Origin of the sequence: Enterobacter oligotrophicus (assembly GCF_009176645.1) — a bacterium.
Lineage (GTDB): Bacteria > Pseudomonadota > Gammaproteobacteria > Enterobacterales > Enterobacteriaceae > Enterobacter > Enterobacter oligotrophicus.
Window position 1 is genome coordinate 4125153 of the sequence record NZ_AP019007.1, and the last position, 351433, is coordinate 4476585.

Below are 351433 nucleotides of genomic sequence, written 5' to 3' on the forward strand. Positions count from 1 at the left end.
CATCTCTTGTACCCGTGGCGAGCTGAACGCCATCGATATGGACATGAACCATATCCCGGATGCGGCAATGACCATTGCCACGGCGGCGCTGTTTGCCAAAGGCACCACCACGCTGCGTAACATCTATAACTGGCGCGTAAAAGAGACGGACCGCCTGTTCGCGATGGCCACCGAGCTGCGTAAAGTGGGTGCCGAAGTGGAAGAGGGCGAAGACTACATTCGCGTCACGCCTCCGGCGAAACTGCAGTTTGCGGAAATTGGCACCTACAACGATCACCGTATGGCGATGTGCTTCTCGCTGGTGGCGCTGTCCGACACGCCGGTCACTATTCTCGATCCGAAGTGTACGGCGAAAACCTTCCCGGACTACTTCGAACAGCTGGCGCGCATTAGCACGCTGGCTTGATCGTTCTCTGCCGCATCATCCGGTGCGGCATTTCCTTACGCTTCCTGACGAACACTTCCGCCCATTTCTTCTACACTCTGCTTCAATCATTCCGTAATTTGCACGCAAGGGTAACAGTTGCGCACGTTGACGCGTATAATGCGCGGCGTTCATGTTAACGGTATGCCTTTATTAAGGAGAAAAAGATGACGGCAGTTGCCCCGGTAATCACCATTGATGGGCCAAGTGGCGCAGGGAAAGGTACTCTGTGTAAAGCGATGGCGGAAGCATTGCAATGGCATCTTTTAGATTCGGGAGCAATCTATCGTGTGCTGGCTCTGGCTGCGCTGCATCACCATGTGGATGTCGCATCTGAAGAGGCGCTGGTTCCGCTGGCTGCACACCTGGATGTGCGTTTCGTCTCCACTGATGGCAATCTTGAAGTGATCCTGGAAGGCGAAGACGTCAGTGGCGAAATTCGTACTCAGGAAGTCGCTAACGCGGCCTCACAAGTGGCGGCATTCCCGCGCGTTCGCGAGGCGCTTTTACGTCGTCAGCGTGGTTTCCGTGAGGCCCCAGGGCTTATTGCCGACGGCCGTGACATGGGAACTGTTGTATTTCCTGATGCGCCAGTGAAAATTTTCCTTGACGCCTCCTCGGAAGAACGTGCTCAACGTCGCATGCTTCAGTTGCAGGAAAAGGGGTTTAGTGTTAACTTTGATCGCCTTTTATCCGAGATAAAAGAGCGCGATGACCGCGACCGTAACCGCGCCGTCGCCCCACTTGTTCCTGCAGAAGATGCATTAGTTCTGGATTCAACCAGTTTAACTATTGAGCAAGTGATTGAAAAAGCGCTACAATATGCGCGCCAAAAACTGGCACTCGCGTAATCGCGACCGATTTAGCAGTACCCCCGCTGCAATGGATTGACGGCGGGTATGTGAAACAACCCCATCCGGCACGGAGCCAGGTGGACGTTAATATTAACCTGAAGATTAAACATGACTGAATCTTTTGCTCAACTGTTTGAAGAATCCTTAAAAGAAATCGAAACCCGTCCGGGTTCCATCGTTCGTGGTGTTGTTGTTGCTATCGACAAAGACGTAGTGCTGGTTGACGCCGGTCTGAAATCTGAGTCCGCCATTCCGGCAGAGCAGTTCAAAAACGCCCAGGGCGAGCTGGAAATCCAGGTCGGTGACGAAGTTGACGTTGCTCTGGACGCAGTAGAAGACGGCTTCGGCGAAACCCTGCTGTCTCGTGAGAAAGCTAAACGTCACGAAGCATGGATCACGCTGGAGAAGGCTTACGAAGAAGCTGAAACTGTGGTCGGTGTTATCAACGGCAAAGTTAAAGGTGGCTTCACTGTTGAGCTGAATGGTATTCGTGCGTTCCTGCCAGGTTCACTGGTAGACGTGCGTCCAGTCCGTGACACCCTGCACCTTGAAGGCAAAGAGCTTGAGTTCAAAGTAATCAAGCTGGACCAGAAGCGTAACAACGTTGTTGTTTCCCGTCGTGCCGTTATCGAATCCGAAAACAGCGCAGAACGCGATCAGCTGCTGGAAAACCTGCAGGAAGGCATGGAAGTCAAAGGTATCGTTAAGAACCTCACTGACTACGGCGCATTCGTTGATCTGGGCGGCGTTGATGGCCTGCTGCACATCACCGACATGGCGTGGAAACGCGTTAAGCACCCAAGCGAAATCGTGAACGTGGGCGACGAAATCACTGTTAAAGTGCTGAAGTTCGACCGCGAGCGTACTCGTGTATCCCTCGGCCTGAAACAGCTGGGCGAAGATCCATGGGTAGCTATCGCTAAGCGTTACCCAGAAGGTACTAAACTGACTGGTCGCGTTACTAACCTGACTGACTACGGCTGCTTCGTTGAAATCGAAGAAGGCGTTGAAGGTCTGGTGCACGTTTCCGAAATGGACTGGACCAACAAAAACATCCACCCATCCAAAGTTGTTAACGTTGGTGATGTAGTGGAAGTGATGGTTCTGGATATCGACGAAGAACGTCGTCGTATCTCCCTGGGCCTGAAACAGTGCAAAAACAACCCATGGCAGCAGTTCGCGGAAACCCACAACAAGGGCGACCGTGTTGAAGGTAAAATCAAGTCTATCACTGACTTCGGTATCTTCATCGGCCTGGACGGCGGCATCGATGGCCTGGTTCACCTGTCTGACATCTCCTGGAACGTTGCAGGCGAAGAAGCAGTTCGTGAATACAAAAAAGGCGACGAAATCGCTGCAGTTGTTCTGCAGGTTGACGCAGAGCGTGAGCGTATCTCCCTGGGCGTTAAACAGCTCGCAGAAGATCCGTTCAACAACTGGGTTGCACTGAACAAGAAAGGCGCAATCGTAAACGGTAAAGTGACTGCAGTTGACGCTAAAGGCGCAACCGTAGAACTGGCTGACGGCGTTGAAGGTTACCTGCGCGCTTCCGAGGCTTCACGTGACCGCGTTGAAGATGCAACTCTGGTTCTGAGTGTTGGCGACGACGTTGAAGCTAAGTTCACCGGTGTTGACCGTAAGAACCGTGCTATCAGCCTGTCTGTTCGTGCTAAAGACGAAGCTGATGAGAAAGATGCAATCGCAACTGTTAACAAACAGGAAGATGCAAACTTCTCTAACAACGCAATGGCTGAAGCATTCAAAGCAGCTAAAGGCGAGTAATATCAGGTTCTCAGCATCATTTGATCTGTAACGCATTTACAGCGCGAAGGATGAGGAGCAGACTTGACAGATTGCAGGATTCGTCCTGTAATCAATAACAAAGGGCGGCTACGGCCGCCCTTGTTTAATGAGCTGTTCAGCTAAATGGTTTGAAGGAACCGGAGGAATCATGACCAAGTCAGAATTGATTGAAAGACTTGCCAGTCAGCAACCGCACATCCCGGCAAAGGCTGTGGAAGATGCTGTTAAAGAGATGCTGGAGCATATGGCCACCACTCTTGCCCAGGGCGAGCGCATTGAAATCCGCGGTTTCGGTAGTTTCTCTCTGCACTATCGTGCTCCACGCACCGGGCGTAACCCGAAGACTGGCGATAAAGTTGAACTGGAAGGTAAATACGTTCCTCACTTTAAACCGGGTAAAGAACTGCGCGATCGCGCCAATATTTATGGCAACTGAGTTTAGCCGTCAGGGTTAAACTGGGTTTTAAAGAAAGCACCTTCGGGTGCTTTTTTTGTTTTCCTTCCTTCATTTCTGAAGATGTGCCGCAATTCCTGTTTGGTTTTCTGTAACCAACCAAAAACGTTACAGCGACCGCCGCAACACTCACTTTATCCGTCTGACGATGCCCCATTAAACCCGCATACTTCTCTGAAACAGGGAGGTGAAAATGGGGATATCCGCTATCAGTCTGTGTGCCATTCTGGCAATTATCCCACTGTATTGGTTACCCGTTCTGCCGGACCTTCATACTGTCTGGGGGAGCATTGCCGTCGGGATTGTGTTGGCTTTTCAGCAGCGGGCGTGGCTGCGTTACATGGGAACCGGGTTGTTATTTTTTGCCTGGGGCATTCTGAACGCGCAGGAAAATATCTGGCCCATGCAGCACTTAACGACAGGGCCACAGCAGGCAGAGGTGGTGATTACCGCAACCGACGGTGCGACGGTGCATCAGGCAAACATTGTCAGCCTAAACGGAAAACGTTGGGGGGCCGCAACGGGTGTAACGCTGTATGGTAATTACTTACCTGAAAAGGTGTGCGCGGGTCAGCGCTGGGCCATGTCGCTGCGCCTCAGAGCGGTACATGGTGAACTCAACGAGGGAGGCTATGATTCGCAGCAGAGTGCCTTTGCCCGACATCAAACGTTGAGCGGACGCTTCACTCACGCAGAGAGTATTGATGCTCGCTGCAGCCTGCGTTCACAGTACCTGACATCATTGCAACGTTCTCTTTCCCCATTTCAGTGGGGGACAGTGATCCTGGGGCTGGGAATGGGGGAGCGTCTGAATGTGTCGCGCGAAATAAAAAATTTGATGCGTGAGACGGGGACCCTGCATCTGATGGCAATTTCAGGTTTGCACATTGCGCTGGCAGCCTCTGTTTTTTGGTTTCTGGCTCGGGGCATCCAGCTATTCTTGCCCTGTCGCTGGATGATATGGCAGATACCGCTACTAGCTGGCCTGCTGTTTGCCGCCTTTTACGCGTGGCTAACTGGTTTACAGCCACCGGCACTGCGTACTGTTATTTCTCTTGCGGTGCTGGCAGCTTTACGGATGAGCGGCCGCCTGTGGTCACCCTGGCAGGTCTGGTTATGCTGTGTGGCGACGATCCTGATTTTCGATCCCATGTCTGTGCTATCACAAAGCCTTATTTTGTCGGCTTTTGCCGTGGCGGCATTAATTTTCTGGTATCAGTGGTTGCCTCTCCCGCACTGGCGCTGGGCTAGCCGGATACGCCCTTTGGTAAATTTAATCTATCTGCAGTTGGGTATGTTGCTGCTGCTTCTGCCTTTACAGGTGCTGATTTTCCATGGCTTCAGCATATCTTCACTGGTTGCTAACCTTTTTGCCGTTCCGCTGGTGACGTTTATCTCGGTTCCGCTGATCCTGTTCGGTATGCTGCTGCATCTGCTCCCGTTGGTTTCTCTTGAGAACGCCGTCTGGTTTGCGTCAGATAAATCTCTTGCGGGGCTGTTCTGGCTGCTGATGCGACTGCCGGATGGCTGGCAGGATGTTGATGAACGCTGGCAATACCTGACGTTATTGCCGTGGTTTGCTATAGCTGGCTGGCGTTTCCGCGCCCTGAAAGCCGTACCTGCGGTTTGTCTGGCAGGAAGTATTATGCTGTCGTTTCCTTTCTGGCGAACGGTTAAAACGGACAGCTGGACGCTGCATATGCTTGATGTGGGGCAGGGGCTGGCAATGGTGGTTGAACGCCACGGGAAAGCCATTTTATACGACACCGGGCTGGCGTGGCCGGGGGGCGACAGTGGACAGCAACTGATTATTCCCTGGCTACGCTGGCACCATCTTAAGCCGGAAGGCGTGATTCTGAGTCACGAGCATCTTGACCATGCAGGTGGCCTGCCATCACTACAAAAAGCATGGCCTGATATGTGGATAAAAAGTCCGCTACGCTGGGCCGGGCATCTTCCGTGTTTTCGTGGGCAGCAATGGCAGTGGCAGGGTTTAAAATTCACCGTGCACTGGCCGCCAGAGGAGTATCATGCCAAAGGCAATAACCGCTCCTGCGTGGTAAAAGTTGATGATGGTGAACAGAGTGTACTGCTGACGGGAGACATTGAAGCGCGGGCTGAACAGATGATGCTGAGCCACCACTGGCGCTATCTTGCGTCTACACTCATTCAGGTACCGCATCATGGCAGCAATACCTCTTCATCACTGCCGCTGGTGCAGCGTGCCGAAGGGAAGATAGCGCTGACCTCAGCGGCCCGCTATAACGCATGGCGATTTCCGTCTGTTAAAGTGGTCAGGCGTTACAGAAAAGAGGGCTATATCTGGCTTGATACGCCTCACTCCGGGCAAATTTCTGTGACGTTTTCGCAACATGACAGGCAAATCCGTCGCTTACGCGATCACTATTTGCCACGTTGGTATCATCAGTGGTTTGGCGCGCCCGTCGATAACGGGTAGAATATGCGGCTATTTCAACAAATGCTGGTTTTTTGAATGCATAACGACAAAGATCTCTCCACGTGGCAAACGTTCCGCCGTCTCTGGCCGATGATTGCACCTTTTAAAGCAGGCTTGATCGTGGCGGGCGTAGCGTTAATCCTCAACGCAGCCAGCGATACTTTTATGTTATCGCTCCTCAAACCGTTACTGGATGACGGTTTTGGTAAAACGGATCGCTCAGTGTTGCTATGGATGCCTCTGGTGGTTATCGGACTGATGATCTTACGCGGTATCACCAGCTATATTTCCAGCTACTGCATCTCCTGGGTATCGGGAAAAGTGGTTATGACCATGCGCCGTCGGCTGTTCAGCCATATGATGGGTATGCCTGTCGCTTTCTTCGATAAACAGTCTACCGGTACGTTGCTGTCGCGTATTACCTACGATTCAGAGCAGGTAGCCTCCTCATCCTCCAGCGCGCTGATCACCGTTGTGCGTGAAGGTGCTTCGATCATCGGCCTGTTTGTGATGATGTTCTATTACAGCTGGCAGCTGTCGATTATCCTCATTGTTCTGGCACCGATTGTCTCTATCGCGATCCGCGTCGTGTCTAAGCGTTTTCGCAATATCAGTAAAAACATGCAGAATACGATGGGGCAGGTGACGACCAGCGCTGAACAGATGTTGAAGGGGCATAAAGAAGTGTTGATTTTCGGTGGTCAGGATGTCGAAACCAAACGCTTTGATAAGGTCAGCAACAAGATGCGTCTGCAGGGGATGAAAATGGTGTCAGCCTCTTCTATCTCCGATCCGATCATCCAGCTGATTGCCTCTCTGGCACTGGCATTTGTGCTGTATGCGGCAAGTTTCCCGAGCGTCATGGAGACCCTGACCGCGGGGACTATAACGGTGGTCTTCTCGTCCATGATTGCACTGATGCGCCCGCTGAAATCTCTGACCAACGTCAACGCGCAGTTCCAGCGCGGGATGGCAGCATGCCAGACGCTGTTCAGCATTCTGGATTCCGAGCAGGAAAAAGATGAAGGTAAGCGCGTGATTGAACGTGCAAACGGAGACGTTGAGTTCCGTAACGTGACCTTTACCTACCCTGGCCGCGAAGCCCCTGCGCTGCGTAATATCAGCCTGAATATCCCGGCAGGTAAAACGGTTGCGCTGGTGGGCCGCTCGGGTTCTGGTAAATCGACGATTGCCAGCCTGATAACGCGTTTCTATGACATCGACGACGGCGAGATCCTGCTGGATGGTCATGATCTGCGTGAGTATACCCTGCAATCGCTGCGTAACCAGGTTGCGCTGGTATCGCAGAACGTACATCTCTTTAACGATACGGTCGCAAACAATATCGCGTATGCGCGTACCGAAGAGTACAGCCGCGAGCAAATTGAAAATGCTGCTCGTATGGCCTATGCGATGGACTTTATCAACAAGATGGATAACGGTCTGGATACGATTATCGGTGAAAACGGCGTTCTGCTTTCCGGCGGCCAGCGTCAGCGTATCGCGATTGCGCGTGCGCTGTTGCGAGACAGCCCAATTCTGATCCTGGATGAAGCGACGTCTGCACTGGATACGGAGTCTGAACGCGCTATTCAGTCGGCTCTGGATGAACTGCAAAAGAACCGTACTTCGCTGGTGATTGCGCATCGTCTGTCGACGATTGAGCAAGCTGATGAAATCGTCGTCGTTGAAGATGGGATTATCGTTGAACGTGGTAGCCATGCGGATCTGCTGGCTCATCGCGGCGTTTACGCGCAGCTTCACAAGATGCAGTTTGGCGAATGATAGCACGCATCTGGTCAGGTGAATCACCGCTGTGGCTGCTGCTTCTGCCGCTCTCCTGGCTTTATGGCCTGGTGAGTGGTGTGATCCGCTTGCTTTACCGTCTGGGGCTGAAACGCGCCTGGCGCGCACCGGTTCCGGTGGTGGTGGTCGGTAATCTGACTGCGGGTGGAAACGGTAAAACGCCAGTGGTTATCTGGCTGGTAGAGCAACTTCAGAAACGGGGTCTCCGGCCTGGGGTGGTCTCACGTGGCTACGGGGGCAAAGCGGCGCAATATCCTCTGCTGTTAAGCGCTCAAACCACAACGGCTGAAGCTGGCGACGAGCCTGTACTGATCTACCAGCGCACGGGCGCGCCGGTTGCGGTGTCTCCTGTGCGCAGTGACGCTGTGAAGGCACTTCTCGCTGAGCATGCGGTTCAAATCATCATTACCGATGATGGCCTGCAGCATTATGCTCTGGCGCGAGACAAAGAGATTGTGGTCATCGACGGTGTGCGCCGTTTTGGCAACGGCTGGTGGTTACCCGCGGGGCCGATGCGTGAACGCGCATCCCGTTTGAAGTCTGTTGATGCGGTCATCGTAAACGGTGGCGAAGCCAGAGCGGGGGAAATCCCGATGCACCTTCACCCTGGTCTGGCGGTGAATCTTTTGACCGGTGAACGTCAGGATGTCGCGCAACTCTCCTCTCTGGTTGCGATGGCGGGTATTGGTCATCCGCCACGCTTCTTTACGACGCTTGAACAGTGTGGTGCCCGGCTTGAAAAATGCGTGCCACTGGCCGATCACCAGGCTTTGGTTCCGGAGCAGGTTGAAGCGCTGACTGCGCCTGGACAGACGCTCATTATGACAGAAAAAGATGCGGTGAAATGCCGTGCCTTCGCGAAAGAAAACTGGTGGTATCTGCCGGTTGACGCTGAACTCAGCGGCGAGCAGCCGGAACAATTGCTCAGGGAGCTGATTGCGCTAACACATTAATAGCAATCCTGTTTCCGGTAGCGCGTTAACTGACAGGAAAAAGCATGTCTTTACCGCAACTCACACTTTCAGCCGCACGTCATTTACACCTGGCTGCGCAGGGGCTGCTTAAAAAGCCCCGTCGTCGCGCCCGCCCCGCAGACATCCTTTCCACCGTGCAGCGCATGTCGCTGCTGCAGATCGACACCATTAACATCGTGGCGCGTAGCCCGTATCTGGTGCTGTTCAGCCGTCTGGGACATTATCAGCCTCAATGGCTGGATATGGCGCTCAGTCAGGGTGAACTAATGGAATACTGGGCGCATGAAGCCTGTTTCCTCCCTCGCAGCGATTTCGCACTGGTTCGCCACCGCATGCTCTCCCCCGACAAGATGGGCTGGAAATACCGGCAGGAGTGGATGCAGGAGCACGCGGCTGAAATTGAGCAGCTTATTGCCCATATTCAGGAGAACGGTCCGGTACGCTCCGCTGATTTTGAACATCCGCGAAAAGGCGCGAGCGGCTGGTGGGAGTGGAAGCCGCATAAGCGCCACCTTGAAGGGCTTTTTACATCAGGCAAAGTGATGGTGGTGGAGCGCCGTAATTTTCAGCGTGTTTACGACCTGACGCATCGCGTGATGCCGCACTGGGATGACGCGCGCGATCTGCTCACCCAGGATACCGCTGAAGCCATTATGCTGGAGAACAGTGCCCGTAGTCTGGGTATTTTTCGTCCGCAATGGCTGGCGGACTACTACCGTCTCCGCCAGCCCGCGCTGAAACCGTTGCTGGAGCACTGGCAACAGACACAGCGCGTAATTCCGGTCTCAGTGGAGACGCTGGGGGAGATGTGGCTGCATGCAGATTTACTCCCGCTATTGCCGCAGGCCCTGGAAGGCAAACTTCAGGCCACCCACAGCGCGGTGTTGTCACCGTTTGATCCGGTAGTGTGGGACAGAAAACGTGCCATGCAGCTGTTTGATTTTAGCTATCGGCTGGAATGTTATACCCCGGCACCAAAACGTCAGTATGGCTACTTCGTTTTGCCTCTGTTGCACAAAGGGCAACTGGTCGGCCGTATGGATGCCAAGATGCACCGTAAAACCGGCATCCTGGAGATCATTGCGCTCTATCTGGAAGAGGGCGTGAACGTCACGGCCGCGTTGGAAAGAGGATTAACGTCTGCCATTAATGAGTTTGCTGTCTGGCAGGGAGCCAGGGAAGTCACGCTGGGGCGTCTGCCTGACGGGTTGTTTATATCCTGTCAACGTGGCTGGGAAACAGGCTTAGCCTGAAGAGGGAATGTGTTAAGCTGTAGCAATTACCCATACGGAGGAACTATGGATCACCGTTTACTTGAAATCATTGCCTGCCCGGTGTGCAACGGCAAGCTGTATTACAGCCAGGATAAACAAGAGCTGATATGCAAACTGGACAACCTGGCTTTCCCTCTGCGTGACGGTATTCCTGTCCTGCTGGAAAATGAAGCCCGTTCCCTGGTCGCAGAAGAGAGCAAACCATGAGTTTTGTCGTCATTATCCCGGCGCGTTATGCGTCAACGCGTCTGCCTGGTAAACCGCTGGTTGATATCAATGGCAAACCGATGATTGTGCATGTTCTCGAACGTGCGCGTGAATCAGGTGCCGATCGCATTATTGTCGCCACTGACCATGCGGATGTTGCACGTGCTGTTGAAGCAGCGGGTGGAGAAGTGTGCATGACCCGCGCCGATCACCAGTCTGGTACTGAACGTCTGGCTGAAGTTGTCGAAAAATGTGGTTTCAGCGACGATACGGTCATTGTTAACGTGCAGGGCGACGAGCCGATGATCCCGGCAGTCATTATTCGCCAGGTGGCGGAAAACCTGGCTCAGCGTCAGGTCGGTATGGCAACGCTCGCTGTGCCGATTCACCATGCCGAAGAGGTGTTTAACCCGAATGCGGTGAAGGTGGTGATGGATGCTGAAGGCTATGCGCTCTATTTCTCGCGTGCGACCATTCCATGGGATCGCGATCGCTTTGCCGTTTCAAAAGAGACGATAGGCGACACCTTCCTGCGTCATATTGGCATCTACGGTTACCGTGCAGGCTTTATCCGCCGCTATGTCAGCTGGGCACCCAGCCCGCTGGAACATATTGAAATGCTTGAGCAGCTTCGCGTGCTGTGGTACGGCGAAAAGATCCACGTTGCAGTGGCAAAGGAAGTGCCGGGTACGGGCGTTGATACGCCTGAAGACCTTGAGCGCGTGCGTGCCGAAATGCGTTAATTTTACCGCCATCCCCTCGTTCGGGGGGATGTTCTCCCGCCTGGTTATTTTTTTCTTTTCTTTTCCATAATTGATCTCTCACGGGTGACTTCTGCTCCCCGCGCGCTCATTATAAAAGCAGTAGTCTTAATGGGGGTAATCTCATATGGAACAACTGCGTGCCGAACTCAGCCACCTGCTTGGCGAAAAGTTAAGCCGGGTCGAGTGCGTGAATGAAAAAGCAGATACCGCTCTCTGGTCGTTGTACGACAGCCAGGGAAACCCGATGCCACTGATGGCAAGAAGTTTTACCTCACCGGGGGTCGCAAGACAGCTCGCCTGGAAAATGTCGATGCTGGCACGGGAAGGGACGGTCCGCATGCCAACGGTTTACGGCATGATGACGCATGAGGAACACCCCGGCCCGGATGTACTGCTTATTGAGCGTTTACGCGGCGTCTCTGTTGAAGCTCCGGCTCGCACGCCGGAACGCTGGGAACAACTAAAAGATCAGATTGTTGAAGCGCTGCTGGCCTGGCACCGGCAGGATAGCCGCGGGCTTGTCGGCCCTGTAGACAGCACCCAGGAAAATCTGTGGCCTCTGTGGTATCGCCAGCGTGTTGAGGTGCTATGGGGGACGCTTAATCAGTTCAATAATACCGGCTTAACCATGCAGGACAAACGCATCCTTTTCCGCACACGCGAGTGTCTGCCTGCGTTGTTTGAGGGATTCAACGATAACTGCGTCCTGGTGCATGGCAATTTCACGCTGCGCAGTATGTTGAAAGATCCTCGCAGCGATCAGTTACTGGCGATGGTCGGACCGGGCATCATGCTCTGGGCCCCCCGCGAATATGAGCTGTTCCGGCTGAGCGATAGCGGCTCCGCAGAAGGTTTGCTGTGGCATTATCTGCAGCGAGCCCCTGTCGCAGAGGCATTTCTCTGGCGGCGCTGGCTCTATCTGCTCTGGGATGAAGTGGCGCAACTGGTGAATACTGGCAGGTTCAACCGCGCCAACTTCGATCTTGCGACAAAATCACTGCTGCCCTGGCTCGCCTGACGAGCCTTTCAGCCACTGCCAGACGCGACCAAGCGTCTCATAGCCTACCCGATCGCTGTGCATCAACCACATTGGGGACGGAATCGCCCGTTCCCACGGGTTGAGCGGCGCGTTTATGGCCATCTGATTGGCAGGGGCGGGCAAGGGGTGTAGTCCTTGTTTCTCGAAGAAAATCATGGCTCTTGGCAGGTGCGAAGCAGACGTCACCAGTAAAAACGGGACATCGCCAATCGCGTCTTTAACCGCTGCGGCTTCTTCTTCCGTATCTTTTGGGCTATCCAGCGTGATGATTGCGGAGCGCGGCACACCCAGTGATTCAGCCACTCTTGCTCCGGCTTCTGCCGTACTGACCGGATTTGTTTTCGCCGCCGCACCGGTGAAGATCAGCTTTGATCCCGGATTCGCCAGCCACAGACGAATGCCTTCGTTCAGACGCGGCAGGCTATTGTTAATCAGGTTAGAACTGGGAGCCCAGTTTGCATCCCAGGTATAGCCGCCTCCCAGCACCACGATGTACTCAACTTTTTGCGTGCCTTGCCAGGTTGCATATTTATCTTCTATGGGGCGCAATAGTCCATCGGCCACCGGTTGCAGGCTCAATAACAGCAGTGCCAGCCAGCCCAGAGTAATGATCGATTTACCACTTTTCTGAAAGCGGCTAAACCACACCAGCGCCAGCCCCAGCGCAATGAGCAGAAGCAGCAGCGGAAGAGGAAGCATCATGCCTCCGATGTATTTCTTCAGGGTAAAAAGCATCCTTTTTGGTTCCTTTTTTAACCATATAGCAGGCGATTGTCTGTGATATTACACCAGAGAGGTTCATTCTCCGCTCGGGTGTGACAAAATAGCGGTTTTGCAGTTAGCGAGTGGAACTCTCCCAATGCGGGATCGCAATTTTGATGACATCGCGGAAAAGTTTTCGCGCAACATTTATGGCACCACCAAAGGGCAGTTGCGTCAGACGATCCTCTGGCAGGATCTGGACAACATCCTTGCCGCTTACGGTAGCCAGACGTTGCGTGTGCTGGACGCTGGCGGCGGTGAAGGGCAAACGGCCATAAAAATGGCGCAGCGCGGTCATCACGTCACGCTTTGCGATCTTTCTGCTGAGATGGTTGCGCGTGCGACCCGAGCAGCAGAAGAGAAAGGTGTGAGCGACAACATGCATTTTATACACAGCGCCGCTCAGGACATTGCTCAGCATTTGGAAACCGAAGTTGATCTGATATTGTTTCATGCTGTGCTGGAGTGGGTTGCCGATCCGCAAAAGGTCTTGCAAACCCTCTGGTCAATGCTGCGCCCCGGCGGCACGCTGTCGTTGATGTTCTACAATGCAAACGGCTTCCTGATGCACAACATGGTTGCAGGTAACTTCGACTACGTTCAGGTCGGGATGCCGAAAAAGAAAAAGCGCACGCTTTCGCCGGACTACCCACGCGATCCACAGCAGGTCTATAGCTGGCTGGAAGAGATTGGCTGGGAGATCACCGGAAAGACGGGCGTCAGGGTGTTTCATGATTATCTGCGTGAAAAACACAAACAGCGTGACTGTTTTGATACCTTAGCAGAATTAGAAACGCGGTATTGCCGCCAGGAGCCGTTTATCAGCCTTGGCCGTTATATACATGTCACTGCCCGCAAACCGCAGATGCAAGGATAACCTATGAGTGAATTTTCCCAGACAGTCCCAGAACTGGTTGCCTGGGCCAGGAAAAATGATTTCGCCATCTCGCTGCCGGTAGACAGACTCTCTTTCCTGCTGGCGGTTGCCACGCTGAACGGCGAACGGCTGGATGGTGAAATGAGCGAGGGTGAACTGGTGGATGCGTTCCGCCATGTCAGTGATGCGTTTGAGCAAACCAGCGAAACCATTAGCGTGCGTGCTAACAACGCTATCAACGATATGGTACGTCAACGTCTGCTGAACCGCTTTACCAGCGAGCAGGCGGAAGGAAACGCCATCTATCGTCTGACGCCACTGGGCATCGGCATAACTGATTACTACATCCGTCAGCGTGAGTTCTCCACGCTGCGCCTTTCCATGCAGCTCTCCATTGTGGCGGGCGAGCTGAAACGCGCTGCCGACGCGGCGGATGAAAACGGTGATGAATTCCACTGGCACCGCAACGTCTACGCCCCGCTGAAATACTCGGTTGCGGAGATATTCGACAGCATCGATCTGACTCAGCGTCTGATGGACGAACAACAGCAGCAGGTAAAAGATGATATCGCCCAGTTGCTGAACAAAGACTGGCGCGCGGCCATCTCAAGCTGTGAACTTTTACTGTCTGAAACTTCCGGTACGCTGCGTGAGCTGCAGGATACGCTGGAGGCGGCGGGTGACAAACTGCAGGCCAACCTGCTGCGTATTCAGGATGCGACGCTGGCGCATGACGATCTGCATTTTATCGATCGTCTGGTCTTCGACCTGCAGAGCAAACTTGATCGCATTATTAGCTGGGGCCAGCAGTCGATCGACCTCTGGATTGGCTATGACCGTCACGTGCATAAATTTATCCGTACCGCCATCGATATGGATAAAAACCGCGTCTTTGCTCAGCGTCTGCGTCAGTCGGTACAGACTTATTTCGATGCGCCATGGGCGCTGACCTACGCTAACGCCGATCGTCTGCTGGATATGCGTGACGAAGAGATGGCGCTGCGCGACGAAGAGGTGACCGGTGAATTGCCACCGGATCTGGAATACGAAGAATTTAACGAAATTCGCGAACAACTTGCGGCGATGATCGAAGAACAGCTTGCTGTCTACAAAACCAGACAAGTGCCGCTGGATCTTGGGCTCGTGGTGCGCGACTATCTGGCGCAATATCCACGTGCGCGCCATTTTGATATCGCCCGCATTGTTGTAGACCAGGCTGTGCGCCTGGGTGTTGCACAAGCAGATTTCACCGGACTGCCGCCGAAGTGGCAGCCGATTAACGATTACGGAGCCAAGGTACAGGCGCATGTCATTGACAAATATTGAACAAGTGATGCCAGTGAAACTGGCACAGGCGCTGGCAAATCCGTTGTTTCCGGCGCTGGACAGCCAGCTGCGTGCAGGTCGTCACATTGGCCTTGACGAGCTGGATAATCACGCCTTTTTGATGGACTTCCAGGAATATCTGGAGGAGTTTTACGCGCGTTATAACGTTGAGCTTATCCGTGCGCCGGAAGGCTTTTTCTACCTGTGTCCGCGCTCCACGACGCTTATTCCGCGTTCCGTGCTTTCCGAGCTGGACATGATGGTAGGTAAAATTCTCTGCTATCTCTATCTCAGCCCGGAACGTCTGGCGAACGAAGGTATCTTCACTCAGCAGGAGCTTTACGATGAGCTGCTCGCGCTGGCGGATGAAAGCAAGCTGCTGAAGCTGGTGAATAACCGTTCAACGGGTTCGGATCTCGATCGTCAGAAATTGCAGGAAAAAGTACGCTCTTCCCTGAACCGTCTGCGCCGTCTGGGGATGGTCTGGTTTATGGGCCATGACAGCAGCAAATTCCGCATTACGGAGTCCGTCTTCCGCTTTGGTGCCGATGTGCGTGCGGGTGACGATGCGCGTGAGGCGCAGCTGCGTATGATCCGCGACGGTGAAGCGATGCCGGTGGAAAACCATTTGCAGCTCAATGATGAGCACGAAGAGAATCAGCCGGATAGCGGGGAGGAAGAGTAATGATTGAACGCGGTAAATTTCGCTCACTAACGCTGATTAACTGGAACGGTTTCTTTGCCCGAACCTTCGATCTGGATGAGCTGGTGACCACGCTCTCCGGCGGTAACGGGGCGGGTAAATCCACCACCATGGCCGCTTTCGTTACGGCGCTGATCCCCGATTTGACGCTGCTGCACTTCCGTAACACCACCGAAGCGGGGGCGACAAGCGGCTCCCGTGATAAAGGCCTGCACGGTAAGCTGAAAGCGGGCGTCTGTTATTCGGTGCTGGATGTGATCAACTCTCGTCACCAGCGTGTCGTGGTGGGTGTGCGTCTGCAGCAGGTTGCCGGGCGCGACCGTAAAGTTGATATTAAACCGTTCGCCATCCAGGGGCTGCCAACATCGATGCAGCCCACGGCGCTGCTGACGGAAACCCTGAACGAACGCCAGGCGCGCGTGCTGACCCTGCAGGAGCTGAAAGACAAGCTCGAAACGATCGAAGGCGTGCAGTTCAAGCAGTTCAACTCTATTACCGATTACCACTCCCTGATGTTTGATCTGGGCGTTGTCGCGCGTCGCCTGCGCACCGCCTCAGACCGTAGCAAATACTACCGTCTGATCGAAGCGTCACTGTACGGCGGTATCTCCAGCGCCATTACCCGCTCTCTGCGTGACTACCTGCTGCCGGAAAACAGCGGCGTGCGTAAGGCCTTCCAGGATATGGAAGCCGCGCTGCGTGAAAACCGCATGACGCTGGAAGCGATCCGCGTGACTCAGTCCGATCGCGACCTGTTTAAACACCTGATCAGCGAAGCCACAAACTATGTGGCTGCGGACTATATGCGTCACGCCAACGAGCGCCGCATTCATCTCGATCAGGCGTTAGAGTACCGCCGTGAACTGTTCACCTCCCGTAAACAGCTGGTGGCCGAGCAGTATAAGCACGTTGAAATGGCGCGCGAACTGGGCGAGCACAACGGTGCCGAGGGCGATCTGGAAGCGGATTATCAGGCGGCCAGCGATCACCTGAACCTGGTGCAGACCGCACTGCGCCAGCAGGAAAAAATCGAGCGCTATGAAGCGGATCTCGATGAACTGCAAATTCGTCTCGAAGAGCAAAATGAAGTGGTGGCTGAAGCTGCCGACCTGCAGGAAGAGAACGAAGCGCGCGCCGAAGCTGCCGAGCTGGAAGTGGATGAGCTGAAAAGCCAGCTTGCCGACTATCAGCAGGCGCTGGACGTGCAGCAGACGCGTGCCATTCAGTACACTCAGGCACTTCAGGCGCTGCAGCGCGCAAAAGAGCTGTGCCATTTGCCGGATTTAACGCCGGACAGCGCCGATGAATGGCTGGAAACCTTCCAGGCCAAAGAGCAGGAAGCCACGGAGAAACTGCTCTCTCTCGAGCAGAAAATGAGCGTGGCGCAAACGGCACACAGCCAGTTTGAACAGGCTTATCAACTCGTGGTGGCGATCAATGGCCCGCTTGCGCGTAATGAAGCGTGGGACGTTGCGCGTGAATTGCTGCGCGATAGCGTGAATCAGCGCCATCTGGCCGGGCAGGTGCAACCGCTGCGTATGCGTCTGAACGAGCTGGAGCAGCGCCTGCGCGAGCAGCAGGAAGCCGAGCGTCTGCTGACGGAGTTCTGCAAGCGTCAGGGTAAAAATTACGATATCGAGGATCTGGAAGCCCTGCATCAGGAGCTTGAGGCGCGTATTGCGGCCCTGTCCGATACCGTATCCAGCGCCAGCGAACAGCGCATGACGCTGCGCCAGGAGATGGAACAGCTCCAGTCCCGCTCGCAGGCGCTGTTGCAGCGTGCACCGGTCTGGCTTGCGGCGCAAAGCAGCCTGAACCAGCTCAGCGAGCAGTGTGGCGAAGAGTTTGAATCCAGCCAGGAAGTGACTGAATACCTGCAACAACTGCTGGAGCGTGAACGCGAAGCGATTGTTGAGCGTGATGAAGTCGGCGCGCGTAAACGTGACGTCGACGAAGAAATTGAACGCTTAAGCCAGCCGGGCGGGGCAGAAGATCCGCGCCTGAACACTCTGGCGGAGCGTTTTGGCGGCGTGCTGCTGTCTGAAATTTATGACGATGTGGGTCTTGATGACGCACCGTACTTCTCCGCGCTGTACGGCCCGTCGCGTAACGCGATTGTAGTGCCCGATCTGTCGCTGATTTCTGAGCAACTCGCAGGCCTGGAAGATTGCCCGGAAGATCTCTATTTGATCGAGGGCGATCCGCAGTCGTTTGATGACAGCGTGTTCAGCGTCGATGAACTGGAAAAAGCGGTAGTTGTAAAAATCGCTGACCGTCAGTGGCGTTATTCACGCTTCCCGGAACTGCCGCTGTTTGGTCGCGCCGCGCGTGAAAGCCGTATCGAAAGCCTGCACGCGGAGCGTGAAACCCTTTCCGAACGTTTTGCGACTCTGTCGTTCGACGTTCAGAAAACTCAGCGTCTGCACCAGGCCTTCAGCCGCTTTATCGGCAGCCATCTGGGCGTGGCCTTTGAAGCGGACCCGGAAGCCGAAATTCGCAAGCTCAACACCCGTCGTGGTGAGCTGGAGCGGGCGATTGCTAATCATGAAAATGATAACCAGCAGAGCCGTGTCCAGTTCGAACAGGCGAAAGAGGGCGTTGCCGCGCTGAACCGCATCCTGCCTCGTCTGAATCTGCTGGCCGATGACACGCTGGCAGACCGCGTGGATGAAATCCAGGAACGGCTGGATGAAGCCCAGGAAGCCGCGCGTTTCGTTCAGCAGTACGGTAATCAACTGGCAAAGCTGGAGCCAATGGTTTCCGTTCTGCAGAGCGACCCGGAGCAGTTCGAGCAGTTAAAAGAAGATTATGCCTGGTCTCAGCAGGTCCAGCGCGAAGCGCGTCAACAGGCGTTTGCCCTGACGGAAGTGGTGCAACGTCGCGCCCACTTTGGCTACTCCGACTCGGCGGAAATGCTGAGCGGCAACAGTGACCTGAATGAAAAACTGCGTCAGCGCCTTGAGCAGGCCGAAGCGGAGCGTACCCGCGCTCGTGACGCGATGCGTACTCATGCTGCGCAACTGAGCCAGTACAGCCAGGTCATGGCCTCGCTGAAAAGCTCCTTCGACACCAAGAAAGAGCTGTTAAACGATCTGCATAAAGAGCTGCAGGACATCGGCGTGCGTGCCGACAGTGGTGCAGAAGAGAGGGCGCGTATTCGTCGCGATGAGCTACATGCGCAGCTTAGCAACAACCGTGCGCGCCGTAATCAGCTGGAAAAAGCATTGACCTTCTGCGAAGCGGAGATGGACAACCTGACCCGTCGGCTGCGCAAGCTGGAACGCGATTACCACGAAATGCGCGAGCAGGTCGTGACCGCGAAGGCGGGCTGGTGTGCGGTGATGCGCATGGTGAAAGACAACGGTGTTGAACGTCGTCTGCACCGTCGCGAGCTGGCGTACCTCTCTGCCGATGAGCTGCGCTCCATGTCGGATAAGGCGCTGGGTGCGCTGCGTCTGGCGGTGGCGGATAACGAGCATCTGCGCGATGTGCTGCGCATGTCAGAGGATCCGAAACGTCCGGAACGTAAAATTCAGTTCTTCGTGGCGGTTTATCAGCACCTGCGCGAGCGTATTCGTCAGGACATCATCCGCACCGACGATCCGGTTGAAGCCATCGAACAGATGGAAATCGAGCTGGGCCGCCTGACGGAAGAGCTAACCTCCCGCGAGCAGAAGCTGGCGATCAGCTCCCGCAGCGTGGCGAATATCATTCGCAAAACCATTCAGCGCGAGCAGAACCGTATCCGCCAGCTGAACCAGGGGCTGCAGAGCGTGTCGTTCGGCCAGGTTAACAGCGTGCGTCTGAACGTGAATGTGCGTGAAGCTCACGCCACGCTGCTGGATGTGTTGTCCGAACAACACGAACAGCATCAGGATCTGTTCAACAGCAACCGTCTGACCTTCTCCGAGGCGCTGGCGAAACTGTATCAGCGCCTGAATCCACAGATTGATATGGGGCAGCGTACGCCACAAACCATCGGTGAAGAGCTGCTGGATTACCGTAACTACCTGGAGATGGAAGTTGAGGTTAACCGTGGTTCAGACGGCTGGCTGCGTGCGGAATCCGGCGCGCTCTCTACCGGTGAAGCTATCGGTACGGGGATGTCGATTCTGGTGATGGTTGTGCAAAGCTGGGAAGATGAAGCGCGTCGTCTGCGCGGCAAAGATATCTCTCCATGCCGTCTGCTGTTCCTGGATGAAGCGGCACGTCTTGATGCGCGCTCCATCGCCACGCTGTTTGAGCTTTGCGATCGCCTTGATATGCAGCTCATCATTGCGGCACCGGAAAATATCAGCCCGGAAAAAGGGACGACCTACAAGCTGGTGCGTAAGGTGTTCCAGAACAGTGAGCACGTACACGTTGTCGGTTTGCGCGGATTTGCACCGCAGCCACCGGAGTCATTACCGGGTACGGCTGACGCGTCATAACGCGTTTTGTTACAAAGAGCGGCGCAAATGCGCCGCTTTTTTTATTCTCTTAAGTTGTACTTACGGCTGCGTTATCTTTAAACTTCTTTACATAAGGTAAGGCAACAGCGTTTTTGCCTTCCTATAATGAAGATAAGCCCCAGTGTATTGGGAATGTCGTGAGAAAACAGGGGGCAAGGGATGTTGCTAATGAAAAATCGTGGTCGTCAGCTGTCAGCGCTGAGTTTGTGCCTGACGGTGATGTTTGCTCCACTGTTTACCGCTCAGGCCGACGAGCCTGAAATTGTGCCGAGTGACAGCTCCGCGACGATGGGCGCACAGCCTACGTCACTGTCGCAACCGCTGGATCAATCTCCGGCGACGGCCATTATGGCCGGCATTAAGCCGTTACCGGAAGGTATCGACACCGAATCACTTCGCCAGCAGCTGATGACGGGGTTGCCGTCCGGCTATACACCTGCTTATATCAACCAGTTAACGCTGCTTTATGCTGCGCGCGATATGAAACCAATGTGGGAAGATCGCGACGCGGTACGTGCTTTCCAGCAGCAACTGGCGGAAGTAGCCATTGCGGGTTTTCAGCCGCAATTTACAACGTGGGTCCAGTTGCTGACCGATCCTGCCGTGACCGGGCAGGCGCGTGATGTGGTGCTGTCCGATGCGCTGATGGGCTACCTTCAGTTTGTGGCGGGTATTCCGGTCAATGGTAATCGCTGGTTATACAGCGAAAAGCCGTACAAGCTGGCAACGCCTGCACTGTCGGTGATTAACCAGTGGCAACTGTCGCTGGATAATGGCCAACTGCCACGCTTTATCGCAAGCCTAGCACCTGCACACCCGCAATATGCCACGATGCACCAGTCCTTACTTGAGCTGGTGGCAGATTCCCGACCCTGGCCGCAACTACGGGCGACTGCAACGCTTCGCCCTGGCCAGTGGAGCAGCGATGTTCCAGCCCTGCGTGAGATCCTTAAACGTTCCGGCATTCTGGAAAATGGACCAAAAATCGCGCTTCCGGGTGATGATCCGCAAAGTGTGGTTGTCAGCCCGTCTGCACCGGTGAAAGAGCAGAAAGCCGTGGCGTTGAGCGATAAACCTGCGGCTTACGATCGCGAGCTGGTCGCGGCGGTTAAGCAATTTCAGGCCGCGCAGGGGCTGGGAGCCGATGGTGTGATTGGTCAGTCAACGCGTGAGTGGCTGAATGTCTCTCCTGCGCAGCGTGCAGGTGTGCTGGCCCTGAACATCCAGCGTTTGCGCTTGCTGCCGGGCACGTTGTCGACCGGTATTATGGTTAACATTCCTGCCTACTCCCTGGTTTATTACCAGGACGGTAGTGAAGTGCTGGCGTCCCGTGTGATTGTCGGTCGTCCTGACCGTAAAACACCGATGATGAGCAGCGCGTTGAATAACGTTGTGGTGAATCCGCCGTGGAACGTGCCGCCTACGCTTGCGCGCAAAGATATCCTGCCGAAGGTATGGAACGATCCGGGTTATCTTGAACGCCATGGATATACCGTGATGCGAGGATGGAACAGCAAAGAGGCTATCGATCCGTATATGGTTGACTGGTCAACAATTACCGCCTCGAACCTGCCGTTCCGTTTTCAGCAGGCACCTGGCGCACATAACTCGCTGGGACGGTATAAATTCAATATGCCAAGTTCGGACGCTATTTACCTGCACGATACACCGAACCATAATCTGTTCCAGAAAGATGCCCGCGCGCTTAGTTCTGGCTGCGTTCGCGTGAACAAAGCCTCTGAACTGGCCAATATGCTATTGCAGGATGCAGGCTGGAACGATACGCGGATTTCCGATGCGCTGAAACAAGGGGATACGCGTTACGTTAACATTCGACACAATATTCCGGTCAACCTTTACTATCTGACGGCATTTGTTGGCGAAGACGGGCGCACCCAGTATCGTACAGATATTTACAATTATGATCTCACCGCGCGATCTGGCGCACAAATTTTGCCAAAAGCTGAACAATTAATCAGGTAAATGAAGTAGTTCGGGAAAATAGATTGTCGTAAGTTATGGTGAAATCGGGGCGATAAGGCTGTAAGCCCCGTATTTACTGGGGTTGGGTGCCTTGACGTCGTTGGCTTTGCCAGTTATGGTGCCCTTCGTGCGCTAAGCATACATACGATAAACCTTGACCTGTAGACCTGATTATCATGGACAAATTTGACGCTAATCGCCGCAAACTGCTGGCGTTAGGTGGCGTTGCGCTGGGCGCAGCGGCCATCCTGCCGACGCCAGCATTTGCCACCCTCTCGACACCTCGTCCGCGCATTTTAACGCTCAACAACCTCCACACGGGTGAGACGCTTAAAGCGGAGTTTTTTGATGGCAGAGGCTATATTCAGGATGAATTAGCAAGACTCAACCATTTTTTCCGTGATTTCCGCGCGAATAAAATAAAAGCCATCGACCCAGGATTATTTGATCAATTATTCCGCCTTCAGAGTCTGCTGGGAACCCGCAAGCCGGTGCAGCTCATTTCTGGCTATCGCTCCCTTGATACCAATAATGAACTGCGCGCCCACAGCCGTGGGGTAGCCAAAAAAAGCTATCACACGAAAGGGCAGGCAATGGATTTCCATATTGAAGGCGTTTCGTTAGCCAATATTCGCAAAGCTGCGTTATCTATGCGCGCAGGTGGTGTAGGATATTACCCACGTAGCAACTTTGTGCATATTGATACCGGGCCGGTTCGGCACTGGTAATAACGAAACACAGGAGCAGTATGAACTATCGTATTATTCCGGTTACCGCGTTCTCCCAGAATTGTTCATTAATCTGGTGCGAGCAAACCAAACTGGCCGCGCTTGTCGATCCCGGCGGTGACGCCGAGAAAATCAAGCAAGAGGTCGCAGCCAGCGGTGTCACGCTGATGCAAATTTTGCTGACTCATGGTCATCTTGATCATGTGGGTGCTGCGGCGGAGCTGGCTGAACACTACGGTGTGCCGGTGATTGGCCCGGAAAAAGAAGATGAGTTCTGGCTGCAGGGGTTACCCGCCCAAAGCCGCATGTTTGGCCTTGATGAGTGTCTGCCGTTGACGCCCGATCGCTGGTTGAACGAAGGAGATAGCGTAACCGTAGGGAATGTGACTTTACAGGTGTTGCATTGTCCTGGGCATACGCCAGGCCATATCGTCTTCTTTGATGGCCAGTCCCGTCTGCTGATTTCCGGCGATGTGATTTTCAAAGGCGGCGTAGGACGCAGCGATTTCCCGCGTGGCGATCACGGGCAGTTGATTCAGTCAATTAAACAGACGTTGTTGCCGCTGGGTGATGATGTGACGTTTATTCCTGGACACGGTCCGATGTCAACGCTGGGCTATGAACGGTTGCATAATCCGTTCCTTCAGGATGAAATGCCTGTCTGGTAACCCGCATTAAAAAAGCCTGCATAACGCAGGCTTTTTTGTTTGGGTGCAAATTACAGCACCGCGACAATCGCTTCACACAGCGGTGCCATGTTGTCTGGCGTCATACCCGCAACGTTTACACGGCCAGAGGCAACAGCGTATACACCGAACTCTTCACGCAGGCGCAGCACCTGTTCTTTGGTCAGACCGCTGAAAGAGAACATGCCGTTTTGCTTAATGATAAAGCTGAAATCACGGTCAGCACCTTTTTCTGCCAGTGTATTCACGAACAGCAGGCGCATACGCTGAATGCGTTGACGCATATCGTTCAGTTCTTGCTCCCAGATAGCGCGCAGGGCATCGTTGCTCAGGATAGTAGCAACAACAGACGCACCGTGAGCCGGTGGGTTGGAGTAGTTAGCGCGAATGACGGATTTCATCTGGCTGAATGCGCGATCAACGGTCTGATCGTCAGCAGCGACCAGCGTACAGGCCCCCACACGCTCGTTATACAGGCCGAAGTTCTTGGAATAGGAACTCGCGACGATCAGTTCCTGATGCACCGCGGCGAACGCACGCAGGCCTTCAGCATCTTCTTCCAGACCACGGGCGAAGCCCTGATAGGCGAAGTCGAACAGGGGCAGCCAGCCTTTTTCAACGGACAGTTTTGCCAGCTGTTCCCACTGTTCCAGCGTTGGATCGATACCGGTTGGGTTGTGGCAGCAGCCGTGGAACAGCACCACATCCCCCGCCTGCGCTTCGTTCAGGCTGGCCAGCAGGCCATCGAAATCCAGCGAGTGGTTTGCGGCGTCGTAGTAGGCGTATTCACGCACTTCCAGGCCAGCAGAGTTAAAGACGCTTTTATGGTTTGGCCAGCTTGGGTTACTTACCCAGACACGTTTAACCGAGGTGTTTTTCGCAAGGAAATCCGCCGCAACGCGCAATGCGCCTGTACCGCCAGGGGTTTGTGCCGTGCGCGCACGTTTGTCACTCACAATTGCACTGCCTTTACCGAACAGCAGCTCCTGAGTACAACGACCAAATTCAGGGATACCATCAATACCGAGGTAGTTTTTGGTGGTTTCGTTTTCCAGCAGATACTGCTCAGCTTTTTTCACACTGGTCAGTACCGGAGTTTTGCCGGTTTCATCTTTATATACACCAATACCCAGGTTGATTTTGCCAGGGCGGTCGTCGGCACGAAACAGATCGGCCAGGCCCAGAATTGGGTCGGCAGGAGCGGCAGTAATGTTCTCAAACATGACGAAGTTCCATTGTGATTACAGAAGTGAAATCCGCTATCAGGTTAACGGTAGATTTACAAAATGCCAACCGTTTGCGACAAAAAGCGTGCGGCTTTTCAAAAGACGCGACTTTTTGCTTTCAGGCATAAAAAAACAGGGCCGAAGCCCTGTTTCTTAAGCATATAACAAAGTGGTGTACTGATTAGAACTGGTAAGTTACGCCAACAGCAGCCATGTCGTCGTTGCCGTTGATGCCGCCAACTTCAGACACGTATGCGTCGTCTTTGTCCAGCAGGTTGATGTAGTAGTCAGCCCACACGTTGAAGTTTTTGTTGAAGTAGTAAGTCGCGCCAACCTGAACGAATTTCGCCAGATCTGCATCGCCACCGCTGAAGCCACCGACGGCAGCCAGGTCTTTACCTTTGGTCTGGACGTAGGAAATTGCCGGACGCAGGCCGAAGTCGAACTGGTACTGAGCAACAACTTCGAAGTTCTGGGTTTTGTTAGCAAAACCAGCATCACCGCTAGAACCAGTACGGGTAGTGTTACGGGTTTCAGCATAGGTGGTTGCCAGGTAGATGTTGTTAGCGTCGTATTTCAGACCGACACCCCATGCTTCAGCTTTATCGCCCTGGCCATCAGCTTTCTGATTCAGAGTACGGTTAGCGTTGCTGTAAGATGCGATTGCACCGAAGCCTTCGCCGAAATCGTAACCCAGAGAGTAACCTACGCCATCACCGTTAGAGGTGTTAACGTCAGCACGGTCGTTTTTGCCCTGGTACTGTACGCCCAGGCTCAGACCGTCAACCAGACCGAAGAAATCGCTGTTACGGTAGGTCAGCAAGCCGGTGCTACGGCTGGTCATAAAGTTATCGACGTAGTTACCGCCCCAGGTCATACCGGAGAAGGACGGTGCCATATCGGTGTAAGATTCTACGTCGTAAACGATACCGTAGTTACGACCGTAGTCGATGCTGCCAGCGTCACCTGCTTTCAGACCAGCGAAAGCCAGACGGTTTTTGTTGGACTGGTTGCCGCCTTCAGGCTGATTAGCCATGAAACGGTATTCCCACTGGCCGTAACCGGTCAGTTGATCGTTGATCTGGGTTTCGCCTTTGAAGCCAATCTGTGCGTAAGTACCATCAGTGCTATTGGTGTCGTCGCCGGTGGTCACGAAATCGTGCTCGCCGTTAACTTTACCGTAGAAGTCCAGTTTGTTGCCGTTCTTGTTATAGATTTCTGCAGCATTTGCTGCACCGGCTACCAGCAGGGCAGGGATAACCACTGCCAGGATATTGCGCTTCATCATTATTTATTACCCTCATTGGTTTTTTTATGACACTCGCCACTGCCGTCAATAAATTCTGTCAATAAATATTTCCGGAACTATTGATGAGAGTTTGGTGTCTTTATGTATCTGACAGGCATCTTTCCATTCATAGAACCGTTTCGCTAGCCTGAAAGTGCTACAATCCTCAAGATTCAGTAACAAAAAGAAATTATGTGTAACTAAATGTGAATTTTAAGGAACTTTGTGAAGCACCTCAAATTTCAGAACCGATTGGTTATTTAAACGACTGAACCTATCCTATATATATGAATTGCTTATGTTTAATTTGGCTAAAGGCATTTCATATAAACAGAAGTTAAACAAGTTTATTTTTCTTATGACACACTCTGGACTTCTGGAAGTCTGAGAAATTGGCTGAGTTTTGTGCTAATGCGTAAGAAATGGATTAGGCGCAATGTCTGTACGGTTTATTTTTTGTTCAAAGATATTTCGGGGAAATACCAGGTAACAATCAGGGGATTTGTCGGGGTTGAGATTTAAAGATACTGACTTTTAACTGACACAAACTGACAATGCAGAATAAAATAATGGCCAGCGGAGCTGGCCATTGAGATGACGGGGATTTAGAAGGTTGCGCTGCGTGGAGTGCGTGGGAAAGGAATAACGTCACGCACGTTCTGAACACCCGTTACGTAAGCAATCAGACGCTCAAAGCCAAGACCGAAACCGGAATGCGGTACGGTACCGTAACGGCGCAGATCGCGATACCACCAGTAGTCTTCTTTATTGAGACCCATCTCAGCCATACGCGCATCCAGTACGTCCAGGCGCTCTTCACGCTGCGAACCACCGATGATCTCACCAATGCCCGGAGCCAGAACGTCCATTGCGGCAACCGTTTTACCGTCTTCGTTAAGGCGCATATAGAACGCCTTAATATCTTTCGGGTAGTTTTTAACGACGACTGGTGCTTTGAAGTGTTTCTCTGCAAGATAACGCTCATGCTCAGAAGCCAGGTCAACGCCCCAGTAAACCGGGTTCTCGAATTTCTCACCGCATTTCTCAAGGATGGCGACCGCATCGGTGTAATCCACCTGAGCGAAATCTGCGGAAACGAAACGCTCCAGACGCGCAACGGCATCACTGTCTACACGCTCTGCGAAGAATTTCATGTCGTCAGCACGTTCTTCAAGCACCGCCCTGAAGACATATTTCAGCATTGCTTCAGCCAGGCCTGCAACATCATTCAGATCCGCGAACGCCACTTCCGGCTCCAGCATCCAGAATTCCGCCAGGTGACGGCTGGTGTTGGAGTTTTCAGCACGGAAGGTTGGGCCGAAAGTATAGATCTTCGACAGTGCGCAGGCGTAGGTTTCACCGTTGAGCTGGCCAGATACCGTCAGGAAGGACTCTTTACCAAAGAAATCTTTGTCGTAGTCCACTTTGCCTTCCGGCGTGCGCGGCAGGTTTTCCATATCCAGCGTTGAGACGCGGAACATTTCACCCGCACCTTCCGTATCGGAAGCGGTAATCAGCGGGGTGGATACCCAGAAGTAACCTTGCTCATCGAAGAAGCGGTGCAGCGCCTGTGCCAGCGTATGACGCACGCGAGCAACCGCACCAATCAGGTTGGTACGCGGGCGCAGGTGCGCCACTTCACGCAGATACTCGATGCTGTGACGTTTTGCCGCCATCGGGTAGGTATCCGGATCTTCAACCCAGCCGGTGACCTCAATCGCAGTTGCCTGAATTTCGAAACTCTGACCCTGACCAGGCGATGCGACAACAACGCCGGTAACGATAACGGAACAACCCGTTGTCAGGCGCAGAACGTCATCATTGTAATTGGGCAGAGAATTATTAATGACGGCCTGTACAGGATCAAAGCAGGAACCGTCATAGACGGCAAGGAAGGAGATGCCAGCTTTAGAATCTCGGCGAGTACGCACCCATCCGCGCACGGTGACTTCTTGGTCAACGGCGACACGGCCCTGGAGTACGTCGGCTACAGGCACAACGCTCATAATATTCTCTCTGTTAATAGTCGGAAAAAATAAACACTTGTCCGCCCTTAAAGGGGGGATATCTATGTTACCTGGCATCCGCCGCCAGACAAGCAGATTTCGCAGTCAAAAGAGAAGAAATCAGAAATAAATAAGGAGAGGGGAGCCGGTCAGGCTCCCGAAAGCGATTAACTGGCTTTTTTAACCTGTGGCAGATCGAACGCTTTGCGCAATGCGCGAACAAACGCTTTGTCATGGCAGATGGTTTTACCGGGGCTGTCGGAGAGTTTCGCGACCGGCTTGCCGTTACATTCCACCAGTTTTATGACGATGTTCAGCGGTTTCACCTGAGGAATATCGCAGGTCAAACGGGTCCCAATCCCAAAGCTCAGGTTTACTCTGGAGGAGAAATGGCGATAGAGATCGACGGCTTTTGCTAAATCAAGGTTATCAGAGAAGACCAGCACCTTGCTCATCGGGTCAATGCCCAGTTTTTCGTAATGGGCAATGGCCTTCTCGCCCCATTCAACGGGATCGCCGGAGTCATGGCGTAAACCCTGATAGCGCTCAGCGAATTCGGGGCCAAAGTCGCGCAGGAAAGCATCCATTGTAATGCAGTCGGTAAGGGCGATACCCAACTGGTCCGGGTACTCATCCAGCCACGCGGCAAGTGCAGCACGCTGGCTGTTAGCCAGATCGGGGCTGATTTGCTGATGCGCCTGGAACCATTCATGTGCCTGGGTGCCCATTGGCGTCAGGTCCAGACGACGCGCCAGATCGTAATTACTGGTCCCCACAAACCACGGCTCTTGCTGCAAACGCTCAACGATGGCCTGCTGAACCTCACGCGAGAAACGGCGGCGCGTGCCAAAGTCCATCAGGCGGAAGCGGGACATATCCAGATCGTCGGTCAGATGTGAGAACTCAACCAGTTTGTTTTCCAGCGAAGCAACCGCCTGCTTAACGCCGGTTTCCGGAGAGCGATAGCGGTGAGCCAGCTCACTGATCACGGCCAGAAGCGGTACTTCCCACATGATCACTTCACGCCACGGACCTTCAAGCCGGATGTCCAGTTTGCCGTTTTCATTGGTGATGGTGACCTGCTGCGGGTTATAGCGGAAATCGCGCAGCCAGTTCAGATAATCGGCTTTAAAGAAAGGTAGGCCGGAAAGCCACTGATATTCGTCGTCCTGCAGCGCCAGATGCTGCATGGCATCGACCTGTTCACGAATGGAGTCTGCGTAGATACCCAGCAAGTCGTCGCCACGGCAGCGAAACTCAGCCGCCACATGGACATCATGATAATGGTGGAAAACGGCTTGCTGCATATGCAGTTTATACGCGTCGGTATCCAGCAACGTATGCAGAACAGGAGAAGCGAATTGAGTCATAGGTGCGCAGTAGCATCCTCTCACAGGAGCGTTTAGTACAATAAACAACTCCGGAGTATACCTTGTTTAGTGATTTATTGAACCCCGATCACAACATAAGCTGTCTTTAGGGTCGAGGGCATTTCGTGCCTCTTGTTATAAAAATGTAGCGAAAAAGGTCGTTGTGCCTGAAAAGATGAACATTCTGCGTAGCGCGTTTTACACAACAGGAATAGACTGGATTCGATATTCGACAAACGATGCATAAGGTTTTCTATGACACAACAGCCACAAACCAAATACCGCCACGACTATCGTGCGCCGGATTACCTGATTAGCGATATCGATCTGACTTTTGACCTGGATGCCACTAAAACCGTTGTCACGGCGGTCAGTCAGGTGACGCGCCAGAGCGCGACAGCAGTGCCGCTGCGTCTTGATGGTGAAGACCTGACGCTGGTCTTCCTGCATATTAATGATGAAGCATGGTCAGACTATAAAGAAGAAAATAACCAGTTGGTTATCAACAACCTGCCTGAGCGCTTCACGCTGAGCATCGTCAATGAAATCAGCCCTGCTGCGAACACGGCACTGGAAGGGCTTTACCAGTCCGGCGTGGCGTTGTGTACCCAGTGTGAAGCGGAAGGCTTCCGTCATATTACCTGGTATCTCGATCGCCCGGACGTGCTGGCCCGCTTCACCACTAAAATCATCGCCGATAAAACCCTCTATCCGTTCCTGCTCTCCAACGGTAACCGCGTCGGTGAAGGCGAACTGGAAAACGGGCGTCACTGGGTGCAGTGGCAGGACCCGTTCCCGAAACCGTGCTACCTGTTTGCGCTGGTAGCCGGTGATTTCGACGTGCTGCGCGATACCTTTAAAACCCGCTCTGGCCGCGAAGTAGCGCTGGAATTGTTTGTTGATCGTGGCAACCTTGACCGTGCGCCGTGGGCGATGACCTCGCTTATCAACTCCATGAAGTGGGACGAAGAGCGTTTTGGCCTCGAATACGATCTCGACATCTATATGATCGTCGCCGTCGATTTCTTCAACATGGGCGCAATGGAGAATAAAGGCCTCAACGTCTTTAACTCCAAATACGTGCTGGCGCGTACCGATACCGCCACCGATAAAGACTATCTCGATATTGAACGCGTCATCGGCCACGAGTATTTCCATAACTGGACCGGTAACCGCGTCACCTGCCGCGACTGGTTCCAGTTGAGCCTCAAAGAGGGCCTGACCGTTTTCCGCGATCAGGAGTTCAGCTCCGATCTGGGTTCACGCGCGGTGAACCGCATCAACAACGTGCGCACCATGCGCGGCCTGCAGTTTGCGGAAGACGCCAGTCCAATGGCGCACCCAATTCGCCCGGATAAAGTCATTGAGATGAACAACTTCTACACCCTGACGGTGTATGAAAAGGGTGCAGAAATCATCCGTATGATCCATACCCTGCTGGGCGAAGAGAACTTCCAGAAAGGGATGCAGCTCTACTTCGAACGTCACGACGGCAGCGCCGCCACCTGCGACGACTTCGTGCAGGCGATGGAAGACGCGTCTAATGTCGATCTCTCTCACTTCCGCCGCTGGTACAGCCAGGCCGGTACGCCGGTGGTGACCGTCAAAGACGATTACAACCCGGAAACCGAGCAGTACACTCTGACCATCAGCCAGCGCACGCCGCCTACGGCCGAGCAGGAAGAGAAACACCCGCTGCACATCCCGTTCAGCATTGAGCTGTACGACAATGAAGGCAAAGTGATCCCGTTGCAGAAGGGCGGTCATCCGGTACACCACGTACTGAACGTGACCCAGGCCGAGCAGACCTTTATTTTCGATAACGTCTATTTCCAGCCGGTGCCTGCGCTGCTGTGCGAATTCTCAGCGCCAGTGAAGCTGGAGTATAAGTGGAGCGATCAGCAACTGACGTTCCTGATGCGTCACGCGCGCAACGATTTCTCCCGCTGGGATGCGGCGCAAAGCCTGCTGGCAACGTACATCAAGCTGAACGTGAACCGTCACCAGCAGGGCCAGCCGCTGTCTCTGCCGATCCATGTTGCTGACGCATTCCGCGCCATCCTGCTGGACGAGAAGATTGATCCGGCGCTGGCGGCTGAAATTCTGACCTTGCCAGCGGCCAGTGAAATCGCCGAGCTGTTCGATATTATCGACCCGATTGCTATTGTTGCTGTGCGTGAAGCGCTGACCCGTACTCTGGCAACCGAGCTTGCGGATGAGTTCCTGGCGATCTACAACGCCAACAAGCTGGATGCGTATCGCGTAGAACATGCCGATATCGGTAAACGCTCCCTGCGTAATACCTGCCTGCGCTATCTGGCCTTTGGTGAAGTGGAACTGGCGAATACGCTGGTGAGCAAGCAGTATCATGAAGCCGATAACATGACCGATGCGCTGGCTGCTTTAGCTGCAAGCGTTGCTGCCGAGTTGCCGTGCCGTGATGCGCTGATGCAGGAGTACGACGACAAGTGGTATCAGGATGGTCTGGTGATGGACAAGTGGTTCATTCTGCAGGCCACCAGCCCGGCGGCCGATGCCCTCAGCAAAGTACGCAGCCTGCTGAAGCACCGTTCGTTCACCATGAGCAATCCGAACCGCGTGCGTTCCCTGATTGGTGCGTTTGCCAGCAGCAACCCGGCCGCATTCCATGCGGAAGACGGCAGCGGTTATCAGTTTATGGTTGAGATGCTGACCGAGCTGAACAGCCGCAACCCACAGGTGGCGTCACGGTTGATTGAGCCGCTGATCCGCCTGAAACGCTACGATGCGAAGCGTCAGGCGAAAATGCGTGCCGCGCTTGAGCAGTTGAAAGGGCTGGAAAATCTGTCTGGCGATCTGTACGAGAAGATTACTAAGGCGCTGGCCTGATGTAAAAAAGCCCGGTGGCGCTACGCTTACCGGGCCTACGATTTACCCTTGCACCGTGTGATAGCGGGGCACTGGTTTTCTCCCTCTCCCACAGGGAGAGGGCATCAGGCATTAGCTTTGATCCGCTGTAACTCCGCACTCCCACGCTTCATCACCCGATCCAACACCTCCGCCTCCAGCTCTGCCAGTTTTGCCGAACCGACACGTCGAGGACGCGGGATATCCACCGTCAGATCCAGTCCAATTTTCCCCTCTTCTATTAACAGCACACGGTCGGCCATCGCCACGGCTTCGCTGACGTCATGCGTTACCAGCAGCACCGTAAAGCCGTGTGTCTGCCAGAGGGATTCAATCAAATCCTGCATTTCGATACGCGTCAGGGCATCAAGCGCACCAAGCGGTTCATCAAGCAGCAGAAGACCAGGACGGTGAATCAATGCACGAGCCAGCGCCACGCGTTGCTTTTGCCCGCCTGACAGCGCCGCAGGCCATTCGTCCGCGCGATTCTCCAGCCCGACGGCGGCCAGCGCCTGACGCGCGTTATCCCGCCAGCTACCTTTCAGACCCAGCCCGACGTTATCAATTACCGTTTTCCACGGCAGCAGGCGCGCGTCCTGAAACATCATGCGGGTATCGTCCTGAATATTGGCCAGTGGTGTCGTGCCCGCCAGAATTGCACCGTCGTTTGGTGCTTCCAGACCGGCCAAAAGGCGCAACAGTGTACTCTTACCGCCGCCGCTGCGACCAACTACGGCCACAAACTGTCCGGCAGGAATATGCAGATCCAGCGCATTAAGAATGGTGTTATCACCATAGCGTTTGGTTACGCCGTTCAGTAATAACGGCGTCCCCTGAGTCAGTCGGGCAGTATTCATGCTTTAGCCTCCTGAAGTGAATAGGCCGGGTTCCAGCGCAGCCAGCTGCGTTCCAGCCACTGGGCGCTGACGTCGGCGAGTTTGCCGAGCAGGGCATAAAGAATGATGGCAACCACCACCACATCCGTCTGCAGGAATTCACGGGCGTTCATCGCCAGATAACCGATGCCGGAGTTGGCCGAAATGGTTTCCGCCACAATCAGCGTCAGCCACATCAGGCCAAGCGCAAAACGCACGCCGACCATAATGGAGGGGAGGGCACCCGGCAGGATCACATGGGTAAACAGTGCAAAACCGGATAACCCGTAGCTGCGCGCCATCTCCACCAGACCGCGATCGATACTTCGAATACCGTGCCAGGTATTGATGTAAATCGGGAACAGCGTACCCAGCGCCACGAGGAATATCTTGGCGCTCTCATCAATACCAAACCACAAAATAACCAGCGGGATAAGCGCCAGATGCGGCACGTTGCGCAGCATTTGAATGGAAGTATCCAGCAGCCGCTCGCCCCAGCGAGACAGGCCGCTGATAAGCCCGAGCGTCAGGCCGATGCTTCCGCCGATGGAAAAACCGATCACCGCCCGCCACGAGCTGATCGCCAGATGTTGCCATAGCTCGCCGCTTACACTCAGCGACCAGAATGCTTCTACAACGCCCATAGGTGCGGGCAGAATACGGCTCGACAGCCAGCCGGTTGACGACGCGAGTTGCCAGATAGCGACAATGCCGACGGGCAAAAACCAGGGGGCAGCGCGCAGCAACCATTTTTGTGAGATGGCAGACATGGCGACTCCTTAGCTCTGCGACACTTTACGCGGAATAAATTCGTTCGCTACCGCCTCGCCCTGTAGCTGAAGTTGCTGAGGCTGCGGAATTTCCGGGATGGCGACATCCAGATGCGGGAATAACAGTTCACCGACTTTGTATGCCTCTTCCAGATGCGGATAGCCGGAGAGGATAAAGCTGTCGATGCCCAGATCGGCATATTCATTAATACGCGCCGCAACGGTTGGACCATCGCCGACCAGCGCCGTACCTGCACCGCCGCGAACCAGGCCCACACCTGCCCACAGGTTCGGGCTGATCTCCAGATTCTCGCGCTTGCCGTTGTGCAGGGACGCCATCCGGTGCTGCCCGACGGAGTCGGTTTTCGCAAACGCGGCCTGCGCTTTCGCGATGGTGGCATCGTCCAGATGCGAGATCAGGCGGTCAGCAGCTTGCCAGGCTTCTTCATTGGTTTCGCGTACAATCACATGCAGACGAATACCAAAGCGCACTTTGCGCCCATGCGCGGCGGCTTTGGCGCGCACCTGGGCAATCTTCTCTTTGACCAGCTCCGGTGGTTCGCCCCACGTCAGATAAAGGTCAACCTGCTCGGCCGCCAGATCCTGCGCAACATCTGACGATCCGCCGAAGTAGAGCGGCGGACGCGGTTGCTGCACCGGCGGGAAGTAGAGCTTTGCATCACGAACATGGATATGTTTGCCTTCAAAGGTAACGGTTTCACCCTCAAGCAGACGACGCCAGACGCGGGTGAATTCGGCCGAGGCTTCATAACGTTCGGTATGATCGAGAAATACGCCATCGCCCGCCAGTTCCTGTGGATCGCTGCCGGTCACCAGGTTAAACAGGGCGCGACCGTTAGAGAGCCTGTCCAGCGTTGCCGCCTGACGTGCCGCAACGGTAGGGGACACCACGCTCGGACGCAGCGCGACCAGGAATTTCAGGCGTTGGGTCACCGGGATCATTGAGGCAGCGACCAGCCATGCATCTTCACAGGAGCGTCCGGTGGGGATCAACACGCCGGTAAAACCGATTCGATCCGCCGCCTGCGCAATTTGCTGCAGGTAGCCGTGGTCGACCGGGCGGGACCCCTCTTCTGTACCAAGATAGTGTCCATCACCGTGAGTGGGTAAAAACCAGAAAAGATTCAGGCTCATGATTTGGTTCCTTCTTTACCATTGGGTTGCCAGATACGGTCACGAATATCCACCTGTTTTGGAACCAGGCGGTTTTGATAAAAGAGATCGGCTGTTTGCTGCTGGAGTGCCGCTACGTGTGCATCCACGGGCGTAATCGTGGTGGGTGGACGGTGGTCGAGATAGCTGGCAATGACGGGCTCCGGCAGGCCCATGGTTTTAGCCAGCAGGGTGATGCTCTCCTGACGCTGGCTCTGCGTCAGTGCATCGGCCTGGGTAAAGGTATCCAGCACGCCCTGAATAAAGGCACCGTTCTTTTCCGCATACGGACGTGCTGCCAGGTAGAACGAACCGGTCTGCTTAAGCGTGGTGCCATCTTTCAGGACACGTACACCCCCCTGAAGTAATGCGGCGGAGTAGTACGGGTCCCAGATGGCCCAGGCATCCACATTCTTTTGCTGAAATGCAGCGCGCGCATCGGCGGGCGTCAGGTAAACCGGTTGAATGTCGGTGAACTTAAGCCCGGCTTCCTGTAAGGCACGCAGTAACAGGTTATGCGAGCTGGAACCTTTCTGGAACGCCACTTTATGGCCTTTGAGATCGGCGACGCTCTTAATGGCGCTGTTCTCAGGAACCAGGATCACTTCTGCTTTTGGCTTGGCAGGTTCAACGCCCACGTAGACCAGATCTGCCCCGGCCGCCTGAGCGAAAATCGGCGGAATATCCCCGGTACTGCCGAGATCGATACTCCCGACATTCAGCGCCTCCAGCATTTGCGGTCCGGCCGGGAACTCCACCCAGGAAAATTTCGTTTGCGGGAAACGTTTTTCCAGCAACTGGTGGCTTTTGGCCAGCACCATGCTGACGCTGCCTTTCTGGTAGCCGATACGCAGGCTTTCCGGTGCCGTTTGTGCCGCATGAGCCAGCGCAGACATAGCCAACAGTCCAGCCAGCCCGATTCGGGTTAGCGTTCTAAACATGAGCAACTCCTTGTGGTTGACCAAATGCGGGAGCCTGAATATCCCTGCGATGCAGCGCGTGCCAGAAGGTTTCCAGCGCACTGTCGAGACGAGTTTGCAGATTCGGCGTGAAGTGTGGTTTATGCTGATAATCAATGACCTGAGAATCGTCAGCAAAAACGCCGTGCAGGATCTCCTGTGCCTTAAGTGCGTTCAGCACCGGCTTAAGGGCATAATCCACCGCCAGGAGATGCGCCACCGTGCCGCCTGTTGCCAGTGGTAACACCACTTTGCCATCCAGCGCGCGTTCAGGCAGCAGGTCCAGCAGGGTTTTCAGTGCGCCAGAAAAAGAGGCTTTGTAGACAGGCGTTGCCACGATTAGCCCGTCAGCCCCTTTCAGTTGTTCGATCAGGGTTTTGAGCGCCGGGCTGTCAAAACGAGCGTAGAGCAGATCCTCCGGTTCGAAGTTGTGCAGATTCCAGTGACACACTTCCACATCCACGGCGTTCAGTTTTTCGCGGGCATATTCCAGCAATGCGCTGGAACGTGAAGGGAACCGTGGACTTCCGGCAAGAGTGATGACGCGCATGCATGCTCCTTATAACTAATTGTTTGCTTTTATCTAACATTCATAACAATTTTCAGGAGTGTGACATTGCCGGGTTATTCCACTAAATGATTTATCTGCAAGTTAACTGCAGGAAATTGCATAAGAAGTGTGCTGCAAGGGAAACGTTTGCTTTTTAAGCTGCATTTTTTGCCACAGGTCAATTCCCTTTCCGGGCAGGATCGCAGATAATCCCCTCCCGGTTTGCACACCGGGAATCCAGGAGAGTTCATGTACTACCCTTTCGTTCGTAAAGCCCTTTTCCAGCTCGATCCTGAGCGCGCTCATGAATTTACATTCCAGCAATTGCGTCGTATCACCGGCACGCCACTGGCTGCGCTGGTGCGTCAAAACGTGCCGGAAAAACCTGTCCACTGCATGGGCCTGACGTTTAAGAACCCGCTGGGTCTCGCGGCTGGTCTGGATAAAAATGGTGAGTGCATTGATGCACTGGGGGCGATGGGGTTTGGCTCCATCGAAATCGGTACGGTTACTCCGCGTCCGCAGCCGGGTAACGACAAGCCACGCCTGTTCCGTCTGGTCGAAGCCGAAGGGCTGATCAACCGTATGGGCTTTAATAACCTCGGCGTTGATCATCTGGTTGAGAACGTTAAAAAAGCCCATTTTGATGGCGTATTAGGCATCAATATTGGCAAAAATAAAGATACGCCAGTCGAGCAGGGTAAAGATGACTATCTGATTTGTATGGAAAAAGTCTATGCCTACGCCGGTTATATTGCGGTGAACATTTCTTCACCGAATACTCCGGGGCTGCGTTCTTTGCAATATGGCGAAGCGCTGGACGATCTTCTCAGTGCCATTAAAAATAAACAAAATGCGCTGCAGGCGATCCACCATAAATATATTCCGGTCGCGGTTAAGATCGCCCCGGATCTTTCTGTCGAAGAATTGATCCAGGTTGCGGATAGTTTAGTCCGCCATAATATTGATGGTGTTATTGCGACCAATACCACACTCGATCGCTCTCTCGTTCAGGGAATGAAAAACTGTGACGAAGCGGGGGGCTTAAGTGGCCGTCCGGTGCAATTAAAAAGCACCGAAATTATTCGCGCGTTGTCTGCCGAATTAAATGGCCGACTGCCGATTATTGGTGTGGGTGGCATCGACTCGGTGATAGCTGCCCGTGAAAAGATGGCGGCAGGAGCATCGCTGGTACAAATCTATTCCGGCTTTATTTTTAAAGGGCCGCCATTGATTAAAGAAATCGTTACTCATATCTAATCTTTTTTCTGAATCAGACAACCAGGGCTTTATTTCCAGCCCTGGTTGTTTTATATTCCGTCATTGTTGCTTATTTAGACATTATAGTCTTTTATTAATGTTGTTATAAACGAGGCGGCAAACAGGACATTTTTAGAACAGGGTGTTTGGGGACGGGAGAGAAACATGCGAATTAAACCTGACGATAACTGGCGCTGGTATTTTTGCGACGAGCATGATCGAATGATGCTCGATTTAGCCAATGGCATGTTGTTTCGTTCTCGTTTTCCACGCCGAATGTTGACCCCGGACGCATTTGCACCCTCAGGCTTTTGCGTTGACGATGCAGCGCTTTATTTCTCATTCGAAGAAAAATGCCGCGATCTGGAACTCTCAAAAGAACAGCGCGCTGAGCTGGTATTAAATGCGCTGGTGGCGATCCGTTTCCTGAAGCCACAAATGCCAAAAAGCTGGCATTTCCTGGCGCACGGTGTGAACTGGATGCCTGCAACGGGCGATGCGGCCAGCGTCAATCTGAGCGATACCGCAGAAGAGGTCAGTTTGCTGGTGGTTGAACCTGGTGAAAACGCGGCGCTCTGTCTGCTGGCTCAGCCCGGCGTAACGATTGCCGGGCGAGTGATGCAGTTGGGTGATGCCATAAAAGTGATGAACGACAGGCTGAAACCGCAGCTTCGCGTGGACGCTTTCAACCTCGAACAGGCGGTTTAAACTTCCAGCCGTACCGACGTTTTTGGCACACAGCTGCAGCATAAAATGGTTCCGTCATTTCCAATCGCCGACTTTTTCAGGGCGCTGACTTCACCGTCGACCAGCGTTATGCGACAGCATCCGCAAATTCCCGCACGACACGAGTAAGGTACACGGATACCTGCCTGTTCCAGTTGCTCAAGTAAAACTTGCTGATTGTTGCCCCGGATTAGGGTGCCCTGCCAGTGAATATCCACCGCTGAGCTGACCGCTGTCTCAACGTCGACGAATTCTTCTTCCTGACCTGCGCCGTAAATCCTTGCTGGCCCGCGGGCGAGAATTTCCACCTCGTCACCCACGCGGATCACGCCGCTGGTGCGGGGAATTAAGTTCTGACCAAAATCCACATCGCCGTTATCCTGTGCGGTTCGAAACGACTGCAACGTTTTCAGCGGCTCGCCGGAGGGGTGTTTTTGTCCTTTTTCCGGGCTTACGGTTGTAAATATGCAGCGGCTGCACGGCTTTACCACGTCGAAAATGACGCTGCCGATGCGGATCACTTTCCAGGTATCTTCATCCCAGGCGTCAGTACCCGTCACCACCAGGTTCGGGCGAAACTGCTCCATCTGGACGCTGGCCTTACAGCGGCTCTGCAAATCGCGCAGCGAGGCTTCGTTGGTCAACAGGAAAGGGTAGCCATCGGCGAAGGAGAGGGGAACGGCGTCATGGCGCTTAACGCGACGCGTTAATTCAGGCCCGACCCAGCGCAGCTGCACGTCGCGAGAGAAAAAGCCGCTCAGCCAGCGGTTAATCTCATCTGGCGCGATGCGGGCGGTAAAATGATTGCCCCACACTTCCGTTGGCGCGTCGACAGGCGCAAAATCAGCAAAGCGAATCACCACGCTGGAGCCGTCCGGCGCGGTCAGATGCAGACCGTCATGCAGGGGGGAAGGGGTAAAGCGAACCATCTGCGGGAACTGGCGTGCCGTTATGAACGTACCGTCAGGCTCGGTGACCATAAAAATACGATCGAAGGCAAATCCGCTCATGTCGGCCAGCGCGTGAGAGACGCCGATACCGCGCATAGATTTCACCGGATGAATAAAAAGCCTGGATAACGTCGCCACTGCACACTCCCACAATTGAAAATAAGCCTTCAACTTTATGACATACACGCCATATTAGCTATAATGCGCGACAATTTTCTAAGAGTATAAGTGACGATATGAATTCTCTGTTTGCCAGTACGGCCCGTGGGCTGGAAGAGCTGTTAAAAACTGAACTGGAAGCCCTGGGTGCACAAGAGTGCCAGGTGGTTCAGGGTGGTGTCCATTTTGAGGGCGACACACGGCTTATTTACCAGAGCCTGATGTGGAGCCGTCTGGCGTCGCGCATCATGCTGCCGATGAAAGAGTGCAAGGTTTACAGCGACCTTGATCTCTACACCGGTGTACAGATGATCGACTGGACAGAGATCTTCACCCCGAATGCCACCTTCGCGGTGCATTTCAACGGCGTGAACGACGAGATCCGCAACAGCCAGTACGGTGCGCTGCGCGTGAAGGACGCCATTGTTGACTGCTTCACCCGTAAAAATAAGGAACGTCCGAACGTCGATCGCGAAAACCCGGATCTGCGTATCAACGTCTGGCTCAACGGTGACACCGCGAGTATCTCGCTGGATCTGAGTGGAGCGGGCCTGCACCTGCGCGGTTACCGCGATCGTACCGGTATGGCACCCATTAAAGAAACGCTGGCCGCCGCTATTGTGATGCGCTCCGGCTGGCAACCGGGTACGCCGCTGCTCGACCCGATGTGTGGTTCCGGTACGCTGCTGATTGAAGCGGCGATGCTGGCAACCGATCGCGCACCGGGGCTTCACCGCGGACACTGGGGCTTTAGCGGCTGGGCACAGCACGACGAAGCGCTCTGGAAAGAGGTGAAAGCCGAAGCGCAGACCCGTGCGCGTAAAGGCCTGGCAGAGTACACCTCACACTTCTACGGTTCTGACAGCGACCCGCGTGTAATAGAACGTGCGCGCAGCAACGCTCGTCGTGCCGGTATCGGTGAGCTGGTCACCTTCGAGGTGAAAGACGTGGCGAACCTGACCAACCCGCTGCCAAAAGGTCCATACGGGACTGTGATCAGCAACCCGCCATACGGCGAGCGTCTGGACAGCGAACCGGCACTGATTGCGTTGCACAGCCTGCTGGGTCGCAATATGAAAGACTACTTCGGTGGCTGGAATCTCTCTCTGTTCAGTGCGTCACCAGAATTGTTGAGTTGCCTTCAGCTACGTGCGGAACGCCAGTTTAAAGCGAAAAACGGCCCTCTGGACTGCGTGCAGAAAAACTACCATCTGGCAGAGAAAGCGGCAGACAGCAAACCGTCAGGTGTGGCAGAAGATTATGCCAACCGTCTGCGTAAGAACCTGAAGAAATTTGAAAAATGGGCGAAGCAGGAAGGAATTGAATGTTATCGACTGTACGACGCTGACCTGCCGGAGTACAACGTGGCGGTTGACCGCTATGCAGACTGGGTGGTGATTCAGGAATATGCCCCGCCAAAAACCATTGATGCGCAAAAAGCCCGTCAGCGTATGCTGGACGTCATTGCCGCGACAATCAATGTGCTTGGCATTGCACCTAACAAACTGGTGCTGAAAACCCGTGAGCGTCAGAAAGGGAAAAACCAGTACCAGAAGATGGGCGAGAAGGGCGACTTCATCGAGGTGGGCGAATATAACGCGCGCCTGTGGGTTAACCTGACTGACTATCTCGACACGGGCCTGTTCCTTGACCACCGTATCGCGCGTCGTATGCTGGGCCAGATGAGCAAGGGCAAAGATTTCCTCAATCTGTTCTCCTATACCGGCAGCGCCAGCGTACATGCGGGATTGGGCGGTGCGCGCAGCACCACCACGGTAGATATGTCCCGTACCTACCTGGAGTGGGCGGAGCGTAACCTGCGCCTGAACGGTTTAACCGGGCGTCAGCATCGTCTGATGCAGGCCGACGTACTGGGCTGGCTGCGTGACACCGATGAACAGTTCGACCTGATCTTCATCGATCCGCCGACGTTCTCAAACTCCAAGCGTATGGAAGATAGCTTTGATGTTCAACGCGATCACCTGCGCCTGATGACCGACCTGAAACGCCTGCTGCGTAAAGGCGGCACCATTATGTTCTCAAACAACAAACGTGGATTCCGTATGGATCACGACGGCCTGGCCGCTCTGGGACTGAAAGCACAAGAAATCAGCCAAAAAACGCTGTCTCAGGACTTTGCCCGTAACCGTCAGATCCATAACTGCTGGTTAATCTCCGCGGTTTGAAAGGAAAAATAAATGTCTTTAATTAGTATGCACGGCGCGTGGCTCTCTTTCAGCGACTCACCGCTTCTTGATAATGCAGAACTGCACATCGAAGATAACGAGCGTGTCTGTCTGGTGGGCCGTAACGGCGCGGGCAAATCCACGCTGATGAAGATCCTCAACCGCGAGCAAGGGCTGGACGATGGCCGTATCGTGTACGAACAGGATCTGATTGTTTCACGTCTGCAGCAGGACCCGCCGCGTCATGTGACCGGCAGCGTTTACGATTTCGTGGCGGAAGGCATCTCTGAACAGGCGGAATACCTGAAGCGTTATCACGAGATTTCGCATCTGGTGATGACCGACCCGAGCGACAAAAACCTCAACGAACTGGCAAAAGTGCAGGAGATGCTCGATCACCACGGCCTGTGGCAGCTGGAAAACCGTATTAACGAGGTGCTGGCACAGCTCGGCCTTGAAGCGGATATGGAGCTGTCGGCGTTATCCGGTGGCTGGCTGCGTAAAGCGGCGCTGGGCCGTGCCCTGGTCAGCGGGCCAAAAGTGCTGCTGCTGGACGAACCGACCAACCACCTGGATATTGAAGCGATTGACTGGCTGGAAGGTTTCCTCAAAACCTTTAGCGGCACCATTATCTTCATCTCGCATGACCGTTCGTTTATTCGCAATATGGCGACGCGCATTGTCGATCTCGATCGCGGCAAGCTGGTCACCTATCCGGGCGATTACGACACCTACCTGCTGGAGAAAGAAGAGAACCTGCGTGTAGAAGAGCTGCAAAACGCAGAGTTCGACCGCAAGCTGGCGCAGGAAGAGGTGTGGATTCGTCAGGGCATCAAAGCGCGACGTACCCGTAACGAGGGCCGCGTGCGTGCCCTGAAGGCGATGCGTCGCGAGCGTAGCGAACGCCGTGAGGTGATGGGCAGCGCCAAAATGCAGGTCGAAGAAGCGTCCCGTTCCGGCAAGATTGTCTTTGAAATGGAAAACGTCAACTACCAGGTTGATGGCAAAGTGCTGGTGAAGGACTTCTCCGCGCAGGTTCAGCGTGGCGACAAAATTGCGCTCATCGGCCCGAACGGCTGCGGTAAAACCACGTTGCTGAAACTGATGCTGGGACAACTGCAGGCCGACAGCGGGCGTATTCACTGCGGTACAAAACTGGAAGTCGCATACTTCGACCAGCACCGTGCGGAGCTGGACCCGGACAGAACGGTGATGGATAACCTGGCCGAAGGGAAACAAGAGGTGATGGTTAACGGTAAACCGCGTCACGTGCTTGGCTATTTGCAGGACTTCCTGTTCCACCCGAAACGTGCCATGACGCCAGTGCGCGCATTGTCAGGCGGTGAGCGAAACCGTCTGTTGCTTGCCCGATTATTCTTAAAACCCAGTAACCTGTTGATTCTCGATGAACCGACGAACGATCTGGATGTCGAAACGCTGGAATTGCTGGAAGAGTTGATCGACGGCTACCAGGGAACCGTCATGCTGGTGAGTCACGATCGTCAGTTTGTGGATAACACCGTGACCGAATGCTGGATCTTCGAAGGCGAGGGGCGGATTGGGCAGTATGTCGGCGGTTATCATGACGCGCGAGGCCAGCAGGCTCAGTCGCTGGCGCAAAAGCAGGCAAAAACCAAAAATACTGCCGAACCGGTTGCCGCGAAAGCAGAAACTGTTAAAAAATCTCCTGCTAAAATGAGCTATAACCTGCAGCGCGAACTGGAAGGGTTGCCACAGCGTCTCGAAGAGCTGGAAGCCTCGCTGGAAGCGCTGCAATCTCAGGTTGCAGATGCGTCATTTTTTACGCAGCCTCACGACTATACTCAGAAAGTGTTGGCTGATCTCTCCCAGGCCGAGCAGGCGCTGGAAGAAGCATTTGAGCGCTGGGAGTACCTTGAGTCTCTGAAAAACGGCGCATAAACAGGGATTAACTATGTGTGACCAGCACCATGCCGATCGGCATATATTATGCTCGCAATGCGATTTGCTCGTGGCGTTGCCAGAGCTTGGTCACGGACATAAGGCAACCTGTCCGCGCTGCGGTGCAACGTTAACGACCGAGTGGGACGCGCCAAGACAGCGTCCCACGGCCTATGCTATTGCTGCTCTGTTCATGCTTGTGCTCTCGAATCTCTTCCCCTTCATTTATATGAAAGTGGGAGGGATGACCAGCCAGGTCGAACTTCTTGAAATACCTGGCGTGATGTTCTCGGAAGATTACGCCAGCCTCGGCACGTTCTTTCTTCTGTTCGTACAGATCGTTCCGGCTTTTTGCCTGATCGTGATCCTTTTGCTGGTCAACCGCGTGCAGATGCCCGCCTCTCTTAAAATCAAACTTGCGCGAATACTGTTCCAGCTGAAAAGCTGGGGGATGGCTGAGATCTTCCTGGCGGGGATACTGGTCAGTTTCGTGAAGCTGATGGCTTACGGCGATGTCGGGATTGGCAGCAGTTTTATCCCCTGGTGTTTGTACTGTGTGCTGCAACTGCGTGCTTTTCAGTGCGTGGACCGTCGTTGGGTGTGGGACGATATCGCGCCAGCCCCAACACTACCGCAGGTGGTAAAAGTGGGCGTTCCGGGTATTCGCCAGGGTCTGCGCTCCTGCTCCTGTTGTACGGCAGTGCTGCCGGCAGACAACGAGGTTTGCCCGCGCTGTGGGACAACGGGCCATGTGCGACGTAAAAACAGCCTGCAGTGGACAATGGCGTTACTGGTGACGTCCATCATGCTCTATCTGCCTGCCAATATCCTGCCCATCATGATCACCGATTTGCTCGGCGATAAAATGCCTTCGACGATCCTGGCAGGGGTTATTTTGCTTTGGGGAGAAGGCTCGTACCCGGTTGCCGGTGTTATTTTTATCGCCAGTATCATGGTGCCGACCTTAAAAATGATCGCAATTGCCTGGCTCTGCTGGGATGCGAAAGGCCATGGCAAACGCGACAGCGAACGCATGCATCTGATTTATGAAGTTGTGGAGTTTGTGGGTCGCTGGTCAATGATAGATGTATTTGTGATTGCGGTTCTCTCTGCGCTGGTGCGCATGGGGGGACTAATGAGTATTTATCCCGCTATGGGAGCGCTAATGTTTGCGTTGGTCGTCATTATGACCATGTTTGCGGCCATGACCTTCGACCCTCGTTTATCGTGGGATCGTGAGCCCGAGTCAAGCCATGAGGAAGAGTAAGAGCATGGAAAACAAAAGTGGAGAGGCGAAAGTGCAGAAGGTCAGAAACTGGTCGCCGGTGTGGATATTCCCCATCGTGACTGCGCTGATCGGTGCCTGGATACTGTTTTATCATTACAGCCATCAGGGGCCGGAAGTCACGCTGATCACCACCAATGCAGAAGGGATTGAGGGCGGCAAGACGACCATCAAGAGCCGTAGCGTGGATGTGGGCGTGGTCGAAAGTGCAACCCTGACCGATGATTTAACGCATGTGCAAATCAAAGCGCGTTTGAATGCCGGTATGGAAAAGCTGCTGCACAGTGATTCCGTATTCTGGGTGGTAAAGCCACAGGTTGGCCGTGAAGGGATCAGTGGCCTGGGCACGTTGCTGTCTGGTGCCTATATTGAACTGCAGCCTGGCGCGAAAGGTAACCAGCCTGCGGAATATCAGTTGCTTGATTCACCGCCGCTCGCGCCGCCGGATGCGAAAGGTATTCGTGTGATCCTCGACAGTCAAAAAGCGGGGCAGTTAAGCCCTGGCGACCCGGTCTTGTTCCGCGGCTATCGGGTTGGTTCGGTAGAAACCAGTACCTTTGATCCGCAAAAGCGTACCATCAGCTATCAGCTGTTTATCAATGCGCCAAACGATCGCCTCGTGACCAGCAACGTACGTTTCTGGAAAGACAGCGGGATCGCGGTTGATCTCACTTCTGCTGGTATGCGAGTGGAAATGGGCTCTCTGACCACCCTGTTTGGCGGTGGCGTGAGTTTTGATGTGCCAGAGGGGATCGATCTGGGGCAGCCGGTTGCCGAGAAAACCGCTTTCAGGCTCTTTGACGATCAAAAAAGCATTCAGGATGCACTCTATACCGATCACATCGATTACCTGATGTTCTTTAAAGATTCCGTCCGTGGTCTGCAGCCGGGAGCGCCAGTTGAGTTCCGCGGTATTCGTCTGGGTACGGTAGGACAGGTGCCGTTCTTTGTGCCGGGTCTTAAGCAGATGCTGGATGATGATTACCGCATTCCGGTGCTGATTCGCATTGAGCCTGAGCGGTTAATCAATCAGATCGGCGAGAATCAGGATATTGGTGCGCATATTACTGACCTCATGAACCGTGGGCTGCGAGGCTCGCTGAAAACCGGTAACCTGGTGACCGGCGCGCTGTATGTGGATATGGATTTCTATCCAAAAGCGCCTGCCATTACGGGTATGCGTGAATTCGGTGGCTATACGATTATCCCAACGGTCAGCAGCGGTCTGGCGCAAATCCAGCAGCGTCTGATGGAAACACTGGATAAGATTAACAATCTGCCACTGAATCCGATGATTGAAGCCGCGACAAACTCACTGAGTCAAAGCCAGGCGACGATGCGACGTCTGCAAACCACGCTGGATAATATCAATAAGATCACCGCAAGCCAGTCCATGCAGCAATTGCCGCAGGATATGCAGAAAACATTGCGTGAGCTTAACCGTAGTATGCAGGGCTTCCAGCCAGGTTCGGCGGCGTATAACAAGATGGTGGCAGATATGCAGCGTCTTGATCAGGTATTACGTGAGCTGCAGCCAGTCTTGAAAACGCTCAATGAGAAGAGCAACGCGCTGGTATTTGAAGCAAAAGATAAAAAAGATCCTGAGCCGAAGAGGGCTAAACAATGAAAAAGTGGCTAGCGATTGTGGGAGCGATGGTACTAACGGCCTGCAGCTCAGGAAGCGAAAACAAAAGCTATTACCAGTTACCGTTGACTGCGCAGGTGGGGTCGCAAAGTCACGCCTCGCAGGGCAACCGTCTGTTATGGGTGGAGCAGGTCGCGGTGCCTGATTATCTCGCCGGAAACGGGGTGGTGTATCAAACCAGCGATGTGCAGTACGTCATTGCCAATAATAACCTGTGGGCCAGCCCGCTGGATCAGCAGCTACGCAACACGCTGGTGGCGAATCTGAGCAGTCAGCTTCCGGGCTGGATTGTCGCTTCGCAACCGCTAGGCAGCGACCAGGATACGCTCAATGTGACGGTGACTGGTTTCCATGGGCGTTATGATGGTGCGGTGGTGATCAGCGGCGAGTGGCTGTTGAATCATCAGGGACAGCTGATTAAGCGTCCGTTCCATCTCGAAATGAAACAACAGAAAGACGGTTATGATGAAATGGTGAAAGTTCTGGCACAAGGGTGGGCGCAGGAGTCGGCCAGTATAGCCAGAGAGATTTCCCGGCTTCCATAAGTAAAATTCATAGCCGAAAGCCGCACTCAGTGTCTCGCTGATTGCGGCTTTTTTTTCGTTTTATCTTCAGACCGTTACTTGTGCCGGGTCACATTTTTTGTACAAATGATATTCCATGTAGCTCACAAATATGACACCCGTATGAATTTTGAACGTTGACGCTGAGCCTGATTCGCGGTATTCGTTATCTGTGGTTGCACATTTTGCAATCACTGTTTTCTTTCCACCAGACAAAAGAATGAGGGAAACGAGGCATGAAGAGACAGAAACGAGATCGCCTGGAAAGGGCTCATCAACGTGGTTATCAGGCTGGCATCGCCGGACGTTCAAAAGAAATGTGTCCCTATCAGACTCTGAATCAGAGATCTCAATGGTTAGGGGGCTGGCGAGAAGCCATCGGAGACAGGGCAGTACTTGTTTGATAACGTCTCTTTAAAAAGAAACCTCCGCAATGCGGAGGTTTCGCCTTTCTGGATTGGCTAAAAAAGCAAAATCAGAATGCAGAGGTGTCCTGGAACAGACCTACTTTCAGGTCGTTCGCGGTATAAATCAGACGGCCGTCTACCAGCACTTCGCCGTCCGCCAGGCCCATGATCAGGCGACGGTTAACGATACGTTTGAAGTGGATACGGTAGGTCACTTTCTTCGCCGTAGGCAGAACCTGACCGGTAAATTTCACTTCGCCTACGCCCAGTGCGCGGCCTTTACCTTCGCCGCCGAGCCAGCCCAGATAGAAGCCAACCAACTGCCACATCGCATCCAGGCCCAGACAGCCAGGCATTACCGGATCGCCAATAAAGTGGCAGCCGAAGAACCACAGGTCCGGGTTGATATCAAGTTCTGCTTCTACGTAACCCTTATCGAAGTTGCCGCCGGTTTCGGTCATTTTCACGACACGGTCCATCATCAGCATGTTCGGGGCCGGTAACTGCGGGCCTTTAGCGCCAAACAGTTCACCGCGACCAGAGGCAAGAAGGTCTTCTTTTGTATAGGATTCGCGTTTATCTACCATGTTCTCAGTAAGCCTTATTTTAGTGAAGGACGCAGGATAGCTAACACGTGTACGCTGAACAAGTCCGATCAGTTCGGCGTAAACCAACTTAGCCAGCGTAACGGCCAAGGATAACGATGACGAGCATCCTGCTGTGTTGCCTGAGCAATACGTTCCTGAATGGTCTGCATCAAAGTGGTCTGCCCTTCGCCATCCCAGACAAGGTTTGTCAGTAAGGGTAGTGCATCCTCAACGCCTTCGATGGCCCACAGGGAGAATTGTTGCTGTTCCACCGCATCCAGAAGTTCCTGACTCAGGCTCAAATGGCGCGCATTGGGGGCTGGGATGATCACGCCCTGTTTGCCATTTAAACCGCGTTGCTGACAAATAGAGAAGAAACCTTCAATTTTCTCGTTCAGGCCGCCAACAGGCTGAGCACGGCCAAACTGATCGACAGAACCCGTAATCGCAATGTTCTGATTAATCGGCACTTCCGCCAGAGCGCTGATTAATGCGCACAGCTCCGCCATTGAAGCGCTGTCTCCATCAACTTCGCTGTAAGACTGCTCGAAGGTCAGCGATGCAGAGAAGGGGATTTGCTGTTCAAGCTGCAGCTCAGACATCAGAAACGCCTGCATGATCATCATGCCTTTGGCATGAATGTTCCCACCCAGTTCGGCTTTGCGTTCAATATCCGTAAATTCCCCGTCACCGACGTGTACCACGCAACTGATACGAGACGGCTCGCCGAATGCACGCGGGTGCCCCGGAAACTCGATGACAGACAAGGCGTTGATCTGACCGATACGCTCGCCTTCGGTTTCGACCAGGATCTGCTCCAGCAGAATTTCATCCTGCATACGGTCAGCAAGGTAACCTTCACGCCACTCGCGCTGGGCAAGCATTTGCGCGTACTGCTCACCGGTAAACGACCCTTCACCGCTGATGACACCCACTTCACGCAGTTGCTTGCCGATCCAGAGCGGACAGAGGGGCAGGGTTTCCTGATCGCCGGTATAACGGACCGCTTCACGGATCAGACCTGACCAGGCATCGGCGGCGGGAGTTGGCAGTGCTGAACGTTCTGCAACGGCCATCACCCACTGACACCACTGCGCCATATCATCGGCATCAGCAATCTGAATATTGTCTTCGTATTCGCTATAGACCGCCTGTTCAGCCAGTTCCGGCTCCATCTCCTGGAAATCAGCCAGAGACTCACGGTCACCGGTTAAGACGACAGTCAGAGAGAGCGGCATCGACGGCACAGAAACCGGCAGAGGGCGTGACTCGTCGTATCCCACCCAGTCAAAACGTTGCTGGCTCACAATCGTTTTCAGGCGCATCCACAGCAGAGGCTGGGAGAGCAGGGTACGAAGAGAGATGATCAATACGCCGCCATTTGCACGATGTACCAGCCCCGGTTGTAACGACAGTTCGCCATTAAACTGACGAAGGCAACCGAATAACTGCTCGGCTTCAACCCAACTGGAGGTAATCACTTCACCTTTGGCGGCAAAATGGTCATCTGCCCGTTCTGCGGGAGTGAAAGTGATATGTTGTCCCGCGATACGATACTGGCCACCATAAACGGTGTTCGCGTCCGGTTTTAACTGGCGCATAGCATCCCCCAGAAGCGTCAAATACTCGGCTTCTTCCGGGGCTTTGAGCAGCATGAAGGGAGATGTAGCCCACGGGCTTAACACCTGCTCCAGTGCGTAATGCAAACGCGGTTGTGTATCGCTAAGTATAAATTCGTGTTCTTTTGCGAGGTCTGGCTGTGCAAACAGTTCCTGATAGCTTTCCGTATCCGGAACCAGGTCACGCCATGCTAGTTTCGTAATGGTCAAAGTCGATGTTTTTTAGTCAGATGTAAAACCGTGGAGTATACCGTAAGCGGTGGTTTCTGCCCATGCAGGAATGGGGATTTCGGCGAGTGAATCTTCTGTCATGTTTCACAGGATATGATTTCTTTTCAGCAGATTGCTAAAAAACTGATATTCTGAACAGAGTTACATGGTAACACTGAGATCGCAATGAAATATCAACAACTGGAAAACCTCGAAAGCGGCTGGAAATGGAAGTACCTGGTCAAGAAGCACCGTGAAGGTGAACTGATCACCTGCTACATCGAAGCCAGCGCGGCACAAGAGGCCGTGGATATGTTGCTGACCCTCGAAAACGAACCGGTACAGGTCAATAGCTGGATAGCGAAGCATATCAATCCGGCGCTGTTAAACCGGATGAAGCAAACTATCCGTGCGCGTCGCAAACGGCATTTTAATGCTGAGCATCAGCATACCCGCAAGAAGTCTATCGATCTGGAGTTTATGGTCTGGCAGAGACTGGCAGGGCTTGCGCAGCGTCGCGGGAAAACATTATCGGAAACGATTGTGCAGCTGATTGAAGATGCTGAGCATAAAGAAAAGTATGCCAGTCAAATGTCGACACTGAAGAACGATCTTCAGGCTCTTCTTGGCAAGAAGTAATCTCTTCCTTTTCTTCAGACAATAAAAAACCCCGCAGTGCGGGGTTTTTTTTAAGACGATAACTTATGCCGCTGGCTGAGTTACAACGTCTTTGATGCCTTTAACTTCGATCTCAACGCGACGATCTGGTGCCAGGCAGTCGATCAGTGCAGCGCGAGCTTTCACGTTGTCACAGGTGTTGCCAGTAACTGGGTTAGATTCGCCCATACCACGTGGGGAGATCTTGTTAGCTGGGATACCTTTAGATACCAGGTAATCAACAACGGACTGAGCACGTTTCTCAGACAGACCCTGGTTGTAAGCGTCAGAACCGATACGGTCGGTGAAGCCCAGAACTACTACGGAACCATCTTTAGGGTCCAGGTTGCTCAGCTGGGTGTACAGCTGATCCAGTGCCTGCTGACCTTCTGGTTTCAGCGTCGCTTTGTTGAAGTTGAACAGAACGTCAGACTTCAGAGTGAAGTGCTTGGTCTGTACTTCTGGTGCTGGAGCCGGAGCTGGCGCGATTGGCGCAGCTTCTTCCTGCTGACCGAAACGGTAGGAAACACCTACGCTCAGCATGCCGTTGTCTGGACGAACACCAACGGTGTTGCCGTCGCCGATGTTGTTAACCCACTGGTATTCCAGACGGGTAGCGATGTCACGGGTCATTGCCCATTCAACGCCACCAGCGAATACTGGGGAAACGCCCGTGTCGTGGTCGTCGCCAGCAACGCTGTTGCTGGAGTCAGCACGCCATACCATGCCGCCCAGACGGGTGTACACGTCCAGATCGTCAGTTACTGGGTAACCCAGTTTAGCGGTCAGCTGTACGCCTTGAGCTTTGAAAGCGCCATTAACGGTGTCGCCTTTGTATGGCATACGACCTAACCAGTCGTAACCCATTTCAAAACCAACATACGGGTTAACCTGATAGCCACCGAACGCGCCTGCACCGAGCTGGCTCTCATGAGTAGGGCCGTCGTTGTTGTTAGCGCTGTTGTACCAGCCAGTGTCATGGAACTGAGACCAGCCCAGTTTACCACCTGCATACCAGGTATTATCTTTCGGAGCGGCCTGCGCTACGGTAGCGAAGCCAGCCAGTGCCACTGCAATCGCGATAGCTGTCTTTTTCATTTTTTGCGCCTCGTTATCATCCAAAATTCGCCATGTAAATCTCAACAGAGAAATCACGGTTAAATCCTTCACCGGGGGGCGTGGTCAACTATAACTCTACCGATATCTTCGGCTTAGGCCGAGCACCCCTGGCGATGTAAAGTCTACAACGTAGCTGAAAACTTACAAGTGTGAAGTCCGTCAGGCATATGAAAAAAAAAGTTCCGTATACCTAATATTTAACATTTTTAGAACGAATTTTGTGCAGTAAAATTAAGAAGAACCGCTCCAGACAAGCCTTGCCGCAGTTTTGTCACCTGGAACTTTTTTCCAATCCTGAGGTCAAAAAAAATTCCAGGAAAACTCTTAAAATGGCTTAGTGATACAAATTAGAGTGAATTTTTAGCCCGGAAAGTTGTCCTTTGCGGTGAGAATCTGCCCGGACAGGTCGCATAATAAACCCGATCGCATTTCCCTCTTCTGCCGCTTCCGTGAGCCGATAATGCTCTTCTTCCGTCAGCTCATCCGATAACCAACCAATCACCACACTGTAATTTCCGGTGCGTAATGCGCGGATCATTGACTCAACCGTATCGCAGGGCGGGAGTTGGTTAATCTGCATCACCTTTGCCAGCGGCAGCCCTGCGGAGAGAAGCCATTCACGGCTCAATTTTTGCTGTGGCGTCAGCCAAAGCTGCCAACGGGACTGTTGGCCAAGCTGCTGTAATAGTGGCAGTAATAAGAGTTGTGTCAACAGGGGCTGGTCTTCACGATAAACCACTTCACTAATAAGCCCGGTTGAAACGCGCCCGACAGATTTCTGCGCGACAGTGTCAGCGGTAGAAGAAAGAGAGATTGAGCGATTTGCATAGCCTGAAGTGTACATATTCATTCCAGCCCTGTAGTTACTGTATGGATATACAGTAACCCCTGTATGCATAAAGATCAACCTCATTTTCGGAAAGCGACTCGCAAATTTCACTCATTAATGGCGTGCCTCGAAAAATCATCTTGCTCACAGGCAATAAGTTGCCTATTTTCCTGCTAACGGATCCGCTAGTAAGAAAATATGTTGTTACTTTATGATTTTGAAGGGAAATATCATGAAAAAGATATCTTATGATCGGATTTATAAATCGCAGGAATACCTTTCTCCATTAGGGGAAATTCATCATCGCGCGCTTTTTGGAGGATATACCCTTGCGGTGGATGATGCGGTTTTCGCCATGGTGTCGGACGGGGAGCTCTATCTTCGGGCCTGTGAAGAGAGCGCAAAATACTGTGTAAAACACGCCTCTTCATTTTTGACGTTAATGAAGCGGGGCCGTCCTGTCCTTCTTAACTATTACCGCGTGGATGACGGGCTTTGGCAGAACAGGGATGAGCTGCTCAAACTTTCATCGTCTGCACTTGATGCGGCCAGAAAAGAGCGGTATCAGCGTCACCAGCGGAATCGGCTTAAAGATCTGCCGAACCTGACATTTCAGATTGAAGTTCTGCTCTGTGAAGCGGGTATAACAAATGAAGAGACGTTACGGGAACTGGGCGCAAAAACGAGCTGGCTGAAAATACGATCAAAAAATAAGGGGCTGAGCATTAAGGTGCTGTTTGCGCTTGAAGGGGCAATTGAGGGAATGCACGAAGCGGCGCTCCCGGCGGACATTCGCCGGGAGCTAACGGAATGGTTTAATGCACTGCCTGAGGCTCAGGAGAGTCATTCCGCCAGGTAGCGATCTGCTGTTGTAGTCGGCAAATTTCCGGCAGCAGAGCAATAAGCAGGCCGATTTGCTGAAGGACCAGTGGAGCTTTGCTGTCGGAGCCTGGATCGAGATGCGCAATACGCTGAGTCAGGTCGTCCAGCGACTGCTGCACACGGGGTTCATCGGCAGGCCGATGATGAAGGGCGTCATCGACGTAGCAGACGGCGTCATCGAGAAGGGACAAGATACCCGGATTGGTCAGTTTCTCGCGATGGGCACCCAGCGTAGAGATATAGCTGGTAAACGTATGGTTCAGGCAGAGCAGGCGAAACGCGGTTTCACGTATCTCTGCAGTCGCGCGCGGCTCTGTGGACATATTTGAAACTACTGACGCGAGTTCAGCATCGCTGTTATGCGCATCGCGACGGGCGATACGGTAGGCCAGGCGGTTATCGCGGCCCTGGTGATACTGCTCAAGAATGGCATCCAGGTAGCGACAGTTTGCATTCATTGCTCTGTCTGTCACGCGCGGCAAATTGCGAAAACGCCAGTCAGGCCAGATAAAGCTCACTGCCGCCCAGGCAATAGCACAGCCGATCAGCGTATCGATCACGCGGGGCAGGGCGACTTCAAACCCTTCACCCAACAGGTTAAAGCACAGCAGAACCAACAGCGTGATAAACATGGTGGCATGTGCGTACTGCACATTACGAAAGGCAAAGAACAACACGCCGGTGATGACGATGAGAATAAGCTGTCCTTCAACCGAGGGCACGAACCACAGCACCGGTAGCCCGATAGCGACGCCCACCAGCGTGCCGATAATACGCAGCGCAAGGCGGTGGCGGGTGGCGTTGTAGTTGGGCTGGCAGACAAACAGGCTGGTCAGTAAGATCCAGTAACCGTGCTGCAAGCCGGTTATCTGAATAAAGGCATAGCCTACGCACAGTACCAGTGACATCCGCACCGCATGGCGAAAGAGCGCCGATTCTGGCGTAAAGTGGCGGCTCAGGCGCAGCCATATATCGCTAACGCCGTGCAGACTGTCGTCCGCAAGCTGGTTCTCCGTGTCGCTGCGTGGCATCGCCATTGCCTGTTCGGATTCAATGGTTGCCAGTTGGGCATCAATCGCACGCAGATTATTGAGCAGGAATCCCAGCGCTTTGATGTGCTCTGGTGATGTCCCACTCGCCTGAACGCGATCGAGGGCTGCATCAAGGTGGCTGAAAGCGTGCTCAAAACGTGGGTCATGCTGGTACGGTGTACGCAACAGGATTGAGCGCGCCAGCTGCTGACAGGCCTGAGATTGCATCGACAGTAAGCGCTGGAAACGGAACATGACGTCGCTATAGCGGAACTTCTCGCGCAGGGCTGCATACTGGACATGCGATGAACTGGCACGTTCATGAATATCCTGGGCGGCAAAATAGTAATGCAGTGTTCTTCGGGTGCCACGCTGACCCCGATCGCCGCGCAGACGAGTAAGCAGCGAGGCTTTTGTCTGGTTAAGCATTGCCACCAGTTGGCCGTTCGCCAGCGCCAGATCGTAAAGCGGTGCCTGGCTCTCCTCTTCAATATCCGGGTCAAACAAACGTGACTTTAATTCAAGATACTGAGCCAGCTGCTCGTAACTGCGCGCGAGGTTATCCTGCAGCGCCCGAACCGGAAAAATAAGGTGTCCGGTCAGGGTCAGCAGGTTATACCAGATCGCCCCCACCAACAGCAGAACGGGTTGCTGATACCACTGATCGTAAAGAGAGACACCGAGCATGGTATAGATAGCAATCAGCAGGGCACCAAACGCGATGGTGGCGTAGCGCTGCCCAAGCCCGCCAAGCAGAATAAACCCGCTGGTTGAAAGCGTAAGCCCCAGCGCAAAAAGCCAGGGCCAGGGGAACAGCAACTCAACGGACGCTGAGGCTATAAAGAAACAGACCAGAGTGATGACCAGGTTACGCAAACGTCCGGCCAGACGGTCATCAAGATCGGCAAGCGCCCCGGCTACCACGCCAAGGGTCAGCGGGATAGTCAGTTTTACATCATCCAGCCACCACGGCAGGGCAACCGTGCCGCAGAGGGCAATAAAAATCCTGACGTTATAGAGCCAGTTACTGTTCCAGGTGTAACGGCGAAGCAGTGGGCTTAGCATGAGCGCGGCCTGTCCTTATTCACTGAAAACGGCGACGAGCGTTGGCTTCACGTGCGGCTTGCGCCACTTCTACCGGGACGACTCTGCGTCCAACCGGCCACAGGGCAATGGCGGCAATTTTAAAATTAGCGATCCCAACCGGAATGCCAATAATCGTAATGCACTGTGCAATGCCGGCAACGATGTGCATCAGGCACAGCCACCAGCCGAAGAAAATCAGCCACAGAACGTTCAGCAGAGTACCACCGGTATTCATCAGGGCATTTTTCCCGTCCGGGTTCAGTTCATCAACATGGACAGCTTCATTGCCGAAGGGAATCAGTGAGAGTTTGGTGATTTCCCAGCAGGAGCGGGTCAGCGGCAGGGTGAAAATGAGCACGATGCTCACCAGGGTGGCAAAAAGCCAGGAAAGGGTGGTGGCAAAACCGCCAAGGACAAAATTCAAAACATTCAGAACGGTACGCATAAACCCTCATTTCCTTTCGATAAGACTAACGCTGAGTGATTGTAACGTTTTTTTAGGCTGGAGCACCTTAAAACTGGCAGTTAAACTGTCAGACAAATTATCTCTTTGTGGGTCTGGCTGGATATGGAACTGAAAGCAACTTCAATGGGCAAACGCCTGGCGCAGCACCCTTACGACAAGGTTGTCCTTCTCAATGCGGGAGTGAAAGTCTCCGGTGAGCGTCATGAATATCTCATTCCGTTTAATCAACTTCTGGCCATTCATTGCAAACGCGGGCTGGTGTGGGGGGAACTGGAGTTCGTCCTGCCAGCCGATAAAGTGGTACGTCTGCACGGTACTGAGTGGGCAGAAACACAACGTTTTCACCATCATCTGAACACGCTCTGGCAACAGTGGAGCCATGACATGAGTGTGATTGCGGCACAGGTGCTGCAGCAGGTGCTTGACGATATCGCCCGAAGTAACGCGCAGCAAAAGTGGCTGACGCGCCAGCAAACCGCCGGGTTGCAGGAAAAGATAACACAGGCGCTAACCGCGCTGCCGTTCCCCGTCTCCCGTCTTAATGAGTTTGAAAACTGCCGTGATGCGTGGCGTCAGTGTCAGGCCTGGCTCAGCGATATTGATAAAAGCAGACTGGCGCATAACCAGGCCTGGACCGATGCCATGCTTGCGGAATATGCCGATTTCTTCAGCACCGTCGAATCGTCGCCGCTCAACCCGGCTCAGGCGCGTGCCGTTGTCAACGGTGAACCGTCGCTACTGGTGCTGGCGGGCGCAGGCAGCGGTAAAACCTCCGTGCTGGTGGCGCGTGCAGGCTGGCTTCTGACAACCGGTGAAGCCGTAGCTGACCAAATCCTCCTGTTGGCCTTTGGCCGCAAAGCTGCGCAGGAGATGGACGAGCGAATCCGGCAGCGCCTGCATACTCAGGATATTACGGCGCGCACCTTCCACGCCCTCGCACTGCATATTATTCAGCAGGGGAGTAAGAAAGTGCCGTCCATCAGTAAACTGGAAAATGACACCCAGGCTCGTCAGGCGCTGTTTATTAAGACGTGGCGTCAGCAGTGCAGCGAGAAAAAAGCGCAGGCCAAAGGGTGGCGTCAGTGGCTGGAGGAGGAACTGAACTGGGAAGTGCCGGAAGGCAGTTTCTGGCAGGATGAAAAGCTGGCGCGACGCCTGGGTGCGCGACTTGACCGTTGGGTGAGCCTGATGCGCATGCACGGCGGCTCTCAGGCAGAGATGATCGACAGCGCGCCGGAAGCGATCCGCGCCGTGTTTTCAAAGCGCGTCAAATTAATGGCACCGCTGCTGAAAGCCTGGAAATCGGCCCTGAAAGAGGAAAATGCCGTCGATTTTTCCGGTCTTATTCATCAGGCCATTATCATTCTGGAGAAAGGACGCTTTGTCAGTCCGTGGAAGCATATCCTTGTGGATGAGTTCCAGGATATCTCGCCTCAGCGTGCCGCATTGCTCTCGGCGTTGCGGGCGCAGAACAAACATACGTCTCTGTTTGCCGTGGGGGATGACTGGCAGGCTATCTATCGCTTCAGCGGGGCGCAGCTCTCGCTCACAACTGCATTTCACCACCATTTTGGCGAGGGCGATCGCAGCGATCTGGATACTACCTACCGTTTCAATTCACGAATTGGCGAAATCGCAAACCGTTTTATTCAGCAAAACCCGCATCAACTGGCGAAACCGCTCAACAGCCTGAGACCGGGAGATAAGAAAGCGGTCACGCTGCTGGCGGACGATCAGCTTGAGCCGCTTCTGGATAAACTGAGCGGGTATGCAAAGCCCGATGAACGGATTCTGGTGCTGGCGCGTTATCACCATCTTAAACCGACGGTGCTGGAAAAGTCGGCCACTCGCTGGCCAACGCTACAGCTTGATTTTATGACTATCCATGCCAGCAAAGGCCAGCAGGCTGACTACGTGATTGTGGTCGGGCTGAAAGAGGGAAGTGATGGTTTTCCGGCTCCGGCACGTGAGTCGGTAATGGAGCAGGCGCTGCTGCCAGTACCGGAAGATTTCCCGGATGCAGAAGAACGGCGTCTGCTGTATGTGGCGATAACCCGCGCGCGCCATCGCGTGTGGCTGCTGTTCAATAAAGACGAGCCGTCGGTATTTGTCGATATACTGAAGAGTATTGACGTGCCGGTGGCGAGGAAACCGTAGCTGGATTGCCGGGCGGCGCTACGCCTGACCCGGCCTGCAAAAACCGTAGGCCCCCGCAAGCGTAGCGCCGCCGGGCAAAGAGCTACTTCAGTCTCTCGGAAAGATAACGTTGATAATCCGGGATCAGGATCTCAACCGGAGAGTTGAACTGCGGTGATTCAATGATGAAATCCGCCGTCGACAGATTTGTGGCTACCGGGATATTCCACACCGTCGCAAGGCGCAGCAGCGCTTTAACATCGGGATCATGTGGCACCGCATTCAGCGGGTCCCAGAAGAAAATCAGTACATCAATTTTTCCTTCCGAAATCTGTGCGCCCACCTGCTGATCGCCGCCCATCGGGCCGCTCAGCATGGCATTCACTTCCAGACCCGTTTCGCGTTGGATCAGGTTGCCGGTTGTCCCCGTAGCTGAGAGGGCGTGATTTGCCAGCAACGGTTGATGGCGGCGAACCCAGTTAAGCAGCATTTGTTTACAGTGATCGTGCGCAACCAGAGCAATGTGTTTGCGTGCAGGAAGCGTGCGTGTTGTCAGTTCCATAATCTTATCCGTCAGGTTACCTGGCTACACGATGACGGGAACTGCCTGATGCTGCAAGAGAAAGGACAAAAAAATGTGGCTTATGACGAAGGTTGTTGCTTCGCCCATTGCAGAAAGCGGGCTCGCGTATCGGGATCGGCCTGCTGGAACCAGAATTTCAGGCGCTGCTCGGTGAGCGTTTGCGACTGGGGCGGGATCACATCCAGTTCTGATACACCAGACAGTAGCGTGCTATCGTCAGCCATCATCGTGGCAAATTGCGGCAGCGAAGCGCGCTTACCGGCTTTGTTATAGACCTCCGTATCTGCTTCGTAATCCGTGCCTTTAGGCATTTTTGTCAGTGCCAGAATATCCAGTTTCACCGGAATGGGCATCGCGTCGCCATCTACGAGCGCAATTCGCGGCGCGGCATCAAAAGCGATGGCCTCTTTTTCGGTTTCGAGGCGCGGGAGGTTAAAATTTACCTGACTGATACGCTGAGTATTAAAGCTCACAATCAGCGGTGGTGAGATGTACATCCGTTGTTCATGGTTGGCAAGGCGGATCATTTTCTCGACCCGAAAAACCACCTGATGCGGCCCGTTGTCGAGTTCGATGCTGTCTGCGCCACGCAGAAGTGAACTGGATACTTTTTTGCCATCGAGTACCAGCAGATCAATGTCAGTCGAGAGTCGTAGTGTGGTCGCAAAGACGCAAACCGGCATGACTAACGCAATCACAGCAGAGACAATGCCGGTTTTCATAGGGCGCTCCTGTTGAAAATACTTTCTTCGTAATAATGTATCTAAATTTTTCGATAATCACGTTTACTAACATATAGACATATTCCACCGTTTTGCCCTCATACATCTGTATGGGATGAATGGTTGTGAACACGGCTTTGACGTACACTTTGAAAAAAGCCAGGAGGATGAGTATGAAAGAGAACGATATTGCCGAGATTTTGACGTCCACACGCACTATCGCGCTGGTGGGGGCGAGCGACAAACCCGATCGCCCAAGCTACCGGGTGATGAAATACCTTCTGGATCAGGGCTACCACGTGATCCCGGTATCGCCAAAGGTGGCGGGTAAAACGCTGTTGGGCCAGCAGGGTTACGCGACGCTGGCTGATGTGCCTGAAAAAGTGGATATGGTGGATGTCTTCCGTAACTCAGAGGCGGCCTGGGGCGTGGCGCAGGAAGCGATTGCCATTGGCGCGAAAACGCTGTGGATGCAACTGGGCGTAATAAATGAGCAGGCGGCTGTGCTGGCGCGGGATGCCGGGTTAAACGTGGTAATGGATCGCTGTCCGGCGATCGATATTCCCCGTCTGGGGCTGGCAAAGTAACAAAAAAAAAGCCCGTTCGCCGGGCTTTTTTACACCTTTAATTTCGCAGTCTTGGAGCCTGTAACTGTTTGCGGATGGTCTGAGCAAGCTCGTCCATAGTGGGTTGTTCCGGATGCTCGTCCTGCAGTTCGCTACTTAGCTGCGCTTCGGCAAGGTAGGTATGAACGGGCTGTCCGTCATCACCTTCCATCACCACATGATACCAGGGTGCTGCGCGAAGCTCTGCGTCAACTGCCAGCTCATCTGCTGACGGTTCATCAAGGGAATATTCCGGGTCGATATCCACGACCACACCCAAATAACCAAGCAAGGTGTGGCGGACCTGCTGGCCGATACCGAATTTGCTGGCAATCATAGTCACCTCCCCGGAAACATTACTCATACCGTATGTATGGGCAATATTCCTCTTTTCAAGTTACATGATGCGACAGGCAAACCCTTTCAGATACAGCCCTTCCGGGTAGGTAGCGATCACCGGATGATCGGCCGCCTGACGGAACTGCTCTATAAATTGTACATCACGACCCGCATCAATTGCGGCATCAGCGATGATTTTCTGAAATAAATCTGTGGTCATCAGGCCAGAGCAGGAGAACGTCAGTAATACCCCGCCAGGGTTCAGTAACTGAATTGCCAGCATGTTGATGTCTTTATAGCCGCGACAAGCCCCCATCAGCTGGCTTTTGTTTTCCACGAACTTTGGCGGGTCCATGACGATCACGTCAAATTTCTCACCCTGATCGCGGTATTTGCGCAGCAGTTTGAACACGTCATCACGGACAAATTCCGCTTTGCTGAGATCCAGCTTGTTCAGTTCAACGTTCTGTTTCGCCACGTCCAGCGCTTCCTGTGACGTATCTACGCTCACCACCTGAGCACAGCCGCCCATCAGTGCCGATACGGCGAAGCCACCAGTATAGGAGAAACAGTTCAGGACGCGTTTGTCGGCAACGTACTGGCGGGTCGCCAGTCGGCTGTCGCGCTGGTCAAGGTAATAACCCGTTTTGTGGCCGCCCTGAATATCCACCAGCAGCTTCATACCGTGCTCTTCAATCGGCAGCAGGGCAGGCGGCAGCTCGCCGGTAACCGGACCCTGGGTCAGCTCCATGCCCTCTTTTTTGCGCACCGCCACATCGCTGCGGTCGTAAATAGCGCATTCCGGGAACAGGGTTTGCAGCGCGCTAATCAGCGCGGCGCGTTGATACTCCGCCCCTGCGCTCAGAAGTTGCAGCACGAGGAAGTTACCGAAGCGGTCAATGGTGACGCCTGGCAGACCGTCGGATTCCCCGGCAATCAGACGGTAGCTGTCCAGCCCGTCACGTTTTGCCAGCCAGTCGCGCCACTGCTGCGCCTGCTGCAGGCGGCGAACGAAGAAATCGATGTCGATGGTTTCGTCTTTATCGAAGGTCCAGACGCGAGCGCGGATCTGGGACGCTGGCGAGTATGCGCCGCGCGCTAACCATTTCCCCTGATGGTCAACGATCTCAATGGTTTCACCGAGGCTGGCTTTGCCTTCCATACGGGCAACTGCGCCGGAAAAGACCCAGGGATGACGGCGCAGTAATGACTTCTCGCGCCCTTTGGCTAACACTAAACGTACACTCATAATTTGCTATTCTGTCGATTCCAATGAAATGGCCGCCATTTTCCCGAGTTCAGTGAGGAAATGCAACGCGCCAGACGGATAAGGAGAAGGAAGATGTCAAAAGTCTGCACCATTGCCTGGGTTTACGGCACCGTACAAGGGGTTGGGTTCCGTTACAGCACACAGCGCGAAGCCGTTCAGCTTGGACTAACGGGATACGCACGCAATATGGATGACGGCAGCGTGGAGGTGGTCGCCTGTGGCGAAGAAGCGCAGGTAGAAAAGCTGGTGGCGTGGCTGAAAGCGGGCGGGCCGCGAAATGCGCGGGTTGATAAGGTTTTAACGGAACCGCATCAACCCGGTCGGGAATACGATAATTTTGGTATTCGCTATTAAATGCACTTCACTGGTTTTGGCAGACCCGCGATTTTGGTCGCCTGTTTTGCCGGGCCTTTCGGGAAGAGGCGATACAGGTAGCGGCTGTTACCTTTCTCTTCGCCAAATTTATTGGCCATCGCTTTAACCAGCATGCGGATCGCCGGAGAGGTGTTGAATTCGAGATAGAATTCGCGCACGAAACGCACCACTTCCCAGTGTTCAGGGGAGAGCGCGATGCCTTCTTTCTCAGCAATCACTTCCGCCAGCGCTTCGCTCCACTGGCTGCTCTCTTTCAGATAACCGTCGTTATCGGTTTCGATCTCTTTACCTTCAAAACACAACATAGTCATTCACACATCAGTCAAAAACCGCTGCAGTGTACCAAAAAACAAAGCCCCGCATAAGCGGGGCCTGGTTTACAGCACTGTGCGTTAATCGCGGCTGGCGAAGCCCAGGATACTCAACAGGCTAACGAAGATGTTATACAGCGATACATACAGGCTCACGGTCGCGCGGATGTAGTTGGTCTCACCGCCGTGAATGATGTTGCTGGTTTCATACAGGATTGCGCCAGATGAAATCAGGATAAATACCGCGCTAATCGCCAGGTGCAGGGCAGGCAACTGCAGGAAGATGTTTGCCACCATACCAATCAGCACCACCACGATACCCGCCATCAGCATACCGCCGAGGAAGGACATATCCTTGCGGGTGGTCAGCACGTAGGCCGAGCAGCAGAAGAATACCAGCGCGGTGCCGCCCAGCGCCATACCAATGACGTCACCCATTCCGGCTGACAGGTAGGCGTTCAGGATCGGCCCCAGGATGTAGCCCAGGAAGCCAGTGAAGGCGAATGCCGACAGAATACCTACCGGTTTGTCAGCCGTTTTGTAAGTCAGGAACATCAGGCCATACATACCCACCAGCGTCAGGATCAGCCCCGGAGACGGCAGCATCAGTACGGTACTGGCCGTGGCGGTGATCGCAGAAAACGCCAGCGTCAGGCTGAGCATGAAATAGGTGTTGCGCAGCACTTTATGGGTGCTGAGTAGCGATGTGCGGTCGCGTGAAGAACTAATAATACGATCCATGAGTCACTCTCTTATGACAGATGTAATTAACGGCAAGAATAGGAAACGATGCGCCAGTCTCAAAGTGGTTTTACCCATCTTTACTCAGCACGTTAGCCGCGGCGTTGGTTGTTTCTTCTGCAGAAAGACGGTTCTGCAGAATGAAGAACGGTTTGCGCGATTTATTCAGATCAACCTCTTATAGGTTACTGAAATATATTGCCTTATTACTTCCGGAGCGCTAAGAGTTATCTCCGGATCGTCAAAAAACAGACAATAAGGCGAAGGAAATGAAACCACAATCACGCATGCACGTTACCCTTTCTTTGTTATCCGCAGGGCTTCTGTGCGCCAGCACGGCGACCTGGGCGGCTAACGTACCAGCAGGAACACAGCTGGCTGAAAAACAGGAACTGGTCAGGAATAATGGCAGTGAGCCGTCAACGCTCGATCCGCATAAAGTCGAAAGCGATGTCGAATTTAATATTATCAGTGATTTATTCGAAGGGCTGGTGAGCGTCTCCCCGTCAGGTGAGATCCAGCCGCGGCTGGCGGAAAAATGGGAAAACAAAGACAACACCGTCTGGACCTTCCATTTGCGTCCGGGCATTACATGGAGCGATGGCACTGCCATTACGGCGGAAGATGTTGTCTGGAGCTGGCAGCGTCTGGTTGATCCTAAGACAGCTTCGCCGTATGCCAGCTATCCGGGCAATATGCATATCGTTAATGCGGCAGACATTGCCCAGGGTAAACAAACGCCGGACAAACTGGGCGTCAAAGCGATCGATGACGCTACGCTGGAAGTCACGCTCACCCAACCTAATGCCGCATTCCTGGCGATGCTGGCACACCCGTCGCTGGTACCGGTCGATAAAGTGCTGATTGGTCGATTTGGTGAGAAGTGGACCCGGCCGGAACATTTCGTCAGCAGCGGTGCCTATAAGCTCTCGCAGTGGGTGGTCAACGAGCGCATTGTGGCCGAGCGTAACCCGCGCTACTGGGATAACGCTCATACCGTCATCAACAAGGTGACATACCTGCCAATCACCTCAGAAGCCTCGGATGTGAACCGCTATAAAGCGGGTGAGATTGACATTGTGTACACCGTGCCAATCAACCAGTTTGCCCAACTGAGGAAAACGCTGGGTAGCGAGCTGGACGTGTCTCCGCAGCTTGCTACTTACTATTATGAATTCAACACCACACGACCGCCATTTAACGATGCCCGCGTGCGAAAAGCGCTGAATATGGCGCTGGATAAAGACATCATTGCGGAAAAAGTGCTGGGTCAGGGGCAACGTCCGGCATGGCTGATCAGCCAGCCGAATATTGGCGGTGTAACATTGAAGAATCCGGATTACGCCAGCTGGCCGATGGATAAACGCATTGCCGAGGCGAAAAAACTGCTGGCTGAAGCCGGGTTTAACGCCGACCATCCGCTCAGTTTTAATCTGCTCTACAATACCTCTGAATCGCACCAGCGCATTGCCATTGCCGCCAGCTCCATGTGGAAGAAAAATCTCGGCGTGGAGGCGAAGCTGCAAAATCAGGAATGGAAAACCATGCTGGATACCATGCATACCCATAACTTCGATGCAGTGCGCTACGCCTGGATTGCGGATTATGACGATGCGGCGACCTTCCTGAACAACTTCCGCACCGGCGACAGCGAGAACACCAGCCAGTACAGCAACCCGGATTACGATCAGGCGCTGGTAAATGCAGCAAAAGCCAAGACGCCGGAAGCGCGCGGGAAGTTCTACCAGCAGGCGGAAGATCTCCTGGGGCGCGATGTTCCCGCTATTCCGGTTTACCACTACGTGCGTACACACCTGGTGAAACCGTGGGTGGGTGGATTTACGCCAGACAAACTGGGTTATTACTTCACCAAAGATATGTACATCAAAAAGCACTGAGCAGCGGTAAGATTTTGTGTTGATAAAATGGTCAATGCGTTGTCAATTCAACCGATTAAACACGTGTTGGCTATTTTTCAGGCGAACGAATGCAATCACCCTTTACAGGGCGCAATGAGGTGTTTATAGTGCGCCTCATTCCGGAAGTGTGGCCGAGCGGTTGAAGGCACCGGTCTTGAAAACCGGCGACCCGAAAGGGTTCCAGAGTTCGAATCTCTGCGCTTCCGCCAGATAAGGAATAGCCCCGCGATAGCAATATCGCGGGGTTTTTCTTTTCAGGGCCAAAGTCACCCCATGATATAGCTGATCGCGATTTTCTCGTCTTCCCGTTTAACCCTCGCTTTAACGTTCCAGGTTTTCTCAATATTGTCCGGCGTAAGGACATTTTCGGGTGTACCGATGGATGAAATGCGTCCGGATTTCAGCAGCACCAGACGCTGACAGTAGTTCGCCGCCAGATTGAGATCGTGCAGGGCTATGACCACCGTGAGCGGCAGTTGCGAAATCAGGGTCATCAGTTCCAGCTGGTACTGGATGTCCAGGTGGTTTGTCGGCTCATCCAGCAGTAATACGTGCGGTTGTTGCGCCAGCGCGCGGGCTATCTGGCTGCGCTGGCGCTCTCCACCCGATAATTGCCCCCAACGCCGGTGACGAAGCGTGTTTAGCCGCATTAAACGTATCGCCTCTTCAACGGCCAACTCATCTTCATCGGTGAAGCGCCGGAGCGCCCTTCGGTAGGGCGTTCGACCCAAACGGACGATCTGTTCGACGGTAAGTTCCCCGTCAACCTCAGCATGTTGAGGTACAAAGGCCAGCTGTTTTGCTCGTATCCTGAGTGGCACATCACCAAGCATCCTGCCGTTAAACGCGACACGTTGCGCGTGTTGCGGGAATAGCCCCGCCAGACAGCGCAACAGCGTTGATTTCCCTGAGCCGTTTGGTCCAAGCAGGCCGATGATTTGTCCGGATGGCAGTTCAAGATCGATCCCCTTCAGGACCGTTTGTGATTGCATTGTCACCTGTAATCCGGCAACGGAAATGTTCATTTTTTAGTCTCCCGGTTGCGATACAGCAACACCACAAACGCAGGGGCACCCACCAGGGCTGTCACCACACCAATCGGCAGCACCTGATGCGTTATCACGGTACGAGACACGATATCCGCCACAATCATAAAGTGACTGCCGATCAGGAACGTCAGTGGAACGGATCGACTATGTCCAGGGCCGCCGATCATGCGTGTCACGTGAGGGATCACCAGCCCGACAAAGCCCACTGCGCCAATTGCGCTCACCAGGGTTGCGGTGACTAACGCGCAGGTGAGCAGCAAAATAACGCGGACGAAGGTCACCGGAATGCCCAGCGTCGTGGATACCTCATCGCCAAAGGAGAACGTATCCAGTGCACGGGCAAAGGTTAACACCACAATTAAGCCCAGCATCGTCACCGTCAACGCCAGTATCGCATCCGGCCAGCGCACACCGCTCAGGCTCCCCAGAAGCCAGAACATCACGCTACGTGATTGCTCGGCGTTTGCTGAGGTACTGACCACATACGCGGTCAGTGCATTGAACAATTGCGTTCCGGCTATTCCAGCCAGCAAAATGCGCGACGGACTTTCGGTCATGCCATTGGTAATAAGCATGATGAGCACGAAAGCAGCGCAGGAGCCCACAAACGCACCGCTACTGACGCCGAGCGTACTGCCGCCGATCCCCAGCAGCATCACGCACACGGCCCCCAGGGACGCCCCGGCAGAAACACCCAGCAGGTAAGGTTCAGCTAATGGATTGCGCAGAATCGACTGCAGTACCAACCCGGACAGTGCCAGACCACCGCCGCTGCACGCTGCCATCAGCGCCCGGCTCATCCGGTACTGCCAGACAATGCCTTCTTCTGTCTGGGGCAGAACATACGAGGTGACTCCCAGCCCGTTGAGGATCGCTTTTGCCGTGCTGGTATACGACACCGCCATATCCCCGATACTGGCGGCGAATACCAGCATCAAGGGTAAGGCAATGACAGCCAGCGTGATCGGGCCTCGCTGGTTCCAGCGAGGTAAGGTTAAGGGGAAACGGTTCATTACCTGGCCTGAAACAAGACAAGCTGTTGGCTGATTTTCTCAACGGCATCAACGGTGCGCAGCGAAGGGTTCAGGGACATCGCCGGAACAACAATAATGCGATTATTTTTGACCGCGGGAATATTCTTCGTTACCGGATCGCTTAGCAAAAAGGCCTTTTTAGCGGCAACATCATCGGCAGGGTAGAGCCTCCGCGCCATATCAGCAATGACGATAACATCAGGCTGTGCCTGAGCGATATGCTCCCACGTCACGGCAGGCCACTCATCATGGGAATCAATAATATTCTGCAACCCGAGCGTACGGCTGATCCAGCCAGGAGCCCCGTAATCCCCGGCTACCCAGGGATCGCCGTTCAGTCTGCTGCTTGAAAACCAAAATACAACTTTCAGCGGTGCGCGCGAATTTGCGCCAGCTTGCTGTTGCGCATGCGCAATGCGTTTTGTCAGCGTTGTATTCAGCTGCTTTCCTCGCTCTGCGACATCAAAAATCGTCGCTAGATCGCTCACTTCCCGCTCAATCTCCGCCATTGAGAAGGGCGCACTGCGCGCGCCATCCGCGTTTGAGTTTTCGGTTACGCCTTTATTTGTGCAGTCCGCCGGAGAAATCCAGGTGTTGATCCCCAGCGATGCAAACTGTTCGCGGGTGCCGACTTCACCTTGCGGTCCGATGTGCCAGTAATACTGGGCGAGCACCAGATCGGGTTTTTGCGCCACAACCGCTTCAAAAGAGGGAGAGTTGTCGGCCAGCTTTTTGAGATTTTTACCGGCCTCCGCCAGAGGCGCTGGCAGCTTTTCAAACCAGACTGACGTAGCGCCAATTGTTTTCTCCAGCCCTAATGCCAGCAGTAATTCGGTCTCATGCTGCCCGACGGTGACAACATGCTTCGGTGGCGCAGAGAACGTTTGTTTTATCCCACAGTTTTCAAGCGAAAGAGGGAAGGTTGATGAGGCAAAAGTGACATGAGCAAAAGTCATTAACACAGATATTACTAGCGCTTTTTTGGTAAACACGATCCCGATCCTTCAATTGTTATGTTATAACATAATACATGTGTTGGCGCTGAGAGCAACCGTCTCACCGCGGCGGGAGCGAAACATGTTTAAATTCCTCAATTTCCTGCTTTACATAGCGCGTTGAGACGTTTATAGTGCGCCTCACTCTGGAAGCGTGGCCGAGCGGTTGAAGGCACCGGTCTTGAAAACCGGCGACCCGAAAGGGTTCTAGAGTTCGAATCTCTACGCTTCCGCCAAATTTGAAAAGCCCTGCAATAGCAATATTGCAGGGCTTTTTGTTTTTACCTGGCGTTACCGGGAAAGGGGGATATTACTCCAGCCCCAGCGTGTACTGGGCAATCTTGAAGTAGATAATCAAGCCGGTGCCGTCGATCAGGGTAGCGATAAACGGCGCGGAGACCACGGCAGGGTCGATACCACAGCGCTTAAGTACCATCGGGATCACAGAAGAGACAGTCGCGCTCCACAGTGTTATACAGACCAGCGTCAGGCTGACAATAAGGGTAATTTCCAGCCCAATCCCCATCATCCATGCCCGGAAACATCCTGCCAGGCCGAGCGTGACGGCGATCATGAGCGAGGTGCTCATCTCTTTGCGCAGTACGCGGCCAACATCGCGTAAATGCACTTCTCCCAGCGCCATCGCGCGCACCAGCGTGGAGGTAATTTGCGTACCGCTGTTTCCCCCTGTACCAATCAGCAATGGAATAAAGAACGCCAGCGCAATGGCGGATTCCAGCGCCTCTTCAAAATGCTGAATGACTGAGCTGGTATAAGCCTCGGCAACAAACAGCAGCAGTAGCCAGACGGAGCGTTTTTTCCACAGGCTGAATGCGCTGGTTTCCAGATACGGTTTTTCCAGCGGCAGAGTGGCCCCCTGAAGCTGGGCATCTTCCGTCACATCATCCTCCAGCAGATGCGCAATTTCGCGCTCTGTCAGGCATCCGACCAGTTTTCCGTGCGTGACCACAGGAACCACGTCGGCCTCTCCGTGGGCCAGCAGTGCGGCAATATCCGCGCGTTCGTCTTCAGGTTTAACCTGAATAAAATGCGACACCATCAGAGCGTTAACCGGTTGCACCGTATTGGCTTCCTGCAATAATCTGCGAACGGCAATCATACCGGCCAGACGACCATTATCTTCGATGAAAATATGCGACGGAATATCATTGTCTTTTAATTTCTCGAAAAACTGTTCGCGCGCCAGTCCCACGCATAATGAGATATCAAGAGCGATAAAATCGGTATTCATATATTGCGCGATCGCGCTTTCATTGAATGCCGGGTTTTGGTTGTGAATGGAGTAAGACATAGTGAATTCCCTTTGAATAATAAAATCTCTCAGGGGCGAGCAAGACAGGGCATGTCGAAGAAGAGATCCCCACGTCCTGGGTTCAGCACTGTACACCGTATCCTTTTCAGGAAGTTATACTGACAAAGCCTTGATTCGACAGTGCCTGTTTTACCCTGTGCCGGTTCTCTCGAACCCACCAGAGCGATAACGTGTATTTGTACAGGAGCCTCGCCATAACGAGATCGTTGTAAACGAGGGGGATAATACGCTTATTTTTTCCTGCTGCTTTGAAATTTAAATAATGTTTAAGAAATGTTTAGGTGATTATTTCTGTTAACACGTTGAGGGTTTATTTAAGGTTATTAACTTTAAATGGAGGATTAAATAACGCGGAGGCGGGGAGATGGCATGGTTAGATAATTTACTTAATCATTTTGCGCTTTATCCAGCTCATCTGTTCGCGTTGTTATTTGCAATGGCACTGGGTAAATCGACGGTGATTATCTCCTCTGTGCTTCCGCCCGCGTCGGTCATGTTGCTGGCGGGAATAACCGTCAGCCAGCCGGGTTTACATCCGGGTCTCGCATGGCTCGCTGTTGTGATGGGGGCAACGGCGGGCTCGTTGCTGAATTACCATACAGGACAATGCATGGGCGATACGCGCTGGGTCACGCGCTTCACCTCAAAACATGCTGATAAATTTTTGCGTGTACAGCATCAGCTACAGAAAAACGGCGTGCTGGTCCTGTTTACCTCCCGTTTTCTGGCGGTGTTGCGTTATATCGTGCCGCTGGCGGCGGGTATGCTCAGGCTCAGCGTGGTGAAGGTCTATCTTATCAGCCTGGTTTCGGCCTCCGTATGGGCGGCGCTGTATGTGGGCGCGGCCATTGGCATCACGCTTTTCTGAACCCTGAACGCCCTTTCTGCCCGCGTAATTATCAGTTTGAGAAATGCTTCCGGGAAAATTGTCATCAATCTGTCACACTTGATCCGACCTTTAAAACCGAGTGAGGAATTAGGGATGAGAAAAGCACTACTCGCGATTGCCGTGGCAGGTTCAGTTTCAGTGACGTTTGGTGCCCAGGCGCAAGAGACGCCGGACGGGTATCAGCTGGAACAAGTTTTAATCATGAGTCGCCATAACCTGCGTGCGCCGCTCGCCAATAACGGCAGCGTGCTGGAGCAGTCCACGCCAGAAAAGTGGCCGGAATGGGATGTACCGGGTGGTCAACTGACGACCAAAGGCGGTGTGCTCGAAGTCTATATGGGCCACTATATGCGTGAGTGGCTGGCAAAACAGGGCATGGTCACCACGGGCGAGTGTCCGCCAGCGGATACCGTTTATGCCTACGCCAACAGTCTGCAGCGCACCGTAGCGACCGCGCAATTCTTTATTACCGGGGCGTTTCCGGGGTGTGATGTTCCGGTGCACCATCAGGAAAAAATGGGCACGATGGACCCGACCTTTAATCCGGTCATCACTGATAACTCGCCTGAATTCCGTGAAAAAGCACTGAAAGCAATGGCGGCGGAACGCCAGAAAATGCAGCTTGATGAGAGCTACAAGCTGCTGGAGCAGATGACAAATTACGCGGAATCACCGTCCTGCAAAGAGAAAAAAGTCTGCTCGCTGACCGGGGAGAAAGATACGTTCAGTGCAGAATACGAAAAAGAGCCCGGCGTTTCCGGGCCGCTTAAGGTCGGTAATTCCCTGGTCGATGCCTTTACGCTGCAGTATTACGAAGGCTTCCCGCTTGATCAGGTTGCCTGGGGCGATATCAAAACTGACCAGCAGTGGCGGGTACTGTCGAAGCTGAAAAACGGTTATCAGGACTCGCTGTTTACCTCTACGGAAGTTGCGCAGAACGTTGCTAAACCGCTGGTTAAGTACATCGACAAAGCCCTGGTGACTGAACAGGCGAAAGCACCGAAAATCACGCTGCTGGTGGGGCATGACTCCAACATCGCTTCGCTGCTGACGGCGCTTGATTTTAAACCCTATCAGTTGCATGACCAGCAGGAGCGGACCCCCATTGGCGGCAAGATTGTGTTCCAGCGCTGGCATGATAAGGGCGCGAATCGTGAACTGATGAAGATTGAGTATGTTTATCAAAGCTCAGAACAGCTGCGAAATGCCAGCGCACTGTCGCTGCAGTCTCCGGCGCAGCGCGTAACGCTGGAGCTGAAAGGCTGTCCGGTGGATGCCAACGGCTTCTGTCCGATCGATAAATTTAATGCGGTAATGAACGACGCGGCGAAATAGCAAGACAACCCCCCGCAGCGGCGGGGGGAAACGTTCAGACGTTTTTACGTTCGATGGTTTGCTCACCCCAGAAGAGCGAATCTTTGTCCGTTTTCCCGAAGGCGCGCTCCAGAACTTCATCGCTGCCTTCTTCCCAAATCTGCTCTGCCAGTTTTTCATCGTATTTTGCGACTTCAAAGATGGCTTCGGCAATCTCCGGCGAGGTATTACGTAAACTTGCCCATTCGCCCACGCGGTGAGCTTTGGATTCTTGAGTTGGCATGCTTGTCCTCCTGTTGGGTTAGCCGTTCAGTTTTTTGGCAAGACCCGCGACATATTCACCCTGATACCGGGCGATAGAGAGCTCTTCATTGCTGGGCTGACGTGAACCATCACCACCCGCAATAGTGGTGGCACCGTAAGGCGTGCCGCCGCGAACCTGAGAGACATCAAACAGTTCCTGCGCACCGTAGCCAATAGGCACAATCACCATTCCATGATGAGCAAGGGTAGTCCAGGTTGAGGTGATTGTCTGTTCCTGGCCGCCCCCCGTACCGGTGGAACTGAAGACGCTGGCGAGCTTGCCGTATAATGCACCCGATGCCCAAAGTCCTCCGGTCTGATCGAGGAAGGTGCGCATCTGGCCTGACATATTGCCAAAGCGGGTAGGAGTGCCAAAGATAATGGCATCGTATTCGGCCAGCTCCTGCGGGGTCGCGACCGGGGCGTTTTGGGTTTTCCCCCCGGCTTTGGCGAAGGCTTCGGCCTGCATGGTTTCCGGTACACGCTTCACCACAACCTCAACGCCATCCACTTTGTTTGCACCTTCTGCAACTGCGTGAGCCATGGTTTCAATGTGTCCATACATGGAATAATAGAGCACCAGAACTTTTGCCATTTTGCATCACTCCTCGTTTGTTTTTTCTGACAGCGGATCGCTGCGTTCTTTTAAAGATATGACATCACAGCCAGACTGCAAAAATGAACAGCATTTCTTTGATTTATAACAATAAATTTTAAAATGCCGTTTGTAGCAAACTGAAACAACTTTAATGGCGTGGATTTTTTAATGTATAAGAAAGGCTTATGAATAACCGCCGCGTTATCTCATTCGAAAGGCTGAGATCATGTTGCAGGATATTACTGTTAACTGGCCGGATAGCCTCATTCCACTAAGATTAGTTTCACGCGACGCAGATAAAGGCACTGTCCTTAAGTCGCCAGGTGAAAGAATCCTCTTTTACTGAATGCAATATGATGTCTAATGTTTAACACTCTGGAGGTTAGAGATGGCAAACCATCGTGGTGGTTCAGGTAATTTCGCTGAAGACCGTGAAAGAGCATCAGAAGCAGGTCGTAAAGGTGGTCAGAGCAGCGGGGGCAACTTCAAAAATGACCCTCAGCGCGCATCTGAAGCTGGCAAAAAAGGGGGTAAAAACAGCCACGGCAGCAGCAAGTAATACGCCGGGTTGATCCTCTGCCGCCGGGTTTCCCGGCGGTTTTTTTATTTCTGCAACATTGAACTGTAACCAAAGGCATCGCACACTACAGAATCGATGATTATTGCTGGTGCCTCATGTCTGCTTCACGTTTCAAATTCTCCGTTAAACCTCAGGAAGCCATCCTCATTCTCATCACCATGTTCTGGGGTGGAACATTCCTTGCCGTCCAGTATGCCGTCACCCTGAGCGATCCGTTCTTTTTTGTCGGCCTGCGGTTTGCAACGGCGGCGATTGCCGTGGCGTTGATCTCGTTAAAAACCCTGCGTGGGCTGACTCTCAAAGAGCTAAAGGCCGGAGTGGCGATCGGTATCGCCATTGCGATGGGCTACAGCCTGCAGACGTGGGGGTTGCAGACCATCTCCAGCAGTAAATCCGCTTTTATTACCGCCATGTATGTCCCGCTGGTGCCGTTACTGCAATGGCTGTGTCTGGGGCGACTCCCCGGCCTGATGTCCTGCATCGGGATTGTGCTGGCGTTTATCGGCCTGATCCTGCTGGCGGGGCCAGAAAACTCGCTGCTGGCACTGGGGCCCGGTGAACTGATCACGCTTATTGGCGCGGTGGCGATTGCGGCGGAAATTATCCTGATTAGCGCCTGGGCGGGAAAAGTGGACGTCAGGCGGGTGACGGTGGTGCAACTGGCAACCGCGTCGCTTGTGGCATTTGTCACCATGGTTCCGGCAGGAGAGTCTGTTCCGCCAATGTCCACTGGATTACTCGTCGTCGCGCTGGGGCTGGGCATCTTTAGCGCCATTATCCAGGTCACGATGAACTGGGCGCAGCGCAGTGTTTCTCCGACGCGCGCCACGGTTATCTACACCGGTGAACCGGTCTGGGCGGGTGTGTTCGGACGGCTCGCCGGGGAGCGTCTGCCGTGGCTGGCAATAGTGGGCGCAGCGTTTATCGTCGCTGGCGTGCTGGTGAGCGAGCTAAAGCTCAGAAAGCGCCGGAGCGAGGCGGGGGATCTGACGGTTGAGTAAAGCCAACCCATGGATTCATTTTAAGAAAAACAAGGAGAGCGAAAATGACTCAGGCGGCAGTGAAAAGACCCGGTAAACGTTCGCAGGCGGTGAGCGCCAAGAAGCAGGCGATATTCAGCGCGGCGCTGGATACGTTTTCGCAGTTTGGCATTCACGGCACGCGCCTTGAACAGGTGGCCGAGCAGGCCGGGGTGTCTAAAACCAATCTGCTCTACTACTACCCGTCGAAAGAGGCGCTGTATGTGGCGGTGATGCAGCAGATCCTCGATATCTGGCTGGCCCCGCTAAAAGCCTTTCGTCAGGAACTGGCTCCGCTGGTGGCGATTAAAGAGTACATCCGCCTGAAGCTGGAGGTCTCCCGCGACTACCCGCAGGCGTCACGGTTATTCTGCCTGGAAATGCTGCAGGGGGCACCGCTGCTGCAGGCTGAACTGACAGGGGATTTAAAACAGCTGGTGGACGATAAATCCGCGATCATCGCTGGATGGGTTGCCAGCGGGAAGCTGGCACCCGTTGAGCCGCATCATCTGATCTTTATGATTTGGGCCTCCACCCAGCATTACGCTGACTTTGCGGCCCAGGTTGAAGCGGTGACCGGCAAAACGCTGCAGGATGAGGCGTTTTTCCAGAGCACGCTGGAAAACGTGCAGCGAATGATTATCGAAGGGGTCCGCGTGCGTTAGTTCCCCTCACCCTAACCCTCTTCCCAAAGGGGAGATGTGCTGTCTTTTCTCCCTCGCCCCTATGGGGAGAGGGCCGGGGTGAGGGGACAGCTTAAATCGCCTTCTTCACACTGCATCAGCGAGGCCAGAAACGCTTCGCGCTCGACGGTTTTCTCCGCCAGGCACTGGTTAATAATCATTGGCTGAACGCTGCCACCTTCCGTACCCGAGCCGATAAAGGCGCAGTCCGCATCGCGCAGGCCGATCCACGCCTGCTGCGCTTTTTTCAGCAGGTCGCGCTGGGGGGCAGCCGCGCGTTTAATGGCGGCCTGATACGTCTGGTTGAGCTTCTTGTCGGCGGCCTGGTACTGCTCAGCGCTACAGGTATTCAGTTCAAGCTGGGTAGTGGCGTTGTCGCACTCGTTGGCCAGCGCGCTGGCGCTCAGGAGCAGTGCTGCACCTGCAATCAAATATCGTTTCATCGTCCCCTCCATGTAAAAAAGCCGGATGCGCTGAGCTTATCCGGCCTACGGTGACACTGGTAGCCCCGGTAAGCGTAGCGCCTCCGGGGAGAGTTTACACGATTAACCGATGGTCATCAGGCTGGCGTTACCGCCCGCCGCCGCGGTATTGACGCTGAGCGAGCGCTCCACGTACAGACGCTCCAGCAGCAGGTTGGTTTCTCCGCGCGCAAAGCCCTGCACTGAGACAATCGCCCCGCTGCGTGCCGCAACCTGCTCGCACAGCTCGCGTAACTGGTCGGAATCACCGTGGTAAATGACCGCATCAAACGGCTGGGTGAGCAGGGCATCGGTTTTCGCAAAGTGGATGCGGGCCGAGACCTCCTTCGGCAGCTGTTTGGCGAGGTCGCGATGCAGCGCATCTTCCGGCCACAGCACTTCACAGCCCGTCGCAGCGGCGGCGGCCAGTTGAACCAGTGCGTCCTGCTCGTTATCCGCCACGCACAGCACGCGCTCGCGCGGCATCAGCGTCCAGGTGTTGCGCTCGCCGGTTGGACCCGGCAGCAGACGCTGCGTACCCGACTGCGCCAGCTCACCATACTGCTGCGCGACAGCACGCAGCTCAGGGCGTTTCTCTGCCCACGCGATGAGCGCGTCCAGCGGCTGTGTCAGTACGGATTTCAGTTGCGCATCCACCGGACGTTCCGCATCCTGACGTGCCAGCGTCACGCTCAGCGCATTCTCCGGACGGTTCGCCAGCAGACGGTACAGATAGAGCGGACCGCCCGCTTTCGGGCCGGTGCCGGACAGACCTTCGCCGCCAAACGGCTGTACGCCTACCACGGCACCGACCATGTTGCGGTTCACGTACAGGTTGCCCACTCTGGCACTGCCGGTGACCTGGGCAATGGTTTCGTCGATGCGGGTATGCACGCCGAGCGTCAGGCCATAGCCGGAAGCGTTGATCTGCTCAATCAGCTCCTTCAGGTTGTTACGGTTGTAGCGCACCACGTGCAGTACCGGGCCGAAGACCTCTTTTTTCAGTTCATCGAAGCTCGCCAGTTCAATCAGCGTTGGCGGCACGAAGGTGCCGGTCTGCCACTCGCGGGCATCCTCGCTGTTCTCACGCACCGCCTGGAATACCGGGCGGCCTTTGGCACGCATGGCCTGAATGTGGTTTTCAATATTGGCTTTGGCTTCCGCGTCGATCACCGGCCCGATATCAGTGGTGAGACGGCCCGGATTGCCCATGCGGCATTCGGCCATTGCCCCGCGCAGCATCTTCAGCGTGTGGTCGGCCACGTCGTCCTGCAGACACAGCACGCGCAGAGCCGAACAACGTTGACCGGCGCTGTCGAAGGCGGAGGCCAGCACGTCAACCACCACCTGCTCGGTCAGCGCGGAGGAGTCAACGATCATGGCGTTCAAGCCGCCAGTTTCGGCCACCAGCGGCGTCGGGCGTCCCTGCGCGTCCAGACGCGTCGCAATATTGCGTTGCAGCAGCGTCGCCACTTCGGTGGAGCCGGTAAACATCACGCCGCGCACGCGGTTATCAGAAGTCAGTTTCGCGCCGACCGTCTCACCACGCCCCGGCAACAGCTGGACCACGCCCGCTGGTACGCCTGCTTCAAGAAGAATGTTAATGCCCTGCGCGGCAATCAGCGGCGTTTGCTCTGCCGGTTTCGCCAGCACGCTGTTGCCTGCGGCAAGGGCGGCGGCAATCTGGCCGGTGAAGATCGCCAGCGGGAAGTTCCACGGGCTGATACACACCACCGGGCCGAGCGGACGGTGCGTTTCGTTATCGAAATCATCACGCACCTGGCATGCGTAGTAGTGCAGGAAGTCGACGGCTTCACGCACTTCGGCGATGGCGTTGCTGAAGGTTTTCCCCGCTTCGCGTACCAGAATCCCGATGAGCGACTGCATCTGATCTTCCATCAGCACCGCCGCGCGTTCCAGAATGGCGGCACGCTCCTGCGGCGGCGTGGCGAACCAGATTGGTGCGTTGTTCACCGCGCTGTCCAGCGCCTGATCGACTTCCGCTTCGGTCGCTTCACGCACGTAGCCGACAATATCTTTCGGCTCGGCCGGGTTGATCACCGGCTGCATGTCGCCGTCCTCGACAGACTGCTCAAGGATCGGTTTGGCCTGCCATTTCTGCAGCGCGCTGTTGAGCAGGGCAGAAGAGAGGGATGCCAGACGGTGTTCGTTGGCGAGATCCAGGCCCGCCGAGTTGACGCGGCCTGCGCCATACAGTTCGCGCGGCAGGGCAATCTTCGGATGCGGCAGACCAATCTGGCCTTCCTGCGCGGCCATCTTCTCTACGGCCTGCACCGGATCGGCTACCAGCTCGTCCAGCGGCAGCGTGGTATCGGCGATGCGGTTAACGAAAGACGTGTTGGCCCCGTTCTCCAGCAGGCGACGCACCAGGTAGGCCAGCAGGGTTTCGTGCGTTCCTACAGGAGCATAAATACGGCACGGACGGTTCAGCTTGCCGTCCGCCACTTTTCCGGTGACCTGCTCGTACAGCGGTTCACCCATACCATGCAGGCACTGGAACTCGTACTGGCCGGGATAGTAGTTTTGTCCGGCCAGGCTGTAAATCGCCGCCAGCGTATGGGCGTTGTGGGTGGCGAACTGTGGGTAGATCAGGTTCGGCACGCCGAGCAGCTTTTTCGCACAGGCGAGGTAAGAGACATCGGTGTAGACCTTGCGGGTATAGACCGGATAGCCTTCCAGACCTTCCATCTGCGCGCGTTTGATTTCGCTGTCCCAGTACGCACCTTTCACCAGACGGATCATCAGGCGGCGGCGACTGCGGCTTGCCAGGTCAATCAGGTAATCAATGACGAACGGGCAACGCTTCTGGTATGCCTGGATAACGAAACCAATGCCGTTCCAGCCTGCCAGCTCCGGCTCGAAGCACAGTTTTTCCAGCAGATCGAGGGAGATCTCCAGACGGTCTGCTTCTTCAGCATCGATGTTGATGCCAATGTCATACTGGCGCGCCAGCAGCGTCAGGGATTTCAGGCGTGGGTACAGTTCTTCCATCACGCGGTCGTACTGCGCGCGGCTGTAACGTGGATGCAGCGCGGATAATTTAATCGAGATGCCAGGGCCTTCATAAATACCGCGGCCGTTAGAGGCTTTACCGATGGCGTGGATCGCCTGCTGGTAGGAGACCATATACGCCTGAGCGTCGGCAGCAGTGAGCGCCGCTTCACCCAGCATGTCGTAGGAGTAGCGGAAACCTTTATCTTCCAGCTTGCGGGCGTTGGCCAGCGCTTCGGCAATGGTCTCGCCGGTCACAAATTGTTCACCCATCAGGCGCATCGCCATGTCCACGCCTTTGCGGATCAGCGGTTCGCCGCTCTTACCGATAATGCGGTTCAGGGAGCGGGAGAGGTTGGCTTCGTTGTGGGTGGAAACCAGCCTGCCGGTAAACAGCAGACCCCAGGTGGCGGCGTTCACGAACAGCGACGGGCTGCGGCCAATATGTGACTGCCAGTTGCCGTTGCTGATTTTGTCGCGGATCAGCGCGTCGCGGGTCGCTTTATCCGGAATACGCAGCAGCGCTTCCGCCAGGCACATCAGCGCCACGCCTTCCTGAGAGGAGAGGGAGAACTCCTGCAGCAGCCCCTGAACCATCCCGGCGCGGCCGGTGGCGGTTTTCTGATTACGCAGTTTGTCGGCCAACTGATATGCCAGGCTGTGCGCCTGGGCGGCGATGGCTTCCGGCAGGCGAGCCTGCTCCAGCAGCATCGGCACAGCGTCGGTTTCGGCGCGGCGGTATGCACCGGTGATGGCGGCGCGGCTAACGGACTGCGGCAGGATCTGCTCGGCGAATTCGAGGAACGGCTGATGATTTTCTTCAGCCACGGTTGTGGCCTCTTCGCTTTCATTCGCTGCGCCCGTCAACAGGGCGGGCAGTTCAGGCAGCCCTTCTTCGCTCTCGAGCCTTTCCAGATAGTTAAAAATGGCCTGCTTAATTAACCAGTGCGGTGTGCGATCGATACGGGTTGCTGCGGTTTTAATCCGTTCGCGGGTCGCGTCATCCAGCTTAACCCCCATGGTGGTCATCCCCATGCCAAAACTCCTGTTGTGCTTTAATCGTGTTCTGTCGTTAGCGTGAAATATCCACCATGTTGCAACTTTGTGCAACCGTGTTAAATGTGACCTGGTCTGCAACCCGGAAAATGAATGGATTGTTAACGGTTGGTTAGCCAGGAAAAAGTATGGGCTTCTGCATCTCACACCTGTTTTTATGCGGAACTTAACACTTTTTAAAGGTGCAACCCGTAAAAGCGTGAGCGAGTGCAACCTATAGGAAAGACGTATAAAACCAGGGATGAATTTGATGTAAATGCAGTGTTAAATCGTTTGTGCGCGGGGACAGCTTACGGCAGGATACGCGCGGCCAACAGAAACACATACACACATCACTACGTTCCGGTGATGACATAACAAGGCAACCCGGACGGTTGTCGCTCGACATTTTGGAGAATTTGAATGGCAATTAGCACACCGATGCTGGTGACATTTCTCGTTTATATTTTTGGCATGATCCTGATAGGGTTTTTGGCGTGGCGTTCAACGAAAAACTTTGACGACTACATTCTGGGCGGACGCAGTTTAGGCCCGATGGTGACTGCACTCTCTGCAGGCGCATCCGACATGAGCGGCTGGCTGCTGATGGGGCTGCCGGGGGCAATTTTCATCTCCGGTATTTCTGAAAGCTGGATCGCGATTGGCCTGACAGTGGGCGCGTGGATCAACTGGAAGCTGGTGGCAGGCCGTCTGCGCGTGCATACCGAAGCCAACAACAACGCCCTGACGCTGCCGGATTACTTCACCGGACGTTTCGAAGATAACAGCCGCATTCTGCGTATTATCTCCGCGGTTGTGATTTTGCTGTTCTTCACTATCTATTGTGCTTCCGGCATCGTGGCGGGCGCGCGTCTGTTCGAAAGCACCTTCGGCATGAGCTATGAAACGGCGCTGTGGGCCGGTGCGGCGGCAACCATCCTCTACACCTTCGTGGGCGGGTTCCTGGCGGTAAGCTGGACGGATACCGTGCAGGCGAGCCTGATGATTTTCGCCCTGATCCTGACGCCGGTGATTGTGATTTTCACCGTCGGTGGCTTTGCTGATTCGCTGGAAGTGATCAAGCAGAAGAGCATTGAAAACGTCGACATGCTGAAGGGACTGAACTTCGTGGCCATCGTCTCCCTGATGGGCTGGGGCCTGGGCTACTTTGGTCAACCACACATTCTGGCGCGCTTTATGGCTGCCGATTCTCACCACACCATCGTTCATGCGCGTCGAATCAGTATGACGTGGATGATCCTCTGTCTGGCTGGCGCGTGTGCGGTAGGCTTCTTCGGTATCGCCTACTTCAACAACAACCCGGCGCAGGCGGGCGCGGTGAACCAGAACGCCGAGCGCGTGTTCATCGAGCTGGCGCAGATCCTGTTCAACCCGTGGATTGCCGGTATTCTGCTGTCAGCGATCCTTGCGGCTGTGATGTCCACCCTCAGTTGCCAGCTGCTGGTCTGCTCCAGTGCGATTACCGAAGACCTCTACAAAGCGTTCCTGCGTAAAGGCGCGAGCCAGCAAGAGCTGGTATGGGTAGGGCGCTTTATGGTGCTGGCAGTGGCGCTGGTGGCGATTGCGCTGGCCGCAAACCCGGAAAACCGTGTGCTTGGTCTGGTGAGCTACGCGTGGGCAGGCTTTGGTGCGGCATTTGGCCCGGTGGTCCTGTTCTCCGTGATGTGGTCACGCATGACCCGTAACGGCGCGCTGGCGGGAATGATCATTGGTGCAGTTACCGTTATCGTCTGGAAACAGTTCGCGTGGCTGGGCCTGTACGAAATTATTCCGGGCTTCATCTTCGGCAGCATCGGTATTGTGGTGTTCAGCCTGCTGGGTAAAGCGCCGTCTGCGTCCATGCAGAAACGCTTTGCAGAAGCGGATGCGCATTATCGCTCTGCACCGCCGTCTAAACTCCAGGCAGAATAATTTTTCTCGCTGCACAATGTAGGCCGGGTAAGCGCAAGCGCCACCCGGCTTTTTTCTTGCCAAAATCCATAATTTCCTGTGATATCCATATACTTATAACAATGAGGATAGCGAAGCATGACAATCAAAGCAGGGGTAATGGTGGCGGCAGTATTGATGCTGGCTGGCTGCACTGCTCCCTCGCAGCACGCGGCGGTGGAGACCTGCAAAGCCGAGAATCAGATGCAGCAGACCACGCTCTATTTCGGTCTGAACCGTCCGGCCGGGGCGCAGATCACGAACAACGAGTGGCAGCAGTTTGTTGACCAGGACGTGACGCCGCGTTTTCGCGATGGTTTAACGGTATTTGATGCGCGCGGTCAGTGGCTGGGGAATGATGGAAAAGTGGCGCGTGAGCCGAGCAAGGCGCTGATGCTTATCCACGGCAAAGATACGCAGAGTGAGACAAATATCGAAGCATTACGTGGGATCTATAAGTCACGCTTCGCGCAGGAGTCGGTGATGCGGGTCGATCAGCCGGTGTGCGTGCAGTTTTAATAAAAAACGGCGGGATAACCCGCCGTTGTTATGTTGTATGCCGGGTAAGCGAAGCGCCACCTGGCATAGCATCACAGCACTAATCCAGCAAAGCTCGCCGACAGCAAACTCACCAGCGTCGCGCCATACACCAGCCGCAAGCCAAAACGTGACACCACATTGCCCTGCTGCTCGTTCAGCCCCTTAATCGCCCCTGCCACAATGCCGATGGACGCGAAGTTAGCAAACGACACCAGGAAAACGGACAAAATGCCCAGCCCGCGCGGCGTCATCTGATGGGCAATTTTCTGCAGCTCAATCATTGCGACAAATTCATTCGCGACCAGCTTCGTCGCCATAATACTGCCTGCGTTTAAGGCATCACTCAGCGGAATACCCACCAGCCATGCCAGCGGATAAAACACATAGCCCAGGATCTGCTGGAAGCTCATGCCAAATACGCTGGAGAACAGGGCATTAACGGCGCTGATAAGGGCAATAAAGCCAATCAGCATCGCCAGAATAATCATCGCCACTTTAAAACCGGCCAGAATATATTCGCCCAGCATTTCAAAGAAGCTCCGGGATTCATGCAGTTTTTCCAGTTTGATATCCGGCTCCGCTTCCGGGCGCGCCGGGTTGATAACGGAGAGAATAATAAAGGTGCTGAACATGTTCAGAATAAGTGCCGCGACGACAAATTTAGCGTCGAGCATGGTCATATAAGCACCGACAATCGACAGAGAAACGGTCGACATCGCCGTAGCGGCCATTGTGAACAGGCGGCGAGACGAGAGATCGCCCAGTACACTTTTGTAAGCAATGAAGTTTTCCGACTGACCGAGGATTAGCGAACTCACCGCATTAAAAGACTCCAGCTTACCCATGCCGTTCAGCTTCGACAGCAGCGTACCGATAACCCGAATAAAGACCGGCAGAATTCGCCAGTGCTGAAGAATACCAATCAGCGCGGAAATAAAAATAATTGGGCAGAGCACGCCAAGGAAAATGAACGCCAGACCTTTTTCACCCATTCCGCCAAAGACAAAATTGGTCCCTTCGGCGGCGAATTTAAGCAGAGACTCAAAGAAGCCGGACACATACTTAATAATGAACAGGCCGCTTTCTGCATGCAGGAAAAAGAATGCCAGCGCTATTTCAATGGCAATGAGTTGTAAAACAAAACGAATGCGGATTTTTCGGCGATCGAAACTCACCAGCCAGGCGAGCGCAAGGATAATCGCCAGCGCCAGCAGGAAATGGACAATGTTATACATGATTGATGATCTGCAGATTAATGAGGCGCATATTTAGCCATAGCGAAGGTTAACCGTAAATGGGCATTTTCGTTATAACTTATAAACTTAACGATAACTTATGCGATTATTATCCCGCGATGCGTTTACATCTCGTCATCAAAACACCACACATTTCGCTTGTTTTTCTTGTTGCCGTAATGATAATCACTATCAAAAGAATTTACTTTTCTTTGCATCAGTTGACCGCGATAAACATTTAAGGTGTCGGCATGTTTGTTCCATTTCTCATTATGTTACGTGAAGGCCTCGAAGCGGCCTTGATTGTCAGCCTTATCGCCAGTTACCTGAAGCGAACCCAGCGCGGACGCTGGATTGGTGTGATGTGGGTGGGCGTGTTTCTCGCCGCGGGGCTCTGTCTGGGCCTGGGGATTTTGATCAACGAAACGACCGGTGAATTCCCGCAGAAAGAACAAGAGCTGTTTGAAGGTATTGTCGCGGTGATTGCGGTGGTGATCCTCACCTGGATGGTGTTCTGGATGCGTAAAGTCTCCCGCAATGTAAAAGTGCAACTGGAGCAGGCGGTGGATAACGCTCTGCAAAAGGGCAATAACCACGGCTGGGCGCTGATCATGATGGTCTTTTTCGCTGTGGCGCGCGAGGGGCTGGAGTCGGTGTTTTTCCTGCTGGCAGCGTTTCAACAGGATGTCGGTATCTGGCCACCTGTTGGTGCAATGCTGGGGCTGGCAACCGCCGTGGTGCTGGGCTTCCTGCTCTACTGGGGCGGCATTCGCCTTAACCTGGGCGCATTCTTTAAATGGACCAGTCTGTTTATTCTGCTGGTGGCGGCGGGGCTGGCGGCAGGGGCAATCCGCGCCTTCCACGAAGCGGGACTGTGGAATCACTTCCAGGACGTGGCGTTTGACCTCAGCAACGTCATCACCACCCATTCTCTGACCGGCACCCTGCTCGAAGGTATCTTCGGTTATCAGGAAACGCCGAGCGTCAGCGAAGTGGCGATCTATTTCATCTATCTCATTCCGGCGCTGGTGCTGTTCTTCATGCCCTCGCGCCCCAGCACGCAGCCGTCGCGTACTGCGCCCTGAAGTGCTCATTGTAGTTACAACATACTTTAAAAAGGGAAGGGTCATGGCAATTCAATTTCGTCGTAGTGCGTTACAGGCTGGTGTGGCGGCGCTGATTGCGTCTGCATTCGCTGCGCAGGCTGCGGATATTCCGCAGGTTAAAGTCACCGTTAATGATAAGCAGTGTGAGCCGATGACCATTACGGTCAACAGCGGTAAGACGCAGTTTATTATTCAAAACCACAGCCAGAAGGCGCTGGAGTGGGAGATCCTCAAAGGCGTGATGGTGGTGGAAGAGCGTGAAAACATCGCCCCTGGTTTTAGCCAGAAAATGACGGCTAACCTGCAGCCGGGCGAGTACGACATGACCTGCGGCCTGCTGACTAACCCGAAAGGCAAGCTGATCGTGAAAGGTGAAGCGACGGCAGATGCCGCTAAAGGCGAAGCGTTGCTGAGCCTGGGCGATGCTATCACGGCGTACAAAGCCTATGTCACCAAAGAGACGGCAGACCTGGTCACAGGCACCAAAGCCTTTACCGACGCGGTGAAAGCGGGCGATATCGAAAAAGCGAAATCGCTTTATGCCCCAACCCGTCAGCACTATGAGCGCATTGAGCCAATTGCCGAGCTGTTCTCTGACCTCGATGGCAGCATTGATGCCCGTGAAGACGATTACGAGCAGAAAGCCGCCGATCCGAAATTCACCGGTTTCCACCGCCTGGAAAAAGCGCTGTTTGGCGATAACTCCACCAAAGGGATGGAGAAATACGCTGAGCAACTTAACAGCGATGTGCTGGATCTGCAAAAGCGTATCAGCGAGCTGGCGTTCCCGCCGTCAAAAGTGGTGGGCGGTGCGGCCGGTCTGATTGAAGAAGTGGCCGCCAGCAAAATCAGTGGTGAAGAGGATCGTTACAGCCACACCGACCTGTGGGATTTCCAGGCGAACGTAGACGGTGCGAAGAAAATTGTCGATCTGTTGCGTCCTCAGTTGCAGAAAGCGAACAGCGAACTGCTGGCGAAAGTGGATGCCAACTTTAAGAAAGTCGACACCATTCTGGCGAAGTATCGCACTAAAGACGGCTTCGAAACCTACGACAAACTGACCGATGCTGACCGTAATGCGCTGAAAGGGCCTATTACCACGCTGGCAGAAGATCTGGCTCAGTTACGTGGCGTTCTGGGCCTGGACTAAGCACCATGAACAAGCAAGACGAGTATGACGTCGCTGAACCTTCACGACGTCGATTGCTGAAAGGAGTAGGGGCGCTTGGCGGCGCGCTTGCTCTGGCTGGGGGCTGTCCGGTGGCACATGCGGCAAAACCGCAAAGTGCCCCCGGCACGCTGTCGCCGGATGCCCGCATGGAGACGCAGCCGTTTTATGGCGAGCACCAGTCGGGTATTCTGACGCCGCAGCAGGCCGCGATGATGCTGGTGGCGTTTGATTCGCTGGCGAGTGATAAGGCCGACCTGGAACGTCTGTTTCGCCTGCTGACGACGCGGATCGCGTTTCTCACCGCAGGCGGCCCGGCACCGGACACGCCAAACCCGCGCCTGCCGCCAATGGACTCCGGCATTCTGGGGCCGTTTATCGCTCCGGATAACCTGACGATTACCGTGTCGGTGGGGGAGTCACTGTTTGATGACCGTTACGGCCTGGCGAAGCAGAAGCCGAAAGCGCTGCAAAAAATGACGCGCTTCCCGAACGATTCCCTTGATGCGGCGCTGTGTCATGGCGATCTGCTGCTGCAGATTTGCGCCAACACTCAGGACACGGTGATCCACGCGTTGCGCGATATTATTAAACACACCCCGGATCTGCTGAGCGTGCGCTGGAAGCGGGAAGGGTTTATCTCTGACCACGCCGCCCGCAGCAAAGGGAAAGAGACACCGGTTAACCTGCTGGGCTTCAAAGACGGCACGGCTAACCCGGACAGCAGCAATGCTGCGTTAATGAAAGATATCGTCTGGGTGACGGACAACCAGGATGAACCCGTCTGGGCCGTGGGCGGCAGCTATCAGGCGGTGCGGATTATCCAGTTCCACGTAGAGTTCTGGGACCGTACCCCGCTGAAAGAGCAGCAGACGATCTTTGGTCGCGACAAGCAAAGCGGCGCGCCGCTGGGCATGAAGAACGAGCATGATGTGCCGGACTACGCAAGCGACCCGGATGGCGACACCATCGCGCTGGACAGCCATATTCGCCTCGCGAATCCGCGAACGCAAGAAACGCAGTCCAGCCTGATGATGCGCCGGGGCTACAGCTACTCATTGGGCGTCACGAACTCCGGTCAGCTGGATATGGGACTGCTGTTTGTCTGCTACCAGCACGATCTGGAGAAGGGCTTTTTAACCGTACAGAAGCGCTTAAACGGCGAAGCGCTGGAAGAGTACATAAAGCCCATCGGTGGTGGTTACTTCTTTGCCCTGCCAGGCGCACGCAATCGCCAGGCTTATCTCGGCCAGGGATTAATCGAAGCCTGATAATTGTCCCTGCGATAGTTCGCGGGGACATTATTTTTTCATATGACTAACCTTCTGTTATATTTCTGTAATATTCGTATATGAGACTGAATCCACTGCAGGAGTAGTCTGAAAAGTTGCATCTAGGTAAAATAAATGTTGCATTTATGATAAATCCTGATGTACTTAAGATAAGACAGCGGTAGTTCCCGGCAGTGATACTGATTCACTATGGAGATCGCGAATGGTTGCGTCCTGTACTGGACAAGGTAAACAAAACAACCGCAGCACCCGGCGCGGAGGCTCAGACTCCGGCAGCGATTTCTTCACCACGAAATTCCCCCCTTCACCTCAAGAATCTGATTCCACCGACGTGCAGAACGGTGCGCGTAGCTATTCTGTATCGTCATCCGGTAAAGCAAGCAATGGCTTACAAGGAAGCCAACCCTCTGATGTTCGTGCGCATAATCGTGCCGACGCTGGCGCGTGTGATGAATACCAACAACTCAAGGTGCTATCCATGGGAAGACAAAAAGCAGTGATCAAAGCTCGTCGCGAAGCAAAACGTGTGCTGAGACGGGATTCACGTAGCCATAAACAACGTGAAGAAGAATCGGTCACCTCGCTTGTGCAGATGAGTGGCGTAGAAGCAATTGGCATGGCGCGTGACAGCCGTGATACTTCACCAATTGTGGCGCGTAATGAAGCTCAGGCGCACTACCTGAATGCTATCGAGAGTAAACAGCTCATCTTTGCAACCGGTGAAGCCGGATGCGGGAAAACGTGGATTAGTGCAGCCAAAGCGGCGGAAGCTCTGATCCATAAGGACGTGGACAGGATTATCGTCACTCGTCCGGTACTGCAAGCTGATGAAGATCTCGGCTTCTTGCCCGGAGATATTTCGGAGAAGTTTGCCCCGTACTTCAGGCCCGTCTATGACGTGCTGGTGAAGCGACTGGGCGCATCCTTTATGCAGTACTGCCTGCGACCAGAGATTGGCAAGGTGGAAATCGCGCCGTTCGCCTATATGCGCGGACGTACATTTGAAAATGCGGTCGTCATTCTTGACGAGGCTCAGAACGTGACTGCTGCGCAAATGAAGATGTTTTTAACGCGCCTCGGGGAGAACGTGACGGTTATCGTCAACGGCGATATTACCCAGTGTGACCTGCCATCCGGCGTGAAATCCGGACTGAGCGACGCGATGTCACGTTTTGAGGAAGATGAGATGATCGGCGTGGTGCGCTTTACAAAAGATGACTGCGTCCGTTCGGCGCTGTGCCAGCGCACGCTGCAAGCGTACTACTGAGTGTGAGATTGTGTTGAAGGCCTGGGAAACCAGGCCTTATTTTTATGTGCGTCATCTGAGGCGCAATTATAAAGACTTGTGCGTGTCGTCAGCAGGGATGGCCTGACAGGCTTCGCGCTTTTCGGCCCATTTCAGCATGGCATCCAGCGCCGGGCACAGGGCTTGCCCCCATTCCGTAAGGCGGTATTCAACCTTTGGCGGCACCTGCGGGTAGAGTTTTCTCGAAACGATTCCGTCGGACTCAAGCTGTCGCAGCTGTTGAGCTAACATCTTTTGCGAGATCCCAGGGATCAATTTTTCAAAGTCTGAGTAACGCTGAACTTTTCCGTCGAAAAGATGGAAAAGAATGATTAATTTCCAGCGACCTTCCAGCAGTCGAATGACCTCTTCAACACCGAATGCCGCTGTGGCAGGCGTGTAAACCTTACTCATAATTCAGTAACTTACTTTTTTGTGCGTTCTTGATGTTTTTACAGTCTATGGTGAAAATGCCTGTACTGCAACTAACAGGAGCCAGCACGATGCCACTCTTTTTTCCTGCCGCTATTTCTGCCTGCTTTGAGGCGGATATCGCGAATGTTATTCACTGCTTCACGGCAGATGCACGGGTTATTGATGAACTCAGTCATGCTTGCGGACTGGTGGATGGCAAGATCTCAACGCTGGAGATGGTGTAATGTCTATGAATCTTGAGCTACAAGGGAAACGAATTCTGGTAACCGCAGGGACGAAGGGCGTTGGAAAAGCGGTGGTGGGGCTTTTTCGTGAACTCGGCGCGAAAGTGTTAACCACAGCAAGAACACAGCCTGCGGAAGCGATAGCCGATGTTTTTATCGCGGCGGATCTCACCACGATTGAGGGATGTGAGAGCGTGGCCAGAGCGGTACAGGTTCACTTTGGCGGCGTTGATATTATTGTTCATGTTGCCGGTGGCTCAACTGCACCGGGCGGTGGCTTCGCTGCATTAGGTGAAGAGGAATGGCAGCAGGAGTTAAACCTTAACCTGCTGCCTGCCGTCCGGCTGGATCGCGCGTTGTTACCCGGTATGCTGGAGCAGGGGGAAGGCGTGATTATTCACGTTACATCCATTCAGCGTGAACTCCCCTTGCCACAATCGACGACCGGCTATGCGGCGGCGAAGGCCGCGTTATCGACCTACAGTAAAAGCCTGTCAAAAGAGGTTTCTCCAAAGGGTGTACGTGTGGTACGTGTGGCACCAGGATGGATTGAAACGGAAGCGTCTGTGGCTATGGCCGAACGGCTGGCGTTGCAGGCGGGGACAGATTATGAAGGTGGAAAGAAAATTATCATGGATGCCCTGGGGGGTATTCCGCTGGGGCGTCCGTCGAAGCCGATTGAAGTGGCAAACCTGATCGCTTTTCTGGCCTCACCACGTGCGGCAACGATCACCGGAACAGAATTTGTGATTGACGGTGGAACGGTTCCGACGGTGTAGACATCGGGAGCGCTGTAGTTGCGCGCTCAGTCTGTCCAACTGGCTGTCGCCAGTTGTCGAACCCCGGTCGGAGGTTCTCATCCCCCCCAGCCCGGAGAATATAAAAGAAAAAAGCCCGTACTTTCGTACGAGCTCTCATCTTGAATATGGCGGTGAGGGGGGGATTGACTCGCTACGCTCGCCCTGCGGGCAGCCTGTTCGCTGTGCTCACAGTCTGTCCAACTGGCAGTCGCCAGTTGTCGAACCCCGGTCGGAGGTTCTCATCCCCCCAGCCCGGAGAATATAAAAGAAAAAAGCCCGTACTTTCGTACGAGCTCTCATCCTGAATATGGCGGTGAGGGGGGGATTGACTCGCTACGCTCGCCCTGCGGGCAGCCTGTTCGCTGCGCGCTCAGTCTGTCCAACTGGCTGTCGCCAGTTGTCGAACCCCGGTCGGAGGCTCTCATCCCCCCCAGCCCGGAGAATATAAAAGAAAAAAGCCCGTACTTTCGTACGGGCTCTCATCTCAAATATGGCGGTGAGGGGGGGATTGACTCGCTACGCTCGCCCTGCGGGCAGCCTGTTCGCTGCGCTCACAGTCTGTCCAACTGGCTGTCGCCAGTTGTCGAACCCCGGTCGGAGGCTCTCATCCCCCCCAGCCCGGAGAATATAAAAGAAAAAAGCCCGTACTTTCGTACGGGCTCTCATCTCAAATATGGCGGTGAGGGGGGGATTCGAACCCCCGATACGTTGCCGTATACACACTTTCCAGGCGTGCTCCTTCAGCCACTCGGACACCTCACCATATTGTTTTGCTGCCTGACCGCTTGGGGGGGCAACGGGGCGCTACTATAGGGAGTTGCGCTAAAACGGTCAAGCAGATTTTCTGCTTTAGTGCTTGTTCGGTTAAGCAATAATCAGCTCCACGGTTTTTACACCGCGGAGCCTGTGATTAACGCTGTGAATCGAGTGCTTCACTATTTTTTACGACGTCCTGCGCTTTACTGTAACTTTCGATCAGCAACTGGTAAGCCGGGAAAATGTGCGTATAGACTTCTGCCCATTCGGCGGCATCTGCACGGTTCCAGGTGCGCTGGATCTCAGAGGCAACAGCGGCGGTATCCATCGGGACGACGCCCGCCTGTACCACGCGCGCCAGGGTGATCTCCTGCGCCATTTTGCTGTAGGTGCCTGAAGCGTCGATCACCGCAAACACTTTATAGCCATCAGCCACGGCGCTGATAGACGGAAACGCCATGCAGACGCTGGTAATCGTTCCCGCAATAATCAGCGTTTTGCGTCCGGTCGCTTTCACTGCTGCAACAAATTCCGGGTTATCCCAGGCGTTAATCTCACCTTTACGCGCCACATATTGTGCATGAGGTGCGTTGGCGTGGATCTCCGGAATGAGCGGACCATTCGGTCCTTGCGGGACCGACGCGGTGGTGATCACCGGGATATTTGCCAGTGAAGCGATTTTCGCCAGTGCCGCAGCGCGGGCGCGCAGCTCCGGCATTGGCATATCACCCACGGTTTGAAACAGACCGCTCTGGTGATCGATAAGCAGCATGATCGCATCATTTACATCAATTGCGGGACGTGCGCCGTTGAAGTTAGCAGGGGTAGACATAATCCTCTCCTTTATTGCTCTCAGATCTGGCCGAAGCGGCCGGAATTGAAATCGCGAATGGCTTCGGCGATTTCGGTTTTACTGTTCATGACAAACGGGCCATAACCGACGACAGGTTCGTTCAGCGGTTCACCGGCCATCAGCAACACTTTGGCATCGCTGCTGGCTTCCAGATGCAGTTTGTCGCCGTCCTGACTCAGGACGATCAGCTGTGCTTCACCGGCCTGGCTCGTACCGTTCACTACTACGTTCCCTTCAAGCACAACCAGCGCCGTGCTCCAGCCCTCGGGCTGATTAAGCGTAAGAAATTTTCCCTGATGCAGCGTGATATCCCATACGTTCAGCGGGGAGAACGTGTGTGCCGGGCCCACCACGTCCTGGTAACGGCCTGCGATAACCCGCACCTCTCCGCTGTTTTCAGGCAACGCCACCACCGGGATATCGCCTTTCGTGATGCTCTGGTAACCGGGTGTGGCCATTTTGTCTTTCGCAGGCAAATTGACCCACAACTGCATCATTTTCAGTTCGCCTCCTTTCTGCGAGAACGCGCTGGAGTGGAACTCTTCATGCAGAATGCCCGCACCCGCTGTCATCCACTGCACGTCGCCGGGGCCAATGACACCACCTCTGCCGGTGGAATCACGGTGTTCGACCTCACCGGAATAGACGATGGTGACGGTTTCAAAACCACGGTGAGGGTGCTCGCCCACGCCGCGTTTTACGCCGTCTGCCGGGAAGGTATGCGGTCCCGCGTAGTCAAGCAGTAAGAACGGGCTGAGTGGTTCACCATGTGTCTGGTAAGAAAACATCGAGCGAACCGGAAAACCGTCGCCGACCCAGTGCTGACGTGGTGCGGTATAAACGCCTGTTACGTTTTTCATGATTAACTCCTGATGTTTTGTTGATGTAATTAGCTTATATTCGGAGTTAATATCCCGGTAGATAGTTAAAATGACATTCACTGTTCCATAAACAGAACAATGAGGATTTATGCAGGATCTCAACGACTTCATGTGGTTTGTGAAAGTGGTCGACTGCGGTGGGTTTGCTGCGGCGGGCAGAGTGCTCGATCAGCCTAAGTCGAAACTGAGCCGCAGGATTGCCCAGCTAGAAGCACGGCTTGGCGTGCGGCTAATACAGCGTACGACGCGTCAGTTTACGGTCACGGAAGTGGGGCAGACATTCTATCAGCACTGCAAAGCGATGCTGGTAGAAGCGGAAGCGGCGGAGGAGGCTGTCGCTGCACTGCAGGCTGAACCGCGTGGTATTGTCAGGATCACCTGTCCTGTTACGTTGTTGCATGTCCACGTGGGGCCAATGCTGGCGAGGTTTATGGCACTCTATCCCGGCATTAATCTCCAGCTTGAGGCGACCAACCGGCGGGTGGATCTGGTGGGCGAAGGGATCGATGTCGCAATCCGCGTTCGTCCGCGTCCGTTTGATGACAGCGATCTGGTGCTCAGAGTGCTGGCGGACAGGGGGCATTGTCTTGTGGCGAGCCCGCTGCTGATTGAACGCATGGGAAAACCTGTTATGCCTTCGGAGCTCAGTGAGTGGCCAGGTCTGAGCATGGGTGCAGGTAAGCAACTGCATAAGTGGGAACTCAGTGGGCCTGAAGGGGCGAAAGCGGAGATCCATTACTCGCCACGCTTTATTACCACCGACATGCTGGCACTGCGGGAAGCGGCAATGGCGGGTGTGGGTGTGGTGCAGTTGCCGATTTTGATGGTGAAAGATCAGTTAGCGTCCGGAGAACTGGTTCGAGTGCTGGACGCGTGGGAACCACGGCGGGAGGTGATCCATGCGGTGTATCCTTCACGGCGTGGGTTGTTGCCGTCGGTGAGGACGCTGGTGGATTTTCTTACCGAAGAGTATGCGCGGATGGTGGAAGAATAGCGTCTTTTGTAGGTCGGGTAAGCGCAGCGCCACCCGACATGAATCTTGCACAGAGCATCCCCCCAGCCCGGAGAATATAAAAGAAAAAAGCCCGTACTTTCATACGGGCTCTCATCTTAAATATGGCGGTGAGGGGGGGATTGACTCGCTACGCTCGCCCTGCGGGCAGCCTGTTCGCTGCGCTCACAGTCTGTCCAACTGGCTGTCGCCAGTTGTCGAACCCCGGTCGGAGGCTCTCATCCCCCCCAGCCCGGAGAATATAAAAGAAAAAAGCCCGTACTTTCGTACGAGCTCTCATCTTGAATATGGCGGTGAGGGGGGGATTGACTCGCTACGCTCGCCCTGCGGGCAGCCTGTTCGCTGTGCTCACAGTCTGTCCAACTGGCAGTCGCCAGTTGTCGAACCCCGGTCGGAGGTTCTCATCCCCCCCAGCCCGGAGAATATAAAAGAAAAAAGCCCGTACTTTCATACGGGCTCTCATCTTAAATATGGCGGTGAGGGGGGGATTCGAACCCCCGATACGTTGCCGTATACACACTTTCCAGGCGTGCTCCTTCAGCCACTCGGACACCTCACCATATTGTCATCCCGGCGTTGTCGGGACGGGCGCTAATGTAAGGAAAAGCCGAACGGCCGTCAACTCACTTTTTCAGTAAATTAGCGCGTTTAGACAAACTTCAGGCAACCTGATTCCGAAATGTGCTAAAAGCGCCTCTTTTATCAGCAACGCGGTTTGCCGATAAATTTGTTATGCTGGCAATCCAGTTGAAAATGAAAACAAAACAGCGCAATAAAAGGCAGGAATGACCATGGATATAATCTTTTATCACCCTACGTTTGATACCGCTTATTGGATTAAGGCACTTTCGGCAGCGCTGCCGGGCGCACGCGTTCGCGAGTGGAAGCGGGGCGATAATGAACATGCCGACTACGCGCTGGTCTGGCATCCGCCGGTTGAAATGCTCCAGGGGCGCGAACTGAAGGCCGTGTTTGCCCTGGGCGCGGGCGTCGATTCCATTCTCAGCAAACTGAAGGCGCACCCGGAAATGCTACCCGAGCATATTCCACTGTTCCGTCTGGAAGATACTGGCATGGGCCAGCAAATGCAGGAATATGCGGTGAGCCAGGTACTCCACTGGTTCCGCCGTTTTGATGATTATCAGGCATTTAAGCAGCAATCACACTGGGAGCCGCTGCCGGATTATCAGCGCGAAGATTTTACTATCGGTATTCTTGGTGCGGGCGTACTGGGCTCGAAAGTCGCTGAGGCGCTGGCCCCGTGGGGATTCCCGCTGCGCTGCTGGAGCCGCAGCCGTAAAGACTATCCGGGTGTACAGAGTTTTGCCGGAACCGACGAACTCGGTGCCTTCCTGAAAGGCACGCGTGTGCTCATTAACCTGCTACCCAATACAGCAGAGACGGTCGGCATCATTAACAGTACGCTACTGAACCAACTGGCTGAACAGAGCTATTTGATGAACCTGGCGCGTGGCGTTCACCTGGTGGAAGCCGATCTCCTCAATGCTCTGGAAAGTGGCAAACTCAAAGGGGCAATGCTGGATGTCTACAGCCGTGAACCACTGCCAGCGGACAGCCCGCTGTGGGCGCACCCGCGTGTGGCGATGACACCGCATGTGGCAGCGGTCACGCGCCCAGCAGAAGCCGTGGCTTATATTTCCCACACCATCAGCCAGATGGAGCAGGGACACGCCGTCACCGGGCAAGTCGACAGACAGCGCGGTTACTAAGAGAAACCCGGCGTTGGCCGGGTTTTTGCTAATATTCGCCGCTGATAACTGCTATCCTTTGGAAAAAACGCAGAGGAGAGAAAGATGTATCCCGTTGACCTGCATATGCACACCGTCGCCAGTACCCACGCGTATAGCACCCTGCATGATTACATCGCGCAAGCGAAGCTAAAAGGCATCAAGCTGTTTGCCATTACCGATCACGGTCCTGATATGGCTGATGCGCCGCACTACTGGCATTTTGTGAATATGCGCATCTGGCCACGTCTGGTCGATGGCGTTGGGATACTGCGCGGCATCGAAGCGAACATCAAAAATACCGACGGTGAAATCGACTGCACCGGGCCGATGCTCACCTCGCTGGATCTGATTATTGCTGGCTTCCATGAGCCGGTTTTTGCACCGCAGGATAAAGAGACAAACACCACGGCGATGATCGCCACGATTGCCAGCGGCAACGTGCATATTATCAGCCATCCAGGCAACCCTAAGTTCCCGATTGATATCCAGGCTGTCGCGCAGGCGGCGGCGAAACACCGCGTCGCGCTGGAGATTAATAACTCCTCTTTTGTCCACTCGCGTAAGGGCAGTGAAGCAAATTGTCGCGACGTGGCGGCGGCCGTTCGGGATGCCGGAGGCATGGTGGCGCTGGGCTCTGATTCGCATACGGCATTTACGCTCGGTGATTTTAATGAATGTCTGAAAGTGCTTAAGGATGTCGGTTTCCCGGAAGAGCGTATCCTGAACGTCACGCCGCGGCGGATGCTTGATTTCCTCGAGTCGCGTGGAATGACCCCGATTGATGAATTTGCCGATCTTTAATTGTGTACTGGAATAAAAACATGAATGAATTTTCCATCCTCTGTCGCGTGCTGGGTACGCTTTACTACCGTCAGCCACAAGACCCGCTGCTGGTTCCACTCTTTACGCTGATCCGTGAAGGAAAGCTGGCGCAGAACTGGCCGCTGGAACAGGATGATTTACTGGCGCGCCTGCAAAAATCCTGTGACATGCAGCAGATTTCCACGGATTACAACGCGCTCTTCGTGGGTGAAGAGTGTCGCGTTTCGCCGTATCGCTCTGCCTGGCAGGACGGTGCGACGGAGGCCGAAGTGCGTGCGTTTCTCTCTGAGCGCGGCATGCCGCTGACCGATACGCCAGCCGATCACATTGGTACATTGCTGCTGGCAGCCTCATGGATTGAAGATCATGCGGGTGAGGATGAAAACGAAGCCATCGAAACCCTGTTTGAAGAGTACCTGCTGCCGTGGTGCGGGGCTTTCCTCGGCAAGGTTGAGGCGCATGCCACGTCCCCCTTCTGGCGAACGCTGGCCCCCCTGACCCGAGACGCGATTGCCGCCATGTGGGATGAACTGGAAGAAGAGAATGAAGAGTGATTTGAATCACAAAATTTCTGCAACGATACATTTCAACTTGCACGTAATGTGCTTCTGATCTCATTTGTCTGGTGCGCTTCTGCTAAGATGCGCACCATGAACATATTACTTTGTATTGCACTTACAACGGGCATTCTCTCCGGGCTTTGGGGATGGGTGGCTGTCTCTCTTGGTTTGCTGAGCTGGGCTGGTTTCCTCGGTTGCACGGCCTACTTTGCCTGCCCGCAGGGTGGCGTAAAAGGTTTGTTTATCTCTGGCTGCACCATGATGAGCGGTGTTATCTGGGCGTTGGTCATTATGAAAGGCAGCGCGCTGGCTCCGCATCTTGAGATCCTGGGTTATGCCATGACGGGCGTGGTCGCGTTTCTGATGTGCGTCCAGGCGAAGCATCTCCTGCTCTCTTTTGTGCCGGGAACCTTCATTGGTGCTTGTGCAACCTTTGCGGGGCAGGGCGACTGGAAGCTGGTTGTGCCATCGCTGGCGCTGGGGCTGCTGTTTGGCTATGCCATGAAAAACAGCGGCCTGTGGCTGGCATCCCGACGAGAAAGGGCTCAGAACACCACACCGGTGAGTGAATAAAAAAAGGCGAGATCATGATCTCGCCTTTTTTGTCGGTTTCCGATCAGGATTCCGGAGGCACCGACATTTCGCGGTATTTCACCAGAACCTCATTTTTTGCATCGTTTTTATTCTGCAGATCCCACAGCCCGCGATCGATACCATCATTAATCAGGAAGATGACGCCCGTTTCGATGGCTGACATCAGACACAGCATCACCGGTTCATTGGAGGTATATCCGATTTCACCCTCCAGCAAACGCTGGTAATCAATGAAGCGGAACACCCCGGCCTGTACTTCATAGGAGAGAATGGTTTTGCTGGTATTCACGGAGGATAAAATCTCACCCGTGCTGACATTGACCACACGCAGGTTGACTGCAATCTGGTCGAGCTGGTATTGCGTATCTGCGCCAATACCGAAGTAACGTGCACCCACACCACCGGATTTCACATTACTTTCGTAGCCGATAATGGAGCCTTCCACCATGATATTGGCTGCGGTGAGAGACTGAAGCGGCATTCGGTTATTGACGCCGACGGTGCCATTTTCCTGAGCGGCGCGGATAATCTTACGCTCGTTCAGCAGGTTTTGTAGCCCCTGACGTTCCAGAGGAATAAACCAGCGTGAATCCTTCAGCGCGGTGACCAGCATCGCGGTAGCGCTCTGCGGCACCGCCGTTGAGAAGTTACTTGCCGGGTACGGTTTGAACTGTCCGGTTTCGTCCTGAATATTATAAACCGAGACAAATATCTTACCGGTTGGTGTCGGCAAATGCGTCAAATCGCGATAGCTTTGTGCCCGAGGCATTAATGTTGGCTTAGCGGCTTCTTTCGGTGGAGCAGTTAAACAACCGCTCAATAAGCACACTGCAACAATTATTAAAAAGCGCTGCATGATGATTGTCCTTATTTCGACGTTGTTTAGAAATCAGTTGAATTAGACTGCAAACCCGAAACCTGGATTGTCGATGTTTTTCCGGTTTTACGGTCAGTCACATTCAACTGAAGCTGCCCGTCTTTATTGGCGATATCGACAATAAAGTCGTTTGTCACCATGCGGCCGGGTTTACCGGTGTTAATATTGGTTAATAAGCCACCTAATATTTGCGACTGGATGGCCTGAGTAAAGTTATCCAGCGCTGATGGGGTTTCGATACCGAAATCGTCATCATAGCTGGGGTCCTTATACGAGTTTTGAGCCTGGGCTTCGTTAAGCATGAATGCCCCGTTGTTCGGGTTACCGCCAAAGTTAGGGTTGCGGAACTGGAAGGTCATATTTCCGGCCCAGCTTAGCGGCGCAATGAGCATTAACGAGATCACTGTGTGTGCGAGACGCATTACAGCCTCCAAAATAGGTATCGTTGCTAGAACTCATCTTTTGCTAAATCACCAGTGCTCAACAGCGCTTTATCTAGCTGCAGACGATTAATAGCCTCTTCTGTTTGTGCCAGTGCGAAAGCGACGTTCTTATCGAAGTCTCTTTTCGTCGGGAATAAGAAGGTCTGGTAAATAACATCCTGATTCGCTGTTATTGTTATCCAGCTTCCCCAACGTGCGCTGGGCCGTTCGTTGATTGTTAAGTTACCGGGGTAATCACTTTCCCATTTATCACTGAAGGCACGGTAAAAATCGTGCCCGACAGAAGAGACAGTGTGGTCGGTCAACAATCCGGGAACTTCAACTTCCACAGCCTGGAGGTTCCCGGCAGCAAGCAGAAAGCCTGCTGCGGCAATCCAACTCAACGTGCGTTTCATGCTATTAACGCCTGAGGTTATCGTTTGCCCATGAAACTGCCTGAGTTCGGTTTTTAACAGCTATCTTCTTGAAAAGATTATAAAGGTGCGTCTTAACCGTATTTTCGCTGATAAATAACGAACGGGCGATTTCAATATTTGAAGCACCAATGCGCAGCTTGTTCAGGATCTCTTTCTCACGATGCGTCAGCAGTGCGGATTCTGAACTGTTATAGCGATAATTACCGGAGTGTGTAATGAGATAGCTGGCAAGTTTTTGCGAGAAATAACATTCTCCCCGTAATATACCTTGCAGCCCTTCCACGACACGATCTTCTTCTTCAGTGACGTAGAATACGCCATTGATATGCGGCCAGCTTTCAATATCTCTGAATGGATATTCGTCAGGGGTATTTAATAATAACACGCGGATATTATTGTTTTTCCTGCTTAAGTTATCTTGCCAGTAATGAATAAGTTTTTTATCCGCTTCCATCATATCGAGAAGAATGATGCTGCCAGATGCAATATCATCAAAAGAACGTTGAATATTATGCAATTTCCCGTTCAGTGACAGAGATTGCTTTAAGTGCTGCAATAGTGCTGTCGCTTGTAAAGAAGGCTTTGTGATCAACAATAATGTATGACCATGTAAACTATGGACTTCATTAAACATGATGAAACCCCACTTTATTTATGACACCTGACAGCTGTCCCTCGCTAATAGAGAAAGAGACACCAGAGGTACTGACAGATGTGGCACTGCTGTGTGTAGAATCAAACCATCCCCCCAGAGGGGGAGATAAATAAAAACAAAATGACTTACTGCTGATTTCAATCTAGCTATTACGAACTTTAAAGCAAGTGTTAATCATGTAACTAAATGTAAAAATCAATATTAAATTGTGTATTTCTGGTGGGTAATTAGTTTTAATTTAATAGAAAAGTTGTACACATTAATATCAGTGCACAGATTTTAAAAATCATACAAATTATTATATATCTATGAAATGTAACGATATATTTATTTTGGTGTGGGTGGTTTTCTGGTATGAGAACAGAGAAAAAACTAAGCCCTGGTTCAACTGTGTAAGGCATCTTAAGAAAACATGCTCGTGTGTCACGAGGCTTGTAAAAAATCATCTCTGGTTAACGTGAAGTCGCGACAGGTAAGGCTGGACAAGCACTCCTTACAGTGTACAACCTGTAACTGACTCTTTTTTTATTTGCACTAAGTTACGCTGATTCCTGCGTATTTTGGCGAGAATTAATACTTTGAGGTGAAACCAATAATAAAAATAAGACGCGCGGGTGAGATATTTAAATTGTTTCGGCAGACATACTCTTCACCGTAACGCGGCGTTAACAAAATACGAAACGCGTTAACACTGAATGAACGTTAATTTGTGTATGGCCAGGTCCAGGGTGACAACATGAAAAACAGAACGTTATTTATGATGTTTACATTACTGGGTGCGCCTGGATTTGTAATCGCAGGGGATTCAGATTTGGCAGGTTCTGAATATAACTTTGCGGTTAATGAATTAAGCAAGTCTTCATATAATCAGGCAGCCATTATTGGTCAACAAGGCTCAGGTAATAATGCCAATGTTCGCCAGGGCGGTTCTAAATTACTGTCCGTTGTTTCTCAGGAAGGTGGAAACAATAGAGCGAAAGTTGATCAATCAGGGACTTACAATCTTGCTTATATTGATCAGGCCGGCAACGGGAATGATGCGAGTATTAAGCAGGAAGCCTTTGGTAATACCGCAATGATTATCCAAAAAGGGTCGGGTAACAGGGCGAATATTACGCAGTATGGTACTCAGAAAACAGCAGTCGTAGTACAGAGACAGTCACAAATGGCTATTCGCGTTATTCAGCGCTAGTGCGTTGTGACAAATTAATCAATCCGATGGGGGTTTACCATGAAACTTTTCAAAGTGGCAGCAATTGCAGCAATCGTAGTTTCTGGCAGTGCTTTCGCAGGTGCGGTTCCACAATTCGGTGGCGGTGGTGGCGGCTGGGGTGGCGGTAATAGCGGCCCTGACTCAACCCTGAGCATTTACCAGTACGGTGGCGGCAACTCCGCTGTTGCCTTGCAAACTGATGCTAAAGACTCTGATCTGACCATTACTCAGCATGGCGGCGGTAACGGCGCTGATGTAGGACAAGGCTCTGATGAGAGCTCCATTGATCTGCTGCAGAAAGGCTTTGGTAACAGTGCAACCATTGACCAGTGGAATAGCAAAGATTCCATCATCAATGTTAAACAGTTCGGCGGCGGCAACGGCGCGGCAGTGGACCAGACCGCTTCCGGGTCAACTGTAACTGTGCACCAGGTCGGCTTCGGCAACAACGCCACTGCGCATCAATACTAATTTCAAATCTGTGCTACAAAAAAACAGGGCATTTGCCCTGTTTTTTTTCGGGAGTGCATCATGAATACGTTATTACTCCTTGCCGCATTATCCAGCCAAATTACCTTTCAAACCTCTCAGCAAGGGCATATGACAACCATTATTCCGCAGGTCACTCTGACCGAATCGTGTGAATGCCAGGTTCAGATCCTGTCAATGCGTCAGGGAGCAGGGGGGCAAAGTACATCCCGGCAGCAAAATAACCGTTCTATACCCGCTAATCAGACGATTGATTTGACACGGTTGAGTTTAAATATCGAATCAGGGGATTCAGTGACCATTATTGTCACTGTCTCTGACGGAAAATCGCTTCATTTATCACAACAGTGGTCGCCTCCAGACCGCACGCTTTAATCATTCAGTAAATCAATGATTTGCAGATGTGGCGGGAGTGGAAAGGTGTAACTATGATGTTATCAGGAGCTGAATAAATAGTGATATTCAACTGCCTGATACCGCCTTGTCATAATGGAGCGCTTTTTACCCCTCATGGATGAATTACATTGAGGAGTACATCTTGTGACTAAATCTACCGCTCTGCTCATTTCAGGTTTTGGCCTGATCGCCTCTGCTTTTATCACGCCTGCATTTTCAGCGACCATCGTGAATGGTGGTGTCATTCATTTTCGTGGTGCCATTGTTGCCGACCCTTGCGAGATTACGCCTCAACATCGCCAGTTCGCGATGTCCTGTCCGGAAAATAATCGTATGCGGACGCGCATGGTAAGTTATGAGGAGGCCCTTAATGGTCGGACTGCGTATCCGGGGCTGACCACGGTCAGTATGAAATACCTTAATCCGGATAAAACACTGGCTGTCGTCCAGGTTGACTATCGGTAGCCGTTAACGCTCTTTTACACGACACGTTTTTTCTCCCCCTCCCTCTGCGATACACTTATAAAAAAGGCGGGTAGCAGAGGGTGTTTATGAAACCGCAAATCGACGTTATTCACGGTGACATCACGACATTGCACGTTGACGTGATCGTCAATGCAGCGAATCCATCATTAATGGGAGGCGGTGGTGTGGATGGCGCGATCCATCGCGCTGCCGGGCCGCAGCTTCTGGAAGCATGCAAGGCTGTACGTCAGCAGCAGGGGGAGTGTCCTCCGGGGCATGCCGTGATTACGCTGGCAGGCGATCTCCCTGCGAAAGCGGTTATTCACGCCGTCGGGCCGGTATGGCATGGCGGAGATCGGCACGAAGCGAGACTTCTGGAAGATGCTTACCGAAACTGCCTGCGTCTTGCAGCTGATAATGGTTACAAAACCCTGGCGTTTCCGGCCATCAGTACCGGTGTTTACGGTTATCCGAAGGCCGCGGCCGCTACGATAGCGGTGAATACGGTATACCACTATCTTTCCCTTAAACCGATGCCGGAAAAGGTGATCTTTGTCTGTTTTGATGAAGAAACCACTCACCTTTATAAGCGGCTCCTGACCCAACGCGGGCAAGAGCTGGATACCTGATTCCGCAAAAGCGGCACCTGAAGGTGCCGCTCTGTTTATCATGCTTTAACGAGTGGTTTTCCCGAGAAGAGGAAACGCAGCAACGGGATACGTAAATGAATTTCGTATAACGCGATGGCAATCCCCACCACGAAGATCAACCCGGTGAAGAAGCCCAGCGTATTGGAGGCGATATGCGGGGTAATGTAAGCCCCGAAGAACAGCGTCAACGGGTGATGGACCAGGTAAATAAACAGTGACGCATTGACGAAATAGGTCACTCGGCTGGATTTAAAGTTCAGCAGGCGGTGGCCCAGGGCAAACACCACGTTAACCATCCATAAGCCCAGCAGCATGGTGATCACGCTTTCCGTTTCGTACATCCACGCGTCACCGCTGCCGTAGCGCTGATTGAGCAGGTAGGCCGCGAACGCCAGTGCGGCACCGCCAGTACACCAGGGGGAAGGCGTGGTAAACAGCGATTTCAACTGTGGATAGACAAACGCCAGCGCGCCAGCCAGGAAGAAGGGGATGTAGAACAGGGATTGCATCACCACAAAATTAAACAGCCCGTCGCTCAGAATCGGGGGATAGATAATGAACAGCGTGCGTCTGATGGCCGCGTAGACAATCCCCAGCACCAAAAAGAGCAGGGACAGTTTACCGAGCGTCATGTTGGCGAAAAAGGTGTCCGATGAAGTGCTTAAATGTCGGCGCAGACGGCTGAATATCACCAGACTGACCGTGGTCAGCACCACCAGCACCAGCAGGAACCAGAGGTGAGAGATCAACTCCCAGACCAGCGTGTTGTATTTTTCATACAGCGACAGATTCGGCCAGTCTGCTGCTTTACCTTTCACGTACTGCAACATAATGAATTGCGGTAACGTCAGCAGAGGAATCGCCGTCAGCATCGGAATGCCGACGCGCTCCACGCGCACTTTCCACCAGCGTTTCATCGGGTAGCGCAAAAACAACATATAAGAAAAATAGCCGGAAATGACAAAGAACACCTGCATCCGAAAGGCGTGGATAAAGTCATTAAACAGCGTGAGCCACCAGGAAGGCATCTGGCTGTTAACGTGCCAGGTGTGGCTGGAGTAAATCAGTGAGATGTGAAAGGGTATCCCCAACAGCATTAGCCATGCCCGGATAGAATCGAGGAAATATTCACGTTGTACGGGTGTAGTGCTCATATAACTTTGCGCATTCTCAGACTTTTCGCCTTATCCCTAAGACTCATAATGGTTACATTCGACGCCAACCCTACACCAAGACCGACACCCTGTCTCCAGGATAAGCACGCAAAGTGAAAAGCGGGTTCTTTCATTTGCTTAATCCCTGAGCCAGCGAGCTGAACAAAGCGGTGATAATGTTGTCGGATTGCCTGAGTTTCCATTAAAATGGATCGGATCGATATAAGCACACAAAGGGGGAAGTGCTTACTTATTATGAAACATAAATCACAAATGATGAAAATGCGTTGGTTGGGTGCGGCAGTGGTGTTGTCCCTGTATACCTCATCAGCCCTGGCCTTTAACATCGATGATGTCGCAAAACAGGCAAAATCGATGGCGGGCAAGAGCTACGAAGCGCCGAAAAGTAACCTGCCCTCCGTTTTTCGCGACATGAAGTACGCGGACTATCAGCAGATCCAGTTCAATCACGACAAAGCGTACTGGAACAACATTAAAACCCCGTTCAAACTTGAGTTTTATCACCAGGGTATGTACTTCGACACGCCTGTTGCCATCAATGAAGTGACGGCGACCGCGGTACGTAAAATCAAGTACAGCCCGGATTATTTCAATTTTGGCGATGTGCAACACGATAAAGATACGGTAAAGGAGCTCGGCTTCGCAGGCTTTAAGGTGCTTTATCCGATCAACAGCAAAGACAAAAACGACGAAATCGTCAGCATGCTCGGTGCCAGCTACTTCCGTGTGATTGGTGCGGGGCAGGTGTATGGGCTTTCCGCGCGTGGCCTGGCCATTGATACTGCGCTGCCATCAGGTGAAGAATTCCCTCGCTTTCGCGAGTTCTGGATCGAGCGTCCAAAACCAACCGACAAACGTCTGACGATCTATGCTCTGCTGGACTCCCCTCGTGCGACAGGTGCATACCGCTTCGTTATTATGCCAGGTCGTGACACGGTTGTTGACGTACAGTCTAAAGTTTACCTGCGCGATAAAGTGGGCAAACTGGGCGTCGCGCCGTTGACCAGTATGTTCCTGTTCGGGCCGAACCAGCCGTCTCCGGCTACTAACTTCCGCCCGGAACTGCATGATTCCAATGGCCTCTCTATTCATGCCGGTAACGGTGAGTGGATCTGGCGTCCGCTGAATAACCCGAAACATCTCGCTGTCAGCAGCTTCGCGATGGAAAACCCACAGGGCTTTGGCCTGCTGCAGCGTGGCCGCCAGTTCTCTCGCTTTGAAGACCTGGACGATCGCTACGACCTGCGTCCAAGCGCCTGGGTAACGCCGAAGGGCGACTGGGGTAAAGGAAAAGTTGAGCTGGTTGAGATCCCAACTAACGATGAAACCAACGACAACATCGTGGCGTACTGGACACCGGATCAGCTTCCGGAAGCCGGTAAAGAGATGAACTTCAAATACGCCATTACTTTCAGCCGTGACGAAGACAAGCTGCACGCGCCGGATAATGCCTATGTCATGCAGACGCGTCGTTCTACGGGTGATGTGAAGCAGTCTAACCTGATCCGTCAGCCAGATGGCACGCTTGCCTTTGTGGTGGACTTCGCGGGTCAGGATATGAAAAAACTGGGTCCGGACACGGCTGTTACCGCGCAGGCCAGCATTGGTGATAACGGTGAAATCGTTGAAAACACCGTGCGTTATAACCCGGTTACCAAAGGGTGGCGTTTAACCCTGCGCGTGAAAGTGAAAGATCCGAAACAGACCACCGAAATGCGCGCTGCGCTGGTCAGCAACGATCAGCCACTGAGTGAAACCTGGAGCTATCAGCTACCTGCCAATGAATAATACAACTGAATATATTGATGCCCTGCCGCTGACGGACATTGAAAAAGCGGCACTGCCTAAGAGCGACATCCGCGCGGTGCAAACCGCGCTGGATGGTGAACATCATCCGTTTACCCGTGATGATGACACGCCTCTGGGGTCAGTGAAGGCGCGTCTGGAGCAGGCGTGGCCAGATTCTCTGGCAGAAGGGCAACTGATCAAAGACGACGAAGGGCGTGACCAGCTTCAGGCGATGCCGAAAGCTACGCGTTCGTCTATGTTCCCCGATCCGTGGCGCACCAACCCGGTGGGCCGCTTCTGGGATCGCCTGCGCGGACGTGACGTTACACCACGCTACCTGTCTCGTCTGACCAAAGAAGAGCAGGCGTCTGAACAGAAATGGCGTACTGTCGGCACCATTCGTCGCTACATCCTGTTGTTGCTGACGCTGGCACAAACGGTGGTCGCCACCTGGTACATGAAAACCATTCTGCCGTACCAGGGCTGGGCGCTGATCAACCCGGCAGACATGATGGGCCAGGATATCTGGGTCTCCTTCATGCAGCTGCTGCCGTATATTCTGCAGAGCGGTATCCTCCTGTTGTTCGCCGTCCTTTTCTGCTGGGTATCGGCCGGTTTCTGGACGGCGCTGATGGGCTTCCTGCAGTTGCTGATGGGGCGTGACAAATACAGCATTTCTGCGTCAACGGTCGGGGATGAACCCCTGAATCCTGAGCACCGTACGGCGCTGATTATGCCTATCTGTAACGAAGACGTTGACCGCGTATTTGCGGGGCTGCGTGCGACCTGGGAGTCCGTAAAGGCGACCGGTAACGCTGAGCATTTCGACGTCTACATCCTGAGCGACAGCTATAACCCGGATATCTGCGTGGCAGAACAAAAAGCCTGGATGGAGCTGATTGCGGAAGTGCAGGGCGAAGGCCAGATTTTCTATCGCCGTCGTCGTCGTCGTGTGAAGCGTAAAAGCGGTAACATTGATGACTTCTGCCGTCGCTGGGGAAATCAGTACAGCTATATGGTGGTACTGGATGCGGACTCCGTGATGAGCGGTGACTGTCTGAGCGGTCTGGTGCGCCTGATGGAAGCCAACCCGAACGCCGGTATCATTCAGTCTTCGCCAAAAGCCTCCGGTATGGACACGCTGTATGCGCGTTGCCAGCAGTTCGCAACCCGTGTTTACGGCCCGCTGTTTACCGCAGGTCTGCACTTCTGGCAGTTGGGCGAGTCTCACTACTGGGGACACAACGCCATTATCCGCGTGAAGCCGTTCATCGAGCACTGTGCGCTTGCGCCACTGCCGGGTGAAGGGTCCTTCGCCGGGTCGATTTTGTCGCATGACTTCGTGGAAGCAGCGCTGATGCGTCGTGCAGGGTGGGGCGTCTGGATTGCCTACGATCTGCCTGGCTCATACGAAGAATTGCCGCCGAACCTGCTGGACGAACTTAAGCGTGACCGCCGCTGGTGTCACGGTAACCTGATGAACTTCCGTCTGTTCCTGGTCAAAGGGATGCACCCGGTTCACCGTGCGGTGTTCCTGACGGGCGTGATGTCTTATCTCTCCGCACCGCTGTGGTTTATGTTCCTTGCGCTTTCGACGGCTCTGCAGGTCGTGCATGCTCTGACGGAACCGCAATACTTCCTGCAACCGCGCCAGCTGTTCCCGGTGTGGCCGCAGTGGCGTCCGGAGCTGGCGATTGCGCTGTTTGCTTCTACTATGGTGCTGCTGTTCCTGCCGAAGCTGCTCAGTATCATCCTGATCTGGTGCAAAGGTTCGAAAGAGTACGGCGGTTTCTGCCGCGTCACCCTTTCGTTGCTGCTGGAAGTGCTGTTCTCCGTGCTGCTGGCACCGGTACGTATGCTGTTCCACACCGTGTTTGTGGTCAGTGCGTTCCTGGGCTGGGAAGTGGTCTGGAACTCCCCGCAGCGTGATGATGACTCCACGCCGTGGAGCGAAGCCTTTATGCGTCACGGCTCTCAGCTGCTGCTGGGGCTGGTATGGGCGGCCGGGATGGCATGGCTGGATCTGCGCTTCCTGTTCTGGCTGGCACCGATTGTGTTCTCGCTGATCCTGTCGCCGTTTGTGTCTGTGATCTCCAGCCGTTCAACGGTGGGCCTGCGTACCAAACGCTGGAAGCTGTTCCTGATCCCGGAAGAGTATTCCCCGCCGCAGGTGCTGGTGGACACCGATAAGTATCTGGAGCTGAACCGTAATCGCTCGCTGGCTGATGGCTTTATGCACGCTGTGTTTAACCCGTCATTCAATGCGCTGGCAACCGCGATGGCAACCGCCCGTCACCGCGCCAGTCAAGTGCTGGAGATTGCCCGCGATCGCCACGTTGAGCAGGCGCTGAACGAGACGCCGGAAAAACTGAACCGCGACCGTCGTCTGGTCCTGTTAAGCGATCCGGTTACAATGGCGCGACTTCACTACCGTGTCTGGTCTGCCCCGGAGAGATATTCTTCATGGGTAAACTACTATAAGACGCTGAAGCTCAACCCACTGGCGTTGAAAGCGAAGTAAGCTGCGCAATATAAAAATACCGGCTTAGTTGCCGGTATTTTTTTATGAGGTCATAAATGAAAATAGTCTTTGTGGTCATAATGGCGATGCTGCTCAGCGGTTGTGGCAGTATCATCAGCCGCACCATTCCGGGGCAAGGTCACGGTAATCAGTATTACCCCGGCGTGAAATGGGACGTTCGGGATTCAGCATGGCGTTACCTGACCGTGCTCGATTTACCCTTCTCACTCATTTTCGACACACTGCTGTTGCCTGTGGATGCCAGCCATGGCCCTTATGAGTAAACGACCTTAACGCTCGTCCCACTCATCTGCTGCGGTCTGGCCCTCTTCTGTATCCAGCGGAGGTTCGAGCTGAAACTCGCCTTCATCCCATTCATGTAGCGTATTCTCTTCAAGCCACTCCTGACGTAATTCGATTTCATCGTAGTCGCCGTCAAAGACGGCCTGCGCACCTTCACCGCTCAGTATCGGCAAACACTCTCCGTCTGCACCTTCGTCAGCGAAGAATTCGGCCTGCCACATAATATCGCCGTCCTGCAAAACATATTTTTGGATATTGAGTTGTTGCACGTCAGCATTTTCTTCCTCAATGCCGGGATTATCGGCGAGGAATTCTTCGCGTGCGGCATCAATCGCTTCTTCCAGCGTGGCGTACATGGTCATCGGTGTCTCCCTGTTTTTCGAGAAGGTATTCAGGGAAAGGATAGCTGATTATCTGATTTTGCAAGTATGAATGCGAAAATAAGCCGTCACGCATCTGTGTTATTCAGCCACCGGGCGTAATGCCCTGGATAAACTGAACCAGGAATAGATGGCGTTAAACAGAACGACACCCGCCGTGACGATAAAGACGGCCCGGAAACCAAACGTGGCCGAAATGCCCGCGCCAACCAGCGGCCCGGTGACGTTACCAATATCGCGAAACGACTGGTTGTAGCTGAAAATACGTCCGGCAATTTGATTGGTGGAGTTGTACACCAGCAGGGTTTGCACTGCGGGGAGCAAAGCGCCATCTGCAGCGCCCAGTAAAAAGCGCAACACACCTAACTGCCACGGCGATTGCACTATCGACATGGGGATCAGCAGCAGAACGGAGATCACCAGCGCACAGATTAGGATCTTTTCAGGCCCGACACGATCGCCCAGTTTACCCAGTCGCGGGGCGCTGATCAGCGCTGCGACGCCAGGAACAGAAGCAATAAGCCCGCTGATAAACGCAATATTGCTCACGTTCCCCGCCAGGTCACGAACATACAGCGTAAGAATGGGGGCAATCGAACCGGTCGCCACCTGGATAATCATCGTGGTGACGAACAGGCTGAGCACCAGCTTAGGATTCTTTAACGAAGCCAGCACATCCCGCGCGTGAAGCATCTCTTTTTTGGCGACGGGTGTGAAGTTCTCACGAATGCAGATGAGCGTCACGATAAAACAAAGGAACAGCACGCTGGCGGTAATGAAGAAAACCGGACGCAGGCCGTAATTATCCGCCAGCAAACCGCCTGCCAGGGGGCCGAGAAGCGCGCCGCTGACTGCGCCTGTTGAGAGTGTTCCCAGAGCCCAGCCGCTTTTTTGTCGGGGAATTTGTGTGGCAATGAGCGCGTTAGCGTTAGGAACAAAGCCGCCCAGCAGGCCGAGCAACGCGCGCAGGATCAGGAACTGCCAGACATTCTGTGCCAGCCCCATCAACACCATAATGATGGACATTCCAAGCGCTGAACGCAGCAACATGATCTTTCGTCCTTTGCGGTCAGCAAGGCCTCCCCAGAACGGCGAAGCAATGGCAGAGAACAGAAAGGTAATACTGAAAACCAGCCCGGACCACATATTGAGTTCGCTGTGGCCGGTAACGCCCAGTTGTTCAACGTAGAGGGGAAGGAAGGGCATCACCAGGCTAAAGGCGGCACCGGTAAGAAAACAGCCGAGCCAGGCAATAGTAAGATTACGTTTCCAGTTTATGGGGGCATCTGAGGGTGACATAACAATCCGCATAACGAGGTGCAGGGCACCGGGCGTGTGAGGTACTAAGCCTGCTAATTATGCGCCTGGGTTATGATTGCTGCAATGTCAGAGAGCTTTTAAAGCTAAAACAGATGCGGCCGGAGTGGCCGCATGGGGATCAATAGCGCGAAGGCACACCCTTCGGACGGGTTTTGAAGCGGCGATGTAACCACATATACTGCTCCGGGGCGAGCATGATGCATTTCTCAACAATGCCGTTCATCCAGCGTGCTGTAGTCTCTGCATCGTCCAGCGGTGGGCTCATTTCCGGCTCCAGCATGATCAGCTGATAGCCTGAGCCATCCGGCTTGCGACGTGGCACAAACGGAACGATAGCGGCTTTGGACATGCGCGCCAGCATCCAGGTGCCGGTGGTGGTGGCAGCCTCTTCAACGGCAAAGAAGGGGACAAACACACTCGCCTGCGGGCCGTAATCGTGGTCCGGGGCATACCAGATCACTTCACCGGATTTCAGTGCCCGAATCATGCCCTTCAGATCTTTACGGTCAATCATGCTTTTATTGGAGCGCATGCGGCCCCAGGTCTGCAGCAAATCAATCACCGGGTTGTCGTTAGGCCGGTAAACGCCAATACCCGGTGCCTGCATACCAAACATACGTGCGCCAATTTCGAGCGTCAGGAAATGGACGCCAATCAGCAGCACGCCCGTCTGATTAGCCTGAAGGGTGTGCACCGGTTCCATGCCCGTTCCGGCAACTTCCGTCCAGCGGGCCATACGTTTGTTGGACCAGAACCACGCCATACCGGTCTCCATCAGCCCCATGCCGACGGATTCGAAATTTTTTACCACCATCTCGTGGCGTTCCGATTCGCTCATCTGCGGAAAGCAGAGTTCAAGGTTGCGATACGCGATCCTGGCGCGGCGTTTCATGAACTGCTGAGCAATACGACCCATCCCTTTGCCCAGGCGGAAAATAACGGGATAAGGGAGCTGTACGAGAAGCCACAAAAAACCAATGCCTGTCCAGGTTAACCAATAGCGAGGATGCAAAAGAGCGGCAGTAAATTTTGGTAACTGGGTCATGTCTGTCCTGTGTTCTAACGTCCTGAATGGCTATTGTCTCATTTTTTGAGTCATAGCCAAAATGTCTGTCGTCGAAACGTGCACGAATGCAGCAAATGTTAATCCTGATTAATCAGGCTGAGTGAAATGTAGCGTAAATTGTGTGGATGTAAATTGTCATTGTTTGCTATATCATGCCGACCGATTTTATTTCTCTCTGACGATTGCAGGACTTGTACACCATGCCAGTGTTACACAACCGCGTGTCGAATGAGATGTTGAAAGCGCGTATGTTGGCGGAAACCGAACCACGCACGACCATCTCATTCTATAAATACTTTACCATTAACGATCCGCAGGCGACCCGCGATGTGCTTTATCAGGCATTCACGACGCTAAATGTATTTGGGCGCGTCTATCTGGCGCGTGAAGGTATCAATGCGCAAATCAGCGTGCCGGAAAGCAAAGTCAGCGCCTTCCGCGATTACCTTTACGGGTTCGATCCGGCTCTCAATGGTCTGCGGCTGAATATTGCCCTGGATGATGACGGGAAATCGTTCTGGGTGCTGCGCATGAAAGTGCGGGAACGTATCGTGGCCGATGGGATCGACGATCCTGATTTCAATGCCGGTGATGTGGGGGAATACCTCAAAGCTGCCGAAGTGAATGCGATGCTGGACGATCCGGATGCGGTGTTTATTGATATGCGCAACCACTACGAATATGAAGTGGGGCATTTCGAGAATGCGATGGAAATTCCGGCAGATACCTTCCGTGAACAGCTGCCGAAAGCCGTTGAAATGATGCAGGAACATAAAGATAAAAAAATCGTTATGTACTGCACGGGCGGTATTCGCTGCGAAAAAGCCAGCGCGTGGATGAAACACAACGGCTTTACTAAGGTCTGGCACATTGAAGGCGGTATTATTGAGTATGCCCGACGTGCGCGTGAACAGGGCTTGCCGGTTCGCTTTATCGGTAAAAACTTCGTCTTTGACGAGCGAATGGGCGAGCGTATTTCAGACGATGTAATCGCACATTGCCATCAGTGCGGTACGCCGTGTGATACGCACACGAACTGTAAAAACGATGGCTGCCATTTACTGTTCATTCAGTGTCCGGCGTGTGCAGAGAAGTTTAACGGCTGCTGTAGCGAGCTGTGCAGTGAAGAGAGCGTGCTGCCGGAGGAAGAACAGCGTCGCCGTCGCGCAGGGCGCGAGAACGGGAATAAGATTTTTAATAAGTCCCGTGGCCGACTGAATACCAAACTGGGTATTCCTGATCCTGAATAACGCTACACGCCCGACAGAGTAAAATCTGCCGGGCGTTTTTCATCACTTCTGCTGAACACCTTCCACAGAAATGATCAGGTCTACATCCTGCGATGCCGGACCTAAATCTGTCGTGATATTAAAATCTTTCAGTGTGATTTTACCTGTGGCTTCAAAGCCTGCGCGTTTACCACCCCACGGATCGTCTCCCTGACCTATTAATTTTGCATCAAGGGTTACCGGTTTAGTCACACCATTAAGCGTCAGGTTCCCGGTAATATCCAGGTTCTCACCGTCCTTTTTTACCTCTGTTGAGGTAAAGGTGGCTTGCGGGAATTTTGCGACATTCAGAAACTCCGCGCTGCGTAAATGTTTATCACGCTCGGCGTGGTTGGTATCCACACTGTTGGTATTAATGGTGACACTCACTTTATCTGACGCCGGGTTTTTCTCGTCAAAGCTAAATGTTCCGTCGAAATCTTTAAACGTGCCATACAGCCAGCTATAGCCAAGATGCTGAATACGGAAATTGACGAAGGCATGCTGACCCTCTTTGTCAATTTTATAATCAGCGGCGACAGCAGAGCCGGTGGTAAATAACAACGAACCTAAGGCGATACCCAGCAGGCGTTTTTTCATTTTATGCTCCAGAGTCAACTGACGAACGGCCAAGCATGCGCTTCAGCGTATCGTCTTTATCGATAAAGTGATGTTTAAGGGCTGCAAGCCCATGCAGGACGGAGAGGATGACCACGCTCCACGCAAGCCACAGATGGATAACACCGGCGGTGTCAGCCTGTGAACCGGCATCGGAGAGCGTGGCGGGGACCTCGAAAAGCCCAAAGACGCCGATCGGTTTTCCGTCTGCCGTGGAGATGAGGTAGCCGCTGATCAGAATGGCGAACAGCAAGACATAGAGAGCGATATGCGCCCCGGCAGCGCTGAGGCGGGTGAGTTTGCTGTAGCTTTTTAGCGCGGGCGGCGGCGGGGAAATATGTCGCCAGATCACGCGAATAACCAGCCCCATCATCAGCAGAACGCCAATGCTTTTATGCAACTCCGGGGCCTGGTGATACCAGCCATCATAATAACTCAACGTCACCATCCAGAGCCCAAGCCCGAACATGGCGTAAACCGCGAGAGCAAATATCCAGTGTAATAATATGGATATTATTCCGTAACGACGGGAAGAGTTACGCAGTTGCATAGAGAGTACCATTCTCAATAATCAGAACAATAAAAATGAACGGGAAGAAAAGATATTGCAACTGAAATAACTGAATAACGATTTTTATTTAATTTATTTCAGCAGATTTGAAAGTGTTTCGGGAAAGTATTTCAATTGCTTCGTACAATAAAAAAGTAATGATGTACTGAAAAATACGAAGAGTTCAGTTTATATAAAGTAGTGTCAATAAACGTCAAAGTATCTTTTCATAAAAATACAATATAAATTACATCAATGATCGCCAGTAGTGACCACAACAGAATATAGAGCATAAAATGCTCACGTATATTATTGATGAGAAAACCAAACAGTCTGCGCATAATTCCCCATGTTACCACGCTGGCTCCGGACCCTCCGGAGCCAGCGGTATATTATCGGTCAAAACGCGAGAGTGAGAAGGGCGTTAGATCAAACTGTGGCGCAATGCCCTGAGCAAACCCGGCGGCGATTTCACCCAGTACGGAGGCAAATTTGAAACCGTGACCGCTGAGCCCGGTAATGAGCAGCGTGTTGGCATGGCCCGGCAGCGTATCGATAATAAAATCTTCATCCGGCGTGTTGTCATAAGTACACGCGGCACCATAGAGCAATCCACCCACGCCCGGCAATATGTTGCGCAGGAACATAAAGGCTTCTGAGCCATCTTGTGGGTATGCCCCAAAGGGCTTGCGCTCTTCTGGAGAGGAGATGCGTTGCCCGCCGTTATGTTTACCGATTTTGAGGGCGTCTTTTTCCGACGGGAAGCCGTAGAACTGGTCACCGTCAGGCAGTTCACCCGTGAAGGCGGGGAATTTATTCTGGCTGCTGTAACGCCCGTCAGACTGGAACCAGGAAAAGACCTTCCGCACCGGTTGAATGGGCAGCGCTGGCAACAGTTTTGTGACCCATGTTCCTGCGCTAATCAGCAGGCGTGACGCGGCATATTCCCCCTCCGGCGTAGTAACGGTAGCGCCGTCAGCGTGGTGGGTTATGGCTGTGACCGGGCAGTTGAACAGCTGAGCGCAGCCCGCTTTGGCAGAGAGATCGATCCAGGTTTTGATCGCCGTTTCACAGTGCAATACACCGGAGTTCGCTTCGAACAGCCCAATATAATCGTCCGGGACGGCGATCTCCGGCCAGCGCGTCATGATGCCTTCAGCATCCAGACGCTCAACCTCAAGGTTAAATTGTTTCGCGCTGTGTTCGACAGTGGCGAGAAATGCGGAGCTGGCCGGGCCAAGATTGAGAATGCCCGTGCGGTCAAAGATGCGTTCTTCGGTGAGGGTCGCCAGTTCGTCCCACAGCGTCTGGGCACGCAGAACCAGCGGGACATACCGTTCACCTTCACCATAGGCGTGACGAATGAGGCGGGTATCACCGTGGTGGCTGGCGTCTGAATGCGGAGGGTGGTGAGCGTCGATCATCAGGACCTTAAGACCTGCCTGAGTCGCATAATAACCTGCGGCAGAACCCACGGAGCCGCTCCCGATAATGATTAAGTCGTATTTCATAGGTATCTCTTAACGCACGCTTTGTTAGCAGAGTAATTAACTATGTGGGCAGATACAAGGGAGAAATAAATAAGGCACCGCAAGGGTGCCTGTTGAGTGACGAGTGGGCATGTGGTTAATGCCGTTTATACTCATTTTCCTGATAATCGCCAGATTCTATTTTTGCAATGCCAGCTTCTAAAATAGAAATAAACTGACGGGCGACGTCTGTCGTAAGCCACAACGTCTGTCCAACTTCCGCTTCTTCACGGTTTAGCTGATTCGGGGTCTGGTAGTGCAAACGCAGCATCAGCGCATCGTAGCTGTCTACGGTACTGATATCCCAGCCAACAAGCGGGTGGGTCTGGATGACTTCACTATTCTTTTCCATTATAACCCCCTTAATACGTGCTAGAAGACAACGACTTTGAGGTTCAATGCATGTTTTTCTGAAGCAATTTCAGTATATCAATAAATAAGGGTTCCGAAGGGAAAAATAAACAGCTGGCAACACATTTTTCTGCTTTTTAGGATTGTTCGAGCAATAAAACACCATCTTGTTCACGATTTTCTAAGAAGATGCTGAAATAATTTGAACTTTCGACGTGACGAATCAAAAAAAAGCCGGGGCGACCCGGCAAAAAAACACAATGAGGGAGCAAAATTTACCCGGTGATGAACCAGTCGTCGGCGCTTTCCCACGTTTCCTGCAAAATTTCGCTGATACGATCTTTATCTTCTTTCGCGCCGCCGATAACCGACAGGTTGTTCGCTGCCGCATAACGTACCGTGACGTTGCCGGTGTTTTCAGGAAAAGTGCTGTTAATACGGCGGGATAACTCACCCGCCAGCGCATCGAGCGCGCCAGCAGGCAGAACGGTTGTTTTGGCTATGGTGACTTCAATACGCATAAATGCCCCCTGTGTAATATACTGTTTATTTATACAGTTATATTATCGATTTGACAACAAGGGGGCAGGAAATTTTTAGCGTTTTACCGTCCAGTGCACGGTTTCGCCCGCCAGGAACGGGATCAGCGTGTCATCCGTCAGCGGAATAGATTCATCAACCTGGCTCTCTTTACGCTCCAGTTCAATGAAGGTGTCATTCACCGGCAGGCCATAGAAACGCGGGCCATTGAGGGAGCAGAACGCCTCGAAATGCTCAAGCGCGTTCATCTCATCGAATACGCTCGCATAGCTCGCGAGGGCGGTTGGGGCGTTAAAGCAGCCCGCGCAGCCGCAGCTGGCTTCTTTACGATGACGAGCATGAGGTGCAGAGTCAGTGCCCAGGAACGCGCGGGAGAAGCCGCTGGCGACCAGCTCACGCAGTGCCTGCTGGTGGATATTGCGCTTAAGGATCGGCAGGCAATAGAGGTGAGGGCGGACACCGCCAACCAGCATATGATTGCGGTTAAACATCAGGTGCTGTGGCGTGATGGTGGCGGCGATCAGCTCGTTACCGTCGCGGACATACTCGGCGGCATCTTTGGTGGTGATATGTTCAAATACCACTTTCAGCGCTGGAAGACGCTGGCGCAGCGGCTCCATTACCGTTTCGATAAACCGGGCTTCGCGGTCGAAGATATCAATTTCCGCGTGCGTCACTTCTCCATGCACCAGCAGTGGCATTCCCAGTTTCTGCATTCTTTCCAGCACCGGCATGATGGCGTCGATGCTGGTGACACCGTGGCTGGAGTTGGTGGTGGCATTCGCCGGGTAGAGTTTGGCGGCGGTAAACACGCCTTCGTTAAACCCGCGCTCCACCTCGTTCGGATCGAGCGAGTCCGTCAGGTAGCAGGTCATCAGCGGGGTGAAGTCGTGTCCTGCCGGTACGGCATCCAGAATACGCTGACGGTAAGCTATCGCGGCATCAACGGTGGTGACTGGCGGCACCAGGTTAGGCATAACAATCGCGCGGCCATAAATTTCGCTGGTATAGGGCACGACAGTTTTCAGCATCTCGCCATCACGCAGATGGATATGCCAGTCGTCAGGGCGGCGGATTTTAAGAACCTGGGATTGTACAGTCATGGAAGCTCCGGCTTGAAAGAGATCAGTCATAAGAGGGCTGTTTTTGCCGGACACAAATCATAAGCGGAAACGTTTTCGTTTGCACACTTTTCCGTAAAAAAAAGGGCGCTTCAGCGCCCTTCAGGTTAATCGGTGAAAGGAATGATGATTTCTCCCGGCTTCACCTCTATCCCTTTTGCATATTTTTTCGCAAGTGCTTCACCCTTGCTCTTGTCTTCACTGAGAACATAGGCCGGCTGCTGGTTAAAATAGTTGCGCAGCGACTGGTTCAGATAAGGCATCAGCGTTTGCAGCACCGGTTTCATTTTGTCCGGGGAAACCACTGCATCAACCACTTCCATCTCCTGCAGGAAGATCGCGCCTTTTTCTTTGTTGAAAACAGGCAGCGCTTTAAGTTTCAGCTTAATGTTTGCCTTCTGGTTACCGAATAACGACGTCATATCCAGATTCGCATCACCGGAGAGGGTGACTTTATTTGGTTCTTCACGCCCAATCTGGCTGACGAGATGGCTGAGGACAATATGCGCATCAGCAAGGCCCGGAACGCCAATGTCTTTTGAAAAGTTGTTATGTTTCTCCAGCGCCTGATTAATTTCCTGTTCACTGACGGTGTATTGCGTAAGCTGGTTACAACCCACCAGCAGGCCACTGAAAATTAACGCAGCGGCAATGACAATCTTCTTCATGATATTCCTCAACAAAAAATTGGCGCATCTGTCCTGAACGTCAGTATGTCAGTGTGATATGGCAGAAACCAGCAGAAAAAACTGAGAATAAAGGCGGGAAAGCCCCGCCAGACAGAGAGAAGGGTTACGCGCCGGGCTCAAGCATACCGCGCGTGCTGCGCTTCTGGCTAAACTGCCACCACAGCGCGATAAAAGTCATTAAGCCTACCATACCGAGCATCATCCAGGGGAGTTCCGGTTGTTTCAGCGCTTTTCCGGCGTCGAACAGCCAGCCGCCACCGGTATAACCGAGTGCTCCGCCAAGCGCCAGACCAAGACGGCTGAAGCCCATGTAGCTGCCACGGGCACGCGCGTTGGCAAGTGAAGCACTCAGCGTTTCGCGAGCCGGTTCGGCAATGATTGAGCCGATATAGAAGGTACAAATCAGCATAAACAACTGCTGCAGCGAGCCCACTAAACCGATGGGCATCATGCTCAGCGTCATCAACAGAAGCCCGGCCATCAGGCGGTGCTCAAGACGGAAACGACGCTCGCTCCAGCGGGCAATCGGATACAGCAGGGTCAGCGACAGGCAGGCTTCAATGGCATACATCCATTTAACGGCGGCTGGCGTACCTGCAATGTCGTTAACCATGATCGGCAGCATCAGCATGACCTGCACGGCCAGCATGTAATAACCCGTCAGGGTCAATACATAGGTGACAAAGCGTTTGTCACTTAACACGCGATCGAGCCCTTCACGTACCGGCGCTTTGACCGTCGACAGTTTCCATGCGGGCAGAAACAGGGCGTTAAAGAGCGCGCACAGAATAAAGAGAACGGCACCGGTGGCGCAGACCAGACGGAAATCGTACTGCAACAACCAGCTTCCCAGCAGAGCGCCAACAACGGCACCAGCGCTGTCCTGCATCATCAGAATCGAGAAGAAGCGTCCCCGGTGCTGCGGGCGGATCAGCTTTACCACCAGCGCGGTGCGCGGGGGATCGAAGAGGGTGCCGCCGATCCCGGAGAGGAAGCAGGAAAACCACAGCAGCCAGGGTTCATGGGCTATCGCCATCGTGGCAAACCCAGCTGCACGCAGCAGCATGCCCGTGACGATCATCGGCTTAGCGCCAAAGCGGTCGGCGATGGCTCCGCCAAACACGCCCAGCCCCTGCTGGACAAACTGACGTAAACCCAATGCGATACCGACCATTAACGCCGCCCAGCCCATTTGATCGACAAAGCGAATCGAAATAAGCGGAAAAACGACAAAAAAGCCGAGCACGACCAGCATGTTATCAACGAGCAGGAAATATTTACCCAGGCTCCTGGCCTGTGATACGCGGGACATTTTCCCTCCAGGGAAAATCAGAAGGTAAGCACGCTAATATTCTGCGGTGTCGCCGGACGTTTTCCCATCCCTGTCGGTGACAATATTTTTTTATCAAAAGGGTGCTTTGATAGAGAGTTCTCATCGAAAAATGTGAAAATGGTATGTCACTGTTTTCACAGACGGCACAGGCGCAGGTATAGTAAAGCTAAAAGGTAAGGCAGAAGCGACGGGAAGGAGTGGTATCGATGTTTGGCTATCGCAGTAATGTGCCAAAAGTGCGTCTGACAACGGACAGGCTGGTCGTTCGTCTGGTGCATGAGCGTGATGCCTGGCGTCTGGCGGATTATTACGCCGAGAATCGCCAGTTTTTAAAGCCCTGGGAACCCGTTCGGGATGAGAGCCATTGCTACCCTTCCGGCTGGCAGGCGCGCCTCAGTATGATCGCAGAATTTCATAAGCAGGGCAGTGCGTTCTATTTCGCACTACTGGACCCTGAAGAAAAAGAAATTATCGGCATTGCCAACTTTTCTAACGTGGTGCGCGGCTCGTTTCACGCCTGCTACCTTGGGTACTCCATTGGCCAGAAGTGGCAGGGACAAGGGCTAATGTATGAGGCGTTAACTGCGGCGATTCGCTATATGCAACGCACCCAGCATATCCATCGCATAATGGCAAACTACATGCCCCACAATAAACGCAGTGGCGATCTGCTGGCACGTTTAGGGTTCGAAAAAGAGGGGTATGCCAAAGATTATCTGTTGATCGACGGTGAGTGGCGTGACCATGTGCTTACCGCGTTAACCACCCAGGACTGGACCGCAGGTCGTTAAGGAGAAAAGATGAAATATCAGTTAAACGACACCGAAGCGCGCGTGGTTGGTTGCTTGCTTGAAAAGCAGGTCACCACACCGGAGCAATATCCGCTTTCGGTTAATGCTGTGATGATGGCCTGTAACCAGAAAACGAACCGCGAGCCGGTCATGAACCTTAGCGAACACGAGGTGCAGGGCATCCTGGATGAGCTGGTTAAACGTCACTATTTGCGGACCGTTAGTGGGTTCGGTAATCGCGTCACGAAATACGAGCAGCGCTTTTGTAATTCCGAATTTGGTGATTTGAAACTGAGTAGCGCAGAAGTGGCCGTGATCGCCACGCTGCTGTTGCGCGGTGCACAAACGCCGGGGGAACTGCGGACTCGCGCGTCCCGCATGCATGAGTTCCGCGATATGCAGGACGTTGAGCAGACGCTGGAGGGCCTGACCACCCGCGAAGACGGGCCCTATGTGGTCCGTCTGGCGCGTGAGCCAGGTAAGCGTGAAAGCCGCTTTATGCACCTGTTCAGTGGTGAGGTCGATGCTTCCGAACTGGCTGTTGAAACCGATTCTCTGGTAGCCAATGCCAGCCTGACGGCGCGCGTGGAGGCGCTGGAAGAGGAAGTCGCCGGGCTGAAACAGCGACTTGACGCACTGCTGGCACATTTGGGGGATTAACGGTGACAAAGTTACGTGTGGGTGTTGTGGGGCTGGGCGGAATTGCGCAAAAAGCCTGGTTACCCGTTTTAGGGGCGGCGTCGGACTGGACGCTACAGGGGGCGTGGTCGCCAACGCGTGAGAAAGCGGAGCGCATCTGTGAAACCTGGCGAATGCCATATGCAAATTCGCTGCTGGATCTGGCGCGCGACTGCGACGCGGTGTTTGTTCATACCTCAACGGCGACCCATTACCAGGTGGTGAGCGAGTTACTCAATGCGGGCGTTCATGTCTGTGTGGATAAGCCGCTGGCGGAAAATGTTCAGGATGCCGAACGCCTGATTGAACTGGCCGCGCGCAAAAAACTGACGTTGATGGTTGGCTTTAACCGCCGTTTTGCGCCGCTCTATCAGCAGTTAAAAGCGCAGTCTGGTACGCTTGCCTCCTTGCGGATGGATAAACACCGTACCGACAGCATCGGGCCAAACGATTTACGCTTTACGCTGCTCGATGACTATCTGCATGTGGTGGACACCGCGCTGTGGTTGACGAACGGTCATGCGCAGTTGCAAAGCGGAACGCTGGTGACCAACGAGCAGGGTGAGATGGTTTATGCCGAGCACCATTTTGCTGTCGAACATCTGCAGGTCACGACCAGTATGCATCGCCGTGCCGGTAGCCAGCGCGAGTGCGTTCAGGCGATAACCGACGGTGCGCTGTACGACATCACCGATATGCGTGAGTGGCGGGAAGAGAAGGGCAATGGCGTGGTGACATTACCGGTTGCAGGCTGGCAAAGCACTTTGGAACAGCGTGGATTCGTCGGCTGCGCGCGTCACTTCATGACTTGCGTGCAAAATCAGACGGTTCCTGAAACATCCGGTGAGCAGGCCATTATGGCGCAGCGCATCGTGGAGCGGCTCTGGCGCGAAGCCATGAGTGAATAACTCGCTGTAACATCTGCCAATAGTAATTCCGTTAAATCCGGGTAGACTAAGCGCTTCTTCAACGCCTGCATTGCAGGCGTTTTGCCGTATGGTTGTGGACATTCACATTAATGAACTTATTAAAATCGCTGGCAGCCGTCAGCTCGATGACCATGTTTTCCCGCGTGCTTGGCTTTGCGCGCGATGCGATTGTGGCAAGGATCTTTGGCGCAGGAATGGCGACGGACGCCTTTTTTGTGGCCTTCAAATTACCAAACCTGCTGCGACGTATTTTTGCCGAAGGGGCATTTTCGCAGGCGTTTGTGCCCATTCTCGCGGAGTATAAAAGCAAGCAGGGCGAAGACGCCACGCGCGTGTTTGTGGCTTATGTTTCCGGCCTGCTGACGCTGGCCCTGGCGGTAGTCACCGTGTTGGGGATGCTGGCCGCACCGTGGGTGATTATGGTCACGGCACCTGGCTTTGCTGATACGGCGGATAAATTTGCGCTGACCTCGCAACTGCTGCGCATAACCTTCCCCTATATTTTGCTGATCTCGCTGGCTTCGCTGGTGGGGGCGATCCTCAACACCTGGAACCGTTTCTCTGTTCCGGCGTTTGCGCCAACGTTTTTGAACGTCAGTATGATTGGCTTTGCGCTGTTTGCCGCGCCGCATTTTAACCCGCCGATCCTTGCGCTGGCCTGGGCGGTCACCGTGGGTGGCGTGCTGCAGCTTGCCTATCAACTGCCGCATCTGAAAAAAATTGGCATGCTGGTGTTACCGCGCATCAATTTCAAAGATGCCGGTGCAATGCGCGTGATTAAACAGATGGGCCCGGCGATCCTCGGCGTTTCCGTCAGCCAGATTTCGCTTATCATCAACACCATTTTTGCCTCTTTCCTGGTCTCTGGCTCGGTCTCCTGGATGTACTATGCTGACCGCCTGATGGAGTTTCCGTCCGGGGTGCTGGGCGTTGCGCTGGGGACGATCCTGTTACCGTCACTGTCGAAAAGTTTTGCCAGTGGTAATCATGACGAATACTGCCGCCTGATGGACTGGGGGCTTCGCCTCTGCTTCCTGCTGGCGCTGCCGAGCGCAGTGGCGCTGGGTATTCTGGCGAAACCGTTAACCGTTTCACTCTTCCAGTATGGCAAATTTACCGCCTTTGACGCCGCGATGACTCAGCGTGCGCTGATTGCCTACTCGGTTGGGTTGATGGGGCTGATTGTTGTTAAGGTACTGGCTCCGGGGTTCTACTCCCGTCAGGACATCAAAACACCGGTTAAAATTGCCATTGTCACGCTGATTATGACCCAGTTGATGAACCTGGCGTTTATCGGCCCACTGAAACATGCGGGTCTGTCGCTGTCGATTGGTCTGGCGGCTTGTCTGAACGCCGGGCTACTGTACTGGCAGTTACGTAAGCAGAAAATCTTTACCCCTCAGCCTGGCTGGTTCAGTTTCCTGGTGCGTCTGGTGATTGCCGTGCTGGTGATGTCTGCGGCGTTAACGGGCATGATGTATGTGATGCCTGACTGGTCGCTGGGGACGATGCCTTACCGCCTGATGCGCCTGATGGCGGTAGTGTTGGTGGGGGTTGTTGCGTACTTCGCCACGCTTGCGGTGCTCGGTTTCAAAGTCAAAGAGTTTACCCGTCGCACGGTATAAACGACAAAAGGGGAGTTCACCAGCGGTGTGCTCCCCACGTCATGACATGCCGCGACTGCGTCAAATCGAAATCTTTTTCCCGCCTGAAATACGCGAACTGGCTGTTTGACCATCCGCGCCGTAGAGCCCAGGCTCCTTATGGGGCTTTAATACCTCCAGAGCCTGCTGATTACGCATAATTTGCCCCTCTAACAGCCAGCCGTTGTGCTGGTTGAGATCGCGCAGGTGCTGGGTTTTTTCTGTAATCGTCTGCCAGCGTTCAACAATCTCATCATTGGCACTGCGCTTAGGATCTTGCTCAGCGCGCCGTTGCTGTTCGAGATAATCCAGTGTCGCCAGAAGCGAGCTTTTGTCTTCCGTAATGCGCTGCAACGCGCTGCCGTTGATTTGACCGGAAGACAGGTGCTGCTGCTCTGCATCCATTACCGTTTTCAGGTCATTCAGGACAACCGTCATCTGATCCAGTATTTCTGACAGTCGACTCATACGGTTAGTTACTCTGCAAGAAACTCTGCGCTTCATTAATCAGCGCGTCAGCGATTTTGCTGGTATCCATTTTCAGCTCGCCGTTACGAATCGCCGTTTTCAGTGCTTCAACACGTTCCATGTTGATATCGCTGCTGCCTGGCTGCATCAGTTTTGACTGAGCATCGCTCAGGGTGACGCTGGTGCTATTGGCCGTCGACGGTTTTTCCAGACGCGTTTTCTGCGGCGTAGTGTCATTCGTTTCGCGAGGTTGTACAGTGCTAACCGGCTTCAGGGCTGATGTACGATCAATGCTCATAGTGTTGTCCTCATCGAGGGTTCGCGGCGTTTGCGCCTGACATCATCATTAGTTGAATATTTATCGGCAGTCGCCGCGAAATCTTTAAAAAGATTATAGGTTAATCAGAATATTCCCATCAGTATCGACGGTTCCGCTAACCACCTGGCCTGAAGACATCCTGACTCGGGCATTTTGTGCCACGGCGGCATTGTTTAATGCCTTCCCTTCGCTGTTGATGCTAAAGCCGTCTCCGCTGGCGACGACCATCACCTGTTGCCCCGCTTTTACCCGCCATGCCTGACGCAGCATAGAGAGCTGTATCGGCTGGCCTGGTGCCACATCCCGCAGGCTAATGGCGTCCTGGGCCTGGTTAATGTCGAGCATGGTGCGAGGCGGCAACTGGTCCAGGCGGCCACGTTTTAACGTAACGCTGTTCGCCTGCAGTTGGCTTCCTCTGACGATCGGCTGGGCGGCGACAACATAATTGCCTGTCGCCTGAACGGCAACCTGCAAATAGCGTTTTTCGCCAGGACAACGCGCCAGCACATTCACATTACCCCACAGTTTAGCACTGCCGGTCACGCTGAATGAGGGCTGTTCACAGGATGGAAAAAGATTGGGGGGCGTTCGCACGGTAACGCTGACCTCATCGCTAAAGCCTGCCAACTGCTGAGCAAAAAAGGCGGTTAACTGCCCCTGTAACCCTTCAGCCTGCACCAGAGGGCTTAAAAGCAATAAGGTTGCCGCAAGGGCACTTTTTAACGTCCGCATCGCAAGTTCCACCGTTTTCAGAATTGGGACGATTCTACCCGCAGTGGTTTTGCATCAACGCAATAAATAGCGACGCATTTTGCGCTTATTCCGTCGATAAGGCTGACGGGTTGAGATTTAAGCTGTGAACTGAAATTTTCCCATTAGCGGAGGAGACATGCTCGATAAACTCGATGCCGCGTTACGTTTTCAGCAGGAAGCGCTCAATTTACGCGCCCAGCGGCAGGAGATTTTAGCCGCCAATATCGCTAACGCGGATACCCCTGGGTATCAGGCGCGCGATATTGATTTTTCCAGTGAACTTAAAAAAGTGATGGAGCGTGGACGTGCCGAAGGAACAGGTGTCGCACTTGCACTGACATCCTCACGCCACATTCCCGCTCAGGCGATGACCGCGCCGACGACCGATTTGCTTTACCGCATCCCTGACCAGCCCTCTCTTGATGGTAACACCGTCGATATGGATCGGGAACGTACACAGTTTGCCGATAACAGCCTGCAGTACCAGACGGGCCTGACGCTACTCGGTGGACAGATTAAAGGCATGATGACCGTCCTTCAGGGGGGCAACTAATCCATGGCTTTGCTGAATATTTTTGATATTGCCGGTTCAGCGTTAACCGCGCAGTCACAGCGTCTGAACGTGGCGGCCAGTAACCTCGCCAACGCCGACAGCGTGACCGGTCCAGACGGGCAGCCTTATCGTGCGAAACAGGTCGTCTTTCAGGTGAATGCTGCGCCGGGTGCGGCAACGGGCGGCGTGAAGGTCTCCGACGTGGTAGAGAGCCAGGCACCGGACAAACTGGTGTATGAGCCCGGCAACCCGCTCGCGGATGCCAGTGGTTACGTGAAAATGCCTAACGTGGATGTGGTGGGTGAAATGGTGAACTCCATGTCTGCCTCACGCAGTTACCAGGCAAACGTCGAAGTGCTTAACACCGTGAAGAGCATGATGCTCAAAACACTCACTCTCGGCCAGTAAAGGAGACACGCATGTCCATCGCCGTAAACGTGAATGATACGACCAATTCGGGCGTAACGAGTACCAGTTCAGGGAGTTCCAGCTCTCTGACGGGAAGCAGTGCCTCTGATCTGCAAAGCAGCTTTCTGACGCTGCTGGTGGCTCAGTTGAAGAACCAGGACCCGACCAACCCAATGCAAAACAACGAACTGACCACGCAGCTTGCGCAGATCAGCACCGTTAGCGGCATTGAGAAGCTCAATACCACCCTCGGCTCTGTCTCTGGCCAAATCGACAATAGCCAGTCTCTGCAGGCTGCCAACCTGATTGGTCACGGGGTGATGATCCCAGGGACCACGATCCTTGCGGGCAGCAGCACGACCGATGGCACAACCACGACGTCCACTACACCATTTGGCGTTGAGTTGCAGCAGGCGGCGGATAAGGTAACCGCGACGATCACCGATGCCTCCGGTGCGGTGGTCCGAACCATTGATATCGGCAAGCTGGACGCGGGCGTTCATACCTTTACCTGGGATGGCAGCATGACGGACGGCACCACGGCACCAAACGGTTCCTACAAAGTGGCTATCAGCGCCAGCAGTGGCACCACGCAGCTGGTGGCTCAGCCGCTCCAGTTCGCGCTGGTTCAGGGCGTGATTAAAGGTAGCGACGGCAACAAACTGGATTTGGGTACTTCTGGTACCACCACACTCGACGAAGTTCGGCAGATTATCTAAGCCTTAACACTTATCAGGAGTAAGTCATGGCCTTTTCTCAAGCGGTCAGCGGCCTGAATGCTGCAGCCACCAACCTGGATGTCATTGGCAACAACATCGCCAACTCCGCGACCTATGGTTTTAAATCCGGTACGGCGTCTTTTGCAGACATGTTTGCCGGTTCCAAAGTAGGCCTGGGCGTTAAAGTCGCAGGTATCACTCAGGATTTCACCGACGGCACCACAACTAACACCGGTCGTGGCCTGGACGTTGCCATTAGCCAGAACGGGTTCTTCCGTATGGTTGATTCCAACGGTTCCGTGTTCTACAGCCGTAACGGTCAGTTCAAGCTGGACGAGAACCGTACGCTGGTCAACATGCAGGGGATGCAGTTAACCGGTTATCCGGTGGCGGGGACACCACCTACCGTACAGACCGGTGCGAACCCTCAGGCGATCACCATCCCTAACACCCTGATGGCGGCGAAGTCGACCACCACCGCAACGCAACAGATTAACCTGAACTCCACGGATGATATCCAGACTGCGGCTTTCGATGCGACGAACCAGGATACCTACAATAAAAAAGGTACCGTAACGGTATTCGACAGCCAGGGTAACGCCCATAACATGTATGTCTACTATGTCAAAACAGCAGACAACAAATGGGATCTCTACACCCAGGACGGTAGCGTTGCGAACGGCCCGGTGACCAAAGCGGCACAGATGAGCTTTGATGAAAACGGTAACCTTGATGGTGTGTATAACTACGATGCGGCGGGTGTTGTACTGAGCGGAACCCCGAACGCTACGCCGGCTATCAACATCACCACGGAATCCGTCAGCGGTGCAACCCCTGCGACATTCTCCCTGAGCTTCCAGAACTCCATGCAGCAGAACACCGGCACGAACAGCGTGGTGAACACCACCCAGAACGGCTACAAGCCGGGCGATCTGGTGAGCTACCAGATCAACGACGACGGTACTGTTGTGGGTAACTACTCCAACGAACAGACACAGGTTCTGGGCCAAATCGTGCTGGCAAACTTCGCCAACAACGAAGGCCTGAAATCTGAAGGCGATAACGTCTGGTCTGCCACGCAGTCTTCCGGCGTTGCGCTGCTGGGTACGGCGGGGACCGGTAACTTCGGTACGCTGACCAACGGTGCGCTTGAAGCCTCTAACGTTGATCTGAGTAAAGAACTGGTGAACATGATCGTGGCGCAACGTAACTATCAGTCGAACGCGCAGACCATCAAAACTCAGGATCAGATCCTCAACACGCTGGTTAACCTGCGTTAAGCGGCTGACGGGAAAGCGCAATGGATCACGCAATATATACGGCGATGGGCGCGGCAAGCCAGACGCTCAATCAGCAGGCCGTTACCGCCAGCAACCTGGCGAACGCCTCAACGCCAGGTTTTCGTGCGCAGCTCAACGCGCTGCGTGCGGTGCCGGTGGAAGGACTTTCGCTGCCAACGCGCACGCTGGTCACCGCCTCCACGCCGGGTGCCGACATGACGCCCGGCCAGATGGATTATACCTCGCGTCCGCTGGACGTTGCCCTCCAGCAGGACGGCTGGCTGGCGGTGCAAACCGCAGACGGCCGCGAAGGGTATACCCGTAACGGTAATATCCAGGTGGATGCGAACGGTCAGTTGACGATTCAGGGGCATCCGGTGATCGGAGAAGCAGGGCCGATCACCGTACCTGAAGGATCAGAGCTGACTATCGCTGCGGACGGGACCATTTCGGCGTTGAATCCGGGCGATCCGGCCAATACCGTGGCACCTGTCGGGCGTCTGAAACTGGTCAAAGCGGAAGGCAGGGAAGTGCAGCGTGGTGATGATGGTATGTTCCGCCTGACCCAGGCCGCACAGGCGACACGTGGTGCCACGTTACAGGCCGATCCGAGCATTCGTGTGATGTCTGGCGTGCTGGAAGGCAGTAACGTCAAACCGGTTGAAGCCATGACCGACATGATCGCCAGTGCCCGCCGTTTTGAAATGCAGATGAAGGTTATCAGCAGCGTGGATGAGAACGCGAGCAAAGCTAACCAACTACTGGCTATGAGTTAACAGGACTCCTTATGATCAGTTCTTTATGGATCGCGAAAACCGGCCTGGACGCACAGCAAACCAACATGGATGTGATTGCCAACAACCTGGCGAACGTCAGCACCAATGGTTTTAAGCGTCAGCGTGCTGTTTTCGAAGATTTGCTTTATCAAACGATTCGTCAGCCGGGTGCGCAATCTTCTGAGCAAACCACGCTGCCGTCCGGTTTACAGATCGGTACGGGTGTTCGCCCGGTCGCAACCGAGCGTCTGCACAGTCAGGGCAACCTGTCTCAGACCAACAACAGTAAAGATGTTGCCATTAAAGGGCAGGGGTTCTTCCAGGTGCAACTGCCTGACGGCACCTCTGCTTATACCCGCGACGGCTCTTTCCAGGTGGATCAGAACGGCCAACTGGTGACGGCGGGCGGCTTCCAGGTTCAGCCTGCGATCACCATTCCGGCGAATGCCCTGAGCATTACCATCGGGCGTGACGGCATCGTGAGTGTGACCCAGCAAGGACAGGCTGCGCCTGTTCAGGTTGGACAGCTCAACCTGACTACCTTCATGAACGATACCGGTCTGGAAAGCATTGGTGAGAACCTCTACACCGAAACGCAGTCCTCCGGTACGCCAAATGAAAGTACGCCTGGGCTGAATGGCGCGGGTCTGCTGTACCAGGGTTATGTCGAAACCTCGAACGTTAACGTGGCGGAAGAGCTGGTGAATATGATCCAGGTTCAGCGCGCGTATGAAATTAACAGTAAAGCAGTGTCGACGACCGACCAGATGCTGCAGAAACTGACGCAACTCTAAGGTGTAGCCCGGTGCGGTCAACGCCGCACCGGCTCCCTGTTTTCGAAGATGAAGGCAATGCAAAAAAACGCGGCGTTTCGTTATCCGATACTGACTGTTCTGGCTGTGACCCTTAGCGGGTGTGCCTGGATACCGTCTAAACCATTGGTCGAGGGTGCGACGACCGCCCAACCCGTTCCCGGCCCCGCGCCGGTGGTGAATGGCTCTATTTTCCAGACAGCCCAGCCGATTAACTACGGTTATCAGCCGCTGTTTGAAGACCGTCGCCCGCGTAACGTCGGCGACACGTTGACCATTGTGCTGCAGGAAAACGTCAGTGCGAGCAAAAGCTCGTCGGCGAATGCAAGCCGCGATGGCAAAACGAATTTTGGCTTCGACACCGTGCCACGTTATCTGCAGGGCCTGTTCGGCAATGCGCGTGCGGATGTGGATGCCTCTGGCGGCAATACCTTTAACGGTAAAGGTGGCGCGAATGCCAGCAATACCTTCAGCGGTACGCTGACGGTAACGGTTGACCAGGTTCTGGTTAACGGCAACTTACACGTTGTGGGTGAAAAACAGATTGCCATTAACCAGGGCACTGAGTTCATTCGCTTCTCCGGTGTGGTTAACCCTCGCACCATCAGCGGCACCAACACCGTTCCGTCTACCCAGGTGGCGGATGCGCGCATCGAGTATGTCGGCAACGGCTACATCAATGAAGCGCAAAATATGGGCTGGCTGCAGCGTTTCTTCCTTAACTTATCGCCGATGTAAGCGAGGTGACCCATGTTTAAATCGATCTTCGCCGTGGCGCTGGCGCTGGTGGCAACCTTCGCCCAGGCTGACCGTATTCGTGACCTGACAAGCGTTCAGGGTGTACGCGAAAACTCCCTGATCGGCTACGGTCTGGTGGTGGGGCTGGACGGTACGGGTGACCAGACCACCCAGACGCCCTTTACCACGCAAAGTTTAAACAACATGCTCTCCCAGCTTGGCATCACCGTGCCGGCCGGGACAAACATGCAGCTGAAAAACGTAGCTGCGGTGATGGTCACTGCCTCCTTCCCGGCGTTCGCTCGTCAGGGGCAAACCATTGATGTTGTAGTTTCGTCTATGGGTAATGCCAAAAGCCTGCGCGGCGGTACGCTGCTGATGACGCCTCTGAAGGGCGTCGACAGCCAGGTCTACGCGCTGGCGCAGGGTAACATTCTGGTGGGCGGTGCGGGTGCATCGGCGGGTGGCAGCAGTGTTCAGGTGAACCAGCTGAACGGCGGGCGTATCACAAACGGTGCGATCATCGAACGTGAACTGCCGACGCAGTTCGGCTCCGGGAATACCATCAACCTGCAGCTGAATAATGAAGACTTCACCATGGCGCAGCAAATTGCCGACACCATCAACCGCAGCCGTGGCTACGGTAGCGCCACGGCGCTGGATGCGCGTACCGTGCAGATCCGTACCTCCACGGGCAGCAGTAACCAGGTGCGTATGCTGGCGGATATCCAGAATATGGAAGTGAACGTGCCGCTTCAGGATGCCAAAGTCATTATCAACTCGCGCACCGGGTCGGTGGTGATGAACCGCGAAGTGTCGCTGGACAGCTGTGCCGTGGCACAGGGCAACCTCTCGGTGACGGTGAACCGTTCTGCTAACGTCAGCCAGCCAGACACGCCGTTTGGTGGCGGCCAGACGGTAGTGACGCCGCAAACGCAGATTGATTTGCGCCAGAGCGGCGGTTCGCTGCAGAGCGTGCGTTCCAGCGCTAACCTGAACAGCGTGGTACGCGCCCTGAACGCTCTGGGGGCAACGCCGATGGATCTAATGTCCATTCTGCAGTCAATGCAAAGTGCAGGTTGCCTGCGTGCCAAACTGGAAATCATCTGATGCTGACCGATAGCAAACTGCTGACCAGTGCCGCCTGGGATGCCCAGTCGCTTAACGAGCTGAAAACCAAAGCAGGCAAAGACCCGGCGGCGAATCTCCGCCCGGTCGCCCGCCAGGTGGAGGGGATGTTCGTGCAGATGATGCTGAAAAGCATGCGTGAAACCCTGCCGAAAGACGGGATGTTCAGCAGCGACTCGACGCGTCTCTACACCAGCATGTACGATCAGCAGATTGCGCAGCAGATGACAGCCGGTAAAGGCTTAGGTCTGGCTGACATGATTGTGAAACAGACCGCAGCCGCGCAGGGTATTCAGCCAGAGGATCAGCCACAACAGGTGCCGATGAAGTTCGACCTGGAAACGGTGACCAGTTATCAGAATCAGGCGCTGACGCAGATGGTACGCAAAGCGATACCGAAGCCGGCCGCGACCAACGATGAGCCGCTCTCCGGCGACAGCAAAGACTTCCTGGCACAGCTCTCTCTGCCTGCCCGTCTTGCCAGTGAGCAGAGCGGCGTACCGCATCACCTTATTCTGGCGCAAGCCGCGCTGGAATCTGGCTGGGGACAACGGCAAATCCGTAAAGAGAACGGTGAGCCGAGCTTTAATATCTTTGGCGTAAAAGCCACCTCCAGCTGGAAAGGGCCAACGACGGAGATCACCACCACCGAGTACGAAAACGGTGCAGCGGTGAAGGTCAAAGCGAAATTCCGCGTCTACAGCTCTTATCTTGAAGCGCTGTCGGATTATGTGGGCCTGTTGAGCCGCAATCCGCGTTATACCGCCGTCACGCAGGCGGCGACGCCAGAGCAGGGCGCTCAGGCATTGCAGAACGCAGGTTACGCCACCGATCCGAACTATGCGCGTAAGCTCACCAGCATGATTCAGCAACTGAAATCGATGAGTGAGAAAGTCAGCAAAGCCTATAGCACAGATATTGAAAATCTGTTCTGAAAGTTCTCAAGTCCCGGTAGCGGCTGCCGATAACCTTCATCAGGACTCGTGTCTGAAAGTATAAAAGGAACCCCCATGTCCAGTTTGATTAACAGCGCCATGAGTGGCCTCAGTGCTGCACAGGCGGCACTCAATACCGTCAGTAATAATATTTCAAGCTATAACGTGGCAGGTTATACCCGCCAGAACACCATCCTTGGGGCGGCTAACAGTACGCTGACAGGCGGTGGCTGGGTTGGCAACGGGGTTTATGTTTCCGGTGTACAGCGTGAGTATGATGCTTTCATTACCAATCAGCTTCGTGCTGCAGAGACGCAAAGCAGCGGCCTGACGACGCGTTATCAGCAGATGTCAAAAATTGATGACGTCCTCTCTGATACCACCAACTCGCTCTCCACCACCCTGCAGGATTTCTTTAAAAGCCTGCAAACGCTGGTCAGCAACGCGGAAGATCCGGCTGCACGTCAGACGGTGCTGGGCAAGGCCGATGGGCTGGTCAATCAGTTCAAAACGAACGATCAGTATCTTCGTGACCAGGATAAGCAGGTGAATATTTCTATCACCAGCAGCGTTGATCAGATCAACGGGTATGCGAAGCAAATTGCGAACCTGAACGATCAGATTTCTCGTCTTACCGGTGTGGGAGCGGGGGCATCACCAAACGAACTGCTCGACCAGCGCGATCAGCTGGTCAGCCAGCTTAACCAGATTGTCGGTGTGGAAGTGACCGTGCAGGACAGCGGCACCTATAACATCTCCTTCGCGAATGGTTACTCTCTGGTGCAGGGCAGTACGGCAAGCCAGTTGGCTGCAGTGCAGTCCAGCGCTGACCCGTCACGCACCACAATTGCCTATGTTGATGCCGCGTCAGGCAACACTGAAATTCCTGAAAAGCAGATCACCACCGGCTCGCTGGGCGGGCTGCTGACGTTCCGCTCTCAGGATCTTGACCAGGCGCGCAATACCCTGAATCAGATGGCACTGGCTTTTGCTGATGCCATGAATACCCAGCATGAAGCCGGTTTCGATGCGAACGGTCAGGCGGGCGGAAAACTGTTCGACTTCGGTTCACCGGCAGTACTGAGCAACAGCAAAAACACCGGTGGCGCGTCGTTGACGGCAACGGTTTCTGATAGCTCTGCCGTGCAGGCAACTAACTATAAAGTCGAATATAACGGCACCGACTGGACGGTGACGCGCCTGTCAGACAAAACCAGCTTTACGGTGACACCGGATGCCAGCGGCAATCTGGCGTTTGATGGCCTGAATGTAAATGTCAGCGGTACAGCCAATCAGAAAGACAGTTTCCTCGTAAAACCAGTCAATGACGTCATCGTTAATATGGAACTGACTATTTCCGATGAATCAAAGCTGGCGATGGCTTCCGCCGCTGACAGCGGTGAGAGTGACAACACCAACGGGCAAAAACTGCTGGATCTGCAGAATGCCAAAGTGGTGGGTAACAGCAAAACCTTTAACGATGCTTACGCTGCACTGGTCAGTACCGTGGGCAGCACCACGGCATCGCTGAAAACCAGCAGTGAAACCCAGGGCAATGTGGTAACTCAGCTCACTAAGCAGCAGCAATCTATCTCCGGGGTTAACCTGGATGAAGAGTATGGCAACCTGCAACGTTATCAGCAGTATTACCTGGCGAATGCGCAGGTTCTTCAGACTGCCAGCACGCTCTTTGATGCGTTAATCAACATTCGCTAAGGCTGAGGTTAAAAATGCGTATTAGTACACAAATGATGTATGAGCAGAGCATGCGTGGGGTGACAAACTCCCAGAGTCTCTGGCTCAGCTATGGCGAACAGATGTCTACCGGCAAGCGAGTCAATCGCCCGTCTGATGACCCGATTGCTGCCTCTCAGGCCGTGGTTTTGTCTCAGGCGCAAACGCAGAACAGCCAGTATGCACTTGCCCGTACCTTTGCCACGCAGAAAGTCTCGCTGGAAGAGGATGTCCTTAAACAGGTCACCACAGCGATCATCAGTGCTCAGGAAAAGATCGTCAACGCGGGTAATGGCACGATGAGTGATGACGACCGTGCATCGCTGGCAACCAACCTGCAGGGCATCCGCGATCAGCTGATGAACCTGGCGAACAGCACCGACGGAAATGGACGCTATATTTTTGCCGGTTATAAAACGGAAGCCGCGTCTTTTGATCAGACTACGGGTGATTATCAGGGCGGTACGACGCCGATTACCCAGCAGGTGGATTCTGCACGTTCGATGCAAATCAGCCATACAGGCAGTGAAGTTTTCGACAGCTTTACCAGCAACGCGAAACCTGAGCCGGATGGCAGTACGCCGGAAACAAACCTGTTTAAGATCCTTGATACGGCAATTGCCGCGCTGAATACGCCGATAGAAGGCGATCAGACAAAAGCGGATGAGTTTACCGCCAGCATGGATAAAGCGAACCGTGGGCTGAGTAACTCACTCAATAACGTGCTTACCGTTCGTGCGGATCTGGGGACTAAGCTGGATGAGCTGAGCAAACTTGACTCTCTGGGCGATGATCGTGCGCTGGGGCAAACTCAGCAGATGAGCAACCTCGTGGATGTGGACTGGAACTCTGTGATTTCCTCTTATTCCATGCAGCAGGCAGCGTTGCAGGCCTCTTATAAAGCGTTCAGCGATATGCAGGGTATGTCTCTGTTCCAGCTGAACAAATAATGTCTTGACCTCTTAGAACATGTCTTGAAACTGGGCATGTTTTGACTGCCCAATCCGTCTGGATTGGGCATTTTTTTTAGCTGATTTCCCCTGAACAGACGCCATAAAAAAGCCGACCCGAAGGTCGGCTTTTCGTCTTAATGAGATTTACTCAACAGACTGTGGACGGGTGGCTGGCGCAGTAGCCTGGTGCGTTGCACTGTGACCACCTGCGGCACCTTTACCGTCAAAATGGAATGCAGGACGAACCCAGTCGCTATGGCGTGGCGCTTCCGGCACATAGTCAGGTGCAGGTGCGCGCGTCATCGGCGCAGTGGCAACGTGTGGGGCAGCAGCAGTGGCAACCGGCTCCGGTTTCACTTCTGGTGCTTGTGCTTCCACTTCCACGGTTTCGCGAACAGGTTCAACGTCAATTTCTACTTCCTGAACCACGTCTTCAGCGACAGTTTCAATAACGACTTCAGCAGGTTCTTCAGCAGTTGCAGGTTCAACTTCTTCTGCAACCTCTTCAGCCACCACGGTGTCTTCTTCGGCGATAAACTGTGGTGCAGCATCAACTGGCGCAGCAATCACTTCCGGGTGGGTGGTTTCCACTTCAACCGCGTGCGGGGCTTCAGCTTCTACAGCCTGCGGTTCAACCACAGTAGCTGCTTCAGGCACGACCTCTTCAACCGCGGCCACTGGTGCAATCACCTCTTCGGTTACAGGTTGTTCTTCAACAATCTGTTCCGGGCGAGCAACCGGGTAGCGGAGCCACACTTTACCGGAGGCCATTTCTGGTGACGCGCACGCCACGGCTAACGGCATCGGAGACTGAGTCGGGTAACGCTCGTCACGGTAACGACGACGGCGCTGGCCGCTGACGCGCAGGTGACGCGGAGAACGACGGGAGCGACGCGGCATACCAGCATTATCACGGTTTTCAGCGTTATCATCCTGCTCGACGTTGCTTTCAACCACGGCTGGCAGGTCAACTTTCGCCACTTGCGTGCCCGGTGCGCTTTCGGTCGTTTCAGTCGCGACAACGGCCGTCTCTTCCGTTTGCTGTGCACCAATACGCACTTTCTGCGACAGCTGGCGCTGTTTACGGCGTGGCATCACCTGAGTACGTTCTTCCTGTTCAGCCTCTTGCTGTTCCACAGGCTCTTCGCGGTTCAGGTTTTTAACTTCCTGCTGCGCCTGGCGTTTATCGTCGTTACGGCGACGATTGCGCTCACGGCGAGGCTGCTGCTCGTCACGTTGTTTGGTTTTCTCAGGCTCGTCACCCGCTGCCTGCTGGCGAATTTCGCGGTCTTCAACGTTCTGCTGTTGTTTCTCGCGACGGTTGCGACGGTTCTCTTCACGCTGCTCGCGGCCTTCGTTGTTGTCTGAACGGTTATCGCGGCGCTCGTTACGATCGCGGCGGTTGTTCTGACGTTTACGACGATCCTGCTGGCGTTCAGGCTTCGCTTCTTTCGGTGCTTCTTTCGGTTGCTCCGGCTGAACTTCTTCGCCTGCAAACATTTTCTTCAGCGCACCGAAGAGGCGGCTCAGAAGGCCTGGTTGCTCCGGCTGTGCTTTCGCTACCGCTGGCGCAGGTTTTTGCACAGCAGGTTTCGCGGCAGGTTTTTCCAGCGCGGTTTCCGGCGGTGCTTCCGGCATAATGAAGGTGGCTAAGGCAGGCTGCTCAGGCAGTTTGCGCTCGGCAGGTTCTTCATCTGATGGCAGCGCCATCTCTTCTTCATGCAGCTTCGGCAGCAGGTAGCTGAGCGTCGAGGTCTCTTCACCCTTACGAACACGCAGAACGTGATAGTGCGGGGTTTCCATCTGATCGTTTGGCACGATGATGCAGCGAACGCCACCCTGACGTGCTTCAATGGCGCTTACCGCGGCACGTTTTTCGTTCAGCAGGTAGGAGGCAATCGGCACCGGAACAATGGCGTGAACTTCTTTGGTGTTCTCTTTCAGCGCTTCTTCTTCAATCAGACGCAGAATAGAGAGGGACAGCGATTCGTTGTCACGCACTGTACCCGTACCGGAACAGCGCGGGCAAACGTGATGGCTGGACTCACCCAGTGACGGGCTGAGACGCTGACGGGACATCTCCAGCAGGCCAAAGCGCGAGATATGGCTAATCTGGATACGCGCACGATCCTGACGCACCGCTTCACGCAGACGGTTTTCAACCGCGCGCTGGTGACGAACAGGCGTCATATCGATGAAGTCGATAACAATCAGACCACCCAGGTCGCGCAGGCGGAGCTGGCGGGCGATTTCATCAGCGGCTTCAAGGTTGGTATTGAAGGCTGTCTCTTCGATATCACCGCCGCGGGTTGCACGTGCGGAGTTGATGTCGATAGCGGTCAGCGCTTCGGTCGTATCGATAACGATAGAACCGCCGGACGGCAGACGCACTTCACGCTGGAAGGCGGACTCGATCTGGGATTCAATCTGATAGTGGCTGAACAGCGGGATTTCACCGGTGTACAGTTTGATTTTGCTGGTGAAATCCGGACGACCCAGCGCAGCGATGTGCTGGCGAGCCAGCTCAAGCACTTTCGGGTTATCAATCAGAATTTCGCCGATATCCTGACGCAGGTAGTCACGGAAGGCACGCACGATAACGTTGCTTTCCTGGTGGATCAGGAACGGAGCAGGGCGGCTTTCTGCCGCTTTCTGGATGGCTTCCCAGTGCTTCAGACGGAAGCTCAGATCCCACTGCAGCGCTTCGGCAGATTTGCCCACGCCTGCGGTACGAACGATAAGCCCCATGCCATCCGGCAGTTCAAGACTCGCCAGCGCTTCTTTCAGCTCGGTACGGTCATCACCTTCGATACGGCGAGAGATGCCACCCGCACGCGGGTTGTTTGGCATCAGAACCAGATAGCTCCCCGCCAGGCTGATAAAGGTGGTCAGTGCGGCACCTTTGTTGCCACGCTCTTCTTTATCAATCTGGACGATAACTTCCTGACCTTCACGCAGAACATCTTTAATGTTTGGGCGGCCATGGGAGTTGTAGTTTGCAGGGAAATATTCGCGGGCGATTTCTTTAAGAGGGAGGAAACCGTGACGCTCAGCACCGTAATCGACAAATGCAGCTTCAAGGCTTGGTTCAATGCGGGTGATCTTACCTTTGTAAATGTTCGCTTTTTTCTGTTCGTGTCCAGGACTTTCGATATCCAGATCGTACAGGCGCTGCCCATCCACAAGGGCGACACGCAACTCTTCTTGCTGAGTTGCGTTGATTAACATTCTTTTCATCGTAACTTACTCATTATTCTTACATTGACGACAAAGCTGCGGGCAAGGTGACGCTTTCCGGGGTATGAACCGATGGCCTCGTGTCTGTTCACGTCGCCAACCTCACGGTTGTCGCTCGCTTAAGAGGCGCAGAGTGTCGGTTGCCTGTATTTCATACGGAAACACAGCGCAATTATCAGGGGAATTGCCTGGGAAAACTCTCCAGAGAACAATCCTTATACCGGGAAGTACTGCAACCCGCAGCCCGCTAACTGCCTGAAAGATCAATACGTCTTACGCCATTGCTGCGTGGATGATCGGTCAGACAAAATTGGTCATTCCGTCGATATCCTTACAAAACCCGGATTTAACGCGGAAAACAGCCTCATTATTCCACTGCTCGCCGGGTTATAGCAAGATGACTTTTACCAATTATCACCCGGTTACTCACAGTTTCTTCACTTCAACGCGACGATTGGTTTAATAACCACCAAATCGATTGCGCAAAAGAAGGAGCAGGCCGGATAAAAGTAAATATAAGCATAGAAAAATGAGTGGCGCTAATGCCTGACGATATTTAGAATCGCCAACCATGAAAACAGAGACTCCAGCCGTAAAAATGGTTGCCATCGCGGATGATGAAGCGGGGCAACGCATCGATAACTTTTTGCGCACCCAACTGAAAGGCGTGCCAAAAAGTATGATTTATCGCATCTTGCGTAAGGGCGAGGTGCGGGTGAACAAAAAACGCGTGAAGCCCGAGTACAAGCTCGAAGCTGGTGATGAAGTGCGTATCCCGCCGGTGCGCGTGGCTGAACGTGAAGAAGAAGTGGTTTCGCCTAAGCTGCAAAAAGTGGCTGCGCTGAGTGATGTTATCCTTTATGAGGACGACCACATTCTGGTACTGAACAAACCGTCCGGCACAGCCGTACACGGCGGCAGTGGGCTGAGCTTCGGCGTGATTGAAGGACTGCGCGCGCTGCGCCCGGAAGCCCGTTTCCTGGAGCTGGTGCATCGTCTGGACCGGGACACCTCCGGCGTGCTGCTGGTGGCGAAAAAACGTTCTGCGCTGCGTTCGCTCCATGAGCAACTGCGTGAAAAAGGGATGCAGAAGGATTATCTGGCGCTGGTTCGCGGTCAGTGGCAATCCCACGTTAAGGTGGTGCAGGCACCGCTGCTGAAAAATATTTTGCAGAGCGGCGAGCGCATCGTGCGTGTGAATCAGGAAGGTAAACCGTCTGAGACGCGCTTTAAAGTAGAAGAGCGGTATGAGTTTGCTACGCTGGTGCGCTGTAGCCCGGTGACGGGCCGTACTCACCAGATCCGCGTGCATACGCAGTTTGCGGGCCATCCCATTGCGTTTGATGACCGCTACGGCGACCGCGAGTTTGATAAGCAGCTGGCGGGGACGGGGCTGTCGCGTCTGTTCCTACATGCGGCCGCGCTGAAGTTTACCCATCCTAATACCGGTGAAATCATCCGTATTGAAGCGCCGCTGGATGAACAGTTGAAACGCTGTCTTAAGGTCCTGCGCGGCTGATTTTGCCCGGCGGCGCTGCGCTTGCACGGGCCTACGGTTTTGTAGGCCGGGTCAGCGCAGCGCCACCCGGCGAAGGTCACATAGTCAGCGGATTACACTCTTCTCGCCTTAACATCTGGCACAGCGCAATCAGCGGCAATCCAACCAGCGTATTTGGGTCACGGCCGTCCAGCTTGTCGAACAACGCAATCCCCAGTCCTTCACTTTTAAAGCTCCCCGCACAGTTCAGCGGACGTTCCCGACGCACGTAGTCGGTAATCTCCTGATCGCTGAGGTGACGAAAGTGCACGTCGAAGGGTTCACATTCCGTTTGCAGATGGCCTGAGGCGGAGTTGTAGAGCGCAAGACCCGTATAAAAGGTCACGATAGTGCCACGTGCTCGCATCAACTGCTGGCAGGCGTTCTCTTCGGTATGGGGCTTGCCGGTGATTTCACCGTCCAGCACGCAAACCTGATCGGAGCCTATAATCAAATGAGCGGGATAGCGGGCGGCAAGCGCCTGTGCCTTCTCTTGTGCGAGACGGGTGACCAGATGACGAGGGGATTCGCCCGGATGCGGCGTTTCATCAATCTCTGGCGCGGCACATTCAAACGGAATCCCGAGTTTTTCCAGCAGCATTCGGCGGTAGGGTGATGTGGAAGCAAGAACGAGATTTGGCATATTTTTATCACCAGATATAGCGTATCGATGCCAGCCATTTTAAACTACAGGCCGCAATGTGTGCGAATAATTGGCAAAAGGCAGCCCAGGTTGCCTTTTTCTTTGACTCTATGACGTTACAAAGTTAATATGCGCGCCCTATGCAAAAGGTAAAATTACCCCTGACTCTTGATCCGGTTCGTACGGCTCAAAAACGCCTCGATTATGAAGGTATCTATACTTCCGATCAGGCAGAGCGTATTGCCGAATCTGTAGTCAGTGTGGACAGTGATGTCGAATGCTCCATGTCGTTCGCTATCGATAACCAGCGCCTCGCCGTTTTAACCGGTGATGCAAAGGTGACGGTAACGCTCGAGTGTCAGCGTTGCGGGAAACCGTTTGTACAGCATGTTCACACAACGTATTGTTTCAGTCCGGTTCGTTCTGACGAACAGGCTGAAGCACTCCCGGAAGCGTATGAGCCGATTGAGGTTAACGAATTCGGTGAAATCGATCTGCTGGCGCTGGTTGAAGATGAAATCATCCTCACCTTGCCAGTGGTTCCGGTGCATGATTCTGAACACTGTGAAGTGTCCGAGGCGGACATGGTCTTTGGGGAACTGCCTGATGAAGCGCAAAAACCAAACCCATTTGCCGTATTAGCCAGCTTAAAGCGTAAGTAATTGAGGAGTAAGGTCCATGGCCGTACAACAGAATAAACCAACCCGTTCCAAACGTGGCATGCGTCGTTCCCATGACGCGCTGACTGCAGTTACCAGCCTGTCTGTAGACAAGACTTCTGGTGAGAAACACCTGCGTCACCACATCACTGCTGACGGTTTCTACCGCGGCCGCAAGGTTATCACTAAGTAATCACGCGTCAGCGTGATTAGGCTTAGTGAGGAACTCCCCGTGCAAACGGGGAATTTACCGAACCAGGCTGCGACGATACCTTGACACGTCTAACCCTGGCGTTAGATGTCATGGGGGGAGATTTTGGCCCTTCCGTGACAGTGCCTGCAGCATTGCAGGCACTGGATTCTAATTCGCAACTCACACTTCTTTTAGTCGGCAATCCCGACACAATCACGCCATTACTTGCAAAAGCTGACTTCGAACAACGTTCACGTCTGCAGATTATTCCTGCGCAGTCAGTTATTGCCAGTGATGCGCGCCCCTCGCAGGCTATTCGCAATAGCCGCGGCAGCTCTATGCGCATCGCGCTGGAGCTGGTGAAAGAAGGGCGAGCGCAGGCTTGCGTCAGTGCGGGGAATACCGGCGCGCTGATGGGGCTGTCGAAATTACTGCTCAGGCCCATTGAGGGTATTGAGCGTCCGGCGCTGGTGACGGTATTACCGCATCAACAAAAGGGCAAAACGGTGGTGCTCGATTTGGGTGCTAACGTTGATTGTGATAGTACAATGCTGGCTCAGTTTGCCGTTATGGGGTCGGTGCTGGCAGAAGAAGTGGTCGGGATCAACTCCCCCCGCGTTGCATTACTGAATATTGGTGAAGAAGAGACGAAAGGCCTGGACAGTATTCGCGATGCTGCGGAAATACTCAAACAGGTGCCCTCCATCAACTATATTGGTTATCTCGAAGCTAATGAGTTGCTGACGGGCAAAACGGATGTCCTGGTCTGCGATGGCTTCACCGGAAACGTAACGTTGAAGACCATGGAAGGGGTGGTGAGAATGTTTCTTTCTCTGCTGAAATCGCAGGGAGAGGGGAAAAAAAGGTCCTGGTGGCTGATTTTATTAAAGCGTTGGTTACAAAAAAGCCTGACGCGGCGATTCAGTCACCTCAACCCCGACCAGTATAATGGCGCCTGTCTGTTAGGATTGCGCGGCATTGTGATTAAGAGTCACGGTGCTGCCAATCAGCGAGCATTTTCCGTCGCGATTGAACAGGCAGTGCAGGCGGTGCAGCGACAAGTCCCTCAGCGGATTGCCGCTCGCCTGGAATCTGTATTAGCTAAAAGTGACTGAGCGTACATGTATACGAAGATTATTGGTACCGGCAGCTATCTGCCAAAACAGGTGCGAACCAACGCCGATCTGGAAAAAATGGTAGATACGTCTGACGAGTGGATTGTCACGCGCACAGGTATCCGTGAACGTCGTATCGCCGCGCCAGACGAAACGGTTTCCACCATGGGTTACGAAGCCGCACAGCGCGCGCTTGAGATGGCTGGGATCGATAAAGAAGAGATTGGTTTGATCGTGGTCGCCACGACGTCTGCCACGCATGCGTTTCCAAGCGCGGCGTGCCAGGTGCAAAACATGCTGGGTATTAAAGGCTGCCCGGCGTTTGACGTTGCCGCTGCCTGCGCAGGTTTTACCTACGCGCTGAGCATTGCCGATCAGTATGTTAAATCCGGTTCCGTGAAGTATGCACTGGTCATTGGTGCCGACGTGCTGGCACGTACCTGTGATCCAACCGATCGCGGTACGATCATTATTTTTGGTGATGGCGCGGGTGCGGTACTGCTGGGGCAGTCCGAAGAGCCGGGTATCATCTCCACGCATCTGCATGCTGACGGTCGCTATGGCGAACTGTTAACGCTGCCGAACGCCGATCGCGTTAATCCGGACAGCTCAATTTACCTGACAATGGCAGGTAACGAAGTGTTCAAAGTGGCCGTGACCGAGCTGGCGCACATCGTTGACGAAACGCTGGAAGCGAATAACCTTGAACGCACCGCGCTCGACTGGCTGGTGCCGCATCAGGCGAACCTGCGCATCATCAGCGCGACGGCTAAAAAACTGGGCATGTCAATGGACAACGTTGTTGTGACCCTCGATCGTCACGGCAACACCTCTGCGGCGTCTGTACCGTGCGCATTTGATGAAGCGGTACGCGATGGACGAATCAAACGGGGCCAACTGGTCTTGCTTGAAGCCTTCGGTGGTGGTTTCACCTGGGGTTCCGCGCTGGTTCGTTTCTAGTATAAGGACTAAAAGATGACGCAATTTGCTTTTGTGTTTCCCGGTCAGGGATCTCAAACCGTTGGGATGTTGTCTGAAATGGCAGCAAATTATCCGGTAATCGAAGAGACTTTCCGTGAAGCGTCCGACGCGCTGGGTTATGATCTGTGGGCGTTGGCTCAGCAGGGCCCGGCCGAAGAGCTGAACAAAACCTGGCAGACTCAGCCAGCGTTGCTGACCGCCTCCGTTGCGCTGTGGCGTGTCTGGCAGCAGCAGGGCGGCAAAGCGCCAGCGTTGCTCGCGGGCCATAGTCTGGGTGAATACTCTGCGCTGGTATGTGCAGGCGTGATCGCGTTTGCGGACGCGGTACGTCTGGTTGAGCTGCGCGGTAAATTCATGCAGGAAGCGGTGCCGGAAGGAACGGGTGGTATGTCTGCCATTATCGGCCTTGATGATGCCGCTATTGCAAAAGCGTGTGAAGAATCCGCCGAAGGTCAGGTCGTCTCTCCGGTGAACTTCAACTCGCCAGGCCAGGTGGTTATCGCCGGTCACAAAGAAGCGGTTGAACGTGCGGGGGCTGCCTGTAAAGCCGCGGGTGCGAAACGTGCTCTGCCGCTGCCAGTGAGCGTACCTTCGCACTGTGCGCTGATGAAGCCCGCTGCTGATAAACTGGCGGTTGAACTGGAAAAAATCACCTTCAACGCACCGACGATTTCCGTTGTGAATAACGTCGATGTGAAATGCGAAACTGCGCCAGAGGCTATCCGTAATGCACTGGTTCGCCAGCTCTACAGCCCGGTACAGTGGACCAAAACCGTTGAGTTTATGGCCTCACAGGGCGTTGAGCATCTGTATGAAGTCGGCCCTGGTAAGGTCCTCACCGGTCTGACAAAACGTATTGTTGACACCCTGACGGCTTCGGCAATTAACGAGCCGGAAGCACTGTCAGCGGCACTCTCGCAATAAAAGAGGAATACCATGAGTTTTGAAGGAAAAATCGCACTGGTCACCGGCGCAAGCCGTGGTATCGGGCGTGCAATTGCTGAAACACTGGTTGCGCGCGGCGCGAAAGTGATCGGTACTGCAACCAGCGAGAAGGGCGCTCAGGCCATCAGCGAGTATCTGGGTGCGAACGGCAAAGGTCTGGTACTGAATGTGACCGAACCTGCATCTATCGAATCTGTTCTGGAAAATATTCGCGCAGAGTTTGGCGAAGTGGATATTCTGGTCAATAATGCCGGGATCACTCGCGACAACCTGCTGATGCGAATGAAAGATGATGAGTGGAACGATATTATCGAAACCAACCTGTCATCTGTATTCCGTCTGTCAAAAGCGGTAATGCGCGCTATGATGAAGAAGCGTCATGGTCGCATTATCACTGTTGGTTCTGTGGTTGGTACCATGGGAAATGCTGGTCAGGCTAACTACGCTGCGGCGAAAGCAGGTCTGATTGGTTTCAGTAAATCGCTGGCGCGTGAAGTCGCGTCCCGCGGGATTACTGTAAACGTTGTTGCTCCGGGCTTTATTGAAACGGACATGACGCGTGCGCTGACTGAAGATCAGCGTGCGGGTACGCTGGCGGCAGTTCCGGCGGGTCGTCTTGGTGACCCTAAAGAAATCGCCAGCGCGGTTGCATTTTTAGCCTCTGACGAAGCGGGTTACATCACTGGTGAGACCCTCCACGTCAACGGCGGGATGTACATGGTTTAACCACGATGAAAAATATTTGCGTTATTGTAGGGGTTGGCCTCAAAATAACGTAAAATCGTGGTAAGACCTGCCGGGATTTAGTTGCAAATTTTTCAACATTTTATACACTACGAAAACCATCGCGAAAGCGAGTTTTGATAGGAAATTTAAGAGTATGAGCACTATCGAAGAACGCGTTAAGAAAATTATCGGCGAACAGCTGGGCGTTAAGCAGGAAGAAGTTGTGAACTCCGCTTCCTTCGTTGAAGACCTGGGCGCAGATTCTCTTGACACCGTTGAGCTGGTAATGGCTCTGGAAGAAGAGTTTGATACTGAGATTCCGGACGAAGAAGCTGAGAAAATCACCACCGTTCAGGCTGCCATTGATTACATCAACGGTCACCAGGCGTAAGTGAACATCTCCAGGCGGTCATTCGACCGCCTGAGTTTTATCTTTTTTAGTCCCACGAATATCTTTTTTTATCCCTCCCTGGAGGACAAACGTGTCTAAGCGTCGTGTAGTTGTGACCGGACTTGGCATGTTGTCTCCTGTCGGCAATACCGTAGAGTCCACCTGGAAAGCTCTCCTTGCCGGTCAGAGCGGCATCAGCCTAATCGACCATTTCGATACTAGCGCCTATGCAACGAAATTTGCTGGCTTAGTAAAGGATTTTAACTGTGAAGAGATCATCTCGCGCAAAGAACAGCGCAAGATGGATGCCTTCATTCAATATGGAATTGTCGCTGGCGTTCAGGCCATGCAGGATTCTGGCCTTGAAATTACGGAAGAGAACGCAACCCGTATCGGCGCTGCTATCGGCTCCGGGATTGGCGGTCTTGGTCTGATCGAGGAAAACCATACATCGCTGATGAATGGCGGCCCGCGTAAGATCAGCCCGTTCTTTGTTCCGTCCACGATTGTTAACATGGTGGCGGGTCACCTGACCATCATGTATGGCCTGCGTGGTCCAAGCATTTCCATCGCAACAGCCTGTACGTCTGGCGTACATAACATCGGCCAGGCCGCGCGTATGATCGCATACGGCGATGCAGATGCTATGGTGGCGGGCGGTGCCGAAAAAGCCAGTACCCCACTGGGTGTCGGTGGCTTCGGTGCAGCGCGTGCGCTCTCTACCCGCAACGATAACCCTCAGGCGGCGAGCCGTCCGTGGGATAAAGACCGTGATGGTTTTGTGCTGGGCGATGGTGCGGGCATGATCGTACTGGAAGAGTACGAACACGCTAAAAAACGCGGTGCGAAAATTTATGCTGAAATCGTTGGTTTCGGTATGAGTAGCGATGCTTACCACATGACGTCACCACCGGAAAACGGTGCGGGTGCTGCGCTGGCAATGGCGAATGCCATTCGCGATGCGGGTATCACACCCGCTCAGATTGGCTACGTCAATGCGCACGGTACGTCTACTCCGGCAGGCGATAAAGCAGAAGCGCAGGCTGTTAAGTCTATCTTCGGTGAATCTGCCAGCCGCGTAATGGTGAGCTCGACGAAATCCATGACCGGTCACCTGTTGGGTGCGGCGGGTGCGGTAGAGTCTATCTACTCCATCCTTGCGCTGCGCGATCAGGCTGTTCCGCCAACCATCAACCTGGATAACCCGGATGAAGGTTGCGATCTGGACTTCGTTCCACACGAAGCACGCCAGGTTAGCGGTATGGAGTACACCCTGTGTAACTCCTTCGGCTTCGGTGGCACGAACGGCTCTCTGATCTTCAAAAAGGTCTGAGCCTGACTGCACGATAGCGATTAAAAAAGGTCCGCATGTCGGGCCTTTTTTATTAAGCGTAATCCCCTTGTCCGGTCAAAGACATCCTGCCAGACTGAACCCCCACGCATCGGGAGACATCATGTTTTTAATCAATGGCCTTGAGCACGATTTTCTGCCTGCAAGCGACAGGGCGATTCAGTTTGGCGATGGCTGCTTCACAACGGCCCGCATCCTCAACGGAGAGGTATGCCTGCCAGATGCCCATATCCTGCGTCTGCAACATACCTGCGAAAAATTGCTGATCCCCTTCATTCAGTGGGAGACGCTTCAGCGTGAAATGCGCCAGCTTGCGTCAACTAAAGTCAGCGGTGTGTTAAAAGTGATTATCAGTCGCGGGAGCGGTGGCCGGGGCTACAGCAGTGCCAGTTGCCAACATCCGACGAGAATTCTCTCTGTTTCTGATTACCCGGCCCACTATGCCCGCTGGCGACATGATGGCATTACGCTGGCGTTAAGCCCGGTACGCCTGGGAAGAAATCCGATGCTTGCAGGATTAAAACACCTCAACCGGCTTGAACAGGTGCTTATTCGTACTCATCTTGAGCAGACGGACGCTGACGAGGCACTGGTCCTTGACAGCGAAGGGTTCATTACGGAATGCTGTGCGGCTAATTTACTCTGGCGTAAAGGACATGATGTCTTCACGCCTTCGCTGAAACAGGCCGGTGTAAACGGCATTATGCGTCAATTTTGTTTGCAACAGCTGGCACACTCTGGCTTTCACGTTGTCGAAGTGAGCGCAAGGGAAGAGGCGCTCCTGTCAGCGGATGAAGTTGTTATTTGCAATGCGCTGATGCCCGTGGTGCCCGTTCGCGCTTATGATCGCCTGTGCTGGTCATCCCGCGAACTGTTTCAGTTTTTAGCCCCGTTATGTGAGCAAACCAGATAGTCATGAAGAAAATGTTGCGCTTTGTCCTCCTCCTTATTGTTGTGCTGGGTATCGCTGGCGGAGCGGGAGTGTGGAAGGTTCGCCAACTGGCGGACAGTAAGATCCTGATTAAAGACGAGACGATTTTTACCCTTAAAGCAGGCACCGGGCGTCAGGCGCTTGGCGAACAGCTTTATGGTGACAAGATTATTAACCGCCCGCGGGTATTCCAATGGTTGCTGCGTATTGAGCCTGATTTGTCGCACTTTAAGGCCGGAACCTATCGCTTTACGCCTGGCATGACCGTCAGAGAAATGCTGCAACTGCTGGAGAGCGGTAAAGAGGCTCAGTTCCCGCTGCGTTTTGTTGAAGGTATGCGCCTGAGCGATTACCTCAAACAGTTGCGTGATGCGCCTTATATCAAACACACGCTAAAAGATGATCGCTACGAGACGGTGGCCGAGGTACTGAAATTTGAACATCCTGAGTGGGTGGAGGGCTGGTTCTGGCCTGATACCTGGATGTACACGGCAGGCACCACGGATGTGGCGATTCTCAAGCGTGCGCATAAAAAAATGGTCGCAGCGGTAGCGTCAGCGTGGGAAGGTCGGGCAGATGGCTTGCCGTATAAAGATCAAAACCAGTTTGTCACGATGGCCTCCATCATCGAAAAAGAGACGGCGGTTGCCGCCGAGCGTGACCAGGTTGCCTCCGTGTTTATCAACCGCCTGCGCATTGGCATGCGTCTGCAAACCGACCCAACGGTGATCTACGGGATGGGCGAGCGTTATAGCGGCAAAATTTCCAGAAAAGATCTGGAGACGCCAACGGCGTATAATACCTACGTGATTAACGGCCTGCCGCCAGGTCCGATTGCGACGCCAGGTGAAGCCTCATTGCGAGCCGCTGCACACCCGGCAAAAACACCGTATCTCTATTTTGTGGCTGACGGAAAAGGGGGGCATACCTTTAACACCAACCTTGCCAGCCATAATCGTTCTGTTCAGGACTATCTGAAGGCACTTAAGGAAAAAAATGCGCAGTAAATACATTGTCATTGAGGGACTCGAAGGGGCGGGTAAAACCACGGCCCGCAATGTGGTGGTTGATACGCTGAAATCGCTGGGTGTCGCGGAGATGGTTTTCACCCGAGAGCCGGGTGGCACGCAGCTGGCTGAAAAACTGCGCAGCCTGGTGCTGGATATCAAATCCGTTGGCGACGAGGTGATTACTGACAAAGCCGAGGTGCTGATGTTCTACGCGGCGCGTGTACAACTGGTGGAGACGGTCATCAAGCCTGCGCTGGCGGAAGGCAAATGGGTGATTGGCGACCGTCACGACCTGTCGACGCAGGCGTATCAGGGCGGTGGTCGTGGTATTGACCAGACGATGCTCGCGACATTGCGCGACGCAGTGCTGGGCGATTTCCGTCCAGACCTGACGCTTTATCTCGACGTGACGCCGGAAGTGGGGTTGAAGCGCGCCCGCGCGCGCGGAGAGCTGGACCGCATCGAGCAGGAATCCTTCGATTTCTTTAATCGCACCCGCGCGCGCTATCTTGAACTGGCGGGACAGGATCGTTCGATTCGCACCATTGATGCGACGCAATCTCTGGACGATGTTACGCGTGACATTCAGGCAACGGTCACACAGTGGTTACAGGAGCAGCAGGCATGAAATGGTATCCATGGTTGCGCCCGCACTTTGAACAGCTGATCAACAGCTATCAGGCGGGGCGGGGGCATCATGCGTTACTGATTCAGGCATTGCCGGGAATGGGCGATGAGGCGTTGATCTACGCCATCACCCGTTTTTTGATGTGCCAGCAGCCGGAAGGGCACAAAAGCTGTGGCAAATGCCGCGGCTGCCAGCTGATGCAGGCGGGCACGCATCCGGACTATTACACGCTGGAGCCTGAGAAAGGCAAAAGTACGCTCGGCATTGATGCGGTGCGTGAGGTCAGTGAAAAACTGTACGAGCACGCGCGTCTGGGCGGCGCAAAAGTGGTCTGGCTGAAAGATGCCGCACTGCTGACAGAAGCAGCAGCTAATGCACTGTTGAAAACGCTTGAAGAACCGCCGGAAAAAACCTGGTTCTTCCTGTCATGCCGCGAACCGGGAAGATTACTGGCTACATTGCGCAGCCGTTGCCGGCTTCACCACCTTGCTGTACCCCAGGAAGCATGGGCGCTGGCCTGGCTTGAACGAGAAGTGACAATGTCACAAGATGCGGTGTTGACCGCTCTGCGCTTGTGCAGCGGCGCACCTGCAGCAGCGCTGGCATTGCTGCAACCTGACATCTGGGCACAGCGCGAGACGATCTGTCGCGCGGTTGAATCGGCCCTGGACAGCCGTGACTGGCTGAGTTTACTGCCTGCGCTGAACAGCGATCAGGCGGCCGAACGCTTACACTGGCTGGCGGCCTTACTTCTGGATGCGCTTAAACTCCAGCAAGGAGCGACGCTACTGACAAACCTCGACGTCTGGCCTTTGCTGAATACCCTGGCAAATCGCCTGTCGGGAACGGCTTTGCGCGCTATCCTTCATGATGTCTGCCACAGTCGCGAACAACTTTTGACAGTGGTCGGTCTTAATCGCGAGCTTTTACTGACCGATCGGTTACTGCGTATTGAACATTACCTGCAACCAGGCGTGATACCGCCTGTTTCCCATCTCTGAGAGAGACATTATGTTTTTAGTCGACTCACACTGCCATCTTGATGGCCTGGATTATCAATCCCTGCATAAAAACGTCGATGACGTGCTGGCAAAAGCTGCCGCCCGCGATGTGAAATTTTGCCTTGCCGTTGCTACCACGCTGCCCGGATATCGTTCCATGCGTGAGCTGGTAGGCGTGCGTGATAACGTCGTCTTCTCCTGTGGCGTGCATCCGCTGAATCAGGATGAAGAGTACAACGTAGACGATTTACGTCGCCTGGCGGCAGAAGAGGGCGTGGTCGCGATGGGTGAAACCGGGCTGGACTATTTTTACACGCCGGAAACTAAACCGCGTCAGCAGGAATCCTTCCGCAACCATATCCGCATTGGCCGCGAGCTGAACAAACCTGTCATCGTGCATACCCGTGATGCGCGTGCCGACACCCTTGATATCCTCCGGGAAGAAAAGGTGACGGATTGCGGGGGCGTACTACACTGTTTCACAGAAGACAGAGAAACGGCGGGTAAGCTGCTTGATTTAGGGTTTTATATCTCGTTTTCGGGGATCGTGACATTCCGTAACGCTGAACAACTGCGTGATGCTGCACGTTATGTCCCGCTCGATCGCATTCTGGTGGAAACAGACTCTCCGTATCTGGCTCCGGTGCCGCACCGCGGTAAAGAAAATCAGCCAGCCATGACGAGAGATGTGGCTGAATATATGGCTGTCCTGAAGGGCGTTAGCATTGATGAGCTTGCCCGCGCCACGACGGAAAACTTCGCCAGCCTGTTTCACATTGACCCCGCCCGCCTGCAATCTGTCTGATACACCTGTTTTTTTTAGGCTCGTAATTAATAAACAAAGCGAGTAAAGTTCACCGCCTCATTTGGGGCGGTGATGGTGTTTTTAGACACATCCAGACATGATTTTTGTAAATAACTGAAAGTTTTTTGGCCGTCTTAAGCTGAAACGTGATAGCCGTCAAACAAACTCAGAGGGATTTATTTTACTCTGTGTAATAAATAAAGGGCGCTTAGATGTCCTGTCCACGGCACGGTACTCCCCCCGTGCCAATGCGTGAAAAGCGTAAAAAAAAGCACAAATACTCAGGAGCACTCTCAATTATGTTTAAGAATGCATTTGCTAACCTGCAAAAGGTCGGTAAATCGCTGATGCTGCCAGTATCCGTACTGCCTATCGCAGGTATCCTGCTGGGTGTCGGTTCTGCTAACTTCAGCTGGCTGCCAGCCGTAGTTTCCCATGTGATGGCCGAAGCAGGCGGTTCTGTTTTTGCTAACATGCCGCTGATCTTCGCGATCGGTGTTGCTCTGGGCTTTACCAATAACGACGGTGTATCCGCTCTGGCCGCCGTTGTCGCTTACGGCATCATGGTGAAAACCATGGCTGTGGTTGCGCCGCTGGTTCTGCATTTACCTGCTGAAGAGATCGCAGCGAAACACCTGGCTGATACCGGTGTTCTCGGCGGTATCATCTCCGGTGCGATTGCAGCGTATATGTTCAACCGCTTCTATCGCATCAAGCTGCCTGAGTATCTGGGCTTCTTCGCGGGCAAGCGTTTCGTTCCGATCATCTCTGGTCTGGCCGCGATTTTCACTGGCGTGATCCTGTCCTTCATCTGGCCACCAATCGGTTCCGCTATCCAGACCTTCTCTCAGTGGGCTGCTTACCAGAACCCGGTTGTGGCGTTTGGTATCTACGGCTTCATCGAGCGTTGCCTGGTGCCATTTGGTCTGCACCACATCTGGAACGTTCCATTCCAGATGCAGATTGGTGAATTCACCAACGCAGCAGGTCAGGTATTCCACGGTGATATCCCACGTTACATGGCGGGCGACCCAACTGCAGGTAAACTGTCTGGTGGCTTCCTGTTCAAAATGTACGGCCTGCCAGCCGCGGCAATTGCAATCTGGCACTCTGCTAAACCAGAGAACCGTGCAAAAGTGGGCGGTATCATGATCTCCGCAGCGTTGACCTCGTTCCTGACCGGTATCACCGAGCCGATCGAGTTCTCCTTCATGTTCGTTGCGCCGATTCTGTACATCATTCACGCGATTCTGGCGGGTCTGGCGTTCCCAATCTGTATCCTGCTGGGTATGCGTGACGGTACGTCCTTCTCTCACGGTCTGATCGACTTTATCGTTCTGTCCGGTAACAGCAGCAAACTGTGGCTGTTCCCAATCGTGGGTGCGTGCTACGCCGTTGTGTACTACACCATCTTCCGCGTGCTGATTAAAGCACTGGACCTGAAAACCCCAGGCCGTGAAGATGCGTCTGAAGACACTAAAGCTGGCGCGACCAGCGAAATGGCTCCGGCTCTGGTTGCAGCGTTCGGCGGTAAAGAAAACATCACTAACCTGGACGCGTGTATCACTCGTCTGCGTGTGAGCGTTGCTGACGTGGCAAAAGTTGACCAGCCTGGCCTGAAAAAACTGGGTGCAGCGGGCGTTGTTGTTGCAGGTTCTGGTGTTCAGGCTATCTTCGGTACGAAATCCGATAACCTGAAAACAGAAATGGATGAGTACATCCGCAACAACTAAGTTGTGACCTGGGGAGACTAAGGCAGCCGAATGGCTGCCTTTTTTACGGGTGTTAATCTTCATATAAAAAAGGGAGCCTGCAGGCTCCCTTTGTCGTTGCTGATAACTTAGAAACTGTAGCTTCCGCTTACGGAGAAGTTACGCGGTGCCCCATAGACGCCGTAGGTTCCCAGATAGTCATAATATTCTTTGTCGAAGACGTTGTTCAGGTTGCCCTGTATCGCAAAGTTTTTGGTGACCTGGTAGCGGGTAAACAGATCCACGACGGTATAACCATCCTGAGTGATCTTCTTAACGCCATTGGGACCCGGCGTTTCGAAGTCATACCAGGTTTTATTCTGCCAGCGGGCACCACCGCCAACCGTCAGCTCAGGCAGCATTGGAAGCTGGTAACGGGTGAACAGCTTAAGCGTCGTGCGAGGCTGCTGCGGGTTAACCGCATTGCCGTCTTCATCTTCCGCAATGTAGCGGCTGCCGCCGAAGGTCAACTGCCAGTTGTCGGTCAATGCGCCGTTCAGCTCAAACTCTACGCCTTTGCTCACCGTACCATCTATCGATTTATATGCGCTTTGTCCGCCGGAGCCAGGGATGGTGACGCCGGTATTCACCGCAACATTGTCCTGTTCGATGCGGAAGACGGAGAGGGAGGCGGTCAGTCGGGTGTTGAACCAGTCACCTTTCACGCCAGCTTCATAGCTTTTCCCGGTCGTTGGATCGATAAACTTGCTGTTGATATCGCGCTGGCCGGAAGGCTGGAAGATAGAGGTATAGCTCGTGTAGACCGACCACGTATCGTCAATATCGTAAATCAGCCCGGCGTAAGGGGTAACGTCATCAAACTTCGCGTTGCGGATCTCGTCCGGCTTACGCTCCAGATTGTACTTGGCGCTCCACTCGGTATAACGTGCGCCCAGGATCAGGTGAAGCGGGTCGGCCAGGGAAAGGCGCGTGGCGGCATACACTGATTTCTGACGAATCACGTCACGCTGGTAAAGCGCAAAATCAGACCAGGCGGGATCGGCCAGTTTACCGTTATAATCGTAGATGCTGCCCACATCCATCAGACCGTAATTGTCATTGACCGGATAAGAGTTGTCATAGTTATTACGCTGACGACTATAGCTACCGCCCAGCATCAGCTCATGCTGACGCCCCAGCAGATCGTATCCACCACGAACGAATGCATCCACCGAGTCCTGTTTACGCTCACCGCGGTTCCAGCCGCCCCATGCGCCCTGATAGAGGGAGGCATCGTACAAGCCGGTCGTTTTGTCCGGGTAACCATCAATGTACATCAGCTTGCTGTCGAAGTTCGTTTCAGCATGCATGGCGTTAATCTTCGCTTCCCAGCCGTTATCAAAACGTTGAGTCAGGTTGGCAAAGACTTTCGTTGAGTCCTTATTGGAATACGTCCAGTCGGCTGCGGTGTTAAAGCCGCGACGGAAATGTGTCTTGCTGCCATCGCTAAACAGGGAAGGGAAGCCGCCCCAGGTTGGGCTATCTTCTTCACTTTCCTGGTAGTCATAACCCACGGAGAGCGTAGTCGAGTCAGTCAGGTCGGCATCAACCACACCATAAATAAACTTCTTGCGATAGTGGTTACGCTCAACCCAGGAATCATTATCCTGATAACCCGTGATGACGCGGCCACGCACATTGCCTGATTCAGTCAGCGGAGCCTGCAGATCCAGCACGTAGCGCTGTTTGTCCCAGCTACCATAGGTGGCGGATACCGATCCCTTAAACGCTTTACTGTCGGCATGTTTACGCACCATGTTGACATAAGCGGAAGGGTTACCTGTACCGCTCATCAATCCCGCTGCGCCACGTACTACTTCGATTTTATCGTAGATTGCCGTATCACCCGCGGTATCGCCAAAGTTCCAGCGGTTATCGAGGAATGTTGGCATATCTTCATAGGCAAAGTTGCTTATGAAGAAACCACGTGCGTAAAAGTTAGTACGGCTGGTATCAATGCGGGAGGCGCTGACGCCAGTTGTGTTATCCAGAACCTGCCCGATGGTGTTCAGCTCCTGGTCCTGCATACGCTGTTGGCTAATCACGCTGACGGACTGCGGAATATCGCGCGGTACGAGCAGCAATTTGGTGCCGGTGGTGGTGGTTTTGACGCTGTAGTCCTGATCCTGGCTGGTTGTTGGGTCCTGCGCGTTATCAAAACCGCCATCAACAACGACAGTATCTTCTGTCTCAGAAGCGGCAAAACTTATAGTAGGCGTCAATGCCATAGCAATGCAGGCTGCCAGCAACGAAGGTGTTGCGACAGGCTGACGTTGCCCATCCCTGGTATGATTAATGAAAGACATCATCAAACCCTTAATGAATGGTGAAAGTTGTGTGCGTCAGTCCCGCTAGCACGGGCTGAGGTCGTTTTCTATGTTAAAAATGCGCATGTAAATGCAAATGCGAAATATACGCATTGTGATTAGCGCTGTAAACAGATGTTTCAGACGGTTTTGAAATAAGGTTTCAGTGTGTAAGCATGTGTCGGTGGTTACTCTCCAGCCAGCCGGTGTACAAACAGGAAAGAAATCGCGGGAGAAGGTTGAAAGGACAGGAGAAAGTCGCTCATACTCTTGAATTGCGTCACACAGCAATACAGACGATGTGTGCTAGTCGCGAACGCACCACGCCAGATTAAACATAAAAGGAAAAGGCCATGGCTGAAGAAACCATTTTCAGTAAAATTATCCGCCGCGAAATTCCGTCGGATATCGTCTATCAGGATGAGCTGGTGACGGCTTTCCGGGACATTTCACCGCAGGCACCGACGCACATCCTTATCATTCCCAATATTCTGATTCCTACCGTAAATGATGTGAAAACCGAGCATGAAGTGGCATTAGGCCGTATGCTTACGGTGGCAGCGAAAATCGCTGAGCAGGAAGGCATTGCTGAAGACGGTTATCGTCTGATCATGAACTGCAACCGTCATGGCGGTCAGGAAGTTTACCATATTCATATGCATCTGCTGGGCGGGCGTCCGCTGGGACCGATGCTTGCACATAAAGGTCTTTGACATGTTAAGAGGGCGTATTGCGGCGTTGATGATGACGCTGGTGATGGTGGGGTGCAGTACGCGTCCTGCGATCCCGGTCAGCGATGAACAGACGCTGGTGATGGAGTCCTCCGTGCTTGCGGCTGGCATCACGGCAGAGCAACCTTCGCTGACGATCGGCGAAATCCAGCCTTCTGCCTCCTCTACGCTCTATAACGAAAGACATGAGCCCGTTACGCTACATTACCGTTTCTACTGGTACGACGTAAGAGGTCTTGAAATGCACCCGCTTGAAGCGCCGCGCAGCGTAACGATACCGGCAAGATCGTCGGTCACGCTCTATGGCAGTGCCAACTTCCTGGGTGCTCATAAGGTAAGACTTTATCTTTATCTGTAAGGAGTGAATCTTGATTAAAAATATGAGCCGTTATGCGCTCCTGAGTGCGTTTGCACTCTTCCTTGCAGGGTGTGTGACGCGAACGGAACAGCCTGCTCCGGTGGAAGAGGCGAAACCGGGGACGGAACAACCGACACAGCCGACACAACCTGTGCCAACGGTGCCCTCTGTTCCAGCCATTCCGGCGCAGCCTGGTCCGATTGAGCATCAGGATGAAACGGCGCAACCCACGCCGCGCGTGCGCCACTATGACTGGAACGGCGCAATGCAACCGATGGTGGGTAAAATGCTACAGGCACAAGGTGTTACGCCGGGCAGCGTGTTGCTGGTGGATAGCGTAAATAACCGCACAAACGGTTCGCTGAATGCGGGTGAAGCAACGGAAACCCTGCGTAATGCGCTGGCAAATAACGGTAAATTTACGCTGGTTTCTGCGCAGCAGCTGGCGGTGGCTAAACAACAGCTGGGCTTGTCGCCACAGGATAGCCTCGGCTCTCGCAGCAAAGCGATCGGTATTGCCCGTAACGTTGGCGCGCAGTATGTGCTTTACTCTAACGCCACCGGCAATGTGAATACCCCGGCGCTGCAGATGCAGTTGATGCTGGTTCAGACAGGCGAGATTATCTGGTCAGGTAAAGGTGCCGTTACGCAACAATAATCACACGCGTGACGATGTCCTGACGCGTTATTTTCCTCAGTACCGTCTTGTCGCGCCGCAGGCCCATTCCGGGCTTGGCGGCGCGAGTTGCATTATTGAGCGGGGCGGGCATCGTCTGGTGTTACGCCAGCATCACGATGCCACGGCACCCGCTTCCTATTTTCGCCGCCAGTTCCGTGCGCTGAGGCGTCTTCCGGCGGATCTCGTGCCACAGCCCTGTTTTTTTATACGGGACTGGATGGCCGTGGAGTATCTTGCGGGCGAGATCAAAAGCGTGTTACCGGATACCCCAACGCTTGCTGCCATGCTGTATCATCTGCATCGTCAACGGCGTCTGGGCTGGCGCATTGTGCTGCTGCCTTTACTGGAACAGTACTGGCAGCAATCATCACCTCGCAGACGAACGCCTTACTGGCTGGCGCAACTGAAGCAGTTACGCAAAGCCGGTGAGCCGCAGCCGTTGCGGTTAGCACCGCTGCATATGGACGTTCATGCCGGCAATGTCGTTCACACCCCGACGGGCGAGAAACTCATTGACTGGGAATATGCCGGAGACGGGGATGTGGCGCTTGAGCTGGCGGCGGTGTGGATGCCCGATGACACCTCGCGCGCGCGCCTGATCAGGGATTACGCCCGCCGTGCGCAAATGGATGCGTTAACGCTTTCGCGCCAGGTCCGGCGCTGGCGTCCGTGGGTACTAATGCTGATGGCGGGCTGGTTTGAAATGCGCTTTCAACAGTCAAAAGACAAACAATTTATCGCGCTGGCAGATGACGTCTGGCGTCAGTTACAAACGAAAGGATAAGAGAGGTTCGTGTGGGTCCAGTTATGTTGGATGTGGAAGGGTATGAGCTGGATGCGGAAGAGCGTGAGATTCTGGCGCACCCGCTGGTTGGTGGTCTGATTCTGTTTACCCGCAACTATCACGATCCGGAGCAACTGCGTGAACTGGTTCGCCAGATCCGCGCGGCTTCACGCAACCACCTGGTGGTGGCGGTTGACCAGGAAGGCGGACGCGTCCAGCGTTTCCGCGACGGTTTTACCCGCTTACCCGCAGCCCAATCTTTTGCAGCACTGCTGGGCACCGAAGAGGGCGGCAGACTGGCGCAGGATGCGGGCTGGCTGATGGCAAGCGAGATGATTGCGATGGATATCGACATCAGCTTCGCGCCGGTACTGGATGTCGGTCATATCAGTGCCGCGATTGGTGAACGCTCATACCATGAAGATCCGCAAATTGCGCTGGCGATGGCGACACGCTTCATTGACGGTATGCACGATGCAGGAATGAAAACTACCGGAAAACACTTTCCGGGACACGGTGCAGTGACCGCAGATTCCCACAAAGAGACACCGCGCGATCCGCGCCCTGAGGCAGAGATCCGCGCTAAAGATATGTCGGTGTTCCGTTCCCTCATCACGGATAACAAGCTGGACGCCATTATGCCCGCGCACGTGATCTACAGCGATGTCGATCCGCGTCCGGCCAGCGGTTCCCCGCATTGGCTGAAAACCGTGCTTCGTCAGGAATTGGGTTTTAACGGCGTCATTTTTTCTGATGATTTGTCGATGGAAGGGGCGGCGATTATGGGCAGCTATGCGGAGCGTGGTCAGGCGTCGCTGGATGCAGGTTGCGATATGATCCTGGTCTGTAATAATCGTAAGGGAGCGGTCAGCGTGCTGGATAACCTGTCGCCGATCAATGCTGAGCGTGTTACACAATTGTATCATAAAGGTTCATTTAGCCGTCAGGAGCTGATCGGCTCGGCGCGGTGGAAAACGATCAATGCCCAGCTGGAGGCGCTAAACGAGCGCTGGCAGGCACATAAAGCCAGCCTGTGATCCCTCCCGGAAGGCGTAGCGTGGTGAGAAGACAATGATCATCTATTTACACGGTTTTGATTCAAACAGTCCTGGTAATCATGAGAAGGTGCTGCAGCTGCAGTTTATCGATCCGGATGTTCGGCTGATCAGCTACAGCACGCGCCATCCGAAACATGATATGCAGCATTTGCTGAAAGAAGTGGACAAAATGCTGCAGCTTAACGTCGACGATCGCCCGCTAATTTGCGGCGTGGGGCTGGGGGGATACTGGGCTGAGCGCATCGGGTTCCTGTGCGATATTCGTCAGGTGATTTTCAACCCGAACCTGTTCCCGAATGAGAACATGGAAGGCAAGATTGACCGCCCGGAGGAGTATGCCGACATCGCGACAAAATGCGTCAGTAACTTCCGTGAAAAAAATCGCGATCGCTGTCTGGTGATCCTCTCCCGTAACGACGAAGCGCTCAGCAGCACGCGTGCGGCGGATTTGCTGCACCATTTTTATGAAATTGTCTGGGATGAAGAGCAGACCCACAAATTCAAGAATATCTCTCCGCACCTGCAGCGCATCAAAGCCTTTAAAACGCTGGGCTAACAAACGTCTCACCTTTCCTCAGGCCCGGCCGCGAACGCGTGCCGGGCTTTCTTTTTCGTCAGATTTGTCTACTTTTAAGCCATCAAAACTTGATGCATATCAATTTTGGTATGACCAATGCGCCTGACGTGTTATTCTCAATGCACCTGAATGGTTTCAGTGCTGTAACCTGTTGTTAATTAAGGGTTATTTTTATAACTTTTAATTAACAATTGGTTAATAATTTGAGGGGGTCACGTTGACTACGCCATTGAAAAAGATAGTGATTGTAGGCGGTGGTGCTGGCGGGCTGGAGCTGGCGACACAGCTGGGTAAAAAGCTGGGTCGCGGCAAGAAGGCCAAAATTACGCTGGTGGATCGCAACCATAGTCACCTGTGGAAACCGTTACTGCATGAAGTGGCGACGGGGTCGCTGGATGAAGGTGTGGACGCGTTGAGCTATCTGGCGCATGCACGCAATCACCATTTCCAGTTCCAGCTGGGTTCAGTGGTGGACATCAATCGCGAAAGCAAAACCATTACGCTTGCTGAGCTGCGTGACGACAAAGGCGAACTGCTGGTGCCTGAGCGTAAACTGCCGTACGACACGCTGGTGATGGCGCTGGGCAGCACCTCAAACGATTTCAATACGCCGGGCGTGAAAGAGCACTGCATCTTCCTCGATAATCCGCATCAGGCGCGTCGTTTCCATCAGGAAATGCTAAACCTGTTCCTGAAATACACCAGTAATATGGGTGCGAACGGCAAAGTAAACATCGCCATTGTGGGCGGTGGTGCGACGGGCGTTGAGCTGTCTGCTGAGCTGCATAACGCAGTGAAACAACTGCACAGCTACGGTTACAAAGGGCTGACGAACGACGCGCTGAACGTCACGCTGGTAGAAGCGGGCGAACGTATTCTGCCTGCGCTTCCTCCGCGTATTTCTGGTGCAGCGCACAGCGAGCTGACCAAACTGGGTGTACGCGTGTTGACGCAAACCATGGTGACCAGCGCGGACGAAGGCGGCCTGCACACCAAAGATGGCGAGTACATTGAAGCGGACCTGATGGTCTGGGCGGCGGGAATCAAAGCCCCTGATTTCATGAAAGACATCGGCGGGCTGGAAACCAACCGCATTAACCAGCTGGTGACCGAGCCGACGCTGCAAACCACGCGTGATCCGGAAATTTACGCAATCGGCGACTGTGCATCCTGTGCCCGTCCGGAAGGCGGATTTGTCCCGCCACGTGCTCAGGCCGCTCACCAGATGGCAAGCCTTGTACTGCATAACATTCTGGCGCAGATCAAAGGCAAGCCGATGAAAGCGTATGTCTATAAAGACCATGGTTCACTGGTCTCGCTCTCTAACTTCTCCACCGTGGGCAGCCTGATGGGTAACCTGATGCGCGGCTCCATGATGGTAGAAGGGCGCATCGCGCGCTTTGTGTACATCTCGCTGTACCGTATGCACCAGATTGCGCTGCACGGATACTTTAAAACCGGCCTGATGATGCTGGTTGGCAGAATCAACCGCGTGATCCGTCCGCGCCTCAAACTGCACTAATCTTTGACTCCCTCCGGGCCCTCCGGAGGGTTTTTTTAGCATATCGTGCTGCTCATCTTCGATTGGGTGCTTAAGAGTTCTCTTAAATACGATATATCCCCCCTTGTACGCCCTTTTTTTGATCCTTTATCTGATTGGCGACGACTCTCCTTCATTGCAAAATTGTTACCAATAGCAACAAAGGAGGAAGTCCCGTGAATAAATCAATGTTGGCGGGTATAGGGATTGGCGTAGCTGCTGCGTTAGGTGTGGCTGCGGTTGCCAGTCTCAATGTGCTTGATCGCGGCCCGCAGTACGCACAGGTTGTTTCTGCCACACCAATTAAAGAGACGGTAAAAACGCCTCGCCAGGAGTGCCGTAATGTTTCTGTCACTCATCGTCGTCCGGTACAGGATGAAAACCGCATCGCCGGGTCTGTTCTGGGGGCGGTAGCAGGTGGCGTAATCGGTCACCAGTTTGGCGGTGGCCGTGGTAAAGATGTGGCGACCGTGGTTGGCGCACTGGGTGGTGGTTATGCCGGTAACCAGGTGCAGGGCGCAATGCAGAATAACGACACTTACACGACGACTCAGCAGCGCTGTAAAACGGTCTATGACAAGTCGGAAAAAATGCTGGGTTACGATGTCACATACAAAATTGGTGACCAGCAGGGAAAAATTCGTATGGATAAGGACCCTGGCACACAGATCCCGCTGGACGGCAATGGCCAGCTGGTACTGAATAACAACGTGTAAAAAAAGCGGTTCTCTGAACTTAGCTCCTCAGACGCTCAGGCTGAGGAGCTTTTTTTTGCTCAGAAAGTCAGCGCGTAGTTGAGACCAAAGGTACGCCCGCGTCCTTTATACTCATATAACGCGGCGTTGCCATAGGTTGGGCTATAGAGTAGTGGCGCGCGCTGGCCCCAGACGGTGGTGTACTGTTTATCCAGCAGATTTTCGATGCTAAACGACAATTTGCCCACCGGAAGCTGGTAGCTGCTCAGGAAATCAACCGTGTTGTAGCCATCGATTTTATTCCCGGCTGCATCGGTAAGATCAAAGGTTTGTTGTGTCTGAAGGCGCAGCGACCATGGCTCCGGTGCCCAGCCAACGTAGGCTGTGGCTTTCGACGGTGACGCCTGAGTGACATCCCATTTTTCCCACGATCCGTCAGTTTTGATTTCTGATTTCACCACGTTGATGTTACCCCCTACGCTCCAGGTGCTGTCAGGGATAAAGTAATCCACTGCGCCTTCCACGCCATAGATACGGCGCTTCAGTGAATTCACGTCAATGGTCATGTCGCTGCGATTGATGTCGATAGATTTGTCAGACAGAGAGTAATAAGCCGCGATCTGGGTACGCAGGTTATTGCCGGTGTAGCGCCAGCCCAGCTCATAAGAATCGACCTTGATGCCTTCGAGTTTGGCATCATTCGGGTTCACGCTTTTCAGCAGCGCGAGATGGCCCTGGGCATCGGCTTTTGCATAAGAACCGTTACCGTAGTATTTGCCCGGATCGGGCAGTTCCACGCCCTGGGAGAAGTTAAACCAGACCTGCTGACGCTCCGTAAGATGCGCAAGAAGCCCGGCGTTAAACAGCACATTGTCGTAATCGGTTTTACCGCCAGGGATCGCGTCAGCCGATGTCGCGTTGCCATTGGCAATCGCCTGTTGCTGTGAATAGCCGATAAAGTCGTCTACGCGGTTTTCAGTCCACTGATAACGAACGCCGCCGCTCAGGGTGAAGATATCGTTAATGTCGTAGCTGTTTTGCAGGAACGGCGCAACGTTTGTGATGCTATATCCCGGATAGCGGCCGGTCGTGTAAACAGATGTGTTGTTCATCCCACCGGACGGAACCGAGTTTGCCAGATCAAAGAACATCTGGTTGGAATCAAAGGCTTCGTGATCCGCATCAATACCCCAAGTGATCTGCCAGCCATCAAGCGGCGTGCTGTTCAACGTCAGTTTTGCGCCGTACTGATCGGTGTTCTGCTCTGAGGCCGCGAAACTGGTGACGTTCTTGTCCTTATCCAGGGTAGGGAAGGGATAGAAACGCAGGGATTCGTCGCGATAGTAAATTTGCCCGACCAGCTCCTGCCCCCAGAAATCGGCATCCGAGTATTGCAGGCTGATCAGGTGACGCTCTGTCCCCGGAATGCGGTCGGAGCTAAAACCACTGCGGGTGCGGGCTGTTCCATTCCCGGTGACGGCGCTCATGTTTTTATCGAGATATAGCCCGTAATCATCGTCACCCTGGCTTTTATAGTACTGGGTCACCACCTGCAACTGCCGCGTCTCGTTAATCTCAATGGTGCCGGTTCCCATCACGTCGAGACGGTCAGAGTGCTGTAACCCTGTCTGAGTGTTATCAAAGGTAAGGGCATCGCCGTTCCCGTCATACCAGCCGCCAAAACGCTGATATGCAATGGAAAGACGACCGGATGCGTGGTCGTTCCCTCCGCTGACGGCGGTCGCCACACGTTCGTCGTGGTCGTTGCTATTGTTGAACCCCGTTTTGCTGCCCAGTTCCAGATCGACTTCCGTCTCCGGTTGACCTTTTTTAGTCACGATATTGATCAGGCCACCCGTACTGCCACCACCATAAAGTGCAGTTGAGCCGGAGATGACTTCGATGTGATCGACGTTAAAGGGGTCAATAGAATCGAGCTGACGGCTGTCGGTGCGCGACGAGTTCAGGCGTACACCATCCACCAGCACCACGATGGCGCGACCGCGCATATTCATCCCGTAATTGGTACGCCCCTGGCTGCTGACATCCATCCCTGGGATCAACTGCCCGAGAATATCCTTAAACTCTTTGCCGCCCTGAACCTGCTGTTCAATCTCCTGGCCTTCTATTATCCAGGTGGTCTGTGCCATTTCGGCCACCGTGCGGTGGCTACGGTTGGCGCTGACGACCAGGCTCTCTTCATTGGTTTGTTCGGCATACAGCGGCATTGCGATAGACAGCAATATTGGGTTGAGCACCCAGAGGTTTTTCTTCATCATCATTCCTTATTGAGCATTCGCTCTTTTATTGGCAGGTCATTGTCTAACAAATAAAAAAATGCAAATGCGAATACTGCCGATAATAAAAATCATTATCAACCTGAGAAAATAAAAGGGTAATGATGAAAAGAGAGGTGGGGGAGCAGTGAGGAAGGGCGGCGAACCGCCCGGACGATCAGAATTTAAGCAGTTCGGGCCACAGACGCAGGGTCGTCTGCGTAATACCCTGCAGTTTCTCCAGGCTCGCTCCTTCACGGGCGCTGATCGACATGCCCTGTAAAATACAGCTCAGGTATTGCGCCAGCTCCTGTGGACGACACTGCGCCGGTATTTCACCACGCTGCTGGCGCTGGGCCAGAAACGTGCTCAGCGTCTCCTCCTGCATAGCGTGACGCGATTTCACCGTATTAGCGATCTCTTTAGACGAGGCCGCGAGGGTGGCGGAGGTGTTGATCATAAAGCAGCCCGCCGGTGTGTCTTTGCTGGTAAAACAGGTTGCGACAGCCGTGAAGTAGTCCCGTAGCGCCTGTTCAACCGTTTTCTCTTCACAGAACAGCTGGGCTTCGTGTTTGGCCGCGAAACGGGTGATGTATCTGTCCAGCACGGCTCTGAAAAGCCCTTCTTTATTGGTGAATTCCGCGTACAGCGTCGGTGCTTTGGCACCGGTAGCCTCCACCAGATCGGAAAGTGAAGTCGCTTCATACCCATGTTGCCAGAAGAGTGTCATGGCCTTATCGAGCGCCGCATCCCTGTCGAACACTTTTGGTCGGCCACGGCTTTTCTTCGCGCAACTCGTGACATCGGTTGTCATTTGCCGTTGGTCCTCTGTTGGTTTGTTGAATGATCATTATAAAAATAATCCACAGCCGCGACCAGCGCTCATTGCTTAAAAATAAATTAATCATATGGGTATGAAAATAAACGAAATTAAAATTAATTTAACGGTCGTTATAAAAAGATATTGACGTGTGATGCAGATCACATCTATCATTTACCTATCGATCGTTAAGTAAATAACTAGCGACCTAAAATTCATCTGCCTAAAGGTAAAAATCATGAAAAACGTAAAAACCCTGATCGCTGCCGCTGTACTGAGTTCACTCTCTTTCGCAAGTTTTGCTGCTGTTGAAGTGCAATCAACTCCGGCTGACCAGCATAAAGTCGGCACCATCTCCGCAAGCGCGGGGACTAACCTGGGTTCTCTGGAAGATCAACTGGCACAAAAAGCTGACGCGATGGGTGCAAAATCCTTCCGTATCACCTCTGTGACCGGTCCGAACACTCTGCACGGTACTGCAGTTATCTACAAATAAGCCGGCATAAACCCTCATTTTTGCCACTGCTAAAAAAACGCCCTGCATGAGCAGGGCGTTTTTCGTTGTGTCTTACATCGACTGTTGCGTCACGTCATGATGCCGCGTGACATCGGTCGGTATCCCGGAGCGCACTTCCATCGCACGCGCCATAACCAGTCCGTCAGTATTGATGTTCGTTTTGAAGCTCGCCATAGCCGCATTCAGGTTAATCGGCAGGGTTTGCGGATCATCATCAATATTTTTCGATAATGGTTGGTGGACTTCGACCAGTCTCACTCCTCCGGGCTCTTCAGAGACTTTAATCGGCGTATTGATAATGTTCACTTTGGTGCCAGGCGTAATCACCTTGTAAAGGGTCTTGATATCATCATCCCGCAGGCGAATACAGCCAGAGCTGACGCGCATCCCGATACCGAAATCCGCATTCGTTCCGTGCAGCAGATAAACACCGCCATACGCCGCCAGGCGAATCGCATGATGCCCCATCGGGTTATCTGGCCCGGCCGGTACAACCGCGGGCAGTTCTATTCCCTGTGCTTTATAACGTGCACGAATGTTAGCCGTTGGCGTCCAGGTTGGGTTGGCACGTTTATCCGACACGGTGGTCACCATCGTCGGCGTGAGCGTATCACCCCCCAACTGGCCGATGCCGATAGGGTAGACGGTCACTTCATTTTTACCCGGTGGATAATAGTAAAGGCGAAGTTCGGCGAGGTTAATCACAATCCCCTCGCGCGGCGCGTCCGGCAAAATAGTCTGCAGCGGAATGGTCAGCACACTGCCTGCTCGCGGTACGTAAGGATCAACGCCTGGGTTAGCCTGCAGCAGTGCCAGGAACCCAACGTTATATTTTTTGGCAATGGCTTCCAGCGAACCACCATTGTTTTCAACGACATGAAAGCGGTTTTCTCCCACGACACGACTGCCAGCAGGCGGGAGAGGCCAGGTGTTTGCGCGGGCAGGAAGCGTAACCGCCACCGTCGCAGCCAGCGCAAATAACGTTAACCAGCGAGTAAAACGCGAAGAGGTCATCATCACTATAATCCATATAAATGATAAGGTTATTGTTTTATAAGGCGTTAAGGATAATTATGGCGAATGAGTGTGTTGGGAAGTGCAGGCAAAGTGCAAAGAGTTTGTAAATGTCCCCCGTTAACGTGGTGCTAACGGGGGGGAAGGGTTATGCAATGGCGTTCTCTTCAAGCTGACGCATAAAGTTACGCACCCAGTCCATACGGGTTTTTCGCTCGGCCAGTTCCTGCGTGAAACGCAGACGCGTCGGGCCATCCAGACGGAAATGCTGCGGCTGTTTTTGCAGTAAACCGATCAGCCACATCGGGTCGACATGGTTTTTCTCTGCAAACTCAATCACGCCGCCTTTTTCATTCCCTTCCAGCTTGCGAATGCCCAGTTTCTGCGCCTGCTGACGCAGTCGGGCGATATCCAGCAGGTTTCGGGCAGCATCCGGCAGAAGTCCGAAGCGGTCAATCAACTCGACTTTGATCTCTTCGAGATCGCTCTCATTTTTCGCGCTGGCAATGCGTTTATAGAACGACAGGCGGGTGTTCACATCCGGAATAAAATCATCCGGCAGCAGGGAAGGCATGCGAAGTTCCACCTCGGTCTGCTGGCTGGTCAGATCTTCCAGTGACGGTTCACGTCCGGCTTTCAGCGCGTCGACGGCATTTTCCAGCAGTTCCATATACAACGAGAAGCCGATGGTTTCCATGGAGCCGCTCTGGTCTTCGCCCAGCAGTTCACCGGCACCGCGGATCTCAAGATCGTGCGTGGCCAGCGCAAAGCCCGCGCCCAGGTCTTCCAGCGAGGCAATGGCTTCCAGACGCTTTTGCGCATCGGTGGTCATCGCTTTCGGGTGCGGCGTCAGCAGCCAGGCGTAAGCCTGATGGTGTGAACGCCCGACGCGGCCACGCAGCTGGTGAAGCTGAGCCAGACCAAAGTGATCTGCACGTTCAATGATAATGGTATTCGCCGTTGGAATATCGATACCGGTCTCAATGATGGTGGTACACACCAGCACGTTAAAGCGCTGGTGGTGGAAATCGTTCATCACCCGTTCCAGCTCGCGCTCGCGCATCTGCCCGTGACCAATGGCGATGCGTGCTTCCGGCACCAGTTCTGCCAGCCTGTCGGCGGCTTTCTGGATATTTTCCACGTCGTTGTAAAGGTAATACACCTGGCCGCCGCGCAGCACTTCACGCAGAATCGCTTCGCGTACCACCAGGTTATCGTATTCACGTACAAAGGTTTTCACTGCCAGACGACGCGCCGGTGGCGTGGCGATAATTGACAGGTCGCGCATCCCGCTCATCGCCATATTCAGCGTGCGCGGAATTGGCGTCGCGGTGAGGGTAAGAATATCAACATCCGCCCGCATCGCTTTAATACGCTCCTTATGGCGTACCCCGAAGCGGTGCTCCTCATCGACAATCAACAGCCCCAGATCTTTCCACTTCACGTCGCTTTGCAGCAGCTTGTGGGTACCGATCAGAATGTCGATCTTGCCTTCGCTTGCCTGCTCAAGAATTTGCGTCTGCTCTTTGGCACTGCGAAAACGTGACAACATCTCGATGCGTACCGGCCAGTTGGCGAAGCGGTCGCGGAAGTTATCGAAATGCTGCTGGGCGAGAAGGGTGGTTGGCACCAGCACTGCGACCTGCTTGTTGTTCTCCACGGCCAGGAAGGCGGCGCGCATCGCCACTTCGGTTTTCCCGAAGCCCACGTCGCCGCACACCAGACGGTCCATTGCCAGTGGTTGGCACATGTCGCTCAGCACGGCGTTGATGGCCTGCGCCTGGTCCGGCGTGGTTTCAAACGGGAAACTGTCGCAGAACAGCTGATACTGCTCTTTATCGTGCTTAAAGGCGTAACCTTCTTTGGCTGCACGCTGGGCGTAGATATCCAGTAGCTCAGCCGCCACGTCTCGGACTTTTTCCGCCGCTTTTTGACGCGCCCGCGCCCAGGCGTCGCCGCCCAGTTTATGCAGCGGCGCATTGTCTTCGGCACCACCGGCGTAGCGGCTAATCAGATGCAGAGATGAGACCGGCACATACAGTTTGGCGTCGTTGGCGTAGGTCAGCATCAGGTACTCACCTTTAATACCGCCAGCTTCAAGAGTCGTCATCCCCTGATACCGCCCGACGCCGTGTTCCAGGTGAACAATCGGCTGGCCCGGATGCAGCTCGGCCAGGTTGCGGATCAGCGTGTCCGGGTTGATGGTGCGACGACTGTCCTGACGGCGGCGCGCCACGCGTTCGCCCAACAGGTCGCTTTCACAAACAAGGGCGAGGTTATTGAGCGTATCAATAAACCCATGTTCGGCGGCACCAATCATCAGATAGCGTCCCGTTCCGGTGGCGTCGTCCAGGCGCAGGATACGTTTGGGCGCAATCTTAATGCGGCCAAGCAGTTCGCCTAATGCCTCACGGCGGCCCTCGCTTTCAACGGAGAAAACAACCGGTCCGGTAAAGGATTCAAGGAATTTACGCAGGTTATCCAGCGGTGATTTTTGCTGCGCCTGGACGGACAGGTCCGGCAGCTTCTGGTATGCCAGGTTAGTATTGGCCGCTTTGCTCGCCAGCGTTTCGGTTTTAAGCTGCATGCGCGGCCAGCGCTTAAGCTCAGCGTTCAGCTCATCGGTACGCAGCCACAGCGTTTCCGGTGGCAGCAGGGGACGCATCGGGTCCACGCCACGATTCTCGAAGCGAGCGCGGGTTTCACTTTCGAAACGACTGGCGCTGGCGTCGATATCACCGGTATTCACAATCAGCGTATTCGCCGGGAAGTAGCTGAATAGCGCAGGCAGCGGCTCGTTAAAGAACAGCGGTTGCCAGTATTCGATCCCCGCAGGCAGCGTGCCTTTGCTCACCTGCTGATAAATGTGTTCCGCATCGCGCTTCACGTCGAACTTATCTCGCCACTGGCTGCGGAACAGTTCGATCGCGGTTTTGTCCGTCGGAAATTCGTGCGCAGGCAGTAAATTAATGGATTCCACTTCTTCCAGCGTGCGCTGCGTGTCGGCGTCGAACACGCGCAGGCTGTCGATTTCATCATCGAAGAAATCCAGACGATAAGGCCGATCGCTGCCCATCGGGTAAAGGTCGAGCAGCGCGCCGCGCGTGGCATATTCCCCGTGCTCCATCACCTGATCGACGTGGCGATAACCGGCGCTGTCGAGCTGTGAACGCAGGGCGTCGCGGGAGAGACGCTGGCCTTTTTTCATCACCAGCGCATGGCCGTGCAGGTAGCTATGCGGGCAGACGCGCTGCATCAGGGTGTTCACCGGTACAATCAGCACGCCGCGCTGCATGGTTGGCAGTTGGTATAGCGTCGACAGACGTGAGGAGATGATCTCCTGGTGCGGGGAGAAACTGTCATACGGCAGCGTTTCCCAGTCGGCCAGGCTGAACACCAGACTATCGGTAAACTGACGAATTTCGTCGTGCAGGCGCAGGGCGTTTTGCATGTCCGGGGCAACCAGCACCACCGGGCCAGGGTGGCGCTCCGTAATCTCAGCCACCAGCGTGGCGCATGCCGCGCCCGTGAGTTCGCCCAGCTGGCGTTGGTCGCCCGCTTTGACAGGCAAGGAATAACGATCGTGTTCAGGCATGGCTATGTCAGAGTCTCTTATGGATATACCAACAGTATTGGGGCATATCACTGATACGCAATGTCTTTATTATCCTCGATCGTTTTACATTAGCAAATCGTAAGCGCACAGCAGGAAAACTCGCCCCCAAAAAGGAGGCGAGAGGCCGTTAGCGGGTGGCAGGGGCCGGAGACAGGCGAGCTGGAGGGGAGAAGAAAAGATCGCCAAACAGTGCAGTGGAGAGTTTGCGGGCACCAAGACCGAAAAGCGTACAGATCAGCAGGCTGGCAAACGGATAGACGAGGATGAGCGTTAGCTCCGCCCATACGGGCCAGTACGCAGCGTTCATTTCACCAATCAGAATCAGGCTAAAGGCTTCTATTAAGATGCGATGAGTGGTGTAAATCGCGATGGTGTTTGAACCCACTACATTGAGAAGATTGCTGGGATGAACGGCATAACGTTGTTCAAGGCTGTAGAAGAGCTTCATGATCAATACTATCGACAGCAGGGAGAGCGGTAACGGGACGTTTGCAAACCACAACACGACGGAGACCATGCCGAACGCGACCACCGCCAGCCAGACGCGACGCATTTGCAGCCCTTTCATCCACGTCATCAGCTGTGCGCCGTACCATGCACCCAGGCTGTAGTAGATCATGTTGCGCACCACGCTGTTCATCCCCCACCACGGCAGTGGCAGGAAGTTAATCGCGATGCTCGCCAGCGCCAGCAGACCCAGCACCGGTAACTTCCAACGGCTGAGCAGTTTACACAGCGTGAAATAGACCACCAGGGCATACAGATACCACAGGCTGGTGCTGGCGGTGAGCATGCCGCGAATAAAGCCTGTGAATGAATCGGCATACGCGGCGTTCGAGGAGGTGGCTAATTCACGCTCTGGTGCCAGCCAGGCATTCAAGTGGCTTAGCGCCTGCCATTGTAAAAGACCCCACAGCGCCAGTACCCAGACAATACTCCAGATGCGCTTATCGAGGCTGGTGCGCCAGTCCACTTCATCAATGTAACGACGAATCAGATAACCGGAAATAAAGAAAAATACCGGCATGCGGAAGGGGGCGAGGTAAAGGTTAAAATAGACCCAGCATTTGGCGAGGAGGCCAGAAAGCGGGTGTTGAAGCCCACTCAGATGGGGATAAAAGGTGATCACCGAGTGGTAAATTACCACCAGGCAGATGCAAAGCCCTTTTATCTGGTTAATCCATAATGCTTTTTGTTTCATTGTCCGCGACACCCTTTTTGCCATAAACGAACGGATCATTGTTCTAAAACGAGGCAGGGATGTAACGGGTAACAGTCTGTATCAGGACGATTTTCGGAAAAGGTGGAGGCTAAGAGGCGGTCGTTACGTCAGTAGCATGATGATTTATCTGAATTTTTCGGAAAAAAGATTACCAACGCTTACGGTTTCAGTCATTTACGCTTAGCGGATTCGCTTATATACTCGTGGGTCTGCTATCAGCAAACAGACGGATTTCATGTATCAACCTGTCGCACTCTTCATAGGCTTACGTTACATGCGTGGGCGCGCCGCGGACCGCTTCGGTCGCTTTGTCTCCTGGCTTTCGACTATTGGCATTACGCTTGGCGTGATGGCTCTGGTGACGGTGCTTTCCGTCATGAATGGCTTCGAGCGCGAGCTGCAAAACAACATTCTGGGGCTGATGCCGCAGGCCGTTCTCTCTTCAACCAACGGTTCCGTCAACCCGCAACAACTGCCGGAAAGCGCGGTGAAGTTACAGGGTGTCACGCGTGTTGCGCCGTTAACCACCGGTGACGTGGTGCTGCAAAGCGCACGCAGCGTGGCGGTGGGCGTCATGCTGGGGATTGATCCGACACAAAACGATCCGCTGACGCCGTATCTGGTCAATGTCAAACAGACCGATCTGCAAGCGGGTAAATACAACGTCATCCTCGGTGAACAGCTTGCCGGGCAGCTTGGCGTTAACCGTGGTGACCAACTGCGCGTCATGGTGCCGTCTGCCAGCCAGTTTACGCCGATGGGGCGTTTGCCCAGCCAGCGTCTGTTTAACGTCGTCGGTACCTTTGCCGCCAACAGCGAAGTCGACGGCTATCAGATGCTGGTCAACATTCAGGACGCTTCGCGCCTGATGCGCTATCCGGCAGGGAATATCACTGGCTGGCGCTTGTGGCTCGATCAGCCGCTTAAGGTGGACACCCTCAGCCAGCAAACCCTGCCGGAAGGCACCAAATGGCAGGACTGGCGCGACCGTAAAGGCGAGCTGTTCCAGGCCGTGCGCATGGAAAAAAACATGATGGGGCTGCTGCTGAGCCTGATCGTGGCCGTCGCCGCGTTTAACATTATCACCTCGCTGGGCCTGATGGTGATGGAAAAGCAGGGCGAAGTCGCCATTCTGCAAACCCAGGGGCTGACGCCGCGCCAGATTATGGCCGTGTTTATGGTACAAGGCGCGAGCGCCGGGATAATCGGCGCATTGCTTGGTGCTGTGCTTGGCGCACTGCTTGCCAGTCAGTTGAATAATCTCATGCCGATCATCGGTGCACTGCTGGATGGCGCGGCGCTGCCGGTCGCCATCGAACCGCTGCAGGTGGTCGGAATTGCGCTGGCCGCGATGGCCATTGCGCTGCTTTCTACGCTTTATCCTTCCTGGCGCGCTGCCGCCACTCAACCCGCTGAGGCTTTACGTTATGAATAAGATCCTGTTGCAATGCGACAACCTGTCCAAACGCTATCAGGAAGGCAATGTGCAGACTGACGTGCTGCACAATGTGAGCTTTAGCGTGGGCGAGGGCGAGATGATGGCGATTGTCGGCAGCTCAGGCTCCGGCAAAAGTACCTTGCTGCACCTGCTGGGCGGGCTGGATACGCCAACTGAAGGTGACGTGATCTTCTCTGGTCAACCAATGAGCAAGATGTCCTCTGCGGCGAAAGCGGAATTGCGTAACCGCGAACTGGGCTTTATCTATCAGTTCCACCACCTGCTGCCGGACTTCACGGCGCTGGAAAACGTGGCGATGCCGCTGCTGATTGGCAAAAAGAAACCGGCAGAAATTAACGCCCGCGCCAGCGACATGCTGAAGGCGGTAGGGCTTGGGCACCGTGGGAACCACCGTCCGTCTGAACTTTCCGGCGGCGAGCGTCAGCGCGTGGCGATTGCCCGCGCGCTGGTCAATAACCCACGTCTGGTGCTGGCAGATGAACCGACCGGTAACCTGGATGCGCGCAATGCCGACAGTATCTTCCAGCTTCTGGGTGAACTGAATGCTTCGCAGGGCACCGCGTTTCTGGTGGTGACTCACGATCTGCAGCTGGCAAAACGCATGGGACGCCAGCTTGAGATGCGCGACGGTCATCTGAATGCCGAACTGACCCTGATGGGAGTGGAGTAATGGATTCACCGTTATCGTTACTCATCGGGTTACGCTTTAGCCGCGGCCGTCGTCGCAGCGGCATGGTATCGCTGATCTCGGTCATCTCCACCATCGGTATTGCGCTGGGCGTGGCGGTGCTGATCGTCGGCTTAAGCGCCATGAACGGTTTCGAGCGTGAGCTGAACAACCGCATTCTGGCGGTGGTGCCGCACGGTGAAATCGAGCCGGTCAACCAACCGTGGGCCGACTGGCGCGATGCGCTCACTAAAGTGGAAAAAGTGCCGGGCATTGCCGCCGCCGCCCCTTACATCAACTTTACCGGGCTGGTGGAAAGCGGCGTTAACCTGCGCGCCATTCAGGTGAAAGGGGTGAATCCTGCCCAGGAAGAACGCCTCAGCGCGTTGCCACACTATGTACAGAACAATGCATGGGCCAACTTTAAGGCCGGTGAGCAGCAGATCATCATGGGCAAAGGCGTGGCCGATGCACTCAAGGTGAAGCAGGGCGACTGGGTGTCGATCATGATCCCGAACGCCAGCTCAGACCATAAACTGCAACAACCTAAGCGCGTGCGCCTGCACGTCACCGGTATTCTTCAGTTGAGCGGCCAGCTCGATCACAGCTTCGCGATGGTGCCGCTGGAAGATGCGCGCCAGTATCTGGACATGGGCGACAGCGTGACGGGCATCGCCATCAAAGTTAACGATGTTTTCAACGCCAATAAACTGGTGCGAGATGCAGGCGGTGTGACCAATAACTATGTCTACATCAAAAGCTGGATCGGCACTTACGGGTATATGTACCGTGATATCCAGATGATCCGCGCCATTATGTATCTGGCGATGGTGCTGGTGATCGGTGTGGCGTGCTTTAATATCGTTTCGACGCTGGTGATGGCGGTGAAAGACAAGAGCGGCGACATCGCTGTGCTGCGTACTTTAGGGGCAAAAGACGGTCTTATTCGCGCCATCTTCGTCTGGTACGGTTTGCTGGCAGGGCTGTTCGGCAGTCTTTGCGGCGTGGCGATCGGCGTGGTCGTTTCCCTGCAGCTGACGCCGATCATTAACGGCATTGAAAAGCTGATCGGCCATCAGTTCCTGTCGGGCGATATCTATTTTATTGACTTCCTGCCGTCTGAATTGCACTGGCTGGACGTTATTTATGTGCTGGTTACAGCACTTTTACTGAGTCTGCTGGCAAGCTGGTATCCGGCGCGTCGCGCAAGCCGAATTGATCCGGCGAGGGTACTAAGTGGCCAGTAATTACGTCATGGTTTAGCGGTCTTTTGGCCGCTGGATCAAAGAGAGGAATGCACTATGTATTACGGATTTGATATTGGCGGTACCAAAATTGCGCTCGGCGTGTTTGATGAAAATCTCAAACTCCAGTGGGAAACCCGTGTTCCCACGCCACGCGAAAGCTATGATGACTTTTTAACCGCCATTGCCGCGCTGGTGGCGCAAGCGGATGAACGCTTTGGCGCAAAAGGCAGCGTCGGCATTGGTATTCCGGGCATGCCCGAAACCGACGACGGCACGCTGTATGCCGCTAATGTCCCTGCCGCCAGCGGTAAACCGCTTCGCGCCGATCTCTCCGCCCTCCTTGAACGCGACGTGCGTTTAGATAACGATGCCAACTGTTTTGCTCTCTCGGAAGCCTGGGACGATGAATTCCGCGATTACCCGCTGGTCATGGGGCTGATCCTCGGTACAGGTGTGGGGGGCGGTATCATTACTCACGGTAAACCCATTACCGGACGCAGTTATATCACCGGCGAATTTGGCCATATTCGTCTGCCGGTAGATGCCCTTGAGGTTGTAGGGCGTGATTTCCCGCTCACACGCTGCGGCTGCGGCCAGCATGGCTGTATTGAGAACTATCTCTCAGGTCGTGGGTTTGCATGGCTATATGAACACTTCTATCATCAGAAACTTGAGGCCCCCCAAATCATTACCTTGTGGGAGCAAGGGGATGCACAGGCGCGTGAGCACGTTGAGCGCTACCTCGATCTGCTGGCGGTGTGTCTGGGGAATATCCTGACTATCGTCGATCCGGATCTGCTGGTGATTGGCGGCGGGCTGTCAAACTTTACTGCGATCACGGAACAGTTGTCCGGGCGTTTGCCCCGACATTTATTGCCGGTCGCCCGCGTGCCACGCATTGAGCGTGCGCGGCACGGGGACGCAGGAGGTATGCGCGGAGCCGCATTCCTTCATCTCACCGATTAGTTTATGAGGTTACTATGCTGTCGCGTCGCTTAGGTCGACTCAGCCGTTTTCGCAAAAATAAACGCCGCTTACGTGAGCGCTTGCGCCAGCGGATCTTTTTCAGAGACAGGATGATGCCAGAAGCGATGGATAAACCCAGAGTCGTCGTGCTGACCGGGGCGGGGATTTCCGCCGAGTCCGGGATTCGTACCTTCCGTGCTGCGGACGGTTTATGGGAAGAACACCATGTGGAAGATGTGGCGACGCCGGAAGGCTTCGCCCGTGACCCGGATCTGGTGCAGGCGTTTTATAACGCCCGCCGTCGTCAGCTTCAGCAGCCGGAGATTGCGCCAAATGCGGCGCATCTGGCGCTGGCGAAGCTGGAAGAGGCGCTTGGCGACCGGTTTCTGCTGGTCACGCAGAATATCGATAATCTGCATGAGAGGGCCGGTAATAAGAACATCATCCACATGCACGGTGAACTGCTGAAGGTACGCTGTGACTGGAGTGGTCAGGTGCTGGACTGGAAGGATGACGTGCTGCCGGAAGATAAGTGTCACTGCTGTCAGTTCCCGTCACGGCTGCGCCCGCATGTGGTATGGTTCGGTGAAATGCCGCTGGGCATGGATGAGATATACAGCGCACTGGCGATGGCAGATGTGTTTATCGCCATCGGTACGTCGGGGCATGTCTATCCGGCGGCGGGATTTGTTCACGAAGCACGACTGCATGGCGCGCACACGGTAGAGTTAAATCTGGAACCGAGCCAGGTCGGAAGTGAGTTTGAAGAGAAACATTACGGCTTAGCCAGTGAAGTGGTGCCAGCATTTGTGGATAAGCTGCTGAAGGGATTGTAATAATACCGGGCGGTGTGGTGCCGCCCGGTATTGTAAACTTAACGGCCTGCTTTTAATTTCTGGTAATACTCTTCGTAGAGACGACTCGCGTCACCAACGTCATTCTGCCATTCACCCTTGCTTATGGTTTCGGCATCCGGGTAGAGCGACTTGTCGTTCGCGACTTCCGGGCTTAGCAGCTTACGCGCCGCCAGGTTGGGCGTCGGGTAGCCGATGGTTTCCGCAACCTGTTTTGCGATATCCGGGCGCAGCAGGAAGTTAATCAGCTTTAGCGCACCGTCTACGTTTTTCGCATTTGCTGGAATAGAGAGGCTGTCCATCCAGAAAATCCCGCCTTCTTTCGGCCAGACCACCTCCAGTGGTGTCCCGGCCTGACGCGCAACAAACGCCGAGCCGTTCCACACCATCCCGAGATTCACTTCGCCTTCCATATACGGATTCGCAGGGTTATCAGAGTTGAATGCCGCCACGTTTGGCATCAGTTTTTTCAGCTCGTTATACGCCGCTTCAATCTCTTTCGGATCGGTCGTATTGCCGGAATAGCCCAGTTTGCGCAGCGCGATCTGGAACACTTCACGCGCGTCGTCGGTTAACAGCAGGCTGCTTTTGTATTCCGGTTTCCACAGATCGGCCCAACTGGTCACGCTTTTTGGATCGATGGCATCGCTGTTAACCCCAATAGCCGTCGCGCCCCAGATGTAAGGAATCGAATAGTCGTTATTCGGGTCGAACGGCTTGTTAAGCATCTCCGGGTCGAGGTTTGAAAAATTGGTTAGCTTTGTTTTGTCGATCTTCTGGATCATGCCCTCTTTGCGCATCTTATCGACGAAATAGGTCGAGGGAACAACCAGATCGTAAGCGCCGTCTTTGTACGTTTTGAGCTTGGCATACATGGTTTCATTCGACTCATAGGTGGAATAGATAACCTTGATGCCCGTCTCTTTAGTGAACTGCTCCAGCAGGCCTGGCGGCACATACTCTGTCCAGTTATAGAAATAGAGCGTTTTGCTGTCATCAGCGTGCGCGGCGCTCATTCCGAACACCAGTGCCGCAGCGGCAAGCATTTTTTTCATTTCATTGTCCCCTGAGATTTTGTTTTATCACGAGCAATAACCTGGCTGGCAATTACCAGAACCAGCGACAGCACCAACAGAATGGTCGCCAGCGCGTTCACCTCTGGTGAAACGCCAACTTTTACCATCGAATAGATCTTCAACGGCAGAATTTCATAACTCGGCCCGGTCACGAAGGAGGAAACCACCACGTCATCCATCGACAGGGTGAAGCTGAGCAGCCAGCCTGCCGCGACCGCAGGCATCGCCAGCGGCAGGATGATTTTGCGCAGGATCGTCATCTCGCTGGCACCCAGGTCTTTCGCCGCCTCCAGCATGCGTACATCGAACCCTTTCAGGCGTGCATACACAGTGACCACCACAAACGGCAGGCAGAAGGTGATATGGGAAAAAAGCAGCGACCAGAAGCCAAGCTGGATGCCCAGCAGCATAAACAGCACCAGCAGCGAAATGGCCATGACGATATCCGGCGACATCATCACCACAAACAGCATCCCGCTGACGAACGGTTTACCGCGAAAACGATAGCGGTAGAGCGCCACGGCGGTCAGCGAGCCGATCAGCGTGGCGAAGGTGGCAGAGAAAATCGCCATCGTCAACGAGTGCTGCGCGGCCTGCAGCAGGCTGTCATTGTTCATCAGCAGGCTATACCAGTTGGTCGTAAAGCCTTGCCAGTTAATCCCGAAGCGGGAGCTGTTAAACGAGTTCACGATCAAAATGATGATCGGAATATAAAGATAAGCATAAATGGCGGTCATAAAACCGCCGCGAAGCAGTCGACCGATCATTCGAGTTCCACCGTCTTATTCAGCAGGCGCGAAGCACGCCAGTAAACCAGCAGCATTAGCCCCATCACTACGGTCAGCGTGATGCTGGTGGCCGCGCCAAACGGCCAGTCGCGAATGTTCAGGAACTGGCTCTTAATCACGTTTCCGATCAGCAGATTTTTCGCACCACCCATCAGATCGGAGACGTAAAACAGCCCCATCGCGGGCAGCATCACCAGCAAACAGCCCGCGATAATGCCGGGCATGGTCAGCGGAATGATAATGCGGACAAAGGTTTGCAGCTTACTGGCACCCAGATCTTTCGCCGCTTCCAGCAGCGGTTTATCGAGCTTTTCAATGCTGGAGTAGAGCGGCATGACCATAAACGGCAACAGGATATAAACCAGACCGATGATCACCGCGCCCGGCGTGAACATGATGCGTACTGGCGTATCAATCACACCCAGCCAGAGCAAAAACTCGTTGAGATAGCCCTTTGTGCTGAGGAAGATTTTCAGCCCGTAGATGCGGATTAAAGAGTTGGTCCAGAACGGCACAATCAGTAAAAACAGCAGCAGCGGGCGCACCTTCTGCGGCAGGCGGGCAAGGAACCACGCGAAAGGATACCCCAGCACCAGGCAGGCGATAGTTGCGATCAGCGCCATATTGAGCGAGTGCAGCAGCACGTCAAAATAGAGCGGATCGAGCAGGCGCGAGTAGTTGTCCAGTGTAAAGACCAGCTTGACGAAGTTTGCGTCGTCGCGGGTCAGGAAGCTGGTGGCAATGATCATCAGGTTGGGTAAAAAGACAAACAACACAAGCCAACCGACGATCGTGGTAATCACCACATTCTGGAATTTACTTGTGTTCTTCATCAGCCAGCACAACCTCCCAGCTTTCTACCCAGTTGATAACCATTTTCTGATCCAGCGAGTGGTCGAAATCAGGATCGTCTTCGTTAAAGAACTCACTGACCATCACCATCTTGCCGTTTTCGAGTTCAACGACGGATTCAAGCGTCATCCCTTTGTAGTTGCGCTCGCGGATATAGCCAATCAGCCCTTCGGCTTCGCGACTGTCGTGGATCTCATCGACCCGGAGATCTTCCGGACGCAGCAGGACGTTGAGCTTTTGTCCTCTCTCGACGGCAAAATTGACGTAAATATTGCATTCGCGTCCTTCAACATTAGCGCGAACCCGCTGTTCGTCCAGGCGTTCGATCACCGTGGCGTTGAAGATATTGATTTCGCCAATGAAGCTGGCGACAAACAGGTTTTTCGGCTCTTCGTAGATTTCACGCGGGGTGCCATCCTGCTCGATTTTGCCGTCGCGCATGACCACAATGCGATCGGACATGGTCAGGGCTTCTTCCTGGTCGTGGGTCACAAAAACAAAGGTAATGCCGAGCTTGCGCTGCAGTGCTTTCAGCTCGTTCTGCATCTGCTTGCGCAGTTTGTAATCCAGCGCGGAGAGGGATTCATCCAGCAGAAGCAGACGCGGTTTATTGACCACCGCACGCGCGATGGCAACACGCTGCTGCTGACCGCCGGAAAGCTGGTGAGGTTTTCGCTGGGCAAATTCTTCCAGTTGCACCATTCTCAGGGCTTCGGTGACGCGCGGCGGGATCTCATTTGCCGGCGTTTTTTGCATCCGCAGGCCAAACGCCACGTTCTCAAATACCGTCATGTGCGGGAACAGGGCATAGCTCTGAAAGACGGTATTGACGTGGCGATCTTCGGCAGGAACCTGGGTAATGTCCTGGTTCTCAAGATGGATGTGGCCGTTATCGACGCTTTCCAGCCCGGCGATAAGGCGCAGTACGGTTGTTTTGCCGCAGCCAGAAGGGCCAAGCAGCGTGAGAAACTCACCGTCGTTGATGGTCAGATTCAGGTCGGAAATGACATCTTTGCCATCAAAACTTTTACGAATTCGTTCCAGTTGCACCAGCGGTGAAAGGGAACGGGATTGTGTATTCAATTTTTGCACTGTCCCATATAGACGCTTCAGGCCGCAGACCGAAGCGGGGTTTGTGTGTAACCACCTTGGTGACTCGTAATGAGGGCGGACATTCTACGGCAAACCCGTTGAATCGCCAATCCTTGTCACTGATTCATAAGCTACATTTATTAACGCATAACGACATAAACGGAAAATATTCTCGTTTGCGGGATAAAAGTGACCTGACGCAATATTTGCGTTTTGATGCTTACTAATAATGTTGTCACAAAAAGTGAGGGTGACTGCATGGATAAATTACTTGAGCGTTTTTTACAGTACGTTTCGCTGGATACCCAATCTAAACCGGGTGTCCGACAGGTGCCGAGCACCGAAGGCCAGTGGAAATTATTAAACCTGCTGAAAGAGCAGCTTGAAGCCCTGGGGCTGGTCAATGTCACGTTAAGCGATAAAGGCACTGTGATGGGAACGCTGCCTGCGAATGTCGACGGAGATATTCCGGCGATTGGCTTTATCTCCCATGTTGATACCTCACCGGATTTCAGCGGTAAGCATGTGAATCCGCAGATTGTTGAAAACTACCGCGGCGGCGATATTGCGCTGGGCATTGGCGACGAAGTGCTGTCTCCGGTGATGTTCCCGGTGCTGCATCAACTGCTGGGACAGACGCTGATCACCACCGACGGTAAAACGCTGCTGGGGGCCGATGATAAAGCGGGCATCGCGGAAATCATGACGGCGCTGGCGGTACTGAAAGGTAAAAATATTCCGCATGGCGATATTCGTGTGGCCTTTACGCCAGATGAAGAGGTGGGCAAAGGCGCGAAACACTTCGACGTCGACGCCTTTAATGCGCAGTGGGCTTATACCGTTGACGGCGGTGGCGTGGGCGAGCTGGAGTATGAAAACTTCAATGCGGCGTCAATTACCATCAAAATCGTGGGTAACAACGTCCATCCTGGCTCTGCTAAAGGCGTGATGGTGAACGCGCTGTCGCTGGCATCCCGCATTCATGCCGAAGTGCCGGCTGAAGAGAGCCCGGAGATGACGGAAGGGTACGAAGGTTTTTATCACCTCACCAGCATCAAAGGCACCGTGGACAGTGCGCAAATGCACTACATTGTCCGCGATTTCGACCGTAAAGCCTTTGAAGCGCGCAAGCGTAAGATGATGGAAATTGCGAAGAAGGTCGGCAAGGGGCTGCATCCGGATTGCTATATTGAGCTGATCATTGAGGACAGCTATTACAATATGCGTGAAAAGGTCATGGCGCATCCGCACATTCTGGATATTGCTCAACAGGCGATGCGTGATTGCGATATTGAACCGCAGTTAAAGCCGATTCGCGGCGGCACTGACGGCTCGCAGCTTTCCTTCATGGGACTACCGTGTCCGAACCTGTTTACCGGTGGCTACAACTACCACGGAAAACATGAGTTCGTGACGCTGGAAGGGATGGAGAAAGCGGTTAAGGTGATTGTGCGGATTGCGGAGTTGACGGCGAAACGTTAGCCGCTTTAAGCCGGGTGGCGGCTACGCCTTACCCGGCCTACAAAACCCATGATCGTAGGCCCGGTAAGCGAAGCGCCACCGGGCAACCGGCAAGGAGTGCCAATGTCAAATTACCGCCGCCATTACGTCCCCGGTGGGACCTGGTTCTTCACCGTCAACCTGCAAAATCGTCAGAGCGATTTGCTTACCCGCCATATCGACAGCCTGCGTGCTGCCACCGCAACCGTAAAACGTTCAAAGCCCTTCATCATTAATGCCTGGGTTATTTTACCCGAACATATGCACTGTATCTGGACGTTACCGGAAGGCGACAGTGACTTCTCCGCCCGCTGGCGGGGTATCAAAAAAACGTTCAGCCGCAATATTGAGATGCGCCATGTCTGGCAGCCGCGTTTCTGGGAGCACACTATTCGTCATGAAGAGGATTACCGGCGGCACATGGATTACATCTACATTAATCCGGTAAAGCACGGCTATGTCAGTCAGATCATCGACTGGCCGTTTTCAACGTTTCATCGGGACGTGCGTGAAGGGTTGTATCCGGCGGATTGGGCGGGGGAGATCGAGGATTTTGTGTCGGGGGAGCGGAAGTAAAAAGCCGGGTGGCGACTACGCCTTACCCGGCCTACATTCGTGGGTTTTGTAGGCCCGGTAAGCGAAGCGCCACCGGGCATTAAAGCGACTCAGTCCTCAAAGAACCAATACCCGCTGTTCACCAGCGCGGCAAGCATAGCGAGGAAGGACGGATCTTCCAGCGCGTCACCAAAGGTATCTGCCGTCAGCACCAGATGGCTGGCGATGGCTTCCAGAGCCGGGCGGTGTGGGGAATCCAGCTTCTCGCCGTTAACGAAAACATCTTCACCAATGCGCAGTACGCGTAACCCGCCGAGACGAGCCAGCTTGTCACCCTGCTGTAGTGCATCATAAATTTCGTCAGCCTGATAAGGTGGCTCCGGCGGCGCAACGTCCAGCTCGTGACGCGACTGGCTGATAAACTCGCCAAACCAGTGTCTGAAATGCTCAGGCTCGTTGATCAGCTCAAGCATCATGCCGCGCAGTTTATCCAGCTCCTCCGGCAGAATGTCGGCAGGATGTTCACGTGCAGGGACATCCGGGTCGCTGTAGCGGTAGCTTCCCAGTTCACGCTGCAGAACGTAATCAGCAAAACCGCTGATCATCTCGCGACCGCTGGGTGCGCGGAAACCGACTGAATAGTTCAGTGAATTTTCCAGCGAATAACCTTCATGCGGGAATCCTGGCGGGATATAAAGAATATCTCCCGGTTCCAGCTCCTCATCAATGATCCCTTCAAACGGATCGACCTGGAGCAGATCAGGGTGTGGGCAGTGCTGTTTCATCGGCACTTTCTCGCCCACACGCCAGCGACGACGGCCGGTGCCCTGAATGATAAACACGTCGTATTGATCCAGATGTGGGCCAACGCCACCACCCGGCACGGAGAAGGAGATCATCAGATCGTCCATCCGCCAGTCGGGCAAGGCGCGGAACGGACGCATTAAAGCTGCGGTAGGCTCGTGCCAGTGGTTAACCGCCTGAACCAGTAAAGACCAGTTGTTTTCACCCAGGTGATCGTAGCTTTCGAAAGGACCGTGGCTGACCTGCCACTTCCCGTCCTGGTGGCTCACCAGGCGGCTGTCCACTTCATTTTCCATCGCCAGACCGGCCAGCTCGTCAGGGGAGATAGGGTCGACAAAATTGCTGATCCCGCGTTTCAGAACGACCGGGCGTTTTTGCCAGTAGCGTTCAATAAAATCGGGCCAGTTAAGCGTTAAGTGATAATCCATATTTTTTTATTCCGCAGGCTCTTACTGAGACGGATTATAACGGAAGCTCAGGAGCCTGGGGGCGAGAACCTCGCATTTTTCGCATAACGGCTTAACTATCGCTCGATGTGGGCTGCTGACGGCCAAAAATAACTTCCATTCTGGCTCCGCCGAGTAAACTCTCGCCGGTTTCAATTTTGCCATCGTACTGATCGACAATCTCACGTGCCACGGATAATCCCACGCCCTGGCCCGGACGTAGCGTATCGGCGCGTTGGCCCCGGTCGAAAACAAGGTCGCGTTTATTGCGCGGAATGCCGGGGCCATCATCCTCAACGATAATATGCAGTTCGTTATCCGTCTGGCGCGCTGACACTTCCACAAATTCCAGACAATATTTACAAGCGTTGTCGAGCAGATTACCCATCACTTCCATAAAGTCATTTTTCTCACCGACAAAGCTGATTTCCGGTGAGATATCAAGACTGATATTCACGCCTTTGCGCTGGTAAACCTTATTCAGCGCGGAGGTCAGGTTATCCAGCAACGGTGCAACCGGGTGCAATTCCCGGCTTAATAACGCACTACCGGAACGCATACTGGCTCGGTGCAGGTAGTAGCCGATTTGCTGCGAAATACGGCTGATTTGTTCCAGCATAACCGGCTCGGCATCGTCGACGCTCAGTTTTGAGCTGCGCATTGAACGCAGCGTACTTTGCATTACCGCCAGCGGCGTCTTCAGGCTGTGTGTAAGATCGGTGAGCGTGGTGCGGTATTTGTCGTAACGTTCACGCTCGCTTTTCAGTAGACGGTTAAGATTTCGCACCAGGCTGGTCAGTTCGCGCGTGGTTTCCGGGTTGAGCTTCTCACGATGGTGCTCTTCCAGTTCGCGTACCTCTTTGGCAAGCGATTCGATCGGACGCAGGCTCCACCAGGCTGCAACCCACAGCAGCGGAATAACCAGCAACAGGTTAGCGGCCAGAACGTACACGAACCAGCTCCAGACCATATAGGAGCGTTTAAGCTCAACCGGAATTGTGTCGATCACCACAATAGTCAACTGCGGCATAGTCATCGTGGCAGGATAGAGATTAATGGCGACGGAGTGGGTCATTTCCGTGTCATCATCTTCCTCGCGGATCTCATTCAGCTTTTGCTGAAGAGAACGATCGTCACGCAGTAATGCGCTGGTTGAGTTGAGATCGGCCTCTATCTCATGGAAACCATTGGTTTTGAGCCATTCCGGGCGGATGCGTTTTACCAGCCACGGCACGTCACGCTGTGCCCACAGCAACTGACCTTTCTCGTTGTAAATCAGCGCCAGAGTCGGGCTTTGCTGGTTCAGGTTTTCTGGCATTTCCACGCTGATGCGATTATCTTCCCACTTCGCCAGGGTATAAAACAGGTTACTTTCGCCGCGTAACAGGCGGAAGGTGGTTTTATCAAAGCTCACGCTATACCCGACCAGTGCTACCATCCCGTAGGAGAGCGACAGCACCAGCACCACGGCAGCGGTTGCCAGCAGGAAGCGGACCCGTAACGAGAGCGGCAGAATGTGGCGCAAAATCCGTTTCATCTAGCGTAATTCAAACAGGTAGCCCTGGCCACGCACGGTCGTGATCACGTCCTGCGGATACTGCGCCTGGATTTTTTTGCGCAGGCGTCCCATCAACACATCAATGGTGTGACTTTCGCGCAGCTCAGCATCCGGATAAAGCTGGAGCATAAGGGAATCTTTACTGACGACTTTACCGCTGTTGCGGATCAGCGTTTCCATAATGGTATATTCGAACGCGGTCAGCTTGATCACTTCATCGTTAATGGAAAATTCACGACGCGAGAGATCTACCTGGAAAGGCGGAATGGAGATGACCTGTGAGGCCAGCCCGCTGTTACGGCGCAGTAGCGCCTGCATACGGGCGGCGACCTCTTCAATATGAAACGGCTTGGTGACATAGTCATCTGCACCTGCGCTCAGCACTTCAACTTTGTCCTGCCAGCCTTCGCGGGCGGTGAGGACCAGAACGGGCAGGGAAACGTCATGACTGCGCCAGCGACGGATCAGCGACAACCCGTCTTCATCCGGCAATCCTAAATCGACGATGGCGATATCCGGTAAGTGTTCATTGAGATAATAATCGGCTTCTTTTGCATCTTCGGCATCGTCCACCTGATGTCCCATCTCCTGAAGCTGCACCTTCAGGTGATGGCGTAGCAATGCGTTATCCTCAACAACCAATACGCGCATCATCTCTTCTCCCTAAATAAATGGTATGAATAGTTTAACGCTGATTATGTTGTTGTGGGTATAAACATTGAGTAAACCGGGGGAAAGCAACCCCTTTCCGGGCGGAAAGGGGGAGAGGGCGATTACTTCAGCTCGTCAACCATAGTGATGGCGCGGCCAATGTAGTTTGCCGGGGTCATCGCTTTCAGGCGCGTTTTCTCTTCTTCTGGCAGTGCCAGACCGTCGATAAACTGTTTCATACCTTCGGCGTCAACGCGTTTGCCGCGGGTCAGCTCTTTCAGTTTTTCGTACGGCTTTTCGATGCCGTAGCGACGCATTACGGTCTGGATCGGCTCTGCCAGCACTTCCCAGTTGTGATCCAGCTCGTCCAGCAGACGGTCGCGGTTCACTTCCAGCTTGCTCACGCCTTTCAGGGTGGACTGATAGGCGATCAGCGCGTAGCCAATGCCCACGCCCAGGTTACGCAGAACGGTGGAGTCGGTCAGATCGCGCTGCCAGCGGGAAACCGGCAGTTTGCTCGCCATATGCTGCAGTACGGCGTTTGCCAGGCCCAGGTTGCCTTCGGAGTTTTCGAAGTCGATCGGGTTCACTTTATGCGGCATGGTGGAAGAACCGATTTCACCGGCGATGGTTTTCTGTTTGAAGTGGTTCAGGGCGATATAGCCCCACACGTCACGGTCGAAGTCGATCAGAATGGTGTTGAAGCGCGCGATGCAGTCAAACAGCTCGGCAATATAGTCGTGCGGCTCAATCTGGGTGGTGTACGGGTTCCACTGAATGCCCAGCGAGGTCACAAACTCTTCGCTGAACTGGTGCCAGTCCACTTCCGGGTAAGCGGCGATGTGGGCGTTGTAGTTACCGACTGCACCGTTGATTTTGCCGAGGATCTCAACCTGCTCCAGTTGACGATACTGACGCTCCATGCGGTACGCCACATTCGCCATCTCTTTACCCATCGTGGATGGCGTAGCAGGCTGGCCGTGAGTACGGGAAAGCAGCGGAATGTCGCGGTATTCCACAGACAGGGCTTTAACCGCATCGATAATTTTACGCCAGTAAGGCAGCACCACTTCTTTACGCGCGGTGGAGAGCATCAGCGCGTGAGACAGGTTGTTAATGTCTTCAGAGGTACAGGCGAAGTGAATAAATTCAGAGACCGCGTGCAGGGCAGGGACGCTTTCGACTTTCTCTTTCAGGAAATACTCAACCGCTTTCACGTCGTGGTTAGTGGTGCGTTCGATGGTCTTAATGCGCGCTGCATCGTCTTCGCTAAACTCAGCAACGATTTTATCAAGGTAATCGTTTGCCTTTTCGTCAAAAGCAGGAACTTCCTTGATTGCTGCCTGGGCGGCCAGCTTTTGCAGCCAGCGTACTTCAACCTGAACACGGAACTTCAGCAAACCATATTCGCTGAAGATCCCGCGCAGCGCGCTGACTTTATCGCCGTAGCGTCCATCGACAGGGGATACGGCGGTCAGTGAGGATAATTCCATAATTCGCAACTCCGGGAGGTTAACAATGAGCAAGAATTTGTTTTGCCTGAGTCGTCAGGCGATTACGAGAAAACATTAACTGCAGGCGGCCACCGCCAACCTGGTGCCACAGCACGGCGGCGCGAATGCCTGCCAGCAGCGAGGCGCGAACCTTCGCCTGAACCTGTGGACTTTGCAGCACGGCAGGGGAGCCGGTGACCTGGATACGCGGACCCAGCGGGCTTATCACGTCGACATAAATACCGGCCATCGCACTCAGCAGCGTTTCGGACTGCAGGTCAAAATGGTCAAGCTGACGCTGAAGGCCGGCGATGCGATCGCCAAGAGTATCCAGCGCACCTTTCGCTGCGCTCAGCTTACGCTCCAGCACCATCAGGCTTAACGTGTAGCGGGTCAGTTCCGCGTTTAATCCCTGACGGTTGCTGGCGTTGAGCACGCCGAGCAACGTTTCAAGACCGAGACGAAGATTGGTTTCACTGCCACCGAACACACCCAGCGTGGAGCCGGGGTTAAGATCGATAACGCTGTTGAGTGAAACGTGCAGGGCGTCAGCGTCGCAATGACCCTGATGCGCCAGCTGTTGCACCAGACGGGCAGACTGGCAAATTCCCGCCAGCGCCAGGGTGATGTCGTAATAGTTCTTCGCCACACGCTCTCCTTTATGTGTGCAATCGTGTTAAACAGCAGGCAGCGGCAGGCGCTGTTCAATGATCCCACCGCCCAGGCAAATTTCGCCGCTGTAGAAGACGGCAGACTGACCAGGGGTAACGGCGGAAACCGGTTCGTCGAAACGGACTTCAATACGATCGTCGTCCAGCGCGGTAACGGTGCATGGAATATCGGTCTGACGGTAGCGCGTTTTCACCGTGCAGCGCAGTGTGCCTTTAAACGGCTCGCGATCAACCCAGTGCAATTGCTGCGCAATCAGGCCAACGGACATCAGACGCGGATGGTCATGGCCCTGGGCCACAATCAGAATATTGTTTTCGACATCTTTGTCGACCACATACCACGGATCTTCGCTACCGTCTTTGGTGCCGCCGATGCCCAGCCCTTTACGCTGGCCAAGCGTGTGATACATCAGCCCCTGATGCTGGCCAATTTCATCGCCATCAACGGTGATAATTTTGCCCGGCTGTGCTGGCAGGTAACGGCCGAGGAATTCGCGGAATTTACGCTCGCCGATAAAGCAGATACCGGTGGAGTCTTTTTTCTTCGCGGTGATCAGGTCCAGCGCTTCCGCGATTTTACGTACCTGCGGCTTTTCCAGCTCGCCGACCGGGAACAGGCTTTGGGCAATCTGTTCGTGGCTCAGCGTATAGAGGAAATAGCTCTGATCTTTATTGCCGTCCAGACCGCGCAGCAGTTGGCTTTTGCCATTCACGTCTGCGCGACGCACGTAGTGACCGGTCGCAATGTAGTCTGCGCCCAGATCTTCTGCGGCGAACTCCAGGAAGGCTTTAAATTTGATCTCTTTGTTGCACAGAATGTCCGGGTTCGGGGTACGGCCCGCTTTGTACTCTTCAAGGAAGAGTTCGAAGACGTTGTCCCAGTATTCTGCGGCAAAGTTAACGGTGTGCAGTTCAATGCCGAGCTTGTCGCACACGGCCTGCGCATCGGCGAGATCCGCAGCGGCAGTGCAGTATTCCTCGCCATCGTCTTCCTCCCAGTTCTTCATGAACAGGCCCTCCACCTTATAGCCCTGTTGTTGCAACAGGTAGGCGGAAACGGAGGAATCGACACCGCCGGACATGCCGACGATCACTTTTTTCTGGCTGTTATCTGACATGGAATACTCACGACATTGAACTTCAAGGCGGCGTATTCTATCACGCCCCCCCACCATTGACACCCTCTGTAAACGGCCAGTTAAATTCTCCGATGACATCCAGCGGCAAGCGTGCACCTGACTGCCAGCAGCGGATGCTTTCGGCAACCAGCGGCGAGCGCAGGTTTGGCGCGCTCAGGATCTCGTCTGCGGTTACCCACAGACAGCGATCGATATCGTCATCGTGCGGTTCAGTGGCGCACGTTTCGCTAAGCTCAATGGCGAATAAAAAGCGCAGGAAAGGCGTATGGTCAGGCGCGATCCACTGATGCATGCGAATAAAATACTGAGGTTCGGCGCGGATACCGGTCTCTTCCCACAGCTCGCGCCTGGCGGCCTGCAATAGCGTTTCGTTCGCTTCGAGATGTCCGGCAGGCTGGTTCCACAGTGCTTTACCGTTGATGCTCTCTTCCACGACCAAAAATTTCCCCTGCGCGTGAACGACACAGGCAACGGTGACATGCGGTTTGAACATAGTGTCTCCTTAAGGGGCAACGTCGCGCCATTCACCGTTTGCAAGTGTTTCCAGCGTGTAATTGCCCATGGCGTAGCGAATCAGGCGCAGGGTAGGGAAACCGACATGCGCAGTCATCCGACGCACCTGACGGTTGCGGCCTTCATACAGGGTAATTTTGAGCCAGCTTGTCGGAATGGATTTGCGCTCGCGAATGGGGGGATTACGCGGCCACAGCCATTCAGGTTCGCTAACCCGCTCAATGCCTGCAGGCAAGGTCGGGCCATCGTTCAACGTGACGCCGCTGCGTAATTTTTCCAGCGCTGCTTCATCCGGCTCGCCTTCGACCTGGACGAAGTAAATTTTCCCGGTGCGTTTACCCGGCTGGGTGAGTTTCGCCTGCAGAGCGCCGTCGTTGGTTAAAACCAGAAGGCCTTCGCTGTCCCGGTCCAGACGCCCGGCGGCGTAGACACCCTGAACGGGAATGTAATCCTTCAGCGTGCTGCGCCCGGCCTCGTCGGTAAACTGCGGCAATACATCGTAGGGTTTATTGAACAATATGACCCGCTTTGGCTGGGTTTCTTGCGGTTTTCTGGCGGCTTGTCGCGAGCTGAATCGCTCAACCCGGTGATTTCTAAAAGAAGTTTTCTTCATGGTATTTTCAGACTTTATCAATTGCCGCATTATAGCCCAATAACGAAGACCTTTCATGGTGCCGGACAATCAGGTACTATCGGGAGGCTCATTACAATTTATTAACATAAGATCAGTAACAACCAGAAGCGCTCGAAGGAGAGGTTAATGGAAAGCAAAGTAGTTGTTCCGGCGGAAGGTAAAAAGATCACCCTGCAAAACGGCAAGATTAACGTTCCTCACAACCCGATTATTCCGTTCATCGAAGGCGACGGTATCGGTGTAGACGTTACCCCGGCAATGCTGAAAGTGGTTGATGCCGCTGTTGAGAAAGCCTACAAAGGCGAGCGTAAAATTTCCTGGATGGAAATTTACACCGGTGAAAAATCTACGCAAGTTTATGGCCAGGACGTCTGGCTGCCAGCTGAAACGCTGGACCTGATCCGCGACTACCGCGTTGCTATTAAAGGCCCACTGACGACGCCAGTTGGCGGCGGTATTCGTTCCCTGAACGTGGCACTGCGTCAGGAGCTGGACCTGTACGTGTGTCTGCGTCCGGTTCGTTACTACCAGGGCACCCCAAGCCCGGTTAAGCACCCTGAACTGACTGACATGGTTATCTTCCGCGAAAACTCAGAAGACATCTATGCAGGTATCGAATGGAAAGCGGACTCTGCTGACGCAGAAAAAGTGATTAAATTCCTGCGCGAAGAGATGGGCGTGAAGAAAATTCGCTTCCCGGAACATTGCGGTATCGGCATTAAGCCATGCTCCGAAGAAGGGACCAAGCGTCTGGTGCGTGCGGCCATCGAATACGCGATCACCAACGACCGTGACTCTGTGACCCTGGTTCACAAAGGCAACATCATGAAGTTCACCGAAGGCGCGTTCAAAGACTGGGGCTACCAGCTGGCGGCGGAAGAGTTCGGTGGTGAGCTGATCGACGGTGGCCCATGGCAGAAGATTAAGAACCCGAACACCGGTAAAGAGATCATCATTAAAGATGTGATCGCCGATGCGTTCCTGCAGCAGATCCTGCTGCGTCCTGCTGAATACGACGTCATTGCCTGTATGAACCTGAACGGTGACTACATTTCTGATGCCCTGGCAGCACAGGTTGGTGGTATTGGTATCGCCCCTGGCGCGAACATCGGTGATGAGTGCGCGCTGTTCGAAGCGACCCACGGTACTGCACCGAAATACGCAGGTCAGGACAAAGTGAACCCTGGCTCTATCATCCTCTCCGCAGAGATGATGCTCCGTCATATGGAATGGTTCGAAGCCGCAGACCTGATCGTGAAAGGGATGGAAGGCGCGATCAACAACAAGACCGTGACCTATGACTTTGAACGTCTGATGGAAGGCGCTAAGCTGCTGAAATGCTCAGAGTTTGGCGACGCGATTATCGCGAACATGTAATCCGGATTACGGGTTAAGTGACAACGGGAGCCTGAAGGCTCCCGTTTTTTATGAGATGAACCGGGGAAACGTGATGATACTAACGGGAGTCAATGCACTAAACCCGCAAGCATTTTAGCGAGGTCGCTGCGGCTCAGTGATTTTGAGAAATACCAACCCTGAATCAGGGCGTCAGGATATCTTTCGGCGATAAAGTTATACTGCGTTTCATTCTCGACACCCTCAAAAACAAGCGTTTTGTTCATCTTCGCCAGGGCATCACAAAAGATGACAAAGATATCCTGTTTATAGTGCTCGCTGATGCCATCAACCAGAGATTTGTCTATTTTAATTTCATCGTATTCGAGGTTGGTTAGCCTCGCCAGGTTTGAATTTTGTACACCAAAATCATCTATCGACACCTTAACGCCAATGAGCGTTAACTCCTGACAAAACTCTTCGAGGATACCTGCGCTGGCGACAGCGTTTTCAGATAATTCAATTTTTATCAGTGACAGAGGAATATTGTTCAGTAAACATTCCCGGCGTAAAAGATTGATAAATTGCCCGTCCTCAATCTCTGTTCTGCCAACATTTAACGACACCATCAATTGATGCTTAATTGTCAGCGGGGCTATTTCAGCAAGGGATTTTTTAATGACGTTAACGTAATATGTTTTATAGAGCCCAATTTTCTTAATGAGAGGGATGAAAAGTTCAGGTGAGACATTCATATGGTTCGCGTCACGCCATCTCGACAGGACTTCAACACCGACAATTTTTTTATCAGCAATGCGAATAACGGGCTGATAATTTATGCCGATCGTATTGCTTTTGACCGCCCTGACCAACGTTCGCTCCAGCGAAAAACGGTCTTCGTAGAGTCTGATGGAAAAAAGCGCGAGCGCTGTTCCGATGAGAGCCAGAATGGCTGACAGCACAATAAAGACCACAGAGGATAAGGATGCGAGACCCGCGCCATAGTGTTTCACTATAACGCATAGATCCCATCTTGAGCTGCACTGCGTGATAGTTAACGTAAATAAGGTTGAATGCCGCCAGTTATGTTTATCCGGAGCAGGGGAAACAGAAAAAAACGTTCTGCCATGATCTTTCGTCGTTGAACTGAGTGAGTAGTTTTCCGTGACCGGTGTAAATTTGTCATATGCATAGCGGGACGTGAAGATTATGACATTATTATATATGGCCGCATTGCCGGTGAAAAAACCGTATGGGGGGAACTGCGCTAAAATAAATCCCTGTGGCGTTTTATGTAATTCAGAGGGAAGGGCGACGGGTGTTGCCAGTTTGCCCCAAAAGGCTGTACAGACTATTTTCCCGTTTTCAATGAAGCCGATGTCATCAAAATAGAGATTGTCGCGCTTTAACGTTCTGTAGTGATTCAGGCTGGTGTTACCACATCCCTGAGCAGTCATCTCTTTGAGGGCTGTCGCCAAACTGAGCGATAAGTTTTCAGAATAATGCAAAAGTGTGGTGGATATCTCAAGCTGCTTATTCTTTTGTTGCTCAATAATGATGGCATTAACCGCATAAAGAGAAAGGATAACAAGGAAGGATGAAATAACTGCAACAGCAACATTCTTTTTCATTTCCTGGTTCCTGTCTGCTCCTTGAACCTCACGGATCTTACCACAGGCTGTTGAAGGTACAACCCTGACCATAATGGGGGAGTAACCTCCAAAAAAAAGCCCACTAAAAAGTGGGCAAGAAATACTGGAAGCAATGTGAGCAATGTCGTACTGAATACCTGAGTGTTTTGCTCAACTATTCAGTATTGAGAAAGATAATCTTTCTCAACAAAAGATGCAACCCTACATTTATTGTGGAACGTGATTTTTTTTGGTTTAAAAGTGAGCAAGTCAGTGACGTGATCTTCATCACGAATTTCCTTTCTGTGATCCTGTGCTATCCTTTTCTGTGTCGTTGATTTAATGACAAAAACCATACGGAGAGGAAAGCTATGGGAATTTTATCCTGGATTATCTTTGGGCTGATTGCGGGGATTCTGGCGAAGTGGATTATGCCAGGTAAAGACGGTGGCGGATTTATCGTAACCATCATTCTGGGGATTGTCGGTGCCGTTGTCGGCGGTTGGATCAGTACCTTGTTCGGATTTGGCAAAGTCGATGGCTTCAACTTTGGCAGCTTTGCTGTCGCAGTGATCGGTGCCCTGGTCGTTCTGTTTATCTACAGAAAAATCAAAAGCTAAACCTGATATGCATTGAAAAAGGCTGCCTGAAGGCAGCCTTTTTACATTGGGGTATTACCACCAGCCAAGCTGTGTACCGGCAACAGCCACGATAGCCACTATCAACATAATGAGGGTTGTTTTTCTCATTTATGCCCCTGGCGCGGCGTAACCGCCAATAAAAAACCATGCCAAAAAAACCAGTGCCGTTATAAAAATAACGACCGGGAAGAGGATTCCTGTTCTCATGCCATCACCTGTTTCGGTTTACGTAATGTCGTAAAGTGTACGGGGTTAATCCGCCGTGAGAAAGCGTGTTTTGATTTTTCCTTTTTTGCCCGCTATATAGCGCTGCCTGCAGGGGGCTGGCAGAGAAGCAAAAAAAAGCCCCGTTGTTGAGACGGGGCAAAAACATCTTGATTACGGAATGATGTTCTCTGGTCAAATCGAGAACAAGCACACTATAGTGTTGAAAAGTGCAGGATTAATGGAGAAAACATGGAGAAAGCACTGATGAGCCGTTACCCTAAGGGTTACAGGATTTTTAAAGGAGCAACGCAATGAGATATCTGTTACTCGTGCTGGCACTACCGCTTGCTGCATGCACAACAACGAAAACACCACCCGATGCGCCAGCGCCCCCACAGCTCGGTATGGCAAACCCTGCATCGGTCTATTGCCTTGAGAAAGGGGGAGAGCAAATCCCCATTCAAAGCCCGCAGGGTGTTCGTACTGAGTGCAAATTGCCCGGTGGTGAAGTGATTGATGAATGGGATCTCTATCGCCGCGATCATCCACAACCTGCCAGGTGACAGCGATACAGAGACTGCGATACACTTCTCTTTAGGATTATTCTTAGCCAGTTTCTGGCGTTACTTACCGCGAGAGAAGTATGTTTCAGTTAAAACCGGGCAGCCTGGCAATGATCATTGGTGCCCGCACGACGGCAGGCCGTCGTAACATCGGTAAATCTGTAGAGTTGTTTGGTCTTTGCCAGCCTGGCCTGCGTTTTGTTAACCCGGTGAATGGCGTAATGACTCAGTTGCCCGTCACGGCAGATCGTGCGCTGTGGCTGGTAACAGGGGACGTTTACGCGTTTGATAATCAGCATGGTTTTGCCTTTGTTCGCCCGGAACATTTGATGCCGATTTCACCGGACGAGGCGTCACAAACGCTCGACGAAATGATGTTGTCTTGATTACAAATGGCGCAACCAGTCAGCGAGTACCCGTGCGTGGTTCTGCTGCGTGTCTTTCGCGCCATAAAGTAGCGTTACGGTCTGCTTTTTAGCGCGTTCCGCAAGACGTCTCCCTTCCTCCTGCTGCTGCGCCAGCTCGTCCCGGTACGCCTTGCTGAAGGTCGTAAAATCGATCGTCTCGCTATGCAAGGCTTTGCGCAGTTCGCTGGACGGCGTCAGCACTTTGCACCACTCATCGAAGATGAGATCGGTTTTTTTCATCCCTCGCGGCCATAGCCTGTCCACCAGGACACGGTATCCGTCATCAGGACTTGCCTGTTCATATACGCGTTTGCATTGAATCATTTTCCCTCCTTAGCCTGGTTACTATAGCACTTCGTTTTTACCCACCCAATTTAAGGTATTGTGATAATTGCAGAAGATCGGTAGTCTGAGGTTCCTTATGTTGTCTGATAATATTCTGGCATAAGGAACCTTTCATGGAATTCTCCCCGGTTAAAACGACGCTGCGCATTGCGCTGGTGGGTGATTACAATCCCGATGTAGTTGCGCACAAGGCGATCCCGCTGGCCATTGACGACGCCGCTGCTGTACTGGATCTCACTGCTGATTATGACTGGCTTGCCACGACCGAGCTAACCAGTCCCGAAGATCTGGTGGGTTACGATGCCATCTGGCTGGTTCCTGCAAGCCCCTATAAAAACGCCGCGGCGGCCTTTATTGCCGCACGCTATGCCCGTGAAAACGGTATTCCTTTCCTGGGGACCTGCGGTGGATTCCAGCATGCGCTGATTGAGTACGCGCGCAATGTGCTGGGCTGGCATGATGCAGGGCATGCTGAAACCGACACTGAAGGCACCCTGGTTATTACACCACTGGCCTGCTCGCTGGTGGAAAAAACCGACGTCATTGAGTTGCGTAACAATACGCTGATCGCCAGAGCTTACGGCAAACCCGAAATTGAAGAGGGATATCACTGCAATTACGGCGTATCACCGGCGTTTGCGCAGGCGCTTGAAAGTGGCGATATGCGAGTGACGGGCTGGGACGAGCAGGGCGAGATTCGTGCCGCGGAGCTGGTTACCCATCCGTTCTTCGTTATTACCCTGTTCCAGCATGAACGTGCGGCGCTGGAAGGCAGGCCGGTTGTGCTGGTGCAGGCGATGCTACGCGCGGCGCGCGAATAAAAAAGGGCAGACTTTAACGTCAGCCATCGTCTTTAATGGAGCGTGATCTCCCGTTCACGCCCGGCAAGCATCCCGCAAACGGCCATTACCACGGCGGCTAGCCCGCAGACGATGAGCGGAATACGCCAGTCGCCTGCGGTATCGTGTATTTTCCCCATTAACGGCGGCCCGCAGGCGGCCAGCAGATAGCCAATTGATTGCGCCATTCCCGACAGAGCCGCAGCCTGATGCGCAGAGCTGGCGCGCAGGCCGATGAATGTCAGGCCGAGGATCATCGTGGCTCCGGAGCCAAAGCCAAACACCAGCGACCATATGACGGCCAGGCCAGGGGCAAACCACAATCCGGCGGTGCTGACGGCACACATCAGGGCAACGAGCCCGGCGATCCCGCGCTGATCTTTAAGCCGATGAAGGATCAACGGAACGGCCAGGCCGGGTACAGCGGTAGACAGCTGCAGAAGGCCATGCATGGAGCCTGCCTGCGTTTCGCTGTAGCCCTGGCTGAGCAAAATTGCCGGTAGCCAGCCGATAATGATGTAGTAAATCAGCGAGTTAATGCCCAGAAAGAGGGTTACCTGCCAGGCGAGGGCGGAGCGCCAGATTGCGCGGTTGTGCAACGTTCCCGCGCCCGTCACCGTCGCGGCAGGCGTTTGACGCCATTGCGGCAGCCAGAGCAGCAGTGCCACTATCGGGAAGACCATCAACATGAGCAGCGCGCCGTGCCAGCCTGCGTCACCCTGAGCCAGCGGTACAATGAGCGCTGAACCTAATGCTGCCGCTGCTCCCATCGTCAGGGAGTAGGCTCCCGTGAGTTTAGCCACCTGGCCCGGAAAGTCTCGTTTGATTAAACCGGGTAACAGTACATTTCCCAGAGCGATACCGCAGCCAATGACCGCCGTACCGGTAAACAGCATCGCGGCGGACGGCATAGAGCGAATGCCAATCCCGGCGCAAATCAGCAGCAGGGAGACAAAAAGGCTTCGCTCTATACCCATGCGGCGGGCAACGCCTGCGGCAAGCGGGGAGATGAATGCAAAGGCCAGCAGCGGCAGTGTTGTCAGCATGCCAGTTTGCGCGGTGCTTAAGCCATAGTCATGGCGAATGGTGTCGAGGAGTGGGGCGGCACCGGTAAAGGTGACGCGAAGCGTTGTGGCAATCATCAGGATGCCTGCAATCAGCAGCGCGCCTTGTTTTCCTGAAGGTCGAATAGCAGTAGTCATTGTTATCTCTTACGTTCAAGCGAGCGCACACAATACCGATTTTCCTGGCGGTTGAAATCAGGCTAAAATGACAGTTTATCGCTAATATCGGACAAATTAATGATCGGTCTGGGACTGGATGGCTATGAACCCGATAGTCAACATGATGCAGCGGTGGCGTTTCGTATTCGCGTTGTCGCAGAGGAGCAATACATCCCCTTGCATCAGCACCGAAAAGGCCAGCTGATTCTGGCTCTGGCGGGCGCGATTACCTGCGAAGTGGAAAACGCCATGCTGATGGTGCCCCCGCAGTATGCGGTGTGGATACCCGGCCAGCTACCGCACAGCAATAAGGCCACGCCGAGCGCGCAACTCTGCTTTTTGTTTATTGAACCCGGTGCTGTCGCTCTGCCGGATCGGTGCTGTACGCTAAAAATCTCGCCGCTTGTACGGGAGTTGATTCTCTCGCTGGCGGGAAAATCGCCTGAGCAGTTGCACCAGCCCGCGGTATCGCGTCTGGTCGATGTCCTGTTTGATGAGCTGCCGCTTCAGCCCCAGGAACATTTACAGTTGCCGGTTTCTCCCCATCCCAGAATCCGTCTGATGAGCGAGAAAATGGCTGAGGAACCCGCCGCCTGGCAGACGCTGGCGCAATGGGCGAGCCACTTTGCCATGAGCGAGCGCAACCTGGCACGGCTGGTGGTAAAAGAGACGGGGTTAAATTTTCGTCGCTGGCGACATCAGCTGCAACTGATTGTGGCGCTGCAGCTATTGATTGGTGGCAAGTCAGTCCAGCAGGTAGCGCAAGCACTGGGGTATGATTCAACCACCGCGTTTATCACCATGTTCAAAAAGGGGTTAGGGCAAACCCCTGCTCGCTATGTCGCCAGTTTGTCTACGACTTCCCAATAAAGAGTGAAACCAGACCAGCAGCAATCAGCGGGCCAACCGGCACACCCCGGAAGAGGGCCACGCCCAGTACGGTTCCCACCAGCAATCCGGCGACCAGCGACGGCTGGGAACTCATTAATGTGACACCTCGCCCGCCGAGCCAGGAGACAAATATACCTACCGCGATAGCGACCAGCGATTTCCAGTTGACGAACGAGTGCAGCAGCGTTGAGGCAGGTAATGTGCCGCTGGCAATGGGGGCCATCACGCCGATTGTCAGAATGATAATCCCGACCGTCAGGCCCTGCTTTTCAATCCAGGGGAAAAAGGTGTTCAGCGGTGTCACGCGCACGATAATCAGGACCAGTATGGATACGGCAACGGTGGTGTTATGGCTGATAAAGCCCAGCGCCGCGAGTCCCATAAGTATTAAGAGGGTTGGATCAAACATGAGTCATCCTTGCCAGAAAAAAGTCAGCCTGCTTACTTTACGTGTAAAACCGGATGCTGGCAGCTGTTAAAAAAGGATCTTATCTCTGTCATGTCGTTGTCATTTGCGAGAGATAAAACAGCACCAGACACAGCAAAAGGGTATGCATGATGAACGATCAAATGTTTCTTGAAACGCTGATTATCTCTTCATCGTTTTTTACCATTGCCATTATTCTGGTCGCGTCGGTGCTGTTCCTGGAAAAAAACGGCTGACAAATTTGCCAGCCTTGCGATTTAATTTTTCCGGAATGACACCAGCTCAGGGCGGGCAATACGCAGGTAATCCTGCGTGTCCATAATGACGGATTTTTCCAGCAGACCGGCGTTAAACGCGATTTCATCAAAACGTGCAAACAGCAGCGGATCGGCGACCAGCGTGAGATCGGGATGGAAGCTAAAAGGCGGAATAGCGCCAAACACGCAGGCGGTCAGGGAATCGACCTCCGCCGGGCTGGCAAGAGAGGCTTTGAGTCCGCCAAAATGACTGGCAAGCTGGCTTAAATCGGCCTGCTGATCGGCGGCCAGGATCGCCAGAACGTGTTTTTTTACACCGTTTCCCTTCACTTTACAGACCAGCGCTTTTGCGCCCTGTCCCAGCGCTGTACCGCGAATTTTACTCACCGCTTCACATTTCCCAACCGGTTCGTGGTCCACAACGCGGTATTTCGCCCCCTGGTCAGACAATAGCGAAATTAACTGCCGATGGGTGGCGGTGCCTTTTACCTCTTCAGACATGCGAGTATTACCTGTAGCAGATGATATCGGGCTTTTACAGTAGCACATTTCATTTCGACTGCGGGGCATTCACCCTCAAGGTTATATACGCCTTATTGACAAATATAAAGATACCCCTTGTTATTATCATTGCTGGTGACAAATTCAATAACAGGAGTGCTTGTGAACAGGAAGTTCAGAGATATTGACGAAACCCTGAACGGTTTAAATCATTCAACGGATGCGCATTTTAAATGGCTGGTCACTGTATTACGGTATGTGACTAACCGGGACGTTGAATTACCCGAAATCACGCATGATGACGCGCATCATCGCTGTGAATTTGGGCAATGGCTGAATATTCAGTTACAGGAGGAGAGGGATGACCGTCATTTTTTGGTCGATATTTCAGCCCGCCACCAGCGCGTTCATCAGGCCTGTCGTGACATCATGGACTCCATAGACCGGCGGGAAGTTGCTTCGCCATCTTATGATGCGTTTGAAGCTGCGTTGCTGGCATTTACCGAATCGTTGTCGCGCTTTAAAGTGCATTTGCTCCAGCTGAGAACCAGTTACGATGCGCTGACGGGTTTACCCTTGCGCAGAATTCTCGATGAATCCTTCGACTCCCTGAACATGGGGCAGAATGATGCCGGGTTATACCTGCTGCTGCTTGATATCGACCATTTCAAAAAGGTGAATGACAATTACGGCCATCTGACGGGGGATGCGGTACTGCGTTCGCTTGCGCTGCACCTTGAGGACAACGTCCGCCGTTCGGAGTCGGTGTATCGCTATGGCGGGGAGGAATTTATCATTCTTCTGCAGGCAAAAAACGATCGCGAAGCCAGCGCGGTAGCCGAACGTTTACGGCGGACCATTGCCGGGACAGAGACCGTGTCCGGCGAACATACTTTGCGCATTACCTTTACGTCAGGTTTAACGCGGGTTCATCAGGGGGAATCGCTGCGCGAAGTGCTGGAAAGGGCCGATATAGCGTTGTACAGAGGCAAACACGGCGGGCGAAACTGCACCATGCTCATTACTAAAAACCTCGACTGTATTAACGTCAGCAATTAAAAAAACAGCCAGCGGGATCGCTGGCTGCTCAGTCATGCATTGCTGGTGGACGATTGCTTGTGGAACAGCTCTCTGAACACCGGGTAGATGTCGTCCTGGTCGCGAATGTGCTGCATCGCAAAGTTATCAAACATCGATTGCAGATGCTCATATTCGCGCCATAGCGTCTGGTGCGCACGACGCGTGATTTCGATATAGCTGTAATAACGCACCACCGGCAAAATTTTCTTCGCCAGGATCTCATGACATAGCGGCGAGTCGTCCGCCCAGTTATCACCGTCCGATGCCTGCGCAGCGTAAATGTTCCACTGTGCCGGATCGTAACGCGCCTTCACCACCTCATCCATTAATTTCAGCGCGCTTGACACGATGGTCCCACCGGTCTCCTGCGAGTAGAAGAACTCATGTTCATCCACCTCTTTGGCCTGAGTATGGTGACGAATATAGACCACTTCCACGTTCTTATACGTTCTGCTCAGGAACAGATAGAGCAGAATGTAAAAACGCTTCGCCATATCTTTAGTGGCCTGGTCCATCGAACCCGAAACGTCCATCAGGCAGAACATCACGGCCTGGCTGGAAGGCTCAGGACGTTTTTCGTAGTTCTTATAACGCAGGTCGAAGGTGTCGATAAACGGCACCCGATCAATCTTCGCCCGCAGCTCTGCAATCTCTTTACGCAGCCGCTCCTCTTCAAGCAGTTGCGCCGGTTCGGTGTTTTCCACCACTTTCAGGCTGGTTTCCAGCTCACGCAGCTCGCGTCGTTTGCCGGCCGTCATTGCCGTGCGGCGCGCCAGTGAATTTTGCAACGAACGCACAACGCTGATATTGGCGGGCACGCCGTTAGCGGTATAACCGGCGCGATGGGTTTTATATTCGTTAAGCTGGCGGTGCTGGTTCTTTTTCAGATTCGGCAGTGCCAGATCTTCAAACAGCAGGTCGAGATATTCGTCTTTGGAAATCTGGAAGACAAACTCATCCTGGCCCTCGCCGTCCTGACTGGCCTGTCCCTGACCGCTTCCTGAACCACCGCCTCCGCCTTGCGGACGCTCGATTCGGTCATTCTGCACAAAGTGGTCATTACCTGGGTGGACGCGATGGCGAAGCCCGCCACGCCCCTGATGAAACATCGGTTCGCTGATGTCATCCGTGGGAATGGAGACAGATTCGCCGCTGTCGACGTCGGTTACCGAGCGTTTGTTGATGGCCTCGGAGATCGACTGTTTAATTTGCGCTTTATAACGACGCAAGAAGCGCTGGCGATTTACCGTGCTCTTGTTTTTGCCGTTAAGACGCCGGTCAATAAACCAGGTCATATGCCCCCCGTACTGCATTTGCCAACTTGCATTTTGTAGGCCCGGTAAGCATTCGCGCACCGGGCACTTGTTTTAAGACGATTTACGCACGCGCAGATACCATTCGCAGAGCAGGCGAACCTGTTTGCGGGTATAGCCTTTCTCCATCATACGGTCGACAAAATCGTCATGCTTTTTCTGCTCATCGGTTGAGGTTTTGGCGTTAAACGAAATGACCGGCAGCAGCTCTTCGGTATTTGAGAACATTTTCTTCTCAATAACCGTGCGCAGTTTTTCGTAACTGGTCCAGTTCGGATTACGTCCGTTGTTATGCGCTCTGGCGCGCAGGACGAAGTTCACAATCTCATTACGGAAGTCTTTTGGGTTACTGATCCCGGCAGGTTTCTCGATTTTTTCCAGTTCCGCATTCAGGGATTCACGGTCAAACAGCTGGCCGGTATCCGGGTCGCGATATTCCTGATCCTGTATCCAGAAGTCGGCATAGGTGACATAACGGTCGAAAATGTTCTGCCCGTATTCCGAATAGGATTCCAGATAGGCCGTCTGGATCTCTTTGCCAATGAACTCGGCATATTTCGGGATCAGGTAGCCTTTCAGGAACTCAAGATAACGTTCAGCCTGCTCTTGTGGGAACTGTTCGCGCTCGATCTGCTGTTCCAGGACATAGAACAGATGAACCGGGTTCGCCGCCACTTCCGCGTGGTCGAAGTTAAAGACGCGGGAGAGGATCTTAAACGCGAAGCGCGTGGAAAGACCATTCATCCCCTCGTCGACCCCGGCGTAGTCACGATATTCCTGATATGACTTCGCTTTTGGATCGGTATCTTTCAGACTTTCGCCATCATAGACGCGCATTTTTGAGTAGATGCTGGAGTTTTCCGGCTCTTTCAGACGCGACAGGATAGAGAAACGTGACAGTGTTTCCAGTGTGCCAGGCGCGCAGGGCGCATGCATAAGCTCACTGTGGTTAAGCAGTTTCTCGTAAATTTTGATCTCTTCTGAGATCCGCAGGCAATAAGGCACTTTGACGATATAAACACGGTCAAGAAACGCCTCATTGTTTTTATTGTTACGGAACGTCACCCACTCAGATTCGTTGGAGTGCGCCAGGATAATCCCATTAAACGGCAGGGCAGAGATGCCTTCTGTCCCGTTGTAGTTCCCCTCCTGGGTGGCGGTCAACAGCGGATGCAGCACCTTAATTGGCGCTTTAAACATCTCGACGAACTCCATAATCCCCTGGTTCGCACGGCACAGGGCACCGGAATAGCCATACGCATCCGGGTCGTTTTGCGCGTGATGTTCCAGTTTACGGATATCGACTTTACCAACCAGCGCCGAAATATCCTGGTTGTTCTCATCGCCCGGTTCTGTTTTGGCGATGGCGATCTGTTCCAGGATGGACGGCCACACTTTTACCACGCGGAATTTGGTGATATCCCCACCAAATTCATGAAGACGTTTCGCGGCCCACGGCGACATAATCGTACCGAGATAGCGATGCGGGATGCCAAACTCTTTATCCAGAATCTGCGCATCTTCCTGCGGATTAAACAGGCACAGGGGATGGTCATTTACCGGGCTGCGTTCACCGTTCGCGCTCAGCACATAAATCGGCACGCGCTGCATCAGGGCTTTCAGGCGTTCCGCCAGAGAGGATTTACCGCCACCCACAGGTCCCAGCAAATAGAGGATCTGTTTCTTCTCTTCCAGGCCCTGAGCGGCATGCTTCAGGTAGGAGACGATCTGCTCAATGGCATCTTCCATGCCATAGAACTCTTCAAACGCAGGATATCGGGCAACCACCCGATTCGAAAAGAGACGGGAAAGCCGTGGTTCCAGGGCAGTATCAACCATGTTTGGCTCACCAATAGCCATCAATAGCCGTTCTGCCGCATTGGCATAGGCACTGCGATCTTGCCGACAAATGGTAAGAAACTCCTGCAGTGTGAACTCTTCGTCCTTGGCAGCTTCATAGCGCTGGCGATAGTGATCGAATATATTCATGGCATGCCGTCCTTTCGTTTTTTAGCACAGGAAAAGAGCCGTTCGTATGAGTAGTGGAGGCTCCCGGAAGAGAATTTCTCGCACCTCACTGCCAGAGCAGCAACCTGTGTGCCAGGTCAGACGCTAAGAACCGCAGGGTGTTTTGCAAAATCTCTTCTTAAATTAAAGCGTAGATGGCATTTGCAAAACTTGCATGCCGGGAAAATCTAATTTCAATGACATATCAATAACTCATCCAAAAAAATCCACTGTTGTTATAAGGTGAAAGTGTGTTTTTCATGCTGCAGTCACATAAATGAAAGCGGGCTGTCATCTGAAAAGTGAAAAATAGCGGGTTAATCAAACTCATTAGCAGGCAAAAAGTTTTGGGATGTTCGGGAATGGCGGTTACACTTCACCCGCTGATTATTTGACTACAGGAAAGAATGGATTGTGACCAAACTCAAACTTCTGGCATTAGGCATCCTTGCCGCTACCGCCGTTAGCACCGCACAAGCGGAAGGTCAGTGGACTATTGGCGCGGGCGCTGGCGTGATTAATAGCCCGTACAAGCAGTATGACCGCGATGTTTATCCCGTTCCCGTTGTCACCTATGAAGGCGATAACTTCTGGTTCCGTGGCCTGGGCGGCGGATACTATCTGTGGAACGATACGGCCGATAAGCTCTCGATCATGGCGTACTATGATCCGACGCACTTCAAGCCAGGCGACAGCGACAGCCATGCGCTTCGCCAGCTTGACAAGCGCAGAGGCTCACTGATGGCGGGTCTCTCTTACGTCCACAACACCGAGTATGGCTTCCTGCGTACCGCACTGGCGGGCGATACTCTGGATAACAACGACGGCTTTATCTGGGATCTGGCGTGGCTTTATCGCTACACCAACGGGGCGCTGACGCTGACGCCAGGTATTGGTGTGCAGTACAGCAGCGAAAACTATAACGACTACTATTATGGCGTATCCAAAAAAGAATCTCGCCACAGTGGTCTGAACAGTTACAGCGCTGATGATGGCTGGGACCCGTACCTGGAACTGAGCGCGAGCTATAACTTCCTCGGTGACTGGAGCGTTTACGGCACCGGCCGTTATATCCGTCTGAGCGATGAAGTGAAAGATAGCCCGATGGTCGATAAGTCCTGGTCCGGCATCTTCTCTGTGGGTGTAACCTACAAGTTCTGATTGTGCATTATTACAGTGCAATCTGTGCATGATAACGGGGCGCTTGCGCCCCGTTTGCTTTAACCTGGTGCAACAAAACAGGAGAGTGAGATGAGCGTAAAAACCGTAACATTTTCCGGCAGCCGCCCGCTTCCCGCAATCGGACAGGGCACCTGGTATATGGGCGAAAAGGCTGGCCTGCGTAAAACCGAGGCAGATGCACTGCGTGCGGGCATTGACCTGGGGCTGACGTTGATTGACACCGCTGAAATGTATGCCGAAGGCGGGGCGGAAGAGGTGGTCGGCGAGGCTATTAAGGGCCAGCGTGATAAGGTTTTTCTGGTGTCCAAAGTGTACCCGTGGAATGCAGGTGGTCAGAAAGGCCTGGCCGCGTGTGAAGCGAGTCTGCGGCGTCTCGGCACCGATCATATCGACCTTTACCTGCTTCACTGGCGCGGGAATTACGCGCTGGCTGAAACCGTGGAACTGATGGAAAAACTTCAGCAGCAGGGCAAAATCGGGCGCTGGGGGGTGTCGAATCTGGATTACGATGACATGCAGGCGCTCTGGAGTGTGAAGGGCGGTTCTGCCTGCGCGACCAATCAGGTGCTCTACCATCTTGCTTCGCGTGGCATCGAATACGATCTCCTGCCCTGGTGCCAGCAGCAGGCGATGCCGGTAATGGCTTACTGCCCACTTGCACAGGCCGGGCGTTTACGTTCAGGGCTGATGAACCACCCGGTCGTCAATGAGATCGCGCGCAGCCATCATGCTACCGCCGCGCAAATTCTGCTGGCGTGGGTGATTAGCCATCCAGGCGTCATCGCCATTCCGAAAGCGGCATCCATTGAACACGTAAAAGCAAACGCGGGGGCATTAGACATTACGCTTACTGCTGAAGAACTGCTTTTGTTGGACAGGGCTTTTCCGGCCCCTGCAGTCAAAACGCCATTAGATGTCGTTTAAATCTGTACGGATTATCCCCTCTCCCCACTGGGGAGAGGGCGAGCGGTGTCTTAGCGTTTTACAATGCTAATTGTCTGCCCTAAACGAGACGGTTTCTCTTCACTCGCTTTCTGCGGCGCAGTCACACATGCGGTTTCCACGCAGACAAACGTCTTGTAGCCGTCGTCCGGTACATCCGCCATGCTGACAGAGAGCGCCGGGCCAGGGTTCCAGCCCACGACGTTACTGTGATGGTGGTGAACCACCTCAATACCACGGTTCAGGGCGCTGTCGTGGATCACGCTGCATGCTTCCGGATGCAGGTAGACGCGATCGGTGCGATCCGGGAACGTCTGCACGCCGTCGCTCAGTTTCCCTTCTTTCGCGTTATCCACTTTGTCGATAAAGGTATCGCCAAGGCCGCTCACTTTTACCGCACTGATGTCGCCGACGTTAAAGTAGGTATGCAGGGCGGAAGTGGTTTCAAACTCGCCGTGGGCTTCAAGTTCGATTTCGCAGGTTTTACCCAGCTTGAAACGGGCATACAGGGTGAAATCATGCGGCCAAAGCGCGCGGGTTTCATCGTTCGCCTGCAGTTCAAAAGTCAGCACTGCGCCGTTGTCATCTTCGTTGTGTGCTTTCAGCGTCCACTGCTGGTTACGCGCAAAACCGTGAGCAGGCAAACCTTGCTGCGCAGCCGGGCCAAACCACGGCCAGCAGATCGGTACGCCGCCGCGGATTGCTGCCCCTTTTTTGAATGAGGTCGCTTCGCTCAGCCACAGCCCTTCTTCTTCACCCTCTGGTTTCCAGGAGAGCAGGTGAGCGCCATTCAGCGCTACGGAGGCTTTTACGCGCGGGTGGTCAACGACGATAATGTCGGCTCCGTCAATCTGACGGCGGGAGAGCACAGGGGTAAGTTGTTCGACTACCGGAAGTGCAAAAATTTTATTAATCATTAAGCAATCCTCTGTCTTGAAACAATAAAAAAGGCGACCGAAGTCGCCTTTTTGGATCAGATTCTCATCTCAACTTATTTAGAGATGTGAGCGATCAGGTCCAGTACTTTGTTAGAGTAACCGGTTTCGTTGTCGTACCAGGATACCAGTTTAACGAAGTTGTCGTTCAGTGCGATACCTGCTTTAGCATCGAACACGGAAGTGCACACTTCGCCGTTGAAATCGGTAGATACAACGTCGTCTTCGGTGTAACCCAGAACGCCTTTCATTGGGCCTTCGGAAGCAGCTTTGATCGCTTTCTTAATTTCTTCATAAGAAGCAGCTTTTTCCAGACGAACGGTCAGGTCAACAACGGATACGTTAGGGGTTGGAACGCGGAACGCCATACCCGTCAGTTTGCCATTCAGTTCTGGCAGCACTTTACCTACTGCTTTAGCAGCACCGGTAGAGGATGGGATGATGTTCTGAGCCGCGCCACGGCCGCCACGCCAGTCTTTGTGAGACGGGCCGTCAACGGTTTTCTGAGTCGCAGTGGTCGCGTGAACAGTTGTCATCAGACCTTCGATGATGCCGAAGTTGTCGTTGATAACTTTAGCCAGCGGTGCCAGGCAGTTGGTGGTGCAGGATGCGTTAGAAACGATGTCCTGGCCAGCGTAAGTTTCGAAGTTAGCACCACGAACGAACATTGGGGTGTTGTCTTTGGAAGGACCAGTCAGAACAACTTTTTTCGCACCCGCAGTGATGTGTTTACGCGCGGTTTCGTCGGTCAGGAAGATACCGGTTGCTTCAGCAACAACGTCAACACCGATTTCGTTCCATTTCAGGTTAGCTGGGTCTTTCTCAGCAGTAACGCGGATGGTTTTGCCGTTAACAACCAGGTGGCCGTCTTTCACTTCAACGGTGCCGTCGAAACGACCGTGAGTTGAGTCGTACTTCAGCATGTACGCCATGTATTCAGCGTCCAGGAGATCGTTGATACCAACGATTTCGATGTCAGAACGTTTCTGAGCAGCACGGAAAACAATACGGCCGATACGGCCAAAACCGTTGATACCTACTTTGATAGTCATATATTCCACCAGCTATTTGTTAGTGAATAAAAGGTTGCCTGTAAAATTACAAAAACCTTACGCAGCGTCAAGCGGAATCGTGTCAATCATTGCGACAAATCAATCCTGTGACTAACGTTTGTGCGACTGACTCGCCTCACTTTCCCTTTGAGCTAGCAACCACATGGGGGCTGCGCCCGGAATTTTAAAGGCCTTGCAGGATAAAAATGTGAAACCGATCACAATTGCCTGTCCGCCTTTTCGCGACAAATAAGTTTAGAACAAAAGTGCACGCGCAGGTGTTAATGTTTTGTTAGAATCTGGGTTAAAAGATGTCTGTTTCTACAGCGAGATGTAAGCATATGTCGAACCAACGTAACCCTGATGATTTGAAAAAAAACCTCACAGAAATGCAGTTTTACGTGACGCAGAATCACGGTACTGAACCACCTTTTACCGGGCGTCTGCTGCACAACAAGCGGGACGGTGTCTACCACTGCCTGGTGTGCGATGCGCCGCTGTTTAGCTCGCAAACAAAATACGACTCTGGCTGTGGCTGGCCGAGCTTTTATGAGCCGGTCAGCGATGACGCGATCCGCTATCTGACCGACGCGTCGCACGGTATGGTGCGCACCGAAATTCGCTGCGGAAAGTGTGACGCACACCTCGGTCACGTCTTCCCGGATGGTCCACAGCCAACAGGCGAACGTTTCTGCGTCAATTCAGCATCGATGAGCTTCACCGATGATGAAAACGGCGACCAGACCAAAGGCTGAAAAAACGATTCAGCAAATTATTCCTTTGAAAGGGAGAGATCATGAATATTGATGACATGATTACGGGTATGACACCGGAAATATATCAGCGTCTGGTTACTGCCGTTGAACTGGGAAAATGGCCGGATGGTGTGGCGCTCACGGCGGAGCAGAAAGAGAACAGCCTGCAGCTGGTGATGTTATGGCAGGCGCGCAACAATACTGACGCACAGCACATGACGATCGACACCCAGGGTCAGATGGTGATGAAGAGCAAGCGCGAGCTGAAAGAAGATTTTGGTATTACGCCGAAGCCGATTGCGACCATGAAAATGCAATAACCGCGCGGGTTGATGCCCCCTCCCACGGGAGAGGGCTTGATTGCCTCACTACTTGTGCGGGATCTCAAGTGACTCCGCCAGTTGCTTCGCTAGCAGGTTTTCGTCATCTGCGCCATATTCCCAGAACATCGCCCCGGCAAGGCCTTTCTCCTTGATGTAGTCCGCTTTAATAGCCACAGAGCGCGGGTTTTCGTAGGAGAGGGCAAACAGCGCTTTCCCGTCGGCGGCGTTCACTGACAGCCACGGTACTTTTGCCTGGTCGTCCCAGTGTTCGGTAAAACGCTTCTGCGGATCGTTCAGCAGCTTTTTCACAATATCGTTGTACTTCACGTAGGTATCTTTGGTCAGGTCATAACCAAGCGATTTAAACAGTTCAATTTCTTGCGGACCAAAGTAAGGCTGAGTGACAGGATTTTTTTGCGCATCCGGTTTCGTCCAGTCAATACCCGGTTCAACAGAACGTTTCGGCACACGGCCATAGAAACCAATCCCGAGATTCATCTGCTGTGGCTTCAGCCCGGCGGCCAGATAGTTATTCACCACAAAATCGACGCTGTATTTATCGGCAGCGGCAACCGTCGGCCAGGCGCTGGAATCATACAGGTTGGAATTGAAATACTGGGTGCCGTACGCCATGTCGTAGGTCATCAGGTTGATATAATCGAGCAGTGGGGCGATCGCTTTCACATCCACCCAGCTTTTCGGGCTCTCTGCATTCGCACCTACCGCAATGGTGACCAGCTTTTTCTGCCCGAAGGCATCGCGCATCTCTTTCAGCAGCGCGGTGAAATTATCCCGATCGGCCGGCGTGCTCGCTACTAACCCCCACGCACCGTTGACCGGATACTCCCAGTCGAGGTCGATCCCATCGAGGCCGTATTTTTCGACAATCTCCTGCGCGGAACGGATAAACACGGCGCGTGTCTCTTTAGTTGCTGCCGCGCCAGAGAAACCTCGCGCGCCCCAGCCACCCACGGAAAGCAGCACTTTAAGGTTCGGGTTTTGTTTGCGCAGGGCAGGAATTAACGCAAGGTCGGAAGCGACTTTTGGCGACAGCCAGATTTGGTGCAGTTTCGCCGGATCTTTCAGCGCGGCGTTGGTTTCGTCTTTCTCATCGTTATAAACAAGACCAAACGAGTAGTTCAGATGGGTGATCTGGCGAACGTCGAGTTTATTGATATCGCCACCCGGTCCGGCGGTGACATCACCACCTCCGTTAAAGTAGCCCACGGACATCAGGGTACTGGCGGAAGCAACTGACGCGCAAAGCAAGGGTAATGCTGCCAGCAAGGGCAAACGTTTCATACATGTTCCTCTTTGACTTAATAAAAATAACCACGCCACAGAAAAGGCGTGGCGAAAAAACAGCCTGAAAAGAATAGCATTGCCGCTTCGCCTGAGATGCGAGGGAGTTCACTTTATGGGGATTGAGGAAGAAATGCCGGGTGGCGGCTGCGTTTCCAGCCAGTCTTCCAGCGTGTACAGCGTCGCGCCAAAGGAGGCCATATCCATAAACGCCTGCGCGCTGTCCTGCGGCTGTATATTCACCCCACGGCAGCCGTCGGTGATCACGCTAACGCTGTAGCCAAGCTGAAGCGCATCCAGCACCGTAAACTTCACGCAGTAATCCGTTGCCAGTCCGAGCACGATAAGCTCGGTGATTTCATGGTGACGTAACCACGCATCCAGCGCGGTTTTCTGACGATGCCCGTTATCAAAAAACGCGCTATAGCTATCGATAGCCGGGTTTTCGCCTTTATGGAACACCGCGTCGATGGCTTTCTGATTCAGCAGCGGATGCAGCGCTGCGCCTTCCGTCTGCTGCACGCAGTGATCGGGCCAGAACGTTTGCGCCAGCCCGTCGAGTTCACCCTGGCTGTAGGGCTCAACGCCGTGCTGGCTGGCAAAACTGCCGTGATTCGCCGGGTGCCAGTCCTGGCTTGCGACAACCGCTTCACCGCGTGATTTGCACCAGTCAATCAGCGTATTTGCAATGTCTACCGTGCTGTCACCTTCTGCGACGGCCAGCGCACCGCCCGCGCAAAAATCATTCTGTAAATCGACCAGTAACAGAGCGCGTTGCTTCATGAGAACTCCTTATTCGTCCGGGGTCAGTTCACCGCGCAGATTTTGCATCATCGCGCTGCGAATGGACTGAACGTCCAGATCCTGACTCAGTAAATAGTGAAGTTTAGTCAGCGTCGCCTCAACGGTCATATCGAATCCGCTGATTACGCCCGCGTGCGCCAGGGCATTCCCGGTGGCATAGCCGCCCATATTGACCTTGCCGGACATACACTGCGTCAGATTCACCACCACAATTCCGCGGTCGCTCGCTTCCTGCAGCTCTTTCAGGAATTCACCGTTTTGCGGCGCATTGCCCACGCCGTAAGAGCGCAGGATCAGCGCTTTCACCGGCTGGCGCAGGAAGTTACGCACTACGTCGGCAGAGATCCCTGGGTAAATCGTCACCACGCCAATTGGCTGTGGGGTGATCGGGTGGACTATCAGCTCGCCTGCGGTGTGTGGCGCAGGCGGCGTTCCCAGACGACGAATATGAATACCCGCTTCCAGCAGCGGCTGAAGGTTTGGCGACGCAAAGGCGTCAAAGCCATCGGCATGCGCTTTGGTGGTACGGTTGCCGCGATACAGTCGATTGTTGAAGAACAACGACACTTCATTAACCGGATAATTGGCCGCCACATACAGAGAGTTAAGCAGGTTAATCTGACCATCAGAGCGCAGTTCCGCCAGCGGGATTTGCGAGCCCGTGACGATAACCGGTTTGCTCAGGTTCTCAAGCATAAAGGAGAGCGCCGAGGCGGTGAACGCCATGGTGTCAGTGCCATGCAGGATCACGAAACCGTCATACTGGTCGTAATTAGCCTTAATATCATCCGCAATATGCTGCCAGTCTTCCGGCGTCATATCAGAGGAGTCCATCAGTGGATCATACTCGTGAATGGTAAAGTCCGGCATCTCTTGGCGGTGGAATTCAGGCATCAGCGCAAGCTGGCGCTGCAGGTGGCCGGAGACAGGGATATAGCCGTTTTCAGAGCGCTGCATACCGATAGTACCGCCGGTATAGGCTACATAAATCGATTTCTTCTGCATGATAGTGAGTTCTTGTGCTTCAAAGAAAAATCCCCTCTTCAGGCGAAGAGGGGACGGGTATTAACGCACGTTTGCGCAGGTCAGACAAAACGCATAACGGCTTTGTGGATCATTAAACGCGGCCAGTTTATCGCTCTCCGCTTTCATCGCTTTTGCGGCGGATGCCACAGGCGCAGGCAGGTAAGCCTGCAGCGCTTCCGGCAGCATGGCGCGGACGGAGCCGGACATGCTGTCCATCACCATATCAAAGAACGTCGGTTCGTCCTGGTAATAATCCACATGCCACTGCTTGAGTTTTGCCAGTTCAGCCGCCTTCTTCACGGCGTCATCAAAGTCACCGAGGCTGTCTACCAGGCCATTACTTTTCGCATCCTGCCCGGTCCAGACGTGGCCCTGAGCAATCTGGTCAATCTGTTCAGGCGTTTTTTTACGGGAATCTGCGACCAGAGTAATAAAGCGCTTATAGCCGCTCTCAATGCTGAGCTGCATCATCTCCGAGACTTCCGGCGGCAGCGATTTGGTGACCGACACATCCGCCAGCGGCGAGGTGGCAACGCCGTCGGTATGCACGCCCAGATAATCGAGGCTGTTTTCAACGGTGTTGATCACGCCGAAAATACCAATCGAGCCGGTCAGCGTGCTTGGGTTAGCGACGATATAGTTCGCTGGCGTGGAGATCCAGTAACCGCCGGATGCCGCCATTCCACCCATTGACACCACTACAGGCTTGCCCGCCGCGCGAGCCGCGGCCAGTTCAGCGCGGATCACTTCGGAGGCGCTGACGCTACCGCCAGGGCTGTTCACGCGCAGAACAATCGCTTTCACTTTCGGATCAAGACGCGCATCGCGGATTTGCGACGCCGTAGTATCGCCGCCGACGTTCCCCGGCGTCTCCTGGCCGTCCATAATCGCACCATTGGCGAAGACCACCGCGACGCTGTCACCGCTGTCATCCGGTTTCTTCGCTGCGTAGTCATACATGCTGATGGCGCTGTAGTTTTTATCCTCTTTGTCCCAGCCAAATTGCTTGCTCAGGGATTTCTCGATCTCCGCGCTGGTTCCCAGTGCATCGACCAGTTTGTTATCGAGCGCATATTTCGCGGTATCACCATCAACCTTGCGCAGCCCCTCCAGCACGCCCTGAGCGCCAGGGAACACTTGCTCCTTCGTGATCTGACGGTTCGCGGCAACGGTGCCCAGATAGTTCTGCCACAGCTCGCCAATCCAGCGGCTGTCCGCTTCACGGGCGGCAGGGGACATATCATCACGGATAAACGGTTCAACGGCGGATTTATACGTGCCGACGCGGAAAACGTGAGTCGTGACTTTCAGCTTGTCGAGCAGGGATTTGTAGTACAGGCCGTTGGTCGCAAAACCATGCAGGTCAACCGTGCCCTGTGGAGAGAGCCAGATTTTATTCGCAAAGCTGGCCAGATAATATTGCCCCTGGCTGTAGCTATCGCCTACCGCAATCACCGGCTTGCCGCTGTCGCGGAATTCGCGCAGCGCTTTACCGATGTACTGCATTGATGGTTGATCGGCTCCGGCGAAATCTTTCAGATCCAGCACGATGCCCGTAATGTTACGATCGTCTTTGGCCTGGCGAATGGTATCAACGATATCAAACAGGGAGTTTTCCTGCAGACGGTCAGACGTTGCACCAAACAACTGACGGCCAATCACGCCCAGACGATTGCTGGTAGAGGGCTTATCAACAATGACGCCAGTGATGTCGAGCAACAGCGCCCCGCGAGTCGAATGCTGCGACTGATTCGCGTTGCTGATGTGCATCCAGACGCCCGCGCAAACCAGAACCAGGAAGATGAAGAAGATATTCATCACCAGGTTGCGGACGAAGTTGAGCAGTCGCCACGTCCATTTAAAGAAACCGGCAAAGATTCGCCAAAGGGTTCGCATGTATTCTCCCTAACCAGAAAATGACTGTTTCCGTCGCCACTGGACGGTAATGTGGGGTTATCGTAATGACCCAACCGCCTCTTGTCAGCAGGAATCGCCTGCTGCGCTGTAACAAAATCTGCCGCCGTGTTAATTTTGTGAGTAAATTTCAAGACAGGAGTTAACCAATGGACGCACTTGAACTGCTTGTTAACCGTCGTAGCGCTTCACGTCTGGCCGATCCTGCGCCTGCGGGCGAGCAACTGGAAAACATTCTGCGCGCCGGTCTGCGCGCGCCGGATCATGGCACGCTTCAGCCGTGGCACTTCTTTATTATTGAAGGTGAAGGCCGTGAGCGCTTCAGTGCACTGCTGGAAAAAGGTGCGGTTGCCGCGGGGCAGGATGAAAAAGGGATTGAAAAAGCGCGCAGCGGTCCGTTCAGAGCGCCGATGATCATTGCGGTGGTGGCAAAATGCCAGGCTGACCATAAAGTACCGCTCTGGGAGCAGGAGATGTCTGCCGGTTGCGCGGTGATGGCGATGCAAATGGCCGCGGTCGCGCAAGGCTTCAATGGCATCTGGCGCACGGGGCCGTTGACTGAAAGCGCCGCTGTACGCGAGGGATTATCCTGCGGTGAACACGATAAAATCGTCGGCTTCCTTTACCTCGGCACGCCTCAGCTTAAAGCCTCCAGCACAATCAGCGTGCCGGATACCACGCCTTTCGTCAGCCGTTTCTGATAACGCGCGCTAAACTGTCTGGATTCTGAGCATCTGCCGCAGAATTCAGACAGTCATACTTACCTCTTTATGGAATGAGCGCTACCATAGCGCGATTGCAATGACAGGAGATGTCCATGAGCGAGCAAACCATTCGTTTAACGCAATACAGCCACGGAGCCGGTTGCGGTTGTAAAATTTCCCCGAAAGTGCTGGAAACCATCCTGCACAGTGAACAGGCGAAGTTTGTCGACCCGAACCTGCTTGTCGGCAACGAAACGCGTGACGATGCAGCGGTTTATGATTTAGGTAACGGCACCAGCATTATCAGTACCACCGATTTCTTTATGCCGATTGTCGACAATCCGTTCGATTTCGGGCGTATTGCGGCTACCAACGCCATCAGCGATATCTTCGCGATGGGCGGCAAGCCGATTATGGCGATCGCCATTCTGGGCTGGCCGATCAACACGATCGCTCCAGAAATTGCCCGCGAGGTGATTGATGGCGGGCGTTTCGCCTGCCAGCAGGCGGGGATTGCGCTGGCGGGTGGACACTCCATTGACGCCCCAGAGCCGATTTTCGGCCTGGCCGTCACGGGTGTGGTGCCTACCGAGCGCGTGAAGCGCAACAGCACCGCGCAGGCGGGCTGCAAACTCTTCCTCACCAAACCGCTGGGCATTGGCGTACTCACAACCGCTGAGAAAAAATCTCTGCTGAAACCAGAGCATATTGGCCTGTCAACGGAAGTCATGTGCCAGATGAACCTTGCGGGTGCGGCCTTCGCCAGCATCGACGGCGTGAAGGCGATGACGGACGTCACCGGTTTTGGCCTGCTGGGTCACCTGAGCGAAGTGTGTCAGGGCGCGGGCGTACAGGCGCAGGTCTGGTATCAGGACGTGCCGAAGCTGCCGGGTGTGGAAGAGTATATTGCTCAGGGCGCGGTGCCGGGCGGTACTCAGCGTAACTTCGCCAGCTACGGTCACCTGATGGGCGACATGCCGGAAGCATGGCGTAACCTGCTGTGCGATCCGCAAACCTCCGGTGGCCTGCTGCTGGCGGTCACGCCGGAATCCGAAGCCGACGTTCAGGCGACCGCCGCTGAGTTCGGCATCACGCTGACGGCAATCGGTGAGCTGGTGACCGCGCGCGGTGGCCGACCGATGATTGAGATCCGTTAATTCGATGCGGTTGTTTATTGCCGAAAAGCCGAGCCTGGCGCGTGCTATTGCCGATGTGCTGCCTAAACCGCATCGCAAAGGCGACGGCTTTATCGAATGCGGTAACGGGCAGGTGGTCACCTGGTGTATCGGTCACCTGCTTGAGCAGGCGCAGCCGGATGTTTATGACAGCCGCTATGCCCGCTGGAACCTGAACGATCTGCCCATCGTGCCGGAAAAGTGGCGTTTGCAGCCGCGTCCCTCCGTCACTAAACAGCTCAACGTCATTAAGCGTTTCCTGCATGAAGCGTCTGAAGTCGTCCACGCGGGTGACCCGGACAGGGAAGGGCAACTGCTGGTGGACGAAGTGCTGGATTACCTGGAGCTGGCACCGGAAAAACGCCAGCAGGTACAGCGCTGTTTAATTAACGACCTCAACCCGCAGGCGGTAGAGCGCGCGATTTCGCGTCTGCGCGCCAACAGCGAATTTATCCCGCTGTGCGTCTCCGCATTAGCCCGTGCGCGCGCCGACTGGCTGTATGGCATCAACATGACCCGCGCCTACACCATTCTTGGACGCAACGCGGGTTATCAGGGCGTGCTTTCCGTGGGCCGCGTGCAAACGCCGGTGCTGGGGCTGGTGGTACGTCGTGATGAAGAGATCGAGAACTTCGTCGCCAAAGATTTCTTTGAAGTGAAAGCGCATATCGTCACCCCTAAAGACGAACGCTTTACCGCTGTCTGGCAGCCGAGCGATGCCTGCGAATCGTACCAGGACGAAGAGGGGCGGTTGCTGCATCGCCCGCTGGCGGAGCACGTGGTCAACCGCATTACCGGTCAGCCCGCCATCGTCACCAGCTATAACGATAAACGGGAATCGGAACCCGCGCCGCTGCCGTTCTCGCTTTCAGCGCTGCAGATTGAGGCGGCCAAAAAGTTTGGCCTTAGCGCGCAGAACGTGCTGGATATCTGCCAGAAGCTCTACGAAACCCACAAGCTGATCACCTATCCGCGTTCGGACAGCCGTTATCTGCCGGAAGAACACTTTGCCGGACGTCACTCGGTGATGAACGCCATCGGCGTTCACGCGCCGGATCTGCTGCCGCAACCGGCGGTGAACCCGGATACCCATAATCGCTGCTGGGATGATAAAAAGGTGGATGCCCACCATGCGATTATCCCGACGGCGCGCGCCAGCAATGTCAACCTGACGGAAAACGAAGCGAAGGTGTACAACCTTATTGCCCGTCAGTATCTCATGCAGTTCTGCCCGGATGCGGTGTTCCGCAAATGCGTGATCGAGCTGGAAATCGCCAAAGGCAAGTTTGTTGCCAAAGCGCGTTTCCTGGCGGAAGCGGGCTGGCGCACGCTGCTGGGCAACAAAGAGCGCGACGAAGAGAACGACGGCACGCCGCTGCCGGTCGTCGCCAAAGACGATGAACTGCTCTGTGAGAAGGGCGAAGTGGTGGAGCGCCAGACGCAGCCCCCGCGCCATTTCACCGATGCGACGTTACTCTCGGCAATGACCGGTATCGCTCGCTTTGTTCAGGATAAAGATCTAAAGAAGATCCTGCGCGCCACCGATGGTTTAGGTACGGAGGCGACCCGCGCAGGCATTATCGAATTACTGTTTAAGCGCGGTTTTCTTGAGAAGAAAGGGCGCTATATCCATTCGACGGAACCGGGCCGGGCGTTAATCCATTCGCTGCCGGAGCTGGCCGCGCGGCCAGACATGACGGCACACTGGGAATCGGTACTGACGCAAATCAGCGAAAAGCAGTGTCGTTACCAGGACTTTATGCAGCCGCTGGTGGGGACGCTTTATCAGTTGATCGATCAGGCGCGCAGTACGCCGGTGAAGCGGTTCAGAGGCATGGTTGCGCCGGGGGCGGGCAAGAAAGCACCATTCAAACGTTCCGGAAAAAAATCCCGCGTCGGGGATAACAATTCTGCGCAGCCCTCATCCTGAGGGCTGCGCATTCCAGAATGGCGGCACTTAATTTTCAAGTGCGCCATAGATCTGATCAACTATCCAACCGTAAGTCGCCGCAGGCAACGTCCCGCTGACAAAAACATTAGGATTCGTTTTGGGATCGGCCACCGGAGAGTGGGGGCGGTTGCCCAGAATGACAATCGCCATATGCTTAACGGGATCAATGGCGGTGAGCGTGCCGGTCCAGCCCGTGTGGCCGTAAGTCTGCGGGCCGGAGAGGACGCCAAAGGTCGGTGTCATTGATGAATTGCCGTTAACCCGCCAGCCCAGCCCAAAGGTGACATCGGCTGCTGAGCTACGGGTAAACTCGCTCACGGTGTTCTTGTCAAACAGCGTTACGTTGCCATAACCGCCACCGTTCAGCATGGTCTGCATCAGAACGGCAATATCATGCGTATCCGAGAACAACCCCGCATGACCGGAAACTCCGCCCATGGCGTACCAGGCCTTTTCATCATGTACCTGGCCCCAGATTGTGGTTGTGCGAATGTTCGGGAAGTGGATAACACCATCACGGGTATTACCGTTGAGTTCCGTTGCCGCAATCTGCTGCTGTTTAAAGCCCTTTAACAGCGGATTAAATACCGTGTGCTTCAGGCCGAGAGGCCGGTAAATCATTTTCTCAACATAGACATCAAGCGGCATTGCGGTGACGGATTCAATGATAAATCCGAGGATCATGTAATCGACATCACTGTAGAGGTGTTTTGTCCCTGGCGGATAATCAAGCGGCGTTCGCTTAATCATCTCCAGCGTGGTCTGTTTATCCTGGGAATAGAGATCACCGGCGACGCGCTTGTTTGGATATTGCGGATCGGCAGGGAAACCTGCGGTATGGTGCAGAATATCAATAATGCGCAGGGAATCTTTTCCCTTAATCTTGTCAGTGGGTTTATCAGTGAATCCGGGAATATATTTCGCGACAAGATCGTTCACATTAACCTTGCCTTCGTACACCAGTTTTTGTAGCGCAAAATTTGTTGCATACATTTTGGTATTGGAGGCCAGGTCGTACAGCGTGTCCGTTGTGGCTTTTATCGGATGGCGGGTTAAAAAAGAGCCATCATATTTTTTGGCATAGCCCCAGGCTTTCTGGAAAACAATATGATTGTCTTTGATCACTAACACATTCATGCCTGGATAGCCGGCATCAATTTGCTCCTGAATCCAGCGATCCAGCGTGTTCAGTTTTTTGACATTAAAGCCCACGCTTTCCGGCTGCGCATTTGTCAGAACCGGGTAATCGGTCGCAAACGCCGAGGCTGATAACGCCAGCAGAGCAGCAAAAATTGCACGTCGTTTCATTATCGATCCCTCACTGTAAGTCCACATTCTTGCAACCAAACAAGACGGTAATAATAAAGCCGAACAGCCACGAAATAAGTATCCCCGCGCCATAAACGGCAATGGCTGGCAGAATACCTTCGTCAGAGGTCATGAGCGGCAACGCGACAAGTCCGGAAGGACCAAAAGCGCTGTTGAGGCCAATAGGCAGTCCGAACCATGCGACAGTCCCTATAAAGAGTCCGCCAACCGCGCCGCCCAGACACGCCGTAATAAAAGGCTTCATTCGCGGGAGGGTCACACCGTAAATCAGTGGCTCACCCACGCCGAGGACACCGGGAATAATTGCGCCCCGGATTTGCACCCGCAGCGTGGAGGCTGCATCGGATTTCCAGTATAACGCCAGGGCCGCACCAACTTGTCCGGCACCGGCCATCGAGAGAATAGGGAAGAGAGAATTAAAGCCCTGCGAGTCCATTAGCGCGAGGTAGACGGGAATAAATCCCTGGTGAACACCAAAGACCACTGCAATCAGGAAAACGCCCGCCAGTACAGCACAGCCCAGAGGATTACTGTTCAGGTGCATAAACAGCCACGACATTCCCTGAAATAGCCACACGCCGACAGGCATGATAACGATGTAAGTCAGTGTGGCCGTCAGGATCAGCGTCAGCATTGAGGTTAGAATCATATCCAGTTCATCAGGAATAACGTTTCTGATGAATCGCTCGATCTTCGCACCGGCCCAGGCCGCCAGCAGCACGCCAATGATGTTCCCGCGTGGGTCAATGGTGTGACCAAAAAAGTCCTGTAAGCCGGAGTAGTAGCCCACGGTTGCCTCCGGGTTGTAGCCAAGAATAAACAGCGAAGCGATGATTGCGCCGTTTACACCCGTGCCGCCGAAAGCCTTTTGCGCGTTGTAGCCAATTAAAATAACGAGGAACGTGAAGAGCCCTTTGCTGAATACTTTTAAGAAATTCAGCGCGTCAGGTAATACGCCTTTTGCCTCCGGCGCGATATGCATTAATGTTCCGGCCAGCGTTGCGATGCCCAGCATCAGACCTGCCGCGATAAAACCCGGAATCAGAGGGGTAAATATGGTGGCAAAATTCGCCAGGAATTGCTGCAAAGATGATTGCTGCTTACTTTTCATCTGGCTTTTGGTTTCTGCTGCAATAGCCGTCAGATCTTTAATCCCCAGCAGATGGTTCATGCTTTCGGCTGCGCGTTGTGCTTTTCCGACGCCAAAAATAACCTGAACTTCATTACCATTAATGACCACGCCGCTGACGCTGCCTGCGAGTTGTTCTTTGATATTGCCGGCTATTAACGATGTATCACCCACTCGCAGACGCAGGCGGGTCATGCAGTTGCCACAATGCTGAATGTTGCCCTTGCCTCCTGCCAGCGTGATTATTTTTTCCAGCAAATCGTTGCTGATCTGTTTAGACATGATTCCACTTCCTTATTAATTGCCATGAGGTTACCTTCCCGCTCAAATCAAAATTCATTATAACCTCTTAATTTTTTAACAACCATTTCATGAATGAGAGTTTCTGTTTATCAGATAACGCCAGATAAGCGACTTTGGCCTGCTCAAGCGCATCCTGACTTTCTTGTTTTATCTCCCCGGCGTCATGCTTTTCACCCGCCAGTAATGACCTGAAATCAGAAAAAATAGTCACGCTCTCCGGATCTACTTTTGTCAGCGTGAAGGGAATAGCGGCATTATTTGCCCGTAAACTGAATTGTGGATTTTCAGCCTGCTTTTTGGCTTCTTTTTCATCGGTGACGACGGGCGTGGTCAGGGTGATTTTTTCTTTGCCTTTATAGTTAAACGTGAAAATATACGGTGCGGAGGTTATTCTCCCTTTGCCCTGGTTGACGGATTCAGGATTCACGGAACTATCGAATTTTATAACCAGTTTTTGCTCTTCATCGGGTAATGAAATGCTTCTGGAAAACATTGACACTTTGGCGTCTTTTGCCGCCAGCGCAACGATGTTTTCGCCAAGCTCCAGCGTGACGTTGGCCGCTGCAGAACCCGAAATAATAAAGAGCAGCATAAAGATAGAGTTTTTCACAGACGACTCCTGGAAAAAGGGCACGTTTATTGCCCTTATCTGTGGGGGATTAATGGCTATGAAATATTAAAATTCATACCGCAGGCCGAGGTGAAAATAATCGTCCTCAGGATCGCTACCACCAAAAGAGACGGTATCGCCGGTGACTCTGTTGGTTCCGGCTTCGCCATTGCGCCAGGAATAAGAGGCGTAGAGAGAACTTTTGGCGGTGGCTTTGTACTGCACTTCGAAAGTGGCATCGCGAAGTTTGAGCCCGTCACCGTCGCTGTTTTCTAAGTGACGGTAACCTGTCCGGAACCACCATTCGGGCGTCATTGACCAGACAAGCGTCGCTTCGTAGTCTTTATCTGTGCTGTCCGGGCGGCCATCGAGATATTCGACCGTGTCTTCGGCATACAGCAGGCCTAACATGACATCACCGAGATAGTAACGCGTGCCGACTCCCCACATCTGGTATTTATCGGCGTCGTCATCTGACTGTGCAGACGTCTCATCATGGCTGGCTTGCGACTGTTGGGCTGCAATAACCGGTTGTAATTTCCCTGCCGCACCGAGGTCGAGCGTATAACGCAGGGCTGTGTTGACGCCGTAATCCAGATCGGAGGAGTTGTTGCCGATGATCCATGCAGTGGAAATATCAACGTTTCCATACGTGTTCTGGTACTGAATCGTACCGTCCTGACGGAAAACCTGCACCGCGGTAGGGTCGATAGCGTTCGCCTGCCGTGCCATCGCGACATCTGAAGAGGCGAACACATCACCAATGTCGGTAAACATAATCAGACCGGATGAAACACGTCCGGCGGTGATTTTACCGTACTCCGCAAAATCGACGCCTGCCCAGACGTAACGCGCAGTCAGATCGTCGGGGTCTTCCGCTTTGATATTGTTTGCGTATTCAGCGGCATTTACCTGGTATTGCGTAAAACCGATAACGGCGAACTTGTCGTTGATCATCTGTCGTGCCGAGAAGCCGATTCGCCCGTCAAAATCACCTGAAACGTCGCCCGTTTTTTTATCTGAAACGTTAAAACCAAGGCGTCCGTAAAGGTCTATGTTCGAGCCATCATTAGCCTGATAGATAACGGCGGCATGGCCTGCAGACGCCAGCATAATGAATAATCCGGATAAATATTTAAGTCCGTTTTTCATAAAATAATCCTATAGGGGATGGAAGTGTAATATTAATTGCGATGGGAATTGTTGATCGTTTTATTTTTATTTTAAATGGAATCATAAATTCCTTTTAAATGTTTGTGATGGGTGTCAAAATTTATCGCAGGGAATTTTTTGTTATATGTTGATTTTATCTTTGAAGGGAAATACATTGTCTTTTAAAATGTTATAGGGGTGGTCTATGAGTTACTTGAAAAAGATAAGAATGGATTATGAGAATTACACGGAAACGGAGAGGAAAATAGCGCTCTATATCATTAACCATCTTGATATTTTCAAAGGCTGCTCTTCCCATTCCATCGCGATAGCACTGAGTGTGGCGCAATCGTCCATCTCGAAATTCGCTCAAAAACTGGGGGCGCAGGGTTTTTCTGAGTTGAAAATGCTGTTGATAGAAGAGTACAGCCGGGAAAAAAGTGCAAAGACCGATCACAGTTTGCACAGCACTATTCAGCGTTCCGACTCGCTCAATGTCATTGCTGAGAAATTGATAATAGAAAAAGTACAGGCATTAAGAGAGACAACCCAGACGATTGATTTCACTAAGCTGGAAAAAATCATCGGAATAATTAACAAAGCACAACAGATACAGATAGTGGGGCTCGGGGGATCTGCACTGGCAGCTAAAGACCTGGCGTTTAAATTAATGAAAATTGGCTTTCGGGTGACCTGCGAGATTGACTCGCATGTACAAATATCGGTTGCGCAGGCGTTAACAGAACGCGATATACAAATTGCGCTGTCGTATTCGGGCCGAAAAAAAGAGATCCTGATTGCCGCCGAAGCAGCAAAAGCGAAAGGCGCAAAGATTATAGCCATTACCTCTCTGGCAAAAAATCCGTTGCGTGACATTGCTGATTATATTTTAGAGACGGTGTCGAACGAAGATCAGTGGCGCAGTTCGTCGATTTCTTCCCGAACCGCGCAAAACTGCATAACAGATTTATTATTCGTTGGCCTGCTACAGCTTAACGATCGGCACTCTCTGGCAATGATAGAGCGGACCCGTGAACTCATTAACAGGCTTGAATGATCGCCGGGTGGCGCGACACTTCCGTCACCCGGCACAACGAGAGAATCAGATGACCCCTTGCCCGATCATCGCATCCGCCACCTTCACGAACCCGGCAATATTCGCGCCGCGCACGTAGTTGGTCTGCGACGCCTCACCGCCGTACTCAACGCACGCATGGTGAATATCCAGCATGATGTGGTGCAGACGGGCATCCACTTTCTCTGCCTTCCAGCCCATACGCGCGGCATTCTGCGCCATTTCCAGGCCTGACGTCGCCACGCCGCCTGCGTTCGCGGCTTTCCCCGGCGCAAACAGAACGCCTGCTTCCAGGAACAGATCGGTCGCCTCAATGGTGGTCGGCATATTGGCCCCTTCAGCCACGGCTTTCACGCCGTTAGCGATAAGCGTGCGAGCCGCGTCTGCATCCAGCTCGTTCTGGGTAGCGCACGGCAGGGCGATATCCACTGGCACTGACCACGGCTGCTTGCCTTCCAGATAGGTCAGCCCATACTCACGGGCATAATCCGCCACGCGACCGTCGCGGCTGGCTTTAATTTCGCACAGGCGCGCCAGCTTCTCAGCCGTAAAGCCCGATTCATCCACCACGGTGCCGCTGGAGTCAGAGGCGGTCACGACGCGCGCGCCAAACTGCATCGCTTTCTCGATGGCATACTGCGCCACGTTGCCGGAGCCTGAAACCGCCACGCGCATTCCCTCGAAGCTCAGTCCATGACGCTTAAGCATTGCGTCGGTGAAGTAGACCAGACCGTATCCGGTCGCTTCCGGGCGGATCAGGCTGCCGCCAAACGACAATCCTTTGCCGGTAAAGACGCAGGCGCTGTTATTAGAGAGTTTTTTCATCATCCCGGCCATAAAGCCCACTTCACGGCCGCCCACGCCGATATCACCAGCAGGTACATCGGTGTCTGGCCCCAGGTGACGATACAGCTCGGTCACCAGCGCCTGGCAGAAGCGCATCACTTCACCTTCGCTTTTACCTTTTGGATCGAAATCGCTGCCGCCTTTGCCACCGCCCATTGGCAGCGTGGTAAGGGCGTTTTTAAACGTCTGCTCAAAACCGAGGAATTTCAGAATGGAGAGGTTCACGGAAGGGTGGAAGCGCATCCCACCCTTAAACGGGCCGATAGCCGAGTTAAACTGCACGCGCCACGCACGATTGACCTGCACCTGGTTGCGATCGTCCACCCACGCCACGCGAAACTGGATCACGCGCTCTGGCTCAACCAGACGCTCAAGTAAAGACATTTGACGGTAACGCGGGTTTTCCTCAAGGAATGGCCACAGTGTTGTCATGACTTCACGAACAGCCTGCGCGAACTCGCTTTGATGCGGGTCGCGCTGCTGGACGTGGGCAAGGAAACTTTCCAGAGAGCGTGTCTGATCCATAGATATAAGAACCTCTTATAATATTTTATGTCTGTTGCTTAAGCGATTTGTGTTGTTTTTTTGACTATACCACCCGCAGTGCTTTGTGAGGCAAGCAGAAATTTATGTCGAAAGGGAAATTCATCACGGGGCGTTTGTCATAACTAAAAACGATGACGGGATAAATTAAAGGTTCGGCTCCGGTTTACCGTTATAGTCATTATCAGGACACAACAGGAAGATAAGTCTATGAACCGTTACGTAATGACCGCGTTATGTTTGATGTTATCCGCAGGTGCACAGGCCGACCGAATTCGCCCGGATGTGGAAGTGAATGTGCCGCCGGATGTTTTTAGCACCAGCGGCCAGCGTGCGCAGCCGTGTAACCAGTGCTGCATTTACCAGGATCAAAACTATTCGGAAGGGGCGGTCATTAAAGCGGATGGCGTGCTGCTGCAGTGTCAACGCGATGAACGCACCATCAGCACGAACTCGCTGGTCTGGCGGCGCGTAAAAGGATAAACGCTTCCAGCAGGGGAATATCTGCCGGGGCTAAATCGTACATAAGGGCTTCTTCTGGCGTACACCACACCAGCGCACTGTGGTAGTGCGCTTTCAGCTCTCCGCTGAAGAAGGGGACATGCCAGGCGTGCAGATGAATCAACCGCTGTGAGACTTCCCGCTGGTGGCTTGCCACGTATTGCTCAGGCATGGCCTCAATGCCAAGTTCTTCACGCAGTTCGCGGATCAGCGCGTCAGGCTGCGTTTCTCCGGCTTCGACTTTCCCACCGGCAAATTCCCACATGCCGGGCTGATCGGCATAAGCCGGGCGCTGCGCCAGTAAAATTTTGTCGTCTTTTTCGATGATAGCGGCAACGACATCGAGTGTTTTCAGCATGGTCGTCAATAATTGATAGCGAAAAACGACATATTATCGTGCCCTTTCAAAGAGTCCAGTCATCAGGAGAATCAGGTGAAAGAGACATCCACCTGGGTTGCACCCATCGAATCCATTCCCGCCAGCCTAAAACCGATTGCCGCCATGCAGAAAAAACACTTTGGTGCGGTACTTAACCCGACGCGCTGGTGGGGCCGAATGCCGCGTCTGTTCTGGCTGGTGGCGCTGTTTGTGGGGTTTCTGGAGCGAAGAAACGCGCGTCTTTCCCCCGTACTGCGTTCACTGTTGATGACCCGCGTCTCGCAGCTTTGTCACTGTGCATTCTGTATTGATGCCAATAGCTTACGTCTTGCCGGGCGTTCGGGCGCACTGGATAAAGTTCAGGCCGTCAACGACTGGCAGCATTCCGCGTTGTTCAGCGATGAGGAGCGTGCCGCGCTGGCATTTGCTGAGGCGGTCACCGCCACGCCGCCGCAGGTGGATGAGGCCATTAAAGCGCAACTAAAACATCACTTTACGGATGAAGCTATTACCGAAATGACGGCGCTGATTGCGTTTCAAAATCTCTCAGCGCGCTTTAATGCAGCCCTTGAGATCCCGGAACAGGGGCTTTGCGCCACGTTTAAAGAGAAACCGCATGCTGGATAAACACCTGCATCCCCGCGTGAAACCGGCGTTAAACCAGCTTGCTGCCGCGCTGGATAAACCCTTTATCTCACCCGATGGATTAACGCTGACCGGGTTTGCTATCGGCGTGCTGGCGCTGCCGTTTCTGGCGCTGGGCTGGTATCCGGCGGCGCTGATTGCCATAGTGCTGAATCGCCTGCTGGATGGTCTGGACGGCGCGCTGGCGCGACGCAGGGGGCTGACGGATGCGGGAGGATTTCTGGATATCGCGCTCGATTTTCTCTTCTACGCGCTGGTGCCGTTTGGCTTTGCCCTGGCCGCACCCGCAGAAAATGCGCTGGCCGCCGCCTGGCTGTTGTTTGCGTTTATTGGCACCGGGAGTAGCTTTCTGGCGTTTGCTGCGCTGGCCGCGAAGCATGACATCAATAACCCTGGCTATGCGCACAAGTCGTTTTATTACATTGGCGGGTTAACGGAAGGGACGGAGACGATCGCGCTGTTTGTGCTGTGCTGCCTGTTTCCGGCGCACTTTACGCTGTTCGCCAGGGTATTTGGCGCGTTGTGCTGGCTGACCACCACAACGCGCATCTGGAGCGGTTATGTGACGCTGAAGTCACTCAGCCCTTAGAGGGAACGCTCAGGCCCGCGCTCGCCGGTCGATACCGGATTTTGTGGGTGGCTGCTCCATTCGTACCAGCCGCCGTCGTACACGGCGATATTCTTCCAGCCCATGGCGCGCGCGTACATAAAGGTTTCCGACGCGCGCCAGCCCGTACCGCAGTAGAACGCGACGTGCTGTTCCGGCAGGATATGCCATGTTTTCCACATGGCGGCAATATCATCCGCGCTGCGCATGGTGCCGTCCGGGTTATGGAAATCTTCCATATGGTTGGCGTCGCTCCCCGCGTGGCCCCAGCGTGCGCCTGCAATATCGCCTTTTGGCTTAATATAGCTGTAGCCGCTGGTTTCACCGATAAACTCCGGCCACGAACGAATGCTGACCAGCGAGGCATCCTGGCGATGCAACATATCGCGGGCCTGTTCCATATCCACCATCAGCTGCGGCTGGCCAGGGATCGGCGCACCAAAATCAGGTGCGGGTTTCACTTTCGCAGGCATGCCGCGTTCAACCGGCAGACCCGCATCGGACCATGTTTTCCAGCCGCCATCCAGCATGCGTACATCCTTCACACCCGCATACAGCATAATCTGCGCCACGCGTGCGGCGGCATAAACGTCACGACCATACAGAATCACCGTGGTGTCGTGACGGATACCGTGCTTTGCCAGCATCGCTTTTAGCTTATCGTCGGACACTTTATTCCACAGCGGCTCGCTTTCGACATCATTGGTATCGACATAGCCCGCGCCGGGAATATGGTTAAGCAGGTAAAACTTCGGTGCGCCCCATCCGGCTTCAATGACTTTCCAGTCGCCCAAAGGGGCGGCGGCAACCTGCTTACCCTGTTGTAACTGGTGGAGCCACTGCGGGTAAACCAGCTGTTCAAAGTGGGGTAAACGCTGCAAACGGTCGGCCGTCTGCAGGGCATCGCTCAGTGTGGATATATGGCTATACCCGGCTTTTTCCAGGCGCGCTTTGACGGCCTGGTTATCGCTATCGCTGCCATAAAGTGCAATCGGCGCTGATGGCGTAAGCTGGTGCTGTTTCGCCCAGCCGCTGAGCTGGTCATCGTTCATCGCCCCAAGCCAGGAGGCAGACAGGTTTAGCGCGGCGGGTTCATGGCCGGATGTTCCGCTCAGCGTTGGCCAGCCGTTATAAAACGCACTGGTGCGGGTATCGATTACCGCGCCGTGCTGTTCCTGTAGCTGTGCCAGCGTGAGAGAGTGGGGCATATCAGCCGCCATGGAGGAAAATGAGGCGAGGCCGCAAATCAGGGCCAGCGCGGTCAGTTGAGAAACACGTTTCATCGAAAAGCCTGACGTCAGTAAATGAGGTGGGCATTGTCGTCTCTCCTGAAACAGAAAACATTGCGTTAGCACATTATTGCCAGCGAGAAATACTGAGCACCTTACCGCCCGGTGGAATATCGTCTTCGTCATGCGTGACCAGCACCACCGGAATATTGCGCGCACGAACCACCTCGAATACCCACGCCCGGAACGACGTGCGTAGCGCCTTATCCAGACGGCTGAACGGTTCATCAAGCAGTAACGCCTGCGGCTGGGCGAGCAGGGCGCGGAGCAGGCTCACCCTGGCGCGTTCGCCACCAGAGAGCGTCGCCGGATCGCTGTGGTAATGGTTAAACAGCCCGGCTGAATTCAGCGCCTGCTCAACCGCAGACCGCCGTGCGCGTCCGGTAATCTGCGCCGGAAGTGCGACCATCAAATTCTGCCCGACGCTGAAATGGTCAAACAGCAGGGCGTCCTGAAATAAAATCCCTAACCCTCGTTTTTCCACGGGAAGCGAATCGCAGCGACGATCGTTGAGCCACAGTTCACCGTGAGCCTGAAAATCAGCCGACAGCGCGCCCACCATCCAGGAGAAAAGCGTCGATTTACCGCTACCGGATGGCCCCATTAGCGTGACAATTTCTCCACGCGGGACGCAGAAACTGACCTGCCGAAACAGCGGCTCAATGGTGAGATCTTTTACTTTCAGCATTAACGTAATCCTTGTCGGTAGCGGCCTGCGAGCCGGGAAAGCAGCGCGGCAAGGCCAAACACGATACCCGTCAACAACAAGAGTCCCAGTGCCCGGTTTGCCAGAATCGGGACGCTGCCGCCACTGCTGAGCGCGACGGCCTCCGTGGTGAGGGTGGCGAAGCGTCCCGCGCCCGGCCAGAGCGTCGGTATGTACTGCGCCATGCTCACCGAAAAGCCGGTCGCAAAGGCCAGTAACGCAGGGCGAACCAACAGTGGGCATTTCAGCAGCCAGAAAATTTTAGCCCGTCCCCAGCCCAGCGTTCGGGCGGTCAGGATAAGCCGTGGATCGAGCCTGCGCCACGCGGGTTGCAACACCAGCAACATCCACGGCAATACCCAGAGCAGATGGCTCCACAGCACGGCGACGTATTGCCCGTCGATACCCAGCCACAGCGCCACAACATATTGCCCGGAAACAAGCGGCAGCGCCGGGAGCGCAAGCGGCAGCCACACCCACAGTGCGCTGCGCTGCGGTCCCCACTCCAGCCAGAGAAAGATAATCACAAGGGCAATCAGACTGGAGGCCAGCCCGAATGACAGGCTGGTACCGACAGGGCCGATGTCGTCCTGTCGCGCCAGCAGCAACAGCACCGCGCTGCAGAGCAGTCCACATGCCGGGAGCAGCCAGCCAGACAAACGCTCAGGCAGCACGGCAGGCGAACGGCGACGAATACCGGTGAGGTCTGGCAGCGTGCGTCGCCACCGTGTCCAGATGCCGTAGCCGAGCGCCGAAAGTATGACCAGCAACACCAGTAAGATCAGGCACAGGAGTGTGCCCTTTGCCTGCTGCTGCGCGTCCCCCTGGCTGAGCCATTGCCAGGCCAGCACCGCCAGAGTCGGCGGGTTCCCTGGTCCCAGAACGATTGCGACATCCACAACGGAAAGCGACCAGGCCAGTACCGCCAGCATCACCGCCCCCAGCGCGGGTGCGATGGCTGGCAGAATCAGCCAGCTTACCGCCTGAATGCGGCCGTAGCCGAGGGTTTGCAAGACAATTTTCTGCTGTCTCAGACGCTTTTCCGGCAACACGGCGAAAATCACCCACAGTACAAACGCGCTCTCTTTGACGGCAAGCGTCAGACCCAACCCAATACCGAACCGGTCAAGCTGCGGCGAGCAGAACGTGCAGATTTGGTAGAACAGGCCGCCTTCAGCAAACATCAGCAGCACGCTGGTGGCGAAGGCAACGTGCGGGATCGCCAGCAGCCATGGCAGACGGGTGCTCAGGCGTCGCCACTGTTTCCCTGGCCACAGTAGCGTGACAAGGCTCAGAGCAATAAACAGAGCACCCAGCGTCGCGGTAAGCGCAGACACCAGCGTGGCGGTCAGCGCCTGAGGTAGCTGTTGATCGCTAAGCAGCGACTGCCAGTTGGCAACAGAAAATACCGGTGCCAGGAGCATGGCACCGGCGGGGATCAGCGGCAGATAAATCACCGCCATCGCCAGCCAGACGAGGCCGCTTAGCGGGTGCCGTAACGGCGCAGCCATTCCTGTTCCAGTGCGTTAACCCAGGCGGCGTGTGGCTCCGGGAGGACAGGGGGTAAACCTGCGGGCGTGTGGGCGCTAAGTTGTTTAGCCTCCTCTGCGCGCAGTGTTGCTGCGTCAAGCACGCTCGGGTCGCCCCAGATTGTCGGATCGGCTTTGCGGATCTGCGCCTGCGGGGAAAGCAGGAAATTAGCGACCACTTTTGCTCCGGCGCTCGCGCTGGCATTGGCCGGAATGGTGACGAAATGGACATTGCCGATCATCCCGTCGTGAAAGCCGAAGCTGTAGCTGTCGGTAGGCAGTTCGCCGCGGGTTACCTTCTGCTGCGCATGGGCCGGGTTAAAGGTCAGCGACAGGTTCAGGCTTCCGCTTGCCAGCAGGGCATCCATCCGTGCAGGTGAGGGCGGAAAATCGTTTCCTTCACGCCACAGCAGCGGATGCAGCTTGTCGAGGTAATCCCATAGCGGGGCGGAGACCTGCGCAAATGTATTATCTGGCGCTTTTTTTAATGCTTCAGGTTGCGCGGTCAGCGCCAGAAGCAACTGCTCAAGAAACGCGGTGCCGGTAAAATCAGGCGGTCGCGGATAACTCACTTTGCCTGGGTGCTGCTTTGCATATTCCAGCAAAGCCTGAGGATTTTCCGGTGGTGTCGGCATGCTTGCTTTGCGGGCAATAAAGCTCAACTGCGCGCCGCCCCACGGGGATTCTGCTCCGTCGGTCGGGATAGCGAAATCTTCCGTGACCGGTTTACGGGTATCGACATATCGCCAGTTTGGCAGAGCCTGTGCCCATCCGGTTTGGAGCAGGTTTGCCTCTTTCAGCGTGCGGAAATTTTCCCCGTTAATCCATAACAGATCGACCGAGCCGTGAGTTTTTCGCCCTGCGGCCGCCTCGGTCTGAATACGTTTAACGGCATCGGCGGCATCGGCCAGATGAACGATTTTAAGGTCGATGGCGTAGTGCGTTTTCATTTCACCACTCACCCAGTCGAGATAACGATTGACCGCCTGATCGCCGCCCCAGGCATTAAACCAGACGGTCTGGCCTTTGGCCTGTTGTTGAAGGGATTGCCAGCTATCTGTAGCAAATGCAGGGGCGGTCAGCAGCAGAGCTGTCAGAAACGCGCAAAAACGCACACGGCGCATAATGCCTCACTTTTTAAAAGAGGAGGTGTAACGGGAAAACAGCCAGCGAGTGACCAGCGGTAATAACCCTAATAGTGTAAAGGCGAATAACACTCCCGGCGACAGAATATCGCGTAGCGACGTCAGTTCACCCAGCTCACGTCCGGCGTTCAGAAAAATCACCGTCGCAGGAAGCATGGCAAGCTGACTAATCCATCCGTAGCGGATCGCGCTGAGACGGGTGAGGCCCATCAGCAGGTTGACCAGGAAGAACGGAAACAGCGGCATCAGGCGGAGGGCAAAAAGATAACGTGCGCCGTCGCGAGCCATTCCGGTATTGATGATGTGCATCTGGCGCGCAAAACGCCGCTGTACCCAATCGCGCAGCAGATAACGGCTGGCGAGCATGGCGAACGTTGCGCCAAGCGTGGAGGCAAATGACACCAGCAGCACGCCTTCCCACAGGCTAAACAGCGCCCCGCCCAGCAGCGTTAATATTGCTGCGCCGGGGATAGAGAGCGCGGAGACCACCACATAAAGCCCAAAATAGACCAGTGCACTCTGGAGCGGAGCCCGCTCTACCTGAGCGAGTAACGTCTGCTGGTGTGTTTTTATGGTGTCCAGAGAAAGCGTCCCTGGCGGGAGGACGATGAATGCCAGCGCAAATGCGCCCAGAAGGGCGCACAGGAAGAGTATTTTTTGCGTGTTCACACGGTTTACAGCTTAAATTTCGCCCACACAGGTGCGTGGTCAGAGGGTTTTTCCATGCTGCGAATCGCGTAGTCAATGCCCGTTTCAATGCAGCGGTCCGCCAGTGGCGCACTCGCCAGCAGCAGGTCTATACGCAGACCCCGGTTGTCATCAAAACCTTTTGAACGGTAGTCAAACCACGAGAAGCGGTCCTGCGTTTCCGGGTTAGCGGTGCGGAACGTATCCACCAGGCCCCAGCCCAGCAGCCGCTCCATCCACTCGCGCTCTTCCGGCAGGAAAGAGCATTTGCCGGTGCGCAGCCAGCGTTTGCGGTTCTCTTCACCGATGCCAATGTCCAGGTCGGTCGGGCTAATGTTCATATCGCCCATGATCAGCACCGGATTCTCTTTTTTCAGCTCGGTAGTCAGGTAATCCTGCAGATCCTGATAGAACTTCGCTTTGGCCGGGAATTTGGTTTCATGATCGCGGCTCTCGCCCTGTGGGAAATAGCCGTTGATCACCGTGATATTGCCCAGTGCTGAGGGCACTTCCGCCATAATGATACGGCGCTGTGCCTCGCCGTCATCGCCAGGGAAGCCACGACGCACGGAAACGGGCGTCTCTTTGGTCAGCAGCGCAACGCCGTAGTGGCCTTTCTGCCCGTGATAAAAGACGTTGTAGCCCAGTTTCGCCACCTCTTCGAGGGGGAACATATCGTCGTGGACCTTTGTCTCCTGCAGGCCGATCACATCGGGTTGATGTTGCTCAACAATCGCTTCAAGCTGGTGAGGGCGGGCACGCAGGCCGTTGATATTAAAAGAGACAAATTTCATAGTCGCTGCCAGTGCAAGGTGAATAGTGCATGGATGGTAGCAGAAATTGCGTCGTCTGTTATCCGCTTCGCCCAATTACTGCGACAGATATGACCAGTAGTGCAATATTTGCACCATTCCGACGCGCCTCGCCCTCAAATGGGGCATAAACGGCCGATAAATTTCGCCAGCGATCACAATTCCAGAATTATATTTGGCCTGTGCATACTCTTTCTGGTTTTCATGCGGCAAAGCGCCGCTTACTGTAAAAATATTCACTTTTTATGCAATAACAGTGAATAATTCCATATTGTAACTCATTGATATTCTGTCCTCCCAGCCCGTTTATGCATTTTTATCGCTGGCTGGCACGAACTCTGCAATCTACATTCACAGTGCAAACACTCAATAATTTAACATTTAAACAACCTTTTATTTACCGGATGAGGTCGCTATGTCTCTGTCAATTACGCGTGGAAATTTCGATGAATGGATGATGCCGGTTTACGCTCCGGCGGCTTTTATTCCGGTACGTGGGGAAGGCTCGCGCCTGTGGGATCAGCAGGGCAAAGAGTATATCGACTTTGCGGGTGGGATTGCGGTAAATGCGCTGGGGCATGCGCACCCGGCGCTGCGTCAGGCGCTGAACGATCAGGCGGCAAAATTCTGGCATACCGGTAACGGCTATACCAACGAACCGGCACTGCGTCTGGCGAAAAAACTGATTGACGCCACCTTCGCAGAGAAAGTCTTTTTCTGTAACTCCGGTGCGGAGGCGAACGAAGCCGCGCTGAAGCTGGCGCGCAAATATGCGCACGATAAATTTGGCGCGCACAAGAGCGGTATCGTCGCGTTTAAAAATGCTTTTCATGGCCGCACGCTGTTTACCGTCAGTGCGGGCGGCCAGCCAGCGTACTCGCAGGATTTTGCGCCGCTGCCGCCGGATATTCGTCACGCTGTTTATAACGATCTGCAGTCCGCGAGCGAGCTGATTGACGATACCACCTGCGCGGTGATCGTCGAGCCGATGCAGGGCGAGGGTGGCGTGCTTCCGGCGCAAAAAGCCTTCCTGCAAGGGGTGCGGGAACTGTGCGATCGTCACAACGCGGTGCTGATTTTTGACGAGGTTCAGACAGGCGTTGGCCGCACCGGTGAGCTGTATGCCTATATGCACTATGGCGTCACGCCGGATGTGCTTTCCACTGCAAAAGCGCTGGGCGGTGGTTTCCCGGTTGGCGCGATGCTGACGACCGATAAGTTCGCCAGCGTGATGACGGTGGGCACTCACGGCACCACCTACGGCGGCAACCCACTGGCATCAGCCGTGGCCGGACAGGTGCTGGATATCATTAACACGCCGGAGGTCCTGAACGGTGTGAAGCAGCGTCATGACTGGTTTGTCGAGCGTTTAACCGCCATCAACAACAAGACGGGCCTGTTTAAAGAGATCCGCGGTCTGGGGCTGTTAATTGGCTGCGAACTCACGCCTGAGTTTGCCGGAAAAGCTAAACTTATCTCACAGGAAGCAGCAAAAATGGGCGTGATGGTGCTGATTGCGGGTGCCAGCGTGGTGCGGTTTGCCCCCGCGCTGATTGTCAGCGAGGAAGAGGTTCAGACCGGTTTAGACCGTTTTGCGCAGGCCTGTGAACAGGTGAAGTCAGGGGTGTCATCATGATGGTCATCCGTCCCGTTGAGCGCGGCGATCTCGCCGGGCTTATGCAGCTTGCCAGTAAGACAGGAGGCGGGCTAACGTCGCTTCCTGCCGATGAAACGACGCTGTCGGCGCGTATTGAGCGCGCCCTGCAGACCTGGCAAGGGACGTTGCCGAAAAGCGAACAAGGTTATGTGTTCGTACTCGAAGATACCGACACCGGCACCGTGGCCGGGATTTGCGCCATTGAAGTGGCCGTGGGGCTTAACGATCCGTGGTACAACTACCGGGTAGGCACGCTGGTTCACGCCTCGAAAGAGCTGAATGTCTACAATGCGCTGCCAACGCTGTTCCTCAGTAACGATCACACCGGCAGCAGCGAACTCTGTACGCTGTTCCTTGACCCGGCCTGGCGCAAAGAAGGCAACGGTTATCTGCTTTCCAAATCGCGCTTTCTGTTTATGGCCGCCTTCCGCGATCGCTTCAATGAAAAAGTGGTCGCCGAGATGCGCGGTGTTATCGACGACAAAGGCTACTCCCCGTTCTGGGAGAGCCTGGGCGAACGCTTCTTCTCGATGGAGTTTAGCCGGGCGGATTACCTGTGCGGGACCGGTCAAAAAGCCTTTATCGCTGAACTGATGCCAAAACACCCGATTTATACCCACTTCCTCAGCCCTGAAGCACAGGCGGTGATTGGCGAAGTGCATCCGCAAACCGCACCTGCCCGCGCGGTGCTGGAGAAAGAAGGATTCCGCTACCGTAACTATGTCGACATCTTTGACGGCGGCCCAACGCTTGAGTGTGACATTGACCGCGTGCGTGCCATCCGTAAAAGCCGTCTGGTGAAGGTCTCTGAGGGGCAACCTGCACCGGGCGAATGGCCGGCCTGTCTGGTGGCGAACGAACAATACGACAATTTCCGCGCCATGCTGGTGCGGACGAACCCGAAATGCGAGCGGCTGGTGCTGACGCCCGCCCAACTGGATGCCCTGAAATGTAACGCCGGCGACACGGTTCGTCTGGTGCGACTCTGCCCTGAGGAGAAAACAGCATGACTTTATGGATTAACGGTGACTGGGTTACAGGTGAAGGCGAGCCGCGCGTAAAAACCAATCCGGTGGGTAAAGAGGTGCTGTGGCAGGGGAACGATGCCAGTGCTGCGCAGGTTGAGCAGGCCTGTAACGCTGCTCGCCGCACCTTCCCGGCATGGGCGAAACAGCCTTTTACCGTGCGCCAGACCATTGTCGAAAAATTTGCTGCTCTGCTGGAGGCAAATAAAGCCGAGCTGACCCAGGTTATCGCCTCGGAAACCAGCAAACCGCGCTGGGAAGCGACAACCGAAGTGACGGCGATGATCAACAAAATCGCCATTTCGGTGAAGGCATACCACACCCGCACCGGTGAACATCACACTGAGATGCCCGACGGTGCGGCCACGCTACGCCATCGCCCGCACGGTGTGCTCGCAGTGTTTGGTCCGTATAACTTCCCCGGCCATTTGCCGAACGGACACATTGTGCCTGCGTTGCTGGCGGGTAATACCGTTATCTTCAAGCCGAGTGAGCTAACGCCGTTAACCGGTGAAGCGGTGGTGAAGCTGTGGGAACAGGCTGGTCTGCCGCCGGGCGTGCTCAACCTGGTACAGGGCGGGCGTGAAACCGGCCAGGCGCTGAGTGCGCTGAGTGATATTGACGGCCTGCTGTTTACCGGCAGCGCCGGAACGGGCTATCAGCTGCATCGCCAGCTGGCAGGGCAGCCGGAAAAAATTCTGGCGCTGGAGATGGGCGGTAATAACCCGCTGATTGTCGAAGATCCTGACGATATTGATGCGGCCGTGCACCTGACCATTCAGTCAGCGTTTATTACCGCCGGGCAGCGCTGTACCTGTGCGCGTCGTCTGCTGGTGAAGCGCGGGGCACAAGGTGACGCGTTCCTGGCGCGACTGGTGGACGTTACGGCGCGGCTGGTGCCCGCGCCGTGGGATGCCGAACCACAGCCGTTTATCGGTGGGCTGATTTCCGCGCAGGCCGCGCTGAACGTGCTGAAAGCCTGGCAGGACCACGTTGCGCGCGGCGCGAAAACCTTGCTGGAGCCAAAGCAGATCCAGCCTGGCACTTCGCTGCTGACGCCAGGGATTATTGAGATGAGCGACGCCCGCAACGTGCCGGATGAGGAGGTCTTTGGTCCGCTGCTGTGCGTCTGGCGCTATGACGATTTTGACAGCGCCATCGCAATGGCGAACAACACCCGCTATGGCCTGTCGAGCGGTTTGATTTCGCCGCAACGCGAGAAATTCGATCAACTGCTGCTTGAAGCGCGCGCAGGGATCGTGAACTGGAATAAACCGCTCACCGGTGCAGCGAGCACCGCGCCGTTTGGTGGCGTGGGGGCATCCGGTAACCACCGCGCCAGCGCGTGGTATGCCGCTGATTACTGCGCGTGGCCGATGGCGAGCCTGGAAACGCCAGCGCTGACGTTGCCGGAGACGCTGAATCCGGGGCTGGATTTCACTCAGGGAGACACCCATGAAAGCGCGTGAGGTTAATTTCGACGGGCTGGTGGGGCTGACGCACCACTATGCCGGTCTGTCGTTTGGTAATGAAGCCTCGACGAAGCACCGTTTCCAGATCTCTAATCCAAAGCTGGCAGCGAAGCAGGGGCTGCTGAAAATGAAGGCGCTGTCGGATGCCGGTTTCCCGCAGGCGGTGATCCCGCCGCAGGAACGCCCGAATGTGGCGGTGCTGCGCCAGCTTGGGTTTAGCGGCAGCGATGAGCAGGTGGTTGAGAAAGCAGGCACGCAGACACCACAGCTGCTCTCTGCGGCCAGCTCCGCCTCCTCAATGTGGGTGGCAAATGCGGCAACCGTCGCGCCGTCGGCAGACACGCTGGATGGCAAAGTGCATTTGACCGTGGCGAATCTGAATAACAAATTCCATCGCGCTACCGAGGCGGACACCACCGAACGTGTGCTGAGCGCTATCTTCAGTGATGAAACGTATTTCAGCGTGCATCAGGCGCTGCCGCAGGTGGCGATGTTTGGTGACGAGGGGGCCGCTAACCATAACCGCCTGGGCGGTGATTATGGCGAGCCGGGTCTGCAGCTGTTTATTTACGGGCGGGAAGAGGGCGGTTATTCAGCCCCGACGCGTTATCCGGCCCGCCAGACCCTGGCCGCAAGCCAGGCGGTTGCGCGCCTGAATCAGGTTAATCCTTCGCAGGTGATTTTTGCTCAGCAGAACCCACAGGTGATCGACCAGGGCGTGTTCCACAACGATGTGATTGCCGTCTCCAACCGTCAGGTGCTGTTCTGCCATGAACAGGCGTTTGCTCACCAGCAGAAGCTGCTCGCCACGCTGCATGAGCGGGTGCCCGGTTTTATGCCCATTCAGGTTCCGACGCAGGCCGTCAGCGTGCAGGACGCGGTGGAAACCTACCTCTTCAACAGCCAGTTGCTGAGCCGTGATGATGGCAGCATGATGCTGGTGCTGCCGCAGGAGTCCCGCAATCACGATGGCGTGTGGCGTTACCTGAGCGAACTGGTGAAGGCTGATAACCCGATCGATGAACTGCGCGTATTTGACCTGCGCGAAAGCATGGCCAACGGAGGCGGCCCGGCGTGCTTGCGTCTTCGCGTGGTATTGACGCAAAGCGAAATGCAGGCCGTGAACCCTGCCGTGATGATGAACGACACGCTGTTTAACACACTGAACGACTGGGTGGATCGTTACTATCGCGACAGGCTGACCCAGGCCGATCTGGTTGACCCGCAGCTTCTGCGTGAGGGCCGCGAGGCGCTGGATGCGTTGTCGACAATCCTGCACCTGGGCTCTGTTTATCCGTTCCAGCGCTAAAGGAGAAGGTATGGAAAATTTACTGGCGCTGACGCTGGCCGATAACGTGCCGGAGCAGCGCGAGGGTGAAGGCCCGTCGTTCAACTGGCGGTGGATCGGGCGTGGCGTGCTCGAACTGACGCCATTCGCGGATGCCGGTTTGTCGGTTCTGCTTTCAACGGGGATTCATGGTAACGAAACGGCACCCGTTGAGATTGTCGATCTGCTGCTTCATGCCCTGTACCGCGGCGACATTACCCTGAAATGTCGTCTGCTGGTGATTCTCGGCAATCCACCTGCGCTGGCGCAAAATAAACGTTATCTGGTGAGCGATATTAACCGCATGTTCGGCGGTCGCTGGGCGCAGTTCCCGCAAAGTGACGAAACGGCGCGCGCGCAGTGGCTGGAAAAGACGGTAACGGCGTTTTTTACCGCTGCCGGGCCATGCCGCTGGCACCTCGATCTGCACACGGCAATCCGCGCCTCGTACCATCTGCGTTTTGGCGTTTTGCCGCAGCGTAGCCTGCCGTGGGATGAAGACTTTTTGACCTGGCTCGGTGATGCAGGGCTGGAGGCGCTGGTGTTCCACCAGTCGCCAGGCGGCACTTTTACCCACTTTACCTGTGAACATTTCGGTGCGCTGGCCTGCACGCTGGAACTGGGCAAAGCGCTGCCGTTCGGGCATAACGATCTCACACGCTTTGCGCCCACGCATGCTGCGCTCAGGGCATTGCTCGGTGGAACGACACCGGAACATAATCCGGAGCCCGTTGCGCGTTACCGTGTAGTGCAGCAGATTACCCGTCGCAGCGACGCCTTCCAGTTGCACATGGCAGCGCATACCCTGAACTTTACGCCATTCCGCCAGGGCGTGCTGTTGGCAGAAGACGGAGAGGAGCGCTATGAGGTGCAGAAAAGCACTGAGTATGTCTTATTCCCGAATCCCTCTGTGGCATTTGGCCTGAGAGCAGGACTGATGCTGGAAAAATTGTCCTGACTGATTCCCCCTCTTTTACTGGTGAGGGGGAAAGGAGCACTATTTTCTTAGCGATTAAGGCGGTCACGTTTGTTTTGCGGATTATTCCTGGATAATTGCTTTATTATTACCCGTTGCTTCGTTATACTTCTTCATAATCTCTTTAAAATCATCGTGTTGAATATTATTGTTTCAACTCTCCACGCTTTTTCCTTAATTTCTCCATATTTGGTGAAAATGTGTTTTTTATACTTTCATTGTTTTACCGTTGCTCTGACTAATTGACGATAAACCCCGTAAAGTTAATCTCGTCAACACGGCATAGCGCCGAAGAATAACTGAAAGTAAGGAAATACATTATGCGTAAATTAACTGCACTGTTTGTTGCTTCTACCCTGGCTCTGGGCGCGACCAGCATGGCGTTCGCTGCAGATACGGCGACCACCACAGCAGCACCTGCTGAAGGTAAAATGATGATGCATCATAAAGGCAAGCCAGGTATGCACCACGACATGATGTTTAAAGATCTGAACCTGACCGATGCACAGAAACAGCAGGTTCGCGAGATCATGAAAAGCCAGCGCGACCAGATGAAACGTCCTCCACTGGAAGAACGTCGTGCGATGCATGACATCATCGCCAGCGACAGCTTCGATAAAGCAAAAGCCGAAGCGCAGATCGACAAAATGGCGGAACAGCATAAAGCCAGCATGCTGGCTCGTATGGAAACCCAGAATAAGATCTACAACATTCTGACGCCGGAACAGAAAAAACAGTTTAATGCCAATTTTGAGAAGCGTCTGACAGAACGTCGCGCACCGGAAGGTAAAATGCCAGCACCAGCCGAATAATCGGTTCACTCTCTTAAGACCGCCGGGCTCCTGTCTACAAAAGCGAAATCGCTGTGGACAGGACCGGCGGTTTTTTCTTTCACACCCTCTTGTCTGTTGCCAGAAGCGCGGTATTCTCCTGTAGTCGCTTCAGATAATGTCTAACAGAGTCATAGCGTTATATTTTTTTATCCACGCTGGCTAAGGCATGTCTGCTCTGCTGCCGATAATACGTTCGTGATTACCTGACTATAACAATCAAGATCGCAGCGGTAGCGATACCGTTGCCCTGGCACATATTGTGCCCTTCAGGAGTGGTGATGGAGTATTTTGATATCCGTAAAATGCCGGTCAGTCTCTGGCGTAATGGTGCTGGCGAAACACGTGAGATTTGCTGTTTTCCTCCCGCAACGCGTGATTTTTCCTGGCGCGCCAGTATTGCGTCCATTGCCAGCAATGGCGAATTCTCCTCTTTTCCCGGCGTTGACCGCGTGATCACGTTGCTGGAGGGTGGCGAGGTCACACTGGATGCGGGAAAGGCGTTTAGCCATACCCTGAAACATCATCAACCTTATAGTTTTGCAGGTGACCTGCCGGTAAAAGCGCTGCTGACCGACGGCCAGATGTCGATGGACTTCAACATCATGACCCGACGGGACCATTGCCAGGCGAAGGTGCGTGTGGCAGACCGGACCTTTACCACGTTCGGATCGCGTGGCGGTGTGGTTTTCGTGCTAAGCGGCGCGTGGCAGTTGGGTGAAAAACTGTTGACGGCCGATCAGGGAGCCTGCTGGGAAGGCGGAACTCACACGCTGCGTTTACTGGAATCTGAAGGAACCCTGCTGTTCAGCGAAATTCGCTGGCTGCCGGGCCATTGAGCGGTATGATCTCATACTCACCGGTCAGTAAGGGTTTACAGAGAATTTTGTAGCCGTCCTGATCGAATCCGGCGGGAGTGCGCAACAGGGCATTGGCGTCGCTTACGTTTTCAACGGCACCCAGCCACAGCCAGTTATGGATGATATGGTAGTGCGTCATTTCATCCCGGCTCTCTTTCAGCGCAACGGCACCTTCCCACGGCCAGCAGTTGACGCTAATGGAAGACAGCCCGCTAAGGAGCCGTGCATGATGCTCCTCAACGCTCTCTTTCCCGCAACAGGCACCCGCACAGCGCTTGAGCGCAGAACGGAAGCAGGCGCGTCCGCGCGTCACGGCTTCCAGCCCTAACACCCCATAACAAAGCTGTAAATCATCGGCCAGGGATTGCAGGGTTTGCAGCGCAGCGCGTTTGTTGGCAAACAGACCGTAAAGGTTGGGCGCACGGGAGAAATCGACCTCACGAGCATACACCACCTGAGGCTTACCGGCGCTGATCTGTAAAGAACAGAGCTGGCGATTACGGCGCAGGCGCTTATTAAACAGCGGCTGCTGCTCTTTTATCAGCCGGGCCTCCAGCAGCAGCGCACCCAGCTCACCTGCTGTCTGTATCCAGGTGATACGCCGCGACTGTCGAAGCATCGCCGCTTCGTCTGGCGTGCGCAGGTGAGACATAACCCGGCTGCGAATATTGACGCTTTTACCGATATACAGCGGCATGGTGTCGCTTTCACCGTGAAAGAAATAGACGCCAGGTTGCTTCGGCAGAGCCTCAAGCCAGGGGCGAAGATGTTCGGGATATTCATAGATGGCCGCCGCTTCGAATTCAAGACGCGGGGCTGATTGACGCCTGCTCACACAACACTCCCTATACTGTTCAGGCATACAGTGTAGCAGGTGTCGGATGGTTAAAAAAGAGGCGGGTGCTGCCCGCCTCGCTTGTGACTAACGTTTCCAGAAATCGTCGAACACGGTAATCGGCGGACGACGCTTGTGCTCGGTTTTCAGATACCAGCTTTCAATAATTTTCGCCGTACCTTCATCCAGCTTTTTGCCTTCCAGGTAATCATCAATGTTCTCGTAGGTTACGCCCAGCGCCGCTTCGTCCGGGAGGGAAGGGCGATCGTCTTCCAGATCGGCCGTTGGCGCTTTCTTATAAAGGTGTTCCGGACAGCCCAAAGTGGCAAGGAGTTGTTTGCCCTGACGCTTGTTCAGGCGGAACAGCGGGTTAATGTCCGTACCGCCGTCACCGTATTTGGTGAAGAAGCCGGTAATCGCTTCTGCTGCGTGATCGGTCCCCACAACAACGCCTTTCGTCATGCCTGCAATGCTGTACTGCGCCTTCATGCGCTCGCGGGCTTTTTCGTTGCCGCGCACAAAATCACTCAGTTCAATGCCTGCTTCGCGCAGCGCCTGCTCGCTTGCCAGCACGGAACCTTTGATATTGACCGTGAGAACGCGGTCCGGCTGGATAAAGGCGATGGCGTCCTGACAATCCTGCTCATCTGCCTGTACGCCATACGGAAGGCGCACTGCGATAAACTGCAGGGCGTTATCGCCCGTTTCGTCACGCAGTTCGGAAATGGCTATCTGGCACAGTTTGCCCGTCAGGGTGGAGTCCTGACCGCCGCTGATGCCGAGCACCAGAGACTTCAGGAAGGGGTGCGCTTTGAGATAGGATTTTAAAAAATCGACGCTTCGACGGATCTCTTCATTTGCGTCTACCGCTGGCTTCGCGCCCAGCGCCTGAATAATGTCTTGTTGCAGAGCCATTACGCCCTCCATATGCAGAACTAAACAAAAAGAGTTATCTGTTAAAACTAACCCGTTGGGCGGAAAACGACAAGGATCACAGTTTCAAGTGCGCTTAATTACGACGATTTAGCAGCTTATCGTTGTTTTATTAGAATTTTCCGAAATTCGTCTGGCGTTACTCGCAAAGTTGAACAATAGTATCTTTTATTCCATGCTTAGATAACACGCTGATAAACAAGAGGACGGAATATGAACAAGAATGTAGCAGGAATTCTAAGTGCAGCGGCGGTACTGACTATGCTGGCAGGGTGTACGGCTTACGATCGCACCAAAGATCAATTCACACAGCCTGTGGTGAAAGATGTCAAAAAAGGGATGACGCGTTCACAGGTTGCTGCGATTGCGGGTAAGCCTTCTTCTGAAGTGACCATGATCCATGCACGTGGTACGTGCCAGACATACATCCTGGGTCAACGTGATGGTAAGACTGAGACCTATTTCGTCGCCCTGGATGATACCGGTCATGTGATCAATTCCGGTTATCAGACCTGTGCTGAGTACGATACCGACCCGCAGGCACCTAAGGCACAGTAACCTGCTTGCCTGAGGATGTTAAAAAACCGGCCTTTGTGCCGGTTTTTTTATTCATACGTAAATCTTATTTCTTTGCGCGAATTATTTGCCTGAAATGTGAAGGTAGTCAACACGCCAGGTCAATGAGAGACAATTTGTCTCTATCCAGAATTATCCCCTCCTTGTACCATTGCGTATACTCACTTCAACGATAAACAACAGTAAGCAAACCGCCCGTCTGCCAGGATAGCGAGTCGAGTGAGAGTGCGACGGCGAGCGGTTATACAAGAGGGAAGTTACTATGGAAAAGAAACATATCTATCTGTTCTGCTCTGCGGGCATGTCAACCTCGCTTCTGGTGTCAAAGATGCGTGCGCAGGCTGAAAAGTATGAAGTCCCTGTGGTGATTGAAGCGTTTCCAGAGACGCTGGCGGGCGAAAAGGGCCAGGTTGCAGATGTTATTTTGCTGGGGCCACAAATCGCTTACATGTTGCCAGAAATTCAACGTTTATTGCCAAACAAGCCGGTTGAAGTCATTGACTCCGGGTTGTACGGCAAGATCGATGGTTTAGGTGTATTAAAAGCTGCTGTTGCGGCGATTAAAAAAGCTGCAAATTAATTTTTTATTTTTCCCGTCAAAGAGTAATTTCACACACAATACGCCGTAACTCTCGTTGCGGCATTTAAGGGTATTTTCCTATGAGTAAAGTCATCGCTTCACTTGAAAAGGTACTCCTTCCTTTTGCTGTTAAAATAGGAAAGCAGCCTCACGTTAATGCCATCAAAAACGGCTTTATTAAATTAATGCCGTTGACGCTGGCCGGGGCAATGTTCGTTTTAATTAACAACGTTTTTCTGAGCTTTGGTGAAGGTTCCTTCTTTTATTCATTAGGAATTCGATTAGACGCTTCGACTATTGAGACTCTCAATGGCTTTAAAGCCATCGGCGGCAATGTATACAACGGTACGTTGGGTATTATGTCGCTGATGGCACCTTTCTTTATTGGAATGGCATTGGCTGAAGAGCGAAAAGTCGATCCTCTGGCGGCGGGTTTATTATCCGTCGCGGCCTTTATGACGGTGACGCCATACAGCGTGGGCGAGGCTTATGCTGTGGGAGCCAACTGGCTGGGTGGGGCAAACATTATTTCCGGTATTGTTATCGGGCTGGTGGTTGCTGAGATGTTCACCTTCATTATTCGTCGTAACTGGGTGATCCGTTTACCGGACAGCGTCCCGGCCTCCGTTTCTCGTTCATTTTCCGCGTTGATTCCAGGCTTCATTATTCTCTCCATTATGGGGATTATCGCCTGGGCGCTCTCTCACTGGGGGACAAACTTCCACCAGATCATCATGGACTCCATCTCTACGCCGCTGGCGTCGATGGGTGGCGTGGTCGGTTGGGCATATGTCATCTTTACCTCCCTGCTGTGGTTCTTCGGCGTGCATGGTTCACTGGCACTGGCGGCGCTGGACAGCGGCATTATGACCCCGTGGGCACTGGAAAACGTTGCGCTTTACCAGCAGTACGGCTCCGTGGATGCGGCGCTGGCAGCCGGTAAAACCTTCCATGTGTGGGCGAAGCCGATGCTTGACTCCTATATCTTCCTGGGTGGTACCGGGGCGACGCTGGGTCTGATCATCGCGGTCTTTATTGTCTCTCGCCGCGCTGACCACCGTCAGGTGGCGAAGCTGGCACTGCCGTCCGGTATCTTCCAGATTAACGAACCGATTCTGTTTGGTCTGCCAATCATCATGAACCCGGTCATGTTCATTCCGTTTATCCTGGTGCAGCCGCTGCTGGCCGCGATTACCCTGACGGCGTACTACCTGGGTATTATCCCGCCGGTGACCAACATTGCACCGTGGACAATGCCAGCCGGTCTGGGTGCGTTCTTCAACACCAACGGTAGCGTCGCTGCCTTCCTGCTGGCGATATTTAACCTCGGGATTGCAACACTGCTCTACATGCCATTCGTGGCGATTGCGAATAAAGCCGCAACGGTTATCGATGAAGAAGAGAGCGAAGAGGATATCGCCCTCGCACTGAAATTCTAAAATTGCACGGCGCGGGGCAACCCGCGCCAGCGAAAAGGAGCAAAAAGATGTTAGATTTGGATAGTATCGTCGCAGAAGAGGCCGCAGAGAACGATCTGGAAGAGGTGGTGATGGGTCTCATCATTAACTCAGGGCAAGCGCGCAGCCTGGCGTATGCCGCCCTCAAACAGGCTAAGCAGGGCGATTTCGCTGCAGCGAAAACCATGATGGATCAGTCCCGTACCGCCTTAAATGAAGCTCACCTGGTTCAGACGAAGCTCATCGAAGGTGACCAGGGCGAAGGGAAGATGAAGGTGAGCCTGGTGCTGGTGCATGCGCAGGATCATTTGATGACCTCCATGCTGGCGCGCGAGCTGGTGGCGGAGCTTATCGAGCTTCACGAGAAAATGCAGTAGGTCAGATTTAGCAGCAGGAGGTCAGCGCGATGGAAATTAAAACCGCACTTGAGCAGCAACTGTTTAATGGCAAAAATTTTCACGTGGTTATCTACAACAAGACGGAGAGCGCCAGTGGTCTGCACCAGCATGACTACTACGAGTTCACGATTGTTCTGACCGGACGCTACTACCAGGAGATCAACGGCAAGCGCGTCCTGCTGGAGCGCGGTGACTTTGTCTTCCTGCCGATGGGGTCTTACCACCAGAGCTTTTATGAATTTGGTGCCACGCGCATTCTTAATGTCGGCGTGAGCAGACGCTTCTTTGAAAAACATTATCTGCCGCTGGTGCCGTTCTGTTTTGTGGCCTCACAGGTGTATCGCGTGAAAAACGAGTTTATGACCTGGATCGAAACGGTCATCGCCTCGCTGAATTTCCGCGACAACGAGTTTGATGAATTTATTGAAACCGTGACGTTCTACGTAATGAACCGCCTGCGTCACCACCGTGAAGAGCAACAGGTGATTGACGATATCCCGCAGTGGCTGCGCAGCACCGTTGAGCTGATGCACGACAAAGGACAGTTCAGCGACAATGCACTGGAAAATATGGTCGCACTGTCGGGTAAATCGCAGGAATATTTAACCCGCGCCACTCAGCGTTATTATCGCAAAACGCCCGTGCAAATTATTAATGAGATCCGCATTAATTTTGCCAAGAAACAGCTTGAGATTACTAACTATTCTGTCACCGACATTGCTTATGAGTCCGGTTACAGTAGCCCCAGCCTGTTTATTAAGACCTTTAAAAAATTTACTTCATTCACACCGAACAGTTACCGGAAAAATCTGACGGTAATTAATTAACATTCGGCGGAGTTATCCGCCACGAATATTGACTTAATTGCTTGCCCAAATAGCGGGAAGAGAACGCTATACCTTGCAGGCGGTTAACCTGATACGCTAAGGGAGATATTATGCAACAGAAATTAAAAGTCGTAACCATTGGCGGCGGCAGCAGCTATACCCCGGAATTACTGGAAGGTTTCCTGAAACGTTATCATGAACTGCCGGTCAGTGAATTATGGCTGGTGGACGTTGAGGAAGGGCAGGAGAAGCTGAATATTATTTTCGACCTGTGCAAACGCATGGTTGAAAAAGCGGGTGTGCCATTAACCGTGCATAAAACGCTCGATCGCCGACTGGCGCTGAAAGATGCTGACTTCGTGACAACCCAACTGCGCGTTGGCCAGCTGAAAGCGCGCGAGCTGGACGAACGTATTCCGCTGAGTCATGGCTATCTGGGCCAGGAAACCAACGGCGCGGGCGGTCTGTTCAAAGGTTTGCGTACCATTCCGGTGATTTTCGACATCATCAAAGATGTGGAAGAGATCTGCCCGAATGCATGGGTGATTAACTTTACCAATCCGGCCGGGATGGTGACCGAGGCAGTCTATCGTCACACCGGCTTCAAACGCTTTATTGGCGTCTGTAATATCCCGATTGGCATGAAGATGTTTATCCGCGATGTGCTGGAACTGTCCGACAGCGACGATCTTTCTATCGATCTGTTCGGCCTCAACCACATGGTGTTTATCAAAGATGTGATGGTGAATGGTCAATCGCGCTTCGCCGAACTGCTCGACGGCGTGGCATCCGGCCGCCTGACTGCGGCGTCCGTGAAAAACATCTTCGATCTGCCGTTCAGTGAAGGGCTGATCCGCTCGCTGAATCTGCTGCCGTGCTCCTATCTGCTCTACTACTTCAAGCAGAAAGAGATGCTGGCCATTGAAATGGGCGAGTATTATAAGGGCGGTGCGCGTGCTCAGGTGGTACAGAAAGTTGAGAAGCAGCTATTTGATTTGTATAAAGATCCGAACCTGAACGTTAAACCGAAAGAGCTGGAGCAGCGTGGCGGGGCGTATTACTCGGACGCGGCGTGCGAAGTGATCAACGCGATTTACAACGACAAGCAGGCTGAGCACTACGTCAACGTGCCGCACCACGGGCACATCGACAATATTCCGGCAGACTGGGCTGTTGAGATGACCTGTATCCTCGGTCGTGATGGCGCAACACCGCATCCGCGCATCACCCACTTCGATGAAAAGGTGATGGGCCTCATTCACACCATCAAAGGGTTTGAAGTGGCGGCAAGCCATGCGGCGCTGAGCGGCGAACTGAACGACGTACTTCTGGCGCTGAACCTCAGCCCGCTGGTCCATTCTGACCGTGATGCAGAACAGCTGGCGAGTGAGATGATCCTGGCGCACGAAAAATGGCTGCCAAACTTTGCTGCAACGGTTGAGAAACTGAAGTTCAAACACCGTTAAGAGGATGAGCAATGGAAAACCTGCTGATCGTAAATGCCGATGATTTTGGCCTGTCGAAAGGGCAGAACTACGGCATTATTGAAGCCTGTCGTCGGGGGGTAGTGACCTCCACAACGGCATTAGTCAACGGTGAGGCGATTGAACATGCCGCCCAACTGAGCCATGAAGCGCCGGGCCTGGGCGTGGGGATGCACTTTGTGCTCACGCTGGGAATGCCGCTGTCACCGATGCCGGGTCTGACGCGCGACGGACAGCTGGGGAAATGGATTTGGGAACTGGCAGAGCAGGATGCTCTGCCGCTCGATGAGATTGCCCGCGAGCTGGATTGCCAGTTTAACCGCTTTGTTGACCTGTTTGGACGTGAGCCGACGCACATTGACAGCCACCATCATGTGCATATGATCCCGGCGATTTTCCCGATTGTTGTGGAATTTGCTCAACGAAAGGGCGTGGCGATGCGTGTGGATCGAGAGGTGCGCGGATTGCCGGAGTTCGCCGTGACAACAACGGAGGGGTTCAGCAGTGCATTTTACGGCGACGCGATCGACGAAGCGCTGTTCCTGCAGGTGCTGGATGCCTCAGCCGCGCGAGGTGAATGTTCGCTGGAGGTGATGGCGCATCCTGCGTTTGTCGATAACATCGTGCGTAAGAGTGCTTATTGCTGGCCGCGCCTGACGGAGCTGGATGTGCTGACGTCGGCGTCGCTGAAATATGCGATTGCCGAGCGCGGATATCGTCTGGGGACGTTTGGGGATCTTTGAGATAAAGCCCGGTGGCGAGGTAAAAGCAAAACGGTAACCTGGGTTACCGTTTTTATTGTTTTCTCCCTCTCCCGTGGGAGAGGGGTGGGGTGAGGGCATCAGGCCGCACAACCGGGAATGGTTTTACGCCGGGATCTGATCAATCTTACTGCTGCGCGACCAGACGCGGTGCGCCGCAAGCAAATCAAACAGCTTCGTCATAAACGCATCGTCAACGTTATCTCCCTCGACAATACCGTCCTCACCCTGCTCGGCAACCTTCAGCTGCGCCTTAAACTGACGCGCGTCGCCGGACAACGCGATCGGTTTCAGGTGCTTATAGGCTTCCAGCAGATAATATACGGCGTCACCGTTGGTCAGCAGGCTGGCAATATCGCCGCATGGCACAATCACCGCATCCACCGTCAGCGATGGCGCGCCGGCAAAGGTCGCGGCAATCGGCAGCACTGAGCCATCGTCCGCCGTCACCTCGCCCATACGGGAATAAAGCAGTTTCGCATGCACGCCTTGGGTTTTCAGCGCCTGCATAATCCCCAGCACGTCGCTGGCGCGGGTTTTGTCGTTCAGCAGGATGGCGACCACGCGGCCCTTAATCGAACCACCCGGCACCGCGTAAAGGCTCAGCGACGGATCTTTCTTCACGCCGTTAACCTCTTTCGGCGGTGCAAGATTGCGTTGCTCATCGGTCAGGGTAATGCCGAGGTTATCCGCCACGCTCTGGGCGAGCTGAATATCAATATGCGCCAGCTGATCGACCACGCGCTCGCGGATGTACGTCCGCACCACTTTGCTCAGTTCGAAACTGAACCCGCCGATAATATGCTGCTGCTCAATTGGGGTCTGGCTGTTCCAGAACAGGCGAGGATGAGCGTAATACTCCCCGAACGACGGGCTACGTTCGCGAATTTTTGCCCCGTCGACGCGTTCCTGATACGACTCAAACCCGCCGCGTTTCGGGCCTGGCGGTGTTTCGCGCGGCCAGTTATCGTTGATCGAGTTCGGTTCGTAGTTCGCGGGATTGGTGTCGATATCCTGACGATGCATCCCGTCACGCTGGAAATTATGGTACGGGCAGGTTGGGCGGTTAATCGGGATTTCGTGGAAGTTCGGGCCACCAAGACGGCTGATCTGCGTATCAGTGTAGGAGAACAGGCGTCCCTGAAGCAGCGGGTCGTTGGTGAAATCCAGACCGGGAACGATATGACCCGGATGGAACGCAGCCTGCTCGTTTTCCGCAAAGAAGTTATCCGGGTTGCGGTTGAGCACCATTTTGCCCACCAGTTGTACCGGCACCAGCTCTTCCGGAATCAGCTTGGTAGGATCAAGCAGGTCGAAATCGAATTTAAACTCGTCTTCTTCCGGAATGAGCTGAAGTCCCAGTTCATATTCCGGGAAATCCCCAGCTTCAATGGCTTCCCATAGTTCGCGACGGTGGAAGTCCGGGTCGCGTCCGGTCAGCTTTTGAGCCTCATCCCACACCAGCGAGGCTTTACCTGCAACCGGCTTCCAGTGGAAGCGGACAAACGTCGCTTTGCCCTCGGCGTTGATCAGGCGGAAGGTATGGATGCCAAACCCCTCCATAGTGCGGAAACTGCGCGGAATCCCACGGTCAGACATTGCCCACATCACGTTGTGTAATGTTTCTGGTTGCAGGGAAACGTAGTCCCAGAAGGTGTCATGCGCACTTTGTCCCTGCGGTATAGCCCAGTGAGGCTCTGGTTTTACGGCATGGACAAAGTCAGGAAATTTATGCGCATCCTGAATGAAGAAAATCGGCGTGTTATTGCCGACCAGGTCGAAAATCCCCTCTTCGGTATAAAACTTGGTCGCGAAGCCACGAATATCGCGCACCGTGTCGGCCGAGCCTGCGCCACCCTGCACGGTGGAGAATCGCACAAACACGGGCGTGATTTTATCGGGATCGGAGAGGAAGTCCGCTTTGGTGATCGCTTTCAGGCTTTTGTAGGGCTGGAAATAGCCGTGTGCGGCGGAACCGCGGGCGTGAACGATACGTTCCGGTATGCGCTCGTGGTCAAAATGGGTGATCTTTTCACGCAGGATAAAATCTTCCAGTAGGGTCGGCCCCCGGTTGCCTGCGCGCAGGGAGTTTTGGTCATCAGCGATACGCACTCCCTGGTTGGTGGTGAGCGCAAAGCCTTCTCCGCCTTTACGATGAGGTTCAAGTGCGTTGAGCTTTTCATTTCCGTTCTCCGGGGATTTCATACTTCCCGGTGCAGTGGGCTGATCGCCTGGAGCCGATGGGCCTGGGGAAGGGCGGTGAGATCCGTCAGCGGGAGCCAGCGAGTCCATACCCGGCTGAGATTCTTCAGTGCCATGAATGGGTGATTGATGTGGTTTATCTTTGTTCGACATTGCACGCTTCTCCTTTATTCATTGCCAAAAACCCTATTAAGGATAGAACAATGTCGTGAGATGACAGGCGAACTAAGAGTTTTCAGAAGACTTGCTTAGCGAAAGGGGCTTTCTGCAGCATGGAAGGCGCGACGCATGGGGGGAGAATCGGCTATGATAGAAATTTCCTGCTTCAAGAATGTGCTTTAGTGAACCAGTCGCTTATGAAACCATTTCGTCAACAAAACCGTCCTGTTATTAGCTACGTGCCCCGCGTCGAACCTGCGCCGCCCGAACACGCCCTGAAGGTAGATGGTTTTCGCGATGTGTGGCAATTACGGGGCAAATACGTCGCCTTTGTCCTTATTGGTGAGCATTTTCGCCGTTCTCCTGCTTTTTCGATGCCGGAATCGGCGCAGCGATGGGCGGTACAGACCCGTCAGGACGAGGAAGTTGAAGAATAACAATCATAAAAAAACCGCCATCAGGCGGTTTTTTTATTTCAGCAGTGATTAGCGGTGAGCCAGTTCGGCGTCGTCTTCACTTTCCAGAATCGCTTTATCCGTCTGCTTCAGCCACTGGCTGGTCAGCGTCCCGGCGGTCATGGAGCCGCTGACGTTCAGCGCGGTACGGCCCATGTCGATCAGCGGTTCAACGGAGATCAGCAGCGCAACCAGCGTTACCGGCAGGCCGAGAGCTGGCAGAACAATCAGCGCTGCGAAGGTCGCGCCACCGCCCACACCCGCAACACCTGCGGAGCTAATGGTGACAATACCAACCAGCGTGGCAATCCAGACCGGGTCCAGTGGGTTGATACCCACCGTCGGCGCAACCATTACCGCCAGCATCGCCGGGTAGAGGCCTGCGCAACCGTTCTGACCAATGGTGGCACCGAAAGAGGCAGAGAAGCTGGCGATAGACTCCGGCACGCCCAGGCGACGCGTCTGCGCTTCAACGTTCAGCGGAATAGACGCGGCGCTGGAGCGGCTGGTGAAGGCGAAGGTCAGGACCGGCCAGACCTTACGGAAGTATTTCAGCGGGCTTACGCCGTTCACGCCCAGCAGGATACCGTGTACCACAAACATGATGCCCAGACCGAGGTAAGAGGCAATCACAAAGCTGCCCAGCTTAATGATGTCCTGCAGGTTAGAGCCCGCAACCACTTTGGTCATCAGCGCCAGCACGCCGTATGGCGTTAACTGCATCACCAGACGAACCAGTTTCATCACCCAGCTTTGCAGCGTATCAATAGCGGTCAGTACGCGTTCGCCTTTCGGCGCGTCGTCTTTCAGCAGCTTCAGTGCTGCCACACCGAGGAATGCAGCGAAGATTACCACGCTGATAATGGAGGTTGGGCTTGCGCCGGTCAGGTCAGCAAACGGGTTCTTCGGAATGAAGGAGAGCACCATCTGCGGAACGGTCAGATCGGCAACTTTACCCACATAGTTGGTCTGGATCGCCGTCAAACGAGCCGTTTCCGCTGTGCCCTGCACCAGACCTTCGGCGGTCAGGCCAAACAGGTTGGTCACCAGTACACCGACCAGCGCTGCAATCAGCGTGGTAAAGAGCAGTGTACCGATGGTCAGGAAGCTGATTTTTCCCAACTGACTGGCGTTATGCAGACGGGCAACGGCGCTCAAAATTGAGGCAAAGACCAGTGGCATAACGATCATTTGCAGCAGCTGAACATAGCCGTTACCGACAATGTTAAACCACTGGATAGAGTCTTTCAGAACCGGATTATCGGAACCGTAAATAGCCTGTAATGCCAGACCAAATACGACACCCATGCCCAGACCAACCAGCACTTTCTTCGCCAGGCTCCACTGTTTGTGGCGCGCCTGCGCAAGAAGCAATAGCAATACAACGAACACGACAATGTTCGCGATGAGTGGAAAATTCATCCCCGTTCTCCTGATTTATTATGTGGTCGGTTTACCCGAACCTGTTGGCGCAAGGTTAGCAGAAGTGTGATGTCGCGCTTATATCCAAATGGAATGGATTATGACAAATGTGATTGTTTTGTCGGTTTAATGTTCGATCTGGTGATTAATAAAACGATTGAACTGAAACTGCAGCGAATTAATCATCTGTGATGACCAGCGAACTGCACCATTTTCGGGCAATGTTTGTGGCATCCAGACGGCATAAGCAAAAAGCGCCATGCACAGAACGCGCTCCAACTGGTTCCCTTTTTGCGGGACGAGAATAGGGAAACGGAAGCGCCAGCGGCAGGGCCAGAGCAGCGGAACGCCTGCAGGCGTCAGCATATCCGCAAGAATGTGGCTTAAATAGCCGAGCACCATACCCTGAATGGCATCGGCGGGCACAATCCAGCTTTCAGGAACCTTAAGGTAAAAGAGGGTTAACAAGCCAAACACGGCCAGCAGGCTGTGGGTAAATCCGCGATGGCCGAACGCTCTGGCAATGGGTTTGGATACCCACTTTAACCGTTGCCCGAGAAACGATTTCGGATGGTCAATATCCGGCAGCAGGCAGGTCAATACGGCGGAAGGGACAATATGCCACCAGTCCCCCTGTGCCAGCACAGGGGTCAGTTCAGCGTTTTTTGCAAACACCGCGCATGCAATTGAAAAAAGCAGGTGGCCTTCCGCCGTCATGATAAAACCCAGAAAACTGTCGATTCATACAGTATAGGGTTTTTATACAGTGCGCGAAAGAGGTGACGGTGTAACTCTTTGTCACAATGTGGTGTTAACGCGCGAGCCAGCCACCGTCGACGGCCAGCGTGTGCCCGTTGACGTAATCCGATGCCGCTGACGCGAGAAACACCACCGGACCTTGCAGGTCATCCGGGAGCCCCCAGCGTCCGGCGGGGATACGGTCGAGGATCTCCTGGCTGCGCTGCTCGTCATCGCGCAGTTGCTGCGTGTTATTCGTTGCCATATAACCCGGCGCGATGGCGTTCACATTGATGCCATGCGCCGCCCACTCGTTTGCCAGCAGACGCGTGATACCAAGTACGCCGCTTTTGGACGCGGTATAAGAGGGAACGCGAATCCCGCCCTGGAAAGAGAGCATGGAGGCGATGTTGATGATTTTTCCCCCCTGGCCCTGAACAATGAACTGCTTCGCTACAGCCTGAGAGAGGAAAAACACCGTTTTGAGATTCAGATTGATGACGTCATCCCAGTCTTTTTCACTGAACGCCAGCGCATCCTGTCGACGGATAGTCCCGGCATTATTCACCAGGATATCAAGGCGTCCCATCTCCCCGACGGCGCTATCCACCACGCTCTGGATACTCTCCTGCTGACCGAGATCGGCACGAATTGCCATAAATCGTCTTCCACATGCGGTTACGAGGGCGGCAGTTTCTTCGGGGACTTTACGGTTTACGCCAACGATATCGCATCCGGCCTGCGCCAGTGCGAGCGCCATTCCTTGTCCCAGACCGGTATCGCATCCGGTGACAAGGGCCACTTTACCTGAAAGAGTGAAGGTATCCAGTATCATACGCGCCTCAGATATAGGGTTATTGTCGTTCTGAACGTAAGGATAGGAGGCAGGCGCAGGAAAAGCAAATAATATGAAACGATGTTTTATTTTTAATTTCAGGCAGCGAACGCTGCCTGTAGATGCGTATTATTCGCCGCGCAGATGCTGAACTGTCAGATCGGCAAGCGATGTCAGTTTTACATCAGCCAGCGCGAAACGGGGATCGTGGCGGCCTTCTTCAGCAGGAACAACAATAGAGCGCATACGTGCGGCTTTTGAGGCGACCATGCCGTTAACGGAATCTTCCAGTGCCACGCAGGTCAGGGGATCGAGGCCGAGTTTAGCGGCGCAGTCCATGTAAACCTGCGGGTGCGGCTTGCTGTAAGGGAGTTTTTCGGCGGAGGCCAGCGCATCGAAGCTGTCACGCAGCTCAAACATAGTCAGCACTTTTTCCAGCATGTGCAGCGGTGAGGCCGAGGCCAGCCCGACCTTAAGCCCTTGTGCTTTGCACAGCGCGACGGCTTCCCGAACGCCAGGTAAAAGAGGTTTGTACTCTTCGACCAGCGTAATGGCGCGTTGGATAATGCGTGCGGTGACTTCATCGCGATCGGGCCCTGCCCACGGCTGGTGGGCGTACCACAGCTCAACGACCATATCAATGCGCAGCCCAAGCGTATCGGGCAGTTCGTTACGACGGCTAATATCTACGCCCAGGCTGGCCATGACATCCAGTTCAGCGCGATCCCACAGGGGCTCGGAATCAATCAACAACCCATCCATGTCAAAAATAGCGGCAAGTATTTGGCGCGGTGTCGACATCACAACGTCTCCTTCTCTCAGGTGTTCGACAGACGATCGGTGCTAAGCACAAGCAATTTAGCATATTGCTTTTAAAGAGCGGGCGAAAATGATGGGCAGCAGGTAGACTTAGGCACAAATAACGCGTCTTTTTGAAGGGGAACTGATGACGTATCAACAAGCTGGACGCATCGCTGTCTTAAAACGTATTGCCGGTTGGGTCATTTTTATTCCGGCCGTGATTTCCACGCTGATTTCTGTGCTCAAATTTATGTACGATCACAGTGAAAAACAGCCGGGTATCAATGCGGTAATGCTTGATTTTGCTCATGTCATGATTGAAATGATGCGCTTTAACACGCCGTTCTTGAACTTTTTCTGGTTCAACTCGCCCACGCCGGATTTTCATCAGCAGTTAAACGTTGGATTCTGGATTATCTACGCGCTGATCTTTATTGCCTTAGCGTTGCAGGCATCCGGCGCTCGCATGAGCCGTCAAACGCGCTTTTTGCGTGAAGGCGTGGAAGATCAGCTGATTCTGGAGAAGGCCAAAGGGCCTGAAGGGTTGAGTCGTCAACAGATTGAGTCGCGCATCGTGGTGCCGCGCCATACGATTTTACTGCAGATTTTCCCGCTCTATATCCTGCCAGCGATCATTATCGTGGCCGGATACTTCTTCTTCTCTCTGCTCGGTTTTATTTAAGCGTAAAACGGGTGGTGTGTGACCACCCGTGTTGCCGTCAGGCTGCCAGGATGCGATCCAGGGCGCGCTGTGCGTTTACCAGATGTTCGCCACCAAACAGAATGGCCCGGTTAATCAGGGTATAAAGCTGATAAATTGGCTGGCGTTCGAGGAAATCCGATGGCAGGGGCGAAACCGACTGATACCCGTCGTAAATTTGCGGAGGCTGCTCGGGGTGCAGGGGCAGCATAGCCAGATCGCACTCTCTGTCTCCCCAGTAACAGGCAGGGTCGAAGATGTACGGCCCGTTTGGCCCCAGCGCACAGTTTTCAGACCACAAATCACCGTGCAGCAGCGAAGGCTGAGGTTGATGCGAGGCCAGACGCTGCTGAATATGTTCGACGATGGCATCGATATTACCGAACTCCATTCCCTTTTCGGAGGCCAGTTCCAGCTGCCAGCCGATACGCTGTTCGGCAAAGAAGGTCGACCAGCGACGCTGCCAGGCATTCGGCTGCGGCGTGGTGGAGAGATCGTTATCGAAATCAAGGCCAAATTGCGGTTGATCGCTCCACTGATGCAGGCGGGCAATCTGCTGGCCGAGAATGAACGCATTATGCGCATCTAACGGGCGGGCCGGGAGATACTCCATCACCAGAAAGCTGTAATCACGATCGCTGCCAACTGCCCACACCTGCGGGACGGTAACGGTTTTGCTCCGCGACAGCAGTTCCAGTTGATCGGCTTCGGCAGTGAAGATAGGGAGAAGCTCACGTTCATCGCACTTCACGAAAAGATCGCGACCCGCGTAACGTAAATGCCACGCGGCGTGGATCTCTCCGCCTGGCAGTTCGTTACGCAGTTCAATTTCACCTTCACCCAGTTGCTCACTTAAAAGATGACTGATAGCCTGCCACATGATGTCTCTCCCATGTTGTCTGCCAGATCATAAAGTTAGCGCAAAACGGCTGTAAAAAAATACGAACTAACGCACACCTGAGCGGTTTAGTTTCATACAGGGCACTTATTGTTCTTTTTTTTGCCAGTTTTCCCAGGTTTCCACCTCAATTTCGGCTGCTTTGTCGGTCGCGCTCTCAACCAGACGGCATGCCAGCGCGTTAACGTCATCCTTACTGAGGGCGCTGATCAGGCCGAATGACAGGGTTCCCAGGTCATGGATATTGCCTTCCTCGTCCGTCAGCGTGAGCAGAAAGTTGGACCGGGTAAAAGCGTTGTTGAGTTCGTTAAGTTCAGTCAGTGACGCTTCATGAATATTCACGGTTACGACGTAGCGGGTGATGTCACCACTGCTCATAATTCACCTCATTGTTATCATGAAAGTTTTCTTAGCATAGTCGATAGTACGCGTTTGGCGACTATGGCGCGCCTTTCCCCTTCATGACGAAGGGGAAAGTGCGTTAATTACGGGACAGGTAGTCGACGATTTTCTGCGTGTCGGCAAGCGAGCAGAGCCGTGTGCCCTGGTTAATGGTTGCAGCACTACCCGCAGCGACGCCGTAGCGCGTCATCTCCAGAAGCGAAGCACCCTGAGCCAGTTTCAGCGCCATTGCACCCACCATGCTGTCGCCTGCACCAACGGTACTCTGGCTTTTCATGGGCGGCGGGACGACCTGGACAAATCCGGTTTCGTCTACAGCCAGCGCCCCCTGAGGGCCAAGCGAGACGACGACCCGAAGTGCTTTGCCGCACTTAACCAGTTCCTGAGCGGCTGTACGAACGTCATCCGGTTGGGTTAGCTCGCGATTGACAAGTGCGCTCAGCTCTTTCTGATTCGGTTTGACCAGCTCAAGATGCCCCGGCTCTAACGCCGCAAGTAGCGCTTCGCCGGAGCTGTCGACAATGCAACGAATCCCGCGTTTCTGAACCGCCCGGATAAGATCCGTCAGTTTTTCAGTTTTGATCCCCGGCGGCAGGCTTCCACTAATGACCAGCATCGAGCCGCTCTCAATCGCCAGCACTTTCTCTTCGAGCTGGCGAAACTCATCATCACTTAGCTTCGCACCGGGCATAACGAAACGGTACTGTTCACCGGAAGATTCAACATGTACGTGCAGATTCTGTCGGGTCCAGTCTTTGGCATCGACGGTCTGCACGGTAACCTGCTCATCCAGCAGCAGAGAAACAAGATGTTCACCCGTGGCTCCCCCGGCCGGGAATATGGCCGTGGCTTTGCCGCCCAGGTGCGTAATGGCTCGCGCCACGTTGATGCCGCCGCCGCCAGGCTCAAATACCGGGGCACTGCAGCGCAATTTACCTTCCGGGTAAATTTGCGGGGTCAGGGTGGCGGAATCGAGGGAAGGGGAGAGTGTCAGCGTGTAGATAGAAACCATCATTACCTCCTTTTAGCATGGGTTGTTTTAAGCCTGGCACCGATCGGCAGGAAGGCAATGTAAATAACAGTATGATTTTAAATATGAATACTGACGAAGTCTCCGCTGCAGATATATAAATTAAAACATGTTTTGAGATCGTTCTTATTCAAAAAACGAAATAAGAAAACATTGCTATGTTATTAGCGGCTTTTTATAATTTGTTACCTTTCTCTGGACGCCTTGTCATTGATCCTCAAGAAAGTTTCCGAGACCGTGACGGTCTCTTTTTTTGTTGTATGGACTCCTTAATAAAATGAAGCTTTTGAAGACAGTTCCTGCTGCACTGATGCTGGCGGGTGGTGTGTTTGCATCAATGAATGCAACCGCCGATGACTCCGTTTTTACTGTCATGGACGATCCCGCTACGGCGCAAAAACCCTTTGAAGGTAACCTGAACGCAGGGTATCTGGCGCAATCTGGTAACACAAAAAGCTCTTCCCTGACGGCAGACAGCACGCTGACCTGGTACGGCAACACCACCGCCTGGTCACTGTGGGGGAATGCCAGCAACACGTCCGCTAACGACGAACGTTCTTCGGAGAAATATGCCGTAGGCGGGCGTAGCCGTTATAACATGACCGATTATGACTATCTCTTCGGCCAGGCGAGCTGGTTAACTGACCGCTACAATGGCTACCGTCAGCGCGATGTCTTTACCGCAGGTTATGGCCGTCAGTTCCTGAACGGACCGGTGCACAGCTTCCGTTTTGAATTCGGTCCTGGTGTCCGTTATGACGAGTACACCGATGGCGATACCAAAACCCAACCGTTAGGTTATGCATCGGGTACCTATGCCTGGCAGATGACCGACACCACCAAATTTACGCAGGGTGTATCGGTGTTTGGTGCTGATGATACAACGCTGAACTCTGAGAGTGCGCTGAACGTTGCCATCAATGAACACTTCGGTTTGAAAGTGGCTTATAACGTGACCTGGAACTCTTCACCTCCAGCCTCTGCGCCGGATCATACCGACCGCCGAACCACCGTTTCTCTTGGCTACAAAATGTAATTGAAGCGGGCCGAAATATTATCGGCCCGTTTTTTATTTTCAGAAACTGTGCTGTTTTATAATAAACACCGTTTTAAAATAATTGGTCCGCAGCTTTCTCCATAATTTCTTCATAATTACGTTTTGATATAGATATTCAATTTATTTGACACGAATTGATAAATAAATTGACTAGGCAGAAGTGTGATCCAGATCTACACTAAAAACACAGGCAGATTTATGCCTTAAGTCATTTTGCTTTAATTCAGTAAGAGAATAATCATTATGAAAAAAATCAAAACCGCTGCAGCAGCAATAGTGCTTTCCGCACTCTCTTTTGGCGTATTCGCTGCTGATGCCGAAACCACACCTGCCAGTGACGCCAATAGCCAAATCGGCATGACTAAAGCCTCTGACGTTGAAGCGGGTTCTAACCTCGCGCCAGGGTCACAGTCTACCGGCCAGTCGATGAACGACGCATTTGATGTTCATAAACTGGTTGCGGGTGAGTGGTCCTGATAAGCCTGTTACTGTGTTGAATATCACTCAATAATCAACCCGCCAAAAACCGGATAGAGATGTACCGGTTTTTTGACGTGTTATCGCTGCAAAAGTATTTAACATTTATTCGCAACAGTTAATTTTTATTTATCTCTCTTGATGGCAGACGAATGCACTAACCCCAGATCATCGCGGCCCATCGCAATAGCAACATCGCGCCACAAATGGCAATTAATACCACCACCATCTTCCAGTGCTTCACAGCAAATCGTTTCGTTGGCATAACCTAATCCTTGTCCGTTAATTGTTCCAGTCTACCAAAACATGCGGCAGATTGCGCATTATCCGGGACGGAAGGTTATGCAATATGATCGGTCCGGGCTAGAACCAGTGGAATCTGTCGGCAAGAATCAAAACCAACCCTGCCGCTGAAAGTATATTCAATATCACAACGGTTCTACTGGATACATTCATTTGATGCCCTCCTGGAGGTGTAAGACCCTGTTCAAGAATAGCTCAGCAATGTTGAATTGCGAGCCTCTGGTAGCGAAAGTAAGTGAACTCATACGAAAGGATGAGTGACTCAAACTGGCCGCAGAGGATGCATTCGCCTTGTTATTAGTGTTACCATTGGAGCGCTTGCCGTAAATCCGCCTTTGTCTGATTTTGGCGGGTGCATGATGACGAGCCAATTTGACGATTGTTGGTCAGATGGTTTCGTAATCTACTGTTAAATCACGATTATTTTCTTTGTATATGCTCTTATGTGTGGGGCATCACTGCAAATAAGGATATAAAATGCCTGTAATTACTCTTCCTGATGGCAGCCAACGCCATTACGACCACGCTGTTAGCCCAATGGATGTTGCCCTGGACATCGGCCCTGGACTCGCGAAAGCGACCATCGCTGGCCGTGTAAATGGTGAGCTGGTTGATGCATCCGACCTGATCGAAAACGATGCTACGCTTGCTATCATCACCGCGAAAGACGAAGAAGGTCTGGAGATCATTCGTCACTCCTGCGCGCATCTGTTAGGTCATGCTATCAAGCAGCTGTGGCCAAACACCAAAATGGCGATCGGCCCGGTTATTGACAACGGTTTTTATTACGACGTTGACCTTGACCACACCCTGACCCAGGAAGATATCGACGCGCTCGAAAAACGTATGCACGAGCTCGCTGAAACCAACTATGACGTCATCAAGAAGAAAGTCAGCTGGCACGAAGCGCGTGAAACCTTCGTGAAGCGTGGCGAGAGCTATAAAGTCTCTATTCTTGACGAAAACATTTCGCATGATGACAAGCCAGGCTTGTACCATCACGAAGAATACGTCGACATGTGCCGTGGACCGCACGTGCCGAACATGCGCTTCTGTCATCACTTTAAACTGATGAAGATCGCCGGTGCCTACTGGCGTGGCGACAGCAACAATAAGATGTTGCAGCGTATTTATGGTACGGCGTGGGCAGATAAAAAAGCCCTGAACGCCTACCTGCAGCGCCTGGAAGAGGCGGCGAAGCGTGACCACCGTAAAATCGGTAAGCAGCTTGACCTGTACCATATGCAGGAAGAAGCGCCGGGCATGGTGTTCTGGCATAACGACGGCTGGACAATCTTCCGTGAACTGGAAACTTTCGTGCGCTCGAAGCTGAAAGAGTACCAGTATCAGGAAGTAAAAGGCCCGTTCATGATGGACCGTGTGCTGTGGGAAAAAACCGGCCACTGGGACAACTATAAAGATGCGATGTTCACCACCTCGTCTGAGAACCGTGAATACTGCATCAAGCCAATGAACTGCCCTGGCCACGTTCAGATCTTCAACCAGGGTCTGAAATCCTACCGCGATCTGCCGCTGCGTATGGCGGAATTCGGTAGCTGCCACCGTAACGAGCCATCAGGTGCGCTGCACGGTCTGATGCGTGTTCGTGGCTTTACCCAGGATGATGCGCATATCTTCTGTACTGAAGATCAGGTACGTGATGAAGTTAACGCCTGTATTCGTATGGTCTACGATATGTACAGCACCTTTGGCTTCGAGAAGATCGTGGTCAAACTCTCAACGCGCCCGGAAAAACGTATCGGTAGCGATGAGACATGGGATCGCGCAGAAGCGGATCTCGCCGTGGCGCTGGAAGAGAACGGTATCCCGTTTGAATACCAGCTGGGCGAGGGCGCATTCTACGGTCCGAAAATTGAATTTACCCTGTATGACTGCCTCGATCGCGCATGGCAGTGCGGTACTGTACAGCTGGACTTCTCCCTGCCGCAGCGTTTAAGCGCCTCTTATGTTGGCGAAGATAACGAGCGTCAGGTGCCGGTTATGATTCACCGTGCAATTCTTGGTTCTCTGGAGCGCTTCATCGGCATCCTGACTGAAGAGTTTGCGGGCTTCTTCCCAACCTGGCTCGCGCCAGTGCAGGTCGTGGTGATGAACATTACCGATTCTCAGTCTGAATACGTTAAAGAATTGACGCAGAAACTACAAAATGCGGGCATTCGCGTAAAAGCGGACTTGAGAAATGAGAAGATTGGCTTTAAAATCCGCGAGCACACTTTACGTCGTGTCCCGTATATGTTGGTCTGTGGTGATAAAGAGGTGGAAGCAGGCAAAGTGGCCGTTCGCACCCGCCGTGGTAAAGACCTGGGCAGCCTGGACGTAAGTGAAGTGATTGAGAAGCTGCAACAAGAGATTCGCAGCCGCAGTCTTCAACAACTGGAGGAATAAGGTATTAAAGGCGGAAAACGAGTTCAAACGGCACGTCCGAATCGTATCAATGGCGAGATTCGCGCCCAGGAAGTTCGCTTAACAGGTCTGGAAGGCGAGCAGCTGGGGATTGTGAGTCTGAGAGAAGCGATCGAAAAAGCTGAAGAAGCTGGAGTAGATTTAGTTGAAATCAGCCCTAACGCCGAACCGCCAGTTTGTCGTATCATGGACTACGGCAAGTTCCTTTATGAAAAGAGTAAGTCTTCTAAGGAACAGAAGAAGAAGCAAAAAGTTATCCAGGTTAAGGAAATCAAATTCCGCCCTGGTACCGACGATGGCGATTATCAGGTAAAACTCCGCAGCCTGATTCGCTTTCTGGAAGATGGCGATAAGGCCAAGATCACACTGCGTTTCCGCGGTCGTGAGATGGCCCACCAACAGATTGGTATGGAAGTGCTTAACCGCGTCCGTGACGATCTGAGTGAACTGGCAGTAGTCGAATCCTTCCCTACGAAGATCGAAGGCCGCCAGATGATCATGGTGCTCGCTCCTAAGAAGAAACAGTAAGGCCTTCAAGCAGCAAAATCTGTGGAGCCTTCGGGCTTCATAGGTTTTGTTCGCCTATGTTTCGTTTATTTAACAATGCGAAGTGGAAGTTATTAAAATGCCAAAAATTAAGACCGTACGCGGTGCTGCTAAGCGCTTCAAAAAAACCGGTAAAGGTGGTTTTAAGCACAAGCACGCTAACCTGCGTCACATTCTGACTAAGAAAGCTACCAAGCGTAAACGTCACCTGCGTCCAAAAGCCATGGTTTCTAAAGGCGATCTGGGCCTGGTCATCGCGTGCCTGCCGTACGCATAAGTCGTTAACGTTTAACTTTTTTAACTTAGAATAGATACAGGAGAGCACACATGGCTCGCGTAAAACGTGGTGTAATTGCACGTGCACGTCACAAGAAAATTTTGAAACAAGCTAAAGGCTACTACGGTGCGCGTTCACGCGTATACCGCGTTGCCTTCCAGGCTGTTATCAAAGCAGGTCAGTACGCTTACCGTGACCGTCGTCAGCGTAAGCGTCAGTTCCGTCAACTGTGGATTGCGCGTATCAACGCAGCAGCACGTCAGAACGGTATTTCTTACAGCAAATTCATCAACGGCCTGAAAAAAGCCTCTGTTGAAATCGACCGTAAGATCCTGGCTGACATCGCAGTATTCGACAAAGTAGCGTTCACCGCTCTGGTCGAAAAAGCGAAAGCAGCACTGGCATAAGCCAGTTGAGAGAGGGGGCTTAGCTCCCTCTTTTCATTTAACACTATCAGAAGATTGACATTTATCCGTGCAGGCTTTTCAATAAGGTCTTAACGGTTTTTTACCACACAAGGTAACGCAAGCATGAATGCTGCTATTTTCCGCTTCTTCTTTTACTTTAGCACCTGAACTCAGGAGGCTAGCGCGTGAAAGATGAAACGAAAAACAGCGCCAGATAAGCCTCCCGATGGAGGCTTTTTTTGTGCCTGAATTCGAGAGAATAAGTCCAACAATTCGGTGTCTGCACCGACATAATGAGGAAAACCATGTCACATCTCGCAGAGCTGGTTGCCAGTGCAACGGCTGCCATTAACCAGGCCTCAGATGTTGCCGCGTTAGACAATGTCCGCGTCGAATATCTGGGTAAGAAAGGGCATCTGACCCTTCAAATGACTACCCTGCGTGAGCTGCCTGCTGAAGAGCGTCCGGCAGCGGGTGCGGTGATTAACGAAGCCAAAGAGCAGGTACAGCAGGCGCTGAACGCGCGTAAAGCCGAGCTGGAAAGCGCAGTGCTGAATGCGCGTCTGGCGGCAGAAACCATCGACGTCTCTCTGCCTGGCCGTCGTATTGAGAATGGTGGTCTGCATCCGGTCACCCGTACCATTGATCGTATTGAAAGTTTCTTCGGTGAGCTCGGCTTTACCGTGGCGACTGGCCCGGAAATCGAAGATGACTATCACAACTTCGACGCCCTGAATATTCCAGGCCATCATCCGGCACGTGCTGACCACGACACTTTCTGGTTCGACGCCACGCGTCTGCTGCGTACCCAGACCTCCGGCGTTCAGATCCGCACCATGAAGGATCAGGAACCGCCAATCCGCATCATCGCTCCTGGCCGCGTTTACCGTAACGATTACGACCAGACGCACACCCCAATGTTCCACCAGATGGAAGGTCTGATTGTTGATAAAAACATTAGCTTTACCAATCTGAAAGGCACGCTGCACGATTTCCTGAACAACTTCTTTGAGGAAGATCTGCAGGTTCGTTTCCGTCCGTCCTACTTCCCGTTCACCGAACCGTCTGCGGAAGTTGACGTCATGGGCAAAAACGGCAAATGGCTGGAAGTGCTGGGCTGTGGCATGGTGCATCCAAACGTGCTGCGCAACGTCGGCATCGATCCGGAAGTTTACTCCGGCTTTGCGTTCGGTATGGGTATGGAGCGTCTGACCATGCTGCGCTACGGCGTGACCGATCTGCGCGCATTCTTCGAAAACGATCTGCGTTTCCTCAAACAGTTTAAATAAGGGCAGGACAGAACAATGAAATTCAGTGAACTGTGGTTACGCGAATGGGTGAACACCACGCTTGACAGCGAAGCGCTTTCCAACCAGATCACCATGGCGGGTCTGGAAGTTGATGGCGTCGAGCCGGTTGCAGGTGCTTTCAACGGTGTGGTTGTGGGTGAAGTGGTTGAGTGCGGTCAGCACCCAAACGCCGATAAACTGCGCGTGACAAAAGTGAATGTCGGCGGCGATCGCTTACTGGATATCGTCTGCGGCGCGCCAAACTGCCGCCAGGGACTGAAAGTGGCTGTAGCAACCGTTGGTGCGGTGCTGCCGGGTGATTTCAAAATTAAAGCGGCGAAACTGCGTGGTGAACCGTCTGAAGGCATGCTGTGCTCGTTCTCCGAGCTGGGTATTTCTGACGATCACAGCGGTATTATTGAGCTGCCGCAGGATGCGCCAGTTGGCACCGATATTCGCGAATATCTGAACCTTGATGACAACACCATCGAAATCAGCGTCACGCCAAACCGTGCCGACTGTTTAGGGATTATCGGCGTGGCGCGCGATGTTGCCGTGCTGAACCAGGCTGAGCTGAATGCGCCGGAAATTGCCCCGGTTGACGCCACCATCAGCGACACGCTGCCAATCCAGGTTGAAGCCGCTGACGCTTGCCCGCGCTACCTCGGCCGCGTGGTGAAAGGTATCAACGTTAAAGCGCCAACCCCACTGTGGATAAAAGAGAAACTGCGTCGCTGCGGTATCCGTTCCATTGATGCCGTGGTTGACGTGACCAACTACGTTCTGCTGGAGCTGGGCCAGCCGATGCATGCGTTCGATAAAGATCGCATCGAAGGCGGGATTGTTGTGCGTATGGCGAAAGAGGGCGAAACCCTGGTTCTGCTGGACGGTAGCGAAGCGAAACTGAACGCCGACACCCTGGTGATTGCTGACCACAGCAAAGCGCTGGCAATGGGCGGGATCTTCGGTGGCGAACATTCTGGCGTGAACGATGAGACGCAAAACGTCCTGCTGGAATGCGCATTCTTCAGCCCGCTCTCTATCACTGGTCGTGCACGTCGTCATGGCCTGCACACCGACGCCTCTCACCGCTATGAGCGCGGCGTTGACCCGGCGTTGCAGTACAAAGCGATGGAGCGTGCGACTCGCCTGCTGATCGACATCTGTGGCGGTGAAGCCGGTCCGGTTATCGATGTGACCAACGAAGCAACTCTGCCGAAACGCGCCACCATCACCCTGCGCCGCAGCAAGCTGGATCGCCTGATTGGCCACCATGTTGCCGATGCACAGGTGACCGATATTCTGACGCGTCTGGGCTGTGAAGTGACTGAAGGTCAGGACGAGTGGAAAGCCGTTGCACCATCCTGGCGTTTCGACATGGAGATCGAAGAAGACCTGGTGGAAGAAGTGGCTCGCGTATACGGCTACAACAACATCCCTGACGAGCCGGTGCAGGCGGGTCTGGTGATGGGCACCCACCGTGAAGCTGACCTGTCCCTGAAGCGTGTGAAAACCATGCTGAACGACAAAGGCTATCAGGAAGTGATCACCTACAGCTTCGTGGACCCTAAGCTGCAGCAGCTAATCCACCCAGGCCAGGAAGCGTTGATTCTGCCAAGCCCGATCTCCAGCGAAATGTCTGCAATGCGCCTTTCCCTGTGGACGGGTCTGCTTGGCACCATCGTGTATAACCAGAATCGCCAGCAAAACCGTGTGCGAATTTTTGAAAGCGGTTTACGCTTTGTACCGGATAATCAGGCAAATTTAGGCATCCGTCAGGATCTCATGCTGGCTGGCGCAATTAGCGGCAACCGCTATGAAGAGCACTGGGACCTGGCAAAAGGCACCGTTGATTTCTACGATATGAAGGGCGATCTGGAAGCGATTCTCGATCTGACCGGTAAATTATCTGAAATTGAATTCCGTGCAGAAGCCATTCCAGCCCTGCATCCGGGCCAGAGTGCGGCAATTTATTTAGACGGCAAACGTGTTGGTTTCATTGGTGTTGTTCACCCTGAACTGGAACGTAAACTGGATCTGAACGGCCGTACCATCGTGTTCGAGCTGGAGTGGAACCCGGTCGCAGACCGCGTCATTCCTCAGGCGCAGGACGTCTCCCGCTTCCCGGCGAACCGCCGCGATATCGCGGTTGTGGTCGCGGAAAACGTGCCTGCAGCAGATATTTTGGCCGAATGTAAGAAAGTTGGCGTAAATCAGGTAGTTGGCGTAAACTTATTTGACGTGTACCGCGGCAAGGGCGTAGCAGAAGGTTTCAAGAGCCTCGCTATTAGCCTTATCCTTCAGGATACCAGCCGTACACTCGAAGAAGAGGAGATTGCCGCTACCGTCGCCAAATGTGTAGAGGCATTAAAAGAGCGATTCCAGGCATCATTGAGGGATTGAACCTATGGCGCTTACAAAAGCTGAAATGTCAGAATATCTGTTTGATAAGCTAGGGCTTAGCAAACGGGATGCTAAAGAGCTGGTAGAGCTGTTTTTCGAAGAGATCCGTCGTGCTCTGGAAAATGGTGAGCAGGTAAAACTCTCCGGCTTTGGCAATTTTGATTTGCGAGACAAAAACCAACGTCCGGGCCGTAACCCGAAGACGGGGGAAGATATTCCCATTACAGCCCGCCGCGTGGTGACCTTCAGACCCGGCCAGAAGTTAAAAAGCCGTGTCGAAAACGCAACGCCCAAAGCAGAGTAATATGAACTAACCAAAAAGGCCGCATTAGCGGCCTTTTTTCTTTGCTCTGCCCGGCAAACCCGCCGTAAAATCAATGGTATCTGACTCCTGAAAATACACTGCCTATGCTTGATTTCGTCCGCCAACAGCACCGTTCCGATCGACGCCGCCTGGGGATGCTCGTGCTGTTTCTTGTGGCATCCGCCGTGGTCAGCCTGTGTGCGGGCGAACGGTGGCTGGGGCCGGAAAGCTGGTTTAGCCCTGACGGACAGCTCTTTGTCTGGCAGATCCGCCTGCCGCGAACGCTGGCGGTGATCCTGGTCGGTGCCGCGCTGGCGTTGTGCGGCACAATGATGCAGGCGCTGTTTGAAAATCCGCTGGCGGAACCGGGGCTGCTCGGCGTGTCGAATGGCGCTGGCGTAGGGCTGATTGCTGCTGTCATGCTGGGTGGTGGCGAACTGTCCGCCTGGGGGATTAGCCTGAGCGCCATTTCCGGCGCACTGCTGATAACGGTCATTTTACTGCGCTTTGCCCGGCGACATTTATCAACAAGCCGGTTACTCCTTGCCGGAGTGGCGCTGGGGATCATCTGCAGCGCGCTGATGACCTGGGCAGTCTACTTCTCTACCTCCTTCGATCTGCGCCAGTTAATGTACTGGATGATGGGCGGCTTCGGTGGCGTTGACTGGCGGCAGGGCTGGTTGATGACGCTGTTGATCCCGGTCATGCTCTGGACCTGCTTTCAGGCTCAGCCGTTAAATACCCTCGCGCTGGGTGAAACGTCAGCCCGTCAGCTCGGTATGTCGCTGGGGTTATGGCGCAACGTACTGGTGATAGCCATCGGCTGGATGGTTGGCGTCAGCGTGGCGCTGGCGGGGGCGATTGGTTTTATCGGGCTGGTCATCCCGCATATGCTGCGTCTGTGCGGAATAACGGATCACCGCATCTTACTTCCGGCTTCGGCGGTTGCAGGCGCTGCAACCTTGCTGGTCGCCGACATTATCGCCCGGCTCGCCCTGACGGCGGCCGAATTACCCATCGGGGTCGTCACCGCCACGCTGGGCGCGCCGGTATTTATCTGGCTACTATTAAAAGCCGGACGTTAAATCACTACCCGTAAGACAACCTGAGGGAATGCTATGCAGTCTGATATTCTGAATACCGAAGTGACCACCATCGACGGCGAGAAAACCACGCTTGAAGGCTACAAAGGCAACGTTTTGCTCATCGTGAACGTGGCGTCTAAATGCGGTCTGACACCGCAATACGAACAGCTGGAAAACATTCAGAAAGCCTGGGAGAAAGACGGTTTCACCGTTCTGGGCTTCCCGTGCAACCAGTTCCTGGGCCAGGAGCCGGGCAGCGAAGAGGAGATCAAAACGTTCTGTAGCACCACCTATGGCGTGACGTTCCCGATGTTCAGCAAAATCGATGTCAACGGTGAGAACCGTCATCCGCTGTATGCGAAACTGGTTGCTGCAGCGCCGACGGCCGTTGCGCCTGAGGGCAGCGGTTTCTACGAGCGTATGGCGAGCAAAGGGCGTGCGCCGCTCTATCCTGACGATATCCTGTGGAATTTCGAGAAGTTCCTGATTGGGCGTGACGGCCAGGTTGTCCAGCGTTTTTCCCCGGATATGACGCCTGAAGACCCGATTGTCATGGAGTCTATCAAGCTGGCGCTGGCAAAATAATGACCTTGCTGATGCAGCTCACGGACGTCGCCGGGAAGGGGCGTCTGGAGCCGATAACTGCGACAATCAATGCGGGAGAGATCGTGCATCTTGTGGGGCCGAATGGCGCAGGCAAGAGCACGCTGCTGGCGCGCATGGCGGGCATGACCACCGGGCAAGGAGAGATAACGTTGCTCGGCCATGCGCTTACCGACTGGTCACCAGTGGCGCTGGCACACCGGCGGAGCTATTTAGTGCAACAGCAGATACCGCCGTTTGCGATGCCTGTCTGGCACTATCTGTTGCTGCATTTGCATGATAAACATAACACGGCGCTGCTTACCGAAGTGGCTGCGGCGCTGGGGCTGGAAGATAAGCTCACCCGTCACGCCAGCCAGCTTTCTGGCGGGGAGTGGCAGCGCGTGCGTCTGGCGGCGGTTATTCTGCAGATCCATCCGGCAGGCAATCCGCACGGCTGCCTGTTGCTCCTGGACGAGCCGATGAGCGGTCTGGACGTTGCTCAGCAGGCCGCGCTGGACGGGGTGCTCAGCGCGTTGTCCCGCAAAGGGGTGGCGGTGGTAATGAGCAGCCATGATTTGAACCATACGCTGCGCCATGCGCATCGGGTGTGGTTGCTGGCACGGGGCAAGCTCATTGCCAGTGGAACGCGCGATACCGTACTGACCCCGCCAAACCTTGCCACCGCGTATAACATGTTGTTCCGTCGGCTGGATATTGAGGGGCATAAGATGCTGATTTCCACTACTGCGGAGTAACCGTTTCTTGCGCAGGTGCACAATTGCACGCTAAATTACGGAAAGAGCAAAAAAAGCAGAGGATTCGTCTGAAAATGCGAGGCTGGTTTCTCCTTGTGGCAACATTAATTCTTGCGGGATGCAGTAGCCATCGTGCGCCTCCGCCTAATCCGCGGCTTTCCGATTCTATTACGGTTATTGCCAGCCTGAACGACCAGTTGAGCAACTGGCGCGGTACGCCTTATCGTTACGGTGGTATGAGCCGGGGCGGTGTCGATTGTTCTGGCTTCGTCCTGATGACTTTTCGCGATAAATTTGATCTCCAGCTGCCTCGCGAAACGCGTAAGCAGGCAGAAATTGGTACGGAAATCGATAAAGGGGATTTGCTCCCCGGCGACCTGGTGTTTTTCAAAACAGGCTCGGGTGAAAGCGGCCTTCATGTTGGCATTTATGACACCGATAACCAGTTCATTCATGCGTCGACCAGTCGCGGAGTGATGCGCTCCTCTCTCGATAATGTTTACTGGCGTAAAAACTTCTGGCAAGCCAGACGTATTTAGGACAATGTACATGTGGCCGTTCTGTTGACCTGGCGTCTAATAAACCGCGCCAGGTTTTCTTCATCGGGATGATTAAAGTTAAATTTCTGATGAATTACATATGTCTGTATGTGTCTGTTTTATCTAAAACTGGCTATTATTCAGTAACCAGGATAAGATTATTTTAGATTCAGGGATAAATCTGAAAATTAATACGGAACGAATGAAATTAATCTTATTAAAATCAAGCCAGTGGAATTGTGCCTGCAATTGCTCCAGGATGTCCTCTTTCATCTTTAATGTGGGGCGAGCGCGATGATTGTCACGCTAGATAATGCTTACCAGTCTGAACTTTTACTGCTTCCGGCGCGAAATAGTGCAGGTGAGCTTAAAGGTTTAGAAATTATGGTTAACTTTACTGGCGTAGGTACGGATGTCAGAATCCCAACTGAACTGGTTACTCCGCACCTTTCACCGGAAGAAGAGTTAGTGCTGTTTCATGAGAAACTGCAATTGCTCGATACCTGTAAACTGTTCTTTATTCAGCATCAGTTAATTGCGTGGATCAATATTACACCTGTAATTGTTGAGTTTTTATTAACTGACGGGAACGCTGTTTCAATACTTGAACGCTATCCATTTCTGGAGTTTAGTGTTAATGAGAACTATCCAGGTTTAAATAACGGCAAAGACGATCTGATGCTGGCAAGAATGGCGATCCATTTCCCTCTGGTTTTGGCTAACTTTGGTGCGGGCATCGCCACCCTCAAAGCGGTTTATGACGGTTTGTTTAAACGGGTAATACTGGATAAAGGTTTTATCCAGCAGCGTGCGTCCGAGCTCTCTTTTGAACCTTTTATGCGCGCGATACTCTGGCAAATTACGCCTCATTGTCAGTCCGTTATCCTCTCCGGTATAGACGATCACAACCTGTTGCAACGCGTATTGTCATTTAACGTTGGTGCAATGCAGGGTAATCTCTGGCCTGCGGTTCCGGCAGAACAGGTAACGACGCTCGTTCAGTGATAACCCTTTTCTTCGCCCGTGTTTAAGTGCAGGTAAACCCTCTACACTAAAAGCAGGAGGACTTATGACCCTGTCTTTTACTGCTCACTGGCATGATGAATTGCCAGGTTTTTACACCGCGCTTAAACCAACACCGTTACAGAATGCTCGTCTGATCTGGCACAACGATATGCTGGCGGATTCGCTGGGTATTCCGCCTGCCTTATTTCAGCCTGCCGATGGCGCTGGCGTCTGGGGCGGCGAAACGCTCCTTCCAGGAATGCAACCTCTGGCTCAGGTCTACAGCGGACATCAGTTTGGTGTCTGGGCGGGACAACTGGGCGATGGCCGGGGGATCTTGCTGGGCGAACAACAGCTCTCCGGTGATGATACCGTCGACTGGCATCTGAAAGGCGCTGGTCTGACGCCTTATTCACGGATGGGCGATGGCCGGGCGGTGCTGCGTTCAACCCTCCGCGAAAGTCTGGCCTCGGAAGCGATGCATGCACTTGGCATTCCCACTACCCGCGCGTTATCGGTCGTCACCAGCGATACGCCGGTTGCACGCGAGACGATGGAGCAGGGCGCGATGCTGATGCGCGTGGCTGAAAGTCATCTGCGCTTCGGACACTTTGAACATTTCTACTATCGCCGCGAGCCGGAGAAAGTCCGCCAGCTTGCGGATTACGCCATCCGACGCCACTGGCCCCGGTTGCAGAATGAGGCGGATAAATACGTCCTCTGGTTCCGTGATGTTGTTGCCCGTACCGCCTCAACGATCGCCCGCTGGCAGACCGTGGGTTTTGCACACGGCGTGATGAACACCGATAACATGTCTCTGCTGGGCCTGACCTTCGATTATGGCCCGTTCGGCTTTCTGGATGACTATCAGCCGGGCTATATCTGCAACCACTCAGATTATCAGGGACGCTACAGCTTTGATAATCAGCCTGCCGTGGGGCTGTGGAATTTACAGCGCCTTGCGCAGTCCTTGTCGCCATTTATTGATGTTGACGCGCTGAATGATGCGCTCGACGGTTACCAGGCGGTTTTGTTGCGGGAGTATGGTGCGCTCATGCGCAACAAGCTGGGACTGCTGACGCAGGAGAAAGGCGATAACGACCTTCTTAACGCCTTGTTCTCGCTGATGGCGCGCGAAGGCAGCGATTACACCCGTACTTTCCGCACGTTGGGTCATACCGAGCAACACAGCGCCGCCTCACCGCTGCGCGACGAGTTTATTGACCGTCAGGCCTTTGACGACTGGTTTACCGTATACCGGGCGCGTCTGCAGCAAGAGCAGATTGATGATGCTACCCGTCAGGCAAAAATGATGGCGGCCAATCCGGCGATGGTGCTGCGAAACTGGCTGGCACAGCGTGCGATTGAGCAGGCAGAGCGGGGCGATTACGACGAGTTACACCGTCTGCATATCGCGTTGCGCACGCCGTTTGCCGATCGGGAGGATGATTATGTCAGCCGCCCGCCGGACTGGGGCAAGCGGCTGGAGGTGAGCTGCTCAAGTTAAGGTGCAAGAAAAACCTGCGGAGCGGCGTGGGAAGGATGCCTGCCGACGTGTACCTGCGCGCCATACCAGCGCGCCAGTACGTCAGCCTGCAGCACCTGCTCCGGCGTGCCGTGGGAGACCATCCTGCCGTTGTGCAGCAGCATGATGCGATCCGCCCACAGCGCCGCCAGATTGAGATCGTGCAGCACCACGCAGACGTGGAGATGCCCCTGACGGGTCAGCGATTTCAACAACCGCAGCAGATGCTGCTGGTGGTAAAGATCCAGCGCGGAGGTAGGTTCATCGAGAAACAGCCAGCCGCGAGGAGCACCGTCGCGCCAGATCTGTGCCAGCGCGCGGGCAAGCTGTACGCGCTGCTGCTCGCCGCCAGACAGCGCATTGTACTGCCTGCCTGCCAGCGGCAGACAGCCGGTCAACTGCATCACGTCGTGAACGATAGACCGATCGGGCTGACGGCCCCACGGTGCTCGTCCCATCCCAATGACACCTTCAACCGGCCAGTCAAAGCCGAGCTGCGTATGCTGGCGCATGACCGCCCGGTAACGGGACAGCGTCTCCGGGTGCCATTCGCTGAGGGATTTTCCCGCCAGAAGACATCGTCCGCTGGCGGGTTTCAGGTAGCCGGTCAGCAGCCGCAGCAGTGTGGATTTCCCTGCACCGTTGGGGCCAATCAACGCCACCAGCTCTCCCTGGGATAGCGACAGCGAAACATCATCAATAAGCGTTCGCCCGGAAAGCGTACAGGAGACGTTCTCCGCGGTATAACGTTCAGCCATGCTGCCCTCCCCGCCGAAAAATAAGCCACAGGAACCACGGCGCACCGAGAATGCTGGTCAACAAACCGACCGGCATCTCTGCCGGGGCAACCAGCGTGCGTGCCACCGTGTCAGCGACAAGCAGCAGTGACGCACCCGCCAGCACCGAGCCTGGAATAACGGCCCGGTGATCGGCTCCCAGCCACATACGCATCAGGTGCGGTACGACAAGCCCCACAAAGCCAATCACGCCGCTGACGGCGACGGCGGCCGCCACCAGCAAGGCGCTGCACAGTAGCAGTATCCGCTGGACAACGGCGACATCCACGCCAAGGTAATGCGCCTCTTCTTCGCCCAGCTGTAGCAAATTGAGCGCGCTGGCCAGACGCCAGACAACCAGTACCGTGGGCACCATCAGCGAGGTGACGGCCAGCAGCGTTGACCACTGCGCCTGGCCGAGACTGCCCATGCCCCAGAGTGAAAGCTGACGCAACTGAGCATCGTTACTGACCCAGGACAGCACGCCGACTGCTGCACCGCACAGCGCGTTGATGGCGATGCCGATAAGCAACAGACGCGACAGGGAACTGTCACGCTGCTGGCTGAGCAGGAAAATCACGACCGTTGCTGCCAGTGCGCCAATAAACGCCGCGAGCATCGGGGCGTAGAGCATCACCAGCGCAGGCAAAGAGAGGGGAAGCACCACCCACAGAGCAACGGCCAGCGCCGCGCCGCTGCTGATCCCGAGCAGGCCAGGATCGGCAAGCGGGTTGCGAAACAGCCCCTGCATCACGCAGCCTGCCAGCGCCAGCGAACCACCTATCACCAGTGCCAGCAACACGCGGGGCAGGCGGATAGTCAGCCAGATCTGGCGCAGCGCCTCATCGCTGCCGTTCCACAGCAGGCTGACCGGCAGGCGCAACGCGCCAAAACCGGTCGCCATCAGCGTCATAACGGTCAGCAGGGCAGCCAGTACCCACAGCGACAACGTGACCCGCCGGGACATCAGGGCAGTTGCTCCGCTCTGGCGCGCAACTGCTGGATCGCATGTGGCGTCCGTACGCTAAAACCCAGCAGCGCCATATCATCGATTGCCAGTACCTGCTTGTTGCGTCCCGCCGGGGTTTGCGCCAGCCCTGGCAGCTTCCACAGATTCGCTTCACCACCCAGTGCGTTGATGCCATCCTGCGAAATCACCACCAGATCCGGCTGGCTGGCGATCACGCCTTCCTGCGAGAGCGGCTGGTAGCGGGTAAAACCCTGCATCGCATTCTGCAAACCCGCTGCGCGGATGGCTGCATCTGCACCGGTCTGTTGTCCGGCGGCCATCGCGGTCATCCCGCCGTGGTTGAGGATAAACAGCACCCGCTTGTTCAGCGGTGAAGAGGGCAGCGCTGCCAGCGCCTGACGAAGCGTATTGCGCAGAGTTTCCCCTTGCGCTTCGCGATGCGTTGCGTCAGCAATCACCCGCACTTTTTCGTCGATGACGCTCAGGTCGTTACTGCCGGGGACGGTGATCACCTTCACATGACTTTGCTCTACCTGCTTTAACGCCAGAGACGGTTGTGCCTGTGCGCTCGCCAGGACCAGCGTGGGGCGCATGGATAAAATCCCTTCGGCGTTGAGCTGGCGCAAATACCCTACGTCAGGCAGGTCGTTCGCCGCCTGCGGCCACTGGCTGGTACTGTCGCGCGCCACCAGAGAAGACTGCGCGCCAAGCGCATAGACAATCTCTGTGACATCGCCGCCGAGAGAGACAATCCTCTCTGGCGCAGAGGCAAAGGCGACAAACGGTAAGGCACTTAGCAGAGCAAGCCATTTTTTCATGCGGCCAGCCCTTTTGGTGTCAGGGCGTCGATCTGGCTGCGCCACTGGCTCTGCTCAGGCTCGCCTTCGGTGCGCTGACCATAGAGCTGCGCGATTTGTGTGCCGTCGGCGGCGAATAACTCCAGGCTGGTAACGTGACCGTCAGCCGTTGGTTTACGGGTCACCCAGGTTTCCGCAATGGTCTCTTCCAGCAGATGCAGGGTAAAGTTCGGGTTGAAGATATTCAGCCAGCCTTTCATCGGCACCAGCTTTTCCACCACGCCGGTGAAGATCTGCACGCAACCGCGATTGCCCACAAACACCATGATTTCGTTGCCGTCCTGACGTGCAGTATCCAGTAACTGCGCCAGTGCGCTGTTGTCTACCCTGCAGGCGAGATTGTCACCCACCAGACGGAACGCCTGCTGGCGGCTCAGGTTGTGACGCTTCAGCAGGCTGAAGAACTGGTGTACGTCGGTCATGGCGCGCCACTCTTTGTCCACAGTGCCTGCGTCGACATGTTCGGCGTGAGCCGGTGCTTCGGCTGCTTTCAGTTCCAGTGGCGGATTATCGGCAAAGATAAAGCGGGTCAGCACGTCGCCCCAGGCGGAGATGTCGGTATTGTCCGTGGTGTATACCTTCAGCAGTGCATCGCCCTGGTGGTCAAAAAACTGAATGCTCTGGCGCTCGCCACGCGCGGTCGTTTCACTGATGTGAAACACGCTTGCCCACTGGTTGAGGAACAGACGCAGATCCAGCGCACGTGGGTTCAGTACCAGCCCGGCGTGGCCGTTGAGGTGCTGATTGGTAAAGGTGCCAACCTGTTCGTGAACGGCATACTCGTTACGGCAGATGCACTTTGTCTCACCCACGGCTTCCAGCGCGCCTAAAATCTCGCGAATGTCGCCGTGCAGCCGCCAGGCATCGTGGCCCACGCGTGCGAAGGTCAACTCCGCTTCGCTGATATTCATTAAGCCTGCGATGTCACGCGCGTACTTACCTGGGTTTTCTTCTTTTAGCTCAAGCCAGCGTGTGTAGTGATTCATTGTCTCTTCCTTCCGGATAAATGCCCCGGCGAACCGGGGCGAGGGGATTACCACTGATAACTCACAAAAATCTTACCGTTACGGCCGTCCTGCGGAATACCCTGAGGAGACCAGTATTCTTTATCGAAGGCATTGCCCAGCACCAGAGTGGTGGTGATGCCTTTGAACTGCTCCTGACCCTGATAGCTCACGTAGAAGTCATTAACCGCATAGCCAGGCTGCTTGCTGTAGCTGCTGCTGATATGCGTTGAGCGATCGACAAAGGTACCGATCCAGCCCACGGAGAAGCCACTTTGCGCCACCGGAATATCCAGCTTACTGGTCACGGTGTCCGGGTTAATGCTCGAAATGTACTCGCCCGTATCGGTGTCTTTTCCGCGCGTGCGGTTATAGGCCACGTCGAGGTTGAACAGGTCGGCAGAGTATTTCGCCATCACGTCCCAGCCCCAGATTTTGGCGTTAGGGACGTTATAGGACATGGTGGTCGCTGCCGCAAAATCGACGGTGGTGGAGATGTAGTCTTTGGCTTTGGTATCAAAGTAGCTGGCTTTGAACTCTAGCGCATCGTTGGCGAGCATCAGATCGTCAAAGCGCAGACCAAAACCGTACTCCTGGGTTTCGTTGGTTTCCGGACGCAGGTTCGGGTTTGGCACCCAGTAGTTGGTGTAGAAACTGCCGATGGAGAAGTGTTTGGCGTCGTTATACATCTCGCCCATCGTCGGCGCGCGGAACGCTTGTGCGTAAGAGCCGAACAGCATCAGCCAGTCGGTTGGGCTGACGGTTAACCCAGCACGTGATGACCACTTATCCGCATCGACATCGTCATAGCCTTCGCTGCTGCCACGGTAGTTGTCATAACGCGTACCGCCGAGGAGGGTCACAGGCAGGTCGCGCAGGGTGATCTCATCCTGCAACCAGCCGGAGCTGAAATCGATTTTTGCTTCCGGGAAGCCGGTTGTAGTGCCACCCGGATTCTGCTCCTGACGGTAATACTCTCCGCCGTAGGTCAACAGATGCGAGGCAAAGGAGTCGCTGAACAGGCGGGTACGGTTTTCCACTTTCCCCCCTTTGGTGGTCTGCTTACGGAATTCACCGGTGCCGTCGATGTTCTGGGCGTTAATACGGGCTTCAGACCAGTAAACTTTCGCGTCGGCGTTCAGCCAGTCGTTACCTTCCGGCGCTATTTTATAGCCAAGCTGCGCGTCGCGCTGGATGGTGGAGCGGTCGGTCATCGGGTTGCTGCTGTCGTCCGCGTCGGTGGTTTGCGGGTTTTTGGGTTCCTGCGCGTCGTTGTTGTAGTAGCGCAGGGAGCCGCTCAGGGTTTGCGCCGGGTCGATCTTCCAGCTCCCTTTCGCCAGCATGTTGTTAATCGATTCATCGTTAGGGGCCGTAGCGCCATCGCTCTGGCGGATATCACCGCGATCGCGGCTCGACCACGCGACCAGGCCGTCCAGGGTATCAGTACGGCCATACGCGCTGGCACCCATACCGATGCTGTGATCGCCGGTCGCACCCGTACCAAATACGCGGTAGCCGCTGTTTTTCCCCGGCTCCAGCAGGTCTTTGGCATCGGCAGTGTCGTAGGAGATCACGCCGCCCAGCGCACCGCTGCCGTACAGCAGGGCAGACGGGCCGCGCACCACTTCGATGCGTTTGATCAGCGCCGGGTCAAGGAAGGTGCTGTTGAGGTGGCCGGTATCGGTGCCCTGACGCACGCCGTCAACCAGCACCAGCACGCCACGGCGGTCGTAACCACGCAGGTTGACATCCTGACCGTTGGTGCGGCCAGTGCCGTCCAGCGTCAGGCCTGGCACCTTACGCAGCAGGTCGGGGGCAGAGCTGGCCGTTTTATTTTCCGGGGCGGTAGCATCAATCACGCTGACCATCATTGGCGCTTCAAAGGCACTACGGGCGTTGCCCGTGGCGGTGACGGTAATATCATCTGTGGCAGCAAACGCGACGCCCGGCAGGGTGCTGACAATCGCCAGAGCCAGGAGTGACGGACGTAAAGACGCGGAATGCAGGTGTGGCATAGCAACTCTCCATTAAGAATCGAAAGCGCTGGCTGCCTGGGGATCACCTGGGTGGCTGGCGTATTTTTTGTTTAGTTTATTTTGTGAGGATCAGTTTTCCGGCATTCGTCTGGCGCAGCAGGTAGTGCTGGCCGTCATGCTCGATGATCACCCGCCCTTCGTCACCCAACAGGGTTTTGCTGTCGATTCGGCGATCGCCAGGCGCGGGGGAAGAGGCTGTGTGGTTATTTGCTGGCGTTGCCGCACTGTTAGCCGTACGTGACATAATGTTTATAAATAGCAATCAATGTAACAATGATAATCATTATCAATAAACTGCAAATTCACGGCAAGCGTTTTTGTGAAAATTGTGTGACGGGATCAAATTTGGAAGGGGAGGTGCGGCCTGATGCCCTCACCCCGGCCCTCTCCCACGGGGAGAGGGAGAGGGGCACGAACCGTAGGTCGGGTAAGCGCAGCGCCACCCGACAATCACATCAGAAGCGCGAGTCAACCGCCGCCGCCAGTTTCTCCACCAACAGCTCGCTGTCTTCCCAGCTCAGGCAGGGATCGGTAATCGACTGGCCGTAAACCATCTGCTGCCCGGCCACAATCTTCTGGGTGCCTTCTTTAAGAAAACTTTCGGCCATAATGCCCGCAACGGCAGTGGAACCACTGCGGATCTGCTGGCAGATCTCATCGCAGACATCCAGCTGGCGTCGGTGCTGTTTCTGGCAATTTCCGTGGCTGAAATCCACCACCAGGTGTTCCGGCAGATCAAACTCGGCCAGCGTTTCGCAAGCCGCGGCGATATCTTCCGCGTGGTAGTTCGGTTTTTTACCACCGCGCATAATGATATGGCCGTACGGGTTGCCACTGGTCTGGTAGATGGTCATCTGGCCGCTCTTATCCGGCGAGAGGAACATGTGGCTGGCGCGGGAGGCACGAATGGCATCCACGGCGATACGGGTGTTGCCGTCCGTTCCGTTCTTGAAGCCGACCGGGCAGGAGAGCGCAGACGCCATCTCGCGGTGGATCTGGCTTTCGGTGGTGCGTGCGCCAATGGCTCCCCAGCTGATCAGATCGGCGATAAACTGTCCGGTCACCATATCGAGGAATTCGGTTGCGGTCGGTACGCCCAGCTCGTTCACCTGCAGCAGCAGCTTGCGCGCCAGCGCAATACCGTGATTCACGCGGTAGCTGCCGTTGAGGTCAGGATCGGAAATCAGCCCCTTCCAGCCCACCACGGTACGCGGTTTTTCAAAGTAGGTACGCATCACAATCTCAAGGCGATGCTGATATTTTTCACGCAGCCCCTGAAGGCGTTTGGCGTAATCCATTGCCGCATCCAGATCGTGGATCGAGCACGGCCCGATGATCACCAGCAGACGGTTGTCTTCGCCATTGAGGATTTTTTCAATGCGTCGGCGGGACGCGGTGACATGTTCCGCAACGCCTGCGGAAACGGGATGCCGCTGTGCCAGTTCAGCCGGAGTGACAAGGCTATCAATGCGCGCAGTGCGGAGTTCGTCGGTTTTATTCATGGGATATCTCAGAAATTTTTTGCTTCATCGGCAGACTACCGGGAAGTGATGGGCATCACCTTAAACCAATCCCTGCTGATTTCAAGTTCGGGGCGAATTCGCCCCGATGATGGGCATAATGATAACTGAATCTCAAATAATGTACTAGCATATTAGTACATGCGACGGTTCAGTCCCATGATATCAAGGATTTTGGTCGCAATTTCTTCTACCGAGTAGTTGGTACTGTTCAGCCACGGGATCTGGTTTTTGCGGTACAGGGCTTCAACTTCAGAGACTTCCATCCGACACTGGCGCATCGAGGCGTAGCGGCTGTTCTCGCGGCGCTCTTCACGGATGGCGGCCAGCCGCTCCGGGTTGATGGTCAGGCCGAACAGCTTGTGTTGCAGCGGCTTGAGCGCAGCGGGCAGGACAAGGTTATCCATGTCATCGGCAATAAAGGGGTAGTTTGCCGCGCGAATACCAAACTGCATCGCCAGGTAGAGGCTGGTCGGCGTTTTACCGCAGCGTGATACGCCTAACAGGATCACCTGCGCCTGATCCAGATTGCGCAGCGAAATGCCATCATCGTGCGCCAGGGTGTAGTCAATGGCGGCGATACGTGCATCGTATTTGGTCAGGTTACCGGGGTTCAGCCCGTGGGTTCGGTGGGCAATTGGCGTTGGATCGAGCTTCAGTTCGCTCTGCAGCGGCGCAACCAGCGCCTGCACAATATCCTGACAAAAACCTTCACTTTGCAGAATGATGTTGCGAATTTCAGGGATAACAATGGAATAGAAAACCAGCGGGCGCACGCCGGTTTGCTGGAAAATCGCGTCAATCTGATCTTTAACCGCTTTGGCGCGGCTCTCATTTTCCACAAACGGCAGCGTGATGCTGTTAATCGAAACGGGGAATTGCGACATCACCGCATGCCCCAGTACCTCGGCGGTGATCGCCGTACCATCAGAAATATAAAAAACGTGGCGATCGACAGCATTATCCATTTTATCCACCCTGAATAGCGTACCTAATTGCCTGAAAGCATAAATTAAAAAAGTTAAAACCACAGCAAAGAACTTATCCTAATTATAAATGAAATGGTGTTTTTAATTTTCCTGAAAAGTGGATTTCATTTTTCAAATAGCGGCTTTGTTTCTGTGGTTTTTTGCGGATTCTTTAGGAATCATCGGGTTAGCGCGGAACAGGAAAGTGTCCGAAAAGTTGAAAATTTAAATTGCTTACACGATTCACCGTTTTTTTAGCGCAAATAATTATGCCAGTATAAATACGTAGTCAGGTGTTTCTTACTCCGATCAAATATCACAAAAGGATTGTTTCGATGTCCAACAATGGCTCGTCACCGCTGGTGCTTTGGTATAACCAACTCGGCATGAATGATGTAGACAGAGTTGGGGGCAAAAATGCCTCCCTGGGTGAAATGATTACAAATCTGTCCGGTATGGGTGTCTCCGTACCAAACGGGTTTGCCACAACTGCCGATGCGTTTAACCTGTTTTTAGACCAGAGCGGCGTAAACCAGCGCATTTACGACCTGCTGGATAAAACGGATATTGATGATGTTACCGAGCTTGCGAAAGCCGGGGCACAAATCCGCCAGTGGATTATCGACACACCTTTCCAGCCGGAACTGGAAAAAGCCATCCACGACGCCTACAACCAGCTCTCTGCGGACGATGCGCAGGCCTCCTTTGCCGTGCGCTCCTCTGCCACCGCTGAAGATATGCCAGATGCGTCGTTTGCCGGACAGCAGGAGACCTTCCTCAACGTCCAGGGCTACGATGCGGTGCTGGTGGCGGTGAAGCATGTGTTTGCTTCCCTGTTTAACGACCGCGCCATCTCCTACCGTGTGCACCAGGGCTACGACCACCGTGGCGTGGCGCTCTCCGCTGGCGTGCAGCGCATGGTGCGTTCTGATGTCGGCTCCTCCGGCGTGATGTTCTCCATTGATACCGAATCCGGCTTTGACCAGGTGGTATTTATCACCTCCGCGTGGGGCCTGGGTGAGATGGTGGTGCAGGGGGCCGTGAACCCTGACGAATTCTACGTACACAAACCAACGCTTGCCGCAAACCGTCCGGCGGTGGTGCGCCGCACCATGGGCTCGAAAAAAATCCGCATGATTTATGCCCCGACGCAGGAGCATGGCAAGCAGGTCACGATTGAAGATGTTCCGCAGGAGCAGCGCGATCGCTTCTCACTGAGCGATGCTGAAGTGCAGGAGCTGGCGAAGCAGGCGGTGCAGATCGAGAAACATTACGGCCGTCCGATGGATATCGAATGGGCGAAAGACGGTCACACTGGCAAGTTGTTTATCGTGCAGGCACGTCCGGAAACGGTGCGTTCTCGTGGTCAGGTGATGGAGCGCTACACGCTGCACGCGCAGGGCAAAATCGTGGCGGAAGGCCGCGCGATTGGCCACCGCATCGGTGCCGGTCCGGTGAAAGTGATCCACGATATCAGCGAGATGAACCGCATTCAGCCGGGCGACGTACTGGTGACCGACATGACCGACCCGGACTGGGAGCCGATCATGAAGAAAGCTGCGGCTATCGTGACTAACCGTGGTGGCCGTACCTGTCACGCGGCGATCATCGCCCGCGAGCTGGGCATTCCTGCGGTTGTCGGCTGTGGCGATGCCACCGAGCGCATGAAGGACGACGAGAAAGTCACCGTCTCCTGTGCCGAAGGCGATACCGGTTACGTGTATGCCGATATCCTCGACTTCAGCGTGAAAAGCTCCAGTGTGGATACCATGCCGGATCTGCCGCTGAAGATCATGATGAACGTCGGTAACCCGGACCGTGCGTTTGACTTTGCCTGCCTGCCGAATGAAGGCGTTGGTCTGGCGCGCCTGGAGTTTATCATCAACCGCATGATCGGCGTTCACCCGCGCGCGCTGCTGGAGTTTGATGACCAGGATGCGAAACTGCAGAACGAAATCCGCGAGATGATGAAAGGCTACGACTCGCCGAAAGAGTTTTACGTCGGCCGTCTGACCGAAGGGATCGCCACGCTGGGGGCAGCGTTTTACCCGAAACGCGTGATTGTGCGTCTGTCGGACTTCAAGTCCAACGAATACGCCAACCTGGTGGGTGGTGAGCGTTACGAGCCGGAAGAAGAGAACCCGATGCTGGGCTTCCGTGGTGCCGGACGCTACGTGTCTGACAGCTTCCGCGACTGCTTTGCCCTGGAGTGTGAGGCGGTGAAACGCGTGCGTAACGACATGGGGCTGACCAACGTGGAAATCATGATCCCGTTCGTGCGTACCGTGGATCAGGCGAAAGCGGTGGTTGACGAGCTGGCGCGTCAGGGGCTGAAGCGCGGCGAAAACGGGCTGAAGATCATCATGATGTGTGAGATCCCCTCCAACGCCCTGCTGGCCGAGCAGTTCCTGGAACATTTCGATGGCTTCTCTATTGGCTCGAACGATATGACGCAGCTGGCGCTGGGGCTGGATCGGGACTCCGGCGTGGTCTCTGAGCTGTTCGATGAACGCAACGAAGCGGTGAAAGCGCTGCTGTCGATGTCCATTCGCGCGGCGAAGAAACAGGGTAAATACGTCGGGATTTGTGGTCAGGGTCCATCCGACCATGAAGACTTTGCCGCGTGGCTGATGGAGGAGGGGATTGATAGCCTGTCTCTGAACCCGGACACCGTGGTGCAAACCTGGCTAAGCCTGGCGGAACTGAATAAGTAACGTTTTACGGGGCTGCAAAAACTCAGGGTGAGGCGATAGTCCTCACCCTTTTATTTTTCCTCTTATTTGCACCTCATCACAAATAAAACAAAAAACCAAATATCATAATTTGTCTGTTAATTTAGACAATTGTTAGTGCGCAACGCGTTGCTAATACTTGAGCCTTGACTTCGCATGAGATGTACGTAATGCGGAAATGGTTGAAATACGTTTTAACCTGATAAAAAGGCATATAACAATGACAATCTCCTCTGTTTTGCGTACCAAAGATAAAATAGGCTATGGCTTAGGTGACATGGCCAGCGCGCTGGTCTGGCAAACGGCAACGTTATTTCTTGCGTATTTCTATACGGACGTTTTCGGTTTACCCGCGGCCATTATGGGAACCATGTTTTTAGTGGTTCGCGCGGTCGATGCTTTTGTCGACCCTTGTATTGGTGCGCTGGTGGATCGCACCCGGACGCGCCACGGTCGGTTCCGTCCCTGGCTGCTGTGGTTTGCCATTCCGTTTGGCGTAAGTTGTCTCATTACCTTCTATGTTCCCGATGTGGGCGCAACGGCAAAAATTGTTTATGCCTGCGTCACCTATGCCATTTTAAGCCTAATCTATTCCGCCATTAATGTGCCTTACTGCGCTATGCCGGGTGCACTGACGCTGGACCCGCGTGAGCGCCACTCCCTGCAGTCCTGGCGCTTTGGTCTGTCGTTTATCGGCGGGTTGATCGTCACGGTGATCGCCTTACCGCTGGTCTCGCATTTAGGCCAGGGTAACGTGCAAAAAGGGTATTTTTATGCGATGAGTCTGATGGGCTTACTGGGTATCGTTTTATTTTTCTGCTGTTTTTTCATGACCCGCGAACGTTATTCTCCGCGTAATGATACCTCCGGCTCCATGCTCACCGATTTAAAACTGCTGGCGGGAAATAGCCAGTGGCGTATCGTTTTTCTGTTTAATATTTTGTTGTTAACTGCCGTGGTGACGCGCGGCTCTGCGACCATGTATTACGTCAACTATGTACTGCTGCGCCCGGAACTGGTCTTCGCTTTTATTGTTTCAGGAATGGTGGCGTCATTAAGCGGTGCATTATTATCTGAACGTTTACTGGGGAAATATGACCGCGTGCGTGCCTATCAGTGGACCATTATTTCCTTTGTTATTTTCGGTGCGCTGATTTTCTTCATTCCTCCGTCACAGGTCTGGCTGATATTTGGCCTGAACATCGTCTTTAGTTTTATTCAAAACCTGACCACGCCGCTACAGTGGACCATGTTCTCGGATGTGGTGGATTACGAAGAGCATCGCAGCGGTCGCAGGCTGGATGGCCTGGTCTTTTCAACTGCGTTGTTTGCCATCAAGTTTGGGCTTGCGCTGGGGGGCGCTGTTGTGGGTTGGGTTCTGGGAATGGTGGATTACGCGCCAGGCCAGACGACCCAGACACCGCACGTACTTTCCACCATCAATGCGCTGTTTACCCTCATACCTTGCGCGCTGTTCCTCTGCATGGTCGCGCTCCTTTCCATCTACAAACTGAACAGTCGTCTGGTGGATTCCATCGCACGGGAACTGGCCCGCAAACGTGACGAACGGCCCGATGCAGAATCCTTCAGCCCGGCAACCCATTCCGCAATACAGGAGTAAAACATGACGGCTATTTATAAGGACGCGGGTCGCCCCGTGCACGAGCGCGTCGCTGATCTACTGGCGCGTATGACCCCGGAAGAGAAATTTGCCCAGATGCATGCGTACTGGTTGATCCTCGATGAAAATGGTGACCACCGTGAGCGGAGCGATTTGAGTGATGAATTTGCCGGTATCAGCGAACAGGCTTCGCTAAAAGCGCGTCTGAAGCTGGGCGTTGGGCAGATCACGCGCCCGCTGGGTACGCACATCGTCGATGCGAAAACCGGCGTGCGCGCGGCAAACCGCCTGCAGCGCATGATGATTGAAGAGACGCGGCTCGGCATTCCGGCGCTGTTCCATGAAGAGTGTCTGGTTGGCCTGCTGTGCAAAGACGCGACGCTGTTCCCGTCTTCACTGAACTACGGTTCAACCTGGGACCCGGACCTCGTGCAGCATGCGGCTGAGCAGATTGGCAAGGAGGCACGGTCTGTCGGTTGTCAGCAGGGGCTGGCTCCGGTGCTGGATGTCTCCCGCGATGTGCGTTGGGGGCGCACCGAAGAGACGTTCGGTGAAGATCCGTGGCTGGTTGGCGTCATGGCAACGGCATATGTCAAAGGGTTACAGGGGAAGAAACGCGATCTGCTGGCGACCCTTAAGCATTACGTCGGTCACTCGTTCAGCGAAGGGGCGCGCAACCATGCGCCGGTACATCTGGGTTTTAGCGAGCTGAACGACACTTTCCTGCTGCCGTTTGAAATGGCGGTGAAGCTGGCAAATGCCGGTTCGGTGATGCCCGCTTACCACGATATTGATAATCAGCCGGGGCACAGCGATCGCTTCCTGCTGACAACCGTTTTGCGTGAACAGTGGGGATTCGACGGGATCATCGTGGCGGATTATGGTGGCGTCAGTCTGCTGCACCAGCATCACGGTATTTCCCACGATGCTGCTGAATCTGCAGCGCTGGCGTTTAATGCCGGGCTGGATGTTGAACTGCCGAAAGATGACTGTGCGCGGCACCTGGCGGAAGCGGTAGAGCGCGGACTGATCGCTATGACGAAAATCGATGAGATTGTGACGCGCGTTCTGGCTGAAAAATTCCGTCTTGGACTGTTTGAAAACCCGTATGTCGATGAAGATGACATTGATCTGCAAAATGAGGTTACCCGGCAGGCTGCGCGGGATGTCGCAACAAAATCGATAACGCTGCTGGAAAACAACGGCATTTTGCCCCTCGGTGGCAAACCTCGCGTGGCGGTAGTGGGACCGACAGCAGACGATCCGCTTGCCTTGCTAAGCGGCTACAGCTTCCCGGTGCACTTGATTATCAGCGATATGGTTGAAGAGACTTCTCAGGTGACGACCCCGCGCGCAGCGCTGGAGCAGTACCTGGGCGCATCGCAGGTGCGCTATGCCAAAGGGTGCCACATCATCGAAAAACGGATGGCGGGTGCGCCGGTCTTCCCTGGCGACAGCGGCGGAAAACCGATGCAGCAATCGCCGGTTTCACAAAGTTCTGCGTTGATTCCCGACGCTGTAAACGCTGCGCAAGAGAGTGACGTGGTGGTGGCTTGCGTCGGCGATCTCGCCGGATTGTTCCAGAGCGGCACCGTGGGGGAAGGTTCGGATACGGACAGCCTGAACCTGCCAGGCGTACAGCAGCAGTTACTGGAAGCGCTGGTGGCAACCGGTAAGCCAGTGATTGTCGTTATGACCGGTGGACGCCCGTACAACCTGCAGGGGCTGGAAGATAAGGTCGCCGCGCTGATGATGGCCTGGGCTCCGGGGCAGGAAGGGGGCTGGGCGATTGCAGATATACTGACGGGGCGCGCAGAGCCGCAGGGCAGGCTGGTGGTGAGCGTGCCGAAGAGTGCGGGCGCAATGCCCTATTATTACAACCACAAGCTGAAAAGTGGCGGTACGCCGTTTGCGTTCCATTTTGGCTCGCGGTATCCGTTTGGTTTTGGTCTCGGCTGGACGCAGTTCCACTGGGGAGAGGTGCGCGTGGCTGAAAACCGTGTGCCTGTCGAAGGTGATATTGTGCTGAGCGTTGATATCACTAACACCGGCGAGCGCAGCGGTAGCGAAGTGGTGCAGGTTTACGTGCGGGATAAAGTCGCCACGCAGGTGCGGCCACTGCAGGAGTTAAAAGCGTTCCAGCGCGTTACGCTTTCGCCGGGTGAAACCGCCACGCTGACCTTCACGCTGCCCGTCGAGATGTTTAATTTCACGCGCCGGGACGGGAAGCGAATCGTCGAACCTGGGGAATTTGAGCTGCAGGTTGGCGCATCGTCAGCGGATATTCGCAAGGTGGTGACGGTGAATGTGCGTGGGGAGACGCGGGTGCTGCCTGAAGAGTGGCGGATGTTGAGTACCTGTCGTATCAGCCGCGCGTAATCAGCTTAAAAAAAAGCCCATCGTGGGAGATGGGCAAAGACTACACACAGCAATTCGTTGTTTCACTCAGGGGATTTCCATGCTTATAAATCAAGGTGTTGATTTATAACCGTGTCCTAATAGTAGGCATGCTAACTTTTTGCGTCGATCAGATTCGTCTCAATAGTTAAAGAGACGTAAAGATTTCGTAGAGTGAATGGCAGTCTTACGGGCGAAATGGCGGGTCTGACCAGTGTGCAGGGAATAAATAGTTTAGCGGTGTTTAAGTATTACTGAAGGAAATCAAAGCCGGGTAGCGTAACGCTACCCGGCAACGCTGTTACTGCTTGTTCTTGTCTTCCAGCTCTTCAAGCTCGCTGAGGATCACGTCCGGATCGGTTCCCGGTGGTGGGACTTCATGCACCCAGGCAGAGAACAGACGCCAGGTCACGGCGAGCAGCACCGGACCAATAAACAGACCGATCATCCCAAAAGCGATTAAGCCGCCAATCACGCCTGAGAGGATCAGGATCAGCGGCAAATCAGCCCCCATGCGGATCAGTATCGGACGAATCACGTTATCCATGGTGCCGACAACGCAGCTCCAGACCAGCAGGACGGTCCCCCAGGTGGTATCGCCTGTCCAGTAGAGCCAGATAATGCCCGGCACCAGAACCAGCAATGGCCCCAGTTGCGCAAGACAGGTCATCAGCATCACGACGGTAAAGACGGTTGCGTAAGGCACGCCTGAAATGGCGAGACCGATACCGCCCAGCACCGCCTGTACCAGTGCCGTCACCACGACGCCAAGGGCCACCGCGCGCACGGCCTGTGCAGCCAGCAGGACGGCGGCATCGCCACGTTTACCCGCCAGACGTGTTGCAAAATGACGAATACCCAGCGCAACTTGCTCTCCACGCCAGTACAGCAGGGCGCTGAAGACCAGCATCAGCGTACAGTGCATCATAAAGCGACCAATATGCGCCGCCTGTCCCACAAACCATGTGGTGGTGGTGCCGATATAGGGGCGCACTTTTGCCATCAGGGCGCTGCCACCCATCTCCAGCAGGTTGTGCCAGCCGCTGTAGAGTTTTGCCCCGACGACGGGAATGCTGTTAAGCCAGGCGAGATCCGGCAGAGTCAGGTCGCCACTGGTAACAGCACGAATAATCGGGCCGCTGGAATCAACCAGGCTGTTCACCAGCAGCGCAATCGGAATAATGAACAGCAGGAAGAGCAGCAGTGTCATTACCAGCACCGCTAACCCGCGACGACCAAACAGTAACGTCTGCAGACGCAGCAGCAAGGGCCAGGTGGCGACGACAACGGTCGCGGCCCAGGCAAAGCCGAGCACGAAGGGGCGAACAATCCACAGACACGCAATAATCATGATGGCTAAAAACAGCACCGACAGCAAAATTTGCGCAACATCCCTGGGCTGACGAAGATTGACCATAAATGAAACTTTCCTTTAATGAACGTCAGCATGGCTGACGGAAACGTAAACCGCGTCTTACTAATCATTAGTGATTTCAGCGATTTTTGACAGGCGGATTCTGCCTGTAATTCTGCTGAGCGTATAAGAAAAAAATGTGATAAAACTTTCCAGACACAACGCAAACGATTTCACACCTCTAATTAGGGTCGACCGTAATGATCCCACAGATTTCTCAGGCACCTGGCGTCGTTCAGCTGGTGCTTAATTTTTTGCAGTCACTGGAGCAACAGGGTTTTACAGGTGATACCGCCACGGATTACGCCGACAGGCTGACGATGGCGACCGATAACAGTATTTACCAGCTTCTTCCCGATGCAGTCGTTTTTCCACGCTCAACCGCAGATGTGGCGCTGATTGCCCGTCTGGCGTCGCAGGAGCGGTTCACCTCTCTGGTATTTACCCCACGCGGTGGCGGTACGGGCACCAACGGACAGGCGCTGAACCAGGGCATTATTATTGATATGTCGCGCTATATGAACCGCATCATAGAGATCAACCCTGAAGAGGGGTGGGTACGCGTGGAAGCGGGCGTAATCAAAGATCAGCTCAATCAATTTTTGAAACCCTACGGCTACTTCTTTGCACCGGAACTTTCCACCAGCAACCGCGCCACGATTGGCGGGATGATTAATACCGATGCGTCCGGACAAGGTTCCCTGGTCTATGGGAAAACCTCCGATCACGTGATGGGGGTTCGTGCGGTCCTGCTGGGGGGCGATATCCTTGATACCCAGCCGATGCCGGTCGAACTGGCCGAAACGCTCGGTAAAGAGAACACCACAATCGGGCGAATTTATCGCACCGTGCTGGAACGCTGTCGCGACAACCGCCAGCTTATCCTCGATAAATTCCCGAAACTGAACCGTTTCCTGACGGGCTATGATCTGCGCCACGTCTTTAATGATGATCTGAGCCAGTTCGATTTAACCCGCGTGCTGACCGGCTCGGAAGGCACGCTGGCGTTTATCACCGAAGCGCGTCTGGATATCACCCGGCTGCCGAAGGTGCGCCGCCTGGTGAACGTTAAATATAACTCCTTCGATTCTGCACTGCGCAATGCGCCGTTTATGGTGGAGGCACGGGCGCTGTCGGTGGAAACCGTCGATTCGAAAGTGCTTAACCTGGCCCGCGAAGATATCGTCTGGCATTCCGTCAGCGAGCTGATTACCGATGTGCCAGATAAAGAGATGCTCGGTCTGAACATTGTGGAATTTGCGGGTGATGACGCCGAACTGATTGAAAGCCAGGTGAGTACGCTCTGCCAGCGTCTGGACGACCTTATTGCTGCGGGGGAAGGTGGCGTCATTGGCTGGCAGCTGTGCAACGATCTTTCCGGTATTGAGCGTATCTACGCGATGCGCAAAAAGGCGGTGGGGCTGCTCGGCAACGCCAAAGGTGCCGCCAAGCCGATCCCGTTTGCTGAAGATACCTGCGTGCCGCCTGAACATCTGGCGGATTACATTGTGGAGTTCCGCGCGCTGCTGGACAGCCACGGCCTGAGCTACGGTATGTTCGGGCACGTTGATGCGGGTGTGCTGCACGTGCGCCCGGCGCTGGATATGTGCGATCCGCAGCAGGAGATCCTGATGAAGGCGATCTCGGATGACGTAGTGGCCTTAACCGCAAAATATGGTGGTCTGCTGTGGGGCGAGCACGGCAAAGGGTTCCGCGCCGAATACAGCCCGGCATTCTTCGGTGAGCTACTGTTTGGTGAGCTGCGCAAAGTCAAAGCGGCATTCGATCCGGATAACCGTCTTAACCCTGGTAAAATTTGCCCGCCTGAAGGGGTTGATGCGCCAATGCTGCGCGTCGATGCCACCAAACGTGGTACTTACGATCGTCAGATCCCGATTGCGGTCCGTACATCCTGGCGCGGCGCGATGGAATGTAACGGCAACGGGTTGTGCTTTAACTTCGATGTGAAAAGCCCGATGTGTCCGTCGATGAAGATCACCAGCAATCGCATTCACTCCCCCAAAGGACGTGCAACGCTGGTGCGCGAATGGCTGCGTCTGCTGGCCGACCGTGGCGTCGATCCACTGAAACTTGAGCAGGAACTGCCGGAAAAACGGGCCAGTTTGCGCTCGCTTATCGAACGTACCCGGAACAGCTGGCATGCGAATAAGGGCGAATACGATTTCTCGCATGAAGTAAAAGAGGCAATGTCCGGCTGTCTGGCCTGCAAGGCCTGTTCAACCCAGTGCCCGATTAAGATAGACGTGCCGGAGTTCCGTTCGCGCTTCCTGCAGCTCTACCACACGCGCTATCTGCGCCCGATGCGCGACCACCTGGTGGCGACGGTGGAAAGCTATGCGCCACTCATGGCGCGCGCGCCAAAGACCTTTAACTTCTTTATCAATCAACCGCTGGTGCGCAAACTTTCCGAAAAACATATCGGGATGGTGGATTTGCCGTTGCTGTCTGCGCCATCGCTGCAGCGACAACTGGTGGGGCACCGCTCTGCGAACATGACGCTGGAGCAGCTTGAGGCGCTAAGCCCTGAGCAAAAAGCGAATGTGGTGCTGGTGGTTCAGGACCCGTTCACCAGCTACTACGACGCGCAGGTGGTGGCGGATTTTGTGCGACTGGCGGAGAAAATTGGCTGGCAGCCGGTGGTATTGCCCTTCTCACCGAACGGCAAGGCGCAGCACATTAAAGGTTTCCTGAGCCGCTTTGCGAAAACCGCGCAGAAAACGTCGGACTTCCTGAACCGCGTGGCGCAGCTCGGGATGCCGATGGTCGGTGTTGATCCGGCACTGGTGCTTTGCTATCGCGATGAGTACAAGCAGACACTCGGTGACAAACGCGGCGATTTCCACGTTATGCTGGTGCATGAGTGGCTGCCTGCCGCCCTGGAGCAGACGGACAACAGAGAGGTCAGCGGCGAACCGTGGTATCTGTTTGGCCACTGCACTGAAGTCACCGCGCTGCCAGGCGCACCGGCACAGTGGGCCTCTATTTTTGCCCGTTTTGGCGCGAAACTGGAAAGCGTCAGCGTCGGCTGCTGCGGGATGGCGGGGACATACGGGCATGAAGTTAAAAATCATGCTAATTCATTGGGTATCTACGAGTTGTCGTGGCACCAGGCGATGCAGCGCTTACCGAGAAACCGCTGTCTGGCGACGGGCTACTCCTGCCGCAGCCAGGTGAAACGCGTTGAGGGTAACGGTGTCCGCCATCCATTACAGGCTTTACTGGAGATTATAGGATGATCTGGAAACGTGCAGTGACGCTACAGGCGCTGAATGCCATGGGCGAGGGGAATATGGTGGGTTTGCTGGATATTCAGTTTACCCGTATTGGTGAGAACGAACTGGAGGCGACGATGCCGGTCGATAACCGTACTCACCAGCCGTTTGGCTTGTTGCACGGCGGTGCGTCCGTTGTGCTGGCTGAAACGCTGGGCTCGGTGGCGGGTTATCTGTGTACGGAAGGGGAGCAGAAAGTCGTCGGGCTGGAGGTTAACGCCAACCACATTCGCTCGGTGCGCAGTGGCCGCGTGCGCGGTATTTGTCGCGCGCTTCATGCCGGGAGCCGTCATCAGGTGTGGCAGATTGATATTCTGGATGAACAGGAACGCCTGTGTTGTTCGTCCCGTCTGACGACGGCGGTTGTGTAAAGTTTCCGGATGCCTTGCCTTTGGTCAAAAACTAACCAGCGCATTGTGGTATACTGGTCAGGTTTTGAACATAAGCGAGGACATCATGGATACTGAAATAACCCCAACCCAACTGGCAATCGAATATTTACGTCGCGATAAGAGCAACCTGTCTCCGGCGCAGTACCTGAAAAAACTGAAACAGCTTGAGCTGGAGTTTGCTGATTTGCTGGCGCTCTCTTCAAATGAACTGAAAGAAGAGATCTACTTTGCCTGGCGGTTGGGCGTTCACGTCCATTAAGCGCTAAAGAAAAGGCCGCGGTTGCGGCCTTTTTTGTCTCTGAAATTCAATATTTAGCAGGAAGTTTGTTGATTTTAATAAGCCTGCCTTCATCCATTTCGATAAACCCGCCGGTTTTTAAATCCGCCAGAATTCGCATTACACCGCTACGGGAAAGTTGCGTTTTCTCTCTGATATACCTTTCCGCCGTTACGCTGCAACGGTAGCTCTCATCTTCATCCATTAGCTTGATTAACTGTTGGCGAATCATCTCATACGCGGTCGGCGCACCCTGAGGCATTACGTTGTTATAAAGGCGGCCATAGACAAACATCAGTTGCTTAGAGATAAGCCCCCATAACCCTTTTTCTTTGATGATTTCATTTGCCCGTTCGGTAGTGAGCACGCCGATCAGACAAGGGCTGACGGTTTTAAGATAGTCATTGAAGTAGGTGCCGGTAAGGTTAGCCAGGCCAAAAAGCGCGGGACTGCGCGCCGTTGAAAGCATCATGTTGTCGCTTCTTCGGTATACTGCAATCGTGCCTTCCGTAATTAAATAACACATTGCCTGGCCGTTTACCTGAAGGTCAAGTTGCTCACCGCGGCCTGTTCTGCGGGGAGTGCAGTATGGCCAGAAATGAGAAATAAGTTCCTGTGCATAAGGAGAACCGCGAAATGGCTGGTCTGAAGCGGACATGGCTATAACCTTTGAGAAGAACGTATACGTTATAGTTTCGCTCTTATCTTCAGCTATCTCCAGATATAAATTGACGGTCAGTACTTCCGCGGCAGGTGGTGGATATCAAGCAATACGCCGCGTTCCATTGTGATGTATTTTCCCGTGCGCAGCTCCGCCAGTATCCTCATAATACCGCTACGAGAGAGATAGGTTCGGCTTTTAATATAAGCAGCCGCGGTGATATTTTGTCTTATTGCGTCAGGCTCTTGCATCAATTCCACAAGCTGAAAGCGAATGATGTCATAAGCAGACATCTGGGAAATTTGAGCGCAATGTTCATAAACACGGGATGCAGTATAGATAAGCAGATTTGAGAAATGTTCCCAGAGATTATGCTCTGCAATCACACGATTAAAGCATTCCAGAGGTACGCTCGCTACCTCCGAGGTTTCAACCGCCCTGACATAAAGGTGCTCTGAAGATAATTGACTGCTTACGCCAAGAATAAACGGTGAGGACTCTGAATTCAAAACAATCCCGTCACCGCGACGATGTAAAGCCACGCTGCCATGTATCAGCAAAAAACATTGACGAATTTCATTGTTGAAATAATGGATAATTTCACCTTTTGCAAGAATGAGCCGTTCAGTAAATGGAAGTACGTTATCAATTATTTTTTCAATGTGATTATAGGGCTTTAATCCAAGTACAGTAGATTGTTCATCGCCGAGTACAGGTGCGATTCGCGTGTTCATTGGTTACCTCGCCAGCAGAGACTATCTTTCTAATCGACCCAAGAATTATCTTAAAAACCAGCAACTCATGGAATATCAGGCGCGAGTCTAATAATAGACCTACAGAAAAGAGGGTCTTAACCGTTTGAAATAATAGGTTTTGTTACGTCAGTCTAAAAGTGGACCGTTTTTGGCGGGCTTGAGATTATCCTAAATAATAATGTTTTATTTTTGTTAAATTCGAGTCTACAGCTAGACCTCAAAACACATTGTCTGCAGGTAGGGAGTAGGATAAGTTTTATCAGGCCGACAGGAGCGCCAGAAATTTATTGTATTAGCAATACTCATTTTGTTCTGTTTCTGTCTGCATATAAATAACAATGGACAAAACGCAAGTGGTGAATGAACCATTAAATGTTTTTTGCCTGAATATCAGTAATAAATAAAGTAATACAGGATATGGCATCATGAAAAAGAAAATTATCATTGCTATGCTCGCAGCAAGTTCTGCATTGACAATGACTCACGCTTTCGCAGCAGCGGGCACCGTGAATTTTAATGGAAATATTCTGGATTCTGCCTGTGATGTTGATGTGGCATCCCAGAACCAGGTAGTGGTGTTGGGGGATTATAATAAAACGGAATTTTCATCGACAGGTGCCAGAACGGCCGCGAAAAAATTCAATATTATTCTGAAAAACTGTCCGGTATCAGTAACTACTGCAAAGGTGCGCTTTGACGGTACGCCTGATGTAACCAATAGCAGTTTGCTTGCTATTGATTCCTCCATTACTGGTGCGGCAACGGGTGTGGCGATTAACCTGATGACCGCAGATAAAGCCGATCTACCTCTTCATGATAACAACGGGTTCTCCTACGTGCTCAACAGCGCGACGGAAAATGTCCTTGATTTTTATGCCCAGTATATTTCAACAGCGTCAGCGGTGACGGCGGGTCCGGCTAACGCAGTCGCTAATTTCTCTGTTGTTTACAACTAAGCCATTTGCAGCAATTAAAAGGGGGGCCTTCCCGGCCCCTTTGTTTTATGAGGAATCACATGCGTTTTATCAGAACAATCGGGTTGGCCGCGGTATCGTTACCGCTAATATTTTCAGGGGCCAATGCCGGAGTGATTATTGGCGGCACGCGTATCATTTTTGATGGTGCGAAAAAGGAAGCGTCAATAGGTGTCACTAACCCTGACAGCACTCCGTATTTAATTCAGTCCTGGATTGATTTAAAAGACGGTCATTCTGGTAAAACGCCTTTTATTATCACACCACCTTTATACCGTCTGGATGGCGGGCAACAAAACGTGGAACGTATCGTGATGACAGGAACCTTGCCGCAGGATAAAGAAACGTTGTTCTGGCTAAATATTAAAGCCATTCCGGCTGCATCCAGCCAGGCTAATTCTCTGCAAATCGCCGTTAAAACACGAATTAAGCTCATTTATCGGCCTGAGGATCTTCGCGCGTCAACACCGGAAGAGCAAGCGACGAAATTAACCTGGCAAAGAACAGGAAATGAACTTCAGGTCACTAACCCAACACGCTATGTGATCAATTTTAATGAAGTGAGTGTTGGCGGCCAAAACATTGACGATGTGACATATGTTTTGCCAGGAGAGTCAGCCCGCTTCCCATTACCCGCAGGGGCTCGTGGCAACTCGCTCATATTTAAAATTATCAACGACTATGGCAGCCCCGGAAAACCACATCAAGCCAGCTTGTGAGTTTTAAAAGCGGCGCTTCTGTACTGATTAGGCTTATAACAATGACAATAAAAAATAATAAGATGCGGCCTGCTCGCCTGGCGACGTATATCGCCATCGCGCTTACAGGTTCTGCACAGCCTCTGTATGCCAGCGAGACGTTTAATTCCGAACTGGTTGAACTGGATAATCCTGGTATGGGCAGGGCAGATTTATCTGCCTTTGAATCAGGATCGCAGATGCCTGGAACGTACCATGTTGACGTCATTCTTGACGACCAGTTAATCGAGACCGTTGATATCCCCTTTAATACCCTTAAAGGCGTTGATGACAATGAAAAATTGCAGCCTTGCCTGAGTGTGGAACAGCTCAAACGCTGGGGAGTGAAAACCGATCTTTTTCCTGATATTGCAGCCGATAACAGTGTTTGCGCTAATCTTCAGGCAATTCCACAAGCCAGCACAGATTTTCAGTTTGGCACTCAGCGGCTGGTCATCAGTATCCCCCAGGCTGCAATTAGCCTGCCTGCAAGAGGCTCTGTACCGCCGGAGATGTGGGATGAGGGTATACAGGCTGCAATGCTCAATTACAGTCTGAGTGGCGCGAACAATTGGGCGAAAACGCGCAATGGCACTAACAGCGATAGCCAGTACGCAAACCTGCGTCCGGGGATAAATATTGGCCCGTGGCGTTTACGAAATTACTCCACGTGGTCGCGTGATGCATCCGGCCAGGATCAATGGGACACCGTCTATACCTACGTTCAGCGTGCCATTATTCCCCTGAAAGCGCAGCTAACGGTAGGGGACAGCACTGCGCCTGCCGATGTGTTTGACAGCATGCCTTTTCGTGGTGGACAACTGGCATCGGACGACGACATGCTGCCAGACTCACTGAAAGGCTATGCGCCGGTGGTACGCGGTATCGCGCGTACCAATGCTCAGGTTGTGGTGCGCCAGAACGGGTATCAGATTTATCAAAGCTATGTCTCGCCTGGCGCGTTTGAAATTGTGGACATGTATCCCACCGGAGGCGCAGGGGATCTTGAGGTGACGATTAAAGAAGCCGATGGAAGCGAGCAACATTTCACTCTGCCTTATGCCTCGCTGCCCGTATTGCAGCGTGAGGGTCGGCTGAAATATGCCCTCACCGGAGGACAATATCGCTCATATAACAGCAGTGTGGATAAGACCCCGTTTGAACAAATCACCGGAATATATGGCCTGAAGCATGGCATTACCCTCTACGGGGGGCTGCAGGAATCAAGCAAATATCAGTCGCTTGCTTTCGGTACAGGTAAAAACATGGGCGATTTTGGCGCACTGTCCGCAGACGTGATCCAGGCATGGTCCACACCGAATAAAACAGCAAAAACGCGCGGCCAGTCCTGGCGAGCGCGTTACAGCAAGAACTTTGTGAATAGCGGGACGAATTTTTCCATTGCGGGATACCGCTATTCGACCAGTGGCTATTACGGGATGCAGGACGTGCTGGATTCATACGGGGACAGCACTGCACTGCAGGACAGAAGACGTAACCGTGCGGAGCTGACAATGAGCCAGACGCTGGGGGGACGCCTCGGCGCTCTGACGCTTAGCGCTGCGCGTGAAGATTACTGGAATTCCCCTCAATCGATGGTCTCCTGGAGCGTCGGATACAACAATTACTGGCACAACATCAGCTATGGCGTGACATGGACATACAGTAAAAACAGCCACTCTGCCTCAAATAACGGGAGCGCTAAAACCTATGATCACGATCAGCTTCTGGCTTTTAATGTCAGCGTGCCGTTGGAGAAATTCCTGCCGCAAACCTGGGCTAACTATGGCGTGAACGCGAGCAAGGATCGCGGCACGACGCACAATATTGGTATGAACGGCGTGGCGCTGGAGAACCGGGCTCTGAGCTGGAACATGCAACAGGGTTACGGTACGGATGGCGTGGGTTATACAGGTAATGTAAACGGTGACTATAAAGGAACATACGGCGAAGCCTCGGCGGGGTATAGCTACGATAAAAACAGTACACGTCTGAATTATGGTTTGCAGGGTGGGATCATCCTTCATGGTGACGGTGTGACACTCTCTCAGCCGCTGGGGGAAACAAATGTACTGGTAAAAGCACCTGGCGCTCATGGCGTGGATATTCGAAATCAGCCGGGTGTCCGCACGGATTACAAAGGCTATACGGTGGTGAGCAATCTTTCAGTTTACCGGAAAAATGACGTTATTCTCGATCCGGAAAATATGCCTGACGATGTTGAGCTGGACATCAATACCCGAACGGTAATACCGACGCGGGGAGCGCTGGTTAAAGCCGAATACATATCTAAAGTGGGTCGCCGGGTTCTGATGACCTTATCGGATAATAACCATTTTGTTCCATTTGGCGCGGTGGTCACGCTCTCAGGTGATAGCCAGAGCAGTTTTATCGTGGGCGATCGCGGACAGGTGTACTTAACGGGTATGCGCGAGCAGGGAGCAATATTAGCAACATGGGGAAATCAACCTGGTCAACGGTGTCGGGCTGAGTTCAGCTTGCCAAAACAATCATCTTATGGGGGCATAACAGAAGTAAACGCACAGTGCCTTCAGGACCGTTAAAATGAAAATTGCAACCTTTATATTTTTGCTGTGTTCGTTTACTGGCTGGAATATTGCCTATGCCGGAACCTGTACAACGATTACGCCGCAACTTTCTACGCTGTCTGTCGGTACGATTAACGTTCAGCGCGATACACCTGTCGGTACAGTGATATTTTCCCGTGCAGCGACAAGGACAACTTCGTATTTAACGGGGTGTACCAATCCGTTAATGTTGGGATTCAGTATGCGGTATAATAGTGCAATACCGAGTGGTTTTGGCAACCACGTATATGCCACTAATATCAGTGGCATTGGAATACGGTTTTCCTCCGGGAATTACTTTGAAAGTCCGAATAATACATTTACGTATAACGCCCAGACATCCTATGTCGAATGGTTTGGCGGAAAGATTGAATTGATTGTAACCGGCCCGGTGTCGTCAGGCGTATTAATGCCTGGTGTTATTGGCGTAGTTATGCTGCAGGGGGCTGATGGAGTTTACCGTGAAGGTCTCACCACGCAGCTTAACGATGGGACTATCAACGCGCTGGCATGCAGTATCAGTTCGTCTCAGTTAACGTTTCCGATGGGTGATATTCCTGTTTCAATGTTCGGTTCTGTTGTGGGAACAACGCCGGCAGGGGCGCAGAATACGCAAAATCTGGGACTAAGTTGTTCCGCCGGAACCAATATCAACGTTTCACTGAGTGGTATACAAAACCCGGATGTGGCTGATACAAGCGTAATGGCGTTAACAGGACAAGGGAATGCAGGTACGGCAAAAGGCGTTGGTGTGCAGCTTTTATATAACGGTTCACCGTTGGTCATGAATAGCCGGATTCTGTTAAAACAATCTGCGGGTGGGCAAGAGACGTTACCATTAACGGCTCGCTATTATCAAACGTTAACGACCATTGAACCGGGCTCAGCAAATGCCTCAGCAACGCTGACGTTGACCTACCAGTAACAGGTGAGATAATGCAAATGCAATATAAGAAATTCCTTTTTCTCGCTTTATTGTGCTGGAACGTCTATGCCGCAGACGGGGTGAATGTCAGCGTCACGGGAAATATTGTGGCCTCGCCCTGTGTATTTAACGGCGGGAATTCAAATCTTGATGTTAACCTTGGGAATATTCAGGCGATAAATATGGCGACGCCAGGGTCAACGTCCGATCCGGTCACATTTAATTTCGTGTTTACCCATTGTCCGGTGGGTACGCGTACCGTCACCGCCAGCTTTACCGGAACGCCCGATCCTGTTGCTGGCGCGGACTATTATATGAACAGCGGTTCGGCCACCAATGTTGCGGTGGCAATGAGAGAGCGGGCGTCTGGCATACTCAAGGGGACGGGTTCCAGCATCTCACAAAACATCGCGGCAGACAGAACCGCAACTATGCCAATGCAGGCGTTGGTTAAATCTGTATCGGGTGGGGTAGCGCCAGGAAGCATAAGTGCAGTTGTGATGGTTACGCTGCAATACAATTAAGTGGAAGAGAACTGTTCGTCTTTTTTATTACGATACATCGGTACGATCTATGTTGAATATTTTGATTAAAGAAACGGATCTGTTTTTTAGAGCCGGATTACAATATTTTCTTGTGGATTTCTTTTCCCGTAATTTTAAACATCATCTCCACTTTAACTATGTATTTACGGCTGACAGCGTCAGTATGGCCGATATTGTCGTTCTTTCTTTATGTAATGGTGAAATGCTGACCTGCTTCCCTGAGTTTAAAAACCGGAAAAAAGGCATTGTGATAGGGTTGGTTGACGATGCGTTTCGCTTCCAGGCGATGTCATCCTGTTTTCAGGATATTATATTTATTTCCCGTAACGCTTCTCTTGACCAGGTGAGCGAGACGCTCTTTATTGCATGGCTTAAAATGCAATTACCCGGATATAGCTGGAATAAAAATACCTGTCTGAATTGTCAACATAGAGTCTTATCACCACAGCAAGTCAGAATTATGGTGAGTTTTTACCGGGGTTTATCAGTTATGCAAATAGCTGACGCGTTGCGGATAAGCGATAAAACGGTATTTACCCATAAATATATTTTGATGCAGAAATTTGACCTGCGAAGCGATTATGAACTGATCGCTTTGCTCAACAGGCTGGTTGCAAAAAACAGTCACCCTAACGTTTTCCGTGACTATCTGGAAAAAGATTTCAGTGAAGAAAGCGATGCAGAAACGTCTGTACGTCAGGCCTGCGGTGGGGAGACTGCGGCAGGCGAAGAATCACAGAGCGTGAGGTGACTTACGGTATTGCCGGGTGGCGGCTACGCCTCACCCGGCAATATCCTTAAACGTTCACGGCGCTGATCAGCCGTGATTTCATGGTTTGGTACGCCGAAGCCGCAAAATCTTCCGCCCGGCGCTGGTCCTCAATCGCCTCCAGTTGTACTGCACAATACTTCGTTTCCGGCGTTCTGGAGACCGGGTCGAGGTTATCCTGCGTCAGTTCGTTGCATGCGCCAATCCACCATTGATAGGTCATATACACCGCACCGGTATTAATGCGTTCGCTGATGCTGGCGCGCGTGATGACTTTACCCCGGCGTGAACGTACCCATACCAGTTGACCATCGGCAATGCCCCGTTTATCCGCATCGGCAGGGTTGATCTGCACCTGACCGGGTTCATCGGCGAGGCTTTGCAGCGCGGCGCAGTTACCGGTCATTGAACGACAGGAGTAATGACCGACCTCGCGCACGGTACATAGCACTAACGGATAATCCATATCCGGAGTTTCAGCCGGTGCGCGCCAGGCGGCGGCGAAAAGCTGTCCTTTGCCAGTCGGCGTATCGAACTGATTATTTTTATACAGGTACGGCGTCCCCGGATGATCGAGCGTCGGACACGGCCACTGCACATGGCCCATCTCGCCCATTTTCTCATACGTAACGCCATAGAACAGCGGGCACAGCTCGCGCATCTCATCCCAGATCTGCTGGTTAGAGCTGTACTGCATCGGGTAGCCCATCTCAGTGGCAAGCAAACTAATGATTTCCCAGTCCCGCTTCACGTTACCGCTGGCGTCAATGGCTTTGCCGAAACGCTGAAAGCCCCGGTCAGCGCAGGTAAAGACGCCGCCGTGTTCACCCCAGGAGGTTGCAGGCAGCAGCACATCCGCCACTTCTGCCGTTTTGGTCATGAAAATGTCCTGCACGACGACAAAATCGAGAGCCTCGAAACCGCGGCGGACCAGGCCGAGATCGGCCTCGGTCTGAAGCGGATCTTCCCCCATGATGTAGTAGGCTTTGACCTTCCCCTCCAGCGCAAGGTGCGGTACTTCGGTGATGCGCGCTCCGACACGATCGTCCATGTTATTGACGTCGATCCCCCACGCATCGGCAAACTTTTGCCTGACTGCCGGGTCAGTAACGTCCTGATAGCCGGGGAACATATTGGGCAGAACGCCCATGTCACAGGCACCCTGAACGTTATTCTGCCCGCGAACCGGGCCGACACCCACGGCAGGGCGACCCAGGTTGCCGGTCAATAGCGCCAGGCTGGAAAGACCTTTCACGACGTCCACTGCCTGACCAAACTGCGTTACGCCCATTCCCCACATCACCGTTGCAGAAGGCGCTGCGGCAAAGGTACGCATCGCCTGACGAACCTCCTGCGCAGGAATGCCTGTAAGGTGTTCCACTTTCTCCGGCGCGTAAGCGCTGACCATCTGGCGATACATATCCAGACCTTCCGTGAAGCGCGCAACGTAATTCTTGTCGTACAGCTCCTCCTCCAGCAGCACATAGCCAAACGCGTTGACCAGGGCCATATTACTGCCGTTTTTCAGTTGCAGATGCTGATCGGCAATGCGTGCCGTTTCAATGCGACGCGGATCGCAGACGATGATTTTCGCGCCGTTCTCGCGCGCTTTAAGCACTCGTCTGGCGACGATCGGATGGGAATCCGCACAGTTGTAGCCAAACACCAGCAGGCACTTTGAGTGTTCAATATCATTTATGGAATTACTCATCGCCCCGTTGCCGAGCGTTTCCTGTAAACCGGCAACAGAGGGGCCATGGCAGACGCGCGCGCAGCAGTCGACGTTATTGGTGTGAAGCACCGCGCGGGCAAATTTTTGCATGACATAGTTAGTTTCATTCCCGGTCCCCCTTGATGAACCGGTCGTCATGATTGCGCGGGGGCCAAACTGGGCTTTGATATTATTGAGTTTTTGCGCGGTATAGCGGATAGCTTCTTCCCATGTAACAGGCGTAAAAGCAGCGCCTTTATGATAGCGGATCATGGGTTGCGTTAAGCGGGGAGTCAGCAGACGCGTATCGTTCAGGAAGTCCCAACCGTAATACCCTTTCAGACACAGGGTGCCCTGATTGGTTACACCATCCGCGGCTTCGGCACGGATAATGCGGTTATTTTCTACAACGAGAGTTAATTTACAGCCCGCACCACAGTAAGGGCAGACGCTAGCGATTTTTTTCATCAATAACAGACCTGTTAAGAAATGAAGCGATGTTTAACTGGATAGCCCAGTCCCGTAGGGGAGAACTAGCAGGAACCATGCCACATTGTCTTTTGTTGTTTTACAGGGAGTTATGAAGAGGGGGAGCGTGTCATCGTCAGGCGCTTCGTCAAAACTGACGATGACACGTTAGCAAGGGTTGGCGAAGGGGAGGTTACAGATCATCCATGGTATAACCCACGACAATTTCCAGCGTTTTACGAATAACATCCGCCTTCACAACGTCGTCGGTTGTTTCCAGCGTCTGGATCAGCCAAAGAATGATCGCTTTATTGGTAAGGTGGCCTTCGGAAGCAAGAACACAACGTACTGCAGTAGCAAAAATGGCGGACTCTTCAGCAAAACGATCGCCGGCGTGACGGAAATACTCCGATAACGCGCTATCTAAAAAGGCGGAATGGTATTTGGGTTGAAGCTGAATGTGTTGTCTCATTTCTTTTCACCGTAGCTGTAAAGTGGTAGTCAATGTATTTTCTTTGGATCGGATGGTTTTCCATTACCTAATAACGGCACTACATTGTCTTTGTTATCTCTGAGAGGTCCCTCTCTGATGGTTCTTCCCTGTGCGGTTCTGCCGCGTCTGAAGGCGATAATGTTCTCACCGATTTCGGCGATCGCCTTCGCGAGAGTCTCCCGCCGCTGGGGATTATGTTCATGTGCTTTCATATCCCGCAGGCGCTGAACTAAGCGATCAATGGTCAGCGGTTCCCACTCTTTCAGAAGTGAAAGAACAGCGTCTCCTATAAGCTGGTCAATCAGTCGCTCTGCGTCACTGCTGTTCATAACGTTAGCGTTCGAAGAGCAGACCAAGCAGCATGTGATAATGCTGTTCCTCGTCCGGGCCATTGGCATTTTCGAGGCGGCTTAATAATTTGGTACAGAGCGATTTGCGGTTGAGATGTCGACCATCGCTCAGGATTTCAACAACCACCTGACCCAGTGTCTCCTGCTGAGTTGGCAGCGCAGTTTTCTCAAAATATTGCGCAATCGCTGTTGCTGAATCTGCGGCGTAACCGTTCTGTTGCATGTTTCGCTCCTGTAAATATCCGTAATCAGTAACGTTACATTTAAGGTATACACAATTTTCAAATCTGTACATTTAAAATGTACAATTTTTCACTTTTTCTATAATATATTTTATAAAATATTTATATTTCAATTGGTTATATTGAGATTGTTTGTTGCGTATGTCGCAGGATATATTGTACAGCCTGTTCCATTGATGCAGAATTGTACAAGCGGAAGGAGAAGCACCGGGTAGGGCGTAAGGCCTTGAGATGTAAATTATTTGTTAGCCAGGTAATGTGCTATAAAATAGCTTTACCCACGTAAATGTCGTGGCTGACCCCATAACCCCCAGGAATAGCATGCTAACAACCATCATTTACCGCAGTCACATCTGCGAGGACGTTCCGGTGAAAGCGCTGGAAGAAATGGTAGCTGCTGCAAACAGTAAAAACCGGCAAGCCGATGTCACGGGGATCTTGCTGTTCAACGGCACACATTTTTTTCAGTTGCTTGAAGGGCCTGTTGAAAACGTCACGGCTATCTACCAGCAGATTTGCCACGATCCGAGACATCACAATGTCGTGGAACTGCTGAGCGATCACGGCCCCACCCGACGTTTTGGCAACGTGGGAATGGAGCTTTTTGATTTACGTCAGTTCGACAGAAATGAAGTTTTGCAGCAGGTGCTCGACAGAAGTACAACGAAATATCAGATGGCATATAACGATCGCCCTCTGCAGTTTTTCCGCACTTTTGTAGAGGCCACAGAAAAAGCCAACTATTTTGAGCTGCCGCCTGCGGACTCTTGGGACTTTATCTCTGAAGAGACGCCGTTATCCGCGCAGCCTGAAGTCGTGGCAAAAGGGGCGAACTGCAGCTTTGCATTTCAACCGATAGTGGACCCGTTTATGCAGCAGGTTGTCTCCTGGGAGGCGCTGGTTCGCACTCCGTCCGGTGAATCGCCAGAGATCTATTTTGAAAACCTGCCTCGTGATGTTGTCTATGAGTCGGATCTGAAGAGCAAGCAAGTGGCGTTGTCGATGGCCAGTGCGCTGGGTTTGCAGGGGCAGACGTTGTCTATCAATCTGCTGCCTATGACGCTGGTCAATGTTCCCAATGCCGTAGATTTTCTGCTCAATGCCATTGAAGCAAATGGCTTTGTACCAGAACAGATTGTTGTGGAGTTTACGGAGAGTGAGGCGATCTCTCGCTTCGATGACTTTACCAGCGCAGTCAGGCAGCTGAAAAGCGCTGGCATCAGCGTGGCGATCGATCACTTTGGTGCCGGGTTTGCCGGGCTGCAACTACTGGCGCAATTTCAGCCGGACAGAATCAAAATTAATCGTGATTTGATCGCCAATGTGCATAAGAGCGGCCCGCGACAGGCGATAATTCAGGCGATAATTCAGTGCTGTATTTCCCTGGAAATTCAGGTTTGTGCTGTCGGCGTAGAGCTGGCAGAAGAGTGGATGTGGCTGGAATCTGCAGGGATTTCCCAGTTCCAGGGGCACCTGTTTGCCAGCCCGCGACAAGGGGCCGTTCCTGCCATTGCCTGGCCAGAGAAAAAATTCGATTCCTGAGAAACTTGTACATAACTCTTCAGAGGTAGCTGTACCTACGGCTGAATTTATACAACAATACATAAACAGAGTGAATGGTTTGTACGCCATTCACTTGTTTCAAAATGAGGTCTTAGTTATACAAATGGTTTGTACAATCTGATAAGGTTGGCTTAGTTAGGTATGGAAGTTCTGAGCGTGAGGGAGTTAATGGCCTATTACAGTATCGGCGAAGTGGCCGAACGATGCGGTATCAACCCCGTTACGCTGCGTGCCTGGCAGCGCCGTTATGGATTGTTGAAGCCACAGCGCAGCGAAGGGGGACATCGTCAATTCGACGATGAAGATATCCTGCGCATTGAAGAGATCAAGCGCCTCATGAAAAGTGGCGTCTCGGTTGGCAAGGTGAAAGCCTTGCTGGAAAACAAAGACGTCATCACGCAGGGAAACTGGGTGTCATTTCAGGAAGAGATGCTGTCCGTTGTGCGTTACGCCAGCCCGGCAAAACTGCGTGCCAAAATCGGTGAATTCCGCCGCGATCATGCGACGGATGCGCTTATCGATAACATTATCATCCCCGTTCGTCAGCGAATAAGCCAGGATCAGAACACGGTGCGTCATATGGCGAGCCTGCTCGATGGTGTGCTGATTGAATTCGCCGTCACAAGCCTGGCAGAGTCGCGAAAAAAAGCCGGGAAAGATGCCCTGCTGATCGGTTGGGAGTGTGACGATCGCACGCACCTGTGGCTTGAGGCCGCTCGTCTGGCGCATAAGGGCTGGCATATTGATGTGCTGGCAGAGCCCATTGATTCTCCGCGCCCTGAACTCTTTCCAGGGCAAAAAATCTTTGTCTGGACGGGAAAATCCCCTACGCCTCGTCAGCAGGAGTTGCTGGATTACTGGCGGGAACAGGGTTTTTCAGTCTCCTTCCACGCAAGAACATAAAGGGCCCGGAAGGGCCTTTTTAATTTCTTCTGCCCGCATTGGAAGTACAAAATCTATCTCAAAAATAGGCATTTCCGATGCATATTTTATTTTTCACCAGATTCATGCCACTCCTGCAGTCAAATGCATTATTAATCAATGCATTGAACAATTACATCCTTCCCGTCAGCATCGCGTGACAGGGTCTATGCTTAATAAAAGTAGCCAAAAAGGGCGAATTAGCCGAAAGCCCCTGCTGTCTGGGGGTTGAAGTGATAATCGTTATCACTAACATGGTGTTATGCCCTGGTGGCTTAACAGATGAGGTGGACCTATGGAACTGCAATCAGAAACCTTTAATCCGGCCGATTTTGCCTGGCGTGGTTTAACCCTCACGCCTGCGGCTGCGGCGCATATCCACGAACTGGTGGCAAAAAAGCCCGACATCCTCGGCGTGCGTTTGGGCGTGAAGCAGACAGGCTGCGCGGGTTTCGGCTACGTTCTTGATACCGTGACTGAGCCTGAAAAGGATGATCTGGTGTTCGAGACCGATGGCGCGAAACTCTATGTTGCGCTGCAGGCGATGCCGTTTATCGACGGAACGGAAGTCGACTATGTTCGTGAAGGTTTAAACCAGTTATTCAAATTCCATAACCCGAAAGCCCAGAACGAATGCGGCTGCGGCGAAAGTTTTGGGGTATAGGCGGTACTATGTCTCGTAATACTGAAGCAACGAGTGATGTGAACACCTGGAGCGGCGGACACCTTAACTATAAAGAAGGGTTCTTCACGCAGCTGCAGACCGATGAACTGGCGAAAGGCATTAACGAAGATGTCGTTCGTGCGATCTCGGCTAAACGTAATGAGCCGGAGTGGATGCTTGAATTCCGCCTCAGCGCTTTCCGCGCGTGGCTGGAAATGGAGGAGCCGCACTGGCTGAAAGCACACTACGACAAACTGAATTACCAGGATTACAGTTACTACTCCGCGCCCTCCTGCGGGAGCTGTGACGATACCTGCGCCTCGCAGCCGGGAGCGGTTCAGCAGACCGGCGCTGAGAACAGCTTCCTGAGCAAAGAGGTTGAAGAAGCGTTTAACCAGCTCGGTGTGCCGGTGCGAGAAGGGAAAGAGGTGGCGGTGGACGCCATTTTTGACTCCGTATCGGTCGCGACAACCTATCGTGAAAAGCTGGCAGAGCAGGGGATCATTTTCTGTTCCTTTGGCGAAGCGATCCACGATCACCCGGAACTGGTGAAAAAGTATATTGGTACGGTGGTGCCGAGTAATGACAACTTCTTTGCGGCGCTTAACGCCGCAGTGGCATCTGACGGCACCTTTATCTACGTGCCGAAAGGCGTGCGTTGCCCGATGGAGCTGTCCACCTATTTCCGCATTAACGCCGAGAAAACTGGCCAGTTCGAACGTACCATTCTGGTGGCCGATGAAGGCAGCTACGTCAGCTACATCGAAGGCTGCTCTGCGCCGGTTCGTGACAGCTACCAGCTCCACGCGGCGGTGGTTGAAGTCATCATTCACAAAGACGCCGAGGTGAAATACTCCACGGTGCAGAACTGGTTCCCTGGCGATGGTAACACCGGCGGTATTCTGAACTTCGTGACCAAACGTGCGCTGTGCGAAGGTGAAAACAGCAAGATGTCCTGGACTCAGTCAGAAACCGGCTCCGCCATCACCTGGAAATACCCGAGCTGCATTCTGCGTGGTGATAACTCCATCGGTGAGTTTTACTCAGTGGCGCTGACCAGCGGCCGTCAGCAGGCCGATACCGGTACTAAGATGATCCACATTGGTAAAAACACCAAATCGACCATCATCTCAAAAGGGATCTCCGCCGGGCACAGCCAGAACAGCTATCGTGGGCTGGTTAAGATCATGCCAACGGCCACCAATGCGCGTAACTTTACCCAGTGTGACTCCATGCTGATTGGCGCGGACTGCGGTGCACATACCTTCCCGTATGTGGAGTGCCGCAATAATAGCGCCCAGCTAGAACACGAGGCGACCACGTCGCGTATCGGTGAAGATCAGCTCTTCTACTGCCTGCAGCGCGGCATCAGCGAAGAAGATGCCATTTCGATGATTGTGAACGGCTTCTGTAAGGATGTGTTCTCTGAACTGCCGCTGGAATTCGCCGTTGAAGCACAAAAACTCCTCGCCATTAGTCTTGAACACAGCGTCGGTTAAGGAAAGCACATGTTAAGCATTAAAGATTTACAGGTAAGCGTGGAAGACAAAGCGATCCTGCGCGGCCTCAATTTTGACGTCAAACCAGGTGAAGTTCACGCCATTATGGGGCCGAATGGCTCAGGGAAAAGTACGCTTTCAGCGACGCTGGCAGGGCGCGAGGATTACGAAGTCACCAGTGGAACGGTGGAGTTTAACGGCAAAGATCTGCTGGAGATGTCTCCTGAAGATCGTGCGGGCGAGGGCATCTTTATGGCCTTCCAGTATCCGGTGGAAATTCCCGGCGTCAGCAACCAGTTCTTCCTGCAAACCGCCCTGAATGCGGTGCGTAAGTATCGTGGCCTGGAGGCGCTGGATCGTTTTGATTTTCAGGATTTAATGGAAGAGAAGATCAAGCTGCTGAAAATGCCGGAAGACCTGCTGACCCGCTCGGTCAACGTTGGTTTCTCCGGTGGTGAGAAAAAGCGTAACGACATCCTGCAGATGGCAGTACTCGAACCTGAGCTTTGCATTCTCGATGAGACCGATTCTGGTCTGGATATTGATGCGCTGAAGATTGTCGCCGATGGCGTCAACTCCCTGCGCGACGGCAAACGCTCGTTTATCATCGTCACCCACTACCAGCGTATCCTGGACTATATCAAACCGGATCATGTCCACGTGCTCTATCAGGGGCGTATTGTGAAGTCCGGCGATTTTACGCTGGTCAAACAACTGGAGGAGCAGGGTTATGGCTGGCTTACCGAACAGCAGTAATGCACTCCAGCAATGGCACCGCCTGTTTGAAGCGCAGGGTGAAACACGCTCTGAGCAGGCTCAGCAGCACCTTCAGCAACTGTTGCGCCTCGGCCTGCCGACGCGTAAGCATGAGAACTGGAAATACACGCCGCTTGATGGCCTGCTGAACGGCGAGTTTGTGACGCGGCTGGCGGATATCAGCCCGGCCCAGCGTGATGCGCTGGCGCTTAACGTGGATGCCGTGCGCCTGGTGTTTGTCGACGGACAGTTCCGGGCGGAGCTGAGCGACAACACGCGGGAGAGTGGGTTTGAGATTACCATTAACGACGACCGCCAGCGGCTGACTGCTGCCGTTCAGCCTGAGGTGTTCCTGCATCTCACAGAAAGCCTGGCGCAGAGCGTGACGCATATCCATGTGAAGCGTAACCAGCGTCCGGCGAAACCGCTGCTGTTAATGCACATCACTCAGGGGCTGGACGGTGGCGAGATCAATACGGCGCACTATCGCCATCACCTTGAGCTGGCCGAAGGGGCGGAGGCGACGGTGATGGAGCATTATGTCAGCCTCAATGATACCCGCCATTTCACGGGCGCACGTCTGACGATGAATGTGGCCGCCAATGCCCAGCTTCACCATATCAAGCTGGCATTTGAAAACCCGCTGAGCCACCACTTCGCCCATAATGACATTGTGCTGGGGCAGGACGCTGCGGCGTACAGCCACAGCTTCCTGCTGGGTGATGCCGTGCTGCGACACAACACCAGTACGCAGCTGAACGGTGAAAATACTACGCTGCGCATCAACAGCCTGGCGATGCCGGTCAACTCGGAAGTGTGTGATACGCGCACCTGGCTTGAGCACAACAAAGGGTATTGCAACAGCCGCCAGCTGCATAAAACCATTGTCAGTGACAAAGGCCGCGCGGTGTTTAACGGCCTGATTAACGTGGCGCAGCACGCCATCAAAACCGACGGGCAGATGACCAACAACAACCTGCTGTTGGGGCGTCTGGCGGAAGTGGACACCAAACCGCAGCTGGAGATCTACGCCGACGACGTGAAATGCAGCCACGGCGCGACGGTCGGGCGCATTGATGACGAACAGATGTTCTATCTGCGCTCGCGCGGTATCGACAGGCAGGCCGCGCAGAAGATGATCATCTATGCCTTTGCGGCAGAGCTGACGGAAGCGCTGAGCGATGAGGCGTTAAAACAGCAGGTGCTGGCCCGCATAGGCCGGCGTCTTGGAGGCGAAGCATGAGTTTTCCCGTAGAGAAAGTCCGGGCAGATTTTCCGGTTCTGACCCGAGAAGTGAACGGTCTGCCGCTGGCCTATCTCGACAGTGCTGCCAGCGCGCAGAAACCAAACCAGGTGGTGGACGCCGAAGCGGAGTTTTACCGCCACGGCTATGCGGCGGTGCATCGCGGTATTCATACGCTGAGCGCCGAGGCGACTCAGCGTATGGAAAACGTGCGCACCCAGCTTGCCGCTTTCCTCAATGCGCGCTCGCCGGAAGAGCTGGTGTTTGTGCGCGGGACCACGGAGGGGATCAACCTGGTCGCTAACAGCTGGGGCAACGCGCAGGTACACGCGGGCGATAACATCATCATCACCCGGATGGAACACCATGCCAATATCGTGCCCTGGCAGATGCTCTGTGAGCGTGTGGGTGCCGAACTGAGGGTGATCCCGCTTAACGTCGACGGGACGCTGCAGCTTGATCAACTCGACGCGTTGCTGGATGAACACACGCGGCTGGTGGCGGTGACCCAGGTCTCTAACGTGCTGGGCACTGAAAACCCGGTGGCAGAGATTATTGAGAAGGCTCATCAGGCGGGCGCGAAGGTGCTGATTGATGGTGCGCAGGCGGTGATGCACCACGCGGTCGACGTGCAGGCGCTGGACTGTGATTTCTATGTTTTCTCCGGCCATAAGCTCTACGGGCCTACCGGTATTGGCGTGTTGTACGTCAAAGAAGATATTCTGCAGGCTATGCCGCCGTGGGAAGGGGGCGGTTCGATGATTGCCACCGTCAGCCTGACCGAAGGCACCACCTACGCGCGTGCGCCGTGGCGTTTTGAGGCGGGCACACCAAACACGGGCGGTATTATTGGGCTTGGCGCGGCGGTCTCTTACGTCTCCGCGATGGGTCTGGACGCCATTCAGGAATACGAACAGCAGCTGATGCATTACGCATTGCAGGAGCTGGCCGGCGTGCCGGATCTTACGTTATACGGTCCTGCAGAGCGACAGGGTGTAATAGCATTTAATCTGGGTAAACACCATGCTTATGATGTGGGCAGTTTCCTTGATAACTACGGCGTGGCCGTGCGTACCGGACACCACTGCGCTATGCCGCTGATGGCGTTTTACCAGGTTCCGGCGATGTGCCGCGCATCGCTGGTGATGTACAACACAACGGAAGAGGTCGACAGACTGGTGGCGGGACTAAAACGCATTCACCAGCTGCTGGGCTAACGAGAGGCAAGAGATGGCAGAGTTGCCGGATAAAGAGAAACTGTTGCGTAATTTTGGGCGTTGCGCAAACTGGGAAGAGAAGTACCTCTATATCATTGAGCTTGGGCAGCGTCTGCCGCCGCTCAGTGAAGAGGCGCATAACCCGGATAATATTATTCAGGGCTGCCAGAGCCAGGTGTGGATCGTGATGCAACCTGACAAAAACGGTGTGATGGAATTACAGGGCGACAGCGATGCCGCAATTGTGAAAGGGCTGATTGCCGTTGTGTTTATTCTGTATCACCAGATGACGGCGCAGGACATTGCCACGTTTGATGTGCGCCCGTGGTTTGAAAAAATGGCGCTAACCCAACACCTCACTCCGTCCCGCTCCCAGGGGCTGGAAGCGATGATCCGCGCGATTCGCGCTAAAGCCGCAATCCTTAGCTAGACTTAAAAGACAGCATTCATTCTGTTTCGCGAGGTGGTTTCTGCCTCGCTGGTTTTTCAGCTTTCTGACGTTCTGTCAGTGAATAAGGAATCTCAGCATGAAGCGCGCGTCTTTTATAACCCTGGTACTGCTTGGTTCGCTCGGTGCTCTTAATTCAGCCAGAGCGGTAGATTACCCTTTGCCGCCTGAGGGCAGCCGTCTTATTGGTCAAAATCAAACCTACACCATTCAGGAAGGCGACAATAAGCTACAAACCATTGCCCGTCGGTTTAATACCGCAGCACAGCTTGTTCTTGAAACCAATAATACCATTGCGCCGGTCAATCCTGCGCCGGGAACGGTGATAACGATTCCGTCTCAGATGCTACTGCCGGATACACCGCGCGAGGGCATTGTGGTGAACCTGGCAGAACTGCGGCTCTATTACTTCCCGCCAGGTGAAAATAGCGTTCAGGTTTACCCGCTGGGGATCGGGCAGCTTGGGCTGGAAACGCCGGTATCAACTACCCGCGTGAGTCAGAAAATCCCTAACCCAACCTGGACGCCAACAGCGGGCATCAGGGCGCGCTCACTGGCACAGGGCATCAAACTGCCCCCGGTGGTGCCCGCAGGGCCAAATAACCCGCTGGGGCGCTATGCATTGCGTTTAGGCATCGGGAATGGGGAATATCTCATTCACGGGACCAGCGCGCCGGACAGCGTCGGGCTGCGTGTCAGCTCCGGTTGTATGCGCATGAATGCGCCGGACATCAAGGCGCTGTTCGGGCAGGTACGCGTCGGTACGCGGGTGCAGATCATTAATGAACCGGTGAAGTTCTCCGTGGAGCCTGACGGTAAACGCTATATTGAAGTTCACCGCCCTCTGGCACAGGTTGAAGGGGAAAACCCTCAGGTTGCGCCAATTACGCATTCCGCAGAGTTTGCCGCGTTTGTTTCCCAGACGGGGAGTGATAAAGCGCTTATTGATAAAGCGTTGTCACGTCGGGCGGGCATTCCGGTTGCTGTGTCGGCAGATAATGGCCCGTCCGCCAGTAACCCTGTGTTATCGGTACAGAACAGTCGTGTGTCAACGGCGGTTGCGGAAGAGGAAGGGGAGAAAGTGACGCAATAGCCGTTTGACGAAGGCAAAAAAAATGGCGCACAATGTGCGCCATTTTATTAACAGGTACTATTACTTACGGTATTTAGTAGCCTGGTTGTCCAGACGCTGGTTAGCGCGAGCTGCGTCGTCTTTAGCAGCCTGAACGTCGGAACGGATTGCGTTCACGTCGTTGCTCAGCTGGTCAACTTTAGCGTTCAGAGTCTGAACGTCAGAAGACAGCTGATCGATTTTAGCGTTGCTGGAGCAACCTGCCAGCAGAGTAGAACCCAGGATTACCGCGCCCAGTACCAGTTTAGTACGATTCATTATTAATACCCTCTAGATTGAGTTAATCTCCATGTAGCGTTACAAGTATTACACAAAGTTTTTTAGGTTGAGAATATTTTTTTGATGGGAATACGCCTATTTTTGATCGTTCGCTCAAAGAAGCAACGAATTTGGCATTTTTGTCGAAAAAGCTATGTTAAAAAAGGCATTTTTCATCGGATTCATCTTAGATAAATCGCGATTAAATAGAAAAACCCGATTTGCTATTTTGTTTAGATATAGCTAATGCCAGCAATAAAAAAAGCGCCGCGAGGGCGCTTTTTAACAGAATGCATTCGTTCGGGAATTATTACAGTACGTGAACAGATGCAGTATTGGTTGTGCCTGATGGAACCAGTGCACCAGAAACCATCACGACAACGTCGCCTTTCTGTGCCAGGCCGCTTTCCAGTGCCAGCGCTTTACCCTGAATGTAGAAATCGTCAGTAGAGGCGATCTCTTTCACCAGATGCGCAACAACGCCTTTGCTCAGCACCAGCTGACGCGCCGTGGTTTCGTTGGTGGTCAGTGCCAGGATAGTGGCGTCCGGGAAGTATTTACGTACTGCGCGAGCAGATTTACCGCCCTGAGTGGCTACCACGATCAGCGGTGCGTCCAGTTTCTCAGCGGTTTCTACAGCACCACGGCATACTGCTTCGGTGATGCGCAGTTTGCGGCTGTCGTTGCTGAAGTCCAGACGGCTGGTCATGACGCGATCGGTACGCTCACAGATGGTCGCCATGATGCTAACGGCTTCCAGCGGGTATTTCCCTTTCGCGGATTCGCCGGACAGCATCACTGCGTCAGTGCCGTCGAGGATGGCGTTAGCCACGTCGCCTGCTTCAGCGCGGGTAGGGCGTGGGTTTTTGATCATGGAGTCCAGCATCTGCGTGGCAGTGATAACCACTTTACGCGCGCGAACACACTTCTCGATCATCATCTTCTGCGCGAAGATCACTTCTTCAACCGGGATCTCAACGCCCAGGTCACCACGTGCAACCATGATGCCGTCAGATGCTTCGAGGATTTCGTCGAAGTTGTTCAGGCCTTCCTGGTTTTCGATTTTGGAGATGATCTGGATCTTCTCGCCGCCGTGCGCTTTCAGGTGCTCACGGATTTCAACCACGTCGGAACGTTTACGAATGAAGGACGCCGCAACGAAGTCAACGCCTTGCTCGCAGCCGAAGATCAGGTCTTGCTTGTCTTTTTCAGCCAGGGCTGGCAGAGCGATAGAAACGCCTGGCAGGTTAACGCCTTTGTTTTCGCCCAGGTCGCCGTTGTTCAGTACCTTACAGATAACCTTGTTGCCTTCGATAGCGGTGACTTCCATACCGATCAGGCCGTCGTCCACCAGCACGGTGTTACCCACGGACAGATCGCTGGTGAAGCCTTCATAGGTCACCGCAACGATGTCGTTGTTACCGACAACAGACTTGTCAGTGGTGAAGGTGAAGGTCTGGCCCGCTTTCAGAGAGACGTCGTTACCGCCTTCGAGTTTGATGGTACGGATTTCTGGACCTTTGGTATCGAGCAGGATAGCGGCTTTTTTACCGGTCTTGCTCATCACGTTGCGCAAGTTCTGGATACGCTGACCGTGTTCAGCATAGTCACCGTGGGAGAAGTTCAGACGCATAACGTTCATGCCGGCGTCCAGCATTTTGGTCAGCATCTCTTCAGATTCGGTTTTCGGGCCGATGGTGCAAACAATTTTCGTCTTTTTCATGACAGTCTTAGTCTTTAAGTTGGGAAGGATATGGAAATCTCGCTCCGGGGGCGCACCGCCGCGGAGTCAAACCTGTGTTGCAAAAGAGTATATGACACGCACTAAGGATAGGAGACATCAAATGAGCGTGCAGAAGAAAGTGTGCCTGAGTGTCAGCCCAACGAAGGAGAGGAGAAATTGTACGTTGTTTTTTGTATTCCAAGCGCTGAAACCATTCACCAGGGATTAGGCGCGCATTATACGCTGATTTTCAGCAAAAAGGAAAATGAAAACAGCGTTTCAAAAATAATCTGTGCAGTTTCACACAATATTGTTATCAAGGCGTTAAGGCATAATGACATCTTATGGCGGCAGGCCGAACGCCCGCCGCATTTTGCTCAGATTTTCAGCGCCTGGTGGAGATCGGCGATTAAGTCTTTCGCATCCTCAATCCCGACTGAGAGGCGGATCAACTGAGGAACAATGCCGTTAGCCAGACGTTGTTCCAGCGGAATGGAGGCATGGGTCATGCTGTAAGGCTGGCTGACCAGACTTTCCACACCGCCCAGGCTTTCGGCAAGGGTGAACAGCTTCAGGTTACGGATAACCTCTGTCGCCCGTTGCGCATCACCTTTTACCACCACGGCGATCATGCCGCCCGGCAGCGCCATCTGGGAGCGGGCGAGCGAATACTGTGGGTGCGACTCTACCCCCGGATAGAAGACTTTTTCCACCTGCGGGTGCTGCTCAAGCCATTGCGCAATCGCGAGTGCGTTGGTGCTGTGCTTCTCCACACGCAACGCAAGGGTGCGAATACCGCGCAGGGTCAGGAAGCTGCTAAACGGATCAAGCACGCCGCCGATGGCGTTCTGCAGGTAACCCAGCGTGTCAGCCAGGGCTTTGTTATCCCCCACGACCGCCAGCCCAGCCACCACGTCAGAGTGGCCGTTAAGATATTTGGTAGCAGAATGCACCACAATATCGAAACCCGACTCCAGAGGGCGGTGAATGACCGGTGACGCAAACGTATTATCTGCCACGCTGATGAGGTTATGACGCCGGGCAATCGTGGCAATAGCCGCCAGATCCGCCAGCTTCAGCAGGGGATTGGTCGGCGTTTCCACCCAGATCATCCGGGTATCCGGGCGAATGGCGGCTTCCAGCCCCGCCAGATCGTCCGGTTTAATCCAGCTGACCTGCAGACCGGTACTGCGCTTGCGCACGTTTTCAATCAGGCGATACGTCCCGCCGTAGACGTCATCAATGGCGACGATATGGCTGTCTTTATCCAGCAGTTCGAGCACGGTGGAAATGGCCGCCAGCCCTGACGCAAAGGCGTAGCCACGCGTCCCGCCTTCCAGTTTAGCAATCGCCGTTTCCAGCGCATGGCGGGTCGGGTTACCGCTGCGGGAATATTCATAGCCGGTATGTTCTCCCGGTGACGGCTGCGCAAACGTTGAGGTGGCGTAAATCGGCGGCATCACCGCACCGTGCTGATCGTTAAACTCGCCGCTATGAACGCTGAGAGTGGCCAGATTTTTCATCGTGTGTTCCTTTCTTGTTGTAGACGGTTGCGCCAGGCGGTGAGGACGTCGCTGCGCGTGATCAGGCCGAGAAAGCGCTCGTTGTCAGTGATAACGGCGACCAGTCCGCGGTCAAAAATGGCGTGCAGGTCGCTCTCCGGTGCGTGCTTATCAAGAAACTCCACCTGCCGCGTCATCGCCTGAGTGACGGGGAGGGTGAAACGATCGCCTTCGCCGCCGATGTGCCGCAGCAGATCCCACTCGTCGATGATACCGACGACCTTACCGTCATCCAGCACAGGAAGCTGGGAGATGTCGTACAAACGCATCCGTGCCAGCACGGTGGAGAGAGTGTCATCCGGTGAGGCGGTAACGGTCGCGCCTTCATCGTGGCGAAGGGCGATGTAGTCGGAAAGATCGCCAGCCTGAGGGCGCGTAATTAGCCCCTGCTGACGCATCCAGTCGTCGTTGAACATCTTCGAGAGATATTTATTACCGCTGTCGCAGGCGAAGGTGACAACGCGCTTCGGCGTGGTCTGCGCCTGGCAGTATTTCAGTGCGGCTGCCAGCAAAGTGCCGCTGGAGGAACCCGCCAGAATGCCTTCCGTTTTCAGCAGCGCGCGTGCGGTTGTAAAGGCTTCCTGGTCGGTAATACGCCAGGCGCGATGAACGCCCTCGATGTGCGCCAGCGGGGGAATGAAGTCTTCACCGATCCCTTCAACCAGCCATGAACCCGCATCGTGGTAGCGCCCGGTCTCCACCTGATCGGCGAGAACCGAACCCGCAGGGTCGGCCAGCACAAACTCCGTATGCGGGGAGTGCCCGGCAAACCAGGCCTGCAGGCCCCCCAGCGTGCCGCCGGAACCGACGCCGACCACGATGGCATCAATGTTTCCATCGAGTTGCTCGTACAGTTCCGGCGCGGTGGTGGTGCGGTGCGCCAGCGGGTTGGCTTCATTATTAAACTGATCAATATAAAACGCGCCGGGCAGGTCGTTCGCCAGCCGTTGGGCGTAATCCTGATAATAGGCCGGATGACCTTTGTTGACGTCGGAACGGGTCAGCACCACCTGAGCCCCCAGCGCGCGCAGGTGGAATATTTTTTCGCGGCTCATTTTGTCGGGCACCACCAGAATCAGCGAATACCCTTTCTGTGCGGCAATCAGCGCCAGCCCGAGGCCGGTATTCCCGGCGGTGGCCTCAATAATCGTGCCGCCGGGCAGCAGCAGACCTTTGCGCTCCGCTTCATTAATCATCGACAGCGCGACGCGATCTTTGATCGAACCACCGGGGTTTTGGTTTTCCAGCTTAAGAAACAGCGAGCACGGGCCGGTATCGAGTTTATGTAGCTGGATCAGCGGCGTGCGGCCAATCAGTTCGGTAACGGAATGATAAATCGTCATGAGGGTTTCCCTTTAAGAAGTTCATGACGGGATGATAGGACCGTGAATTTTTCTCAATAAAGAACGTTTCACTGTCTTTTAGAACAGAAAAGCATATTCATGCCAGTTTTGGATGTCAGGAAAGCAAGACGTAAAGTGCTCTGGATGTGAGGATGGCTATACAGGCATAAAATGCTGCAAAAATAGCCATTTTTACCGGTGGTGGTCGGTGATATATGCATCTGGCAGATATTCATTGCTGAAAATAGTCTAAATGCCTGGTGCCCTGTTATTTCGCTGCTTATTTCCGGTCGTTATAAGACATTCCTTTTTGGTCATTTAAAACCTGATCACCTCTGTTTACACTCATTTGGACATCCATACTGCTAAACCGCTATATGCGTAACGGATAAAGAATAAGAATGATTGTACTCAGGAATATTTCGAAGGTTTTTGACAACGGAAAGGTGGCACTCACTGCCGTTGATAACGTCAATTTGACGATCGAACAGGGACAAATTTACGGCATTATCGGTTACAGCGGCGCAGGGAAAAGTACCCTGATCCGCCTGCTGAATGGCCTCGAAAAACCGAGTACCGGGAGCGTCACCATTAACGGGCAGGGCATCTCTGCCGCAAAGGGTGAAGCGCTGCGCCAGGCGCGTCTGAAGATCAGCATGGTATTCCAGCACTTCAACCTGCTGTGGTCGCGCACGGTGAACGAGAACATCGCCTTCTCAATGCAAATCGCCGGCGTGCCCAAAGCCAACATCAAGGCCCGCGTGGCCGAGCTGGTGGCGCTGGTCGGGCTGAAGGGGCGCGAAAATGCGTACCCTTCGCAGCTCAGTGGCGGGCAAAAGCAGCGGGTAGGCATCGCGCGTGCGCTGGCGAATAACCCGGATGTACTGCTCTGCGATGAAGCAACCTCCGCGCTCGACCCGCAGACCACCGATCAGATCCTTGACCTGCTGCTGGATATTAACCGTCGTTTTAAGCTGACTATCGTGCTGATTACCCACGAGATGCACGTGGTGCGCAAAATCTGCGACCGCGTGGCGGTGATGGAGAACGGCAAAGTAGTGGAAGAGGGCGACGTGCTGAGCGTCTTTACCCATCCACAGCAGCCCATCACGCAACAGTTTGTCCGTCAGGTAAGCCAGTATGCCGAGGAAGAGACGTTCAATACTGAACTGGCAAACGAGCTGGAAGGCACGGTTATCCGGCTGACCTTCACCGGGCACAGCACGCATAAGCCGATCGTGGGGGAACTGACGCTGCGCTACGGCCTGCCGTTTAATATCCTGCACGGAAAAATGACGCAAACCGCCCACGGTGTTTTCGGGCAACTCTGGGTACACGTGGTGGCATCTGACGAACAACTGAACAATATCCTTGCCGACCTGCAGCAAAGTGATATTCAGGGCGAGGTGATTAAACATGGCTGAGGATCTCTTTCCGCATCTGAAGTGGGATCAACTGTGGGCGGCAACGCTGGAGACGTTGTACATGACGGCACTCTCTGGTGTGGCGACCTTTGTCCTGGGGATTGTGCTCGGCCTGGCGCTGTTTTTAACCGCCCGTGGTGGGCTGTTTCATAACCGCACGGTCTATAGCGTAATTTCGATTGTGGTGAACGTGTTCCGTTCTATCCCGTTCATCATCCTGATTGTATTGCTGATCCCATTCACGAAAACCATCGTGGGTACCATCCTCGGCGCAAATGCGGCGCTGCCTGCGCTGATAGTGGGCGCGGCACCGTTCTACGCGCGTCTGGTGGAGATTGCCCTGCGTGAAGTGGACAAAGGGGTCATAGAAGCAACGCGTTCAATGGGCGCACGACTGAGCACCTTAGTGTTTCGGGTTTTACTGCCGGAATCTTCACCCGCACTGGTTTCAGGCATTACGGTGACGCTGATCGCGCTGGTGAGTTACAGCGCAATGGCGGGGGTGATTGGCGCTGGCGGTTTGGGAAATCTGGCTTATCTGGAAGGATTCCAGCGCAACCATGGTGACGTCACGCTGGTAGCAACGGTGACCATTTTGATCATCGTTTTCGTTATCCAGTTCTGCGGCGACATCATTACTTCACTGTTAGATAAACGCTAATAAATACACACAGGAACCATCATCATGAAAAAGACACTGACACTGATCGCCGCAGCAACCCTGAGCGCCCTGAGCTTTGCTTCCTGGGCCGATACCTTGACCGTGGGCGCGTCCAACACGCCGCATGCCGAAATCCTGGAGCAGGCGAAGCCGATTCTGGCGAAGCAGGGTATCGATCTGGAGATCAAACCGTTCCAGGACTACATTCTGCCAAACACCGCGCTGGCGGGGCATGATATCGATGCCAACTACTTCCAGCATATCCCTTACCTGAACAGCGTGCTGAAAGATCACGCGGGCGACAAGGATTACGATTTTGTCAGCGCAGGTGCTATCCATATTGAGCCAATCGGTATCTACTCTAAAAAATACAAGTCGCTGAAAGATCTGCCGGAAGGCGGCAAAATCATCATGCGTGATGCCGTTTCGGAAGAGGGTCGCATTCTCTCTATCTTTGAAAAAGAGGGTGTGATCAAGCTGAAGCCGGGCATCGACAAAGTGACCGCGCGCATTAGCGACATCGTGGAGAACCCGAAAAAGCTGCAGTTCACTCCTAACGTGGAAGCCTCCCTGCTGCCGCAAATGTACAACAACGACGAAGGCGATGCGGTGGTGATTAACGCCAACTACGCGATTGACGCCGGTCTGGACCCGGTTCACGACCCGATTGCGGTTGAGAGCGGTGAAAATAACCCGTATGCCAACATCATTACCGTGCATCGCGGTGACGAGAAGAAGAAAGATATCGTCGCGCTGGTGAACGTGCTGCACTCTAAAGAGATTCAGGAGTGGATTCGTACCAAATATAAAGGCGCGGTTATCCCTGTAAATAACTAATTCCTTGATTTTACAAAGAAGCCCGGCGAGATCCTCGTCGGGCTTCTTTTTGTATCCAGCCCACGAATCATTTAAGCTGAACGTTTAGGGCAATGGAGGGTTGGCAATGGGCAATGTGACCAAAGACGAAGCGCTGTACCAGGAGATGTGTCGGGTGGTCGGGAAGGTGGTGCTTGAGATGCGTGATTTAGGCCAGGAGCCAAAGCATATTGTGATCGCCGGTGTGCTGCGTACCGCGCTGGCGAACCAGCGCGTCAAACGCAGTGAGCTGACAACCGAAGCGATGGAAACAGTGGTTAAAGCGCTGGCCGGGTAAGCCGCCAGCGTTTCGCGAGCTGTTCGAGTGAACAGCAGAGCAGGTAGTAGACCACACCGGTAAAGATAAAAATGGCGGCAGGGTAGATCTGCACCCGGTTATTCACCTGTCCTGCCACTGTCGTCAGTTCCGGCACGTTTACAATGAACGCCAGCGACGTATCCTTCAGCAGGCTGATAAAAATGCCCACCAGAGACGGCAGGATGTTGCGCAACCCCTGCGGAAGCAGCACGCGCCACAGGGTTTGTTGGGTGCTGAATCCCTGAGATAGCGCCGCCTCATACTGTCCGGCAGGCAGCGCGTTTAGCCCGGCCAGTACCGAATGCATCACCGATGCCGCCGTAAACCAGGCCAGCGCCAGCGTGACCGTCAGCGCACCTGGCAGATCGCCGCCGGTCATCAGCGGCAGCAGATACCACATCCAGAAAATCACGAAGATTAACGGGATTCCGCGGATCAGCTCTGCCCACAGAAACAGCGCCTTGCGCACCAGCCCCGTATAACGCCAGGCCAGGCACGCAAGGGCAATGCCGCCAGGCAGGGCGAGCAGCGCTGCTCCTGTAGCCATCAATAGTGAGAGCAACACCCCGCCAGGCTCACCCGCCGCCGCACGTCCCCACAGCAGATAATCCAGGTTTTCGGTAATAACATTTATTCCGGCAATCATTTTGCACTCCCTCTGGCAGGGCCGATGCGCACCAGCACCATGCCCATCACCACGCCCGTGAGCAGATACAGTGCCGTTCCCACGGTAAATGCCTCCAGCGCGTGGGCGTTGTAACTCTCTATCTGCCGCACCTGGTAAGTGAGTTCGGCAAAGCCAATTCCACTGGCAAGCGAGGAGAGCTTCATCAGGTTGAGATACTGCCCGACGACCGGTTGCCAGGCGTTAGCCAACCCCTGAGGCAACAGAATGTAACGAAACAGCCGCCAGGCGGAAAATCCCTGCGCCATCGCAGCTTCACGCTGCCCGGTGGGGACGGAGCGCAACCCGGACTCGATCTCTTCAATTAAAAAGGCTGAAGTGAACACCCCCAGTCCCCAGGCAGAACATAAAAACTCCGGTGTGAACCACCAGATGTCGCCGGGCAGGATCGACCAGCTGTGATCTGCATTCACCACATCCCGAAACGCCAGCGGAAGCCAGTTCCAGGCGGCGAAATACCAGAACAGCAGTTGTACCAGGAGGGGGGTATTGCGAAACAGGGAGACCCAGGCGCTGACAACCCCTTCGCCGGTTCGCCCGCCAGAGAGGCGTAACAGCAAAAACAACAGCGCGAAAAGGCTGGCCAGTATCGCACCCGCGAGAGTGACCCATAGCGTGGTCAGAAAACCGGATAATATCCACTGCAGGGGCTGCCCGGTCAGCACCCCCTGCCAGTCGAGCGCGGGCATTACAGATGCTCCTGATGAAGCGGGTTGAGCACCTTTTGCAGGAAACGCTGCGCGCGCGGATGCGATGGTTGCGTAAAAAACTGCTCCGGCGAGGCCGTTTCCAGGATCTGACCGCCATCGATAAAAACAATCCGGTCGGCAATTTCACGGGCAAACTGCATTTCGTGCGTTACCACGACCATCGTGATCCCACTATGCGCCAGCGCTTTCATTACAAACAGCACTTCACCAATCATCTCCGGGTCGAGGGCTGACGTCGGCTCGTCGAACAGGATGATTTGCGGCGAAGAGGCCAGCGCACGGGCGATGGCGACGCGTTGCTGCTGCCCTCCTGATAGCTCTGCCGGGAAATGGTGGGCTTTTTCCAGCATGCCCACTTTTTCCAGCAGGACGGCGGCACGTTCCTGAGCAGGCTGAGGTTTCCAGCCGTGGACGTGCTCCAGCGCCAGGGTAATGTTCTGGCTGGCGGTGAGATGCGCGTAAAGATTAAACTGCTGGAAAACGAAGCCAACGCGGCTGCGAAGCTGTCGAAGCGCCACGCCGGAAAGTTGCCCGGTGGGTTTGTTGTCGACCAGAATTTCGCCGCCGTTAAGGGTTTCCAGTTGGTTGATGAGCCGGATGAGAGTGGACTTGCCGGAACCGGAAGGGCCGAGTATAGCAACCACTTCACCGGGCGTGATGCTCAGGTTTATCCCTTTGAGCACCTCATGATTACCGTAACGTTTAACCACGTCACGAAACTCAACGCTGGCGTGTTCCAGACGTGAAAAATCCGCGGCACCGGCCGCGGAGTGTGAAAATAAACCTGAGAGCATATTACCGGGCTTCTATTTTAAAGGCGCGAGGCTGTGGGGACGGGGTCTGTGGGCCAAACCAGGTGTCGTAGATTTTTGCGGCCTGACCGCTTTTCTCGAGGTTAATCAGCTCATCGTTCACCACTTTCAGCAGCGCCGTTTCGCCTTTTTTCACGCCAACGCCAATCTCTTCTTTGCTGAGCAGGTCAGGCAGAATTTTGAAGTTCGCTTTATCCGGTGCTTGTGCCAGCAGGCCCGCCAGAATGGTGCTGTCCTGGGTGATCGCCTGCACATTACCGTTACGCAGTGCGGTCAGCGCCAGCGGAATATCATCGTAGGAGAGCACGCGGGACTGCGGGAAACGCTGGTGGAGAGCCTGTTCACCTGTTGTGCCTTTTACCGCACCAATACGCGCGCGGCTGTATTCGTCCAGTTTATCCGGGGACGTTGCTGGCACCAGGAACTGCTGTCCGGTCACAAAATAGGGGGTGGAAAAATCGATCACCTGCGCGCGTTCTGGCGTGATGGTGATGTCTGCCACAATTAAATCGGCTTTACCGGACTGCAGCAGCGGAATGCGGTTGGCCGGATTAGTGGCAACCAGTTCCAGCTTCACGCCAAGCGCTTTTGCCAGCGCGTTGGCGAAATCGACGTCATAGCCCACGATCTCATGGGTTTTCGCGTCGATAGAACCAAACGGTGGGTTGGCGTCAAAGGTGGCGACTTTCACCACGCCTGCTGCCCTGATGTCCGCCAGTTGGTCGGCCTGCGCCTGTGTCGACAATATGCCGCCTGCCGCCAGTAAACCCAAAGCCACTGCTATTTCTTGATACGATTTTTTATATGCTGCCATAGTAATGCGTCTTCCCGTCGTTTTTGTTTTCTCCGGATACGCTCCCATAAGCTAACGCTATCGCCAAATAAGAAATTCTTCTTTGCTATAAGCAAAAAAGCATTAGTGAACAAGGTGTTATTGACAAGTAAATGAATGGGAGGCTATTTGCGCATTCTGCACATTGACAGTCAATATTGGTATTTCCCTTACGTGAAATTTAGGTGTTTAACTGAGGACAGGTGAAGCGAAGAGGGTAAAGACGATGAAAAAGTGGATAAGCACGTTACGGCGGTTTTTTGCGACCCGGCCGGACAATGCGGAGAACAGCGCGCAACGTGTTCTTGAGTCGATTCTGCCTGTCGCCAGCCTGTATGGCGTCGACGTCGCTAACATTGACCCGGAGTGGTTCCATGATAAAACGTCACGCTGAACTGCGCCGCACGCGCGAAATGTACTGGAATGAGCTGTGCTCACGGTTTGTAAAGCCAGAGAGAGCGGAAAAGTACGCTGTGAAACACTCTGTTAATTAACGCGCTTTTGTTACCAATGTGTCCTTTCATACATGGAGAAAATGATGAAACGGACCACGATAACAACGGCATTTTCATTCCCCGCTTTACTGCTCGCAATGCAGGCGGCACACGCCGCACCCCAGGCGCATGTTGTCTGCGGCTACTCCCACACCCTCGGCGATGACGCCATCATGATGTTCGGCATGCCCAACGAGGCCATGCTGCACGACTTCTTTGGTAACACACACACGGATGCTTTCTCACGCCGGGAGACATTGCGCCAGCATGAAGAGACCACCTGTGATAACAAAGCGGACAGCTCTGCATACTGGGCTCCCTCGCTGCGTCTGCCTGACGGAACGGTCGTCAAACCTGCGTATCAAAAAACGTACTATCAGGCATCGAATGTCGAAACGTATCCGCTGCAACCCTTCCCGGCGGGGCTGTCGCTGCTGGCGGGTGACCACCATGGCACGACGCCTAATCCGCATATCACTTTCTTATGCGCGAACGGCAAAGGCTATACCACCAAAACGGGAGAAGTCTGTGGGTTACGTAAGGCACAGGATGCGGTGCAGTTTAATATTGGCATTCAGTTCCCGAACTGCTGGGATGGGGTAAACCTGAAACCGGCTCATGGCCTTGCTAACGCGGCATACGATATTAAAGGGCAGTGCCCGGCCGCATTCCCGGTGAAAATTCCCACCGTGAACATGAACGTGGCTTACGTGATCCCAACGATCACTTCTCTGGATACCCGCAACGTGCAGCTTTCGCTTGACCCGATCATGCACGGCAATGAGCGCGAGGAGCTATGGGGCAGTCTTTATACCGCGCATGCGGATTTCATGAACGGCTGGACGGAAGACGCCGCGCGCTTTATGACCGAGCTGTGTATGAATCGCGGGATGGACTGCGGCACCACCGTGCCGTATGGCTACTCGAAAGCGAAGGCAAACGTCTGGCTGAGCAGCATGGAGCCGACGCTTTCTCTGCCGGAACCGCAGGTTTTACTGGTGCAGGATAACTGGCAGAACGGGGGCAGAACCCAAAACAGTGAAACCCTGTCACTGGTGAAATTCAAGATCCCGCCGCTGCCGGTGGGGCAGGATGCTTCCCTGTTTAAATACCGTGTGCGCATTTACGGCGGCAAAGTAGAGACAGACGGTGCCGATCAGATCTTTTTCTACCCGGCCAGTAACGACTGGGACCCGGCAACCGTGAGCTGGAAATCACGTCCGGCGTGTAATTACAAATCGGATGCTGTGCTTTACCTCAACCATTCCCGTGAATACCGGATGGTGGACGTAGACAAAGCAGTGCGCAAAGCGCTGGCAGAAGGGAAAACGGAGATCTCGTGGTATATCGGCGGCGATCGGCAGGGTAATCATTATCAGTTTGAACCGGGCTCCTCGCCTCAAAGCCTCATCCTGATGCTCAGTGGATTCAAAAAGACGCCGGAAATTTAACCCTTACGGGTAAAAAAAAGCACCGGGATTTCCGGTGCTTTATCGTCAGATTTTGCAGGCATCGCCGCAGTCGTCGTCCGCGACGATCGCCTGTGCTTTTTTGTCCGCGTCGTCCAGACGTTCTGCGTTGCGCTCTTCTGCTTCATCCAGTCCGTTAAAGACTAAGTTCTCAAGATCAATTTCCATGGGGCACCTGCATTGTTCGGTTTTTGATACTGGCACAGTATAGGGCAAAAACGGCTAGCCCTGCACCCCGCAGCACATAAGGATAATCCCTGCCATACTCAAGGCTTTACCGCTGAGGAAACCTCATGATTACTCTCTGTAAAACCTGCGGCACCTCTTATGACACACACCCGGAGCGATGTCCGATTTGCGAAGACGAACGCCAGTACGTCCCGAGAACCGGCCAGCAGTGGATTGATCTTGAAACCGTGACCGCCACGCACACGAATAAATGGCAGCAACTGGAGCCGCAGCTGTTCAGCATCAAAACGGTTCCGTCTTTTGCCATCAACCAGCGGGCTCTTCTTCTGCGCACACCGCACGGCAATATTCTGTGGGACTGTATCGCCAACCTCGACCCGGCGACCAGCACGTTAGTTGCCGCGCTCGGCGGTATCAGTGCCATAGCCATTTCCCATCCTCATTACTACACCACCATGCAGGACTGGGCCGCGGCCTTTAATGCGCCGGTTTATCTGCATGCCAGCGATCGTGAGTGGGTCATGCGCAGCAGCCCGGCGCTTCACTTCTGGGAGGGGGATTCTCTGGCGTTGATGCCGTCTGTAACGCTGTTGCGGCTCGGCGGACACTTTGCGGGCGGTACGGTGCTGCACTGGCATGAAGGCGAGGGCGTGTTGCTGGCAGGCGACATACTGCAGGTGACACCCGGTAAAGATGCCGTTTCGTTTATGTGGAGCTACCCTAATATGCTTCCGTTGCCTGCCCGTACCGTCGAGCGGATAACCCGTCATCTTGAGGACAAACCGTTTGAACGTCTCTATGGCGCGTTCGAAGGGCAGGATATGACGGCGAAAGCGAGTGAGATTGTGCAGCGGTCGGGCCAGAAATATATTGCTTGTCTGAAGTAAAGGGCGGTGGGTAAACTTCAGTCGCGTGATCTCGATCATGTCTAAACTAAAACAGAAAAAGAGAAATGGCTATGCAACATATCATTGAAGGTTTTCTCAGCTTTCAAAAAGAGATTTTCCCGCAACGTAAAGAGCTCTTCCGCAGTTTAGCGTCCAGCCAGAATCCCAAAGCGTTGTTCATCTCCTGCTCCGACAGCCGTCTGGTTCCCGAGCTGGTCACCCAGCAAGAGCCGGGACAGCTCTTTGTCATTCGTAATGCTGGCAACATTGTGCCACCGTTCGGGCCGGAGCCGGGTGGTGTATCCGCCACCATCGAATACGCTGTCGTGGCGTTAGGCGTGACCGATATCGTGATCTGCGGTCACTCTAACTGTGGCGCAATGAAAGCAATTGCCGACAATGCGAACCTTGAGCCAATGCCTGCGGTGTCTCACTGGCTGCGTTACTCCGATGCGGCAAAAGCGGTGGTTGAGAAGAAAACCTGGGACACGCCCGTCGATAAAGTGAACGCAATGGTGCAGGAGAACGTGTTTGCACAGCTGAGCAACATTAAAACGCATCCGTCGGTTGCTGTTGGTCTGCGCAACAACTCCATTCGCCTGCACGGCTGGGTATATGACATCGAAAGCGGCGAAATCCGTGCGCTGGATAAAAACAGCAAAACCTTCGTGTCTCTGTCTGAAAACCCGGAAGTCTTCTTCGAGTAGTCAGACGCGTCAGGGCACGGAGGCCCTGTCAGTTCTCCACAAAGGGCAGTTTCCTGCGCGATCCCGTTGCTGGTTTCTCCGCTGCTTTCGCCATTGCCTCCCCCAGTTCTGCGCACTCTGCAAGCCCCTGCACAAACGGCTGGTCGTGCATCAGCCACGGTATCGCACCGAAAGCAATCCGTCCGCGAAGGGTTTCCGGTTCCCTGAGCGTGTAATCGTCACCCACATCAGGTATCTCTTCGCCGGTTTCCTGAAGCTGCTTACGCAGCGTGGGGAAGGGCAGATCTTTCGTTTTCAACGGTTTTTGCCCACGCGCATCGATAAATACATCGAAACGGTGAGTTTTCTCTTGTGTCGTAATCACGGTTTGGTCGCTGCCGATATCAAGCTCATAGTCGTCGCCGAGCGCCAGCACGCTGATTATCCCGGCTTCACGCAGAGCCAGCAGCCTGCGGATGGACTGGGACGGAATGGCAGCATAATTATCAATAAATACGCGTGCCAGCCCCGTTTTGAAGCGCTTCCGGTCTTCTTCATTGAGGTGAGGGACAATCTCCTGAACCACTTCATGCAACCGGAGAACGGCGTAGCGCCAGGGAACGGTATGCCTGTTTTGTTTGTTGCGTTCAACTTCTTCCAGGTTATCTTCGGCCCAGCTGAACGGGTCGTGTTTTTTACGATCGGCAAACCAGGCATCACGAATGCTGTCTGCATCCAGCGTGTTCAGGGCTATCGCTTCGCTCCACTGTGGATCGGCATGTTCAAGCTCTTTCACCATCAGGGTAAATATCCGGTCAAGTAACCCTTCTGCGCCCTTAGCTATTTCGGCTTCAGCGACCGTTTCAGTCAATACGGAAAGCGACTCATACGGGATGGGGCAATAAAAATCTGCTTCCGGCAGAATGCCGGTTCGCGACATCAGGGTGATGCTGAGCGCCTGGCTTTTCTCATCGAGCCTGAATTGGTCGCCCGTAAAGTCGCCATGCTGCATTGCCACCGCCATGGCAGCATCCAGACCGCTTAAGGATGTCCCCATAATACCGACCTGGCAGGCGCGGATGGTGGCGTCCATCAGCCCGGACCAGGGGCTGGGGAAGTAAGTGCGGGTTGCCTTTTCTTCATCCGGCCAGACATGACCTGTCGCAATCACGACAAGGTCAAACCTGTCAGGGTGCGTTTCTCCGTTTACCGAAAGCGTAACCTTATCTGTCGTGGCGGTGATATCGGTCACTTCGGCTGATTCATGTACCTCAACCTGAAATCCCTTTTTTTCAGCCTCGGCGACGATAGCCAGAAACCGATCGCGAAAATACTCACCCAACAGAATACGCGGCAGAAATTGCCGGTCGTGCAAGGTCGCTTTATCCACCTTAAACCGGCGCAGATGTGCTTCACTTTGCGTTTTCAGCCAGTCGAGATACGTGATGAAAACGGGCGGAATTTCAATACTGGCGATATTTGCCAGCATCAGCCGTGAATTTTCCTCATCACTGTAGGGCATCCCGACGCCCGCTTCTTCAGCCTGCTCAAAAACCGAGACAGCAAGAGGTGTCGTGTTTTTCAAAAGAGAATAAAAGGTGTAAATCCCTGTGGGGCCTGAGCCGATAATAGCGATTTTCTTCATCGACACTCTTCCTTCGTTTTATTGTCATATGAAAAGCGTAGCAAAAGAAGCGGTGAATCAGCGCGCGAAAATTCAGTCACATATTGATACCAAATTAAACGTACCCGCTGAGTATTTCCTGTTTTGATGACGGTTTGAATGTTATATCGTAACGCTTAAATCACGATCCGTGCGCCATTCCTGCTATTACCGTATGTATTTCAGCCAGGCAGGCGAAACTAATGGGAGTACCAGGGTGTCGTTACCGCTATTGCAGAATAGCGCTCAGGTAAGTCGTTTGCTGCAGCGCCTTCTGATCACAAAAATTTGTCTTTACGGCTTTCTGCTGCCCGTCGGCCTTGTTTACCTTTTTCTGCATCTATTCTCTGACGTCGCAATCTGGTTATTTGCATTTCGGCTGCTGCTGGCTGCGGGGCTGGTGGCGATGGCGTTTGTAGAAAACGCGCTACGCTGTGAACAAGCTGCAGCACCGGTCGCGGAAATGCCCGCAGAGGAGCCTGCTTCCCCGGAGCCTAAACGGTTGCAGCTGCCACCGCAGTTGCAGGCCTGGCTATCGCATTTTCACCAGCATCTGGTCACTACCGCGACGATTTCCGTGCTGGCTCTCTGTTTTGCTATCGCAAACCTTGCCGATGCGGCGTTGTTCAGCGAAGCAGACACGGTTATCAGCCGCGTGATCCCTGGGGTGCTTCTGCTGCTGAGCTTTGGCCTGCTGGTCATTGAACGCATGATCAGCTTTAAAATTGTCCGCCACTGGCGCTATCAGCGCGAATATATCGGGCTGGCGCGTGCGATGCTCAGCCTTCTGCTGGTGCTTGCCGCTGCGCTGCTGCTGGTGATCTTTTCCCCAACGCTGGCGCTGTGGCTTTTCCGGCTTGGCAGCTTGCTGGTCCTCGTGATGGCGCTGGAATATCTCCTGCGTACCCTCATCACCGCTCTCACGCCGCTTCCGGCGGATGAGGCTCCCCGTTTTCTGACGGTCAGCACCGTTGCTGCCTTGTACCGCTGGCCTCTGCGCCCACTGACGGTGGTTCTGGACGCGCTTGAGCAGCGTTTTGGCATTGATCTACGCCAGGTGCAGGCGTTTCGCCTGATGGGAAAAACGGTTTTGCCCGTAGCCTTTGGCATTGCCGTACTGGGCTGGTTGCTGAGTGGGTTGACGGAAGTCCCGCTGCAGCAGCGGGGGATTTACGAACGTTTTGGCCGCCCGCTGGCGGTGCTCTCTCCGGGGCTGCATGTCGGATTGCCCTGGCCATTTGGTCGGGTTCGCCCCGTGGAAAATGGGACGGTACATGAGCTGCGGCTCAGTGATGAACCGGAATCGCAGGCGCAGAGCGCAGAGCCCGACAGTGCCGAAGGTCCTGCACCGCAGAGTAGCTGGCGCTTGTGGGATAGCAGCCATCTGACCGATCAATCACAGGTGATTGCCAGCAAGGCTAACGACCGCCAGAGTTTTCAGATAGTAAATATGGATATCCGCCTTATCTGGCGCGTCGGGCTGCGTAATGAGGACGCGCTTAACAGCCAGTATCAGGCCGAAGATCTGCCTGTGCTGATCCGCAGTATTGCCCGACAGGTGCTGGTGGTGCAGTTTGCCAGCAAGCAGCTGGATGTGCTGCTCAACGAGCAGCGCGCGAGCCTGGCGTCAGCGCTTAACCGGCAGATCCAGCAGCGTTTAGTGACACTGCATACCGGCGTGGAGCTGCTCTCAACCCGAATAGAAGCGATTCACCCGCCTGCGGGGGCCGCCGATGCCTGGCACGGCGTGCAGGCGGCGCAAATAGCCGCCAGCGCGCGGGTCGCCCGTGAGAAGGGGTATGCCGCCACGGTGACTCGCGAGGCGCAACAAAAAGCGGAAAACCGCGTAAACGACGCGCAGGCCTTTGCCGCAGAAGATCTCGCGCGTGCCAGAGCGGAAGCGATCCATTTTGCGGCGGACGAGCAGGCGTGGAAGCAGGCCGGCGCGGCATTCCTTCTTGAGCGCCGTTACCACATTCTCAGCCAGAGCCTGGCGCATACACCGCTTTTGATCCTGGACGACCGTTTGCAGGGCACCCGCGAGCCCGTACTGGATTTGCGCCAGTATCCTGCATTATCCGACAGTACCGCACCACAGAAGGCCAGCACGAAATGAAGATCCACTCCATCACCTCTTCGGAACACGCGGAAAAAGTTGGCATACGTCAGATGACGTCGCCCGCGCCACAGCGCCACAAGCGGACGTTACGCATCGGTATTGCGGTATTGTTACTGGTGCTGGCGGTGCTCACCGCCTGCCTGCTTGACGTCAGCGCAGGCAGCGCGACGGTAGTGACGCGCTTTGGCAATCCACAGCGGGTCTTGCTCTCGCCCGGCCTGGCGTGGCGTTTCCCGGCACCCTTTGAAACGCCGGTGAATGTCGATTTACGCGTGCGTTCAACGTCCAGCGGTTTGCAGGACGTTGGCACGCGTGACGGGCTGCGGGTGCTGGTGCAGGCGTGGGTTATCTGGAAGGTGAAACCGGATAATGACAACGTGCTGCGCTTTATCCGCGCCGTGCAGAACCAGCCGGATGAAGCGGCTCGCCAAATCCGTACTTTTATTGGCTCGGCACTGGAAACCACCACCAGTAACTACGCGCTGGCGGATATCGTCAACGTCGACAGCAAGAAGGTCAAAATCGCTCAGCTTGAGCAGGCAGTGCAGGCGCAACTGAAAGCGCAGCTTCTCAACAGCTACGGCATCGAGGTGATCCAGACCGGTATTGAGCGCCTGACGCTACCGGCCGTGACGCTTAACGCCACCGTTGACCGCATGCGTGCCGAGCGGGAAACCATTGCAGCGGAGCGGACGGCTGAGGGGAAACGGCTGGCGGCGGAGATCCATTCACAGGCGGATCGCGATGGACGCATTCTGGAAGCTGATGCCTCCGTTAAAGCGGCGGCTATTGCCGCCAACGCACAGCGCGACGCAGCGGCAATATATGGCAAAGCCTGGGCCAGCGATCCGCAACTTTATAGCCTGCTGCGTTCCCTGGATACACTCAGCACCATCGTTAATGGCAACACCCGCCTGGTGCTGCGTACCGATGCAGAACCGTTCCGCGCGCTGGTGCAGGGGCCAGACCAAACACCAGAGGCGGCTAAACCATGATGCAGCCACCGCTGAAGCGCACTCCCTGGGGGCAGTCATACCGGATTGCGTTCTTTGCCCTGTACGGCGCGGCGATTATCGCGGCCTGCGCGTGGCTGTTTTCCAGTATTTATCAGGTCGCCCCGGACAGCCGGGCGATCGTTTACCGCTTTGGTAAGCCCGTTCGTGTGGAAAACGCCGGGTTGCTGTTTGCCTGGCCCTATCCGATTGAACGCGTGGAGCGGGTGCCCGGCGAGGAGCGAATTCTGGAGCGCGATGTTCAGGCGTTGCAGCGCAGTCAGCAGCTTGATCAGATCAACAGCTGGGAGCGCGATGGTGATGCCGGAGCGGGGGCGGGCTACCTGCTTACTGGCGATGCCGGGGTCGTACAGCTGAACGTGCGGGTCTTCTGGCGCGTCAGCGATCCTGTCCGATACGCGCTTCAGCGTCCGCATATCGATCCGCTGATCGACCGCCTGACCGAGCACGCCGCGGCGGTTGTCTGCGTGGGACGCGATCTGGATTCGATCCTGGTGACCCGTCCTGAGACGCTGCAAAACGATCGCCACGCGGCCCAGGAGCGGCTTCAGCTACGCAGCGACTTCAGAAAGGCGATGACGCAAAGTCTTACCCTGCTGGCTGCCGGAGGGAACGATCCGGGCATTCGCATTGAACGCGTTGATATCACCTCTTCTTTGCCCCAGAACGCGGTGGCAGCGTTTAATGCGGTGCTGGCGGCAGGGCAGCAGGCGGAGCAGGCCGTAGCCAGCGCCCGCACGGCGGCGGCGCTGCGTACCCAGCAGGCGCAACAGCAGGCGGATCGGACGCTTCAGCAGGCGGAGGCGGGGCGTCAGGAAATTCTCGCGCAGGCCAGTGTCGACACCCGCACCATTATGCAACTGGCCCAGGCGAGGCGTGAAGGGGCCGATGGGGGTCTTTTGCAGCGCCTGTGGCGTGAAAAAGTGACGGCTATTCTGGCGCAGGCGGGGCAGGTGATTACCGTCGCGCCGGGCGACGACAGCCGCTTGATCCTGCAGGGGTTGCCTGCACAATCCGCCACTCCGACCGTTAGCGAGAAAAAACCATGAGCCACCAGTGCAGCCACGGACACTTTCACTTTGACGGCAATCTGCAAACACCAGCCGAGCAGAGGCGTATGCTACGTCAGTTAACGCTGACGATGATCACTATTGGCTTGCTGCTGCTGAGCCTGCTCTGGAAAGCGCTTGCGCCTGAGCAACCCGGCATTAGCGACATCCTGGCGGGCATCGCGTGGCTGCTGGTGGCTATCCCGGTTTTTCGGGCCGCCTGGCACAGCCTGCTGCATCCCGATCTGCATGGCGTAACCGATCTGCTGGTGGTACTGGCAATGCTTGGTGCGTGGGCACTGGGTGATTTAATGACCGCCGCGCTGCTGCCGGTGATTATGATTTTCGGTCATATTCTTGAAGAGCGCAGCGTGATGGGAACCCGTCAGGCTATCGCCGGGCTGAGCAAACTGACGCACAGCCAGGCCAGGCGCGTGCGGGCAGACGGTGCGCTTGAGCAGATCGACAGCCAGCATCTCCACTCTGGCGACGTCGTTGAAGTGCGTGCCGGCGACAGGGTGCCCGCTGACGGGCAGATCCTTTCCGGCTATGCCAGCCTGGACGTGGCGCACATTACAGGTGAATCCGTACCGGTTGAAGCGGCAGCGGGAATGGCTGTGTTTGGCGGAAGCATTAATCTGAACGGCCTGCTGCGGGTGAAGGTCACCCACACGGGTGAGCAGTCGACTCTGGGGAAAGTGATTGCGCTGATGCAGGACGCCAGCCAGGCAAAGCCGCCGATTACCCGGATGTTAGAGCGCTATGCGGGCCACTATCTCATTCTGGTGCTGCTGATTGCGGCAACCACCTGGTTTCTGACGTATAACAGCCAGGCGATGCTGGCGGTGCTGGTTGCCGCCTGTCCCTGTGCGCTGGTGCTTTCAGCGCCCGCAACCGCAATGGCGGGGATAGCTGTGGCGGCACGACACGGTATTTTGATTCGCAACGCGGCATTTCTGGAAGAGCTGGCGGATGTGGATGCCCTGATTGTGGATAAAACGGGGACCCTGACTCAGGGGAAGCTCAGTGTCGTCGACGTGATGCTGGCGACCGACATGCCGCGTGAGCGCGTAATGCAACTGGCGGCAGCGCTGGGAGCTACCAGTAACCATCCGGTGAGCCGGGTGCTGGCCGGGACGGTGTCCGCGCCAGGTGAGGTAACACTGCGAGACATTGAAGAAATTCAGGGCATTGGCGTTGTGGCGACAACCGACGAAGGGCTGGCATTACTGGGGCAGCAGGCGCTGTTTGCTCGTTACCACATTGCGGTATCACCAGTGCCGGAGCACGATGGCCCGGTGGTTGGCCTGGCGCACGCTGGCGTTTTTCTTGGCTGGTTCCTGCTGGAGGATACGCTTCGCCCCGAGGCACCGGAGATGGTTGCGATGCTCAAATCACTGGGTATTGACAGGCAACAGCTGCTGACCGGCGATCGTCTGGCGGTGGCGAAGCGGGTGGCGCAGCAGGCGGGGATCGACGAACTTTCCGCCGGGGCGCTGCCTGCGGAAAAACTGCGTCAGGTGCAGCGTGTTGTTGATGAAGGGTGGCGGCCAATGGTGGTCGGAGATGGTATCAACGACGCGCTGGCGTTAAAAGCCGGTGCGGTTGGTATTGCGATGGGTGGTAATGGGGCGGATATTGCGCTGGCCTCGGCTGACGTGGTGCTTACCGGCTCTGATTTACGCCGCCTGCCATGCGCCATTCGGCTGAGCCGAAAATGCCGTGCCACGCTGCAGGTGAATGTGTTTATCGGGTTGGGCTGGACGCTGTTAATCGTCTCTGCCGCCGCAATGGGGCTGCTTGGGGCCACCGGGGCGCTGATTGCCGCGATTCTCCACAATCTGAGCACGCTGCTGGTGCTGCTCAATACCGGGCGCTTATTACAGTTTGATGAGACAAAGTGAATGCGAGATGGACACTACAGGCAAATGCAGGTTAAGCCTGCACTACATGAGGGTGAACAGGATGAAAATCAGTAAACTGGTTGCGATTTCGTTGTCGGTTGTCTCGACGGGGGCGCTGGCATTTCAGGCGAAAGAAAACATCAATCCGGCGATCTCTGCGCAGCAAATGCGAAATGTGGAGAATAATATTCTCAGTGGTTATTACAGCGAGCACGGCGAGCGACCACAAATTTCTGCCCTCGGGACTTGCGCTGCTGTGCCTGTACCTGGCTGTACTTGCCCGTACTGTACGGCGCTGCGCTCAATTAAAAATGGAATATAAGCGGACTGAGAAGTCGGTTGTAGTAACTGCGCAGTGGGTATTGGACGATCAAATGCAGGAATGATAGAGGAAAAACAGAATGGTGCGTCTGAATGGACTCGAACCATCGACCCCCACCATGTCAAGGTGGTGCTCTAACCAACTGAGCTACAGACGCAAATGGTGCGTTCAATTGGACTCGAACCAACGACCCCCACCATGTCAAGGTGGTGCTCTAACCAACTGAGCTATGAACGCAACGTGTTGCCGGTGACAACGGGGACGAATATTAGCGGCACAGCACCGCAGTGGCAAGAGGGAAAATGCAATTTTCTCTCTGATTTCACGCGATTGCTTCATTACCGCGCAAAGTGAAGAGAAAGTAGCCGCCTGCTGGCGGCTACTGCGTATTTAACGTGCGGCGCGTTGCAAAATAATGGTAGATGGCTGACGTTGCAGATAGCGCATACGCAGCATCATCATGATGGCCGCAGAGGTTAAGCCGATAATAAAGCCCATCCAGAATCCTGCTGGCCCCATACGGTCAACCACCAGATCGGTGAGCGCCAGAACATACCCACACGGCAGACCCAGTACCCAGTACGCAATAAAGGTAATAAAGAAAATAGAACGCGTATCTTTATACCCGCGCAGCACGCCGCTGCCGATCACCTGAATGGAGTCCGAAATCTGGTACACCGCAGCCAGCAGCATCAGGTGAGATGCCAGAAGGACCACTTCCGGATTATCGTTGTAGAGCAGGGCGATCTGCTCACGTAGCGCGACGGTAAAGAGTGCCGTACAGGCCGCCATGCAGACACCCACGCCAAGACCGGTACGCGCAGCCGTTTGCGCATCCAGCGTTGAACCTTGTCCGAGCCGGAAACCGACGCGAATAGTGACCGCTGCCGCCAGCGACATCGGCAGAACGAACATCAGCGAGCTGAAGTTCAGCGCGATCTGGTGGCCCGCAACGTCGATAATTCCCAGCGGCGACACCAGCAGGGCAACAACTGCAAACAGCGTCACCTCGAAGAACAGCGCCAGTGCAATCGGCAGACCCAGTTGAATAAGACGCGTCAGGATCGTCCAGTCTGGTGTGCTGAATGCCTTGTCATTACGGATGTCACGCATGGATCGCGCGCGTTTAATAAAGGTGATCATGCTGAAGAACATCACCCAGTAGACCGCCGCCGTTGCCACGCCGCAGCCAATGCCGCCGAGCTCTGGCATACCGAAGTGGCCATAAATAAAGATATAGTTCACCGGAATGTTAACCAGCAGACCGATAAAACCCATCACCATGCCAGGCTTGGTTTTTGCCAGACCTTCACACTGGTTACGTGCGACCTGGAAAAAGAGGTAGCCCGGTGCGCCCCAGAGCAGGGCGCGCAGATAGCCCACGGCTTTATCAGCCAGAGCCGGGTCGATATTATGCATCGCGCGAATGATATGGCCCGCGTTCCAGAGCACCACCATGATAAGAACGGAGACGAAACCCGCCAGCCAGAACCCCTGGCGAACCTGGTGGGCGATGCGTTCTCGTCGACCGGAACCGTTAAGCTGTGCGATTACCGGCGTTAACGCCAGCAGAAGACCGTGACCAAAGAGGATGGCCGGGAGCCAGATCGATGTCCCGATCGCAACGGCGGCCATATCGGTGGCGCTGTAGCCACCGGCCATGACCGTATCCACAAATCCCATTGCGGTCTGGGCCACTTGCGCGATGATCACCGGTATTGCCAGTGCCAATAACTGACGCGCTTCATTCATGTACTTCTGCACGTGAACACCTTTGTATTGTTGTTATTTGAGAGATTAAAAAAGCCGCCGTTACTGGCAGCAAGAAGAAAATGCAGGGGGATGCCAGCTATTGTAGCGGGGTTTAACTAATTATCTAGTGAAAAAATCGCCAGAAAATGCGCTCCGCTGGCAACCTGTTTTTCCAACTGTTATTGTGAAGGGATTAAACGGTGTCGCCACCGTCCGGAAAAAACAGGAGTTGTAAGCATGTTTACTGGTATTGTGCAGGGCACTGCGAAAGTGGTGTCTATTGATGAAAAACCCAATTTCCGTACTCACGTCGTTGAGCTGCCGGAATATATGCTTGAAGGTATTGAAACCGGGGCGTCGATTGCGCATAACGGCTGCTGCCTGACGGTAACCGAAATTAACGGTAACCTGATTAGCTTTGATTTAATGAAAGAGACGCTGCGCATCACCAATCTGGGTGAGCTGGTGGTGGGCGATACCGTCAACGTAGAGCGTGCGGCGAAGTTCAGCGATGAGATTGGCGGACATCTGATGTCAGGCCATATCATGACCACCGCTGAAGTGGCCAAAATCGTGACCTCGGAAAATAATCGTCAAATCTGGTTTAAAGTTCAGGACCCGTCATTAATGAAATACATCCTCTACAAAGGATTTATTGGTATTGATGGGATTAGCCTGACGGTCGGGGAAGTGACACCAACCCGTTTTTGCGTGCATTTAATTCCTGAAACGCTGCAGCGTACAACCCTGGGCGCGAAAAAACTGGGGCATCGGGTAAATATTGAAATCGATCCGCAAACTCAGGCGGTAGTGGATACCGTTGAACGCGTGCTGGCGGCAAAAGAGGCCGCAATAATAAAGACAGCGGAAGCTGAATAAAAATAACCCCGGCTAGCCGGGGTTATTTTTTAGCGGGCGACGCGCAGACCGTGTTCTATACCACGGCTAAAGACCACCTGCCATAGTTGAATATCGCGGGCACGAAACGCACCCGCGCAGGCATTCAGATAATAACTGAACATCCGTTTGAACCGTTCCGAATAGTTATCCGCAATTTCAGGCCAGGCGGCCTGAAAACGCGCATGCCACGCCATCAGAGTGGTGTCATAATCCGCACCGAAGTTATGCCAGTCTTCCACAATGAAATGCGATTCGCTGGCTTTTGCTATCTGACGGATGGACGGCAGGCAACCATTCGGGAAGATGTATTTGTTGATCCACGGATCAACATTATTGTCGGTGCGCTTAGAGCCAATGGTATGCAGTAAGAAGATACCTTCCGGTTTTAAATTACGATCGGCCACCTCAAAATAGGTGTCGTAATTCTTAGGCCCTACGTGCTCAAACATCCCGACAGAAGCAATGCGGTCAAATTGCTCGTTCAGGTCACGATAATCCTGAAGCCGGATATCAACGTCCAGCCCCTGACAGCGTTCCTGTGCCATTTTTTGCTGTTCGGCAGAGATGGTGACGCCCACAACGCTGACGCCGTAATGTTTCGCCATAAAATACGCCAGCCCGCCCCAGCCGCAGCCAATATCCAGCACGCGCATACCGGGCTGGAGCTGCAATTTTTCACAGATAAGACGCAGTTTGTCCTGCTGCGCCTCTTCAAGAGTTGTCGCCTTTTTCCAGTAGCCGCAAGAGTATTGCATGAAGGGATCAAGCATACGGCTGAACAGGTCGTTACCAAGATCGTAATGCTCTTTGCCGACAATCCACGCCCGCTTTTTACTTTGCAGATTGAACAATCGGGCGGAGGCGACACGCAATGTGTCTTTGAAGTGACGCGGAAGCTGGTTTTCCAGACCGGCGCGTAAAACGCTGCTGAAAAACATATCCAGCCGCTCGCATTCCCACCATCCATCCATGTAACTCTCGCCCAGACCTAACGATCCCTCCCGCAATACACGTTTAAAAAAATCGGGATGTTTAACCTGCGGGTCGGAGGGTGAGGGCCCGTTGATGGTGATGCCCGCACGACTCAACAGCTCACTGACGATCCGGGACCAGTTATCGTCCGGAATGCTGACTTCTTCTATACACGATGAACTCATAGCTTCTCCATCACCTTGCTGTGATCAGAACCTTCAAACAGCGTAGACGCTTTTTATGGTTTGTGAGAAATCTCACGGTATTCCACCGCGAGGCTAGTATCCGACGTAGAACAGAGGAAGGGAGATAACCCTTGCCGAAATGCCTTCCATGGTAAAACGGGAGCACTCCGGCTCCCGTTAACACTTAATATTTATCGTATTTAATCGAACCAAATTTAGTATAGGCCTCAAAATTTGGTGATTCAATAGAAAATTCTTAGCAACCTAATCACTGAAATGTAACATAATTTCCCACGCGATTATGCATGCGATGTTTCCGCCTCCGGGGTGCCGTCCTGCTCACGCTGAGCGGATGCCTGCATGCGATAGCCGACGGCGGCCAGTATAACGGTAACCAGCATTACGCTGGTGGTGGTCAACAGCGGTGTGGCAATCAACGCAGAGACCACCAGGCTTGCCAGGAAGCACAGGCCCAACTGGAGTGTGTTTTGCAGAGCGGCGGCGCGGCCAGTTGCCTGAGGGAAAGGGCGTAACGCCTGTGCCACCACGATAGGGTAAATGGCACCGTTAGCCACCGCCATGACACAGAACGGAAGTAAAATTTCTGTCAGACCGACATGCGGGATAAAGCCCACTGCCCAGGTGCCGATCACGCTTAACGCATACAGACCCAGCAGCCACGGCAGCATTTGCTGACCCTCCCATTTTTGCAGCGCGGCGCGACAGCCGTAGCCTCCCACCAGGAACGCGATAGTCTGCGGCACATAGCTGAGGCCGATGGCAGCCGGACTGTAACCCATATCGTGCAAAATAAACGGCGAGCCAGTCAGCCAGGCGAAGAAGCTCGCGGAGCAGGCGGCGTAAATCAGGACGTTGCCACGGTAGGCTTTAGAACGCAGTAACGACATAAACGTTACCGGCTTTGCCTCAGCGTGCGTCGCTTTTTTTTGCGCGGGTTTGAGGGCAAATGCAGGCAGCATCAATACCAGGGTAATGGCAAACAGGGTGGCGAAAATCGCCTGCCACTCGAAATGCGCCAGAAGCCAGCTGCCCAGCAGCGGGGCAAGGGCGGGCGACAGGCCGACCAGCGGCATAATGGTGGCGAAAATACGGTTAGTGCGTGACGCCGGGTAGTAGTCGGTTACCAGCGCCTGCCAGGTTACCGCAGCAGCGCAGACGCCGACGGCCTGAATAAAACGCAGCACCAGCAGCCAGGCTGCATCGCGCACCCACAGCATACCCAGACAGCCTACAGCAAAGATCGCCAGGCCCAGTAACAGCACCGGTTTACGGCCAAAACGGTCAGAGAGCGGTCCCCACAGCAGTTGCGCAAAGGCAAAACCGGCGAGGAATAAGCTCAGGCTGGCGCTAATCGCGGCAGCAGGTGTTTGTAAATCTTCCTGCATCGCGGCGAACGCGGGCAGATACATATCGGTGGCCAAAAAGCCCAGCACGCTTAAGCCGCCGAGCCAGACTAAAAATCCTTTCCTGGGTTGCACTGTTTTATTCTCCTTAAGGAGGCAGGTGTACGTTGGCGCAGAGTGTAGGGAGTGCAAAGCTGCTTGTGAAACGCTAATATTTGGCTGGTGCGTTCAAAAATTTTGCAGGCAGAAAATGTGGTCAGATTATTCCCTTGAAGTGGTGGATGCGGTAGCGCGCAACGGCAGTTTTACCGGCGCGGCGCAGGAGCTTCACCGCGTCCCGTCGGCTATCAGTTATACGGTGCGTCAGCTGGAAGAGTGGCTGGCGGTTCCGCTGTTTGAACGCCGCCATCGTGACGTAGAATTAACGCCCGCCGGGGCGTGGTTTTTGAAGGAAGGGCGTTCTGTTATCAAAAAAATGCAGATCACCCGTGAGCAGTGTCAGCAGATCGCCAACGGCTGGCGAGGACATCTTTCCATTGCGGTGGATAACATCGTGAAGCCCGAGCGCACCCGGCAGATGATTGTTGATTTTTACCGCCATTTTTCAGACGTCGAGCTGCGAGTCTCCCAGGAGGTGTTCAACGGTGTCTGGGATGCGCTGGCGGACGGCAGGGCGGAGATGGCGATCGGGGCGACCCAGGCCATTCCTGTCGGTGGACGTTACGCGTTTCGCGATATGGGTATGCTGAGCTGGACCTGCGTCGTCGCCAGCCATCATCCGCTGGCTTCGATGGAGGGGCCGCTCAGCGACGATACCCTGCGCAACTGGCCTTCGCTGGTGCTGGAAGATACTTCCCGTTCGCTGCCCAAGCGGATAACCTGGCTGCTGGATAACCAGCGGCGCGTGGTTGCGCCGGACTGGGAGTCCTCTGCAACCTGTCTTTCCGCTGGCTTATGTGTTGCGATGGTGCCCGTTCACTTTGCCCGACCGCGAACAGATACCGGAGAATGGGTTGCGCTCAGGCTCGAAAACCCTTTCCCGGACGCAGCCTGTTGCCTCACCTGGCAGCAAAACGACATCTCGCCCGCAATGGCCTGGCTTCTGGATTATCTGGGAGACAGCGAAACGCTGAACCGGGAGTGGTTACGGGAGCCAGACTCGCTGGCCCCGAACAGCGATCAGCGACGGTAGTCGCGGAACGGACCATCCGCAACGGAACGGCGTTCGATAAGACGCGGGTGGACTTCAATAGACTGCGATTCTTCGCGTTTGTTGACGATCCTGTCCATCAGCATGTTGAAAGCCGTTTCACCCAGCGAATCTTTCGGCTGGTGGATGGTGGTCAGCGCCGGGGTAAAGAAGCGCGCGTTGCGCACGTTGTCATACCCGATCACGGAAATATCCTGAGGCACGCGCAGGCCCAGTTCATCGGCCGCACAGAGCGCGCCCATTGCCATGATATCGCCACCGCAGAAGACGGCAGTCGGGCGATGCTGTTGAGAGACAATCTGCTGCATCGCGCGGTAGCCTGACTCTGGCTCAAAGTCGCCCTGCACAATCCAGTTTTCCGGCACGGTGATCAGCGCTTCTTCCATTGCTTTCATAAACCCGGCCAGTCGTCCTGCGCCGGTGTTACGCTCAAGCGGGCCAGGGATCACGCCAATCTCGCGATGACCGCGCTCTACAAGATACCGGCCAGCCATGTAACCGCCTTCGAAGGCGTTATCAATGACCGAGTCGGTGAAGTCTGCGCGCGCTTCGCCCCAGTCCATCACGACCATCGGAATATGGCGGTACTCTTCCAGCATGGAGAGCACCGATTCCGGGTATTCGGAACACATCACCAGCAGGCCATCCACGCGCTTTTGCGCCATCATCGACAGGTAAGCACGCTGTTTTTCAATGTTGTTCCACGCGTTGCCCAGAATCAGGGTATATCCTTTCTGGAAGCAGTTTTTCTCAACTGCTTCGATGATCTCGGCAAAATAGGCCGCTTCACTGCTGGTGGCCAGCAAGCCGATCGACTTGGTGTGATTAACTTTCAGGCTACGGGCCACCGCACTCGGAGAGTAGTGCAGTTCTTTAATTGCTGCCCAGACAGCGTTGCGCGTCTCTTCAGCCACAAAGCGCGTTTTGTTAATTACATGTGATACGGTTGTAGTGGAAACGTTTGCGCGTTTTGCCACGTCTTTTATTGTTGCCATTCGATGTCACTCCAGACCATATCCTAAGCTCCTGAATATCATGAAGGTAAACGTTTGCCTTCTCTCACCCTTATTACGCAATCTTGAATTGCGACACGCCGGGAAAACGACACAGGACGTCAGGAGGGGGTCAATGGCCGGTACGCTAATAAATTTAGCGTGGAATTTTGTCCTATCTTGATGAAAAGGGGAAGAGCAAAAGTGGATATCAGTTTAAATCCGGGAAGATTTTTGACGTAAACTGTGTAAAAATGAGCAAGCTCACTTTTCGTGGGGTGATTAAAAGGAGAAAAATTGATGAGTTCCGATCTGAAGTTTTCACTGGTTACCACCTTTATTGTTCTGGCGTTGATTGTAGCGGGTGGTCTGACGGCTGCACTGCACTGATTTACTCGGGGGAGAATATCCGTTCTCCCTCCAGACCTGCCTTGATTGTTACTCCTCCGGCAAAAATCTTTTGCCAAAATGTTAACTTCTCATTATTTGTGATTGATGTCATGCTTTTGACTTCTTTGTTCTGTGTCGCTACCTGACACGGCATCCGGAGTTTATTCATGAAAATCAATTTTCCTCTGCTGGCCCTGGCGATTGGCGCTTTCGGGATTGGCACCACGGAATTCTCACCAATGGGATTATTGCCGGTTATCGCAAGGGGGGTGGATGTCTCTATCCCTGCGGCCGGTATGTTAATCAGCGCTTATGCCATTGGCGTAATGGTGGGGGCACCGTTGATGACGTTGCTGCTCTCGCACCGGGCGCGCCGTAATGCACTCATTTTCCTGATGGCGATATTTACGCTGGGCAATGTGTTGTCTGCAATTTCGCCGGATTACACAACCTTAATGTTGTCGCGCATTCTGACCAGCCTGAACCACGGTGCGTTCTTCGGGCTGGGGTCCGTCGTCGCCGCCAGCGTGGTGCCAAAGCATAAACAGGCCAGTGCGGTAGCGACCATGTTTATGGGGCTGACGATTGCGAATATCGGTGGCGTACCCGCTGCAACCTGGCTGGGTGAAGTGATTGGCTGGCGTATGTCTTTCCTTGCCACCGCTGTACTGGGCGTTGTCGCGATGGTGGCGTTGTTCTTCTCTCTGCCGAAAGGCAGTGCCGGAGAGCGTCCTGACGTGCGTAAAGAGTTGTCGGTGCTGGTGCGTCCGCAGGTGCTCTCAGCATTGCTGACCACCGTTCTTGGTGCTGGCGCGATGTTTACGCTCTACACCTATATTTCGCCTGTTTTGCACGATATCACGCACGCTACGCCGATGTTTATTACCGCGATGCTGGTGTTAATTGGCGTAGGCTTCTCCATCGGTAACTATCTGGGCGGGAAACTGGCTGACCGTTCCGTCAGCGGGACGCTGAAAGGCTTTTTGACGCTGCTGATTGTCATCATGGTGGCGATCCCATGGCTGGCACGCAATGAAGTGGGGGCGGCCATTGCCATGATTGTGTGGGGTGCGGCAACCTTTGCGGTAGTACCTCCGTTACAGATGCGCGTGATGCGTGTCGCCCATGAAGCGCCGGGACTTTCGTCTTCCGTGAATATCGGTGCGTTTAACCTCGGCAACGCGCTCGGCGCGGCAGCGGGCGGAGCCGTGATTTCGGGTGGGCTGGGATACAGCTTTGTGCCGGTGATGGGGGCGATTATCGCTGCTCTGGGCCTGCTGCTGGTGTTGATGTCCGGCCGTAAACAGCCAGAAGCGGCCTGCGCAGCAGAGTAAACAAAAACGCAGAAGGGCGAACCCTTCTGCGTGCCTTTTACGCGGCGAAATTCTTCGCCACGAATTCCCAGTTAACCAGTGCCCAGAAGTGCTCCAGGTAGTTCGGGCGCGCGTTACGGTAATCAATGTAGTAAGCGTGTTCCCATACGTCCACGGTCATCAGCGGCGTTGCGCCGGTGGTCAGCGGGGTGCCCGCGTTAGACGTTGAAACGATAGCCAGTTTGCCATCGGCCTCTTTCACCAGCCACGTCCAGCCAGAACCGAAGTTTTTGACGGCAGCGTCAGTGAACTTCGCTTTGAACTCCGTAAAGCTGCCAAACGCGGCGTTAATGGCGGCAGCCAGTTCGCCGGTTGGTTCTCCGCCAGCATTCGGTGCCAGGCAATGCCAGTAGAAGGTATGGTTCCACACCTGAGCGGCGTTATTGAAGACACCACCGTCTGAGCTGCGCACGATCTCTTCCAGCGATTTGCCTTCGAACCCGGTGCCTTTGATCAGGTTATTCAGGTTGGTGACGTAGGTCTGGTGGTGTTTGCCGTAGTGATATTCCAGGGTTTCCACAGAAATATGTGGAGCCAGGGCGTCTTTTGCATACGGTAGTGCAGGTAATTCGAACGACATTGCTTCTCTCCTTATTATAGTTACGTTGCCAATAACCCTACAGACAACAAGGACAGAATAGCAAATTGAAAGGGTATGCAAAAGAGGAACTTACCCTGCCACGAGTGCGGCAGGGCAGGGATTAACGGATGGTTTTTGGCGTCATTACTCGGCGCGCACCAACGTAATGGCGTACCCAGTAATCTTCGCTGAGAGAGGTGATCTGAATATCCTGGCCGCTGCGCGGTGACTGGATGAATTTCCCGTTGCCGACGTAGACACCGACATGGTCAGCCTTGCCGCGGCCCTGGGTGCGGAAGAAGACCAGATCGCCACTTTCCAGTTCGCCACGGTCAACCGGAGAGGCCATCCCGCAGGTGATACATTTCGTTCGCGGTGCGCGGAATACGGAACTTCACCAGATCCTTATAGGCGTAATACACCAGGCCGCTGCAGTCGAAACCGGTACGCGGGGAAGAGCCACCCCAGTGATACGGTTTGCCAATTTGCCCCATCAGCTTATTCATTGCCGTTTTTTTGCGCTTTCTGCATGCGTACCTTATGCACTTCAGCCAGTTTTCGTCACTTTCGTGCATTTCGCTTTATGGCCTTTGCGCACGGTGCATTTTTCATTAACGAGGCTGGCAGTGGTCTGGGGAGCTTTACGTGTGCCGGAGCGGGTGGTTCTGGCTTTGGTCTTACTGGAGGCGGTCTTTTTAGTTTGAGTGGTTGTCGCTTTCTTTATTGTTTTGCTGGTTGTTTTTTTCTTACGTTCTGTGGTTTTTGCCAGATGCGTTTTTTGTACAGCAGAATGCCGCGCCTGTTCAGAAGCGTTCGCCGCTGGCGTGAAAGAGAGTGTTGTAAACAGTAAAGCACAGAGCGTGATCGAGATTTTATTTATCCGCCACTGGGCAGTCCCCTGATAAATGCAGGTCATCAATAATACCTGCGTATGATTTACAAAGCCCGTCGATTCTAATCTATAAAAACCCGAGAAGTTAATAGCATTTTTCAATCTAAAAACGTGTTTCGTTAGCAAGTGCAAAAAAATGTATCGATCGGAAGCCGTTTTGTTCACTCCCTAAGCAAAACCGCATACGCTCCGCCGTTAAGCTACATTTGCGATGCAACTTATGCAGACTCACGATAAAATATATAGACGTGACAAAAATGTTATTTTCCGATGTCTGCCTGAACCGCTACAATGTCAGACGAATGCCGTAACAGAAGTTAAAGGAAGCAAGACATGAGCACCACTATTGAAAAAATCCAGCGTCAGATCGCTGAAAACCCGATTCTCCTGTACATGAAAGGTTCTCCGAAGCTGCCAAGCTGCGGTTTCTCCGCGCAAGCGGTTCAGGCGTTGTCTGCCTGTGGTGAGCGTTTTGCTTACGTTGATATCCTGCAAAACCCTGACATCCGCGCTGAGCTGCCAAAATACGCCAACTGGCCAACCTTCCCGCAACTGTGGGTTGACGGTGAACTGGTAGGCGGCTGTGATATTCTGATTGAAATGTATCAGCGTGGCGAACTGCAACAGCTGATCAAAAACGGCTGCCAGGTACAAAACGGAAGAGCCGGGCGCAGAGTAAGTTTTCTCCGGAAATAGAAAAAGCGACCTGTAGAGGTCGCTTTTTTTTGCCGGGTGGCGCTGCGCTTACCCGATCTACGATTGAATATCTGCCTCATCGCCCATCGGCAGCGGCCAGCCACCCAACCGTTTCCAGCGGTTCACAATTTCACAGAACAGTTCTGCCGTGCGCTCCGTGTCATATAACGCAGAGTGCGCCTGCGTACCGTCAAACTCGATCCCCGCCGTGATACAGGCTTTGGATAAGACCGTTTGTCCCAGCGCCAGGCCACTCAGGGCCGCAGTGTCGAAGGTCACAAACGGATGGAACGGGTTGCGTTTAAGCGAGGCGCGTTCGGCGGCGGCCATTGTAAAGCTGTGATCGAACGTGGCGTTGTGGGCCACCATAATCGCGCGGCTGCAGTTACTCTCTTTCATGCCTTTACGCACCATTTTGAAGATGGCGTGAAGCGCGTCATATTCACTCACCGCGCCGCGCAGCGGGTTTGTCGGGTCGATACCGTTAAACGCCAGCGCTTCTGGCTGCAGGTTTGCACCTTCAAAAGGTTCAACGTGGAAATGCAGCGTGGTGTCCGGTGTAAGCCAGCCCTGTTCATCCATCTTCAGCGTGATGGCGGCAATTTCAAGCAGCGCATCGGTTTTAGCGTTAAATCCGGCTGTCTCTACATCAATGACAACAGGATAAAAACCACGAAAACGGTCGCACAGACCGGTAAGTTGAGCATTATCGGACATCAGGGTCTCTTACAAGGGGAAAAAAGCAGTGCGCATTATGGCAAATTTTGAGAGGGGATGCAGTAAAACTACGGGCGCATAGTGCGCCCGGCGGGATCAGTTGCCCAGGCCGCGACCGGCGTCTTTGGCTTCAATCAGCTCGATTTTGTAACCGTCAGGATCTTCAACAAAGGCAATCACAGTAGTGCCGCCTTTAACCGGGCCCGCTTCACGCGTAACGTTGCCGCCGTTGCTGCGGATGCGCTCGCAGGCTTCGGCCGCGTTATCCACTTCCAGCGCAATATGGCCGTATGCCGTGCCCAGCTCGTACTTGTCGACGCCCCAGTTGTAGGTCAGCTCGATAACGGCTTCATCTGTTTCCGGGCCGTAACCGACAAACGCCAGGGAATATTTGTATTCCGGGTTTTCGCTGGTGCGCAGCAGTTTCATGCCCAGAACGTTGGTGTAGAAATCGATTGAACGTTGCAGGTCGCCAACGCGCAGCATGGTGTGAAGTAGGCGCATAATTTCCTCATTAACCAATGGATTGGATTATCTTTTTGAACAGAAAGATATTTTAGTATAGCGGCGAAATGTCGCCGCTATCAATGCACAATGGCGGGATTACAGAGAAGGGTAGTCGGTGTAGCCTTCTGCGCCACCACCATAGAAACTTTCAGGGCGCTGCGGGTTAAGCGCTGCTTTTTTCTGCAGACGGGCAACCAGATCCGGGTTAGCAATATAGTCACGGCCGAACGCCACCGCGTCGATCAGGCCTTTGCCAATCAGGTCTTCGGCTTTTTCTGGGGTATAAGCGCCCGCACCGATGATCACGCCGTGGAAGCGCTCGCGCACTTTCTGACGGAAGGCTTCAGTGTATGGCTGACCACCGGCCCAGTCCGGTTCGGACATATGCAGGTAGGCAATACCACGTTTTGCCAGCTCTTCGATCAGATACAACGCGTCAGCTTCTTCGTTCGGGCCGTTGTCGACGTTCTGGAACGTCCCAATTGGCGATACGCGGATACCGATGCGTTCCGGGCCCCACTCCTCGCATACGGCGTCTACCACTTCCAGCACCAGGCGGGCACGGTTTTCAACGCTGCCGCCGTACTGATCGGTACGATGGTTAGAAGAAGGTGACAGGAACTGGTGCAGCAGGTAACCGTGTGCTGAGTGCAGTTCAACCAGGTCAAAACCGGCTTCACGCGCATTCGCAACCGCCTGACGGAAGTCGTTCACGATACCGGGGATCTCTTCCAGCGCCAGCGCACGTGGCATGGAGGTATCGACGCGGATCGCATTACCGTTTTCGTCGCGCAGGGAGGTGCGGGTGTTTGCGCTCAGGGCAGAGGCTGAAACCGGAGCCTGACCGCCAGGCTGGATGCTGCTGTGTGAGATTCGACCGGTATGCCACAGCTGTACCGCGATACGGCCATCTTCCGCGTGAACGCCTGCGGTGATTTTTTGCCAGGCGGCGATCTGTTCCGGGCTGTGCAGACCCGGTGCGCCAGCATAGCCTTTCGCCTGGGCAGAAATCTGCGTCGCTTCAGAGATGATCAGGCCAGAGCTTGCGCGCTGACGATAATATTCACCCATCAGTGGGGTTGGGATATCACCAGGCTCGATGCTGCGAAGACGGGTGAGTGGGGCCATGAACACGCGGTTCGGAGCGGTAACAGCACCCACTTTCAGTGGGGTAAATAACGTTTCAGCGGACATAACGACTCCTGAGTAGACCAGTCGACTAGTAATTGAGTAAATAAAAACGCCTGCTAAACGCCAGGCGTTGTAATACAGCTTTTCACATGTGCCAGCGCGCTTTCGAGCGGCACCGCACTGCGAGAAATCTTGGCCTGCAGGTTCGCACCTAACCAGAGTGCATAAAGCACCTGCGCCTGCGTCAAAGGCTCGCCAGAGAAGGCCAGCGTTTTTTCATTGCGCCCTTTATCCAGCGCCTGAGCCAGCAGAGCAATCACGCCACTGGCCCCTTTATCCATTGCAGTGCGCATGTCTTCGGACAGATCGCACACTTCAGCAGAAAGTTTTACCGTCAGGCAACCGCTGATGATGCCCTGCTGACAGAACTGCGTCAGCGTCTCCTGATAGTAATTAAGCACACGATCCCGGTAGTTACCTTCGCCGCTGGCAAAGTGGGTCGCCAGGCGCTGGTGGTAGCTTGCGTAGTGACGTTCCAGCATGGCCACGCCAAAGGCTTCTTTAGAG

At 53.9% G+C, this 351433-nt stretch carries 344 protein-coding genes, 6 tRNA genes, 6 other RNA genes, 2 pseudogenes, 1 riboswitch and 1 other annotated feature (1 of these 360 running past the window's edge); of the genes and pseudogenes, 198 read left to right on the plus strand and 160 right to left on the minus strand.

From position 1 onward, the window contains the following. The 11 genes from aroA to EoCCA6_RS19760 form a co-directional block, all read left to right on the plus strand. A protein-coding gene (gene aroA, locus EoCCA6_RS19710; RefSeq protein WP_152084088.1) for a 3-phosphoshikimate 1-carboxyvinyltransferase crosses the window boundary here: on the plus strand, window positions 1–406 show its final stretch. The gene continues 878 nt to the left of window position 1, outside the view; only the last 406 of its 1284 coding nucleotides appear in the window; its start codon lies beyond the left edge, outside the window; its stop codon occupies window positions 404–406. A 185-nt stretch (window positions 407–591) separates the two neighbouring features. After that, window positions 592–1275, plus strand: coding sequence for a (d)CMP kinase (gene cmk / locus EoCCA6_RS19715; RefSeq protein WP_152084089.1), 684 nt, complete (start codon window positions 592–594; stop codon window positions 1273–1275). 111 nt (window positions 1276–1386) lie between these two features. Further along, window positions 1387–3060 carry a 30S ribosomal protein S1 gene (gene rpsA, locus EoCCA6_RS19720; RefSeq protein ID WP_003858235.1) on the plus strand — a complete coding sequence of 558 codons (1674 nt, stop codon included), beginning with the start codon at window positions 1387–1389 and terminating at the stop codon, window positions 3058–3060. Window positions 3061–3229: 169 nt separating this feature from the next. After that, window positions 3230–3517, plus strand: a complete 288-nt coding sequence (ihfB, locus tag EoCCA6_RS19725; protein WP_003858233.1) for an integration host factor subunit beta — start codon at window positions 3230–3232, stop codon at window positions 3515–3517. Window positions 3518–3728: 211 nt separating this feature from the next. Then, window positions 3729–5993 carry a ComEC family protein gene (locus EoCCA6_RS19730; RefSeq protein ID WP_152084090.1) on the plus strand — a complete coding sequence of 755 codons (2265 nt, stop codon included), beginning with the start codon at window positions 3729–3731 and terminating at the stop codon, window positions 5991–5993. Window positions 5994–6029: 36 nt separating this feature from the next. Then, window positions 6030–7778: a lipid A ABC transporter ATP-binding protein/permease MsbA gene (msbA, locus tag EoCCA6_RS19735; protein WP_152084091.1), complete on the plus strand. Its 1749-nt coding sequence runs from the start codon at window positions 6030–6032 to the stop codon at window positions 7776–7778. Continuing rightward, entirely contained in the window at window positions 7775–8752 is a 978-nt protein-coding gene (gene lpxK, locus EoCCA6_RS19740) for a tetraacyldisaccharide 4'-kinase (RefSeq protein ID WP_152084092.1), read from the plus strand. Before msbA ends, lpxK begins: the two co-directional genes overlap by 4 nt. Window positions 8753–8796: 44 nt before the next feature. Beyond that, the gene (locus tag EoCCA6_RS19745; protein ID WP_152084093.1) at window positions 8797–10026 is read left to right on the plus strand and encodes a winged helix-turn-helix domain-containing protein; all 1230 of its coding nucleotides are present in this window, start codon (window positions 8797–8799) and stop codon (window positions 10024–10026) included. A gap of 45 nt (window positions 10027–10071) precedes the next feature. Continuing rightward, the gene (gene ycaR, locus EoCCA6_RS19750; RefSeq protein WP_152084094.1) at window positions 10072–10254 is read left to right on the plus strand and encodes a protein YcaR; all 183 of its coding nucleotides are present in this window, start codon (window positions 10072–10074) and stop codon (window positions 10252–10254) included. Continuing rightward, window positions 10251–10997: a 3-deoxy-manno-octulosonate cytidylyltransferase gene (kdsB, locus tag EoCCA6_RS19755; RefSeq protein WP_152084095.1), complete on the plus strand. Its 747-nt coding sequence runs from the start codon at window positions 10251–10253 to the stop codon at window positions 10995–10997. The genes ycaR and kdsB overlap by 4 nt, the downstream gene beginning before the upstream one ends. Before the next feature lie 145 nt (window positions 10998–11142). Beyond that, window positions 11143–12036 carry a YcbJ family phosphotransferase gene (locus tag EoCCA6_RS19760; protein WP_152084096.1) on the plus strand — a complete coding sequence of 298 codons (894 nt, stop codon included), beginning with the start codon at window positions 11143–11145 and terminating at the stop codon, window positions 12034–12036. On the opposite strand, the gene elyC is transcribed toward EoCCA6_RS19760, so the two are convergent. Then, window positions 12013–12792, minus strand: a complete 780-nt coding sequence (gene elyC, locus EoCCA6_RS19765; protein ID WP_152084097.1) for an envelope biogenesis factor ElyC — start codon at window positions 12790–12792, stop codon at window positions 12013–12015. The two genes, EoCCA6_RS19760 and elyC, sit on opposite strands and share 24 nt — an antisense overlap. Before the next feature lie 124 nt (window positions 12793–12916). Between elyC and cmoM the strand changes: the two genes are divergently transcribed. The 7 genes from cmoM to EoCCA6_RS19800 all read left to right on the plus strand — a co-directional run bounded on the left by cmoM (window position 12917) and on the right by EoCCA6_RS19800 (window position 23555). Then, window positions 12917–13696, plus strand: a complete 780-nt coding sequence (gene cmoM, locus EoCCA6_RS19770; protein ID WP_152084098.1) for a tRNA uridine 5-oxyacetic acid(34) methyltransferase CmoM — start codon at window positions 12917–12919, stop codon at window positions 13694–13696. A gap of 3 nt (window positions 13697–13699) precedes the next feature. Further along, window positions 13700–15022: a chromosome partition protein MukF gene (mukF, locus tag EoCCA6_RS19775; protein ID WP_152084099.1), complete on the plus strand. Its 1323-nt coding sequence runs from the start codon at window positions 13700–13702 to the stop codon at window positions 15020–15022. After that, complete coding sequence (gene mukE / locus EoCCA6_RS19780) at window positions 15003–15707, plus strand: chromosome partition protein MukE (RefSeq protein ID WP_152084100.1); 705 nt, start codon at window positions 15003–15005, stop codon at window positions 15705–15707. The genes mukF and mukE overlap by 20 nt, the downstream gene beginning before the upstream one ends. Beyond that, on the plus strand, window positions 15707–20155 hold the full coding sequence (gene mukB / locus EoCCA6_RS19785; RefSeq protein ID WP_152084101.1) for a chromosome partition protein MukB: 4449 nt from the start codon (window positions 15707–15709) through the stop codon (window positions 20153–20155). Before mukE ends, mukB begins: the two co-directional genes overlap by 1 nt. A 180-nt stretch (window positions 20156–20335) precedes the next feature. Next, a complete protein-coding gene (gene ldtD / locus EoCCA6_RS19790; protein WP_152084102.1) occupies window positions 20336–22159 on the plus strand; it encodes a L,D-transpeptidase in 1824 nt (607 codons plus the stop codon). 176 nt (window positions 22160–22335) lie between these two features. Beyond that, window positions 22336–22887, plus strand: a complete 552-nt coding sequence (mepK, locus tag EoCCA6_RS19795) for a peptidoglycan L,D-endopeptidase MepK (RefSeq protein ID WP_167515554.1) — start codon at window positions 22336–22338, stop codon at window positions 22885–22887. A gap of 20 nt (window positions 22888–22907) precedes the next feature. Then, on the plus strand, window positions 22908–23555 hold the full coding sequence (locus EoCCA6_RS19800) for an MBL fold metallo-hydrolase (RefSeq protein ID WP_152084104.1): 648 nt from the start codon (window positions 22908–22910) through the stop codon (window positions 23553–23555). A 50-nt stretch (window positions 23556–23605) separates the two neighbouring features. Here the strand turns inward: EoCCA6_RS19800 and aspC are convergent, their stop codons facing one another. The 4 genes from aspC to pncB all read right to left on the minus strand — a co-directional run bounded on the left by aspC (window position 23606) and on the right by pncB (window position 29463). Further along, window positions 23606–24796, minus strand: a complete 1191-nt coding sequence (gene aspC / locus EoCCA6_RS19805; RefSeq protein WP_152084105.1) for an aspartate transaminase — start codon at window positions 24794–24796, stop codon at window positions 23606–23608. Window positions 24797–24980: 184 nt separating this feature from the next. Further along, window positions 24981–26087 carry a porin gene (locus EoCCA6_RS19810; protein ID WP_269777594.1) on the minus strand — a complete coding sequence of 369 codons (1107 nt, stop codon included), beginning with the start codon at window positions 26085–26087 and terminating at the stop codon, window positions 24981–24983. 605 nt (window positions 26088–26692) lie between these two features. Then, window positions 26693–28093: an asparagine--tRNA ligase gene (gene asnS / locus EoCCA6_RS19815; RefSeq protein ID WP_152084106.1), complete on the minus strand. Its 1401-nt coding sequence runs from the start codon at window positions 28091–28093 to the stop codon at window positions 26693–26695. A 167-nt stretch (window positions 28094–28260) separates the two neighbouring features. Further along, window positions 28261–29463: a nicotinate phosphoribosyltransferase gene (gene pncB / locus EoCCA6_RS19820; RefSeq protein WP_152084107.1), complete on the minus strand. Its 1203-nt coding sequence runs from the start codon at window positions 29461–29463 to the stop codon at window positions 28261–28263. Between the two features lie 255 nt (window positions 29464–29718). Between pncB and pepN the strand changes: the two genes are divergently transcribed. Beyond that, window positions 29719–32331: an aminopeptidase N gene (gene pepN, locus EoCCA6_RS19825; protein WP_152084108.1), complete on the plus strand. Its 2613-nt coding sequence runs from the start codon at window positions 29719–29721 to the stop codon at window positions 32329–32331. Window positions 32332–32435: 104 nt separating this feature from the next. Here the strand turns inward: pepN and ssuB are convergent, their stop codons facing one another. Genes ssuB through ssuE form a run of 5 tightly spaced genes read right to left on the minus strand, consistent with a single transcriptional unit; the run spans window position 32436 to window position 36676 of the window. Next, entirely contained in the window at window positions 32436–33206 is a 771-nt protein-coding gene (gene ssuB / locus EoCCA6_RS19830; RefSeq protein ID WP_152084109.1) for an aliphatic sulfonates ABC transporter ATP-binding protein, read from the minus strand. Then, window positions 33203–33994 (minus strand): aliphatic sulfonate ABC transporter permease SsuC, encoded by a 792-nt coding sequence (gene ssuC / locus EoCCA6_RS19835; protein WP_152084110.1) that lies wholly within the window; start codon window positions 33992–33994, stop codon window positions 33203–33205. The genes ssuB and ssuC overlap by 4 nt, the downstream gene beginning before the upstream one ends. A gap of 9 nt (window positions 33995–34003) precedes the next feature. Then, entirely contained in the window at window positions 34004–35149 is a 1146-nt protein-coding gene (gene ssuD / locus EoCCA6_RS19840) for an FMNH2-dependent alkanesulfonate monooxygenase (RefSeq protein WP_152084111.1), read from the minus strand. Beyond that, window positions 35146–36108 carry a sulfonate ABC transporter substrate-binding protein gene (locus EoCCA6_RS19845; protein WP_152084112.1) on the minus strand — a complete coding sequence of 321 codons (963 nt, stop codon included), beginning with the start codon at window positions 36106–36108 and terminating at the stop codon, window positions 35146–35148. Before EoCCA6_RS19845 ends, ssuD begins: the two co-directional genes overlap by 4 nt. Continuing rightward, the gene (gene ssuE / locus EoCCA6_RS19850) at window positions 36101–36676 is read right to left on the minus strand and encodes an NADPH-dependent FMN reductase (protein WP_152084113.1); all 576 of its coding nucleotides are present in this window, start codon (window positions 36674–36676) and stop codon (window positions 36101–36103) included. Before ssuE ends, EoCCA6_RS19845 begins: the two co-directional genes overlap by 8 nt. Window positions 36677–36925: 249 nt before the next feature. Here ssuE and pyrD point away from each other — a divergent pair, with 249 nt between their 5' ends. Both pyrD and zapC read left to right on the plus strand, forming a co-directional pair. Continuing rightward, window positions 36926–37936 (plus strand): quinone-dependent dihydroorotate dehydrogenase, encoded by a 1011-nt coding sequence (gene pyrD / locus EoCCA6_RS19855; RefSeq protein ID WP_152084114.1) that lies wholly within the window; start codon window positions 36926–36928, stop codon window positions 37934–37936. A 165-nt stretch (window positions 37937–38101) separates the two neighbouring features. Beyond that, window positions 38102–38644: a cell division protein ZapC gene (gene zapC / locus EoCCA6_RS19860; RefSeq protein ID WP_152084115.1), complete on the plus strand. Its 543-nt coding sequence runs from the start codon at window positions 38102–38104 to the stop codon at window positions 38642–38644. On the opposite strand, the gene EoCCA6_RS19865 is transcribed toward zapC, so the two are convergent. After that, the gene (locus tag EoCCA6_RS19865) at window positions 38641–39750 is read right to left on the minus strand and encodes a YcbX family protein (RefSeq protein ID WP_152084116.1); all 1110 of its coding nucleotides are present in this window, start codon (window positions 39748–39750) and stop codon (window positions 38641–38643) included. The genes zapC and EoCCA6_RS19865 overlap by 4 nt on opposite strands. A gap of 98 nt (window positions 39751–39848) precedes the next feature. Between EoCCA6_RS19865 and rlmKL the strand changes: the two genes are divergently transcribed. The 6 genes from rlmKL (at window position 39849) to rmf (ending at window position 47774) form a co-directional block, all read left to right on the plus strand. Further along, window positions 39849–41957 carry a bifunctional 23S rRNA (guanine(2069)-N(7))-methyltransferase RlmK/23S rRNA (guanine(2445)-N(2))-methyltransferase RlmL gene (gene rlmKL / locus EoCCA6_RS19870; protein ID WP_152084117.1) on the plus strand — a complete coding sequence of 703 codons (2109 nt, stop codon included), beginning with the start codon at window positions 39849–39851 and terminating at the stop codon, window positions 41955–41957. Between the two features lie 12 nt (window positions 41958–41969). Next, entirely contained in the window at window positions 41970–43877 is a 1908-nt protein-coding gene (locus tag EoCCA6_RS19875) for an ABC transporter ATP-binding protein (RefSeq protein ID WP_152084118.1), read from the plus strand. Between the two features lie 13 nt (window positions 43878–43890). Further along, window positions 43891–45144, plus strand: coding sequence for a membrane integrity-associated transporter subunit PqiA (pqiA, locus tag EoCCA6_RS19880; RefSeq protein ID WP_152084119.1), 1254 nt, complete (start codon window positions 43891–43893; stop codon window positions 45142–45144). Between the two features lie 4 nt (window positions 45145–45148). Beyond that, on the plus strand, window positions 45149–46789 hold the full coding sequence (pqiB, locus tag EoCCA6_RS19885) for an intermembrane transport protein PqiB (protein WP_152084120.1): 1641 nt from the start codon (window positions 45149–45151) through the stop codon (window positions 46787–46789). Further along, window positions 46786–47352, plus strand: coding sequence for a membrane integrity-associated transporter subunit PqiC (pqiC, locus tag EoCCA6_RS19890; protein ID WP_152084121.1), 567 nt, complete (start codon window positions 46786–46788; stop codon window positions 47350–47352). The genes pqiB and pqiC overlap by 4 nt, the downstream gene beginning before the upstream one ends. 254 nt (window positions 47353–47606) lie before the next feature. After that, window positions 47607–47774, plus strand: a complete 168-nt coding sequence (rmf, locus tag EoCCA6_RS19895; RefSeq protein ID WP_152084122.1) for a ribosome modulation factor — start codon at window positions 47607–47609, stop codon at window positions 47772–47774. 71 nt (window positions 47775–47845) lie between these two features. On the opposite strand, the gene fabA is transcribed toward rmf, so the two are convergent. Next, the gene (gene fabA / locus EoCCA6_RS19900; RefSeq protein ID WP_000227926.1) at window positions 47846–48364 is read right to left on the minus strand and encodes a bifunctional 3-hydroxydecanoyl-ACP dehydratase/trans-2-decenoyl-ACP isomerase; all 519 of its coding nucleotides are present in this window, start codon (window positions 48362–48364) and stop codon (window positions 47846–47848) included. A 68-nt stretch (window positions 48365–48432) separates the two neighbouring features. After that, on the minus strand, window positions 48433–50193 hold the full coding sequence (locus tag EoCCA6_RS19905; protein ID WP_152084123.1) for an AAA family ATPase: 1761 nt from the start codon (window positions 50191–50193) through the stop codon (window positions 48433–48435). Window positions 50194–50379: 186 nt separating this feature from the next. On the opposite strand from EoCCA6_RS19905, the gene matP reads away from it, so the two are divergent. Next, window positions 50380–50832, plus strand: a complete 453-nt coding sequence (gene matP, locus EoCCA6_RS19910) for a macrodomain Ter protein MatP (RefSeq protein ID WP_152084124.1) — start codon at window positions 50380–50382, stop codon at window positions 50830–50832. Between the two features lie 63 nt (window positions 50833–50895). Here matP and ompA read toward each other — a convergent pair whose 3' ends face one another. Together ompA and sulA are read right to left on the minus strand one after the other, a co-directional pair. Beyond that, a complete protein-coding gene (gene ompA, locus EoCCA6_RS19915; protein ID WP_152084125.1) occupies window positions 50896–51948 on the minus strand; it encodes a porin OmpA in 1053 nt (350 codons plus the stop codon). Between the two features lie 355 nt (window positions 51949–52303). Beyond that, a complete protein-coding gene (sulA, locus tag EoCCA6_RS19920) occupies window positions 52304–52813 on the minus strand; it encodes an SOS-induced cell division inhibitor SulA (protein WP_152084490.1) in 510 nt (169 codons plus the stop codon). Window positions 52814–53030: 217 nt separating this feature from the next. On the opposite strand from sulA, the gene EoCCA6_RS19925 reads away from it, so the two are divergent. Next, window positions 53031–53657, plus strand: a complete 627-nt coding sequence (locus EoCCA6_RS19925; protein ID WP_152084126.1) for a TfoX/Sxy family DNA transformation protein — start codon at window positions 53031–53033, stop codon at window positions 53655–53657. Here the strand turns inward: EoCCA6_RS19925 and yccS are convergent. After that, entirely contained in the window at window positions 53614–55776 is a 2163-nt protein-coding gene (gene yccS / locus EoCCA6_RS19930; protein ID WP_152084127.1) for a YccS family putative transporter, read from the minus strand. The two genes, EoCCA6_RS19925 and yccS, sit on opposite strands and share 44 nt — an antisense overlap. A 19-nt stretch (window positions 55777–55795) precedes the next feature. Beyond that, window positions 55796–56242 (minus strand): YccF domain-containing protein, encoded by a 447-nt coding sequence (locus EoCCA6_RS19935; protein ID WP_152084128.1) that lies wholly within the window; start codon window positions 56240–56242, stop codon window positions 55796–55798. 123 nt (window positions 56243–56365) lie between these two features. On the opposite strand from EoCCA6_RS19935, the gene helD reads away from it, so the two are divergent. Beyond that, window positions 56366–58420: a DNA helicase IV gene (helD, locus tag EoCCA6_RS19940; RefSeq protein WP_152084129.1), complete on the plus strand. Its 2055-nt coding sequence runs from the start codon at window positions 56366–56368 to the stop codon at window positions 58418–58420. A gap of 82 nt (window positions 58421–58502) precedes the next feature. Here helD and mgsA read toward each other — a convergent pair whose 3' ends face one another. Together mgsA and csgI are read right to left on the minus strand one after the other, a co-directional pair. Then, window positions 58503–58961, minus strand: coding sequence for a methylglyoxal synthase (gene mgsA / locus EoCCA6_RS19945; RefSeq protein ID WP_152084130.1), 459 nt, complete (start codon window positions 58959–58961; stop codon window positions 58503–58505). 80 nt (window positions 58962–59041) lie between these two features. Then, window positions 59042–59704, minus strand: coding sequence for a curli synthesis inhibitor (csgI, locus tag EoCCA6_RS19950; protein WP_152084131.1), 663 nt, complete (start codon window positions 59702–59704; stop codon window positions 59042–59044). A gap of 173 nt (window positions 59705–59877) precedes the next feature. Between csgI and EoCCA6_RS19955 the strand changes: the two genes are divergently transcribed. Then, window positions 59878–60291: a CoA-binding protein gene (locus tag EoCCA6_RS19955; protein WP_152084132.1), complete on the plus strand. Its 414-nt coding sequence runs from the start codon at window positions 59878–59880 to the stop codon at window positions 60289–60291. Window positions 60292–60328: 37 nt separating this feature from the next. Here EoCCA6_RS19955 and hspQ read toward each other — a convergent pair whose 3' ends face one another. Both hspQ and rlmI read right to left on the minus strand, forming a co-directional pair. Next, window positions 60329–60646, minus strand: a complete 318-nt coding sequence (gene hspQ, locus EoCCA6_RS19960) for a heat shock protein HspQ (RefSeq protein WP_010429359.1) — start codon at window positions 60644–60646, stop codon at window positions 60329–60331. Window positions 60647–60706: 60 nt separating this feature from the next. Continuing rightward, window positions 60707–61897 (minus strand): 23S rRNA (cytosine(1962)-C(5))-methyltransferase RlmI, encoded by a 1191-nt coding sequence (gene rlmI, locus EoCCA6_RS19965; protein WP_152084133.1) that lies wholly within the window; start codon window positions 61895–61897, stop codon window positions 60707–60709. A gap of 93 nt (window positions 61898–61990) precedes the next feature. Here rlmI and yccX point away from each other — a divergent pair, with 93 nt between their 5' ends. After that, window positions 61991–62272: an acylphosphatase gene (gene yccX, locus EoCCA6_RS19970; protein ID WP_152084134.1), complete on the plus strand. Its 282-nt coding sequence runs from the start codon at window positions 61991–61993 to the stop codon at window positions 62270–62272. Here yccX and tusE read toward each other — a convergent pair. After that, a complete protein-coding gene (tusE, locus tag EoCCA6_RS19975) occupies window positions 62269–62598 on the minus strand; it encodes a sulfurtransferase TusE (RefSeq protein WP_152084491.1) in 330 nt (109 codons plus the stop codon). The genes yccX and tusE overlap by 4 nt on opposite strands. Window positions 62599–62685: 87 nt before the next feature. Then, the gene (yccA, locus tag EoCCA6_RS19980) at window positions 62686–63345 is read right to left on the minus strand and encodes an FtsH protease modulator YccA (RefSeq protein WP_152084135.1); all 660 of its coding nucleotides are present in this window, start codon (window positions 63343–63345) and stop codon (window positions 62686–62688) included. Window positions 63346–63614: 269 nt separating this feature from the next. Between yccA and EoCCA6_RS19990 the strand changes: the two genes are divergently transcribed. Together EoCCA6_RS19990 and EoCCA6_RS19995 are read left to right on the plus strand one after the other, a co-directional pair. Then, window positions 63615–65243, plus strand: coding sequence for an ABC transporter substrate-binding protein (locus EoCCA6_RS19990; protein ID WP_152084137.1), 1629 nt, complete (start codon window positions 63615–63617; stop codon window positions 65241–65243). Window positions 65244–65385: 142 nt separating this feature from the next. Beyond that, window positions 65386–65473, plus strand: a tRNA-Ser gene (locus EoCCA6_RS19995). Window positions 65474–65530: 57 nt separating this feature from the next. On the opposite strand, the gene EoCCA6_RS20000 is transcribed toward EoCCA6_RS19995, so the two are convergent. The 3 genes from EoCCA6_RS20000 to EoCCA6_RS20010 are packed head-to-tail and all read right to left on the minus strand — an operon-like array spanning window position 65531 to window position 68339. Further along, window positions 65531–66289 (minus strand): ABC transporter ATP-binding protein, encoded by a 759-nt coding sequence (locus tag EoCCA6_RS20000; protein ID WP_152084138.1) that lies wholly within the window; start codon window positions 66287–66289, stop codon window positions 65531–65533. After that, entirely contained in the window at window positions 66286–67326 is a 1041-nt protein-coding gene (locus tag EoCCA6_RS20005; protein ID WP_152084139.1) for a FecCD family ABC transporter permease, read from the minus strand. Before EoCCA6_RS20005 ends, EoCCA6_RS20000 begins: the two co-directional genes overlap by 4 nt. Next, entirely contained in the window at window positions 67326–68339 is a 1014-nt protein-coding gene (locus EoCCA6_RS20010) for an ABC transporter substrate-binding protein (RefSeq protein WP_174779605.1), read from the minus strand. Before EoCCA6_RS20010 ends, EoCCA6_RS20005 begins: the two co-directional genes overlap by 1 nt. Window positions 68340–68490: 151 nt before the next feature. On the opposite strand from EoCCA6_RS20010, the gene EoCCA6_RS20015 reads away from it, so the two are divergent. After that, a tRNA-Ser gene (locus EoCCA6_RS20015) sits at window positions 68491–68578 on the plus strand. Window positions 68579–68652: 74 nt separating this feature from the next. Here the strand turns inward: EoCCA6_RS20015 and EoCCA6_RS20020 are convergent. Then, window positions 68653–69654 carry a magnesium transporter gene (locus EoCCA6_RS20020; protein ID WP_152084140.1) on the minus strand — a complete coding sequence of 334 codons (1002 nt, stop codon included), beginning with the start codon at window positions 69652–69654 and terminating at the stop codon, window positions 68653–68655. 60 nt (window positions 69655–69714) lie between these two features. Next, window positions 69715–69884, minus strand: a riboswitch (M-box (ykoK) riboswitch). Between the two features lie 155 nt (window positions 69885–70039). On the opposite strand from EoCCA6_RS20020, the gene EoCCA6_RS20025 reads away from it, so the two are divergent. Continuing rightward, complete coding sequence (locus tag EoCCA6_RS20025) at window positions 70040–70543, plus strand: DedA family protein (RefSeq protein WP_152084141.1); 504 nt, start codon at window positions 70040–70042, stop codon at window positions 70541–70543. A 114-nt stretch (window positions 70544–70657) separates the two neighbouring features. Then, a complete protein-coding gene (gene agp / locus EoCCA6_RS20030) occupies window positions 70658–71899 on the plus strand; it encodes a bifunctional glucose-1-phosphatase/inositol phosphatase (RefSeq protein ID WP_152084142.1) in 1242 nt (413 codons plus the stop codon). 34 nt (window positions 71900–71933) lie between these two features. On the opposite strand, the gene EoCCA6_RS20035 is transcribed toward agp, so the two are convergent. Together EoCCA6_RS20035 and wrbA are read right to left on the minus strand one after the other, a co-directional pair. Next, a complete protein-coding gene (locus EoCCA6_RS20035; RefSeq protein ID WP_152084143.1) occupies window positions 71934–72161 on the minus strand; it encodes a YccJ family protein in 228 nt (75 codons plus the stop codon). 18 nt (window positions 72162–72179) lie between these two features. Next, window positions 72180–72776: an NAD(P)H:quinone oxidoreductase gene (wrbA, locus tag EoCCA6_RS20040; RefSeq protein ID WP_090279120.1), complete on the minus strand. Its 597-nt coding sequence runs from the start codon at window positions 72774–72776 to the stop codon at window positions 72180–72182. Between the two features lie 391 nt (window positions 72777–73167). On the opposite strand from wrbA, the gene EoCCA6_RS20045 reads away from it, so the two are divergent. From EoCCA6_RS20045 to rutR, 3 genes are all read left to right on the plus strand, one after another. Continuing rightward, window positions 73168–73338 (plus strand): con-10 family general stress protein, encoded by a 171-nt coding sequence (locus EoCCA6_RS20045; protein WP_059354485.1) that lies wholly within the window; start codon window positions 73168–73170, stop codon window positions 73336–73338. 116 nt (window positions 73339–73454) lie between these two features. Beyond that, entirely contained in the window at window positions 73455–74360 is a 906-nt protein-coding gene (locus EoCCA6_RS20050; RefSeq protein WP_152084144.1) for a DMT family transporter, read from the plus strand. A 44-nt stretch (window positions 74361–74404) separates the two neighbouring features. Next, a complete protein-coding gene (gene rutR / locus EoCCA6_RS20055; protein WP_152084145.1) occupies window positions 74405–75043 on the plus strand; it encodes an HTH-type transcriptional regulator RutR in 639 nt (212 codons plus the stop codon). 59 nt (window positions 75044–75102) lie between these two features. Here rutR and EoCCA6_RS20060 read toward each other — a convergent pair whose 3' ends face one another. Both EoCCA6_RS20060 and putA read right to left on the minus strand, forming a co-directional pair. Beyond that, entirely contained in the window at window positions 75103–75504 is a 402-nt protein-coding gene (locus tag EoCCA6_RS20060; RefSeq protein ID WP_152084146.1) for a lysozyme inhibitor LprI family protein, read from the minus strand. Between the two features lie 102 nt (window positions 75505–75606). Beyond that, a complete protein-coding gene (putA, locus tag EoCCA6_RS20065; protein WP_152084147.1) occupies window positions 75607–79569 on the minus strand; it encodes a trifunctional transcriptional regulator/proline dehydrogenase/L-glutamate gamma-semialdehyde dehydrogenase in 3963 nt (1320 codons plus the stop codon). Window positions 79570–79992: 423 nt separating this feature from the next. Between putA and putP the strand changes: the two genes are divergently transcribed. Both putP and EoCCA6_RS20075 read left to right on the plus strand, forming a co-directional pair. Then, window positions 79993–81501, plus strand: a complete 1509-nt coding sequence (putP, locus tag EoCCA6_RS20070; protein WP_152084148.1) for a sodium/proline symporter PutP — start codon at window positions 79993–79995, stop codon at window positions 81499–81501. Between the two features lie 117 nt (window positions 81502–81618). Continuing rightward, the gene (locus EoCCA6_RS20075) at window positions 81619–82038 is read left to right on the plus strand and encodes a DUF3574 domain-containing protein (protein WP_152084149.1); all 420 of its coding nucleotides are present in this window, start codon (window positions 81619–81621) and stop codon (window positions 82036–82038) included. A 71-nt stretch (window positions 82039–82109) separates the two neighbouring features. On the opposite strand, the gene EoCCA6_RS20080 is transcribed toward EoCCA6_RS20075, so the two are convergent. Further along, on the minus strand, window positions 82110–83294 hold the full coding sequence (locus tag EoCCA6_RS20080) for a NupC/NupG family nucleoside CNT transporter (protein WP_152084150.1): 1185 nt from the start codon (window positions 83292–83294) through the stop codon (window positions 82110–82112). A gap of 251 nt (window positions 83295–83545) precedes the next feature. On the opposite strand from EoCCA6_RS20080, the gene efeU reads away from it, so the two are divergent. The 4 genes from efeU (at window position 83546) to phoH (ending at window position 88127) form a co-directional block, all read left to right on the plus strand. Further along, window positions 83546–84379: an iron uptake transporter permease EfeU gene (gene efeU, locus EoCCA6_RS20090; protein WP_152084152.1), complete on the plus strand. Its 834-nt coding sequence runs from the start codon at window positions 83546–83548 to the stop codon at window positions 84377–84379. A gap of 43 nt (window positions 84380–84422) precedes the next feature. Further along, window positions 84423–85550, plus strand: coding sequence for an iron uptake system protein EfeO (gene efeO / locus EoCCA6_RS20095; protein WP_152084153.1), 1128 nt, complete (start codon window positions 84423–84425; stop codon window positions 85548–85550). A gap of 5 nt (window positions 85551–85555) precedes the next feature. Then, the gene (efeB, locus tag EoCCA6_RS20100) at window positions 85556–86839 is read left to right on the plus strand and encodes an iron uptake transporter deferrochelatase/peroxidase subunit (protein ID WP_152084154.1); all 1284 of its coding nucleotides are present in this window, start codon (window positions 85556–85558) and stop codon (window positions 86837–86839) included. A 499-nt stretch (window positions 86840–87338) separates the two neighbouring features. After that, on the plus strand, window positions 87339–88127 hold the full coding sequence (phoH, locus tag EoCCA6_RS20105; protein ID WP_168714504.1) for a phosphate starvation-inducible protein PhoH: 789 nt from the start codon (window positions 87339–87341) through the stop codon (window positions 88125–88127). Window positions 88128–88193: 66 nt separating this feature from the next. Here phoH and EoCCA6_RS20110 read toward each other — a convergent pair whose 3' ends face one another. After that, a complete protein-coding gene (locus EoCCA6_RS20110) occupies window positions 88194–88559 on the minus strand; it encodes a winged helix-turn-helix transcriptional regulator (RefSeq protein WP_152084156.1) in 366 nt (121 codons plus the stop codon). A gap of 89 nt (window positions 88560–88648) precedes the next feature. Here EoCCA6_RS20110 and EoCCA6_RS21555 point away from each other — a divergent pair, with 89 nt between their 5' ends. Beyond that, window positions 88649–88804, plus strand: coding sequence for a hypothetical protein (locus EoCCA6_RS21555; protein ID WP_167515555.1), 156 nt, complete (start codon window positions 88649–88651; stop codon window positions 88802–88804). Then, window positions 88804–89583 (plus strand): SDR family oxidoreductase, encoded by a 780-nt coding sequence (locus EoCCA6_RS20115; RefSeq protein ID WP_152084157.1) that lies wholly within the window; start codon window positions 88804–88806, stop codon window positions 89581–89583. The genes EoCCA6_RS21555 and EoCCA6_RS20115 overlap by 1 nt, the downstream gene beginning before the upstream one ends. Window positions 89584–89730: 147 nt before the next feature. On the opposite strand, the gene EoCCA6_RS20120 is transcribed toward EoCCA6_RS20115, so the two are convergent. From EoCCA6_RS20120 to EoCCA6_RS20145, 6 genes are all read right to left on the minus strand, one after another. Next, window positions 89731–89867: non-coding RNA, RtT sRNA (locus tag EoCCA6_RS20120), on the minus strand. A 45-nt stretch (window positions 89868–89912) separates the two neighbouring features. Then, window positions 89913–90050, minus strand: a non-coding RNA gene (locus EoCCA6_RS20125) — RtT sRNA. A 45-nt stretch (window positions 90051–90095) separates the two neighbouring features. Then, window positions 90096–90233, minus strand: a non-coding RNA gene (locus EoCCA6_RS20130) — RtT sRNA. A 45-nt stretch (window positions 90234–90278) separates the two neighbouring features. After that, window positions 90279–90366: transfer RNA gene (locus EoCCA6_RS20135), tRNA-Ser, on the minus strand. 148 nt (window positions 90367–90514) lie between these two features. Continuing rightward, complete coding sequence (locus tag EoCCA6_RS20140) at window positions 90515–91192, minus strand: isochorismatase family protein (RefSeq protein WP_152084158.1); 678 nt, start codon at window positions 91190–91192, stop codon at window positions 90515–90517. A gap of 20 nt (window positions 91193–91212) precedes the next feature. Then, complete coding sequence (locus EoCCA6_RS20145; RefSeq protein WP_152084159.1) at window positions 91213–92073, minus strand: pirin family protein; 861 nt, start codon at window positions 92071–92073, stop codon at window positions 91213–91215. A gap of 109 nt (window positions 92074–92182) precedes the next feature. Here EoCCA6_RS20145 and EoCCA6_RS20150 point away from each other — a divergent pair, with 109 nt between their 5' ends. Then, on the plus strand, window positions 92183–93088 hold the full coding sequence (locus EoCCA6_RS20150; protein ID WP_152084160.1) for a LysR family transcriptional regulator: 906 nt from the start codon (window positions 92183–92185) through the stop codon (window positions 93086–93088). A gap of 123 nt (window positions 93089–93211) precedes the next feature. Here the strand turns inward: EoCCA6_RS20150 and EoCCA6_RS20155 are convergent. The 3 genes from EoCCA6_RS20155 to EoCCA6_RS20165 form a co-directional block, all read right to left on the minus strand. Beyond that, window positions 93212–93349: non-coding RNA, RtT sRNA (locus tag EoCCA6_RS20155), on the minus strand. Window positions 93350–93394: 45 nt separating this feature from the next. Beyond that, window positions 93395–93532, minus strand: a non-coding RNA gene (locus EoCCA6_RS20160) — RtT sRNA. A 45-nt stretch (window positions 93533–93577) separates the two neighbouring features. Next, a tRNA-Ser gene (locus tag EoCCA6_RS20165) sits at window positions 93578–93665 on the minus strand. Window positions 93666–93897: 232 nt separating this feature from the next. Here EoCCA6_RS20165 and ghrA point away from each other — a divergent pair. The 4 genes from ghrA to EoCCA6_RS20185 all read left to right on the plus strand — a co-directional run bounded on the left by ghrA (window position 93898) and on the right by EoCCA6_RS20185 (window position 96812). After that, complete coding sequence (ghrA, locus tag EoCCA6_RS20170) at window positions 93898–94836, plus strand: glyoxylate/hydroxypyruvate reductase GhrA (protein ID WP_152084161.1); 939 nt, start codon at window positions 93898–93900, stop codon at window positions 94834–94836. 84 nt (window positions 94837–94920) lie between these two features. After that, window positions 94921–95658, plus strand: coding sequence for a phosphatase (locus tag EoCCA6_RS20175; protein WP_152084162.1), 738 nt, complete (start codon window positions 94921–94923; stop codon window positions 95656–95658). 20 nt (window positions 95659–95678) lie between these two features. Further along, window positions 95679–96233, plus strand: a complete 555-nt coding sequence (locus EoCCA6_RS20180) for a TorD/DmsD family molecular chaperone (RefSeq protein ID WP_152084163.1) — start codon at window positions 95679–95681, stop codon at window positions 96231–96233. Window positions 96234–96329: 96 nt separating this feature from the next. Beyond that, window positions 96330–96812, plus strand: coding sequence for a DUF1097 domain-containing protein (locus EoCCA6_RS20185; protein ID WP_152084164.1), 483 nt, complete (start codon window positions 96330–96332; stop codon window positions 96810–96812). A 43-nt stretch (window positions 96813–96855) separates the two neighbouring features. On the opposite strand, the gene csgG is transcribed toward EoCCA6_RS20185, so the two are convergent. The 4 genes from csgG to csgD are packed head-to-tail and all read right to left on the minus strand — an operon-like array spanning window position 96856 to window position 99203. Next, window positions 96856–97689, minus strand: coding sequence for a curli production assembly/transport protein CsgG (gene csgG / locus EoCCA6_RS20190; RefSeq protein WP_152084165.1), 834 nt, complete (start codon window positions 97687–97689; stop codon window positions 96856–96858). A 26-nt stretch (window positions 97690–97715) separates the two neighbouring features. Then, window positions 97716–98132, minus strand: coding sequence for a curli production assembly/transport protein CsgF (gene csgF, locus EoCCA6_RS20195; protein WP_152084166.1), 417 nt, complete (start codon window positions 98130–98132; stop codon window positions 97716–97718). Between the two features lie 26 nt (window positions 98133–98158). Next, window positions 98159–98548 (minus strand): curli production assembly/transport protein CsgE, encoded by a 390-nt coding sequence (gene csgE / locus EoCCA6_RS20200; protein WP_152084167.1) that lies wholly within the window; start codon window positions 98546–98548, stop codon window positions 98159–98161. A gap of 4 nt (window positions 98549–98552) precedes the next feature. After that, on the minus strand, window positions 98553–99203 hold the full coding sequence (gene csgD / locus EoCCA6_RS20205; protein WP_152084168.1) for a biofilm master transcriptional regulator CsgD: 651 nt from the start codon (window positions 99201–99203) through the stop codon (window positions 98553–98555). Between the two features lie 757 nt (window positions 99204–99960). Here csgD and csgB point away from each other — a divergent pair. The 5 genes from csgB (at window position 99961) to ymdB (ending at window position 102416) form a co-directional block, all read left to right on the plus strand. After that, on the plus strand, window positions 99961–100416 hold the full coding sequence (gene csgB, locus EoCCA6_RS20210) for a curli minor subunit CsgB (RefSeq protein ID WP_152084169.1): 456 nt from the start codon (window positions 99961–99963) through the stop codon (window positions 100414–100416). A 39-nt stretch (window positions 100417–100455) separates the two neighbouring features. After that, window positions 100456–100908: a curli major subunit CsgA gene (gene csgA, locus EoCCA6_RS20215; RefSeq protein WP_152084170.1), complete on the plus strand. Its 453-nt coding sequence runs from the start codon at window positions 100456–100458 to the stop codon at window positions 100906–100908. A 60-nt stretch (window positions 100909–100968) separates the two neighbouring features. After that, the gene (gene csgC / locus EoCCA6_RS20220; protein WP_152084171.1) at window positions 100969–101301 is read left to right on the plus strand and encodes a curli assembly chaperone CsgC; all 333 of its coding nucleotides are present in this window, start codon (window positions 100969–100971) and stop codon (window positions 101299–101301) included. A 165-nt stretch (window positions 101302–101466) separates the two neighbouring features. Then, window positions 101467–101787, plus strand: a complete 321-nt coding sequence (locus EoCCA6_RS20225) for a type 1 fimbrial protein (protein WP_152084172.1) — start codon at window positions 101467–101469, stop codon at window positions 101785–101787. Window positions 101788–101873: 86 nt separating this feature from the next. Further along, entirely contained in the window at window positions 101874–102416 is a 543-nt protein-coding gene (ymdB, locus tag EoCCA6_RS20230) for an O-acetyl-ADP-ribose deacetylase (RefSeq protein ID WP_152084173.1), read from the plus strand. A 38-nt stretch (window positions 102417–102454) separates the two neighbouring features. Here ymdB and mdoC read toward each other — a convergent pair whose 3' ends face one another. Further along, on the minus strand, window positions 102455–103591 hold the full coding sequence (gene mdoC, locus EoCCA6_RS20235) for a glucans biosynthesis protein MdoC (RefSeq protein ID WP_152084174.1): 1137 nt from the start codon (window positions 103589–103591) through the stop codon (window positions 102455–102457). A 273-nt stretch (window positions 103592–103864) separates the two neighbouring features. Here mdoC and mdoG point away from each other — a divergent pair, with 273 nt between their 5' ends. Genes mdoG through EoCCA6_RS20250 form a run of 3 tightly spaced genes read left to right on the plus strand, consistent with a single transcriptional unit; the run spans window position 103865 to window position 108205 of the window. Then, a complete protein-coding gene (mdoG, locus tag EoCCA6_RS20240; RefSeq protein WP_152084175.1) occupies window positions 103865–105400 on the plus strand; it encodes a glucans biosynthesis protein MdoG in 1536 nt (511 codons plus the stop codon). Beyond that, window positions 105393–107921, plus strand: a complete 2529-nt coding sequence (gene mdoH / locus EoCCA6_RS20245; protein WP_152084176.1) for a glucans biosynthesis glucosyltransferase MdoH — start codon at window positions 105393–105395, stop codon at window positions 107919–107921. The genes mdoG and mdoH overlap by 8 nt, the downstream gene beginning before the upstream one ends. A 56-nt stretch (window positions 107922–107977) precedes the next feature. Further along, window positions 107978–108205 carry a YceK/YidQ family lipoprotein gene (locus EoCCA6_RS20250; RefSeq protein ID WP_152084177.1) on the plus strand — a complete coding sequence of 76 codons (228 nt, stop codon included), beginning with the start codon at window positions 107978–107980 and terminating at the stop codon, window positions 108203–108205. 6 nt (window positions 108206–108211) lie between these two features. Here EoCCA6_RS20250 and EoCCA6_RS20255 read toward each other — a convergent pair whose 3' ends face one another. The 3 genes from EoCCA6_RS20255 to EoCCA6_RS20265 form a co-directional block, all read right to left on the minus strand. After that, window positions 108212–108586 (minus strand): MysB family protein, encoded by a 375-nt coding sequence (locus EoCCA6_RS20255; protein ID WP_152084178.1) that lies wholly within the window; start codon window positions 108584–108586, stop codon window positions 108212–108214. 99 nt (window positions 108587–108685) lie between these two features. Further along, on the minus strand, window positions 108686–109903 hold the full coding sequence (mdtG, locus tag EoCCA6_RS20260; RefSeq protein ID WP_152084179.1) for a multidrug efflux MFS transporter MdtG: 1218 nt from the start codon (window positions 109901–109903) through the stop codon (window positions 108686–108688). 139 nt (window positions 109904–110042) lie between these two features. Continuing rightward, on the minus strand, window positions 110043–110969 hold the full coding sequence (locus tag EoCCA6_RS20265) for a Kdo(2)-lipid IV(A) acyltransferase (protein ID WP_152084180.1): 927 nt from the start codon (window positions 110967–110969) through the stop codon (window positions 110043–110045). Window positions 110970–111190: 221 nt separating this feature from the next. Between EoCCA6_RS20265 and trhO the strand changes: the two genes are divergently transcribed. Next, window positions 111191–112240 (plus strand): oxygen-dependent tRNA uridine(34) hydroxylase TrhO, encoded by a 1050-nt coding sequence (gene trhO / locus EoCCA6_RS20270; RefSeq protein WP_152084181.1) that lies wholly within the window; start codon window positions 111191–111193, stop codon window positions 112238–112240. A 42-nt stretch (window positions 112241–112282) separates the two neighbouring features. On the opposite strand, the gene EoCCA6_RS20275 is transcribed toward trhO, so the two are convergent. From EoCCA6_RS20275 to mdtH, 9 genes are all read right to left on the minus strand, one after another. Next, the gene (locus tag EoCCA6_RS20275) at window positions 112283–112858 is read right to left on the minus strand and encodes a YceI family protein (protein ID WP_152084182.1); all 576 of its coding nucleotides are present in this window, start codon (window positions 112856–112858) and stop codon (window positions 112283–112285) included. Between the two features lies 1 nt (window position 112859). Then, window positions 112860–113426: a cytochrome b gene (locus tag EoCCA6_RS20280; protein ID WP_152084183.1), complete on the minus strand. Its 567-nt coding sequence runs from the start codon at window positions 113424–113426 to the stop codon at window positions 112860–112862. 227 nt (window positions 113427–113653) lie between these two features. Further along, the gene (locus EoCCA6_RS20285) at window positions 113654–113767 is read right to left on the minus strand and encodes a YceO family protein (protein ID WP_152084493.1); all 114 of its coding nucleotides are present in this window, start codon (window positions 113765–113767) and stop codon (window positions 113654–113656) included. Between the two features lie 51 nt (window positions 113768–113818). Further along, window positions 113819–114937 (minus strand): N-methyl-L-tryptophan oxidase, encoded by a 1119-nt coding sequence (gene solA, locus EoCCA6_RS20290; protein WP_152084184.1) that lies wholly within the window; start codon window positions 114935–114937, stop codon window positions 113819–113821. Between the two features lie 115 nt (window positions 114938–115052). Next, complete coding sequence (gene bssS / locus EoCCA6_RS20295) at window positions 115053–115307, minus strand: biofilm formation regulator BssS (protein ID WP_008500827.1); 255 nt, start codon at window positions 115305–115307, stop codon at window positions 115053–115055. Window positions 115308–115581: 274 nt separating this feature from the next. Then, window positions 115582–115827: a DNA damage-inducible protein I gene (gene dinI / locus EoCCA6_RS20300; RefSeq protein WP_152084185.1), complete on the minus strand. Its 246-nt coding sequence runs from the start codon at window positions 115825–115827 to the stop codon at window positions 115582–115584. A gap of 75 nt (window positions 115828–115902) precedes the next feature. Continuing rightward, a complete protein-coding gene (pyrC, locus tag EoCCA6_RS20305; RefSeq protein ID WP_152084186.1) occupies window positions 115903–116949 on the minus strand; it encodes a dihydroorotase in 1047 nt (348 codons plus the stop codon). A gap of 125 nt (window positions 116950–117074) precedes the next feature. Then, window positions 117075–117635, minus strand: a complete 561-nt coding sequence (locus EoCCA6_RS20310) for a lipoprotein (RefSeq protein WP_152084187.1) — start codon at window positions 117633–117635, stop codon at window positions 117075–117077. A gap of 124 nt (window positions 117636–117759) precedes the next feature. Beyond that, window positions 117760–118968 carry a multidrug efflux MFS transporter MdtH gene (gene mdtH, locus EoCCA6_RS20315; protein WP_152084188.1) on the minus strand — a complete coding sequence of 403 codons (1209 nt, stop codon included), beginning with the start codon at window positions 118966–118968 and terminating at the stop codon, window positions 117760–117762. Window positions 118969–119195: 227 nt separating this feature from the next. Here mdtH and rimJ point away from each other — a divergent pair, with 227 nt between their 5' ends. The 4 genes from rimJ (at window position 119196) to murJ (ending at window position 123012) form a co-directional block, all read left to right on the plus strand. After that, complete coding sequence (gene rimJ, locus EoCCA6_RS20320; protein WP_152084189.1) at window positions 119196–119780, plus strand: ribosomal protein S5-alanine N-acetyltransferase; 585 nt, start codon at window positions 119196–119198, stop codon at window positions 119778–119780. A gap of 9 nt (window positions 119781–119789) precedes the next feature. Continuing rightward, the gene (locus tag EoCCA6_RS20325; protein ID WP_152084190.1) at window positions 119790–120440 is read left to right on the plus strand and encodes a YceH family protein; all 651 of its coding nucleotides are present in this window, start codon (window positions 119790–119792) and stop codon (window positions 120438–120440) included. Between the two features lie 2 nt (window positions 120441–120442). Beyond that, window positions 120443–121366 carry a Gfo/Idh/MocA family protein gene (locus EoCCA6_RS20330; RefSeq protein ID WP_152084191.1) on the plus strand — a complete coding sequence of 308 codons (924 nt, stop codon included), beginning with the start codon at window positions 120443–120445 and terminating at the stop codon, window positions 121364–121366. Window positions 121367–121476: 110 nt separating this feature from the next. Beyond that, entirely contained in the window at window positions 121477–123012 is a 1536-nt protein-coding gene (gene murJ, locus EoCCA6_RS20335) for a murein biosynthesis integral membrane protein MurJ (protein WP_152084192.1), read from the plus strand. A gap of 60 nt (window positions 123013–123072) precedes the next feature. On the opposite strand, the gene flgN is transcribed toward murJ, so the two are convergent. The 3 genes from flgN to flgA form a co-directional block, all read right to left on the minus strand. Beyond that, entirely contained in the window at window positions 123073–123498 is a 426-nt protein-coding gene (gene flgN / locus EoCCA6_RS20340; RefSeq protein ID WP_152084193.1) for a flagella biosynthesis chaperone FlgN, read from the minus strand. Window positions 123499–123502: 4 nt separating this feature from the next. Continuing rightward, window positions 123503–123796 carry a flagellar biosynthesis anti-sigma factor FlgM gene (gene flgM, locus EoCCA6_RS20345; RefSeq protein WP_152084194.1) on the minus strand — a complete coding sequence of 98 codons (294 nt, stop codon included), beginning with the start codon at window positions 123794–123796 and terminating at the stop codon, window positions 123503–123505. A 93-nt stretch (window positions 123797–123889) separates the two neighbouring features. After that, complete coding sequence (flgA, locus tag EoCCA6_RS20350; protein ID WP_152084195.1) at window positions 123890–124549, minus strand: flagellar basal body P-ring formation chaperone FlgA; 660 nt, start codon at window positions 124547–124549, stop codon at window positions 123890–123892. A 157-nt stretch (window positions 124550–124706) separates the two neighbouring features. On the opposite strand from flgA, the gene flgB reads away from it, so the two are divergent. The 11 genes from flgB to flgL all read left to right on the plus strand — a co-directional run bounded on the left by flgB (window position 124707) and on the right by flgL (window position 134603). Further along, window positions 124707–125123 (plus strand): flagellar basal body rod protein FlgB, encoded by a 417-nt coding sequence (gene flgB, locus EoCCA6_RS20355; protein ID WP_010429643.1) that lies wholly within the window; start codon window positions 124707–124709, stop codon window positions 125121–125123. Between the two features lie 3 nt (window positions 125124–125126). After that, window positions 125127–125531 (plus strand): flagellar basal body rod protein FlgC, encoded by a 405-nt coding sequence (flgC, locus tag EoCCA6_RS20360; protein WP_152084196.1) that lies wholly within the window; start codon window positions 125127–125129, stop codon window positions 125529–125531. An 11-nt stretch (window positions 125532–125542) separates the two neighbouring features. Further along, window positions 125543–126250: a flagellar hook assembly protein FlgD gene (flgD, locus tag EoCCA6_RS20365; RefSeq protein WP_152084197.1), complete on the plus strand. Its 708-nt coding sequence runs from the start codon at window positions 125543–125545 to the stop codon at window positions 126248–126250. Between the two features lie 26 nt (window positions 126251–126276). After that, window positions 126277–127530 carry a flagellar hook protein FlgE gene (flgE, locus tag EoCCA6_RS20370; RefSeq protein WP_152084198.1) on the plus strand — a complete coding sequence of 418 codons (1254 nt, stop codon included), beginning with the start codon at window positions 126277–126279 and terminating at the stop codon, window positions 127528–127530. Between the two features lie 20 nt (window positions 127531–127550). After that, on the plus strand, window positions 127551–128306 hold the full coding sequence (locus EoCCA6_RS20375; protein ID WP_152084199.1) for a flagellar basal body rod protein FlgF: 756 nt from the start codon (window positions 127551–127553) through the stop codon (window positions 128304–128306). An 11-nt stretch (window positions 128307–128317) separates the two neighbouring features. Further along, window positions 128318–129100 (plus strand): flagellar basal-body rod protein FlgG, encoded by a 783-nt coding sequence (flgG, locus tag EoCCA6_RS20380; RefSeq protein ID WP_000625853.1) that lies wholly within the window; start codon window positions 128318–128320, stop codon window positions 129098–129100. A 57-nt stretch (window positions 129101–129157) separates the two neighbouring features. After that, window positions 129158–129856 (plus strand): flagellar basal body L-ring protein FlgH, encoded by a 699-nt coding sequence (gene flgH / locus EoCCA6_RS20385; RefSeq protein WP_119934684.1) that lies wholly within the window; start codon window positions 129158–129160, stop codon window positions 129854–129856. Window positions 129857–129868: 12 nt separating this feature from the next. Next, complete coding sequence (locus EoCCA6_RS20390; protein ID WP_152084200.1) at window positions 129869–130966, plus strand: flagellar basal body P-ring protein FlgI; 1098 nt, start codon at window positions 129869–129871, stop codon at window positions 130964–130966. After that, complete coding sequence (gene flgJ / locus EoCCA6_RS20395; RefSeq protein ID WP_152084201.1) at window positions 130966–131919, plus strand: flagellar assembly peptidoglycan hydrolase FlgJ; 954 nt, start codon at window positions 130966–130968, stop codon at window positions 131917–131919. Before EoCCA6_RS20390 ends, flgJ begins: the two co-directional genes overlap by 1 nt. Window positions 131920–131994: 75 nt before the next feature. Beyond that, complete coding sequence (gene flgK / locus EoCCA6_RS20400) at window positions 131995–133635, plus strand: flagellar hook-associated protein FlgK (protein WP_152084202.1); 1641 nt, start codon at window positions 131995–131997, stop codon at window positions 133633–133635. 14 nt (window positions 133636–133649) lie between these two features. After that, window positions 133650–134603: a flagellar hook-associated protein FlgL gene (flgL, locus tag EoCCA6_RS20405; protein WP_152084203.1), complete on the plus strand. Its 954-nt coding sequence runs from the start codon at window positions 133650–133652 to the stop codon at window positions 134601–134603. 147 nt (window positions 134604–134750) lie between these two features. Here the strand turns inward: flgL and rne are convergent, their stop codons facing one another. After that, the gene (gene rne, locus EoCCA6_RS20410; RefSeq protein ID WP_152084204.1) at window positions 134751–137843 is read right to left on the minus strand and encodes a ribonuclease E; all 3093 of its coding nucleotides are present in this window, start codon (window positions 137841–137843) and stop codon (window positions 134751–134753) included. Window positions 137844–138414: 571 nt separating this feature from the next. Here rne and rluC point away from each other — a divergent pair. Then, window positions 138415–139362 (plus strand): 23S rRNA pseudouridine(955/2504/2580) synthase RluC, encoded by a 948-nt coding sequence (gene rluC / locus EoCCA6_RS20415; protein ID WP_047719356.1) that lies wholly within the window; start codon window positions 138415–138417, stop codon window positions 139360–139362. 76 nt (window positions 139363–139438) lie between these two features. On the opposite strand, the gene EoCCA6_RS20420 is transcribed toward rluC, so the two are convergent. After that, window positions 139439–140023: a Maf family protein gene (locus EoCCA6_RS20420; RefSeq protein WP_152084205.1), complete on the minus strand. Its 585-nt coding sequence runs from the start codon at window positions 140021–140023 to the stop codon at window positions 139439–139441. Window positions 140024–140163: 140 nt separating this feature from the next. On the opposite strand from EoCCA6_RS20420, the gene yceD reads away from it, so the two are divergent. The 14 genes from yceD (at window position 140164) to ptsG (ending at window position 152492) form a co-directional block, all read left to right on the plus strand. Continuing rightward, complete coding sequence (gene yceD, locus EoCCA6_RS20425) at window positions 140164–140685, plus strand: 23S rRNA accumulation protein YceD (RefSeq protein ID WP_014883375.1); 522 nt, start codon at window positions 140164–140166, stop codon at window positions 140683–140685. A gap of 16 nt (window positions 140686–140701) precedes the next feature. Beyond that, window positions 140702–140875 (plus strand): 50S ribosomal protein L32, encoded by a 174-nt coding sequence (rpmF, locus tag EoCCA6_RS20430; protein ID WP_003857964.1) that lies wholly within the window; start codon window positions 140702–140704, stop codon window positions 140873–140875. Window positions 140876–140955: 80 nt separating this feature from the next. After that, window positions 140956–141990 (plus strand): phosphate acyltransferase PlsX, encoded by a 1035-nt coding sequence (plsX, locus tag EoCCA6_RS20435; protein WP_152084206.1) that lies wholly within the window; start codon window positions 140956–140958, stop codon window positions 141988–141990. A 6-nt stretch (window positions 141991–141996) separates the two neighbouring features. After that, window positions 141997–142950: a beta-ketoacyl-ACP synthase III gene (locus tag EoCCA6_RS20440; RefSeq protein ID WP_152084207.1), complete on the plus strand. Its 954-nt coding sequence runs from the start codon at window positions 141997–141999 to the stop codon at window positions 142948–142950. Between the two features lie 15 nt (window positions 142951–142965). After that, a complete protein-coding gene (fabD, locus tag EoCCA6_RS20445; protein WP_152084208.1) occupies window positions 142966–143895 on the plus strand; it encodes an ACP S-malonyltransferase in 930 nt (309 codons plus the stop codon). A 12-nt stretch (window positions 143896–143907) separates the two neighbouring features. Continuing rightward, on the plus strand, window positions 143908–144642 hold the full coding sequence (fabG, locus tag EoCCA6_RS20450; RefSeq protein ID WP_152084209.1) for a 3-oxoacyl-ACP reductase FabG: 735 nt from the start codon (window positions 143908–143910) through the stop codon (window positions 144640–144642). A gap of 154 nt (window positions 144643–144796) precedes the next feature. Further along, window positions 144797–145033: an acyl carrier protein gene (gene acpP, locus EoCCA6_RS20455; protein WP_003857954.1), complete on the plus strand. Its 237-nt coding sequence runs from the start codon at window positions 144797–144799 to the stop codon at window positions 145031–145033. A 91-nt stretch (window positions 145034–145124) separates the two neighbouring features. Next, window positions 145125–146366: a beta-ketoacyl-ACP synthase II gene (gene fabF, locus EoCCA6_RS20460; RefSeq protein WP_152084210.1), complete on the plus strand. Its 1242-nt coding sequence runs from the start codon at window positions 145125–145127 to the stop codon at window positions 146364–146366. 121 nt (window positions 146367–146487) lie between these two features. Next, a complete protein-coding gene (pabC, locus tag EoCCA6_RS20465) occupies window positions 146488–147297 on the plus strand; it encodes an aminodeoxychorismate lyase (RefSeq protein WP_152084211.1) in 810 nt (269 codons plus the stop codon). A gap of 2 nt (window positions 147298–147299) precedes the next feature. After that, window positions 147300–148322, plus strand: coding sequence for a cell division protein YceG (gene yceG, locus EoCCA6_RS20470; protein WP_152084212.1), 1023 nt, complete (start codon window positions 147300–147302; stop codon window positions 148320–148322). After that, on the plus strand, window positions 148312–148953 hold the full coding sequence (gene tmk, locus EoCCA6_RS20475; RefSeq protein WP_152084213.1) for a dTMP kinase: 642 nt from the start codon (window positions 148312–148314) through the stop codon (window positions 148951–148953). The genes yceG and tmk overlap by 11 nt, the downstream gene beginning before the upstream one ends. Next, window positions 148950–149954: a DNA polymerase III subunit delta' gene (holB, locus tag EoCCA6_RS20480; RefSeq protein WP_152084214.1), complete on the plus strand. Its 1005-nt coding sequence runs from the start codon at window positions 148950–148952 to the stop codon at window positions 149952–149954. Before tmk ends, holB begins: the two co-directional genes overlap by 4 nt. A 10-nt stretch (window positions 149955–149964) precedes the next feature. Then, the gene (locus EoCCA6_RS20485) at window positions 149965–150759 is read left to right on the plus strand and encodes a metal-dependent hydrolase (protein WP_152084215.1); all 795 of its coding nucleotides are present in this window, start codon (window positions 149965–149967) and stop codon (window positions 150757–150759) included. A gap of 299 nt (window positions 150760–151058) precedes the next feature. Beyond that, a complete protein-coding gene (gene ptsG, locus EoCCA6_RS20490; protein ID WP_152084216.1) occupies window positions 151059–152492 on the plus strand; it encodes a PTS glucose transporter subunit IIBC in 1434 nt (477 codons plus the stop codon). Between the two features lie 107 nt (window positions 152493–152599). Here the strand turns inward: ptsG and fhuE are convergent, their stop codons facing one another. After that, window positions 152600–154816, minus strand: coding sequence for a ferric-rhodotorulic acid/ferric-coprogen receptor FhuE (gene fhuE, locus EoCCA6_RS20495; RefSeq protein WP_152084217.1), 2217 nt, complete (start codon window positions 154814–154816; stop codon window positions 152600–152602). A gap of 353 nt (window positions 154817–155169) precedes the next feature. On the opposite strand from fhuE, the gene hinT reads away from it, so the two are divergent. From hinT to EoCCA6_RS20535, 8 genes are all read left to right on the plus strand, one after another. Continuing rightward, a complete protein-coding gene (gene hinT / locus EoCCA6_RS20500; protein WP_006809243.1) occupies window positions 155170–155529 on the plus strand; it encodes a purine nucleoside phosphoramidase in 360 nt (119 codons plus the stop codon). A 1-nt stretch (window position 155530) separates the two neighbouring features. Continuing rightward, window positions 155531–155905, plus strand: a complete 375-nt coding sequence (locus EoCCA6_RS20505) for a YcfL family putative periplasmic lipoprotein (RefSeq protein WP_152084218.1) — start codon at window positions 155531–155533, stop codon at window positions 155903–155905. Between the two features lie 13 nt (window positions 155906–155918). Then, complete coding sequence (lpoB, locus tag EoCCA6_RS20510) at window positions 155919–156563, plus strand: penicillin-binding protein activator LpoB (RefSeq protein WP_198440051.1); 645 nt, start codon at window positions 155919–155921, stop codon at window positions 156561–156563. After that, window positions 156544–157368 (plus strand): thiamine kinase, encoded by an 825-nt coding sequence (gene thiK, locus EoCCA6_RS20515; protein WP_152084220.1) that lies wholly within the window; start codon window positions 156544–156546, stop codon window positions 157366–157368. The genes lpoB and thiK overlap by 20 nt, the downstream gene beginning before the upstream one ends. An 11-nt stretch (window positions 157369–157379) precedes the next feature. Then, entirely contained in the window at window positions 157380–158405 is a 1026-nt protein-coding gene (nagZ, locus tag EoCCA6_RS20520; protein WP_152084221.1) for a beta-N-acetylhexosaminidase, read from the plus strand. Between the two features lie 34 nt (window positions 158406–158439). Further along, window positions 158440–158982: an alpha/beta hydrolase YcfP gene (ycfP, locus tag EoCCA6_RS20525; protein ID WP_152084222.1), complete on the plus strand. Its 543-nt coding sequence runs from the start codon at window positions 158440–158442 to the stop codon at window positions 158980–158982. Window positions 158983–159220: 238 nt separating this feature from the next. Further along, window positions 159221–160525 (plus strand): NAD(P)/FAD-dependent oxidoreductase, encoded by a 1305-nt coding sequence (locus tag EoCCA6_RS20530; protein ID WP_152084223.1) that lies wholly within the window; start codon window positions 159221–159223, stop codon window positions 160523–160525. 194 nt (window positions 160526–160719) lie between these two features. After that, entirely contained in the window at window positions 160720–161259 is a 540-nt protein-coding gene (locus EoCCA6_RS20535; protein WP_152084224.1) for a glycine zipper 2TM domain-containing protein, read from the plus strand. Window positions 161260–161318: 59 nt separating this feature from the next. On the opposite strand, the gene EoCCA6_RS20540 is transcribed toward EoCCA6_RS20535, so the two are convergent. Both EoCCA6_RS20540 and comR read right to left on the minus strand, forming a co-directional pair. Beyond that, on the minus strand, window positions 161319–163514 hold the full coding sequence (locus EoCCA6_RS20540; RefSeq protein WP_152084225.1) for a TonB-dependent siderophore receptor: 2196 nt from the start codon (window positions 163512–163514) through the stop codon (window positions 161319–161321). A gap of 178 nt (window positions 163515–163692) precedes the next feature. Then, on the minus strand, window positions 163693–164328 hold the full coding sequence (gene comR, locus EoCCA6_RS20545) for a TetR family copper-responsive transcriptional repressor ComR (protein WP_152084226.1): 636 nt from the start codon (window positions 164326–164328) through the stop codon (window positions 163693–163695). A 244-nt stretch (window positions 164329–164572) separates the two neighbouring features. On the opposite strand from comR, the gene bhsA reads away from it, so the two are divergent. After that, the gene (bhsA, locus tag EoCCA6_RS20550; RefSeq protein ID WP_152084227.1) at window positions 164573–164830 is read left to right on the plus strand and encodes a multiple stress resistance protein BhsA; all 258 of its coding nucleotides are present in this window, start codon (window positions 164573–164575) and stop codon (window positions 164828–164830) included. Window positions 164831–164902: 72 nt separating this feature from the next. Here bhsA and ldtC read toward each other — a convergent pair whose 3' ends face one another. The 3 genes from ldtC to EoCCA6_RS20565 all read right to left on the minus strand — a co-directional run bounded on the left by ldtC (window position 164903) and on the right by EoCCA6_RS20565 (window position 170682). Beyond that, window positions 164903–165868, minus strand: a complete 966-nt coding sequence (gene ldtC, locus EoCCA6_RS20555) for a L,D-transpeptidase LdtC (protein ID WP_152084228.1) — start codon at window positions 165866–165868, stop codon at window positions 164903–164905. Between the two features lie 145 nt (window positions 165869–166013). Continuing rightward, on the minus strand, window positions 166014–169460 hold the full coding sequence (gene mfd / locus EoCCA6_RS20560; RefSeq protein WP_152084229.1) for a transcription-repair coupling factor: 3447 nt from the start codon (window positions 169458–169460) through the stop codon (window positions 166014–166016). Window positions 169461–169608: 148 nt separating this feature from the next. After that, window positions 169609–170682, minus strand: a complete 1074-nt coding sequence (locus EoCCA6_RS20565) for an acyltransferase family protein (protein ID WP_152084230.1) — start codon at window positions 170680–170682, stop codon at window positions 169609–169611. 256 nt (window positions 170683–170938) lie between these two features. Here EoCCA6_RS20565 and lolC point away from each other — a divergent pair, with 256 nt between their 5' ends. Genes lolC through cobB form a run of 5 tightly spaced genes read left to right on the plus strand, consistent with a single transcriptional unit; the run spans window position 170939 to window position 175878 of the window. Continuing rightward, entirely contained in the window at window positions 170939–172138 is a 1200-nt protein-coding gene (gene lolC, locus EoCCA6_RS20570) for a lipoprotein-releasing ABC transporter permease subunit LolC (RefSeq protein ID WP_152084231.1), read from the plus strand. Next, window positions 172131–172832 (plus strand): lipoprotein-releasing ABC transporter ATP-binding protein LolD, encoded by a 702-nt coding sequence (lolD, locus tag EoCCA6_RS20575; RefSeq protein WP_152084232.1) that lies wholly within the window; start codon window positions 172131–172133, stop codon window positions 172830–172832. The genes lolC and lolD overlap by 8 nt, the downstream gene beginning before the upstream one ends. After that, window positions 172832–174076 (plus strand): lipoprotein-releasing ABC transporter permease subunit LolE, encoded by a 1245-nt coding sequence (lolE, locus tag EoCCA6_RS20580; protein WP_152084233.1) that lies wholly within the window; start codon window positions 172832–172834, stop codon window positions 174074–174076. The genes lolD and lolE overlap by 1 nt, the downstream gene beginning before the upstream one ends. A gap of 54 nt (window positions 174077–174130) precedes the next feature. Next, window positions 174131–175042 carry an N-acetylglucosamine kinase gene (gene nagK, locus EoCCA6_RS20585; protein ID WP_152084234.1) on the plus strand — a complete coding sequence of 304 codons (912 nt, stop codon included), beginning with the start codon at window positions 174131–174133 and terminating at the stop codon, window positions 175040–175042. Window positions 175043–175056: 14 nt separating this feature from the next. Beyond that, window positions 175057–175878 carry a Sir2 family NAD+-dependent deacetylase gene (gene cobB / locus EoCCA6_RS20590; protein ID WP_152084235.1) on the plus strand — a complete coding sequence of 274 codons (822 nt, stop codon included), beginning with the start codon at window positions 175057–175059 and terminating at the stop codon, window positions 175876–175878. Window positions 175879–175916: 38 nt separating this feature from the next. On the opposite strand, the gene potD is transcribed toward cobB, so the two are convergent. From potD to potA, 4 genes are read right to left on the minus strand one after another with little or no spacing between them, the layout of a single operon-like run. Continuing rightward, window positions 175917–176951 carry a spermidine/putrescine ABC transporter substrate-binding protein PotD gene (gene potD / locus EoCCA6_RS20595; protein WP_152084236.1) on the minus strand — a complete coding sequence of 345 codons (1035 nt, stop codon included), beginning with the start codon at window positions 176949–176951 and terminating at the stop codon, window positions 175917–175919. Next, on the minus strand, window positions 176948–177739 hold the full coding sequence (potC, locus tag EoCCA6_RS20600; protein WP_152084237.1) for a spermidine/putrescine ABC transporter permease PotC: 792 nt from the start codon (window positions 177737–177739) through the stop codon (window positions 176948–176950). The genes potD and potC overlap by 4 nt, the downstream gene beginning before the upstream one ends. Then, a complete protein-coding gene (potB, locus tag EoCCA6_RS20605; protein WP_152084238.1) occupies window positions 177736–178593 on the minus strand; it encodes a spermidine/putrescine ABC transporter permease PotB in 858 nt (285 codons plus the stop codon). Before potB ends, potC begins: the two co-directional genes overlap by 4 nt. Then, on the minus strand, window positions 178577–179725 hold the full coding sequence (potA, locus tag EoCCA6_RS20610) for a spermidine/putrescine ABC transporter ATP-binding protein PotA (protein WP_225903500.1): 1149 nt from the start codon (window positions 179723–179725) through the stop codon (window positions 178577–178579). Before potA ends, potB begins: the two co-directional genes overlap by 17 nt. A gap of 237 nt (window positions 179726–179962) precedes the next feature. Between potA and pepT the strand changes: the two genes are divergently transcribed. Both pepT and EoCCA6_RS20625 read left to right on the plus strand, forming a co-directional pair. Further along, window positions 179963–181186 carry a peptidase T gene (gene pepT, locus EoCCA6_RS20615; protein WP_152084240.1) on the plus strand — a complete coding sequence of 408 codons (1224 nt, stop codon included), beginning with the start codon at window positions 179963–179965 and terminating at the stop codon, window positions 181184–181186. A gap of 102 nt (window positions 181187–181288) precedes the next feature. After that, on the plus strand, window positions 181289–181780 hold the full coding sequence (locus EoCCA6_RS20625; protein ID WP_152084241.1) for an REP-associated tyrosine transposase: 492 nt from the start codon (window positions 181289–181291) through the stop codon (window positions 181778–181780). Window positions 181781–181869: 89 nt separating this feature from the next. On the opposite strand, the gene EoCCA6_RS20635 is transcribed toward EoCCA6_RS20625, so the two are convergent. The 8 genes from EoCCA6_RS20635 to rluE form a co-directional block, all read right to left on the minus strand. Then, window positions 181870–182991 carry a ribosomal protein uL16 3-hydroxylase gene (locus EoCCA6_RS20635; RefSeq protein ID WP_152084242.1) on the minus strand — a complete coding sequence of 374 codons (1122 nt, stop codon included), beginning with the start codon at window positions 182989–182991 and terminating at the stop codon, window positions 181870–181872. Window positions 182992–183082: 91 nt separating this feature from the next. Next, the gene (gene phoQ / locus EoCCA6_RS20640; protein ID WP_152084243.1) at window positions 183083–184546 is read right to left on the minus strand and encodes a two-component system sensor histidine kinase PhoQ; all 1464 of its coding nucleotides are present in this window, start codon (window positions 184544–184546) and stop codon (window positions 183083–183085) included. Beyond that, entirely contained in the window at window positions 184547–185218 is a 672-nt protein-coding gene (gene phoP, locus EoCCA6_RS20645; protein ID WP_152084494.1) for a two-component system response regulator PhoP, read from the minus strand. A gap of 122 nt (window positions 185219–185340) precedes the next feature. Further along, window positions 185341–186711, minus strand: a complete 1371-nt coding sequence (gene purB / locus EoCCA6_RS20650; protein WP_152084244.1) for an adenylosuccinate lyase — start codon at window positions 186709–186711, stop codon at window positions 185341–185343. A gap of 19 nt (window positions 186712–186730) precedes the next feature. After that, window positions 186731–187360, minus strand: coding sequence for a high frequency lysogenization protein HflD (gene hflD / locus EoCCA6_RS20655; protein WP_112009388.1), 630 nt, complete (start codon window positions 187358–187360; stop codon window positions 186731–186733). A gap of 27 nt (window positions 187361–187387) precedes the next feature. Continuing rightward, on the minus strand, window positions 187388–188500 hold the full coding sequence (gene mnmA / locus EoCCA6_RS20660; protein ID WP_152084245.1) for a tRNA 2-thiouridine(34) synthase MnmA: 1113 nt from the start codon (window positions 188498–188500) through the stop codon (window positions 187388–187390). 40 nt (window positions 188501–188540) lie between these two features. Continuing rightward, window positions 188541–189014 (minus strand): NUDIX hydrolase, encoded by a 474-nt coding sequence (locus EoCCA6_RS20665; protein WP_152084246.1) that lies wholly within the window; start codon window positions 189012–189014, stop codon window positions 188541–188543. Between the two features lie 9 nt (window positions 189015–189023). Next, window positions 189024–189677 carry a 23S rRNA pseudouridine(2457) synthase RluE gene (gene rluE / locus EoCCA6_RS20670; protein WP_152084495.1) on the minus strand — a complete coding sequence of 218 codons (654 nt, stop codon included), beginning with the start codon at window positions 189675–189677 and terminating at the stop codon, window positions 189024–189026. A gap of 117 nt (window positions 189678–189794) precedes the next feature. On the opposite strand from rluE, the gene icd reads away from it, so the two are divergent. Next, complete coding sequence (gene icd / locus EoCCA6_RS20675) at window positions 189795–191045, plus strand: NADP-dependent isocitrate dehydrogenase (protein ID WP_152084247.1); 1251 nt, start codon at window positions 189795–189797, stop codon at window positions 191043–191045. An 89-nt stretch (window positions 191046–191134) separates the two neighbouring features. Here icd and EoCCA6_RS20680 read toward each other — a convergent pair whose 3' ends face one another. After that, window positions 191135–192634: an EAL domain-containing protein gene (locus EoCCA6_RS20680; protein WP_152084248.1), complete on the minus strand. Its 1500-nt coding sequence runs from the start codon at window positions 192632–192634 to the stop codon at window positions 191135–191137. A gap of 371 nt (window positions 192635–193005) precedes the next feature. Here EoCCA6_RS20680 and EoCCA6_RS20685 point away from each other — a divergent pair, with 371 nt between their 5' ends. Then, window positions 193006–193254, plus strand: a complete 249-nt coding sequence (locus EoCCA6_RS20685; protein WP_028012758.1) for a GlsB/YeaQ/YmgE family stress response membrane protein — start codon at window positions 193006–193008, stop codon at window positions 193252–193254. Window positions 193255–193308: 54 nt separating this feature from the next. Here the strand turns inward: EoCCA6_RS20685 and yoaJ are convergent, their stop codons facing one another. Then, window positions 193309–193383 carry a protein YoaJ gene (gene yoaJ / locus EoCCA6_RS21795; protein ID WP_071785224.1) on the minus strand — a complete coding sequence of 25 codons (75 nt, stop codon included), beginning with the start codon at window positions 193381–193383 and terminating at the stop codon, window positions 193309–193311. Next, window positions 193384–193482 (minus strand): YoaK family small membrane protein, encoded by a 99-nt coding sequence (locus EoCCA6_RS20695; protein WP_152084249.1) that lies wholly within the window; start codon window positions 193480–193482, stop codon window positions 193384–193386. It lies immediately after the preceding gene. Between the two features lie 311 nt (window positions 193483–193793). Between EoCCA6_RS20695 and EoCCA6_RS20700 the strand changes: the two genes are divergently transcribed. Next, on the plus strand, window positions 193794–194045 hold the full coding sequence (locus EoCCA6_RS20700; protein ID WP_152084250.1) for a putative hemolysin: 252 nt from the start codon (window positions 193794–193796) through the stop codon (window positions 194043–194045). An 80-nt stretch (window positions 194046–194125) separates the two neighbouring features. After that, complete coding sequence (locus EoCCA6_RS20705; protein WP_152084251.1) at window positions 194126–194431, plus strand: hypothetical protein; 306 nt, start codon at window positions 194126–194128, stop codon at window positions 194429–194431. Here EoCCA6_RS20705 and EoCCA6_RS20710 read toward each other — a convergent pair whose 3' ends face one another. Continuing rightward, window positions 194432–194776, minus strand: a complete 345-nt coding sequence (locus tag EoCCA6_RS20710; RefSeq protein WP_152084252.1) for a DUF488 domain-containing protein — start codon at window positions 194774–194776, stop codon at window positions 194432–194434. Between the two features lie 134 nt (window positions 194777–194910). Here EoCCA6_RS20710 and EoCCA6_RS20715 point away from each other — a divergent pair, with 134 nt between their 5' ends. Then, on the plus strand, window positions 194911–195618 hold the full coding sequence (locus EoCCA6_RS20715; RefSeq protein ID WP_152084253.1) for a CTP synthase C-terminal region-related (seleno)protein: 708 nt from the start codon (window positions 194911–194913) through the stop codon (window positions 195616–195618). A 32-nt stretch (window positions 195619–195650) separates the two neighbouring features. Here EoCCA6_RS20715 and EoCCA6_RS20720 read toward each other — a convergent pair whose 3' ends face one another. After that, window positions 195651–196838, minus strand: coding sequence for a CynX/NimT family MFS transporter (locus tag EoCCA6_RS20720; protein WP_152084254.1), 1188 nt, complete (start codon window positions 196836–196838; stop codon window positions 195651–195653). A gap of 99 nt (window positions 196839–196937) precedes the next feature. Here EoCCA6_RS20720 and EoCCA6_RS20725 point away from each other — a divergent pair, with 99 nt between their 5' ends. Further along, entirely contained in the window at window positions 196938–197729 is a 792-nt protein-coding gene (locus EoCCA6_RS20725) for an AraC family transcriptional regulator (RefSeq protein ID WP_152084255.1), read from the plus strand. On the opposite strand, the gene EoCCA6_RS20730 is transcribed toward EoCCA6_RS20725, so the two are convergent. Continuing rightward, on the minus strand, window positions 197713–198159 hold the full coding sequence (locus EoCCA6_RS20730; RefSeq protein ID WP_014069842.1) for a DUF441 domain-containing protein: 447 nt from the start codon (window positions 198157–198159) through the stop codon (window positions 197713–197715). The two genes, EoCCA6_RS20725 and EoCCA6_RS20730, sit on opposite strands and share 17 nt — an antisense overlap. 149 nt (window positions 198160–198308) lie before the next feature. Here EoCCA6_RS20730 and yoaI point away from each other — a divergent pair, with 149 nt between their 5' ends. After that, window positions 198309–198413 carry a small membrane protein YoaI gene (yoaI, locus tag EoCCA6_RS21695; protein ID WP_225903495.1) on the plus strand — a complete coding sequence of 35 codons (105 nt, stop codon included), beginning with the start codon at window positions 198309–198311 and terminating at the stop codon, window positions 198411–198413. Between the two features lie 21 nt (window positions 198414–198434). On the opposite strand, the gene EoCCA6_RS20735 is transcribed toward yoaI, so the two are convergent. Continuing rightward, window positions 198435–198935, minus strand: a complete 501-nt coding sequence (locus EoCCA6_RS20735) for a YbaK/prolyl-tRNA synthetase associated domain-containing protein (RefSeq protein ID WP_152084256.1) — start codon at window positions 198933–198935, stop codon at window positions 198435–198437. Window positions 198936–199097: 162 nt separating this feature from the next. On the opposite strand from EoCCA6_RS20735, the gene EoCCA6_RS20740 reads away from it, so the two are divergent. Further along, entirely contained in the window at window positions 199098–199994 is an 897-nt protein-coding gene (locus EoCCA6_RS20740; RefSeq protein WP_152084257.1) for a diguanylate cyclase, read from the plus strand. Between the two features lie 32 nt (window positions 199995–200026). Here the strand turns inward: EoCCA6_RS20740 and EoCCA6_RS20745 are convergent, their stop codons facing one another. Beyond that, entirely contained in the window at window positions 200027–201310 is a 1284-nt protein-coding gene (locus EoCCA6_RS20745) for a YeaH/YhbH family protein (protein WP_152084258.1), read from the minus strand. A gap of 72 nt (window positions 201311–201382) precedes the next feature. After that, window positions 201383–203317 carry a protein kinase YeaG gene (yeaG, locus tag EoCCA6_RS20750; protein ID WP_063449019.1) on the minus strand — a complete coding sequence of 645 codons (1935 nt, stop codon included), beginning with the start codon at window positions 203315–203317 and terminating at the stop codon, window positions 201383–201385. A gap of 432 nt (window positions 203318–203749) precedes the next feature. On the opposite strand from yeaG, the gene EoCCA6_RS20755 reads away from it, so the two are divergent. After that, window positions 203750–204496: a MipA/OmpV family protein gene (locus EoCCA6_RS20755; protein WP_152084259.1), complete on the plus strand. Its 747-nt coding sequence runs from the start codon at window positions 203750–203752 to the stop codon at window positions 204494–204496. 90 nt (window positions 204497–204586) lie between these two features. Continuing rightward, window positions 204587–205441 (plus strand): aldo/keto reductase, encoded by an 855-nt coding sequence (locus EoCCA6_RS20760; RefSeq protein WP_152084260.1) that lies wholly within the window; start codon window positions 204587–204589, stop codon window positions 205439–205441. Between the two features lie 50 nt (window positions 205442–205491). On the opposite strand, the gene EoCCA6_RS20765 is transcribed toward EoCCA6_RS20760, so the two are convergent. Both EoCCA6_RS20765 and gapA read right to left on the minus strand, forming a co-directional pair. After that, window positions 205492–206376, minus strand: coding sequence for a D-hexose-6-phosphate mutarotase (locus EoCCA6_RS20765; protein WP_152084261.1), 885 nt, complete (start codon window positions 206374–206376; stop codon window positions 205492–205494). Between the two features lie 74 nt (window positions 206377–206450). Beyond that, window positions 206451–207446 carry a glyceraldehyde-3-phosphate dehydrogenase gene (gene gapA / locus EoCCA6_RS20770; protein ID WP_006809136.1) on the minus strand — a complete coding sequence of 332 codons (996 nt, stop codon included), beginning with the start codon at window positions 207444–207446 and terminating at the stop codon, window positions 206451–206453. A gap of 341 nt (window positions 207447–207787) precedes the next feature. Between gapA and msrB the strand changes: the two genes are divergently transcribed. Together msrB and EoCCA6_RS20780 are read left to right on the plus strand one after the other, a co-directional pair. After that, window positions 207788–208201: a peptide-methionine (R)-S-oxide reductase MsrB gene (gene msrB, locus EoCCA6_RS20775; RefSeq protein WP_152084262.1), complete on the plus strand. Its 414-nt coding sequence runs from the start codon at window positions 207788–207790 to the stop codon at window positions 208199–208201. A 41-nt stretch (window positions 208202–208242) separates the two neighbouring features. Next, window positions 208243–208521 (plus strand): YeaC family protein, encoded by a 279-nt coding sequence (locus tag EoCCA6_RS20780; protein WP_152084263.1) that lies wholly within the window; start codon window positions 208243–208245, stop codon window positions 208519–208521. A gap of 48 nt (window positions 208522–208569) precedes the next feature. Here the strand turns inward: EoCCA6_RS20780 and chiD are convergent, their stop codons facing one another. The 4 genes from chiD to sppA form a co-directional block, all read right to left on the minus strand. Further along, window positions 208570–209826, minus strand: a complete 1257-nt coding sequence (gene chiD, locus EoCCA6_RS20785; RefSeq protein WP_152084264.1) for a chitinase ChiD — start codon at window positions 209824–209826, stop codon at window positions 208570–208572. Window positions 209827–209934: 108 nt separating this feature from the next. Further along, a complete protein-coding gene (pncA, locus tag EoCCA6_RS20790) occupies window positions 209935–210609 on the minus strand; it encodes a bifunctional nicotinamidase/pyrazinamidase (RefSeq protein WP_152084265.1) in 675 nt (224 codons plus the stop codon). A gap of 9 nt (window positions 210610–210618) precedes the next feature. Further along, entirely contained in the window at window positions 210619–211635 is a 1017-nt protein-coding gene (gene ansA, locus EoCCA6_RS20795; protein WP_152084266.1) for an asparaginase, read from the minus strand. Window positions 211636–211695: 60 nt separating this feature from the next. Next, the gene (gene sppA, locus EoCCA6_RS20800; RefSeq protein ID WP_152084267.1) at window positions 211696–213552 is read right to left on the minus strand and encodes a signal peptide peptidase SppA; all 1857 of its coding nucleotides are present in this window, start codon (window positions 213550–213552) and stop codon (window positions 211696–211698) included. A 167-nt stretch (window positions 213553–213719) separates the two neighbouring features. On the opposite strand from sppA, the gene EoCCA6_RS20805 reads away from it, so the two are divergent. The 3 genes from EoCCA6_RS20805 (at window position 213720) to EoCCA6_RS20815 (ending at window position 217379) form a co-directional block, all read left to right on the plus strand. Beyond that, the gene (locus EoCCA6_RS20805) at window positions 213720–214271 is read left to right on the plus strand and encodes an NAD(P)H nitroreductase (protein ID WP_152084268.1); all 552 of its coding nucleotides are present in this window, start codon (window positions 213720–213722) and stop codon (window positions 214269–214271) included. Between the two features lie 116 nt (window positions 214272–214387). Next, a complete protein-coding gene (gene selD / locus EoCCA6_RS20810; protein WP_152084269.1) occupies window positions 214388–215431 on the plus strand; it encodes a selenide, water dikinase SelD in 1044 nt (347 codons plus the stop codon). A gap of 4 nt (window positions 215432–215435) precedes the next feature. Next, a complete protein-coding gene (locus EoCCA6_RS20815; protein ID WP_152084270.1) occupies window positions 215436–217379 on the plus strand; it encodes a DNA topoisomerase III in 1944 nt (647 codons plus the stop codon). 27 nt (window positions 217380–217406) lie between these two features. Here EoCCA6_RS20815 and pbp4b read toward each other — a convergent pair whose 3' ends face one another. From pbp4b to EoCCA6_RS20835, 4 genes are all read right to left on the minus strand, one after another. After that, window positions 217407–218708: a penicillin binding protein PBP4B gene (gene pbp4b / locus EoCCA6_RS20820; RefSeq protein WP_152084271.1), complete on the minus strand. Its 1302-nt coding sequence runs from the start codon at window positions 218706–218708 to the stop codon at window positions 217407–217409. 10 nt (window positions 218709–218718) lie between these two features. Continuing rightward, a complete protein-coding gene (murP, locus tag EoCCA6_RS20825) occupies window positions 218719–220140 on the minus strand; it encodes a PTS N-acetylmuramic acid transporter subunit IIBC (RefSeq protein WP_152084272.1) in 1422 nt (473 codons plus the stop codon). 67 nt (window positions 220141–220207) lie between these two features. Then, window positions 220208–220771 (minus strand): DUF2057 family protein, encoded by a 564-nt coding sequence (locus EoCCA6_RS20830; protein WP_232623265.1) that lies wholly within the window; start codon window positions 220769–220771, stop codon window positions 220208–220210. A 66-nt stretch (window positions 220772–220837) separates the two neighbouring features. Next, window positions 220838–221923, minus strand: a complete 1086-nt coding sequence (locus tag EoCCA6_RS20835) for a porin (protein ID WP_152084273.1) — start codon at window positions 221921–221923, stop codon at window positions 220838–220840. Window positions 221924–222128: 205 nt separating this feature from the next. Between EoCCA6_RS20835 and EoCCA6_RS20840 the strand changes: the two genes are divergently transcribed. Beyond that, complete coding sequence (locus EoCCA6_RS20840) at window positions 222129–222980, plus strand: SIS domain-containing protein (RefSeq protein WP_152084274.1); 852 nt, start codon at window positions 222129–222131, stop codon at window positions 222978–222980. 45 nt (window positions 222981–223025) lie between these two features. Here EoCCA6_RS20840 and gdhA read toward each other — a convergent pair whose 3' ends face one another. Further along, complete coding sequence (gene gdhA / locus EoCCA6_RS20845) at window positions 223026–224369, minus strand: NADP-specific glutamate dehydrogenase (protein ID WP_152084275.1); 1344 nt, start codon at window positions 224367–224369, stop codon at window positions 223026–223028. 228 nt (window positions 224370–224597) lie between these two features. On the opposite strand from gdhA, the gene EoCCA6_RS20850 reads away from it, so the two are divergent. Beyond that, entirely contained in the window at window positions 224598–224870 is a 273-nt protein-coding gene (locus tag EoCCA6_RS20850; RefSeq protein ID WP_152084276.1) for a YnjH family protein, read from the plus strand. Here the strand turns inward: EoCCA6_RS20850 and EoCCA6_RS20855 are convergent. Continuing rightward, a complete protein-coding gene (locus EoCCA6_RS20855) occupies window positions 224830–225246 on the minus strand; it encodes a pyrimidine (deoxy)nucleoside triphosphate diphosphatase (RefSeq protein ID WP_152084277.1) in 417 nt (138 codons plus the stop codon). The genes EoCCA6_RS20850 and EoCCA6_RS20855 overlap by 41 nt on opposite strands. 75 nt (window positions 225247–225321) lie before the next feature. Between EoCCA6_RS20855 and EoCCA6_RS20860 the strand changes: the two genes are divergently transcribed. Together EoCCA6_RS20860 and EoCCA6_RS20865 are read left to right on the plus strand one after the other, a co-directional pair. Next, the gene (locus EoCCA6_RS20860; RefSeq protein WP_152084278.1) at window positions 225322–225894 is read left to right on the plus strand and encodes a carboxymuconolactone decarboxylase family protein; all 573 of its coding nucleotides are present in this window, start codon (window positions 225322–225324) and stop codon (window positions 225892–225894) included. Next, entirely contained in the window at window positions 225884–226501 is a 618-nt protein-coding gene (locus tag EoCCA6_RS20865; RefSeq protein ID WP_152084279.1) for a CDP-alcohol phosphatidyltransferase family protein, read from the plus strand. Before EoCCA6_RS20860 ends, EoCCA6_RS20865 begins: the two co-directional genes overlap by 11 nt. Here the strand turns inward: EoCCA6_RS20865 and EoCCA6_RS20870 are convergent. From EoCCA6_RS20870 to xthA, 6 genes are all read right to left on the minus strand, one after another. Then, a complete protein-coding gene (locus tag EoCCA6_RS20870) occupies window positions 226498–227802 on the minus strand; it encodes a sulfurtransferase (protein WP_152084280.1) in 1305 nt (434 codons plus the stop codon). The two genes, EoCCA6_RS20865 and EoCCA6_RS20870, sit on opposite strands and share 4 nt — an antisense overlap. 73 nt (window positions 227803–227875) lie before the next feature. Then, the gene (locus tag EoCCA6_RS20875) at window positions 227876–228496 is read right to left on the minus strand and encodes an ATP-binding cassette domain-containing protein (protein WP_152084281.1); all 621 of its coding nucleotides are present in this window, start codon (window positions 228494–228496) and stop codon (window positions 227876–227878) included. After that, a complete protein-coding gene (locus EoCCA6_RS20880; protein ID WP_152084282.1) occupies window positions 228496–230025 on the minus strand; it encodes an ABC transporter permease family protein in 1530 nt (509 codons plus the stop codon). The genes EoCCA6_RS20875 and EoCCA6_RS20880 overlap by 1 nt, the downstream gene beginning before the upstream one ends. After that, entirely contained in the window at window positions 229998–231167 is a 1170-nt protein-coding gene (locus EoCCA6_RS20885) for an ABC transporter substrate-binding protein (protein ID WP_373308906.1), read from the minus strand. The genes EoCCA6_RS20880 and EoCCA6_RS20885 overlap by 28 nt, the downstream gene beginning before the upstream one ends. A gap of 6 nt (window positions 231168–231173) precedes the next feature. Continuing rightward, window positions 231174–231857 (minus strand): TVP38/TMEM64 family protein, encoded by a 684-nt coding sequence (locus EoCCA6_RS20890; protein WP_152084283.1) that lies wholly within the window; start codon window positions 231855–231857, stop codon window positions 231174–231176. Window positions 231858–231862: 5 nt separating this feature from the next. Beyond that, a complete protein-coding gene (xthA, locus tag EoCCA6_RS20895) occupies window positions 231863–232669 on the minus strand; it encodes an exodeoxyribonuclease III (protein ID WP_152084284.1) in 807 nt (268 codons plus the stop codon). Window positions 232670–233102: 433 nt separating this feature from the next. Between xthA and astC the strand changes: the two genes are divergently transcribed. The 7 genes from astC (at window position 233103) to ves (ending at window position 240813) form a co-directional block, all read left to right on the plus strand. Then, window positions 233103–234323, plus strand: coding sequence for a succinylornithine/acetylornithine transaminase (gene astC, locus EoCCA6_RS20900; RefSeq protein WP_152084285.1), 1221 nt, complete (start codon window positions 233103–233105; stop codon window positions 234321–234323). After that, a complete protein-coding gene (astA, locus tag EoCCA6_RS20905; protein WP_152084286.1) occupies window positions 234320–235354 on the plus strand; it encodes an arginine N-succinyltransferase in 1035 nt (344 codons plus the stop codon). The genes astC and astA overlap by 4 nt, the downstream gene beginning before the upstream one ends. After that, window positions 235351–236838, plus strand: a complete 1488-nt coding sequence (gene astD, locus EoCCA6_RS20910) for a succinylglutamate-semialdehyde dehydrogenase (protein WP_152084287.1) — start codon at window positions 235351–235353, stop codon at window positions 236836–236838. Before astA ends, astD begins: the two co-directional genes overlap by 4 nt. Beyond that, window positions 236825–238150, plus strand: coding sequence for an N-succinylarginine dihydrolase (gene astB, locus EoCCA6_RS20915; RefSeq protein ID WP_152084288.1), 1326 nt, complete (start codon window positions 236825–236827; stop codon window positions 238148–238150). The genes astD and astB overlap by 14 nt, the downstream gene beginning before the upstream one ends. 10 nt (window positions 238151–238160) lie before the next feature. Further along, on the plus strand, window positions 238161–239126 hold the full coding sequence (gene astE, locus EoCCA6_RS20920; RefSeq protein WP_152084289.1) for a succinylglutamate desuccinylase: 966 nt from the start codon (window positions 238161–238163) through the stop codon (window positions 239124–239126). A 338-nt stretch (window positions 239127–239464) separates the two neighbouring features. After that, on the plus strand, window positions 239465–239956 hold the full coding sequence (spy, locus tag EoCCA6_RS20925; protein ID WP_152084290.1) for an ATP-independent periplasmic protein-refolding chaperone Spy: 492 nt from the start codon (window positions 239465–239467) through the stop codon (window positions 239954–239956). 299 nt (window positions 239957–240255) lie between these two features. Then, window positions 240256–240813: an environmental stress-induced protein Ves gene (gene ves / locus EoCCA6_RS20930; protein ID WP_152084291.1), complete on the plus strand. Its 558-nt coding sequence runs from the start codon at window positions 240256–240258 to the stop codon at window positions 240811–240813. Here ves and cho read toward each other — a convergent pair. Together cho and nadE are read right to left on the minus strand one after the other, a co-directional pair. Further along, the gene (cho, locus tag EoCCA6_RS20935) at window positions 240782–241669 is read right to left on the minus strand and encodes an excinuclease Cho (protein ID WP_198440045.1); all 888 of its coding nucleotides are present in this window, start codon (window positions 241667–241669) and stop codon (window positions 240782–240784) included. The two genes, ves and cho, sit on opposite strands and share 32 nt — an antisense overlap. 87 nt (window positions 241670–241756) lie before the next feature. Beyond that, entirely contained in the window at window positions 241757–242584 is an 828-nt protein-coding gene (gene nadE, locus EoCCA6_RS20940) for an ammonia-dependent NAD(+) synthetase (protein WP_152084293.1), read from the minus strand. Between the two features lie 231 nt (window positions 242585–242815). On the opposite strand from nadE, the gene osmE reads away from it, so the two are divergent. From osmE to chbG, 7 genes are all read left to right on the plus strand, one after another. Next, window positions 242816–243160, plus strand: a complete 345-nt coding sequence (gene osmE, locus EoCCA6_RS20945) for an osmotically-inducible lipoprotein OsmE (protein WP_152084294.1) — start codon at window positions 242816–242818, stop codon at window positions 243158–243160. A 280-nt stretch (window positions 243161–243440) separates the two neighbouring features. Beyond that, window positions 243441–243758: a PTS N,N'-diacetylchitobiose transporter subunit IIB gene (gene chbB, locus EoCCA6_RS20950; RefSeq protein ID WP_152084295.1), complete on the plus strand. Its 318-nt coding sequence runs from the start codon at window positions 243441–243443 to the stop codon at window positions 243756–243758. Between the two features lie 80 nt (window positions 243759–243838). Next, the gene (gene chbC, locus EoCCA6_RS20955) at window positions 243839–245197 is read left to right on the plus strand and encodes a PTS N,N'-diacetylchitobiose transporter subunit IIC (RefSeq protein ID WP_152084296.1); all 1359 of its coding nucleotides are present in this window, start codon (window positions 243839–243841) and stop codon (window positions 245195–245197) included. Between the two features lie 47 nt (window positions 245198–245244). After that, window positions 245245–245592: a PTS N,N'-diacetylchitobiose transporter subunit IIA gene (chbA, locus tag EoCCA6_RS20960; RefSeq protein WP_006174844.1), complete on the plus strand. Its 348-nt coding sequence runs from the start codon at window positions 245245–245247 to the stop codon at window positions 245590–245592. A 29-nt stretch (window positions 245593–245621) separates the two neighbouring features. Then, entirely contained in the window at window positions 245622–246440 is an 819-nt protein-coding gene (gene chbR, locus EoCCA6_RS20965; protein WP_152084297.1) for a transcriptional regulator ChbR, read from the plus strand. Between the two features lie 110 nt (window positions 246441–246550). Beyond that, on the plus strand, window positions 246551–247906 hold the full coding sequence (locus tag EoCCA6_RS20970; RefSeq protein WP_152084298.1) for a 6-phospho-beta-glucosidase: 1356 nt from the start codon (window positions 246551–246553) through the stop codon (window positions 247904–247906). Window positions 247907–247917: 11 nt separating this feature from the next. Continuing rightward, window positions 247918–248667, plus strand: coding sequence for a chitin disaccharide deacetylase (gene chbG / locus EoCCA6_RS20975; protein ID WP_152084299.1), 750 nt, complete (start codon window positions 247918–247920; stop codon window positions 248665–248667). Window positions 248668–248790: 123 nt separating this feature from the next. On the opposite strand, the gene katE is transcribed toward chbG, so the two are convergent. Continuing rightward, the gene (katE, locus tag EoCCA6_RS20980) at window positions 248791–251040 is read right to left on the minus strand and encodes a catalase HPII (RefSeq protein ID WP_152084300.1); all 2250 of its coding nucleotides are present in this window, start codon (window positions 251038–251040) and stop codon (window positions 248791–248793) included. A 203-nt stretch (window positions 251041–251243) separates the two neighbouring features. Between katE and cedA the strand changes: the two genes are divergently transcribed. Beyond that, window positions 251244–251483: a cell division activator CedA gene (cedA, locus tag EoCCA6_RS20985; RefSeq protein WP_232623288.1), complete on the plus strand. Its 240-nt coding sequence runs from the start codon at window positions 251244–251246 to the stop codon at window positions 251481–251483. Between the two features lie 48 nt (window positions 251484–251531). On the opposite strand, the gene tcyP is transcribed toward cedA, so the two are convergent. The 4 genes from tcyP to hxpB form a co-directional block, all read right to left on the minus strand. Further along, window positions 251532–252923 (minus strand): cystine/sulfocysteine:cation symporter, encoded by a 1392-nt coding sequence (tcyP, locus tag EoCCA6_RS20990; protein WP_152084302.1) that lies wholly within the window; start codon window positions 252921–252923, stop codon window positions 251532–251534. A gap of 126 nt (window positions 252924–253049) precedes the next feature. After that, complete coding sequence (locus tag EoCCA6_RS20995; protein WP_152084303.1) at window positions 253050–253640, minus strand: metal-dependent hydrolase; 591 nt, start codon at window positions 253638–253640, stop codon at window positions 253050–253052. Between the two features lie 94 nt (window positions 253641–253734). After that, the gene (gene kduD, locus EoCCA6_RS21000; protein WP_152084304.1) at window positions 253735–254496 is read right to left on the minus strand and encodes a 2-dehydro-3-deoxy-D-gluconate 5-dehydrogenase KduD; all 762 of its coding nucleotides are present in this window, start codon (window positions 254494–254496) and stop codon (window positions 253735–253737) included. A gap of 129 nt (window positions 254497–254625) precedes the next feature. After that, complete coding sequence (gene hxpB / locus EoCCA6_RS21005; protein ID WP_152084305.1) at window positions 254626–255297, minus strand: hexitol phosphatase HxpB; 672 nt, start codon at window positions 255295–255297, stop codon at window positions 254626–254628. Between the two features lie 145 nt (window positions 255298–255442). Here hxpB and EoCCA6_RS21010 point away from each other — a divergent pair, with 145 nt between their 5' ends. Then, window positions 255443–255979, plus strand: a complete 537-nt coding sequence (locus EoCCA6_RS21010; protein WP_152084306.1) for a YniB family protein — start codon at window positions 255443–255445, stop codon at window positions 255977–255979. 37 nt (window positions 255980–256016) lie between these two features. Here EoCCA6_RS21010 and EoCCA6_RS21015 read toward each other — a convergent pair whose 3' ends face one another. The 3 genes from EoCCA6_RS21015 to pfkB all read right to left on the minus strand — a co-directional run bounded on the left by EoCCA6_RS21015 (window position 256017) and on the right by pfkB (window position 258309). Then, the gene (locus EoCCA6_RS21015) at window positions 256017–256877 is read right to left on the minus strand and encodes a fructosamine kinase family protein (protein ID WP_152084307.1); all 861 of its coding nucleotides are present in this window, start codon (window positions 256875–256877) and stop codon (window positions 256017–256019) included. 105 nt (window positions 256878–256982) lie between these two features. After that, on the minus strand, window positions 256983–257273 hold the full coding sequence (gene ghoS / locus EoCCA6_RS21020) for a type V toxin-antitoxin system endoribonuclease antitoxin GhoS (RefSeq protein WP_152084308.1): 291 nt from the start codon (window positions 257271–257273) through the stop codon (window positions 256983–256985). Window positions 257274–257376: 103 nt separating this feature from the next. Then, window positions 257377–258309 (minus strand): 6-phosphofructokinase II, encoded by a 933-nt coding sequence (gene pfkB, locus EoCCA6_RS21025; protein ID WP_152084498.1) that lies wholly within the window; start codon window positions 258307–258309, stop codon window positions 257377–257379. 295 nt (window positions 258310–258604) lie between these two features. On the opposite strand from pfkB, the gene EoCCA6_RS21030 reads away from it, so the two are divergent. Both EoCCA6_RS21030 and EoCCA6_RS21035 read left to right on the plus strand, forming a co-directional pair. Beyond that, window positions 258605–259363 (plus strand): DUF481 domain-containing protein, encoded by a 759-nt coding sequence (locus tag EoCCA6_RS21030; protein ID WP_152084309.1) that lies wholly within the window; start codon window positions 258605–258607, stop codon window positions 259361–259363. A gap of 264 nt (window positions 259364–259627) precedes the next feature. Continuing rightward, complete coding sequence (locus tag EoCCA6_RS21035) at window positions 259628–259861, plus strand: YdgH/BhsA/McbA family protein (protein WP_152084310.1); 234 nt, start codon at window positions 259628–259630, stop codon at window positions 259859–259861. A 157-nt stretch (window positions 259862–260018) separates the two neighbouring features. On the opposite strand, the gene yniD is transcribed toward EoCCA6_RS21035, so the two are convergent. Together yniD and yncL are read right to left on the minus strand one after the other, a co-directional pair. Further along, window positions 260019–260126: a small membrane protein YniD gene (gene yniD, locus EoCCA6_RS21040; RefSeq protein ID WP_003857815.1), complete on the minus strand. Its 108-nt coding sequence runs from the start codon at window positions 260124–260126 to the stop codon at window positions 260019–260021. A gap of 98 nt (window positions 260127–260224) precedes the next feature. Further along, the gene (gene yncL / locus EoCCA6_RS21045; protein WP_071985389.1) at window positions 260225–260317 is read right to left on the minus strand and encodes a stress response membrane protein YncL; all 93 of its coding nucleotides are present in this window, start codon (window positions 260315–260317) and stop codon (window positions 260225–260227) included. 324 nt (window positions 260318–260641) lie between these two features. On the opposite strand from yncL, the gene thrS reads away from it, so the two are divergent. The 14 genes from thrS (at window position 260642) to selO (ending at window position 273290) form a co-directional block, all read left to right on the plus strand. Then, a complete protein-coding gene (gene thrS, locus EoCCA6_RS21050) occupies window positions 260642–262570 on the plus strand; it encodes a threonine--tRNA ligase (RefSeq protein WP_152084311.1) in 1929 nt (642 codons plus the stop codon). Between the two features lie 3 nt (window positions 262571–262573). Continuing rightward, window positions 262574–263116 (plus strand): translation initiation factor IF-3, encoded by a 543-nt coding sequence (gene infC, locus EoCCA6_RS21055; protein WP_023616141.1) that lies wholly within the window; start codon window positions 262574–262576, stop codon window positions 263114–263116. A 97-nt stretch (window positions 263117–263213) separates the two neighbouring features. Continuing rightward, entirely contained in the window at window positions 263214–263411 is a 198-nt protein-coding gene (gene rpmI, locus EoCCA6_RS21060) for a 50S ribosomal protein L35 (protein ID WP_001124225.1), read from the plus strand. A gap of 50 nt (window positions 263412–263461) precedes the next feature. After that, complete coding sequence (gene rplT, locus EoCCA6_RS21065) at window positions 263462–263818, plus strand: 50S ribosomal protein L20 (RefSeq protein ID WP_000124850.1); 357 nt, start codon at window positions 263462–263464, stop codon at window positions 263816–263818. 118 nt (window positions 263819–263936) lie between these two features. Beyond that, window positions 263937–264061 (plus strand) — a sequence feature (Phe leader region). Further along, window positions 263942–263986, plus strand: coding sequence for a pheST operon leader peptide PheM (gene pheM, locus EoCCA6_RS21070; RefSeq protein WP_001386830.1), 45 nt, complete (start codon window positions 263942–263944; stop codon window positions 263984–263986). Its footprint overlaps the feature before it by 45 nt. A 62-nt stretch (window positions 264062–264123) precedes the next feature. After that, window positions 264124–265107, plus strand: coding sequence for a phenylalanine--tRNA ligase subunit alpha (pheS, locus tag EoCCA6_RS21075; RefSeq protein ID WP_033145275.1), 984 nt, complete (start codon window positions 264124–264126; stop codon window positions 265105–265107). Window positions 265108–265122: 15 nt separating this feature from the next. Further along, window positions 265123–267510, plus strand: a complete 2388-nt coding sequence (pheT, locus tag EoCCA6_RS21080; RefSeq protein WP_152084312.1) for a phenylalanine--tRNA ligase subunit beta — start codon at window positions 265123–265125, stop codon at window positions 267508–267510. A 4-nt stretch (window positions 267511–267514) separates the two neighbouring features. Next, complete coding sequence (gene ihfA / locus EoCCA6_RS21085; protein ID WP_003857805.1) at window positions 267515–267814, plus strand: integration host factor subunit alpha; 300 nt, start codon at window positions 267515–267517, stop codon at window positions 267812–267814. 104 nt (window positions 267815–267918) lie between these two features. Continuing rightward, window positions 267919–268899, plus strand: coding sequence for a vitamin B12 ABC transporter permease BtuC (gene btuC, locus EoCCA6_RS21090; RefSeq protein ID WP_152084313.1), 981 nt, complete (start codon window positions 267919–267921; stop codon window positions 268897–268899). Window positions 268900–268932: 33 nt separating this feature from the next. Then, window positions 268933–269484 carry a glutathione peroxidase gene (locus EoCCA6_RS21095; RefSeq protein ID WP_152084314.1) on the plus strand — a complete coding sequence of 184 codons (552 nt, stop codon included), beginning with the start codon at window positions 268933–268935 and terminating at the stop codon, window positions 269482–269484. Next, complete coding sequence (gene btuD, locus EoCCA6_RS21100) at window positions 269484–270239, plus strand: vitamin B12 ABC transporter ATP-binding protein BtuD (RefSeq protein ID WP_152084315.1); 756 nt, start codon at window positions 269484–269486, stop codon at window positions 270237–270239. The genes EoCCA6_RS21095 and btuD overlap by 1 nt, the downstream gene beginning before the upstream one ends. A gap of 74 nt (window positions 270240–270313) precedes the next feature. Then, window positions 270314–270778, plus strand: coding sequence for an NlpC/P60 family protein (locus EoCCA6_RS21105; protein WP_152084316.1), 465 nt, complete (start codon window positions 270314–270316; stop codon window positions 270776–270778). A gap of 294 nt (window positions 270779–271072) precedes the next feature. After that, window positions 271073–271783 carry an EAL domain-containing protein gene (locus EoCCA6_RS21110; RefSeq protein WP_152084317.1) on the plus strand — a complete coding sequence of 237 codons (711 nt, stop codon included), beginning with the start codon at window positions 271073–271075 and terminating at the stop codon, window positions 271781–271783. A gap of 64 nt (window positions 271784–271847) precedes the next feature. Next, window positions 271848–273290, plus strand: coding sequence for a protein adenylyltransferase SelO (gene selO, locus EoCCA6_RS21115; protein ID WP_152084318.1), 1443 nt, complete (start codon window positions 271848–271850; stop codon window positions 273288–273290). Here the strand turns inward: selO and EoCCA6_RS21120 are convergent. The 8 genes from EoCCA6_RS21120 to ppsR form a co-directional block, all read right to left on the minus strand. Further along, window positions 273287–274066: a heme ABC transporter ATP-binding protein gene (locus EoCCA6_RS21120; RefSeq protein WP_152084319.1), complete on the minus strand. Its 780-nt coding sequence runs from the start codon at window positions 274064–274066 to the stop codon at window positions 273287–273289. The genes selO and EoCCA6_RS21120 overlap by 4 nt on opposite strands. After that, the gene (locus tag EoCCA6_RS21125; protein ID WP_152084320.1) at window positions 274059–275051 is read right to left on the minus strand and encodes a FecCD family ABC transporter permease; all 993 of its coding nucleotides are present in this window, start codon (window positions 275049–275051) and stop codon (window positions 274059–274061) included. Before EoCCA6_RS21125 ends, EoCCA6_RS21120 begins: the two co-directional genes overlap by 8 nt. Continuing rightward, entirely contained in the window at window positions 275051–275872 is an 822-nt protein-coding gene (locus EoCCA6_RS21130) for a heme/hemin ABC transporter substrate-binding protein (RefSeq protein ID WP_152084321.1), read from the minus strand. Before EoCCA6_RS21130 ends, EoCCA6_RS21125 begins: the two co-directional genes overlap by 1 nt. Next, window positions 275869–276897 (minus strand): hematinate-forming heme oxygenase ChuS, encoded by a 1029-nt coding sequence (gene chuS / locus EoCCA6_RS21135; protein WP_152084322.1) that lies wholly within the window; start codon window positions 276895–276897, stop codon window positions 275869–275871. The genes EoCCA6_RS21130 and chuS overlap by 4 nt, the downstream gene beginning before the upstream one ends. A gap of 47 nt (window positions 276898–276944) precedes the next feature. Then, a complete protein-coding gene (locus tag EoCCA6_RS21140) occupies window positions 276945–278930 on the minus strand; it encodes a TonB-dependent hemoglobin/transferrin/lactoferrin family receptor (protein WP_152084323.1) in 1986 nt (661 codons plus the stop codon). Window positions 278931–279006: 76 nt separating this feature from the next. Beyond that, window positions 279007–279195, minus strand: coding sequence for a hemin uptake protein HemP (hemP, locus tag EoCCA6_RS21145; protein WP_152084324.1), 189 nt, complete (start codon window positions 279193–279195; stop codon window positions 279007–279009). 211 nt (window positions 279196–279406) lie between these two features. Next, entirely contained in the window at window positions 279407–280453 is a 1047-nt protein-coding gene (gene aroH, locus EoCCA6_RS21150; RefSeq protein WP_152084325.1) for a 3-deoxy-7-phosphoheptulonate synthase AroH, read from the minus strand. 152 nt (window positions 280454–280605) lie between these two features. After that, the gene (ppsR, locus tag EoCCA6_RS21155) at window positions 280606–281439 is read right to left on the minus strand and encodes a posphoenolpyruvate synthetase regulatory kinase/phosphorylase PpsR (protein WP_152084326.1); all 834 of its coding nucleotides are present in this window, start codon (window positions 281437–281439) and stop codon (window positions 280606–280608) included. A 335-nt stretch (window positions 281440–281774) separates the two neighbouring features. Between ppsR and ppsA the strand changes: the two genes are divergently transcribed. From ppsA to EoCCA6_RS21170, 3 genes are all read left to right on the plus strand, one after another. Then, window positions 281775–284153, plus strand: coding sequence for a phosphoenolpyruvate synthase (gene ppsA, locus EoCCA6_RS21160; protein WP_152084327.1), 2379 nt, complete (start codon window positions 281775–281777; stop codon window positions 284151–284153). Window positions 284154–284391: 238 nt separating this feature from the next. Further along, on the plus strand, window positions 284392–285792 hold the full coding sequence (locus EoCCA6_RS21165; RefSeq protein WP_152084328.1) for an MFS transporter: 1401 nt from the start codon (window positions 284392–284394) through the stop codon (window positions 285790–285792). A gap of 3 nt (window positions 285793–285795) precedes the next feature. Beyond that, window positions 285796–288171 (plus strand): glycoside hydrolase family 3 N-terminal domain-containing protein, encoded by a 2376-nt coding sequence (locus EoCCA6_RS21170; protein ID WP_152084329.1) that lies wholly within the window; start codon window positions 285796–285798, stop codon window positions 288169–288171. Window positions 288172–288176: 5 nt separating this feature from the next. Here EoCCA6_RS21170 and rprA read toward each other — a convergent pair. Together rprA and ydiK are read right to left on the minus strand one after the other, a co-directional pair. Next, window positions 288177–288284: antisense sRNA RprA (rprA, locus tag EoCCA6_RS21175), an RNA gene on the minus strand. Between the two features lie 206 nt (window positions 288285–288490). After that, window positions 288491–289606 carry an AI-2E family transporter YdiK gene (gene ydiK, locus EoCCA6_RS21180; protein WP_152084330.1) on the minus strand — a complete coding sequence of 372 codons (1116 nt, stop codon included), beginning with the start codon at window positions 289604–289606 and terminating at the stop codon, window positions 288491–288493. A gap of 197 nt (window positions 289607–289803) precedes the next feature. Here ydiK and ydiJ point away from each other — a divergent pair, with 197 nt between their 5' ends. From ydiJ to EoCCA6_RS21195, 3 genes are all read left to right on the plus strand, one after another. Continuing rightward, window positions 289804–292860 carry a D-2-hydroxyglutarate dehydrogenase YdiJ gene (ydiJ, locus tag EoCCA6_RS21185; protein ID WP_152084331.1) on the plus strand — a complete coding sequence of 1019 codons (3057 nt, stop codon included), beginning with the start codon at window positions 289804–289806 and terminating at the stop codon, window positions 292858–292860. Next, the gene (gene menI, locus EoCCA6_RS21190) at window positions 292857–293267 is read left to right on the plus strand and encodes a 1,4-dihydroxy-2-naphthoyl-CoA hydrolase (RefSeq protein ID WP_152084332.1); all 411 of its coding nucleotides are present in this window, start codon (window positions 292857–292859) and stop codon (window positions 293265–293267) included. The genes ydiJ and menI overlap by 4 nt, the downstream gene beginning before the upstream one ends. Before the next feature lie 85 nt (window positions 293268–293352). Next, window positions 293353–293547: a YdiH family protein gene (locus tag EoCCA6_RS21195; RefSeq protein WP_010430192.1), complete on the plus strand. Its 195-nt coding sequence runs from the start codon at window positions 293353–293355 to the stop codon at window positions 293545–293547. A gap of 46 nt (window positions 293548–293593) precedes the next feature. Here the strand turns inward: EoCCA6_RS21195 and EoCCA6_RS21200 are convergent, their stop codons facing one another. Both EoCCA6_RS21200 and EoCCA6_RS21205 read right to left on the minus strand, forming a co-directional pair. Continuing rightward, a complete protein-coding gene (locus EoCCA6_RS21200) occupies window positions 293594–294223 on the minus strand; it encodes a winged helix-turn-helix transcriptional regulator (RefSeq protein WP_152084333.1) in 630 nt (209 codons plus the stop codon). 77 nt (window positions 294224–294300) lie between these two features. Beyond that, a complete protein-coding gene (locus EoCCA6_RS21205) occupies window positions 294301–294960 on the minus strand; it encodes a winged helix-turn-helix transcriptional regulator (protein WP_152084334.1) in 660 nt (219 codons plus the stop codon). A 446-nt stretch (window positions 294961–295406) separates the two neighbouring features. Between EoCCA6_RS21205 and EoCCA6_RS21210 the strand changes: the two genes are divergently transcribed. The 6 genes from EoCCA6_RS21210 to EoCCA6_RS21235 are packed head-to-tail and all read left to right on the plus strand — an operon-like array spanning window position 295407 to window position 301501. Continuing rightward, window positions 295407–295937 carry a fimbrial protein gene (locus EoCCA6_RS21210; RefSeq protein WP_152084335.1) on the plus strand — a complete coding sequence of 177 codons (531 nt, stop codon included), beginning with the start codon at window positions 295407–295409 and terminating at the stop codon, window positions 295935–295937. Window positions 295938–295996: 59 nt separating this feature from the next. Then, a complete protein-coding gene (locus EoCCA6_RS21215; RefSeq protein ID WP_152084336.1) occupies window positions 295997–296674 on the plus strand; it encodes a fimbrial biogenesis chaperone in 678 nt (225 codons plus the stop codon). Window positions 296675–296715: 41 nt separating this feature from the next. Further along, window positions 296716–299256: a fimbria/pilus outer membrane usher protein gene (locus EoCCA6_RS21220; protein WP_152084337.1), complete on the plus strand. Its 2541-nt coding sequence runs from the start codon at window positions 296716–296718 to the stop codon at window positions 299254–299256. Between the two features lies 1 nt (window position 299257). After that, window positions 299258–300205 (plus strand): fimbrial protein, encoded by a 948-nt coding sequence (locus EoCCA6_RS21225; RefSeq protein WP_152084338.1) that lies wholly within the window; start codon window positions 299258–299260, stop codon window positions 300203–300205. Between the two features lie 11 nt (window positions 300206–300216). Continuing rightward, window positions 300217–300729 carry a fimbrial protein gene (locus EoCCA6_RS21230; RefSeq protein ID WP_152084339.1) on the plus strand — a complete coding sequence of 171 codons (513 nt, stop codon included), beginning with the start codon at window positions 300217–300219 and terminating at the stop codon, window positions 300727–300729. A 49-nt stretch (window positions 300730–300778) separates the two neighbouring features. Further along, window positions 300779–301501 carry a LuxR C-terminal-related transcriptional regulator gene (locus EoCCA6_RS21235; RefSeq protein WP_152084340.1) on the plus strand — a complete coding sequence of 241 codons (723 nt, stop codon included), beginning with the start codon at window positions 300779–300781 and terminating at the stop codon, window positions 301499–301501. Window positions 301502–301547: 46 nt separating this feature from the next. Here the strand turns inward: EoCCA6_RS21235 and fdhF are convergent, their stop codons facing one another. The 4 genes from fdhF to ycgZ form a co-directional block, all read right to left on the minus strand. Continuing rightward, entirely contained in the window at window positions 301548–303698 is a 2151-nt protein-coding gene (fdhF, locus tag EoCCA6_RS21240) for a formate dehydrogenase subunit alpha (protein ID WP_152084341.1), read from the minus strand. A gap of 193 nt (window positions 303699–303891) precedes the next feature. Next, entirely contained in the window at window positions 303892–304170 is a 279-nt protein-coding gene (locus EoCCA6_RS21245; RefSeq protein ID WP_152084342.1) for a biofilm/acid-resistance regulator YmgB/AriR, read from the minus strand. Between the two features lie 29 nt (window positions 304171–304199). Beyond that, window positions 304200–304520 (minus strand): hypothetical protein, encoded by a 321-nt coding sequence (locus EoCCA6_RS21250; protein WP_152084343.1) that lies wholly within the window; start codon window positions 304518–304520, stop codon window positions 304200–304202. Window positions 304521–304524: 4 nt separating this feature from the next. Further along, entirely contained in the window at window positions 304525–304764 is a 240-nt protein-coding gene (ycgZ, locus tag EoCCA6_RS21255; protein WP_152084344.1) for a regulatory protein YcgZ, read from the minus strand. A 340-nt stretch (window positions 304765–305104) separates the two neighbouring features. On the opposite strand from ycgZ, the gene EoCCA6_RS21260 reads away from it, so the two are divergent. The 9 genes from EoCCA6_RS21260 to ldtE all read left to right on the plus strand — a co-directional run bounded on the left by EoCCA6_RS21260 (window position 305105) and on the right by ldtE (window position 314187). Beyond that, window positions 305105–306325, plus strand: a complete 1221-nt coding sequence (locus tag EoCCA6_RS21260) for a diguanylate phosphodiesterase (RefSeq protein ID WP_152084345.1) — start codon at window positions 305105–305107, stop codon at window positions 306323–306325. A gap of 189 nt (window positions 306326–306514) precedes the next feature. Continuing rightward, a complete protein-coding gene (locus EoCCA6_RS21265) occupies window positions 306515–307249 on the plus strand; it encodes a MerR family transcriptional regulator (protein ID WP_152084346.1) in 735 nt (244 codons plus the stop codon). A gap of 313 nt (window positions 307250–307562) precedes the next feature. Next, complete coding sequence (gene sufA / locus EoCCA6_RS21275) at window positions 307563–307931, plus strand: Fe-S cluster assembly scaffold SufA (RefSeq protein ID WP_152084347.1); 369 nt, start codon at window positions 307563–307565, stop codon at window positions 307929–307931. A gap of 8 nt (window positions 307932–307939) precedes the next feature. Next, entirely contained in the window at window positions 307940–309430 is a 1491-nt protein-coding gene (gene sufB / locus EoCCA6_RS21280; RefSeq protein WP_152084348.1) for a Fe-S cluster assembly protein SufB, read from the plus strand. A gap of 9 nt (window positions 309431–309439) precedes the next feature. Further along, the gene (gene sufC / locus EoCCA6_RS21285) at window positions 309440–310186 is read left to right on the plus strand and encodes a Fe-S cluster assembly ATPase SufC (protein WP_152084349.1); all 747 of its coding nucleotides are present in this window, start codon (window positions 309440–309442) and stop codon (window positions 310184–310186) included. After that, window positions 310161–311429, plus strand: coding sequence for a Fe-S cluster assembly protein SufD (gene sufD / locus EoCCA6_RS21290; RefSeq protein ID WP_152084350.1), 1269 nt, complete (start codon window positions 310161–310163; stop codon window positions 311427–311429). The genes sufC and sufD overlap by 26 nt, the downstream gene beginning before the upstream one ends. Then, window positions 311426–312646: a cysteine desulfurase SufS gene (gene sufS / locus EoCCA6_RS21295; RefSeq protein ID WP_152084351.1), complete on the plus strand. Its 1221-nt coding sequence runs from the start codon at window positions 311426–311428 to the stop codon at window positions 312644–312646. Before sufD ends, sufS begins: the two co-directional genes overlap by 4 nt. 13 nt (window positions 312647–312659) lie before the next feature. Further along, entirely contained in the window at window positions 312660–313076 is a 417-nt protein-coding gene (sufE, locus tag EoCCA6_RS21300; RefSeq protein WP_152084352.1) for a cysteine desulfuration protein SufE, read from the plus strand. A 97-nt stretch (window positions 313077–313173) separates the two neighbouring features. Beyond that, the gene (gene ldtE, locus EoCCA6_RS21305) at window positions 313174–314187 is read left to right on the plus strand and encodes a L,D-transpeptidase LdtE (protein WP_152084353.1); all 1014 of its coding nucleotides are present in this window, start codon (window positions 313174–313176) and stop codon (window positions 314185–314187) included. 60 nt (window positions 314188–314247) lie between these two features. Here ldtE and lpp read toward each other — a convergent pair whose 3' ends face one another. The 5 genes from lpp to EoCCA6_RS21325 form a co-directional block, all read right to left on the minus strand. Beyond that, window positions 314248–314484 carry a murein lipoprotein Lpp gene (gene lpp / locus EoCCA6_RS21310; RefSeq protein WP_010430241.1) on the minus strand — a complete coding sequence of 79 codons (237 nt, stop codon included), beginning with the start codon at window positions 314482–314484 and terminating at the stop codon, window positions 314248–314250. Between the two features lie 310 nt (window positions 314485–314794). Continuing rightward, a complete protein-coding gene (gene pykF, locus EoCCA6_RS21315) occupies window positions 314795–316207 on the minus strand; it encodes a pyruvate kinase PykF (RefSeq protein ID WP_152084354.1) in 1413 nt (470 codons plus the stop codon). A gap of 7 nt (window positions 316208–316214) precedes the next feature. After that, window positions 316215–316409, minus strand: coding sequence for a protein YnhH (gene ynhH, locus EoCCA6_RS21800; RefSeq protein WP_420841606.1), 195 nt, complete (start codon window positions 316407–316409; stop codon window positions 316215–316217). 175 nt (window positions 316410–316584) lie between these two features. Further along, window positions 316585–317730, minus strand: a complete 1146-nt coding sequence (locus EoCCA6_RS21320) for a trans-sulfuration enzyme family protein (RefSeq protein ID WP_152084355.1) — start codon at window positions 317728–317730, stop codon at window positions 316585–316587. Beyond that, complete coding sequence (locus EoCCA6_RS21325) at window positions 317727–319112, minus strand: pyridoxal-phosphate dependent enzyme (protein WP_152084356.1); 1386 nt, start codon at window positions 319110–319112, stop codon at window positions 317727–317729. Before EoCCA6_RS21325 ends, EoCCA6_RS21320 begins: the two co-directional genes overlap by 4 nt. 401 nt (window positions 319113–319513) lie before the next feature. On the opposite strand from EoCCA6_RS21325, the gene EoCCA6_RS21330 reads away from it, so the two are divergent. The 4 genes from EoCCA6_RS21330 to fumD all read left to right on the plus strand — a co-directional run bounded on the left by EoCCA6_RS21330 (window position 319514) and on the right by fumD (window position 322350). Continuing rightward, a complete protein-coding gene (locus EoCCA6_RS21330; protein ID WP_152084357.1) occupies window positions 319514–320536 on the plus strand; it encodes a methionine ABC transporter ATP-binding protein in 1023 nt (340 codons plus the stop codon). Continuing rightward, window positions 320529–321197 (plus strand): methionine ABC transporter permease, encoded by a 669-nt coding sequence (locus EoCCA6_RS21335; RefSeq protein WP_152084358.1) that lies wholly within the window; start codon window positions 320529–320531, stop codon window positions 321195–321197. The genes EoCCA6_RS21330 and EoCCA6_RS21335 overlap by 8 nt, the downstream gene beginning before the upstream one ends. 24 nt (window positions 321198–321221) lie before the next feature. Next, a complete protein-coding gene (locus EoCCA6_RS21340; RefSeq protein ID WP_152084359.1) occupies window positions 321222–322034 on the plus strand; it encodes a MetQ/NlpA family ABC transporter substrate-binding protein in 813 nt (270 codons plus the stop codon). A gap of 106 nt (window positions 322035–322140) precedes the next feature. Beyond that, window positions 322141–322350: a fumarate hydratase FumD gene (gene fumD, locus EoCCA6_RS21345; protein ID WP_008500615.1), complete on the plus strand. Its 210-nt coding sequence runs from the start codon at window positions 322141–322143 to the stop codon at window positions 322348–322350. On the opposite strand, the gene EoCCA6_RS21350 is transcribed toward fumD, so the two are convergent. Genes EoCCA6_RS21350 through EoCCA6_RS21365 form a run of 4 tightly spaced genes read right to left on the minus strand, consistent with a single transcriptional unit; the run spans window position 322331 to window position 325392 of the window. Next, entirely contained in the window at window positions 322331–323017 is a 687-nt protein-coding gene (locus EoCCA6_RS21350) for an amino acid ABC transporter permease (RefSeq protein WP_152084360.1), read from the minus strand. The two genes, fumD and EoCCA6_RS21350, sit on opposite strands and share 20 nt — an antisense overlap. Then, window positions 323014–323745, minus strand: coding sequence for an amino acid ABC transporter permease (locus tag EoCCA6_RS21355; protein ID WP_152084361.1), 732 nt, complete (start codon window positions 323743–323745; stop codon window positions 323014–323016). Before EoCCA6_RS21355 ends, EoCCA6_RS21350 begins: the two co-directional genes overlap by 4 nt. Further along, the gene (locus EoCCA6_RS21360; protein WP_152084362.1) at window positions 323745–324560 is read right to left on the minus strand and encodes an amino acid ABC transporter ATP-binding protein; all 816 of its coding nucleotides are present in this window, start codon (window positions 324558–324560) and stop codon (window positions 323745–323747) included. The genes EoCCA6_RS21355 and EoCCA6_RS21360 overlap by 1 nt, the downstream gene beginning before the upstream one ends. Before the next feature lies 1 nt (window position 324561). After that, window positions 324562–325392 carry an ABC transporter substrate-binding protein gene (locus tag EoCCA6_RS21365; protein WP_152084363.1) on the minus strand — a complete coding sequence of 277 codons (831 nt, stop codon included), beginning with the start codon at window positions 325390–325392 and terminating at the stop codon, window positions 324562–324564. Between the two features lie 244 nt (window positions 325393–325636). On the opposite strand from EoCCA6_RS21365, the gene EoCCA6_RS21560 reads away from it, so the two are divergent. Then, the gene (locus EoCCA6_RS21560; RefSeq protein WP_167515556.1) at window positions 325637–325804 is read left to right on the plus strand and encodes a hypothetical protein; all 168 of its coding nucleotides are present in this window, start codon (window positions 325637–325639) and stop codon (window positions 325802–325804) included. Between the two features lie 144 nt (window positions 325805–325948). Beyond that, window positions 325949–327355, plus strand: coding sequence for a DUF1996 domain-containing protein (locus EoCCA6_RS21370; protein ID WP_152084499.1), 1407 nt, complete (start codon window positions 325949–325951; stop codon window positions 327353–327355). Between the two features lie 45 nt (window positions 327356–327400). Here EoCCA6_RS21370 and EoCCA6_RS21375 read toward each other — a convergent pair whose 3' ends face one another. Continuing rightward, complete coding sequence (locus EoCCA6_RS21375; protein ID WP_013096938.1) at window positions 327401–327541, minus strand: hypothetical protein; 141 nt, start codon at window positions 327539–327541, stop codon at window positions 327401–327403. 125 nt (window positions 327542–327666) lie between these two features. On the opposite strand from EoCCA6_RS21375, the gene EoCCA6_RS21380 reads away from it, so the two are divergent. Then, window positions 327667–328449 (plus strand): MBL fold metallo-hydrolase, encoded by a 783-nt coding sequence (locus EoCCA6_RS21380; RefSeq protein WP_152084364.1) that lies wholly within the window; start codon window positions 327667–327669, stop codon window positions 328447–328449. A gap of 71 nt (window positions 328450–328520) precedes the next feature. Next, on the plus strand, window positions 328521–329156 hold the full coding sequence (locus EoCCA6_RS21385; RefSeq protein ID WP_152084500.1) for a carbonic anhydrase: 636 nt from the start codon (window positions 328521–328523) through the stop codon (window positions 329154–329156). 28 nt (window positions 329157–329184) lie between these two features. Here the strand turns inward: EoCCA6_RS21385 and EoCCA6_RS21390 are convergent, their stop codons facing one another. Beyond that, window positions 329185–330780, minus strand: a complete 1596-nt coding sequence (locus EoCCA6_RS21390) for an FAD-NAD(P)-binding protein (RefSeq protein ID WP_152084365.1) — start codon at window positions 330778–330780, stop codon at window positions 329185–329187. Between the two features lie 277 nt (window positions 330781–331057). Between EoCCA6_RS21390 and hflK (EoCCA6_RS21395) the strand changes: the two genes are divergently transcribed. The 5 genes from hflK (EoCCA6_RS21395) (at window position 331058) to EoCCA6_RS21415 (ending at window position 337205) form a co-directional block, all read left to right on the plus strand. Next, window positions 331058–332914, plus strand: a complete 1857-nt coding sequence (gene hflK, locus EoCCA6_RS21395; RefSeq protein ID WP_167515557.1) for a protease modulator HflK — start codon at window positions 331058–331060, stop codon at window positions 332912–332914. After that, complete coding sequence (locus EoCCA6_RS21400) at window positions 332911–333912, plus strand: SPFH domain-containing protein (protein WP_152080890.1); 1002 nt, start codon at window positions 332911–332913, stop codon at window positions 333910–333912. The genes hflK (EoCCA6_RS21395) and EoCCA6_RS21400 overlap by 4 nt, the downstream gene beginning before the upstream one ends. Continuing rightward, entirely contained in the window at window positions 333909–334979 is a 1071-nt protein-coding gene (hflK, locus tag EoCCA6_RS21405; protein ID WP_152080891.1) for a protease modulator HflK, read from the plus strand. The genes EoCCA6_RS21400 and hflK (EoCCA6_RS21405) overlap by 4 nt, the downstream gene beginning before the upstream one ends. After that, window positions 334976–336883, plus strand: a complete 1908-nt coding sequence (locus EoCCA6_RS21410; RefSeq protein ID WP_152080892.1) for a heavy metal translocating P-type ATPase — start codon at window positions 334976–334978, stop codon at window positions 336881–336883. The genes hflK (EoCCA6_RS21405) and EoCCA6_RS21410 overlap by 4 nt, the downstream gene beginning before the upstream one ends. Window positions 336884–336944: 61 nt before the next feature. Continuing rightward, window positions 336945–337205: a hypothetical protein gene (locus tag EoCCA6_RS21415; RefSeq protein WP_152080893.1), complete on the plus strand. Its 261-nt coding sequence runs from the start codon at window positions 336945–336947 to the stop codon at window positions 337203–337205. 80 nt (window positions 337206–337285) lie between these two features. Here EoCCA6_RS21415 and EoCCA6_RS21420 read toward each other — a convergent pair. The 3 genes from EoCCA6_RS21420 to mdtK all read right to left on the minus strand — a co-directional run bounded on the left by EoCCA6_RS21420 (window position 337286) and on the right by mdtK (window position 338969). Beyond that, window positions 337286–337362, minus strand: a tRNA-Val gene (locus tag EoCCA6_RS21420). Between the two features lie 3 nt (window positions 337363–337365). After that, window positions 337366–337442: transfer RNA gene (locus EoCCA6_RS21425), tRNA-Val, on the minus strand. 153 nt (window positions 337443–337595) lie between these two features. After that, complete coding sequence (mdtK, locus tag EoCCA6_RS21430; protein WP_152080894.1) at window positions 337596–338969, minus strand: MdtK family multidrug efflux MATE transporter; 1374 nt, start codon at window positions 338967–338969, stop codon at window positions 337596–337598. A gap of 225 nt (window positions 338970–339194) precedes the next feature. Here mdtK and EoCCA6_RS21435 point away from each other — a divergent pair, with 225 nt between their 5' ends. Next, complete coding sequence (locus EoCCA6_RS21435; RefSeq protein WP_152080895.1) at window positions 339195–339836, plus strand: riboflavin synthase subunit alpha; 642 nt, start codon at window positions 339195–339197, stop codon at window positions 339834–339836. A gap of 29 nt (window positions 339837–339865) precedes the next feature. Here EoCCA6_RS21435 and cfa read toward each other — a convergent pair whose 3' ends face one another. Both cfa and punC read right to left on the minus strand, forming a co-directional pair. Continuing rightward, window positions 339866–341014 (minus strand): cyclopropane fatty acyl phospholipid synthase, encoded by a 1149-nt coding sequence (gene cfa, locus EoCCA6_RS21440; RefSeq protein WP_152080896.1) that lies wholly within the window; start codon window positions 341012–341014, stop codon window positions 339866–339868. A 299-nt stretch (window positions 341015–341313) separates the two neighbouring features. Beyond that, entirely contained in the window at window positions 341314–342513 is a 1200-nt protein-coding gene (gene punC, locus EoCCA6_RS21445) for a purine nucleoside transporter PunC (RefSeq protein WP_152080897.1), read from the minus strand. Window positions 342514–342628: 115 nt separating this feature from the next. Between punC and punR the strand changes: the two genes are divergently transcribed. Further along, the gene (punR, locus tag EoCCA6_RS21450; protein WP_152080898.1) at window positions 342629–343570 is read left to right on the plus strand and encodes a DNA-binding transcriptional activator PunR; all 942 of its coding nucleotides are present in this window, start codon (window positions 342629–342631) and stop codon (window positions 343568–343570) included. On the opposite strand, the gene purR is transcribed toward punR, so the two are convergent. Further along, entirely contained in the window at window positions 343558–344583 is a 1026-nt protein-coding gene (gene purR / locus EoCCA6_RS21455; protein ID WP_131634454.1) for an HTH-type transcriptional repressor PurR, read from the minus strand. The genes punR and purR overlap by 13 nt on opposite strands. A gap of 297 nt (window positions 344584–344880) precedes the next feature. Between purR and cydH the strand changes: the two genes are divergently transcribed. Continuing rightward, window positions 344881–344970 carry a cytochrome bd-I oxidase subunit CydH gene (gene cydH / locus EoCCA6_RS21460; protein ID WP_042717882.1) on the plus strand — a complete coding sequence of 30 codons (90 nt, stop codon included), beginning with the start codon at window positions 344881–344883 and terminating at the stop codon, window positions 344968–344970. Window positions 344971–345137: 167 nt separating this feature from the next. Beyond that, window positions 345138–346304: an MFS transporter gene (locus tag EoCCA6_RS21465; RefSeq protein WP_152080899.1), complete on the plus strand. Its 1167-nt coding sequence runs from the start codon at window positions 345138–345140 to the stop codon at window positions 346302–346304. Between the two features lie 37 nt (window positions 346305–346341). Here EoCCA6_RS21465 and sodB read toward each other — a convergent pair whose 3' ends face one another. After that, the gene (sodB, locus tag EoCCA6_RS21470; protein ID WP_152080900.1) at window positions 346342–346923 is read right to left on the minus strand and encodes a superoxide dismutase [Fe]; all 582 of its coding nucleotides are present in this window, start codon (window positions 346921–346923) and stop codon (window positions 346342–346344) included. Between the two features lie 121 nt (window positions 346924–347044). Continuing rightward, window positions 347045–347839, minus strand: a pseudogene (locus tag EoCCA6_RS21475) (C40 family peptidase). A gap of 309 nt (window positions 347840–348148) precedes the next feature. Between EoCCA6_RS21475 and grxD the strand changes: the two are divergent. Next, a pseudogene (grxD, locus tag EoCCA6_RS21480) lies at window positions 348149–348494 on the plus strand (monothiol glutaredoxin 4). A gap of 74 nt (window positions 348495–348568) precedes the next feature. Here the strand turns inward: grxD and rnt are convergent. From rnt to EoCCA6_RS00005, 4 genes are all read right to left on the minus strand, one after another. Further along, entirely contained in the window at window positions 348569–349228 is a 660-nt protein-coding gene (rnt, locus tag EoCCA6_RS21485; RefSeq protein ID WP_152080903.1) for a ribonuclease T, read from the minus strand. Between the two features lie 96 nt (window positions 349229–349324). Next, on the minus strand, window positions 349325–349732 hold the full coding sequence (gene gloA, locus EoCCA6_RS21490) for a lactoylglutathione lyase (protein WP_152080904.1): 408 nt from the start codon (window positions 349730–349732) through the stop codon (window positions 349325–349327). Between the two features lie 99 nt (window positions 349733–349831). Further along, window positions 349832–350929, minus strand: coding sequence for an alkene reductase (gene nemA, locus EoCCA6_RS21495; protein ID WP_152080905.1), 1098 nt, complete (start codon window positions 350927–350929; stop codon window positions 349832–349834). Window positions 350930–350982: 53 nt separating this feature from the next. Continuing rightward, window positions 350983–351408, minus strand: a complete 426-nt coding sequence (locus EoCCA6_RS00005) for a TetR family transcriptional regulator C-terminal domain-containing protein (protein ID WP_420841612.1) — start codon at window positions 351406–351408, stop codon at window positions 350983–350985. Window positions 351409–351433: the final 25 nt, after the last annotated feature.

Bases quoted from the DNA above. Each gene is read 5' to 3' on its own strand.
- cmk (WP_152084089.1), top strand. From the start codon at position 592: ATGACGGCAGTTGCCCCGGTAATCACCATTGATGGGCCAAGTGGCGCA.
- rpsA (WP_003858235.1), top strand. From the start codon at position 1,387: ATGACTGAATCTTTTGCTCAACTGTTTGAAGAATCCTTAAAAGAAATC.
- ihfB (WP_003858233.1), top strand. From the start codon at position 3,230: ATGACCAAGTCAGAATTGATTGAAAGACTTGCCAGTCAGCAACCGCAC.
- EoCCA6_RS19730 (WP_152084090.1), top strand. From the start codon at position 3,729: ATGGGGATATCCGCTATCAGTCTGTGTGCCATTCTGGCAATTATCCCA.
- msbA (WP_152084091.1), top strand. From the start codon at position 6,030: ATGCATAACGACAAAGATCTCTCCACGTGGCAAACGTTCCGCCGTCTC.
- lpxK (WP_152084092.1), top strand. From the start codon at position 7,775: ATGATAGCACGCATCTGGTCAGGTGAATCACCGCTGTGGCTGCTGCTT.
- EoCCA6_RS19745 (WP_152084093.1), top strand. From the start codon at position 8,797: ATGTCTTTACCGCAACTCACACTTTCAGCCGCACGTCATTTACACCTG.
- ycaR (WP_152084094.1), top strand. From the start codon at position 10,072: ATGGATCACCGTTTACTTGAAATCATTGCCTGCCCGGTGTGCAACGGC.
- kdsB (WP_152084095.1), top strand. From the start codon at position 10,251: ATGAGTTTTGTCGTCATTATCCCGGCGCGTTATGCGTCAACGCGTCTG.
- EoCCA6_RS19760 (WP_152084096.1), top strand. From the start codon at position 11,143: ATGGAACAACTGCGTGCCGAACTCAGCCACCTGCTTGGCGAAAAGTTA.
- elyC (WP_152084097.1), bottom strand. From the start codon at position 12,792: ATGCTTTTTACCCTGAAGAAATACATCGGAGGCATGATGCTTCCTCTT.
- cmoM (WP_152084098.1), top strand. From the start codon at position 12,917: ATGCGGGATCGCAATTTTGATGACATCGCGGAAAAGTTTTCGCGCAAC.
- mukF (WP_152084099.1), top strand. From the start codon at position 13,700: ATGAGTGAATTTTCCCAGACAGTCCCAGAACTGGTTGCCTGGGCCAGG.
- mukE (WP_152084100.1), top strand. From the start codon at position 15,003: ATGTCATTGACAAATATTGAACAAGTGATGCCAGTGAAACTGGCACAG.
- mukB (WP_152084101.1), top strand. From the start codon at position 15,707: ATGATTGAACGCGGTAAATTTCGCTCACTAACGCTGATTAACTGGAAC.
- ldtD (WP_152084102.1), top strand. From the start codon at position 20,336: ATGTTGCTAATGAAAAATCGTGGTCGTCAGCTGTCAGCGCTGAGTTTG.
- mepK (WP_167515554.1), top strand. From the start codon at position 22,336: ATGGACAAATTTGACGCTAATCGCCGCAAACTGCTGGCGTTAGGTGGC.
- EoCCA6_RS19800 (WP_152084104.1), top strand. From the start codon at position 22,908: ATGAACTATCGTATTATTCCGGTTACCGCGTTCTCCCAGAATTGTTCA.
- aspC (WP_152084105.1), bottom strand. From the start codon at position 24,796: ATGTTTGAGAACATTACTGCCGCTCCTGCCGACCCAATTCTGGGCCTG.
- EoCCA6_RS19810 (WP_269777594.1), bottom strand. From the start codon at position 26,087: ATGATGAAGCGCAATATCCTGGCAGTGGTTATCCCTGCCCTGCTGGTA.
- asnS (WP_152084106.1), bottom strand. From the start codon at position 28,093: ATGAGCGTTGTGCCTGTAGCCGACGTACTCCAGGGCCGTGTCGCCGTT.
- pncB (WP_152084107.1), bottom strand. From the start codon at position 29,463: ATGACTCAATTCGCTTCTCCTGTTCTGCATACGTTGCTGGATACCGAC.
- pepN (WP_152084108.1), top strand. From the start codon at position 29,719: ATGACACAACAGCCACAAACCAAATACCGCCACGACTATCGTGCGCCG.
- ssuB (WP_152084109.1), bottom strand. From the start codon at position 33,206: ATGAATACTGCCCGACTGACTCAGGGGACGCCGTTATTACTGAACGGC.
- ssuC (WP_152084110.1), bottom strand. From the start codon at position 33,994: ATGTCTGCCATCTCACAAAAATGGTTGCTGCGCGCTGCCCCCTGGTTT.
- ssuD (WP_152084111.1), bottom strand. From the start codon at position 35,149: ATGAGCCTGAATCTTTTCTGGTTTTTACCCACTCACGGTGATGGACAC.
- EoCCA6_RS19845 (WP_152084112.1), bottom strand. From the start codon at position 36,108: ATGTTTAGAACGCTAACCCGAATCGGGCTGGCTGGACTGTTGGCTATG.
- ssuE (WP_152084113.1), bottom strand. From the start codon at position 36,676: ATGCGCGTCATCACTCTTGCCGGAAGTCCACGGTTCCCTTCACGTTCC.
- pyrD (WP_152084114.1), top strand. From the start codon at position 36,926: ATGTACTACCCTTTCGTTCGTAAAGCCCTTTTCCAGCTCGATCCTGAG.
- zapC (WP_152084115.1), top strand. From the start codon at position 38,102: ATGCGAATTAAACCTGACGATAACTGGCGCTGGTATTTTTGCGACGAG.
- rlmKL (WP_152084117.1), top strand. From the start codon at position 39,849: ATGAATTCTCTGTTTGCCAGTACGGCCCGTGGGCTGGAAGAGCTGTTA.
- EoCCA6_RS19875 (WP_152084118.1), top strand. From the start codon at position 41,970: ATGTCTTTAATTAGTATGCACGGCGCGTGGCTCTCTTTCAGCGACTCA.
- pqiA (WP_152084119.1), top strand. From the start codon at position 43,891: ATGTGTGACCAGCACCATGCCGATCGGCATATATTATGCTCGCAATGC.
- pqiB (WP_152084120.1), top strand. From the start codon at position 45,149: ATGGAAAACAAAAGTGGAGAGGCGAAAGTGCAGAAGGTCAGAAACTGG.
- pqiC (WP_152084121.1), top strand. From the start codon at position 46,786: ATGAAAAAGTGGCTAGCGATTGTGGGAGCGATGGTACTAACGGCCTGC.
- rmf (WP_152084122.1), top strand. From the start codon at position 47,607: ATGAAGAGACAGAAACGAGATCGCCTGGAAAGGGCTCATCAACGTGGT.
- fabA (WP_000227926.1), bottom strand. From the start codon at position 48,364: ATGGTAGATAAACGCGAATCCTATACAAAAGAAGACCTTCTTGCCTCT.
- matP (WP_152084124.1), top strand. From the start codon at position 50,380: ATGAAATATCAACAACTGGAAAACCTCGAAAGCGGCTGGAAATGGAAG.
- ompA (WP_152084125.1), bottom strand. From the start codon at position 51,948: ATGAAAAAGACAGCTATCGCGATTGCAGTGGCACTGGCTGGCTTCGCT.
- sulA (WP_152084490.1), bottom strand. From the start codon at position 52,813: ATGTACACTTCAGGCTATGCAAATCGCTCAATCTCTCTTTCTTCTACC.
- EoCCA6_RS19925 (WP_152084126.1), top strand. From the start codon at position 53,031: ATGAAAAAGATATCTTATGATCGGATTTATAAATCGCAGGAATACCTT.
- yccS (WP_152084127.1), bottom strand. From the start codon at position 55,776: ATGCTAAGCCCACTGCTTCGCCGTTACACCTGGAACAGTAACTGGCTC.
- EoCCA6_RS19935 (WP_152084128.1), bottom strand. From the start codon at position 56,242: ATGCGTACCGTTCTGAATGTTTTGAATTTTGTCCTTGGCGGTTTTGCC.
- helD (WP_152084129.1), top strand. From the start codon at position 56,366: ATGGAACTGAAAGCAACTTCAATGGGCAAACGCCTGGCGCAGCACCCT.
- mgsA (WP_152084130.1), bottom strand. From the start codon at position 58,961: ATGGAACTGACAACACGCACGCTTCCTGCACGCAAACACATTGCTCTG.
- csgI (WP_152084131.1), bottom strand. From the start codon at position 59,704: ATGAAAACCGGCATTGTCTCTGCTGTGATTGCGTTAGTCATGCCGGTT.
- EoCCA6_RS19955 (WP_152084132.1), top strand. From the start codon at position 59,878: ATGAAAGAGAACGATATTGCCGAGATTTTGACGTCCACACGCACTATC.
- hspQ (WP_010429359.1), bottom strand. From the start codon at position 60,646: ATGATTGCCAGCAAATTCGGTATCGGCCAGCAGGTCCGCCACACCTTG.
- rlmI (WP_152084133.1), bottom strand. From the start codon at position 61,897: ATGAGTGTACGTTTAGTGTTAGCCAAAGGGCGCGAGAAGTCATTACTG.
- yccX (WP_152084134.1), top strand. From the start codon at position 61,991: ATGTCAAAAGTCTGCACCATTGCCTGGGTTTACGGCACCGTACAAGGG.
- tusE (WP_152084491.1), bottom strand. From the start codon at position 62,598: ATGTTGTGTTTTGAAGGTAAAGAGATCGAAACCGATAACGACGGTTAT.
- yccA (WP_152084135.1), bottom strand. From the start codon at position 63,345: ATGGATCGTATTATTAGTTCTTCACGCGACCGCACATCGCTACTCAGC.
- EoCCA6_RS19990 (WP_152084137.1), top strand. From the start codon at position 63,615: ATGAAACCACAATCACGCATGCACGTTACCCTTTCTTTGTTATCCGCA.
- EoCCA6_RS20000 (WP_152084138.1), bottom strand. From the start codon at position 66,289: ATGAACATTTCCGTTGCCGGATTACAGGTGACAATGCAATCACAAACG.
- EoCCA6_RS20005 (WP_152084139.1), bottom strand. From the start codon at position 67,326: ATGAACCGTTTCCCCTTAACCTTACCTCGCTGGAACCAGCGAGGCCCG.
- EoCCA6_RS20020 (WP_152084140.1), bottom strand. From the start codon at position 69,654: ATGTCTTACTCCATTCACAACCAAAACCCGGCATTCAATGAAAGCGCG.
- EoCCA6_RS20025 (WP_152084141.1), top strand. From the start codon at position 70,040: ATGGCATGGTTAGATAATTTACTTAATCATTTTGCGCTTTATCCAGCT.
- agp (WP_152084142.1), top strand. From the start codon at position 70,658: ATGAGAAAAGCACTACTCGCGATTGCCGTGGCAGGTTCAGTTTCAGTG.
- EoCCA6_RS20035 (WP_152084143.1), bottom strand. From the start codon at position 72,161: ATGCCAACTCAAGAATCCAAAGCTCACCGCGTGGGCGAATGGGCAAGT.
- wrbA (WP_090279120.1), bottom strand. From the start codon at position 72,776: ATGGCAAAAGTTCTGGTGCTCTATTATTCCATGTATGGACACATTGAA.
- EoCCA6_RS20045 (WP_059354485.1), top strand. From the start codon at position 73,168: ATGGCAAACCATCGTGGTGGTTCAGGTAATTTCGCTGAAGACCGTGAA.
- EoCCA6_RS20050 (WP_152084144.1), top strand. From the start codon at position 73,455: ATGTCTGCTTCACGTTTCAAATTCTCCGTTAAACCTCAGGAAGCCATC.
- rutR (WP_152084145.1), top strand. From the start codon at position 74,405: ATGACTCAGGCGGCAGTGAAAAGACCCGGTAAACGTTCGCAGGCGGTG.
- EoCCA6_RS20060 (WP_152084146.1), bottom strand. From the start codon at position 75,504: ATGAAACGATATTTGATTGCAGGTGCAGCACTGCTCCTGAGCGCCAGC.
- putA (WP_152084147.1), bottom strand. From the start codon at position 79,569: ATGGGGATGACCACCATGGGGGTTAAGCTGGATGACGCGACCCGCGAA.
- putP (WP_152084148.1), top strand. From the start codon at position 79,993: ATGGCAATTAGCACACCGATGCTGGTGACATTTCTCGTTTATATTTTT.
- EoCCA6_RS20075 (WP_152084149.1), top strand. From the start codon at position 81,619: ATGACAATCAAAGCAGGGGTAATGGTGGCGGCAGTATTGATGCTGGCT.
- EoCCA6_RS20080 (WP_152084150.1), bottom strand. From the start codon at position 83,294: ATGTATAACATTGTCCATTTCCTGCTGGCGCTGGCGATTATCCTTGCG.
- efeU (WP_152084152.1), top strand. From the start codon at position 83,546: ATGTTTGTTCCATTTCTCATTATGTTACGTGAAGGCCTCGAAGCGGCC.
- efeO (WP_152084153.1), top strand. From the start codon at position 84,423: ATGGCAATTCAATTTCGTCGTAGTGCGTTACAGGCTGGTGTGGCGGCG.
- efeB (WP_152084154.1), top strand. From the start codon at position 85,556: ATGAACAAGCAAGACGAGTATGACGTCGCTGAACCTTCACGACGTCGA.
- phoH (WP_168714504.1), top strand. From the start codon at position 87,339: ATGGGAAGACAAAAAGCAGTGATCAAAGCTCGTCGCGAAGCAAAACGT.
- EoCCA6_RS20110 (WP_152084156.1), bottom strand. From the start codon at position 88,559: ATGAGTAAGGTTTACACGCCTGCCACAGCGGCATTCGGTGTTGAAGAG.
- EoCCA6_RS21555 (WP_167515555.1), top strand. From the start codon at position 88,649: ATGCCACTCTTTTTTCCTGCCGCTATTTCTGCCTGCTTTGAGGCGGAT.
- EoCCA6_RS20115 (WP_152084157.1), top strand. From the start codon at position 88,804: ATGTCTATGAATCTTGAGCTACAAGGGAAACGAATTCTGGTAACCGCA.
- EoCCA6_RS20140 (WP_152084158.1), bottom strand. From the start codon at position 91,192: ATGTCTACCCCTGCTAACTTCAACGGCGCACGTCCCGCAATTGATGTA.
- EoCCA6_RS20145 (WP_152084159.1), bottom strand. From the start codon at position 92,073: ATGAAAAACGTAACAGGCGTTTATACCGCACCACGTCAGCACTGGGTC.
- EoCCA6_RS20150 (WP_152084160.1), top strand. From the start codon at position 92,183: ATGCAGGATCTCAACGACTTCATGTGGTTTGTGAAAGTGGTCGACTGC.
- ghrA (WP_152084161.1), top strand. From the start codon at position 93,898: ATGGATATAATCTTTTATCACCCTACGTTTGATACCGCTTATTGGATT.
- EoCCA6_RS20175 (WP_152084162.1), top strand. From the start codon at position 94,921: ATGTATCCCGTTGACCTGCATATGCACACCGTCGCCAGTACCCACGCG.
- EoCCA6_RS20180 (WP_152084163.1), top strand. From the start codon at position 95,679: ATGAATGAATTTTCCATCCTCTGTCGCGTGCTGGGTACGCTTTACTAC.
- EoCCA6_RS20185 (WP_152084164.1), top strand. From the start codon at position 96,330: ATGAACATATTACTTTGTATTGCACTTACAACGGGCATTCTCTCCGGG.
- csgG (WP_152084165.1), bottom strand. From the start codon at position 97,689: ATGCAGCGCTTTTTAATAATTGTTGCAGTGTGCTTATTGAGCGGTTGT.
- csgF (WP_152084166.1), bottom strand. From the start codon at position 98,132: ATGCGTCTCGCACACACAGTGATCTCGTTAATGCTCATTGCGCCGCTA.
- csgE (WP_152084167.1), bottom strand. From the start codon at position 98,548: ATGAAACGCACGTTGAGTTGGATTGCCGCAGCAGGCTTTCTGCTTGCT.
- csgD (WP_152084168.1), bottom strand. From the start codon at position 99,203: ATGTTTAATGAAGTCCATAGTTTACATGGTCATACATTATTGTTGATC.
- csgB (WP_152084169.1), top strand. From the start codon at position 99,961: ATGAAAAACAGAACGTTATTTATGATGTTTACATTACTGGGTGCGCCT.
- csgA (WP_152084170.1), top strand. From the start codon at position 100,456: ATGAAACTTTTCAAAGTGGCAGCAATTGCAGCAATCGTAGTTTCTGGC.
- csgC (WP_152084171.1), top strand. From the start codon at position 100,969: ATGAATACGTTATTACTCCTTGCCGCATTATCCAGCCAAATTACCTTT.
- ymdB (WP_152084173.1), top strand. From the start codon at position 101,874: ATGAAACCGCAAATCGACGTTATTCACGGTGACATCACGACATTGCAC.
- mdoC (WP_152084174.1), bottom strand. From the start codon at position 103,591: ATGAGCACTACACCCGTACAACGTGAATATTTCCTCGATTCTATCCGG.
- mdoG (WP_152084175.1), top strand. From the start codon at position 103,865: ATGATGAAAATGCGTTGGTTGGGTGCGGCAGTGGTGTTGTCCCTGTAT.
- mdoH (WP_152084176.1), top strand. From the start codon at position 105,393: ATGAATAATACAACTGAATATATTGATGCCCTGCCGCTGACGGACATT.
- EoCCA6_RS20250 (WP_152084177.1), top strand. From the start codon at position 107,978: ATGAAAATAGTCTTTGTGGTCATAATGGCGATGCTGCTCAGCGGTTGT.
- EoCCA6_RS20255 (WP_152084178.1), bottom strand. From the start codon at position 108,586: ATGACCATGTACGCCACGCTGGAAGAAGCGATTGATGCCGCACGCGAA.
- mdtG (WP_152084179.1), bottom strand. From the start codon at position 109,903: ATGTCACCCTCAGATGCCCCCATAAACTGGAAACGTAATCTTACTATT.
- EoCCA6_RS20265 (WP_152084180.1), bottom strand. From the start codon at position 110,969: ATGACCCAGTTACCAAAATTTACTGCCGCTCTTTTGCATCCTCGCTAT.
- trhO (WP_152084181.1), top strand. From the start codon at position 111,191: ATGCCAGTGTTACACAACCGCGTGTCGAATGAGATGTTGAAAGCGCGT.
- EoCCA6_RS20275 (WP_152084182.1), bottom strand. From the start codon at position 112,858: ATGAAAAAACGCCTGCTGGGTATCGCCTTAGGTTCGTTGTTATTTACC.
- EoCCA6_RS20280 (WP_152084183.1), bottom strand. From the start codon at position 113,426: ATGCAACTGCGTAACTCTTCCCGTCGTTACGGAATAATATCCATATTA.
- EoCCA6_RS20285 (WP_152084493.1), bottom strand. From the start codon at position 113,767: ATGCGCAGACTGTTTGGTTTTCTCATCAATAATATACGTGAGCATTTT.
- solA (WP_152084184.1), bottom strand. From the start codon at position 114,937: ATGAAATACGACTTAATCATTATCGGGAGCGGCTCCGTGGGTTCTGCC.
- bssS (WP_008500827.1), bottom strand. From the start codon at position 115,307: ATGGAAAAGAATAGTGAAGTCATCCAGACCCACCCGCTTGTTGGCTGG.
- dinI (WP_152084185.1), bottom strand. From the start codon at position 115,827: ATGCGTATTGAAGTCACCATAGCCAAAACAACCGTTCTGCCTGCTGGC.
- pyrC (WP_152084186.1), bottom strand. From the start codon at position 116,949: ATGACTGTACAATCCCAGGTTCTTAAAATCCGCCGCCCTGACGACTGG.
- EoCCA6_RS20310 (WP_152084187.1), bottom strand. From the start codon at position 117,635: ATGAAGAAGATTGTCATTGCCGCTGCGTTAATTTTCAGTGGCCTGCTG.
- mdtH (WP_152084188.1), bottom strand. From the start codon at position 118,968: ATGTCCCGCGTATCACAGGCCAGGAGCCTGGGTAAATATTTCCTGCTC.
- rimJ (WP_152084189.1), top strand. From the start codon at position 119,196: ATGTTTGGCTATCGCAGTAATGTGCCAAAAGTGCGTCTGACAACGGAC.
- EoCCA6_RS20325 (WP_152084190.1), top strand. From the start codon at position 119,790: ATGAAATATCAGTTAAACGACACCGAAGCGCGCGTGGTTGGTTGCTTG.
- murJ (WP_152084192.1), top strand. From the start codon at position 121,477: ATGAACTTATTAAAATCGCTGGCAGCCGTCAGCTCGATGACCATGTTT.
- flgN (WP_152084193.1), bottom strand. From the start codon at position 123,498: ATGAGTCGACTGTCAGAAATACTGGATCAGATGACGGTTGTCCTGAAT.
- flgM (WP_152084194.1), bottom strand. From the start codon at position 123,796: ATGAGCATTGATCGTACATCAGCCCTGAAGCCGGTTAGCACTGTACAA.
- flgA (WP_152084195.1), bottom strand. From the start codon at position 124,549: ATGCGGACGTTAAAAAGTGCCCTTGCGGCAACCTTATTGCTTTTAAGC.
- flgB (WP_010429643.1), top strand. From the start codon at position 124,707: ATGCTCGATAAACTCGATGCCGCGTTACGTTTTCAGCAGGAAGCGCTC.
- flgC (WP_152084196.1), top strand. From the start codon at position 125,127: ATGGCTTTGCTGAATATTTTTGATATTGCCGGTTCAGCGTTAACCGCG.
- flgD (WP_152084197.1), top strand. From the start codon at position 125,543: ATGTCCATCGCCGTAAACGTGAATGATACGACCAATTCGGGCGTAACG.
- flgE (WP_152084198.1), top strand. From the start codon at position 126,277: ATGGCCTTTTCTCAAGCGGTCAGCGGCCTGAATGCTGCAGCCACCAAC.
- EoCCA6_RS20375 (WP_152084199.1), top strand. From the start codon at position 127,551: ATGGATCACGCAATATATACGGCGATGGGCGCGGCAAGCCAGACGCTC.
- flgG (WP_000625853.1), top strand. From the start codon at position 128,318: ATGATCAGTTCTTTATGGATCGCGAAAACCGGCCTGGACGCACAGCAA.
- flgH (WP_119934684.1), top strand. From the start codon at position 129,158: ATGCAAAAAAACGCGGCGTTTCGTTATCCGATACTGACTGTTCTGGCT.
- EoCCA6_RS20390 (WP_152084200.1), top strand. From the start codon at position 129,869: ATGTTTAAATCGATCTTCGCCGTGGCGCTGGCGCTGGTGGCAACCTTC.
- flgJ (WP_152084201.1), top strand. From the start codon at position 130,966: ATGCTGACCGATAGCAAACTGCTGACCAGTGCCGCCTGGGATGCCCAG.
- flgK (WP_152084202.1), top strand. From the start codon at position 131,995: ATGTCCAGTTTGATTAACAGCGCCATGAGTGGCCTCAGTGCTGCACAG.
- flgL (WP_152084203.1), top strand. From the start codon at position 133,650: ATGCGTATTAGTACACAAATGATGTATGAGCAGAGCATGCGTGGGGTG.
- rne (WP_152084204.1), bottom strand. From the start codon at position 137,843: ATGAAAAGAATGTTAATCAACGCAACTCAGCAAGAAGAGTTGCGTGTC.
- rluC (WP_047719356.1), top strand. From the start codon at position 138,415: ATGAAAACAGAGACTCCAGCCGTAAAAATGGTTGCCATCGCGGATGAT.
- EoCCA6_RS20420 (WP_152084205.1), bottom strand. From the start codon at position 140,023: ATGCCAAATCTCGTTCTTGCTTCCACATCACCCTACCGCCGAATGCTG.
- yceD (WP_014883375.1), top strand. From the start codon at position 140,164: ATGCAAAAGGTAAAATTACCCCTGACTCTTGATCCGGTTCGTACGGCT.
- rpmF (WP_003857964.1), top strand. From the start codon at position 140,702: ATGGCCGTACAACAGAATAAACCAACCCGTTCCAAACGTGGCATGCGT.
- EoCCA6_RS20440 (WP_152084207.1), top strand. From the start codon at position 141,997: ATGTATACGAAGATTATTGGTACCGGCAGCTATCTGCCAAAACAGGTG.
- fabD (WP_152084208.1), top strand. From the start codon at position 142,966: ATGACGCAATTTGCTTTTGTGTTTCCCGGTCAGGGATCTCAAACCGTT.
- fabG (WP_152084209.1), top strand. From the start codon at position 143,908: ATGAGTTTTGAAGGAAAAATCGCACTGGTCACCGGCGCAAGCCGTGGT.
- acpP (WP_003857954.1), top strand. From the start codon at position 144,797: ATGAGCACTATCGAAGAACGCGTTAAGAAAATTATCGGCGAACAGCTG.
- pabC (WP_152084211.1), top strand. From the start codon at position 146,488: ATGTTTTTAATCAATGGCCTTGAGCACGATTTTCTGCCTGCAAGCGAC.
- yceG (WP_152084212.1), top strand. From the start codon at position 147,300: ATGAAGAAAATGTTGCGCTTTGTCCTCCTCCTTATTGTTGTGCTGGGT.
- tmk (WP_152084213.1), top strand. From the start codon at position 148,312: ATGCGCAGTAAATACATTGTCATTGAGGGACTCGAAGGGGCGGGTAAA.
- holB (WP_152084214.1), top strand. From the start codon at position 148,950: ATGAAATGGTATCCATGGTTGCGCCCGCACTTTGAACAGCTGATCAAC.
- EoCCA6_RS20485 (WP_152084215.1), top strand. From the start codon at position 149,965: ATGTTTTTAGTCGACTCACACTGCCATCTTGATGGCCTGGATTATCAA.
- ptsG (WP_152084216.1), top strand. From the start codon at position 151,059: ATGTTTAAGAATGCATTTGCTAACCTGCAAAAGGTCGGTAAATCGCTG.
- fhuE (WP_152084217.1), bottom strand. From the start codon at position 154,816: ATGTCTTTCATTAATCATACCAGGGATGGGCAACGTCAGCCTGTCGCA.
- hinT (WP_006809243.1), top strand. From the start codon at position 155,170: ATGGCTGAAGAAACCATTTTCAGTAAAATTATCCGCCGCGAAATTCCG.
- EoCCA6_RS20505 (WP_152084218.1), top strand. From the start codon at position 155,531: ATGTTAAGAGGGCGTATTGCGGCGTTGATGATGACGCTGGTGATGGTG.
- ycfP (WP_152084222.1), top strand. From the start codon at position 158,440: ATGATCATCTATTTACACGGTTTTGATTCAAACAGTCCTGGTAATCAT.
- EoCCA6_RS20540 (WP_152084225.1), bottom strand. From the start codon at position 163,514: ATGAAGAAAAACCTCTGGGTGCTCAACCCAATATTGCTGTCTATCGCA.
- comR (WP_152084226.1), bottom strand. From the start codon at position 164,328: ATGACAACCGATGTCACGAGTTGCGCGAAGAAAAGCCGTGGCCGACCA.
- bhsA (WP_152084227.1), top strand. From the start codon at position 164,573: ATGAAAAACGTAAAAACCCTGATCGCTGCCGCTGTACTGAGTTCACTC.
- ldtC (WP_152084228.1), bottom strand. From the start codon at position 165,868: ATGATGACCTCTTCGCGTTTTACTCGCTGGTTAACGTTATTTGCGCTG.
- mfd (WP_152084229.1), bottom strand. From the start codon at position 169,460: ATGCCTGAACACGATCGTTATTCCTTGCCTGTCAAAGCGGGCGACCAA.
- EoCCA6_RS20565 (WP_152084230.1), bottom strand. From the start codon at position 170,682: ATGAAACAAAAAGCATTATGGATTAACCAGATAAAAGGGCTTTGCATC.
- lolC (WP_152084231.1), top strand. From the start codon at position 170,939: ATGTATCAACCTGTCGCACTCTTCATAGGCTTACGTTACATGCGTGGG.
- lolD (WP_152084232.1), top strand. From the start codon at position 172,131: ATGAATAAGATCCTGTTGCAATGCGACAACCTGTCCAAACGCTATCAG.
- lolE (WP_152084233.1), top strand. From the start codon at position 172,832: ATGGATTCACCGTTATCGTTACTCATCGGGTTACGCTTTAGCCGCGGC.
- nagK (WP_152084234.1), top strand. From the start codon at position 174,131: ATGTATTACGGATTTGATATTGGCGGTACCAAAATTGCGCTCGGCGTG.
- cobB (WP_152084235.1), top strand. From the start codon at position 175,057: ATGCTGTCGCGTCGCTTAGGTCGACTCAGCCGTTTTCGCAAAAATAAA.
- potD (WP_152084236.1), bottom strand. From the start codon at position 176,951: ATGAAAAAAATGCTTGCCGCTGCGGCACTGGTGTTCGGAATGAGCGCC.
- potC (WP_152084237.1), bottom strand. From the start codon at position 177,739: ATGATCGGTCGACTGCTTCGCGGCGGTTTTATGACCGCCATTTATGCT.
- potB (WP_152084238.1), bottom strand. From the start codon at position 178,593: ATGAAGAACACAAGTAAATTCCAGAATGTGGTGATTACCACGATCGTC.
- pepT (WP_152084240.1), top strand. From the start codon at position 179,963: ATGGATAAATTACTTGAGCGTTTTTTACAGTACGTTTCGCTGGATACC.
- EoCCA6_RS20625 (WP_152084241.1), top strand. From the start codon at position 181,289: ATGTCAAATTACCGCCGCCATTACGTCCCCGGTGGGACCTGGTTCTTC.
- EoCCA6_RS20635 (WP_152084242.1), bottom strand. From the start codon at position 182,991: ATGGATTATCACTTAACGCTTAACTGGCCCGATTTTATTGAACGCTAC.
- phoQ (WP_152084243.1), bottom strand. From the start codon at position 184,546: ATGAAACGGATTTTGCGCCACATTCTGCCGCTCTCGTTACGGGTCCGC.
- phoP (WP_152084494.1), bottom strand. From the start codon at position 185,218: ATGCGCGTATTGGTTGTTGAGGATAACGCATTGCTACGCCATCACCTG.
- purB (WP_152084244.1), bottom strand. From the start codon at position 186,711: ATGGAATTATCCTCACTGACCGCCGTATCCCCTGTCGATGGACGCTAC.
- mnmA (WP_152084245.1), bottom strand. From the start codon at position 188,500: ATGTCAGATAACAGCCAGAAAAAAGTGATCGTCGGCATGTCCGGCGGT.
- EoCCA6_RS20665 (WP_152084246.1), bottom strand. From the start codon at position 189,014: ATGTTCAAACCGCATGTCACCGTTGCCTGTGTCGTTCACGCGCAGGGG.
- rluE (WP_152084495.1), bottom strand. From the start codon at position 189,677: ATGCGGCAATTGATAAAGTCTGAAAATACCATGAAGAAAACTTCTTTT.
- icd (WP_152084247.1), top strand. From the start codon at position 189,795: ATGGAAAGCAAAGTAGTTGTTCCGGCGGAAGGTAAAAAGATCACCCTG.
- EoCCA6_RS20680 (WP_152084248.1), bottom strand. From the start codon at position 192,634: ATGAAAAAGAATGTTGCTGTTGCAGTTATTTCATCCTTCCTTGTTATC.
- EoCCA6_RS20685 (WP_028012758.1), top strand. From the start codon at position 193,006: ATGGGAATTTTATCCTGGATTATCTTTGGGCTGATTGCGGGGATTCTG.
- EoCCA6_RS20695 (WP_152084249.1), bottom strand. From the start codon at position 193,482: ATGAGAACAGGAATCCTCTTCCCGGTCGTTATTTTTATAACGGCACTG.
- EoCCA6_RS20700 (WP_152084250.1), top strand. From the start codon at position 193,794: ATGAGATATCTGTTACTCGTGCTGGCACTACCGCTTGCTGCATGCACA.
- EoCCA6_RS20705 (WP_152084251.1), top strand. From the start codon at position 194,126: ATGTTTCAGTTAAAACCGGGCAGCCTGGCAATGATCATTGGTGCCCGC.
- EoCCA6_RS20710 (WP_152084252.1), bottom strand. From the start codon at position 194,776: ATGATTCAATGCAAACGCGTATATGAACAGGCAAGTCCTGATGACGGA.
- EoCCA6_RS20715 (WP_152084253.1), top strand. From the start codon at position 194,911: ATGGAATTCTCCCCGGTTAAAACGACGCTGCGCATTGCGCTGGTGGGT.
- EoCCA6_RS20720 (WP_152084254.1), bottom strand. From the start codon at position 196,838: ATGACTACTGCTATTCGACCTTCAGGAAAACAAGGCGCGCTGCTGATT.
- EoCCA6_RS20725 (WP_152084255.1), top strand. From the start codon at position 196,938: ATGATCGGTCTGGGACTGGATGGCTATGAACCCGATAGTCAACATGAT.
- EoCCA6_RS20730 (WP_014069842.1), bottom strand. From the start codon at position 198,159: ATGTTTGATCCAACCCTCTTAATACTTATGGGACTCGCGGCGCTGGGC.
- yoaI (WP_225903495.1), top strand. From the start codon at position 198,309: ATGAACGATCAAATGTTTCTTGAAACGCTGATTATCTCTTCATCGTTT.
- EoCCA6_RS20735 (WP_152084256.1), bottom strand. From the start codon at position 198,935: ATGTCTGAAGAGGTAAAAGGCACCGCCACCCATCGGCAGTTAATTTCG.
- EoCCA6_RS20745 (WP_152084258.1), bottom strand. From the start codon at position 201,310: ATGACCTGGTTTATTGACCGGCGTCTTAACGGCAAAAACAAGAGCACG.
- yeaG (WP_063449019.1), bottom strand. From the start codon at position 203,317: ATGAATATATTCGATCACTATCGCCAGCGCTATGAAGCTGCCAAGGAC.
- EoCCA6_RS20760 (WP_152084260.1), top strand. From the start codon at position 204,587: ATGAGCGTAAAAACCGTAACATTTTCCGGCAGCCGCCCGCTTCCCGCA.
- EoCCA6_RS20765 (WP_152084261.1), bottom strand. From the start codon at position 206,376: ATGATTAATAAAATTTTTGCACTTCCGGTAGTCGAACAACTTACCCCT.
- gapA (WP_006809136.1), bottom strand. From the start codon at position 207,446: ATGACTATCAAAGTAGGTATCAACGGTTTTGGCCGTATCGGCCGTATT.
- msrB (WP_152084262.1), top strand. From the start codon at position 207,788: ATGTCGAACCAACGTAACCCTGATGATTTGAAAAAAAACCTCACAGAA.
- EoCCA6_RS20780 (WP_152084263.1), top strand. From the start codon at position 208,243: ATGAATATTGATGACATGATTACGGGTATGACACCGGAAATATATCAG.
- chiD (WP_152084264.1), bottom strand. From the start codon at position 209,826: ATGAAACGTTTGCCCTTGCTGGCAGCATTACCCTTGCTTTGCGCGTCA.
- pncA (WP_152084265.1), bottom strand. From the start codon at position 210,609: ATGAAGCAACGCGCTCTGTTACTGGTCGATTTACAGAATGATTTTTGC.
- ansA (WP_152084266.1), bottom strand. From the start codon at position 211,635: ATGCAGAAGAAATCGATTTATGTAGCCTATACCGGCGGTACTATCGGT.
- sppA (WP_152084267.1), bottom strand. From the start codon at position 213,552: ATGCGAACCCTTTGGCGAATCTTTGCCGGTTTCTTTAAATGGACGTGG.
- EoCCA6_RS20805 (WP_152084268.1), top strand. From the start codon at position 213,720: ATGGACGCACTTGAACTGCTTGTTAACCGTCGTAGCGCTTCACGTCTG.
- selD (WP_152084269.1), top strand. From the start codon at position 214,388: ATGAGCGAGCAAACCATTCGTTTAACGCAATACAGCCACGGAGCCGGT.
- EoCCA6_RS20815 (WP_152084270.1), top strand. From the start codon at position 215,436: ATGCGGTTGTTTATTGCCGAAAAGCCGAGCCTGGCGCGTGCTATTGCC.
- pbp4b (WP_152084271.1), bottom strand. From the start codon at position 218,708: ATGAAACGACGTGCAATTTTTGCTGCTCTGCTGGCGTTATCAGCCTCG.
- murP (WP_152084272.1), bottom strand. From the start codon at position 220,140: ATGTCTAAACAGATCAGCAACGATTTGCTGGAAAAAATAATCACGCTG.
- EoCCA6_RS20835 (WP_152084273.1), bottom strand. From the start codon at position 221,923: ATGAAAAACGGACTTAAATATTTATCCGGATTATTCATTATGCTGGCG.
- EoCCA6_RS20840 (WP_152084274.1), top strand. From the start codon at position 222,129: ATGAGTTACTTGAAAAAGATAAGAATGGATTATGAGAATTACACGGAA.
- gdhA (WP_152084275.1), bottom strand. From the start codon at position 224,369: ATGGATCAGACACGCTCTCTGGAAAGTTTCCTTGCCCACGTCCAGCAG.
- EoCCA6_RS20850 (WP_152084276.1), top strand. From the start codon at position 224,598: ATGAACCGTTACGTAATGACCGCGTTATGTTTGATGTTATCCGCAGGT.
- EoCCA6_RS20855 (WP_152084277.1), bottom strand. From the start codon at position 225,246: ATGCTGAAAACACTCGATGTCGTTGCCGCTATCATCGAAAAAGACGAC.
- EoCCA6_RS20865 (WP_152084279.1), top strand. From the start codon at position 225,884: ATGCTGGATAAACACCTGCATCCCCGCGTGAAACCGGCGTTAAACCAG.
- EoCCA6_RS20870 (WP_152084280.1), bottom strand. From the start codon at position 227,802: ATGAAACGTGTTTCTCAACTGACCGCGCTGGCCCTGATTTGCGGCCTC.
- EoCCA6_RS20875 (WP_152084281.1), bottom strand. From the start codon at position 228,496: ATGCTGAAAGTAAAAGATCTCACCATTGAGCCGCTGTTTCGGCAGGTC.
- EoCCA6_RS20880 (WP_152084282.1), bottom strand. From the start codon at position 230,025: ATGGCTGCGCCGTTACGGCACCCGCTAAGCGGCCTCGTCTGGCTGGCG.
- EoCCA6_RS20885 (WP_373308906.1), bottom strand. From the start codon at position 231,167: ATGCGCCGTGTGCGTTTTTGCGCGTTTCTGACAGCTCTGCTGCTGACC.
- xthA (WP_152084284.1), bottom strand. From the start codon at position 232,669: ATGAAATTTGTCTCTTTTAATATCAACGGCCTGCGTGCCCGCCCTCAC.
- astC (WP_152084285.1), top strand. From the start codon at position 233,103: ATGTCTCTGTCAATTACGCGTGGAAATTTCGATGAATGGATGATGCCG.
- astA (WP_152084286.1), top strand. From the start codon at position 234,320: ATGATGGTCATCCGTCCCGTTGAGCGCGGCGATCTCGCCGGGCTTATG.
- astD (WP_152084287.1), top strand. From the start codon at position 235,351: ATGACTTTATGGATTAACGGTGACTGGGTTACAGGTGAAGGCGAGCCG.
- astB (WP_152084288.1), top strand. From the start codon at position 236,825: ATGAAAGCGCGTGAGGTTAATTTCGACGGGCTGGTGGGGCTGACGCAC.
- astE (WP_152084289.1), top strand. From the start codon at position 238,161: ATGGAAAATTTACTGGCGCTGACGCTGGCCGATAACGTGCCGGAGCAG.
- spy (WP_152084290.1), top strand. From the start codon at position 239,465: ATGCGTAAATTAACTGCACTGTTTGTTGCTTCTACCCTGGCTCTGGGC.
- ves (WP_152084291.1), top strand. From the start codon at position 240,256: ATGGAGTATTTTGATATCCGTAAAATGCCGGTCAGTCTCTGGCGTAAT.
- nadE (WP_152084293.1), bottom strand. From the start codon at position 242,584: ATGGCTCTGCAACAAGACATTATTCAGGCGCTGGGCGCGAAGCCAGCG.
- osmE (WP_152084294.1), top strand. From the start codon at position 242,816: ATGAACAAGAATGTAGCAGGAATTCTAAGTGCAGCGGCGGTACTGACT.
- chbB (WP_152084295.1), top strand. From the start codon at position 243,441: ATGGAAAAGAAACATATCTATCTGTTCTGCTCTGCGGGCATGTCAACC.
- chbC (WP_152084296.1), top strand. From the start codon at position 243,839: ATGAGTAAAGTCATCGCTTCACTTGAAAAGGTACTCCTTCCTTTTGCT.
- chbA (WP_006174844.1), top strand. From the start codon at position 245,245: ATGTTAGATTTGGATAGTATCGTCGCAGAAGAGGCCGCAGAGAACGAT.
- chbR (WP_152084297.1), top strand. From the start codon at position 245,622: ATGGAAATTAAAACCGCACTTGAGCAGCAACTGTTTAATGGCAAAAAT.
- EoCCA6_RS20970 (WP_152084298.1), top strand. From the start codon at position 246,551: ATGCAACAGAAATTAAAAGTCGTAACCATTGGCGGCGGCAGCAGCTAT.
- chbG (WP_152084299.1), top strand. From the start codon at position 247,918: ATGGAAAACCTGCTGATCGTAAATGCCGATGATTTTGGCCTGTCGAAA.
- katE (WP_152084300.1), bottom strand. From the start codon at position 251,040: ATGTCGAACAAAGATAAACCACATCAATCACCCATTCATGGCACTGAA.
- cedA (WP_232623288.1), top strand. From the start codon at position 251,244: ATGAAACCATTTCGTCAACAAAACCGTCCTGTTATTAGCTACGTGCCC.
- tcyP (WP_152084302.1), bottom strand. From the start codon at position 252,923: ATGAATTTTCCACTCATCGCGAACATTGTCGTGTTCGTTGTATTGCTA.
- EoCCA6_RS20995 (WP_152084303.1), bottom strand. From the start codon at position 253,640: ATGACGGCGGAAGGCCACCTGCTTTTTTCAATTGCATGCGCGGTGTTT.
- kduD (WP_152084304.1), bottom strand. From the start codon at position 254,496: ATGATACTGGATACCTTCACTCTTTCAGGTAAAGTGGCCCTTGTCACC.
- hxpB (WP_152084305.1), bottom strand. From the start codon at position 255,297: ATGTCGACACCGCGCCAAATACTTGCCGCTATTTTTGACATGGATGGG.
- EoCCA6_RS21010 (WP_152084306.1), top strand. From the start codon at position 255,443: ATGACGTATCAACAAGCTGGACGCATCGCTGTCTTAAAACGTATTGCC.
- EoCCA6_RS21015 (WP_152084307.1), bottom strand. From the start codon at position 256,877: ATGTGGCAGGCTATCAGTCATCTTTTAAGTGAGCAACTGGGTGAAGGT.
- ghoS (WP_152084308.1), bottom strand. From the start codon at position 257,273: ATGAGCAGTGGTGACATCACCCGCTACGTCGTAACCGTGAATATTCAT.
- pfkB (WP_152084498.1), bottom strand. From the start codon at position 258,309: ATGGTTTCTATCTACACGCTGACACTCTCCCCTTCCCTCGATTCCGCC.
- EoCCA6_RS21030 (WP_152084309.1), top strand. From the start codon at position 258,605: ATGAAGCTTTTGAAGACAGTTCCTGCTGCACTGATGCTGGCGGGTGGT.
- EoCCA6_RS21035 (WP_152084310.1), top strand. From the start codon at position 259,628: ATGAAAAAAATCAAAACCGCTGCAGCAGCAATAGTGCTTTCCGCACTC.
- yniD (WP_003857815.1), bottom strand. From the start codon at position 260,126: ATGCCAACGAAACGATTTGCTGTGAAGCACTGGAAGATGGTGGTGGTA.
- yncL (WP_071985389.1), bottom strand. From the start codon at position 260,317: ATGAATGTATCCAGTAGAACCGTTGTGATATTGAATATACTTTCAGCG.
- thrS (WP_152084311.1), top strand. From the start codon at position 260,642: ATGCCTGTAATTACTCTTCCTGATGGCAGCCAACGCCATTACGACCAC.
- rpmI (WP_001124225.1), top strand. From the start codon at position 263,214: ATGCCAAAAATTAAGACCGTACGCGGTGCTGCTAAGCGCTTCAAAAAA.
- rplT (WP_000124850.1), top strand. From the start codon at position 263,462: ATGGCTCGCGTAAAACGTGGTGTAATTGCACGTGCACGTCACAAGAAA.
- pheS (WP_033145275.1), top strand. From the start codon at position 264,124: ATGTCACATCTCGCAGAGCTGGTTGCCAGTGCAACGGCTGCCATTAAC.
- pheT (WP_152084312.1), top strand. From the start codon at position 265,123: ATGAAATTCAGTGAACTGTGGTTACGCGAATGGGTGAACACCACGCTT.
- ihfA (WP_003857805.1), top strand. From the start codon at position 267,515: ATGGCGCTTACAAAAGCTGAAATGTCAGAATATCTGTTTGATAAGCTA.
- btuC (WP_152084313.1), top strand. From the start codon at position 267,919: ATGCTTGATTTCGTCCGCCAACAGCACCGTTCCGATCGACGCCGCCTG.
- EoCCA6_RS21095 (WP_152084314.1), top strand. From the start codon at position 268,933: ATGCAGTCTGATATTCTGAATACCGAAGTGACCACCATCGACGGCGAG.
- btuD (WP_152084315.1), top strand. From the start codon at position 269,484: ATGACCTTGCTGATGCAGCTCACGGACGTCGCCGGGAAGGGGCGTCTG.
- EoCCA6_RS21105 (WP_152084316.1), top strand. From the start codon at position 270,314: ATGCGAGGCTGGTTTCTCCTTGTGGCAACATTAATTCTTGCGGGATGC.
- EoCCA6_RS21110 (WP_152084317.1), top strand. From the start codon at position 271,073: ATGATTGTCACGCTAGATAATGCTTACCAGTCTGAACTTTTACTGCTT.
- selO (WP_152084318.1), top strand. From the start codon at position 271,848: ATGACCCTGTCTTTTACTGCTCACTGGCATGATGAATTGCCAGGTTTT.
- EoCCA6_RS21120 (WP_152084319.1), bottom strand. From the start codon at position 274,066: ATGGCTGAACGTTATACCGCGGAGAACGTCTCCTGTACGCTTTCCGGG.
- EoCCA6_RS21125 (WP_152084320.1), bottom strand. From the start codon at position 275,051: ATGTCCCGGCGGGTCACGTTGTCGCTGTGGGTACTGGCTGCCCTGCTG.
- EoCCA6_RS21130 (WP_152084321.1), bottom strand. From the start codon at position 275,872: ATGAAAAAATGGCTTGCTCTGCTAAGTGCCTTACCGTTTGTCGCCTTT.
- chuS (WP_152084322.1), bottom strand. From the start codon at position 276,897: ATGAATCACTACACACGCTGGCTTGAGCTAAAAGAAGAAAACCCAGGT.
- EoCCA6_RS21140 (WP_152084323.1), bottom strand. From the start codon at position 278,930: ATGCCACACCTGCATTCCGCGTCTTTACGTCCGTCACTCCTGGCTCTG.
- hemP (WP_152084324.1), bottom strand. From the start codon at position 279,195: ATGTCACGTACGGCTAACAGTGCGGCAACGCCAGCAAATAACCACACA.
- aroH (WP_152084325.1), bottom strand. From the start codon at position 280,453: ATGAATAAAACCGACGAACTCCGCACTGCGCGCATTGATAGCCTTGTC.
- ppsR (WP_152084326.1), bottom strand. From the start codon at position 281,439: ATGGATAATGCTGTCGATCGCCACGTTTTTTATATTTCTGATGGTACG.
- ppsA (WP_152084327.1), top strand. From the start codon at position 281,775: ATGTCCAACAATGGCTCGTCACCGCTGGTGCTTTGGTATAACCAACTC.
- EoCCA6_RS21165 (WP_152084328.1), top strand. From the start codon at position 284,392: ATGACAATCTCCTCTGTTTTGCGTACCAAAGATAAAATAGGCTATGGC.
- EoCCA6_RS21170 (WP_152084329.1), top strand. From the start codon at position 285,796: ATGACGGCTATTTATAAGGACGCGGGTCGCCCCGTGCACGAGCGCGTC.
- ydiK (WP_152084330.1), bottom strand. From the start codon at position 289,606: ATGGTCAATCTTCGTCAGCCCAGGGATGTTGCGCAAATTTTGCTGTCG.
- ydiJ (WP_152084331.1), top strand. From the start codon at position 289,804: ATGATCCCACAGATTTCTCAGGCACCTGGCGTCGTTCAGCTGGTGCTT.
- menI (WP_152084332.1), top strand. From the start codon at position 292,857: ATGATCTGGAAACGTGCAGTGACGCTACAGGCGCTGAATGCCATGGGC.
- EoCCA6_RS21195 (WP_010430192.1), top strand. From the start codon at position 293,353: ATGGATACTGAAATAACCCCAACCCAACTGGCAATCGAATATTTACGT.
- EoCCA6_RS21200 (WP_152084333.1), bottom strand. From the start codon at position 294,223: ATGTCCGCTTCAGACCAGCCATTTCGCGGTTCTCCTTATGCACAGGAA.
- EoCCA6_RS21205 (WP_152084334.1), bottom strand. From the start codon at position 294,960: ATGAACACGCGAATCGCACCTGTACTCGGCGATGAACAATCTACTGTA.
- EoCCA6_RS21210 (WP_152084335.1), top strand. From the start codon at position 295,407: ATGAAAAAGAAAATTATCATTGCTATGCTCGCAGCAAGTTCTGCATTG.
- EoCCA6_RS21215 (WP_152084336.1), top strand. From the start codon at position 295,997: ATGCGTTTTATCAGAACAATCGGGTTGGCCGCGGTATCGTTACCGCTA.
- EoCCA6_RS21220 (WP_152084337.1), top strand. From the start codon at position 296,716: ATGACAATAAAAAATAATAAGATGCGGCCTGCTCGCCTGGCGACGTAT.
- EoCCA6_RS21225 (WP_152084338.1), top strand. From the start codon at position 299,258: ATGAAAATTGCAACCTTTATATTTTTGCTGTGTTCGTTTACTGGCTGG.
- EoCCA6_RS21230 (WP_152084339.1), top strand. From the start codon at position 300,217: ATGCAAATGCAATATAAGAAATTCCTTTTTCTCGCTTTATTGTGCTGG.
- EoCCA6_RS21235 (WP_152084340.1), top strand. From the start codon at position 300,779: ATGTTGAATATTTTGATTAAAGAAACGGATCTGTTTTTTAGAGCCGGA.
- fdhF (WP_152084341.1), bottom strand. From the start codon at position 303,698: ATGAAAAAAATCGCTAGCGTCTGCCCTTACTGTGGTGCGGGCTGTAAA.
- EoCCA6_RS21245 (WP_152084342.1), bottom strand. From the start codon at position 304,170: ATGAGACAACACATTCAGCTTCAACCCAAATACCATTCCGCCTTTTTA.
- EoCCA6_RS21250 (WP_152084343.1), bottom strand. From the start codon at position 304,520: ATGAACAGCAGTGACGCAGAGCGACTGATTGACCAGCTTATAGGAGAC.
- ycgZ (WP_152084344.1), bottom strand. From the start codon at position 304,764: ATGCAACAGAACGGTTACGCCGCAGATTCAGCAACAGCGATTGCGCAA.
- EoCCA6_RS21260 (WP_152084345.1), top strand. From the start codon at position 305,105: ATGCTAACAACCATCATTTACCGCAGTCACATCTGCGAGGACGTTCCG.
- EoCCA6_RS21265 (WP_152084346.1), top strand. From the start codon at position 306,515: ATGGCCTATTACAGTATCGGCGAAGTGGCCGAACGATGCGGTATCAAC.
- sufA (WP_152084347.1), top strand. From the start codon at position 307,563: ATGGAACTGCAATCAGAAACCTTTAATCCGGCCGATTTTGCCTGGCGT.
- sufB (WP_152084348.1), top strand. From the start codon at position 307,940: ATGTCTCGTAATACTGAAGCAACGAGTGATGTGAACACCTGGAGCGGC.
- sufC (WP_152084349.1), top strand. From the start codon at position 309,440: ATGTTAAGCATTAAAGATTTACAGGTAAGCGTGGAAGACAAAGCGATC.
- sufD (WP_152084350.1), top strand. From the start codon at position 310,161: ATGGCTGGCTTACCGAACAGCAGTAATGCACTCCAGCAATGGCACCGC.
- sufS (WP_152084351.1), top strand. From the start codon at position 311,426: ATGAGTTTTCCCGTAGAGAAAGTCCGGGCAGATTTTCCGGTTCTGACC.
- sufE (WP_152084352.1), top strand. From the start codon at position 312,660: ATGGCAGAGTTGCCGGATAAAGAGAAACTGTTGCGTAATTTTGGGCGT.
- ldtE (WP_152084353.1), top strand. From the start codon at position 313,174: ATGAAGCGCGCGTCTTTTATAACCCTGGTACTGCTTGGTTCGCTCGGT.
- lpp (WP_010430241.1), bottom strand. From the start codon at position 314,484: ATGAATCGTACTAAACTGGTACTGGGCGCGGTAATCCTGGGTTCTACT.
- pykF (WP_152084354.1), bottom strand. From the start codon at position 316,207: ATGAAAAAGACGAAAATTGTTTGCACCATCGGCCCGAAAACCGAATCT.
- EoCCA6_RS21320 (WP_152084355.1), bottom strand. From the start codon at position 317,730: ATGAAAAATCTGGCCACTCTCAGCGTTCATAGCGGCGAGTTTAACGAT.
- EoCCA6_RS21325 (WP_152084356.1), bottom strand. From the start codon at position 319,112: ATGACGATTTATCATTCCGTTACCGAACTGATTGGCCGCACGCCGCTG.
- EoCCA6_RS21330 (WP_152084357.1), top strand. From the start codon at position 319,514: ATGATTGTACTCAGGAATATTTCGAAGGTTTTTGACAACGGAAAGGTG.
- EoCCA6_RS21335 (WP_152084358.1), top strand. From the start codon at position 320,529: ATGGCTGAGGATCTCTTTCCGCATCTGAAGTGGGATCAACTGTGGGCG.
- EoCCA6_RS21340 (WP_152084359.1), top strand. From the start codon at position 321,222: ATGAAAAAGACACTGACACTGATCGCCGCAGCAACCCTGAGCGCCCTG.
- fumD (WP_008500615.1), top strand. From the start codon at position 322,141: ATGGGCAATGTGACCAAAGACGAAGCGCTGTACCAGGAGATGTGTCGG.
- EoCCA6_RS21350 (WP_152084360.1), bottom strand. From the start codon at position 323,017: ATGATTGCCGGAATAAATGTTATTACCGAAAACCTGGATTATCTGCTG.
- EoCCA6_RS21355 (WP_152084361.1), bottom strand. From the start codon at position 323,745: ATGCCCGCGCTCGACTGGCAGGGGGTGCTGACCGGGCAGCCCCTGCAG.
- EoCCA6_RS21360 (WP_152084362.1), bottom strand. From the start codon at position 324,560: ATGCTCTCAGGTTTATTTTCACACTCCGCGGCCGGTGCCGCGGATTTT.
- EoCCA6_RS21365 (WP_152084363.1), bottom strand. From the start codon at position 325,392: ATGGCAGCATATAAAAAATCGTATCAAGAAATAGCAGTGGCTTTGGGT.
- EoCCA6_RS21560 (WP_167515556.1), top strand. From the start codon at position 325,637: ATGAAAAAGTGGATAAGCACGTTACGGCGGTTTTTTGCGACCCGGCCG.
- EoCCA6_RS21370 (WP_152084499.1), top strand. From the start codon at position 325,949: ATGAAACGGACCACGATAACAACGGCATTTTCATTCCCCGCTTTACTG.
- EoCCA6_RS21375 (WP_013096938.1), bottom strand. From the start codon at position 327,541: ATGGAAATTGATCTTGAGAACTTAGTCTTTAACGGACTGGATGAAGCA.
- EoCCA6_RS21380 (WP_152084364.1), top strand. From the start codon at position 327,667: ATGATTACTCTCTGTAAAACCTGCGGCACCTCTTATGACACACACCCG.
- EoCCA6_RS21385 (WP_152084500.1), top strand. From the start codon at position 328,521: ATGCAACATATCATTGAAGGTTTTCTCAGCTTTCAAAAAGAGATTTTC.
- EoCCA6_RS21390 (WP_152084365.1), bottom strand. From the start codon at position 330,780: ATGAAGAAAATCGCTATTATCGGCTCAGGCCCCACAGGGATTTACACC.
- EoCCA6_RS21400 (WP_152080890.1), top strand. From the start codon at position 332,911: ATGAAGATCCACTCCATCACCTCTTCGGAACACGCGGAAAAAGTTGGC.
- hflK (WP_152080891.1), top strand. From the start codon at position 333,909: ATGATGCAGCCACCGCTGAAGCGCACTCCCTGGGGGCAGTCATACCGG.
- EoCCA6_RS21410 (WP_152080892.1), top strand. From the start codon at position 334,976: ATGAGCCACCAGTGCAGCCACGGACACTTTCACTTTGACGGCAATCTG.
- EoCCA6_RS21415 (WP_152080893.1), top strand. From the start codon at position 336,945: ATGAAAATCAGTAAACTGGTTGCGATTTCGTTGTCGGTTGTCTCGACG.
- EoCCA6_RS21435 (WP_152080895.1), top strand. From the start codon at position 339,195: ATGTTTACTGGTATTGTGCAGGGCACTGCGAAAGTGGTGTCTATTGAT.
- cfa (WP_152080896.1), bottom strand. From the start codon at position 341,014: ATGAGTTCATCGTGTATAGAAGAAGTCAGCATTCCGGACGATAACTGG.
- punR (WP_152080898.1), top strand. From the start codon at position 342,629: ATGTGGTCAGATTATTCCCTTGAAGTGGTGGATGCGGTAGCGCGCAAC.
- purR (WP_131634454.1), bottom strand. From the start codon at position 344,583: ATGGCAACAATAAAAGACGTGGCAAAACGCGCAAACGTTTCCACTACA.
- cydH (WP_042717882.1), top strand. From the start codon at position 344,881: ATGAGTTCCGATCTGAAGTTTTCACTGGTTACCACCTTTATTGTTCTG.
- EoCCA6_RS21465 (WP_152080899.1), top strand. From the start codon at position 345,138: ATGAAAATCAATTTTCCTCTGCTGGCCCTGGCGATTGGCGCTTTCGGG.
- sodB (WP_152080900.1), bottom strand. From the start codon at position 346,923: ATGTCGTTCGAATTACCTGCACTACCGTATGCAAAAGACGCCCTGGCT.
- rnt (WP_152080903.1), bottom strand. From the start codon at position 349,228: ATGTCCGATAATGCTCAACTTACCGGTCTGTGCGACCGTTTTCGTGGT.
- gloA (WP_152080904.1), bottom strand. From the start codon at position 349,732: ATGCGCCTACTTCACACCATGCTGCGCGTTGGCGACCTGCAACGTTCA.
- nemA (WP_152080905.1), bottom strand. From the start codon at position 350,929: ATGTCCGCTGAAACGTTATTTACCCCACTGAAAGTGGGTGCTGTTACC.
- EoCCA6_RS00005 (WP_420841612.1), bottom strand. From the start codon at position 351,408: ATGCTGGAACGTCACTACGCAAGCTACCACCAGCGCCTGGCGACCCAC.